The organism is Pseudarthrobacter sp. NIBRBAC000502771, from assembly GCF_006517215.1.
Lineage (GTDB): Bacteria > Actinomycetota > Actinomycetes > Actinomycetales > Micrococcaceae > Arthrobacter > Arthrobacter niigatensis.
The window spans coordinates 2992080-3452449 of record NZ_CP041187.1 but is presented as its reverse complement, the minus strand read 5'-3'; the positions used below and the strand labels follow the sequence as shown (position 1 = coordinate 3452449).

Here is a 460370-nt window from a genome sequence, read left to right as displayed (position 1 = left end):
ACGAACTCGGCATCACCCGTCAGACCCTTTACCGCCACGTCTCACCCACCGGAGAGTTGCGCCCGGATGGCCACAAGCTTCTCCACGCCAAGTGACATGCGGACTCCGGCCGGTGGCCAACGATTCGGTGACTAACGGCTCTGTTGCGCAGGGCGCCGACCGCGCAAGGCTGTAAGCAACTGCGGCAGCGATTGAAGGGGCGGGTCCGGGGATGATGTACGGATGGTACGGCGACTGGGGTGTGGGCGGTTGGATTTTCATGGCCCTGATGATGCTGCTGTTCTGGGGCGGTGTGGTGACGGTCGTGATTCTTCTGGTCCGCGGCGGACGCCAGGGGCACGGGGGATACTACAGGTCTGCTCACGATGAGGCTGAGCGGATCCTGAACGAACGTTTCGCGCGGGGGGAAATCGACGCGAACGAGCTGAATGAACGCCGGGCTGCCCTCCGACGCAAGCCGTGAAGACACTCTCCCGCAGCACGCAGACCCTGATCGGGGTTATCGCGACCGTACTGCTGGCCGCGTTGTCCATGACGGGGATCGCACTGCTCGGCGCTGGCCCGAATCCGGGCGGAGCAGGGAATCCCGGCACCACCCGCTGTGCGGCGCCGAGCTTCGCCGGAACGGTCGTGAACATCACCACCACCGATAGGGCCGGGCGCATGATGGGCGGCCCCGGGATGATGCGCGGCGGCATGCGCCTGACCGCGGACCGGGCCACCGTGGTCCACGGCAAAGTGTCCTTCCTGGTCACCAACGCCGGCACTATTCCCCATGAAATGCTGGTCGTCCCCCTGGCAGGCACCCAGACCCCAGGAACCCGCCCGGTGGGCCGGGACGGAAGAGTCGACGAGGACGGCAGCCTGGGCGAAGCGTCCACTACCTGCGCCGACGGCCAAGGCGAGGGGGTCCTGCCGTCCACGAGCGGATGGGTCACGCTTGACCTGCCACCCGGGCGGTATGAACTCTTCTGCAACCTCCCGGGGCATTACTGGGCGGGGATGCACACCGAGCTCACCGTCACCTGAACCGGTGACGACCCGCCGGGCCAGCAGGGGTCAGGCTGCGTCGGCCGGGCGGAAGGTCGCCCCTCCGTCGGTGGATGTGACCAGACCGTCGGTAGTGGCGGCCCAGATCCAAGGCTTTTTTTCTGCTCCTTTCACTGCGGTGATCGCCTGGACCCTGCCCTGGATGCGGCCCGCGCGGGTCCAGGTAGTTCCGGCGTCGGCTGACTGATGGACCGTGCCGTCTGGCTCGACACCGATGACGTCAGTGCCGCTGGCGAAGGCTGCGAACTGGAGGATCGGTGCGGTGGTGACCCGTTGCCAGGTTTTGCCGCCATCGGTCGAACGTTGGAGCCCTTCCCGGGCCGTGGCCAGAACGGTGTCCGTTTCCGGCGTGCCGGCCAGGACGGCGGGAACGAAGCCGGTTGCAACGTCGGACCAGGTCATGCCGTCGGGACTGATCCGCAGCGTCCCGTCATACGCGATGATCCCGGACCGGGAAGTGGTCAGGGCGTGGAAGTCTGATTCGCCCTGGCGGGAGAGCTGTTCCCAGGTTTTGCCGCCGTCCACGGACTTGATCAGGCCGAGCGGGTTGGGTAGATCGGAGCCGGGGCCAGGGTGTCCGGAGGCATAGAACACCCCGTGGTCCGCGGCCGCGGTGAATCCCATGAGGTCGTTGGTGCCGCCAATTTTGGTTGCGGGAGACTGGGTGACGTCGAACAGGCCTTCGTGGGTGGCGAGCAGCACCTGGTCGGTTTCACGGTCCACGCTCAGGCCGTGAACGTGGGAGCTGGGGACCTCGGCGGCGGCAGTGGACGGGCCGGTACCGGAAGTCCCGGAGGTTGTTCCCGGGGCGCAGGCGGACAGCGTGAGCATCAGCGCGGCTGTTGCGGCGGCGGCCGCTGAACGGGGGCGGTTTAAGCGGTGGCGGGTTAATGGGCGCAGGGGCATGGGGACTCCAAGAAACGAGAGGGGGCCAGGTGGCGTGGTGCGGCCGGTGGCGCCGGCCCCCGGGGAGGGGCCGGCGCCACCGGCCGTGTGCTGGTTTAGAGGGTGGCCAGCAAGTTCTTCATTTCCTGGATTTCGGCTTCCTGCGCGGTCACGATGTTCTTGCTGAGCTTGATCGCGTCGGCGTTTTGGCCCTGGGCGGTTTCGGTTTTGGCCATCATGATGGCGCCTTCGTGGTGGGCGATCATCTGGGTCAGGAAGAGCTTGGCCGCTTCGGTGCCCTGGGCGGCGTCGAGCTTCTTGAGGTCATCGTCGCCCATCATGCCGTCCATGCTATGGCCGGCGCCCATGGTGGCGGATTCGTTCCAGCTTTTCAGCCAGCCCGTCATGGTGTCGATTTCCGGGGCCTGGGCCGCCTTGATCCTGGTCGCGAGGTCGGTGACCGCTGCGGGAATGTCCTTTTTCTGCAGCATCATCTCGCTCATTTCGACGGCCTGTTCGTGGTGCGGGATCATTCCCTGGGCGAACATGGTGTCGGCCGCGTTGTGATCGGCCGAGGCGGCCGGTGAGCTGCTGGACATCATCCCCGAACTGCCGTGATCCATACCCGGCATCGAGTTGCCGGCTGCGGCGGAGCTGGAGGGGGCGGTGGATCCGGTGCCGGTGGAGCAGCCGGCCAGGGCGAGTGCTGCGGCGACGGCGGTGGTGGAAAGGGCAAGGAATTTCTTGTTCATCATGTTTTTCGGGTCCTTCAAGACATCAGCGGGCGCGTTGGCGCCATGGTGGGTGAATGTGCATCGGTGATGCGCCGGGCACGGCTCGAACGGGCCGGCACCCGGGCTGCTAAGCGCTGGTCAGGTCACAGCGCAGGGCCGGTGTTTTACGTCCGGCTGATGCAGAGCTCACCCGGCGAAGGACTCCCGGGACGATAGGACCAGGCCGCACCGGTATCGGTCAGGGCCCCCGTGATGGAGCTCCTGGCGATCACCCAGGTCCCAGGCAGCGGTGCGGCCAGGGAACCGGACTTCGCCGACGGGGTGCAGGCAGCAGTCATGGCGTGCATGCTGGTGCAGTTGCCCGAGTCCGAGCACTGCACAGCATCCAGAGCTGACCCGCCCTGAGCCTCCGGCATGTCCGGGGTGGAGACGGCCGGAAGGTGTTCGGTATGACCGGCGCCGGAGGATTCGTGCTGGGCGCTGCCCGCCGCTGCCGCCATAGCGGACGAATGCAGCGCGTGACTGGTCGTCAGGACGTGCATGCCGAAAATCCCGGCAATGAGCGCCAGAACGGCACCCAGGAGACCCGCGCGGCGAAGGAACGTCATTGCGGTGCGATGTTCAGGTGCAGTCATGAGGTTCCTCCTTCCTTCCGTGCGGGCTTTTGTCCAAGATTACCGGGCCTGTGGCAGGCACCTCCCGGTACAACGAACCTGCACCGGATTCGGTTTCAACCACGGGGCCGGACCCATAGACCGGGAACTAAGGCCCTTGCGGCGAAAAACAGGCGCGGAACACACTGAGGGACAACAGCAGTGAACGACCACGCGGAGGGCTGCATGTCATGGGCGGCGATGAAGAATTCAGGATTGTTGCCGGGGTGGACGGCTCCGCCCCGGCGCGCCTGGCACTGGAATGGGCTGTTGCGGAAGCGCGGCTGCGCCACGGCCGGGTCCGCGCCGTGACCGCCTGGCAGTTCCCGCCGGTCACCGTCGGGATGGAGTGGCTGATCCGGAACCCGGATGTCTTCCCGGAGGCCGCCCGCCGCCTCCAGAACGAGACGCTGCAGCGCGTGGACAGCGAAGGGGTCACGGTGACCGGTGACGTCGTCCAGGGCCACCCCGCCGACGTGCTGCTCCGGGCGGCCGAGGACGCCGACCTCCTGGTCGTGGGCTCCCGCGGCCTGGGCGGATTCACCGGAATGCTGCTGGGTTCGGTGTCCACGCAGATCCTTCATCACGCTCCCTGCCCGGTCCTGGTGGTCCGGACCCGGACCCGCGCCGACGGTGGGGAATGATCGACCGCCCGGGCCCCACGGGCCACCGGAACGGCGAAAGTACCTGGCCGTGACCGGTGAGCACGCCCACCTGCATCCACCCGCCGGTCCCCGCAGCGGGACGGTTCCGGGACGTTCGTTCCGGAACAAGCTTCAGAGCCTGTGGCACACGGTCGTCGGCGCGGTCGGCCTGGTCATGGGGCTCCTCCCGCACGTCCTGCACCACATCGGGCTGCTGGCAGGAACCGCGGTCGTGGCAGGATCCGGCGGCACGGCACTGTTCGGAGCGCTCGGGCTGCTGGCGTCCGCACCCATGCTGATCCGCCTTTACCGGCGGTTCGGCAGCTGGGTCGCCCCGGCCGTGGGTTTGCTGGTCTTCGCAGCCATGTTCTCCCTGTCCGCGTTCGTCATCGGCCCGGCCATCAGCGGCGCCGGAGGGGACGCGACACCTTCCCCGGCGCCCACTGCTGACCACACCGATCATCCGGGCCACTAATCAGGGCCCGGGGGATCCGGTGCGGGGCTAGTTCGCGCCGACCAGGACGTAGCCGGAGGAGCTGACCGCCGCAGCCAGCGCTTTCCGGTCCGCGGTGCCGGTGACGGTCAGCCGCGACGTGCCGCCGGGCACCAGGTCCACCGTTGCAGACTCGACTCCGGCTACCCCGGAGACGGCCTGTTCAACGGTCCGGACACAATGCCCGCAGGTCAGCCCCTCCACGGCGTACTGGGCATTGGAACCCTGGGCTGCCGGCCGCTGATCGGCGGCAGCGGCCGGGTGCGTGTCCGCGGCCGGGGAGCAACAGCTGCAGCCCTGCTGGGCCGTGGAGGCCAGGGGCAGTTGGGTCCGTGATTCAGATGTTCCGCACATGTCAGTTTTCCTTCAAGCAGGGATAGGAAAGGGGATGTTGCGGTTGAACGGATGTGACGGCCTGGGCCTGGACAAACCACGTCACTGGCAACACCACAAATATACCCCCTAGGGGTATGTTTGGCAAGGGTTTGCGGCTCATTCGCAGGTACCGGGCTGCGGGCCGGGACGGGGACGTTAGGCACTACCGGGCCGGGTCAACGGGCACAACACTTGGGGGCATGAGCATGCGACATCTTCCCGCTCCGGGGCGTATCCGGCCCGGGCCCTGGACGCAGGGACTGCTTACGGTCCTGATCGCGGTGGCCGCCGTGTACCTGGTTACGAACCATTGGCTCCATATCCTGGACGCGTTGCCGTACCTGTGGGTGGTGCTGATGTTGTCCATGCATTTGTTCATGCATGGCGGGCACGGCGGACATGGCGGGCACGGCAGCTCCACGCATCAGGGGCACGGCGGGCAGGAAGCCCCCGGCGGGGGTGGCGGCCATGTCCACTGACTACGGGTATGACCTGTGGGGGCTGGTGATCATCAATTCGGCGGTGTTCATCATCTTCGCGTTCAGTTTCGTCCGGCCCCGGACCAGGCTGGACTGGCGCGCCCTGGGCGGTTTCTCCGCGTTCATCGTGGCGCTGTTCACGGAGATGTACGGTTTTCCGCTGACCATCTATCTGCTGTCGGGCTGGCTGGGGAACCGGATCCCGGGCGGTGACCTGCTGAACCACAACACCGGCCATTTGTGGCAAGACCTGACCGGCTGGCAGGGCGATCCGCACCTAAGTCCGCTGCATCTGCTCAGCAACGTGCTGATCGCAGCCGGATTCTTCCTGCTCTACCGGTCCTGGCAGGTCCTCTTCGCGGCCCAACGGGACCACCGCCTCGCGGTCACGGGCCCTTACGGCCGGGTGCGGCATCCGCAGTACGTAGGGTTTTTGACGATCATGGCCGGATTCCTGCTGCAGTGGCCCACCCTGCTGACCCTGGTGATGTTCCCGGTCCTGGTCATCGTGTACCTGCGCCTGGCCCGGAAGGAAGAACGGATGATGGAGGCCGAGTTCGGTGAAGAGTACGCCGCATACCGGCGCCAGGTCCCCGGCTTCGTCCCCCGGATAGGACGGCGGACCGCCGGCACTGGAGGGCGGACACCGCAGGAGGGGCTGTAATGCCCGGGCGGGCCCAGGCACCCCGGGAAGTGGCGCGATGCTCTTCCTGGCAATAAAAAACCTGGTCCAGGAAAAGACCCGGCTGCTGATCAGCGTCGGCGGGGTCGCCTTCAGCGTGCTGCTGATCCTGAGCATCCAGGGCCTGTACCAGGGCTGGAGCAACAAGATCGGCGAATACATCCGCACCGTCCCGGCCGATTACTGGATCACCCAGACCGGTGCGACGGACATGTTCCACACCCCGTCCGTGCTGCCCCTGACCGTCCGGGACTTCCTCACCGGGGTTGACGGGGTCGGCAGCGCCAAACCGTTCAGCGGCCGGCGGGTCGCGTTCGCGCACAACGGCAAGGACATCAACCTCTACGTCATCGCCGACGACACGGAGAACAACGTCGGCGCCCCGGCCCGGGTGGTGGAGGGCAAGTCCGTCCCCGGCAAGGGCGAAATCATCATCGACCGGGTCGTCGGGCGCAGCCAGGACATCCGGATCGGGGACACCATCCCGGTCGCCGGCAGGGAACTGAAGGTCGCCGGCTATTCCGAGGGCGGCTACATCCTCAGCTTCTCCTTCGCGTTCGCGACCAAAGAGGACGCCGAAAGCATCCTCCAGCTGCCTGGCGCCACCAATTTCTTCCTCGTCACCGTGAAGAACGGGGCGGACCCGGCCGCGGTGGTGTCCCGGATCGAAGCGGACCCGGCGGTCGATGCGATCAGCAAGGACCGGTTCGTGGAGAACAACACGAACATCGTCCGTGACACGTTCCTGCCGATCATCCTGGTCCTGTTGCTGATCGGGATCGCCGTGGGCATGACGGTGATCGGACTGACCATTTTCACCTCAACCATTGAAAAGGCACGCGAGTACGGGGTCCTGAAGGCCATCGGGGTGAGCAACCGCCAGCTCTACACCGTCGTAATCGAACAGGCCGTCACCGCCGCCGTGCTCGGGTATGTCGTCGGCGCGGCCCTGGCCCTGGCCGTCAGCGCGGCCGCGGGAAGCTATGTCCCGGAGTTCATCACGGAAATCCGGTGGCTGGGCGCCGCCTGGATCCTCGGCGTCACCCTGGTCATGGCCGTGGCGGCCTCGCTGCTGCCGGTCCGCCGGCTGTCCCGCATCGACCCGGCGGAGGTGTTCCGGGCATGAACGTGGTCACCGTCCAGGACGTATCGAAGACCTTCGGCTCCGGCCACACCGCCGTGACCGCCGTGGACCACGTATCCCTGAGCGTCGAGGCCGGGGACATCGTGCTCGTCATGGGTCCCTCCGGGTCCGGGAAGACAACCCTGCTGTCCATGATCGGCACCCTCATGTCTCCCACGGGCGGCCGGATCCTCATCTCCGGCCAGGACATCTCCACCCTCTCCCCGGCACAACTGTCCCGGCTGCGGCTGCAGGAGTTCGGGTTCGTCTTCCAGACCTTCAACCTGCTCTCGGCCCTCACCGCCGAGGAAAACGTCATGATGCCACTGCTCACCGCGGGGGTGCCCCGGAAAGAGGCGCGGACCAAGGCCCGGGCCGCGCTGGAACAGCTCCAGCTCGGGCACCGGCTGCGGAACCTGCCCCGGGACCTCTCCGGCGGTGAGAAGCAACGGGTGGCCATCGCCCGGTCCCTGGCGAATGATCCCCGGCTGATCCTCGCCGACGAACCCACCGCCAACCTGGACGCGAAAACAGGCCAGGACGTCACCCTGCTCCTGTGCGGGACGGCCTGCCGGGAAAACCGGGCCGTCATCATCGTCAGCCACGACCAGCGGCTGCGGACCGCCGCCAAACGCGTCATCACCATCGACGACGGCCGTCTGAGCACCGAAGAAGCCGGGGAACACAACCTGCATTGCAGCATGCACCCGGAAGCGGCGCCGGCATGAAGATGACCGACCAGGAACTGCTCGCAGCCCTCGCGGACCCGGCCGAGGACCCGGCCCGGCTGGAACGGATCAGCACCGAAATCAAGACCGGATTCGGTCTGCTCTCACCCGGGCTCGGCAAAACGGTCGCCGTCTTCGGCTCCGCCCGGCCCGGACCCTCGGATCCCCGCTACGCCGTGGCCCGTGCCCTGGGCGCAGGGTGCGCGAAGGCCGGGTTCGCGGTCATCACCGGCGGCGGACCGGGCCTGATGGAAGCGGCCAACCGCGGCGCCATGGAAGCCGGCGGCACTTCCGTCGGGCTCGGCATTGAACTTCCCCGCGAACAATCGCTGAACCCCTACCTTGACGTGTCCATGACCTTCCGGTACTTCTTTGCCCGCAAGCTCATGTTCATCCGCTACGCCTCGGCTTTCGTGGTCCTTCCCGGCGGATTCGGCACACTGGATGAACTCTTTGAGGCCCTGACCCTCGTCCAGACCGGAAAAATCCACGAATTCCCCGTCGTCCTGATCGGAACCGCGCACTGGGCCGGGCTCACGGACTGGATCCGGGACCGGCTCCAGGACCAGGGGTTCATCACGCCCGAAGACATCCGCCTGCTGCGGTGCACCGACGACATCGACGAGGCCGTCGAACTGATCCGGCAGTGCCACCTGCGCCAGCTCGTCCGGTGAACCCGGAGGCGCGATGAACCCGGAGGGCACGGACCAGGCCAGAGGCGCGCCCCGCCCGGCCATCATGCTCGGCATCACCGCAGCCTGGGGCCTGTGCTTCCTGGCGATCCGGCTCGGGCTCCAGGACGCCCCGGTCCTGTGGTTCGCCGCCCTCCGGGCGCTGATCGCCGCGGCAGCCCTGCTCCTGCTGTGTCTGGTTCAGGGCCGGGCACTGCCCCGGGGACTCCGGACCGGGGCACTGATCACCCTGATGGGGCTGACGAATGTTACGGTCGCATTCGCCGCGATGTTTGCCGGGACCGCAGGGATGGCCATCGGCGCCGCGGCAGTGCTGGCCAACGCCCAGCCCCTGCTGATCATCGTGCCCGCATGGTGGCTCTACGGCGAATCAATATCGGCACGCACGGTGGCCGGGATCGGCCTCGGCTTCGCCGGGCTGCTCGTCGTGGGCCTGGCCAGCGGCGGCGGCTCGGGAGTATGGCTGTCGCTGCTCGCCGCCGCAGCCGTGACGGCCGGAACCCTCACCGCCCGCAGCCTCGCCGGCACAGACCTGGTTGCCGCCAGCGCCTGGCACTTCCTGATCGGCGGTGCCCTGCTCGCCGGAACAGCCGCCGCCCGGGAACCGGTCCAGGCAATCCACTGGACCCCGCAGTTCCTCACCGTTCTGCTCTTCCTCTCCCTGGCCGGGACGGCGGCCGCGTTCCTGGCCTGGTTCACCGAAGCGGCCCGCTCCCGCCTGGACCTCCTGACCGCCTGGACCCTGCTCGTGCCCGTCATCGGCACGGCCGCATCCCTGCTCCTGCCCGGGGAAAGACCCCCACCGCTGGCAGTGGCCGGCATCGTCCTGGTCCTCGGGTCACTCTGGCTCGTGCTCCGCCGGCCCACCGCCACCGGCCCACCGCCGCCGCGCGGGACCAAAGCCTCTGACCCCTCGCGCCGGTAACGGGCGATAGTGAACGTCAAGGGCAGCCGGCACGCGCCCGCGCACAGCAGGAACGAACCTTGACCAATACCCCTAGGGGGTATATGTTCGGCCTAACCGGAAAACGACGTCCCGGGCGAAAGCCCCACGCAGTGAAGGTCCGACAGCGGGTGAACCCACCCCGGCTGTCCTCCACGGATCCCTGATGAGCTAAGGACGACGACACCATGTCTGCTGACTCGAAGCCCGGCACCAACGCCCCGGCCACGCCTTTGCAACGCACTGTTGTGGAAGTCCGCGGCCTGCACTGGGCCACATCCAAAGCCGTCATCGAACGGGTCCTCTCGCAGCGGCCCGGAGTCGCAGGGGTTGAGGCGAACCCCGTTGCCCAAACCGCGACCGTGAGCTTTGACCCGTCCGTGACCTCGCTGGAGCAGATTTCCGGGTGGGTCCGGGACTGCGGCTATCATTGCCGCGGCGAGTCCGTCCCCGACCACGTCTGCTACCCGATGGAAGAACACCACACCGCCGGGATGAAGCACGCCACGCCCACGACGAAGAGCGCTGCCCACCCGCACACCGGTCACGCCCATCCCGGTCCAGGACCGGCCGGTCCACCACAGGCGATGGAGCACGATCACCACACCGGCCATGCCCCTGCACCGGCGGAACCGGGCACGGAGCACGCCCACCCGGCGGCGGACGCCCACGCAGGGCACGGCGCGGGGATGCAGGGTGGGATGGCCCGGACCCCGCAGGACATGATGGGGCACGGAGGCCACCACGGCGGGATGTCGATGGATGACATGGTCAAGGACATGCGCAACCGTTTCCTGGTCGCAGCGGTCCTGTCGATCGGTGTTGTCCTCTGGTCCCCGATGGGCCGGGACATGCTCGGCTTCACCGCCCCGACACCGTTCGGGCTCCGCGATGACGTCATGGCTCTGATCCTGTCCCTGCCGGTCATCTTCTACTCGGCCTGGATCTTCTTCGACGGCGCCTACCGGGCACTTAAGGCCCGCACACTGGACATGATGGTCCTGGTCGCGATCGCCGTGGGCACCGGCTGGCTCTACAGCGTGTGGGTTACCCTCACCGGGGGCGGCGAGGTGTTTTATGAAGCCGCGACCGTCCTGGCCTCCTTCGTGCTGCTGGGCCACTGGTTCGAGATGCGGGCCCGCGGCGGGGCGAACGAGGCCATCCGCACCCTGCTCGAGCTCGCCCCGCCGGTCGCGGTTGTGATCCGCGACGGCGAGACGGTCGAGATTCCCACCTCTGACGTCCAGGTGGGGGACCTGCTGCTGGTCCGGCCGGGATCGAAAATCCCCGTCGACGGGAAAGTCGAGGAGGGCCAGTCAGAGGTCGACGAATCCATGGTCACGGGCGAGAGCCTGCCGGTGACCAAGACCATCGGATCGGACGTGATCGGCGCATCCATCAACACCACCGGTACGATGCGGGTCCGGGCCACCAAGGTCGGGGCCGACACCGCCCTGGCCCAGATCGTCGCCCTCGTCCAGGAAGCCCAGAACTCCAAAGCCCCCGGCCAGCGGCTGGCCGACCGGGCCGCGTTCTGGCTCGTCCTGGTCGCCTTGATCGGCGGGACCGTGACCTTCGCGGCCTGGCTCGCCCTCGGCGCCGGGCTCCAAGCGGCCATGCTGTTCGCCATCACCGTGGTCGTCATCACCTGCCCCGACGCGCTCGGCCTGGCCACACCAACGGCCATCATGGTCGGCACCGGTCTCGGCGCCAAACGCGGCGTCCTGTTCAAGAACGCCACTGCCCTGGAAGTCTCCGCCCGGATCGACACCGTCGTGATGGACAAAACCGGCACCCTGACCAAGGGCGAACCTGAAGTCACCGACGTCGTCGTCGAAGGCATTGACCAAAGCACCCTGCTGGCACTGGTCGCCGCCGTGGAAAAGGAATCCGAACACCCCCTGGCCGCCGCAGTGGTCCGCCATGCCCAGGCGCAGGGCGTACCCGAGCTTGCGGCGACGGAGTTCCTTAATGTTCCCGGCCACGGCGCCGGAGCGACCGTGGACGGACACCGGGTCCTGGTCGGGAACCGCAAACTCATGGTCGATGAAGGCATCGACCTCGGACCCCTGGCGCAGGTGCGCGAGGAACTCGCCGGCACCGGACGGACCGCCGTGCTCGTCGCCGTGGACGGCCGGCCTGCTGCGGTGATCGCGATGGCAGATGCCGCGAGGGAGACTGCCGCCGCGGCGGTCGCTGCCCTGCACGAGGCCGGAATTGAAGTCGTGATGCTCACGGGCGACAACGAAGCCACCGGCCGCAGGATCGCCGGCCAGCTCGGCATCGACACCGTTATCGCCGAAGTGCTTCCCGGCGATAAATCAGCGAAAATCGCCGAACTTCAACAGGCCGGGAAGAAAGTCGCCATGGTCGGTGACGGCGTGAACGACGCGCCGGCCCTGGCTCAGGCCGACCTCGGTATCGCGATCGGCGCCGGCACCGACGTGGCCATCGAAACCGCCGACGTCGTCCTCATGCGCTCGGACCCGCTCGATGTGCCCATCGCGCTGCGGATCGGCAAAGGCACCCTGCGCAAAATGCGCCAGAACCTGGGCTGGGCCGTCGGATACAACGCGATAGCGCTGCCCATCGCGGCAGGAGTTTTCGCCTTCGCCGGGATCGCCCTCAGCCCCGAAATCGCGGCCCTGTCGATGTCCGGATCCAGCTTCCTCGTCGCCGTTAACGCCCTCCTGCTCAAACGGCTCCGGCTGCCCCGCCCGGAAACACCCGAAGCCACCACCACCCGTCAAACCCGGCCGCTGGCCCCGGCGGGCACCCGATAGGCAACCCGCCCATGGACCCAAGCCTCATCGCCCAGGTACTGTTCCTGCGCGCCGCGTGGCGACAAAGGGACCACTGGGACGACGCCCACATCACAGCCCACCAGGAACACGCCCTCCAGGAGCTCCGCCGGGCGGCCTACGCCGGCTCCGAGTTCTACCGGCACCACCACGCAGGCCTCCACAACGCCCCGTTGGACCAGCTGCCGCCCGTCACGAAAGCTGACCTGATGGAGCACTTCGACGATGCCCTCACCACACCGGACCTCAGGCTCGCTGACCTCGAAAACCATCTACGGGCCCTCACCCAGGCCGGAGGGGATCCGGGGCTGCCCTGGCAGGGCAAATGGTGGGCCGCGGCAACAGCCGGCACCACAGGCCGGCGCGGAACCTTTGTCTGGAACCGCACCGAATGGGCGACCGTCCTGGCCTCCTACGCCCGGGCCAACGACTGGGCCGGGATCTCCGCCGGCATTACCAGGCCCCTGAAGATGGCGCTTGTCAGCTCCCGCATCCCCACCCACCAGTCCGCCGTCGTTGGAGCATCCCTGCGCTCCAGAATCGTCCCCGCCCTCCGTCTGGACGTCACCGCCCCCATGGAAGAGACGGTCGCTGCGCTGAACGGGTTCCAACCCAGGATCCTGGTCGGCTACGCCTCAGCACTCAAACCCCTCGCCGCCGAGCAGCGTGCCGGCCGCCTGCGCATCGCTCCGGAAGGCGTCATGTCCGCATCCGAGGTCCTCAGCCCCCGTGCAGCTGCCGAACTGGAAGCCGCCTGGGGGAGCAAACCCTTCGATGTCTACGCCGCCACCGAAACGGCAGGGATCGCGTCCCCCTGCACCTACCGGAACCGTCACGTCTACGAAGACCTGCTCATCATCGAGCCCATAGACACGGCAGGAAACCCCGTCCCAAACGGAACAACCGGCGCGAAACTCCTCGTCACAGTCCTGTTTTCCCGGACCGTCCCACTCATTCGCTACGAAATGTCCGACACCATCAAACTCGGCGGGCGCGAGTGCCCATGCGGCCGATCCTTCACTGTGCTCCAAGACATCGAAGGCCGCCTCGAAGACGTCCTCCACCTCCCAGGGGAACAAGGCGTCATCCACATCCACCCAATCGTCTTCCACCACATCCTCGACGAGGCCGGATACAACGGATGGCAGGTCATCCAGGAACCCACCAAACTCCGTGTGCTCCTTGCCGGCCTCGCCCCGGGAGCCTCCACAGAAAACGTCCGCACCGCAGTAACAGCAGCGCTCAAGAAAGCCGGCGCAGCAGCCACGGACGTAGAAGTGCACATCACCGAACACCTCGAACGAACTACCCTCGGCAAGGCACCCTTCGTACGAGCCCTACCCGAACCGCAATAACGAGAGCGCGACCGCCCGGGGATTCCATCGAAGTCTCAGGACGGCACGAGTGCACGGCACTTCTGACATTCGGTGCAGACGACTTCTGAAAATGACACAGGGACCCCCGACGATAACCAGTAGTGCTGCTTCGGCCCCCGCCGGACAGCTCAAAGGTGAGGGGAGGGGGTGCATTGACCCCCTCCCCTCACCTACAAGGGCTCGATAGTAATTTCGAGACCAGCTACTGTAAGACGCACAGTTATACGGAAGCCGTGACTCACTCGGTTACCTCCTTTCTCTAAAAGATGGTCCCCTCGCCGGCCAGGGCGGGGGGGACCAATCTGCTTCCCCTCCATCATTGGGTCTGGGTGAGCCTCCGACTAGCCACAGACCCCCGCCTTTCGAGCGGTGCAGGATAGCGCTTGCAGCGATGTGAGAGGTCGTTCGTAGCCGGTTATTCAAGCATTTGCAGCATGGACCATCTACGCTTGTTGCGGAATCTATTTAAAAGAAGAAGTACAAGGACACCGAGGACTCCGCGAATCACGTGAACTGCAGGTCGTTCCGCCAAGAGTGCAAAGTTTGTTGAGAGGATCGCTTTGGACGAGCCGGTTGATGCCTTAGTGAGGCTGAAGAACGCTGTAGATCGAGCCAAGCGAAGCTCCTCAGTTCAATTCCCCATCGTCTTCGTCCGCAGGGAAGAGGAGGAGCCGCTGCTTTCACAGTTGATGCGCGGCGGCCGCGGAGGCGAGGTCAGGCTGCGGCTCTACCTCACACTGAGGATGCAGGCGACAAGACATCCTTACGTGCTTCGACAGAAGACGGCTAGAGGGCTCGCAGCCATGCTTAACCTGCCGGCTGACACCGGTCCCCGGCAAATAAACGCTGCTCTGAAATGGCTGGAATCAAAGCGCTTGATTCGGCGCGAGTTTGAGCCAGGGAAGATTCCTCACATCACTTTGCTGAGGCCTGACGGTACCGGGGAAGAATGGGGCGCGAAATTCGAGCGGCGCTATGTTACGCTCCCCATCGAACTGTGGGCGAACGGATGGATCCTCAAGCTGAATGGCCGTTCCTTAGCCGTATACCTTGCACTCCGCGAGCTCACGGGCGGAACGGGCCAGGATGGAGAAGTCATGGCAGGGCACCGAAAGACCCAATATGGCATGTCTAATGACACCTGGACGCGGGCCACGAAGGAGCTCGAAGACCTCGGACTCCTCACAATGTCGTCCGAAGTGTATGGAGACGACGACCTAAGAATGCGCGTTCGTAAGCGCTATCGCCTCAAAGCCTTGGCAGACATCGGCTCTCCGTCCTGGTAAATGGCACCAACCGGTGCCCTTGCTGCCGCATGCAGTGAAGCGAACCGCTCGAGGCTCTGTTCGCCCTGGACCTTTGTGTCCACCGACCGACCATCCCAGTCCTAGGGAAGTGGGACGCGCCAAATCGTGCCTTTAGTAGGTTTCGCCATATTCTCGTGATCATGGCGAATCATAGGCGTGAGCTGGTCAGTCGACGTGCACGCGACGCTGTTCGGGATTTCATGAGCGGCACGACGTTGGGTCAGATCGATGAGCTCTGGCAGGACGAACTTTTTGCTCCTGTATTTGACGATCCGGAGCCAGTTGGCGGTCAGCGAGTTACTCACTTCCAGGGCTATCTAGATCATGTTGATTGGACTGACCCGTCGCAAGTTGCACGTGCGCTCAGAGTCTTTGAAGCGGCGCTTTCCTGGTTGTTCGATCCGACCAATGAATATCGACCAGGCGCCGAGCGTGTCGAGCGCATGCGGCGTCTTTTCAGACGGGACGGCTACGAGTGGACTGATGAGGGAAAAATTGTTGGCGGGCCTGAAGCTGTTGTGGTCGAGGATCCACTTCTGGCTGGCATTACCGATCCGGCAGTCATTTTGGAACACCTTGATCGGATAAGCCGGGCAGTTAGGCATGGTGACCCTGCCCAAGCCATAGGTTCTGCAAAAGAACTTATCGAGAGCACAGCCAAACTCGTCCTGCGGGAAAGAGGGGAAGTGCTGTCGGGGCGTGAAGAAGTGCCGGACCTTGTGCGGCGTGCACAGGAGGCTCTAAGTGTGCATCCGACACAGGCTGGGGGGCCAGATGCAGCCCCGTCAGTGCGCCGCATTCTCGGGGCAGCGAGCACAGTTGCGACCGGAGTCGCCGAATTAAGAAACGCTGGTTACGGTACAGGCCACGGGCATGACGCAGTACGGAGTGGTCTCGGTGCACGTCACGCACGATTGGCGGTCAACGCTGCGAAGCTTTGGTGTGAATTCATCCTCGACACCCTGTCTGACGAAAGGGCGCCTTGGCATGCCAAAGAGACCGGTCATGATCAAGCGAGGTAAGCCAGTCGGCGAGGCGGGGCCTAACATGCCAACAGTGGTTGTTACACCGCCAAACCGAGGGGAGTCCTCGGCAGGGTAAATTTTGGGGATGCCGCACCCTGGAATACCTGACCTCGCTGCTCGACTCGGAATCGATCTCGGTCCGGGTGTTGAGCCGACCAAAGAAAATCTCCTGAGCGCTATCAACGTCGAACTCAGAGACCTGCAAGTGCCCCGACCTACAGCGGCCCAACACTCACGCCAGGTTGCTCTCATTGAGGCCCGCGGTGAACTTCTTGGAACTGGTCAGGCAGGGGCGTCCGCATCTACGGATCTAGTGCCCATCTCACTCGTGAGTCAGATGGTGGAGGCCCTTCAAAAAAACCTGGCCAAAGAGCCAACAGTCGCTCCCGACCGTCCGGATGCAACCCTAACCATGAGGACAAACGTTAAAGCCACAGCGACCCAAGCATCGGCCGATTTCACGAAAGCACGTTCAGTACCGTTCGCGGGGGCCGGGGCCCTCATACTCTCGGCCTACGGGCTCAGAACCTTCTTCAACGTTGGCGACGTGGAACTCCCATCGGAATGGTTCTACCCCCTCTTTTGGACAGCAGTCGTCGTCATCGTTGTCGGCTACCTCGCATCCATGGTGGCCCAGAGGCAAGCTAGCCGGATCCTGAGGGCGCTCTACAATCCCGACGTCCAGGAAGAAGCTCTGAGCCGTCTTGGCGATGAATCCTTGGACTATTTCGGCAGCCACAGCCAGAGAACGATTGAGATGGATGGCGAACCCGGAAGACCACATCGGGCCATTGATAGCGGTGATGGGATCATCGTCAACCGAAGCCTGTATCGATATGGTCTACGCGATCTTGCTTACGGGAGGGCCGGGAGCCTTGGGTACATTGTCGACCTTCTATCCACAGTGGACCTCGCGGCTGCGACTGACGATGCTACAGGGTTGGCATTGGACCGTCTCTGCGATCTGAAAATAATCGAGCCCGTCGTCTACCACCGCCGCCAAGCGTTCAGACTCATCTGGGACCGCCCAGAGGTCGAGATAAGCATAAGCAGCGGCCGCGATACCTGAAAGCGTGGCGGAACGTGTTCCCTGTCCACGCCCACGTCGGCGGAAATTTCGACCACCAATGGCTCTACCAGCGTGAGGTTCACCGGGCTTTTGTCCTTGCTGAATCTGTTCAACGTGGTTTCCGTGATTACTTCTGGCCAGGGATGCAGCCCTTGCGGCGGCCGCAGATGGGCGCCGAGCTCCCGTTAAGCCTTAGACGGCAGCACCGTAGACCGTCCCACGATCCTTAGTCGGCCTTCCACGGGCAGACCGGCTACGACGTGCTGCGGCCGATCCATGGGGCCGATTACCGCAGCCCACACCACATCCACGGATTGGCGCCGCTTCACCTTCCACCACTGCCTGACGCCGCCCTGGTAGCTCTGCCCGGCACCCTTGACCACGAGCCCTTCCAGTCCGGCGTGGTGCAGTTCTTCAAACCATCGGAGCGCCTGGGCGCGGTCCGTGGTCATCGGTGAAAGGTTCAGCGGCGGCTGCCAGTCAGCGGCCAGTTGCTCCAGCAGCTCCCTGCGCTGCTCCAGCAGCGCGTCCCTGATGTCGTGCCCGGCGACGGCCAGCAGGTCGAACGCCACGAATGACGCCGGTCGTTCCCGCACAAGGGCAGGCAAGGCGGCTTTTGAAGTGACCAGGCGCCGCTGCAGGGCATCGAAATCGAGCCTGTCAGCGGTCCAAATCAGGGCCTCGCCATCTAGGACACAACCGGGAGGAACCTGCCCCCGCCAGGGCCTCCACAAGATCCGGGAAATAGCTGGATAAATCCTTGCCCTGGCGCGAGTACAAGGACACTCCAGAGGCCGACACCAGGACGCATGCCCTGTACCCGTCCCACTTCGGCTCATAGCGGCTACCGCCAGGCAGCGCCGCCTCTGTCGGGACCGACTCAACGGCCTTAGCCAGGGCTAGGGACACGGACGGATGAAAGGACGGCGGCACATCCTCTGTCATAGCGCAACGCTACAGCCGCCAGCCCTAACAGGCTTAGGCGGCGGCGGCTCCTGCGTCCGTGATGCCAGCCAGTAACCACTGTTCCGATAGTGGGTCGCGGCGCAGCTCGAACGTGCGCAGAGCCGAGGTTGAGGTCAGGCGGACCTGGACCTGCCAGTGTTCGACGCTGACCAGGTCACCGCAGCCAACCGGTGCCCGCTTGGCGGTCTTCCACCAGTCCGAGCGCGTAAACCAGCGCACTGGTTCGGCGGCCACGGCCCAGATCCGGTCGTCATATCTGACGGCCAGGGGTATGCCCTTCGCGGTAAATCTGACCTGTACGGGGACGTCCAGGGGTTTATCACTTGCTGTTCTTGCCACGGGTCCGCTCTCCCAAATTCCTGTTCATCATTTCCTCCCGGCGGGTGACCGCCGAACTCCATACCCAGGTCCGGTACGTGACCGGCCCGTCCTTCCACGTCACTTCGGCTGCTTTCGCTGTCCAGGCAAAGACCTCGCCGTCCACCAGCTCGGCGCAGTTCGGGAACCGGATCCATGCCTTCACCGGGATGCCTGGATACCCGTTCTTGACAGGGAAGTGCTCGAAATCGAGTTCTTCCGCGGTCAACCCGATTGGGCCGGCCCGCCGTGCGTACTGCGCCTGCAGCGCGGCCGCAAAACTCTCGGAGGACATACCACAACCTTAGAACATATATTCGAATAGACACGCCAAAGAACGGCGGCCATGGTGCTGGCCGCCGGCTCTCATCATGGGGGAGAGGTACGACAACGAGACCCCCGGCTTAGACCCAGTGGGGACAGCTTTGAACTGTGCGGAGGGCTCCACCTGCCCGCCAATGGGCATAACCCGGGCTAAGAGCCCTGGTCTCCGCTGCGCTGCGCCCAGGAGACGGTCCTTCGCTGCGCTCCGGCCTGTAAATGCTTGTTTTTCCCTTACATCTGGCTGGGTTGTTCTCCGTACAAGGCCGCTCATCGTAGCCGGCCGGGGGCCCGACCCATCAACCCACGTACACGGACAATCCCACGCGGTCGCCAGGGCTCCCTTATTTCGCGGGCTTCCCCGCGCACTCTTCGGGGTTGACGGCCCACCCTCGACCGGCTGCGACAGCGGGGGCCTCGCACGGCGGGGCAGGAAGGAGGTGGCTACATGAGCACCGACGAAGCGATCAAGCTCGCGACAGCGGTCGTGAGCCTGATGACAGCTGTCATCGCTCTGCTCTCCACGCGGAACGCGCTCTTAACGAGCAAACGCTCCCGAGCGGCAACTCGGAAGCGTAAGCGTAAAGCAAGGAAGTAGGTGTAGCTACGAACCCGGTGGTCGTGACCGCAAGGCTGCGGCCACCGGCTCCTTCCCAGACTAAGTCCTGTTCAACGATAAGGAAACCATCATGGAGCCACTGACCATCATCAACTTCGTGCTCTCCCTGGCAGCACTTGGTGCTTCCATCACCGCCTACCGCGCCACCGCCAAGACCCGGAAGGACCAGGAAACATAAAACAGGCGAGAGGCGGGCCCACAGTCCGTGAGTCCGCCTCTCGGCACTGCCAGGCTGAAGCCAGACGCGGGGGGAGCAAAGCGCCCTATTGACGACGCCCTGGTTTCCGCTGCGCTTCAACCAGTTTGTCTTGGGCGTCCGCTGGCGCGGCCGGCTGTTGGGTCCAGGGCGCGCCGTCGCAGAGCTCCGGACCCCCTGAACCTGTGTGTCTACGACGTTTTTGGCTGCTGTCCTTCGGATTGTACGTGCCCGTTCCGGCCCCTCTAGCCCCTTCGTTCCTCCGGGGCCTGCGGCCCGGGAAAGTCTTCTCCGGCGCTCCTTCGTCGCTTATTTCCTTTCGAAGATTTCCCGGGTCTTGCCCTGCGGGTAGACGGGCCTGCACGTGCACAGCTCCGCAAGCTTCGCCAGCAGCCAAAAACAACGGGGGGGGAGAGGGGAGCTGGCCGGTCACCTGAGCCGCCCCACCCACCCAACTTCTCGGCAAGAAGGAGCAACACCACATGAGCGCAGTAAGCAAAAAGACCGTGACCCTCGCGGACACGGAGGAAACCATCGACGGTGTGACCGTGCTGGGTGATTACCACATGAACGGCGGCTACGACTGGATGGAACTGATCGAAGAGCACGGCTGGGCCGTGCTCTCCAGCTGGGGCTGTGACGGCTGGGACCTTGGCCAGTGGCCCTATGTGATGGTCGCTGTGACCCGCTCTGCTGACAGCATCGGCAACCTGTTCGGCATCGCCACCTATTGCGAGGGTGACGTGACCTGCACCTACTACAGGACCAAGGCCCGCCTGTGGGACGCGATCACTGAACAGGCGTTCTACCACTGGAAGAACGGGCAGGCCCAAGGCCCGGCAGACCTGCCGGAAGCCGCCGCAGAACTGCCCAGCCGCTACCGGATGCCATTCGCCGTGCGGGACGCCGCCTAACCAGCGCTGGCAACGGCTGTACTGCCCGGCCGCGAGCCGGGCAGTACAGCCCCCACGACTTCAAAGGAGCCAGCACATGAGCAACGACACCACCGCCCCCAAGGGCATCACCGCCCTGGTCTACCGCGACGCCCTGGGCACGGACTTCTCGAACCGGGGCATCTCCGCCCGCGTCATGGAAGTAACCGTCATTGGCGAGGGCATCGACCCGGTTTTCGAGGCCACCGAGGAACGGCCCGCCGTCCGGCTCGTCAAAAACGAGCACTTCCACCGCGAAAGCGTGATCCACGCCGAGCCGGTCGCCCCGGAAGGTGAGTCCGCACCGTGGTACATGTTCGGCGGCACGTTCATATTCAGCAGTGACTCACGGTTCCGCCGCGCAGCCGGACACTACGGAGCCGTCCCGCTGCACGACCGCCGCGAATAGGCCCGAGGGTGGCCGGTCTTTCGGGGCCGGTCACCGCGGGCGGTCCGCCGTCCTGGCCGGTCTTTGTTGGTGGTCGCCAGCGGCGGACCGCCAATTCCGCAGTAACCAGGTGCACGGTTGGCGGCCGCCGGCGGCAGGCCATGGGCTGTGGTGCCGTTGGGTTGTCCCTGGGCAGGGGAGTGGAAGGGCAGGCTCGCTGGGCTCGCCCTGGTTTCCGCTGCGCTTCAACCAGTTTGTCTTGGGCGTCCGCTGGCGCGGCCGGCTGTTGGGTCCAGGGCGCGCCGTCGCAGAGCTCCGGACCCCCTGAACCTGTGTGTCTACGACGTTTTTGGCTGCTGTCCTTCGGATTGTACGTGCCCGTTCCGGCCCCTCTAGCCCCTTCGTTCCTCCGGGGCCTGCGGCCCGGGAAAGTCTTCTCCGGCGCTCCTTCGTCGCTTATTTCCTTTCGAAGATTTCCCGGGTCTTGCCCTGCGGGTAGACGGGCCTGCACGTGCACAGCTCCGCAAGCTTCGCCAGCAGCCAAAAACAACGGGGGGGGGGAGAGGGGAGCTGGCCGGTCACCTGAGCCGCCCCACCCACCCAACTTCTCGGCAAGAAGGAGCAACACCAATGAACGCAGCACCCACGCTGGAAATTCTTGACCCGGCAACGCTGACCGTCGATGTCAACGTCCGCAAGGACGCCGCCCTGACCTCAGATTTCATCGCCAGCATCAAGGAACACGGCGTCATGGAACCCGTGATCGCTCACCGCAGGGACGACGGAACCGTGCACGTCCTGATGGGCCAGCGCCGCACCCGCGCCGCCGTCGAAGCGGCTCGGCCCCTGATTCCGGTAATGATCATCGAAAGCCCCGAGGAAGCCGAACGCATCGTCACGCAGGTAGTGGAGAACATCCAGCGCGCCGAACTCACCGAAGCCGACGAGGCCGACGCCTACCACCAGCTGTCCCTGATCGGTGTCTCCGCCGCCGCGATCGCCAAAAAGACCGGACGGACCAAGACCACCGTCGAGTCCGCACTCAAAGCCAAGTCCACCGAGACCGGAGCCACCGCCCTGGGCAAGGGCTACACCATCGAAGAAGCCCTGATTCTGGCCGAATTTGAGTCCGACGAAGACGCGACGGCCGAAATCGAATCGGTCATCATGGACGAACCCGACATGCTCCTGCACGTCACCCAGCAGCTGCGCGACAAGCGCGACCGCGCCGCAGCGCTGGCCGCACTCACCGCCGAACTGGAAGCGGCAGGAACCATCGTTGTTCCCGAATGCGGGTACGGGGAGGACAGCGAAACCCTCCGCGTTACCTCGCTGAAAAGGGCAGATGGGGAACCGGCCACCGACGAGGACGGAAACGCCGTCTACATCGAGACGGACTATCGCGGCGAGCACTCCGCCGTCCCCGTCGTGACCGGCTGGAAAGACCTTGGCTTCACGCTCCGCTACTACAGCGGCTACGGCACCTCTTCGGCCCCCAAAGGCCCCATGACCGAGGAACAGAAAGCCGAACGGAAGACCCTGATCGAGAACAACAAGCTGATGCAGTCAGCTACGACCGTCCGGCGGGAGTGGGTCAAGAACCTGCTGGCGAAGAAGCAGGCCCCCAAGGGCTGGCAGTACTTCACCCTCCACGCGATCACCCACCACTCCGAAACCGCCAGCGGTTACGAAGGGAAGGTGGCCGCAGAGATGGTCGGGGCGAAGTTCGAAGAATCCAACCAGTGGGCGTGGAACCCGCTCAGGGACCACGTCGCCAAGACGACCGCCCGGCCGGAGTTTGGACTGATTGCGCTGATCTGCGCCGGGTATGAAAAGACCATCCAGAAAGACTCGTGGCGCTCACCGGGCCAAACCCACCGGGACTACCTGAACCAGCTGGTCGCATGGGGATATGTTGACCGGACTAAGGCAGGCGTCTCCTCCCTGGCGTAGGCAAACGGATCACGGGGACTAAGACACTGCAGCCCGGAGGTAATGAAATGTCAGTGCTCCGCGGCAGCATGATCCTTGTGAAGTAAGGATCTGTCAGACCCTGAGGTTGCTGGCCTCGGACGACTGAGCCAACGGAGGCTGCAGTATGGGTATTCAGAATCAGGGCATCGTGGGTGACCTCCCATCCGTTGGCAGGGTTAGAGCCTTGCCAGTATCTCCGTATTGGGAAATGTTGGACCGTGATGATGCGCGCGTGCCCAGTGTGGAGCGGTATTTGCAGGACTTCTGGGCGCGGGGGATGAGCTCGTCGAGTGTTGAGTCTTATGCGCGGGACCTTTTAAGGTGGTTCCGCTTTTTATGGGGTTCCGGCAAGGAATGGAACCGCGTGACCCGCGATGACATACGGGAATTCGTGACAATGCTTCGGGCATCGACGAAGAAGCCGGCGCGGCCACGGCGGCCGGTGCCGGCTATTAACGAAGTGTCGGGCAAGCCCTATTTGAGCGCCCAATACTCGCCACGAACTATCAATCACAACCTGTCAGTGCTCTTCGCGTTCTATGACTTCCACCGAAGAGCATTGACCGGGCCATTGCGGAATCCAGTGCCGGAGCGGGCGGGACATTACGGTCGTTTTGGGGCGCACCACAACCCAGAAGAGGAATACCGACAAGGACCTCGAGCTGACTACCGCCAAAAAGTTCCCGTCCAGGCGCCCCGCTCCATTCCTGATCAGGCCTTCGAGGACCTGTTCACCAGGCTCGGCACGGACAGGGACAGAGCCTTGGTCGCCTTCTACGTCTCTAGCGCCGCCAGACCCTCGGAGCTTGTCGGACTAACCAACGGCATGGTCGATGTGGGGCAACAATGCATCTCCGTCGTGCGCAAGGGTTCCGGGGCGGTCCAGCGGATCCCCGCGTCTAACGAGGCCTTCACGTGGTTTCGGCTTTACCAGGACTCGTTGCCCGAAGATCTCATCCAGGCAGGGTCCGCCGCCTGGTGGACTTTACGAAAGCCCTACCGGCCGCTGAACTACGAAGCCGCCAGAGGCATTCTTCGGCGTGTGAATACTGTTCTGGGTGCTAACTGGACCCTCCACGACTTCCGCCACACAGCCGCCATCCGCATGGCACGAGATCCGAACGTCTCCCTCACGGATATCCAGGCGGTTCTCGGACACGTCCACATCACCACAACCGAGAACTACTTGCGGCTCCGCGAGGACGAAGTCATCGAACGGGTGAATCAGCATTTCATCTCGCGAGCGGCAGCGAAGAGGAGTCCCGGGGCCCCTCCTGATCGTCCATCGCCGTACTCGGCTGCAGACATGACCGAACTTTTTGGAGGCAGCCAGTGGCAATAGTTCGCGATTACGTCCCCTCCTCGCCTGTTCCCATCGCACCTCCAACGCCGGAAGTCGACCCGCAAGACTGTATGCCACGCCTCTCCTCGATAGCCCAGGACGAGCTGATTGAACGCGCCAAAAGCCTCACCGGCGCCGATGCGGTTACTGTCCGGGGCGTCAGGGTCATTCTGAAAGCGTTGACTGAATTCGAGGGGCAAACATGGCAGCAACGGTGGCAAAACGCTGGCTGCCAAGACCCTGGCCGTGACTGGAAAGACCGGCTCGGCAGCCCCTGGAAAGGGATCTATCTTAACCGGGCAGCCTTCGAATCCGCGAACGGAATCGCAGACCTCATAGCGCTGGACGCGATCCGCCCCAGTTACACCTGGCTTCGAGAAGGATCACCAAGGCTTCACCGAATTCGCTTGAACAGGCACCCGGACTTCTTCACTCAGATGACCGAACATGGGCTAGGGCTGCAGGTGAGACCTTCAAACATCGAAAACGGCCTCACGGTCATGACGAAAGTACTGGCCCACACCGGCGCGCACTTGCAGGAGCTACGACCAGAACATCTGCTGGGATTCCGGGATTACCAGATCGGGCGGGGCAAGACACCGGACGGGCTCACCTATGCCTGGGCCGCGCTGAAAGATCTCGGGATCTTTGGCTCCACCACACCAGGACTATTGCAGGCAGTCGCCGGCCGACGGCCCTCCGTGTCCGAAATGGTCGACTCCTACGGCATCCGAAACCAACCGGTAAGGGACATGCTGGTGCGCTACCTCCAAATTCGAGAACCCTCGGTGGACTACTCCACCCTTCGCTGGATGGTCTACGAACTCGTCAAGAACTTCTGGCTCGATATTGAAGCTCACAACCCCCAAGCTAACAGCCTGCGTATCAGCTTCGAAGAAGGCCGAGCGTGGCTCAGCCGATTCACGCACGGATCCATCTCGACCAAGCACCGCACGCTGTTTATCGTCAGGGGCCTTTACCTGGACATCGCATCCTGGGCCACCGATGACGCCTACTGGGCCCAATGGGCCGCCCCTTCATTCCTGACGCGGGAAGATACCTCCGGGGCCACTAAACATAAGCGTCGGACCCAAGCCCGAATCCATCAAAGAATCCGGGACTTGAGCCCGATTCTGCCGAAGTTGCTGACCAGCGCCGCCCAGGAACTCAAGGATGCTCAAGCACTATTAGCCGCAGGAACAGCCGTTGATCAAGGAGAGGAGTTTGAACATCAAGGAATCACCTACCGCCGCATCGAGCTGAGGCGGCGAACGATTAATGCACCGCGAGGTTCAGGCCGCGTCTGGGTCATTGGCGGCCGCTATGAACGCCGCTTTGACCTGACTCAACTCGAGGACAACTGCTTCTGGAGTTGGGCTCTGATTAATACACTGAACGAGACAGGAGTAAGGATCGAGGAATTGGTCGAGATCACCACTCATGCGTTCTCCATTTACCGACTTCCCGAAACCGGGGAGGCGCTTCCACTTCTTCAGATCGTCCCCTCCAAGACCGACAGGGAACGGATACTCCTCATCTCTCCCGAACTCGCCCATGTCTTCGCACTCGTGAAGAGGCGGATTGCCACCGCTGACGGACGCGTTCCCCTGGCAGTCCGCTACGACGACGCAGAGCGTGTCTACAGCCCGCCCCTACCGCACCTGTTCCAGTTACACACCGGAAGCGAACGCCGAACGATGTCACCCGCCTGGGTCAGGATCGCCATCAAGGACGCGATTAGCAGGGCCGGCCTCAAAGACGAGAACGGGAACGACTACAAATTCACGCCACACGATTTTCGAAGGCTCTTCGCCACGTCGGCTTTATCTGCAGGGCTGCCCATCCACATCCTCGCCAAGCTCATGGGCCATCAAAACATCTCCACAACCCAGGGGTACGCAGCCATCCACGACGAGGAAACCCTCCGTAACTTCCGCAGTTTCCTCAACAGGCGCAGGTCCCTGCGGCCAGCCGACGATTATCTCGAACCGACGGAAGCAGAGATAAGCGAGTTCCACGAACACTTCAAAAAGAGAAAGGTCGAGCTGGGTAGCTGCGCACGAGCCTACGGGACCCCCTGCATCCATGAACACGCTTGCATCCGTTGCCCGGTGCTGCGCCCCGACCCATCACAACGCTCTCGCCTGGAAGACATAATCGAAGCCCTCGAGAGCAGGAAGATCGAAGCCGAGCAGCGCGGATGGCTCGGCGAACTCGAAGGGATAGAGATCAGTGTGAATGCGGCCCGTGAGAAGCTGGGCCAGATGGTGAGGCAGGTGTCGCTTGGAATGCCTCGCGTTTCACGCGCGTAGAGGCAAGTAATTGCAATTTCAGCTCGGATGTATCTCTAAAATCAGTTGACACTTCTGGGGTGCGGGTTTAGTTTAGGAGCACCATTTCGCGCTGCGCTGGGGGGCTACGCGAGAACAGTATGAAAGCATGTTTGCGGATCCAGTAAGCCCAGCCGTTATCTAACGAAAGGGCGGGCCGCTGCCTTCGGCGCGGTCCTGACTGTTTGGGAATCTGCTTTAGGGGAAATCATGCTAAATCGCACCAGATTAATAACCAAATCTTTGCTAAGTGTCGGCCTCGCTTTAGTTCTTTCACTCCAAATAACCGTACCTTCCATTGCTGCGGGCGAGTCAGACAGTCCAGGCAACGGGAAGTCTTCCGCTGGGGAACGCGTGCGGCCAGGTCTTCAGCCCTGCGTCGACATGGCCCTTCAGATGAAGCTTCAGCAGTGGGTCTGCAATGCCGAGGGCCTCACCATCAACAAGGATGCCGCGGGGCAGCACTCGGAGAAGTTTATAGCGATGAAGTCAACCGACTACTATGCAAACCGGCCCGCGTCCGGCAGCGTCTCCCTTCTGGCGGCAGACGATTACGATAGTTGGTGCGAGTTTGGCACTATCTGCCATCGAAATATCAGCAGTTATATATCCGAGACTAAAGGTAATGCGGCCTATGGCAATGAGTATGGAGTTATAGGCAACTACGACGCAATCCTCAGGACGAATTTGAACGGTCGTTCGGCCCAATGGAGGGCGGTCGGCATTTGGGACAACGGGCCGCAGCTATATTTCTCATCCACCCAAGTGCAATGCATCGAAAACACGGCATTTCCTATCGTATGTGGAAATCATGGATTGCCTAACGTAACGCTAACGACGTATTCACCGACTTGGCGCTATGACTACAGCACCGTATACGGAAATTACTTGAGCAACAGCAACTACTACCACGGAGCCTTCCAAACTTTGTTCACGCCAACCGGTTACCCTACGTACAGGGCCGCCAATCTTGCGACGCTTTCCTTTAACTGCCCAGGGACGCAGAACTGCTACTTCTAATAGATGCGAGTCTGGGGTTATACGTCAAAGGAAGTTGATGTATAACCCCAGAGATCTAACAACAGGAGGAGTCCATGTGGGAGAGCGGATCTAACAACAGGAGGAGTCCATGTGGGAGAGCGTCGCGATAGCTGAGCCATCTGACCGTTGGGCCGAGTTGGACGAGACGGGTTGGGACGCCCTGATCGCTTGGGCCGCCGGACCACAAAATCTGCGTCGGTATCCGAACTCGGACGCGAGTCGCACTGTTTCAACGACGCGGGCCCGAGGTGACGCCACTGATCACTTCGATGAGCCGTTTACCGAAACCGACCGCCAAATCGTGGATGACTCCGTAGATGCATATTTGGCTGATGCTGGGATCCCCGCGAGGCCTAGAGGCTATCGTTGGTTTCTCCGCGTGCCGGATGCCTACGAGTCTGCCCACACCTTTCACCGCGAGGTCCACGCCGCTATCAACTCGGTTGAACCACCCAGTCATCCGCATCCTAGAAATTGGCGCCCCCTAATCGAGGAAGTCATAGCTGCGCTGTACTCCCTTCCAGAGGGGACGGACGCAGACCAACGACGAAAGGGCGATGACCGTTGACTGCGCTAGTCCGGAGAAGATACACAGCAAGCGAGGTTGAGCAGATCATCATCGACAGCGGCGACAAGACAGAGACAGCCGGATAAACCACGGCTTCTGTGCCGGGCGGCGGATCCCAAACCCCGCCCGGCACAGGCCCGGCCCAATCGCCGCAGGAAGGCCAGGAACCTTCCAGAAGTCGGGCGGTCCGCCGCCCAGGGCGAACCCACAGCAGCGACTCACCAGCGACGGACCGCCGATTAACGCACCCCACGTCCGCGCCCACCAGGTGCCGCGCCCCCAGGGAACAACGACGCTCCCAGCGGCTGCAGCACCCGAAGAAGAACATTCAGCTAAGCTGAACCCATAAGTTTCCTTTGCCGAGGAGAACGCAGAATGGCCGGCCTAACCGCCGGCCATTCTTGTATCTCCAGACAAGTCGCAACGCAAAAGCGGCACTCGGTAATCAGCCCGGGACGTTCCGCGGATCGTGGCCGTAGCTGTTCTTCTCAGCGATCTGGCCGTCCTGGTTCTTGATGACGTGCTCCACCTTGTCAGCCTGGGCCGCTTCCCGGCCCGCAGCCACCGCTTCTTCCTTGGTGCCGTAGCCGGCGCCAAACGCGCGGTCAGTACCCTCACGCTTGTTCTTCCACTGGCCGTCTTCGTAGTACGTCTCGATATCGCCCTGAGCCACTGCATACTCCCTCTGCCGATTCGGATCCTGACACCCGCTGTGAACGCGAGTAGCGAAAAGCCCCGCAGCACTTGGGACCGCGAGGCTTTCCTAACGCCGTCCGCCTGATGGGGGCCAGGCGGCGAAGCTGACACCAACCTAATAGCAAGCATGCTTACTTTTCAAGTCCGGGACGGCTCCCTCTCCCATGGTCCACACCATGCGCTGCCGGGCTCGCTGTTCGCCGTGGTTCATGTTCCTGCAGCAGGGACGACGCCCGTTCAGCATTGCCACCCCGCCGGATACCTATCAGCACTTCCGAGGGCTTGGGGCTTCTCAGGCACAGGGGGCCGAGGCCCTTGGCGAACCGGCGGGGATCACCACAGTCGCCGGCGGCGCGACCAGCCATCCGTCCCCGTGGCTCAGTGCAGAATGTCCGCTCAGGTATAGCGCAAAAAAGGCCTAGAATATGCGGTAAAACCTCTATTCATTCAGTTGAATGATTGCTAAAATTGAGGTAGCAAGTCAGCCAGACGAACGAAACTCATTTGATACGAAACCAGGTGCTGAAAATGACTGCTTCACCCACCGCTTACACGGTCTACACCAAGCCCGAGTGCCCGAACTGTGAGAAGACGAAGGACTACTTCGACTCCAGGGGCATCAGCTACACGGCCGTGGACATCACCGAAGTGCCGGCAGCGCTGGAGTACATCACCGCCGAACTCGGCTACTCCCAGGCGCCGGTCGTCGTGAACAACGCTGATGACGAGGACCACTGGTCCGGCCTGCGCCGCGACAAGCTTGTCCAAACGGCCATGAGTCACAAGGCAGCGTGAGGGGCCGTGGCCACCCCGCGCCCGGTCGTCGGGTACAAACTCAGCCCGCGGATCCCGTTGGAGGTGGACCTGTTCCGGCAGGTCAACCCGAGCGGCCGGATTCCCACCGACGTGGTGGACCCTTACGTTGTGGAAACCGCCATTGTGGAACCCCTTACCGAGGATCTGTACGACGACTACGCCAACCCAGGTGTCGGTGGGGATGACCGGTACTTTGAGGCGATCAGCCGCGCCCCGCTGGGGGAGGGGAGTCTCTGGGACTCACACACTGCGAACCAGTACCAGCCCAACGACCTCACCCACGACGAACCAGGTGGGACCGGACCTCAGAACGAACCCACAACATCCACCGAGAACATCACCAGCACACGAGGAAAAGGAACCATCATGGCCGGCGAAACCACCATTACTGTCATTGGAAACCTGACATCGGATCCGGAGCTGCGCTTCACTCCGGTTTCCCGTGAGTTCGGTAAAACTGAAGGCACTCCGGTCGCGAACTTCACCATAGCTTCCACTCCCAGGACGTTTGATGCCCGGAGTAAGGAGTGGAAGGACGGCGAGACACTATTCCTTCGGTCTACGGTCTGGCGCGAGGCGGCGGAGCACGTCGCTGCATCGTTGGCCAAGGGCAGCCGTGTCGTTGCCAGTGGCCGGCTCAAGCCCCGGACCTTCGAGACGAAGGCGGGGGAGAAGCGCACGGTTATTGAATTCGAGATTGACGACATAGGGCTGTCTCTCCGCTACACGGCTGCGACCGCCTTTCGCACCACAGGCAATCGTCCCGTGCAGGACGAATCCCCGGCGCCAGACGAAGTGCCCGTGCAGGAGACAGCCCCGCGCATTGGCCGGAGGGACAGGCTCAAAGCCCCGCAGGAAGCCGATGGAGTCCAGGCCGGCGCCGACGGATACTCGGACGATGACCCTTGGTTCGGCAAGACTGCAACCGCTGAAGGGTACGCACAGCCGGCCCGCGCCGAGGAACCTACCTTTTGACATCACGGGCCCTTAGCTTGAAAGCAATAGATGCCGATTCCTAAGAAGTCGAAGACTGTCTCGGCCTACTTCACCGAAGACGACACGGACCAGATCCGTGCTGCAATTCAGGCCGTGGGCAGGATCGAGGGCTACCCCTCGATCACGGCCTTCGTCGAAGCAGCCACGCTGCGGGAACTGCGCCGTTTGCAACGCAAGTACAACGGGGGAAGAAAATGGCGTGGAGTTCCCGCGGGTCAGATGCGACCGGGACAACGAACTCGCGAGGAAACTCAGCAAAGCCAAACGAGGTTGGATAAGCAACCGCGCGCCTCCCAGGGGCCAGCCAGCGACCATCGCTGAGGCTCCCACAGGCGATCCTCTGAATGGTGGCAAGATGCCCGCGCGAATTGCCACCGCACATAACACCTGACGGGGTCCGGCCTCCGGGTCTGACGTTTAGACTCAAGGAATCAGGAGCGCTACGAATGGGGGAATCATCATGAATGTCGGCTCAAAACAGCTGGTGCAGCTTGGCCCATGGGAAGTGGATGCAAAGACACTCGATGCTGCGGGCGCAGCCTGGAACAGCGTAGTCTCCGGGCGCGTTCCTACAGGCACAAACAGCGGTCTTCCACCGAACGCAGGAAGCGACTTTCCTTCCGCAGGTTGGAGAGTCGTGGGTTCAGTGCGGGAGTCGTGGGCTGAGGAGGTTCTGATCCTAGGTGCACCTTCAGTTGTTGAACCCGGGCGCTGGGTACTGGTTCAACTGGCTCATCTTGAAGATGGCTGGTCGCTGGCCGCGCCGTTGGACTGCCTCCCGGTCCCAGGCCGGGAAAGTCGCCGTCAAGGGCTCCGGTTGTACTGGGATCGAGAGAGCTTTGAGTACGGACGCGGTTCAATGCCCAATCTGGAGGTGGTGCTCCAGAATGATTCGGACATTCCCTGGACCCCGACTGAGCTGGACACAGAGTACGTCCACGGCCGGATCTTTAATAATGAGGGCCGACAGTTGGGTTCGGGCTGGCACTCATACGGAAAGAGCGGGCTGTTACCCACCCTCGCTCCCGGTGAAGGCACAAGACTTTCCGTGACGTGTGACGAGCAGGTGGCCAAAAAGCTTCCGCTAGGAAGTTTTCAGGTCGTGGCCCACCTTTCCGCTATGGGTCTATCTACCAAGACCCGAGCCGGTCTGATCGTTAAGCCGGTCTGATCGTTGACTAGACGCAACGACCAAACCGGCTCAGGCACTTGGGATTCTTACCTGTGTTGCTCCGAGATATCCGGCTTTTTGTGGAGTATGAGTCAGGTTGGCTACGTGAAACGCGGAAGTGTCATTCCGGGCAGTTGGCGCGCATGTGACCTAGGTGTAATTCCCACGGAGGTTGTGAACGCGGCTGATGGGGGTCTGGTCTCCGATGCCGGTGTGGGTTCTGTGGTGATTGTAGTGGTGTAGCCAGTCTTGGTAGGTGGCGGCTCGCTCGGCTTCTGAGGTGTAGGCCTTGGAGTAGGCCCATTCGCTGGTGAGGGTGCGGTTGAAGCGTTCTACCTTGCCGTTGGTTTGGGGCCGGTAGGGGCGGGTCCGCCGGTGCTTAATGTGGGGGCCCAGGGCTGCTGCGAAGACCCTTGAGCGGTAGCAGGACCCGTTGTCAGTGAGTACGGCCTTGATACTGATGCCATGGGCGGCGAAGAACGCAGCCGCACGGATCCAGAAAGCGGCTGCCGTTTCCTTCTTTTCGTCAGCGAGAACCTCCGAGTACGCCAGCCTGGTGTGATCGTCCACTGCGTGGTGCAGATAGGCGTAACCGGTTCCGTCTTTGCGGTTCTTCCTGCCCCTGGCCCGTCCCAGCGCGCGGTGTCCGCCGCCGTCCGGGATGCGGCCAAGCTTCTTAATATCCACGTGGACAAGATCCCCGGGGTTCTCGTGTTCATAGCGCTGTGGTGCAGGCTTTCGGACGGGCAAGCCGGTGCCTTGATCGAGGCAGGCCAGCCGGGGCATCCGGTACCTGGTCAGGACTTTCCCCACGGTGGAGCGGGCTAAGTGCAAGTGGGCCGCTATCCGGTGCGGTCCCCACCGCCGGCTGAAGCGCAACGCCACAATCCGCCGTTCGGTACGCACGGGTGTGCGGTGAGGACTCCGTCGGGGTCGCGAGGATGCATCAGCCATTCCGGACTCGCCTGAACTCCGGTACCGATCCACCCATTTCTTGACCGTTGCCGGCGAGCACTGAAACCGTTCGGCAGCCCGGCGAAGCGTCCAGCCCTGCTCAATGACCAGACGGGCGAGCTTTGCCCGGGCCTTAGGTGTCAGGTCGGCGTTGGCATGGGTAACGTAGGACACGAGGGCCTCCTGGCGTCGGATTGAGTGTGGTAACCCAAATCGATACCGGAGGCCCTCGCCTTTTACATCACGCCACGCTGTTCACAACCTCCGTGGGAATTACACCTAGGGCGTGTCTCCTAAACCTGGGTTGGTTTAGGCGGGATGCTTGATGGGTGTCGCGTACTTCTGTTTTGACTGATGGGCAGTGGGCCCGCATCCAGCCGTTGTTGCCGTCCTCTGATGGTCGTCGGGGTCGTCCTTTTCGGGACGACCGGCGCGTGGTCGAGGGCATCATTTACCGGTATCGGTGCGGGATCGCGTGGCGGGATGTGCCTGCCGAGTTCGGTCCGTGGCAGACCATTTGGAAGCGTCACCGCCGCTATAGCGGTGACGGAACGTGGGACAGCATCCTGGCTGCACTGCTGACGGTCGCGGACTCTCAGGGTGAAGTGGATTGGTCGGTCTCGGTCGATTCGACGGTGAACCGTGCCCACCAGCACGGCACCAACCTGCCGCGCACCACAGGGGGCCGGCTCGAATTACATGAATCTGTTTGCTGAGCCGGACGATCATGCGGTTGGGCGGTCCCGGGGCGGACTGAGCACCAAGATTCACGCCTTGGTTGATGGCCAAGGCAGGCCCTTGGTTCTGCTGGTCGCCCCGGGCCAGGGCGGGGACGCGCCGATGTTCGCCCACCTCATGAACCAGCTGAAGATCAACCGGGCCGGTCAGGGCAGACCCAGAACCCGCCCGGACCGTGTCCGCGGTGACAAGGCCTACTCCTCTCGAGCGATCCGAACCCACCTCCGCGACCGCGGCATTATTGCTGTCATCCCGCAGCCTTCCGACCAGATCGGCCACCGGAAGCGACGCGGCTCCTCCGGTGGCCGGCCCCCGGCCTTCGACAAAGAGGATTACAAAGGCCGGAACGTCGTCGAACGGAACTTCAACGTCTTCAAGCAATGGCGTGCCTTGGCAACACGCTACGACAAACTCGCCCTCACCTACCGCGGAGGAGCGGTTCTTCGGGCAATCAGCATCTGGCTAACAGCTTTAGGAGACACGCCCTAGACCCCACAGGCAAAGGCAGGGCACGATGGGCCACACGATGGAAGCCGGCGCTCAACGCCTTCGCCATCACTTTCGACGGAAGAATCAACTAAATGCCAACCGTGGATCCACCGAAAATCGGACAGTCCCCCGATAATTGACCTTCCGTCAACCCAATCTGCTCGTTGGCTGGATGGTGGAGACATGGCGGGCCGTCGACATAGCGGTGGGGAGAATCCCCTGGCCGTGTAACTAGTCGAGGGAAGTGCATTGCCCCTGCTGAGCGGGGACAAGAACTACGGCAGGTCGAACGGTAGGGCTGTGTAGGCCGTGTTTTTGTTCATGTTCCAGCCGGCGACGATGCCGGAGCCGATCATTTGGTCGCTGAGGCGGGCGAGGCGGTAGGCGGGGTCGGTGTCGAGGGCGAGTTGGAGGAATTGGTGGGCTTTGCTGCCTTTGCCTTCCCACCAGTTGATGTAGCCGATGGCTGTTAGGACTGGTGCTGCGTGTTCGGGGGAGGTGCGGGTGTAGGCGTGCAGGAGGAGTTGTTGTGCCCATTCGATGCGTGACCATTTCGGGGCCTGTTCGGTTTGGGCGAAGAGGACCTGCTGCATGGGTTCGTCCATTCCTGGTATGTCTGCGATGAGCCGATCGCGAATTGCGGGGAACTGCAGGTTGGCGACGAGGGCGTGGCAGTCGTCATCGGCGGGGAAGTCTTGTGAATCGAGCATGTCGGCCCAGAGTTTCCGGCCCTGAAGGAGCGCGGCCTCGGTCGGCTGGGCCTGGATGTTCTCCATGTGGTGTTCGACGGCGGCCGCTTTGGTCTCTGCCTGGTTGCTGCTGGGGAGGGTGATCTGGTCGGTGGGTTCGACGAAGCTGCCGCGGTAGATGAATTCGGCGTTGATGGCACTGGTCTGAGTGGAGCTGACGGGCAGGGGGATGCTGGTGCCGGGTTCGCCGTCGTAGGGGGAGAAGGTGTCATCGCCGACGAAGAGCCCGTCCCGGATGGTGATGCCCTGCTCGGCGAGGACGCCGGTGAGCGCGGCAATGGTGCTGGCCTGCGGCCGCAGCGAACCGGCTTGGGTGGTTTCGCTGGTGTAGACGGCGAAGAGAACGGATGTGGCCGTGGTATCGCTGGTGAGGTAGTGGGCGACGGTGCGGGCGTAGGCGAGTTCCTGCCCCGGTTGGTGTGGGAGGTCGATGCGGAGGGTCGCGCCGATACTGTTCTCGTGCATGGTGATGCAGACCAGGCTTTCCTGTGGCCAGAAGCCGAGGGTGTGTCCGATGAAGCTGAGGACGTCTGATGGTGTCTTGATGGTGAGCTTTTCCATGATCCCTGCTTCTTTCACCCTCGAATTGACTGTTCTTCTGCGGTTATTGATCCTGCGCGTCGTTCTGATAGGGGACCATCCGCTGGGTTGAGGGGCCGGAGTGCAACCTGGGGGACCGGCGCCGGGGACGAAAACTTCGTCCCGGAGCGAACCGGCTCTGGCCTGGGAAGATTTCGGCTCCGGGGTCGGCGCGGTAGCGCCCTGGTTGCGCGGAGGGGCCGCCCAGCGATCATGGGGCACATCAGAATGACAAGCAGTTCGTACTTCTGCTTGTCCATCGGCGGCCAAGACCCGAGCGGCATGACTGGGCGCGATAAGGCCGGTTCGGGATGGCGTGAGCATCGCGGCTCTGCGCCCTTGTCCACGTTGGTCTGCTGCACACAGATAGATTCAGGTCCCGTGTCCCCGGGTGTCGCGGGCAAGAAAATGAGGGCCGGAGTGAGTGTCGAAGCTGTGAGGACAAAGAAGAATCGCACTCCTTCTTCAGGGTGCGGTCGTTGGATTTGAGTTTCTGAAGGGGCCCGAACTGGGTGTGTACATTGTCCACACACATCGCTTCGAATTCAGTCTTATTGCTGTCGGACTGCCTCCGTTTCCGCATGTTTTCGCGCGTTCCCATTATTTGTAAGGGCGAGAATGTAGTTCGAGTCCCACCTCGGGCACAGCAGATCCCCTCGTCAGAGGGGCTTTTTGCTTTAACGTGTCAGATAGTTTGAGTATCGTCGCTCTGGTCCACCTGCCGTGAGCGGGGGTCTGGACCTTCCTCGTTCAGGTTATGTTTGGTGGGCCGGCGGTGGCCCACATCTATGCATTCGCCGGGGAGCGGGACGACATGAAGGGCCCTCATTTTGATACCGCGCCGGACGAGATAGGCGCGGGAACTTCTAGCCGTGCCGTCCCCAGATGATGCACCACACAGCGTGGACGTGTTTCTTTCCTGCAGCAGCGTTATTTGCTGGCGCCGGCGGTGAGGCCTTCTCGCCGGGTTCGTTGGAGGCGTCCTTTACTTTTGTTGCCCGCAGGGTCGTTTTTTTATGCCTGGTCGCATGCGAAAGCGGGTGATGCGGAGGCGTGTGCTTCGACAGCAGCTGTCAGTTCGTCCAGAGTGGGCGGGTTCGCACCGGCGCGCTGCACGGTGATGGCCGCTGCTGCGGCTGCTGTGCGTCCCAGCTGCTCCATGACGGCGGGGGCAAAGCCCTCGGTGCCGCGGGTGAGCAGGCCCAGGATCAGTGCGGCCATGTAGGAGTCGCCGGCGCCGATCGTGTCCGCCACCGTCGCTTTGACGGCGGGAATGGTGATGCTCGCGGACGGCGAGGTGAATTGGGAGCCGGCAGCACCTTTGGTTATCACCGCCAGCCCGGCGCCGAGGCGGAGGATGTGCTGAGCGGTTTCTTCCAGTCTTTTCGCGGGGTAGAGCCACTGGGCGTCCTCGTCGCTGAGTTTAACGACGTCGGTCAGTGCGCCGATTGCTTCGAAGGTTGCCTTCGCTTCGGCGTGGCTGCCAAGCAGCGATGGCCTGATGTTCGGGTCGTAGGTGATGGTGCAATGCTTGTGGGCTTGTTCGAGCAGGGTTTTGACGGCACCGGCGCCGGGGTTGAGGAAGGTGGCGATGGAACCGGTGTGCAGGATTTGGGGGAAACAGGCAGGCGTTGCTCTTGGGAGCTGCCAGCGGATGTCGAAGTCGTATGCGGCGGATCCGTCGGGTCCGAGGGTTGCGGTCGCTGTTGGGGTGCGGGTGAGGGACTTTGATCCGGGCAGAAGTGTCACCCCTGCCCGGTGGAGGTGGTTCTCTATGGTTCTTCCCCGGTCATCGGGTGCAATGGCCGTGAGCAATCCGGTGGTGACCCCCAGGAGACCGAGGCCATAGGCGACATTGGCGGGCGATCCGCCAGGATGCTCAACCTGGCTGTCTTGGGTGGTGACCACATCGATCAACGCTTCGCCGACAACGAGGGCGTCAAAAGGCTGCTGGGCGTCTGGGCATGCTGCTTTGAGGTAATCCATGTTTTTCTCTCGGGCAGTGTTGAGTGGGGAGCGGCTAAGTCGTCGCGTTGATCTCGTTGATCGTGAGGTCACTGAAGGTGGCCGTTCCATCGTTGGCGTAGAGCCGGATGTTGTTGTCACCTTCCAGGGGAAACACGCGGTGTGAGTGCACCACCCGTCCGTCTCCGACGAACATTTCGACGCTGGTCCGGTCCACCAGGAGGCGGAGTGTGAGGCGCCCTGCCGAGGGATCGATGGGTGTTTGGCTTTCCCCGCCAGTGGGGTTGATGGTGGGTCGCCGGTTGACGTAGGCGAAGGGGCCGCGGAGGAATGCACCGGCGGCGACGTGCCGGCCGCCACCGGATGCACGGCAGATCTCAAGGCCGATGTTGGACGGAGGGGCCGCCGGGTCCCATACAAGTTCACAGGTCAGGTCATAGGCCGGTGAACTGATATCGAGGTCATGGGTTCCCGTGACCTTGACGTCCCCCAAGTGGTGGGTGCGTTTGATGTGGTTGGCCAGGCCGGTGGTGGGGGTTGAGACGAGATGGTAGCTTCCGTCTGCCTTCTTGAGCCGGATGTCGCGCACGATCATGTCATCACCGTTGTACGCGTCGGTCGCCAGGGTGGGGGTGTTGTGGGGGTAGTCCCAGAAGTTCGCCCAGCCAAGCGCCCTGCGCAGGGTGGCATCCTCCGCGCCGGACGCGTCGTGGTGGGGATAGGTCACTGCTCCGTAGAAGTCATAGCCGTAGTCCAGCCATTCCGGCTCGGCATGGTCGGGAGCGAACGTGATTCCGTTGAAGGCTCCTGTCCAGTAGGCGTAAGTGGCCGGCAGTCCACGGCCTTTGCCGTTGGCGCTGGTGCCCAGGATCCAGTGCGAAGTACCGTCGTCGGCGGTCATGCGGAAAAGGTCCGGGCACTCCAGCAGCCCCAGGTCCGTGCGGACGAATTCGCCGACCCGCCGCCAGGAACGCAGGTTGGGAGACGTGTAGAAGCCGAGCTTCTGCCCTTCGGCGTTGACCATGAACCACTGCCCGCGGTCGGCGTCCCAGATGACTTTCGGGTCGCGGAAGTCCTGTACACCTGGGTTTGGAAGTACCGGCGCCGTGCCACCAGGTTGGAACGAACGCCCACGGTCAGTTGAATACCAGAGGTATTGGGCCTGGCGGCCCTGGGGTGCCTGGGTCACGAGGGCTACGACGGCGTTTTCACCGTAGCCGGCAGTGTTTCGTTCGTCGATGACAAGGCAGCCTGACCAGCAGTCACCGTTGCCGTTGCTGAACTTGGGGATGGCCACGCCACGGTCGCGGAAGGAGACGTGGTCGGTGGTGGTGGCACGGCGCCACGATGTGCCGCCGCCGCCCTGGAGGTAATCGGCGTTGTAGAGGTAGTAGTAGTGGTATTCGCCGTCAATGTAGATGGGCCGCTGGGGGTCGTTCTTCCAGTTGTCGGGGACGCTGAAGTGATAGGTCGGGCGCATGCGGGTTGGTCCTTTGTAGGGCGGCTTGGCCGGTGCGGTATCGGGAGCATTCGGGGGTGCCGCTGTCGCTGACTGGGCGAAGGGCATTGAGAGTGCGAGCGATCCGGTGAGGACAACGGCCCCGCTTCCGTTCAGGAGGGCACGCCGGGATACGGCGGGTGAATTTTCCATCAGTTACCTTTCGGCGGGCAGCGTCGGTGCTGCCTGGGCGTGAATCTTGATGTTTTGGGACGTGGAAACGGGAACGTCAGTCTCCAGGCTCCGGTTCTGTCGCCAATGCATGGCCGCCGGCGCCGGCGCGCGGGCGGTAGAGGTGGCAGCGGACCCAGTGGCGGTTCAGGGAGTCGCCCACCTGGTGGCGGACGGGTTCCTCGGATGAGCAGCGCTGCTTCGGGTCGTTCTCAAAGGCGCAGCTGGCGGAAGCCATGACGGCTTGCCGGAGCTGGGCGCGGTGGATCGGGTCGTAGGATCCGGCCCGCGCCGGGTCGGGGACGGCTGAGACGAGCAATTGGGTGTAGGGGTGGGCCGGGTTGGCCAGCAGGTCCAGTGATTCACCCTCTTCCACGATTTCGCCGGCGAACATGACGGCCGTCCGGTCCGCCAGGTACCGGGCGGAGGCGAGGTCGTGGGTGATGTAGAGCATGGAAATGCCCTGCTCATCGCGCAGTTTCCGCATCAGGTTCAGCACGCCGATGCGGACCGAAACGTCCAGCATGGAAGTCGGTTCGTCGGCGAGGATGACGTTTGGCTCAACGGCCAGGGCCCGTGCGATCGCGACCCGTTGACGTTGCCCGCCGGAGAGCTCATGGGGGTAGGAGTCGAGCATGTCGGCCTGAAGCCCGACGGTGGTCATGAGCTCTTCGAGACGGCGCCTGGTCTGCTCTTCGGAACCGCGCTGGCGGGTGCCGCCTTTGCCGTGGATGGTGAGGGACCGGCGGAGGAAGTGCTCGATTCGGTGGGCGGGGTTCAATGAGCCAAAGGGGTCCTGGAAGACCATCTGCAGCTGGGACCGGAACTCCCGTGAGGCCTGGAAGCGGTCACGTTTGAGGACCTCGACGCCGTCGACCAGGATGGCCCCTTCGCTGGGTTTCTCGAGCCGGGCGACACAGCGGGCCAGGGTGCTCTTGCCTGAACCGGATTCGCCGACCAGTGCCACGATCTCTCCGCGGCCGATGGTCAGGTCGACACGGTGGAGCGCCCGGACCGCCTGGCTGGAGAACAGGCCGCCGATGTGGAAGGACTTACCAAGTCCGCGCACCTCCAGGGCCGGAGTCAGGGACGAAACATCCGGCCGTGCCGGGGAGTGGACGGCGTGGCTCATTGTGCTGCTCCTTCAAGGACGGCGGCTTCGGCGTCGGCATCAAACGGTGCCACGAAATGGCCGGGCGCAATTCCGGCGAGGTCCGGGATGTTCCGGAACTTCACGCCGTCGGGCAGGCCCTTAAGCGGGATCCGCGGACCGGTGAGCGGCGGGAACGCGCCCATGAGGGCTTGGGTGTAGGGGTGCCCTGGGGCGGTGTAGATGTCGTGCGCTTTGGCGGTCTCTACGATTCGGCCGCCGTACATGACCGCCATCCGGTGGGAGAGTTCGACCATCAAGGACATGTCGTGCGTGATGAAGAGGACGGAGAAGCCCAGTTCGCGCTGCAGATCCTTGATCTGGGCCATAATCTCCTGTTGCACCACCACGTCCAGTGCGGTGGTGGGCTCGTCAAGGATCAGCAGTGACGGCTTCAGGGCGACAGCCATGGCGATGACGGCGCGTTGCCGCATGCCGCCGGAGAGTTGATGCGGGTACGACTTGAGGCGGGCGGGGTCCATGCGGACCAGTTCCAGCAGCTGTGCTGCGCGTCGAAGGGCTTCTTTGCGCGGGTAGCCGGCGTGGGTAGTGAAGATGTCTGCCATCTGTTCCCCTATGGTGAGCACCGGGTTCAGCGAGTTCATGGCGGACTGGAACACCATGGCGACGTCCTGCCAGCGGAAACGGCGCAGCTCGTCCTGGTTCATGGCGAGGACGTCCTTGCCGCCGAAGGAGATGCTGCCGGCGGCGATCTTCGCCGGGTCCTTGAGCAGCCGCATGATGGAGTTGGCGATGGTTGATTTTCCGCAACCGGATTCGCCGGCCAGCCCGAAGACCTCGCCGGCGCCGATGCTGAAGGAGACGTCGTTCACGGCCGTGGTCGAGCGGGAGTCACCGATGTACTTGACGGTGAGGTTCTTGACGTCGAGGACCGGTTCATGGGAGCCGAAGGAGGTTTGGGAGACGGTCACTGTGCGGCGCCCCTTTCGGTGGTGGCGGGTTTGCGGATCTTCCGCAACCGGGGGTTGGTTACTTCGTCAACGGCGTAGTTGATGAGGGCCAGGGCGAATGCGACCAGGGCGATGCAGAGGCCGGAGGGGATAAAGACCCACCAGCTTCCGGTGAGCAGGGCGCCTTCGTTTCCGGCCCAGAAGAGGTTGTTGCCCCAGGAGACAGTGCTGACGTCACCCAGTCCAAGGAATTCGAGGCCCGCCTGGGCCCCGATGCCATAGATGACGCAGGCGAGCAGTGTTCCCATCACGATCGATGCCATATTCGGCAGGATTTCGCGGAACATGATGCGGCCGGCGCGCTCACCGGAGACGACGGCGGCAGCGACGAAGTCCTTGGATCGGATGGACAGGGCCTGTGCCCGGAGTACGCGCGCTGATCCGGCCCATCCCGTGACGGTGAGGACCAGAATGACCGTGCCCAGCCCCGGGGGCAGGAAGGCGGCCAGGATGACGAGCAGCGGCAGGCCGGGAAGGAGGAGGAAGACGTTGGTCAACAGTGAGAGTGCTTCATCGATGAATTTGCCGAAATAGGCTGATGCCAGGCCAACGAGGATTCCGATGAAGGTGGATGCGAACCCAACGGTAAGCCCTACGAGCAGGGAGCTTCGGGCGCCGTGGATGGTCAGGGCGAGCACGTCCTGGCCCTTGGCGGTGGTTCCGAGCCAGTGTTCGCTGTCTGGTTCCAGTGAGGCCATCCCGGTGATCCGGGAGGGGTCGTCCGGGAACAGTACCGGTGCGGCCAAGGCCAGGACGATGAAGACGAGCATGATGGCCATGCCGGTCATGGCCTTCTTGTTGGTGATGAGTCCGTGGATGAAACCGCGGTTGGTTTTGCGGGCAGCTTTTGCTTCAGTTGGCTGCTGGAGGATAACGCTGGTCATGGTCGGTCCCTTGGTTACGGGTACGCGCTGCTCAGTTGCTGCGCACGCGGGGGTCGAGGCGGACGTAGAGAATGTCCACCAGGAAGTTCGCCAGCAGCACGGCGGCGGTGATGGTCAGGAACAGGCCCTGCATAAGCGGGTAGTCGAGGCCTTGCACGGCGTTGAGGAGCTGGTAGCCGACGCCGGGGTAGGCGAAGACGACCTCGGTCAGGAGGGCGCCGCCGACGACGAAGCCCAAGCCCATGCCGAAGCTGGTCACCGAGGGCAGCATCGCGTTCCGGGCTGCGTAGCGGAGCATGATCCGTCCGGGGCGCAGGCCTTTGGCTTCGGCCATGGTGATGTAGTCCTCGGAGTTCGTGGCAATCATGGTGTTCCGCATGCCCAACATCCAGCCACCGATGGAGACCAGCACGATGGTCAGCGCCGGGAGCACGAGGTGGGCGGCGACGTCACCGATGAACTCCGCAGTGAACGCCGGCTCCAGGCCGTCGGTGAACGCGTGGCGGATGGGGAACCAGCCGAGCACGACGCCGAACAGGTACAGGGCGCCCATTGCCAGCCAGAAGTAGGGGAACGATCCAATGAAGACCAGCACGGGAGGCAGGGCCGAGTCGAGGGCGCTGCCGCGGCGCCAGGCTGCCAGGATGCCCAGCAGGTTGCCCACGACGGCGGCAATCACCAGCGCGGTCCCGCCAAGCAGGAGGGTCCAGCCGATTTGGGACGAGATGACTTCGGTAACGGGTGTGGGGAAGCGTGTAATCGATACCCCCATCTGTCCGGTGAGGATGTTCTGGAGGTAGCCGGCGTACTGCTCCCAGATGGGCCGGTTGTCCACGCCAAGCAGCTTGCGCAGGGCCTCGAGCTGTTCGGGCTGCATTCTGTCCTGGGAGCGGGCGAACATGCGTGATACGGGGTCCCCGGGCATGAAGCGGGGGAGCAGGAAATTCAGGGTGATGGATGCCCAGAAGGCGATCAGGTAGAAACCCAGTCGGCGCAGGATGAAGCGCACGGTTTCCCTCCAATTCGGGAGTGGTCAAGATTGTGGGTACGCCCGACGGCCGGCTGATGGCATGAGCCAGGCCGTCGGGCGTGTGGTGCCTTGAGGGCCAGATGGGCCTCAGGGGCGGGGACTACTTGCGCGGTTCCAGGCTGGTCAGCACCAGAACGGTGGTGGGTGCGCGAACCGAGAGGGTGGCGTACGGGTTGTCCTGCGTGGGCCAGCCGGTGAAGCGGGTGTCGTTGTATGCACCCCATTCCGGGCCGGAGAACAGCGGCACTACTGGTGCGACGTCGTTGTATTCTTCCTGTAGCTTGTTGGCAATATCCTTTTGCCTGGACTGGTCAGTCGCTGCAGCGAAGTCGCTCAGCAGGGCATCGGCTTTGGGGTCGCCGAAACGGTGGTAGTTGTCGGAGGCCTTGGTGCCCACCGGCTTCACCGATGCGGAGCCCATGGTGGTGTTGAAGTACTTGTACGGGCTGGGATCGTTGGCACTCCAGACGATGCCGGAGTCGAAATCACCCTTTTCGTAGCCTGCCACCACGGCAGCCCAGTCCGGGGAGTCCACCTTCGCGGTTACGCCGACCTCCGCCAGGTTCTGGGAGATCACGTTGGCCACGGAGAGCCAGTCGGACGAGGTAGCACCCACGGAAATCTTGAACTCGAACGGTTTGCCGTCCTTGAGCGTGCGCTTGCCGTCGGGGCCCTTGGGGTAGCCCGCCTTGTCCAGCAGGTCGTTTGCCTGCTGGACCTCGTGCTTGGTCCACGTGCAGTTGTCCTTGACCTGGGTGTTCTTCCAGGTCTCGTAGTTGCCGGAGAGGCCGGTGCAGTCGGCCGGCTGGGCGTAGCCGCTCATGCCGATCTTGGTGACCTGGTCCCGGTCCACGGCCATGCTCAGCGCCTTGCGGACATCAACATCGTTGAAGGGCGCCTTGGTGGTGTTGAGCTGCCAGTTGATCATGGCACCGGTCGGAGGGAACCAGTAGTGCCGGTGGTCCTTGTCCTTTGAGACGAAGGTCTTTTCGATGTTCGGGATGTACTGGGGCGCCCAGTCCACGTCGCCGTTGGCGGCGGCAAGGTTGGCGCCGTCGTTCCCGGCGAACGCGAGCATCTTGATGCCGGCAATCTTCTGCTTGTCCGGCTGCCAGTAGTTGGGGTTCTTCTTCAGCACGAAGGACTGGGCCTGGAAGTTGTCCACCTCGGTGTACGGTCCGGTGCCCACAGGTTTGGCGTTGGCGTCCTTTTCCGGATCGGCCAGCGCGGACCAGATGTGCTTGGGCAGGATGCTGAGCTGGCCTACGTCGTACAGGGCGGGGGACCAGGGCTTGTTGAAGTTGAAGGTGACCTTGTTGCCTTGTGCCGTCACGCCGTCGAGATACTCGTAGCCGCCCTTCAGCTTCTTCTGGAGCTCGAACGTGTACGCGACGTCGTCGGCAACGAAAGGCTGCCCGTCGGACCACTTCACACCATCACGTAGGGTGAACGTGATGGACTTACCATCGTCCGCGGCCTTCCAGTCGGTGGCCAGCCACGGCACCGAATTCCCCTTGGCCGGGTTGAAGACCAGGAGGGACTCGTAAATGGACTGCTGGACCATGGGGTTGACGGTCGGCGCGAACGGGTTGAAGTTCTGCACGAACGTGCCCATGTCTTCACGGGGAATGGTGAGGAATGCGCTGGCGTTGGCTGCGGCGTCGGTGCCGCCGGGCTTGTTGCCGGTGGCGGCGCAGCCGGTCAGCAGCATCGCGCCTACCGCCAGTCCGGCCGCGGCAATGCGGGCGGACTTGAGGAACCTGGTTTGTGTCATGATGGGGTTATCTCTTCCTGTCTTCATCAGCAAGGTGAAGGGTGGGTGGGGGTTTTGCTCTTCGACGTTGATTTCGCGGTCAGACCGAAGAGCGTTCTAACAGCGGACAGTCGACCAACTGCTGATTGGCAGTGATCGGCTGTCCGGCTGTAAGGGCGGCGAGCGTCTGGACTCCCAGAGCGCCCATCTTTTCGAACGGCAACGCAACAGTGGTCAGCTTGGGCCTGAGGTAGGCCGCGATGAGTTCCTGGTTGTCGAAGCCGATCACGGCGATGTCACCGGGGATGGCCAGGCCACGTTCCTTGATGGCGTCGTAAGCCCCCATGGCCATACGGTCATTGAGGCAAAACAGGGCGGTGGGCCGGTCCCTGGCCGGGTACCGGTCAAGGATCTGACAGGCAGCGTCGTAGCCTCCGTCTGCCGTCGCATACCCGGCCGCCACGAGCTCCGGATCAAGCTCCAGGCCGGCGTCGGCCAAGGCCTCCCGGACTCCCTGCAAACGCCCAACAGCTGCGGGGATGCGGGGGTCCAGGTTGATCACACCGATCTTGGTGTGGCCGGCCGTGAGGAGGCGTTCGACGGCGACCCGTCCGCCCGCGCGTTCGTCAGGGACGATTGAGGGCAGCTTCCCGTCCAGGTCGAAACAGTTGACGAGCACCGTGGGCACTTCGTGCGCGCTGCGGGGCACATGGACGCCACGGTGGTGGGTTGCGGCGTACAGCAGGCCTTCCACCCGCTGCTCCAGCAGCTTCTCCACAGCAGCATCCTCCATCCCCTGGTTGGGGCCGGCCGCATCACCCTGGTCCGATGGGGCGATCAGGAGGAACCGGCCGTCACTCCAGGCCTGGTCCTGGGCACCCTTGATGATGTCCACGGCGAAGGGGGCGGTGACGATCTCGGTGACGATCCCGTACCAATCGCTGCGCTGGGATGCCAGCGCCCTCGCCCCGGCATTTGGGCGGTAGCCCAAAGCCTGAACCGCCTCAGCGATGCGGACGCGGGTCTCCTCCGAGATGCTGGCGTCTTCACGGTTGTTCAGCACGAATGAAACAGCTGTCCGGGATACTCCGGCATGCTTGGCTACATCATTCATGGTGACGCCACGCTGCCGGGCGGTGCCGGGTTTGTCGGGGGAGGTGGTCTTCGCCATTGAATGCTCCAGAGGTCTTCATTGAACTGGGGTTGCCCGTGCTAATACGGAAGCAATTGGGTGAATCTATGGTTAGTAACTCGCGTTACTTTCGGGCTGTGATCTAAGTTACCCGCGTTACTAAACGGTGTCAAGACGTTTCTTCAGCCGCTGCTGTTAGGGGCGGTCCTTGAAGGACTCGACCTTCCCGGGGTCTCTTTCGATGACGGGGCCGAGGATGTCATCGATCCTCAGGAGCATTTCCTGGTCGAGTTTCACTCCTGCGGCACGGACGTTGTCCACGAGCTGCTCGGGCCGGGACGCTCCCACGATGGCCGCCGAGACGTTGGGGTTTTGCAGTACCCATGCAACCGCGAAAGCCGCCATGGACAGTCCAGTCTCTTCGGCCAGGGGCTTCAATTTCTGGACGCGGATGAGGATGTCCTCGCTTAGAAAGCGGTGGTCATTCTTCAGCTTGCCGTTATCGCCTCGGAAGCGGGAGCGTTCCGGGGCCGCCGCGCCGGGGGTGTATTTGCCGGTGAGGACGCCCTGGGCGAGCGGAGACCAGCAGATCTGGCCAATGCCCAGTTCCTCGCTCAGGGGAACGATCTCCGGTTCGATGACGCGCCACAGCATGGAATACTGCGGCTGGTTGGAGATGAGCTGGACCCCAAGGTCCCTGGCAAGGGCAACGCCGGAGCGGATCTCGTCCGCCGTCCACTCCGACACCCCGATATAGTGTGCCTTCCCCGCCCGGACAATATCGGCAAAAGCCTGCATGGTCTCTTCCAGTGGGGTCTCGTAGTCATACCTGTGCGCCTGGTAGAGATCCACGTAGTCAGTCCGGAGCCGGCGGAGCGACGAGTTAATGGACTCCCTGACGTGTTTGCGGGACAGGCCGCGGTCGTTCCGGCCATCCCCGGTAGGGAAGTAGGCCTTGGTAAATATCTCCACGCTTTCACGGCGTGTTCCCTTGAGCGCGACACCCAAAGCTTCCTCAGCCCGGGTTCCGGCATAGGCATCGGCAGTGTCGAAGGTGGTCGATGCCCAACTCCAGTGCCTGTTTGACGCATTCCGTCGCAGCGGCCTGGACGATCTGCTCGCCGTGGGTGACCCAGTTTCCGTAGGCGATTTCACTGATGTACAGGCCGGAGGTTCCCAGTTTGCGGTATTCCATTAGGCATCATCCTTTTCGAAGTTGGTGAGTTGGAGCACAGCGTCGGCTGTGCCGCCGGTGGAGTAGAGAGTGAGGGATGTTTGGGCTGGATCCGGGAAGATCAGTTCGGTCACCGAGACGAGCCCATCGTTCGCGAAGACCTCCACTGAGCAATGGTCGACGAAGATCTGCAGGGTGTAGTTGCCGTCCTTGGCCGCGGCAATGGGGGCGCGGCTGGTGGAGGCGAAGGCTTCGTGGAAGTCGGTGTCGCCGGAGTGGGTGCGGTCCACGATCAGGTCCCCGCCGCCGGGATGGATCCCGATCCGTGTCCCGACCGTCCCGTCAGTTGACCCTCTGACCACAAGCCCGAACTCCTCGGCGTCACCAGGGGAGAAGGTGACGTCAATAAGCTGTACCGCGGTGCCGCCCTCAACAGTTGCGGGGCCGTTCAGGGCCAGCCGCTGCTCGGGACCGGGTGTCGAAGTTGCCCTCGCTTCCGGTGCGGGGTGCTGCAGGAGCCGGGGATGCCCGTTCACGGAAACGAGGGACATGTCCCGGACCAGGCTCATGGGGCTGCGCCAGGGCGAGGTGGGGATTTGGTTGGCATATTGCCAGTTGTTCATCCAGCCGATCATCAGCTGCCGGCCGTCCGGGACGTTGCTGAACGAGACCGCGGCGTAGTAGTCCCGGCCCCAGTCCAGCCACTGGTAGTCGGGTACGCGCTCAGGGTCCTGCATCCCCTCGGTGAGGGTTGTCTCGGAACTGAACGTGACGCCGTCGAACTCTCCCACGAAGTACTGCCCTGCGGACCCGCCGTTGGGGCCCCCGGGGTTCATGTTCACCGTCAGGACCCATTTCATGGCTGAGGAGTCACCGTCCAGGGGCAGCACAAAAAGGTCCGGGCATTCCCAGATGCCTCCCGTGCCATTGGCGGGGCCGAAGGTGCTGAGATATTCCCAGCTCTTGAGGTCCTGTGAGCGGTAGAGCAGGACGGTGAAATCATGGGCCTCCACCGCCACCATGACCCAATAGCTGCCCGAAGGGCCGTCGTAGCGGAAGACCTTGGGGTCCCGGAATTCCGGCGAGTTCCGGGTCAGGACCGGGTTGCCGGCGTACTTCGTCCAGGAGCATCCGCCGTCCGTGCTCCACGCGAGGGACTGCGCCTGCGTGCCCTCGTGGAGGGAGCCCGGCTTGTACGCGCTGGTGTAGATGGCCACCAGGGGAGCCTTCCCGTCCGCGCCGAATCCACTGGTGTTTTCGGCGTCCACCACGATGCTGCCGGAGTAGATTTCCTCGTCGTCATCACAGGGAATCGCTACCGGTTGTTCCGTCCAGCTGACCAGGTCGGTAGAAGTCGCATGGCCCCAGGACATATTGGCGTGGACGTTTCCGAAGGGGTTGTTCTGGTAGTACAGGTGGTAGGTGCCCTCGTGGAAGACAAGCCCGTTCGGATCGTTGAGCCACGTGTCTTTGGCGGCGAAGTGCATTGCCGGCCTGTAGGTCTCAACGGTGGTGGTGACGCTGTTCATTGTTCTCTTTTCATGGCCGTGGCTGAGGTCCTCGGACCTGTGGAGCGGGCGTGTGTTGGCGTAAAGGGAGCGCCGCGAAATCAACTGGCTGCAATTGCGGGAGTCGGGGTGCTCTCAGGTTCATCGCGTGGGGTGAGCGCCTGGCGAAGCAATGCCTGAGTGGTTCCGTGCCCGGCTTTGGGAGGCGGTGTCCGCCATTGGATGCTCCAGAAGTCTGTGGTTTGCACTTACCTGTAGTAACTCGCGTTACCTTGGTGCGTGATCTAAGTTACCCGCGTTAGTTTGTTGGTGTCAAAGGTTTTCTAAACGTGTCCGCCGTCGCCCACTACGTGCAGGGGCTGCATCTGGATTGTGTTGGGCTGTCGGTCCAAGCAAAAGGTACAAACGAGTCCTCGAGAAGATGGACTCTGACACGATGTCAGCGCGGAGAATCAGAGGCATGACCGATATCTCGAAGCTCATGCCCATCGGCCACTTCTCCTCGCTCAGCAGGATCAGCGTCAGGATGTTGCGGCATTACGATGCGAACGGAGTCCTCGCTCCGGCTTTTGTCGATCAAGCCAATGGCTACCGCTGGTATTCCCACGACCAGCTCCGCGAGGCAAGCGAAATCCGTCGGCTAAGGGACGTGGGCTTCAGTGTGTCTGCCATAGGGGCGCTTCTTGCTGGCCGCGGGACCCCCGCATATACACAAGCCCTGTCCGCTCAGCGAGCTGCCCTTGCCGAGGAATCGTCAGCCGCCCTGCGACGGATAGCTCTCATTGAACGAATGCTGGATCAACAATTTCAGGAGGACGCCATGTCTGCCGTGTCTGCCCAACTCACTTATCTGCCCGAGCAAACCCTCATCTCGCTTCGCGGCCGGGTGCCCGATTACACTGCCGAGGGCGAACTGTGGGCCCGGTTCATGCCGGAGATCTCGGCCCAAGGGATCCGCATCACGGGCGCCGGCGGGTGCATTGAGCATGACGGTGAATACCGCGGGCATGACGTCGACGAGTCGGTCTTCCTTGAAGTAGCGCCCGATACGGAGGCCGCGGAGCCACTGAGCGTGCTGCACTTTCCAGCACGTCGCGTGGTGACCGCTACAGTCACCGGGCCGTACACGGATGCGATTCCCCGGGCCCATGCCGTGATAGCAGCGCATATCGCAGATAACGGATTGCGGCCCGCAAGGGAAGATCACGACCTTGCGACGCACCACTTCAACATTTATCGCAACGATCCGAGCCAAACGCCCGAAGCCGAGCTCGTGACCTCAGTGTTCATGCCTGTGGTGGACGCATTGTCAGATGTGAGACTCTGAGGGCCGCTAAGCGATCTGCGTGAGAGCGGGAAACGGGTTTTATCCAGTCTGATTTAACCCACCCGAGGGTGGTGCCGGGCTGGTATCTGCCGGATAAAAGCCCCGGAGTGCATTTTGATTACGCGCCATAACCCAGGCCGCTTCCCCGCCACCCCAGTGTGCTGGCGCGACGATTGCCTCGCGCAAAGCCGTAGCGATGTGGCCCGTCGAGCAGCCACTCCAGGATGAGCAGGGCCCGCTGCGCTCCGACGATGCCGAGGGCAGCGGCGAGGTCGCTCACTCGGTCGGATCGGCGTCCGGTTTCATCCAAAACGGCGAGTAGTGGTAACCGTCGGGGTCGTCGAACTGGCGCTGGTACATGAATGGGTAGTCGTCGGTGTCACCAATCCGCCCGCCGGCTGCGCCGGCGCGTTCCGTGAGCTCATCGACTGCCTCACGGCTGCCGAGGTCGAACGAGACCGTGACCTTCGAAGGAGTGTCGGTTCCGCCGACCAGCTCTTCGGCGCCCCCGACGCTCGCGTACATCTCTCGGCTGCCGAGCATGACGTACTGCTCGGGCGCGATCGCGAAGCATGAAACGTTGTGACCGGACATTTCTTGGTTGAAGGTCCAGCCCAGGGCGGTGTAGAAGGCGGTCGCGCGCTCGATATTTTCAACCGGGCAGGTGATGAAGAGGCTCATGTGGCTCATACTTGCGAAATGCAAGTCCGAGGTCAAGGTATCGGCCCACACGGACCACGATTTGCAGGAGGGTTGCAGAACGTTCAGAGGTACGGGCGGGATCTAGGGACCGAACCGTGAGTTGCCTTTCTGCGGCCGGTGGAGGCGCTGTTTGTCGATGCCCCATGGGCCGGCTAATCGAACGGGTCATTTGGGCACTCCTAAACCGCCTCCCGTGGCCTGACCGATTCGATGCAGGTGCTGGCCGCCCGCGCGCCGCAGGTCATCGACTATCGGCCCGGACGGCATCGGGAACGCCTTACGCCCCGTACCAAGCGTGGACACAGGCCACTCTCACAGCAGCAGCGTCTCGAGCTCTCCAAGTCGCCAGAACAGGTCGGGGAGGCCGTCCAATCCGTTGCGTACGGACTCGTGCGACAGCGCGAGGCCAGGGCCGGTGCTCGCCTCGGCGCCGGCAAGGCACCGGAGGATGTTCCACCTCGTGTGCCCCAACCAGCCACCGATCATGAACACGAACCAGCTTGGCCCCGGTGGCGGCAGCACTCCACCTCCCGCGACATAGCCGTCGAGAACGGAGCGGAAAATGGCGGGCTTGATGTCCTCCAAGCCGGGTCCCTTTGCGAGGCTCAGCGCGGTCGAGCCAAGTTCACTGGACAGGTCGAGCATCCCCGAGAGCTCCCAATCGAGTAACACCGGCCGGCCCTCCCGAGCGAGCAGATTCCACGGTTGAATGTCCCGATGGGTCAGCACGACCGGGCCTGGCCGTTCGCAGGTGTCGACGAAGTGGGCAATCGCGAGGAATGTCTCGACGCGAGAGGCGAACTCGTCGGCCCAAGGCTGTCCGGTTTCCTTCGCCCGCGCGGCGAGCTCGGACCAGTCATGTGACGTCGGGTCCTCGATCGATGCATTCGTCCATGGGACGCCGAGCGCATGGATGCGAGCGAGGATCTCGCCGATCTCAAACGCGTACGCCGCCGACACGGGCGCTTCGGGCACCTTTTCGCCTTCGACCCAGCGGTGCACGAGCGTGTTGTAGCTGGCCGAGATTGGCTCTGGCATCGGAATGCCGGCAGCGAAGGCCGCCCATTCAAACCTGAACACGTCCTCGACGCGATAGGGCCAGCGGCGGTCGACGAGGTTCAGTTCCTTTATTGCGAACGACCCTTGATCGGTGTCGAGCCGGTACATCCGGTTGGCGAATCCGCCGTGCACGCGAATCATCGGCCCTGTCGGGGCGCCGGGATGCGAAAGGTTCACCCACCCATTCTAGGAACTGGCGCTTCATAGAGGCACCGGGCGTTCCCGGCAATGCCTGCTGATGGGATCCCCTTGCGGGCGCCTTCCGGGGATTGGGCCGACCGCTGTTTGCGCGGCATGCCTCGTGCCAATGGCTAGGCTGGCTGACTGACATCGGTCGCCTGGGGTTAGACGTCGTAGTGATTCTCCCGGGCGGCCCACAAAACGTGGGTTTCCGGCGGGTGCAGTTATTGCATCCGCCGGAAACTTCGAGCCCGGGCGGGCAGTTCGCCTAATCGGCGGTGGGCACCAGAACGATGTCGAAGCGGGTCCGGGCCCAGGTGCGATCCCCAAGGTGGCGACCGTCAGGAGTTGGGGTTCCGGCCTCCTGCTGAACGAAGTCCTTGATGAGGGACTCCTTCACTCCGAACACGGTGTCGTATTTCAGCAGCTCGTCCCCGCGGACGAAAATGTGGGTGACCAGCGTCCTCAGGCCGGGTTTGGTGACCATGAAGTGCAGGTGGGAAGCGCGCATGGGAGAGCGGCCCACAGCTGCAAGCATCCCTCCTACCGGGCCGTCGTGAGGAATGGGGTAGGGCGTGGGGGTCAGTCCCCAAAAGCGGTAGTTCCCGTCTTCGTCGCTGTAGAGATGTGCCCGGCCGGATACGCGCTGGTCGTCGTACTGCACATCGTAGAAGCCGTCTTCGTCTGCTTCCCATACTTCGATGCGGGCGTTGGGCACGGGCTTTCCCTCCGTGTCCCTTACGCTTCCCTCGATCCAGCAAGGCTCGCCGGGTGCGGCACCGGCGATATCTCCGCCGTTCTCGATGCGAGGCGCGTCGTCAACGAAAAAGGGGCCGAAAACGGTGGCTTCGGTCGCGTCCCCGTGGGCTTCGTTGTTGACGTTGATGGTCTGCATCGATGCTCCGAAGACGTCTGAGAGCAGGATGAATTCCTGCCGGCGGTCATCGGTAATGTGGCCGACGGCAGTGAGGAACTCGATGGCTTTGTTCCATTCAGCTTCTGTGAGCCGGACTTCGCGGATGAAGTTGTGCAGATGAATTACGAGTGACTGCATTAGTTGCTTCAACCGCGGGTCCTGGCAGTCGTCGAAGGAGCGCAGCACGTTGCGGACAAGCTGTGCCTCAACGTCTTGTTGTGCCTGCGACACGTACTGGCTACCCCGGATGCTCTCGGTTTCAGGGACGCGGGTTTGCTGGGACATTGTCATTTCCTCGCTGTTGTTCGTGATGTCGAGTATGCGCGCAGGGACTCAGAGTTGCGATGCCTCGTCGAGCAGCTGGAGATCCTTGGTGCTCAACTGGATCTGCATTGATTCAACGAGGGGTGGGAGTTGGTCGGTGGTGCGGGCGCTGGCGATGGGTGCCGCGACCCCGTTCTGCGCGGCGAGCCACGCCAGCGAGATAGAAGCGGGCTGGGTGGAGTGCCTTTCCGCGACGCTCTTTACCGCGTCGATGACTTTGCGGCCATGGGCGTTGAGGTACTTTGCCGCGTCCGGGGCGCGGGGGCTTGCGATCTCCTCGCCGTCGTCGTATTTTCCTGTCAGGAATCCGTGGGCGAGGGAGTAGTAGGGGACGACGGCGAGGCCGTGCGTGCGTGCCAGGGGAAGGATATCGGCTTCAATTCCTCGTTCGACGAGGTTGTATTGGGGTTCGACGACGACCGGCTGGTGAAAGCCTTCACGGATGGTGATGTCCAGCCATTCTTTGATTCGTTCGGCTGTGTAGTTCGAGATTCCGATCGAGCGGATCTTTCCTAGGTCGACGAGTTCCGACATGGCCGCGATGCTCTCGACGAGGGGCGTTGTGGGGTCGTCGAAGTGTGCGTAGTAGATGTCAACGGCATCGATGTCGAGTCGGGTCAGCGAGGCGTCGATGGCTGCCCGGATCGTCTCGGGAGCCATGCCGGCGAATTGCGGGTGGTGGCTTACCTTGGTGGCGATGACGAGGTCGTCCCGGTCGGATCTGCCGGCCAGCCATTTGCCAATGATCGTTTCCGACTCTCCGCCGGTGTTGCCCTCGGCCCAGAACGAGTATGAGTCGGCGGTGTCCAGGAAGTTGCCGCCACCTTGTACGTAGGCGTCCAGGACTTGGTGCGACGTCTCGGTGTCAGCCGTCCAGCCAAAGACGTTCGTGCCGAGTGCCAGGGGTGATACGGCGATTCCTGGGGCGATGGTCCGGTTGACGACCAAGGTCTGCCTCCTAGTTTGTTTGGCAATGTGTGGGACGGGCCGGAGCAGGACCCTCCTGTGGTGAACCCATGAGCAAGGGTCCTGCTCCACGTGGCTCCGCGAGTGACTGCCCTCCAATGCTGGGAGGGCGTAGTCCTTCAGGGTTAGACGGTTGGGTTGGCGCTCGGCGGCTTGCCGGCCCATGCTGCATGCAGGATGCCCCGCACGTCGTCGTAGGTGATGGGGCGGGGGTTCCCGTAGGAGCGGCTTGTCACTTCTTCGGCGATACGGTCGATGTCTTCTTCCTTCATGCCCAGCTCGGCCAGGGACCGGGGGGCATTCAGTTCCCCAGCGATCTGCCACAGCCTCTCGGCAGGATCGGCCGCGCCGCCGAGCGCCCGTGACAAGGCAGCAGTCGCTTCAGGAGCGGCGGGCTGGTTGAAGGCAAGGGCGTGGGGGAGGACGACGGTGTGCGTTTGAGCGTGCGGCAGGTTCAGGGTTCCGCCGAGTGCATGGCAGAGCTTGTGGTGCAGCGACATCGTGGTGGCTCCCAGGCAGGCACCGCACAGCCAGGATCCATAGAGAGCGTTGCTGCGGGCGTCTGGGTCCGAGGGGTTTGCGACGATGGCGGGCAGCGCCGTGGCGAGGGCCCTGACGCCTTCTTCGGCCATCAGCGAGATGATTGGCGTTGCGTCCGGGGCGTAGAGGGCTTCCACGGCGTGGGCGATGGCGTTGATGCCGCTGGTCACCGACATGGAGGCTGGCAGTGTCGCTGTGAGCTCGGGATCGTAAACGACGCTGCGGGGCAGTACTCGTGGGTCTTTTCCGGTTTCCTTGCGCCCGTTAGTCGTCAGTCCCCACACAGGGGTCATTTCTGAGCCGGCGTACGTGGTGGGCACGGCAACGATGGGGAGTCCGTGCTTAAGGGCGATTGCTTTGCCGAGTCCGATCGCAGAACCGCCGCCGACGGCGACGCAGCCGTCGGCCCCGACCCGGGATGCTTCGTCGCTGGCCCGCTGGGCGACCTCATTGGGGACGTGCATGACAGCTTCCGGGAGAACGCCAACGCAGCGGTCGCCTAGTGCCTGGGCCACTCGGTGGCCGGTGTCTTCCTGTTCGGGAGAGCAGAGGACCAGTACGCGCTTTAGTCCGATCTGGTCGAGTTCCTCCGGCAGTGTCGAGAGGGAGTTGACACCGAAGCGCACGCGCATCGGGAGGGCTTCGTATACGAATTGGTGGGTCATCAGTTGGGACTCCTTTGGAGGTTGTTTCCCGCGTAACGGTTCATTTCACGCGGGGCTTCTCTAGTGCGGGGAACGGTCAGCGGGAACCGGCGCGGCGCTTGTTATAGATATCGAACGCGACGGCAAGCATCAGGACCAGGCCCTTGACGACGGACTGAACCGACTGGTCGATTCCCATGAGCTGCATTCCGTTGCTCATCACGGCCATGATGAGACCACCAGCCATGGCTCCGACGACTTTCCCGACGCCACCGGTAACGGCCGCACCGCCGATGAACGCTGCAGCGATGGCGTCGAGTTCGAACATGTTGCCGGCGCCAGGCTGTGCACCGTTGGAGCGGGAGGAGTAGACGATACCGGCCACGGCGGAGAGGAAGCCCATGTTCACGAAGATCCAGAAATTGACGCTGCGGACCTTGACGCCGGACAGGGCTGCGGCGACGCGGTTGCCGCCGATGGCGTAGACCTGACGGCCGAAGACGCTTCGCTGCATGATGACGCTGTAAACCATGATGAGGATGGCCAGCATGATCAACACGACCGGCATGCCGCGGGCGATGGCCAGCTGCCAGGCGAAGACCATGACTGCGATGGCGATCACAAGGATTTTGGCGATAAACAACGGAAATGACGGGACGACCTGGTTGTAACCGATCAGGGTCTTGCGGGTCCGGTACTGGTTGGAGGCGTAGCCGATCACGGCGATGGCGAAGATGAGGAGTGTGAAGACGTCATATCCGGCGCCCCCCAGGAGGCCGTTGAGGAAGCCCGAAGCGATCTGGCCGTAGTCAGCGGGGAAGGGGGAGAGGGAGACGTTGTTGAGAACGACCAGTGTCAGGCCGCGGAAGAGGAGCATGCCTGCGAGGGTGACGATGAACGCTGGGATGCCGACGTAGGCGACCCAGTAACCGTGCCAGGCTCCTATCGCCAGACCTGTGGCGAGGGCGGCCGCGACGCCGACCCACCACGGTTGGCCGTGCTGGATCACGACGGTCGCCGAAACCGCGCCGGTCAGGGCGACGACGGAACCCACAGACAGATCGATGTGCCCTGCAATGATCACGATGACCATGCCGATCGCCAGGATCAGGATGTAGGAGTATTGCAGGACGATGTTGGTAATGTTTCCGGGTCCCAGCGAGGCGCCGCCGGTGAGTGCGGCGAACAGGGCCACGATCGCCACGAGCGCGACATAGATGCCGCTGGTACGCAGATTACGGGTGAACAGCTCTCGGATTTCGCTGGTTCCGGTATTGACCACAGCTGCTGCGGCAGGCGCATCTTTCCTTTGAGATCCCCGGGGGGCTGTCACTGTCATGCTGTGAGTTCCTTCTCTTTGGTCATGAGTGTCATGAGGCGTTCCTCGGAGGCTTCGGCCTTTGGCAGTTGTCCGGTGATCCGGCCTGCGGAAAGCGCGTAAATGCGGTCGCAGGTGCCGAGCAGTTCGAGCAGGTCCGAGGAGATGACCACGACTGCCTTCCCGGCGTCCACGAAGCTGTTGATGAGGGTGTAGATTTCGTATTTTGCTCCGACATCGATGCCGCGGGTGGGTTCGTCCAGGATCAGTACCTCGGGGTCCGTGAGCAACCACTTTGAGAGCACGACTTTCTGCTGGTTCCCGCCGGAGAGTTTGCCGACGATCGATTTCACGTTAGGGGCTTTGATGTTCATCGACTTCATCGCGAACTCGGCGGCGCGGGCTTCCTCGTGGTGGTTGACGAATCCCCAACTCGCCAGTTTGCCCAATGCTGCGGCTGAAATGTTGCGGGCGATGTCATCGATGAGGTTAAGGCCGAAGGCTTTGCGGTCTTCGGTGGCGTAGGCGATCCGTGCTTCGATGGCCGCCGCGACGGATCGGGTTTGGATCTCCTTGCCGTGCATGAAGATTTTGCCTGAGGTGTACCGTCCGTAGGAGCGGCCGAACAGGCTCATCATCAATTCGGTGCGGCCGGCGCCCATGAGCCCGGCAATGCCGATGACCTCTCCGGCGCGGACTTCAAAGCTCGCCCCATCGACGACCAGGCGGTCCTGCGTGGAGTGCTTGACCGTCCAGTCCTCCACACGGAGAACGACCTCTCCCGGGTTCGAATCACGGTCGGGGTAGAACGCTTCGAGATCCCGGCCGACCATACCGCGGATAATGCGGTCGACGTTGACGTCGGGATCCGCCATGTCCAGGGTTTCCACGGTCTTCCCGTCCCGGATGACGGTGGTGTGGTCGGCAATCGCTTCAATCTCATTGAGTTTGTGCGAAATGATGATCGAGGTGATGCCGCGGCCGCGAAGCGCCCGGACCAGATCAAGCAGGTGGGCGGAGTCATTGTCATTGAGCGCAGCGGTCGGCTCGTCGAGGATGAGCAGCTGCACTTCCTTGGACAGAGCCTTTGCGATTTCGACCAGCTGCTGCTTGCCAACGCCCAGCTGACCCACAGGGGTGGTCGGCTCTTCCCGCAGACCGACGGAGGCGAGGAGTTGGGCCGCCTCGGCGTTCGTCTTGTGCCAGTCGATCAGTCCTGAAGCTCCACGGCGCTCATTGCCCAGAAAAATGTTCTCGGCGATCGACAGGTCAGGCACAAGGGCCAGTTCCTGATGGATGATTACGATGCCGGCATGCTCCGAATCCCGGATGCCGGAGAAGGAACACGTTTGGCCCTTGAACAGGATGTCGCCGCCATAGCTTCCGGCGGGGTAGACGCCGGAGAGAATCTTCATGAGGGTGGACTTCCCTGCACCGTTCTCGCCGCAGATGGCGTGGACCTCTCCGCGTTCCACGGCCAGTGAAACGCCGGACAGTGCTTTAACGCCGGGGAAGGTCTTGGTGATTGATTGCATTTCCAGGATGTGGTCGGCCATTGGCACGCCGTCCTATCGGTCTTGTAGGGGAGAAGGGGACCGGGAGGGGCACTGTGCGCCCCTCCCGGAGGCACTTACTTGAGGCGGCCGGCTGTGACCTGTTCAGGGGTGTAGTAGCCGGAATCGATCAGGGCGGTCTTAATGTTGTCCTTGTAGATCGGCTGGATCGGTACGAGGAACGACGGGACGATCTTGGACCCGTTGTCGTACGACTTGGTGTCGTTGATCTCAGGGTCTTTTCCGGCCAGTAGGTCCTGAGCTGCTTTTACAGCCTGGGCGGCCAAGGCGCGGGTGTCCTTGAACACAGTTGAGAACTGGACATTGTCATCGATGAACTTCACCGAGGCCACCTCGGCGTCCTGACCGGTGGTGACAGGCATCGGTTTGGGCTGTGACGACAGCGTCGGTCCGTAGCCGGCGTTCCGAAGTGCCGTGATGACGCCGCGGGCGATGTTGTCGTTGGGGGTGAGGACACCATCCAGCTTGGCGCCGCCGCCGTTGTAGCCGGCGGTCAGGAGGTTGTCCATGCGCTCCTGCGCCTTTTGCTGTGACCAGTTTTCGGTGGCCACCTGTGAGAGCTTGTTCTGCCCCGACTTCACCACGAGTGTGCCGTTGTCGATGTACTTTTGCAGAACAGACATGCCGCCGTTGAAGACGAAGGTTGCGTTGTTGTCATCCAGCGATCCGCCGAAGAGCTCGATATTGAAAGGCCCCTTTGCCGACCCTTCGGAACCGTCCTTATTGAGCACACCCAGCCCAATCAGCAGCGACGTGGCCTGTTGAGCCCCGACCTTGAAGTTGTCGAACGTGACGTAGACATTCACGTTGGGGCTGTTTCGAACAAACCGGTCGTAAGAAACGATCGGAATTTTCGAGCCGGCCGCCTGCTGCAGCTGAGGGGCCAACGCTGTTCCATCGAGCGGAGCCAGGATCAACAGGTTCGCACCCTTGGTCATCATCTGGTCCACCTGACGCTGCTGGGTGGGGATGTCATTGTTCGCGTACTGAAGGTCAACCTGGTAGCCGGCCTTTTCAAGACCGTCCTTGATGGCCTTTCCGTCCGTGATCCACCGCTCTTCGTCTTGGCTGGGCAGTGATACGCCGATTCGGGTGTCAGCGGGGGCCTTGGGAGCGCTGGCCGCGCCAGCGCCACCACCGGCCCCGGCCCCCGCGCAACCAGCAAGTACCAGTGACGTCACTGCCGTTGCAGCGAACAAGAAGATCTTTTTAAACACCGTTCTCCTCCTTTGGAGAGCCGCGTGACGCTAGGGCGCCAGTTCTGCGTCGGCATGACCGCCGCGCCTGAAAATTAGATGTGATTGCGAGCACTTGGTGCCGTACAATGGACACCATGTTCGCACAGTACCAGCTAAGAAGGCTAGTGGTGTTCCAAATTACATTCGTAGGCACCACGCTTTGGACTATGCGGCGCACCTGTTCCGGGTGGCCGTCACTGGCCCAGGTGGTCATATGCAGCACATCTGCGCGAAGGTAGTTATGCGGATGCTAGAGGCCCCAATGGGTCAGGAAAGAGGCGGTTGGTGAACACCATTCAGCTTTTAAAGAAGGCCAGCCAGGTAATCGATGAATTGGCCAGGATTGGCCATTCAACGCCGGCGGAACTGGCCAAGGTCGTGTCCGAACCCCGGCCCACCGTGTACAGGATCGTCGCTGCGCTGGAGCAGGAAAAACTCGTGCGGCCCACCGGTGACGGCAAGCTTGAGCTGGGCACCGGAATACTCAAGCTGGGGGACGCAGCGGCCGACGCACTTGTGGATCGTGCAGAGCTGCGCGAACAGCTCCGCTGGATCCGAGGGCAGTTGGGCATGAGCGCCTATTTTTGTGTCCCGCGTGAGAACGGAGCGGTCTGCCTGGACCAGATCCAGGGCGCCGACGTCGACCTGCACGATTTGGCGCCCGGGCGCACCTTTCCGCTCCACGCCGGGGCCGCATCGCAGGCGCTGCTGGCCTTTGGGGCCCAGGAGTTCCGGGAGGGCGTGTTCGCTTCGGCGCCTTATCCCGGTATCGCTTCCCGTACGCCGCTGACAGGTGAGCAGTTGAGGGGAAGGGTTGAACAGACCATCGAGCGTGGATGGAGCGTCGAGGACAGTGAGGTCATCGAAGGGGTCGCTTCAATCGCTGTTCCGGTATTCCGGCAGGATGGCAGCCTGCTGGGTGCTCTATCGGTCGCAGGACTCCGCGGCAATGTCCTGGGCCACGAGGATGCGGCACGAGGGATTCTGAACAAAGCAGCCCATGCGATCGCTTCCTCCATGTCCCAGGAAGACCCGAACGACGGGAAGGAATTACCCCGCATCGAGCCCCCCGAGGGATCGGAGCGGGACTCTCCCCGCGCTCCGGCCGTCATCGCAAAGGCAAGCGCGCTGATGTCAGCCCTGGCCGAAGAACGCATTGCAACTTCAACCCGGCTGACCGAGCTGCTCGAAGAACCCCCCAGCTCCATTTACCGAATGTTGGCCACCTTGGCGGAAGCCGGCTGGGTGGAGCAGATTGGCCATCGCGGCGCTTACCGGGTGGGAAGCAAGCTGCTGGCGCTGTCGGGCGAGCTCACCCGACGTCTGGATATCCGCCGGGCTGCCGCTCCCATCATGCACGAAATCCACGCCAAAACAGGGGAGACGACCTTCTTGTGCATTCGACGCGGCACCAGGGCGGTCTGCATTGAGCGCATCGACGGCATCAGGGTCAATAGCCGGGTCCTCAAACTGGGGGAGTCGCTTCCCCTGCATGTCGGCGCCGCGCCGCGGGCACTGCTGGCGTTCGAAGACCGCGCCGCGTGGGACGAATATGCCGCAATCGTCGCCAGCAGCGGCGAACCCTGGCGAGACGTCCGGTCCCGTTCAGAGTTCTACTCCGGGCTGGAGCACATCCGGGACCAGGGCTTCGTGATCAGTGACAACAACGTCACTCCGGGCATCGCCGCCATCGGAGCCCCCATCTTCGACCACCGCGGCGAGGTTGCGGCTTCCCTGTCCATCAGCGGACTCCGGGAGGGCATGCTTAACCGGCCTGAGGGCGAAGAGCCCATCGTCGACCTCCTCCTGCGGGGAACCAGGGCTTTGTCGGACTATCTCGGGGCACCGCCCACAGCATCAAAGAAAGACGCGGATGTGTCACACGTCATAGCTTGACCCGCGGCCCCCTACGTGAAATGCTGTGGACATGTTGTCCACTAGGTGACACTGAATACTCAATCTTATTGATCCGCGGAGCACCGCTGCCCGCCCCATCAAAGCCACCAAACGCACCGATCAGGTGCTCAGTCGAAGGAGCCAATGCGTTGAAACCGATTGTCGTAGGACTTCTGGGAATCACACACCCACACGCATCTGCCCGGGTCCGTGCCCTGCGCGAAATTGAAGGGGTGGAAGTGGTTGCGGCCGCGGACGACGACCCGCGGCTGCAGTACTTCACCGATAAGTACGGCATGGAGCCCCGCAACATTGAGGCTCTGCTTCAGGACGAGCGCATCAACGCGATCATGGTTCACTCCAAGAGCAAGGACATGGTCCCCCACGCGGTGCGCGCACTGGCCGCGGGCAAGTCCGTTGTCGTCGAAAAGCCGGGCGGGGGCACAGTGGAGGATCTCATTCAGCTGGCCGAGGCCGAATCCGAGGCCGCTCCCGGGCTGGTGGTTCAGGTCGGCTACAACGTCCGACTCGCCCAATCCATCGCAGAAGCCAAGGAACTCATCGACGCCGGGGTCATCGGCGAGGTGGTTTCCGTCTCCGCCCGCGGCGCTGCCCTCGTCGGCGAGCACCTGACCGCCCACCTGAACCAGCCCGCGGACATGGGAGGCGCACTGTGGATCATCGGGTGCCACATGCTTGACTCCCTGGTGCACATGTTCGGCGCACCCGATTCGGTCAATGCCCGCGTCCACAAATCCGGCCGGCTGTCCGACGAGTCGAGCCGGGAAGATTCCGCAGCCGTCCTGCTCAACTACCCGGACAAGTCCGTGACCTTCAGCTTCGACGGACACGACCACCTTGAGTGGTTCGAGAGCTCCCGCATCTCCGTGTACGGGACCGGCGGGATGCTGGAGATCGGCATTCTGCCTCAAAAGCTGCGCGTCTACGTGGACCAGGACCGGGCCGGCTGGCGCGCCGGCTGGACCGAGTGGACCCAGAGCTACTTCACTCCACCTTTCGCCCGCACCGAACTGAACAAGTTCTCCGAACTGCCTGAACTGGAAAACATCAGCAACTTCCACCCGGAAATGCGCGGCTGGGTCGACAGCATCCGCACCGGCGCCCCGGTAGTCGCTCCGGTCGCCGACGCGCTGGCTGTCGCACGGATTGTCGACGCCTGCTATCGCTCAGAGAAGGAACAGGGAGCATCCATGGAGGTCGAGACTGCATGACCAACGAAACGAACAACCCCCCGCAGCTGATAGCCACCTGCTGGGTGAGCGCCGGGGATACCGCCCCCGGACGCCCGGACGAAACCAGCCCTATCCCGATTCAGGAGCGCATCAACCTCATAGCGCAGACCGGGTGGTCAGGCATCGGTCTGGTACATCATGATCTGCTGCAGGCACGCCGGACCATCGGCTACGCCGAGCTGGGGCGTATGATCCGTGAGGCAGGGATCGGCATCATCGAAGTCGAATTCCTGAACGGCTGGTGGGCCACGGGAGCCGAGCGGGCCGAATCCGATATCCAGCGCGCGGAGCTGTTCGAGGCCGCCAAGGCCCTCGGTGCCCGGCACATCAAGGTCGGCGCCGGCATGACGGACAGCCCCCTGCCGCTGTCGACAATGGCCAGCGCGTTCTCCGACCTGGCGGACGAAGCCGCTGAATCCGGTGTCCGGCTCGCCCTCGAAGCGACACCCTTCTCACACCTGCGCACGGCGCAGGAAGCGGTCAAAGTCGTGACCAGCTCCGACAGCCCGGCTGCGGGACTCATGATTGATATCTGGCACACCCACAGGTCCGGCCTCTCCCACGACGACCTCTGGGACGTCGTGCCCATGGACCGCGTCTTCGCCGTTGAGATCGACGATGGTTACAAGGACGTCGTTGGCACAATCTTCGAAGACACCATCAACAACCGCGCCTACTGCGGTGAGGGCGACTTCGAAACCCGTACATTCATCCAACGAACACTCCAAGCCGGGTACAAGGGCCCCTGGGGTGTGGAGATCATCTCCGCCGAACACCGCAGCCTCCCCGTTGCCGAGGGCCTCAAGCGGGCTTACGAGACCGCCATGAACTGCTTTACGAGCACTGTAAACGCACGTTGACCAGCATCGTGCATGGGTCGCCGTGCACGGACCAGCTCTAACCGCGTCGGTGTAAAACCGATTCCCACCTCTGAAAGACCACACCATGTCTAATGACCAGCGCCTGCGTCTGGCCCTTTTCGGCTCCGGCCGCATTGGGCAGGTACACGCACGCAACATCGCAGCCCACCCGAACATCGATCTCGTCCTGATCGCAGACCCCTTCATTGAAGGGGCACGCCGTTTGGCGGAAAGCACCGGCGCGCGCGCTGTGCAGGACCCCGAAGAAGTCTTTGCCGACACCAGCCTGGACGGGGTCATCATTGGTTCGCCCACCAGCACCCACGTGGACCTCATTTCCCGCTCGGTTGACCGTGGCCTCGCCGTGCTCTGCGAAAAGCCCATCGACCTGGACATTGACACCGTCCTTGCATGCCGCGAACAGATAAAAGACTCCACCGTCCCCATCATGCTCGGATTCAACCGGCGCTTCGATCCCTCGTTCGCTGCTGTGCGGGCCAGGGTGGAAGCAGGAGAAATTGGCAAGCTGGAACAGCTGACCATCACCAGCCGCGACCCCGAGCCGGCCCCGCGCGACTACATCGCCGGATCTGGCGGCATCTTCAGGGACATGACAATCCACGATCTGGATATGGCCCGTTCCTTTGTCCCGAACATCGTCGAAGTGTCCGCAGTGGCCTCCAACGTCTTCAGCAAAGACATCGAAGAGCTTAACGACTTCGATTCCGCCGTAGTGACTCTTCGCGGCAGCGAAGGAGAGCTCATCACCATCACGAATTCCCGCCACTGCGCCTTCGGCTACGACCAGCGGCTGGAAGCGTTCGGGCCGGACGGCATGCTTTCCGCGGCCAACGTCGCCCCCACGACTGTCCGCAGATCCGGCGCAAAAGGCACAGAAGAAGCAGATGCCTATTTGCCCTTCTTCCTCGAACGCTACCCGCAGGCCTACTACGCAGAACTGGATGCGTTCGCGAACTCCATCCGGACCGGAGCACCCGCCTCGCCGAGTTTCGCTGACGGAGTATCAGCCCTGATCCTGGCGAACGCAGCAGCGGAATCCGCCATCACAGGCAAGACCGTGAGCGTCGTCGAGCTCTAACACCCCAAGATTGGGGGTTCGCGCCGCGGATGCGAACCCCCAAATGAACGCCACATTATTTAGTTGCACCGCCTGTGGCTGCCCGCCCTCACCGGCGAATATTGCCGCAACAGGCAGCCCCCGGATCAAGGAAAACATGGCAACCGGTAAATGGGCCTGGACTGTCAGCGAAGGCGACGTCGTCACATGGGCCGACCAACAGCAGCGCCTCCACGGAACTGTCGTGGAAGCTGCACCCGAGCTAGGTGTCGTATGGATCATCGACACCGTCTACGGGGAACGGCACATGATCATGATGCAGGATCTTCTTCCTGAATCCCCGGCTGCCCGCGGATTCGCGGTGCCGCTGTCTCAGTTCCAGGCGCGTAAAGGGCTAACAGGCAGCTGAGCATCCGGGGTCGCTCGGCACCTTCCCGCAATGAGAAGCACCACGAGAAAGAAACGAACCCCAGTGAAAGTCTTTAGCTCCCCGGCCGTCAAAAAGGCCCTCGACGAAGTCATCGATCTGTTCCAGCAGGAAACGGCAGTCGAGGTTAGGGCTGTCTTCGAGCCAACCAGCCAGCTGCTTGGACGCATAGAAGCTCGTGAACCGTTCGACGTGATGATCGCAGTCAGCGGTTCGTTCGCATCCTTGGGCCCGATAATCGACGGCAGCACACTGACATCTGTAGCTCGTGCAGGCATCGGTGTCGCCGTCAAAGACGACGCTCCAGCCCCTGACATTTCGACGGCGGAGTCCTTCATCAAGACCATCCGCGGAGCGAAGTCTGTAGCCTACTCCGGCACCGGGGCCAGCGGGGCGTACTTCGAGACTCTCTTGGAAGACCTGGGCCTGAACGAAGAAGTGGGCTCCCGTGCCACCGTCGTCAAAAAGGGTTACGTTGCCGAAGCCGTAGTTGACGGCACCGCGGATATAGCCATCCAGCAGCTCAGCGAACTGCTGTTCGTACCCCAGGCCCACATCGTCGGTCCCCTGCCATCCGAGTTGCAGCACTACACAGAATTCTCCGCGGCAGTCAGCGCCAGTTCCACAAGGCCAGCGGAGGCGGAGTCATTTGTGTCCTTCCTCTCCTCCCACGCAGCACAAGCCAAATACCTGCAAACGATGCTCGAACTGCCAACGGTCCCCGCCAAATAAGGCGCGCGTTCGGACGCCGCTGCCGACCCGTCCTCTTCTCCACCAGGGCAACAAACGGGACAAAAGCCATTAATCAAACATTGTGTACGACGCCGTGCGCACCCCTATTGGCAAGTTCGGCTCGGGCCTCGCGGCCGTCCGGCCGGATGACCTTGCGGCGCACGTGATCAGGGAATCGTTGCAGCGTGCACCGGGACTCGATGTGGACCGGATCGATGAGTTCCGCAACGCGAACGCGGGCGAGGAGAACCGGAACGTCGCGCGGATGGGCACGCTGTTGGCCGGGCTGCCGGTCTCGATCCTGTGCACGGTGAACCGGGTCTGCGGCCCTTCGCTGGATGCCGCGATCATCCCTTCCCGCCAGGCCCGGGGACATGACCCTGCCTCGCATAACCTTTCCGCTGCCGCCTGGGATGAGGGGTTCTACGATAACCTGGTCGCCCCTGTCCCCGGGACCGACCTGGTCCCGGGCGAGGGCATCGGCCAGCCCACCCTGGTGTCCAACTACCTCACCGAGGAACAGAACATCACCCTCCACACGGAGAACGGGATGCTCGGCATGGGCCTGGAAGCCAAGGGCGGGGAGATCGACGAGGACCTGATCAACGCCGGCAAGATCCCCGTCACTGAACTGCCCGGCGCGTCCTACTTCCACCACGCGGACTCGTTCGTGATCATGCGCGGCGGCCACCGGGACATCTGCGTCCTGGGTGCTTTCCAGGTCTCCGCCACCGGGGACCTGGCGAACTGGCACACCGGGGCACCCGGGGCGATTCCCGCCGTCGGCGGTGCCATGGACTTGGCTACCGGCGCCAAGGACGTCTTCGTGATGATGACCCTCCTGACCCGCGAAGGTGCTTCCAAGATCGTGGACGCCTGCACCTACCCGGTCACCGGCGTCGGCTGCGTCACCCGGGTCTACACGGACAAGGGAGTGTTCCTCACCGGCCCGGACGGCGTCAGCGTCCGGGAGACCTTCGGCTGCACCCTCGAGGAACTCCAAGGGCTGGTGCCCGTCCCCCTCAAGGCCGCCGTGTAGCCGAAGAAGCTGCTTGGAGAGGACCAGTTTTCTTCTTTGAGCATGACTTAGCCGTCGGGCCTTTGACAGCGGCGATTGCCCGTCAACGGGGTGTGGTCTAGAAATTGAATTCTTCGTGGTGGAGTTGCCTGCGTGGCAGGCCTGCCTGGATTAATCCCGCTGTCGCGGCGGTGGAGAATCTTTGGGACGCGCAGATGTAGACGTCACGGGAGGTGAGGTCCGGGACCATCTGCCGGAGGCTGTGGGCCGTTACCGCGTTCCGTGGGTCTGAGGATCGTCCGGTCAGAAAGATCAGTTGGGCGCCCCGCTGGTGGGCAATGTGTTCGAGTTCGTCGCGGAACAGTATCTCCTCTGGTGAGGTCGCACGGTAGAGCAGGGTCAGCGCGCTTCCGGGGACGGGCAGCGTTTCAAAGAGCGCCCGCATGGGCGTGATGCCTACACCGCCGCCGATCAGGAGGACTCCGCGTCCTCGGCGCCGGTCGTTCGTCATGGCACCATACGGGCCGGCGGCGAGGACCATCGTGCCGGGCCTCACGGCATGGATCAGGCTGGTGCCGTCGCCTACCGCTTTGACGGTTATCCGCAGGAATTGGGGGTGGGGTGGCGCTGACAATGAGAACGGGTGGGACGATAACAACAAGTTTCCGGTCAGGAACCGCCAACGGAAGAATTGTCCGGATTCGGCCTGGAGTTCCTCGAGGTGGCGGCCGCGAAGGATGACGCTGGCAACGCCTGCTCCCTCGTGGACAACGTGATCTACCCGAAGCCGGTGCCGCCACATTTGCGTCAGCGGGGCGATAACCCGGTACCGGAGCACCAAGCCGAAGCTGAAGGTGTACAGCAGGCTCCACCCGACCTGCACAAAGGGCAACCCGGCCAGGTCTGGGCCGGCCAGTTCGTGGGAAAAGGACAGCGCGATCGCCAGGTAGGTCAGCAGATGTAGGAAGTGCCAAGTCTCGTACCTCAGCTTGCGGCGCACGCTCCGTGCAGAAATATAGCCAACGGACAGGAACAGCAGTGTTCCGGCTGCGGCAGCAACCAGGCCCGGCATATGGAGAACGTTCACGGTGGCGGTCCACAACGGAATGCGTTGAACTGTTGACCACGCTACTGTTGCGGCGATGCCGTGAATGAGTATGAGCGCGATGATTGCCCTGCCGCCCAAACCATGCCAACGGGAGAGCCGGTCAGCACCAACGCCTCGTTCCAGCGCAGGTGCGCGTGACATTAGCGCCACCATGACGGTTACACCGTAGCCGGCAAGCAAACCGGACGTGTGGGCAAGGAGGGGAAGGTTGAACTGCACCGGGTGGGGAGCCTTGATGACCGCCAGGGCCACGACGGCGCACGCACCTGCCATGATCAGCCACAGCGCCAGGGCCGGAGATATGCTCAGCTTGACTTCCCCTGCAGGAGCGCCGGGCCGGGCAGATCCGGAATGGTCGGCTGCTGCAGTCATTGTCTTCCTTCTTCTTATTGCGGCCCACGGGCGTTGTTGAGTCTTGGATAGCTCTGAGTAGTCCTATTACCTATCGCCTTCCCCGGTTGTCGCCACGTGGTGTCGTTCCCCGGACAGGTCCGGGCTCTACCTGTTGGTTAGGGCCAGCCACAGCAGCGGCGCCGCGGGTAACGGCGCCTGCCATTACTGCGGGCTGGACGGGAGAAACGGCGGGCCCGTTCATGCCCAGTTGCACACCAACGATGATGGCAGCGGCCACGACTGCGGCGGACAATACCTTCTGAAACCAAGCCCACGTGAGAGCGTGATCCCCGGTCGGACGCCCCGCGGCGATGCGTTGGGGGCCAGCTGGCGCGGTCGTAGTCATCGTGCGGGCGTTTCCCGCATGGAGGCTAAAGCAGCGTTGAAGTGCTGACGGCTCGCAGGCGGTGGGACAGGGGCGCGGCAGACAGTGATCATCGTCGTCCTTAGGTAGGGGAGGGCCAGCCGGAGACCTCGAGCGGCTGGGCCCAACCCGTAACTTGGTCGCTGTTTACATGCGACTTGAGGTGGTCAACAGGTGTGGGCGGACGCCGCTGGGCAGCGTCCGCCCGAGGAGTCAAGGCCCTATCAGTGGCCGCCGGTTTCGGTGGCGGTGATGGTGAAGTTGGTGTCGAGTTTGACGGTGGCGTGGGTGTTATCGGATTTGGTGATGTGGGCTTCGTAGGCGGCGGATCCGTCATCCTCGGTGGTCATTGAGTCGATCGTGGCGCCGGCGTTGGCTGCCAGGACGGCGGCTTTGACCTTGTCAGCGGTGTCACCGGTGAGGGCAGTTTCGTTGCCGTCGTGGCCGTGACCGCGTCCACCGCCGGGGCCGCCGGTTTCGGTGGCGGTGATGGTGAAGTTGGTGTCGAGTTTGACGGTGGCGTGGGTGTTATCGGATTTGGTGATGTGGGCTTCGTAGGCGGCGGATCCGTCATCCTCGGTGGTCATTGAGTCGATCGTGGCGCCGGCGTTGGCTGCCAGGACGGCGGCTTTGACCTTGTCAGCGGTGTCACCGGTGAGGGCAGTTTCGTTGCCATGGCCGGTGCTGGCCCGGCCAGTGGTGGATGGGCTTGGCGCTGTGGTGGCAGCGTTTGCGGGCAGGGCGGCCGCCGTGAGGGCTCCGCCTCCGATCAAGGCACCGACGAGGCTGGCGCCTGCCGCGATTTTCCGGACGTTGTTCACAGTTTTCTCCTTGAATGTTCCACTCCGGATTTCGAAGTTGTTCCTATCCTGTGGGGGTGCGCTGTCGGTGCCCTTTCGCGCTGCTGTGGAGATACTGTGAGTGTTGAGGGATCCGGCCTGGAATTCCAGAAATCATGTCTTCGGCTCGCTGGATCACCCTCGCCAAGTGGCACATCAGGATGGCCTTCATGTGTGTGGAGTCCGGTCCGGCATCCTCGTTGAGCGCCAGGACCTGCGGTGGGCCGGACTCAGCACTCAGCAACGTGCCCCTTGACGACCCCGGACCGTCGGCAGAGAGTGGCACATGTGAGGCGTGAGGCTCTTCGGGAGTATCTGGCGAGTGCGCTGTGGGCGCTGCCTTCATGCGCCGTCGTGCTCGCGCTCATCGCGGGGGCGAGCCTTTCCTCTGTGCAAATCGACAAGACGTCGCCTCTTGCCGTCCTCCTCTTTCAGGGGACATCCGATGACGCCCGGAACCTGCTCGTGAGCATCGCCAGCACGATGGTCACGGTCATCGCCCTCGTCCTGGGACTTACCGTGGTGGCCCTGCAATTGGCATCGACGCAGTTCAGCCCCCGGCTCCTGCGGAATTTCCTCCGCGACATCCCCAACCAGTTGACCCTGAGCGCCTTCGTCGCGACCTTCGCGTACAGCACGGCGGGGCTTTATACGGTCGGCATCGCTGGCGGCCAACGCATCGAGGAATACCCCCGTCTCGCCGTGAGCGGCGCGCTGATGCTGCTGTTCGTGAGTATGGTCATGCTCGTGTTCTTCGTCCACCACCTATCGCATTCGATCCAGGTGGGCCAAGTCATGAAGGGCGTCGAGGCGGCGACGCTGAAGGTGATCGAGCAGTCATTCGTCCACGGCGACCCTGGCCTCCCCATGCCGGACGTGCCGCCCGGCGCCACCGCCCTAACGGCACCGGAATCGGGATACGTCCAGGCCTTCCATGTCGGGCCCTTCGTCAGTGCACTCGCGGAGCGGGGCCTTGAGGCGCGGATGGTGCCCATGGTGGGACGGCATGTGGTTGCCGGAGCACCCATCGCCTGGGTCTGGGACGCCACGGACCGCAGCCGGAGACCATTTACGCCCGACGCCCCCGCCCAGCTTCGGCGTGCACTCGTGCAGAGTGTACGGATCGGTTACGAACGGACCCTTGAGCAGGACGTCGCGTTCGGGATCCGACAGCTCGCGGACGTCGCGTCCAAGGCGCTCTCGCCTGCTATTAATGACCCGTACACAGCGAACCAGGCAGTCGACCATCTGGGCACGATCCTCGCGGCGCTTACGCTCAGGGAGCATGGCCCGCGAGCAGTGACAGACGCCCAAGGCACGATAAGGCGCCATATCCCCGCCCGCGATTTCGCCTATCTCCTCGATTTGGCCCTCGGACAGGTGCGGCGTTACGGATCGAACGAACCACGTGTCGTCCGGGCCTTGCTTCGGGTATGCCGTGATCTCGCCTGGTTTGGAGACGCCGCTCACCGCGCAGTCTTGCGGCAGTCCGTGCAAACCCTCATGAGCGACGTAGCCCGGCTCGTGGCGCAGCCAGCCGATCGCGACCCCCTGCTTGAGGAGGGCGCAGCGGTCCTTGACTTACTAAACAAGACGGAGGGCACTCCGGGCACATCCTAACTCTGTCATCCTCCCCGCCGCAGAGAGGGCCGGAAAGCGGAGGCAGCGAGTGGTGAACTGGACATGCAAAAACAATTCGGCGGCAGCCCTTCATAGCATCAGCGCCTTGAGTTTGGGGGCCCCTGAGACTGAGATTGCGATCGCTGCCGACGGCTTAGGGCCTGGAGTGGTTCCCGCTGTTCCTAGATTGGTTCGGATCACATTGTCGCGGAGACTACCTCCCGGAGCGGGACTCCCAAGGGGTAGGGTGTGCCGTAGCCGACGAAGGAGCCATGATGAGCTACAAATATCGAACTGTGCGGGTTCGCGGTACCGAGATGGTTGGAACCATTGCAAGGAAGCACGGGGGTGCGGCTGAAATCTACGAAACGTCCAAAGACTTGAGCACATCAGTAGTTCCGGTGTTTTTCGAGGCAACGGGCGAGATCCGTTTCTTTGACAGGTCAGTACTGGAGGACGTGGTGGCACCGTCCACATAGCCCTCCGGCAGGGTCCGTAGCGAAGCTGCCCCGCGTTGGCCGCCTGGTGTCAAAGACCTATTTACTACCCTCCTGGAGGTCCCATTCCCTCAGCAAGCTTTCCCGGGCAAGGGCGTAGCGGCCGGTCTTGAAGTAGTTTCCGTGCGTGGCCACCAGTGCCTGATACGAGTCGGGCTCTATCTCGAGGGCAACGCCGTCCAGCGCGTTCGCTTCCGGGGTGTCGTGCGGATAGGCGTAGACGGGGAAGCCGAGGTAGTCCGTCCGTCGCCATACATTCAGCCACACTCCAGGACCGGTTGCGCCGCCGCCCAGGAGGCCCGCGAGTTGGCCATCGGACGGGACGGGCGGCGTTGGGAGAAAACGGCCCTTCCACGGATCGCTCCGGAAATATCGTGGTCCCTGTACACCCGGAGTCCCAAGGACGGCCGGTCCCCACAGGTCGGGGAAGAATCTGCCGAAATATGGGCGCAGCTGGACACCGAAAGTGAGCAATCTGATCCTGGACAAAAGGTCGCTGACCCTGTCCTTGGCCGCGTCGGCATCCGTGCCCCTTGGCCCGGCCTCGAGCTCCCTGTGCTGGGCCATGGCGGCCAGGTGATATATCGCGGCTATGCCCAGGACGGCTCCCAGGCTGTGCGTAGCCAAAAGAATGCGGCGCGAGGGCTGCACTTGATCGAGCACTGCCGGGTCGTCCACCTTCTTCTGGTCGGTGAGCCATTGGAGCATCCGGTTGGCAAGTTCGGGCACCACTCGTTCGGAGTAGCAAGCGGGGCCAAAAGGGTGGCCGGCCCTTGGCAGCCAAGCCACCAGATCCCAAAGCAGCCCGAGCGGCCTGCCTGTTCCCACGACGGCGCTCGAAATTGCGACCCCTACTATCAACACCCCCGCGGCTGTCAGGGCGCTCGTGGCCACCCAAGTGCCGGCCGGGGAGACTGCGTTCCAGAACCACAGGCGCCGGAGCCACTCATGGCCTGTGCCGTTCTCATGGAGGATGGTCAACGCAAGGACCAGGAGGACGCCCGCGAGGGTGGCCCCTGCTGCCAGCTCTACCACCCGCTCACCGCGTTGCAGCAGGGCGCTTCTGCGGCGGACGGCCATTATTTCTGACGTGTAGGGCAGTTCGCTGTCAGCGATCGGAGGAGTGGTGATTCCTTCACCGATCCAGAGGTTGCCCAGCATGAGCGTGCCCAGGATGACCACGGCTGCAAGGACCAGGAGCACCATGACTCCACCCGCTGCCCAATAAAGGAAGGGGATTGAAAGGGCAGACGCATCGTCGTTGAGCAGGGTGCGGAAGAGAGGATGGGTGCTGTCCCGTTGCCAAAGGAGGGCGCCGGCCTGCAGCCAGTTGCCGACACCCACGACGATGGCGCTCGAGTAGAAGGCTGCGAGCAGAAGGCTGAGGTACATTATTACGCCGGGAGCCAGGCCATGCCATGCTTCTGCCTGCCGACCCAGCGGCCGCACCGGCGCCCTGTCACGCTGGTTCATGAGGGATACCGCCACAGCCAGCAGGCAGGCCGCGCATATTCCGAAGGCAGCGCTTACGGACATTGGTGCAAAATTCCACTGGCCAATAATGATGAGCATGCCGATGAGGGCAATACACCACAACAGGGTTCCCCAGACGACGGCGGCATTCGGGGCCAGGCGCATAAGGAATCCCGAGGTCGCGAGTATCGCCAGGAGGGCAACGAGCACTGTCGGCACCAGCTGGGCCACCGTGAAGGGGGCTGCCTGCCCGGCAGTGGTAGCGCGGCAGACCACTACCACCGTGCAAAGGTAGACGGCGAAGCTGGAAAGAAGAAGGATCATGGCCCAGCCCATGCGGGAAAACCCGGCTCCAAGGGGTGCACGGACGCTCTCTGACCCCCAGTACATGACGGAGCCGGCAACGACTACAAGGAGCAGGCACGTTACCGCCACTAAAGTCGTGGCAATGCCGGCGTCGTCCTTCGACGCCTCCCTGAGATCGGCGGCGAGAAGGAAGGTTACGAGCAGGACGCTGGCGGCAATGTGTGCCACTCCTGTCGGCGAGTTGACGCGCCGGATCCACAACCGCGGTGCAGCGAGGACCGGCGTGCGCCGCAGCCCGTTTTCCATCGTGCGGCGTTCCCGCTTCTTTGGAACAGGAGAATGGCCCTGGACTCGCTTTTGATCCGTAAACCGGGTCCGATAACGAACATCACTGGACAGGCTGATGGCGGCCAGGAGTGCAATGGCGACGATCGGAAAAGTTGACACGGCTGCAAGACGTTGGCCCCGCGTCAAGCTCCTAAGACCATCGAACCAGTGCGGCATGGCATCGCACATCTGCAGGTGCCCGTCCGCGGTGACGCGAAAGCACTGAACGGCGATGAAGTCCATGGCAGTAGTGGCGATGGCAGTTGCCAGCAAGAGCGTCAGCAGCAGACTGAACAGACGTACGAGTGCCGCACCTGTTCCGGGGTCGACTCCGTCACCGCGTCTATCATCGGCTTTGAGAACACGTGCCCAGTAGGCGGCGTTTGCGAAACCGAAGGGGGCAATCAAAAACCATCCAACGTTATAAAGTGCCCGGACGCTCTTACCAAGAAACCCGTTCGGCGCGAAGCGGTCCAGCTTGCCCCAACTGTATGCCTCAAGCTGTGTTCTCGAATCCGGCGACGAGGACGCATCTGCGGGGGACTGCCTCACCTTGTAAAAACCGGCCAACTTGTCAACGAGCCTGATTCCGTCGTGGTCCGCCGGCCCTACGTCTGCAGGCTCGACTCCCAGCATCTCGTAAGGTGGGGTATTCCGGACTCCATGGACGCGAAGCTCGAGAATTTCCAATGCTGAGGACATGGCCCCTCCCCGGTGACTCTCCCTGGCACTCAGCTGACGCTGGTCGATGTGTGGGTGAGGGTGTCGTCAACAAATGCGACTTTGGCTATGTATTGCTGATAGAGCCGGACGGCATCTTCGAGATGAAGACGGCCAAAAGCCAACGCTCCCGCGAGACCTTCCAATTCCGCATTGCACGCCTCCGCGGCACTGACACGGGAGGCGAGCTCATGGGAGTTGGACAGACCCGTCGACACAGCCGCGGTCAGGGAACAAAGTACGGCGAGCAGGCAAAGGATGCGCCATACTGTCGAGTCGTCGTCCAGCGACAGCAGAGCCTGGACGCCCTCTGTGAACTTAGTACCCCCTGCAGCGGGCCCAACGGTCAGTGCTGCGGCCAGGGCGCTCCCTATGACACTCATGTTGATAAGCCTGTTCCTCCGGGGCCGGGCCTGGCGCAGAAAGGTTCTGATATTCGCGCGGCGCTGTTCAATGAGCTCGGAAAGCTGCTGACGGGTTGCTGGGTCTTCCTTCATGGCATCCTCCGCACCGACCTTGGAATGAGCGAACCTATTTCGGCAATACCGCAGAATCTTGTGCACGTTGGGAAAGCGGCCGGGTTGCTGCTGCGATCAGGACACCAGGATTTGTACACTTTGGCTCCTCAGTGAGCCCGGACTTTGACTGCGTCCCATGCAGATGAAACGGCGTTTGCTTCTTTACTTGCTGTTCCGTAGCGGGATCGCGCGGACCTGAGGGTGAGGCCTGCGAACGAGCTGAAGGTTGCATTGGGCCGTAGCCTGGGATCAGCGAGGGTGTCGTACCAGATCTGTCCGGGCGCTTCCCATGCGTTGCCTCCAATGCCGGTGGCCACGAGATAGAACGCGCGGTTCGGGATTCCGGAGTTGGTGTGGACGCCACCATTGTCGGTGGTCGTCCGGACGTAGCCGTCCATCGTGGCAGGCTGGTGGTCGTACTGGTTGGCGGTACCGGGAGCCTTCATGGAACGGAGGGCGGGGGACAGCAGCGGACCGACGATATCAGCGCCGATAAGCCAGTCCGCTTGTTGGGCGGACTGGCCGAGGTGATACTGCTTGACCAGGACGCCGAAAACATCCGAGCACGATTCGTTCAGTGCACCGGACTGGCCGGAGTAGGTCAGGTTTGCTTCGTGTTGGGTCACGCCGTGGGTGAGCTCATGCCCGACCACGTCGGTGCCTCTGGTGGTGTCTGTGAGCGTCTTGCCGTCGCCGTCGCCGAAAAACATGTGGCCGGCTCCGTCGTAAAAGGCGTTGTCGTAGTTCGTGCCGAAGTGAACCAATCCCTCCAGCGGCATGCCTTGGTCATCGATCGAGTCCCTGTGGAAGATGTCCCAGTAGAGGGCGTACGTGTAACCGAAATTGTCATAGGCCTGGTTCACGGAATGGTCGGCGTCCGGTGGATCTCCTTCGGAGCGCACGAGCCTCCCCGGAACCTGGTCATTGGAATGTGCCTGGTCGTAGATTCTGCGGGTGGGGGCACCCCCCGCCGTCGTGCGCCCAACCGCCGTGGGGTGCTGGAGGGTGCGGGCTGCGATCTCGGCCCTGGCGACCCGAAGTCCTTGATCGATGGCCAGCGTAGACAATAGCGAGTCCCTGTGGGCAGCGTCCGCGCCGCGGGCCAGTTCGATCAGTAGGTCCGGGGGAAGGATGCAGGCAAGGGAGTGGCGGCTCGCGGCACGTGGCGATCCCTGCGCTGTGCGTGCGGACATGATGATCTCCTTACTGACGGTTTCTTGGCACCTGAGGTTCCCGGAGCCGGCGCCTGGATGGGAGGACCAGCTGGGCTAGGGCGTGACGGATGAGAACACGACGTCGGTCCGGTTGGATGTATTCGCGTCATTGGCCCGTATGGACAGCGACGCAAATGATGAGCCCGCGGTTGCCAGCCCGGCGTAGTCGCCAATGAAGAACCCGCGGGCGGAGGGTGCCGTCATCATGTCGGACGGGCCGTGCACATGGGTATCGCCACCGAGCGCAAGAGTGCCCACTGTGGAGGACCTGAACCAGTAGTCCGTGGGAAGGCTGGATGTGTTTCCCGCGGCTAGGTTGCGGAAGTCATAGTAGGCAATTCCAACTTTGCCGCCGGCAACGCGGACGCTCGGGGTGAAGGCGGGGACTCCCCGTGGAGAGTTGGCTTGTGTGGGCGCGCTCCAGGTCCGGCCGCCGTCGGTCGACGTGGAGATCGCGACTTCGTCGTAGTGGCCGCCGTTGAACCGGGAGTCCTGCCACACGACATAGAGCTGGCCGGTGGCCGGGTCGACAGCGGGCTCTGGGATTATGTCTCCGGTCCGAACGGCCGCGCCGGTGTTGGGGTCGGTAACACCCGCTGTGTTGAGCTTTGCGATGACTTGCGGTGCCGTCCAGCTCGCGCCACCGTCTACGGACGTGGTGAAGGCCACGTTGAGCCCGTGCAGCTGGTCCACACCGTTAGCGCCTGTGCCCAGGATGAGGTCAAAGAAGTTGTAAAGCGTTCCACTCGGTCCAACAACTATTTGGTTACCGATGGTCTGCTGCTTGTTGGTCGTGGGCACGATAACCTTCGGGGTACTCCACGTGACGCCTGAGTCCGTCGTTTTAGAGAAGAACGTCGGTCCTGTGAAGGCGGACGCATGGGCCGTGCTTCGCGGGTTATCGTTCGGTGAAACGAGCCGGTCCCACACCGCGTAGGCGGTGCCCGCAACCAAGGGGTCAGCAGTGACGGACTCCTTGTCATTGAAGAACTGGGGCGATCCCAGGTCTTCAATCAGGGTCTTCGGCGCAGTCCACGTTGCTCCGCCGTTGCGTGACGTCGAAGCGAGGACCGCGTTGTCGTAACCGACACCTTGGAACGAGATTGATACCGAGTACGCCGTACCATCCGGGCCTATAGAGACCCAAGGATCCGACGCCCGGTTGTAGCGGGAAGGGCCGCCCGGGGCGCACGCGGAGAACGGCTGGGCGGTCTCTTTCCAGGTGGTTCCGCCGTTCGTCGAGTAGCCGGCCACGAGCCCGCGGGCGCCGCCGTCAGACCATCTGTCCTGCTGCCACACGCCGATGACCTTATTAGGGTGGGCCGGATCGACAGATACCCACGGCTCCACCTCGGCGTTCAGGTAGTTCACGGCGCCGGGAGCGGAGCCGAACCCGCAGGCCGAGAACGGACTGGCCCCACTTGCCACGGACAGCGGGCTGATTGTCGTGGCAGAGGCGCCGGACATGTTGAGCATGAGGGCGGCCGGAAATATAGCGGTCAGCGCGGCCCGACGTAAGCGTTTGGCAGTCATTGGTTTCTCCTCAATGTGGGTGGGCCAGGGAGAACGATCCCCCATGCACCGGTAAATTAGGGGATCTCCGGTTCACATGCACGAACGTTGACAGCAGCGGCAGGGTCGCTCGCGTGCGGTTGGCGCCTCGTGTTGCTGCTGTGCGCTTGGGGCTCCATGCGGGCCTGCCAGCGGCTGAACTCCGGGGTACGTTCCGGGAATCCCTGGAGGACGCGGAGCACAAGTCCGCTGACAGACGGGTGTCCTGGTGATTCCTTGCCGGCGGAAGGGCGGAGTACCTGTTCTCTTGTGCATCCATCGTTTTCCCCGCTCCGGGGCTCGTTGTTAGGCTGCAGCTGCGGGGGACGGTCTTTACCTATGGTGAGGACCATCGGCGGGCATGATTTCTACTGACGGAACCTTAGGTTCGGGAGAGCCTTTCAAGCTAGTGCCCTTTGGCCCTGTTCAAGAACGGGGTCAACCACATAGCCGGATATCCAATCCAGTGACCGCTGCCCGGACGATCAGCTGTAGGGGGCTACGGCCGATCCGAAGCCCATCGAGAGGCATCGGCCCGGGACCGCGCCGGCGAGTGCCAAGGCGGGCTCATCATGGGACTGCTTCCCTCCAGTCCGGTGTCGAACAGGACCCACCCGACGCGGATCAGCGCCAGCCGAGTTGTGGAGCCACGTCCTTCAGGATCGACTCAATGACGTGGGCGTTGTAGTCCACACCAAGCTGGTTGGGGACAGTGAGGAGCAGGGTGTCCGCCGCGGCGATGGCCTCGTCTTTGGCCAACATGGCGGCCAGCTCGTCAGGGGCGCCAGCGTAGGAGCGGCCAAAGATTGCCCGGGTCTTCTCGTCAATGTTCCCGATCTGGTCGGAGCTTTGACGGTCACGGCCAAAGTATCGCCAGTCGAGGTCGTTCGTCAGGGCGAAGATGCTGCGGCTGACCGAGACGCGCGCTTCCCGTTCGTGCCCGGCCTCCTTCCAGGCCTGCCGGTACAGTTCGATCTGCTCGGCCTGCTGGACATGGAAGGGCTTGCCGCTCTCGTCGTCTTTGAGCGTGGAACTCTGCAGGTTCATGCCCAGCTTCGCGGCCCACACCGCCGTTGCGTTCGAGCCGGAACCCCACCAAATACGGTCCCGCAGTCCCTCCGAGTAGGGCTCAATGCGCAGCAACCCAGGAGGATTGGGGAACATCGGGCGGGGGCTCGGCGCCGCGAAGCCCTTCCCGGTGAGAACCTCGAGCAGGCGCTCAGTATGCCGGCGGCCCATGTCCGCATCCGATTCCCCTTCCTTCGGGGCGAAACCGAAGTAGCGCCACCCATCGATGACCTGCTCGGGTGAACCTCGGCTGATGCCAAGCTGCAACCGGCCGCCGGAAATCAGGTCGGCCGCGCCCGCGTCCTCCGCCATGTAGAGCGGATTCTCGTAACGCATGTCGATCACGCCGGTACCAATGTCAATGCGGTTTGTGCGTGCCCCGATCGCGGCCAGCAGCGGGAACGGGGAAGCATATTGCTGGGCGAAGTGGTGGACACGGAAGTACGCGCCGTCCGCTCCCAGTTCCTCTGCCGCGACGGCCAAGTCGATGGCCTGCAATAACGCGTCCGACGCGCTGCGTGTGCCGGACTCCGGGTGGTCGGTCCAATGGCCAAAGGACAAGAATCCGATACTCTTCACACCGAAAGCCAACATAGTGGTGCACGATCCTATTCCGCCGGGCACCGGCGGCCACGCAGATCCTGGCTCAACCCGTCACCCGTACTCCGCCCACCGCGCCCGTCCACGGTGTATCTGCGGGCCCCGGCAAGGACAGGTGCGCGGAGACATAGCCTTCCTGGAGCGTGATCACCTGTGACGTTGCCCCCGGGCAGTCCACAGTGAGCTCGACGGGCCAGAGGGTGACCTTGGGATTCTCCTGCCGGATGAAGATCTTGGCGTTGGACCCGCCAACGCAGGCTGCCGTCACCGTGTATCGGCCAGCCGCAGGCACCTCCTCGGTTGTGCCAAAACCCCGGGCCGGGCCGTCAAGTGGCCCTTCCTGAAAGAGCAGGACCGGCCCGGGCACCGACTTAAGGAGTCCGTCCAGTTCCTGGTAGTTCCGCACCTCCCGTTCAAGGACCAGCGGGTTCGGCGTTGGGGTGGCGGCCTGCGTTCCCCCAAGGAGTCCGGGTACGGGGGTACCGGGTTCGGCGGGCGTCCTGTTGGCCTGGTCCGGGTAGTCATAGGCACACCCCGCCGCTGCTGCCAGTGGGACCAGCAGGCACAGGGACAGAACCAGTCGATGCCGGACGGCGTTCATGGCCACAATTCCATGGTGGTCGTGGCCGCCGCCTGGGGCAACCATGCCGGATGGAACGGGCAGTCCAAAAAATGCTACTCAACTACTAATTTTGTACAGCGGTTCTCCAGGTATTCGCATGCATGTCGCTTGCCGTTCAGTCCGCATGGTGAGACTCGGGCGGTGACTTCACCATGTAAGGCCCACGAGGCTGAAAGTGTTTTCCTGTCCCCTTCCCGCCGCGGATTCCTTGCCGCTGCGCTGGCCGGTGCCGCCGTGACCCTGGCACCCCTATCCTTTGCCGCGGCCGATACCGGCACCAGCAGGACCAAGACGATCACCGGGCACCTCGATCCGGGTGCCGCTGATTTCGTGTACCTGCCGGTTGAGGTACCCGCCGGCGTGAACAAGATCAGCGTTTCGTACAGCTACAGCAAACCCTCGGTTACTCCGGGACTCCTGTCCAACGCCTGCGACATCGGAATCTTCGACGAAAAGGGCACCGACCTTGCCGGAAAGGGATTCCGCGGCTGGTCCGGCGGCTTCCGTACCGAGTTCTTCATCAGCGCTGCCGAAGCCACGCCAGGGTATCTGCCTGGACCCGTGGGCAAAGGCACCTGGAATATCGCGCTTGGCCCCTACCAGGTGGCCGAACAGGGCATGGACTACACCGTCAACGTCACCCTCGGCTACGGCCCTGACGGCACCCCTTTCCGTCCCCAGTACCCGGCCACGCAGGTAAACGGACGCGGCCCGGGTTGGTACCGCGGAGACGCCCATCTGCACACCATCTACTCCGATGGCAAGCGCACCCCGGCGGAAGTTGCTGCTGGAGCGAGGGCAGCGAAACTCGACTTCATGATCAGCACCGACCACAACACGCCTGCTTCCCACGGAGCCTGGGGACCCCTGGCCGGCGACGACCTGCTCATCCTCACCGGCGAGGAAGTCACCACGCGCAACGGCCACTACCTCGCGCTGGGCATCGAACCAGGGGACTGGATCGACTGGCGCTACCGCGCCCGTGACAAGGGCTTCGAGCAGGAGGCCCAGCGCATCCACGCCTCCGGCGGCCTGGTAGTCCCCGCGCACCCGTATTGCCCCTATGTCGCCTGCCGCTGGAAGTTCGGCTACGACGATGCGGACGCCGTCGAAGTCTGGACCGGACCGTGGACTGTGGACGACGAATATGCCATCAACACGTGGGACTCCATGCTCGCCCATTCGGTGCGCACCGGCGGACGCTGGGTCCCGGCCATGGGCAACAGCGACGCGCACAGCGAGCCGCAGGTCATCGGCGTGCCACACAACGTGGTCAACGCCCAGGCCCTTTCCCACGATGCCATCCTTGACGGCATCCGCAACGGGCACAGTTGGATTGCAGAGTCCGCCAACATCTCCCTGGACTTTGGCGTTTCCGCGGGAGGCCGTAAGGCAGGCATAGGGGAGAGGCTCGACGTTAAGGCCGATGCGCCCGTGACGGTCCGTGTGGATGTCAGCGGAGTCCCTAATGGCGTCATCCGGATCATCACCGACGAGGGACAGACGCAGCAAGTGGCGCTCCCGGCCTCCGGCCAGGGCACGCACACCTGGGTCACTACAGCGCAGCTTTCCGCTTATGTCAGGGCAGAAGTGCGCCATCCGATGGCTGACGGAACCGCCAGCAACGGCACCAACATGGGCGCGGCACTCTTGCTGGGCCCCATGGCTGCGTTGACCAACCCGATCTTCCTCGGGCCCAAATAACCTTGCCGGAGCAGGTGCACTTGCAAAGGGTCGCTACGTCCTGACTGGCGCCATGCCAGCGGGTCTGGCCTGGGCAGTTTCAGCACTGCGTCCGGCGTGGGCTGATCTCCGCCGTCGGGCTTTTGCAAGGGACACCAACAACGTCAGTATGGTGCCCGTCCAAGCAAACCAGGTGAGGAACACCAGACCGATTGCCACTAAGGGGTGCATGGCCACAGCTTAGGACGGCACGACGGGGAGACGTGGGTGAAACTCCGCACCGGTGGGGCGGGAATTCTTGCGGCGCACGGTCACGGCGACTTCCCGTACCTTTGGTGTTCATGCCGCCCAGCTGGGGCTGAAGGTGCCGATCAACGGGCCCTGAGCGCCACAGTCCGGGCATGATGGAAGGCGGCCAGTGCCACGGCGCTGGCCGCCAACCGAAGGCTATGGATTCGGTACCACCGCGCCAGCAAGGGACCACGCTGGTCCTCTGGGAGCGGATGGGGGCTGAAAAACAGCCGGGGATTGAGATACCGAAGGATGTAGGCGGTTGCGGCCGCGCCTGCCGCGGAACTCGCGGCGCCCACGATCAGTGACACTCTGGCGGACGGGCGGTCCCACCCCACAATGAGTGCGCCGATGGCCGCAGGTGCATTGAGCGGCGCAACCGGTGCATAGTACCGGCCCGGGCTGCCTGCCCCGAAAGGGGAGCGGGAGAGTTCGCTGCTGGCCTCGGCACCGGCCACGCGATGGGGAACCTTGACGAGAAGCTCATAGAGGTTGCCGAAGAACCAGTGCGCATGGGTGAATTCAGCAACATCCATGAGCCGCCCGGCGAGTACGCCGCGGCGAAAATTGAGGGTCTCTCCCATGTGCACAATGTACGCTCCGAGGGGCGCCGGCGGAATGGAAGTTGGGCCCTTTGGGAAAACGGACGACGCCGGGCGGCGGCAGTGCGCGAAGCTCGCCTCGGGGGATCGCCTACTGCGTCTCAAGGCCCGGCTGCAGGGCGTGCGCCATCAGTGCAGGTGGCGCTCCCAGTCCGGGGGCACCCGTCCTGCCGGTCCCGGGACGGGTTGGCTGAGCGGACGGTGCTGGGGCGGCGCGAGCACCGTCCCTTCGTAGTATTCCTCCGTGGCGTAGTTCCAAAACCAGTCCTCGCCGGGTTCGAAGGAACGGACAAAAGGATGGCCGGTGCCGGCCGCGTGTGCGCTCGCATGCTGGGCTGGCGAGGAGTCACAGCATCCGATGTGGCCGCATTGGGCGCACCGGCGCAGATGGAACCACCACCCGCCTTGGTTGTCGCACTCTGCACAGCCCGTACCGCTGGGCCGCGCGGAAGGATTGATTCCTGGGGGAAGGCTCATCTGATGGGTTCCTTTGCGTGGAGCATGCCTGAAACGGATGCATCCCCTGCAGGATAAATCACTGCGGGCCCCGCCTGAAGGGACACTGTCAGACGTGAAAATCCGTGGCCGGCACCCGTGCGTGGTCCTGTGATCTTCATGCTCCTTCCGACTACTGGCCCTTCCGGGTACAGGCGGGAACCGTCACCGGCCCGGCGGCATCGTGCCGGACTGCGTCCGTAACGCGGCCCACGCCTGGAAGCCACCGACCAGGTCGGTAGCCCGGGTCAGCCCCAGCCGTTGCAGGGTATGCGCAGCGAGGCTGGAACTGTACCCCTCATTGCACACCACCACGATCCTCCGCGTGAAGTCGTCAGCGCCGGGGATCCGGTGGGGGCTGGAAGGGTCGAGCCGCCACTCGAGCACGTTCCGGTCAATGACGATTGCTCCGGGAAGCGCCCCATCACGGTCCCGCTGATCGGCCGGCCTGGTGTCGACAACAAGGGCACCCGCCGCCATTTCCAGTTCAAGATCGGCAGGATGAACACGATCAAGTCCCATCCGGCTCTCAATGAGTAACTGGTCGATCGTAATACCCCCGGTGGGACCGATCGGAGTTTCGTTGGAGACAGGACACTGTTCCACCATCATGTACCTCACCTTTTATGCGTCGGGCGCCGTTTCCGTCGGCGTCTTCAGATTATGGAGGGAGCAGCGGCACAGCCGCCCCGCCACGCCATGGGACCACGCTCAGGGCAGGCAGGCAGCGCTGCGTCCAGTGCCGTGACCAAGGCCTCTACGACGGCGTTCCCCTGTGTGCCACGCTGCGCTTTATGCCGTACTTCCTGGAGTACGTGACCAGCCATACTGTCGGTCGTGCTGCCATCAATGGCAGCACGCTGCACGAAGCCCTGGCACACGCCCAGAAGGCCTTGATGGGCCTGCCCTGCCTCAGTGCGGTCCTGCGCCATGCGTCTGCTGACAGCCGCGTGTTTGGGGAGGGGGCGGCGTTGGCCGGCTTCACGGCTGCCCAGGGCTGGAGGATCCAGGTGCGGAGCAGGCCGCAGCTGATGCCGGATCAGGAAGGTCCGGGGGATTAGTTGTTTCCGTGGACCCAGCTGGCTGTGGGGGTGGCGGAGCGCGGTACCGGAAATTAGGCTCGGCTCACGTGGGGAAATCCAGTTCTGCGAAAGGAAACGATCATGACAGTGCCGCATATCCCGCTCCGCCTGGTGACGGGGGCCTTCGCCGCAGCCTTGGTCTTGGACCGGAAGCCAGGGGACGCACGTTGCAGCTGAAATTCACCACAACCCTCCGGGGGACCGGCGGCAAAGTGGGCATCGAGGTTCCGGAGGAAATCGTCGAAGCACTTAACGCGGGCAGGCGGCCGCCAGTGGTTGTGACCATCAACGGAAAAAGCTACCGCAGCACCATCGCGGTTATGGGCGGCCAGAACATGATCGGGCTCAGCGCTGCCAACCGGGAGCTGACAGGGACCTCTGCCGGGGACACAGTGGAGGTGGCCTTAGGGCTGGACACGCAGCCACGGAGCGTTGATGTTCCCCCCGACCTTGCCGAAGCACTTGAGGCCGAACCTGCGGCATATGCCTTCTACCAAACGCTCAGTTACAGCACCCAACGCCGCTACGTCGAGCCTGTTGTCGGGTCGAAGACTCCGGAAACCCGGTCACGCCGGATTGCCAAAGTGGTGAGTGACCTCAAGGCCGGCAAGAAGTAGCCAAGGGCATCATCATGGACAAAGGCAGCGGCCCTTGGCTGCCCGGAGGGGCCGGGAAGCCAAGGCCGCTTCCGTGGACTAGCTAGTTTTTTCCAGCATGGCTCCGCCGGGATTCCTGCGCATCCCCCTCTCCGCCTGCCACTGGCCTGTCACCGCCTCGGCGCAGGCTCAGCATTACAAGTCCGGCGGCGAGCAGGCAACATGCCAGGAAAATGGACGTGGCCAGGAAGCTGCCGTGCGTCACGTCCTGCAGATACCCGCCCACGTAGGGCCCCACGAATCCGCCGAGGTTGCCTACTGCGTTGATCAGTCCCATGGCGGTGCCGGCCACCGCCACCGGCATGGCGCGGGATGCGGAAGCCCAGAACGGCCCGTCATAGGCCAAGGCTCCGGCGACGGCGATGCTGATGAGGGTGACCGCGAGGAACGGAAGGTTGTCCCCGGTTGCCACCGAGATGACCAGGGCAACAGCGCCGATGGCCATGGACAACAGCACGTGGGTGGAGTAGCGGCCCGATCGGTCGGCGGCCTTGGCGTTGTACCAGAGGCCGAACATGGCCAGCACGTACGGTATGGCCGTGACCAGGCCTACCTCCAGGGAAGAACCGGAGGTGATCGTCTTGATGACATGCGGGAGCCAGATGTTGATGCCGTAGAACCCGATCTGGATGAGGAAATAGACCAGGGTCAGCCGCCACACCACTGCGTTGGAAAGGACGTGCCGCAGGCCGAGTTTTTCCTGCTGGGGATGGGCCGCGGCATCAGCAGCAAGGCCCTGTTCGATGTACTCACGCTCCTGCTCGGAGCACCATTTGGCGTCGCGCGGGTGGTCGGCGATCAGGGCCCACCACAACGGCGCGGCGATGACGAACGGGAAGATTCCCTCGATGATGAACAGCCACCGCCAGTCCGAGAAGGACAGTATCCACCCGGACAGCGGGGCCGTGATGATTGACGCAATGGCGATGTTCATCATCCAGAACGCATAGGCCCGGGCCCGTTCGGCAGCGGGGAACCAGTGGCTGATCAGGACTAGGATCGCCGGCCAGATCCCCGCCTCGGCCACGCCGAGGAAGAAGCGCACCACGAGCAGCTGGGTGAAATCCTGGATGAATCCGGAGAGGACCGCCAGCACGCCCCAGACAAGCACCATGATGCCAACGAATTTCTTGGCGCTCCAGTGCTCGGCAAGGTGTCCGCCTGGTATCTGCAGGACGAGGTAGCCGATGAAGAAGATACCCGCAGCCAGCCCTTGTTGCGCGGCGTCGATGCCAAGGTCCTGATGCAGGCCGTTGAGGGCGAAGCCGATGTTGGTTCGGTCCATGAACGAGATGATGTACACGATGATTGCGACGGGAATCAGCCTCTTCCACCGGGCGTTTCCCACCGCAGTCGCTGACATGGCGTTGCGTGCCATCGGAATTGCTCCTTCGCAATATGGCTTATCAGATAGCACCCCAGCATGCTGACGCTCTCCCGCGGACCCGGACGGGCCTGCTTTCCGTGCAGGACGGAAGGAGCGGGACTTGTGCGGGGGGCGCCGCGGCGGTGGAATCCATCAGGTGTCCCGTCGCTCCTGGCCCCACGCGGAATATTCTCTTATTCAATAGCAACTTTTGCGTATACGCAAGAGATTTAGGCTGGTGAGGCATTTTTTTCCGGACCTTCGGGGCCGGAGGCGTAGCCAAGTTGCAAGGCACAGTGGACGAGGGGGAAATGACTGAAAGCCTGTGGAGTGTTTCCAAGTTGGCGGTGGTTCTTGGGGTCCCATTCTTCACTGAGCAGGCCCACATCGTTCCGGAGTGTCAACAGACGTTCGAACAGGTCGGTGGCCTGCTCGCGGCGTCCTATTCCCAGGAGCGCGTCGACCAGCCAGAAGGAGCAGGCGAGGAACACGCCCTCGGTGCCGGGCAGCCCGTCATTGGCCGCTTCCGGGTGGTAGCGCAGAACGAAGCCGTCCCGGGTGAGGTTCTTTTGGATAGCTTCGACAGTGCCGGTGACGCGTGGATGGTTGCGTGGCAGGAACCCGACGCGGGGGATAAGCAGCAGGCTGGCGTCGAGTTCGGTGCTGCCGTAGGACTGGACGAAAGTGTTGTGCTTTTCGTCAAAGCCCTGGGCCATGACGTCGTCGTGGATCTGCTTCCGCAGCGCAGCCCAACGATCCCGGGGACCCGGCAGCCCGTACTGCTGGACGCCTTTGACCATCCGGTCAGCGGCGACCCAGGCCATGACCTTTGAATGGGTGAAGTTGCGCCGGGGGCCCCGCATCTCCCACAGCCCGTTGTCCGGCTGGTCCCAAGCTCCCTCTAGGTATTCCATGAGCGCCACCTGGATGTCCCAGGAATCATCCGCAGCACCGTTAGGGGCAGCGGCCCGTGTGAGCGCGAGGCCGTCGAGTACCTCGCCCCACACGTCCAGCTGAAGCTGCGGTGCCGCCGCGTTTCCCGTTCGGACCGGCTTCGAGCCCTCAAACCCCTTGAGCCATGGAAGTTCGGCCTCGGGCAGTCGGCGGGTGCCGTCGATCCCGTACATGATCTGCAGATCGGCGGGGTCGCCTGCGACGGCCCGCAGCAGCCATTCCCGCCACGCAGCTGCTTCCTCGGTGTAACCGCATGCGAGCAGGGACTGCAGCGTCAGGGTGGCGTCCCGGAGCCAGCAGTACCGGTAGTCCCAGTTGCGGCTGCCGCCGGGGTCTTCGGGCAGGGACGTGGTGGGGGCCGCCACGATGCCGCCGGTAGGGGCATAGGTCAGTGCCTTGAGGGTAATGAGGGACCGTTGGACGGCGTCGTGATAGCGGCCGGCAGTGGTGTTGCGGCCGGTCCACTGATCCCAGAAAGCCTGCGTGGAAGCCAGGGCCCGGTTGGGGTCGGTCCGGTCCGGAACTGGCTTCCAGCTCGGTGCCCAATGCAGGACGAAAGGGACCCGCTCACCGGCCTTGACGGTGAATTCGCTGATGGTCCGCATGTCCTGGCCCCTCGCGGGCGCCGGGGTGCTGAGGTAGGCGGCGTCCGGACCGGCAATGGCGCTGATGCCGTAACCCATGCGCCGGACCCAGGGAACGATGCGCCCGTAGTCGAAGCGGAGCAGCAGCTCGCCTTTCATGCGTACGCTCCCGTTGAGACCCTCCACTATGCGGACCATGTCGACAGAGTCATCGCGGGCAGGCATGAAGTCCGTGACCCGCACGCTGCCGTCTGCAGTGTCCCATTCCGTCTCCAGGATCAGGGTTCCGGGCCGGTAGCGCCGCCGGGTGCAGTCGCCGGCCCCGGCCGGTGCCAGAAGCCAGCGTCCCGCCTCCGGGGAGTCCAGGAGTGCCGCAAAGCAGGCCGGCGAATCGAAATTTGGCAGGCACATCCAGTCGATGGATCCGTTGCGGCCAACCAGGGCTGCTGTGTGCAGATCACCCACCATTGCATAGTCGCTGATCTCCGCCATCAGGCACCCCCGGAGGTGGGTCGACCGTCCGGTTCATTGTGCGGTGTCTCCATTGAAGGGGTCCTTCCTGGCGCTGTGAGCTTTGTTGGCGGGCCGCGGCGGCTGGTCAGCCGACCCTGTATCCGTCGGCGTCCGCGGTACGGAGCGAGAGGCCGTTGCCGCTGCCCGCTCCGGGGCTGAGCCACCCGCCGTCGGGGTCCAGCGTTCCATCGAAGAAGAGGCTCTCGATGCGGACGTGGTCGTGGAACCATTCCAGGTGCCGGAAGTTGGGGGTGGCGGCGGCTACGGCGGCGCTCAGGTTGGGAGCGCAATGGCCGGAGACTTCCAGGCCGTGGGCAGCGGCGAGCGCGGCGACGCGGAGCCATTCGCTGATGCCCCCGCACCTGCTCACATCCGCCTGCAGGCAGTCGACGGCACCGGCCGCGCACATCCGCAGGAAGTAGGGAAGCCCGGTTCCGTACTCGCCGGCGGCCACGTCGGCGTCGACGGCGTTCCTGACTTCCCGCAGCCCGGGCAGGTTGTCGCTGGAGACCGGCTCCTCGAACCAGGAAACGTCTTCGCCGGAAACCGCGCGCATTACGCGGACCGCCTGCTTGGCTGTGTACGCACCGTTGGCGTCGACGAAAAGTTCCACGCCAGGGCCGACGGCGGCGCGCGCCTGGTGGATCCGCTCCAGGTCCCGCCGGACGTCCGTCCCGTTGTCCTGTCCAATCTTGATCTTTACACGGGGGATGTGCTGTCCGAGGGCCCAGCCTTCGAGCTGGTCGCGCAGCTGGGTTTCCGTGTAGGTGGTGAAGCCGCCGCTGCCATAGACCGCCACCTTGTCCCGGACGGCGCCGAGCAGCTTGTGCAGCGGAAGGTCCAGAAGGCGGGCCTTCAGGTCCCAGAGGGCGCAGTCGACGGCGGATACGGCGTAGGACGCGAGGCCTGTTCTTCCCGGGTTGCGGACGCAACGCGCCATGGCCGCCGCGGCGGCGGGAACGTCGAGGGCGTCGATGCCGCACACGGCAGGACCGAGAAGGTCCTCCACCAGGGCTGCTGCCGCCGGGGGACCGTAGGTCCAGCCCAGTCCGGTCTTTCCGCCCGCTGCTGCCTGGACCAGGACCATGGTGGTGGAGTCCCAGCTGAACGTGCCGTCCGCTTCCGGCCCCTCCGTCGGAACCGTGTAGGTCGCCGTCTGGACATCGGCGATGGGAACCTCTGCACTGTCCGGCGCGGTCCTGGCCACCGGTCAGCCCCCCTTGTGCGGCAGGAATTCCTGGATCTTGGTCTTGACCCCTTCCTTGACCACGCCCCAGGCGCTGTCGTCGCCCTTGATCATGGCCTCCGCGCTGTTCCGGGCCTGTTCGAAGGTGGCGTGTGGGGGGATGGGTGGAATGTCGGGATCGGTGCGGACGTCCAGCAGGGTGGGCCGGTCTGTGGCGAGGGCCTTCTCCCAGGCCGGCCCCACGTCGTCGGGATCCTGCACGTGGATGCCCAGCAGCCCCAGGCTTTCTGCGAAGCCGGCGTAGTCGACGTCGGGCAGCGCCTGGGACTCGCGGAAGGCAGGCACACCGCCCATGGCACGCATTTCCCAGGTGACCTGGTTCAGGTCGTTGTTATGCAGTACAGCCACCACCAGCCGGGGGTCGCTCCATTCGCGCCAGTAGTGCTTGATGGTGATCAGCTCGGCGAGCCCGTTCATCTGCATGGCTCCGTCCCCGGCGAAGGCGATGGCGGGCCGGTCCGGATGGGCGAACTTGGCGCCGATGGCGTAGGGGACGCCGGGGCCCATGGTGGCCAGGTTGCCGGACAGCGAACCCCGGACCCCGTCCCGGAACTTGAGCTGCCGGGCGTACCAGTTCGCCGACGAACCGGAATCGGCGCTGAGCATTGCGTTCTCCGGGAGCCGGGTGGACAGTTCTGCGAACAGCCTCATGGGGTTGATGGGGTTTGCACTGACCATGGCTTCTTTGTGCATGGTTCCCCACCAGCGGCTGACGGACTTCTCCAGGTTCTCCTGCCAGGACCGGTCCTGCTTGCGGTCCAGGTGCGGGATCAAGGCGCGCAGGGCGGTGGCGGCATCGGCCACGATGTTGAATTCGTTGGTATAGCGCAACCCGATCATTTTCGGATCGATATCGATCTGCACACCGCGGGCCTGGCCCGGTTCGGGCAGGAACTGGGTGTACGGGAAGCTGGAGCCTATGGTGAGCAGCGTGTCGCAGTCCCGCATCATTTCGTAGCTGGGCCGGGTGCCCAGCAGCCCGATGGATCCTGTGACGTAGGGCAGGTCATCAGGCAGGGAGTCCTTGCCCAGCAGGGCCTTGGCCACCCCGGCTCCGAGCAGGTCGGCCACTTCCTTGACTTCTGCGGCCGCGCCGCGTGCGCCCTGCCCGATCAGGATGGCCACCTTGGAGCCCTCGTTCAGGAGCTCGGCGGCAGCACCGATTGAGCCGCTGTCCGGCTGGATCCCCGGCCAGCGGATGCCGAGGCTGGAAGGCACCATCTTGAATTCGTGGGTGGGTGCGGAATATTCGAGTTCCTGCACGTCGGCCGGGATGATCACAGCAGTGGGCGCCCGCTGGGCCTCGGCGATGCGGATGGCCCGGTCGATGACGTTGGGCAGTTGCTGGGGAACAGTGACCATCTGGACGTAGTCGGAGGCCACGTCCTTGAACAGGGTCAGCAGGTCCACCTCCTGTTGGTAGGAGCCGCCCATGGCGCTCCGTGCCGTTTGGCCGACGATGGCCACCACGGGAACATGGTCCAGCTTCGCGTCGTAGAGCCCGTTGAGCAGGTGGATGGCGCCCGGGCCGGAGGTGGCCATGCACACGGCAGGGTGCCCGTCGAACTTGGCGTAGCCAACAGCTTCGAATGCGGCCATCTCCTCGTGGCGCGCCTGGATGAATTTCGGCCAGTTGCCCGCCTTGCCGAAGGCGGCAAGGATGCCGTTGATGCCGTCTCCGGGGAAACCGAAGACCTTGTCCACGCCCCACTCACCCAGCCGGGAGAGCAGGTAGTCAGCCACTGTTGTTGCCATGATCAGTCTTCCTTTTCACTCGCCGGGGCGCCCTTGCGGGCGCCCCGGATCAGGACGCGTGCGGCGCGGGCCGCCAGGGCCATGATGGTCAAGGCCGGGTTGGCGCTGCCCTGGGTGGGCAGCACGCTGCCATCGGTAACCAGCAGGTTGGGTACGGCGAAACTGCGCAGGTTGCGGTCCACCACTCCGTCCCGCTCACCGGCGGCCATGCGGGCCCCGCCCACCAGGTGCGCATAGCGGTTGATGGTGATGACCTCCTCCGCTCCGGCAGCGGTGAGGATCTGTTCCATGACTTTCTGTGCGGCGGACATCAGCCGCCGGTCGTTGTCACACTGGCTGTAGGTGAAACAGGCCACGGGGATGCCATTGCGGTCCGTTTCCTCCGCAAGCGTCACCCTGTTTCCTGCAAGGGGCAGGAACTCGCAGAGGGCACCCAGGCAGGCCCAGTGCGGGTAGTCGCTCATGTGACGGCGCAGCGCCGGACCCCAGTGGCCCTGCGCCGCAACATGCTCCGCCCACGTAATCGGAAGGGGCGAAACAGTCTGGATGGAGAAGCCACGCTTGTACGGCTTCCCGGGGTCTGTTTCGTAGAACTCCTCCGTGCTCACTTCCGGGGGCGGGGCCTTCCACATCCGGACCTCTGCCTGGAACCGGCCCGCGGTCTGCGGCGCGCCCTGCACCATCAGGTACCGGCCCACCTGGTCGAAGTCGTTGCACATGCCGTCCGGGAACCGTGGTGAGGTGGAGTTCAGCAGAAGCCGCGGAGTTTCGATCGAGTAGCCGGCCACTGCCACCATCCGGGCCCGCTGGAACCGGCGGAGGCCGCCATGGACATATTCGACGCCGGTCGCCAGGCCTGTGTGCTCGTCAAACCCCACGCGCGTGGCCATGGAGTCGGCCCGGATTTCGGCGCCGTGGGCCAGGGCGTCCGGGACATGGGTGATCAGGGGAGAGGCCTTGGCGTTGACTTTGCAGCCCTGGAGGCAGAAGCCGCGGTAGATGCAGTGCGGGCGGTTGCCGAATCGGCCGTTGGCGATGGCCACCGGCCCCACCCTTGCGGTAATGCCGCAGGCGTTCGCACCTCTGAGGAACAGCTCACCGTTCCCGGATACCGGGTGCGGCCGGTGGGGGTAGCTGTGCGGATCGCCCCACGGCCAGTGCTCCCCGGCCACGGGCAGTTCGCCTTCGATGTCCTCATAAAACTCCCGGAGTTCGGCGTACTCCAACGGCCAGTCCGCGCCCACTCCGTCCTCGCTCCACGTGCGGAAATCGCTTGGATGGAACCGGGGCGTGTACCCGGCGAAATGAACCATGGACCCTCCCACCCCGCGGCCCGAATTGTTCGAGCCCAGCGGCACCGGATCCTTGCCCGTGATCACCCGGGGCTCGGTCCAGTACAGATGGTGGGAGCCGGCTTCGTCGCTGACCCAGTCCTGCTCGGGTTCCCAGAACGGACCCGCCTCCAACGCCACCGCCCGCCACCCGGCCCGTGACAGGCGCTGCAGCAGTGTGGCGCCCCCGGCACCGCAACCCACAATGACAATGTCCACCTCCTCCTCGTGGCGGAAACGGCGCATGTCCTCGCGCAGCAGCAGGTTGCTGCCAGGTCCGGCGGGCAAGAGCCAGGCTGACTCGTTCCGGCTGCGCAGGGTGCTCACGGGCCGGTCCTTCGGGTGGGGTCTGCACCGGGGCGGATGTCGCGCACTTCGAACGGCTCCAGCCGGTCCACACCCAGGTTCTTGTAGCCGCGCGGGTACGCCGGGCCGGCAAAGCCGATCTCATCCCAGGCCAAGGGATGGGAGTAGAACGCTGTGCAGGCGTACCGGGTCCACAGACTCCAGACCCGGTCCGCCGGAAGCCCGTGCCACAATTCCTGCTGCAGATCGCAGACGTCCTGCAGCAGGGCCGCCTGGTGCTCCGGATCCAGCAGGGCGAAGCTGCAGCCGCCCCGCGATCCCGCTTCGGAGTCCAGCGCAGCGAGGGTGGCGCGCCAGGCTTCACCGTCGCGGGGCATATTGCCGTAGTGCCAGCCGTCGGTTTGCTCCTCCGCCAGCCGGGCGTCCACCATGTTCACCACCGGGACCCGCGGCTCGTCGTGCTGGTCCAGCAGCAGGTCGAAGAGGGTTCGTGCCGCAGCTTCCTCAGCCGGCGTGAAGAAGCGGACGTCCGGAGGCAGCGTCATCCGGGACTGCACGACGGAGGCCGTCACGGGGTCCCAGTGCCGCGCCTGGGCGAGGGTGCTGAAGCCCGGGTACCGGCCGCCGTCGTCTTCGCCCAAGGGGAGCGCGCTCACGGTTCCCTCCGCAAGACCGCGGCCAGGACACCCATGCCCCCTACCATTGTCACCAACAGCGGGGCGAACAAAGGCGGACCCATCTCCAGGTTGTAGCGCAGGTTGGACAGGCCGCCGGGCTTCTGCCTGATTCCCCGCAGGTGCAGCCAGGTACCCTGCAGCCCGTTCGCCACAATGGCAGCGCTGGCCAGCGGGAGTGCCGTTTTGGCCATGCGGCGGCTGAAGACACCGGCAACGCCCGCGGCCGCGCCAACGGGGCCAAGAGCCACGGGTGCCCACATCCACTTGTTTCCGAAACTCGCTTTGTCGTGCTCAAGGAATACTTCCGCGGCGGTCACCAAGGCGCCTGCCGCCGTCAGCGCGGCAAGCGACCGCTCAAACCGTCCGGTCCGTACATTCCGGATGAGCCTGTCGATGCCGTGTAGTGTTCCGGCCGCGGCCCTTTCTGCCTGGTGTGTTCTCACGATTCTCCTTACCTGCGGAAGGTCCCGTACTGGGTGACGTGGAACCTTCAAACTTTGCGGGAGAGCAACCAGCGGAGGAAACTGGTCCCCATGGATGCTGCTGGTGGACCTGAGCCCACGCCGGAACCTTCGAGCCGGGAAGTTGAGGCGGTGATGCTGGCCGCCGACACCCTTTTGCGGGTCGTGGCCCGCTCAGTGGCCGAGGTCGAGGATGTGGTGAACACTCCGCAGCTGCGCGTCCTGGTCCTCATCCACACCCGTGGACCGCAGAACCTTGGCGGGGTGGCAGCCGAACTGGGCGTGCACGCCTCCAATGCCACCCGCATCTGCGACCGCCTGGTCGCTGCCGGCCTGCTGGAGCGGAGGGAGGATCCTGCGGACCGGCGATACGTTCGCCTGGAACTCAGCGTGAAGGGAAAGTCCTTGGTGGACTCGGTGCTGGACCACCGGCGGCAGGCGATTGCGGAGGTCATTTCGCGTATGCCGTCGGGCCGCCGCCCAGCACTGGCTGCGGCCTTGGAAGCCTTCGCGGCCGCCGCCGGTGGCCAAGGCACTTCGGACGGCCGCTTTACCTTGGGAGCCGGCACCTGAAGTCGCCGGTTTCTGCTGCGGCAAGACATACTTCATTCAACTCCCATAGTTGCGTATACGCAATAGTTAGTGTTTTGCCTTCGATTGGAAAAGGCGCGGCGGCTCCTGGCCGCGCAGCACCTAGACCGGCCGTATGCCCCATTCGGCAGAGTGGGATTGCCCGGGTTCGAGTGTGGTCAGGCCTTCGCCGGAATTGAAGGCGTCAGGGGCGCATGTCATGGGTTCCACTCCCAGCCCGCTGCGGTGCCGCTCCTGCTCGGGAAGAGTGTCCCCGGTGAAAATCTCCAGGTACGGGTAAGCCTCGTCCACCCATAGTTCGACTCCTCCGGAGTGGTCCGGACGCAGGAGCTTTACCCGGGCGCGACCGTCACCGTCCCGCACCAGGCCGGTGTAGGCGACATCGACGTGCCGTCCGCCGAGCTGTTGGAGTTCCCGAAGATCATAGGCAGTGCCGTCCACTTGTTCATGCCCGGTGGGGATGCCCCGCTCATCCACCGGGAGGAAGGTGTGGCCGGGCACCTGGACCAATGCGGAGTCGATGGAACCCCGGCGCCCCACGCCCGTACTGAGATAGGGATGCGCCCCGGTGCCGTAGGGGCACGGTTCCAGGCTGCGGTTCACTGACGTAGTGCGAACTCTCAACCCGCCCTCGCCAATCCGGTAGTCCAGGCGGCAGTCGAGCACCCAGGGCCATCCCTGGCAGGCGTGCAGGGTGTATGCGAACGAGATTGCATCCTCCGTATGGTGCAGCACGGCCCAGTTCCGCCAACGTGTCAGCCCATGGATCGCTCCGCCCTTGTCCGGCTCGCTCAGGTCAAGCTGGAGGCGCCTGCCTTCCCAGTTGTAACTGCCGCTGCTGATTCGGTTGGGCCACGGAATGAGGGACTGCCCGCGCGCGCCCGTGCACATGGCCTCCGGGCCGTACCCATCCAGCAGGCTCCGGCCGTCGTGTTGGTATGTCCGCAGGGCGCCTCCAACCTCGGTCAAAATGACCTCGTGCCCGCCGGAGGCTATTGCATATTGCCGCCCCGAAGGGAGCCGGCGGTCGGTTCCGGGGTCCCTATAGGATGGTTCCTTGGTCATGGCGGCGGCCTCCTTTAGTGGGTCAGGTCCAGGACGACCTTGACGTCGTCGGACCGGTGCTGGAAAGCATCAGCGAAGTCCGCCAAAGGAATCCGCCGGGTGATGAGGCGTCGCAGCCAGTCGTGATCTGCCTTGGCAAGTGCCTGGGCGGCAGCGTCATAGTGGCGCCGATTGGCGTTGACGCTCCCAAAAACCACTCCGTTCATGAGCACCTCCTCCCGGTTGAGGGCGCCGACATCCACCTTTGTCTGTTTTCCGGTCCCCGAGACGCCGGTGAGGCAGGTGATGGCGTCCTGGTCCCGGCACTTAAGGGCATCAAGGACCACCTGGGTGACTCCGGTGCATTCGACCAGGACGTCGGGCTTCAGGCCTGATTCCGGGAGGGGTTCGCTGTGGTAGGACGCCCCCAGGTCGCGGACAAGCTGTGGTTTCAGTCCGTCCGTGACGACGTCGAAGACATGGACCTCAAGGCCCTGTTGGACTCCTAAGAGTGCCGCGAGCAGTCCAACGGGTCCCGCGCCGGTAACCACCGCCGTGTGGGGGTCGAAAAAGGCGCGCTGCCCGATTCTGTTGATCTGTTCCCAGGCTTTGGCAACAATCGTGGTGGGTTCGAGCAGGACCCCCACGTCCTCCAGGCCGGAGCCGAGCTTGACCATGGCATCGGCGTCCGCCCGCCAGTGCTGCCGCGCGAAACCGTCCAGGCCCTTGATGCCGTGCTCGGTGTAGTTGCCGTTCAGGCACATGTCCCATTCACCCGCGGCGCAGGCCTTGCAGGGTTCCGGGTCAGGGCGGCGGACAATTCCCACCACCAAGTCACCCTTTTCCAAGCCGGACGCCGGGGGAGCGGCCACCACCCGGCCAAGATTTTCGTGCCCGAGCACCAGGAAGTCCTGGCCCGGCGGCGCTTCCCCGTATTCAGCCTTGATGATCTCGATGTCGGTCCCGCAGAGCCCTACCGCCAGTGCCTCCACCAGCACCTGGCCCTCATTTTCGGGCGGCTCCGGGAGGTCTCGAAGGCGTAAAGAGTCTGTTGACCCCGGTGTCACTGTCAGTGCACGCATCGTCTCTCCTCAAGTGGACAGTCCGTACAGCCAGTCTCGTTCGTTATTTGCGGTTACGCAATGATCAGTGGGCTGCGAATATTTGCTGCTGCTCGGTGGTCCAGTACGCAGCCGTGCAGGTGATGTCGGCCTCCAGTCGTCCCGGAAGGGAATATTGCGGCCCGCTTCCGCCTTGTCAATGGTGAGGCGCCGACCGGTGGCTGCCTCACCCGAAAGGACTCCCTTGCCCGTAGCTTTCATTCCATTCACCATGCACGCGTCCGCGCGGCATGACCACCGACGCACCTTCCGCACCGACATCGAACGCCTGACCGACGGACACCTCCGGTCGACGCCCCTGGACGTTATCAGGTCAACAAACACCCAGGCTGTGTTCCGCGGCGCAGTGCCGAAAGGCGCGCATACAGCCACGGATGCCAGCCTGGCCCGGTACCTTCAGGACCGGCTCGCAAGCGAGAACATCCACCTCGACCTCAGCGTCAGTATCGAACGGTAAACCAAACGTGCAGCGCGGGCCACCGGGCTGTCACACTGGCCGCTGCAGCCCCGGGATATCCGGGCCGGCAGCGGCTTTTTTGGTTTTAAGCCGGACGCTTGCATGACAACAGGACACGCCTGGCCCCGTCCTGTTGCTCTGGCCGCTCTCTGGGATATGCTCCAGAAATGGCACCGCGAAGTTTTCTTCAATGGCCGGTCGTCCGTCAACTGACCACGGGCGACCTCTTGGGCCGTGGACCGTCGGTAACCTCGGCCAGGACGAAGGCCATTGCCCCCCGGACCGCAACTGCCGACCGCGTCGTGCAAAGTGTGTGCCCCTACTGCGCAGTGGGATGCGGGCAGCGCGTCTACGTCAAGGACGAGAAAGTCATCCAGATCGAAGGCGATCCGGATTCACCGATTTCCCGCGGCCGGCTCTGCCCCAAGGGTTCCGCCAGCGAGCAACTGGTAAATTCGCCGGGCAGGCAGACCAAGGTCCTTTACCGTGCGCCGCGATCTACCGAATGGCAGCGCCTGGACCTGGCCACCGCCGTCGAGATGATCGCGGAGAGGTTCATCGAAACCCGCCGCCGGACGTGGCAGCAGGAAGATGAACACGGCCGGCTGCTGCGCAGGACCATGGGCATCGCCTCACTGGGCGGCGCAACCTTGGACAACGAAGAGAACTACTTAATCAAGAAGCTCTTTACGGCTGCCGGGGCGGTGCAGACCGAGAACCAGGCGCGTATTTGACACTCCGCAACGGTTCCCAGTTTGGGAGCCTCGTTTGGACGCGGTGGCGCTACGCAGTCACTGCAGGACATGGCCAACGCCGACTGCATCATCATCCAGGGTTCCAACATGGCCGAGTGCCATCCCGTGGGATTCCAGTGGGTTGCCGAGGCCAAGGCCCGCGGAGCCAAGGTCATCCACATCGACCCCCGGTTCACGCGGACGTCCGCGGTTTCGGACAAGCACATCCCCATTCGGGCTGGATCTGACGTTGTGCTGCTTGGCGCGCTCATCAACTACGTGATCGCCAACGACCTCTGGTTCAAGGAGTACGTCAGCGCGTACACCAACGCTGCCACCCTGGTCCACGACGATTACCGGGACGCCGAGGACCTGGGCGGCCTGTTCTCCGGATTCGACCCGGAGCGGCGGGCCTACGACACATCCTCCTGGGGTTACGCCGAAAAAGACGACGGTGTAATCGACGACCCTGGTTCCGGATCTGAACATGGCGCCGATGCCGGGGCGCGTGCCCACGGCGACACGTTCGGCAGCGGTGGTCCGCCCATGGAACATGCCGAAGTACTGCGTGACGACACCCTGCAGAACCCCCGGACGGTCTTCCAGATCGTGAAGCGGCACTACGCCCGCTACACGCCTGAGATGGTCCAGGACATGTGCGGCATCAGTGTCGCGGACTTCGAATACCTGGCGCGCACCATCACTGAGAACTCGGGACGCGACCGGACCACCTGCTTCGCATACGCCGTGGGATGGACCCAGCATTCCCTGGGCACACAGTTCATTCGCGCCGCAGCGATCCTGCAGCTCCTGCTCGGAAACGTGGGAAGGCCGGGCAGTGGAATCATGGCCCTGCGCGGCCACGCCAGCATCCAGGGCTCCACCGACATCCCAACCCTGTTCAACCTGCTGCCCGGATACCTGCCGATGCCGAGCGCGGGCCGCCACGACACCCTCGAAGAGTATCTGGCGGTTGTGGGATCCAAGCAGCAAAAAGGCTTCTGGGCCGACGCGGACGCCTACACCATCAGCCTGCTCAAGGCCTGGTGGGGGGAGGCAGCAACGGCAGAGAACGACTGGGCTTTTGACTACCTTCCGAGGCTCACCGGCGCCCACGGGACGTATGAGACTGTGATGGGCATGCTCGAGGACCAGGTGGAGGGCTACTTCCTGCTCGGCCAGAACCCGGCGGTCGGCTCGGCGCACGGCCGGATGCAGCGCCTGGGAATGTCGCACCTGAAGTGGCTGGTGGTCCGGGACCTGAACATGATCGAGTCGGCGACCTGGTGGAAGGACGGCCCGGAAATCGAATCAGGGGAACTCCGCACCGAGGACATCGAGACCGAGGTCTTCTTCCTGCCGGCAGCAACGCACGTGGAGAAGGCCGGGTCCTTCACCCAGACCCAGCGGCTGCTTCAGTGGCGGCACCAGGCGGTGGCCCCGCCGGGGGAGTGCCAGAGCGAACTGCAGTTCTTCTTCGAACTGGGCAACCGGATCCGGGAGAAGCTGGCCGGCTCGCAGGACGAGCGTGACCGTCCGCTGCTGGACCTGACGTGGGACTACCCCACGGACGAACACGGCGACCCCGACGCCGAGGCAGTGCTGGCCGAAATCAACGGCCGCCACATGGCCGGTGCCGACGCCGGCAAGCCCCTTTCCGCCTACACCGAACTGCGCGCCGACGGTTCCACGGCTGCCGGCTGCTGGATCTACACGGGCGTCTATGCCGACGGTTTCAACCACGCTGCCAACCGCAAGCCCGGCCGGGAGCAGGGGCCCGCGGCTTCCGAATGGGGTTGGGCGTGGCCCGCGAACCGGCGCATCCTGTACAACCGGGCCTCGGCCGACCCTGCAGGTAAACCCTGGAGCGAGCGGAAGAAGTACATCTGGTGGGACCAGGAGCAGGGTAAATGGGTGGGCGACGACGTGCCCGACTTCCCGGTCGACCTGGCGCCGGACAGCAAACCCGATCCGTCCGTCGGCGGTCCGGCCGCACTCAGCGGTGACGACCCCTTCATCATGCAGGCCGACGGCAAGGGCTGGTTGTTTGCGCCGAAGGGCCTGATGGACGGGCCCCTTCCCACGCACTACGAGGCGCAGGAATCGCCGGTTGCCAACGCGCTGTACCCGCAGCAGCAAAACCCGGCAAGGCTGGTGTTCCCCCGCGCGGACAACCTCAGCGCGCCGAGCGCCGGTACCAGCGGGGCAGACGTCTACCCGTTCGTCTTCACCACATACCGCCTCACCGAGCACCATACGGCGGGCGGAATGAGCCGCTGGCTCCCGTACCTGTCGGAGCTGCAGCCGGAGATGTTCTGCGAGGTCTCGCCCGAACTGGCCGCCGAACGTGGCCTGGAGCCATACGGGTGGGCCACCATAATTTCGCCCCGCTCCGCCATCGAGGCGAAGGTGCTTGTCACTGACCGGATGGCGCCCCTCAAGGTCGGCGGCCACACCGTGCACCAGATCGGGCTGCCCTACCACTGGGGCGTCGGCAGTAACGCAGTCGTCAGCGGGGACGCCGCCAACGACCTGCTGGGTGTGACGCTGGACCCCAACGTACAAATCCAGGAATCCAAGGTGGCCTCCTGCGACATCCGTCCGGGGCGCCGGCCGCGGGGCAAGGATTTGCTGGCCTTGGTGGCCGAGTACCAGGCGAGAGCCGGGGTAACCACCGCGACCAGCAACCAGGCGGTCACTGACCCTGCTGCGGAGGGCATCGAACCCGCTGGCGGCAATGGCCACGCCGATGGTGGGCCGCGATGATGAGAGTCATCGTTGGCCCTGCCGACACAAACCTTGCCCGGCCCGGAACGCAGCCCCAGTGCAGCGTTCCGGGCATCGACCCGACGTTGGAGAACTAGATGGGCCAGCTGTCCGGACCGACCGACCCCACCGCCGATGCCCATTGGGAGCACAACCATCCGCGGAAGGGATTCTTCACCGACACCTCGATCTGCATTGGCTGCAAGGCCTGCGAAGTGGCCTGCAAGGAGTGGAACCACAACCCTCAGGACGGCAACCTCGAACTTCTGGGGTCCTCCTACGACAACACCGGTTCGCTGGGCGCCAGCACGTGGCGGCATGTCGCCTTCATCGAACAGGGCCAGGAACGCATCGTCGAAGCCCGCGAATCGGGACGGGCCCTGGTCAGCCTGGGCATGCCCCGGATCGGTCCTCCCACGCCGGCTGCAATAGACCAGGCTGATACCACCCCGCCGGACACCGCCGATTTCCGCTGGCTGATGTCCTCCGACGTGTGCAAGCACTGTACCCACGCCGGGTGCCTGGACGTCTGCCCCACCGGCGCGCTGTTCCGCACCGAGTTCGGCACCGTGGTGGTGCAGGACGACGTCTGCAACGGCTGCGGAACCTGCGTGGCCGGGTGCCCGTTCGGCGTCATTGAACGCCGCAGCAACGGCACCGTCAAGGTCGCCACCAGCAGGGAGGACCAGCACGCCAAGCATCCCGCCGTCCCCAACGAGGGCATCGCCCAAAAGTGCACGCTGTGTTACGACCGCCTGGTGGCCGACGAGACACCGGCGTGTGCAAAGGCGTGCCCGACGACGTCCATCAAGTTTGGCGACCACGATGCCATGGTGGAGACGGCCCGGGAACGCGTTGACACCCTGCATGCACAGGGAATGACCGAGGCCAGGCTGTACGGCGCGAATGAAAACGACGGCGTCGGCGGCACCGGATCGGTGTTCCTCCTCCTGGACGAACCGGAGGTCTACGGACTTCCACCGGACCCACGGGTACCCACCGCTGACCTGCCGACGATGTACCGGCGGGCTGGCCTGGCAGTGGCGGGAATGGCCGCGGCGGCTGCGCTGGCTTTCCTGGGAGGACGCGCGTGACACTTTCCGAGTTCGACAGTTTCCGGCCATCCGAACCTGCCCGCCGTCGCCGTGAGGGTGGCAAACGTGGCTCCGGCCGCCGTCGGGACAGCGGTGACGGTTCCCGGGAAATGCCGATGGTTCCGGAGCCGGAATTCACTTCCTACTACGGCCGTCCGGTGGTTAAGCCTGCCCCCTGGGGCGATGACGTCGCGATCTACCTTTTCCTGGGTGGCGTGGCCGCCGGATCGGCTTTCCTTGGCCTCGGCGGGCAACTGACCGGACGCCCGGTGCTGCGCAGAAATGCGCGGCTGGGCGCCCTGGCTGCAGTGGGCGCCGGCGCAGTTTTCCTGGTGAAGGACCTGGGCCGGCCGGAGCGGTTCCTGCACATGCTGCGGACTTTCAAGGTCACCTCGCCGATGAGCGTCGGCTCGTGGATCCTCAGCGCCTTCAGCGCCGGCGCGGGAGTATCAGCTGTGGCGGAAATCGACCGGATGAGCGGAAACCGGCTGCCCTTGGGTCCCTTGCGCAAAGTGCTGAAGGCGGTCGAAGGACCAGCCGGCATCGAAGCCGCAGTTTTCGCCGGACCCCTGGCTGCCTACACAGCCGTCCTCCTGGGCGATACTGCCACACCGACGTGGAACGCCGCCCATGAGGAACTGCCGTTCGTTTTCGTGAGTTCCGCCTGCCTGGCCTCTGCCGGCCTGGCCATGGTCACGACGCCGGTAAGCGAAACAGGTCCGGCGCGGAATCTCGCCGTGCTGGGCGTGCTGGGCGACGTTGCGGCCATGAAGGTGATGGAGCACCGGATGGACCCGGTTGCCGCCGAGCCGCTGCACCAGGGCAAGGCCGGGACAATGCTCAAATGGAGTGAGCGGCTGGCCGTCGCCGGCGGCCTTGGCGCGCTGCTCGGCGGACGGAACCGTATGGTGGCCGCGGCCTCGGGACTGGCGCTGCTTACCGCTTCGGCACTGACCCGGTTCGGTGTGTTCGAGGCGGGCCTCGCCTCGGCCAGGGATCCAAGGTACACCATTGAACCGCAAAAGAACCGGCTGGCGGCCCGCCGCGCGGCCGGGGTCACCGGCGATTCAATTACCACCGGCAGCTGACCGGCTGCCCCTAAGAGGGCCTCAACGGACTTCGATGCCCTGCCCGGCGGTGGTGTGGCCAATGACGGGGTGCCCCGGCAGCTCGCCTACAACGAGCAGGCCGCCTGAGGTTTGGGCATCAGCCAGGAGCAGCAGGTCGTCGTCACTGACGCCGGCGGCGGCGCTGAGATGCGGCCGGACCCAGTCCAGGTTGCGCCGGGTACCCCCGGACACGAAACCGTCCCGGAGCGCCTCGCGGGCTCCCTGGATCACCGGTACCGAGGCCAGGTCAACCACCGCCCCGACGTCCGAGGCCCGGACCATCTTGTAAAGGTGTCCAAGAAGCCCGAATCCGGTCACGTCGGTTGCCGCCCTGACACCGGCAGCCACCGCGGCGTCGGCCGCGTCGCGGTTCAGGGCAGCCATGGTTTCCACGGCTTCAGGGAACACCTCGCCGGTCTGCTTGTGCCGGTTGTTGAGAAGTCCGACGCCGATTGGCTTGGTGAGCGTAATGGGCAGTCCGGGCCGGGCGGCATCGTTGCGCAGCAAACGGTCCGGATGCGCCACGCCCGTCACTGCCATGCCGTACTTTGGCTCAGGGTCATCAATTGAGTGGCCCCCAAGAACCGGACAACCCGCCTGCGAGGCTACGCTCAGCCCGCCGCGCAGGACTTCGGTCATCAGCTCCATGGGGAGGACGCCCCGGGGCCAGCCGATGAGGTTGATCGCCGTGATTGGCCGGCCGCCCATGGCGTAAATGTCCGAGAGCGCATTGGCTGCGGCGATCCGGCCCCAGTCGAAGGCGTCGTTGACCACGGGAGTGAAAAAGTCCGCCGTGGTCAGGACGGCAAGGTCCTCACGCACCAGGACCACCGCCGCGTCGTCGCCAGTGTCGAGGCCCACCAGTACCTCGGCTCCGGGCTGGCCGATCAGGCCACGGACCGCGTCTTCGAGCTCGCCCGGAGGAATTTTGCAGGCGCAGCCACCCCCGTGGGCATAGTCGGTGAGCCGGACTGCGCCGGCGGCACCTGCATCGAGTTGCTGGATTGACGTCTGGGCCTCATTCACCTGCCCAGCGTACCTTCAAGGCAACCCTGCTATATTGAGGCGCGGTGGCGTCCGGGTCCTGGTGGGCCCCCCGGTCTTCAAAACCGGTGCGGCTGAGCATCTCGGCCTGGCGGGTTCGATTCCCGTCCGCCACCGCCAACTTTCGGCAACGAATGCCGCGATACGAGGAGGGCTGTGGACCAGGTCGATCCCCGGCGCCTGATTCCCCGCACGAATGACCTGCTGGCACTGCCGGCGGTCCGCGAGGCCCGCACCCGGCTGAACGGGCGCATCATCCGCGAACTCGTCCGGGATGTCCAGGAGCAGGCCCGGAGCGGCGGGCTCCCGGCCGGCCAGGTGGAACCTGTCCTGCTGGCTGCCGTCGCTGCCCGGACGGCAACAACCCTGCGCCCGGTCTTGAACGCCACCGGTGTCATCGTGCACACCAACCTGGGGCGTGCGCCGCTTTCCGAAGGCGCTGTTGCCGCCCTCGTCGCGGCCAGCGGCTACGTGGACGTGGAGCTGGACCTGTCGGACGGCAGCCGTTCACGCCGCGGCGCCGGAGCCCGCGCCGCCCTCCTCGCTGCATGTCCTGCGGCCGAGGACGCGCTGGTGGTGAACAACGGAGCGGCAGCACTGGTGCTCGCCACGACGGCCCTGGCGGCCGGCCGCGAGGTGGTGCTGAGCCGGGGCGAACTGGTGGAAATCGGTGCCGGGTTCAGGCTCACCGACCTGATGGAATCCACGGGTGCAAGGCTTCGCGAAGTAGGCACCACCAACCGGACCCACCTCCATGACTACGCCGGGGCGCTCGGACCGGATACCGGGTGCATCCTCAAGGTCCACCCCAGCAATTTCCGTGTTGACGGCTTTACCTCGGCTGTTCCCATGGCTGAGCTGAGCCGGCTGGCTGCCGGCAACGGGGTACCCCTCGTGGCTGACCTCGGCAGCGGACTGCTGGCACCGGACCCGTTCCTGCCGGATGAACCGGATGCCGCCACCGCTTTGGCGAGTGGGGCCGACGTCGTGATTGCCAGCGGCGACAAACTGCTGGGCGGCCCCCAGGCCGGCCTGCTGCTGGGCCGCAGGGAAGTCATCGCGCGGCTGGCGCGCCACCCGCTGGCCCGCGCGGTCAGGGCCGATAAACTTGCCCTTGCCGCCCTGGAGGCGACCGTTGCCGGCGGCCCGCCGCCGGTCGTCCAGGCGCTGCACGCCGACGCCGGGCAACTGCGCCGCCGAACTGACCGGCTGGCCCGGGAACTTGGTGCAGCCGTGGTCCCGCATGACGGCAGGGTAGGCGGCGGAGGTGCCCCGGGGGTTCCCCTGGCCGGGTGGGCACTCCGGCTCCCGGAAGGCGTCGCCCGGCTCCTGCGGACCGGGGATCCGGCCGTGCTGCCGCGCGTCCACGACGGCTTCTGTTTGGTTGACCTGCGGTGCGTCCCCGAACGGGACGACGCCCGGATCGCCGCGGCCGTACGGGAGGCGTTGGCAAGCCTCGAAGCCGCGGATGCCGGCAGGGCGGGCTGAGCGGTGCACGTCGTTGCCACAGCCGGACATGTCGATTCCGGTAAAAGCACCCTGGTCCGTGCCCTCACCGGCATGGAACCGGACCGCTGGGAGGAAGAACGCCGCCGCGGCTTGACCATCGACCTTGGCTACGCCTGGACCACGTTGCCCTCCGGGCAGGATGTTGCGTTCGTCGACGTACCCGGCCACGAACGGTTCCTCGGAAACATGCTGGCCGGCATTGGGCCGGCGCCGGTGGTCTGCTTCGTGGTGGCCGCGGACGAGGGCTGGCAGGCCCAGTCCAGCGACCACCGGGACGCCGTTGCTGCGTTGGGCATCGACCACGGCGTCGTGGTGCTGAGCCGGGCAGACCGGGCCACGGGGCAGCAGGTTGCAGACGTGCTCTCGCGGACCCGCGCAGAGCTGGCCGGGACAGGGCTGCGGGATGCTCCCGCGGTGGTGGTGTCCGCCATCGACGGGACCGGGCTTCCGGAGTTACGGGCAACGCTCGACGACGTCCTGGCCCGGGTGCCTGCCCCGGTCACCACCGGGCGGGTCAGGTTGTGGGTGGACCGCTCGTTTACCATCACCGGTTCCGGAACCGTGGTGACCGGAACCCTGGCGGCAGGAACGCTGGCCCAGGGCGACCGGCTGGAACTGCTCGGGCACACCGGTACCCGGACTGTGGTGGTCCGGGGCCTGCAAAGCCGTGACACCTCCTACCCTTCCGTGGAGCCGGTAAGCCGAGTGGCATTGAACCTGCGCGACGTTGCAGCGACGGACGTCCGGCGCGGAGACGCCCTGGTCTCCCCGGGCGCCTGGCCCACCACGGCCGTGGTGGGCATCCACCGCACCACCGGGGCGGCATACACGGACGTAACGGAACAACTCATGGTCCATGTCGGCACCGCATCCGTGCCGGCCCGGCTGCGTCCCTTCGGGGCGGACCACGCCCGGCTGGTCCTCGACCGGCACCTGCCCCTGGTCCTGGGGGACCGGCTGGTGCTGCGCGACCCCGGAAGCCGCACCGTGCTGGGCGGCGCACGCATCCTCGATGCCGACCCCCCGGTCCTGCGGCGGCGCGGTGACGGTGCCCACTGGGCCCAGCGCCTTGCGGGGATGGATCCCTCAGGTGATGTGCTGGGGGAAGTGGCGGCCCGCAGGGCCGTGCAGCCAGACCGCCTGCGCCGGCTCGGACTGCTGTCCGGGCATGACGCCGAGGCACCCGCCGGCGTGCAGGTCATCGAGGACTGGTGGGTGCACGCTCCCGTCTTTCAGTCCTGGCAGCACCAGCTGCGCGCCGCGGTCCAGGCGCTGCAGGAGCGGGACGCCCTGGCACCGGGCCTTTCCATGGGCGCCGCACGGGACCTCCTCAAGTTGCCCGACGAGAAGCTGCTTTCCCACGTCATCCTCGGGGCCGGCCTGGAACAGGACGGCGGCCACGTCCGGATTCCCGGGAGCCAGGGCAACCTTGGACACATCGAGCCGGCCATCGCCAGGCTGGAGGGCAGGCTCGGCGTGGACGCCTTCCGCGCCCCCGAAGCCGATGAGCTGGCGGCACTCGGCCTGGGTGCCCGCGAGCTCGCCGCGGCCGAGCGCACCGGACGCATACTGAGGCTGCGCGACGGGGTGGTGCTGCTGCCCACCGCACCGGCTCTGGCCATGCGCACCCTCGCCGGTTTGGAGCAGCCCTTCACCACGAGCCAGGCGCGCCAGGCCCTCGGCACGACACGCCGGATAGCCGTGCCGCTGCTGGAACACCTCGATGCCCGCGGCTGGACCAGGAGGCTCGACGCCGGGCACCGCACCGTAGTGCGCTGACCCGCCGTCGGCCGGGAAAGCCGCCGGCCCCGGCTAGCCGGGGCCGCCGTCCCGGACATGGCGCAGGATGTCGTCCACTACGCGCGCGAGCGGCGCGGAGGCGTCGATTGGGATGCCGCCCGGCGGGATTTCTTCCCGGGTTACGTGCAGGTGTTCGATCAGCTGCCGTTCCGCCGCCTGGCCGCCCCATTCGTCCGGCGGCCGCTGGTCAAGGCGCCGACGCAGGGTTTCAACATCCGGCTCCAGGACGAAGACGGCATCGAACAGGTCGATGAAGGAGGCCAGGTTCCTGGACCCGCCGCAGAAGAATGTCGCTGGTTCCCGCTGGTCTGCGGCCAGCTCCCGGACGTCGGCCACCCGCCAGAGGTGATGGCTGTGCACTGCGGTTCCGGTGATCCCCGCAACCGGTTCGCCGGTTTCCGGATCACCTTGGTAGGCGAGGTCACGGTCTCCGTTGATGGCCTGGTAGCCGCGCCGCCGCAGTTCATGGCATACAGCGGTCTTACCTGTACCGGAACCGCCCTCGACAAGGTAATTCTTCCTGCCCATGCCTGATGGTACCGACGAACGGCAGGGGTGTGATGGTTTGATTGGTCGGTGCTTCGTGTAAAACGCTTTGTGGTCTTCAGCCTTTTCGTGCTCTGTGCCAGTGCAGCGTTCTCTTTCTGGGTGATGGGCCAGGCAGGCGCCGGGGACATCGCCGCCACGCCGGCGCCGCCCCTCGCCGCGGCCAGGCTCCAGGCCGCGCCTGACGGGATCGCCACCGCCGTCAACGTCACACCGGTCCCCGAATCCACGTGGCTTGGCCACGCCGCCGCAGCAACCGGAATTCCCGTGCGCGCGCTGCGCGCCTACGTCAGTGCCGTTGTCACCGCCAACCAAGCTGCTCCCGCGTGTGGAATCGGCTGGAACACTTTGGCCGCCGTCGGCTTCGTCGAATCAGCCCACGGAACCTACGGCGGCGGCAGCCTGAGTTCCGCCGGCCAGGCCAGCGGCCCGATCGTGGGCCCGAGCCTCAACGGTGCGGGGTTCGCCGCCATTCCGGACACCGACGGCGGAGCCTTGGACGGTGACGCGCATTGGGACCACGCGGTGGGCCCGATGCAGTTCATCCCCTCCACGTGGCGGATCGCCGGGATGGACGGGAACGGGGATGGGGCAGCGGACCCGTTCAACATTGACGATGCAGCCTTAAGTGCGGCCACATATCTGTGCGGCCACGGCGGTGACCTCACCACTGCCCGGGGCTGGACGGATGCAGTGCACGCCTACAACCAGTCCGACGCCTACCTCCGCCAGGTGCGCTCCCAGGCCACCGCCTACGCAGCGGCAACGGACACGGTCCAATGACGGGAAGGCGAAGCAGCGGGCCCCGGCGTCCTGCCCGTCAGGCGCGCTGCCAGGTGACCGGAAGCTCCTTCAACCCGTAAACGATGCTGCTTTCCATGCGTTCCAGTTCCGCTCCGGGAGCCAGGGAGAGGCCCGGCAGGCGGGTCAGCAGCGCCTCCAGGGCGATCCTGGCCTCAAGCCGTGCCAGCGGGGCACCCAGGCAAAAGTGGATGCCATGGCCGAAGGCCAGGTGCCGGTTGGGGCTGCGGTCGATGTCGAACTCAGCGGCCGCCGGGAACTGCTGCCCGTCGCGGTTGGCCGAGCCGATCCACGCCACTATCGGAGCGCCGGCGGGAACCCTTTGGCCGCTGAGGACAGTTTCCGCGACCGCCACCCGGTACATGGACTGGACCGGTGACCGAAAGCGGAGGACTTCTTCGAGCGCCTGGGGGAGCAGGCCCGGTTCCTCAAGGAGCCGGCCAAGCGTGCCGGGTGACTCGGCCAGGCACAAAACGGCGTTGCCAATCAGGTTGGCGGTGGTCTCATTGCCTGCAACCAGCAGGAGGCTGCAGAAACCGAGCAGTTCCGGCACCGTCAGCCGTTGCCCGCCGATCTCCGCGGACAGCAGGCTGCTGATAAGGTCCGTGCCGGGCCTGCTCCGGCGCCGGTCGATCAGGGCGAGGAAGTATTCCACCATTTCTGACGTGGTGGTGTCCTGGGTTTCGCCCGCGGGAGCGGTCCGCGTTTGGCTGACGATGACATCAGACCAGTGCTTGAAGCGCTCCCGGTCCTCCGCGGGAATGCCCAACAGCTCCGAAATCACGATGACCGGCAACGGATAGGCCAGGTCCCTGATCAGGTCCGCGCTTCCGCCGGCAGCGATCCCGTCGAGGAGCTCGTTGGTGAGTCCGGCGATGCGGGGAGCCAGACCGGAGATTTTTGATCCTAGCCCTGGCGGGCCCCGGCGTCATCAGGTGCGGGCCGCCAGGTGCGCGTCCGGCACGTATGGCCGGGGGATGGGGTAAGTTCGGCCCTATGGAATGCGTAGTGATCTACAGCGTGCGCGAGGGTGTGGACAGGGCGACGGTCATGTCCGTCTATCCCCGGCACAAGGCCTTCTACGAAGCTTTCCGGGCCGACGGCGGAGGGCTGACTGCCCTGGGCCCTTTCCAGTCTCCCGAAGCCGGCCTGAGCTCAATGGGCATCTTCACTTCGCGCAGTGAAGCTGAACGGTTCATCGCCGGAGACCCCTTCGTAACCGAGGGGCTCGCAGACCCCAAGCTGCTCGAATGGAATGCCGTGCACCTCGCCTGAGGGACGCAGCCGCACGCAACTTTCCCACCAACCGACCACTGAACGCGAGGACTCACCATGCAGCACCGGACCCTGGGCCACAGCGGCGCCGTCGTCACCAGCTTCGCGCTGGGCACCATGACGTTCGGCGCGGAGGCGACCGAAGAAACCTCCCACGACATCCTGGACAGCTACTTCGACGCGGGCGGCAACTTCATTGATACCGCCGACGTCTACAGCTCGGGAGTGTCCGAAGAGATCATTGGGCGCTGGCTGGCCAGGCGGGCGGGCCTGAGGGACCAGGCGGTGATCGCCACCAAAGGGCGTTTCCCCATGGGAACGGCACCGAACGACGTCGGAACATCGCGCCGGCACTTGACCCGCGCACTCGATGATTCCCTCCGCCGCCTGGGAGTGGAACAGATCGACCTCTACCAGATGCACGCGTGGGACCCCATCACCCCCCTGGAGGAGACCGTTCGGTTCCTGGACGACGCCGTAGGCCGCGGGAAAATCGCGTACTACGGGTTTTCGAATTTCCTGGGCTGGCAGCTCACCAAGGCTGTCCATGTTGCACGCAGCCAGGGCTGGAACCCGCCCGTCAGCCTGCAGCCCCAATACAGCCTCCTGGTCCGGGACATCGAACATGAGATCGTACCGGCCGCGCTTGACGCAGGAATCGGCCTGTTGCCGTGGTCGCCGCTGGGCGGAGGATGGTTGTCCGGCAAGTACCGCCGCGACCAGCGGCCTTCCGGGGCAACCCGCCTGGGGGAGAACCCCGAACGCGGCATGGAAGCCTGGAAGGCACGCAATGACAACCCGCGTACGTGGGCAGTCATCGACGCCGTCGAAGATATCGCTGCCCACCACAATGTGAGCCCGGCCCAGGTGGCACTGGCCTGGCTGGCACACCGGCCCGCCGTGACGTCCGTAATCCTGGGTGCCCGCTCCACGGAGCAGCTTGCCGACAACCTGGCGGCCGCCCAGCTGCAGCTCAGCGCCGAAGAGGTCGCCCGTCTCACCCTGGCCAGCCAGCCCGACGTGGGGGTCTATCCCTACGGGCCCATGGCCCAGGAACAGCGCAGCCGCAAAATGGAGGGCGGACGGTAGCGCCCCACCGGCGGGTAATCGGGGGCCAGCCCTTACCGGGTGTGCTTGAGCACGTCCGGCAGCTCCTCCACGTATACCGTTTGCGGCGGGTCGAAGTAGATCACCAGCACTTCAGCGCCCACCGGGAAGTCACTGGTCTTGTCGAACGGATGGGCGTGGAATGCCATGGTGCCGCCAAGGTAGGGCAGCATGACTTCGCCGATGGTGCCCGGGCCGATGCGGCCGGTGACCCGCCCGATCTTGCCGGTCAGGCTCCTGTCGACCTCCTTGCGCATGGTATCCCTATGCCCCGGAAGCGGTGGGTGGCTGTTTGGCATCCTTGCCGTTCTTCAGCGCGGACCGGAGGGCGGGCAGGTAGTCGCCTGCCTGCGCCAGGATCCCGCCAAGCATCTTGTTGACGCCCTCGCCGCCGTTCAGGACGGTCATCTGCCCGACGTGCGAGAAGGGCTCAGCGGCGGCGGCAATGATGGCGGGCATGTTTTCGGCGAGCTGCTGTGAGATGACCGCGTCCTGGTTGGTGGCGAGGGCCTCGGCCCGCGCCTTGATGCCGTCTGCCTCGGCCAGGGCCCTCGCTTTGATCGCCGAGGCGGCTGCGTCGCCCTTGGCCTTGGTGGCGGCCGCTTCGGCCTCACCCGTAACCTTGGTGGCTCCGGCTGCCGCTGCCGCGGCCGTGGCGTTTGCCTGTGCGGTCACTTCGGTCCGGCGCGCGTTGGCCTGGGCCTCAAGCTCGGTGCGGCGCGCCAGTGCCTCGGCGGCACTGATGTCCGCAGCTTTCTGTCCCTCTGCGTCCGTGCGCTTGGCGTAGGCCTTCGCGTCGGCAGGTTTCCTGATGGTTGTCTGCAGTTTCTGCTCTTCCCGGTCTGCTTCCAGCTTGGCCACCTCTGTTTCCTGCACCACCACCTGCTGCCGTGCTGTGGCCTCGGCCAGCGGCCCGGCCTGGGCGGCATTGGCCCGGGCCCGTTCGGCGTTTGCCTGTGCCACCGACTGCCGGATCGCCGAGACACTCTGCGCATCGGCAATCAGGGCGGCCGCCTCCGCTTCCTTTTCCGCAGCTTCCCGGTTGCGCGTTGCCTCGGCGATCCGGGCCTCCATCTTCACCTGGGCGATATGCGGCTTCGCAATGTTCTGGATGTAGCCGGTGGGATCCTGCAGGTCCTTGATCTGCAGCGAGTCCACCACCAGTCCCAGCTTCTCCATCTCCACACCGCTGGCGCTGCGGACCTGTGAGGCGAGTTTGTCCCGTTCGCGGATGATCTCCTCCACGGTCATGCTGCCAATGATGGAGCGCAAGTGGCCCTCGAAGACGTTGTAGACCTGGCTTTCCATTTTTGGCTGCTGGCCCAGGAAACGTCGGGCGGCATTGGCGATAAAGGGCGGCGCGTCCCCGATCTTGTATATAACCACGCCTTCGACAATGACCTGGATTCCCTGCGAGGTGACACAGGAGACTTTTAGCTCGGTTTCATTCAATGTCAGCGAGAGCGGCCGTACCGTCTGCAGTCCGGGAAGGACCAGGGCACCTTTGCCCGTGACAATCTTGAAATCCATTCCCTCCCTGGTTTCCAGGGTTCCGCGGGTCAGCCCGGAAATGATCAGGGCCTCATTTGGTTCAGCCACTTTCCACATCAGTTTGGTGGCGACCCAGACAAACCCAACGGCAAAGAGCACTCCCAGAATAATGGCGAGCAGCGGAAAGAACGCTGTAAAGTCCGGCATAACCAGATCCTTTCAATGCCGCGCAACGGCATCACGGTAAAACCCCAATAAACACAGCCGCCCATTTATCCGGCTACATAAAACTGCCGTCAATTCCGGTGCTTCCGGCCAGCTGTTGTAGACAGTCTGGTTCGGCCCCGGGCAAGAGTCCATAGCCGTGACGATATTTGCCTGCAGCAACAATAAAAGACGGGCGACGGCGGCACGCACAGTTCCCGGACGGGGTCGTGCGGCGTGGGAAACCGTTGACATGGGCAACCAGTGCTCGCACGATGGAAATGGAACCGCAATGCGGGTCCAGCGCCAGGCATTGACAATTTCTCCTTTTGTTCTTGCCATGAGGCCGGGCGCTCTACTGCATCTGACCAACGGAGTGATGATGAGTATTCAAGGAGTGACCCGGGAGCAGGCCGTACGCCGCGCCACGGTGGCGAGCGTGGTGGGTACCACCATCGAGTGGTACGACTTCTTCCTGTATGGGACGGCCGCCGCCCTGGTGTTTCCCCAGTTGTTCTTCCCGGGCCAGGTTGCCTTCGCCGGCGTGCTGGCGGCTTTCGGTACCCAGTTTGTCGGCTTTGTTGCCAGGCCAATCGGCGCGGCGATCTTCGGCCATTTCGGCGACCGGATTGGACGCAAGACGACACTTATGGCCACGCTCTTCCTGATGGCCTTCGGCACGGTCCTGATCGGCTGCCTGCCCACGTACCAAAGCATCGGCGTTGCCGCGCCGGTCCTCCTGGTCCTGCTCCGGATCATCCAGGGAATCGGCGTGGGAGGCGAGTGGGGCGGTTCTGTCCTGCTGAGCATGGAATGGGGCGACCAGAACCGCCGTGGCCTGTCCGCCTCCTGGCCCCAGATCGGGGTGCCGCTGGGGCTTGTCCTGTCCACCGGCGTCGTCAGGATCACCACGGCCGCAACGGGAACTGAAGGGTTTGCTGCCTACGGCTGGCGGATCCCGTTCATCCTGAGCATCATCCTGATCGGTGTGGGCCTGTTCGTCCGGCTGCGCGTCATCGAAAGCCCGGAGTTCGACGAAGTCCGCAAGTCCAACAAGGTGGTGCGGGCCCCGATCATCGAGGTGATCCGCCGGCAGCCCAAGGAGATCCTCCTTTCCGCCCTGGTGCGCACCTCGGAGCAGGCGCCCTTCTACCTCTTCATCACCTTCGTGATCACCTACGCCACCAAGCAGTTGAAGCTGGACAGCAACTCGATCCTTGATGACACGCTGATCGCGGCGGCGCTGGGGCTGGTCAGTGTTCCGCTGTTCGGGCGCCTGTCCGACCGCTTCGGGCGGCGGCGGGTGTACGGAACCGGGATTGTGCTTACCGCGCTGTTCGCATTCCCCTACTTTGGGCTGCTGAACACGCGGGACTCCCTGTGGGTTGGCGTTGCCGTGGTGGTCAGCCTGATCCTGCACGACATCCAGTACGGACCGCAGGCCGCCCTGATCGCCGAAAGTTTCGACACCGACATCCGCTACACGGGCGCCGGCCTGGGCTACCAGCTGGCCAGCGTAATTGCCGGAGGTCCCGCACCCCTCATCGCTGCCGCCCTGCTGGCGAGCTATGGCAATTCGACGTCGATTTCGCTGTACATCATCCTTTGCTGCGTGATTGCCATGCTTGCCCTGATCTTCCTGCCCAGGGCCAAGGGGGCGCTGGCCAAGGACGCCGCTGCCGCCGCAATGCCCAGAAACCTGTAGGGCCGGATGCGGACGGACTTTCAACCTGGACACCTGGGGCCGCGGGCCTTCTATAAATTACTGACGTCAGTGGTGGTTCCGCGGCCCATCGCCTGGGTGTCCAGCACATCCCCGGACGGGGTGGACAATCTTGCGCCGCACTCTTTCTTCACCGTGGCCTCGGTGGACCCGCCGATCATCCAGTTCACCTCCGTCGGCGAGAAGGATTCGCTGCGGAACATCGAGGCGACGGGGGAGTTCGTGGTGAACCTGGCGCCGGCGGCGCTGATCCAGGAGGTCAATGCCACTGGTACCAATTTCAGCCCCGATGTCAGCGAGTTCGATGCCGCCGGCCTGGCCCGTGAGCCCAGTGCCATGGTCCGGCCGCCCCGGGTTAAGGACTCTCCGGCGGTGCTGGAATGCTCGCTTCACCAGACCCTGCGCATGGGTGACTGTGTCCTGGTGTTCGGCCTGGTAGTGCACGCCGCCGTCTCCTCCCAGGTGCTCAGCGGTGACCACCCGGACGTGGCCGGGCTTGATCCGCTGTCAAGGCTGGGCGGGGACGAATGGGGCATGCTTGGCCCCATCCTCCACCTGCCGCGGATCCGTGCCTCGCAGTGGCCTGGTCCTTTCAGGCCGCGGGAGGGCACATGACGGAGCCTGGCGCGGGAGCCATGCCAGCCCCGGGGGAGGCAGGCTTCTGATGGCGGCGGTCGGTGTTGACGTGGCGGAGTCCATTGCCACGATTTCCTTCGGCAGCGGCGGGCGGCTCAATGCCCTGGGCCAGAGGGACTGGGAGGATCTGCGGTGCGCAGTACACGGGCTGGCCTCCGGCCCGACCCTGCGCGCCGTCGTGGTGCGCGGCCGCGGTGGAGTGTTTTGCGCCGGCTCTGACATAAGCGAATGGGACGGGACGTCGGGCGCGGACGTTGGCCGGACCTTTGACGTGCTGGAATCTGCATTGCAGGCACTCGAGGACTTGCCCGTCCCAACCCTGGCCGTGGTCGAAGGGGTTGCGGCCGGTGGGGGCTGCCAGCTTGCCCTTGCCTGCGACCTGCAACTGCTCACCCCAACAGCGCGGATGGGCATGCCCGTGGCACGCCTGGGCTTGCTGGTTCCGGCCACCTTCGCCGCCCGCCTGGCACTGCGGGTAGGTCCGTCCCGGGCCAAGGACCTTCTTTACACGGGCCGTATGCTCACTGCCCGCGAGGCCTGGGACATGGGGCTGGTCACCACCCTCGCCCCCGACGACGATGCGGACGCGGCCCTGGCTGCAGTCCTCGACCCGTGGAAAGGCGTCTCGTCGGCGTCTCTAAAGGCATCGAAGGCAGCGGTGGACGAGGGCCTGCGCCTCCTGACGGAAGCCGGCCGCCGCGCGCCAAAGGGCCCTGCGGTGGATCCGGTGGAATTCCGCGACCGGGTCACGGGCTTTCTCCACCGCCGGACCGGGGCGGGGCCGCCGGCTCCACCACCGTGACGTCCAAAGGCATCCGGTTGACGCGGCGCAGGCGTCCGGCCAGCACGCTGCGGAGTCCGTGAGCCACCATCCGCCGCTTGGTCAGGAACCTGAATTCCGGATGGTCCGAGGTGACAAGGTCCACGATGGGCAGCGCCGCCTCGCCCGCATTTTGTCCCCACAGCCCCACCACCACCTGCAGGCCGCCGAGGCGCTGTTGGTAGCCCGGCTGGGACCGCACCCGCGCCAGGAGCGCAGTTTCCACGAGTCCGGGGTTCATGCCGTGGACCCGTACGCCGGTGCCCTTGGTTTCCAGGCGGAGCGTCTCGGTGAACTGGCGGACCCACCGCTTGCTTGAGGCGTAGGCGTTCTGCAGCGCCACCGGACCCCGGTCGCCCTGGCCGTAGAGGTTGACCAGGTCGCCGTGCCCCTGGCCCAGGAATACCGGCAAGGCAACCCTGGAGCCGTGGAACGTACCCAGGATGTTGGTGCGCACCACGCGCGTGAAGTCGTCGGCGGGCGTCGACGCTGTGGGTCCGTACACCCCCGACGTTCCCGCATTGTTAACCCAGATATCCAGCGTTCCCCGGGCAACGGCCTCGTCGCGAAGCGCCTCAACGTCAGCCAGTTCGGCGGTGTCGCAGCGGCGTCCGGATGCCGCGATCCCCTCATCGAGCAGGCGGCGGACGGCCGCAGCAACGTCGTCCCCGGACCTGGCTGCAAGCACCACCGTTGCGCCGTGCAGGCCCAGCACGCGGGCCATGGCAAACCCCAGCCCCCGCGACGAGCCGGTCACCACCGCTACCCGGCCGCGAAGGATGTCCTGGCCAGGCGCCGCCCGTTGGATCCGCATCCCCTTGTCCTACGCCGTTACGGCTGTGGCGGCAAGGCTACCGGCTTAGTGGTCCGTGCCGGGGGAAGCCGCCCGGAGCGCTGCCGCGAGGTAGGGGGCAGTGCGGCTGCTGCGGGAACGCGCGACGGCGGCCGGGCCGCCGGCGGCGACGATCCTGCCGCCGGCGTCGCCACCGGCGGGCCCCAGGTCCATCACCCAGTCTGCGGCCGCCACCACATCCATGGCGTGTTCCACGACGATCACCGTGTTCCCGGCGTCCACCAGGCGGTTCAACTGTGCCATGAGGAGCTGGACGTCGGCCGGGTGCAGGCCGGTGGTGGGCTCATCCAGGAGGTACAGGGTGTGCCCCCGGCGTGCCCGCTGCAGTTCCGTAGCCAACTTGATCCGCTGGGCCTCCCCGCCGGAAAGTTCGGTGGCAGGCTGGCCAAGACGAAGGTAGCCCAGGCCCACCTCCTGGAGCGTCTTGAGGGACCGGGCGGCCGAGGGCACGCCGGCGAGGAAACCAGAGGCAGCGTTGACCGTCATGCCCAGCACTTCGGCGATGTTCCTGCCCTGGTAGGTGACCGCCAGGGTTTCCGGGTTGTACCGCGTTCCGTCGCATTCCGGACACGGACCGTAGCTGCCGGGAAGGAACAGGAGCTCCACGGCCACGAAACCTTCGCCCTGGCACGTCTCGCACCTGCCCCCTGCCACGTTGAAGGAAAAGCGGCCGGCCCCGAATCCCCGGCTCCGGGCAGCCCCGGTGGCGGCGAATTCCTTGCGGACCGCATCGAACAGGCCCGTGTAGGTTGCCAGATTGGAGCGCGGGGTCCGGCCGATCGGCCTCTGGTCCACTTTCACCAGGCGGTCGATCAGCTCCAGGCCGGACACGTACCCAACGGTCCCGGTTCCGCCCTGTTCCCCCGCGTCCTCGTCCGGCTCCTCGTCTGGTGTTCCGGTCCCGGCCTGCAGCACGGCGCCGGCGACATCGGCCAGGACCCGGCTGACCAGGGTGGACTTTCCGGAACCGGAGACCCCGGTGACCGCTGTCAGGACGCCAAGCGGAAAAGCCGCGTCCAGGTTCCGCAGGTTGTGCCGGTTGACGTCCCGCAGTTCCAGCCACCCGGACGCTTCGCGCCGGGCACCTTGCCGGGCGCCGCCGTCGTCCGCTCCCTCCTGTGGGGCGCCTGGGAACAGGAACGGCCGTGTCACGGACTCCGGCACCTCATCGAGGCCCTGCACGGGGCCGCTGTAGAGCACTTTTCCGCCGTCTTCGCCCGCCCGCGGCCCCACGTCCACCAGCCAGTCCGCCCGGCGGACCATGTCCATGTTGTGTTCCACCACGAAGACGGAATTTCCTGACGACTTGAGCTGGTCCAGGACGGCCAGGAGGGGTTCGGCGTCGGCGGGGTGCAGGCCCGCCGACGGTTCATCCAGCACGTAGATGACGCCGAACAGCCCCGAGCGGAGCTGGGTGGCGATCCGCAGCCGCTGCATTTCCCCGGGCGAAAGCGTTGGCATGGCCCGTCCCAGCGCAAGGTACCCCAGGCCCAGTTCCAGCAGCACGGTAATGCGCTGGAGCAGGTCGCGGGTGATGGCCACGGCCACTTCGTTGGACTCCGATGACTGCTTGCGGGATGCTGTCGCTGCCGCGGCCAGTGTGGTGGTGGGGCGGATGATCGCGGCGAGTTCGGTCATGGGTACCGCGTTCAGCGCGGCGATGGTGTGGCCGGCAAAGGTCACCGCGAGGGCTTCGGGCCTGAGCCCGGTTCCGCCGCACCGCGGGCACGGCCCGGTCTCCATGAAGCGCAGGACCTTTTCCCGCATGGCGGGGCTCTTGGAATCGAGCAATGTGTGCATGACGTAGCTTTTGGCACTCCAGAACCTGCCCTTGTAGGGCTTGGCCACGCGGTCCCGCTGGGGTGTCACCTCCACCACTGGCTGCTCTTCGGTGAACAGGATCCAGTCCCGCTGTTTCCTGGGCAACCGCCGCCACGGGACGTCCACGTCGTAGCCCAGGTGGGTCAGGATGTCGCGTAGGTTCTTGCCCTGCCAGGCACCGGGCCACGCGGCGATTGCCCCCTCACGGATGCTCAGCGAGGGGTCCGGGACCAGGGACGCCTCCGTCACGGTGTGCGCCGTGCCCAGCCCGTGGCATTCCGGGCAGGCGCCGGCAGCGGTGTTGGGGGAGAAAGCGTCCGAATCGAGGGGTGCCGCGCCCTCCGGGTAGCTGCCGGCGCGGGAAAACAGCATCCGGAGCGAATTGGACAAGGTGGTGACCGTTCCCACGGTGGAGCGGGACGTTGCGGTTCCGCGGCGCTGCTGGAGGGCGACGGCGGGCGGCAGCCCGGTGATGAGGTCCACCTTGGGATTGTGGCCCTGCTGGATAAGCCGGCGGGCGTAGGGCGCCACGGATTCGAAGAACCGGCGCTGCGCCTCCGCGTAGATGGTGCCGAATGCCAAGGACGACTTGCCGGAACCCGAGACGCCGGTGAACGCCACGATCGCGTCCCGCGGCACATCCACGCTGATGTTCCGCAGGTTGTTTTCACGGGCGCCGCGCACGCGGACGAATCCGTCTTCGGCGTGGGCCGCCGCGGGAGCGGAGGTGTTCAGCGCGGTCAATGTCCCGGTGTTCTGTTTGGCATGCACCGCTTCGACTCTAGTAGGCGTCCGTGCGTGGCCTGAACTTTCCGGGATCTGTCGGGACGGCGCAGACGGATTTACACTGAAGCATTCCGCGGCGCAGGCGGGGGAAGCGGACCGAAAACACAAGATCAACTACATAGGTGGAAGGGCCGGCCATGGGCAACGCGTCGCAGGGAGCTAACAGGGCAGTATCCGAGGCCGCGTCCGCGAGCCGCAGCCCGGCAGTGCGGATCCTGGCACGCGCCGGATTCGTTTTCATCGGCCTGGTGCACATCCTGATCGGGGCCATCGCGTTGCAGCTGACCCGGGGCCAGGGGGGAGAAGCCGACCAGTCCGGGGCGATCGGTGCCCTGGCTTCCAAGCCCGGCGGCGGCATCCTGCTGTGGGCCGGTGCTGTTGCGTGTGCCGCGCTGGCCCTGTGGATGGTCAGCGAGGCAGTTTTCGGGGCACACACGGAGACCGACTCCAAAACGAAGCTGAAGAACGCAGCCAGCGCAGCGGGGAAGGCAGTGGTCTTCGGTTTCCTTGCCTTCACCTTTGCCGTCTTCGCCTCCGGCGGCAGCAAGAACTCCAGCCAGTCCGCCAGTGATTTCACCGCAAAGCTGATGGGAGCGCCGGCCGGGGTGGTTGTCCTGGTGGTGGTCGGCCTGGCGATCATTGGCGCCGGCGTCTTTTACGCGTTCCGGGGTGTCACCCGGAAATTCATGGAGGACCTGCAGGACCCGGGAAACGCTCGGACGGCCGTGGAGTGGATCGGCACGATCGGCTACGCAGCCAAGGGCGTGGTGCTCGCCGTCGTCGGAGTCCTGATCATTGTGGCCGCCGCAACCGCTGACCCCTCCAAATCCTCAGGCCTCGACGGGGGGCTGAAGACACTCGGTTCGCAGCCGTACGGCGTGTTCCTCCTTGCTGCCATCGCCGCAGGGCTTATCTGCTACGGCGTGTACTCCATGGCGCGTGCACGCTATGGAAAGTTCTAGGGTCCCGGAGCCCGGCCAGGGGTACCTAATGCCCTAAACGTTCCTGTGGAGTCGCTGTGCATCCTGTTGATCCGGTCACCTTTGGCCCTAAAGTAATCCCACAATTGCCTACGATGGGACACGGACAACAAGACGAACCGCTGCCGGGCACCTGCCCGGCCACCCGGTAAATCCAGGACGGAGGAGGGCGCCATGCAGGACAGCATGCTGCTGCACGGGCACCCCGCCCGGCTGTTGACGGCCGGGGTGGCCGCCATCCTCCTGGCCGTGACGTCGGGAAGCGCCGCCCAGACCCGGCCAACGGCCACCGCTTCACCCCTGGTCCGCGTTGTGGTGGTGGGGGACTCGCTGAGCACCGGCCATGGGACGTCCCCGCAGGAGGCGTGGCCGGCGCTGATGCGGACGGACCCTGGCGTGGCAGGGCTGGAAGTAGTCAACGCGGCCGAGGACGGCAGCGGCTACGTCAGCCTGGGCGACTACAACGGAACCTTCGGGACCCAGGTTGACGACTTCGTCACCCCGGACACCGGAATCGTGGTCTTCTTCGGTTCGGAGAACGACCTTGGCTATGCCTCCTCGGAGGTCGGCGACGCTGCGCTGGCGGCGATGGACAGGGCCGAGGCCCTTGCCCCGGAGGCGAGGATCATCGTGGTGGGGCCGCCGTCGTATACGTCGAATCCCGACCCCGGACTGGTGGATATCAGCGACCAGCTCAGGACCGCCACTGCGAGGGCCGGCGCAGAATTCGTCGACCCAATCTCGGAAGGCTGGATCAGCGACGACTTTGACGACCTGATCGGCCCCGACGGCGACCACCCGACCGTCCTGGGCCAGCATTACCTGCTGGAGCATATCGGGGCGTACCTTGAGCAGGCTGCGCCGGCGGCCCAGGCCGCGCTGGAAGGCCGCCAGGACCTGCACAAGCCGGCTGCCTAGGATCCCGCGGGAGCTTAGACCAGCGGCCAGGGGTAGCGCATCCCCGTGTGGTCAACCGGAAGCACCATGTCCCGCAACAGGTGCTGCACCCTTCGCTGAAGGGCAGCCACTTCGGCAGGGTGGAGCAGCCCGGCCACCTCGGCCGGAACAGCGCCGGCCAGTGGACGGATGTCCTCCAGCAGGTGGTCCGGAATGGGGTCGCCGGCGAAGTCCCAGATTACGGTGCGCAGCTTGAAGGCGGCGGAGAAGCACAGGCCGTGGTCGATGCCCCAGATCCGCCCGTCGGTTCCGCGCAGCACATGACCGCTTTTCCGGTCCGTATTGTTCGCCACGTAATCGAACAAGGCCATCCGGGCCAGGTCGTCGTGGGTCTCCGGGGCGTCGGCATACAGGGTGAAATAGTGTTCCTGGTGGTCCCCTTCGATGAACCACTGGAGCGACCCCACCCCAAGCGGGGCGTCCGCGCGCACCACCGTAGGGGGCACCATGCCCCAGCCCAGCGCTTCGCTCAGCTGGAACGCTGCGCACTCCCGGCGGTACAGGCCGGCGTCGAAATCCACCAGGGGCCGTTCTCCCGCCTCCGGCTTGTAGACGGCCCACGCGGAATCACCCTCGCAGGAAACCTCCGCGAGGAACGTGGCATTGCTTCCGCTCATGATGCGGCCCAGCAGCTCCACGCGGCCGTCGGTGAGGAGGGTCAGCTCCCGCGCGGACACCGCATGCCCCATACGCATCCCGGCCTGGTCACGGCGACCTCAGACCGCTGAGGGGTTCCGACGTCGAATTCACCGTGAGCACGGCCGGAGCCTGCCCGTCAGTGTAGGAGATCACAGAGACCGACGCCGGGCTGATCATGATCCGTTGGAAGAGGTCCAGGTGCGTGCCCAGCGCGTGGGCCACGGCCGCCTTGATGGGGTCGGCATGGGAGAAACAAATCACGACGCCACCGCGGTGGGCGGCCCGAAGATCGTCCAGCGTCGCAACCATCCGGGCCTGCATCCCGGAGAAGCCTTCCCCGTTGGGAAACCGGAACGCGGACGGGTTGTGCTGGACGGTCTGCCACTCCGGCAGCGCAGCCAGTCCGGCGAGGGCCGCGCCGGTCCAGTCACCGAAATCGCATTCAAGGAGCCCGGCTTCTTCCGTGACCGGCCGTCCGGTGCGCGCGGCTGTGGGCTCCGCAGTTTCCCGTGCCCGTTCCAGGGGCGATGAGTAGACCGCCTCCACTGGCAGGCCGGCGAGCCGGCCGGCAGCGGCGTCAGCCTGCGCCCGGCCGCGTTCGGAAAGATGCAGGCCGGGGGCCCGGCCCGGCAGGACGGTGCCGGTGGTGGGCGTCTCGCCGTGGCGGACCAAAAGAATCAGTGTGCTTTCTGTCACGGCTCAAGCCTAAGGCCAGCCGCACAGGAATCTGGCGGAATCCCTCGATAAGCCGTGGGGCGGGGCTTACCGTAGAGGGGTGACTGATCGCCCCGAAATTTACACCGTTGGTGAACTGCGTGCGGCCGGGTATGTCCTGAAGGACCTGAGGCATGAAATCCGGGACAACCTCCTCGCCGCCCTGGCTGCGGGGCGTGACCCGTGGCCCGGCCTGTACGGCTTCGGCCGGACAGTGGTTCCGCAGCTGGAGCGGGCACTGCTCGCCGGCCACGACATCGTCCTCCTGGGGGAGCGCGGGCAGGGAAAGACCCGCATCCTCCGCACCTTGGCGGGGCTGCTGGACGAGTGGTCGCCGGTCATCGAGGATTCAGAGCTGAACGAGCATCCCTTTGAACCCATCACCGAACAGTCACGCGCCCGGGCGCTGACCGAGGGGGACCGGCTGCGGGTGGCGTGGCGGCACCGTTCAGAGCGTTACGTGGAGAAGCTCGCAACACCGGATACGTCGGTGGCTGACCTCATTGGCGACGTGGACCCGATGAGGGTGGCTGAGGGCCGCCGCCTGGGGGATCCCGAAACCATCCATTACGGGCTGATCCCACGCTCCAACCGCGGCATAATTGCCATCAACGAGCTCCCCGACCTCGCTGAACGCATCCAGGTGGCCATGCTGAACGTCATGGAGGAACGCGATATCCAGATCCGCGGCTACGTCCTGCGGCTTCCGCTGGACGTGCTGGTGGTGGCCTCTGCCAACCCGGAGGATTACACCAACCGTGGCCGGATCATCACGCCGCTGAAGGACCGCTTCGGTGCGGAAATCCGCACCCACTACCCGATTGAGCTGGAAGACGAAGTAGCGGTCATCCGGCAGGAAGGGCGGCTGGTGGCCGACGTCCCGCCGTTCATCCTTGAAATCCTGGCCCGCTACACCCGGGCGCTGCGGCAGTCCCCTGCCATCAACCAGGCCTCCGGCGTGTCGGCACGGTTCGCCATTGCCGGGGCAGAAACGGTGGCGGCAGCGGCCCTGCGCCGGGCCAGCCTGCGGGGCGAGGACCAGGCAGTAGCCCGGATCATCGACCTTGAGCCCGCCGTGGAGGTGCTGACGGGCAAAATCGAGTTCGAATCCGGCGAGGAAGGACGGGAGGAGGGGATCCTGGACCACCTCCTCCGGACCGCCACCGCTGAAGCTGTCCGGGCCCACTTCCAGGGCCTGGACATGGGCCCCCTCGTGGCGGCCCTGGATGGGCACCGCACCGTCACCACCGGCGAACAGGTCACGGCACGGGAGTTCCTGGGCAACCTCCCGTCGCTGAACGGATCCGGCCTGTATGACGAAATTGGGCGCCGCCTGGGTGCGGCCAACGACGGACAGCGGGCCGCCGCCGTCGAACTGGCCCTTGAAGGGCTGTACCTCGGCCGGCGGATCTCCAAGGAGTCCGACGACGAGGAAACCATCTACGGCTAGGCACAGGAGGCACCATGGCCATCCACAAGAGGTCCGCCAGGTACGGCCGGTATGCCGGCGGTCCGGATCCGCTGGCCCCGCCCGTCGACCTGGCCGAGGCCCTGGACGCCGTCGCCGAAGACGTCATGGCAGGGTACTCGCCGCGGCACGCCCTGCAGGAGTTCCTGCGGCGCGGCGGACGCGATCGGGACGGCCTGGACGACCTTGCCCGGCGGGTGCAGCAGCGGCGGCGCGAGCTGCTGGGGCGCCACCGGCTGGACGGCACCCTGGACGAGGTGAAGAAACTCCTGGACACGGCCGTGCTGGAGGAACGCAAGCAGCTGGCGCGGGACGCCATGATGGACGACACGGACCGCGCCTTCCGCGAGATGCAGCTGGAGAACCTGCCGTCCTCCACGGCGGCGGCTGTCAATGACCTGGCATCCTACGACTGGCAGTCGAGCACAGCCAGGGAAGCTTACGACCGGATCAAGGACCTGCTGGGCCGCGAAATCCTGGACCAACGCTTCGCCGGCATGAAGCAAGCGCTGGAGAGCGCCACCGATGATGACCGGGCGGCCGTGAATGACATGCTCCGGGACCTCAACGAACTGCTGGCAAAACACCGTCGCGGGGAAGATACCCATGCCGACTTCCAGGAGTTCATGGCCAAACACGGCCAGTTCTTTCCTGAGGACCCGCAGTCCGTGGAGGAACTGGTGGACGCCCTGGCCCAGCGCGCAGCCGCGGCCCAGCGCCTCCTGCAGTCGATGTCCCCGGAACAGCGCGATGAGTTGATGCGGCTGTCCGCCCAGGCCTTTGGGTCGCCCGGGCTGATGGCCCAGCTCAGCGAACTCGATGCCAGCCTCCAGGCCCTGCGTCCGGGGGAGGACTGGTCGGGATCGGAACGGTTCGAAGGGCAGGAGGGCCTGGGACTGGGCGACGGCACCGGTGTGCTGCAGGACATCGCCGAACTCGACGAACTGTCGGAGCAGCTGTCCCAGTCGTACAACGGTTCCACGCTCGATGACCTGGACCTCGACGCCCTGGCCCGGCAGCTGGGCGAGAACGCCGCGGTGAGCGCCCGTACCCTGGCGGAGATCGAACGGGCAATGCAGGAGGGCGGCTACCTTCGCCGTGGCGCCGACGGTGACCTCAGGCTGTCGCCACAAGCCATGCGGCGGTTGGGGAAGTCGCTGCTGCGCGACGCCGCCAAGCAACTCTCCGGCAGGCAGGGAAGCCGTGACACCAGGATGGCAGGTGCCGCCGGAGAACAGACAGGATCCAGCCGGCAGTGGGAGTTCGGGGACGCCGAACCGTGGGACGTCACCCGCACCATGACCAACGCCATCCGGCGCACCATGGCCGACGGCGGGGACCCGGCCCGTGGCCTGCGCCTCGCGGTGGGCGATATCGAAGTCTCGGAGACGGAGGCCAGGACCCAGGCCGCGGTTGCCCTGCTGGTGGACGTCTCCTTCTCCATGGCTGCAGAAGGGCGGTGGGTTCCCATGAAGCGGACCGCGCTGGCACTGCACCACCTGGTCTCCACCCGCTTCCGCGGTGACCGCCTCGAACTCATCACTTTCGGCCGCTACGCCCAGTCCATGGACATCGGGGAACTCACGGCCCTGCCGGCCTTCCGCGAACAGGGAACCAACCTGCACCACGGCCTGCTCCTCGCCGGACGTTTTTTCCGCCGTCACCCATCCATGCAGCCGGTCCTGCTGATCGTCACGGACGGCGAGCCAACGGCGCACCTCCTGCCGGACGGGGACTCCTGGTTCAACTGGCCTCCGGACGCAGAGACCATCCGCGCGACGGTTGCCGAGCTGGACCGCCTTGGCCGCGCCGGCGTCCAGGCCACCTTCTTCCGCCTGGGAAGCGACCCCGGCCTGGAGCGGTTTATCCAGCGGATGGCCCGGCGCGTGGAGGGCCGTGTTGTCGCCCCGGAGGTGGGCGACCTTGGTGCGGCGGTGGTGGGGGAGTACCTGCGCGCCCACGTCCGCAGCTTCTATGGCGACGCCGGATGGGAGCTTTGATTTCTCCCATCGAGCCCGGCCTGCGAGATGAGTTCGGTCAGCCAGGGACGGTGTTCGCGGTGGAACGTCAGGCCCGCGGGCAAGCCCTGCACCGCGGCTTCGCTGCCAGTGATGTCGATAGTGATGCGGCCGCCGGCCAGGGGTGCGTTGGTGATGTGCAGGTTCCCGTAGGACTGGGGCAGGGCCGGATCCATCCAGAAACCGCCTCGGGAGACGTGGGCGTCATACCGCATCAGGCAGGTAATCAGCATGATCGGCGTGGTGGCCGCCCAGGCCTGCGGGGAGCATGCCGTGGGGTAGGGCACCGGCTGGGCAACCTGCTCCCGGCTGAAGCCGCAGAACAGCTCCGGAAGCCGGCCGCCGGAAAAGTCAGCGGCTTCAAGCAGTGCGGTGGCGATGCGCTGGGCCTCATCGACGAATCCGTACCGCATGAGTCCCGCCGCGATGATGGCGTTGTCGTGCGGCCATACGGAACCGTTGTGGTAGCTGGCCGGGTTGTAGGCGCCCATATTGGAGGCAAGGGTCCGGACACCCCAGCCGCTGAACATTTCCGGAGACATCAGCCGTTCAGCTACAAGCGGCACCTTGTCGTCGTCAACGATGCCACGCCACAGGCACTGCCCCATATTTGATGCGCAGGCATCAACCGGCCGTTTGCTTCCGTCCAGGGCAACTGCAAAGTAGCCGCGGTCCGGCAGCCAGAATTCCTCGTTGAACCGTTCCTTCAACCCTGCCGCCTCGGCGGTGAGCCGGGCTGCCAGGGGTGCATCCCCGGCATCAAATGCCATCCATGCCCGGGACAGGAGCGCTGAGTAGACGAGCGCCTGCACCTCGCACAGCGCGATGGGCGGTTCGGCGATGGTTCCGTCCGCAAAATTGATCCCGTCCCAGGAGTCCTTCCATCCCTGGTTGATGAGGGGCTGGTCGTTGAGGCGCTGGTACTCAACGAACCCATCGCCGTCTTTGTCGCCGTAGTTCCTGACCCAGTCCAGGGCGCGGTCGGCGTTGGGAAGGAGAGCGGCAATGGTGTCCTTGCCGGTCCGCCAGCGTCTGCAGGGTGCCCAAGGCCAGGGACGGGTCCACGGGAAGGGCCATTTCCGAAGCCCACAGCGAGTCACGACCGAATAGGGTCATGAACCAGGGGGCGCCGCCTGCCACCACGATCCGTTCCGGATGCTCGGGGTCTTCGATCCGGAGAGCGCCGAGATCGTCATAACTGCGCCGCAGCGTCCGTTCAATGGAACAGTTCGTCATCTGCAGTCTGGGGATTTTGGCAACCCATTCCTGGTGCCGCCGGTCACTCGGGGAGAGCCCGTGCCCGGCCGGGCGCCAAACGTTGTCCTGTCCTGCGGGTGCCACGCTCAGCCTCGTGGACCACTGGCCGTAGCCGGGAATCACGGCATGGTATGCCAACGCGCCGGCGGAGGCGACGGCGCCACGGCCCCTGACCAGGACGGCCTTCCGCAGGTCCTGCCAGGCCGCACTGATGATCAGCGAATCGCCGTCGGCTCCGCGGGTGACGTCCCAGCGCCGCTGGACCCTTGCTTCCTTCACCTCGAACAGGTCGGCAAAGTCCGAATCGACGCCGACGGAAACGTTGCAGGCGACGGGAAGGCCCGAGTAGTTGCGGATGGTGATTTCCTCGACCACTCCGGCTGCCACTTCACGCAGGCGCTCCACGATCAAGGGGCTGTCCGCGTACCCGTCGGCCCGGGGAACGCGGCCGATGAACAGTGCCCGGTAGGGTTCCTTCGTTTCCGCCGTCAGTGGTTCGAGCGGCGAGCCGTTCACCGTCATACTCCATCCGGACAGGATGCGGGTGTCCTCATGGAATACGCCGTGGGGCAGGTCCGGGTGGATGTCCCCGTTGGCGGCGGAGATGCAAAAACATGAGCCTTCCACCAAGGTGACGGTTCCCGCGCCCACCGGCCCCGCCGCTGTGTCTGAATTCCACCCGGCCATGTCCGCTCCTTTGACGGCTGCGATGCCTCCGGCGGGATAGACGCTACGCCTGTGGAAGGGCTGATGAAAGGGGAGGCGGCACCCTTGTACGTCCCGTCCGGTCGGGCATAACATGGCCGGCACATCGATGCCGATCAGTCCTGAGGAGGCAGCCATGGGCGCCGCACCAGCTGAAATGTCACCAGCGACACTGATGGTGGACCTGATCATCTCCCTGGACGGGTATGCCTCCGCCGAGGGGTGGCCCGGGTGGTGGGGACTGGAAGGGCCGGAATACCTGGCGTGGCTCGGCCAGGAGTCGGCAAAGGAGTACACCTTCCTCCTGGGGGCGAACACTTACCGGCTGATGTACGGAATGTCTGCGCAGGCCGCGGCAGACCGGTCCGGTTTCTCCGAGGAGGAGGGCGCCAGTCTCACCGGGCTGTCCGCCGTGCCGAAATTCGTTTTCTCCTCCTCGTTGCACGCGCCGCTGGACTGGCCGAACTCGACCTTGGTCACCGGGGACGCGGTTGAGGCGGTCCGCGAACTGAAGCGCACGCAAAAAGGGCCGCTGAGTACCCTGGGAAGCATCAGCCTGGCCCGGTCGTTGCTGGCGGCCGGTCTCGTGGACAGGTTCCGGCTGGTGATCTTCCCTGTGATCACCGGGGCCACCGGCCGGGAGCGGATCTACGATGGCTACCCTGATGTCCGGCTGGAGATGGTGCAGAGCAGGACGTTCGACGGCAGGCTCCAGCTTCTCGAGTACGTACCCACTGTGCTCACCGGGCCGCCGGGCACCCGGAAACAGTGATGCGCAGAAAATGCTTGAAGATTGAAGTAAATTGGGCTACCTTTAAGTTCAAGTTTCAAGTATCCACTGCCCGCGATCCCGGAGGCTCTTTTGACCGTCGCCACCCATGCAACCCCGCCGCCGGGTTCCCTCCCCTTGGCTACAGTCCGCACCAGCGTCACCGTGCCGCTGCGATTTCCTGACGGCTATGGCACGACGGCGGAGGTCCTCACCTTTCACGGCCTGGCGGACGGCAGGGAACACCTGCTGCTCGCCCTTGGACCCTGGGAACAGTCGCTGCTGGGACAGGGCTCCGGGGCCGGCGGCGCCGGCAGCGGGGCCCCGCTGGTCCGGCTGCACAGCGAGTGCATGACGGGTGACGTCTTCGGCAGCGAACGTTGCGACTGCGGACCACAGCTCCGGGAAGCCGTCGAAAGCATTGCCGCCACCGGGGGTTTCCTTCTCTACCTCCGGCAGGAAGGCAGGGGCATCGGCCTGTATTCCAAACTTGATGCCTATGCGCTGCAGGACCGGGGCCTTGATACCTATGACGCGAACCTCGCCCTGGGGCATGGTGAGGACGAGCGCGATTACACGGCGGCAGCCCAAATGCTCAACACCCTTGGCGCCACCACGGTTCGGCTGCTCAGCAACAACCCGGACAAGGCCAACCAGCTGGTTGCACTGGGAATTAATGTCCAGCAGCAGGTTCCCACCGGCGTCCACCTTTCGGAGGCCAACTCCCGCTACCTTGCCGCCAAGCGCGACCGCACCGGCCATACGCTGGAACTTGGCCGCGCCGTCGTCGACCATTCCGTGCAGCCTGCTGCCGGGACCGTGGCGGGCCTGCCGGACATGCCGGCCCGGGTCGCTGCGCTGGTTCCGGGGCTGCGCGCCAGGGCGGAAGAGGCCGAGAGGCTACGCCGGCTGCCGGAGTTGACGGTACAGGAGCTGCAGGAGGCCGGCGTCTTCCGCATCCTGGCGCCCGCCGCTGTGGGCGGGTATGGGCTGGGTGCGCGCACCTACGCTGAAGTTGTCCGGGTCCTTGCCAGGGGATGCGCCTCCACCGCCTGGACTGCCGGCCACCTTGCCGAACACGCCTGGATGCTGGCCCGTTGGCCCCGCGCGGTGCAGGAGGAGGTCTTTGCGGGCGGCCAGGTACCCCTTGCCGCCGCGACGAGTGCCCCCGTGGGAATGGCGCGGAAGGTGCCGGGCGGCTACGCCATTTCGGGCCACTGGAGTTTCGCCTCGGGTGTGATGCACTCGCGGTGGGCCCTGCTGGCCGTGCAGCTCAACGGTGCGCGGCTGCAGGCGCTGGTTCCTGTAGCCGACCTTGAACTGCTCGACGCCTGGCACACCGACGGGCTGCGGGGAACCGGCAGCAATGACCTCCGTGCCGACGGACTTTTTGTTCCGGACCATCGCGTGGCGGAATGGGCACTGCTCAGCAGCCCGGAGAACCCCGGCAGCCTGATCCACCAGGACGCGCTCATCCACGCACCCATGGCCATGCTCCTGAATCTCGTGGCGCCCGCCGCGGCCCTGGGATCCGCCGAGTACGCCATGGAACTTTTCCGGGAGCAGCTCCTGGTGCCAAGGCAAAAGAACGGCATCGAAACGCGGCAGGCGGATTCAACCCTTGCCCAGGCGCGCTACGCCCGGGCGGCCGGGGCCTTGGCTGCGGCACAACTGCAGTGGCAGGCGGCCCTGTCCGTACTGCCCCCGGAGGGGCAGGCCGCTCCCGCATTGGCTGAGGATCAGCACGCCTCGTTCCGGCTCTCCCTCGCCCTCAGCGCCGAGGCCTCGCAGGAGGCGGTCCGGCTGGCGGTGGGCGGCTCAGGCGGCAGCGTGCACCGGCTCACACACCCGCTCCAGCGCATCCAGCGGGACATCGGCGTGCTCCTGAACCACCCAACCCTGGGCATCGACGCCATCCTGGAGCAGTCGGGACGGGGCCTGCTGGGGCTGGGATTCAGCACGCAGTCCTTCTAGGCGCCACGGCCGGAGTCACGGCTCCTGCGCAGCGGACCAATTCCGTGTGAGGATCGAGGTATGCCCCAGCGCCTCATGCTGCTCGACACTGCCTCCCTGTACTTCCGCGCCTTCTACGGGCTGCCGGACACCATCCGCCGCCCTGACGGGACGCCGGTCAATGCGGTCCGCGGGTTGCTGGACATGATCGCCCGCCTCAGCATGGACTACCAGGCCTCCCACCTTGTGGCCTGTTGGGATGACGACTGGCGGCCGCAATGGCGGGTGGACCTGGTCCCCACCTACAAAGCGCACCGGGTGGCCCGGGCCGTACCCGGCGGCACGGACGTCGAAGTGGTGCCTGAGGGCCTGGAAGCGCAGCTGCCCATGATCCGCCGGGCGCTGGAGCTGGCGGGCATCGCCATTGTGGGCGCGGCCGGGCACGAGGCCGACGACGTCGTGGGCACCTACGCCAGCCACGCCAGCCTGCCGGTGGACGTGGTCACGGGAGACCGTGACCTCTTCCAGGTGTGCGACGACGCCCGCGGGGTGCGGGTGATATACACCGCCCGCGGCATGAAGAACCTCGAGGTCATCGTGGAAGAGACCGTAGTGGCCAAGTACAAAGTCCTGCCGCAGCAGTACGCGGACTATGCCACGCTGCGCGGCGATGCCTCCGACGGCTTGCCCGGCGTGGCCGGGATCGGGGAGAAGACGGCCGCGTCGCTGCTGCTCAAGTACGGCACCCTGGAACGGCTGCTGGAGGCGGCGGAAGCGGACGACGGCGGGGTGTCGGGTCCCGTCCGGGCCAAGCTTTCCGCCGCCGCGGCGTACCTCCAAGCAGCCCCCGCCGTCGTCCGCCTGGTGCGGGACCTCAAGCTGCCCACCCTTGAACAGGCAGGCGCGCTGCTGCAGCCGGTGACCGGTGGCCGGCGCTCCGAACTCGAGCAACTGGCCATCGACTGGAATCTGGGCGGCTCGGTCCGCCGGCTCCTCGCCGCGCTGGACCAGCGGGCGTAGCCCGCGGCCGGCGGGATGCCGATGACGCCGGATGTCCGGGCGTGACCTTTCGTTGCGGTCCGGGTCGGCGTGTTTCGGAAGGCTTGGGTGGCCCGGTTTGGTGATGGTTTGGTGGGGTAACGATCCATACGAGAGGGCCCTCCATGACAGTCACATCAGATCTTGCTCCCCGCCGGCTTCGGGATATTTTCGGAACATTCGCCAGCGGCCTGACCGTAGTCACCGGTTCCACCCCTGACGGGCCGGCAGGCTTCACCTGCCAGTCCTTTGCGGCACTGTCGCTGGACCCTCCGCTCGTAACGTTCAGCCCGTCCCGCACGTCAACCACCTGGCCCGTGCTGCGGAAGGCCGGTTCATTCACCATCAACATCCTCCCCGCGGAACACCGGCACCTCGCCGGACAGTTCGCCCGCTCCGGGGCGGACAAATTTGCCGGCGTGGAACACGCATCCTCTCCGCTGGGCAATCCGGTGCTGGACAATGCGCTCGCCTGGATCGACTGCGACCTGCACGCAGAGTATGACGGCGGCGACCACACCATCGTGGTGGCGGCCGTGCGGCACCTCCATGCCCGCCAGGACGCCGAACCATTGCTCTTTTTCAGGGGCGCCTATGCAGGTCTTGAGCCGTTGGGCCACCTGCTCGAAGCCGCCCGCTGAAGCGGGTTCCGCAAAACCGCACCCTTGCGCCGCGCCCACGTGGTAGTAAGCTTACTGAGCAATACTAGTAAGCTTGCTGATTAAAGTGGATGGGAGCAGGAGCCATGGGCGCAATTTTCGGTACGGCCCTGTCACTGATGCTGACCGTGGGCGGGGCGGCAGTGGCCGCACTGGACGGCCCGGGCGCGGCCCGGCACTACCTCGCCGGCCACGTTCTGCTCGGAGTAGGAATTGGACTGATGATCGCCACCGCCATGCGGACGGCCGCCCGATTCCTCATGGCACGGCCCACCCAGCCGGCACACGGAACCATGGTGCCGGTGCCCGTGCCTTCCGTTGACGCGGCCCCGGTCACAGTCCTGCCCGTACGGTCCGCACCTGCCGTCCCGCTTCGGGGCAGGCATGCCGCCTGACCTGAAGCCGGCGGGGCCCGCGGTGGCCGCAGCGTCCACTCCAGCACCCCGCCGCCCGGTCCGCGCCCTGCTGGTTCTCTGCGGCGCCGTGGTCGCGTGCGCCCTCGTCGCAGGAGCGGCAGGAGCCCAGCCGGGCGGTACGGACGGCAATGTCCTGCGCGGTTTCCAGATCCGTGTGCTGAGCATCAGCCAGGCGGCGTCGGAAAACAGGATGGACGGCGCACTCGCCGCCCTGCAGGCGCTCGAGAAGGATCTCGGTGAAGCCGCCTCCGCAGGCAGGATTTCGGCCACCCGCTACCGCGGCATCGAGGATGCCCTCTCTGCTGTGCGGGCAGATATCGCCACGCAGGTTGCAGCAGCGTCCGCGTCCGCACCCGCCGTGGAGCAGGACACCCCCGTGGCTCCGGCGCTGGCTGACACCTCCCAGGAAGGGCCCGCCGCCGCGGAACCGGTAGTTCCGGCGGCTGCACCCGCACCCGCCGCCGCCAAGGACGCGCCCGGTTCAAAGCGATCGGACACCGCCAAGGAAGCCAGCGGCAAGGCCAAGGGCCAGGGCAAACCCTGACCCGGTCGGAGAATTCGGCCCAGGCCAAGGCAGAATGGACGGATGATTCCTCCTGACGGCAGCCCTGCCGCCGGCACCTTCAATCTTTCTGCCATCAGTGCCGGGCTCGCTTTCGAAGCCTCCCTGCCGGCACTCCAGCAGGCCTTGGCCAGGGGCGCCGTTGTTGTCCAGGCGCCCCCGGGCACAGGCAAGACCACGCTCGTCCCGCCGCTGCTCGCAAATCTGCATGCCGGTGACGGCCGCGTCATCGTCACGCAGCCCCGGCGTGTCGCTGCCCGGTCCGCCGCCCGCCGCCTCGCCGCCCTCGACGGAACAGGTTTGGGCGGCCGCGTTGGTTACACGGTCCGCGGGGAACGCCAGGCCGGCCCCGGCACACTGGTTGAATTCGTCACCCCGGGCATCCTGCTCCGCCGCCTGCTGGCGGACCCTGGCCTTGACGGGACGGCCGCCGTCGTCTTGGACGAAGTGCACGAACGCGGCCTTGAAACTGACCTGCTGGCCGGCATGCTGGCGGAGGTCCGTGCGCTCCGCGGCGACCTCACGCTGGTGGCCATGTCCGCAACGCTGGATGCAACCCGGTTTGCAGCGCTGCTCCGCGATCCCGACGACGGGTCCCCGGCCCCTGTCGTCGGCTGCCCGGCGGTAAATTATCCGCTGGAAGTCCAGTGGCTCCCGGCTCCTGCCGCGCGGCTTGACGCGAGGGGAGTGACGCCCGCCTTCCTTGACCATGTTGCCGTGGCTGCCGCGGACGCCCACGTCCGTGCCTTGGGAACAGACAGCGCCGTGGATGCGCTTGTGTTCCTGCCGGGCGCCCGGGAGGTCTCCCGGGTTGCGGCGTCCCTTCGCGGCCTGCTGGGCAGTGCCGTGGATGTGCTGGAACTGCACGGCCAGGTGGCAGCGGCGGAGCAGGACCGGGCCGTCGCGGGCCGGCGCCCCGGCGACGCCCCGCGGATCATCGTCTCCACCGATCTTGCCGAATCATCCTTGACGGTGCCCGGCGTCCGGCTGGTGGTGGACTCCGGGCTGGCCCGGGAACCGCGGCGGGACTCAGGCCGCGGCATGAGCGGGCTGGTGACGATTTCGTGTTCCCGGGCGTCCGCGGACCAAAGGGCCGGCCGGGCCGCCCGCCAGGGCCCGGGCCTGGTGGTCCGCTGCTACTCGCAACAGGCCTATGGGGCAGCCCCCGCCCACGCCACGCCGGAAATCAACGTGGCGGACCTGGCCGGCGCTGCCCTCACCCTGGCATGCTGGGGTGCGCCCGGCGGAAAGGGCCTTGAGCTGCCGGACGCACCGCCCCGCGGGTCCATGGACGACGCCGTCGAGGTACTCCGGGAGCTGGGTGCGGTGACCGGGGAAGGACAGGTGACGGCCGCCGGCCGCGCCTTGGCCGCCATCCCTGCCGATCCCCGGCTGGCCCGGGCATTGCTCGACGGCGGAACCTCCACCGGACGCCCGCTGGCCGCCGAGGTGGTGGCCGCGCTCACCGGGGACCACCGCGCTCCGGGCGGAGACCTGCCCCGGCTGCTTGCCCAGCTCCGCGCGGACAAGGGCCCCGCAGGGCGGCGCTGGGCGGAGGAATCCAGCCGGCTTGCTGCCGTGGCGCGGCGGCAGGGAGCGGGGGCCTCGACCATTTCGGCCACCACCAGCGGCCCTGAAGCTGTGGGCGCTGTCGTTGCCCTTGCCTTCCCCGACCGCGTGGCCCGCCGCGTGGCCGGCAGTGCGGACGCGGGGCAATACCTGCTGACCTCCGGTACCCGGGCCGGCCTGCCCGCAGGCAGCACACTGTCAGACCACGAATGGCTCGCAGTGGCTGAAGTGGCGAGGGCTTCGGGCCGGGATGCTGCGGGCACGGGCGCTGTGATCCGTGCTGCCGCACCCGTGACGGCCGCCACGGCCGCCGAGGCGGCCTCGCACCTGCTCGCCGACACCGTGGACGCCGTGTTCGTGGGGGGCCGGCTGAGCGCGCGCAGGACCAGGCGGCTGGGCTCCATCATCCTGTCGACAGCACCGGCACGCCCCACCGCCGCACAGGGAAGGATGGCCGTGGCGGCCGCGCTCCAGTCCGAGGGGTTGGCGGCGCTGAGCTGGTCGGCGGCGGCGACCTCCTTGCGGCGCAGGCTTGCCTTCCTGCACAGGGAGGCGGGAGAGCCCTGGCCGGACGTGTCGGACCCGGCCCTGCTGGACAGGCTGGACGAATGGCTTGGCCCGGAGCTTGAGGAGCTTGCAGCCGGGAAACCGGTGGGCTCAATCGACCTGGCCAACCCCTTGGGCCGCCTCATGCCGTGGCCGGAAGCCGCCAGGCTGGATGTGCTCGCGCCCGAAATCCTTGAGGTCCCCAGCGGCTCCCGGATCCGGATCGAGTACCCGGAACCGGGCGACGCCGGCGCCGCCCCTGTCGTTGCGGTGAAGCTCCAGGAGTGCTTCGGGCTGGCCGAGTCCCCGCGGCTGGTGGACGGCCGTGTCCCGGTCCTGTTCCACCTGCTGTCACCGGCCCGCCGGCCCCTCGCCGTAACGGCTGACCTGACCTCGTTCTGGGCCGGTCCCTACGGCCAGGTGCGTGGGGAAATGCGGGGCCGTTACCCCAAGCACCCGTGGCCCGAAGACCCGTGGTCGGCGCCCGCCACCGCGCGCACCAAACACCGCAAATAGCCGTGCTGTGGCGCCTGCCGCCGCGCTACGGCTGCTCGGGGATCCAGGACGGTGCCTCAACACCGGCGCCGCTCAGGTTGTCGCAGCGCACCAGTTGTGATCCGATCCGCTCCAGCGGGCACGGCACAAAGCTCGGCCCCGTGGCCCCGTCCGGGAATCCGAACGCTGGCCCGGCAGTGGCCAGCGCGGCCACGAAGAGTAGGGCGGCAACGCCCTGGGTGCGTCGCGGTGAACGGAGTATGGCAGTCATGATCCGGCCTCCTTGGCTCATTGTTGGACTGACACCCACACTCTCCGCTGTCCTCCTTCCCCCCACATCCGGTATGCACCCTCAGAAGGGGGATCCCTACTCCTCATCTTTGTGGCAGGCCACCCCTGTACTGCCGGCCGACTGTGGTGGGACGCTGTGATGGTGGCCGGCAAGAACACTGGTGGCCCCTCCCTGGTGGGGCGCGACCTGGAGCTTGCGGCGCTCACCGACATGATGGACGCCGTTCGGAGTGGCACCGCGCAGACCGCGGTTGTTTCCGGGGATGCCGGCGTCGGCAAGACGGCGCTGGTCCAGGCTGCGTGCGCTGCCGCGGGGCCCGGCGACGTAATCCTTCGCGGTGCCGCCCTGCCCTTGGGCGATGTGACCGTTCCCTACCTTGGCCTGCGGTCAGCCTTGCGTTCCGCCCCGTCCTATACGCCCGCCGTTCCGTTATCCGCGGCAATGGACGGCGGGTACGCCGGGAACGTGCCCCTGCTGGTGGACGACTGGCTGACCTCGGCCAGCGCCACTACTCCGGTCTTCCTGGTCATCGACGACCTGCATTGGGTGGACCAGGACACACTGGACGTCCTCATGTACCTGGCGGGCGGCCCGTCCGAGCGGCGCCTGGGAATCATCTGCACCCTGCGGGCGGGCGAACTCGGCGAAAGCCACCCCCTGCAGACGTGGCTGGCGGACGTCCGGCGGCTGTCACAGGTCCGAATGCTGGATCTCGGCCCGCTGGACAGGCCGGCGACGGAGTCCCAGATAGCAGGCATCCTGGGGGCACCGCCGCCGCAGTCCCTTGTGACGGACGTGTTTGGCCGGACCGCCGGCAATCCCTACTTCACGGCCCTGCTGGTGGGCGGCCTTCCGGCCGGTGCGGCCGAACTTCCCCAGGGGCTCCACGGCGACCTCAGGCAGGCGGTGCTTCGGTCCTGGCGTGGCTTGCCGCAGGGTGCCCGTAACCTGACCCGCCTTCTGGCGGTGGCCGGCCGGGCAGTGACGGAGCACGAATTGGCTGCCGTGGCAACGTGCGATAAGTTGCAGGACAGCACCCGGGTGCCGCTGTTTCTGCAGGCAGCATCCGCCCGCGGCATCCTCGATCTGGGCCCGAACGGCACCTACTGGTTCCACCACCCCTTGATTGCCGAGGTGCTGGAGCTGGATGTGTCCGCGGACGAACGGAAGATCCGGCACGCCGCGTTCGCCTCTATGTATGAGTTGCAGGCAAGCACGGATCCGGACCCCCAACTTCCGGCCGTCATCGCGGACCACTACTATTTCGCCGGGAACAGCCCCGCCGCCTATCGATGGGCCCTGGCAGCCGGCGATCCGCTGACCGCTTCGGGTTCCGCAGCCGAGAGGCTCCGCATGCTCCAGCGGGCGGCGTCGCTTCACCATCAGGTGTCCGGGGAAGAAAGGGCGCAGCGGGAGCTATGGGACCGGATCCGGGCGACTGCCCAGACAACGGGGGCTTTTGCAGCTGAACTTGAGGCAGTGGATGCACTGCTGGCAGGGATGGACCTGTCGGCGGAACCCCTGGCCGCTGCGGAGCTGCTGATCCGCCGCACCCACCTGCGATATTCCACGGGGCAGGAGTTCTATGCCATGGACGGTGTCACCGAAGCGGTGAGGCTGTCCGGGGCTGCGCCGGAAAGCTGGCAACATGCCTTCGCGCTGGCAGAGTTTTCCTATGCATGCCAATGGAACGGCCTTCAGGGAGGGCCGGCGGCAGCGGCCAGTTCCCTGGAATCGGCGCGGCGGGCCGGGCACCCCCGGGCATTGTCCTACGCGCTCACCGCATCCGCCATGGTGGCCGTCCGCGCCGATCTGCCGGACAGGGCGGCCCAGCTTGCCCGCCAGGGCGCCGCGGAAGCGCTCAAGGCGCACGATTTCTGGGGTTACGTTCACGCCATCAGCTGGCTGGGGAATGCCCAGGAGGCATGGACCAGCGCCCTCTACGCGGACCTCATGCACGCGGGCAGGCTGGAGCTGGCTGCCTGCGGCGGCCCGCACACGTATGTGGCCAAGCTCGCGGCGGACGAAGCCGCCAGCCACCTGGTGGTGGGAAACTGGCGGGCGACCCAGGAGGCGTTGAGGATCGCAATAAGCCTCGATCCCGGCCCTATGGGAGACGTCAGCGGGCGGCTCACGGCAGCCCGGCTTGCCCTCCTGCAGGGCCGGGGCGCCGAGGCCGCAGCCCACCTGGCGAGGGCGGAGGAAATCAATACGGACAGCGGCGCATTCGTGAACCTAAGCTTCGCCGCCGTCCGGGCGCAGGTGGAATCCGCCGTCGGGCATTTCCGGATGTCCTACGAATCCGCGCTGGCGGGTGCCATGCGGCCCGGCCCACCACCGACCATGTGCGAATGGCTGCTCCCGCTGGCCGCCCGTGCCTTGGCCGACCTGGCCCAACAGGCCAGGGACACCGGCTTCCCGCCGGACGGATTCGTTGCCGAGGCCCGACAGCTGAAGGAGCGGTTTCCTTCCGGGCTTTTCGAATCCGGTTCCCATACCGACCTGTACCGGCGCCAGACCACGGCCTTTTCGCTGTTGTATGAGGCCGAACTGGGCAGGGTCCGGGGGATACCTGGGATTGGTGGGTCCTGGGTCCTTGCAGCCGATGCCTTCAACGCCGGAAACCTGCCCTGGGAGGAAGCCTACTGCTGCAGGCGGGCCGCCGAAGCGATGCTGCTCCAGGGCCAGTCGGGGCGGCACCGGGCCCCAGCGCTCCTGCGGCGCGGCCTGGCATTGGCCCGTGAACTCCGGTCCGCTCCCGAACAGGAAGCCCTGGAGCGGCTCGCAGTACACGCCCACATCGCCGCTGACCCCCTGCCGGCCGTTGGCGTTAAGCGGGCACACCTGCCCGGACTCACTCCGCGGGAACAGGTCATCCTCGAATTCGTGGTTGCCGGCAAGACATACAGCGAAATCGCGAGCGCCCTGGTCATCAGCGAAAAGACCGTCAGCTCGCACATCTCCAACATGCTGAGGAAGACCGGCGCAGGCAACCGCGTGGACCTGGCCAGGCTGGCAGGACTGGACGCGGTCACTCCAGGGAACTGATGAATCCAGCCACCGGCACGGCCAGTGACGCTCCGACTTCGCCTGCCGGCCGTTTGTGACCAGCAACCGCAAACGAGTGGTCCCCGCCCTCGACCCACTGCAGGACGGCGTTGCGTCCGATGCGGGAGACGACATCCTCGAGGATGTGCGGCGTGGCAAACGTGTCCCGGGTTCCCTGCAGGAACAGCATCGGAGTGGCCAACCCATACAAGTGTTCGTCACGCAGCTTGTCCGGTTTGCCGGGCGGATGGAGTGGATATCCCAGATAGACCAGGCCAGCCGCCGGCATTCCCGCCGCGACGGCCATTGACGCCATCCGGCCGCCGAATGACTTGCCGCAGGCCACCAAAGGGCCGGTGTCGCCGCGCAAGGCAGCCTGATTCGCCGCGGCATCCATCACAGCCCGCCAGGTGGCGATGGCCACCGGAGGCCGGTCCGGGAACTTGCGGCCCGCTTCCCGGTACGGAAAGTTGAACCGGAGCGTGGCGAGGCCCAGGACGTTGAGCGCAGCGGTGAAACCGAGAAGAAACGGGTGCTCCATACCGGCGCCGGCACCATGAGCCACCACGACGGTGGGTGCGTGGGGTGAAGGTTTGCCGGGACGGCCGTAGGCGGCCGACACTGTGGCATCGCCCACGGGAATGGTCAGCTGCTGATCGGTTGCGGGCATGGGACCATCATGCCGGACCAGCGGGACAAATGGTCCAGCGTCCGCGCGGCGGGGTGTACGTTGTCCCCATGGCGAGCGAACAAACCACCATCACCGTCCCGGGTCCCAACGGCGGGCGCGAGATGCGCATCTCCAGCCCCAACCGGGTCCTCTGGCCCGACCTGGGCCTGACCAAGCTCGACCTCGCACGGTACATCTGCGACGTCGGGGAGGCGTTCATCGCCGCCAACGGGGACCGCCCCGTGTCACTCCAGCGCTACTCGGACAACATCGAGGGCGAGATGTTCTTCTCCAAGAACCCCCCGAGGGGAACGCCGGGCTTCATCCGGTCCGTGAAGGTGGTGTACCCCAGTGCCCGGTCCCATCCCCAGCTGGTCCTCGACGAGCCGGCGGCCGCCGTCTGGGCCGTGCAAATGAACACCGTGGTCTTCCACCCCTGGCCGTCCCGCGCCGGGAACACCGACAATCCGGACCAGTTGCGCATCGATCTTGACCCACAGCCCGGAACCGACTTTGGCGACGCCGTGCCGGCCGCCCTGGTGCTCAAGGACGTCCTGTCGGAGGCAGGGCTGGAATCGTTCATCAAGACCTCCGGAAACCGGGGACTGCATGTCTACGCGCCAATCGAACCCGTGCACGAATTCCTGGACGTCCGGCACGCAGTCATCGCCGCCGCCCGGGAGGTCGAACGGCGCATGCCGGACAAGGTAACCACGGCGTGGTGGAAGGAGGAACGCGGTCAACGGGTCTTCCTGGACTTCAACCAGGCCAACCGGGACCGCACCATCGCCGGCGCCTATAGCCCGCGGGCCCTTCCGCACGCCCCGGTATCCTGCCCCATCACCTGGGATGAACTCGAAACCGTTGATCCCAAGGACTTCACTGTCCTCACCGTCCCGGACAGGTTGAAAACCGTTGGTGACCCCTGGTCCCGGTTTGGCGGGAACCCCGGCTCCATCGGCACGCTGCTCGACTGGTGGGACCGCGACACCAAAGCGGGCCTGGGCGAGATGCCGTTTCCGCCGGACTATCCCAAGATGCCCGGCGAACCGCCCCGGGTGCAGCCGAGCCGCGCGAAAAAGCAGCCTGACGCCAACAACGACTGACCCGCGCCCTCCAAAACGGGGCACTTTGGCACGGACACGCCGGGCGCCGTCGGAAATTACGACGGCGGCCCCGCCAAAGTGCCCCGGGAGCGCAGGTGCGGCCCGGGATTATCAGAGGCAGGTTTATTCGAAGCGGGAGGGGTCGCCCATGCCACGGCGGACAACCTCGGCCACACCGCTGGAGAAGTCGACCACCGTGGTGGGCTCGGCGCCGCAGTCCCCGGCATCAATCACGGCATCGACCTGGTGGTCAAGGCGCTCCTTGATCTCCCAGCCCACCGTCAGCGGCTCCTCCTCGTCCGGCAGCAGCAGCGTGCTGGAGAGCAGCGGCTCACCCAGTTCGGCCAGCAGCGCCTGGACCACGCGGTTGTCAGGGATGCGCACGCCCACGGTCTTCTTCTTGGGGTGCAGCAGCCGCTTGGGAACCTCCTTGGTGGCGGGCAGGATGAAGGTGTAGCTGCCGGGTGTCACCGCCTTGATGCTGCGGAAGACGTCGTTGCCGATGTTCACGAACTGGCCCAACTGCGCGAAATCCCGGCAGACCAGCGTGAAGTGGTGCTTGTCGTCGAGATGCCGGATGCTCCTGATCCGGTCCAGGGCTTCCCGGTTTCCCATCTGCGCACCCAAGGCGTAGCAGGAGTCCGTGGGGTAGGCGATCAGGCCGCCGTCGCGGATGATCTTCACCGCCTGGGCAATGGCGCGGGGCTGCGGGTCGTGGGGATGAACATCGAAAAATCTGGCCATGCCCCGAGCCTACGTTCCCCGGGCCCCCACCGCACCATGCAGCAGGCCGGACAGGGGACCGTTCCCCCTACCGGTCCTCACCCTGATCGGGCAGGATGTTGTCTGCCCCGGGTTTCGGGCCCAGCAACTTCCGGCACTGTGAAGGAGATCCCAACATGCCCACGATCCTCAATCCCTGCCTGAGCTTCCGCGACAATGCACGCGATGCCATGAACTTCTACCAATCCGTGTTTGGCGGCGAACTGACGCTAAGCACTTTCGGCGACTTCCAAGCCAGCGAGGATCCCGCGGAGGCGGAGAAGATCATGCACGGCATGTTGACCACCACCCAGGGCCTGGTGCTCATGGGCGCTGACACCCCGAACAGCATGGAGTACCACGCAGGATCTGCCATTTCGGTATCCCTGAGCGGCGACAACGAGGCGGAACTTCGCGGCTACTACGAAAAGCTCAGCGGCGACGGGGGAGCGGTGACAGTCCCCATGGAGAAGGCGCCGTGGGGTGACGTCTTTGGCATGTGCACGGACCGGTTCGGCGTCTCATGGCTGGTTAACGTCAACTCGGGGCAGGCAACCGCGGCGCCGTGACTTCCCGGCGGTAGCGGCTGGAGGGGTGCCGGGCCGGTTGCCCGCGGATCTTACCGGCGCTTCTTGAGGCCACGCCCCCGGACTGCGAGGATTAACGCGTGAGGTCCTTGATGGAGTTCCTGTCCGATAAATGGTGGATGGTGTTTCCACTGATGGCTTTTGCCGGCCGGTGGGCAGGTGGCTGGCGGCGTTCGGCGGAGCGCCGCCACCGGCGCCGGGTTGAACTCCATGCCCTCAAGAACCAGGCGGTGGAAGCCGAGAAGGCGTCGACGGCGGAGGTGCGCGCGCTGATGGCCACGCACGATGCCACCAACCGCCGTTGGCTGGAGTATGAGCTCGACGTGGGCAAACTCATCGACTTCCCCCTCATGACCGACGTCCGCGAACCCCTCACCGTGGCCTTCCTACGCGCCAAACGGGAAGCCGACGGGCAGCGTCCAGCGAACGCCGGAGACCTGCGGTCCGTGTCCGGTCTGGACGCGTACCGGCAGGCGGTCAACAACTTCGCCGTGGCCCTCGACGTGGCCGAGCGTGAAGCGCGCCGCATCAGGGACAGCAAATTCAGTGGACCCGAACGTGAACGCCTTGCCACAGCCCGCAAACTGCTGATGATCGCGGAGAACTCGGCAGCCACTCCCGCCGAACGGCAGGCAGCCTACAAACGGGTACGGCGCGAGCTGGACGGCCTCATAGCGCTGCCGGACGTTACCCTCGCAGCACTCGAGGAGAAACTCGCTCCGGAACTGGACGCCGGTCCCCGGGCCGCGCAGCTCCACGGCGGCTGAGGCTGCCCGGGGCTGCGGGATGGAGTGCACCCTCTATCTGGACGTCGACGGAGTCATCTGTCCGTTCAGCCCCGAAGGGACTACCGGCTGGGGTTCCTCCTGGCAGCACGCCGACGCCGGGTTGCTGCCAGTAGCCTTCGCGGCCGAGCTCGTGGCAGGGCTGAACTCCCTGGCCCTGATGCCGGGACTGCGGTGCGTCTGGCTCACCAGCTGGGAGGAACTCGCGCCCCAATACCTGTGCCCCGCCATCGGACTCAAGGGCGGCGGCTGGCCGTACCTGGCCGCAGACGGCGCAGCCGGCGGGACTGGCTGGTGGAAACTCCGTGCCATCCAGGACGACGTCGAAGAAACCGGGCCGAGGGCGGTCGCCTGGGTGGACGACCAGCTCGCATTCGAGGCCGAAGCGCAACGATGGGCAGGTTTCCTGGGCCGGCGCATCCTCACGGTCTCACCCCATCCACGGCACGGAATCACGCCCGCTGAACTCGACCGGATCCACGCATTTCTGGCCCGACCCGTGTTTTGACCTCATGCCGTGGACGCGTACGATCGATAAGGTTTCCCACCGGTTGTGCCAACAACACAAGTCATTCCACGCAAACAGCTGGTGAACTATGCTGTCCACGGCAGCCTGGTACGAGAAACTGCTGAACGTCGACTCTGCAGATTGGGCAACAGGTGGATATCACCTTCATGGTGGCGCTGGTCATTGGACTGGCACTATTTTTCGACTTCACGAACGGCTTCCACGACACCGCGAACGCCATGGCTACGCCCATCGCAACGGGTGCAATCAAGCCCCGGACAGCAGTGGCCCTGGCCGCCGTCCTGAACCTGGTGGGTGCTTTCCTGTCCACGGAGGTGGCCAAGACCGTTTCCGGCGGCATCATCCGCGAGGGGTCCGGAGGCGTGCAGATCACTCCCGAAATCATCTTTGCCGGGTTAATGGGGGCCGTTCTGTGGAACATGGTCACGTGGTTGAAGGGCCTGCCCTCCAGTTCCTCGCATGCCCTCTTCGGCGGACTGATCGGCGCCGCTGTCGTGGGAGCGGGCTTCAACTCGGTCAACTTTGAGAGCCTGCTGCAGAAGGTCATCCTGCCCGCGGTCTTCGCCCCCGTTATTGCAGGGCTTGCCGCCTACGTATGCACCCGCCTGGCCTATGCCCTCACCGCACGCCAGGATCCCGAGACGGGGTCCAAGCTCACCCAGAAACGCGGTGGCTTCCGTACCGGCCAGGTCTTCACCTCCAGCCTGGTGGCGCTGGCCCACGGCACCAATGACGCACAGAAGACCATGGGCATCATCACGCTGGTGCTGATCGCTGCCGGCAGCCAGACGCCCGGCTCCGGCCCCCAACTCTGGGTGATCACCGCCTGCGCCCTTGCCATCGCCATCGGAACCTATGCCGGCGGCTGGCGGATCATCCGCACCATGGGCTCGGGCCTGACCGAGGTCAAACCCGCGCAGGGCTTCGCCGCCGAAACCAGCACCGCCTCTGCCATCCTTGCCTCCTCGCACCTCGGCTTTGCCCTCTCCACCACGCAGGTGGCTTCGGGTTCCGTGATCGGCTCCGGCATGGGACGCCGCGGCACCACAGTCCGCTGGAACATGGTGGGCAAGATCGCGCTGGGGTGGCTCTTCACATTGCCGGCCGCCGGCGTCGTCGGCGCCCTGACCGCGCTGCTGGTGAAGACCGGCGTCGTTGGTGTCCTCATCGCCGCGATCGCCGGCACCGCGGCGGTCCTGTTCATGTTCTTCTACTCCCGCAAGTCTTCCGTGAGCCACCAGAACGCCGTCGAGGTCGAGGAAGCCGGCCAGGCCGTCCGGTTCGCCAAGAAGAAGGCCCTGGCGCGCGCCCGGGCGGAAGCAAAAGCCAAGGCGCAGGCTGACGCCAAAGCCAACAACTCCAAGGAGAATCAGCGATGAAGTGGTTGGAACTCCTGACCGTTGCAGGCACCACGCTCGTGTCAGCGGCAATTGTGGTGACCCTCTACTCGCTTGGGGTCCGGTTCACCGCCATCGCCGGCGATGCCCAGCAGGCGTCCCCCGGGGTCAAGCGCTCCATCGCGTACCTGTGCTTCGGGCTGTGCGGGGTGGCTGTGCTTCTCGGGCTGTACCTGATCATCCCGTACTTCACCAAGTAGCAGCCCCGGGGCTGGCGGCGCACACCATTGGCCGGCCTGTTGGCCCAGCAGGGCCTGCTGGCTAGGCTGGGGCCATGCCGCGCATCCAATACTTTGTGGCCGCGTCCCTCGACGGCTTCATTGCCACACCCACGGACGATCTCGACTGGCTGCTGCAGTTCGACGGTTTCGACGGCGGGACCGACAGTTACAACGACTTCATGGCCGGTGTGGGCTGCATTGTCATGGGCGGGGAAACCTACGCCTGGCTGATGGAGCATGAACCCGGTACCTGGCCGTACGACGGTACGCCCTGCTATGTCTTCACCCACCATGAACACCGTGCACCGGACGGGGCAGACATCACCTTCGTGCGCGGGGATGTGCGGGAATTCACGGCAGACTTCCGCCAGGCGGCCCGTGGCCGGAACATCTGGGTGGTGGGCGGCGGCAAGCTGGCGGCCCAGTTCGCCGACGCCGGCCTGCTGGACGAGATCATCCTCTCCGTCATACCGGTGGTGCTGGGGGAGGGAAAGCGGCTGCTGCCCATGAAGGGCCCGACGCCGCCACTGGAGTTGGCTGCCTCACGCACCCTGGGCCGGGGGATCGTGGAGTTGCGGTACCTTCTTCACCCGGCGGCCGGCCGGCAGTCCTGAGGCCGCGCGCGTCAGCCGGCGTTGTCCCGCAGCAGGTTGGTGATCCGCGCCGTTGACAGGCGCCGTCCCTGGGCGTCGGTCATGACGATTTCGTGGGTGGCCAGGGTCCGGCCCAAATGGACCGCCGTGCAGGTCCCCGTCACCAGGCCCGTAGCGATGGACCGGTGATGCGTGGCGTTGACTTCGATTCCGACGGCGTGGCGTCCCGGCCCCGCGTGCATGCCGGAGGCGAAGGAGCCCAGGGTTTCGGCGAGGACCACGTGCGCGCCGCCGTGCAGGATTCCGGCGACCTGCGTGTTGCCCTCAACCGGCATGGTGGCGACCGTCCGTTCAGGGCTCATCTCCAGGAAATGGATCCCCATCTTGACCACCAGGGCACCGACCCCGAAGGCGCCCAGCCAGTCGTGCATATGGTCGGGGATCCCGGCGGCCGCCAGCTCTTTGGCGAAAGGGCCCGGCGTGAAATTGTCTGTCATGGCAACTAGGCTGGCACCTGTGAGTGAAACAACCAAACCGGCTCCCTTCCCGTCCCAGGCCATCGATGAGGGGGCTGCCGGGCAGCGCCCCGCCGACGCCCCAAAGCCTGCAGTGACGAGCGCCGCCCCCGCCGCCGGCGGGTCTGTTTCAGCCACCGAAGCGCCGGTGGTTCCCATCACCAGCCAGCCGCGGCTGCTGGTCCTTGATGGCCACTCGATGGCCTTCCGTGCCTTCTTCGCGCTGCCGGCGGACAAGTTCTCCACCTCCAACGGCCAGCACACCAACGCCATCCACGGCTTCACCTCGATGCTGATCAACCTCATCAAGGAGCAGCAGCCCACCCACATCGCGGTCGCGTTCGACGTCTCTGACGAATCCACCCACCGCAAGACCGAGTACAGCGAGTACAAGGGCGGCCGGAACGAAACCCCCCGTGAAATGAGCGGCCAAATCGACCTCATCGGCCAAGTCATGGAGGCCTGGGGCATTAAGACCATCAAGATGCCCGGCTACGAGGCCGACGACATCCTGGCCACCCTGGCTGCCATGGGCGAGAAAGCAGGGTTCGAGGTTTTGCTCGTTTCCGGAGACCGGGACGCATTCCAGCTCATCACGGACAACGTCTTCGTGCTGTACCCGCGCAAGGGAGTCAGCGACATCCCGCGGATGGATGCTGCCGCCATCGAGGCGAAGTATTTTGTCAGTCCGGGGCGCTACTCCGACCTCGCCGCCCTGGTGGGGGAGACGGCGGACAACCTTCCCGGTGTTCCCGGGGTCGGACCCAAGACCGCAGCCAAGTGGATCAACCTCTACGGCGGCCTCGAAGGCGTCCTGGAACACCTCGATTCGATCGGCGGCAAAGTGGGCGATGCCCTGCGGGAGAATGTTGACGCCGTCAAGCGCAACCGCCGGCTGAACCAGCTCCACACCGACCTCGAGCTCCCCGTCACCCTCGACGACCTCTACCAGCCACGCCCTGACCAGGCCGCCATCGAGGACCTCTTCGACCAGCTCGAGTTCAAGGCCATCCGCGGCCGGTTATTTGCCCTGTACGGCGACGCAGACACCCCCGCCGCGGAGCGCGAAAGCATCGAAACCCCGAGTTACAGCACCCCTGCCGGTGCCGCGGAGCTGGCCGCGTTCCTGGCCGGCGGCACCGGGCAGCGGTCAGCGCTGGCCGTCGACCTCGTGCCCGGCCGGATCGGGGAGGACGCTGCAGCGGTGGCAATTGTCCGCGGGGACGCGGCAGTCTATGTCGACCTTGCCGGCCAGGACGCTGAAACCGAAAACGTGCTGGCCACATGGCTGCGCGATCCCGGGGCGCCCAAGGTGATCCACGGTTTCAAAGCCGCACTCAAGGCACTTTCGGCCCGAGGACTGGAGCTGGAGGGCGTGGTGGACGACACCTCCATCTCCGGCTATCTGATCCAGCCGGACCGCCGCACGTACGAACTGGCTGAACTCGCCCAGCACCACCTCAACGTGGGCATACCGGCCGCCACGGCCAAGGCGGGTCAACTGGAGCTGTCCTTCGACGGCGACGACACGGCGGCAGCCGACGCCCTGGTCCAGGCCGGCGCCGTGGTGCTGGCCCTGAGCCGCTACTTCGAGGACGAACTCAAGGACCGCCGCGCCGAGGAACTCCTGTCCACCCTGGAGCTGCCGGTCAGCCGCGTCCTGGCGGACATGGAACTCGCCGGTATTGCCATCGACATGGACAAGATGGACGACCAGCTTTCCGACCTTGCCAGGGTGATCGACCAGGCCCAGGAACAGGCATTCGCCGCAATCGGCCACGAGGTCAACCTGGGCTCGCCCAAGCAGTTGCAGACCGTCCTGTTCGACGAACTCCAGCTCCCCAAGACCAAGAAGATCAAGTCCGGCTACACCACCGATGCTGCGTCCCTGAAGAACCTGCTGGAGAAGACCGGGCATGAGTTCCTGGTCCAGCTCATGGCGCACCGGGAGGCCGCCAAGCTGCGGCAGATGATCGAGTCGCTGAAGAAGTCCGTGGCCGAAGACGGGCGGATCCACACCACCTATGCCCAGAACGTGGCAGCTACCGGCCGCATCTCGTCCAACAACCCCAACCTGCAGAACATCCCCATCCGCAGTGAGGAAGGCCGCCGCGTGCGCGGCATCTTCGTGGTCAGCGACGGGTACGAGTGCCTGCTGTCAGCTGACTACTCGCAGATCGAGATGCGCATCATGGCACACCTTTCCGGCGACGCAGGCCTGATCCAGGCCTACAAGGACGGCGAGGACCTGCACCGGTTCGTCGGCTCCAATATCTTCCACGTCCCCACGGACCAGGTCACCAGTGCCATGCGCTCAAAGGTCAAGGCCATGTCCTACGGCCTGGCCTACGGACTGACGTCCTTTGGCCTGTCCAAACAGCTCGAGATCTCCGTCGATGAGGCCCGCACCCTCATGAAGGACTACTTCGACCGCTTCGGCGCCGTCCGGGACTACCTCCGTGGAGTAGTGGACCAGGCCAGGGTGGACGGCTACACCGCCACCATTGAAGGCCGCCGCCGCTACCTGCCGGACCTCACCAGCACCGACCGCCAGCTGCGCGAGAACGCCGAGCGGATCGCGCTCAACAGCCCCATCCAGGGGTCCGCCGCCGACATCATCAAACGCGCCATGCTGGGCGTCCACGCCGAACTGCAGTCCCAGGGGCTGAAATCGCGGATGCTGCTCCAGGTCCACGATGAACTGGTCCTTGAAGTGGCCGCCGGTGAACGCGCAGCCGTCGAGAAACTCGTCACCGAGCAGATGGCTGCCGCAGCCGACCTCAGCGTGCCGCTGGAAGTGCAGATCGGCGTCGGCCCCAGCTGGTACGACGCCGGCCACTAGGCTTCACGCCGGCCCAGCAGGCGGCCGGCATGTTTGTGCTGGTCAAGCGCCGGATCCATTGGCTAGGCTCGGGTAAATGGGTGATCTGAGCGGAAACTATGAAATCCGGCGCTTTCCCGCCGTGTCCAAAGGCAACGAAGGGTACGCGGAGGCCGAAACCTGGGCCAAGGCCGTTGGGTTCGGTTTCCACGACTCCACCCGAACGCCCGAACACCGGGAGCGGTCCCTTGCCACCTACGAGGTCGATGGCCGGATCTTCACCGGGGCTTACCAGACCGGTCCCGTGGCCCCGTCCTCGCTGCCTGCCGAGGTGCCCGTTGCCACGTTCGGGACCTTCCGCAAGACCCTGAACATTGGTTTCGGCCGCATGCTGGAGACGCAGATGGTCACGGCCGTGACCGTCCGCACTTCGCACCGCCGGCGCGGCCTCCTGCGCCGCATGATGACCGAAGACCTCCAGGCCGCCAAGGACGACGGCGTCGCCATGGCAGCACTGACAGCCTCGGAGGGCAGCATTTACGGCAGGTTCGGCTACGGCGTGGCAAGCCTCGAGCGCACCGTGAAGGTGGACACCACGGGCCGGTTCACCCTGCGGCACACGGCCACGGGCGCCGTGGAAGTGGCGGACCCCAAAACACTGCTGGACGTGGCTCCCGCCGTGTTCGAACGCGTCCACCGGCACACGCCCGGGTCCCTCGGCCGGCAGGAATGGTACCGGCACCTGGCCTCCGGGTCGCTGGGACGCGACGGCAAGGAAGATCCCGCCATCAAGGTGGCGCTGCACTACGGCCCGGACGCAACCATCGACGGCTACGTCTCCTACAAGTTCCTTGGCTGGGACACCACCCCCTACACGGTGGAAGTTGTGGACCTTGTGGCCGCCACCGACCACGCCTACCTCGAACTCTGGCAGTACCTGGCGGCCATCGACCTCGTTGAACGGGTCACCTGGAACGAGGCCCCGGTGGATGATCCCCTTGCCTGGGCCCTGGCTGACCCCCGCTGCATCGACGCCTCGGACAGCCGCGACATGCTCTGGCTCAGGATCCTCGACGTTCCGCGTGCCCTCGCTGCGCGGCACTACCCGGCCGATGGCCGGCTGGTCGTCAACGTCGATGATCCGCTCGGCCTCACGCCGGGGATTTTTGCGCTGACCGTGGAGGGCGGCCAGGCCGGCGTCGAACGCCTCCCCGAGGGCACCGCCGCCGATCTCGAACTGGGGGTCGCCGCGCTGTCCTCGATCTTCCTCGGTGGTGTGTGCCCGGTGACCCTGAAGGCTGCCGGCGCCATCAGCGAGCTGCGGCCGGGGGCGGCCCTTCGGGCGCGGCAGATGTTTGCGGTGGAACGGGCGACGCACTGCCTGACCCACTTCTGAGTCCCGTCCCGGCTCCCCGCCCGCTTTGACCCCCATTGCCGGCAGAGACTAGAATGAACGGGCGTGTACCACGTGCACGCGCTTGCGGTCCCAAAAAGACGGCATTGAAAGCAATCCACAAATCAGGATGACCCGGGGAATCCATCGGATTCACCGAGAATCGCGCCTGCGTTCCATAACGCGGGCGCGCCGGTTTGCCTGACCGACTATCTATCCACAACGGAGCCCCTACTACATGACCATCACCTCCACCGAGAAGCCCGGTACCCCCGTAGTCGCGATTAACGACATCGGTACCGCTGAGGACTTCCTCGCAGCTGTCGACGCCACCATCAAGTACTTCAACGACGGAGACCTCGTCGAAGGTACCGTCGTCAAGGTCGACCGCGATGAAGTCCTGCTCGACATCGGTTACAAGACCGAAGGTGTCATCCCCTCCCGCGAGCTGTCCATCAAGCACGACGTTGATCCCGGGGACGTTGTCTCCGTTGGCGATCAGGTCGAAGCCCTGGTGCTCACCAAGGAAGACAAAGAAGGCCGCCTGATCCTCTCCAAGAAGCGTGCTCAGTACGAGCGCGCCTGGGGCGACATCGAGAAGGTCAAGGAAGAAGACGGTGTCGTCACCGGTACCGTCATCGAGGTCGTCAAGGGTGGTCTTATCCTCGACATCGGCCTGCGTGGCTTCCTGCCCGCATCCCTCGTCGAGATGCGCCGTGTGCGCGACCTTGCTCCGTACATCGGCCAGCAGATCGAAGCCAAGATCATCGAGCTGGACAAGAACCGCAACAACGTTGTGCTGTCGCGCCGTGCATGGCTTGAGCAGACCCAGTCCGAGGTCCGCTCCACGTTCCTCAACAAGCTGGAAAAGGGCCAGGTCCGTCCCGGCGTCGTTTCCTCCATCGTCAACTTCGGTGCATTCGTGGACCTGGGCGGCGTAGACGGCCTCGTCCACGTTTCCGAGCTCTCCTGGAAGCACATCGACCACCCGTCCGAGGTTGTCGAAGTTGGCCAGGAAGTCACCGTCGAGGTTCTCGAGGTCGACCTGGACCGCGAGCGCGTCTCCCTGTCGCTCAAGGCTACGCAGGAAGATCCGTGGCAGACCTTCGCCCGCACCCACGCCCTCGGCCAGGTTGTTCCGGGTAAGGTCACCAAGCTCGTTCCGTTCGGTGCGTTCGTCCGCGTCGAAGACGGCATCGAAGGCCTGGTCCACATCTCCGAGCTCGCCGTGCGCCACGTTGAGCTGGCCGAGCAGGTTGTCTCCGTTGGCGACGAACTGTTCGTCAAGGTCATCGACATCGACCTTGAGCGCCGCCGTATCTCGCTGTCCCTCAAGCAGGCCAACGAGGGCGTCGACGCCGACAGCACCGAATTCGATCCCGCTCTGTACGGCATGGCCGCAGAGTACGACGAAGAGGGCAACTACAAGTACCCCGAGGGCTTCGACCCCGAGTCCAACGAATGGCTCGAGGGCTACGAGAACCAGCGCGCCGCCTGGGAGCAGCAGTACGCTGACGCCCAGACCCGTTGGGAAGCACACAAGAAGCAGGTTGCCCAGCACGCTGCCGACGACGCTGCAGCTGCAACGTCCGGTGACAGCGATTCCGGCGCCACCAGCTACTCCTCCGAGCCTGCTGCCACCGACACCGGTGCCGGCACCCTGGCTTCGGACGAGGCACTTGCTGCTCTCCGCGAGAAGCTGACCGGCAACTAATTGCCACCGCCCGGACTTCCCGGGCTGACACAGTGGGCCCCCGCGAAAGCGGGGGCCCACTGTGCTTTAAAGCGCCCGCCGTGCATTCCGGTCAATAGGAGCCTGGTGCCCTGGCCGCCGTCCGGACGGCTCCCGCTACCGCGCTAAAGGTCGACGACGGCGAGGACCGTCCCGTCGCCGTCGTGCGTCAGTGCCGCGCCTGCTGCTGTGAGCAGCCGCTGGGCGCTGAGGTTCCCGGACAGGGTACGCGCCGTGACGCGCTTCAGGCCTGCCCGGCGGGCCTCCGCCAGAACGAGGTCCAGGGCGGCACCGCCGATCCCCTGGGAACGGAAGCTCCGGCCAAGCCAGATGCCGGTCTCCGCAGAGGGGATCCCGGCCGTGGGGTCGCGCCTGAGCCGGACGGAGCCGGCAATGCAAGGACCGTTGAAGACGGCCCAGGACTTTTCCGCCGCAGGACCGTCCAACCCGGCGGCTGCAGCGCGGTGGTAGCCGTAGAACCAGGCCGTGCGCTCGAGGTTCCAGCCAGGGCCGCCCAGCGGGGGCGCCACTTCATCAGGGGAGGCGTCGCACTTGGCCAGTTGGAGCAGCCGGTCAGCCACTGCCTCATCCACGTCCGCCAGGGTCACATCAGTCGAGGGGCTCATCGATCCATTCCGTCCCGTCGGGAGTAAGCTCGGCGGCGCCTGCCGTCAGTTGGAGCAGCCGGTCCGCCGCGGCAGCAATGGCGGCAGCGTTGTCAGCCACCGCAATCCGCAGCACCGCGTGCCGGTCCTGGTAGCTGGTGTCAGCCATGACCATACCCGCGGCGCGCAGATCGTTCTCCAGCCGCCCCGCTGCCGCGTGCGGAACGGCGGTGGAACAGATCCGGCGCCTGCTGCGCCGCACAAGGGGCGCCACGTCCAAGGCTGTCGAGATTGATTCCGAATACGCCCGGACCAGGCCGCCGGCGCCGAGCAGGACGCCGCCGAAATAGCGGACGACGACGGCACTGACGTCGCTGAGGTCGGCCACCCCCGTGGCGGTTTCCCTTTTCAGCAGGGCCTCGAGCATGGGGATGCCGGCAGTCCCGGCGGGTTCGCCGTCGTCGCTCGAACGCTGGACGGTCCGGTCCGGCCCGATGACGAATGCAGAGCAGTGGTGGCGGGCATCGTGGAACTCGCGGCGAAGGCCGGCCACCAGATCACGGGCTGTGTCTTCCGTGCCCGCCCTCCGGAGGACCGTGATGAACCTGGAGCGCTTGACCTGAAGTTCATTCCGGACGTCCCGGCCCGCTGCCAGCGTGGTGTAGGAGGTGGCCCGGCTCTCTTGCTCCTGCATCCGGCCCAGTCTAATGGGGTGCCGGCGGGTGTTGTTCCTCGCCCGAACGGCGATGGAAGGTACTCATGATGGAGAGTTTCCCCGTGTATTGGATGGAGCCGTAGCGGAACAAATGAATGGCCAGGCGCATGACCAGGATTCCCACGATGAACAGCTCGGCAATGGTAATCACCGATTCAACCGGGCTGAGCGTGCCGAAGCCGTTACGGAGCATCGCGGTGACCGGGGCCGACAAGGGGAAATACGTGAACACCTGGACAATGGGGGAGTGCGGGTCGCTGAGGATGAGGCTGATGGCATAGAACGGCACAAAAATGAGGGCCATCAGCGGACCGAAGATGACCCCGGCTTCCTTGGCGTTCGGCATCACTGCGCCAATCGCGCCCAGTACGGCGGTGAAGAGAGTGAACCCGCCCAGCAGGAGCAGGGCCCCCACCAGCAGCGGCCCCGGTTCGAAGACGATGTCCCGCAGGTCGATGTCCGGAAGCGAGAGCCTCTCGCGGAAGAAGGCATACCCAACCACGATTGGGGCCAGGAACACGGAAATCTGCACCAGGCCAACCAGCAGCAGGGAAATGATCTTGCCCACGATCAGGGTGGTGGGATTCAGCGTAGTGAGGATCATCTCCGTGACCCGGTTTTCCTTCTCCTCCAGAGTGCTGTTCAGCATCTGGTTCGAGAGCAGGATGATCGTGATGTAAAACAGCACAAGGAACATCAGGGGCGGCACAGCGGCTCCGAAACCTCCGGACGCCTGGCCGTCCCGATAGGTTTCCGTCTCCACCTTGATGTTGCCGCCGGAGGCCGCGGTGATGGCTGCGGAACCGATCTTGGCCTGCGCTGACAGGGCCAGGAGCTGTTTGGCGACCGCCTCGTATTTGCCGTTGTCGAATACGCCCTTGTCAGCACCGTAAACCTTCACTGCCTCCGTGGCAGGATTGGCCGGGAAGGCGAAAAAGGCTTCGATGCGTCCCTCCTTCACCTCACGGGCCCCGTCGGTGGAGCTGTCCGCCCTGGTGCCGCCCATTGCGGCGGCAACCTGGTCCGGGATGATTCCCGACCTGTCCGTATAGCTGAATGCCAGGGCAGCGTTTTTCTGCGCATCGGCGGAGGCGCTCCTTGAGCTGTTGCTGATGAAGAGCAGCCCGAAGATGATGGCCATAACCACCGGAATAGCCAGGGTCGCGATCCAGAACCGCGGCTTTTTGATGGTGCGGACAAACTCGAAGCCCACCACGGTGCCGAGGTTGTGGCGGCTGGGGGAGGATTTCCTGGCCGGTGTCGTCGTCATGGTCAAACCCTTCCGGCCGCGTGCTGTTCGCCGTATACCTGGATAAAGATCTCCTCAAGGGAGACCCTGGAGGTGGTAAAACCGCTGACCGGCAGTCCAGCGGCAACCAGCTCCCGAAGGACTGCCGCTTCATTGCCGCCGGGCCGCGGGACGAGTTCAGCGCGGCCGCCTCCCTGCCGGACCACGTCGTACAGCGTTGAGGAGGGCAGGACCTGGTCTCCCGCATAGGAAAGACGGTAGACCGTGCCGCCGAATTGATCCTGGACGTCAGCTACCGTCCCATAGGCGCGGGAGGTGCCGTCCTTGAGCAGCACCACCCGGTCGCAGAGGCGCTCCACTTCCTCCATCTGGTGGGTGACCATGATCACCGTTGCCCCGCCGCGCTTGTGTTCCTCGATGATGTCCATCAGCAGGCGGCGGTTTACCGGGTCGAATCCCTTTGTAGGCTCGTCCAGGATCAGGAGTTCGGGGTCGTTCATGATGGTGACGCCGAGCTGCACCTTCTGCTGCTGGCCGCTGGAGAGTTTGTCCAGGGTCATGGTTGCCTTGTCCGCCAGCTGGACGCGTTCCAGGTATGCCAGGGACCAGCTGCGGGCCTGCGATTTGCCCAGGCCCTTGAGCCGGCCGAAATACACCATGACATCCAGGACAGGTTCCTTCTTGTAGAGGCCCCGTTCTTCCGGAAGGTACCCCAGCCGGGTCCCATCACCGGGTTCGAAGGGCTTTCCGTCGATGTGCAGAACTCCGGACGTCGGCTGGTAGATGCCCAGGAGGGCGCGGAGGGTCGTTGTCTTTCCCGAACCGTTGCTGCCAAGGAACCCGAATGTCTCACCTGCCTGGACATCGAAGGACAGGTTCCGAATCACGGTGGTGTCACCGAAATCCATCCGGAAATCCTCGATATGGACCAGCGGCTCCGCTGCCGCACCCCCTGCAGTCATGCCTTCAGCCTATCCGCATTGGCACCGGATGCAGCTGCGGCTAAGTAGGGTGGGGGTGTGCTGAGAATCGGGTTGACGGGCGGGATCGCCTCAGGGAAGTCGGTGGTGGCCGCGCATTTGTTGGAACGCGGCGCCGTGCTGGTTGACGCGGATGCGCTGGCCCGGGAAGTTGTGGAGCCCGGGACTGAAGGGTTGCAGCGCATCGCGGAGGAGTTCGGGGCAGGGATGCTCGACGACGGCGGGCGGCTGGACCGCGCCCGTCTGGGCGCGGCGGTCTTCGGCAATCCAGAGCGCCTCGCCGCCTTGAACGCCATCGTCCACCCACTGGTGCGCGCCCGCGCCGCCGCCATCACGGCCGCGGCGCCCGGTGACGCCGTGGTGGTCCAGGACATTCCCCTCCTGGTGGAGACGGGCCAGGGCAGCAGCTTCCATCTGGTGGTGGTCGTCGATGCACCGGACGACTTGCGGCTGCAGCGCATGCTCGAGCACCGGGGAATGACCAGGGAAGCAGCGCGTGCCCGGATGGACGCCCAGGCCACGCGCGGTGACCGGCTGGCCGCTGCCGATGCCGTCCTGGACAACTCCGGTACGGTGCAGCACCTGCTGGTCCAGGTGGACCGGCTCTGGGACGGGCGGCTGGTCCCCTTCGCCCGCAACCTGGCTGCGGGCCAACGGGCCGCCCGGAATGGCGGCCCGGTCCTGGAACCGCACCGGGCTGACTGGGCGCAGCAGGCGGCCCGGATTGGGGCCCGGATTGCGGCGGCCGCCCCGGAGCAGATTTTGGCAGTGGACCACATCGGATCCACGGCTGTTCCCGGCCTCTCCGCCAAGGACGTCATCGACCTCCAGGTGGCTGTGCCGGACCTTGCGGTCGCCGCTGCGATCGCACCACTGCTGTCCGCTGCAGGCTTTCCGGCGGTACGGGACGTCGAAGCCGACACTCCCAAGCCCAACGCCCCGGACCAGGGCGAATGGTTGAAGCGGTTCCACGCCAACGCAGACCCCTGCCGCGCCGTCAATGTGCACGTGCGCGCGCACGGTTCGGCTGGATGGCGGTACGCGCTCATGTTCCGCGACTGGCTGCGGAGCGATCCCTCGGCCCGGAGCCGCTATGAAGCGCACAAGGCGGAGCTTGCGGCGGAGCACGCGGGCCCGGACAGCACCAGGTCCTACGCGGAGGCCAAGGAACCGTGGTTCACTGACGTCGCCTGGCCCCTGATGGCGGCGTGGGCCAGAGCCACCGGGTGGGAACCGCCGTCGTACGGTTCCTGACCCCGCTCCACGCCTGGCGGATGTTCGCCCGTAACGGATTGGACCCATCACTGTCGGTGCCCGGCGGTAAATTAGATTCATGAGCCTTGCGCAGGAGATCAACCGTGTTGTAGCGCCCTTCGAAGTGATCAGCGAGTTTAAGCCCGCGGGCGACCAGCCGGCCGCCATCGCGGAGCTGACCGAACGCATCAACAACGGGGAGAAGGACGTTGTGCTGCTCGGTGCCACCGGCACCGGCAAGAGCGCCACCACCGCCTGGCTTATCGAGCAGGTGCAGCGGCCAACCCTGGTCATGGTGCAGAACAAGACCCTTGCCGCCCAGCTCGCCAACGAATTCCGCGAACTGCTGCCCAACAACGCGGTGGAGTACTTCGTCTCCTACTACGACTACTACCAGCCAGAAGCCTACGTGGCGCAGACGGACACCTTCATCGAGAAGGATTCCTCCATTAACGAGGAGGTTGAACGGCTCCGGCACTCCGCCACCAACGCGCTGCTGACCCGCCGGGACGTGATCGTGGTGGCCACCGTGTCCTGCATCTACGGCCTGGGAACCCCGGAGGAATACATCTCCGGGATGGTCACCCTGCGCAAGGGCGCAGAAATGAACCGGGACGACCTCCTCCGCAAGTTTGTTTCCATGCAGTACGCGCGCAACGATGTCGACTTCCACCGCGGCACCTTCCGCGTGCGCGGCGATACCGTGGAAATCATTCCCATGTACGAGGAACTGGCCATCCGGATCGAATTCTTCGGCGACGAAATCGAGAACATCCACACCCTCCACCCGCTCACCGGTGAGGTCGTCCGCGACGAGGAAGAGATGTACGTCTTCCCGGCTTCCCACTATGTGGCCGGCCCGGAACGGATGGCGCGGGCCATCAAGCGGATCGAGGATGAGCTGGCCGACCGGCTCAAGGTGCTGGAAAGCCAGAACAAGCTCGTCGAAGCCCAGCGGCTGCGGATGCGCACCACGTACGACCTCGAAATGATGCAGCAGATGGGCTTCTGCAACGGCATCGAGAACTACTCAGCGCACATTGACGGCCGCGGACCCGGCACCGCGCCGCACTGCCTGCTCGACTACTTCCCGGACGACTTCCTGCTGGTGGTGGACGAGTCCCATGTGACGATCCCCCAGATCGGCGCCATGTACGAAGGAGACATGTCACGCAAACGGAACCTGGTGGACTTCGGGTTCCGGTTGCCTTCTGCCATGGACAACCGGCCGCTGAAGTGGGACGAGTTCCTGGAACGCGTCGGCCAAACCGTTTACCTGTCAGCCACCCCCGGCAAGTACGAGCTGGGCAAAGCGGACGGTTTCGTCCAGCAGATCATCCGGCCCACCGGCCTGGTGGACCCCGAGGTGGTGGTCAAGCCCACCAAGGGGCAGATCGATGACCTCCTCGGCGAGATCAAGACCCGGGTGGAGAAGGATGAGCGCGTCCTGGTCACCACGCTGACCAAACGCATGGCGGAGGACCTCACCGACTACCTGCTGGGCCACGGCGTGAAAGTGGAATACCTGCACTCTGACGTCGACACCCTGCGCCGCGTGGAGCTCCTGCGCGAGCTGCGGCTGGGTTCCTTCGATGTCCTGGTGGGCATCAACCTCCTCCGTGAGGGCCTGGACCTTCCTGAGGTGTCCCTGGTCAGCATCCTGGATGCGGACAAGGAAGGCTTCCTGCGCTCCTCCACCTCGCTGATCCAGACCATCGGACGTGCCGCCCGCAACGTCTCCGGCCAGGTGCACATGTATGCGGACCGGATCACCGACTCCATGGCCAACGCCATCGACGAAACCAACCGCCGCCGCGCCATCCAGGTGGCGTACAACAAGGAACACGGTGTCGATCCGCAACCGCTCCGGAAGAAGATCGCCGACATCACGGACCAGTTGGCCAAGGAAGACGCCGATACCGATGCGCTGCTGGGCAGCTTCGACTACGGCAAGGGCAAGCGTGGCATCACGGGGGCGAACAAGGCCGCTGCCAGGAAGGGCGCGGCGCAGGTCCGTTCCGACGGGCTGGCCGCCGCACCGGCCGAGGACCTGGTGGGCCTGATCGGGCAGCTCACCGAACAGATGCATGGAGCCGCGGCGGAGCTGCAGTTCGAGGTGGCGGCAAGGATCCGCGATGAGGTCAGCGAACTGAAGAAGGAGCTGCGCCAGATGCAGGCGGCAGGGCACGCCTGACGTCCGCGGGCGGGTGTCCGGCTTGGGGTACAGTTAAAGGACGTAGGGGAGTATCCCAAGCGCTACGATCGTCAACACGCAGGGCATAGTTGCCCTGCCGGGCGTAGCGGGCCGCCACATCAGCACAAAGTGCACAGGCTGGCCGGAGAGACTTACACCATTTTGTGTACCCTGCGAAAGGCTTTCCCGTGCTCGATTTGCCCCTGTGGTTTGAGGTTGGCTCATTTGCCGTCCTCGGCCTGATTCTCCTGGTTGACCTTCTCCTGGTGGTGCGGCGGCCGCACGAACCGTCCATGAAGGAAGCCGGCCTGTGGGTGACCTTCTATGTCACCCTTGCCCTGGCATTCGCCGGAGCCATGTTTGCATTTACGGGGCCCGAATTTGGCAGCCAGTTCGTCGCAGGCTGGGTAACCGAGTACAGCCTCAGCATCGACAACCTGTTCGTCTTCATCATCATCATGGCCAGGTTCTCCGTGCCCCGGAAGTACCAGCAGGAAGTGTTGATGGTGGGCATCATCATTGCGCTCATCCTGCGCGGCATCTTCATCATGCTCGGCGCCATCGTGATCGAGCAGTTCAGCTGGGTGTTCTACATCTTCGGCGCGTTCCTGCTGTGGACAGCCTGGAAGCAGGCCCAGGACGAGGGTGAAGAGGAAGAGGACCGGGAGAACCCGCTGATCGCGAAGATCCGCAAGGTCATCCCGATGTCGGAGAAGTTCGACGGCGGCAAGCTGCGTACCGTGGTCAACGGCAGGAAGGTCTTCACTCCGATGGTGATCGTCTTCATCACCATCGGCCTCACTGACCTCTTGTTCGCAGTGGACTCCATCCCTGCGATCTTCGGCCTCACCCAGAGCCCCTTCATTGTCTTCACCGCCAACCTCTTCGCGCTGATGGGCCTGAGGCAGCTCTACTTCCTGCTCGGTGGCCTGATGAACCGGCTCATTTACCTCAAGCACGCCCTGTCCTTCATCCTGGCGTTCATCGGTGTCAAGCTTGTCCTGCACGCCATGCACGTCAACGAGCTTCCCTTCATCAACGGCGGACACCACATCGAGTGGGCACCTGAAATCCCCACGTTCGTCTCGCTCGCAGTGATTGTGGGCACCATCATCGTGGCGGTTATCGCCAGCCTGCTCAGCTCCAAGGCCCAGGCTGCCAAGATCGATCCGCGCCTCGAAGAGGACGCCCGGAAGAGCCACAGCGACGCCGAGTAGGCACACACCCGCCTCTTTACATCAAGGTAATCCCGGCCCCCACGGCCGGGATTACCTGTTTAAGCCTCCGCAGGACGCATCGATCCGCACCTCGGTCCGCACCCCCTGTGGCATGGGCAGAGGCAGGACTATGCTCGAACCATGGTCCGCACGATTCCGATGGATCCGGGCGCGCGACGGGTGCAGCGGCGAACCGTCCTGCTGTTGAGCGTGGCCCAGGTGTTTGGTGGGCTTGGGACCGGATCAACCGTGTCCATCGGCTCCATCCTGGCCGTGGAACTCTCGGGTTCCAGCGCCTGGGCGGGTTCGGTGGCCACCGTGATGACCCTGGGTGCCGCGGCGTCGGCCCTGCCGTTGGCCTCGCTGGCTGAACGCCGTGGACGGCGGGCTGGGCAGGTGGCCGGCCTCTCGGCTGCCTTGGCCGGCGCAGTCCTCATGGTCCTGGCCGTTGTATCCGGGCTTTTCGTCCTGCTGGTCCTGGGGTCGGCAGGCATTGGCATCGGCACGGCAGCGAGCCTGCAGGCGAGGTTTGCCGCCGTGGACCTGGCCACCGCCGAACACCGCGGCCGGGCATTGTCCACCGTGGTCTGGGCGGTGACGGTTGGTGCCGTCGCCGGACCCAACCTCATCCAGCCCGGAACGGTCGTGGGAACACTCCTGGGCCTTCCTCCCATCGCGGGCCCGTTCGTGATTTCCGGGGCCGGCCTCCTCATCGCCGCGGTGCTCCTGTTCGCCGGCCTGCGGCCTGACCCGCTCCTGCTGGCACGGCAGCTTGCCGCGGCGTCCATCGTGCCAACCGTGCCCGGGGATGGGGAACGCCTGGCCGCAGCCGCGCCACGCAGCCGGGGGTCGCTTCGCCGCGGCCTGCATGCCATTCGCGGTTCCCGGACTGCGCTGCTCGCGGTTTCGGCCGTCGTCGCAGCCCACGCCGTGATGGTTGGGGTCATGTCCATGACGCCACTCCACCTGCAGCACCTGGTGGAAGGGCCGGGCCAGCACGCGGGCCACATTGCCGCGGGGGACGTACTGGTCATCATCGGTTTCACCATCTCCCTGCACATCGCCGGGATGTTCGCGCTGTCTCCGTTGATGGGGTGGCTGACCGACAGGGCGGGGAGGCTGGAGACCATCATTATTGGCTTCATGCTGCTGATCGCTGCCGTCGCGGTCGCCGGCCTGGGGGAGTCCTCAACCGGCGCGGTGGCGGTGGGGCTGGTCCTGCTGGGCATGGGTTGGTCTGCCGCGACGATCTCCGGCTCCACGCTGCTGGCCGAAAGCGTCGGCAGGGAAGTCCGGGTGGCCGTGCAGGGCGTGTCCGACATGCTGATGGGCGCTGCAGGTGCCGTAGGCGGGGCGGCGTCCGGGCTGGTCCTGGGCTACGCCGGCTACCTCGGCCTGAACCTGCTCGGCGGACTGGCCGGAGCAACCGTCCTGGGCGCCGCCGTCGTCACCCGGACATCACGCCGGCGGTCGGCGGCCGCCTGAGCGTGCCATGCCCAGCAGGCGGGCAAAAATCCGCTCACCGTCGTCGGCGATCCCGTCATGATGGAAGTCGGCAGTCTCCCAGACCTGCAGCCCGTTCACGGCGGCTGCAGTCCGCAGGGACAGATCCCGGTCCACGTAGATGTCATCCGTGTATACCGCCGCCGCGGCCGGAACGGTGTTGGCCGCCAGCACCCGGGGGTCGTAGAGCGGCTTCCAATCCTGCTTGGCTGCCAGCAGGTCAGCCACCTCGCGCAGCGGCTCCAGTGCGGGGTCCTGTTCGAAGTACCACGGGTACACCATTTCGCCGGTCAGGAGCAGTGGTTCGGCGTCAGGCCTGAACCAGGGGTTCTCGCCGAGGATCCGCCAGGCTGACCAGTTGGTGGCCTGGTCCTGGCCGTAGATGGACTCGTGCATCAGCGCATACAGCGGGTTGGACCGTCGTGAGACCACCCCCTGCAGCTGCTCCAGGAAAGTGTCCGACAGCCGGGGAACGCCGGACGTCTCCACGAACGCGTCCTCGAGCAGGTAATGGAGGCTGTCCACGCGGGTGTTGCCGCCCAGGAATGCGCCCGCCATCTGGAACCGCCCCACCGTGAGCGGGCTCCCGTCAGGCATGAATTCGGAGGTGCTTCGGAGGTGGCGGGCGATTCTCTCAACCGTAGCCCTGTCCTCCGGGTACCAGCCGAAGTACTCATCGTTACGGGCCGCGACGCGCTGGTAGGTGGCCCGGTACACGTCATCCGCGCTGCCTGAGAGCGGCGCCAGCCCGCCGGTGATCAGCACCTCCTGCAGTCCCTCCGGCGCGAACGACAGGTAGGTCAGGGCGCAGAAGCCGCCGTAGCTCTGGCCGTAAACGGTCCAGGCGGGCGAGCCCAGCGCGTGGCGGATCAACTCGGCGTCCGCCACGATCGAGTCAGCGCGGAAGTGCTCCAGGAACGCTGCTTGTTCAGCGGCGGTCCCACGGCCGGGCAGGGTGTTGCGGTCAAGGGGGGTGGAGAGCCCGGTGCCGCGCTGGTCCAGCATCAGGATACGGAAGTCCTGCGCTGCGGCCTTGCTCCAGCCGCCCAGGGAGCCCCACCGGTTGCCGCGCCCGCCCGGGCCGCCCTGCAGGAAGAGGAGCCAGGGAAGTTGCGCGGCGGCCTCCGGGGTGTGGGCGGCGGACACGTACTCACGGGCGAAAACCGTGATGGCCTCGCCGGCGGGCTCGGCATGGTCCAGGGGGACAGTGAAATAGTGCTCCACCGTGCGCATCCCGCGGAATTCGTGCCTGGCCCTGACCTCATGTCCCGCAGCGGGGCCTGATGCCCGGCGCACGTCAGCCATGGGCGGCAGCGGGAGCGGAGGTTGCCTGGCCGAAACGGTCCAGTGCCACGCCCGTCAGGCGGAACGTGGACCAACCGTCCATGGGCCGCGCGCCGAGGCTGCGGTAGAAGTTGATGGAGGGCTCATTCCAGTCCAGCACGCTCCATTCCACCCGCGCGTAGCCCTTCTCCACGGCAATCGCCGCCAGGTGCTGGAGGAGTGCCTTGCCGTGCCCTTCGCCGCGGGCAGCGGGGCTGACGTACAGGTCTTCCAGGTAGATCCCGTGCACGCCCTCCCACGTGGAATAGTTCAGGAACCACAACGCAAAGCCCTGCACCGCGCCGGCACTGTCCTCGGCCATGGTGGCAAAGACGCGCGGGTTCACGCCGAACAGGGCCTGCTCCAGCATTTCCGGGGTGTTCCGGACGGCGTCGGGTTCCTTTTCGTAACGCGCCAGCTCGTGGATCATCCGGAGGATGGCGGGTACGTCTTGCCGGGTTGCGGGGCGGATTGAACTCATTGTCCGAGCTTACCGCCGGGTCCGCCGCGCCCGCCGCAGCGCATGCACCGGGCCAGTCCGGGGGCTAGAGCCGGTTCACGTCCGTCACCCTCACCACGGCCGTTCCGGTCGCGTCGGAGTCCGCCAGGTCCACCTCTGCCGAGATGCCCCAGTCGTGGTTGCCGGCAGGGTCGTCGAAGATCTGGCGCACCTTCCAGGTCCCGCGTTCTTCGGTGATGATCAGCAGACCGGGGCCACGCGCGTCCGGCCCCGTCCCGATGTCGTCGTGTTCGTCGAAGTAGTCATCCAGCGCATCCTCCCAGCGCTCGGCGCCCCAGCCCGAGGCGCCGTCGAGCTCTCCCAACGCAGTGGCGTCCTCATCGGCGAACAGCTCCACGCGCCGGAACATCTCGTTCCGCACCATGACCCGGAAGGCGCGGATGTTGGAGGTGAGCGACGGCGGCGGGGGTGGTGGAGCGTCGTGCGGCGTGGGCATCACACCGGACGCCAGCTCTTCCCACTCGTCGAGGAGGCTGGAGTCCACCTGCCGGACCAATTCCCCGAGCCAGGCGGTCAGGTCCGCCAGGTCCTCACGAAGCATGTCCTGCGGCACCGTCTGCCGGAGTGCCTTGAAGGCGTCCGCGAGGTACCGCAGCACGATGCCCTCCGACCTGGCCAGTCCGTAGAACTGGACGAATTCGCCGAAGTTCATCGCCCGCTCGTACATATCCCGGACCACCGACTTGGGGGCAAGCTCAAAGTCGCCCACCCACGGCGCGGCCTTCCGGTATACCTCGAACGCCTCGCCAAGGATTTCCGCGAGCGGCTGGGGGTAGGTGACCTCGTCCAGCATGGCCATCCGCTGGTCATAGTCGATGCCGTCGGCCTTCATGGCCGCCACAGCTTCGCCGCGGGCCTTCTTCTGCTGCGCCGAGAGGATCTGCCGGGGTTTCTCCAGGGTCGCCTCGATGACGGACACCACGTCCAGGGCGTACGACGGCGACTCCGGGTCAAGGAGGTCCAGTGCGGCAAGGGCGAAGGGGGAGAGCGGCTGGTTCAGGGCGAAGTTGGGCTGCAGGTGTACCGTCAGGCGGACTGTGCGGCCATCCGGGCCCTGTTCCTCCGGCGGGATCCGCTCGATGACTTCGGCGGCGAGGAGTTCGCGGTAGATTCCCAGCGCCTTCTTCATGAGCCGCAGCTGGGAGGAGCGCGGCTCATGGTTTTCGGTGAGCAGCCGCCGGGCGGCGGCGAAGGGGTCGCCGGGCCGTTCCATCAGGTTCATCAGCATGGCGTGCGTCACCGTGAAGCTGGACGTCAGTGGGTCGGGGACGGATTCCACCAGCCGTTTGAATGTCGGCTCCCCCCAGGACACAAAACCTTCGGGCGGCTTTTTCCTGACCACCTGGCGGAGCTTTTTCTGGTCGTCACCGAACTTTGCCGTGGCCTTCGCCATGGCCTTGACGTTTTCAATCACGTGCTCGGGCGCCTGGACCACCACCGTCCCGGCGGTGTCGTAACCCGCCCTGCCGGCCCGGCCCGCAATCTGGTGGAACTCGCGTGAGTTGAGCAGCCGGGTGCGGACGCCGTCGTACTTGCTCAGGGCGGTGAGCAGCACGGTGCGGATGGGGACGTTGATGCCCACGCCCAGCGTGTCCGTTCCGCAAATAACCTTCAGGAGTCCCGCCTGGGCCAGCTGTTCCACCAGCCGGCGGTACTTGGGCAGCATGCCGGCGTGGTGTACACCGATTCCGTGCCGCACCAGCCGGTTCAGCGTCTTGCCAAATCCGGCGGCGAACCGGAAATTGGCAATGAGGTCCGCGATCTTGTCCTTTTCCTCCCGGGTGCAAACGTTGATGCTCATCAGGTTCTGGGCGCGGTCGATCGCCTCAAGCTGGCTGAAGTGCACCACATAGACGGGCACCTGCCTGGTGGACAGCAGTTCCTCCAGCGTCTCGTGGACCGGTGTCTGGTGGTAGTAGTAGTGCAGCGGAATGGGCCGCTCCGCAGAACTCACCGTGGTGGTGGCGCGGCCCGTGAGCGCCGTGAGCCCCTCCTCGAACCGGCTGACGTCACCCAAGGTCGCGGACATCAGGAGGAACTGTGCCTGCGGAAGCTCCAGGAGCGGGACCTGCCAGGCCCAGCCGCGCTGCGGGTCGGAGTAGAAATGGAACTCATCCATGACCACCGCGCCCAGCTCCGCCGCGGAGCCCTCCCGCAGCGCGATGTTGGCCAGGATCTCGGCCGTGCAGCAGATGATGGGCGCATCCTGGTTGACCCCGGAATCACCGGTGATCATGCCGACGTTCTCCGCGCCGAAGATGTCGCAGAGCGCAAAGAACTTTTCGGACACCAACGCCTTGATGGGCGCGGTGTAGTAGCTGCGCCGGCCCTGGGCCATGGCCTGGAAGTGCGCGGCGATAGCCACCAGCGACTTACCGGATCCCGTCGGAGTGGCCAGGATGACGTTCGCCCCGGTTGCCAGCTCCATGATCGCCTCGTCCTGTGCCGGGTACAGGGACAGCCCCCGGGATTCGGTCCAGTCCACAAAGCGGCTGTACAGGGCGTCGGGGTCGACGGCGGCGTTGGGGACGGACAGATCGCTCAGCTGGTCAACGAGTTTCATTGACTTCAACCTTAGTGCCACGTTGCGGCCGCATAGGGCGCTCCGGGAGGGTTAGGCTTCGCCTTGCCCGTGTGCATGCTAGAACCTGGAGAATTCATGAAATGGGACCCCGCAAAGTACGTCCAGTTCGATGACCACCGGAACAGGCCGTTCTTCGACCTCACCGGCCGGATCCATGCCGACCGTCCCGCACGGGTCGTTGACCTCGGGTGCGGTCCGGGGAACCTGACCGCGTCCCTGGCTGAACGGTGGTCCGAAGCCCAGGTGGTTGGACTGGACTCGTCTGCCGAGATGCTGGCACGCGCGGCCAGGCTGGCAGAGGTCGTTCCGGGCCTGTCCTTTGAACAGGCGGACATCGCAACCTGGATGCCCACCGGGGAGACGGACGTCGTGGTCAGCAACGCAGCCCTGCAGTGGGTGCCCGGCCACCGGGATCTGATGCGCCGGTGGCTGGACGCCCTCCGGCCGGGAGCCTGGTTTGCCCTGCAGGTGCCCGGAAACTTCAATGCCCCGTCACATTCCCTGATGCGGGAGCTCGCAGCGTCTGACCGCTGGTCAGGCAAGCTGGGCGGCGTGCTGCGGGGCGGGGAAACCGTGGGGGAGCCGGGGGACTACCTGAACATCCTGCTCGACGCCGGCTACGCCGCGGATGCCTGGGAAACCAGTTACCAGCAGGTCCTGCAGGGGCCCGACCCCGTACTCGAGTGGGTCCGCGGCACCGCACTGCGCCCGGTCATGGGCATCCTCGGAAGCGAGGATGCCAAGCGCTTTGAATCCGAGTACGCGGCGGCCCTGCGGGAAGCTTATCCGAGCGGACCCCACGGCACGGTCTTCCCCTTCAGGCGGATCTTCGCCGTGGGCCGGAAGAGGGGCTAGCACGGGCACTCCCAACGTGTTTTCGGACCAGTCACAGCGTGTGACAGCAGCTGAAAGTGATCTGGCTTACAATGGCGACTGTAGTTCAGGGGTCAAGCCGCTGGCCCCTGGTCGGCCGTAGGCATGTACAGGGGGTATTTTGCTGGTCGGACTCATGAGGCGGCAGCTTGCCGGCCAACGCAGGCACGTATGGGCGATCATCGTCCTCCAACTGGTCCAGGCAGCGGCCAACCTGCTGCTGCCCACCGTGAACGCGGCCATCATCGATGACGGAATCGTGGCCGGCCAACCCCAGGTGATCTCCCGGCTGGGTGCGCTCATGGCTGCCATCGCGGTGGTGCAGGCGGCAGCCGCCATTGCTGCCTGCTACGTCGGCGCGCTTGTTGCGATGAAGATCGGGCACCGATTGCGGGCGGACATCTTCAACCGGATCCAGTCCTTCTCCTCACAGGATGTGGCCCTGTTCGGAACCCACAGCCTGACCACCCGCGCCACGAACGACGTCCAACAGATCCAGGCGTTCGCCCTGCTGGTCTTCACCATGCTCTTCGCCGGGCCGGCCATGGGCATCGGCGGGATCGTCCTGGCCGTCCAGCAGGATGCGGCCCTGTCCGCGGTGGTAATCGTCATTGTTCCGCTGCTCCTGCTGATCATGTACTCGATAGTCCGGCGCCTCATCCCGCTCTACCGGGAGGGGCAGGACCTGCTGGACCGGTCAGGCGGCATCCTGCGCGAACAGATCATCGGGACGGATGTGATCCGGTCCTTTGTCCGCCAGGGCCATGAAATGCGGCGGTTTGCGGACACCAACGCCCGGCTGACCGCCAACAATCTGCGGTCGGCGCTTCTGGTAGCCGGAATGCTGCCCATGATCATGCTGGTGGTCAACATCAGCTCGGTGGCCGTGGTGTGGTTCGGCGGCCACCGCATCCAGGCGGGGTTGATGAACCTCGGCGCCCTCACGGCTTTCATCGCCTACATCATGCAGATCCTGCTGGCCATCATGATGTCAATGTATGTGCTGATGACGGCGCCGCGGGCCTCCGCTTGCGCCGAACGCATCCAGGCAGTGCTGGATACGGAGCCGTCCGTCAGCAGCTCGGCCGCGGCCGGCGCGCAGCCCCGGGTGGACACAATTCAGCCGGCTGCTGTGTCTTTCCAGGGCGTCGGCTTCGCCTATCCGGGAGCTGAGGCCCCCGTGCTTGCGGAGATCAGTTTTACCGCCGCTGCCGGCACCACCACCGCAATTGTCGGCTCCACCGGAAGTGGCAAGACAACGCTGCTGAACCTGATCCCCCGTTTCCTCGACCCCACCGAGGGCAGCGTCACCCTGGCCGGCCACGACGTCCGGAACCTGTCCCTGGACCAGCTCCGCGCAGCCATGGCCATGGTGCCCCAGCATTCCCACCTGTTTACCGGGACGATCGCCGACAACCTGAGGATGGCAGCCCCCGCAGCCCCCGACCACGAGCTCTGGGCGGCACTGGAGTTGGCGCAGGCCATGCGGTTCATGGGAGACCTTCCACTGGGGCTTGCCACCCCTGTCGGACAGGGTGGAGCCAGCCTTTCCGGCGGCCAGCGGCAACGGCTGTGCATCGCCCGGGCCTTGGTGCGGAAGGCGCCCGTCTACCTTTTCGACGACAGCTTCTCGGCCCTGGACTACGACACGGATACCAGGTTGCGGCGCGCCCTGGATGGGGCGCTTGCCGATGCAACCGTCATCATCGTGTCCGAACGCATCTCGGCCGTGGCAGGCGCAGACCTCATCCTGGTGCTGGACGACGGCCGCCTCGTTGCCCAGGGCACCCACCGCGAGCTGCTGGAAACGTCGGCCACCTACCGGGAAATTGCCGAATCACAGCTCGCGCTGGACGGCACCCTGTGACGGCAGGGGAGCCGGAAGCCAAGGAAAAGGAGTACAGGTTCTGGCCGACTGCGCGCAGGCTCTTTGGCCTCCTGGTGCCCTTCCGGCTGCAGATGCTCGGGGCCGTTGGAGCCACTTGCGCCTTCGCTGTCCTCAACGTGGCAGCACCAAAGTACCTGGGTGACGCCACCGACGAAGTGGTGGCCGGCGTCCTGCAGGGCAGCCTCGACCAGCGACTCGGAGTCCTGCTGGCAGCGGTGGCCCTGATGTACGTGTTCGCATCCCTGTTCAACTGGATGCAGGGGGCGTTGACCGCGCGGGCCGTGCAGGGGCTCATGTACGGGCTGCGCGCGTCCGTGGAGGAAAAGCTGCACCGACTCCCGTCCACTTACTTCCGGGGAAGGTCCCGCGGGGACGTGCTGAGCCGTGCCACCAACGACATCGACAACATCGCCCAAGCACTGAACCAGGTCCTGACACAGCTCATCGTGTCCGTCCTGATGCTGTGCGGCTCGCTGGCCATGATGCTGTGGATCTCGCCGCTGCTCGCGGCCATCGCCATTGCCACTGTCCCCGTCTCCACGCTGATCACCGTCCTGGTGGCCCGGCGGTCCCAGGAGCACTTCGCGCGGCAGTGGACCGAGACCGGCGAACTGAACAGCCACGTCGAGGAATTCATCAGCGGCCATGAAGTCATCAAAGCCTTCGGCCGCCAGGAACACGCGGCGGACGTCTTCAGCCGCAGCAGCCGACGCCTGGCGCTGGTTGCTACCAAGGCGCAGTATGCGGCCGGGGTGGTCCAGCCGCTGATGGTGCTCATGTCCAACCTCAACTACATCCTGGTCGCGGTGGTGGGGGCCCTGCAGGTCATCGCTGGAGCCATGACCATCGGCGGAGTCCAGGCGTTCATCCAGTTCAGCCGGTTGTTCAGCCAGCCCGTCGGACAGATCGGCGGCCTGCTGAACGTGATGCAGTCCTGTGCTGCATCGGCGGCAAGGGTTTTCGTGCTCCTGGACGCGGGCGAGGACGCCCCGGAGCACGCCGGCCAGGGCACCGGCGCCCCGGCCGGCGGCCGCATAGTCTTCGACGACGTCACGTTCGGCTACCCAGGGGCTGTGCCCGCCGTGCGCAACCTCACCTTCGCCGTGGAGCCCGGCCAGGCGGTGGCGATCGTGGGACACACCGGTGCAGGCAAGAGCACCGTGGTGAACCTCCTGATGCGCTTCCTGGAACCCGCATCCGGCACCATCACCATGGGGGGCCGGGACATCGCGGCAATACCGCGCGACCAGTTGCGGGCCCACTTCGGTGTGGTCCTCCAGGATTCCTGGCTCTTCGACGGCAGTATCCGGGAAAACATCGCCTACGGACTGCCCGGAGCGCCGGACGCGGCGATTGTCGCAGCCGCGGAAGCCACCCACGCCGACCGCTTCATCAGGTCCCTGCCGCACGGCTATGCCACGGTGCTGGAAAACGGAGGGGAGCCACTCAGCCAGGGCCAGCGGCAACTCCTTACCATCGCCAGGGCACAGCTGGCCGGGCGCGCCGTCCTGGTGCTGGACGAGGCAACCAGTTCCGTTGACTCCAGGACGGAACTGCTCATCCGCCAGGCGATGCAGCGTCTGCGTGACGGGCGGACCAGCTTCATGATCGCCCACCGTTTGTCCACCATCCGGAACGCTGATCTAATTCTCGTCATGGACCACGGACGCATCGTCGAACAGGGCACGCACGAAAGCCTGCTCGGCGCCGACAGTTACTACGCGAAGCTTTACGACGCCCAGTTCGCCGAACGGGACGGCCGCAACGAGGTCCTGGAGGGCGGCCTGTGACCCCGGACGGGTTTCCAGGATCCTGGCGTCCCAACCCTGCCAGCAGCGTGGCGCTGTTCGAACAACTACGTCTCCAGGTGATCCACCTGGCGGACAACGGTGCGCTGGCGCCCGGCACCAGGCTCCCCGCCGTCCGCGCCCTCGCAGAGAAACTCGACGTCGCCCCGCACACCGTCGCCAGGGCATACAAGGAACTGGAGGCTGCCGGCGTCGTGGCCACCCGGGGCCGGCACGGGACAGTGGTTTCGGCCCGGGACGAGCGGCTCGGGGACCTCTCGCAAGCGGCCGCCGCGTACGCCGCCGTCGCCAAATCCCGGGGTGCCAGCTTCGCCGAAGCCGTGAAGCTGCTGGCCGCCGCTTACGATGTTCCCTGAGGGCGGAACCGTCAGTGTTCGAAAAAGTTTTCGATTAGCATTATGGGGTGCCTAAAGCCTTAGCTGAAGAAACCCCTGCCCCCTCCACTTCCCTTGCCGTCCCTTCTGCTGCCCCGCAGCGGCCGGACCTCTCCCGCCTCGTGGTGAAGGGCGCGCGGGAGCACAACCTGCGCAACGTGGACCTCGACCTGCCGCGCGACGCCATGATCGTCTTCACCGGCCTCTCCGGTTCCGGCAAGTCCTCGCTGGCGTTCGACACCATCTTCGCGGAGGGCCAGCGGCGCTACGTCGAATCGTTGTCCGCCTACGCGCGCCAGTTCCTTGGCCAGGTGGACAAGCCCGACGTCGATTTCATCGAGGGCCTGTCCCCGGCGGTTTCGATCGACCAGAAATCCACCAGCAAGAACCCGCGGTCCACGGTGGGCACCATCACCGAGATCTACGACTACATGCGCCTGCTGTGGGCCCGCGTCGGCAGGCCGCATTGCCCCGTTTGCGGTGAGCCGGTCTCCAAGCAGACCCCGCAGCAGATCGTGGACCAGCTCCTGGAACTCGACCAGGGCACCCGTTTCCAGGTCCTGGCGCCGGTGGTCCGCGGACGCAAGGGCGAGTTCGTGGACCTCTTCAAGGAACTCAGCGCCAAGGGCTACTCCCGGGCGCGCGTCGACGGCAACCTCGTCCAGTTGAGCGATCCGCCCAAGCTGGGCAAGCAGTTCAAGCACACCATCGAGGTGGTGGTGGACCGACTCGTGGTCAAGGACGGGATCAGCCAGCGGCTCACCGATTCCATCGAGACCGCCCTGGGCCTGGCCGAAGGCCGCGTCCTCGCCGAATTCGTGGACGTTGAAGCAGACGCGCCGGAACGCATCCGGGCATTCTCGGAAAATCTTGCCTGCCCCAATGAGCACCCCCTCGCCATCGACGAGATCGAGCCCCGCTCCTTCTCGTTCAACAACCCCTTCGGCGCCTGTGCTGCCTGCAGCGGAATCGGCACCCGGCTGGAAGTGGATGAGGAACTCATCGTTCCCAACCCTGAACTGTCCCTCTCGGAGGGTGCCATCGCCCCGTGGTCGCTGGGCACTGCCACCACCGAATACTGGAACCGGCTCCTGGAAGGCCTGGCCAAGGAAGTCGGCTTCTCCATGACCACGCCGTGGGAGAAGCTGGGCAAGGACGTGCGGCAGACCGTCCTGCACGGCAAGGACCACAAGGTGGTTGTGCAGTACCGCAACCGCTTTGGCCGCGAACGCAAGTACAGCACCGGCTTCGAAGGTGCCATCCAATACGTCCACCGCAAGCACGGCGAGACTGATTCCGACTGGGCCCGCGACCGGTACGAGGAATACATGCGGCAGGTTCCCTGCCCTGCCTGCAACGGCGCACGCCTCAACCCGGCATCCCTGTCGGTATTGATCAACGGCAAGTCCATCGCCGAGGTCGCCGCCCTTCCCATGCGGGACTGTGCGGAGTTCCTGAACAACCTGGTGCTGACCGGACGCGAAGCCCAGATCGCCCACCAGGTCCTCAAGGAGATCCAGGCCCGCCTGACTTTCCTCCTGGACGTCGGCCTGGAGTACCTCAACCTCGAGCGTCCGTCCGCGACCCTCTCCGGCGGCGAGGCACAGCGCATCCGGCTCGCCACCCAGATCGGCTCGGGACTGGTGGGCGTCCTCTACGTTCTCGATGAGCCCTCCATCGGCCTGCACCAGCGGGACAACCGCCGCCTCATCGAAACCCTGACACGGCTCCGCGACATGGGAAACACCCTCATCGTCGTCGAGCACGACGAAGACACCATCCACGTGGCCGACTGGATCGTGGACATTGGGCCCGGCGCCGGGGAACACGGCGGCCAGGTAGTCCATTCCGGCACCTACAAGGAACTGCTGGACAACCGGGACTCGCTGACTGGCGACTACCTTTCCGGCCGCAAGGCCATCGAGGTACCGAAGAAACGCCGGAAGTACGACAAGAAGCGCGAGATCAAGGTGGTAGGCGCGCGGGAGAACAACCTTGTCAACGTTGACGCCGCCTTCCCGCTGGGACTGTTCACTGCGGTGACCGGCGTCAGCGGTTCGGGCAAGTCAACCCTGGTCAACGAGATCCTCTACAAGGTGCTGGCTAACAAGCTGAACGGTGCCAAGCAGGTGGCCGGGCGGCACAAGACAATCCATGGCCTGGAGCACCTGGACAAGGTGGTCCACGTGGACCAGAGCCCCATCGGCCGCACCCCGCGCTCCAACCCGGCCACGTACACGGGCGTTTTTGACAACATCCGCAAGCTTTTCGCCGAGACCACCGAGGCAAAGGTACGCGGCTACCTTCCTGGCCGGTTCTCTTTCAACGTCAAGGGCGGCCGCTGCGAGGCATGCTCGGGTGACGGCACCCTGAAGATCGAGATGAACTTCCTGCCGGACGTGTATGTCCCGTGCGAAGTGTGCCACGGAGCCCGCTACAACCGGGAAACCCTGGAAGTTCACTACAAGGGCAAGACCATCGCCGATGTCCTCAACATGCCCATCGAGGAAGGTGCCGAATTCTTCGCCGCCTTCTCACCCATCGCACGCCACCTGAACACCCTGGTGGATGTGGGACTGGGCTACGTGCGGCTGGGCCAGCCGGCCACCACCCTCTCCGGCGGTGAGGCGCAGCGCGTCAAGCTCGCAGCAGAACTTCAGAAGCGGTCCAACGGCCGCAGCATCTATGTCCTGGACGAGCCCACCACGGGCCTGCACTTCGAGGACATCCGGAAGCTGCTCATGGTTCTGCAGGGACTGGTCGACAAGGGCAACACGGTGATTACCATCGAACACAACCTCGATGTCATCAAGAGCGCCGACTGGCTGGTTGACCTCGGACCGGATGGCGGTTCCGGCGGCGGCCAGATCGTTGCGGCAGGAACGCCGGAGCAGGTGGCCAAGTCCACCACCAGCCACACCGGCAAATTCCTGGCAGAAATACTCGGCTGACCGGACGAAACCACAGCGAAGTATTCCGCAACGGGAATGCGAGTTTCAGGCACTCCTGCTGTCATGAGAAACTAACCCGGTGACTTCAACAACAGTGCCCGTGATCTTTGACCTGGACGGCACTCTTGTCGATCCCGCCGGTGGAATAACCGAGGGGATTGCCTCAGCCCTCCGCGGGCTGGGGCTCCCGGTTCCCGGCCAGGACCTGCTCGATGCGATGATCGGCCCCAAGTTGAGCGACTCCCTGCTTAACGTGGCCAACGTCCCGGCGGAACACCTTGACGAGGTGGTCCGGCTCTACCGCGAGTACTACGTCGCCAAAGGTATTGCCCAGAGCCGGCTGTACCCGGGCATCCGCGGTATCCTCGAGTCCTTTGCTGAGGCAGGCCGGCCCGTCGCGGTGGCAACCCAGAAGCCCCAGCCGCTGGCACGCAAAGTGCTGGCGCACCACGGCATCGACGGCTTTTTCCACGGCATCCATGGCTCGGCTGATGACGAGACAGCCGTGGAAGGCGTTCCGCTGGGAAAGACCCAGATCATCGCCGCTGCCCTGCGAAACCTCGATACCCAGCACGCCATCATGGTGGGCGACCGCGCCCAGGACGTGTCCGGAGCCATCGCCAACGGGCTAGACTGCATCGGCGTTGTCTGGGGATTCGCCCCGGACGGCGAACTGGAGGAAGCCGGATCCGTGGCCGTCGTCAGCACGGGGGATGAGCTGGTGGCGGTCATTGAGAAGCTGCAGGCTGTCCACACATCGGCCATGAGCGGGGTGGGCAACGATGGAAATGTTTGATGCCGTCCGCTGGACCACGCGCAACCTGATCGGCGGCACTTGCCGGCCCACCGTCGTCGGACTTGAAAACGTTCCGTCCGACGGCCCCTTTATCGTGGCGCCCAACCACCTCTCCTTCTTCGACAGCGTGATCGTCCAGGCGCTGATGCCCCGTCCGGTGGCTTTCTTCGCCAAGGCCGAGTACTTCACCACGGGCGGTGTCAAGGGCAGGGTCATGAAAGCCTTTTTCGAGTCCGTGGGCTCCATTCCCGTCGAGCGCGGCGAACAAGCCGCCAGCGTCCAGGCGCTGAAGACCCTGCTCGACATCCTCGAGGCCGGACGCGGAATCGGCATCTACCCCGAAGGGACCCGCTCCCGGGACGGCATCCTGTACCGTGGCCGCACCGGCGTCGGCTGGCTCGCCCTCACCACCGGGGCCCCCGTGATTCCCGTTGGCCTGATTGGGACCGAGAAGCTCCAGCGCGCCGGGGAAAAGGGCGTCCGGCCCCAGCACTTCACCATGAAGGTGGGGGAGCCGCTGTACTTCGACAAGACGGGACCGGACCACTCGCTGCCGGCCCGCCGTGAGGTCACGGACCGGATCATGGACGCGATCGCCGCCCTCAGCGGACAGGAGCGGTCCGCCAGCTACAACCAGAGCAAGTCAGCAGAGTAGTCCGGCGCTCCGGGCCGGCAAGGACACCCGGCTGGACTCAGTAGACTTGATAGGTGGCAAATCCAGCAAGTTACCGGCCCAAGACTGGTGAAATCCCCACCAACCCGGGCGTGTACCGGTTCCGTGATCCGCACGGCCGGGTTATCTACGTGGGCAAGGCCAAGAGCCTCCGGTCCCGCCTGAACTCCTACTTCGCCAATCCGGCAGGGCTGCTGCCGAAAACCTATGCGATGGTCCATGCGGCCAGCAGCGTGGAGTGGACCGTGGTGGGCAGCGAGCTTGAGTCGCTGCAGCTCGAATACACCTGGATCAAGGAATTCAAGCCGCGCTTCAACGTGGTGTTCCGGGACGACAAGACCTATCCCTACCTTGCCGTGACCATGAGTGAGAAGTACCCCCGGGTGCAGGTCATGCGGGGGGACAAACGGAAGGGAACCCGCTACTTCGGCCCCTACACCGCCGGCGCCATCCGGGAAACCATGGACACCCTGCTCCGGGTCTTCCCCGTCAGGAGCTGCAGCGCCGGCGTCTTCAAACGCGCCCAGGCCAGCGGGCGGCCATGCCTGCTGGGCTACATCGACAAGTGTTCCGCGCCCTGCGTTGGACGGATTTCGCCAGAGGACCACCGGGCCCTGGCCGATGATTTCTGTGCCTTCATGGGCGGCGAGGCCAAGAGATTCATCAACAAGCTGGAAAAGCAGATGTCCGACGCCGTGGCGAAGCTCGACTACGAGCACGCCGCCCGGCTGCGCGACGACATCACCGCGCTGCGGAAGGTATTCGAACGCAATGCCGTGGTGCTGTCCGAGGACACCGACGCCGACGTCTTCGCCCTGCACGAGGATGAGCTGGAGGCTGCTGTCCAGGTGTTCCACGTCCGCGGCGGCAGGATCCGCGGCCAGCGGGGCTGGGTGGTGGAAAAGGTGGAAGACTTCACCACTCCGGACCTGGTGGAGCACCTGCTGCAGCAGGTCTACGGGGAGGACGGCGACACGCACGGCCGGCTGCCCCGGGAGGTCCTGGTTCCGGTAGCGCCGAGCAACCTGGAAGACCTGGCCACCTGGCTGGCCGGGATCCGCGGGGCCAAAGTGGACATCCGGGTGCCCCAGCGCGGGGACAAGGCGGCGCTGATGTCCACGGTCCGCGAAAACGCCGAACATGCACTCAAGCTCCACAAGACACGCCGCGCCGGGGACATCACCGTCAGGTCGCAGGCCTTGCAGGAGCTGCAGGAAGCCCTGGACCTCCCCGTCCCCCTGCTCCGGATCGAATGTTTCGACGTCTCCCACGTCCAGGGCACCAATGTGGTGGCCTCCATGGTGGTGGTCGAGGACGGACTGCCGAAGAAGTCCGACTACCGCAAGTTCTCCATCACCGGAGCCGCGGCCTCCGACGACACTGCCGCCATGCATGACGTCCTGACCCGCAGGTTCCGCCACTACCTCCAGGACAAGTCGGCGCAGGTGGACGAAGCGGTACTGGAAGCTGACGGCCAGGACCCGGCACCGGGCACTGCTGCCCTGGACACCACCACTCCGGCGCCCAAGGCCAAGTTCGCCTACCCGCCCAACCTGGTGGTGGTGGATGGCGGCCAGCCGCAGGTTAACGCAGCGGCCCGCGCCCTGAAGGACCTGGGCATCGATGATGTGTACGTGGTGGGCCTGGCCAAGCGGCTCGAGGAAGTATGGCTTCCGGACAGCGACTTCCCGGTGATCCTGCCCCGTACATCCCAGGGCCTGTACCTGCTCCAGCGGATCCGTGACGAGGCGCACCGGTTCGCCATCACGTTCCACCGGCAGAAGCGCGGCAAGGCCATGACGGTGTCCGCGCTGGACGCCGTCCCAGGCCTTGGCGCCTCCAAGCGCAAGGCCCTGCTGGCACACTTCGGATCGGTCAAGGGCGTGAAGGCAGCCACTGCGGAGGAGCTCGCCGAGGCGAAGGGCATTGGCCCTGCCCTGGCCGGGGCCATCGTCAGCCATTTTGCCGCAGAGGGTCCCGAAGCTGTGACGGTGCCCGCGATCAACATGGCGACCGGCGAAATCATTGAAACTTAGCTAGGGTAAAGGGCGGGCCCTGCCATCGCGGGGACCGGCAGGACAACGAGGAAACGGGGCAGGCTTCATGGCAGACACGACGGCGGAATCCGGAGGCCACGACGGGCTGGAGCCCGTCAAGCCGCTCGAAGCGGAACTGCTGGTGGTCACCGGGATGTCCGGCGCCGGACGAAGCACCGCCGCGGACGCGCTGGAGGACCACGGCTGGTACGTCGTGGAGAACCTGCCCCCGCAGATGCTTGGCACGCTCGCCGAGCTCGTCTCCCACGCCCCGCAGTCGATTCCCCGGCTGGCAGTGGTCATCGATGTCCGCAGCAAAGGCCTGTTTGCGGACATCCGGGCGGCGCTGGGCGCCCTCGCAGCCAGCGGCGTCACTTTCCGCGTCCTGTTCCTCGACGCCAGCGACAACGTCCTGGTCCGGCGGTTCGAACAGGGCCGCCGGCCGCACCCCCTCCAGGGCGGCGGCCGGATCCTGGACGGCATCGCAGCCGAACGCGAGCTGCTGCAGGAACTGCGCGACAGCTCCGACGTCGTCCTCGATACCTCCAACTACAACGTCCACGGGCTGGCCACCGCCATCACGGAACTGTTCAGTGAAACCGGCCCGGTGGCGCTGCGGCTCAACGTCATGAGCTTTGGCTTCAAGTACGGGCTCCCGGTGGATGCGAACTATGTTGCCGACGTCAGGTTCATCCCCAACCCGCACTGGGTGCCGCAGCTCCGTCCGCAGACGGGCCTGGACAAGGATGTCAGCGACTACGTCCTGGAGGCCGAGGGAGTCAAGAACTTCGTGGACCGCTACGTCCTCGCCCTGGAACCCGTCCTGGAGGGGTACCGTCGGGAGAACAAGCACTACGCCACCATCGCCGTCGGCTGCACCGGCGGCAAGCACCGCTCCGTTGCTGTCGCAGTGGAACTTTCAAAGAAGCTCGCACAGTACCCGCGGGTCACGGTGACTACCGCGCACCGGGATCTGGGCCGAGAGTAATGGCACTGTTCACCGGAGCCCTGCCCCTGGTGCCGCCGGCCGCTGGTAAGGGCTCGGGCCAGCAGGACAAGGGTCCCAACGTCGTGGCCCTGGGTGGCGGGCACGGCCTGGCGGCCTCACTGTCGGCACTGCGCCTGCTCACCTCCGAGCTCACGGCTATCGTCACGGTAGCGGACGACGGCGGCTCGTCCGGGCGCCTGCGCGAAGAGTACGGCGTCCTCCCGCCGGGAGACCTGCGCATGGCTTTGTCCGCGCTCTGCGACGACACCGACTGGGGACGCACCTGGCGCGACGTCATGCAGCACCGGTTCCGCGCCGGGAAGGGCCCCGGCGGCTCCCTGGATGAGCACGCCATGGGCAACCTGCTGATCGTTACGCTGTGGGAGCTGCTCGGTGACGCCGTCGCTGGGCTCAAATGGGCCGGTGCGCTGCTGGGCGCCCGTGGCCAGGTCCTGCCCATGTCCACCGTCCCGCTGACCATCGAAGGCGACGTCAGGGTTACCGCCCCGGACGGCGGGACAGCCCTGCAGACCCTCCGCGGCCAGGCCCGCTGCGCAGTGGCCGGATCGCTGGAGGAGGTCCGGCTCCTGCCCCCCGCCGCGCCGGCCTGCCCTGAAGCCTTGACGGCAATCGAACTGGCGGACTGGGTGGTCCTGGGCCCGGGTTCCTGGTACACCTCCGTCCTGCCGCACCTGCTCCTGCCGGAGATGCGGCAGGCACTGTGCAGCACCCCTGCCAAACGCTGCCTCACCATGAACCTCGCCACGGACACCAAGGAAACCACCGGCATGACCGCGGCCGACCACCTCCACGTCCTCCGGCGCTACGCCCCTGAGTTCAGCGTGGACGTGGTCCTGGCCGATCCGGCGTCCGTGCCCGACCGGCAGGAGTTCGAGAAGGCCGCCGGCATGATAGGCGCGGAGGTTGTCTTGGGTAAAGTAGGGGCGTCGGGACGCCGCCCCGTCCACGAGCCGCTCAGGCTGGCCACGGCGTACCAGGACATTTTTGGGAACAGTTAGGAAGGTGCCATGGCACTGACAGCATCGGTCAAAGAAGAACTGTCCCGTTTGGACATCAAGAAGTCATCAGTGCGCAAGGCTGAGGTTTCCGCAATGCTCCGGTTCGCCGGGGGGCTGCACATCATCTCCGGCAGGATCGTGATCGAGGCGGAGGTGGACCTGGCGTCCACCGCACGCCGGCTCCGCGCCGCCATCGCGGAAGTCTACGGGCACCAGAGCGAGATCATCGTAGTGTCCGCCGGCGGACTCCGGCGCGCCAGCCGCTACGTAGTCCGGGTGGTCCGCGACGGCGAGGCGCTGGCCCGGCAGACCGGCCTTTTGGACGGACGGGGCCGCCCCGTGCGCGGGCTGCCATCCGCCGTCGTCAACGGTTCCGCCGCGGACGCCGAGGCCGTGTGGCGCGGGGCGTTCCTGGCGCATGGGTCACTTACCGAACCGGGCCGGTCGTCGTCGCTGGAGGTCACCTGCCCGGGACCGGAATCGGCACTGGCCCTGGTGGGGGCCGCCCGCCGGCTCGATATCCAGGCCAAGGCCCGTGAAGTCAGGGGAGTGGACCGCGTTGTGATCCGCGACGGCGACACCATCGCCGCCCTCCTGACCCGGATGGGCGCCCACGACGCCCTGATGGTGTGGGAGGAGCGCCGCATGCGCAAGGAGGTCCGGGCCACCGCCAACCGGCTCGCCAACTTTGACGACGCCAACCTCCGCCGCTCCGCGCAGGCAGCAGTCGCCGCCGGCGCAAGGGTCGAACGCGCCCTGGAAATCCTCGGCGACGACGTCCCCGACCACCTCAAGTACGCCGGTGAGCTGCGGGTGGCGCACAAGCAGGCAAGCCTTGACGAGCTGGGCCGGCTGGCCGACCCCGTGATGACCAAGGATGCGATCGCTGGCCGGATCCGCCGCCTGCTGGCCATGGCGGACAAGCGTGCACTTGACCTGGGCATTCCCGGAACGGACGCCAATGTGACGCCTGAAATGCTGGACGAGTAGGCGCCCCATAGAATCAGAAATAATTCCGGGCACCAGCTGCCCGGATGCACAATCCGAGAGTTACCAACCGGGCCTTCCTGGTCCACGATATTGGAGGATTTTGTGACCGAGTACGTATTGCCGGAACTCAACTACGATTACGCCGCCCTCGAACCGCACATCTCTGCGCGGATCATGGAGCTGCACCACAGCAAGCACCACGCCACCTACGTGGCAGGCGCCAACAACGCACTGGCCCAGCTGGCCGAGGCACGTGAAAAGGGCGACTTCGCCAACATCAACCGGCTCTCCAAGGACCTGGCGTTCCACACCGGCGGCCACATCAACCACTCGGTGTTCTGGAAGAACCTCTCCCCGGACGGCGGCGACAAGCCTGAGGGCGAACTGGCCGCCGCAATCGACGACGCCTTCGGCTCCTTCGATGCCTTCCGCGCGCAGTTCTCCGCGGCCGCCCTCGGCCTGCAGGGCTCGGGCTGGGGCTTCCTGGCCTACGAACCCATCGGCGGGAACCTGGTCATCGAGCAGCTCTACGACCAGCAGGGCAACGTGGCGCTCGGCACCACCCCGCTGCTGATGCTCGACATGTGGGAGCACGCTTTCTACCTGGACTACGTCAACGTCAAGGCCGACTACGTCAAGGCGTTCTGGAACATCGTCAACTGGGCGGACGTCGCCCAGCGCTTCGACGCAGCGCGCGCCAACGCCACGGGCCTGATCACCCTCCCATAGTGACCGGCGTTATACACGGCTGTAACAAACTTCACATTCTGACTTAAACCGGCCGGGATGTGGACCGTCCGCCCCCGCACTTGCGGGGGCGGACCCAGTTAAACGTAAGATAGGTCACGGAAGGCGGTTAGCCTTCAGCAATGAGGCTGGTCGCCCTCCGTGTAAATCATCTCTGCCCAATGGCGTGCGGGATCTGTTAGTTGGCTTGAACGCCCGCTCAACTAGTAGTGCTTTTCAGAGCACCAAGGAGACTGTAAAAGTGACGACCCGTATTGGTATCAACGGCTTCGGCCGCATTGGCCGCAACTACTTCCGCGCAGCACTGGCCCAGGGTGCGGACCTGGAGATCGTTGCCGTCAACGACCTCACCAGCCCCGAAGCGCTGGCCCACCTTTTCAAGTACGACTCCGTCGGCGGCCGGCTGAAGGAAACCATCGAGGTCAAGGACGGCAACATCGTCGTCAACGGCAATGTGGTCAAGGTCCTGGCGGAACGCGATCCGGCCAACCTCCCCTGGGGTGAACTGGGCGTTGACATCGTCATCGAATCCACCGGTTTCTTCACCAAGGCAGCCGACGCCAGGAAGCACATCGATGCCGGCGCCAAGAAGGTCCTGATCTCCGCCCCCGCCTCGGACGAGGACATCACCATCGTGATGGGCGTCAACCACGACCTCTACGACAACGCCAAGCACAACATCATTTCCAACGCGTCCTGCACCACCAACTGCCTCGGCCCGCTGGCCAAGGTGGTCAACGACGAGTTCGGCATCGAGCGTGGCCTCATGACCACCGTGCACGCCTACACTGCGGACCAGAACCTCCAGGACGGCCCCCACAAGGACCTGCGCCGTGCCCGTGCCGCCGCCATCAACATGGTTCCCACCTCCACGGGTGCCGCCAAGGCCATTGGCCTGGTGCTCCCCGAACTGAAGGGCAAGCTGGACGGCTACGCCATCCGCGTCCCCGTCCCCACGGGCTCTGCCACCGACCTCACCGTTACCGTCTCCCGCGAAACCACCGTGGAGGAAGTCAACGCAGCGCTCAAGCGTGCCTCCGAGTCCGACGCGCTGCAGGGTTTCCTGACCTACACGGAGGAGCCCATCGTGTCCTCCGACATCGTCGGTGACCCTGCTTCCTCGATCTTCGACGCCGGCCTCACCAAGGTTATTGGCAACCAGGTCAAGGTTGTTTCCTGGTATGACAACGAATGGGGCTACTCCAACCGCCTCGTCGACCTCACGGAGCTTGTGGCAGCCAAGCTGGGCTAGGGTTAGACACATGACATCACACACCCTCAACGAACTGATCGCTGAAGGTGTCCGCGGGCGGTACATTCTGGTTCGAAGTGACCTGAATGTGCCGCTCGACGGCTCTACAGTCACTGACGATGGCCGCATCAAGGCCTCGCTCCCAGTGCTGGCAAAGCTCACGGACGCCGGTGCCCGCGTGCTGGTAACAGCCCACCTCGGACGCCCCAAGGGCGCCCCGGAGGACAAATACTCCCTGCGCCCTGCAGTGGACCGCCTCGCCGAACTTGCCGGCTTCAAGGCCACCCTGGCCGCCGACACCGTCGGTGACGCCGCCAAGGCAGCTGCGGCGTCCTTGCAGGACGGTGAAGCCCTTGTCCTCGAGAACGTCCGTTTCGACGCCCGCGAGACCAGCAAGGATGACGCTGAACGCGGTGCCTTCGCTGACGAGCTGGTAGCCCTCACCGGCAGCAACGGCGCTTACGTGGACGACGCCTTCGGCGCCGTTCACCGCAAGCACGCGAGCGTCTACGACGTCGCCACGCGGCTCCCGTCGTACCAGGGCGACCTGGTGCACACCGAGGTGGAGGTCCTGCGGAAGCTGACCGCCGACACCCAGCGTCCCTACGTGGTGGTTCTGGGCGGTTCCAAGGTCTCGGACAAGCTTGCAGTGATCGACAACCTGATTGGCAAGGCTGACACCATCCTGGTGGGCGGCGGCATGCTCTTCACGTTCCTGGCGGCAGCCGGTCACAAGGTTGGCTCAAGCCTCCTTGAAGAAGACCAGATCCCTGTGGTCAAGGACTACCTGAAGCGCGCGGCTGACGCCGGAACCGAATTCGTGGTTCCCACTGACGTGGTGGTAGCGGAGAAGTTCGCTGCCGACGCCGCGCATGAGACAGTGCCTGCCGACGCCATCGAGGGCAGCACCTTTGGTGCCCAGGGCATCGGCCTGGACATTGGACCGGATACCGCTGCGGCCTTCGCCGAGCGGATCAAGGGAGCCCGTACGGTCTTCTGGAACGGCCCAATGGGTGTCTTCGAATTCGAGGCGTTCTCTGCAGGCACCCGTGCCATCGCGCAGGCCCTGACGGAAACCGACGGATTCACAGTGGTGGGCGGCGGCGATTCGGCTGCCGCAGTCCGCACCCTGGGATTCAGCGATGACCAGTTCGGACACATTTCCACCGGTGGCGGCGCCAGCCTGGAATACCTCGAAGGCAAGGAACTCCCCGGCCTCAGCGTCCTGGACCGGTAGAACCACCGCTGCCGTCCCGCAGTACCGGACTTCGCAGTCCTCCGGCCGGCAGGTTGCCCGCGGCAGCCTGCCGGCCGAACACATATCAAGAACTTTTGGAGATCACGTGACTACGTCAACGAACGGCGCCTTCGACCGCAAGCCCTTCATTGCGGGCAACTGGAAAATGAACATGGACCACGTGCAGGGCATTACCCTGCTGCAGAAGCTGGCCTGGACGCTGTCCGACGCCAAGCACGACTACGGCCGCGTTGAGGTTGCGGTCTTCCCGCCGTTCACCGACCTCCGCGGCGTCCAGACCCTGGTCCAGGGCGACGACCTGGAGATCGCCTACGGTGGGCAGGACCTGTCGCAATTCGATTCGGGGGCGTACACCGGCGACATTTCCGGGCAGTTCCTGAACAAGCTGGGCTGCAAGTACGTCCTGGTGGGCCACAGCGAACGCCGCACCATCCACAACGAGTCAGACGACGTCCTCAACGCCAAGGTCAAGGCGGCCTTCAAGCACGGCGTCACCCCTGTCCTCTGCGTCGGCGAGGGACTGGAAATCCGCCAGGCCGGGACCCACGTTGAGCACACGCTGCAGCAACTCCGCGCCGGCGTGGCCGGGCTCACCAACGAGCAGGCCGCTGAACTGGTGGTAGCCTACGAACCCGTTTGGGCCATCGGCACCGGCGAAGTGGCAGGACCGGAGGACGCCCAGGAAATGTGCGCCGCCATCCGCGCCGAGCTGGAAAAGCTGTTTGGCGCTGATGTGGCGGCCAAGACGCGCCTGCTCTACGGCGGTTCGGTCAAGGCCAACAATGCTGCGGCCATCCTGCAGGAGCGTGACGTGGACGGCGTCCTGGTGGGCGGTGCCAGCCTTGACCCCGCCGAGTTTGCTAATATTGTAAGGTTCGAGAGCCACTTGGTGGCGGACTAGTCTGCCACCGGTACACCCTCCCGCAATTCCAACTTCCGAAAGGCCGTCGTGGACGTTCTTCATGTCATTCTGCAGATCCTCCTGGGGATCACCAGCCTCCTGCTGACGCTGCTGATCCTCCTGCACAAGGGACGCGGCGGCGGGCTGTCCGACATGTTCGGTGGCGGCATGAGTTCAGGGCTCAGCTCTTCGGGCGTGGCAGAACGCAACCTGAACCGCTTCACCATCGTCCTGGGCGTCACCTGGGGCATAGTAATCATCGCACTCGGCCTGATCATGCGGTTCAGCGGTACTGCTGACTCGTAACGAATTCGCTGAATAGGGTCCAGTGGCACTCCCGCCACGCGGGCCCCTGCCCCTAAACTGTGGCTGTCGGTTCACCCGGCAGCCACAGTTTTTTGGGTTTAAGCTGCAGGGCTCCGGTCACGGGTTCGAGGGAGGCGTTTCCATGGTCCATCCGTCATCAGGCTTTCGGGGCACCCGGGCCGGGGTGGTTGCAGGCTCCGGTTCGAGCCTGCAGTCCAACGACTTATCCCCGGGGTCCCTCCCGCGGATCCGGGTGTCCTACTGGTGTGCCAAGGGCCATGAGACCCAGCCGGTGTTCCTGAAGATGCCGGAGGAGCAGATTCCCCGCATCTGGGACTGCCGGCGCTGCGGCGCGCCCGCGTCCAGGGACGGCCAGGCGGTAGCGGACGACCCGTTTGAGGACGGCTATAAGAGCCATCTTGAGTACGTTAAAGAACGGCGCTCCGGCCAGGACGCCGAGGACGTCCTGGCCGGAGCGCTGGAGAAGCTACGCGCCCGCGGCGTCCTTCCGGACCAGTTGCTCGGGGACACGTGACGCCGCGTTTTCGTCGATAAGCCACAATGTGCGGGACGTTCCACGCGGCCCGGACGCGGGCACCTGCACCGGATTTGCCCCGGCCAGGGCGAGTCCCACGGCTCCTGCCTTGTCCTCGCCGGCCACAACCATCCAGACCTCCGCTGCCGTGTTGATGGCAGGCAGGGTCAGGGAGATGCGCAGCGGGGGCGGCTTGGGCGAATTCCGCACACCCACCACCGTGCGCTCCTTCTCGCGGACTCCGGCCTGCTCCGGGAACAGCGAAGCAATGTGGGCGTCAGGGCCCACACCCAGCAGGACGACGTCCAGGCGGGGGAGTGCGGATGGCTCCTCGGGCCTGTCGTCGGACATGTCGGCTGCGTGCTCGGCTGCTGCGGCATCGCGAAGCTGGCGCGCATAGTCCTCAGCCGCTTCCTCCGGCGTGCCGAACTCATCGGACGAACCCGGCGAGTGGACCCGTTCCGGGTCCACCGGAATGTGCGAGAGCAATGCGTCGAAGGCCTGCTTGGTATTCCGCTCCGGATCCGCGGAACCGACGAAGCGTTCGTCACCCCACCAGAAGTTGACCTTGGACCAGTCGACGGCGGGCGCTGCCGGGGAGTCCGCGACAGCTTTCAACGTGCCGATTCCCACGGTTCCCCCGGTGAGCACCACCGTGGCTTCGCCGTACTTGTCCTGGACATCAACGAGCTTGGTGATCAGGCGTGCCGCTATGGCGGCCATGAGGACGGACGAATCAGGATGGATACTTACTCGTGGGTCAACGCTCACTGGGTCGGACGCTCCTTAGATTGGTACGTGGCAGTCCAATAGTAATCACTTCGCCAAATACTTCGTCGGGGTCCAGGCGGCGGAGTTCTTCGGCGAGGCAGTCGCGGAGGCTGCGGCGCGGGAGCGAGATCCGTTGGGCGGGTTGGCCCGGCTGGGTGAGTTCGGCGATGGAAAGTCCCGGGCGGAACAGCTGGACGTCACCGCCGGGACGGCTGAGGCGGACACGGCGGATGCCCGTCCCGGCCGGGTCCGCGACGATGGTCACCGGGGCGTCCAGGGTCAGGGTGAGCCAGGCCGCCAGCAGGATGGTGGAGGGTGAGTCCGAAGCGCCTTCGACAGCTACCGCGGTCACCGGCGAAGAGTCCACTTCGTCGAGGGCAGCTGCGAGCTGGATGCGCCAGTTGGTCAGGCGCGTCCAGGCGAGGTCGGTGTCCCCGGCCTTGTAGGTTTGGTGGATCCGCTCCAGGGCAGCCTGCGGGTCGGGTTCGTTCGCCGAGTCGGTGATGCGGCGGTGCGCGATCGCGCCGATGGATGTTTCGCAGGCGTTCTCGGGGGCGCCGTGCGGCCACCAGGCCACAATCGGAGCGTCCGGGAGCAGCAGCGCCGCCACCAGCGACTCGGATTCGTGCGCGAGTTGGCCGTAGCCGCGCAGCACGATGACCTCGGACGCGCCGGCGTCCCCGCCGACCCGGATCTGTGCGTCCAGCCGGTCCTGGGCGTCCTTCCCGGCGTCGGCGAGCACGATGATCCGGCAGGGGTGTTCCCGGGACGCGTCATTGGCGGCCTCGATCGCTTCTTCCTCCAGCCCGGACTTGGTCACCACAACGAGGGTCAGGACCCTGCCCAAGGCGATCACCCCGCCCTGCTCGCGCAGGGACATGAGCTTCTTGGACACCTTCGAGGTGGTGGTATCCGGCAGGTTTACGATCATGGCCTTCTCCAGGTTCGTCCGTCACGGGCCAGCAACTCATCCGCGCTGGCCGGGCCCCAGGAGCCGGGGGCGTAGGGTTCGGGCTGTTCGGACAGTGATGCCCAGTATTCCTCGAACGGGTCGAGGATCTTCCAGGACAGCTCCACTTCCTCGTGCCGGGGAAACAGCGGCGGCTCACCCAGCAGCACGTCCAGGATCAACCGCTCGTACGCCTCAGGGGAGGATTCGGTGAACGAGTGCCCGTACCCGAAGTCCATGGTCACATCGCGGACTTCCATCTGCGTGCCGGGGACCTTGGACCCAAACCGGATCGTCACGCCCTCATCGGGCTGGACCCGGATGACTACGGCGTTCTGCCCGAAATCGTCCTCACCGTGATCGGTGAACAGCAGGTTAGGTGCGCGCTTGAACACCACCGCGATCTCGGTGACCCGCCGGCCCAGGCGCTTGCCCGCACGCAGGTAGAACGGCACCCCGGACCAGCGGCGGGTGTGGATGTCCACCCGCACCGCGGCATAGGTCTCCGTGGTCGAATCGGCGGGAATGCCTTCTTCTTCCAGGTAGCCCAGGACCTGCTCGCCGCCCTGCCAGCCGCCCGTGAACTGCCCCCGCGCCGAATGTGTCGACAAATCCTCCGGAAGCTTTACCGCTGCAAGGACTTTTTCCTTCTCCGCCCGCAGGTCATCGGCGTTGAACGAGATCGGTTCCTCCATCGCGGTCAGCGCAAGCAGCTGCAGCAGGTGGTTCTGGATCACGTCGCGTGCCGCACCGACACCGTCGTAGTAACCCGCCCGGCCACCGGTGCCGATGTCCTCGGCCATGGTGATCTGGACATGGTCCACGTAGTTCGCGTTCCACAACGGCTCGAACAACTGGTTTGCGAACCGCAACGCCAGGATGTTCTGCACCGTTTCCTTGCCCAGGTAATGGTCAATCCGGAACACCGCATCCGGCGGGAACACCGATTCAACAATGTCATTGAGCTGCCGGGCCGATTCCAGGTCGTGGCCGAACGGCTTCTCAATCACCACCCGGCGCCATTTGTCCCCGTCGGCCTGCGCGAGGCCGTGCTTGGACAGCTGACGGCAGACCTGCTCGAACGCCTTCGGCGGGATCGACAGGTAAAACGCGTGGTTCCCCCGGGTGCCCCGGACATCGTCGAGTTCCTTGATCGTTTCGCCGAGCCGCTCAAAGGCCGCGTCGTCGTCGAACTCGCCCTGGACAAACCTGATGCCCTCGGAGAGCTGATTCCACACTGCCTCATCAAACGGGGTCCGGGCGTGTGCCTGCACCGAGGCCTTCACCTCCGCGGCAAAATCCTCCTTGTCCCACTCCCGGCGGGCGAAACCCACCAAGGCGAAACTGGGCGGCAACAGGCCACGGTTGGCGAGGTCGTAGACCGCCGGCATGAGCTTCTTGCGGGCAAGATCGCCCGTGACCCCGAAAAGAACCAACGAGGACGGACCGGCGATCCGGTTCAAACGGCGGTCGCGCGGATCGCGCAGCGGATTACGCCCGCGGCCCGTGCCTTTCCGGCCGTATTCAGTTTCTGGCATGGTTGCTTTTGTGCCTTAGCTTTCGGTTGCGGATGCGCGGGTGGACAGTGCAGCGACGATGTCCTGCAGCTGTGCCACGCCGGCCGCACGGTCGGTGAGGTGGAGGCGCAGCACGGGACGGCCGTGCCCACCCAGGACCTGGGCGTCGCCTGCAGCCTGGGCAGCGATGAGCTCACCAAAGGTGAACGGCCGGTCCGGGATGCCCAGGTCCTCCGCCGGGGTGGCAGTGACCTGGAGGAACACTCCGATGGCGGGGCCACCCTTGTGGAACTGACCGGTGGAGTGCAGGAACCGCGGGCCCCAGCCGAAGGTCACCGGGCGGCCGGTGGCAGCTGCCAGGTCGTCGCGGATGCCTTCGAGTCCTGCGAAAGCCAACCGGTCGAAGTACGCCTGCACACTCAGGTAGCTGTCGGACGCCAAGGTGCCGAGGAGTGCCTTGACGGCACCTTCCGCCGTTGCTGCGTCGCCGAGCCAGTCACCGCCGCGCACCTCGATGGCGCCGTCGACGAACGCTGCCGGAGTGGGTTCCGGCTGGGCGTCCAGCAACCCGCGTGCCGCTACCTTGGCGGCTTCGACGTCGGGCTGGTCGAAGGGGTTGATCCCCAGCAGGCGGCCCGCCACGGCGGTGGCGAATTCCCACACCATCATCTGGGTGGCGAGGCCGCCGGCAATGGCTGCCTGGTTCTCGCCGAGTTCGATGTCGGCATCGGCTGCCACGAGCCGCACCACCAGCACGTCGGGAGCGCCGGACGTTACCTCCGGGGCCTGAGGACCTGCGACCACCGGAAGGATGCCCGTGCCGAGCTTGCCGGTGGATTCAGCGATGAGCTGTTCAGCCCAGTCGGCGAATCCAACGATGCCGGAGCCGTCCTCTGCGATGACGATCTTGTTCCGCAGCGGGCTGGTTCCGCCCAGGGTGGCACCCAAAGCCAGCCCGATGTTGTCCGCGGCATCGTCGTTGAGGATTTCTGCGGCTTCCTCCGCCTCGTCCAGGAAAGCCTGGATGTCTACGCCGGCCAGGCCGGAGGGGACCAGGCCAAACGCCGTCAGGGCCGAGTAGCGGCCACCGACATTGGGATCGGCGTTGAAGACCGCCCGGTAGCCGGCCTCCCGGGAAGCCTTGTCCAACGGTGAGCCGGGATCGGTCACGATGATGATCCGGCTCTTGGCGTCCACGCCGGCCTCGGTGAAGGCCTGCTCGAAGATCCGGCGCTGGGAGTCCGTTTCCAGGGTGGAGCCGGACTTGGACGACACCACAATGGCCGTGTGGGCCAGCCGGTCGGCGAGGGCGGCACGGACCTGGTCCGGGTCCGTGCTGTCCAGCACAGTCAGCTCGACGCCTGCCGTGCCTGCGATGACCTCGGGGGCCAGCGAGGACCCGCCCATGCCGCAAAGCACGATCCGTGTCACGCCCTCGGAGCGCAGCGCGTCCCGGAGTTCCAGGATGTCCTTGACCAGGGGCTGTGAAACGGTGGCGGCCTCCACCCAGCCCAGGCGGACCGCTGACTCGGATTCGGCGTCCGGACCCCACAACGTGTGGTCCTTCGCGAAGATCCGGGTGGCGACCCGGTCCTGGACCAGGCCGGGAAGGTGCTGTTCAAGCGCGTGCTGTGCAGCGCCGGTGGCGTCGTAGCTGAGAGTGCTCATAGGTGTTAGGAAGCCTTTCGTGCAGAAGCGAGGGCGCCTTCGACGTCGGCCAGGAGTTCCTTCCAGCTGGCCACGAACTTGTCCAGGCCTTCGGTTTCAAGGAGTGCGACGACGTCATTGTAGGAGACTCCGAGCTTCTCCAGGGCGTCCAGGGTTGCGTTTGCCTCCTCGTAGGTGCCGGAGACGGTGTCGCCGGTGACCACGCCGTGGTCGAAGGTGGCATCGAGCGTCTTTTCCGGCATGGTGTTCACGACGCCGGGGGCCACGAGTTCGGTGACGTACAGGGTGTCCGGGTAGGCCGGGTCCTTAACACCGGTGGAGGCCCACAGGGGGCGCTGGGGGAGTGCGCCGGCGTCGGCCAGCAGGCCCCAGCGTTCGGTGGCAAAGAGCTCCTCGTAGACCTGGTAGGCCAGGCGCGCGTTGGCGAGGCCGGCCTTGCCTTTGAGGGCCTTGGCTTCTTCGGTGCCGATCTTGTCGAGGCGCTTGTCGATCTCGGTGTCAACGCGCGAAACGAAGAAGGATGCAACCGAGTGGATCTTTGAAAGATCGTGCCCGTTTTCCTTGGCCTGCTCCAGACCGGCCTGGAAGGCGTTGATGACTGCCCGGTAGCGCTCCAGGGAGAAGATCAGCGTGACGTTGACGCTGATGCCCTCTGCCAGCGTGGCCGTGATGGCTTCGAGGCCCTCGACGGTTGCAGGGATCTTAATGTGGACGTTGGCCTTGTTGACGCGCTGGTAGAGGTGCTTGGCCTCGGCGATGGTCCCGGCGGTGTCCCAGGCAAGCCGAGGGTCGACCTCGATGGAGACCCGGCCATCGATTCCCCGGGTGGCGGCGGCGACGGGCGCGAACAGGTCGCAGGCATCGGCGACGTCGGTGGTGGTGATCTCGAAGATCGTGTCCTCCACGCTGGCGCCCTCTGCCGCCTTGGCGGCGATGATGTGGTCGTAGTCGGTGCCCGACGTGATGGCCGCGTGGAAGATGGAGGGGTTGGTGGTCACGCCAACCACGTTCTTTTCTTCGATGAGCTTGCGGAGGGTGCCGGTTTCCAGGCGTCCGCGGGAGAGGTCGTCGAGCCAGATGGAAACACCGGCGTCGGAGAGCTGCTGGGTGGGAGTTGTCATTGTTCTATCTCCTAAAAGTTTAGGTTTCAGGCCTGCAGGCCGGCGAGGGAGTCCTTGGCGGCGGCGGCCACTGCTTCCGCCGTGATGCCGAACTCCTGGAAGAGGCGCTTGTAGTCCGCGGAAGCGCCATAGTGCTCAAGGCTGATGGAGCGGCCTGCGTCGCCAACGAATTCGCGCCAGCTAAGGGCCAGCCCGGCTTCGACGGACACGCGTGCCTTGACTGCCGCGGGCAGGACCGATTCGCGGTAGGCGGCGTCCTGCTTCTTGAACCATTCAACGCAGGGCATGGATACCACGCGGGCCGCGATGCCGTCGGCCTGCAGCGCTTCGCGGGCCTGGACGGCCAGCTGGACTTCCGAGCCGGTGGCGATCAGGATCACGTCGGCCGGCACCGTGGCGCCGTCCTTCGATGCTTCGGCCAGCACGTAGCCGCCCTTCGCCACGCCTGCGGTCGACGCGAAAGTGTCGCCGTCGGCGTCGCCCTCGCCGCGTTCCCACGTGGGGATGTTCTGGCGGGTCAGGACGATGCCTGCGGGGTTGGTGTGGTTTTCCAGCATGGTCTTCCAGGCGGCTGCCACTTCGTTGGCATCGCCGGGGCGGACGACGTCCAGGCCCACGATGGCGCGCAGTGAAGCGAGCTGTTCCACTGGCTGGTGGGTGGGGCCGTCCTCGCCCAGGCCGATGGAGTCGTGCGTCCATACGTACAGGGACGGGACACCCATCAGGGCGCCCAGGCGGATGGCGGGGCGCTGGTAGTCGCTGAAGATCAGGAACGTACCGGAGAACGCGCGGGTGTTGCCGGCCAGGCTGATGCCGTTCACGATTGATGCCGCGGCGTGCTCACGGATACCAAAGTGCAGCACCCGGCCGTACGGGTTCCCGGACCAGGCACCGGTCTGCTTGGAGGCCGGCACGAAGGACGGGGAACCTTCGATGGTGGTGTTGTTGGACTCTGCGAGGTCGGCTGAGCCGCCCCACAGCTCGGGCAGGACCGGGCCGAGGGCGTTCAGGACCTTGCCGGAGGCTGCGCGGGTGGAGACATCCTTGCCGGCCGGGAAGACCGGCAGCGCGGCGTCGACGTCGGCAGGAAGTTCCTGCGCTTCGATGCGCTGCAGGAGGGCGGCGCCCTCGGGGTTGGCTGCCTGCCAGGCGTTGAAGGATTCTTCCCATTCCTTGTGTTCGGCCGCGCCACGTTCCACCACTGCGCGTGCATGGTCCAGGACTTCCTGGTCCACCTCGAAGGACTTCGCGGGGTCGAAGCCCAGCACCTCCTTCAGCGCGGCAACCTCGTCGGCGCCGAGGGCGGAGCCGTGGATCTTGCCGGTGTTCTGCTTCTTGGGGGCCGGGTAGCCGATGATGGTGCGCAGCGAAATGATGGACGGCCTGGAGGTCTCGGCCTTGGCGGCGAGCAGGGCACTGTAGAGCTCCTGGACGTCTTCCTTGTATTCGCCGGTCCGGGTCCAGTCCACGCGCTGGGTGTGCCAGCCGTAGGCCTCGTAGCGCTTCAGGACATCCTCGGTGAATGCGATGTCGGTATCGTCCTCGATGGAGATGTGGTTCTCGTCATAGATCACCACGAGGTTGCCCAGTTCCTGGTGGCCGGCCAGCGACGAAGCCTCCGCCGTGACGCCTTCCTGGAGATCGCCGTCGGACGCGATGACCCAAATGGTGTGGTCGAACGGCGACTCGCCGGCCGGCGCATCGGCGTCGAACAGGCCACGCTGGCGGCGCTGGGAGTAGGCGAATCCGACCGAGGACGCGAGTCCCTGGCCGAGCGGGCCGGTGGTGATCTCCACGCCGGCGGTGTGCTTGTACTCCGGGTGTCCCGGGGTGAGTGAACCCCAGGTGCGCAGCGCCTCGAGGTCCTTCAGTTCCAGCCCGTAGCCTGAGAGGAAGAGCTGGATGTAAAGCGTCAGGGAGGTGTGGCCGGGGGACAGGATGAACCGGTCACGGCCAAGCCATTGCGGATCCCGCGGGTCGTGGCGCATCAGCTTCTGGAAGAGAAGGTAAGCGGCGGGTGCCAGGCTCATGGCAGTTCCGGGGTGGCCGTTGCCCACCTTCTCGACGGCGTCCGCGGCCAGGACACGGATGGTGTCCACGGCTCGCTGGTCCAAGCTGGTCCATGACAGTTCTTGCTCTTCCAAATGTGGCACGAAAACCGGGCCCCTCTCTGTGCTGGCGTGGGTGGTACACCGGATCCGGTCAAGGGTGCTCTGCTTGGCGCCCGCTGCGGTGTGTACCAGCCGTTCACCATCGAAACGTTGATCCTTGCATTCAGTCACGGACAGCAACGGGAATGCGTTTTCCACCGCTTTCTTGCTGCGTGCTGATCTGGTGACAGCTTAGCTCTTATCCATCCTTCGGGCGCCGCAAATCTCACGTTTTGGACGCAATTTCCCCTTTTGTGAATCACTATTCCGGCGCGGTGACTTAATCTGCTCGAATGGGCCTGCGAGCAATCAATTGCGCATATTGCGGGGCAGGGGAAGTGCTTGCGGCGCGGTATGATATTTGGAGGCCAACGCCGGGTGCGCATCACTATCGCCACCCGGAGTGTCCCGGCTGTTGCACGCACCTGGCGCTTTTCCATCCCTGAGTGCCGTGCCCGGGTCCGGGCCGCACGACCGGAGCTGCCCTGCAGCCTCAACTGCCACACAGAACGGGTGACTGCCACCGTGAGCACAACAGATACGCCGCTGAACGCATCCCGGGCCTCCGGCATCGGGTTTGCCCGTAAGGCCAAGGCGTATCTCGCCCTCACCAAGCCGCGCGTGATCGAACTTCTCCTGGTCAGCACGCTTCCCACGATGATTTACGCGGAGCGGGGCTTCCCTTCCATCGGGCTGATCCTTGCCACCCTGGTGGGCGGGGCTTTCGCCGCCGGCAGCGCGGGAGCGTTCAACTGCTACATCGACCGGGATATCGACAAGCTGATGCACCGGACGGAAAACCGGCCGCTCGTCACGGGTGAAGTCACCCCGCGGGAAGCATTGGTCTTCTCCTGGCTGCTGGGTGCGGCGGCGATCGTGATCCTCTGGTTCGGCGCCAATCCGCTCTCGGCATGGCTGGGACTGGGCGCTATCTTCTTCTACGTCGTCATCTACACCATGATCCTCAAGCGCCGCACGGCGCAGAACATCGTGTGGGGCGGCGCCGCAGGCTGCTTCCCGGTACTGATTGCCTGGGCCGCCGTAACGAACTCCGTCGAATGGCCCGCCGTCATCCTGTTCCTGGTGATCTTCCTCTGGACGCCCCCGCACTACTGGCCCCTGTCGATGCGGTACGGCGAGGACTACCGGAACGCCAACGTCCCCATGCTCGGGGCCATTGCCGGGGCAAAAGTGGTGTCCGTCCAGGTGGTCCTTTACGCCTGGGCCATGGTGGCCTCATCCCTGCTGATGATCCCGGCCGGCGGAGCGGGCTGGGTGTACACGGCAACTGCTGTCATCGCGGGCGCCTGGTTCCTTTACGAGTCCCATGCGCTGTACTCCCGCGCCCACCGGGAGGATATTCCCGACAAGCGCGCCATGAAGGTGTTCCACGGTTCCATCAGCTACCTGACGCTGCTCTTCATCGCCCTCGCTGTGGACCCGTTCGTCGGAAGTGCAGTGGCGGGCGGCTAGCCAAACCGCCCCATTAAGCCGCAGGCGGCCGCCACCTCAAGGTGGGGGCCGCCTTCTTTGTTGGCATGCTGCGCGTGGGCCGCAAACCACCGGTTTCGTTGCCTCGGTGAACCATATGACATTCTTGTCATATCGGTCACGTTAACTGTCATTAAACATGACAACCTGCTTACGGTGGAACGGACCCTTCCCGCAAGCAAAGGAAACAGCCCATGGAAGCCCGTCCCTCAGCCGTCCCCACGCCCAGCCACAGTCCACCGGGCGGAAACGGGAACCCGGTCCGGAAAAAACCCGGTCTCCCCGGATTTGCCTCCCACCTCGGCGCCGACGTCCCCGCTTCCCTGGTGGTGTTCCTCGTGGCGCTCCCGCTCTCGCTTGGCATCGCGGCTGCCTCCGGCGCCCCGATCATGGCAGGATTGATCGCCGCCGCCATCGGCGGCATTGTGGCCGGCAGCCTTGGCGGCTCACCGCTCCAGGTGAGTGGACCCGCCGCCGGGCTGACCGTCGTCGTGGCAGGCCTGGTGCAGGAGTTCGGCTGGCAGGTGACGTGCGCCATCACCGTGGCCGCCGGCGTCGTGCAGCTGCTGCTGGGTATAAGCCGCGTCGGCCGGGCAGCCCTGGCCGTTTCCCCCGTGGTGGTCAAGGCCATGCTCGCCGGCATCGGCGTCACCATCATCCTGCAGCAGCTCCACGTACTACTGGGATCGGAGCCTGCGGGCTCTGCGCTTGAGAACCTCGCAGGACTGCCTGCCGCCATCACCAACCTGGAACTGCATGCGGCCCTGCTGGGCCTGGCGGTCATCGTGATCCTGCTGTGCTGGCGGTTCCTTCCCCCCATTGTCCGCCGGGTGCCGGGCCCGCTGGCGGCAGTTGCCGCCGGTACCGCGTTGGCGGTCGCCTTTGCCCCGGGGGTGGAACGGATCTCCCTCGACGGCTCGATCTTCGATGCGATCGCGCTGCCGCAGCTTCCCGACGGAAACTGGCGGGCCTTCGCCTTCGCAGTCCTGACCATGGCCCTGATCGCGAGCATCGAATCCCTCCTTTCCGCGGTTGCAGTGGACAAAATGCACACCGGCCCGCGCACCAACCTCAACAAGGAACTCGTCGGCCAGGGCGCCGCAAACATCGTCTCCGGATCACTGGGCGGCCTTCCCGTCACGGGGGTCATCGTCCGCAGCGCCACCAACGTGGAAGCCGGCGCAGCCACCCGGACCTCCGCCGTGCTGCACGGCGTGTGGGTCCTTGCCTTCTCGGCGCTCTTCGCCGGGCTGATCCAGCTCATCCCGCTGGCCGTCCTCGCCGGCCTGCTGGTGGTCATCGGCGCGCGCCTGATCAAGGTGGCGGATATCCGCACCAGCCTTCGGACAGGTGACCTCCTGATCTACGCCGTGACCCTTGCATGCGTTGTCGTCCTGAACCTGCTGGAGGGCGTCATGATCGGGCTCGCCCTGGCCGCCGCGTGCGTGCTGTGGCGGGTCCTGCGCGCCCCGATCCAAGCGCATTCTCCCGCCACTATGTCGTCGCCCTGGCGGGTGACCGTTGCAGGATCCTGCAGCTTCTTCGCGCTGCCGCGGCTGAACGGGACGCTGCAGTCCATCCCCGCCGCCGTGGACGTCGTGGTGGAGCTGAATGCGGACTACGTGGACCATTCGTTCCGCGAAGCCCTGCTGGCCTGGCAGGTCCAGCACCAGGCCACGGGCGGCACCGTGAACCTCGAAGAGCACGGGAACACCCTGTTCCGGGACGCGGCGCACCAACCGCCCCGGCGCGGAGAAACCAGCGAGCTGCCGCTTCCGCCCCGGAAGGAATCCCTGCTGCAGGGGATCAACAAGTATCACCGCCGCTTCGCGGACCAGGTGCGCCCGCTGGTGCACGACCTGGCCGAGGCACAGAATCCGGACAGCCTGTTTGTGGCCTGCGTCGACTCCCGCGTTAACCCCAACCTGATCACAAGCAGCGGTCCGGGCGATCTGCTCACCCTGCGGAACATCGGCAACGTGGTGTGCAACCGGGGCCAGGATGCCTCGATCGACTCGGCCCTGTCCTTCGCCGTCAGTGGCTTGGGCGTGAAGTCGCTGGTGATCTGCGGGCATTCAAACTGTGGCGCCATGAAGGCGCTGATCGCCGAGGCGGACGGCGCGGACCACGCCTCCCTGGGCCCGGCGTTCGGGCGCTGGCTGGGGCACTCCCGGCAAAGCCATGCCGAACTGCTGGCTGGCCACCCGGTGGGGAAGCAGGCCGCCGCCGCGGGCTACAGCACGGTGGACCAGTTGGCGATGGTCAATGTGGCCGTGCAGCTGGGCAAGCTCCACAACCATCCGCACGCGGGGCCGGCCCTGGCCGGCGGGCAGGTCCAGGCAACCGGCCTGTTCTATGACATTGCCACCGCGCGGGTCCTCGAAGTGACGCCGGACGGCATAGCGGACCTGGACCCGGGGCTCGGGTCCAGGTTGCAGGAGGGCGCCTTGGCGTCCGGCTAGTCCGGGCAGCTGCGCCAAGGCCTGCCTATAAAGGAAAGGCGCCCCGGTCCACAGACGGACCGGGGCGCCTCCTGCGTGGCGGTGCCTGAACTTACTTGGCCGTGCTTGAACGGGCGATGTCCCAGGCGTTCGTCGATGCTGCCATCAGCAGCGCGGCGCCGAGCATGTGGGCCGCCACCAGCAACGCGGGAATGCCGTTGTAATACTGCGTAAACCCGATGATGGCCTGGAGGACGGTGACTCCCAGGAGCATCAGGACCGCCGTCCGGAAGGGGCCGGTAATGCGCCGCCGGATGACCAGCACCAGCGCCACCACCGTTCCCGCGGTAACCAGGTAGGCAGGCACTGCGTGGATGTGGGAGAACAAGTCCCAGTCGAGGTCGTTCCGGGGAGCATCTGCGTCACCCGCGTGCGGACCTGCACCAGTCACCACCACGCCGAGCATAACGGCCACGGCAGAGAAGAGGGCGACGGCGGCAGTCACCGGGCGCAGGGCCGCGGGCAGGACGGCCGCCCGGGCCGCCGGGAAACGGCCGGTCCGGCCGAAGGCGCGGTTCACCAGCAGGGTTGAGAACACCACCAGGGCCATCGACACCAGGAAGTGGAGGCCCACCACCCACGGATTGAGGTTGGTGAGCACGGTGACGCCGCCGATGACGGCCTGCGCCGGGATGCTGGCGAGCAGCCCGAGGGCCAGCAGGAAGAGGTCCTTGCGTTCCTTGCGCAGGTTCCACAAGTAGACCAGCATCAGCGCGGCCACGGCGGCCAGCGCGAAGGTCAGGAGCCGGTTGCCGAACTCGATGAAGCCATGGATGCCCATCTCGGGGGTGTTCACGATCGAGTCCGAGGTGCAGCGGGGCCAGGTGGGGCAGCCAAGGCCTGACGCCGTCAGGCGGACAGCCCCGCCCGTGACCACCAAAAGCGTCTGGCCGATCAGGGAGGCAACGGCGAGGCGGCGGATGCGGACGTCCACCGTACGGGGAAGCCGCGACGCCAGGCGGCCGGCAATCTGGGGAAGGCGTGAAGCCGTGGTCACGATTATCTCAATTCCACTTGAACCAACGTATGGCTGCGGCTCCGGCAATGACGGTCCAGAGCAGCAGGATCAGGGCGGCGCCGCCGTTCACGGCCCCACCCAGGAAAGCGGCGCGCATCGATTCCCCGAGGGCGCCGGAAGGCAGGAAATGGACCACGGCCTGCGCCGCGGCGGGCAACCTTTCGGCCGGGATGACGATGCCGCCCATGGCTCCCAGGAGGATCCACAGCAGGTTGGTAATCGCCAGCGTCGCTTCCGGCCGGACGGTACCTGCCACCAGCAGCCCCAGTGCGGTGAATGCCGCTGCACCCAGCGCAAGCAGGGCAAGCCCGGGGAGCCAGCCCGCCGCCGTCGGCTGCCAGCCCAGCACCAGGGCGACCAGGCCCACCACTACCACCTGGAGGCACAGGACGGCCAGGACCGAGAGAACCTTCCCGGCAATCAGGCCGCCGCGGCCCAAGGGCGTCGTGGACAGGAAACGCAGCACCCCATAGCGGCGGTCGAAGCCGGTGGCGATGCCCTGCCCCGTGAAAGCCGTTGACATGGCACACAGAGCGAGGATCCCCGGAACAGCCACATTGATGCGGCTGGAGCCCATACCGTCGAGGAAGGGCGTCACCGTCAGGCCGACCAGTGCCAGCAGCGGCAACACCACGGCCAGGATCAGCTGCTCGCCGTTCCGCAGCATTGTCAGTGCCTCGTATTTGCCCTGCAGGAGGACGCGGCGCGGCAGGGACGCGGGCTTCTGCGTCTCCCGGATCGCTGCGGTACTCATCGGATGTCCTTTCCTGAGATGTCCAGAAAGACGTCTTCAAGGCTACGCGCCTGGAGGCTCATCGATGCCGGCATGATGCCCTTTGCTTCCCACCACTGGGCCAGGGTGGACAAATGGCGGGGTGTGAGGGCGCCGGTGACGGCGTAGCTGCCGGCACGGGCCTCGGAGACGTCGACGTCGTCCGGCAGCACCGCAGCCAGGTCCAGCCCGGCGGGTGCCTCGAACACCAGGGTCCGGACGTGCTCGCCGGCCTGGTCCGCCACGGGGTTGCGCTGCAGCAGCTCATGGACAGTGCCCTCGGCGACGTTGCGGCCGCCGTCAATGATGTACACGTAGTCCGCAAGGCGCTGGGCGTCGTCCATCAGATGGGTGGTCAGGATGATTCCCATGCCGCCGTCGCGCAGCTCGGCAATCAGGTCGAACACCAGCTGCCGGGACTGCGGGTCCAGTCCGGCGCTGGGTTCATCCAGGAAGAGGACTTCCGGCCTGCCGATCAAGGCTGCGGCGAGTGCCAGGCGCTGCTTCTGGCCGCCGGAAAGCCGGCGGACGCTGGTCCGGCTGAAGGTATCGATGCCCAGCCTGCCCACCAGGTCTTCCAACGGCCAGGGGCGGGCGTACAGGCCGGCGATATGCCGCAACAACGGGATGGGCCGTGCCGACGGCGGGAGCCCGCCGTCCTGCAGCATCACCCCGACGCGGGAGCGCAGGTCAGCACCGGCCGTGGCGGGGTCCTGGCCCAGCAGGGAAATGCTGCCGCCGGTACGTTTCTGCAGGCCCTGCGCGCATTCCAGGGTGGTTGTCTTGCCGGCTCCGTTTGCGCCCAGCAGCGCGGTCACCTGCCCGCGCTCCGCGGTGAGGGAGACGCCGCTGACAACCCTGAGCATCTTTCCGTCCAGGCTGGACAGGGGGCCTACGTCCTTGATGAGCCCATGGATGGACAGGACGGGGGACTGGGGGGATCGCACCACAGTATTCTACGGGATGTAGTATTCCGTCCCGTCCGGCGGGGTCGGGCGGAGCGCCGGGAAACTGCAGGAAGTCATATTCCGTGCAGAGCCAAGGTCAGCCTGCCCTTACTGGAGTGCAGGACTAAATTACGACATGATTGTGTTGTGTATTCCATGACCAACGCTACCGCTGTGCCTGTTGCCGGGCCGGGACCCGCTGCGTCCGGTCCTGTGGCAGACGCTGACGAGCGCACCCGGGACCGGGTCCTCGCTGCCGTCCTGGAGCACGGTCCCGTCAGCGCGGCCGAGCTGGGGGACATGCTGGGGTTTACCCCGGCCGCTGTCCGGCGCCATTTGGACCACCTTTCCCGGGCCGGAGTCATCGAGGTCAAGCGCCTCGCCAAGCCGGGAACGGGTGCCGGCCGCCCCGCACGCCGTTACGTCCTCAGCTCCCAGGGCCAGTCCAGCCTGGGCAACGACTACCTGGACATCGCCGCCCTTGCGCTCCAGCAGCTGCAAAAGGTAGCCGGCCCCGACGCGGTGCGCGCCTTCGCCGAAGAACGGTTCGCGGATATGGAGCGGCGCTACGCACCCGAAATCGAGCAGGCCGGCCCGGACATCCGGGACCGCGCCACCGCACTCGCAGCGGCGCTGACCCGCGACAACTTCGTGGCTTCCGCTGCGTCCATCGAGGCAAAGGCACCCCTGCCCGCGGCGCTTTCCAGCGTGCAGCTCTGCCAGGGCCACTGCCCCATCCAGCAGCTCGCCGCCCGCTTCCCGGTGTTCTGCGACGTCGAGACCGAAGTCTTTTCAAGGCTGGTGGGCGTTGACGTCCGCCGCCTCTCCACGCTGGCCCGCGGCGGCCACGTCTGCACCACACATATTCCTACAGGCAGGCTGCCTGCCAAACCGGCCACGGTGCCGGCGGCAGCCCCCGCCAGCCTGGACGAAGTAATCAACCATCAGCAAGAAAGGCCGTGATGACGGACCAACTATCAGAGAAAGCAGTCGCCGAAAACACTGTGATCTCGGAGATTCTGGAAAAGAATCCCGAGCTCCACGGCATCGGCAACTACGAGTACGGCTGGGCCGACAAGAACGATGTCGGCGCCAACGCCCGCCGTGGGCTCAACGAAGAGGTAGTCCGGGACATTTCGGCGAAGAAGAGCGAGCCGGAATGGATGCTCGACCTGCGCCTGAAGGGCCTGAAGTATTTCGACCGCAAGCCCATGCCCACCTGGGGCGCGGACCTCTCCGGCATCGACTTCGACAACATCAAGTACTTCGTGCGCTCCACCGAGAAGCAGGCTGCCACCTGGGAGGACCTGCCCGAGGACATCAAGAACACGTATGACAAGCTGGGCATCCCCGAGGCCGAAAAGCAGCGCCTTGTTTCGGGTGTTGCCGCCCAGTACGAGTCTGAGGTTGTTTACCACCAGCTGCGGGAGGACCTTGAGCGGCAGGGTGTCATCTTCCTGGACACCGACACCGCGCTGAAGGAACACCCGGAGATCTTCCAGGAGTACTTCGGCACCGTCATCCCGGTGGGCGACAACAAGTTCGCCTCGCTGAACACCTCCGTCTGGTCCGGCGGCTCGTTCGTGTACGTCCCCAAGGGCGTCCACGTGGAGATCCCCCTGCAGGCCTACTTCCGCATCAACACGGAAAACATGGGTCAGTTCGAACGCACGCTGATCATCGCCGACGAGGACTCCTACGTCCACTACATCGAAGGCTGCACAGCGCCGATCTACACCTCGGACTCGCTGCACTCCGCCGTGGTGGAGATCATCGTAAAGAAGGGCGCCCGCGTCCGGTACACCACCATCCAGAACTGGTCGAACAACGTCTACAACCTGGTGACCAAACGTGCCGTCTGTGAAGCAGGCGCCACCATGGAGTGGATCGATGGAAACATCGGCTCCAAGGTCACCATGAAGTACCCGGCCGTGTACCTTGTAGGCGAAGGGGCCAAGGGCGAGACCCTGTCCATTGCCTTCGCCGGCGAGGGCCAGCACCAGGACACCGGTTCCAAGATGGTGCACATTGCGCCGAACACCAAGAGCTCGATCATCTCCAAGTCCGTTGCCCGTGGTGGCGGCCGCGCCGCCTACCGCGGCCTGGTCCAGATCCGGGAAGGAGCCAAGCACTCGGCCAACACCGTGCGCTGCGACGCCCTCCTGGTGGACACCATTTCCCGGTCTGACACCTACCCGTACATCGACATCCGCGAGGACGATGTCCAGCTGGGACACGAGGCCACCGTTTCCCGCGTCAGCGAGGAACAGCTGTTCTACCTCATGTCCCGCGGCATGCCCGAGGACGAGGCCATGGCCATGATCGTGCGCGGCTTCATTGAGCCGATCGCCCGCGAACTGCCCATGGAATACGCCCTCGAGCTGAACCGCCTCATCGAACTCCAGATGGAAGGATCCGTCGGTTAATGACTGCCGAAGCAACTACCGAAAAGGCGCGCGTCGGCGCACCGTCGATCGCCGGTTTCACCGAGGAGGGCGAGCACCTCGTCGCCTCCAAGGTGGACCGCCACCATAGCCACGGCACACAGGTCATGGCCTCCCGCGCCGAGAGGCTCACCAGCCATGACGTGGCCGATTTCGCCCTGCCCAACGGCCGGGAAGAGGAATGGCGCTTCACCCCGGTGCGTGAACTGGCCAACCTGCTGTCCGATACCCCGTCGGAGGCCGGCGCCCTTGGCGTTACGGTCGAGGCACCTGCAGCCGTGGTCCAGCGGACCCTCCGCGCAGGTGAGGCCCCCCGTGGCGCCACCCTCGTCCCCGCCGACCGTGCCGCCGTCGTGGCTTCCGCGAACGCCGGCGACGCCCAGCTCATCTCCATCCCGGCGAACGCCGAGTTGGACGAGCCGGTGCGCTTGGTCCTGACCGGCAACGGCGCAGGCCGCCGGACCAACTCCCACGTGGTGATCGAAGCCGGAGTCAACAGCCGCTCCGTCGTGATCATCGAGCACGACGGCACCTCAGACCACAACGGCAACGTTGAGGTCCTGGTCCGCGAAGGCGCCCACCTCACGGTGGTTTCCCTGCAGCTTTGGGGGGACGACGCCAAGCACCTGGCACAGCATGACGCCGAGGTTGCCAAGGACGCCGTGTACAAGCACATTGCCGTAACTCTTGGCGGCAAGATCGTGCGCCTGAACTCCAACGTCCGCTTCGCCGGGGAAGGCGCCGAGACGCAGCTCCTGGGGCTTTACTACGCCGATGCCGGCCAGCACCTGGAGCACCGTTCCTTCGTGGACCACAACGTGGCGAACTGCAAGTCCAACGTCCTGTACAAGGGCGCTCTGCAGGGCAAGGGCGCGCACACCGTGTGGGTTGGCGACGTGCTGATCCAGAAGCAGGCCGAAGGCACCGATTCGTACGAGAAGAACCAGAACCTGGTGCTCACCGACGGCTGCCGCGCGGACTCCGTGCCCAACCTCGAAATCGAGACCGGCCTGATCGAGGGTGCCGGCCACGCCAGCGCCACCGGCCGGTTCGACGACGAGCACCTGTTCTACCTGATGGCCCGCGGTATCCCCGAGGATGTTGCCCGCCGCCTGGTGGTCCGAGGCTTCCTCAACGAGATCATCCAGCAGATCAAGGTTCCGGCCCTCGAAGAGCGCCTGACCGAGGCTGTTGAGCGCGAACTCGCGGCAATCGACTACTAGAGACAGGCGGGCAGGAACGTATGAGCGGCAAACCCAAGGGTGAGCTGGTGTGCAGCGCCAATGACATCAAGGTCAAGCAGGCGCTGCGCATCCTGGTCGACGGCTACCCGGTGGCCGTTGTCCGGGATTCGATGGGGGACATCCACGCCATCGGCGACACGTGCTCGCATGCGGACATTTCACTGTCCGAAGGCGACGTGGAAGGCTGCGCCATCGAGTGCTGGGGGCATGGCTCCCAGTTCGACCTGCGCAGCGGCCAGCCGCTCCAGCTTCCGGCTTACGATCCTGTTCCGGTATTCGCCGTCGAACTCGACGGAGACGACGTCTATGTGGATGTCACCAACGTTTTGAACGGCGCAGCAGTAAACAACTACTGAGCGCCCGCAGCACCAGACTTACGAGCGAAAAGAAAGAAGAGCATGTCAACTCTTGAGATCAAGGACCTGCACGTCAGCATTGAGACGGAGCAGGGCACCAAGGAGATCCTGAAGGGCGTCAGCCTGACCATCAGGACCGGCGAGACGCACGCCATCATGGGACCCAACGGCTCCGGCAAGTCCACCCTCGCCTCCACCATCGCCGGCCACCCGCGCTACACCGTCACCAGCGGCACCATCACGCTGGACGGCGAAGACGTGCTGGCCATGAGCGTTGACGAGCGCGCACGGGCCGGCGTCTTCCTGGCCATGCAGTACCCGGTAGAGGTTCCGGGCGTCACCATGACCAACTTCCTGCGCACCGCGAAGACCGCCATCGACGGCGAAGCGCCCAAGCTGCGTACCTGGACCAAGGACGTCAAGGACGCCATGGAGAAGCTGCGCATCGACGCCGACTTCGCGCAGCGCAACGTCAACGAAGGCTTCTCCGGCGGCGAAAAGAAGCGCGTGGAGATCCTGCAGCTGGAACTCTTCAAGCCCAAGTTCGCCGTCCTGGACGAGACCGACTCCGGCCTGGACGTTGACGCTCTGAAGATCGTGTCCGAGGGCGTCAACCGTGCGCACTCCGAGGGAAACATGGGCACCCTGCTCATTACCCACTACACCCGCATCCTGCGCTACATCAAGCCTGACTTCGTGCACGTGTTCGTGGACGGCCAGGTTGTGGAGGAGGGCGGCCCGGAGCTGGCCGACCGCCTCGAAGAAGAAGGCTACGACCGTTACGCCAAGGGCGCCGGCGCAGCCGCCGTCGCGGCTCCGGCCGCAGTCCAGGCCTAGTAAGGACTTGCCATGACCGAAATCAAGCCGGGCCGCACGGCCCTGGAGGATGTCGAAGAGGCGCTCAAGGACGTCATCGACCCCGAGCTTGGCGTCAACGTTGTCGACCTGGGGCTGCTGTACGGCCTGAAGTACTCCGACGACGACGGTGCGCTCCTGATCGACATGACCCTCACCACAGCGGCGTGCCCGCTCACCGATGTGCTCGAGGAGCAGGTGGGACAGGCCCTGGACGGTGTTGTGGACGATTGGCGCCTGAACTGGGTATGGATGCCGCCATGGGGTCCCGAGCGGATCACCGACGACGGCAAGGACCAGATGCGGGCCCTCGGCTTCAACATCTAAGTCCCCACTGCCTTATAGTCCCCACTGCCTTATATACGACGACGGCGGGTCGCCTTTCGCAGGAAAGGCGACCCGCCGTCGTCGTCGGTCCATCCGGGGTGAACCGGGGTTAGAGGGTGGCGGCGCTGAACGTATCGCACTGGTTGATGTCGCCGGACTGGTAGCCCCGGGAGAACCAGCGCTGCCGTTCCTCGCTGGAGCCGTGCGTCCAACCTTCGGGGGAGACGCGGCCCGTGGCGGCCTTCTGGATCCGGTCGTCACCAACCGAAGCGGCGGCGGACAATGCGTCGTTCACATCCTGCTGGGTGAGGGGTTCCAGGTACGGCTGGCCCGTAGCCGGGTCCGGGGTGGTGGAGGCGTACTTGGCCCAAAGACCGGCATAGCAATCCGCCTGCAGTTCGGTGCGTACGGACCCTGACTCCGGTCCCTGCGGATCCTGCTGCGCCCGCTGCAGGTCACCGAGCAGATTCTGGACATGGTGGCCGAACTCGTGCGCCACCACATATTCTTGGGCCAGCGGGCCGCCGGAGGAACCAAAACGGTCCACCAGCTCCTGGAAGAACCCGGGATCGAAATACGCCGTGGTGTCCGTGGGGCAGTAGAACGGGCCCACCTCGGAGGTCGCAGCCCCGCACGCGGTGTTGGTGCCGCCGCTGAAGATCACCGCTTCCGGCCGCGGGTACTGCACCTTGTATTGCTTCAGGTAGCCGGGCCAGAACGCATTGAGGCTGTTGACGGTGCCCGTGATCCGGCAGTCCAGGCGGGCGTCCGCGTCCGCGCCGGTGCTGCAGGCAGGTGCCGTGCCCTGGGACTGTCCAGACGAGCCCCCGTCCACCAGTCCGCCGAGCATGTTGGGGTTGATGCCCAGGAGGAGGGCAACGAGCAGGACCAGGCCGCCGCCGATGCCGCCGCCGACTTTCACCCCGGTGCCCATGCCCCGGCGGTCCTGGACCTGGGAGGGATCAAGCTGAACGTTGTCGTTGAAACTCATAACGTCACATTACCCGCGGGCCGGGCGCTCAATCTGCCCTGCCGGTAAAGTTGGTCCGTGCCCTTCCTCGACAAGCTCCAGCGCTGGGCCGGGCAGCGGCCGCACGACACCGCCGTCGTGATAGCCGGGCGCCGCCTCGACTGGGAGCAACTGCGGGACGCCGCGAAAGACGAGGTGGCCGGCACGAAATCCGTCACGGCACTCTGCGAAGCCAATTCCGTGGACTTTGCCGTGAAATTCGCAGCCGCCGTGGCGGGCCGCCGGCAATGCGCCGTCCTGGATCCGGCCTGGCCCAAGTCCCTGCAGGAGGACATCGTCCGGCGGGTCGAGGCATGCGCCGATTCCGCATCGGTGTCTCCGGATGACGGGTTGGCCGACGGGCCGGCGGTATCCACCTTCCTGATTGGCCTCACCTCCGGAACCACGGCTGTACCCAAGGCCTTCACCCGCTCCCGGCGGTCCTGGCAGCAATCCTTCGATGCCTCGATCGAGTTTTTCGGTCTCCGGCAGGATGACGTGACCCTTGCGCCTGGTCCGCTGGCCGCCAGCCTGAACCTTTATGCCCTGGCTGAGTGCCTGTATGCCGGTTCCGAGTTCCATACGCTGCAGACGTTCGACGTCGGCGACGTCCATGCGGCGATCACCCACGACCGTGTCACCCGGCTGGTCCTGGTACCCACCATGCTGCGGATGCTCAGCGAGCGCGGCATGACCGGATGCGTCGATGCGTCCGGTATCCGGACTATCATCTGCGCCGGTTCCAAGCTTGATGCGCGCACCCTCGAAGCGGCCAGACGCTGGGCTCCCAACGCCACCATCTACGAGTACTACGGCGCCTCCGAACTGAGTTTCGTGTCCGGTCTTGGCCTGTCCCCCGGCCAGGAGGCCACCGCCGGCGGGACCGGAATCGGCCGGCCGTTTCCGGGGGTCGACGTCCGGATCCTGGATGACGAGGGCGCACCGGTCCCCGACGGCAGCTACGGCAACATCTGCGTCCGCAGCGGCATGGTGGGCAACGGCTACCTGTGGGGCGACGACGGCGAAGCGATGCGGTGCTTCGGCGACTGGTACACGGTGGGGGACCAGGGCTACCTGGCGGACGGCGAACTGCACATCCTCGGCCGCCGCGCCGACATGATCCTGACGGCGGGACGGAACGTCTACCCGCATGAGGTGGAACTGGCATTGGCGGCCGTCCCCGGGGTCTCAGCAGCTGTTGCTGCCGGGATGACTGATGAATTGCGTGGCCAGCGCGTTGTCGCCGGCGTGGTGCCGTCCCACGGCGGAATCAGCGCCACCCAGCTGCGGGCCGGCCTGGAGGACATCCTGTCCCGGCACAAGCGGCCGTCGCAGTACTACCTGCTCGCGGAATTGCCCACCACGGACCGCGGCAAGGTCAGCCGCAACCTCCTGCTGGAGTGGATCAATGCCCGCGACCCCAGGGTGCGTGCCCTTGGCGCCTGACGTCCAGCCGCCCGTCCTCCTGCCGCCCGAACGGCAGCCGGTCATCATCGCCGCGCGCCGGACCCCGGTGTGCCCCGTCAACGGAGCCCTGCGGAGCCTGCGCGCCCACGAACTCCTCGCTCCGGTCCTCCGGGAACTGGCCGCAGTGGCACTGGACCCCGCGTCCGTCACCGACGTTGTTATCGGCAACGCCGTCGGAGGGGGCGGGAACGTTGCACGGCTTGCCCTGCTGGAGGCGGGACTGCCGGCCACCGTGCCGGGAATCACCGTTGACAGGCAGTGCGGTTCGGGCCTGGATGCAATCGTCCTTGCCGCACGACTCGTTGCGGCCGGCGGCGGACCGCTCTACCTGGCAGGGGGAGTGGAAAGCACCAGCACCGCGCCCCTGCGGGCCCACAGGAAGGACGACGGCGGCCCGGAGTTCTACCGGCGCGCCCAGTTTGTGCCGGACAGCTTCGGGGACCCGGACATGGGCGTGGCCGCGGAAACGGTGGCCGGCGCGTACGGCGTTGCCCGCGAACGCCAGGATGCTTTCGCGCTGGCCAGCCACCGGAAAGCCCTCGCCGCCATCCGGGACGGACGCTTCACGGACGAACTCGTGCCGCTGGAGACTCCCGCGGGGACCGTCTCCGTGGACGGCGGGCCGCGGGCGGGCCTGACGCCGACTGTCATGGCACGGTTCCCGGCCGCCTTTGTGCCAGGAGGAACTGTCACTGCCGGAAATTCCTGCTCTGACGCGGACGCCGCCTCCGCCGTCGTCGTGACGTCCCTTGCGCGGGCCCGCCTGCTCGGGGTGCGTGATGGCCTGCTGGTGCGCGGCACCGGTACCGCCGGGGTGGCTCCGCAGCTGCTGGGGATGGGCGCTGTTCCGGCTGCCAGGGGCGTCCTGGCTGCGGCCGGTGTGAAGGCCAGCGAGCTGGACCTGGTGGAATTCAACGAGGCGTTCGCCTCACAGACCCTCGCGTGCCTCGGTGAGCTGGGGATCGATCCCGGCCGGGCAAACCTCGACGGCGGGGCGCTGGCGCTGGGGCACGCCTACGGTGCGTCGGGTGCTGTGCTGGTGACCCGGCTGCTCGCCCAGGCGCGGCGGGCGGGCACCGAGGGCGCCCTGGGGCTGGCCATGATCAGCATGGCCGGTGGAATGGGCACGGCGGCACTGCTGGAGTACCGGCGGCTGTAACGCCGCCTGGCGTCCCGCCCGGTCAGTCTTCCGGTTCGCCCAAGCCGCGGGCCGCCAGCGCCTCACCTGTTTGGCGGGCGTACGCCACGGATGTGATGAAGACCGGCAGGACCAGTGCGCGGGGGTTGCGCTCCAGTCCCCGGGCCCGGGCGGAGTCGCGCACGTCAGCGAAGGTGCCCGCGATGAAGGGAATGCTGCGGAGCATGATGCCGATGGTCAGCGCGAAGCGTTCAGGATCGGCGCCGAACCTTTTGAAGGGCCGCGCCAGGTGGACCACGCCGTCCAGGAGCCGCTGGATCGGCGTGGTGGCGGTCAGCAGGGATGCTGCCACGACGCAGACCAGGATGTTCAGCACGATCCGGCCCGCTGTGGGTCCGCCCAGCTGCCACCACTGGAAGAGGCCAATGACCAGGAGCACGGGGGCCAGTGGGCGGACGGCGTGCCACAGCCGGCGCGCCCCGGCGCCCGTGGCGGGGAACAGGCCGCAGAGCAGGGCCAGGACACCTGCGGAGATGCGCCAGTCGACGATGAGGAAGGAAAGCAGGCCACAGCCGATGACCAGGAGGAACTTCAGCGCCAGCGGTGCGCGGTGGACCAGTGAGGTACCGGGCACGTAGTTGGCCAGGAGGAAGCCGTGGCCCCTCACGTGGAATCCCGCCCTGTGGCGTCCAATCCCTGAAGGCACCATGAGCGGTAGGCCGCCACGGCCTCCGCCGGGGCGCCGTCGAAAGCCACGCGGCCCTGCTCGATGACCAGGACCCGGTCCATGTCCAGGGCCAGCTCAAGGTCGTGGGTGGACATGATGATTTGCTGGTCCAGGTGCGCCAAAGTCCTGCGGAGCAGCTCGCGGTTGCGCAGGTCCAGGAGGGTGGAGGGCTCGTCCAGCACCAGCACCCGGGGGTTTGCCGTCAGCACGGCGGCGAGCGCCATCAGTTGCCGCTCGCCGCCGGACAGCTCGTAGATGCTTTGGTCCGCCAGGTTCAGCAGGCCCAGGCGTTCGAGGGCTTGTTCCGCCAGGTGCCGCCGTTCCGTACCGTTCTTGGTTGAACGGCGGAGGGACAGTTCGACGTCTTCCCGGCCGGTGGGCATCACCAGCTGGGACAGGGGATCGGTGAAGACGAAGCCCACGTTGCGCCTGACCTTCCGGACGGCACCCACGGTGTCGTCGCCGTCGACCGTGACGGTGCCGCTGGAGGGCTGGATGAGTCCGTTGACGAGGCGCAGCAGCGTGGATTTGCCCGATCCGTTGGCGCCAATGACGCCCACCCGGGCTTCGTCCAGCCTGAGGCTTACTGCGTCCAGGAGGACCTTGGGCTGCTGGGAGTCCTCGCTTTCGACGGCGACACGCACCTGGTCGAACGTTACTGCCGGCATGCGTAGTCCCTAGGCGCTTCGGGTGGGTTGGGTGCGGCGGCGGACGCGGCGGACCAGGACATCGGGGAACGCCCGGTGGAGGGCGACGGCGACGGCGGCGGCCAGGAGGTTCTTGATGATGTCTCCCGGGTAGAAGACCAGGTCGCTAAGGAAGGCCTGCTCCAGCGTGGCCTTGGAGTTGAGGGCAATTCCCAGGACGCCCAGCGTGTGCACGAAGACGATGCTGGTGGCCGTGGCGGCCAGGAAGAACCACAGGGCGCGGGCTTTCGTGGTCCGGCGGATGACCACAGTCGCCAGCCAACCCACTGCCGCAGCGGCGATGGGGAAGGCGATGATGTAGCCGGCCGAAGGCCCCGCAAGGATGGCCAGGCCGCTGCGGCCCTGGCTGAAGATGGGCAGGCCGGCCAGCCCCAGGAGGGTGTAAAGTCCGACGGCGGCGAATCCGCGGGCGGGCCCCAGCACCAGGCCGGTGAGCATCACGGCCAGGGTCTGGAAGGTGATGGGGACGCCGAAGCCGTTCAGGGCCAGTCCCGGCACCAGTGCGGCGCCGGCCACGAGGGCGGCGAAGACGGCGATCAGGCCAAGGTCGGTGCCGTTCCAGCGCCGGCGCTCCGTCCGCTTGCTGGTTTCTGTGGTGGTCTCGGTGTTGCTCATGGCGGTCCTGTCGGGGTTGTACAAGCGGAATCTAATGTACAGCCGACGCTACCGGCGCGGAACGGGGACGATTTTGTAGGGGTCCTACTAAGGGAGGGCGTGGGTGCTTTTGGGTGGGCACAAAGGGGGCCGGACATGAACTCCGCGGGTCTATGCAACGGCCGGAGAGTCGGGGGAGACTGGGCGCCATGCGCAAGCTGACCTTCGCCATGAACCTGAGCGTCGACGGCTACATAGCCGCACCCGGCGGCGACCTTGGCTGGAGCGTACCGGGCGACGAGTTGTTCCAGTGGTGGTCCGACCGGGTGGGGGCCACGGGCCTGGCGCTGTACGGGCGCAGGCTGTGGGAGACCATGAGTCCGCACTGGCCCACCGCCGACCAACAGCCTGGGGCCACACCGGCTGAGATCGAATTTGCCCGGCGCTGGCGGGACATGCCGAAGGTGGTGTTCTCCTCGACCCTCAGCGCCGTCGACTGGAATGCCCGCCTGGTCACCGGTGACGCGGTCACCGAGATCACCCGGCTCAAGGGCGAAGACGGCGGCCCGATGGACATTGGCGGAGCCACGCTCGCCGCAGCGGCCATGCGGGCCGGGTTGATCGACGAGTACGTGACCGTCACCCATCCGGTCCTGGTGGGCGGCGGCAAACCCTTCTTTACAGCCCTGGACACCTGGGTGAACCTGACGTTGGTGGACACGAGGGCATTTCCCAACGGCGTAGTCATGACGAAGTACCGGACCAGGCGCTGACCCTCCGTTGCTGTCCTGCACGATCCCCGCGTTGGTACCCTGTGGCACATGCCCATCAAACTCGAAAACGTAGGCATCGCCGTCCGCGACCTGGAAGCGGCCATCGCTTTCTTCACCGACCTCGGGCTCACTGTGGTGGGCCGGCAGACCGTGAGCGGGGAATGGGCCGACACCGCCGTCGGACTCGACGGCAACCACGCCAGGATCGCCATGCTCCAGACCCCGGACGGCGGCGGCCGCCTCGAACTGTTCGAATACATCCACCCCGACGCGATCGAAACTGAGCCCACCCGGCCCAACGAAATCGGAATGCACCGCGTCGCCTTCTCCGTCGACGACATCGGGCAGGCCCTCGAGATTGCCGCAAGGCACGGCTGCCACCCCCTGCGAGGCGTGGCCACCTATGAAGACGCCTACAAGCTCAGTTACGTCCGGGGTCCCAGCGGCATCATTGTGATGCTTGCCGAGGACCTGACAAAGGGCTGAGCCCGCCGGCCGGCTGCAATATACTCCGAACATGCCCATCACGCACCCAACCCTCAATGCTCAACGCCCTGACCACAAGACCCTCGGGGGCCGGCCTTGAGCGGCGGCCTCGTAGCCCTTCTGGATGACGTGGCAGCCTTGGCCCGCATAGCGGCAGCATCGGTGGATGACGTGGCAGCCGGCGCCGCGAAGGCTGGTGCCAAGGCGGCCGGCGTCGTCATCGACGACGCCGCGGTCACCCCGCAGTACGTCTCAGGGGCGGACCCGTCCCGTGAACTGCCGATGATCAAGAAGATCTTCTGGGGTTCCATCCGCAACAAGCTCCTGATCATCCTGCCCGCCCTGCTGCTCATCAGCGCCTTCATCCCCTGGATCATTCCGTTCATTCTCATGCTCGGCGGCACCTACCTCTGCTACGAGGGCGCCGAGAAGGTCTGGCATAAGCTCCGCGGCGGCCACCACGAGGAAGACGAAGCCCCCGCGGTGGAACGCGGGCACGATGCCGAGGCCAAGGTGGTCAAGGGCGCGATCACCACCGACTTCATCCTGTCCTGCGAGATCATGGTCATCTCCATGAACGAGGTGGCCACCGAATCCATCTGGGTCCGCGCGTTCATCCTGGTCCTGGTGGCGTTCGCCATCACGGTGCTCGTGTACGGCGCCGTCGCGCTCATCGTCAAAATGGACGACATCGGCGTGCACCTGGTGGGCAAGGATTCTCCCCGCTCCAAGCGCCTCGGAAGGTTGCTGGTCACCGGAATGCCCGCCGTGCTGGCCACCATCACGTTCGTGGGAACCATCGCCATGCTCTGGGTCGGCGGCCACATCATGCTGCAGGGCGCGCACGACCTCGGCTGGCACGCACCCTATGACCTGGTCCATGGGATTGAGCACCCGGTGGCGGGCGTTGCCGTCGTCGGCGGTCTTTTAGCTTGGCTCGTCAACACCCTTTGCTCAACCGTCGTCGGCCTCGCCTGGGGCCTCATAGTGCTGGCAGTGGTCGGCCCGATCCTGAAGGTGCTGCCGTTCGGCAAGGCAAAAGGCGGGCACAGCGAGTCTGCCGCGCCCGCCCCGAACGGTGCGCCCGACGAACACCATGCCTGACAGCTGCCGCAGCCGGTGCGCGTTTCAGAACGCGTAACGGATGCGGCAGTACGGCGTGATTTCCTCAATGAGCGCGGTCAACTGCGCCACATAGCCAGCCTTTGCCCGTGACCGGTAGCGAACGTTGTTGAATCCGTTGGAGGACGTCTTTGACTCCTGGAGGCCGGGACGCCACAGAACCTTTTCAGCCTGCGGATGCCAGCCCAGGTTGACCTCATGCAACTGCTCGTTGTGGGTCAGGAAAATGACCTCCGCCGCGAGTTGGGCCTTGGCTGCCCCGGTCAAGGTCGCGTCGAGCTGGCGGAGAAGTTCTTCCCAGTCGGCCAGCCAGGTGTCGGTGATGATGACGGGGGAGAAGTTCACGTGCACTTCGTAGCCCGCGTCGACGAAGTCGTTAATCGCTGCGATCCGTTCCGCCACCGGCGACGTCCGGACGTCAATGGACCTGGCCAGGTCCGCCGGCATCAGGGAGAAGCGGATCCGGGTGTGGCCGCCATGGTCCCATGCCAGCATCTCCGGGTTGACGAACTTGGTGGCGAAGGACAGCCTGGCGTTGGGCAGTTCGCGGAAGAGCCCCACAAGCTCCTCGACGTTGGGGCTGATCAGTGCATCCACTGAGCAATCGCTGTTCTCGCCGATGTCGTATACCCACAGTTCCGGGTCGCACTGGTTGGGCTCGAGCTTGAGCCCCTGGCGGGTGGCGTGCCGCTCAAGGGTCGCCGCGATCTGGTCGATATTGGCGAACACCGTAATTGGATTGCTGTAACCCTTGTGCCGCGGAACGTAGCAGTAGGCGCACGCCATCGCGCAGCCGTTCGCTGTGGAAGGCGCAATGAAATCCGCCGAGCGGCCATTCGGTTTGACGGTCAGCGACTTTTTGATCCCCAGGACCAGCGCTTCCGTTTTGATCCGTGACCAGCGCGGCACGTTGGTTTCGTCACCATGCAGGTCCGGGATGTTCCAATGGCTGTCCACCAGTACGACGTCGGCTCCGGGCCAGCGAGCGAGAATCTGCTGGCCACGTGGCAGCTCCAGGGCGGCCGGCTGTGCGTAGATACGCCGGATCTGCAGCAGCCGATCGAATTCCATGACCCCATTCTGCTTGAACCCTGGCGGCGGCGTCCCCGGTTAAGCCCTCGGCACCATCACCGTGCAGCCGGGAGTTTCTGCTGCTGAAACTGGACCGGTCCGCCGGACGGTAGACTGAAGTGTGCCGTTTTCCGGCCACTCTGCCCCAGCGTCCCTTCGCACACACTGCGCGGACCGTGGCGTTCCCTGTTGTGAAAGGCCTTACCTGCTGTGATTACTGTCCAGGATCTTGAACTGCGCGCCGGTGCCCGGCTCCTCATGGACCAGGTGAGCTTCCGCATCGATAAAGGGGACAAGATCGGACTGGTGGGCCGGAACGGCGCGGGCAAGACCACCCTGACCCGTGTCCTCGCGGGTGAAGGCCTGCCAGCCGCCGGCAAGGTGACCCGCAGCGGCGAAATCGGCTACCTGCCCCAGGATCCGCGCACCCCGGACATGGAACAGCTGGCGCGGGACCGCATCCTTTCCGCCCGCGGCCTGGACGTCGTCGTCGGCAAACTGCGCAAGGCGCATGACGAAATGGCGAGCGATGACGCCGACGTCCAGCGTAAGGCCATGAACCGGTATGACCGGCTGGAGTCCGAGTTCCTCGCCGCGGGCGGTTACGCGGCGGAGGCCGAGGCGGCGTCGATCTGTTCCAACCTTGCCCTGCCGGACCGGTTGCTGAACCAGCCGCTCAAGACGCTCTCCGGTGGACAGCGGCGCCGCGTGGAGCTGGCCCGCATCCTGTACTCGGATGCCGAAACCATGCTCCTGGACGAACCGACCAACCACCTCGACGCCGATTCCATCGCCTGGCTGCGTGACTTCCTGAAGAACCACCAGGGCGGCCTGATCGTGATCAGCCACGACACCGACCTCCTGGAAGCCACCGTGAACAAGGTGTTCCTGCTGGACGCCAACCGCGCCCAGATTGATTTCTACAACATGGACTGGAAGCGCTACCTGCAGCAGCGCGAAACGGATGAGCGCGCCCGCAAGCGTGAACGCGCCAACGCCGAAAAGAAGGCCCAGGTCCTCATGGACCAGGCCAACAAGATGCGGGCCAAGGCCACCAAGGCCGTCGCCGCGCAGAACATGGCAAAGCGTGCCGAACGGCTGCTCAGCGGCTTGGAAGCGGTTCGCGAGCAGGACCGCGTGGCAGCTTTGCGTTTCCCCGATCCGTCGCCCTGCGGCAAGACCCCCCTCACCGCGGACGGGCTCAGCAAATCCTACGGTTCGCTGGAAATCTTCACCGACGTTGACCTGGCGATCGACCGCGGCTCCAAGGTGGTCATCCTGGGGCTTAACGGCGCCGGCAAGACCACCCTGCTGCGCATGCTCGCCGGCGTGGACGCGCCGGACACCGGCGAGGTCATCCCGGGCCACGGGCTCAAGGTGGGCTACTACGCCCAGGAACACGAAACCCTGGACCACGACCGAACCGTGCTGGAGAACATGCGCTCGTCCGCGCCGGACATGAAGGACGCCGAGGTCCGCGGCATCCTGGGCTCATTCCTGTTCTCCGGCGACGACGTGGACAAGCCCGCAGGCGTGCTCTCCGGCGGCGAGAAGACGCGCCTGGCCCTGGCCACCATCGTGGCCTCGAGCGCCAACGTCCTCCTCCTCGACGAGCCCACCAACAACCTGGACCCCGCCAGCCGCGCGGAAATCCTCGGCGCGCTCCGGAACTACACCGGAGCCGTCGTCCTGGTCAGCCACGACGAAGGCGCTGTCGAAGCCCTGAACCCCGAACGGGTTGTCATGCTTCCGGACGGCGTGGAAGACCTCTGGAACGAGGACTACCTGGACCTGATCACGCTCGCCTAGCGCACCGGCAGTTCCAAGGCCCCGGTCACGCGGAGCAGGTCCTGGTAGGTGATGCTGAACATCGAGTGGTGGTCACCTGCTCCAGCCCACAGCAGCCGGTGGGCCTGCAGGGTTTCGTCCAGGAGTGTCCTGATCCTCTTCGGGTGGCCTAGCGGGGCGACCCCGCCCACCTCCTGCCCGGTATGTTCCAGGACGAAGGTGGGGGAGGCCCGGCGGATCCTGCCCGTGCCGAGCCGCGAGGCAACCAGCGCCGTATCAACGCGGGCCGCACCGCTGGCCAGTATCAGCAGGGGCTCGCCGTCGAGGTCGAAGATGAGGCTGTTGGTGATGGCGGCAAGATCGCATTCCAGTGCCTGCGCCGCGGCGGCTGCCGTGGGCACACCGGCAGGAAAGGTTCGCACGGTGTCGCCGACTCCGGCCTCCACCAGCGCCGAACGCACCACGGCGACCGGCCCGTCGTCGAACGTTGCCATCGCTTAGTACCCCTGTGCGTCCAGGAGGGCGTCTTCTTCTTCCTCTGCCGTCGCCTTCTTACGCTTGCGCGGCGGTGCGGGCCGGCGCCGGGCGGCCGGGACGGCTGAGTGGACCGTTCCGTCCAGTTCCGACTCGTCCTGGTCCTCGGCATCGATCGCGGCGTTGCGTGCCTGCTGCCGCGCCGCGTAGCCGAAGCCTACGAACATCAGGACTCCGAACGCGAACCACTGCAGCGAGTAGGACAAGTGCGTCCCCTCGTCAGTGGACGGTTTGGGGAAGGATACCGGCGCATCCGCCGGCGCCGGCGTTTCCGAGGCGAGCTGGCCGTAAGCGCCCGTGAGCACGGGATAACCCAGCTGCGCGGAGTACGTGGGAAGGTCGATGGATGCCAGCTGCCCCTCAGGTGCCCCGCGCTGCAGTTCCGGCTCGCCGTGCTTCAAACGGACGACGGCGGTGACGTCACCCGTGGGCGGGGCGGGAACGGATTCAGGACTGCCTGGATTCCTGTTGCCGATGGGGAGCCAGCCGCGGTCGATGACCACCGTTTCGCCAATGGCGAGACGGAACGGGACCACCACCTCGTACCCGGGCTGCCCGTTGAGCGGCCGGTTGCGGACAATCCGCTGGCCGGCGGCGTCGTAGGAGCCCTTCAGCTCCACCTGGGTCCACTCTTTGGCCGGGTCAAGCTGGATGAACTGGTCCCGCGCCTGTTCAAAGGGAATGGGAGTGGCCGAATAGTTGCTGACGACGCGGTTGATCTCGGCCAGGGTCTCGGCGCGTCGGTCCATCTGCCAGCGGCCAAGGAACACGCACGCGGTGGCAAAGACAGCCGCCAGCAGGAGGTAGCCCAGCCACTTGCTGGAAAAGAGGAAACGGTACATTCAGATGTCCTGCTCCAGGGAGGCTTCCCCGGGGGCTTCGAGCGGGAGCGTTTCTTTCCAGAGGCCACGCGTCTGCAGGTAGTCCTCCAGCCAGTCCCGGTGGTCGGTGCAGGCCAGCCAGGTCTTGCGGCGCTCGGGGGCATGGATTTTTGGGTTGTTCCAGAGAATCTGCCAGGATGCCTGGGCCCTGCACGCCTTCCGTGAGCAGACGGCGCCGGCCTCTGATGCCATGTCCGATCCAGCTGCGAAATCGAAAATGCTCATAATGCCTGCCGCTCCTCCCCGGGCTCCGGGTCCTCGTCCTTCACCAGCTCGCCCTGCAGTACGGCGCTTCCCGGCTCGTCGTCCTCCACCGGCGCTGGAGGGCTTTCCAGCTCGGCCAGCGGTGCGGAGTCCAGCAGCAGGTCACTGGGCGTCTCGGCTTTGTCGCTGCCGTTGGCGATGATCACGGCGATCCAGGGCAGGAACACAGCTCCGGCAACGGCAATGATCTTCAACCATCCGTCCACCACGAATATCAGGATCAGGCACACCATGCGGATGCCCATGGCCAGGGCATACTTGATCATCCGCTGGCGCATATCCTCCGAATGCGCGCCGGCGGCGTCAGTAATGCTGTGGACTTCGCTGTCGCCGGAGAACCGGCCCGGTTCTTCGGGCGCGGAGTGTCCCGCATGGTTTTCAAGGGTCACGGTGAATGATCACGCTCCAAAGGCTTCCCTTAATTCTCGCACCATCGGCAGTGCTGCCCAAACCCGCCGGGAGCCTGCCGCTAAGATCGGAGGCAGCCCAAACCACACCCGCTACCGCGGCGCAGCCTGCCGCAGAATCCCGGAGCCCTTTATGACTGAAACAGCTTCCGCACCCCGCAGCGTCCTGGTGACCGGCGGCAACCGCGGTATTGGCCTGGCCATTGCCCAGGCGTTCCTCGCCAACGGTGACAAGGTGGCGGTGACCTACCGCAGCGAAACCCAGCTGCCGGAAGGCATTCTTGGCGTCAAGGCGGACGTTACCGATGAGGCTTCGGTGGACGCTGCCTTCAAGGAAGTGGAAGCTGCCCACGGTCCGGTGGAAGTCCTGGTGGCCAACGCCGGCATTACCAAGGACACGCTGTTGCTGCGCATGAGTGAGGACGACTTCACCTCCGTGATTGACACCAACCTGACCGGCGCCTTCCGTGTCATCAAGCGTGCGTCCAAGGGCATGATCCGGCTGCGCAAGGGCCGCGTGGTCCTCATCTCTTCGGTTTCAGGCCTGTACGGGGCCCCGGGGCAGATCAACTACTCCGCCTCCAAGGCCGGTCTGGTGGGCATCGCCCGTTCCCTCACCCGGGAACTCGGGTCGCGCGGCATCACCGCGAACGTGGTGGCACCCGGGTTCATCAACACGGACATGACGGCCGAGTTGCCCGAGGCCACCCAGAAGGATTACCTGGCCAGCATCCCTGCCGGCCGTTTCGCCGAAGCGGCTGAGGTGGCCAACGTGGTCCGCTGGATCGCCAGCGACGAAGCCGCGTACATCTCCGGTGCGGTCATCCCGGTGGACGGCGGCCTGGGCATGGGCCACTGACCCTTTGGCCCACGCCGCTGCAGGAAACTAGCCCCGACGTCCTTATTTGTCGAAGTCAGACAAAGGATGTTGGCAAGGACCGCTGGCATGATGGACTGCAGACCACAACTATTTAGATGTTTCGAACAAAGGAAGCTCGTATGGGACTGCTCGACAACAAGACGGCGATCGTCACCGGATCATCGCGGGGCATTGGCGCCGACGTAGCGAGGATCCTCGCTTCGGAGGGCGCCGCCGTCGTGGTCAACTACCGCCAAAAGGCCCCGCGTGCCAACAAAGTGGTGCAGGGCATCGAAGCCGCCGGTGGCCGCGCCGTCGCCGTCGGGGCGGACCTCACCACCCAGGAAGGGGTGCAGGCCCTGGCCAGCGCCGCCATGGAGAACTTCGGCTCCCTGGACCTCCTGGTCCTGAACGCGTCCGGCGGCATGGAAACCGGGATGGGGGAGGACTACGCGCTCAAGCTTAACCGCGACGCGCAGGTGAACATGCTCAACGCCGCCGTGCCCCTGATGAAGGAAGGCTCGCGCGTGGTCTTCGTGACCAGCCACCAGGCCCACTTCATCAACACCGTCCCCACTATGCCGGCCTACGAGCCGGTGGCCCGCAGCAAGCGCGCCGGCGAGGACGCCCTGCGGGACCTGATCCCCAACCTGGCCGACAAAGGCATCTCCCTCGTGGTGGTTTCCGGCGACATGATCGAAGGCACCGTCACCGCCACGCTCCTGGACCGTTCCACCCCGGGTGCCATCGAAGCCCGCCGCGCGGAGGCCGGCAAGCTGTACTCGGTGGAGGAGTTCGCGCAGGTTGTGGCCGGGATGGCTACGGCCGACGTGGAATCCGGACACACCGAGTACGCCGGCGGAGCGGACTACTTCGGCAAGAGCGCAGAAGCTTCCAGCTAGGCTCTGCCCCCACGCGAGATGGCAGTTCGCGGCAATGTTCACGTCGAACACCGCCCGAACTGCCATCTCGCGGTTATAGGAGCGTCAGACCCCGGCGATGTGGCGGACGGCGTCCAGGTATGGCATGTTCAGGGCTGCGTCCGCCACGGCGCGGACAGCGGGCTTGGCGTTGAAGGCCACGCCTATTCCGGCTGCGCCGAGCATATCCAGGTCGTTCGCGCCGTCGCCCACGGCGATGGTGTGTTCAAGCGCAATGCCCCCGGCCGCAGCCCATTCCCGCAGGTATTTTTCCTTGGCTGCCCTGTCCACCACCGCGCCCAGCACCTTGCCGGTCAGCGCGCCGTCGACGATCTCCAACTCATTGGCCTGCCAGTAGTCAAGGCCCAGGTCCCCGGCGATCGGCTCAAGGATCTGGTTGAAGCCGCCTGACACCACAGCCACTGTATGGCCGGCGGCTTTGAAGGCGGCCACAAGCCGATCGGCACCTTCGCTGAGCTTCACTTCCCTGCGGACGGATTGGACGACGTCGGCGGGCAGTCCCGCGAGCACGGCAACCCGGGCGTGGAGGCTTTGGGCAAAGTCGAGTTCGCCGCGCATGGCGGCTTCCGTGACGGCCGCCACCTCCTCGCGCTTGCCGGCGTACGCGGCAAGGAGTTCGATGACCTCCTGCTGGATCAGGGTGGAGTCCACATCCATGATCAGCAGCTTTCGGGCCGCGGAGCGGAGCCCGGCCGGGACAAGCGCAGTGTCGAATTCATTGGTTGCGGCATCCGCCACGGCCTGCCGGAGGGCGGCCAGGCCGGCGGCGGTGGCATCCGGAAGGGCCAGGTCAAGGACCTGGACCCCGTAACGGCTGTCACCGGCGGAGGATTCGGACAGGACGTCCGCGCCGTGTGCGGCAAGGACGGAACGCAGCTGCTCCAGCCCGGCGGGGGTCACATTGAGGCCATAGCTGACCGCAGTCACGTTCGAAGTCATGCCTGCAATCTTAGCCAGCGCCGACTGGGCGACTGGAATTCGTTGCGGGGCTGCCCGCGCCGGGCCCTCAGGGGACCTTGACACCGGTTATCAGTCATCTTCTTTTTTGTCCTAGTGTCTACTCCTATGAGTGATGTTCTGGAACTGGACTCCGTCAGCGTTGTCCGAGGTAAAAAGACCCTGCTGGACAAGGTCGACTGGCAGGTCAACGAAGGCGAACGCTGGGTCATCCTGGGACCCAACGGCGCCGGAAAGACCACCCTCCTCCAGATCGCGGCGGCCCGCCTGCACCCCAGCAGCGGCAAAGCCGGAATCCTCGACGAAACGCTGGGCCGTACCGACGTCTTCGAACTTCGCCCCCGCATCGGGCTTTCCTCGGCTGCACTTGCCACCCAGATCCCGGAACACGAGAACGTCCTCAACGTCGTGGTCACGGCCGCCTACGGCGTCACCGGCCGCTGGCGGGAAGGCTACGAGCGCGACGACGAACGGCGCGCCTTCCGGCTCCTGAACGACTGGGGCATGGGCCCGCTGCTCAACAGGACGTTCGCCACCCTGTCCGAAGGCGAGCGCAAGCGCGTCCAGATCGCCCGGGCCCTCATGACCGACCCCGAACTGCTGCTGCTGGATGAGCCCGGCGCCGGGCTGGACCTGGGCGGCCGCGAGGAACTGGTCCACAAGCTGGGCGAGCTGGCCCGGGACGACTCGGCTCCGGCCATGGTCCTGGTCACGCACCACCTTGAAGAGGTCCCGCCCGGCTTCACCCATGCCATGCTGCTGCGCGACGGCGGCGTGGTGGCTGCCGGACCCATCACCGAGGTCCTGACGGAAGAGCACCTGAGCACCACCTTCGGGCTTCCCTTGGATGTCTCCGAGAACGCGGGACGCTACACGGCCACAGCACGCCGCTAGACGAGGCCTGCGCTACTATCTTGGAACTCTTCAGCAGCATCATTGTGTTCATCGCCGGCCTGTGGGCCGGCACCATCAACGCGGTGGTGGGATCCGGCACCCTGGTCACCTTCCCGGTACTCATCGCCCTGGGCGTGGCTCCGGTGACCGCCTCCATGAGCAATGCCATGGGCCTGGTCTTCGGAACGGGCGCCGGGGCCTTCGGCTACCGCCGCGAGCTGGCTGGCCGGGGACGGCAGGTGCTGCGGCTCCTGCCCGCCTCGGTCCTGGGCGGCGTCACCGGCGCCTGGCTCCTGCTGCACCTGCCGGAGAAGGTTTTCCACTACGTCGCCCCGGTCCTCCTGGTCCTGGCCCTGCTGATGGTGGTGTTCCAGCCGCGGCTCCAGGACTGGGTGCGCAACCGCGAGGCCAACCCCGAACACGCAGTCCGGGACAAACGCCACGGGTTCCTCCTGGTGGTCCTGGTCTACCTGGCCGGTGTCTACGGAGGCTACTTCGTCGCGGCGCAGGGAATCCTCCTGGTCGGGATCCTGGGCGTGTTCCTCACCGGCACCATCCAGAACGCCAACGCCATGAAGAACATCCTGGTCCTCGGCGTGAACATGGTGGCCGCCATCTCCTACCTGTTGTTCGCCTTCGACCGCGTCAACTGGCTCGTGGTGCTGCTGATCGCCATCAGTTCCACCATCGGCGGCCTGGCTGGTTCAAAGGTAGGCCGGAAGCTTTCGCCGCGGGTCCTGCGCGCCGTGATCTTCAGCCTGGGCATCGTGGCCCTCGCCGTCATGATCGCCAACCTGCTGAAATAATCTCCCGGTGACCTTCCACTACCTCGAATCCGCCGCGGACCCCCGGGTCAGCGATTACACCACCCTGACGGACGTGCACCTGCGCAAGCTCCGGGAACCGGCCGAGGGCATGTACATTGCCGAATCCTCGCGGGTCCTTCGCCGGGCCCTGGCGGCCGGCCACCAGCCCCGGTCCTTCTTCCTCGCGGAGAAGTGGATGGCGGACCTTGAGGATGTCTTCCAGGCGTACCCGGACGTCCCGGCGTTCATCGGCCCGGCCGCCCTCCTGGAGGAAATCACCGGGTTCCACCTGCACCGCGGCGCCATGGCGGCCATGCATCGCCCGGCCCCGGTGCCGCTGCCGGACCTTCTCGCCGGGGCGCGCCGCGTGGCTGTGCTGGAGGACATCGTGGACCACACCAATGTGGGTGCCATTTTCCGCTCTGCGGCGGCGCTGGACATCGATGCTGTGCTGGTTTCGCCGCGCTGTGGCGACCCGCTGTACCGCCGCAGCGTCCGGGTCAGCATGGGGACCGTGTTCCAGGTTCGCTGGGCCCGCCTGCAGGACTGGCCCGGTGACCTCCAGGTGCTCAAGGACCACGGCTTCACCGTCGCGGCGCTGGAACTGACGCCGGACGCAGAAGATGTCGACGCCGTCGCCTCCCGCAACGTGGACAAGCTCGCCCTGGTGCTTGGCACCGAAGGTGCCGGCATGAGCCCGGAGACTCTCGCCGCCGTCGACCTCGCTGTCAAAATCCCGATGCGGAACGGTGTGGATTCACTGAACGTTGCGGCTGCCTCGGCCGTCGCCTTCTGGGAGTTGCGCGCCCGGGGCTGACCTGCGGGGCGGCGGATGCCGCGGATGGGACTGGTTCGTCAGCCCCACCGGCATCGGCTATGATTGATAGCTGGTTGTCCTGCTTTTTCGGCTTCGGCTGATGCGACAGATCGCAGCCATCCCATTCATACCTGGCAGCTGGCAAAATCCAGTTGCGCGAACAAAGGTCCCATTATGAAGTCTGATACCCACCCGAAGTACGAAGCTGTTGTCTTCAACGACCTGGCCTCCGGCACCAAGTTCCTGACCCGCTCCACCGTGTCTTCCAACAAGACCATCGAGTGGGAAGACGGCAACACCTACCCGGTCATCGACGTCGAAATCTCTTCCGAGTCCCACCCGTTCTACACGGGCAAGCAGCGCATCATGGACTCTGCAGGCCGCGTCGAGCGCTTCAACGCTCGCTTCAAGGGCTTCGGCGGCAAGAAGTAATTCCCTTCGCCCAAGCTTGTTGGCAGGAGGCCCGCACCGGAAACGGTGCGGGCCTCCTGCGTTAACCGCGCACCCGCTTTCTGGGGCAGGATGGGAAGCATGAGCGAGCCCGGATTTCCTGCCGATAATGCCCACAACAACCAGCGCCTGCACGGGGAGTACAAGGTTCCCGGCGGCAAACTGGTGGTGGTGGACCTGGCAGTGGTGGACGGGGCCCTGGCGGACGTCTCCGTCAGCGGGGACTTCTTCCTGGAACCTGACGAGGCCCTGGCGGACATCAACCGGGCGCTGACCGGGCTCCCGGACACCACCCCAGCCAAAGACCTCGCTGCGGCCGTCACAGCGGCCCTGCCGGCCGCAGCCGTGCTTTTCGGCTTCTCCGCGGACGCCGTGGCCGTGACCGTCCGCCGTGCACTGGCCAAGGCCACCTCCTGGCAAGACCACGAGTGGAACGTCATCGCGCCCACCGTGCTTCCCACTGAAATTAACGTTGCCCTGGACGAGGTGCTCACCGAGGCCGTCGGAGCGGGGGAGCGCACACCCACCCTGCGGTTCTGGGACTGGCAGGAACCGTCGGTAGTCATCGGAAGCTTCCAGTCTGTGCAGAACGAGGTGGATCCCCAGGGTGTGGCCAGGCACGGTATCAACGTGGTGCGGCGGATCAGCGGCGGTGGAGCGATGTTCATGGAGGCCGGCAACTGCATTACCTACTCGCTCTACCTGCCCCAGACGCTCGTGGATGGACTGAGCTTCGCTGATTCCTACCCGTTCCTTGACGCCTGGGTCATGGCGGCGCTGGAACGGCTGGGCATCAACGCGTTCTACATCCCGCTGAATGACATCGCCACGGACCAGGGAAAGATCGGCGGCGCCGCGCAGAAGCGGCTGGCCAACGGCGGCATGCTGCACCACGTCACCATGAGCTACGACATCGACGCCGACAAGATGGTGGAGGTCCTCCGGATCGGCAAGGAGAAGCTCTCGGATAAGGGCACCCGAAGCGCCAAGAAGCGGGTGGATCCGCTCCGCCGCCAGACCGGCCTGGCCCGCACAGCCATCATTGAGGCCATGATTGAGGTCTTCAGCGAGCGTTACGGGGCCACGCCGTCAACGCTGGCGGGACACGAGCTGGCAGCGGCCGAGGACCGTGTGGCCGCCAAATTCGGCACGGAGGAGTGGCTCCACCGCGTTCCCTAAACCACGGCGTTCCTTGACCCAGTGGTGGAGTGACAGCCGGGCTCACTGCGCAGGGACAGCCCCGGCGCAGTGAGCCGCAGCGTCAGTGCGCCGGCGCGGCCTGGGGCCGGTGGGGACCGACGGCGGCCTGGGCCGTGAGTGCCCGCAGCAGGTGGCTGCGCTGCTCGACGACGATCCGGCGCAGCGCCCGTGGGGCGTCCGGGTTAGCGTCCAGCCAGGCGTCTGTCCGCCGGACCACCAAATGTTCTGCGGGCTGCATGGTGACCCCAAGGTCCTGGGCTGCAGGGTAAAGGCCCCGGACAATCCGGCTGGCGATCTCGATGCTCCGCGAGTCCCACACAGTCCGCAGGCACTCAAAGTACGGCTCCACATAGCGCGCCAGCAATTCGGGCGGCGCGGTGGTGAAGCCGCTGATGGTGGCCGTGAGGAGCTGGTTGGACAGCTCATTTCCATGCACCGCCGCGTTCCACGCCGCATCCTTGACGGCAGCCTCCGGACGGGCCGCCATCGCCGTTGCATGGCCTGCCCGGCCCGATGCCGTGGTGTCCCGCGCCAGCTCGGCGTCGAGCTCGGCAGCAGTGGCCTCCCCGTGGGCGGCCAGCGCGTGCCACAGCTGCCAGCGCAGGTCGGCGTCCACGGCCAGGCCCGCCACCGGCGCCGAGCCGTCGAGCAGGCCGCGGAGCCGGGGGAGCACGGCGCTGTCATGCCTGCCCAGGGCGGCAAGGGTGCGGGCCCAGGCCAGCTGTGCGTCCGATCCCGGGGCGGCCCGGTCCAGTTCCGCGGCGGCCGCGGACACGAAGGTTGACCGCACCGAGGACCTGGCGGCGGCGGCGGTGTAACGCTCAATGGCGGTGGCGGCGTTGTCCAGGATGTTCAGCAGGACGCCGATGCCGGTCTCGGCCGGTGCGAAGGCGGCCACGGCGTCGACATACTGGGCCGCAGGGCTTTCGCCGTCGCGGGCGGAGTTCCACAGGGCCGTCCAGCACAGGGCGCGCGCCATCGGGTCGGAAATCCGGTCCAGCGACCCCCGGACGGTGGCCTCGGATACCGGGTCGAGCCTCACCTTGGCGTACGCCAGGTCATCGTCATTGACCAGCAGGAGCGCCGGCCGTGGCTGCCCTGCAAGCTGGGGGAGTCCGGTCCGCCCGCCAATAACATCGGTCTCCAGGCTCGCGGTCTTCACCAGCGCGCCGGAACCGTCAAAGTCGTAGGAACCGACGCGGAGGCGGTGCGGGCGCAGCTCATCCCGTCCCGTAACAGGGTCCACCGCCTCCTGGACGATCGCCACTTGTCCCAGGACGCCGTCGTCGTCCGCTGCCGCGCCCTGCGGAGCAATGTCAACCGACAGCGTGGAAATCCCCGAGGTCTGCAGCCACTGCCGGGCCCAACCGGACAGGTCGCGGCCTGAGGCCGCGCCCAGGGCCGCCAGCAAGTCCTGGAGCGTCGTGTTTCCGTAGGCGTGCTTGCGGAAGTACTCCCGGGAGCCTGCGATGAACGCGTCGAACCCCACATAGGCCACCAGCTGCTTCAGCACGGATGCGCCTTTGGCGTAGGTGATGCCGTCGAAGTTCTGCTTCGCCGCTTCAAGATCGGGAATGTCCGCAACGATGGGGTGGGTGGTGGGCAGCTGGTCCTGGACGTAGGCCCACGCCTTGCGCTTGTTGGCGAAGTTGACCCAGGCCGTGTCCCAGTCGGTTGCCCGGTCCACGGCCAGGGTTCCCATGTAGTCAGCGAAGGATTCCTTCAGCCAGAGATCATCCCACCATTGCATGGTCACCAGGTCGCCGAACCACATATGCGCCATCTCGTGCATCAGGGTATTCGCGCGTGCCTGGTACTGGGCATCGGTGGCCCGGGAGGTGAACACGTAGCTCTCGGTGAACGTCACCAACCCGGGATTCTCCATGGCACCCAGGTTGTATTCGGGGACGAACGCCTGGTCATACTTGCCCCACGGGTACGGGAGATCGAAAAGGCGGTTGAAGAAGTCCAGGCCCTTCTTCGTGAGGGCAAAAAGCTCTTCCGTGTCGAAGGATTCCGCCATGGAGGCCCGGCAGTAGAGCGCCAGCGGGACGTCCAGGTGCGTGCCGTCGTCGAGCGTTGCCTGCCAGCGGTCCTCCGCCCTGAAGTAGGGCCCGGCCAGGATGCTGGTGATGTAGGTGGACATCGGCAGGGTGGTGGCGAAGTCCCAGCAGGCAGTCGCTGGATCGCTGGTCAGCGGGGTCCGGGCCACCTCGGCGCCGTTGGAGGCCACTTTCCACTCCGCCGGAGCCATCACGTGGAAGGTGTAGGTTGCCTTCAGGTCCGGCTGTTCGAAGTTGGCGAAGACCCGTCGCGCGTCAGCCGGCTCGTACTGGGTGTACAGGTAGGTTTGGCCGTCGGCGGGGTCAACGAACCGGTGCATGCCTTCACCGGAGCGGCTGTAGAGGGCGGTGCCGGTAACGGTCACCTGGTTCTGGGCCCCGAGGTTGTCCAGCCTGATCCGTGCGCCCTCCACCACGTCCCCGACCTGCAGGCTCTTGCCGTTGAGGAGGACGCTGTGGACGCTGCTGCCGATGAAGTCCAGGAAGGTGCTGCTGCCGGGTTCGGCGGTAAAGGTGATGACACTGCGGCTGGGGTAGCCGGGAACGGCCGGATCTGCTGCCTGCCGCACATCGAGCGAGACGTCGTAGCTGGTGGTGCTGATCCGGGCTGAACGTTCGGCGGCTTCGCTGCGCTTCAGATTCTCATGTGACACCCGGCTATCTAATCACGCTGCCGGTGCGTCCACTCAGCCCGCGATCAGGAAGGCGGCCGCCAGGCCAAGTACGGCAATCAGGAGCCAGGACGCCAGCGCAGCCAGGAGCGCCTGGCCTCCCGTATGCAGCAGCGTGCGGATCCGCACCGCCGATCCCAGTCCGAACAGGGCCGCCCCCAGGAGGACGTCCTGCAGCATGGCCCCGATCTCCAGCCAGGCAGGAGCCAGCCAGCCGGAGGAGCGCAGGGCCACCATCGCCACAAAACCCAGCACGAACAGCGGCACCACCGGCGGCATTTTGGAGGTGGTGCCGTTGGCTGCACCCAGGGCCCGTTCACCACTCCTGTGGTGCACGCCGGCGATTGCGGCGACAGGTGCCAGCAGCAGCACGCGGGTGAGCTTGACGACGACGGCGATCGCCAGTGCGCCAGCCCCTGCAGTTTGTGCTGTGGCCACCACCTGGCCCACGTCGTGGACCGACGCCCCGGTCCAGGCCCCGAAGACCGTGGCCGTCAGCCCCAGGGGGTGGGCGATGAGGGGCAGGACACCGATGGCAAGTGTGCCGCAAAGCGTCACCAGGGCCACTGGCAGGACTGTTTCCGCATGCCGGATCCGGCGGACGGCGGCCACGGCACCGATAGCTGATGCGCCGCAGATGGAGAACCCGGTGGCCACCAGCAGCGACGTCACGGGCGGGAGGCGGAACAGGCGGGAGATGGCATACGTGCCCCCGAAACTCGCCGCCACGACGGCCACGATCAGGATAAGGGCCAGCCACCCCAGGTCAAGGACGTCCATGATGCTGACTTTCAGCCCCAGCAGCACGATCCCGCCGCGCATCAGGTGCTTGCCGGCGAAGTCGAGTCCTGCGCGGGCGCGGCCCCCGGTCCAGCCCGCCGTGCCGGGCAGGTTGGCGGCAAGGACGCCAAGGACCACAGCCAGGGTCATCGCAGGCAATGCCGGCACGAGCCCGTGCACCAGGAACGCCACCGTAACGGCAGCCGCCGCCGTCAGCAGGCCCGGAGCCAGCCGCGCCGCCGCGGGCCGGAAACGGCCGTGGCCCGGCTCGGGGAGGCTTCTGCTGACTGGCACTCACCTACTGTGCCCGACGAGGCCAGTAAAGTACCAACCGGACTGCCGGCGACAACACGCCAGAATGGATGGCAGTAATGAACTCGAAACAAAAAGATGGTTGGCTATTGGACATGTCAGACCTATTCCAGGATTACTCCGAGGCCGCGGGCCGCACCGGAGCGTACGACGAGATGTTCGCCCCGGGGCAACAGGCCAGGGACTCGTACGGGCAGGTGGCCGAGGCCCTCCGGAAGCTCTCCCTGGCGGACGTCAGCGCACGCGCGGACTCCATGGCCCGCACCTTCCTGGACCGCGGTGTCACGTTCGACTACGCGGGCGAGGAGCGGCCTTTCCCGCTCGACATCGTGCCCAGGGTCATCCCCGCGGCGGAGTGGGATGTCCTGGAACGCGGGGTGGCCCAGCGCGTCCGTGCCCTGGAAGCATTCCTGAACGACGTCTACGACAAGATGACCGTGGTGTCCGACGGCGTGATTCCCCGCCAGCTCGTGACCACCAGCGCCCACTTCCACCGGCAGGTCCACGGGTTCGAACCGGCCGGCGGGGTTCGGGTGCATATCTCCGGCATCGACGTGGTCCGCGACGCAGCCGGCACCTTCCGGGTCCTGGAAGACAACGTCCGCGTTCCGTCCGGCGTCAGCTACGTGCTGGAGAACCGGCGCGCCATGGCCAAGGGCCTGCCCGAAGCGTTCGGCCAGCAGCTCATCCGGCCCGTGGAGGAATACCCCCGCCGACTGCTCTCGGCCCTGCGCAAAACCGCGCCCGCCGGCGTGGACGATCCCACCGTCGTCGTCCTGACCCCCGGCGTCTTCAACAGCGCCTATTTCGAGCACACCCTCCTGGCCGGCCTCATGGGTGTTGAGCTGGTGGAGGGCCGGGACCTGATCTGCCGTGGAAACCGCGTGTACATGCGGACGACGGCCGGCGAGCAGCGGGTGGATGTGATCTACAAGCGCATCGACGATGACTTCCTGGACCCGCTGCAGTTCCGTTCCGACTCGATGCTCGGCTGCCCCGGCCTGGTCAACGCTGCCCGTGCCGGCGGCGTCACGATCGCCAACGCAGTAGGCAATGGCGTGGCCGACGACAAACTGGTTTACAGTTACGTGCCTGACCTGATCCGCTACTACCTCAGCGAGGAGCCCATCATCGCCAACGTGGACACCTACCGCCTCGAGGAGAAGGAAGCCCGGGAGTACACCCTGGACAACCTCGCGGAACTGGTGGTCAAGCCGGTGGACGGCTCCGGCGGCAAGGGCCTGGTCATCGGTCCGGATGCCTCCCGGGACGAACTGGACGCCCTCCGCCAGCGGATCATCTCCGATCCCCGCGGCTGGATCGCCCAGCCGGTGCTGCAGCTCTCCACCGTTCCCACCCTTGGCGGTGACAAGTTCGGCCCCCGCCACGTGGACCTGCGGCCCTTTGCGGTGAACGACGGCGACGACGTCTGGGTGCTCCCGGGCGGCCTGACCCGCGTTGCGCTGAAGGAAGGGTCGCTGATCGTGAACTCCAGCCAGGGCGGCGGATCCAAGGACACGTGGGTCCTTGCCGACTCGCCGCAGATGCCGGTGGAAACCGTGCCCCGCCAGTCCGTCACGGTCCGCGAACGGGTCTCGGTATGGCCGGTGGAAAGCAACTGGCGCGACCGCCAGTCGGAGCAGCAGCAGTGAGGCCGGCACGTGAAGGCGTGGCCGGCGTCGCACATTTCTTAGATATCGTTCCGGGCGCGCAGGAGGTAGCCGCGAATGCTTAGCCGTATTGCCGAGTCCCTGTTTTGGATTGGCCGGTATGTGGAGCGGGCCGACGGTACCGCCCGCATCCTGGATGTCCACCTGGAACGCCTCAACCACCTCCCCATGGAGGAACGCAAGAGCGTGGCGCAGGAACTCCTGGCCGTCATGGGAGCCAAGCCGCAGAGCGAGGATTTCGGCCTCCCGGAACTCCTTCACGCCCTGGCGTACGACAAGACCAGCGCCACCTCGATCGCCGGTTCACTGGGGGCTGCCCGCGAGAACGCCCGCCGTGCACGCGAGACCGTGTCCTCCGGGCTGTGGGAAAGCCTGAACACCACGTACTACGGGCTGAGCCAGCACCGGAAGGACGTGGTGGGCACCTACCGGTTCTGCAACTGGACCCTGGAGCGTACCGCGATGGTCAGCGGGCTTGCCGACACCACCGTGAGCCACGACGAGAGCTGGCTCTTCCTGGTGCTGGGGCGTTCGCTGGAGCGCGCGGACATGACGGCACGGATGCTTTCCACCCGGGATGTGCTCTCTGCCGGCATGTCGTGGGTGAACATGCTCCGCTGCGCCGGCGCCTATGAATCGTTTTTGCGGACCCGGCGGGCAGCTTTTGGCGACCAGCACGCCGCCGAGTTCCTGCTCCTGGACCGGCTGTTCCCCCGGTCCATCGTTTACGCGCTGCGGGATGCGGACGAGTGCCTCGCCAAGCTGGACCCCTCCGCCCAGCGCGTGGGCTTCATCAACGATGCGCGCCGCATCGTGGGGCAGGCCCGCACCTTCCTCGAGTTCCACCGCACTGACGACCTCATGTCCGAACTGCCCGAACACATGGAACGCGTGCAGAAGGCCGTGTCCCAGGCCTCGGACGCCATTTCCCGTAAGTACTTCAATCAGGCGGACGAACTTGCCTGGGTGGGAGAAGTGTCATGACCCGGTTGAGCATCGTCCACAGGACGGCCTACAAGTACAACAAGCGGGTGACGCTGTCCTACAACGAGGCCAGGATGACACCGCTGACGGATTCGCAGCAGGTGGTGCTGGAGTCCGTGGTGAAGGTCTCTCCGTCGCAGGCGGCAGTAAGCACCTACCGCGACTACTGGGGCACCCGGGTCACGGCCTTCGACATGCAGATGCCGCACGAAAACCTCGAGGTGGTTTCCAACATCACCGTTGAAGTGCACAGGGCGGAGAAGATTCCTGCCGAGGCGGACATTGTGGGCTGGGACCAGCTGGCGTCCCCGGAAACACTCGATGCATTCAGCGACTGGCTGCCCCAGTCCCGGCTGAGCGGGCCCGGTGAAGAAGTCCTGGGCATCATCCCGGGCGTCGTGGCAGGAAAGAACCCGCATGAGGCCGCCATGGCCGTGTTTGCCTGGATGCGCGGGGAGATGACCTACATGTCCGGCTCCACCGCCGTCACCACCAACGCGGAGGAAGCCTGGGGCCAGCGCCAGGGGGTGTGCCAGGACTTGGCACACCTGGCCATCGGCGCGCTGCGCAGCTGCGGCATTCCGGCCCGCTATGTCTCCGGCTACCTGCATCCCCGCTCCAGCGCCGGGATCGGTGAGACCGTTGCCGGGCAATCGCATGCCTGGCTGGAATGGTGGGACGGGGACTGGCGCAGCTGGGACCCCACCAACCACAAACCTGCCGGCGACTTCCATGTCACCGTGGCCAGGGGCCGCGACTACCGCGACGTCCCCCCGCTGAAGGGCATCCTGTCCGGGGGCGGCGGCTCGGCCTTGAAGGTCAGCGTGGAGATCACCCAGCTCGCCTGACGCCTGGGGTTCCCCGGCCTCCTGGCCGGGGAACCCGCCGTCGGCCTATTCCTGGGATGCTTTGGCGGAACCGCTGATCTGGGTCCACCACGTCATCGGGTCCGTTACCTTGAAGCGGCGGCCCGTGACGCTGTCCGGGGTGATGCGGACGAACGCGTCCTTGCGCCCGGCCTGCCAGGGGAAGAGGTACAGGCGGGAGGTCTCCAGCACTTCCTCGGTGGCCTTGACCAGGGCAGCGGTGCCCTTGATCACCACGCTCCACGCCAGGCCCGTGTCAGGGTCCACGCCGTCCGCCTCTACCGCCACGGGGGCATCGCCGGAGGCAGCCGACAGTTTGGTTCCCTGGGCCGTCCTGAAGACCAGGGTGCCGCCGTCCACCGTGAAGTTGACCGGGAAGATGTCCGGCCTGCCCTCGACGAGGACCGCCAGCCTTCCTACGGACACAGTCCGCAGCAGCGCCCAGCATTCGTGGTGTTCAAGTTTCTGCACTTGGGAGGAGGATGACTCGTTGCTCATGCCGTGAGCATACCCCGCATCACCAGGGACTGGGCTTGTAATCCTTCATGAAGACCCCGTACTGGTCCTCACCGTTTTCACCCATGACGATCGGATCATAGACGCGGGCCGCGCCGTCCACCAGGTCCAGGGGTGCGTGGAAGCCTTCCTCCATGAGTCGGACCTTGGTGAAGTGCGGGCGCTCGTCAGTGATCCAGCCGGTGTCCACGGCAGTCATCAGGATGCCGTCGGTATCCAGCATCTCCTGGGCGCTGGTGCGGGTCATCATGTTCAGCGCCGCCTTGGCCATATTGGTGTGCGGGTGCCCGGGGCCCTTGTACGCGCGGGAGAACTGCCCCTCCATGGCCGAGACGTTCACAATGTATTTGCGCCGCGCCGTGGACCGCTGCATGGCGCCGCGGAGCCTGCTGACCAGCAGGAACGGTGCGGTGACGTTGCAAAGCTGGACCTCAAGCATTTCCAGGGGATCCACCTCGTCCACCACCTGCGTCCAGCTGTTGATGGTGGCAAGGTCCGGGACCAGGCCGCCGGCGTCGATGGCGGTCCCCGAAGCGATCCGCTCCAGCGAGGCAGATCCGGTGGACAGCGCCAGGGACGTGACGGCATCGCCGGCAAGGACGGGGTGGTCGGTGACGCTGCCCGCCAGTGCCAGCGGGTGCTTGTCATGGGCATGGCCGAAGGTCAACAGTTCAGGGCCGCCATTGACCTGGTCCAGTGCCGCCGGAAGCGGTTCCTCCTCGGCGTCCACCAGTGGCTTGTAGGCGTTGCCGGATCGGCGCACGGTCTGGGCCGCATTATTGATGATGATGTCCAGCGGACCGGCCTGGTCGAGGGAATCGGTCAGGGCCATGACCTGGGCAGGATCGCGCAGGTCGATGCCCACGATCCGGAGCCGGTGCAGCCACTCGCCGCTGTCTTCCATGGCGGCGAAGCGACGTGCCGCATCCTTCGGGAACCGGGTGGTGATGGTGGTGTGCGCACCGTCGCGCAGCAGCCGGAGGGCGATGTACATGCCGATCTTGGCCCGTCCTCCGGTGAGCAGGGCCCGCCGACCGGTGAGGTCGGTCCGGGCATCGCGCTTGCTGTGGCTGAACGCAGCGCATTCCGGGCAAAGCTGGTGGTAGAAGGCGTCCACCTGGGTGTAATGCTGCTTGCAGATGTAGCAGGGGCGCGACCGGATAAGGTGTCCCGCGATGTTCCCGGTGGCTGAGGTAGCCAGCTTGTTGCCGCGGGTTTCGTCATCGATCCGGTCCGGGGCCGCGGTGGCGGTCTGGGCAATCACGGCGCGGTCAGCCTCGGCGATGGAATCGCGCTTGGTTACCCTGCGGTGGCGCTTGACGGCCTTGAACATCTTCCCCGTGGCGCGGCGCACCGAGATGTAGTCCGGGTGCTCCTCGTCATACGCGTGGATGGTGTTCAGGACCTTGAGGCAGGCCTGGATGTCCTCAGGGGTCAGATCGGGGGAGCTCATTGGGAAAATTTTACAGCGTACGCCGCAGGCCGGGGCACCATCTCTGGTGCCCCGGCCTGCGGGATGCCGTGGGAGGTCGTGCGTGGCGGGTCAGCGAAGCCGCGCGGCTGGAGCGGCCTCCGCCGCTGCGGCGGCGTGGGTGCCGGCCACCTTGTCGGCTGCCTCACGGACGTCCGGGTACTGCTCTGCCGCCGCTTTGATGGCGTTGGGCAGGACGCTGAGGTGGCTCGCGGCGAGCTGCCGTTCCTGCTCACCGGGCTCCGGAACTTCCTGGCCCTTGGCGAGGACCGTGATGCCGGACTCTGTCACCTTGAATCCGCGCGACCGGTCCAGCTCGGGGTCCAGGCCGATGGCGGCTCCGGCGGGGACCTTGACGTTCTTGTCCAGGATGGCGCGGTTGATCACTGCCCCTTCACCCACCTGCACCTTGTCCATCAGCACGGAATCGATCACCCGGCCGCTGGTTGCTACATAGACGTCGTTGGACAGCACGGAGCCCTCCACGACGCCGCCGGAAATCACCACCCCGTTGGCCACGATGGAGTCCAGCGCCGTGCCCACGGTGTTGTTCTTGCCCCGGACGAACTTGGCGGGCGGGGAAATGCTCTGCCGGGTGTAGATGGGCCACTCGGAGTTGTAGAGGTTGAACACCGGCAACGGTGAAATCAGGTCCATGTGGGCGTCGTAGAAGGAGTCGATGGTGCCCACATCACGCCAGTAGGTGCGGTCGCGCTCCGTGGAACCGGGGATGTCGTTGAGGGTGAAGTCGTAGACTCCGGCCTCGCCCCTGTTGACGAAGTAGGGGATGATGTCCCCGCCCATGTCGTGCTTGGTGTCAAGGCGCTCGGCGTCCACGTGCAGCGCGGCCACCAGGGCGTCGGCGTCGAACACGTAGTTGCCCATGGAAGCCAGGAACTGTGAAGGGTCGGCGGCAAGCCCGGGGGTGCTCGAGGGCTTCTCCACGAAGGCGGCGATCTTTTGGGCGTCGTTTTGATCCACTTCGATCACGCCGAACTGGTCAGCCATGTGAAGCGGCTGCCGGACGGCCGCGACCGTGGCTTTGGCGCCGCTGCGGACGTGCTGGTCCACCATTTGGGCGAAGTCCATGCGGTACACGTGGTCCGCGCCCACCACGACGACGATGTCGGGGTTGGCATCATGGATCAGGTTCAGGGATTGGTAGATGGCGTTGGCGCTGCCCAGGAACCAGCTCTTGCCGACGCGCTGCTGTGCGGGGACGGAGGCGACGTAGTTGCCGAGCTGCGTGGACATCCGCCATGCTTCGGAAATATGCCGGTCGAGGCTGTGGGATTTGTATTGGGTAAGGACCACAATCTGCAGGTAACGCGAATTCACCAGGTTGGAAATCGCAAAATCGATAAGGCGGTAGCTGCCCGCGAAAGGCACCGCGGGCTTTGCGCGGTCTGCCGTCAGTGGCATCAGTCTGTTTCCCTCGCCACCTGCGAGGACAATGGCCAGGACTTTTTTGGTCAACGGCATAATGGTCGCTCCTGTACGCCTTCGTAACTCCCCAAGACAGTCCGGTAGGCCCGGACTCCTTCACACTAGAACAGTTATGCGTGAACGACTACCTTGGGTCTTGTGCGAATAGACATTGTGACTAAAGAGTTTCCGCCGGAGATCTACGGTGGCGCCGGGGTGCACGTAGCCGAGTTGAGCAGGGTGCTTAGTAAGCACGTTGACCTGCAGGTTCGTGCATTCGGGGCCCCCCGGGACGCCGACTACCACGGCGCCACCGTGACGTCCTACCAGGTCCCGGAGGACCTCGGCGCGGCCAACGCGGCGGTGCAGACCCTTGGCGTGGACCTGCGCATTGTGCCGGACGTGCAGGGCGCGGACCTGGTCCATTCGCATACCTGGTACGCCAACATGGCCGGGCACCTGGCCTCGCTGCTGCACGGAATTCCGCACGTTCTCAGCGCCCACAGCCTTGAGCCGCTCCGGCCCTGGAAAGCCGAGCAGCTCGGCGGCGGCTACGCCCTCTCCTCCTGGGTGGAGAAGACGGCGTACGAAGCGGCGGCGGCGATCATCGCCGTGTCCGAGGGCATGCGCCAGGACATCCTGCGCAGCTACCCTGACGTTGACCCGGACAAGGTCCGCGTGGTCCACAACGGGATCGACGTGGCCCTCTGGCAGCGTGATGAAAACGACGACGCCGTCCGTGCCCTGGGCATCGACCCGGCCAAGCCAAGCGTCGTCTTTGTGGGAAGAAACACACGGCAGAAGGGCGTTCCCTACCTCCTGCGGGCGGCAGCGAAACTGCCCGCCGATGTCCAGCTGGTGCTGTGCCTCGGCGCGGCGGACACTCCGGAACTGGCTGCGGAAACAGCGGCACTCATCGAGGAGCTGCAGAAGCAGCGCACCGGCGTGGTGCTGATTGAACGGATGCTGCCGCGCCACGAACTGATCCAGGTCCTCAGCCATGCAACGGCCTTTGCCTGCCCCTCCATCTACGAGCCGCTCGGCATCGTGAACCTTGAAGCGATGGCTTGCGGCGCCGCAGTGGTGGCCAGCGCCACCGGCGGCATCCCCGAGGTGGTCCAGCACGGTGAGACCGGGCTGCTGGTGGACCTGGAACAGGTCACCGATGGCACCGGGACGCCCCTGGACCCGGAGAAGTTCGTTGCGGAGTTCGCGGCCGCCCTGACCGAAGTGGTATCCGATCCCGCACGCGCCCGGGCCATGGGGCAGGCAGGCCGCGAGCGCGCCGAGAAGCACTTCTCGTGGGAATCGATCACGGAAACCACCCTTGAGGTGTACCGCTCGGTGCTGCCTGCCGGAGCCTGAGCGTCCCGGCAGTAGGCACAACGACGGCGCCGCTCCCCTTTGCCAGGGGAGCGGCGCCGTCGTTGTTTGCCTTGTTCGTGGTGTCCGCCGGGGTCAGGCCTTCCGGCCGGTGGTCCTGGCGATCAGGACTTTCTCGTCCACCGGAGCCTGCCCGCTGGCCCGCTCGCTGCGGAAGTGCGCACGCGCCTCGTCCTGGCGGCTCATTTCGGCGCCCGTGGCGATGGCCGCCCGGACGTGCTCCCCGCCGTACCCGAAGGCCTCCACCAGATCGAGGGCATGTGGGCGGATCTTTTCCACCAGCCTGTTGATGTAACCGCCCACCGTGCGGGCACGCTGCATGGATAGCCTGCCGTTCATGAGGTACCAGGACAGGTTCTTCTCAATCAGGGACAGGCCAAAGAGGTCACGCAGCCAGGTGAGCACCGTCCTGGTTCCCGGATCTTCCACCTCCCGGAGAGCCTCCGTGAACGCCTCCCACTGCAGCAGTTCAGCGTGCGCCTGGGCGGCGTCGATGAGTTCATTCTGGTGCCGGTTGAACAATGCAGCGCCTTGGTCCTGCGGCAGGCGCTTGCTGCCCTTCAAGGCAGCGCCGGCCTCAGCCACCATGGTCTGTACCCGATCCGTGAGCAGGGCGCGCTGGCCTTCCTCGTCGCGGAGCGCGATCGCGGCCTTCTGGACCGACCCCGTGTCCGCCATGAACTGGGCCACCTGGCGCAGGCCAGTGCGGTGCACAGCGGCGCCGGCGGCCTGGTTCACTACGTACCGGGCCAGCACGCCGAAGTCCACATTCCTGAACTCCTTGGCGTAGTCGGCCAGCAGGCGCTTGGCCACCAACTGGAGCAGTACGGTGTTGTCTCCCTCGAAGGTGACATACACGTCCAGGTCGGCGCGCAGCGAGGCGAACCTGTTTTCGATCAGGAAGCCGGCACCGCCGCAGGCTTCGCGGCATTCCTGGAGGGTGTCCAGGGCGTGCCAGGTGCTGAGGGGCTTCAGCGCTGCGGCCAGGGTTTCCAGGTCCTGGCGGTCTGCGTCGGTGTCGTGGGCGCCGGAGAAGACGTCGTCGAACTTCTGCAGCAGCTGCTCGTGCGCAAAGCCGGCCGCGTAAGTGGTGGCCAGGCGGGTGAACAGGCGCCGCTGGTGCCGCTGGTAGTCGAGCAGCACTTCTTCCTCCGTGTGCGAGGAAGCGTTGAACTGGCGGCGTTCGGTGGCGTACTGGATGGCGGCTTTCAGCGCGACCTTGGAGGCGGCCACGGCGGCGCCGTCCAGGGATACGCGGCCCTGGACCAGGGTGCCCAGCATGGTGAAGAAGCGCCGGCCGGGGCTGGCGATGGGGGAGGTGTAGGTTCCTTCCGCGTCGACGTTGCCGTACCGGTTCAGGAGGTTGGTCCGGGGGACGCGGACGTTGTCGAAGTGCAGCCGGCCGTTGTCGATGCCGTTCAGGCCGCCCTTGACGCCGTCGTCCTCCCCGCCGATTCCGGGCAGGAATTCCTTGGTGTCCGGATCCCGGAGGTCCACATAGAAGGCGTGGACGCCATGGTTCACGCCGCGGGTGACCAGCTGGGCGAACACGACGGCGCCGAGGCCGTCGTTGGCCGCGTTGCCGATGTAGTCCTTCCAGGCGGCGCGGAACGGGGTGTTGATGATGAACTCTTCGGTGCCGGGATCGTAGGTTGCGGTGGTGGCGATGCTGGCCACATCCGAGCCGTGGCCGGTCTCCGTCATGGCGAAGCAACCGGGAATTTCCAGGCTCATGATTCCGGGCAGCCACTTGGTGTGGTGTTCTGCGGTCCCCAGGTGCATCACGGCGGATCCGAAGAGTCCCCACTGGACACCGGCCTTGATCTGCAGGGACGGGTCCGCCACCACCAGTTCCTCGAAGCCGGCGATGTTGCCGCCATGGTCGTCGGATCCCCCCAGCTCCGAGGGGAAGGCGCGGTGCACGGCTTCATTGTCCACGAGGTACTTGAGTTGTCCGAAGACGCGGGCGCGGTGTTCGGTGTGCGTCAGGCCCTCGATCTTGTGCAGTTCGGGCCGGCCGGCCAGGTCCCGTGCCTGGAGCCTGACATCGGCCCATTTGCCCAGGAGTTGCCTGCCCAGCGCCTCGATGTCGACGGCGGGCGCAGGGCTTTCGTCCGAGGGCTTGGCGGCGGGGGTTGCGGCGGGGCGGAGGCCCTTGCGCGCGGGGCGGTCCACTACGTCAGTCATGTCACAGTCCTTCTTTGGCGGATAACTTGGTGGTCGGTAAAGCGGGGGTGAGTTCGGGGACGATGCCCACGCACAGCCATGCCGTGATCTGGCGGGCCATGGTCTCCTGGTCTGGTTTGGTGGGGGAGCCCGGGGTGCTGAGCCATTGTTCGCCGGCGTTCCGGACCAGGCCGATCGCCGCCTTGGGCCAGTAACCGATGACGGTTTCCTTGACGTCCGCCAGGTGTGACCGCATGGGAGTGGCGATCATGTCCGCGATGGCGTCGAAGAAGGGCCCCAGCGGTCCACCTGCTGCGGCGGGGTGCGGAGGGTTGGCGGCATCAGCCGGGGCATAGCTGGTGACGAAGGTATAGACGTTGGGGCTGGTAGCGGCCATCTGGAGATAAGCCGAGACCATCGCGAGCAGGCCCTCCCGGGGCGTGAGTGCACTTTGCGCGGCCTCCTGGATGCGGTGCTGCATCTGGCTGAGGACTACCTCGCCCACGGCCTGCTGCAGCCCGGCCTTGTCCCCGAAGTACCTGTAGAAGACGGACTTCGATGTCCCGGCTGCCGTGGCGATGTCCTCCATTGAGGCATCACTGCCGAGGGCATGCACCGCGCGCCGGGCCTGCTTGATAAGTTCCCTGCGCCGCTCCTCCCGGTGGCTCTGCCAGCGCGACGAACGCCCGTCGGGGCTGGCCAGCGACGGCAGTTCGATGGTCAAGGGGGAGTGCGTGTCCTGGAGGTTCACGATACCCAGCGTATCAGGTACGCTGGGTATCGGTAACCACTTGTGACCAGAGGAGCCCTCCATGTCCACAGAAGGACAGTCCATCCCCGCACGCGGATCCGCGCTGCCTGCCGTTCCGGCAACGCGCAGGGCGGTGATCGTTGGCGGCAACAGGATCCCGTTTGCCCGCGCAGGCGGAGCCTACGCGAAGTCATCCAACCAGGACATGCTGACGGCGGCCCTCGACGGCCTGATCGCGCGGTTCGGGCTCCAGGACGAACGGATCGGGCAGGTGGCGGCGGGCGCGGTCCTGAAGCACTCCCGTGACTTCAACCTCACCCGGGAGGCAGTGCTGGGATCGGCACTCTCGGCGGAAACGCCCGTGTACGACCTCCAGCAGGCGTGTGCCACGGGCCTGGAGACCGTGGTGGGCCTGGCGAACAAGATCAAGCTCGGGCAAATCGATTCGGCCATCGCCGGCGGCGTGGATTCTGCCTCCGACGCACCCGTGGTGGTCAGTGAAGGGCTCCGCGAGGTTGTACTGGACCTTCACCGGGCCAAAACCCTTCCCCAGCGGCTCCAGATCCTCAGCCGGCTCCGTCCCAAGGACCTGGCGCCTTTGGCCCCGGGCACAGCGGAGCCGCGTACCGGCCTGTCCATGGGCGAGCACCAGGCCCTGACCACCGCGCAGTGGAAGATCTCCCGGGAAGCGCAGGACGAGCTGGCACTGAACAGCCACCACAACCTGGCCGCCGCGTACGACTCCGGGTTCTTTGACGACCTGATGACCCCGTACCGGGGACTGACGCGTGACGGGAACCTGCGGGCGGACACGTCGCTGGAGAAACTGGCATCCCTCAAGCCGGTCTTCGGCCGCAGCCTTGGCGCCGATGCCACCATGACGGCGGGCAATTCCACCCCGCTGACAGACGGTGCGTCCACGGTGCTGCTGGCGTCGGATGAATGGGCAGATGCCCGCGACCTGCCCAAGCTGGCAGCCGTGGTCGACGCCGAGGCTGCCGCCGTCGATTTCGTCCACGGCAAGGACGGGCTGCTGATGGCGCCCGTATTCGCAGTGCCCAGGCTCCTGGCCCGGCAGGGGCTGACGCTGGCCGACTTCGATTTCTTCGAGATCCATGAGGCGTTTGCCGCAACAGTGCTCAGCACGCTGGCAGCATGGGAGGACGACGAGTTCGGACGCACGCGCCTGGGCCTCGACGGTGCGTTCGGCAGCGTCGACCGTTCCCGCCTCAACGTCAACGGGTCCTCGCTCGCAGCAGGCCACCCATTTGCCGCCACCGGTGGCCGCATCGTCGGCACGCTGGCCAAGATGCTCCATGCCAAGTCTGCTGCCACCGGGAAGCCGGCCCGGGGCCTGGTCTCCGTGTGCGCGGCCGGCGGCCAGGGCGTCGTCGCCATCCTGGAATCTCTGTAGGGGGCGGCCATGGCAGATACATACACCCAACTGGTCAACAGCAGCATGGGCCGCAGCCTGGCAAAGAAACTCGGCCTTCCGCAACCTGCGGTGCTGCGCCGGTACCAGCCCGGCCAGCCATTGGTCACCGGACCGGTCGTGGTCCTGGGAAACACTCCGGGGGCGGACAAGCTCGCCGCGGAGCTGCTGTCCTGGGACCTCGACATCCGGAGGCATGCTGTACCCGCCGAAAAGCTGGGCGCCATCATCCTGGTCCTGGACGAGCTGGAGCACCCGGCGGACCTTGAAAAGCCTGTGCTGGCGGCGGCAGGCTCCCTCCGTGACCTGCGCGCCGGCGGGCGGGTCATCACGCTTTCGCGCCCGGCGTCGGAAGCGTCCGCACCCGAAGCTGCGGCAGCCCGGCAGGGGGTGGATGGCTTCCTGCGGTCCCTGGCCAAGGAACTGCGGGCCGGCGCAACCGGCAACGGCGTGGTTCTGGCCGATGGCACCACCGCCACCAGTTCCAGTGCCCTGGGCGCCCTGCGGTTCTTCCTCTCCGGCCGGTCGGCATTCGTGGACGGACAGTTCCTGACCGTCTCCTCGGAGGACGGCAGCCTGCCCGCTGATCCGGAACGGCCTTTGGCAGGCAAGGTCGCCGTCGTCACCGGAGCCGCCCGGGGCATCGGAGCCCAGATTGCCAGGACGCTGCACCGCGATGGCGCCACCCTGGTCCTGGTTGATATTCCTGCCGCAGGGGACCAACTGGCCGCGGTGGCCAACGAGGTGCGGGCCACGGCGCTCCAGCTGGACATCACCGGTGCCGACGCCGGCCAGCGGATCATCGACCACGCCGTTCAACGGCACGGGCGGCTGGACATCGTGGTGCACAACGCAGGCGTTACGCGGGACAAGCTGTTGGTCAACATGGACCAGGCCCGGTGGAACCCGGTAATCAACATCAACATCGCCGCGCAGCTCCGTATCAACGAAGCCCTGCTGGCCTCCGAACACTTCCGGCAGTCACCGCGCATTGTTTCAGTGGCCTCCACCAGCGGCATCGCCGGAAACCGGGGACAAACCAACTACGCCGCGTCCAAGGGAGGGGTCATGGGGATGGTGCGGGCCACAGCCCCGCTGCTCGCGTCCCGCGGCGGCACCATCAATGCCGTGGCTCCCGGCTTCATCGAAACGGAAATGACGGCCCGCATTCCCTTCGCCGTCCGGGAGGTGGCGCGCCGGCTGAACTCGCTGCAGCAGGGCGGACTGCCGTCCGACGTCGCCGAGACCATCGCATTCCTGGCCAGCGATGCCGCGGGCGGGATCAACGGGGAGGTGCTGCGGGTATGCGGGCAAAACCTGGTGGGGGCATGACGGTCCAGCAACCGGTGGTCCTGGCCGAAATGCCCTCGCTGTCCAAGCTTTATGTCAACGCCGCCGCGCAGGCCGCAAGGCGCAGGCTCCTGGGAACGCATGACTCCGTAGTCCTCCCGGCGGAGAGCCACGAAGTCAAGGGCGTCACGGTCGGGGTGGAAAACCTTACGGCCTACCAGCACCTGATCGGCGAGACGGCCAGTGACGTCCTGCCCGCCGGCTTCATCCACGCCATCGCCTTCCCTTTGGCCATGAGCGTCATGAACCGGGACGACTTCCCGTTGCCCCTGCTGGGGATGATCCACCTGCGCAACAGCGTTGAGCAAAGATCACCGCTGTTGTTCACCGACATCCTTGACATGGCCGCCCGGGTGGAAAACCTCCGCGGCCACCGTGCAGGGACACAGGTGGACGTCGTGGCGGAAGTGCGGCGCGCCGGCTCCGGCGAGGTCCATTGGCGCGGAGTTTCGACATACCTGGCCAAGGGCGTCTTCCTGCCGGGGATCGACAAACCCACAGCCATCCCTCCCAGGCCTGACTTCACGGCACCGGACCCCACGGCGCTGTGGCTGCTGGGCGTGGATACGGGCCGTGCCTATGCGGCTGTTTCGGGGGACTTCAACCCCATCCACCTCAGCGTGCTCTCGGCCAAGGCCCTCGGTATGCGGCGATCGATAGCGCACGGCATGTACCTCGCGTCCCGCGCGCTCGCAGATGTGGGGCCCGCCCGGGGTGACTCGTTCACGTGGGACGTGGAATTCGAAGCCCCGGTCTTCCTGCCATCCCGGGTGGCCCTGGAGATCGGCACCGAACAGACAGGTTCCGGGGCATGGAAACAGTCCAGCTTCGTCGCCTGGAGTCCACGCTCCGGGCGGCGCCATTTCAGCGGGACGGTTTCGGCACTGTAGGGACTAGGTGTACTCAGTCAGTAGGTTGGTTGCACCTGCTGATGGGTGGTTTGCCTCCGAGGCTGCCGTGGGGCCGGTGGTTGTTGTAGAAGTCTAGCCATGGCTGCAGGGCGTCTGTGCGGGCTTGGTTGGAGGTGAAGGGTTGTCGGTAGGCCCAGCCTTCTTGGAGGGTGCGGTTGAAGCGTTCTGCTTTGCCGTTCTGCCAGGGATGGCGGGGTTTGATCAGGATGTGTTTGGCGCCCAGTGCAGCCAGTGCGTCCTGGAAATCTTTCGATATCCGGTAGGCGAACGCGTTGTCGGTCATGACCCGCTTCACGGGTGCGCCGTTGGCTGCCATGGCGGTTGCGGCCCGGGTGAGGAACCCGGCGCAGGTGGGGCCTTTTTCGTCGGGCAGGACTTCGGCGTAGGCCAGACGGGTGTGGTCATCGACGGCGACGTGGATGTAGTCAAAACCGACCCGATTATGGCCTGTGGAGTGGTTGCGGGCGGATTGATTGGGGTCGGCCCGCCAACCTCCGCCGTCGGGAATCCGCCCTAGTTTCTTGACGTCGATATGGATCATGTCGCCTGGAGCGTCGCGTTCGTAGCGGCGGTCGGTGGCACGGGATGCCCGGATCCGTTCCCCGGTCACCGGGTCCAGGTCCCACAGCTTCGGCATACCCGCGCGGGCCAGGATCCGGGAGACCGTCCGGGCGCTGGTACCGCAGCGCAAGGCCAGGCCCGCTGGCCCTTCGCGGTGTTCAACGCGCTGGATCAGAACATCGGCAACAACTTCCGCGGAGGTCGCGTGCGGGCACGACCTTGGGCGGGAGCTGCGGTCCTCGAGGCCGGCCCAGCCGTGCGTCCTGTACCTGCTGATCCAGCGGTGGGCGCAGGTCCGCGAGACACCCATCTCTTTGGCCACATGGGCCACGGGACGGCCGGCGAGGACGCGCTCGATAAGGATCCGCCTACCGTTCGGTGTCAGGCGGGCATTACGGTGGGACATGAAGACCTCTTAGTCGTTGGCTGTGTGTGGTAACCACCAACCTAAGAGGTCTTCACCTATTCACGATGTAACCAACGTCCTGACTCAGTACAACTAGGCCCGCTATTTCCGGCCAGGTCCTGCCTGGTCCTCCCGCCGGATGGCCCGCAGGATCCGGTGGAGGCTGAGGAGGACCGATTCTGAGGCAGGGACCGCTCCCTGTTCTGCCGGCCTGTGGGCGGTGGCAGCCATGCAGGCTTCCACCGCCGCGCTGGCAGCGTCGTAGCGGTCCTTCCACTCCTGGACGTCACCATCGGAGTCTGTGGACACCAGTTCCCCGGTGGCGGTGATGGCGTCTGCCAGCGGTTCATTGTCATGCAGCGGAATCTCGTAGGGCACATCGTCCTCCCAGATCACATCGGACAGCACATCCGTCATGTCCTGGATGTGGAAGGTGACCCGTTCGAGGTTCCGCAGGTCCCGGTAGTCGCGGTCCATGTCCCGCGGGTGCAGCTTCCGCCGGGGATTGGCGCGCCGGCTGGCGTCCGCTTCCTTGACCAAATGACGCACTGAACGTGCCGCTTCCGCCAGTTCGTCCGACCTGCGCGACCAGTCCTCGTGCTCAGGGGGCCATTTTTCCTTCAGGGCCGCGCCCATGTCCGTCAGCTGCCGGCCAAGGGCGAGCCGCAGGTCGGCAAGGCTGGATGCGGCGGCGTTGAGGTGCAGCGGAGGAAAGATCAGGAAATTCACCGCGATCCCGACCACCACGCCCGCCGCCATTTGCACAAGGTAGCCGTAGGAGAAATCTTCGGCATTGCTGCCGCCCACCAGCAGGACCAGGAGCGCCGCCGTGGGAATCCAGTCACTGCCTGAGCCGATGCCCGGCAAGCCGCCCAGCAGGACGCCGACCCCCATGAACACGGCGACCGTCAGCGGCGAGGGTTCGCCGATGCTTACCAGGACGAAGGCAAGACCGATTCCCATCGCCAGGCCCGCCAGGGCCTGCGCCCCCTGCTTCATGGACCCGGCGACATTGCGGTACATGGCCACCAGGGCGCCCAGCGGTGCGTAGTACGCGTAGTGCGAGGCGGCGCCAGGCATGAGGGGCGCGATGGCGAATGCCAGCCCCGCGGCTATGGCAGCCTTCCCTGCCAGTTGCAGCCGCTGTGCGGCGAAGGCAGCAGAGAGCCCCGCCACTGATTGTCTAAGAAGTTGGGTCCCCCGAGCCCACCGTGTGTCCGGCCGTGCCTGAGTATTGCCCATCCGGACAACAGTAGGGCCGGGGGTGCCTCAGGACAAACCTGCTGCTGAGCGCCTTACCTCAGCGGCCAGCCTGTGGGCGCGGCCCGGTGTGCGGCCCTCTTCCGCGCGCCGGGGGATGTAGCCGAAGCCCAGCCCGTACGGGGGATCGGCGAAGCCCAAGGCAGCGTTCGCTCCCTCGTGGCCGAAGGCCCGGTGGCTCCCGAAGTTCCGCGAGGGGTGGGGTTTCATGAACACGACGGCGAAGGCATTGTCCAGGCCGGAGGACCGGTCCAGGCCCCAGACCTGTTCCCTCGTCATGGCCGTGATGATCCCGCCGGAGAGGAACGGCCCTGCGCCTCCGACACCGGTGGTGGCCGCTGCGTACAGGCGCGCCAGCCCCTCGGCGGAGCCCACTCCAGCCGCGGCGGACATGCCCGCGGAACGCACGGAGCGGATATTGGGCAGTTCCATGATGGTACTCACCGGGGCGTTGCTGTTCAGGCCGTCGAGGCTAAGCGGATCCAGCCACGCTTCGGCCGGGTCTGCTTCATACAGCACGTCCCGGTACCTGTCCTCCTGGCAGTCCGGCAGGCCCAGAAAGAAATCCACCGCCTGCGGCTTCCGGATTCTCCGTTCGTAGATGTCCTGCAGGGCCTCGCCCGTGGTCCGCCGGCACAGCTCTTCCATCAGGATGCCAATGGTGAGGGCATGGTAGCCGAACTGGCGGCCGGGCTCCCAGGCGGGAGCCGCAGCGGCCAGCCGGGCGGCGCCCCCGGAGGCGGTGAACTCGTCCAGGGCAAAACCGCCCTCGACCCCCAACAGCCCCGCCTGGTGCGACAACGCCTCCCGGACGAGCAACCGGTCCTTGCCGTGGACCGCAAACTCCGGCCAGTAATGGGCCATGGTCCGGTCAAGGTCCAGGACACCGTCCTGGACCAGCAGGGCGATGACCAGTGCGGCGACGCCTTTGGAGCAGGAGTAGGCGCCGGTCAACGTATCAGGGGCCATATCCGGGCCGCCGGTCAGGCGGACCACCTGCACCCCGTTCCGGTAGGCGGCCAACTGCGCGCTGTAGCGGGAGTCCTCCGCGAGGAAGGACTCAAACAGCGCCAGGACACCCTCGTACCCCGGCGCCACGAAACCCAGAGAAGTCTGCATGCCTTCCAGTGTAAGAGGAAAGCGATTTCCGTCCGCGGATAGGTCAGCGGGAGGCGCCGTGTCCGGTGGCGACTTCCTCCCCGGGGCGCACAGGCCCCGGTGGGGTGCCGTCGCCAAACGGGCGTCCACCCAGCGCCTCCCGGCCGTGTTCCGTCAACCAACCGGCAAGATCCGGGCCGGCAGGAACAATCCCAGTGGGATTGATGTCCTCATGGACGATGTAGTAATGCCGCTTGATCTGCACGAAGTCGATGGTGTCCCCGAACCCCGGCGTCTGGAACAGGTCCCGCGCATACCCCCACAGGTTGGGCATTTCGCTCAGCTTTTGCCGGTTGCATTTGAAATGCCCGTGGTAGACGGGATCGAACCTGGCCAAAGTGGTGAACAGCCTTACATCTGCCTCGGTAATGGTTTCACCCACCAGGTAGCGCTGCCGCGAGAGGCGGTCCTCGAGCCAGTCCAGCGCTGTCCACAAACGCTGGTACGCCGAGTCGTAGGCCTCCTGTGATCCGGCGAAGCCGCAGCGGTAGACGCCGTTGTTGACCTCGGTGAAGACGCGCCTGTTTACTTGGTCGATCTCTTCGCGGAGATGCGCGGGGTAGAGCTGTGGGGCGCCCGGGCGGTGGAACTCTGTCCACTCGGTCGAGAAATCAAGGGTGATCTGCGGGAAATTGTTGGTCACCACTTCACCGCTGCGCACGTCGACGATGGCGGGAACGGTGATTCCGCGGGGATAGCCGGGGAACCGCTTGAAGTAGGCGTCCTGCAGGCGCTCGATTCCCAGGACCGGATCCACTCCACCCGGGTCCAGGTCGAAGGTCCAGGAACGTGCATCGTGGGTGGGTCCAGGCTGGCCAAGGGAAATGGCCTCCTCCAGCCCCAACAGCCTGCGGACGATGACGGTGCGGTTGGCCCATGGACAGGCCCTTGCGGCAATGAGGCGGTAGCGCCCGGCTTCCACCGGCCAGCCCGGTTCACCGTTGCTGCCGGGCGTGGCATTCCTGGTGATGCGGTCCTCAATGTAGTTGGTGTCCCGGGTGAATTCCGCCCCGCCTGTCACGTAGGCTCCGCGGGTGCTGTGCGCGTCGGCGGTGTCTGCTGGTGTGCTTTCCGTTTCCTGGCTCATGACACCAGCCTATGCGCCGGCTTCACGCCCTACGCGCCCTGCCGGAGGATTTCCACTATGGGCTGCCACGCCACCAGCCAGGAACCGGCCACGAGGAGCGTGAACAGGGCAATCCAGATGCCGGACGGAACGGAGGTGGCCCGGTACAGGAGGTACGCGTCCGAGGTGTTGAGACGGTCGCGATGGCGGAGGTGCACCTGGGTGAGCTTGACCAGGTCCCGGACGGCGGCCACGAGGAGTGCCAGGCCGAAGATGACGGCGGCATGGCCGACGGCGGTGGGCGGCGCGAGGAAGGTGAGGGCACCGGTCGTGACGATCGCGGCCCCCGTGATCGCGAAACCTGCAAGGTTGCGAAGGAAGAGGAGCGAGGCAGTCAACACCAATGCGCTGGCTGCCACGGCGGCCGGTCCCCATCCGTTGAGCCCGGACCAAACAAATGCGGCTCCCGCCAGCGCTGGTACCGGATATCCCCAAAAGCAGGACCAGGCAGCGGCCAGCCTGCTCCTGCTGTACGCAGTGGTGGTTCCGGAGTGGTCAAGGCGAAGACGGATGCCGGAGAGCCGCTGGCCTGACGTAAGGGCAGCGAATGCGTGGCCCAGTTCGTGGGTGGCGGTGGCCAGGAGGCCGAAATATCGCCAGCTGCGCCTGGGGATGGACAGCACGACGGCGGCTGCCAGCGACAGCAGCAGCTCAGCCCATGTGATGTTGGGTACGTTCGTGTGGGTGAATGCCGCGCTGAAGGTGTTCCAGAAACTGGCAGGGCTGTCCAATAGTGCCTCCTGGCTGCCGTGTCGCCGTCGTAAGTCCTGCGCCCCACGCTACGCACCCAAGCTGGACGCGGGCAGGAACCTGCCATTGCTTAAAGCCGAAAGGCACGCCTGGTGCGGCGTGCCCTTCTTGCGGGGCCGGGCGTTGCTGCCCCGGTAAAACCTTCTGACTAACCTTCGCACTCCGTGCAGTAGCTGTGTCCGTCTTTTTGCCGGGCGATCTGGGACCGGTGGCGGACCAGGAAGCAGGAGTAGCAGGTGAATTCGTCCTCAGCCTGGGGGATGACCTGGACTACGAGTTCCTCAGCGACGAATTCGCCGCCAGGAACTCCGGCGCCGTCCAGCCCGTCAGCCTCGTCCAACTCCTGCACAACGCTGCGGGCGTCCGGAGCATTCGCTGACTGGAGCTGCTCGAGTGAGTTGTCCTGCGATTCCTTGACGTCGGAACGCAGTTCATCGTAATCGGTTGCCACTTTGGGTGCTTCTCTTTTCTTAGTTGGGCTGTCGGGTATGAAACGTACAGCATGAACCCGGTATTCCCCAACAGGAAGCGTAGATCCGTTGCCGGTTGGGTACAGGTTCATAGGAGCGGCCGCGGGTACTCAAACCGGCATCCGGCTGCGTGGGCAGGGGAGGGACGGCCATGCGTTTCCCTCCCCGGGACGGAAGGGGCAGTTCTTGGAGCAACTCACTGCAGAGCTTGGCGGTGCCGGACAAATCGGTGTGGGGGTAGGCCCGGTGCTGGAGAAGTTCGACGCCGTGTCCCGGATTGCGGTCCTGCGCGGAGGCGGCCTGGGGGATCTGATGTTCGCGATTCCCGCGATGGCTGCGTTAAAGGCGGCCTACCCTGCAGCACACCTGACACTGCTGGGCACCCCAATCCATGAGGCGGTTCTCGGGGCGGTGGAAAGCCCCGTCGATGAGGTGGTTGTCCTGCCCTTTGCCGAAGGAGTCCGGCCCGGGGAGGAAGATGCCGGCGAGCTGGACCGGTTCTTTGCCGGCATGCGCGGGCGCGCCTTCGATCTGGCTGTCCAGCTCCATGGGGGCGGACGGTTCTCGAATCCCTTCCTGCTGCGGCTGGGAGCCAGCCATACTGTAGGAACGCGGACGGCCGACGCCGCCCTGCTTGAGCGCAGCGTCCCCTACCTCTACTACCAGCACGAACCCGTCCGGGCCCTGGAAGTGGCCGGTTTCGCGGGCGCGTTCCCCGTCGACCTTGAAGCCCGCCTGGCCCCCGCCGGGCAGGCATCCTTCCCGCTGCGCCCCGGCGACGGCGCCCAGCCACTCGTGGTGATCCATCCGGGCGCCACCGATCCCCGCCGTCGTTGGCCTGCCGCAAAGTTTGCTGAGCTTGCTGCCGCCTGTGCAGCCGATGGTTCGCGGGTCGTCCTTATCGGGGACGGCAGCGAACAGGGCCTGGCGGCGGAGATTGCGGACAGTGCCGTTTCAACAGCGGTCAGTTCCCTGGCCGGCGCCCTGGATATGGCAGGGCTTGTGGCGTTGCTGGCGGCCGCCGACGTCGTGGTGGCAAACGACAGCGGGCCCAGGCACCTTGCACAGGCGCTGGGCGTGCCCACAGTCGGCATTTTCTGGGTGGGCAACGTGATCAATGCCGGAGCTCTGGGGCGGAGCCTCCACCGTGTCCACGCCTCATGGGTGACGGCTTGTCCAACGTGTGGTGTCGATGTCACCCAGGTCGGCTGGACCGCAGCGCGGTGTGTCCACGACGACTCACTGGTGGCCGGAGTTGCCGTCAGCGACGTCTATGGGGACGTCTGGAGCCTCACGGCCGGCAAGTTCGCAAAGCAGGATGCATGACGGGCATGGATGCACCACACGAAGCCGTTGTTCAAGAGCCGGCAGACGGAAGGCCGGAGCTCCTGGTCCTGCGCGCTTTGAAGCTCGGAGACCTGCTGGTGGCCGTGCCGGCGTTGAAAGGCCTCCGGCAGGCCTTTCCCGGGCACCGCCTCCGGTACGCTGCGCAGGGGTGGTTGTCCGAGGCCCTGGGCCTGGTGGGCGGCTATGTACTGCTGCCCACGCACGGGCTGGACGAGCCGCTGCCGCTGCCACCGGGCGTGGTGGACGTAGCCGTCAACCTTCACGGCAGCGGCCCGGAGAGCCAGGGGCGGATAGAGGCGCTGAAGGCCCGGCGGACCCTGGGACATCGAAGTGCGCACCGGAACGGGCCGCCCTGGCGGCCGGAACTGCACGAACGCGAACGCTGGGTGCGCCTCCTTGAATGGCATGGGATAGACGCCGATCCATTGGACGTGCAGTTGGACACGCCCCAGGTCCCCAGTCCGGTCCCCGGTGCCACTGTCCTGCACGTTGGGGCAGCGTACGGCAGCAGGCTTTGGCCTGCGGAGCGGTTTGCGGCGGTGGCGACCGCACTGACGGAAGCCGGACACCGGGTAGTCTTCACCGGCGGCAGTTCCGAGAGAGACCGGGCCGAGGAAGTGTGCCGCCTCGCAGGAATCCCTGGTACCGCTGTCCTGGCCGGGGTGTTGGGCCTGGGGGAGTTCGCTGCGACCATTGCTGCTGCCCGCCTGGTGGTTTCTGCCGACACCGGTGCCGCGCATCTGGCATCAGCGTACGGCACACCGTCCGTGGTGCTCTTTGGGCCGGCCCCACCGGAGATTTGGGGGCCGCCACCGGGACCCCATATCGTCCTCACCCGGGCCGAACTGCGGCGCGGGGACACTTTCGCGGCGCGGCCGGATCCAGCCCTCCTGGCTGTCCAGGCCTCCGATGTCATGGCGGCTGTCAAAGCACTGGGCTTGGTCTGAAACACTGTGGGTTTAAGCGTCCGCCATGTGGGTCCGCAAGGGGGTGGAACGAGCCCAACGAGCCTAAAATTCTGTGTATGAGCACTGAGCTGGAAATCGCTTTGGTGTTGGGAGCGGCGCTCCTCTGGATTGCCCTAACGCTGACCATCCTGTCCGCCATCGACCGGCCGGAAAGAAAGGCGCGGCGGCAGGAACGCCGCAACGTCAGGGCCGATAAGCACCGGATTGAGTACCGTCCGGCGGCAGCGGCGGCCCATAGCCCCGGACGTAACCGGCACCCACGGACCCGGCGGCTTCATCCACACTGACATCGGCGGCGCTCCGGAGGTGGAAAGGCGGGGAGCACCCGGGCCGAACGCGGCTCCCGGCGCTCGCCGTCGTGCGCTCATGGCAGTGACGGGCAGGGCAGTGAACCACGCTGCACGCCCCGGCGCTCTCTTCGCGAGGTCTTGACGGGCCTGGCCGGATCCCCGACACTTTCCCGATGGGAGTAAGCGAAGAGTTGCGGGCGCTTGGCGACGTGGTGGACAGGCTTGCCGCGAAGTTTCCAGCCCTGTCCAGGGAATACATCGAAGATGTGGTGCAGCAGGAGCACAGCCTCCTGGATACGGGCAGGGTCCGCGCCTTCGTGCCGGTCCTGGTTGAGCATGCAGCCAGGGACAGGCTGGCACGGTAGGGCGTCAGGGGGCCGGTGCGACGTCGATCAGCACTTTTCCGACTGTCTCCTGTTCCACGGCGTCATGGGCTGCCGGGGTCTGGTCGAGCGGGAACCGTGTCAGGGGCAGTCCGTACTCTTCCCCCACCCGCAGCGCGCCTGCCGCCAGGGCCTCGCCGACGGCGGCAACGGCTTGACGTTTCTGCTCGTCGGTGACGGTGTAGGTGAGGATGAACTGGTAGCGGACGTTCCTTGCCATGCTTTCGCGGATTGGAACAGTGAGTGATTCTCCGGGGTTCGCCGCGTAAATGGAGATCGTTCCGCCCGGTTTGATGACGTCCAGGTCCGTTGTGATGTTCGCGGGTGCATTGACGTCCACGATCATGTCGACGCCGTTTGCGGCCACCTGGTGGACGGCGCCAACGACGTCCCCGGTCCGGTAGTTGATGATGGTGCCGGCACCGGCACGGCGGGCAAGTTCAGCCTTTTGCTCCCCGCTGACGGTAGTGATCACGGTGGCCCCGGCCCAGCGCGCGAGTTGGATGGCCGCGTGGCCTACGGCTCCGGCCCCTCCCGTGACCAGGACGGTTCGTCCTGCGAGGGCACCGGCTGAGAGCCTCGCCGGGCCGTCCTCGTTCGATGTCAGGGCCCGGTGCGCCGTCAACGCCGGGATTCCCAACGAAGCGCCGGTATCGAAGGATTCGGTATCGGGAAGGGGCACTGCTTTATTGCCGGGCACCACAACGTATTCCTGGGCTGTGCCTTCATTGCTGCCCCAGGCGACGTCCCACAGCCAGACTCGGCCGCCCACGGAAAGGCCGGTCACCCCGGGACCCAGCGCATCGATGACTCCGGCTCCGTCCTGGTTTGGAACTTTGGGGCATCCAGCTTCTTGCTTGCGTTCCCGGACCGCGACTTCCAGTCGGTGGGGTTGACGCCGGACACCACCACCCGGACGCGGACTTTTCCGGGCCCCGGGACCGGCAGTGGCCTGTCCCGTAGCTTCAGCACGGATGAGGGCCCTGTTTCTTCGTAACTGATTGCCTTCACATCTACTCCCAACCCGGTTGCCGCTGCCCTTAATGCCCCAACCTACCGAACGTGCCGGGCGCGCATGAAAAAAGCGCACCCCGTTCGCTGAGTGCGCTTTTTCCATGACTGCCTGTCAGTGCTTGAAGGCGTCCTTGACCTTTTCGCCGGCCTGCTTCAGATCACCTTTTGCCTGATCTGCCTGGCCTTCGGCCCGCAGGCTTTCATCGCCCGTGGCAGCTCCGGCTGCTTCCTTGCCCTTACCGCCGGCCTTTTCAGCGGCGTTCTCAATCTTGTCGCCCAGTCCCATGGTGTTTCCTCCTCTGGTTGGCAGCCGTTCGCATTCGGCTGTGAATATCATAAGCATGCTTAGGAACCATTTTTCAAGTCCCCGGCCTACTCACTGTCCGCCTAGAACCTGGAGGTGCCACGAAGCGGCCGGGGCCGGCCGTCCGGATCGACGACCAGCCGGTAGATCGGATCAGCCCAGATACGGTGGATGGCCCGGACCGGTTCGGGGGAGTGGTGCCGCACCTGGCCTGGCGGCCGCGGCCCTGATCGGCCGGTCCCGTGCCACTTTTCCAGGGCGCCGGCCATCCTGTTCCAAAGATCAATTTCCCCGCCGCCGGTGGTCAGGAGGGGGTCGTCCTGGTCCATGCCCAGATGTTCCGCCCAGAGCTGGAGCCGCAACTTCCGCGGGAGTGGCTGGGGCGTTCGGCCACCGGCGCTGCCACCGGCGTCAGCCGCAGCGGCGGTGTCGATCACTGCGCAGGTGAGCTCGCTGTCGGTGGTCCAGGACCGGCGGTTGAAGTTGTCAGATCCGCAGGTGAACCACGTGTCGTCGATGATGCAGATCTTCGCGTGGACGTAGATCGGTGTCCCGTCATTATTCTCCAGGTCGAATACCCCCACCCGGTCGGGTGCCGCCCGGCGAAGCATGCTGATGGCACGCTGTTGCCCCAAACGCCGGGGCGGGCCGCCAAGGAAACCGTCAGAGTCGGGATAGCGCGGCACCACGATGATGACCTGCAGCGCTTGGTTGCGCTCCAGCGCCTCTGCGATGCCCGCGGCGACCTCTGTTGACCACAGGTACTGGTCTTCGATGTAGATGAGCGAACGCGCCTGGGCGAAAGCCTTTGCATAGGCCCGCGCGATGCTCCGCTCTCCGTGAGGCGCGAACGGGAAAGGTGGGTGCTTCACGCCGTAGGTGCGGAGCAGCTGCACGGCGTGCGCTCCGGCATCCGGCGGGGGCGGAGCGGCTTCCGGCAATGGTCTGGGGTGCCTTGGCATGCGGGCCAGGCGCTGCAGCAGCATCCGGTAAGGGGTGCGGCGGTCCAACGGGTGGGGATCGTTCCAGCGTTCCGCAAAAATAGCCAGCACATCGGCAACCACCGGCCCCCGAAGCTCGAGAGCGGCGTCGTGCCACGGGGGCCTCGGCCCGTAGCGGGAGTCCATCTTCACCGCCTGTGGGTCGCCCAGGTGGGCGGCGTTGTCCCGGCGGCTGTGTGACAGGTCAATCCCGCCCACGAAGGCGACGTCGCGGGAAGGATCGTCACGACGACGGATGACCACCAGTTTCTGGTGGTGCGACCCGAAGACGCGGACCCGCTGGTCCAGCAGCGCCTCGCCGCCGGCGTTATTGATCTGACGGCTGAGGAGTTCGTTGGACCGGCCGCTGATGGGGGCCGATATCCGCTCGCCGTGGGATCTCCAGACGAGGCCCCTGACTTCCACGCCGGACCGGGCCAGTCCCGCGAGCAGCCCGCCGATCGTGGTGCCGCCCGGCTCCAACTGCTCATCGCCGTCGCCGCGCCAGTCGGTGAACCAAACCCGGTCTCCAGCCTTCAAGTCCGAGAGCTCCGCATACAGCCTGGCAAAGTAGGCTTCCCCATGCACCAGGGGCTCCACCAGGTTGCCTTCCGACCAGGACGCCGAGCCTGAGCCGCCCGCGTGGATCCCCGAGGCAGGGTTTCCCCGCTCGGCGCCGCTCAGGAACCACTTGCCAACGGTGCTGTCCACTCGGTGCTCCTTTCGGGGCCCGGAGACCCAGGCCGCTGCGGCTTCCAAACTAGCCTACGGCCGCTCCGGGGTGTCTTTCCCGCGGGGCGGAACCAGCCGGGGACACCGGATTACTCGGGCCGCACGCGGGAATAGGCTTGTCCCGGAACGCTTTCCACCAGAGAAGAACGAGGACACCATGTCGTTGAAGGAACAGTTGAAAGGCGACGTCGTCGTCCACATGAAGGCGGGCAACCGGGTTGCCCTTACGACCGTGCGCAATGTCCTCGGAGAGATCGAAACGCGGGAGAAGTCGGGCAGGACCCCGGTGGAACTCGACGATCTCCAGGTCACCGCGCTGCTGCAGAAGGAGGCCGCCAAGCGCCGGGACACGGCCGCCACCTACTCGGCGGCGGGTCATGACGACCGCGCCCAGGCGGAGATCGCCGAAGCAGAGGTCATTGAGACGTACCTTCCGAAAGCCTTGACCCGGGCGGAAGCCGAAGCGATCGTGGATGAGGTCATTGCGGAACTGGGGGCGGACAGTACTGTGCTGACCATGCGCTCCATGGGTGCCGTCATGAAATCCGTGACGCCCAAAATCGGCGGCCGGTTCGACGGCAAGGCCGTCAGCGAGATAGTAAAGGCACGCCTGGCCTGATTACGCCCGGGAAAGCCGTATCAGCTGCCATTAGGCAGCTGAGCAACGATTTGGCGACAAAAGTCCATAACCTGCGGTCCTGACCTGCGACGCTGAACATACTTGGATGCTTCTATATTCGTCAAGCAGCGGCTGGATTCCATCCGAGGAGTCCCAACGCGCAGGGGAAGGACCGGAACGTGCGCCCAGCACCCCGTGCATCCTGTGGAGCTAGGCTTGGGCTTCGAGCAGTCAAAGGAACTGCGGCCAAACAATAGGGGGACGGGCTTGGGAAGCGGGCAGCATGAAGGCATTGGTTTCCGTGAGGTGAGCAATGGGGACGGTACGGTACCGGCGACCATGACCGCGGCAGCGGCCGAAGAGATCGGGCCTTCGCCCCGGACAAAAAATCCTTTCATCATCATCCTGTGGGCGTTGTCAGGAGTATTGATCCTGGGCGGATTGTTGGCACTTCTGAATGGCTCTTTGGAGGTGAGCATGACCCAGCGGGTCAGTATGGCCGACATCCTCTTCACCTTCGCACCGCAAAGTGTCTTCATCGGCGTCACTACCGTTATCGCACTCATGTTCTGGCACGCTTGGCGGTGGCAACGAGGACAAGGTTAGTGGGGCCTGGCCTCTAGATATCGGCAGGTGATCAAGCAGCCCTGCGCGGGGGAAACCAGGCTCGCATTCCAAAGTATTCAGATCGAACACGGCGAGGGCAGACCGACCACGAGGCGAAGTTCCTTGCTCAATAACAATCCCGAAATGCCAAGAAAAGGGACGAAATCCCTCTTGACTTAAGGTGTTCTACCGATAGGCTTTTATCACTTCGCAGGACAAACCCTTCAAAGGGCTCCGATATAGGTCTCATTTTTTGACGGAGAAGTCTTACGGACAAAAACTCATTGCCATATCGGTGAACAACCCTGGGGGGAATCATGAGAAATGCAATCACGCGCGCCGCTGCCATAGTCACGATTATAGGAGGGTCCGCGTTCTCCGGTATGGCAGTCGCCAGCGCCGCTTCGCCTTCCCCTGATGTGGTAGGGGTTCTCCAAACCGAAAGATTCAGGGCCGAGCGCAATTGTCAGGATCGGTACCAGCAGTTGCTCAACAATTACGCGGTGATCGTCACGCCCTGTACCCATGTGGGCGGTGCCTTCGGAGAGTATTACCTGCAGTTCCGGATGACGTAGCCCGAGGAGGATCCATGGTTGGGGGCCGCCTGCCGCGTGGCTCCCAACTTGGCTTCTGTCAGCCCTTTCCGCGGCTAGGGGAGTGGAGAACTTGGGCCAGTCCGATGTGCGACAAACCCGCGGACAGTCCCAGGTAAACCTAGATTTCTCGTCCATTGGGGGCTAAGATCTATTTACTAAATAGGGGGAGAAATGCTAAGTCGAATTAACCTTTTGCCTGTTTGGGCGAAGATTCTATGTCTTTCCTGCCTTGCATGTGGCGTCATCTTTATTATAGTCACATTGGTGGCGCTTGGTCGCGGTTCGGAGGTTACTGAATTACTTTTTAATCTACTGCTGATCGCCGCTTTCGTTGGGCTTGCAGCTGCGGTCGCTTCGAAGGCTAAGCCGCCGGCTTCAAGTCGAGACGGACACAACTCAGGAAAGCGGCGAGGACCCCTTTTCTTTTAGACCTTTAGCAGATCTAAGAGACTCCCTGCCGCGGGCATCCCGCTGCAGGTAAGGATTCCTGTGCGGCATTTAGGGTTCGATAGATTTGCCGCGTTATGTAGCGCTTGAGGCTTCGGATGATTTCCTTCTTAGTTCTGCCTTGGCTTGTTCGCTTCGTCACGTAACCTCTGGTGGCAGGGTCCCGGTTCATTCTGATGAGGGCGATAGTGTAGATCGCTTTGTTGAGTTGGCGGTCGCCGCTGCGGTTTAGTCGGAATCGTGTGGTGCCGCCTGATGAGGCCGGGACCGGGCAGGTGCCGGCAAGAGCTGCGAATGCGGCTTCGGAGCGCACTCTTCCGGTGTGTGACCAGGCTGTGAGGATGATTGCGGCCAGGACCGGACCAACGCCGTAGACATCGAGGAGACACGGCTGGACTTGCTTCACAAGGATCTCAAGTTCTGCGTGATTCCTGGTCATTTGCTCCTGCAGTGTGAGGATCTGCTTTGCGAGGCGTATTGCTTCGCGGCGGCAGGTTTGGACTCCGAATTCTTCGTCTCTTTCCCGCCATCCTGCGATGGTACGGGTCTGGGTGACGGTCAATGGTTTCCGGGCGTCCATGCCGAGGTCTACGACGCGTAGGAGAGCCGTGAGTGCGTTGATGGCTGCGGTGCGTTCTCGTGCCATGGTGCGGCGTGCGTTGGAGAGGATCCGTAGTGCCATGTGGTTCTGCCCGGACCGGGGTTCTCGGAGGCGGTCCATAGGTATGCTCAGCGTCCCTCGTGCTGCCCGCGCTGCGTCGATGGAATCGGATTTTCCCTGATATCTCCCGAGCCGTTGGTTCGGGACGGGCGCTTCGGTGACTTGAAATCCGGCGTCTGTGGCCTGCTGCCGGAGTTTGGCACCGTACGAACCCGTTCCCTCCATAGAGAGTAGAACCTGTCCAGGAGAAGCTTCGGTGCGGCGCAGGACCCAGGACAGTGCGCGACTGCCTGCGGCTGCGGTGGCCGGGAATGTTTCGTTCGCGACTTCTCCACCGCTGCCGGTTTCGATGATGGCGAATGTATGCGTTTTGGCGTGGGTATCGATGCCGACGACGAAACCGAAGTGCTCTGCCACAATCATCTTTTCCTCCTGAGTTCCGAGAATGGAAACGCGTCGGTGGGTTACGGCGTGGCAGGTCTGTAATGGGCCACACCCGGTGCACGGGTGGGCATGCTTCTAATCAGGCCAGCGCTGTAGACACAACCGATGCTGGGCCCGGCCAGGGCGGACATATCCAAGAAAGCGCACTCCGAAATACTGAGCTCGGAGGCAAACCCATGGGTGAGTCACACCCCAGCCCGGCCACAGCACCAGCCTGCCAGCCGCTCACTGAGCAACCGGGTAAAGACTTACAGCCCATGGGGTTCCAGGCTTTTTGGGCAAGGCCGCCGGGGAAGAGAGTTGTCACGGCGGCCACAGGCTGCGTCTTGTTCGCAAGCTGTTTGTCCGCCTGTGCCGGGACATGGCAAGGAGAGCCGCCCTGTTTTCCTCCCGCCTATGAGGTGAGCCCCGGCGTTGCGGGCCCCGGAGACCCAGTCACCGTCCGCGCAGCCGACGCCGGCTGCAATCCCCGGTACGGAAACAACGCCCGGATTCACATCACCGTCACGGACGCCGCCGGGCAAAACGTCCTGAGTACGACGTCGCCGATGAATGACGCCGGCGGATTCGTTTTCCAGTTTGAAGTCCCTCCGCACGCGGCGCCGGGCGTTGCCACTGTGGAGGCCTACCCGTTCGGCGTGGATTGGTGTGATGACACCGGAACGAATAACCGGGTGCCGCATGCTCAAGGTTTTAGCAGGACCTCGTGCGCGGCTCCCGCGAAACCATTGACAATCGCATCCTGAGCCCTAACCGAATGCCAGGCTCCATAACGGAGGCATTGATCGGATACGCGAAAAAACCCCGGAACATCGATGATGTTCCGGGGTTTTCCCTTTTTGTGCGCGGAGGGGGACTTGAACCCCCACCCCCTTTCGAGGACTAGCACCTCAAGCTAGCGCGTCTGCCATTCCGCCACCCGCGCAGGTGGTATTTCGGAAAGCGGTTCCGCCTTTCAGCGTTTCGCGCCTCTCCGAAGCAGCGAGAAAAACTCTAACACGAACTTTCCGGGAACAACGAATCGGGCCAAGTAGGTAGGCTGAAGGCAGCGATTCAGCTCGTGCCACCCAGTCATTCCCTACCAAGGAGCCACCAATGCCTGACGTCCTGCCCGAGGATGAAGTTGTCCGGATCTGCCAGGAACTCATCCGGATCGACACCTCCAACTACGGCGACGGGTCGGGGCCTGGGGAGCGGGCGGCGGCCGAGTACGCGGCGGGGCTTATCGAGGAAGTGGGCCTGGATGCGGAGATCTTCGAGTCTGCCCCTGGCCGGGCGAACGTTGTCACCAGGATGGCAGGGGAGGACCCCTCGGCCAGTGCGCTGGTGGTACACGGACACCTGGACGTCGTTCCCGCACTCCGGGACCAGTGGTCCGTTGACCCGTTCGGTGCGGAACTGAAGGACGGCCTCATCTGGGGACGCGGCGCCGTCGACATGAAGGACATGGACGCCATGATCCTGTCAGTCCTGCGGGGATTTGCCAGGGAGGGCAGGAAGCCCAAGCGTGACATCATCTTCGCGTTCTTCGCGGATGAGGAAGCCGGCGGGGTTTACGGCGCCCGCTACGCTGTGGACAACCGGCCCGAATTGTTCGAGGGCGCCACGGAGGCCATCTCGGAGGTGGGCGGCTTCTCAGCCACCATCGGCGGGCAGCGCACCTACCTGTTGCAGACCGCGGAGAAAGGCATCTCCTGGCTCCGCCTCGTGGCGCACGGAAGGGCCGGCCACGGTTCCCAGATCAACACGGACAACGCGGTTACCCGGCTTGCCGCCGCTGTGACCAGGATCGGCGAGTACAAGTGGCCCATCGAGCTCACCCCCACCACCAGGCAGTTCCTTGACGGCGTGACGGAACTCACCGGCGTGGAATTCGACGCCGACAATCCGGACCTCCTGCTCGACCAGCTCGGCACGGTGGCAAGATTCGTCGGGGCCACCCTGCAGAACACGACGAACCCCACCCTCCTCAAGGGTGGCTACAAGCACAACGTCATCCCCGAGTCCGCCGAAGCCCTGGTGGACTGCCGCACCCTCCCGGGCCAGGAACAGCAGGTCCTGGAGATCGTGCGCGAACTCGCCGGCAACGGCGTGGACGTCAGCTACGTCCACAACGACGTTTCGCTTGAGGTCCCCTTCGCCGGCAACCTGGTGGACTCCATGATCGACGCGCTCCACAAGGAGGATCCCGGCGCCAAGGTGCTGCCCTACACGCTTTCCGGTGGCACCGACAACAAATCACTCAGCCGCCTGGGCATCACCGGTTACGGTTTCGCGCCCCTCATGCTGCCTGACGAGCTGGACTTCACCGGCATGTTCCACGGGGTGGACGAGCGGGTTCCCGCGGATTCCCTCAAGTTCGGTGCCCGGGTGCTGGACACGCTGCTCACCAACTACTGAGAGGAACCGGCCATGACTCCAGAGGACCTGCTGCCGGATGACCTCCTGGAGCGCATCCGCAGCCGTGCCGCCGGCTATGACCGCGACAACGCCTTCTTCCATGAGGACCTGCAGGAGTTGGCAAAGGCCGGGTACTTGAAGCTGTTCGTACCAGCGTCCGACGGCGGCATGGGGCTGGGGCTCGAAGCGGCGGCGCAGTGCCAGCGCAGGCTGGCAACGGCTGCACCGGCCACCGCGCTGGCCGTCAACATGCACCTGGTCTGGACCGGCGTCGCCCACGTCCTGGCGGCCCGGGGCGACCACTCACTTGCCTTCGTCCTCGAGGAAGCCGCGCAGGGAGAGGTATTCGCCTTCGGCAACTCAGAGGCCGGCAACGACTCGGTCCTGTTCGACTCCCGGACCACGGCGGTGCCGGACGAAGACGGGGGCTACACCTTCACGGGAACCAAGATCTTCACCAGCCTCTCGCCGGCCTGGACCCGCCTGGGCATCTTCGGCAAGGACCCGGACGCGCGGGACGGTGCCGGTGAACTGGTCCATGGGTTCATCACCCGGGAAACTCCCGGCTACCGGATCCTGGACGACTGGGACACCCTGGGCATGCGGGCCAGCCAGTCCGCCACCACGGTCCTGGAAGGCGTGAAAGCTCCAGCCGGCCGCATCTTCCGCAAGCTGCCCGTCGGCCCCAACGCCGACCCGCTGATCTTTGCCATCTTCGCCTGCTTCGAAAGCCTCCTTGCCGCCGTCTATACAGGCCTGGGTGAACGCGCCCTGGCAGTCGGCGTGGAGACCGTGAAGCGGCGCGCCTCCTTGAAGAACGGCGGCCGCAGCTACGCGCAGGACCCTGACATCCGCTGGAAGGTGGCAGAGGCTGCCATGGCCCTGGACAGCCTGTACCCCCAGCTCAAGACCGTCACCGCCGACGTCGACGCCCTGGCTGACCATGGCGCCCAGTGGTTCCCCAAGCTGGTGGGGCTGAAGGTGAACGCCACCGAGACGGCGCGGCGCGTAGTTGACCTCGCCATCCGCGTCAGCGGGGGATCGAGCTACTTCAGGGGCTCCGAACTGGAGCGGCTTTACCGGGACGTGCTGGCCGGGATGTTCCACCCCTCGGACGACGAGTCTGCCCATAACACCGTGGCCAACGCGTGGCTGGGGCCGGTCGAAGACTGAACGGTCCCCTGGACCGTGAGTCGCTAAACGGTCCTTTGGACCTGCATCACCCGGCGCCGCAGCCAGAACCGCCGGCCGCCGCCCACGTAGAGCTTGCTGCGTTCCAGTTCCCACTTGCCGTATTCGGAGTGTTCAACGAGCCGGCGCCGCGCCTCCGGCAAGGAATCATCAGGGCTCACGGTCAGCACGAGGTACTCGTACTGCCGCAAATAATCCCGCTCCCGCTGGACCGAGCTGGTGAGAAATTGTTCCTTCATTTGCTCTCCATTTTCGTCCTTTTCCGGCTAACGTGAAGTCATGAGCATCGATCCGCGTGTCGCGCTTTCGTCCCTGACCACCGCTTTGGAAGAACACCTTATAGCAGCATCGAACCGCCGCGGGGACGGTGATCCCTCCGTTGAGGCAGCGTTTTTCGCAGTTGCCGATGCTTTCGAAGTTTACGAGGACGCCCTTTACGAGGCCTACAACGAAGTAACGCCCCTGCAGGTCTTCGACGACGAGGATGACGAGGACGAAGAAGCCGACGTGGACGAGGATGAGGACCTGGAAATCGTCGAGGAATAGCAGCGCCCCCGGATCAGGGAAATCCGGGAACAAACCCTAGGACACCGCGGAAACATCCTCCAGCGCGCGCGCAATCTGCGGCGGCAGGGGCGCCAGCTGGGCATCGAGGATTTCCTTCAGCTGCACCGGAGTGCGCGCGCCAACGATCGCCGTGGCAACTCCCTGCTGCGCGAGCAGCCAGGACAGCGAGACATCCTGCGGAGTCCGGCCCAGCCCGTTGGCAGCCATGCACACGGCATCCACGATCCGCGACGGCTTGTCCTCCAGATACGGCTCCACGTATGCGGCTTCGCTGACGGAGGCGCCGCGTGAACCGGCGGGAATGCTGCCACGGTACTTTCCGGTGAGTACCCCACGGCCCAGGGGGGCCCAGGCCATCAGGCCGAGCCCGGCATCGTCGGCGGCCGGCATCAGTTCCGCTTCCGCCGTCCGGTCAAGGAACGAGTACTCCGCCTGGACAGCCACCAGCGGCACAACGCTGGTTGCCGCGGCCTTCGCGGCCTGCCAGCCCCTGTAGTTCGAGATTCCCGCGTACCTGGCCCGCCCGGTGCGGACTGCGAATTCCAGCGCCGCGAGGGTTTCGTCGAGGGGAACGTTGCCGTCCCAGGCTTCGGCGAACCAGAGGTCCACATAGTCCGTACCCAGCCTTGCCAGGCTGGCGTCCAGGCCGGTGAGCATCGCATTGCGTGACGTGTCCACCGCGCGCCGGCCATCCGGCGTCGTCATCCCCGCTTTCGTGGAGATGGAAACTTCGGTGCGGGACACCACATCGCCCAGCAGCGATCCAAGGATCGCCTCCGATCCGCCGCCCGCGTATGACGCCGCCGTATCCACGTGCCGGCCGCCTGCCTCGAGGAAGGTGCGCAGCAACTCCGAGGCGTCCTGCTCATCCGTGTCGCCACCCCAGGACCGGGTGCCAAGGGAGAGGGCTGAGACTCGCAATCCACTGTTGCCGACGTAACGCTGCTGCATAGCAGCAAGCTTACGGGCAGGAGCACCGCCGCCATGCCGTAGGGTCTTAGCGTGAACTGGTTTGAAGCGGCCCTGCTGGGCCTAGTGCAGGGACTGACCGAATTTCTACCGATTTCATCAAGCGCGCACCTGCGGATCGTGGGGGAGTTCCTCCCCAACGCGCAGGACCCGGGGGCAGCCTTTACGGCCATCACCCAGCTCGGCACGGAGACCGCCGTCCTGATCTTCTTCTGGCGGGATATTGTCCGCATCGTCAAAGCCTGGGCCGGCTCCCTTTCCGGCAAGGTGCCACGGCAGGACCCTGACGCACGCATGGGCTGGCTGGTGATTCTGGGCAGCCTGCCCATCATCGTGCTGGGGCTGCTCTTCCAGGACCAGATCGAATCCGTGCTCCGCAGCATGTGGATCGTGGCCACCATGCTGATCGTCTTCGGCCTCATCCTCGCCGTGGCGGACGCAACCGGCGCCCAGAAGCGGGACCTGGCCCACCTGACCTACAAGCACGGCATGTTGTACGGATTGGCGCAGGCCCTGGCCCTTATTCCGGGCGTCTCCCGCTCCGGCGGAACCATCACCGCGGGCCTGCTGATGGGCTACACCCGTGAGGCCGCGGCACGGTACTCGTTCCTGCTGGCAATCCCCGCCGTTTTCGGCAGCGGGCTGTACCAGCTGTACAAGGTGGTCACCAAGGAAGGGATCTCCGGACCCTTCGGCCTTCCCGAAACTGCGCTTGCCACCGTCATCGCCCTGGTGGTGGGCTACGTCATCATCGGTTGGTTCCTGAAGTTCGTCTCCACCCGCAGCTACCGGCTCTTTGTCTGGTACCGGATCTTCCTGGGGCTCGCCCTCTACCTCCTCCTCGGTTTCGGCGTCATCAGCGCCTAGGACTAGGCTTGGCATGTGAAATCCTGGACTTCCCGCCCTGTGCCTGCCCTGCCCGGAAACATGCCCGCCATCCGCCTGTTCGACACCGCGGCGGGCCGCGACGTGGCACTGGAACCGGAGGCCCGGCCGTCCATGTACGTCTGCGGCATCACTCCCTACGACGCAACGCACATGGGGCATGCGGCCAGCTACGTGGCTTTTGACCTGCTGAACCGCGCCTGGCGCGATGCAGGCAGCGAAGTCTCCTACGTTCAGAACGTCACGGACGTGGACGATCCCCTGCTGGAACGCGCCACCGCCACCGGCGTCGACTGGCGCGACCTCGCCGCGGAACAGGTGGAACTCTTCCAGACCGACATGGAGGCGCTGAACGTCCTCGCGCCGGACAACTACGTCGGCGCCGTCGAATCGATCGGCCTGATCGTCCCCGAAGTGGAACGGCTGGTCAGCATGGGGCTGGCGTACCGGGTGGCAGGCACCAACGGCGAACCTGACGGGGACGTCTATTACGACGTCGAAGCCGCCGGCAAGCAGGCAACGGCACCTGATGCGTGGGCCCTGGGGTCCATTTCCCACCTGGGTGAAAGCGCCATGCTGGAGCTCTTCGCCGAGCGCGGCGGGGATCCGGGCCGCGCCGGTAAGCGGCAGGCCCTGGACCCGCTGCTCTGGCGGGTGGAACGGGAAGGGGAGCCGAGCTGGCCTGGTGGCAGCCTTGGACCGGGACGGCCGGGCTGGCACATTGAGTGCACCGTGATCGCACAGAAGTACCTCCCCGCGCCCTTCACCGTGCAGGGCGGCGGATCGGACCTGATTTTCCCGCACCACGAAATGGGCGCGGGCCACGCCTACTCACTGGCCGGCGTCCCGCTGGCGAAGCACTACGCCCACGCCGGCATGGTTGGGTTGGACGGCGAGAAGATGAGCAAGTCCAAAGGCAACCTGGTGTTGGTTTCGAAGCTCCGCGCGGCAGGGGAGGATCCGGCAGCCATCCGCCTGGCCATCCTTGCCCACCACTACCGCTCGGATTGGTCCTGGACTGACGAAGGCTTCGCTGCCGCGAAGGCAGACCTGGCGGCCTGGCGGACGGCGCTCGACCACGCCCCGGAGGGCTCGGGCCCGGCACTGCTGGCCGGGATGCGCGAAGCGCTGGCAGCCGACCTGGATGCGCCTGCAGCGGTCGCCGCGGTGTCGCGCTGGGCCCGGGCAGCCAACGACGGCGGTGCTGCCGCCAGCGACGCCGACGCAGCGCTGGTCAAGGACGCGGTTGACGCGCTCCTGGGGGTCCGGCTCTAGGAGTCGATTCACAGCAGCAGACGGGAAGGGCCTGGCGGGATCGCTCCCGGCCGGGCCCTTCCCGTTGAGGCAGTCAGTACGGCCGCATCAAGGCCGGTCCTGGCCCCGGCGCTTAAGGTATCGCTCGAATTCACGGGCGATGGACTCGCCGCTGGCTTCGGGCAGGTCTGCGGTGTCCTTGGCTTCCTCCAATTGCCGGACGTACGCGGCAATTTCAGGATCCTCCGTGGCGAGTTCGTCCACGCCGCGCTCCCACGCGTCAGCTTCCTCCGCCAGCTCGTGCGTGTCCAGCGGCACCTGGAGGAGCTCCTCGATCCGGTGCAGGAGGGCCAGCTGGGCTTTGGGGGAGGGCGCCTGGGCCACATAGTGCGGCACTGCGGCCCACAATGACACGGTGGGGATGCCGGCCAGGAGGGCCACCTCTGACAGGACGCCCACGATCCCAACGGGGCCCTCATACTGTGAGGCTTCCAGGTTCATGCGCTCACGGAGCGGAGCGTCGTCCGAGGATGTGCTCACCGGGATTGGGCGGCTGTGCGGAACGTCGGCCAGGAGCGCCCCCACCAGCACCACGTAATCCACGTTCAGGGCCTCGGCATGGACCAGCAGCTCGGCCGTGTAGGCGCGCCACTTATAGGACGGCTCCGTGCCCTGGACAAAGATGACGTCCACATTGGAGTTGGGGGCACTGGCCTTGTAGATCCGGGTGGAAGGCCACTTGATCTTCCGTTCACCGGCCGCGTTCCGGCGCACCGTGGGGCGGGTGAACTGGAAGTCGTAGTACTCGTCGGCATCGATGGAAGCGACTTTCTTGCCGCCCCACAATTTGTTCAGGTAGCGCAGCGAATCGCTGGCGGCTTCTCCGGCGTCGTTCCACCCCTCAAAGGCGGCAAGCATCACAGTTATGCGCTGTCCGTCAGCGACTGGCTGCAGGAACCGTTCCCGCTCGGGTCCGGCACCCTGTTCGGCGGTGTCTCCCTCGAAGCTATTCATTTCTTCACCCTACGTCCAAGCGGCTGGCCCGTGCAGGGAATGAAGCGCCACAAATCCCGCGAAACCCTCCTGCTGGGCCGTCCGGCCGCGGCATATTCGCCGAGGGCGTAGCCCACAGCCGCCGCCCAGCCACGCCCCGTAGACTGGCGGTATGCCAATTCCTGCCGCCAGTTCCCCGCTTAAAGCCGTCCTCTGGGACATGGACGGGACCATTGTGGACACCGAGCCATACTGGATCGCCGCTGAGCATGCGCTGGTGGAGGCCCACGGGGGAACGTGGAGCCATGACCAGGCAATGCAGCTGGTTGGCCAGTCGCTGACGTTTTCCGCCGGCCTGCTCCAGCAGGCCGGCGTCGAACTCGAAATCCGGGAAATTATCGACACCCTGACCGCCCAGGTGGTCAGCAGCGTCCAGCAGCAGGTGCCGTGGCGGCCCGGCGCCCGTGAACTCCTTGAGGAACTGCACCTTGCCGGCGTGCGCTGCGCTTTGGTGACCATGTCAGAGGGCCCGTTGGCCCGCGAAGTGGTGGCCAGCCTTCCCCGGCCGTACTTTGACGTACTGGTTACCGGGGACACGGTGAGCCAGGGCAAGCCGCACCCCGAGGCGTACCTGACCGCCGTCGAACTCCTGCAGGAGGACGATCCCCACCTTGGAATCCACCACTGCGTAGCCCTTGAGGATTCCGTTCCGGGCGTGGCCGCGGCCGTGGCCTCCGGTGTGGCCACTGTGGCTGTCCCGCACATTGTTCCCCTCCCGGACAACGGCAGCTATGCGCTGTGGGATTCCCTGTCCGGCCGGGGCCTGGAGGAGCTGGAAGCCCTGCTCCTGCCGGCCGGTTCCACTGGGGCGGCCGCCTCGCGCGGTGGTCACCGTGGCTGAACCGGATACCGGACAGGGTCCCGCAGCGGGCGCGCCAGCGCGCCGCTCGGGCATTCCCTTGGGGCGCATCGCCGGCGTTCCGGTGGTGCTGGCATACTCGTGGTTTGTGATCGCGGCCTTCACGGTGATCGTCTATGGGCCGGTACTTGCGCGGAACAACCCCATGCTGGGCGCCAGCGCCTATGTGGTGGCGTTCGCCTATGCCGTGTTGCTGCTCATTTCTGTCCTTGTCCACGAACTCGCCCACGCCCTGACGGCAAAAATCTACGGCTGGCCCACCCAAAAGATCGTCCTCAACCTCTGGGGCGGCCACACCCAGTTTGAAAGCTTCACCTCTTCTCCGGGGCGGTCGTTGCTTGTTGCTTTGGCCGGGCCGGCCGCAAACTTCGTCCTGGCCGGCGGAGCGTGGCTGGTGCTCAGCACCGACAGCCTGGGCAGCGTGGCCGAAATCCTGACGAACATCTTCATGTGGGCCAACTTCCTCATCGGTGTCTTCAACGTCCTGCCGGGCCTTCCACTCGACGGCGGCCGGCTGGTCGAATCCATCGTCTGGAAAGCCACCGGCAGCCAGGCGAAAGGCACCGTGGCGGCCGGGTGGGGCGGCCGGATCATCGTCCTCGCCATCGGCTACTGGTTCCTCCTTCGTCCGTTCCTCGCCGGCGACCAGCCCGAATTCAGCCTCCTGATGATCACCATCCTGGTGGGCGGGTTCCTGTGGATGGGCGCATCCGCATCCATCCAGCAGGGCACCCTGCGCGGGCGGCTCCCACTGGTCAGCGCCGCAGCATTGTCGACGCCGGCTGCCGGCGTTCCCTCCAGCGGTACGGTCCGGGACGCCCTCCGCCTGGGCGCAGCAGGAACAAAATCCGTGGTGGTTTGCGGCCCCGACGGACGGCCGGAAGGCGTGGTGGACACGGGCGCCCTTGCAGCCGTGCCCGGTTCAGCGGCAGATACGACCCCCGTCACCGCCGTCTCGTTTCCCCTGGCCGCCGGCGCCTATATTCCGGAATGGTCCAAGGGTCAGGAACTGATCCAGTTCCTCTCCCAGCTTGAGGGACGCCACTACGCCGTGGTTGACCACAACGGAACCGTTACGGGTTTGCTGACGCAGGAAGCCGTCCTCGCCGCCATCACCGGGAAGCGCCTGCGCAACGATAGGCACCCCCAGGGCCAGAACCGGTAGAGTTACCTGCCGGTCGTGCATTGCCACCGCACGTAGCCGCGTCCCCTGGGAGCATCAGGCAGCGGCACAACAGGTTTACAGGAGCGAGGAAGAAACATGAGCAGCGAAACTGCCGTCAACGACGCCAAGGGAGCAGCGCAAGCCGGTGCTGCCGCCAGCGGCTCGCAGCCGGTGGGCGCTGCCCGTCGCCGGGGCCCATTCCGGGAGGGCGAACGCGTCCAACTGACCGACGAGCGTGGCCGGATGAACACCATCACCCTGGAACGCGGCGGCGCTTTCCACACCCACCGCGGATTCCTGAACCACGACGAAATCATTGGCCAGGTGGACGGCTCGGTGGTGGTGAACAACGTGGGCCAGCAGTACCAGACCCTCCGGCCCCTGCTCTCGGACTTTGTGCTGTCCATGCCGCGCGGCGCCGCCGTCGTATATCCCAAGGACGCCGGCCAGATCGTCACCATGGCGGACATCTTCCCCGGCGCACGCGTCGTGGAAGCCGGCGTGGGCTCGGGGGCCCTCTCCATTTCCCTGCTCCGCGCGGTGGGGGACAACGGCTACCTGCACTCCTTCGAAAGGCGTGAGGAGTTCGCGGACATCGCCCGCGGCAACGTGGAAACCATCTTCGGTGGCCCCCACCCCGCGTGGCAGATCTCCCTCGGTGACTTCCAGGAGGAAGTGGTGAAGGCCGAGGCGCCCGGCTCCGTGGACCGCGTGGTCCTGGACATGCTGGCGCCATGGGAATGCCTCGACGCCGTCGCCACCGTGCTCGCGCCCGGCGGCGTCTGGATCAACTACGTCGCCACGGTCACCCAACTCTCCCGCACGGCCGAAGCCATCCGCGCGGACGGACGCTTCACCGAACCCGATGCCTGGGAGTCGATGGTCCGCGGGTGGCACCTTGAAGGACTGGCCGTGCGCCCCGACCACCGGATGGTGGCCCACACAGGGTTCCTGCTGGTCACCCGGCGGTTGGCAGACGGCGTCACCGGGATTTCGGTCAAGCGCCGCCCGTCCAAGACCGAGTTCAACGAAGAGGACGTCAACGCCTGGACGCCAGGAGCGGTGGGGGAGCGGGCGGTGTCCGACAAGAAGCTCCGGCGGGCCGCCCGTGACGCCATCGCGGGGACCAACGTCGTGGACAACCGCGAGATTACGAACTAGTCCATATTTCGGGAGCCTCCATCCCTACCCGGCCTCTTGGGACTAATGTCTTAAGAGAAGCGCAGGAAGGGGCTGATACATCATGGAGACACCAAACCAGGACTCCGGACGTACACCGGCAGAGCAGTCTGCCGCCAACGACCTCTCGGTTGCTGACCGCCAGGTCAACATACTTCGGGACAAGCTCAGGCACATCGACCGCCAGTTGGCAGCGGCAACGCAGAACAACTCGAAGCTGGTCAGCATGCTTGAGACGGCGAAGGCAGAGATTCTCCGCCTGAAGAACGCCCTGGACCAGGAAGGGCAACCGCCCTACAGCTTCGGCACCATCCTCCAAATCAACCCGAAACGGCAGCCCGCCCCCGGCAACAGCGGCCAGGCTGCCACCGAGGAATCGGTGGACATCTTCAACGCGGGCCGGAAGATGCGCGTGGGCATCAGCCCGCTGGTCAACATCAACCAGCTTGCGGTCGGCCAGGAGGTGCTGCTGAACGAGGCACTCCTGATCGTCGCGGGGTTGGGCTACGAGCGGGCAGGTGAGCTGGCCACCCTGAAGGAAATGCTTGGACGGGACCGCGCCCTTGTGGTTGGCCGCGCGGACGAAGAACGCGTTGTCCGGCTCTCCGGTGCGCTCCTTTCCGAAAAACTGCGGGTCGGCGATGCCCTCTCCGTCGATTCCCGGACCGGATACGCGCTGGAGAAGGTTCCCCGCTCAGAGGTGGAAAACCTTGTCCTCGAGGAAGTTCCGGACATCACGTACGAGGACATCGGCGGCCTTGGCCCCCAGATCGAGCAGATCAGGGACGCCGTGGAACTGCCGTTCCTGCACCCGGACCTCTACCGTGAGCACGGCCTCAAGGCTCCCAAGGGCATCCTGCTGTATGGCCCTCCCGGCTGCGGCAAGACCCTGATTGCCAAGGCCGTTGCCAACTCGCTCGCGGCCCGCGCCGCGGAGCGGTCCGGGAATGTCGACCTGAAGAGCTACTTCCTGAATATCAAGGGCCCGGAACTCCTTGACAAGTACGTTGGCGAGACCGAGCGGCACATCCGCCTGATCTTCGCCCGCGCCCGGGAGAAGGCCTCGGACGGCAGCCCCGTCGTGGTGTTCTTCGACGAAATGGACTCGCTGTTCCGCACCCGCGGCACCGGCATTTCGTCCGACGTCGAAACCACCATTGTGCCCCAGCTCCTCAGCGAGATCGACGGCGTCGAGCGCCTGGACAACGTGATCGTGATCGGCGCATCCAACCGCGAGGACATGATCGATCCCGCCATCCTCCGGCCCGGCCGGCTTGACGTGAAGGTCAAGATCCAGCGGCCCGATGCGGAGGCAGCGGCCGACATCTTCAACAAATACATCACGCCGGACCTGCCATTCCACGAATCAGACCTGGCCGAACACAACGGTGATGTCCAGGCAACCGTCGACGCCATGGTCCAGCGCACCGTGGAGGCGATGTACTCCACCGACAAATCCAACGAATTCCTGGAGGTCACCTACGCCAACGGTGACACGGAAATGCTGTACTTCAAGGACTTCAACTCCGGTGCCGTGGTGCAGAACGTGGTGGACAGGGCCAAGAAGTATGCCATCAAGGACCTGCTGACATCACACCAGAAAGGTCTCCGGATCGAGCACCTGCTGCGCGCCGTGGTGGACGAATTCCGTGAGCACGAAGACATGCCCAACACCACGAACCCAGATGACTGGGCACGCATCTCCGGAAAGAAGGGTGAACGGATTACCTATATCCGCACCATCGTGCAGGGCAAAGCCGGCCAGGAGCCCGGCAAGTCCATCGAGACAATGCCCACTACTGGACAGTATCTGTGACGGGTTCACAGGGATCCGCCGGCGGGGAGGCCCTCCCCGCCGGCGGGGCCATGCGGGTTATGGGGGCAGAAACGGAATACGGAATCCACGCTCCGTCAGCCCCTTCCGCCAACGCCACCATGATGAGCGCCCGCGTGGTCCAGGCCTACGCGCAGGTCACCCGGCAGCGGGCGGCCGGCGGGGCAGAGACGCGTTGGGACTACACGGATGAGGAGCCTTTGCACGATGCCCGCGGCTGGACAGTTGACCGCGGTGCCGCCCATCCCTCCCAGCTGACGGACCAGCCGCCGGTGCTCGATGCGGAGGCGGTGGCTTTGGCCTACGGCCGCGAGGAACTGGAGCTCGACGGCCAGGACGAGTCGGGGACGCTCCTGATGAACATGGTCCTCGGCAACGGCGCGCGGCTCTATGTCGACCACGCCCACCCCGAGTACTCCAGCCCCGAGGTAACGAACCCCCGGGACGCTGTGGCCTGGGACGCCGCCGGTGACCTTGTGGGCCTGGCGGCCGTGCGCCGACTGGCAGCCGACCCGACCCTGCCGCCGGTCAATCTCTACAAAAACAACACGGACAACAAATCGGTTTCCTACGGCTCGCACGAAAACTACCTCATGCCCCGGTCCGTACCGTTCGGGGACATTGTGCGCGGGCTGACACCGTTTTTCGTCAGCCGGCAGGTGGTGTGCGGGGCAGGCCGGCTGGGTATCGGTCAGGACAGCTCCATCCCTGGCTTCCAGATCAGCCAGCGCGCCGACTTCTTCGAAGCAGAGGTGGGCCTGGAAACGACCATCCGCCGGCCCATTATCAACACCCGGGATGAGCCCCATTCCACCGCTGACAAGTACCGGCGCCTGCACGTCATCATCGGGGACGCCAACCTCAGCCAGGTGTCCAACTACCTCAAGTTCGGCACCACCGCCCTGGTCCTCAGCCTGGTCGAAGCCGGGCTGGCTCCGAAAATCGAGGTATATGAGCCCGTCACCGCCCTCAAAACGGTGAGCCACGATACGTCCCTGACTGCCAAAATCCGGTTGCTGGACGGCAGGCGCGTCACAGCACTGGATCTCCAGTGGATGTACCACGAGGCCGCCGCCAAACTTGCGCAGGACACCGGTGTGGGCGATGCCGTGGACGGCGACGGACACACCCATGAGGTCCTGGAACGGTGGGCGTCTGTCCTCACCCAGCTCGACAGCGACAGGGCCGCGGCGGCCACCGCGGTGGAATGGCTGGCCAAGCTCTCCCTTTTGGACGGTTACCGCCAGCGCGACGGCCTGGACTGGAGCGACGCCCGGCTGGGCCTTGTCGACCTGCAGTGGGCCGACATCAGGCCCGAGAAGGGCCTCTACTACCGCCTGCTGTCCAGGAACCGGATGCAACGGGTGGTGGATGATTCCGCCATCGCAGCTGCCGTGGCGGAGCCACCGGCGGATACCCGGGCGTTCTTCCGGGGCAAGTGCATCAGCAGCTTTGGCAAGGATGTGGTGGGGGCAAGCTGGGATTCGGTCATCTTCGACGTGCCCGGCTACGGGAGGCTTCAGCGGGTGCCCACCCGTGAGCCACTGAGGGGAACCAAAGCCCTGACTGGAGCGTTGTTTGAGCGCTACCGGGAAGCGGGACCGTTCCTGGGTGAACTGCTGGGACACAACAGCACTCCGCCTGCGGCGTAAACAGCGCCGGAACGCCCGTCCCGTGGCAGGATGGGCATATCGGAGGATCCGCCGGATCCACCGACGGAAGAAAGAGGAAAACCAATGGCAGGCCAGGAGCAGCAGCAGCCGCAGTCACGTGACACCCAGGTCGACGAAGACATCCCCGAAGCACCCCCGGCAGCACCGGAGGCGCAGGCCTCGGCATCCACCGAAGGCGTGGATGACCTGCTCGACGAGATCGACGGCGTCCTCGAATCCAACGCCGAAGAGTTCGTCCGGGCATTCGTCCAAAAGGGCGGCCAGTAACCCGGACCGCTGGGTGGCTGAAGCCGCGGAAGGCCGGGATCTGTACCGACGTTGTGAGTACCACATTCAAGGAGTGATGAGTGCAGGAATCAACCGCCAACCAGGTAGCCGCCAACGCCACCTCGTCTTTTACCGAACACCTGCAGCGGGACCGGCCTGAGCTGTTGCCCTTCAGCCGGCCCCTCCCGGGAGGTGCGTCAACCGCTGCGCCGGTCCAGGTTCCCCATGCCACCACCATCGTTGCCATGAGCTATGGCGGCGGCGTCCTGATGGCGGGCGACAGGCGGGCCACCATGGGAAACGTCATTGCCAGCAGGCACATCGAGAAAGTCTTCCCGGCTGATCATTTCTCCGTCCTGGGCATCGCCGGAACTGCCGGCATAGCCATTGACCTGACGCGGCTGTTCCAAGTTGAACTTGAGCATTACGAAAAGATTGAAGGCACCCAGCTCAGCCTTGAAGGCAAGGCGAACCGTCTGGGTGCCATGATCAGAGGCAACCTCCCCCTGGCCCTGCAGGGACTTGCGGTGGTGCCCCTGTTCGCCGGATTCGACATCAGCGCCGGCGTTGGCCGCCTGTTTTCCTACGACGTCACCGGCGGCAGGTACGAGGAACACGAACACCACACCGTCGGCTCCGGCTCCGTGTTCGCACGCGGTGCCCTGAAGAAGCTTTGGCGGCCCAACCTGACCCCGGAGCAGGCCCTCTCCGTTGCCGTGGAGTCTCTGTATGACGCCGCCGACGACGATTCGGCAACGGGCGGTCCGGATACAGTCCGCCAGTTGTGGCCGGTGGTGTACACGGTTGACAGGACCGGAGCCCGGCGCGTCCCTGAAGCCGAACTCGCGGCGGCCTCGCGCAGCGTAATCGAAGCGCGCACCATCGCCGGACGGGAGGCCTGAGATGACCCAGCAGTTCTATGTCTCACCTGAACAGCTAATGAAGGACCGCGCGGACTTCGCGCGGAAAGGCATCGCGCGGGGCCGCTCCGTAGTGGTCATCAGCTGCGCCGACGGCATCGCCCTCGTAGCCGAGAACCCGTCGCCGTCCCTGCACAAAATCGGGGAAATCTACGACAAAATCGCGTTCGCCGCCGTCGGCAAGTACAACGAATTCGAAAGCCTCCGCCAGGCCGGAGTGCGCTACGCCGATGTGAGGGGCTACTCCTACGACCGTGAGGATGTGACCGCGCGGGGCTTGGCCAGCGTGTACGCCCAAAGCCTGGGGGCCGTCTTCACCGCCGAGCAAAAGCCCTTCGAGGTGGAACTCGCAGTCGCCGAAGTTGGACCCACGCAGGCCGAGGACCATCTCTACCGGCTTACCTTCGACGGTTCGATCGCCGACGAACACAGCTTTGTCGTCATGGGCGGACAGGCTGAGAAAGTGTCATCCGCCATCGGGGAAGGGTGGCAGTCCTCCCTGGGCTTCGCCGATGCCGTGAGGCTGGCACTGAAGGGACTTACCCCCGCCCAGGAGGGGGACCAGCCGGCGGCACCGTTGCCGCCGGGTGCACTGGAAGTCGCCGTCCTGGACCGGGTCTCCGAAAACTCCCGCGGCAGCCGGCGTGCCTTCCGCCGGCTGAACGACGCGGACATCACCGCACTGCTGGCCTAGGAGGACCACATGGACAAGAGAATCTTCGGTATCGAAACCGAGTTTGGGATCTCCTACTCGAGCCCCGACTCGAGACCTCTCGCGCCGGAGGAGGTGGCCCGGTACCTGTTCCGGAAGGTGGTCAGCTGGGGGCGCTCGTCCAATGTGTTCCTCACCAATGGTTCACGGCTGTACCTCGATGTCGGGTCGCATCCGGAATACGCCACGGCCGAGTGCGACGACCTCGCCCAGCTGATCGCGCACGACCGGGCCGGCGAACTCATTCTCGACGACCTCGTGGATGAGGCCCAGGCACGCCTCGCTGCTGAAGGCTTTAACGGGACCGTGTACCTGTTCAAGAACAACACCGACTCGGCCGGGAACTCCTACGGCAGCCACGAGAATTACCTGATTCCCCGGCGCGGCGAGTTCTCCCGCCTGGCCGAAATCCTGATTCCGTTCCTGGTCACCCGCCAGCTCATAGCCGGCGCGGGAAAGATCCTGAAGACGCCCCACGGTGCCACGTATGCGTTCTCCCAGCGTGCCGACCACATCTGGGAGGGCGTCTCGTCCGCCACCACCCGGTCCCGGCCCATCATCAACACCAGGGACGAACCGCATGCCGATGCCGAGTTCTACCGGCGGCTGCACGTGATCGTGGGCGACTCCAACATGTCCGAGGCCACCGCGCTGATGAAAGTCGGCACCGTGGACCTGGTCCTTCGAATGATCGAGGCCGGGGTAATCATGCGCGACATGCGGATGGAGAACCCCATCCGAAGCATCCGGGAAATCTCCCACGACCTCAGTGGCCGCGCGCTGGTCCGCCTGGCCAACGGACGGCAGCTCACCGCACTTGAAATCCAGCAGGAGTACCTGACCAAGGTCACAGCCTTCGTCCAGGAGCACGGCGCCCACAACCCGCATGTTCCCCTGATCCTGGACCTGTGGGAGCGAACGCTCCGTGCGATCGAGTCCGGAGACGCCAGTGGGATCGATACCGAAATCGACTGGGCCATCAAGAAAAAGCTGATGGACAACTACCGCGAACGGCACAACCTGGGACTGGAGGCCCCCCGGATTGCCCAGCTCGACCTGACGTACCACGACATCTCCCGCAGCCGCGGGCTGTACTACCTGCTGCAGTCCAGGGGTGCGGTGCGTCGTATTGTCGACGACACCGTGATCAAGGGAGCCGTGGACGCACCGCCGCAAACAACGCGCGCCAAGCTGCGCGGCGACTTCGTCCGCCGTGCGCAGGAACTGGGACGCGACTACACCGTGGACTGGGTGCACCTGAAGCTCAACGACCGCGCGCACCAGACAATCCTTTGCAAGGATCCCTTCCGCAGCGTTGATGAGCGCGTGGATGCCCTGTTGGACTCTATGGGCTGACGTCCAGCTTCAGGGTCTATTCTGGATAAGGTCCTTTTTAAAGGGACCTTCTACGGCGTTGTCCGCAGCCATGCGGAAAGCCGTGTCCACCCTGCCCCGACGAAAGTTTTACTACGTGCGCCGACTACTAGCAATCCTCCTTCCCGGCCTGCTGCTCCTGACCGCCTGCGGAGGCACAGCCCCGCAGCCTGAGCCAAGCAGCCAGTCCGCCGGGGAGACTGCAAAGTTCGACTCCCTCAAGCTGACTGACAACGGGGACAAGAAGGCCCCGGGTGTGGACTTCGACAAGCCCCTGGCCGTCACCCAGCCCACCATCAAGGTGGTTTCCGAAGGCAGCGGCGACACCGTCAAGGCAAACCAGGTAGCCAAGATCTCCATCCTGGCCGTCAACGGTTCGGATGGCTCCCAACTGGAGGACACGTTCCCCAATGAGCCGGAAAGCCTGGAGCTGAACGACGAGCTGAAGACCAGCAGTGCCGTGATCTACAACGCGTTCGTGGGTGCAAAGGTTGGCTCCAGCCTTGCCCTCGCCGTCCCTGCCCAGCAGAGTGCACCCTCGGCCAGCCCGAGCCCGTCAGATGGCGCAAGCCCCAGCCCCAGCGCAGCAGCCGGGCCATCCCAGCTGCTGATCATCAAGGTCCTTTCCGCCTCGGACCCCACCCCCGTCCTCGACAAGCCTCAGGGTGACGCGGTGACGCCGCCGGCCGGGCTGCCGACTGTGACGGAAAAAGACGGCGTCCCGGAGATCAACGTCGCAGGGGCACCCGCTCCCACTGCCCTGGTCTCGCAGGACCTGATCAAGGGCACGGGCGCCGCCGTCAAGGAAACCGACACGCTCACCGTGAACTACGTTGGCGTCAATCTCTCCGACGGCACCAAATTCGACTCCAGCTTCGACCGCGGCCAGCCGGCCACTTTCCCGCTCTCGGGCGTCATCAAAGGCTGGACCCAGGGCCTCGCGGGTAAGACTGTGGGCTCCCGCGTCCTGCTTGTCATCCCCAAGGACCTGGCTTACGGAGATGCCGGCCAGGGCCAGGCAAAGGGCGACCTTGTCTTCGTAGTGGACATCCTCGGGGTCAAGTAGCAAGACTTACAGGGACGCCGCGTCCTTCGCGGCACCCATCACCACGCACTCATTAGGAGCAAGCATGTCGTTTGGACAGCGGGAATTCGACCGCCAGAAGCCCGAGATCGACTTCCCGGAAGGCGACGTCCCCACGGAACTCGTCATCACGGACCTCATCGAGGGTGACGGTAAGGAAGCCAAAGCAGGGGACACCGTCTCCACCCACTACGTCGGCGTCGCCTGGTCCACGGGCGAAGAATTCGACGCCTCCTGGGGCCGCGGCGCACCGCTGGACTTCCGGGTCGGTGTCGGCCAGGTCATCCAGGGCTGGGACCAGGGCCTGCTGGGCATGAAGGTCGGCGGCCGCCGCCGCCTGGAGATCCCCTCAGAACTGGCATACGGCTCCCGTGGAGCCGGTGGAGCGATCAAGCCCAACGAGGCACTGATTTTCGTCGTGGACCTCGTCGCCGTCCGCTGAGGCGACAGCACAAGCAGAAACTGATCGCACCGCAAAGCGCGGCAGCAGGGGGGACACCCTCCCGTGCTGCCGCGCTTTCTGCTTTCACCCGGGGAGTTTAGTAACGTAACCAAGGTGTCCGTATCCCGTACTGAACGACTCCTCAACCTGCTGATTGCGCTGCTCAATACCCGCTACGGACTGCGCCGCAGTGAATTGCGGGAAAAGGTCTACCACGACACCTCCGGCAACGACGTCGCGTTCGGGCGCATGTTCGAGCGGGACAAGAACGACCTTAGGGCCATGGGGTTCGAGGTTGAGACCCTGACGGACCTCGGCTGGAGCGAGGATGACCCCGCCACCACGAGGTACCGGATCGGCAAGGAATCCAGCCGGCTCCCGGACGTCCAGCTGGGACCGGAGGAATGGACAGTCCTCCTGCTGGCCTCCCAACTCTGGGAGCGCGCGGCGCTGGGGACAGCCGCCCAAAGCGCCCTCCGCAAGCTCCAGGCTTCGGGAAGGCTGGCCGAGGTGGAACTGCCGGCCGGCGTCCAGCCGCGCATCAAACCCGCCGGCCAGGCCTTCGATGACATCGTTGCCGCCATGCACGCCCGCCATCCAGTCAGCTTCACGTACCTCGCCGGAAGCACCGGCAAAGAGGAGGAACGGACCGTTGAGCCGTGGGGCCTGGGCAGCCGTTTCGGCCAGTGGTACCTCATGGGCTACGACCGGGCCCGCAACGCTCCCCGCCATTTCCGGCTGTCGCGCTTCACCAGCGCCGTGGCCGTCCTCAACAAGGAGCACTACCGGCCGCCAGCAGGCTTCAACATCCGCGCCGAACTGGCCCGGCTGCCGGAACTGCCGCTGCGCACCGCCGTCGTTGACGTCAGGCAGGGCCGCCTGCTGGCGCTGCGCCGACGGGCCATGGACGGCCGCGCAGACGCGGGTGCCGGAACGCCCGACGACGGCTGGGACCGGCTGGTCCTCGAGTACCGCGACCCGGAAGTCCTCGCCGAAGAGTTGGCCAGCTATGGCCCCGATGCCCTGGCAGTGGAACCCGTGGAGCTGGCAGCGGCAGTGCGGCGCCGGCTGCAGGCTGCTGCCGACTTCACCGCCGCGCCCGTCCCCGCCTACGCGTTCTCCGATACCCGGCCCCGGGCAGCCCGGAAGGGGACCTCGGAGGACCAGCTCAAACGCATGCTGCAGTTGGTCCCGTTCCTGGTCCATAACCAGGGCCTGCACATCCGGGACGTCGCAGAGCACTTTGGCATCACCAGGGAAGAGCTCGAGGCCGACCTGCGGATCCTCATTTGCTCAGGTTTGCCCGAGGGCTATCCTGACGATCTCCTCGACATCCAGTGGGACGACGACCACGTGTACATCACCCAGGACCTCGACCTGAACAAGCCCGTCCGCTTCACCGTGTCGGAGGCATGTGCCCTGCTGACCGGGCTTGAAACCCTGAACACCCTGCCCGGCCTGCCCGGCGGAGGCGCCCTGGAATCGGTCACGCTGAAGCTGCTGGCCGCCGCCGGCGAGGAAGGACTCGGCGCCGCCTCCATCGCAGGGCCGCAGGTGGCTCCCGCGGACGCTGCCACCCATGCCACGGTCCGCCAGGCAATCGAGTCCGGTTCCCAGCTCCACCTGTCCTACCTCGCGCCGCAGCGGGACGCGGTGACTGAGCGTGACGTAGACCCCCTGCGGCTCTACTCCCTGGACAACACCTGGTATTTCGAAGCGTGGTGCCATTTGGTGGACGGGCTGCGGAACTTCCGGCTGGACCGGGTCCAGGAGGTGCGCCCCAACGGCCGGCCCGCCGCCACGCACGGGCCGCCGGCGGGAGGGGCCCCCGCCAAGCTCTTCACGGCGAACGACGACGACACGACAGTCACCGTCCAGCTCACCCGGCAGGGCAGGGGGTTGGCGGAGGACTACTACGCGGAACGCACGGCGGAGTTGCCCGACGGCGGATTAGTGGCCGAAATCAGGTTCGGCAACACGGCGTGGCTGCCGATGTTCGTGGCCCAGCACGGAGGTATGGTCCGCATCCTGGCACCTGTTGGGCTGGCTGACGCCGCGCGGGAGTGGCTGTCTGCCTCGTTGGACAGGTACGCCGGATAGACTTCACAGCATGCCTTGGTGGTCCTGGATTCTTATATGGGTGGCGCTCGTCGCAGTGTCCGTACTGTTTTACGTCCTTTTAGGCATCCGTCTCTTCCGCCAGTTCATGGCGACGGTCAAGGATCTCAGCGCTGCGGGTGAAAAGCTGGGACATCTGGCCCCCGTTAACCTCGAGGAATCCACCGAGACGCGGCCGGCCGCGCCCGGTTCTGCCGTTTTTGCCTCACCCGCCGCGATGCGACATGATTACGAGGCATCCAAATCGGCCCGGCGCGAAGAACGCCGCCGCCGGCGAGTGCAGCGCAAGAAGGACCGGGGCCAGCCGCAGGCGCTCGGAGATCTCGACTTCACATAGAAGTAGGATGTAGTTAGAGGAAAGGATTTCCCGTGGGAAGACTCTTTGATGGCCCTTGGCCGATCGTCATTATCATCGTTGTTGCTTTGCTTCTCTTCGCCGCCCCCAAGCTTCCGGCCATGGCCCGCAGCCTGGGCCAGTCCATGCGGATTATCAAGTCCGAGGTCAAGGAAATGAAGAACGACGGCAAAGCCGACACCACCACTGAGGCTTCCGGCCCGGTGGAAGGCACCATCGTGAACCACCCCAAGGCGAAGCCCGGTGAGCCGACTGACGGCACTGACGTTCCGCCGTCCACCCGCGCCTGACCTCCCGTGGCACTGTCGCGGGCCCGTAAAGCCAATCCCGAGGGGCGCATGTCCCTGTGGGAACACCTCAAAGAGCTGAAGAACCGGCTGATCAAGTCGGCTATCGGCGTCGTTATCGGCGGCATTGGGGGCTGGATACTTTACGATCCGCTGTTGAAGGCCCTCGCCGAACCGGTAAACCGGATTTCGAATGAAACCGGGGGCCTGGCGGCCATCAACTTCGGCACCATAGCGTCGCCCTTCGACTTCAAGCTGCAGATGTCGCTCCTCATTGGGGCCGTCATCTCCAGCCCCATCTGGATCTACCAGCTCTGGGCCTTCATTACTCCGGGGCTTACCTCCAAGGAACGGCGCTACACGCTGGGCTATATGGCAGCTGCAATTCCGCTCTTCCTCGCCGGAATCTGGGTGGGCTGGCTCGTGGTTCCGCAGGTGGTCCACGCGCTGACCCAATTCACGCCGGCAGGTTCCTCCAGCGTCATAGATGCCAGGACCTACATCGAATTCGTCACCCGCATGGTGCTGATGCTGGGCCTGGCCTTCCTCGTACCCGTGGTGCTGGTCGGCGTCAACATGGCCGGCATCGTGTCCGGCCGCACCATCCTGAAGGCCTGGCGCATCACCGTTTTCCTGGTGTTCGTCCTGGCAGCCATCGCAGCACCGGGTGCGGATGCCATCTCCATGTTCATGCTGGCCGGCCCATTGCTGGTGCTCTTCTTTGCAGCGATCGGCATTTGCATCATGAACGACAAGCGCCGGGAACGCCGTGAGGCCAGGCACGTCGAGGAGACCGAAGCCACTGCCGACATCGCCACCCCCAGCAGTGAACTTAAGAAGCTCTAGCCTGCCGCTAGGCTTGGGGTATGTCCTCCACCACCGGACCCTTCTCCGCCGGCCCCGTCGATCCCGATGAACTTTCGCCAGCCGAGAGGTACCGTGCCAGCGCCGAGCGCCGGGCAGAGGCGGCCACCTACCTCGGACAGTTTTCCCGGACGCTTGAGTTCGAGCTTGATGACTTCCAGCGCGAAGCCTGCCGTTCTTTGCAGGAGGGCAGGGGAGTCCTGGTGGCTGCCCCTACCGGAGCCGGCAAGACCATCGTGGGGGAGTTTGCCATCTACCTCGCTCTCCAGCGGGGCCTGAAGGCCTTCTACACCACCCCCATCAAGGCGCTCAGCAACCAGAAGTTCAGTGAACTGAGCCAGAAATACGGCGCGGACAACGTGGGCCTCCTGACTGGGGACACCAGCATCAACGGGGACGCGCAGGTGGTGGTCATGACCACCGAGGTCCTCCGGAACATGCTGTACGCGGACTCAGCCACGTTGGGCGACCTGGGCTACGTGGTCATGGACGAGGTCCACTACCTTGCCGACCGGTTCCGCGGAGCAGTCTGGGAAGAAGTCATCATCCACCTGCCCAGTGAGGTCCAGGTCGCTTCGCTGAGCGCCACCGTTTCGAACGCCGAGGAATTTGGTGCCTGGCTGGACACTGTCCGGGGGGACACCGACATCATCGTCTCCGAACACCGGCCGGTGCCACTGTGGCAGCACGTCATGGTGGGGCGGCAGATTATGGACCTGTTCGCGGGGGAAACCACGTTTGACGAGATCGCCCCGCCAGTGGATGAAGAGGGACAGCCACCTGCTACGTCCGTGAACCCGGCCGGGACCGCCAAGGGGCGCGGCTTCGACGTCAATCCTGACCTGCTCTCCGTTGCGCGCAGCGAAAGCCAGCAAAGCTTCCGGAGCCGCCCCGGCGGCCGGGGGCAGCGTGGCCGCCGGGGGTACGAGCGGCCGGGCCGGGGAGAGTCGACCGGAGTGCGCCCTGCCAGCCGGCCCCAGGTCATTGCAAGCCTGGACCGGATGGACCTGCTGCCGGCTATCACCTTTATCTTCTCCCGCGCGGGGTGCGAAGCCGCGGTCGCTCAATGCGTAGGGTCCGGCCTGTGGCTCACCACCGAGAAGGAACAGCGGATTATCGCCCAGCGTGTGGACGAGGCCGGGCAGGACATCCCGCCGGACGATCTCGACGTCCTGGGATTCTGGACTTGGCGTGATGGCCTCCTCCGGGGCTTTGCTGCCCACCACGCCGGCATGCTGCCCACCTTCAAGGAAGTTGTCGAAAAGCTGTTCGCCGATGGCCTGGTGAAAGCCGTTTTCGCCACTGAGACCCTGGCCTTGGGCGTCAACATGCCTGCCCGCTCGGTAGTGCTGGAAAAACTGGACAAGTTCAACGGCGAAGCCCACGTGGATATAACGGCGGGCGAATACACCCAACTGACCGGAAGGGCCGGCCGGCGGGGGATCGACGTCGAAGGCCATGCCGTGGTGCTGTGGCAGCCCGGGACGGACCCGACGGCGGTGGCCGGCCTGGCGTCCCGGCGAACCTATCCGCTGAACTCGAGTTTCCGGCCCACCTACAACATGAGCATCAACCTTTTGGCACAGTTCGGGCGTGCCCGGGCCCGCGAGATACTTGAGTCCTCGTTTGCCCAGTTCCAAGCTGACCGTTCGGTGGTTGGGCTGGCCCGGCAGGTGCGCAGCCGGGAGGAGTCGCTTGCCGGCTACGCCAAATCGATGACCTGCCATTTGGGTGACTTCACTGAGTATGCCCGGCTGCGCCGGGAACTTTCCGATGCCGAGAGCGCCACCTCCCGGACCAAGTCCCGCGTCCAGAAATCGCTCAGCGGCGACTCCCTGGCCCGCCTCCTGCCCGGGGACGTGGTGAACGTTCCCGGCGGACGTGCCCCCGGGCCCGCCGTCGTCCTTAGTTCCGACCACGGAAGCCGTGAACCCCGGCCGGCCGTGCTCACCCTGGACAACCAGCTGCGCCGGATTGGAACCGATGACCTGGAGGGACCTATCGCGCCGGTTACCCGGGTCCGGATTCCCAAGTCCTTTAATGCAAAGGTGCCAAAATCGCGCCGGGACCTGGCATCCTCCGTCCGCAACGCCCTGCGCGAAAACCGTCCTCCGGCTCCCGGCCAGAACCGCAACCATGACTTCGGCCGTGGCGCCGCCCTCCCCAACCAGGAGCGGCGGATCGCCGATCTGCGCCGGGCCCTCAAAGCCCATCCCTGCCACGGGTGCAGCGAACGCGAAGACCATGCCCGGTGGTCGGAGCGCTGGTGGAAGCTGCGGCGCGAAACGGATGGCCTGGTCCGCCAGATCCAGGGGCGCACCAACACCATCGCCAAGACCTTCGACCGGGTCTGCGACGTCCTTTCCGCGTACGGCTACCTGGAAGACGCCGGAGAGGGCCGGCTGAACATCAGCCCTGACGGCCAGCGGCTGCGCCGGATCTACGGTGAAAAGGACCTGCTGATCTCCCAGTCCTTGCGGCTGGGCGCGTTCGATGACCTGGACGCGGCGGAAGTGGCTGCCCTGGCCAGCGTCCTGGTCTACCAGGCTAAACGCGAAGACAGGGGCCTGCGGCCGCGCATGCCCAGTGTCTCCCTGGAGACCTCGGTGGACATCGTGGTTAAGGAATGGTCCGTTCTCGAAGACGTGGAAGAGGAGAACAAGCTTCCGCTGACAGGCGAACCTGAACTCGGCCTCGTGTGGCCGCTGTACAAATGGGCCCGCGGGCGCCACCTGCAGGATGTCCTGAGCGGCACCGACCTTGCCGCCGGGGACTTTGTCCGCTGGGTCAAGCAGGTGTTGGACCTGCTGGACCAGCTCGCCAAGATCCCGGGCCTTGATCCGCGCCTGGCGCGGCTCTGCGCCGAGGCGATCAACCTCATCCGCCGCGGCGTCGTGGCTTACTCGTCCGTTCTGTAAACCCGATAACCCCCGGCCGGGCCGACACGGCCTGCCCACCTTCCAGGAGTCCTGACTTTATGCCCCGCCCTGATTCGACCCCCGCCGACGCCTCCCGACCAGCCCCGGTGCTTTACCGCAATGGATCCGTGTATACGGCGGCCGATCCGTTCGCCACCGCCATGCTGGTGGATGGGGACACAGTTGCCTGGGTGGGATCGGAACAGGCGGCGACGTCCATTGCCGACAGCACCATGGACATCATCGACCTCCGCGGCGCCCTGGTTGCACCGGGCTTCGTTGACTCCCACATGCACCTGACCGAAACCGGAATCGCGCTCGAGTCGCTCCAGCTGGGGCCGGTAACGTCGGCCCGGGCACTGCTGGATGCTGTCGCCGGGGACCGCGGGGACGGACCGGTGCTGGGCCACGGCTGGGACGAGAGCACCTGGGCGGATCCCACCCTGCCCACGGCGGAAGAACTTGACCGGGCAGCCGGGGGCCGGCCGGTTTACCTTTCCCGTGTGGACGTGCACTCCGCGCTGGTGTCCACGTCCCTGGCCAGGTCTGCGGATCTTCAGGACAAGGACGGCTACGACGGCGGCGCCCGGGTGGCACGGGCGGCCCACGAGGCAGCGCGGCTGGTGACCCGACGGCTGCCCCAGGGCGTGCTGAAGCGGCACCAGGCCCGTGCCCTGGCGGAGGCTGCGGCGAACGGGTATGTCGCCCTGGCCGAAATGGGCGCACCCCACATCGGCGGGGCTGAGGACCTGAGGCTGGCTGCAGGATGGAACGCCCCTGAAGCCGGGCAGCCCCGCTATCCCGACGTGATGCCGTACTGGGGCGAGCTGGTCTCGTCCGAGGAGCAGGCACGCGCACTGGTGGCCGAACTGGGGGCGGGAGTCCGCGGCCTGGCAGGGGACCTGAACATCGACGGTTCCCTGGGCTCGCGCACCGCCGCCCTGCGCGCCGGTTACAGTGATGCGGGCCAGGAACGGGGCACCCTTTACCTGGGCGTAGACCAGGCGGCCGCCCACCTTGCCGCCTGCTCCCTTGCCGGGATCCAGGGCGGGTTCCACGTGATCGGCGACGCCGGACTGGACGCTGCGCTCGAGGCACTGGACCTGGCGGCCAAGGAAGTGGGCGAGCAGCGGGTGCGCGCGGCGGGCCACCGGTTTGAGCACGTGGAGATGGCCGACGCCGCGGCCGTGGCAAGGCTGGCGCACTACTCGGTGACCGTCAGCGCGCAGCCCTCCTTCGACGCAGCTTGGGGTGGCCCCGGAGGCCTGTACGAGCAGCGGCTGGGGGAGCGGAGCGGGTCGATGAACCCTTTCGCTGCCTTCTACTCCGCCGGGGTTCCCGTCTGCTTCGGCAGCGACAGCCCCGTCACGCCTCTGCGTCCCTGGTCCAGCGTGCGCGCCTGCGTGGAACACCACAACGAGGACCAGCGCATTTCCGCGCGCGCAGCGTTCCTGGGGCACACCCGTGCGGGCTGGAGGGCGGCACGGCACGCCAACCCCATGGCCGGCCAACTGGTCCCGGGCGCCCCTGCCAGCTTCGCCGTCTGGGAGGTTGAGGAGCTGATGGTCCAGGTCGCTGACGGCAGGGTGCAGTCATGGAGCACCGATCCGCGCGCCAGGACCCCCCTTCTTCCGGCGCTCGACACCGGCTCGGACCCGGTGTGCCTGCAAACCGTGAAAGACGGTGCCGAACTGTTCGTGAGCCCGGCCCTGCGTTCCTGACCCGGGAACGCTCCACCCTATAATGGGGAGTTGCGCCCGCCGCCGGCCCACCCGGTATCAGGTGCACCGACCACTTCCACCAGGAAAGGCCCTCTGTGCGCGTCCTTACGATCATTCCCACCTACAACGAACTGGAATCGCTGCCCAAGACGCTCCAGCGCCTGCGGACGGCCGTTCCGGCGTCGGACGTGCTGGTGGTCGATGACAACAGCCCTGACGGCACCGGCCAGCTCGCCGACGGCTTTGCAGCAGAAGACTCCCAGGTTCACGTCCTGCACCGCAAGGGCAAGGAAGGTCTGGGCGCCGCCTACATTGCCGGCTTCAAGTGGGGGCTGGATGCCGGCTACGACGTCCTGGTGGAAATGGATGCAGACGGCTCCCACCAGCCGGAACAGCTTCCCCAACTGCTGGAGGCCGTTGAGCAGGGCGCAGACCTGGCCATGGGGTCCCGCTGGGTTCCCGGCGGCAGCGTGGTCAACTGGCCGCTGTACCGCCAGGCAATCTCCCGCGTCGGCAGCACCTACGCGCGGTTGATGCTGGCCCTGCCCATCAGGGACGTGACCGGCGGATACCGCGCCTTCCGCAGGACCACCCTGGAAAAGCTCAACCTGGACCAGGTGGACTCCGTGGGCTACGGCTTCCAAGTGGACCTGGCATGGCGCGTCGCCAAATTGGGCCTGCGCATCGAGGAACGCCCCATCACCTTCGTTGAACGCGAGCTCGGCGCATCCAAGATGAGCGGCAACATCGTGGTCGAAGCCATGGTCAACGTCACCAAATGGGGTCTGGCAGCACGCTGGAACACCCTGGCCGGCAAGCTGAAGAACAAGCGGGCCTAGGCCGCTGCCCGCAGGGGCACCGCCGGCGGTCACGCCGGCACAAAAATAGGGGGCGGCCCCGCACCATTGTGCGGGGCCGCCCCCTATTTGCGGACTGGCTCTATGCCGAGCGCCGCTCTCCGCGGCGTTCGCGCAGGATGGTAAGGCGGTCCTCGAGGATCTGTTCGAGTTCAGGCAGGGAGCGGCGTTCGAGCAGCATGTCCCAGTGGGTGCGGACTGCTTTGTCGTTGCTGGTGTCAGGCTTTTCGCCGTCGACCAGGAGCGCTTCCTTACCGGTTTTGGAGACCCACACCGGAGGAATTTCCGCCTCGGAGGAGAACGTGACGAAGACCTGCTCGCCATCCGCGCAACGGTACTCGACCCGCTGGCGCGGAGCCGGCTCAACTCCGGACTCGGTCTCCATGCTCTGCGCACCAAGGCGCATGCCCCGCAGGCTGCGATCGCTCATGATTTCTCCCTCTGGTCGGTTCGCGGATGAAATCTCCGCGCTAGCCGGTGGTGCCGTGGCACCGCCGGACTACTTTGTGCAGTGTGTTGCATCATAAGATTCAACGCATTGCGAAGCTTGGTTGTTCCAGCTGGTATTCTCCTGCCGGACAAATACCCAATTATACGACTCTTATCCCACCGCAGACAAAACAGGAGGGTTCGGCGTCCGCCGCCAAACCCTCCTGGTGTTCGGGATGCTTATGGTTGCGTGCGCTCTGCGGGAGCGTCCTGGAACAGTGTCCCGGCCTCCCCGTTGGTGCCGCCCAGGGCGTTCCCAATTCCCTTCAGGGCTTCCCCGACTTCGCTGGGGATGATCCACAGCTTGTTGGCCGAGCCTTCGGCGAGCTTGGGCAGCGTCTGCAGGTACTGGTAGGCCAGCAGTTTCTGGTCCGGGTTTCCTTTGTGGATGGCGTCGAAGACCTTCTGGATGGCCTGCGATTCGCCGTCCGCCCGCAAAATGGCGGCCTTGGCTTCACCCTCCGCAGCCAGGATGGACGCCTGGCGCTGCCCCTCCGCGGTGAGGATGGCCGACTGCTTGGTTCCTTCGGCGGTCAGGATCGCGGCCCGGCGGTCACGTTCGGCGCGCATTTGCTTCTCCATGGAGTCCTGGATGGAGTGGGGCGGATCAATGGCCTTCAGTTCAACCCGCGAAACGCGGATGCCCCAGCGGCCGGTGGCCTCGTCCAGGACGCCGCGGAGCTGCCCGTTGATTTGGTCCCGGGATGTGAGGGCTTCCTCCAGGTTCAGGCCGCCCACCACGTTGCGCAGGGTGGTGGTGGTGAGCTGTTCGACCGCCTGGATGTAATTGGCGATCTCATACGTCGCGGCGCGGGGGTCTGTTACCTGGAAGTAGACCACCGTATCGATGGAGACCACCAGGTTGTCCTCGGTGATGACGGGCTGCGGCGGAAAGGACACGACTTGTTCACGCAGGTCCAGGAGCGGCAGGAGCCGGTCCACAAAGGGAATCAGGATGGTCAGGCCCGGATTCAGGGTTCGCTGGTACTTACCCAGCCGTTCAACGACGCCGGCGCGCGCCTGCGGAATAATCCGGACGGACCGGACCAGAACTATGATGACAAAGACGATCAGAACCACCAGCACAATGGCCAGTGCGGTTCCGCCTGCGTTTTCCATACAACTCCTTGTTCCCCAATTGTCAGGCTGTATCAGGCCCGGTGGCCGCCGTGGGCGGCACCGAAACCACTGCTGTTGCGCCGTCGATGGCCGCTACAACCACCGTTTGGCCTGCGGGAAGCACTCCCGCAGCGGAGCGCGCACTCCATATATCTCCACCGATTTTCACCAGGCCGCCGTCGGACGTCACGGCCTCCATGACCACGGCCGGCTCACCGATCAGCCGGTCCACGTTGGTCCGCTGTTCCGAGGGTCCCTTCTTCAGGTGGGACAGGGCCACGGGCCGGACGAAGGCGACCATGAGCAGCGACACGATGCAGAAGATGACTACCTGGAGCCAGGGCTCGGCGCCGGCGAAATCGGCTACGAGTGCGGCGAGCGATCCGCCGCCCAGCATGATGAAAAACAGGTCAAGGGTGATCATCTCGATCACTGCAAACGCCAGGAAAGCCGTAAGCCACAACGCCCACCAGTTTTCCCCAAGCCATTCGAACATTCCTGCTTCCCCCTTTGTCACGGGGGAGCCGCGTCCGCGGACCCGCCAGTAACTGTCATTTCATCGTAGTCCGCGGACCTGGCTTGTGGGCGGGTTCACAGCGGGCGCCGGGGGATAGTGGCCAAGTCGTTACGGGGCGCCCTGGGCCCGGGGCCGGAACACGGAAATCCGGAACCTTGCGTCGTCCCGAACCGGTTCCGCGGAGCTTTCCAGCCGGGCCGTGATCTGGTCCCGGTCGAGGTGGTGGCCGGCCGGTCCCATGAACGCCAGGTCCGCCGCGGCCGCGCGGCCCAGCGTGAGCGGTATGTCCACGTCAAGGGATGTTTTGGGCTCGAAGTGCCCGGCCATTGCGTCCGCCAGGCGCTCGTCCTTGCCCTCTTCAATGCCGAGCATTCCGGTTACGGCCGCGATGCCTGCCAAATGTCCGGGCCGCGGCGTCACCACTGCCAGCACACCCCCTGGGCGCAGGACCCGGGCGAACTCTTCGGGGTTCCGCGGAGCGAAGACCACGGTGACCGCATCCACCGAATTCTCCGCCACCGGAAGCGGCCGCCAGATGTCCCAGACCAGGTGGACGGCCTCCGGGTTGAGGCGGGCAGCCCGGCGGAGGGCGAACTTCGAGATGTCCAGTCCGATTGCAGAGGCCGGGCGGCCCGCGGTGGCTGCAGCGTCGAGGATCTCCCGCAGGTAATGGCCGGTCCCGGTTCCGGAGTCCAGAACCACAGCGCCTTCCTCCCGCAGTAAAGGTACGACGGCGGAGGCCAGGGCGTGTGCCAGCGGCGCGTAGTGGCCGTTCCCCAGGAAGGCGAACCGTGACGCCACCATCGCGGCGCTGTCAGGTTCAAAGGGTGTGCCCTTACCCACCAGCAGGTTGAAGTAGCCCTGCCGGGCGACATCGAAGTTGTGCCCCTCCGGGCACGACAGGCGTGGCTGGTGCGTGGCCTCCGCAGGCAGGTACTCCAGTGGACGTGAGCAGACGGGGCACAGGAGGGGAAGGTCCGCGGAAGGCATGGGAACCAGTTTAGGGCTGGCTGGGCGTTCAGCCCCGCCAGCCCTGCATGCGGAGGAAGCGGTAACTGTCAGCCGAGGGAGATCCCGGCGGGTCCGTCGTCGAAACCCAGCCCTTCCCGTGCCTTGGTGATGCCCGCTTCCGCCCAGTGGGCCGCGTACTCGGCGTTGCTGCTCAACGAACGAAGCTGGGCACGGTCTATGTACAGGATGCCGTCGAGGTGGTCTGTCTCGTGCTGCACGATGCGCGCCTGCCAGCCGGAAAACTCACGCCGCTCCGCCGCGCCGTCGGGCGTTGCATACTCCAGCAGGACGGTCTCGGGACGCGCCACCACCGCCTGCAGCCCGTTGAGGGAAAGGCATCCTTCAAAGAATGACGCATGTCCCGGGCCAACCGGTGTATAGCGGGGGTTGAGGATGGCAAGGAAGTCCAGGGGGCTCCGGTTCCTGAGGGCGGCAGCAGCCGGGTCGATGTCGTACTGGTCCTCCAGGACGGCCAGCCGCAGGGGGATGCCCAGCTGCGGCGCGGCAAGGCCTACTCCGGGTGCTTCATGCATGACCTGGCGCATGACTTCGACCAGGCGGCCCAGCTGGTCGTCTGACAGCTGGCCATCGAAGTCAGCGGCACGCTGCCGGAGTGCCGGGTGCCCGGCCTGGACAATGGGCGGGAGGGATCCGGCAGAGAGGACCTGCTCAACAAGCTCGCGGATCTGACCGGCGCTGGCGGTGGTCGGGGGAACAGTCTGGGTCATGGGGACAGCCTACTGGCGGACGGCACGCAGGAACGGTCGGCTAGGGTCTACTGCATGGCTGAAGATTCCCTTCCTGCACAGTCCCCGCTGGAACACGTCCTGGCATTCATCCGGGTCCTTGAAGCGGGTGGCGGTGCCGCGGACATCCGGCCGTTCCTCGCGGAGCAGTTCGTGCTGATCGAGGCCCCGCACCTGTTGGCACCGGAAGGTTCCACGCGGACACTGGCGGCGGTACTGGCCGGCGCCGACCAAAGCCGCGAGGTGGTCAAGGACCAGCGGTTCACTGTCCGGCGCACCACGTGCGAGGGCGGCCGGGTGGTGGTGGAGGCTGACTGGTCCGCCACGGTGCTCATGGACCTGAGGTACTGGGACCGGGGCGAGACGATCCGTGCCAGGACATCGTCCGTCTTCCAGGTCAGCGACGGTGTGATCGTGAGCCAGGACAGCTACGACTGCTACTTCCGGTAGCCGCCCTCCGCGCCGGAAACCTGCTACTGCATGGTGAAGCGCTTCGCGGCCCAGCGGTTCACCGCGGGTATTGCCGCGGCCGCACCAATGCCGGCAACACGGAACTGCAGGAGCGGCTGCGTCAGCGGCCTGCCCAGCATCATGTTGATTTCCGCCTGCCGACGGGCCCCATGGGCTGCCCGGCGGCGGTTCCGCTCGAATTTCCGAAGTTGAAGGCCCATGGGTTTGCCCGACAGGGCGGCGCAGACCAACGGCGCAAGGTCCCGGGCTCCCAACCACCCAAGGTTCATGCCTTGCCCGCCGATGGGGCTGATTTCATGGGCGGCGTCACCCAGCAGCACTGCGCGTCCGGCGACTGTCCTCTGCGCAATTCCGGAACGCACGCTGAAGGCGCTCAGCATGGAGTTGGACGCTGGATCCGGCTGGTTCCCGGTCCGGCGGCGCACCAGTTCCGCAAGATCGTGGGGCCCTGCAGCCGCTCCGGCGGGGGAGTCCAGCCGCACCACCCAGCGCCGGACGCCTCCCGGCAGCGGAAACGACTCAACGATTCCGTCGGGCTCGAGGAACAGGACGGCCTTGTCCCCGTACTCCGTGCCGTCCTCAAAATCGCCCATGAGGTAATGGTCCGGATAGGTCCTGCGGGCAACGGGGACGCCGAGCCGCTCCCGCAGCACTGACCGGGCGCCGTCGGCCGCAACGAGCAACGCTCCAGTCGCACCGCCGCACGGACGCGTGGCACCCGGGCCGGCCTCCACCGCAGCGGTGACCCTGCCGCCGTCGTCCGTAACCCCCGTGACGCGGGCGCCCCTGACAATCGCGCCCGGATCGAGGGCGAGGACACGCTCTTCCAAGAGCTGCTCGGTCCTGAACTGCGGGAGTGCCAGCACGAATGGAAAGTCCCTGGACACATGGTCGAACACCATGGTTCCCATCGTCCTGCCGCCGCTGACCGCCATTCCGGCACGGATGCGGACGCCTTCGTGAACCATGCTGGATGCCACCTGCACCCCGGCAAGCGCCTCCAGGGCCGGCGGGTGGATGCCGATCGCCCGGGTATGCCGGTTCGCGGCTTGCCGCTGCTCAAAAACCCTCACCGTCACGCCTTCCTGCAGCAGCGCGGCTGCCAGGTACAGGCCCACGGGACCGCCGCCCGCGATCAGGACATCGGCGTCCATGTCAGTCCTTCCGGCAAGCCAGGACCTGGTGGAAGGCCGTAGGGCGCTCCACGGACCAGCCCGGGGGAGCGGAAGCGGCCAGCTCCGCGGGCGTATAGCTGCGCCGGATGGAGGTGAGGCCGTCCCCGCGGATGTAGGACTTCCTGAAAGGCAGCGCGGCCACACTGAACAGGGCAAAGGCGGCGGGGCTGCGGATGAGGTCGTTGTGCAGCGCCTTCCTGGTGGCCAGGATTTCCGAGTCCGCCAGCAGCTGCCGGAGTTCCGCGGGATCAAGGTGGTGCAGTACGTGGTTGGAAATCACGACGTCGAACCGGGCGCCTTCCCGGACCAGGTCGCCGCTGTGCGCCTGCCGGAAGTCGACGCCAGGGATTGCCGGACGCCGGCGGGCGAATGCGGCGGCGCGCGGGTCCGGATCGATGCCGGCGACGTGGATTGGCCGGCCGTCCCGCTCTGCCCAGCGCGCGAGCATGACGGCAAGGTCGCCGCCACCGGAGCCGATGTCCAGCACGGTCAATGGGCGCTGCTGCGATGCAGCGGCGGTGCGCAGCTCCGTCCGGTACAGCCGCCGCCAACCGGACAGCACCCTATTGATGACCCAGAACTGCCGGTACGTATTGTCCAGGAGCCGGGCATCGCAGTCGGCGCGGTCCATCTGCTCCACCGCTCCGGCGGCGCGCGTTCGCAGCAGGATCCCCACGCGAATCCCGTCAGGCCATCTCTGCAGTCATCCGGTCCTGGCCCGGCATGAGGGAGGCCACCGCAGCGGAGTCCCCCAGTCCGGGGTCCCAGGTGCCTGCCGCGGCCTGCCGGAGCTTGGTGAACAGGCCGGTCTCCACCGTGAGCCCCGGGCCAAAGGCCATGGAACAGATGGCCTCGCCGTCGTGGCGACCATCCGGGTGCTCCGGTTGTTCCAGGATGTTCTTGAGGACGAACAGGACTGTGGCGCTGCTCATGTTGCCGTAGTTGCGGAGAATGTCCCTGGCGGGAACCAGCTGCGCATCGCTGAGGCCAAGCCGGGACTGGACCTTGTCGAGGATGCTGCGCCCGCCGGGGTGGATCGCCCAGTGGGGGATTGCGGTGTAGGGGAGTGCCGCCAAGTCCGGGTCTTTTGCCAGCAGCGGCTGCAGGGCACCGACGATGTGGTCATCGATGATGTGGGGCACGTAGTTGCCCAGGACCATCTCGAACCCGTGATCGCCGATGTTCCACGCCATGGAGTCCTCACCAACAGGGGTCAGGACTGTTTCGAAATGGTCCAGCTTCAACAGTGCGGCTTCCTCCGCGCCGGGGCGTGCAGTCACGACGGCGGCAGCGGCGCCATCTGCGAACAGGGCCGAACCCATGATTGTGTCCGGATCATTGGACGTGCGTACGTGCAGTGAGCAGAGTTCGGCGCAGACCACCAGGACAACCGCATTCGGGTCGGATTCACAGAACAGCTTGGCCGCGCGGAGGGCGGGAAAGGCCGCGTAGCAGCCCATGAAGCCCAGGTGGTACCGCTGCACGGAAGGACTAAGTCCGAGCTCGCGGACCACCTTGTAGTCCGGGCCAGGATTGAAAAAGCCCGTACACGACACCGTCACGAGATGAGTTATGTCAAGTAAATCCAACTCCGGCGCAGCCTGCAGGGCAGCCCGGGCCGCTTCTACGAACAGTTTGGTTGCTTCCCGGGCAAAGATATCGTTGCGGACTTTAGTGCTGGGGTTCAGCAGGAGCCCGGTGTCCGGGTCGTAAAACTGGGGGTTCTCCGAGCGTGACGCGTTGGTGAGTTCCTGGACGGCGGTGAATCTCGTCTCGATGGCTGCGCCGTCGAAACAGGTGTTGACCAGGCGGGACCCAAGCCGGGAAAGTCCAGGTTGGGCGGCAAAGACATCACGGGCTTCGGACTGGATCAGTTTTGTCGCCGGAACTGCAGTTTCAAGTGAACGCACGTAAACCGTCATCACGTCATTCTTGACGCGCGGTTGGAGAAAGACAATGGGCCCGTCGGCTGGAACGGCGGTACTGGGTCTTTGATGGCGCGTCCAGGCGAGGACGGCTGAAGTCGATGCTCCGCTTCCAAGCCTGCCCAAAGCGCCGATAATCTACATTATGTCAAGTAGTACTCTGCGTATTGCATCAGATGAATCAATCGCCCCGATCCCCCGGATCCGCACCAAGTCCTTTCACTTCCCTAAGATTCCGCGGAATTTGCGGTCTGAACAGCGTTAACGCGCCGCTGGCCAGGCGCTGCCCGACGGGCGCAATATCGATCCTTGAAGCGGTTGCGACAAGCGTCTGACCTGCGGTTTTGTGCTGATGATGCATTTAATGAATCATTGATTCAAGATTTGAGCACAAACTTCGAGGGAACTGTGGGGCGAGAATGGCGGTGGACGCGTTCGGGCGTGTGCTGCAGCTGAGTGCTGTTCAGCTGCTGCATCCCGAGGAACAGACTCTTGAGGACATGCTGACCGGGTGGCGCAACCAGCAGCTTTCCAGGAACCTCCAGTTCGACACGATCGACAAGGGCATCGCGAGTGTCCGCCGGTTCGTGAACCATGTGAACGAGTTTCCGTGGAACTGGGCACCGGAACACGTCGAGGAGTATTTCGGTGACCTCCGCTCAATCCACCAGCTGAAGCACTCCACGGTCCGCGGCTACCAGTCCACGCTCCGCCGGTTCACGTCCTACGTGTCAAACCCCGACTACGGCTGGGACCAGGTCTGCGAACAGCGCTTCGGCACGCACCCGTCCCAGGTCTTCTTTGACTGGAACACCGCCTCCCACACACAGGAGTACGAAGGACGTCCCTCCAAGCGGCCCTTCACCAAGACGGAACTCCAGATGCTGTTCGATCACGCCGACGACCAGGTCGAACTCATCGCCGCCTCAGGCAAGAAAGGCTGGCAGGCCGCCTACCGGGACGCCGTCATGCTGAAAATCGCCTACTCGTACGGGCTCAGATTCAACGAGCTCCGGCACCTGCAATCCATCGACTTTGCGGCCAACCCGAAGGCGCGAAGGTTCGGCAAGGCAGGCGTCTGCAAGGTCCGGTTCGGCAAATCCCGCAAGGGCTCCCCGCACAAACCCCGCAGCGTCCTGACGGTCTTCGACTGGACCGCCGGCGTTCTCGAGGACTGGCTCGCCAACGGACGGGGCATGCTCGACACCCTGGACCTGTTCCCCAGCGAACGCGGCGGCCTGATCTGCGAATCCACCCTGCTGCGCCGGCTCCGGCGCTACCTCAACGAGCTGGGCCTGCCAATGGATGGGCTGGACCTGCATTCGCTCCGGCGCTCCTATGCAACGCACCTGTTGGAGGACGGATGGGATCCTAGATTCGTGCAACATCAGATGGGCCACGAACACGCCTCCACCACCGGGATTTACCAGTTCGTCAGCGACGACTTCCGCAACACGACCCTTCGGGCGGCGCTGGACCGCACCATGGATGAAGTCCTGGGCGTGCAGATGCGAGGTGAATGGTGAGACGCGACGTCGAATACAAGTGGCGGCTCTCGGAGCTCATGGCAGCACGGGGCCTGCACAACACCACCGACCTCATCCCCCTTCTGGCCGAGCGCGGCATCACCTTGTCCCGCCCACAGGTCTACCGTCTCGTCAACCAGAAACCCGAACGCGTCGCACTGCAGGTCATCGCCGCGATCTGCGACATCTTCTCCTGCGGACCCGAGGACCTCATCACCGTCACAGCCGCCGACGTCCGCGCCCGCAAAACCGGAACCAGCGCCCCCAACGTCGTCGACCTGAACCGCACCGTCAGACCACGGCGCGCACGCATCATCGACAATGATCACTGACAAACCCGCAGGCCTCAGCCCCCGCAGCACCAGCCGCGGCCGGCCCCGCACCACGGGGACTGCTACCTGCGCACGCTGCGGCCGGGCCGCCGGTAAAACCCGCGCCACCTGGCCCGAAGGCCGAATCTGCGGCCCATGCTTCACCACCGCCACCCGCACCCACGGGACCTGCCCGGAGTGCGGCCAGCACAGACTTCTACCCGGGCCACCGGACATCAGCGGAGGGCCACGCTGCGCGCCCTGCGCCGGCATCCTCCACGACTTCCACTGCACCCGTTGCAATACGGAGGGCGAGTTCTACCGGCGCGGCATATGCGCCCGCTGCGCCCTCCGGGAGGACCTCAACGAACTACTGCTCATGCACCCCGCCGACCCGGACACCGCCGGCAAAATCGTCCATGCGCTTTGCAAAGCGGACCGGCCCGAAAGCATCATCACGTGGAAACGCTCCCCCAAAGTCCAAGCACTCCTGGCCTCTCTGTCATGCGGGGAAACTCCCTTGACGCACGAAGGACTCGATGCCGCGGCCAAGTCAGCGAACCGCGAAGCCAATCACCTGCGCGCCCTGTTCATTCATCATGGACTCCTCCCCTACCAAGACCCGTATCTGGCCCGGTTCGAAACCTGGATTGACGACAAGCTCCGCCACTTGCCCGAGGAGGTCGCCAAACCCGTCGCACAGTTTGCCACCTGGCATCACCTCCGGCGCATCCGGTCCATCACAACACCGGAGAAGAGCGCCCAAGCCCCGGTCCACTCGGCCAAGCAAGAGATCACCGAAACCGTCAAGTTTCTGGACTGGCTCTGGGAAACCCACCAGCGGACAGCGGCGAACTGCACCCAACAAGACATCGAAACCTGGCTCGCAACCGGTTCCACGACCAGAAAAGCCATCCGCACCTTCATCGTCTTCATCAAGAACACCGGCACAAACCACAGGGTGGACATGGGCCACTACACAGCCAAAACCCGCCCCGCGATCACCCAGGACCAGCGCGTGGCCTGGCTCCGGGAACTGCTTACCGGCACCAGCGAGTCCCTGCCCTACCGAGTCGCCGGCATCCTGCTGCTTCTCTACGCCCAGCCGCTCGTTCGGGTCGCCAAACTCCGGACCGACGCTATCGAAACCAATGAAAGCACCGGCAACATGCGGATCACCTTCGGCCCGCACCCAGTGCCCGTTCCCGAACCCTTCGCCGACTTGCTTCGAGAGCACCTTAAAGGCCGTCCGAATCTCAGAACAGGATCAGACGCACAAAGCCCCTGGCTCTTCCCGGGGACCCGGGCCGGACAACCACTTCACCCAAACGGCATCATGGATAGGCTCCGAAGCCTGGGCATCGACCTGCGCGGCGCACGAAACACGGCCCTCGACGAACACCTCTTAGTCTCACCACCGCCACTGGTCGCCGACGCACTCGGATACAGCCACCAAGTAGCCTTCCTCCACGCCGACGCGGCAGGCGACGCCTGGTCCCGCTACGTCAACCTAAGAACCGGGCCTTGAAGCGTCCTTGCGAACACTTCGACAGTGACATCTAACTCTCACTCATCAAGGTCTTCTCGCCTGTCTGAGCGCAGATCCTCAATCGGTCTCTTTCCAATGAGCTCCTGACGATAACCCTCAACTTCAGCAGACTTCTTTCGAGACCATCGCCAACCAAAGTAGGACCCAAGAAGCCCAGCTAACGCGAAACCCACCGCCGTCACAGCCGGGGAGCCCGTTGCAACCTGGATCCAGACGGCAATGCCAACAACCAACATCGCTGTGACTACCAAAACGAAGGCTTTCTGCTTTCGACCCGTCATCGCACTCCTCCCCGAGCAGTTGTGCAAATGCTGGCACGAACTAGACCAACAGGGAAAGCCTTGGCAGCAAAGGTAGACATTCCGTGTTCTAGCGGAGGACTTGCACGACGCAGGCTTTCGTGGCGAATACGCTCACATTTGATCCGCAGGGATGCCAGTAACGGCAAGATGGCACTCCCTCATTCGGCCACCCAGCCTCTAGTGGCTCCGTCGAATTGAGGCCCCCACCACGGCACCCAGGCCGAGCCCCACTGCGAAACCCCAAAACGGCGTGTGGAAGATCGCCAGGCCCAGGCTGATCCCCAAAGCAGCACCCACGAGGCTGCAGATCCATAGGGCTTTATTCACGGTGTCTCGTCTCCGTCGTGGCTAGGGGGCCTCACCTACTGCAGCGAGATTACTGCATCCCCAACAAGGGGTGCCACGGCGACAGCCCGCTTCAGTAACCGGCACTAGAGTCCACTCCCCTTCTTTACAGAGTCCGTCAGCGCGCCTCCTGGCGGCAGCTAAGCTCGAAACATGAGTTCCCTGAAAACCAAGCCTGCACCGACCGCACCCGCACGGGCAGCACTGGCTGCAGCAGTGGCCGACGTCGTGCTGATCCTTGTTTTCGCCGCTATAGGCCGGGATGCGCACCACCGCGAGGAGCCCATCCTCGGCGTGCTGCTGACCGCCTGGCCGTTCCTTGCCGGCGCAGCGGCAGGGTGGGCCACTGCCAGGGTGTGGCGCAGTCCATTGGCCATCGCCCGGGCCGGCGTTCCAGTCTGGCTCGCTACCCTGGTTGGCGGAATGCTCCTCCGGGCCCTGACCGGGCAGACGGTGGTCCTTCCCTTTATTATCGTTGCAACGCTGGCCCTCGCCGTGTTGCTGGTGGGGTACCGACTCCTGGTGGCAGGCGTGGTGCGCTTCCGCCGACGGCAGGGCAGGTAGAGGCGGCGGATTCAGGTGTCAGCCGGGTCCGGCGCCCGTGTAATAGGCTGGCCGGAGAGAAAAGCCTGCCGCGGGTCATCGCGGCGGCAATGATTGAAGGGGTTCAAGCGTGGTTACCGCATTTGTTCTGATCAAGACTGACGCCGCCCGCATCCCGGAGACGGCTGAAGAGATTTCAGCCATCGAAGGCATCAGTGAGGTGTATTCAGTCACCGGTGAATGGGACCTCATTGCAGTAGCGCGGGTCCGCAGGCACGAAGACCTCGCCGACGTCATCGCGGACCGGCTTTCAAAAGTTCCCGCAGTGGTCCACACCACCACGCACATCGCGTTCAGGGCCTACTCGCAGCACGACCTTGACGCCGCTTTTTCCCTGGGCTTCGAACAATAACCGCGGTTTAGGCGCGCGAGAGGGACACCCAACGGTCCAGCACGGCGGCGGCGGCACCGGAATCGATCGAGTCCGCCGCCCGCGCGAATGCCTCCTTCATGCGGTCAAGGAACGGGCCCTCGGCGTCCCGGTCGAACGCAACCAGGCCTGCCGCGGCGTTCACCAGCACGGCGTCCCTTGCCGGGCCCTCACTGCCGGCCAGCACATCCCGGACAACCCCCGCGTTCGCCGCCGCATTACCGCCACGGAGTTGTTCAACAGTAGCCAGCCTGATGCCGAGGTCCTCCGGGGAGAAACGCAGTTCACTGACGGCCCCGTCGCGGATCTCCCAGACTGTGGAGGGGCCCGTTGTGGTCAGCTCGTCCAGCCCGTCATTGCCGCGGAAGACCAGTCCCCTGCTCCCCCGGCGGGCCAGGACCCCGGCCACGAGTGGTGCCATCCGCGCATTGGCGACGCCCACGGCTGACGCCTGCACATTGGCAGGGTTGGTGAGCGGTCCCAGGAAGTTGAAGGCTGTGGGTACCGCCAGTTCCCGCCGCGGGACGGCCGTGTGCCGGAACGACGGGTGGAACACCTGGGCAAAGCAGAACGTGATTCCTGCCTCCTCCGCGTTCCGGGCCACCTGGGCAATGGGCAGGTCCAGGCGGACGCCGAGCGCCTCAAGTACGTCAGCGGAACCGGACGACGACGACGACGCGCGGTTCCCGTGCTTGACCACCTTGGCGCCGGCCCCGGCAGAGACCAGGGCGGCCATGGTGGAGATGTTGATGGTGTTAAGTTGGTCACCGCCGGTGCCGACAATGTCGAGTTTTTCCCCGCTGATGGTCACGGGGTTGGCGTGGGCAAGCATTGCCTCCACGAGGCCGGAGAGCTCATCCACCGTCTCGCCTTTGGCGCTGAGGGCCACAAGGAATCCGGCGATCTGGGCCGGTGTTGCTTCCCCGGACATGATGGTGTCCATGGCCCAGGAGGTGTTCTCCGCAGTGAGGTCAGTGCCCTTGATGAGCGTTGAGATCAACCGGGGCCAGGTGTTGGCGGACGCTTTAGTTGCCTGAGAAGTCACGTGCTGATGCTATCGACCGATGGCGGCCAGTGACCAATGTGAACCGTCGCGGGAACTTTTCCGGGCAATTTCGCGTCTTTGTAGAAAAAGTCCTCCGAAAAGGCGGTTTGCGTTGGGCAGCACGGACTTTTACAGACATAATGTCTATGTGACATCTGCGACCCATGCCCCCAGTACCCCGGCGCACCCCACGCTGAACCGCCCCAATATGGTTTCTGTCGGAACCGTTGTGTGGCTGTCCAGCGAGTTGATGTTCTTCGCCGGTCTCTTTGCCATGTACTTCACTCTGCGCTCCACGAGCGGACAGATGTGGGCGGAAGAGACGGCCAAGCTCAACTTCCCCTTTGCGCTCGTCAACACGATCGTCCTCGTGGCCAGTTCCTTCACTTGCCAGATGGGCGTCTTCGCCGCAGAGCGGCTGCAGCCACGGCGCACCGGCGGTGCCCTGCAGTTTGCCCGCTGGGGAATGAACGAATGGTTCACCCTGACGTTCCTCATGGGTGCGTTCTTCGTTGCCGGCCAGACCACCGAATACGCCATGCTGGTTTCAGAGCACGTGTCGCTCTCCTCCAATGCATACGGCTCGGCCTTCTACATGACCACGGGCTTCCACGGCCTCCACGTGATCGGCGGCCTTATCGCCTTCCTGCTCATCATGGGCCGGTCGTTCGCCGCGAAGAAGTTCGGACATTTCGAAGCAACGTCCGCGATCGTCACCTCTTACTACTGGCACTTCGTTGACGTCGTGTGGATCGGCCTCTTCCTGGTCATCTACGTACTCAAGTAGCCAGCTTTGATTCTTTTTCTACAAGAGGCAGAATTTCAGGTAGCGGCTCCCGGAGCCGGCGCAGGATCGAATAAAGGAAGCACCACGTGAAGGCACTCTCACAAAAGCGGCGACACCCTCTTGCAGCAATAGCGCTGCTTCTGATGGGGCTCCTCATAACGGGTGGGCTGTACGCCGTGGCAACCTCCATGAATGAGGCCAAGGCGAGCACCACCGCAAGCGCAAGCGACGTTGAAGAGGGCGGCAAGCTGTTCGCCGCGAACTGCGCCACCTGCCACGGCATGGGTGCCAGTGGCTCCAACGCCGGCCCCTCTCTGGTGGGCGTCGGTGCTGCTGCTGTTGACTTCCAAGTGGGCACTGGCCGAATGCCGCTGCAGATGAACGGTCCCCAGGCTATGAAGAAGCCGGCCCAGTTCAACGATGAACAGACCCAACAGCTTGCAGCCTACGTGGCTTCCCTGGGAGCCGGCCCGGCGATCCCTGAGACGGACCTGACAAGCGGTGGCGGCAACGCCGCGGCCGGTGGCGAGCTCTTCCGTACCAACTGCGCTATGTGTCACAACGCCGCCGCTGCCGGTGGCGCACTGACCCGTGGTAAGTTCGCTCCCGCCCTGGCCGGCGTCTCCGGCAAGCACATCTACGAGGCCATGGTCACGGGCCCACAGAACATGCCCGTCTTCAACGATGCCAACATCACCCCTGAGGGCAAGAAGGACATCATCACCTTCCTGAAGCAGATCGAGTCCACCGGTTCACCGGGCGGCGCCAATCTGGGATCGCTTGGTCCCGTCGCTGAAGGGCTGTTCGTCTGGGTGGCCGGTCTGGGCGTCATCATCGCCTTCACTATCTGGCTGACCTCCAGAACATCCTGACATCGCAGGCGAAGCACAAGAACTTCTGCTGCGCAGCCAGCAGCATAATATTGGAAACTAATCCGGCGAAAGCCGGGACGAGAGAAGGATGAGGCGAATCATGGGCAACCATAGTGACGGCAGTCCGAACCACTCGGGCACCGTAGCTACGGCTGGTCAGAATGAGGTGGAGAAATTCCAGGACCCTGGAATTCCCCCGCATCGTTTGCGCCTGGCTGACACGGACCCGAAGGCCGCAAAGCGGGCAGAACGGCAGGTCGCCTTACTATTTGGCATTTCTGTTGTTGGAACCCTGATCTTCCTGGTGGCGTACTTCGCCATTGATCTGGGAGATGACTCCAGCATCGCCACCATCCGGCTCCAGAACGCCCTGCTCGGCCTGGGCACTGCCTTCGCCATGCTCGGTATCGGTACCGGCATCGTGCACTGGGCCAAGGCCCTGATGCCCGACCACGAAGTCTCCGAAGAACGCCACGCGATCCGCTACGAAGAGGACCGTCAAGCGGCGGTCCGCATCGTCGACGACATCGTGGAAGAGACCGGCATCAAGCGCCGTCCGCTGATCCGCAACACCCTGCTCGGTGCTGTGGCGCTTGCCCCGCTTCCCGCCGTCGCCATCTTTGCTGACCTTGGACCCCGTCCGGACGACAAGCTGGCACACACCATGTGGGCTCCCCAGGACGGAAAGCGCAAGCGCCTGACCCGTGACCCTGACGGAACTCCCATCAAGGCCTCGGACGTCACCATTGGTTCGGCCTTCCACGTCATCCCGGAAGGCCTGAACGAACTCGAGGAAGGCAAGCTCAACGAGAAGGCAAAGTCCGTTGTGCTGCTCATGCGCCTGGACCCCGCGTCATTGAACCCGTCCAAGGGCCGCGAAGAGTGGGGTTACAACGGCATAGTTGCCTACTCGAAGATCTGCACCCACGTTGGCTGCCCCGTTGCTCTGTATGAGCAGCAGACGCACCACCTGCTGTGCCCGTGCCACCAGTCCACCTTTGACCTCACCCAAGAGTGCAAGGTGATCTTCGGCCCCGCCAGCCGTCCTCTCCCCCAGCTGCCCATCGCAGTTGATGACGAGGGCTACCTCGTCGCTACCAGCGACTTCCATGAACCCGTAGGACCAAGTTACTGGGAGCGTGATTCGCATGAGCGCAGCATCAACAGCTGAGCCGGCTTTCGTCGCCAAAACCAAGACAGGCCGGATCACCGACTTCGTCGACTCACGTGTCGGCGGGTCAGGGATCCTCCGCGAGTTCGGCCGCAAGGTCTTCCCGGACCACTGGTCGTTCATGTTCGGTGAAGTGGCGCTGTACTCGTTCGTCATCCTGCTGCTGTCAGGCACCTTCCTGACGTTCTTCTTCGATCCTTCCATGGCGGAGACCCGTTACGACGGCGGTTACGTCCCCCTGAAGGGCGTGGAGATGTCCGTGGCGTACAGCTCCTCGCTGAACATCTCCTTTGACATCCGCGGCGGACTTTTCATGCGCCAGGTGCACCACTGGGCAGCTCTGCTGTTCGTGGCATCAATCGCAGTCCACATGCTGAGGGTCTTCTTCACCGGCGCGTTCCGGCGTCCCCGTGAAATGAACTGGGTCGTCGGCAGTGTCCTGCTGATCCTGGCGATGGCCGCAGGCTTCACCGGCTACTCACTCCCCGACGATCTCCTGTCCGGCAACGGCCTGCGCATCATCGACGGCGTCATCAAGTCGATCCCGGTCATCGGAACGTACATCTCGTTCTTCCTGTTCGGTGGGGAATTCCCCGGCACCGCCATCATCAGCCGCCTGTACATGCTGCACATCCTGCTGGTGCCGGCACTGATCCTGCTCATGATCGTCCTGCACCTGTTCATGGTCGTCGTCCACAAGCACACGCAGTACCCCGGCCCGGGACGCAACGACAACAACGTCGTCGGTTACCCCCTGGGTCCTGTCTACGCAGCAAAGGCCGGCGGATTCTTCTTCATCGTCTTCGGCGTGATCGCATTGATGGCAGCGTTCTTTACCATCAACCCGATCTGGAACTACGGTCCGTACGACCCCTCCCCTGTGTCCGCCGGAACCCAGCCTGACTGGTACATCGGCTTTGTGGACGGCGCGTTGCGACTGATGCCGGGTACCCTGGGCAATTGGCGCGTCGAGCAGGTCTTCTTCGGATACGTCTTTACGTTCAACGTCCTGCTGCCGGCCCTGGTACCGGCCGGAATCCTGTTCACCGTGATGTTCATGTACCCGTGGATTGAACGCTGGGTGACCAAGGACGACCGGGAACACCACGTCCTGGACCGTCCAAGGAACGCCCCGACGCGTACCGCCATCGGCATGGCAGGTTTCGTCTGGTACTGCGTTATGTGGGCCGCTGCCGGTTCCGACCTCATCGCGACACACTTCGGTGTTTCGCTGAACGACGTCACTTACTGGCTGCGCGCACTGTTCTTCATCGGACCGGTTATCGCGTTCGTGGTCACCAAGCGGGTCGCCCTTGCGCTGCAGCGCAAGGACCGTGAGATTGCCCTCCACGGCCGGGAGACGGGCCGTATTGTCCGGCTCCCCCACGGTGAATTCATTGAGGTCCACGCACCGCTGGATGAGTACAAGCGCTACAAGCTGGTTGGCTTTGAGTCACCTCAGGTCCTTCCGGCCTTACCCAACGAGCACGGCGTCGTCACCCGCAAGGAAAAGCGCCGCGCACTCCTCTCCCGCTGGTTCTTCGAGGACCGCGTCGCCCCGGCCACGCCTGCTGAACTTGAGGCCGCTCACGGCCACGGCCACGAAGCTGTTGAATCGGCAGAAGGAAGCAAGAGCCTGACGCACTAGGTTTCCCGCCCAAACGGGAAAGGCCCGATCCATACGGATCGGGCCTTACCCGTTTCCTGGGCTGTTGCCTGCCCCAGCCCACGAAAGGGGCCTTCGGGCTGCCGGCTGGTGGAGGGGTTGGCCAAGGGCGGTTTGGTTAGTGGTTGCGGGCCCGCCGGGCTCCGGGCCGCTGCAGTGGCACCCACAGCTTGTACCGGTCAGCGCGGTAGTAGGACACCGAGTAGTCAACCATCGCCCTGGCGACAAAGGCATGCCGCTGGATCTTCAGTAATGGGGCCCCGACTTCCACGTTGAGCAGGCGCGCCGTGGAGGGTGATGCGGCAGTCGCCTCGATCATGTCCTCGCCCCACTCCATAACCAGCCCGTACTGCTCGCTGAGGACGTTGTAGAGCGACGTGGGCGGCTCGCCGTCGAGCAGGCCCGGGACCCGATGCGCCGGGATGAAGTTCTCGTCCACGCTCATGGGCTCCCCGTCCGCAAGGAGCAGCCGGCGGAAGCGGACCAGCGGGGTGCCCTCATCAAGCTGCAACTCGCGGGCAAGGAAGGCGCTGGCGCCAATCTGTTCGAAGCTGAGGACCTTGGCGGCAGGCACCATGCCACGCCGCTGCATTTCTTCGCTGTAGGACGTGAGCTTGACCTGCAGGTCGAGTTTCGGCCGGCGGACGAATGTCCCCAGGCCAACCACCCGCTCGATGACCTCCTCCCCCACCAAGGCATCGATGGCCTGCCGCACTGTCATCCGGGCCAACCCAAACCGCTCTGCCAGGTCCCGTTCCGACGGCAGGGCCGAACCTGGCGGGCACGACTGCGAGATGTACGTACGAAGGATCTCGCGAAGCTGCACGTAGAGTGCCGTTCCGCTGGTGCGGTCGATTTCCCCCGTGATTGCGGCGGCGCCGGCTGCCATGATCGTTCTCCTGCCGTTGGGTGTCCCCTCAATTTTAGGACGGTCTAGACCAGCCCCGGACCGCGGCAGTCTTTCGCGCAGCAGCCGGACTGGAAGCTATATTTGGTCTGGAAACTTGCCAATTGACGGAGGGGGCCGTCGTTCGAAAAAGGAGTCCCTTTGCCAACAATGAAGGCCGTGGTGGCAGCGCCCGTGGGCCTGCATGCACGTTCTGCGGCGGTATTCGTCCGGGCCGCCACGGACACCGGGCTTCCCGTCACCATCAGCAAGGCCGGCGCCGCGGAGGTGGACGCGCGGTCGCTGCTCCAGGTGATGGGAGCTGACTTCGCGCAAGGCTGTGAGGTGGAGCTCTCGGTGAGTGAAGTTCCGCTGGCGGACGCTCAGTGGCTTGGAAGGGCGAAGGCGGCCCTGCGGGAGCTTCGCGATCTTTTGGAGTCGCAGGGGGCTGGATAAGGGCCGTTGGAAGGCAATAAACGACGGCGGGCCCCACCAATCTGGTGGGGCCCGACGTCGTTATTCTCTTTGTTGCTTAGTGTGCGTGGTCTCCGCGGCTGTACTCGTACACCCAGCCCACGAGGGCTACGACGGCGATGCCGCCGGCGATGAAGATGATCCAGGGACCAACGGCCAGGCCCAGGAAGCCGGTAGCGCAGGCGATACCGAGGACCAGGGGCCACCAGCTCCAGGGGCTGAAGTGCCCCTGTTCGCCGGCACCTTCGTGGATTTCAGCGTCGCTGCGGTCCTCGGGACGAAGGCCCACACGCTTTCCAGTGAAACCAAGGTATGCCCCGATCATGCCGGCAAGTCCACCGACAAGCAGGATGCCCAAGGTTCCTACCCACTCACCCCAGTTGGTCAGGAAGCCGTAGACCAGAGCGACGGGGACGAAGAAGAAGACTCCAGAGCCAAAGATCCAAGATTCGATTTTCACTGTGCGGTGTCCTTCTGGTCAGCGTTTCCGAGGGTCGCTGCTGCGGGTGCCGGCGAATCGACGGTATGAACCTGGCGGAGTTCCGGGTGGTGCAGGTCCAGCGCGGGGCGCTCGGAGCGAATCCGGGGGAGCGAGGTGAAGTTGTGGCGCGGCGGCGGGCATGACGTGGCCCATTCCAACGAAGCACCGAAGCCCCACGGGTCATCAACCTGGACCTTTTCAGCATTCCGCCAGGTGATGTAGACGTTCCAGAAGAACGGAATCAAGGATGCGCCAAGGACGAAGGACGAGATGGTGGAGAACTGGTTCATCCAGGTGAAGTTGTCCTCCACCAGGTAGTCGGCGTAGCGCCGCGGCATCCCGGATACTCCCAACCAGTGCTGGATCAGGAAGGTGCCGTGGAAACCCAGGAAGAGCATCCAGAAATGGATCTTGCCCAGGCGCTCATTGAGCATCTTGCCGGTCCACTTGGGCCACCAGAAGTAGAACCCTGCGAACATGGCGAACACCACGGTGCCGAACACCACGTAGTGGAAGTGCGCCACCACAAAGTAGGTGTCCGAGACCTGGAAGTCCAGTGGCGGGGAAGCCAGGATGATCCCGGTGAGACCGCCGAAGAGGAACGTGATCATGAAGCCGATGCTCCACAGCATGGGAGTCTCGAAGGTCAGCGACCCGCCCCACATAGTGCCGATCCAGTTGAAGAACTTCACGCCCGTGGGCACCGCGATGAGCATGGTCATGAATGAGAAGAACGGCAGCAGGACGGCGCCCGTGACGTACATGTGGTGGGCCCACACCGTCACAGAGAGTGCTGCAATGGCAATCGTGGCGTAGACCAGGCCCTTGTAGCCGAAGATCGGCTTGCGGCTGAACACGGGGAAGATCTCCGACACGATGCCGAAGAACGGCAGCGCGATGATGTACACCTCAGGGTGGCCGAAGAACCAGAACAGGTGCTGCCAGAGGATGGCGCCGCCGTTTTCCGGATCGAAGATGTGGGCACCGAACTTCCGGTCCGCGCCCAAGGCAAACAGGGCGGCGGCCAGCGGCGGGAACGCCATGAGGACCAGGATCGCCGTGATCAGGGTGTTCCAGGTGAAGATGGGCATCCGCCACATGGTCATGCCGGGCGCACGCATGCAGATGATGGTGGTGATGAAGTTGACAGCACCCAGGATGGTTCCGAAACCGGACAGCGCCAGGCCAAAGACCCACAGGTCACCGCCAATGCCGGGGCTGAAGGTGGTGTTGGACAGTGGCGCATAAGCGAACCAGCCAAACGAGGCAGCGCCCTGCGGGGTGATGAACCCGGACACCGCGATGGTGGAGCCAAACAGGAAGAACCAGAAGGCCAGCGCGTTCAGGCGCGGGAACGCCACGTCCGGGGCGCCGATCTGCAACGGCATGATCACGTTGGCGAACCCCGCGAACAGCGGGGTGGCGAACATCAACAGCATGATGGTGCCGTGCATGGTGAACAGCTGGTTGTACTGTTCCTTGGTCTGCAGGATCTGCATGCCGGGCTCGAACAGCTCGGCGCGGATCAGCAGCGCCATGACACCGCCCAGGCAGAAGAACACGAAGCTCGCGATCAGGTACATGTACCCGATGGTCTTGTGGTCGGTGGACGTGATCCAGTTGACGACGATGCGTCCTTTGGATTTCGGAACCACGGGAGCTGTCAGGACCCCCGCTGGTGCGGATTGAGTGTACGTAGCCACGTCGCTCCCCTTACTTCATCTCGTTCACGTTTGGGTTGCGGTCATACTCGTTGCCGAGTAGACCAGTGTTGCCGGCCGCCTTAAGTTCGTCCATGTGGGCCTGGAACTCAGGTTCAGACACCACCTTGACGCGGAACAGCATTTCGGAGTGGTACTCCCCGCAGAGCTCGGCACACTTGCCGTCGTAGGTGCCCTCTTTAGTGGGCGTGAAGCGGATGTAGTTGGTCTTGCCGGGAATCATGTCACGCTTCTGCAGGAAGGCTGGAACCCAGAAGGAGTGGATGACATCGCGCGAGTTGAGTTCCAGGTCGACAGACTTGTTCACCGGCAGGTACAGGGTGGGGAGTTGTTCCTTGTCAATGGTGTTGCCGGTGAGGTGGGCCTGGACGCCGGCCTCGTACACGTCTTCCTGGATGACCTCGCCGGACTTGTAGTTGAAGTCCCAGGCCCACTGCTTGCCGCGGACGTCCACGACGACGTCGGCCGGCTGCGAACGGTCATCGATCGCCTGCTGGTCGCGGTCGGTGAAGTAGAAGAACACCAGGACCATGAAGATCGGGATGGTGAGGTAGAAGACTTCCAGCGGGAGATTGAAGCTGGTCTGGCGGGGGAAGCCAACCGTTCCCTTGCGGCGCCGGTAAGCGACCAGGCACCAGATGATCAGGCCCCACGTAATGGTGCCCACCACGAGCGCAGCAATCCAGGAGTTGACCCAGAGGTCCATGATGCGGTCGGTGTTGCTGGTGGTGCCACGTTCAGTGGGCATCCACCCTTTCTCTACCTCTGGCGAACATCCGGTCAAAACCAACGCGCCGGCAATAGCCAAGCTTGAGATCGTGGTGATCGTTTTGCGTCGGCTGCCGGTTCGGTTCTGCGAACTCACAGACGGCCCTTCCTACTTGTTGCTGTTGTCCGGGCAGCTATCGGCGCTCCGGGCACAAAAAAGTTTTACTACTCGGTGTAGAGCTTACCGCTCCGCCGGGCGTTTCGCCCACATGTCGGCGCCGAGCCCCCGTGCCGTTTTGGACGGCAGGGAGCCCGGCGCGGACATCAGGCGAAATAACCGGCTTAGTGGAATGAATCGCCGCAGGCGCAGGAGCCGCCGGCGTTCGGATTGTCGATGGTAAAGCCCTGCTTCGCGATGGTGTCCTCGAAGTCGATGCTGGCACCGCTGAGGTACGGCACGCTCATCTTGTCGACGACAACCTCGACGCCGTCGTAGTCGCGGACGGCATCTCCGTCAAGGAGGCGCTCGTCGAAGTAGAGCTGGTAAATCAGCCCTGAGCAGCCGCCGGGCTGCACGGCGACGCGGAGACGGAGGTCCGTGCGGCCTTCCTGTTCCAGGAGGCTGCGGACCTTGCCTGCCGCGACGTCGGTCAGGTTGACCTCGTGGACGGGCAGCTCATCAGTGGCAGCGCTGGTGGTCTCGGTGCTGTTCTCATTGGTTGCGGTGCTCATTGGCCTACCTTCTTAGGACGGTCTGGCGGCGTCGCCGTAACGGCGCCTGCCCCTACAAATACGGTATGGGCTATAGCTACATGCTACGCGCGGCAGTCCTGTAGCTCTAACTCCTGGCGTAACCGCCAAAGCACGCCGGTTGTTCCCTGGCAGCAGGGCAGGTGCCGGTGTTCCGAACGGCCATCAATTCCCTGTGGTGAGGCCTTCATTGTTCAACCGGCTGAGCATGAGGGCTTCAGCCAGGATGGCATTGCGGAAGTCGCCGATGTGCAGTGACTCGTTGGCACTGTGCGCACGCGAATCGGGGTCTTCCACCCCGGTCACCAGGATCTGGGACCCGGGATACAACTCAGTGAGGTCGGCGATGAAGGGGATGGACCCGCCGATGCCCGTTTCGACCGCCTGAACGCCCCAGGCCTCCCCCAGTGCCCACATGGCCACAGTTGCGGCGGGGGACGATGTGTCGGTCTGGAAGGGGTTGCCTGCCTCTCCCGGGGTGAAGACAACCTTCGCCCCGAAGGGCGCGTTGGCTTCCACGTGCCTGCGCACTGCATCCATGGCCTCGGCCGGTACCTGGCCGGGCGCCAGCCGCAGGCTGAATTTTGCCCTGGCCCGCGGAAGGAGCGTGTTGGACGCCACCTCGACGGCGGGAGCGTCGAAACCGATGATGGACAGGGCCGGCTTGGTCCACAGCCTCGAGGCGATGCTTCCCGTCCCGGCCAGGCGGACGCCGTCGAGCACGGACGCGTCGGCGCGGTAGTCCGCCTCGGGCATCTCCACGGCAGCCGTATCGGTGGCCACCAGCCCTTCGATGGCGACGTTTCCGTCGGCGTCGTGAAGCGTGGCAATGAGCCGGGACAGCAGGGTGGGAGCGTCCAGGACCGGCCCACCGAACATGCCGGAGTGCACCGCGTGGTCAAGTACCTGCACCTCGACAGTGCCGTCGACCAGGCCGCGGAGGCTGGTGGTGAGGGCAGGCGTGCCGACCTTCCAGTTGCTTGAGTCGGCAACCACAATGACATCGGCCCGGAGCAGTTCCCGGTTCGCTTCCAGGAAGGTCCGGAACGTGGGCGACCCCGCTTCTTCCTCGCCCTCGATGAAGAATGTCACGCCGAGGCCCAGGGAACCGCCAAGGACCTCGGCTGCAGCTGCATAAGCGGCAATGTGCACCATGATGCCGGCCTTATCGTCGGCGGCGCCGCGTCCGTACAGCCGTCCGTCCTTCTCGACGGCGGTAAAGGGCTCGGTTTCCCACAGCGACTCATCGCCCACGGGCTGGACGTCGTGGTGGGCATAGAGGAGGACAGTCGGCTTTCCTGCGGCAGCAGGGCGGCGGGCGACGACGGCCGGGCCGCCGGGCGTGCCGTCGTCCCTATTGACGGAAAGCACCTGGACGTCGTCGATCCCAGCGGCGCGGAGGAGCTCCGCCACGGCGTCGGCGCTTCGCTCCAGGGGGGCGCGCTCGAAGCTGGGCCACGCAATCCCCGGGATGGCAACCAACTCCTTGAGCCGTGCCAGGGTCTGGTCGAAGGACCGGTCTACAGCGGACCGAAGGTCTTCCGTCCCGCCGCTGGCCTCCCGGCCCGGTCCTGTCGTAGTGGTCGTGCTGCGCGGGGTTGCCGCAGGTGATGAAGTCATGGCCAAAACATTACCCCCGCCACTTTTGGCCGCCGGCCAGCGGACCTGCCACCGCAGGCAGGAGGCGGTCCGCTGCAAGGTATTCTGGTCAGGTGTTCGGACGTAGAAAAGAAGCGCCCTCGGCGCAGGAGACCATAGACCAGCAGGCAGCGGAGGCGGCACGGCAAGGAAGCGTGGCGGGCAAGGGCGCACCCACCCCAACGCGGAAGGCCCAGGAAGCCGCCCGCAAACGGCCGCTGGTACCCGAGGACCGCAAGGCATCCAAGGCCGCCGAACGCCAGGCCGTCCAGGACCAGCGCCTCAAGATGCGGCGGGCCTTGGACACGGGCGATGAGAAGTTCCTGCCGCTTCGCGACAAGGGCCCGCAGAAACGGTTTGCCCGCGACTTTGTGGATGCCCGGTTCAACCTCGGCGAGTACCTGATGTTTGGTGCCCTGGTTTTCGTGCTGGTGTCGCTGGTGGTTCCGGCCTCCAGCGACATGATGATCTACGTCCTGGGAGCTTTTTGGGTGATGTTCCTGGCGGTTTTCGTGGACGTGTTCATCCTGTCCCGCAAGCTCCGCAAGCGGCTGGCGGAAAAGTTCGGCGAGGTGGAGCGCGGCACGGTCTGGTACGGCTCCATGCGGTCCCTCCAGTTCCGGAAACTGCGGCTCCCCAAGCCCCAGGTGCAGCGCGGCCAGTACCCCGCCTGACCATCCATCAACCTCTTAACCACAGGCACCCCGGCGGAAATCCGCCGGGGTGCCTGCTTTTGATATGGGCCGCGCCCGTCGGGGGCGCCCTGGGGCTCGAGCGTCAGCAGCGGCGGTTCCTTGCCAGCTGCTTGTTGATCCGGGCAGCCCAGAACGGCCCCTCGTAGAGGAAAGCCGTGTAGCCCTGCACCAGGGTGGCGCCGGCGTCGAGCCTCTCCTGGACGTCCTGCGCCGACTCAACGCCGCCTACCGAGACGAGGCTCAGGGCGTTGCCGGTGGCGTGCTTGAGCCGTTTCAGCACCTCAAGGGAACGCTGCTTCAGGGGAGCTCCGGACAATCCGCCGGCACCGCATTTCTCCACCGTTTCCGCCGGCGATGCCAGCCCTTCGCGGGCGATGGTGGTGTTGGTGGCAATGATGCCGTCCAGCTTCAGGTCCAAGGCAAGGCGCGCAACGTCGTCGATGTCCTCGTCGCTGAGGTCCGGTGCGATCTTCACCAGCAGGGGTACGTGCCGTCCGGCGGCGCGATCGGCTTCCTGTCCTACGGCGGTAAGCAGGGGACGAAGTGTTTCCACGTCCTGGAGCAGCCGCAGTCCGGGGGTGTTGGGGGAACTGACATTCACCACGAGGTAGTCGGCAGCAGGCGCCAGGCTGCGCGCGCTGACCAGGTAGTCATCAACTGCGTCGGCAAGTTCCACCACTTTGGTCTTGCCGATGTTGACCCCGATGACCGGACGCACGGCCGGGTAGCGGCGCTGGAGTGCGGCACGCGCTGCCTTCAGCCGGGGCGCAACGGCAGACGCGCCGTCGTTGTTGAATCCCATCCGGTTGATGACGGCCCGGTCCTGGACCAGGCGGAAAAGCCTCGGCTTGTCATTGCCGGGCTGCGCCTGTCCAGTGATGGTGCCTACTTCGATGTGCCCGAATCCAAGGTCCGCCAGGGCCTCGATCCCGTGGCCTTCCTTGTCAAAACCGGCGGCGAGTCCGAACGGCGAAGGAAAAGTCACGCCGAAGGCGGTGGTTTGCAGCGATGGCGCCGGAGCAGTCAGCTTCTGCAGGACCCTCCCGGCACCCGACGCATGCGCGAGCCGGATGCCCATAAATCCGATCTTGTGGGCGCGCTCGGCGTCCATCCATGAAAAGGCCAGCCTGAAGAAAGTGGGGTAAACGCGCATGCCTTTAGTTTCGCGTCTCCGGGGCCCCGCACCAAAACGGAGACGCGGCCGAACGGACCGGCGCAGCGCGGCGTCCCGGTCTAGCATGAGGGACATGCAGTGGCAGCAGGACATCCTGGGGGAGGATTTCGAGTCCCAGACCTTTACGGCCGCCGGACCTGACGGGGTGGGCCGGACAGCAACCCTGGTGCGGCTCAGGCCAGGCCAGGGCAACGCGTCCGACGGCGGCCCGCGCCGGGCCGTGCTCTTCCTGCACGGCTGGAGCGACTATTTCTTCAATGTTGACCTGGCCCGGTTCTGGGCTACCGCCGGCTATGACTTCTACGCCCTGGACATGCATAATCACGGACGGAGCCTGCGCCCGGAGTCACCTGGGGGTTACGTGGCGGACCTGGCCGCTTACGACGCCGAGATCGAAGAAGCCGCCCGCTTGATCCGCCAGGAAGGAATCCCCGGGCCGCTGGTTTTGATGGGCCATTCGACCGGCGGGCTGGTGGCGGCCCTGTGGACCAGCCAGCATCCGGAGGCCGTCTCCCTGCTGATCCTGAACAGTCCTTGGCTGGAGATGCACGGAAGTTCGCTGGTCCGGCGGGCAGCCTCCAGCATGGTGCGTCCGGTGGCCCGCTTGCGCCCGCAGGCGGTCCTCCGCCTTCCGGAGCGTGGCCACTACTGGCGTACCATCAGCGACGCCGCCGACGGCGAATGGCCGGTTGATGAGCGCTACCGCCCCCGCCTGGCTTTTCCCGTTCGGGCAGGGTGGCTGCGGGCAGTCCTCGCCGGGCATGCCCGCGTGGCGCGCGGCCTGGACATCGAGGCGCCGATCCTGGTCTTGCTGTCCAAAGGAAGTGCCAACGGCCTGCTCTGGTCCGAAGAAATGCGGCGCACAGACGCCGTCCTGGATGTGAACATCATCAGCACCCGGGCACTTGCCCTGGGCCGTACCGTGACCATCGAGCGGATTGACGGTGCGCTGCATGACGTCTTCCTCTCCCCCGGGCCGGTCCGGTCCGACGCCTATTTCCGGCTGGCCCGCTGGCTGCGGGCGTACGGCGAACGCTAGTCCGCCTGGGGATCCGCCGGTGCAGCGGCAGCATCTATGGCACCGCCGTAGCGGCGGTCCCGCCTGGCATATTCCTCGACGGCGGTCCAAAGGGTCCGCCTGTCGACATCGGGCCACAGCGTGTCCATGAAGACGAACTCCGCATACGCGGACTGCCAGAGCAGGAAGTTGGAGAGCCGCTGCTCCCCCGAGCTGCGCAGGAAGAGGTCCACGTCGGGGAGGTCGGGCTCATCCAGGTACTTCTGGATGGTCCGCTCGGTGATGGCGCCCGGCTTGAGCCTGCCAGCTGCGACGTCCGCAGCGATCGCGGAGACGGCGTCGGTTATCTCGGCCCGGCCGCCGTAATTAACACACATGGTCAAATTGCAGGTGGTGTTGGCGGCGGTGAACTCCTCAGCCTCCTCCAGTTCCCGAATCACGGAACCCCAAAGGCGCGGCCGGCGGCCTGCCCAGCGCACGCGCACCCCCCAGTCGTCCAACTGGTTCCGTTGCCTTCGAAGCACGTCCTTGTTAAATCCCATCAGGAAGCGGACTTCCTCCGGCGAACGGCGCCAATTCTCGGTGGAAAACGCGTAGACGCTGACATACTCAATCCCGAGCTCGATGGCACCGGCCATCACATCAAGCAGGGCCGGCTCCCCCGCCTTGTGGCCCTCGATCCGGGGCAGGCCGCGCTGGTTGGCCCACCGGCCGTTGCCGTCCATGACGATGGCCACGTGCCGGGGAATGAATTCAGCGGGGATGAAGGGTGCCACCGCGCCCGAAGGGTGCGGGTACGGGGCCACCACGGGATGGGTGCGCTTCCGGGGTGCATTGTTCTTTTTTCCCAAGCCCACTGTCAGCTGCGCTCCACATGTTTGAGGGATTTCAGTACTCGTTCAAGATGCCATTGCAGGTATGCCGCCACCAGGCCGGCGGCCTCCTTGCGGTGCTGCGGCAACGACGCATCCGCAGTGGCCCAGTCACCGGTCAGCAGGGCTGCCAGCAGGACAACGGTTTCGGAAGCGGGTGCAGGTGACCCGGGCGGCCTGCACTGTGCGCAGACCATGCCGCCAAGGGGTGCGGAAAACGCTGTATGCGGGCCGGGCATTCCGCAGCGCGAGCAATCGGTAAAGCTGGGGGCCCAACCGCCGGTGGCCAGGGCACGAAGCAGGTAGGAGTCCAGGATGAGGCCTGCGGCGTGGTCGTCGCGGCTCAGTGCGGCGAGGGCGCCCACCAACAGGTTGTATTGGGCGGTTCCGGCTTCACCGTCCACATCGGTCAGTTTCTCCGCGGTCTCCGTCATGGCGGCGGCAACCGTGTACCTGCCGTAATCCGCGGCAATACTGCCGCCGTATGCACCTTTGGCAACTGCCTGCGTGACGATGTCCAGCGTGCGGCCGGACACCAGTTGCAGGTCTGCCACCATGAAGGGTTCAAGCCGGGCACCGAACCGGCTGCTGGTGCGGCGCACGCCTTTGGCGACGGCGCGGACCTGGCCATGGTGCTTGGTCAGGAGCGTGATGATGCGGTCCGCCTCACCCAGCTTGTGGGTACGGAGTACCACGGCGTCGTCCCGGTACGCCCGGGAGGCAAAAGACTGTTGAACCACGCTCTATCTTCCCATCCTGCCCGGCAGCCTGCCGACAGGTACGGTGGTGCGGCCGGTTGGAACCGGCGGCACCACCGCCAGGTGTCAGGCCCGGGCGTCCCGGATGGCCCGGTTGACCGCCGAAATGACGGCCTTGAGGGAGGACATGCTGGTGTTCGCATCGATGCCGACACCCCACAGGACCCGCTCCCCCACGGCGCATTCGACATACGCGGCCGCGGCGGCGTTGCCGCCCTCGGACAGGGCGTGCTCGCTGTAGTCCAGCACCCGGACGTCCACGCCGTCCTCGTGGAGGATGTTCAGCAGGGCCGCGATAGGGCCGTTTCCCGTCCCGGTGCGGCTGACCTGGGCACCATCGATGGTGAGCGAGGCGTGAAGCGTCATGCCGCCGTCGGCATCCGTTTCCGTCTTGACCCCGCCCAGGGAGTAGCGGCCCCACTGCCCCTCGGCGTTGCCGGACGGCAGGTACTCGTCCTGGAAGATCTGCCACAGCTGTGCTCCGCTGACCTCGCCGCCCACGGTGTCAGTGCGGCGCTGGATGACGCCGGAGAACTCAATTTGCGCGCGGCGCGGCAGGTCCAGGCTGTGCTCATTCTTCAGCAGGTAGGCCACGCCGCCCTTGCCGGACTGGGAGTTCACGCGGATGACGGCTTCGTAGCTGCGGCCCAGGTCCTTGGGGTCCACCGGCAGGTAAGGAACCTGCCAGGTGAAGTCATCCACGGCCTTGCCGGCCGCTGCGGCGTCGCGCTCCAGTGCTTCAAAGCCCTTCTTGATCGCGTCCTGGTGGGATCCGGAGAAAGCGGTGAACACCAGGTCGCCACCGTACGGCGAACGCTCGGGAACCGGCAGCTGGTTGCAGTACTCCACGGTCCGGCGGACGTCGTCGATGTTGGAGAAGTCGATCATGGGGTCGATGCCCTGGACGAACATGTTCAGGCCCAGGGTCACCAGGTCCACGTTGCCGGTCCGTTCACCGTTTCCGAACAGGCAGCCTTCGATGCGGTCGGCGCCGGCCATGTAGCCCAGTTCGGCGGCAGCCACCCCGGTTCCGCGGTCGTTGTGCGGGTGCAACGAGAGGATGATGCCTTCGCGGGGGTGCAGGTGGCGGCTCATCCACTCGATGGAATCGGCATAGATGTTGGGGGTGGCCATTTCCACAGTGGCGGGCAGGTTGATGATCACCTGGCGGTCGGCGGAGGCTTCGAAAACATCGGCGACGGCGTTGCACACCCGCACGGCGTACTCGAGTTCCGTGCCGGTGAAGGACTCCGGTGAGTACTCGTACGTCACGTGCGTGTCAGCGAGGGTTTCCTCGTACTTCCTGCACAGGCGGGCCCCCTGCAGCGCTATGTCCAGGATGCCGTCCTCGTCCTGGTTGAAGACCACGCGCCGCTGCAGCACGGACGTGGAGTTGTAGAGGTGGACGATGGCCTGCTTCGCCCCCACCAGGGACTCGTAGGTCCGTTCGATCAGGTGTTCCCGGGCCTGCGTCAGGACCTGGATGGTGACGTCATCCGGGATGTGGTTACCTTCGATGAGCTGGCGGACAAAGTCGAAGTCCGTCTGGGACGCGGACGGGAAACCAACCTCGATTTCCTTGTAGCCCATGCGCACCAGCAGGTCGAACATCTTCATCTTGCGGGCGGGGCTCATGGGATCGATCAGCGCCTGGTTGCCGTCGCGCAGGTCAACTGCGCACCAGCGCGGGGCCTTGGTGATGACCTTGTCCGGCCAGGTGCGGTCCGGGAGTTCAACTTTGATCTGGTCCTGGAACGGCGTGTACCGGTGGGCGGGCATTCCGGAGGGCTTTTGTGCGTTACGCATGATGTTCGTGGCCTTTTCTATCGATCTTCAGTGAAAGGGTGGCCGGGCAACACAAACTCCGCAGCGAGGGTGGGCCGTGCGCTAGATAGCGTCTGTGGCCTCGCCGCGGCAGCTAAGGAGAAGGAGCTCTGCACGCACACTTTGAGGGTAACACGGGTGCGTAAGATGAAAGGGCACTACCGTCCGTAAAGTCCAGCATGCAGACGCTCTGCGGTGTTCCGCCCGGCAGCGGCGTCCCAGCAAAGGAGTTGCAGTGCCCATTTCGGGGATCGATCTGTCCACCATTGATCACACAGTCCGGCCGCAGGACGACCTCTACCAGCACATCAACGGCGCCTGGCTGAAGGCCACCGAAATTCCGGATGACCGTCCCCTGGAGGGGACCTTCACCGCCCTGCGGGACGGGTCCGAAATTGCCGTCCGGGACATCATCGAGGAGGCCGCGGCCAAGGGCGGCGACGCCACCGGGATCGAGCGGAAGATCGGCGGGCTTTACAGCAGCTTCATGGACGAAGCCACCGTCGAGGGCAAGGGCATGGAGCCCATCCGCGGGCGACTCGCGGAAGTTTTCGCCACCGCCTCGGCGCGGGACCTCATTGCCCTGGCGGGACGGCTGTTCCGCAAGGACGTGGGCGGCTTATTTTACATCTACCCCGCGCCGGATGCGGGCAACCCCGACCGGGTCCTTCTCTACACCGGCCAGGGCGGCCTGGGCCTTCCCGATGAGTCCTACTACCGTGACGGGAAGTTCGCCCCGATCGTTGCCGCGTACACGGCACACGTGGAGAAGATGTTCGAACTGGCCGGTGTTGCGGATCCGAAGGGTGCAGCAGCGCGCGTGGTCGGGCTGGAGACAAAGCTCGCGTCCCACCATTGGGACAACGTCACCCTCCGGGACCCGCAGAAGACCTACAACCTCAAGACGGCGGAGGAGGCCGCCGGGCTCTTCCCCCTGCTTGCCACCTGGTTTGACGCCGCCGGAATCGATGCGGACAAGCGCACTGAAATCGTGGTCAGCACTCCTGACTTCTTCACCGGCGCTGCCGGGCTCCTGGACGAAGTCCCGGTCAGCACGTGGCAGGAGTGGCTGGCCATGCGCGTCGTCAGTGCGGCCGCACCCTATCTGTCCTCCGAGTTCGTGGACGCCAACTTTGCCTTCTACGGCACCACCATCAGCGGCACGCCCAGGAATAAGGACCGGTGGAAGCGCGGCGTCGCGGTCGTCGAAGCAGGCCTCGGTGAAGCTGTCGGCCAGATCTACGTGGCACGCCATTTCCCCGAGTCCCACAAGGCGCGGATGCAGACTTTGGTGGCGAACCTGATCGAGGCCTACCGCCGCAGCATCAATGACGTCGGCTGGATGGGCGAGGACACTAAAGCCGAAGCCCTGCGCAAGCTGGAGGCGTTCCGGGCGAAGATTGGCTACCCGGACGAGTGGATCGACTATTCGGCCGTGGAGATCGACCCCGAGGACCTGCTGGGCAACGTGGAACGCGCCCACAACGCCGATGTCGACAGGCACCTCGATGAGGTGGGCAAGCCCGTGGACCGGAACAAGTGGCTGATGACGCCACAAACGGTCAATGCGTACTACCACCCGATGATGAACGAGATCGTCTTCCCCGCGGCTATCCTGCAGCCGCCGTTCTTCACCGCCGATGCCGACGACGCCGTCAACTACGGCGGCATCGGCGCTGTGATCGGCCATGAGATAGGCCACGGCTTTGATGACCAGGGCTCACAGTTCGACGGCGGCGGGGCCCTTCGGAACTGGTGGACCGACCAGGACCGGCAGGCTTTCGAGGCGCTGACGGCCCGGCTCGTGGCGCAGTACGACGCGCTCTCCCCCACCGCCGCGCCCGGGCACCACGTCAACGGCCGGCTTACGCTGGGCGAGAACATCGGCGACCTGGCAGGGCTCACCATCGCTTACAAGGCGTACCTGATCAGCCTCGACGGCAGGGAACCGGAGGTCCTTGACGGCCTGACCGGTCAGCAGCGGTTCTTCGCTTCCTGGGCCGCGGGCTGGCGCCAGGTCATCCGGCAGGAGGAGGCCATCCGCCGGCTTGCGACCGATCCCCACTCACCGAACGAGTTCCGGACCAACGCCATAGCGAAGAACCTCGATCCGTTCCATGAGGCCTTCGATGTCACCGAGGACGATGGAATGTGGATGCCGGCCGCCGAGCGGGTCAGCATCTGGTAACCGGAGCGCACCAACATGGGCCCCGCCGTTTTCGGCGGGGCCCATGTTCTTGCTGGTGGCACTTGAGCGCCGCAGGAACCGCTGCTGCTACCGGACGATCAGCTCGGGATTGGCCTGCTGGCAGACCTTGTCACCTGCGGTCTGGTTGACAATGTCCTGGGGCAAGGCAGCGGCAGTTCCGCCACCTGCCGCTCCGTAGGCCGTGCCGGTGGTGAAGTCGCTGCCGACATACACCTGAACGCCGGACACGCCCGGGGCGGGAATCATGAGCGTGGCAGGGATTCCCAGCAGCGCGGCCACATCGGCAGCCACATCCGCGAAGCCATTCCCGTAGTAGACCGCTGACTTGGCGACCGGCTGGGCGAGGAATTGCCCGGTCTGGGTGAAGCCGCCGGCTACCAGCGCCTGGACCAGCTCCTGGGCACGGCCGTTGACGCCGCTTCCGTTAGCGACCGTGACCGGCTGGATGGCCTTGTTGTACGGCGGAACCGGCGGAGCGGTCTCCGTGGGGGCCGCCGAAGGCGGTGCCGACTCCGTGGGCGACGGCGTGGTGGGCGCAGTGGGATCGGTCAGGTCCACGTTCTTCCGCAGCGCCGAAAACAGCTGGGCCCCTGCGGGTTCTGCGATGACGAGCCTGTTGGGGTCGACGGGTGCGGGCGTCGTGGGCACCGCAACGAACGCCACCTTGCTGATGTCGATGTTCTTGAGCCGGTTGCCGATGGTCAGCAGCGTGGGAACGGAAGCGAGGCCGTCATCCACCGTCAGGTTCTGGGTTACGACGTCGGCGATCTTCAGCATTTTCGCGGGGTCCGACAGGGTGCCTTCGTCCTTGATCTTCCGCGTCAGCGACGAGAGGAAGCCCTGCTGGGCCTTGATGCGGCCCAGGTCGCTGCCGTCGGCGAAGGCGTGGCGGGTGCGGAGGAAGGAAAGCGCCATCTCGCCCTGTACGGACGACGTGCCGGCCGGAAGCCGCAGCCTTGAATCAGGGTCGTAGACTGCGTCGCTGATGCAGACGTCCACGCCGCCGACGGCGTTGGAAAGTTCCTTCACGGCATTGAAGTCCGCCATCATGAAGTGGTCCACCTGCATGCCGGTGAGTTTGTTGACCGTGTCCACGGCGCAGCCGATGCCGGCCTCGCTCATGGCCTCATTGATCATGACTCCGGTGCGTGCCGGGTAATCCTTTTTGGTCTTGGTGTCCTTGCAGTCGGGGATGTCCACCAGCAGGTCGCGGGGAAAGCTGATGACGTTGACGCGCTTGTTGTCCTCGGAGATGTCCATCAGCATCATCACATCGGACTTGCCGTACCCGGTGGAATCATCGGCAGTCCCATACTCCGAGTTCTTCCCGTCGCGCGTGTCCGAGCCGAGGATCAGGATCTGCAGCCGGCCCGTGGCATCGTTCCCCGGCGACTCGGTGCTCTCCCCGCCCGCGTTCAACGGCGCCTTGGAGATGTTGTTCTGGAGCCGGAAGAACCAAAATCCGGCGAACGCAGCAGCCGCGACGAGGACCAGCGCCACCACCCCGGTGACGGCCTTCAACCACAAGGGCATGCTCCGCAGGGGCCCGAGGTGCCGTGCGGCACCCACGGTATGGCTGTCCGCGTGACGGGATACCGGTCCCGGTCCGGCTGACAGGTCAGCCCCGTTGTCGCGATTGTCGCGGCCTCGACCCACGTGGTGAACCTTCCTTTAAAAACGAAATCCGGTCCATTTTAGTGGTCCAGTCTGGTCAACTTACCTTGCACGCGCCCGCGAACAGTCCCAATGCTGGTCAGAAACCGAGTTTGACCAGTTGTTTCGGGTCCCGCTGCCAGTCTTTGGCCACCTTGACATGGAGATCAAGGTAGATGCGCGTGCCAAGGAGGGCTTCGATGCCTTTGCGCGCGTTGGTACCGACTTCACGCAGGCGGGCACCGCCCTTGCCGATGATGATGGCCTTCTGTGAGGGGCGCTCGACGTAGAGGTTGACACGCACGTCCAACAGGGGGCTGTCTTCCGGCCGGTCATCACGGGGAACAATTTCCTCCACCACGACGGCGAGGGAGTGCGGAAGCTCATCCCGGACACCCTCCAGGGCTGCTTCGCGGATCAGTTCTGCCACCATGACAGCCTCGGGTTCGTCCGTCAATTCCCCGTCCGGGTACAGCGGGGGCGACGGCGGCATGTGGCTGATGAGCACATCGGCCACCGTTTCCACCTGGAAACCGTCGGCGGCGGAAACGGGGACGATGTCCTTCCAGCCGTCCTCGCCCATCACCTCGCGGCCCAGGGCGGCAACGGCCAGGAGCTGTTCCGTCAGTGCCTGCTTGTCCACGAGGTCGGCTTTGGTGACGATGGCGATCACAGGCTTGCGGCCCACGGCTGCAAGTTGGGCGGCGATGAACTTGTCGCCGGGCCCGATCTTTTCGTTGGCAGGCAGGCAGAAGCCGATGGCGTCCACTTCGGCGAGGGTGTCGGCCACCAGGTCATTGAGGCGCTTGCCGAGGAGGGTGCGGGGACGGTGCAGCCCCGGCGTGTCCACCAGGATCAGCTGGGCGTCGTCGCGGTGCACGATGCCCCGGATGGTGTGCCGGGTAGTCTGCGGCTTGGCGGAGGTAATGGCCACCTTCTTCCCTACCAATGCATTGGTCAGGGTGGACTTGCCCGCGTTGGGCCTGCCAACCAGGACAGAAAACCCCGCGCGGAAACCGCCGAAGTCGTCCGGTTCGGCAGCCTTACTTTTCTTGCTCACGTGGAACTCCCTGCTGGGTTGTTTCGGCCTCCTCGAGGAGGCCTTCAAGGTCAGTCTCTACTCTTGGTACGGGCGCCGCAATGATGTGGCTGACGCGGTTCCGCCGGCCCTCGAGCCGTTCGGCCCGCAGCGAGACGCCCTGCACGTCAACGCTGCTTCCCACGATGGGGACACGGCCGAGCGCCTTCGCGAGGAGGCCGCCCACTGTGTCAACCTCGTCGTCGTCAATTTCGAGGTCGAAAAGCTCGCCGAGGTCGTCGATGCCCATGCGGGCGCTGACCCGGTAGGAGCCGTCCCCCAGCGCCACGGCTTCGGCGCTCTCGGTATCGTATTCGTCCACGATCTCGCCCACGATCTCCTCGATCAGGTCCTCGAGGGTTACCAGCCCGGCGGTGCCGCCGTACTCGTCGATGACGATGGCCACGTGCGTGGACTCCTTCTGCAGCTCGCGCAGGAGGTCGCTGACGGGCTTCGACTCGGGCACATAGCGCACCTCGCGGGCCAGTGATTCGACCAGCGGCGGCACCTGCCCGGGTCCCATCTGGTGGATGACGGCGGCCACGTCCTTGAGGTAAACGATGCCGAGGATGTGGTCCGTGTTCTCGTTGATGACCGGGATCCGCGAATATCCCGAGCGCAGGAACAGCGACATCGCCTGGTGGAGGCTGGAGCCGGCGTCGATGCTGACGATGTCCGTCCTGGGGACCATGACGGCCCGCACCAGGGTATCGCCGAAGTCGAAGACCGACTGGATCATTTCGGCTTCGGTGTCCTCGATCATGTCGGACTCGCTGGCGCGGTCAACGAGTTCCCGGAACTCCTGCTCGCTGAAGAACGCGTCGTCGCCGCCGGGTGCGCCTGGAGCTGCCGAACTTCCCAAAGCCACCAGCCAGCCCGGGATGGGACCCAGCACGCTGGTGAGGAACCGGACCATCGGGGCGGTGAAGCGGACGACCGCGGAGGAGTGCAGCCTGCCGAGCTGGCGGGGTGAGACCCCAACGATCACGAACCCCAGGACGGCCATGATGCCGGTGGCGACAAGTCCTGCGAGCCAAACGTTGTCGAGCAGGCTTGCGATCAGGACGGCGACGGCCACCGCGGAGGCCATTTCGAACCAGACGCGCCAGAAGCGAAGCGCCCGGGTGTGGGCCACGGGTTCAGCCAGGATGCGGCGCATCGCAGTGTCGCGGCTCCTGTGGAGTGCCTCTTCAGCGTCGTGCCGCGGAAGGAAGCTGAAGGCAGCCTCGGCCGCCGTCAGCAGGGCTGCGACGGCAAGGAAGACCAGAGCCACCGCAACCAGCAGCAGTTGTGTCACTGGGTGGTCTCGGCAGGTGCTTCTTTGCCGGTGAAGCCGGACAGGAGTTCCCGCTGGAGCCCGAACATCTCCGCCTTCTCTTCCGGTTCGGCGTGGTCGTAGCCCAGCAGGTGAAGGATGCCGTGCGTGGTAAGCAGCAGCATTTCGTCCTGCAGCGAATGCCCGGCGTTCCTGGCCTGGACCTTGGCGACCTGCGGGCAGATGGCGATGTCGCCCAGCATGCCCTGGGGCGTGGGCCGGCCGGGTGTCCCGGGGGTCAATTCGTCCATGGGCACCGAGAGCACATCCGTGGCGCCCGGTTCGTCCATCAGTTCAATGTGCAGCTTCTCCATGGCCGGCTCGTCCACGAGGAGGATGGACAGTTCGGCCTGCGGATGGATGTAAAGATGTTCGAAGATGTACCGTGACAGGGCCACAAGCGCGGACTCATCCACCTGGATGCCGGACTCGTTGTTGACCTCGATACTCACGCGTGTTCCCCCCGTTTTTCGCGGCTTGCTGAATGCTTGACGCGGCTCCGCTGGGCTTCGTCCCAGATGCTGTAGGCGTTGACGATGTCGCCGACGAGCCTGTGCCTGACGACGTCGGCGGCGTCCAGGACGGAGAAGTTCACGCCCTCGATTCCCTGCAGGATTTCTTCGACGATCCGCAGCCCGGATCGCGTCCCAAGGGGAAGGTCCACTTGGGTGACGTCTCCGGTGACCACCATCTTGGACCCGAACCCGAGCCGGGTGAGGAACATCTTCATCTGTTCCGGCGTGGTGTTCTGGGCTTCGTCGAGGATGATGAAGGCGTCGTTGAGGGTGCGTCCGCGCATGTAGGCGAGGGGTGCCACTTCGATGGTGCCGGCGGCCATGAGCCGGGGAATGGATTCGGGGTCCATCATGTCGTGCAGGGCGTCGTAGAGCGGCCGCAGGTAGGGATCGATCTTGTCGCTGAGGGTGCCGGGCAGGAACCCGAGACGCTCCCCCGCCTCTACCGCCGGGCGCGTGAGGATAATCCGGCTGACTTCCTTTTGCTGCAGTGCCTGCACGGCTTTCGCCATGGCCAGGTAGGTCTTGCCGGTACCGGCCGGGCCGATGCCGAAGATCACCGTGTTGGCGTCGATGGCGTCAACGTAGGTCTTCTGGTTGAGCGTCTTGGGCCGGATGGTCCTGCCGCGGCTGGAGAGGATGTCGTGCGTGAGCACGTCCACGGGATTCTGCAGCGACTGCGTGCGGAGGAGGGCCACCAGCTGTTGCAGCACCGCTGGGGTGATGACGGTGCCCCGGGCCACAAGGCCACGGACCTCCTGGAGGAGCCGCATGATGCGGGGAACGTCGCTGACCGGTCCGCTGATGGACAGTTCGTTGCCGCGGGCATGGAAGTTGACGTCCGGGAACTGCTCCTCGATGAACCGCAGTGCCTCGTCATGACTGCCGAGCGACTGAACCATCTGGTCGGAGTTCTCGAAGAGGACTACTTCGGTCCGGATGCCGGGAAGGGAGTGCGGGAATTCCCCCGGACTGCCATCGCCCGTGTTGAGCCGGCGCTTACCATTTGCTGATTCAGTCATGGTGCTGGCCCGCAGGCCCGTGGTCCCCTCAAAGATCGACATCAGTTGTTCGCTGCAGCCGATACCCGATGAACGGGGCACCTGCCGGCGGTCCCTTTATCTTACGCCAGCACACGCCCCGGCCGGATACCTGCCGGGCCAGTGACCTGCACCTCCGCCACCCTGAAGAGCCGTTTGCGGGCAGCGAAAAGCAGCGTTTGGTATCAACTTCATATCGGCCTCATATCGTTCCCGTTGCAGTTGGGGCCGGGGAGGCGAATGCGCGGTTGGGGCGGCCCTCCCCTGTGTAATGCTGGAAATCCAGCATCTGCTGGAACGCCAGGCCGCCAGGGGGATCGGCCCGCCACGCCATGAAAGGACAAGGGCAGGACAGTGCCGGAAACCTCTGTGCCCGAAAGGGCAGGACGACCCATGGGCCGCCTGCGCCCGGCCGTCCTGGCAGGAATCCTGGTGCTCGTTCCGGTCCTCACTGCCTGCACTGCCGAAGGCGGACCAGCCCCCACGGGGACCGTCGCCTCGGTCCCCGCCACAGGCGGCACCATGCCGGACGCTCCCTCCACCAGCGCCCCCCTGGAAACCACCCAGTCCTCCAACAAGGCGCCCGTGTACTGGATCGGCCGCACGGGCGGGAACGTCTTCCTCTACCGCGAGTTCCGGGACGTCCCGGAACAGGAAAACCCGGTGACCCGCGCCCTGCGCGCCATGATGTCAGAGAAACCGCTTGACCCTGACTTCTTCACGCCGTGGCAGAACCCGGACAAACTTGCCACGTCCATTTCAGGCAAGGACATCATCACCGTTGACGTCTCCGCAGATGCCTTCAACAGCAACCTCGACGCTGATATGGCAGCCCGTGCCATCCAGCAGCTGATCTATACGGCCACCGCCGCCGCTGCCAGCTCGGGCCTGATCGACACCGGGCAGCAGGTCCGGGTCCGGATCCTGGTGGACGGCCACACGGACTACGTGGCGTTCGGAAAAGTCCAGCTGGGCGCGCTGATGACCCGGGCCGCCGGCCTGGTGGCACCGGTCTGGATCATCGATCCCCAGGAAAACACCGAGGTGCCCAGCGGCAGCGTGAAAATCACCGGCCGCAGCACGTCGCCGGGGGCAAAGCTGCACTGGCAAATCCTGCAGTCCGGGGACGGTGGCAGCAAATCGCCCTTCCTGACCGGAGAAACCACGGCGGCCGCCGGGCAGGGCCAGGCGGGAGTTTTCACGCTGGCGCTCAACCTTCCGCCGGGCGACTATGAGCTCCGGGTGGCCCAGGCAGGTTCCGGCGGGGAGCCGGACCGCAATGAGGACACGAGGTCCTTCAAAGTCAGGTAGCGGTCCACCGGCCAAGGATGTCGCTTGCAAGCACGACGGCGGCGGGACCGGCTGTGGAGGACCGCAGGACGTGGTGCCCCAACAGGGCAGTCACGGCACCTTTGTCGCAGAGTTTCGTTACTTCCCGCGGGCTGATTCCACCCTCCGGACCGACAATCAGAAGGACTTCCAGGATTCCCGTCCGGGCATTCCCCTGCCACTGTTCAAGGACAGCACGCAGCGGGCGCACTGCGTCTTCGTGCAGGATGACTGCCAGGTCAGCGGCCTCCACTGCAGCGGACAGCCCTGCTGTTTCAACCGCTGCCCGGACTTCGGGAATCCAGGCCCGCCGGGCCTGTTTGGCGGCTGCCGCCACGGCGGATTCCCACTTGGCGTGGGCGCGGGCGGCCCTGTCGCCCTTCCAGCGGACGATCGACCGTTCCGACTGCCACGGTATGACGGCGTCGATCCCCAGTTCGGTGGCCGTCTCGATCGCCAGCTCGTCACGATCTCCCTTGGCCAGCGCCTGGACCAGCACCAGCCGTACGTCCGGCATTTCATCCGTGGCCACGGCACCGCACTCCACTTCAAGGCCGGAGGGTGCAGCGGAGACGACCTTTCCGGTCATGCGGGTGCCGGCCCCGTCGACGATGTCCACCGGCTCTCCCGGCGACAGCCGTTTAACCGTGACTGCGTGGCGTGCCTCGGAACCGTCCAGGACAAAGTGGCCGCCGGGGGCCATTCCGGCCAGCGACCCGGCGGGTGTGAAGAAGACGGGATTGCTCACCGCTACAGGTTACCGAACCGGTCCCGGAGCTTGGCGAACATGCCGCCGCTGGCAGCGAGCTTTCCCTCTGTGATCTGTTCCCCGCGAAGCTTGGCGAGCTGCCGGAGGAGGTCTTCCTGCGCCGGGTCGAGCTTGGCCGGGGTGTCCACCTGGAGGTGGACCTTCAGGTCCCCGCGGCCGTAGCCGCGCAGGTGGGTGACACCAAGGCCGCGCAGGGTGATGACCTCGCCGGACTGTGTTCCCGGCTTGACGTCGATGTCCTGGGTGCCGTCGAAGGTTTCCAGGTTGACGTCGGTGCCCAGGGCAGCGGCAGTCATGGGGATGTGCAGGGTGGCGTGCAGGTCGTCGCCTTCCCGCACATAGGTGGCGTCATTGTTGACGCGGATTTCCACGTACAGGTCGCCGGCGGGGCCGCCCGCCGGGCCGGCCTCACCCTGCCCGGAGAGCTGGATCCTGGTTCCGGTGGCTACGCCGGCGGGGACTTTGATGGTCAGTGAACGCCGGCTGCGGATCCGGCCCTGGCCGCTGCATTCGTTGCAGGGGTCCTTGATGACGGTGCCGAAGCCTTCGCAGGTGCCGCAGGGGGCCGCAGTCATGACCTGGCCCAGGATGGAGCGGACGGCCCGCTGGACCTGGCCGCTGCCGCCGCAGATGTCGCAGCGCTCGGGGTGGGTGCCGGGCCGGCAGCAGGATCCCTCACAGGTGGGGCAGACCACGGCGGTGTCCACTTCGAGCTTCTTGTTCACGCCGAACACGGCGTCGCGAAGGTCGATCCGGACGCTGATGAGGGCGTCCTGGCCGCGGCGGACACGGGAAGCCGGGCCGGAGCTGCCCCCGGCGCCGAAGAAGGTGTCGAAGATGTCCTGGAATGCGAAGCCCTGGCCCGCGTAGCCGGCTCCGCCGAAGCCGTTGTCCGTGCCGTTCTCGTTGCCCGTGGTGTCGTAGATCCGCCGCTTCTGGGGGTCGGAGAGGACCTCGTAGGCGTGAGTTACTGCCTTGAAGCGTTCCGAGGCATCCTCACCGGGGTTTACGTCCGGGTGGAGGGTGCGGGCCAGTTTGCGGTAGGCCTTTTTGATCTCTTCGCCCGTAGCTTCGGGTGAGACTCCAAGGACGTCATAGTGGCTGCTCAAAGTTCGTATCTCTTCCTTGTTGTACTGCGTTCAGTCGGGCGGCCCGGCCCGTTGTTCCCGGCCGGAACATGCTCCGGCCGCGCGGGTCAGGGCCCCAAAATCCTGGAAAGGTACCGGGCCACTGCCCGGACGGCGGCCATGGTGGTGGGGTAGTCCATCCTGGTGGGCCCGAGGATTCCTACCTTGGCGACGCTGTCGGGGCCGTAGCCGGTGGCCACTACCGACGCTTCGGCCAGGCCGTCGTAGGGGTTTTCCCTTCCGATGCTGACGGCAACGCCGCGGTGGTCCTGGGCCATCTCGCTCAGCAACCGCAGCATCACCACCTGCTCCTCGAGGGCCTCGAGCACGGGACCGATGCTGAGGGGGAAGTCAACGTTTGACCGGGCCAGGTTGGCTGTCCCGGCCATGACCATCCGGTCCTCCCTGGTGTTTTGCGCCAGCCCCTCGAGGCCAAGTGCCAGGGCGTGCGCAGCCTGCCGCTGTGCCTGTGCCGTGCCGGCCACGACGGAGGGAAGCGCCGTGGCAAGCCGGCTCAGCGGCGTCCCGGACAGTGCGGCGAGGAAACGCGTGCGGAGTGCTGCCACTGCGTCGTCGCTCAGGTCCTGGCCGACGTCGATGACCCGCTGCTCCACCTTGCCGCTGTTGGCAATGAGGACCACCAGCACCTTGCGGGGGGCAAGCAGCACGAATTCGATGTGGCGCACCAAGGCCTTGCTGAGGTGCGGGTACTGGACCACAGCCACCTGGTTGGTCAGCTGCGACAGCAGCCGGACGGTGCGGTCCAGGACGTCGTCGAGATCGTCTGCGCCTTCAAGGAGGGACTGGATGGCCCGGCGTTCGGCCGCCGACAGCGGTTTGACCGCCGAGATCTGGTCAACGAAAAGCCGGTAGCCCTTGTCCGTGGGAATCCGCCCTGCACTGGTGTGGGGGGCCGTGATTAATCCCTCGTCCTCAAGGGCCGCCATGTCATTCCGGATGGTTGCGCTGGAAACCCCAAGGTGGTGCCGCTCAACCAGGGCTTTCGACCCAACCGGCTCGCGGGAGTGGACGTAGTCCTCCACGATGGCCCGCAGCACTTCCAGTTTGCGTGGCTCGCTCACTCTCCACCTCCATCCATGGTGCAGGGCCCATGCCCCGCCAGATGCCACCTTGTTAGCACTCGACATGCCTAAGTGCTAACAGTCTATTATGCCTTGGCCCGTTGTTAGCATTGGTACCGCTCCGGGCGAAATTCCGGTGCGGAGGACCTAGCGCTAGGCGGATCGAATCCATGGATTACCAAAACTGGGGGCCCCGCGGCATTTCCGCCCCGGCCAAGTCGGAATTGCCCGAGGTGCCGGTGGAGCGGGGCATGGTGCTGGAGGATGTGCAGTCAGGCTGGGTAGGCGCCGTGACGCGGGTGGAAAAGTCCGGAGGGATGCACGTGGTTGCCCTGGAGGACCGCCGCGGGAAGTCCCGGTCCTTCAAGCTGGGCTTCGGTTTCCTCCTGGAGGGCCGCCCCATCAGGCTCATACCCCCGGCGCCGCGGCCGGCTGCCGGCGCTCCGGTTGCCGGCAGGACGGCCTCCGGTTCTGTCCGGGTCGCCGGCCAGCGGGCCCAGGTGGCCAAGGCAAGCCGCATCTGGGTGGAGGGCAAGCACGACGCCGAACTCGTGGAAAAGGTCTGGGGCGACGACCTTCGGGTGGAAGGCATCGTCGTCGAACCCCTGCATGGCATCGATGATCTGGCGGCGGCGGTTGCCGGCTTCAACCCCGGTCCCGGCCGGCGGCTCGGCGTCCTTGTGGACCACCTCGTTCCGGATTCCAAGGAGTCCCGCATTGCCGACGCGGTCATGGCATCCCCCGGCGCGGCCGGGAATGTCCTGATCGTGGGACACCCCTATGTTGACGTCTGGCAGGCCATCCGGCCGGCGGTCCTGGGCATCGACAAGTGGCCGGCCGTGCCCCGCGGACAGGATTGGAAGACCGGGATCCTCAAAGCCTTCGGCTGGCCGCATGCGACCAAGGAAGACATCGGCCTCGGATGGCAGAAGCTGCTGGGCGCCGTACGCACCTACGCCGACCTGGAAGCATCGCTGCTGGGGCGGGTTGAGGAAGTCATCGACTTCCTCACCGTGCCCTGAGGGGCGGACACCGCGCCGGAAGCCAGTATTCTTGGTAGTGCAATGCCGCCTTTTTCAGGGGCATTGCACTACGCGCCCGTATTTGACGTCAGCACCACTTGCATCTCCGAAGGAACAGACTGTGGCAGAAAACGCACGTGATCACAGGGATGGCCAGGGCCGCTCCGAGTACCATGGCGTCCCCGCCAATGCCCTGCCGCTCACGGCCAGCGAAGACCGCCAATGGGCCACGCTGGCACATTTCGGCGGGATCCTTGGCTGTGTCCCCTCGCTGCTGATCTACCTGATCTTCCGCGACCGCGGGCCGTTCACCGCGCAGGAATCCAAAGAGGCGCTGAACTTCAGCCTGCCGCCCACCATCGCCGCCGTGCTGGCCAACATCCTGGTGTTCATCCCCTATGTTGGCAACATCTTCGCCGTGATCGCGACCCTGATCTGGGTGGCGCTGACCTGCTTCTCGGTGGCCGCAGGAATCCACGTCAACAAGGGCCAGCCGCACCGCTACCAGTACAACCTGCGCTGGCTCAAGTAGCGGCGCAGGCCCTCCCCCTGGACGCGCCGGCGGCCGTCAGTCCGGAAGGACGCGGCGGACCACAGCGTCCGCCAGGAGCCTGCCCTTCAGCGTAAGGACAAGGCGGCCCTTGAAAGCGGCGGCCGGCTCCACCAGGCCGTCAGCGATGAGCCCGGCAACCTGGTGCCTGCCCCCGGCGCTGAGGGCCGAAACCTCAAGCCCTGACTGCAGGCGCGCCTCCAGCATCACCCGCTCCATGTTCCTGGTTCCGGCGTCAAGGGTTTCCCGGCCCGCCGCGGGCGAATGCCCCTGGGACAGTCGGTTGGCATAAGCGGACGGGTGCTTCACGTTCCACCAGCGCACCCCGCCCACGTGCGAATGCGCGCCGGGGCCGATGCCCCACCAGTCGTCGCCACGCCAGTAGGCCAGGTTGTGGCGGCACGCGTGCTCCGGGCTCCGCGCCCAGTTGCTGACCTCATACCAGCCGAGCCCGGCGTCGGTGATGAGCTGGTCGGCGAGTTCGTACTTGTCGGCGTGGTCGTCGTCGTCAATTCCCGGCACCTCGCCGCGGCGCATCTGCGCCGCCAGCTTGGTCCCGTCCTCGACAATCAGGGCGTAGGCGCTGATGTGGTCCGGCTGGTAGGACAGGGCAGTTTCCAGGGAGTGTCGCCAGTCGGCCAGCGACTCCCCCGGCGTCCCGTAAATCAGGTCCAGGCTGACATCCAGCCCTGCCTCCCGCGCCCACTGCACCACCTGCGGAACCCTGCTGGGGGTGTGGGTGCGGTCCAGGACCTTGAGCACGTGCGGGACGGCGGACTGCATCCCAAAGGAGACCCTGGTGAAGCCCGCCTCCTTGAGGACGGCAAGGGACTCCGGCGTGACCGAATCCGGGTTGGCTTCCGTGGTGACCTCGGCGCCGTCCTCGATGCCCCACCGGTCAATGGCGGCGCGAAGGATCAGGGCGAGGTCATCGGCCGGAAGCAGGGTGGGCGTGCCGCCCCCGAAAAAGACAGTGCTGAGCTTGCGCTCCGGCAGCCCGGAACGGGTCATCACCCTGGCGGCCAATGACACTTCCGATACTGCCGTTTGGGCGTAGGCGTCCTGTGACGCGCCGCCACCCAGTTCCGTGGCGGTGTAGGTGTTGAAGTCGCAGTACCCACAGCGCACCGCGCAGAACGGGATGTGGACATACAGGCCAAAGGCCCGGGCCGCCGCACCGTCTGCTGCCTGGGCAGGCAGCAGACCGTCCGACGGCGCCGGGTCGCCGAGGGGAAGCGTGCTGGGCATCAGCGGGTCCCCTGCTGCGCGGTGGTCACTTCTTCTTGGCCTTGTCCTTCGATTCGTCGGTGGTCAGGGCGGCGATGAACGCTTCCTGCGGCACCTCCACCGTGCCCACCATCTTCATGCGCTTCTTGCCTTCTTTTTGCTTCTCCAGCAGCTTGCGCTTCCGGGAGATGTCACCGCCGTAGCATTTGGCCAGCACGTCCTTGCGGATGGCCCGGATGCTTTCGCGGGCGATGATCCTGGAGCCGATTGCCGCCTGGATGGGCACCTCGAACTGCTGCCGCGGGATGAGTTCGCGGAGCTTGCCGGTCATCATCACACCGTAGGCGTAGGCCTTGTCCCGGTGGGTGATGGCGCTGAAGGCGTCCACCTGTTCACCCTGGAGCATGATGTCCACCTTCACGAGGTCGGCGACCTGCTCGCCGTCGGCCTTCCAGTCAAGGGAACCGTAGCCACGGGTCTTGGACTTCAGGATGTCGAAGAAGTCGAACACGATTTCCGCCAGCGGCAGGCGGTACCGGATTTCCACCCGGTCCTCGGAGAGGTAGTCCATGCCGCCCATGACGCCGCGGCGGGACTGGCACAGTTCCATGATGGCGCCGACGAATTCGTTGGGGGCCAGGATGGTGGCCGACACCATGGGTTCGCGGACCTCAGCGATTTTGCCCGTGGGGTACTCACTGGGGTTGGTCACGCGGACCACCTTCTTGTCCTCCAAAGTCACCTCGTATTCCACGTTCGGTGCGGTGGAGATCAGGTCGAGGTTGTACTCGCGCTCCAGCCGTTCGCGGGTGATCTCAAGGTGCAGCAGGCCCAGGAAGCCCACGCGGAACCCAAAGCCCAGCGCGGCCGAGGTCTCCGGCTCATAGACCAGTGCGGCGTCATTGAGCATGAGCTTTTCGAGGGCGTCGCGGAGTACCGGGTAGTCCGCGCCATCCAGCGGATACAGGCCCGAGAACACCATGGGTTTGGCGTCGGCGTAGCCGGGCAGGGACTCGGCCGCCGGCTTGGCAAGGTTGGTGACCGTGTCGCCCACCTTGGACTGGCGGACGTCCTTGACGCCGGTGATCAGGTAGCCCACTTCACCTACGCCGAGGCCCTTGGAGGGTGTGGGTTCCGGGGAGCTGACGCCTATTTCCAGGAGTTCGTGAGAGGCCCTGGTGGACATCATCTGGATGCGTTCGCGGGGGTGGAGCATGCCGTCCACCACGCGCACGTAGGTCACGACGCCCCGGTAGGTGTCGTAGACCGAGTCGAAAATCATGGCGCGGGCCGGCGCGTCCGGGTCGCCTTTCGGCGCCGGCAGGTCCTGGACGATCTTGTCCAGGAGGGCCTCCACGCCGACGCCGGTTTTACCGGACACCCGCAGGACATCCTCGGGGTCGCCGCCGATCAGGCTGGCCAGTTCGGCTGCGTACTTTTCAGGCTGGGCCGCCGGGAGGTCGATCTTGTTAAGGACCGGGATGATGGCGAGATTGTTCTCCATGGCCAGGTACAGGTTCGCGAGCGTCTGGGCCTCGATGCCCTGGGCCGCGTCGACCAACAGGATCGCGCCTTCGCACGCGGCCAGCGACCTGGACACCTCATAGGTGAAGTCCACGTGGCCAGGTGTGTCGATCATGTTCAGCGCGTAGCTGACACCGTCCACCTCCCAGGGCATGCGGACTGCCTGGGACTTGATGGTGATGCCGCGTTCGCGCTCAATGTCCATCCGGTCCAGGTATTGGGCCTTCATGTCGCGCGCCTGGACCACCCCGGTGGACTGCAGCATGCGGTCAGCAAGGGTGGACTTGCCGTGGTCGATATGCGCGATGATGCAAAAGTTCCGAATAATTGCCGGATCTGTCGCGGCGGGCACCGGTGCGGTGCGGGCCATGGGAGACACGCAGGGTCCTTACTGTTGGCTTTTCTGCAGCCCTCCGCCAGGCACACCGAAAGGCGCCCGCGGTCCAGCCGCACATCTTGAACTTCCAGTGTCCCACGTCCCGGACCCCGCCTCCGCATCCTGGCGGCTCGTCCACAGCACCCGGTGCCGCCACTCCGCCGATAGGCTGTCCGGATGGCAATGAATCTGCGTTCTCTGGGCAACGCCGTCCGCCGCGGCCTGCGCATGCTGCAAAACCGGCCCACGACCCAGCCGACCGCCCCGGAACAGCATCCAGGCGGCCGCGGCCCCGCGTCCGGCAGCCTCGGCGTGCCCGCCGAGGCTGCCGCCTATCCCGGTGATTACCGCGGCCGCGTCTCCGTCCGCTACGCTCCCCAACCGGACGGAGACCCGGATCCGGGCGAGGTGGTCTGGGCCTGGGTCCCGTACGAAGAGGATCACGGTAAGGGGAAGGACCGGCCGGTGCTGCTGGTGGGCCACAATGGCCCGTTTCTTTTGGGGCTGATGCTGACCAGCAAGGATAGGGTTCCCGCCGGTTCGTCGTCCATGGAGTATGTGGATTTGGGCGCCGGCGGCTGGGACAAGCAAGGCAGGCCCAGCGAAGTACGGCTGGACCGTATCCTGCAGATCCGCGCGGAATCCATCCGGCGCGAGGGTGCGGTGCTGGACAGGGCCCGCTTTGAAAAGGTTGCGTCCGGCCTCCGGCGGCGACACGGCTGGGAGTGACCGTCCGGAAATGGCCAGAGCGGCCGCTGACCTGCTAGTCTTTATTGCTGTGTGTCCGTGCAGGTCGACGGTCACTGATGGTTGGCCGCCATAGGTATCCCCACGCCGCTCAGTCAAGGCCAGCCTGAAAGCCCTCTAGACCATTTCCGCATTACAAAGAGAGTTCACACGTGGCGAATATCAAGTCCCAGAAGAAGCGCATCCTGACCAACGAGAAGGCCCGCCTGCGCAACAACGCAGTCAAGTCTGAGCTGAAGACGGCCATCCGCGCCGTCAACACTGCTGTTGAGTCCGCTGACAAGGAAGCTGCTACTACTGCGCTCGTTTCTGCCAGCCGTAAGCTGGACAAGGCTGTCAGCAAGGGTGTTCTGCACAAGAACAACGCAGCGAACCGCAAGTCGGCGATCTCCAAGAAGGTCAACGCACTCTAAGGTTTCCAGTTCCCACGAACTGATGGTGTGGCCGGTACCCGAGGGTACCGGCCACACGCTTTTAAGCTGTCCCGCCTGACCGCGGCAGCACGCCGTCGGACGTCGCCGGGACATCGCGGGGCGGGACGCCTAAGAAGGGTTAGGCGCTATCTTCCCTGGACGGACATGGCAATTACCGTGACGGCATGCTCGACGGCGTAGACGGGGTCCCGGGACAAACCCTTGACCTGCGCGTCCGCCTCAGCCGTGGCCTGGATGGACCGCACCAGGCCCTCGGGGGTCCAGCGCCGGACGTCCCGCTGCGCCTGCTCCACCAGCCAGGGCTGCATGCCCAACTCCGCCGCTATCTGCGCAGACGAGCCGGAGGCGCCAGCCACCCGCGCGACCGTCCGCAACTTCGAGGCAAGTGCGGCCACCAGCGGAACCGGGTCGGCGCCGGTGGCCAGGGCGTGCCGCAGTGTGGAGAGGGCAACGGGGGCGTTTCCTGCCATGGCTGCGTCCGCCACCTTGAAGGCAGTAGCTTCGACCCGGCCGCCGTAATACTTGTCCACGGTGTCGGTGGTGACCGTGCTGCCGGCATCGGCGATCAACTGGGCGCACGCGGCAGCAAGTTCTGAGAGGTCTGCCCCCACGGCATTCACCAGCGCCTGCACGGCGTCCTGGTTGATGCGGCGTCCGGCTGCCTTGAACTCCGCGGCAACGAACTGGACCTTGTCCGTGTCCTTCTTCAGCGGTTGGCAGTCAACCACCGGCCAGCCGGCCTTCCTGACGGCGTCAAGGAGCTTTTTCCCGCGGATACCGCCGGCATGGCGAAGAACGACGACAGCGTCCTCCTCCGGATGCTGAAGATACTGGAGCGCGTCGGCGAGGAAGGCGTCATTCATGCCCTCCACGGCTTCCACCTCGATCAGCTTGCTTTCGCCGAACAGCGACGGGCTCACCTGCATGCTGAGGGTCCCGGGCTCATACCCGGCCGCATTGATGCGGCTGACTTCCACGTCCGGTGCTGCCGCCCTGACCTGGGCGCGGATCGTGTCCATGGCCCTGATGCCCAGGTACTCTTCGGGCCCGCTCACCAGGACGATCCGGGCCGGGGCTACGTCCCGCCAGGAAGTTGTGTTCGATGCCGGGGAGCGGGATGCTCGCTTTTGCGCAGCGGCCATCGAATGTTCCTTCCGGAGGTTTTATTGCAATAACCAAGCCTGCCACGTCTGTGCCCGCGGTCCAAGCTGCCCGGGTCCCGGAGACCGGTCAGCCGCCGCCCGGCACCGTCCAGCAACACTACGGTTGCGGCGTGAGCCTTCCGGATCAGCCGCACAACCCTGCGGGGCCGGGCCACCGCCCAGAGCGCAGCCAGCGACAGGACTGACAGCAGCACCATGGACAGCATGCCGGGCACCCCTTCCGGCCATGGCAGCGCCGAGCCCGGCAACTGGGCAGCGAGCCTGGCCGTGGCGGCAACGCCGGCACTGAAGGTTCCGGCCACGGCTATCAACGCCGTGGCGGCCCAGGGCAGCACCACCACCAGGGGCACCGCGGCAGTTCCCAACAGGGTGACCGGAGCCACCAAGGGCGACGCGACGACATTTGCCGCCAGCGAATAGGTTGAAAACTGGGGCTGCAGGAGCACGATGACGGGTCCGCACAGCAGCTGGGCGGATAAGGGGACCGCTAGTGCCGCGGCTGCCCACCGTGGGACTGCCGCGGGAATCCAGCCGATGATCCGCCGGCCCAGGATGATGATGCCGAGCGTGGCCAGTACGGAGAGGAGGAACCCGAAACTCGAGCCCAGCGCCGGGTCGGCCAGCAGGAGCCCCATAACGGCGAGGCAAAGAAAACTCAGCCCGCGTCCTGACCGTCCACCGGCCAGGGAGGCCACCCCGATGGCCCCCATCAGGGCTGCCCGCAGGACACTGGCATCGGGCCCAACCAGGACGACGAAAAGGGCCAGGCCCCCAAGGGCAGCGGCCGCAGCCAGTACTCGCGGCAGCCGGAGCCGGCGGCAGAGGAGCAGCAGTGCCCCAAGCACCAGGCTGCAGTTTGCCCCGCTGACAGCGGTAAGGTGGGTCATGCCCACGGCCTTCATGGCGTTGTTCAATCCCTCGTCCAGTGCACTGGTGTCCCCGGTAACCATTCCCGGAAGGAGTCCGCTGGCATCGGGCGGCAGGAAGGCCGCGGCGGCGACGAAACGCTCCCGAAGTTTCCTGGCGGACCCTTCCAGCAGTGATCCGCCCACCGCGGGGCCGGGCGGGGTGGACGCTGCCAGGTTTCCGGCTTCCGGACCTCCGGGGTCCGCCGCCCGCAGCTTGCCCGCTGCACGCAGCGTCTGCCCCGGCACAACGCCGCCCCATCCCTGCCCGCCCATCACCACCAACCGGGCGCGGGTCCGCACATGGATTCCTCCCGTCGTCACTTCCTGTGTCCACACCGGCACGGACCAACGTCCGTCCGACCCGCCAGGACCGGCGACAGCCCGGGGAGTTCCTGCTACCTCGACGACGGCGACAGCGGACTTTCCGGCTGCGACCGCCTCGGCAAGCGGTCCGGTGAACCGCTGGCTGGAGGCTGTGGCAGAGTGGGCCGCGGCCGCGCCCGCCAGCAGCAGGGCCACGCCCGCAGCGGCCGGGAAGCTTCGAACCCGCGGGCGGGACACGGGATTACGGCCCCCACCGACGGCGTTGGAGATCCGCCGCGCCCCGCCGCCCCTGGCCGCCCGGGCGAGCACGAGGCCGCCGACTGCAGCCAGGGTGCAGCACAATGCGGCAAGCTCGGTGGGCGGGAGCCACAGCCCTGCCAGCGATGCCGCCCACACCAGGGCCGCCGGGAGGGCGAGCCGGAGGTCCATGCGGCGGCGAGGTTGCCCGGAACCTGCTTCCTTTTCCGCCTCGGCCCCGCTGCGATCGGCCATCTGCTTGCGGACGTGGGCCGCGCCCTGCGCCAGGAGCCCTTGCAGTACCTTGCGGTGCCGTCCGGGCAGGCCACGTGACTTCAGGCGTCCCCGGATTGGTGGCGGCCGCACTCCCCCGGAACGGGACTGTGGTGTGGCAGCCTGCACTGTGCCTGCGGGGGTCCCGCCCTGCTGTCCGGGTCCGGCGCCCTGAACGGCAGATTCAACGAACCGGCGCCAAGGACTCCCAGGCCCTTCTCCGCCGGTGGACGCGCCCCGCCCCGTCTGCCCGGCCCCTTCCGTCCTGCCCGTGGTCGCAGACATGGGGCGCCCTAGACCGTTACCAGGGGCAACAGGGCTTCAAGCATCTTCGGCCCGACGCCATCCACCGCATCCAGTTCTTCGATGCTCTTGAAAGGTCCGTGGTCCTTCCGCCAGTCCACAATCCGCTGGGCGAGCACCGGCCCGACTTTTGGCAGCGTGTCCAGCTCCGCAGCATCCGCTGTGTTGAGGTTGACCTTCCCGCCGTGTGCCCCGGATTGCCCGCCGGCGGGACCAGCGCTGCCTGGAACAGGATCCTCCGCACCCGCACCCTCCGGTCCTGCCGGCAGTGGCTCCCCACGCTGCGGCACGTAGATCTTCTGCCCGTCCTCCACTACGAGGGCAAGGTTGAGCCGGTTCACGTCGGCGTCCTGGGCGGCGCCGCCGGCGGCAGCAATGGCGTCATCAACCCGGCTGCCCTGCTGGAGCCTAATGACGCCGGGCGCCGCCACAGACCCTGCAACATGCACCACCACAAGCCCGCCGGCAGGATCCGCAGGTGGCGTACGGTCGGGATCAGCTCCAGCCTCTCCTGCACGTCTGCCGTCAGAACTGGCGCCGCTGAGCGGCAGGACTTCCGGGGATGCCAAACCTGCCTGCCACCAGAACCAGGCTCCAGCCGCCACCGCCAAGGCACCCAGCAGCAGGGCAACCCGCAGTCCTATCCGCCACCGGAGAGACGGCGCTTCGGCTGAACCGGCCTGGGTATTGCTGCCGGTTTCGGTTCGGGCGGCCCCGCCGGCGCCGCGGTACTCGAAGCCACCGGGGCCGCCTCCATCCTCCAGGAGCCCGGCGGGGGCCTCTCCCAGTGCCGCCTGCAACCGGTCCCTCGCATGCCTTGCCTGCTGACGTGCTGCTCCAGCATCCCGGCGTGACATGGTCCCACCCTAGGAACCTCCGGTGGCGCGCCGCACCGGGCCAATGATGCTATGTGGAAAGGTGCGCACCTTGTGCTCCGGGAGCACGCATGATCTCCTCCAGGCTCCGGCTGCCGTCCCGAACTGGAACGTCGCTGATGGGGGCGACGCTACGGATTCCGGCGAATGGCCGCCAGAAGAGGCCAGGGGCCCTGCAGTTGGTGTGGCAGCGTGCCACCCACTGTCACCCGCTTAGCTGGGCCCTCCACCGCCATGAACCTGGGCCGACCTGCCGACAATCACCGCAAGGACCCCGAGGCCGGCGTGCGCTGCCAGGACCGCGGGAAGGGAGCTGATCTGCGCGGGCAGACAACCGGGAAGCGCCGCTTCAAGCCTGGCAGCCAGGCCTGCAGCCTCCTCCTGGTTGCCGAAATGGTGCACGGCGAGGACGACGGAATCATCCGGCTGCGGTGCAGCCGCGGCCACGACGATTTCCTCGAGGCGTGCCACGGCCCTGGCCGCTGAGCGCACCTTTTCCAGCGGGACGATCCTCCCGCCGTCGACTGCCAGGATCGGCTTGATGGCGAGCATGGTGCCCAGCAGCGACGCCGCTGCCCCGATGCGTCCGCCGCGTCGCAACTGCTCAAGGCTGGGCACGTAGAAGAAGACCTGGGTGTTTTCCGCCTGGGCCGCTGCAGCCGCGGCCACCTCAGACCGGCCTGCACCGGCTGAGGCGGCTTCAACGGCAGCCTGCACCGCCAGTCCCTGCGCCATGCCCACGGTGCGGGTGTCCACCACGTCCACGGGAATACCCACCCTGCCGGCGGCCAGCCGCGCCGCGTCAGCCGTGCCGGAAAGTTCGCCCGAGATATGCACCGAGACAATTCCATCGAAGCCCCGAAGTTCCGCGGCCCGGTAGGCCTGCTCGAACTGTCCCGGCGAAGGCCGTGACGTTTTGACCGGAGTCCCGGCAGCCAGCGCAACGGCAATGGTCTCGAGGATGTCGTCTTCGCCCTCGCCGTAGATTTCGGCGCCCACCATGACGGGCATCGGAGTCACGGTGAGGATCCCATACGGGGGAAGTCCGCTGACGTAGGCCGCCGGCAGGGCAGCGGCTGAGTCGGTGACGACGGCGGTCCGCACCACAGCGCCTGGGCCCGGACGCCTGGACCCCGGCCGGACGGCCGGACGCAGGCCCGACAGCCGAGCACGGACCCACGGCCAGGCTGCGGCATTACTGTCGGGCAAGGTGCCTCCTGGAATCGGCGTCCGGCTCAACCGGCACCGGCCGCCGGAAAGCTTCCGACGGCCGGTAAATCACTGCGGGTACAGCAACTAGGCCGGAACGATGTTCACCAGCTTAGGGGCACGGACGATCACTGTCCGGATGCCCCGGCCGTCCATGGCCCGCTGGACGTTCTCCGACGCCAGGGCCAGCTCGCGCAGCTGGTCCTCCGAGACGTCCGGGGACACTTCCAGCCGGTCACGGACCTTGCCCTGCACCTGGACGACGGCGGTCACCGTGTCCTGGACCAGGAGGGCGGGATCGTGGGCCGGCCAGCCGGCGTTGGCAACCGATGCAGGGTGCCCCAGCAGGTTCCACATGTCCTCGGCAGTGTACGGCGCGAACAGGCTGAGGATCACGGCCACTGCTTCCGCGGCTTCGCGGACCGCGGGGTCCCCGGCACCCGCCCCTGAGTCGATTGCCTTGCGGGTGGCGTTGACCAGCTCCATGAGCTTGGCAACCACCACATTGAACTTGTTGGCGTCCAGCAGTTCGGCGGCATCGGCGATGGTGCGGTGGGTGACGGACCGCAGCCCACGGTCGCCGGCGGCGGCGTCCGCACCCGGGGCACTCGCCACATCCTGTGCCAGGCGCCAGGCCCGGGCCAGGAACTTGGCTGAGCCGGACGGCGACACGTCGGCCCAGTCCACGTCGTCCTCGGGCGGGGAGGCGAACACCATGGTCAGGCGGACGGCGTCCACGCCGAACTTGTCCAGCTGTTCGCCGAGGTCAACGCCGTTGCCCAGGGATTTGCTCATGGCCTTGCCGCCGTTGAGGACCTGGCCCTGGTTCAGCAATGCACTGAAAGGTTCGTCGGCATCGATCATGCCCAGGTCGTGGATGACCTTGGTGAAGAAGCGGGCGTACAGCAGGTGGAGGATGGCGTGCTCCACGCCGCCCACGTACTGGCCCACCGGCATCCAGTCATTGATCTTCTGCGGATCGAAGGGGCCGTCGGTGTAGTGCGGCGAAACGAAGCGCAGGAAGTACCAGGACGAGTCAACGAACGTGTCCATGGTGTCGGTGTCCCGTTTGGCCGGCCCGTTGCAGGTGGGGCATTCCACGTTGACCCAGGACTCGGCTGCCGCAAGCGGCGAGGTGCCCTTGGGTGCCAGGTCCTCACCGCGGAGGTCCGCGGGCAGCGTGACCGGCAGCTGCTCGTCCGGGACGGGAACTTCGCCGCAGGACGGGCAGTGGATGATGGGGATGGGCGTGCCCCAGAAGCGCTGGCGGCTCAGCAGCCAGTCCCGGAGCCGGAAGTTCACGAACTTCTCGCCGGTCCCCTGCTTCTCCAGCATGGCGATGGCGGCGGGGATGGCCTCACCCTTGGGCATGCCGTCCAGCTCGCCGGAGTTGATCAGGGTCCCCTCCCCCGCCGTTGCGGTGCCGGACACGGCCGGGTCCTCCTCGCCGGTGTCCAGGACCGCGCGGACCGGCAGGCCGAAGGCCCTGGCAAAGTCGAGGTCGCGCTGGTCGTGGGCCGGCACGGCCATGATGGCGCCGGTTCCGTAATCCGCCAGGACATAGTCGGCAGCCCACACGGGCAGCTTCTCCCCGTTCAGCGGGTTGATGGCGTAGCGGCCGGTGAAGACGCCGGTCTTCTCGCGCTCGGTGGACTGGCGTTCGATCTCCGAGAGTGCCTTGACCCGTTCGCGGTATTCGTCCAGGGCTGCGGCGTGTTCGTCAGTGACAAGTTCGACGGCGAGCGGCGCGTCCGCAGCGACCACGAAGAAAGTTGCCCCGTACAGGGTGTCCGGGCGTGTGGTGAAGACCGTGACGTCCCTGGCGGGCTTGCCGCCGTCGGCCTCGATCACGAAGTTCACGTGCGCACCCTCGGACCGGCCGATCCAGTTCTTCTGCATGGCCAGGACACGCTCGGGCCAGTGGCCGCGGAGCTCGTCCATGTCATCCAGCAGGCGGTCGGCGTAGTCGGTGATCTTGAAGTACCACTGGTTCAGGGACTTCTTGGTGACGGTGGTGCCGCAGCGCTCGCAGGCGCCGTTGACTACCTGCTCGTTGGCCAGGACGGTCTGGTCCTTGGGGCACCAGTTGACCGGGGAATCTTTCCGGTAGGCCAGCCCGCGCTCGTAGAAGCGCTTGAACAGCCACTGGGTCCAGCGGTAGTACTCGGGGTCTGAGGTGTGCAGGCGGCGCGACCAGTCGGCGGAGATGGCGTACCGCTTGAAGGACGCTGCCTGGGTATCGATGTTGGCGTAGGTCCACTCGCTGGGGTGGGCGTTGCGCTTGATCGCGGCGTTCTCCGCGGGCAGGCCAAAGGAGTCCCAGCCGATGGGGTGCAGGACGTCGTAGCCCTTCTGCCGCAGGTAGCGGGCCACGACGTCACCCATGGCGAACGCCTCGGCGTGGCCCATGTGCAGGTCGCCGGACGGGTACGGGAACATGTCAAGCACGTAGCGGCGCTCCCGCGACCCGTCGTCCACCGGGGTGAAAACCTTGAGGTCTTCCCACACCTGGGGCCACTTGGCCTCCATGGCGGCGAAACTGTAGGTGCCCTCTTCAGGCTCCGCCGATACTGTTGTTGCTGTTCCGGTCTCTGTCTCCGGCTGAACGCCCACTGCTGCCCTCTTCTGTTCTGTTACGGCATCTGTGCTGCCATAACGGCCTGATCCTCCTGCTGCCGGCCCGGTGCCATGCCCCGGACACACAAAAGCCCCTCTCCATGGAGGGGCTGCCGCTCAGCTGTCCGATAATCGGAGCCGGCGGCTAACTAAGCAGAAGGATCGCACGCATGGATATACTTTAGCGCACCGGCCCGGCCCCCGCCTCAGCCGGGCCTAACGGCCCGTTGCATTGGCCGGGGCAAGCGCGCATGATCATCCCACAACGTTGGGAGGCGGCACACCATGTCAGAGGCAACCACCGCCGGTCCTGCTGAAGGACAGCCACTCTCCCTCTGGCTGGCAACAACCGGAGCCACCGACTTTCCGGTCCTGCACGGCACCGTGGAAGTGGACGTGGCAGTCATCGGTGGAGGCATCGCCGGGCTGACCGCAGCGCTGGCCCTGAAACGCTCGGGGCGCTCGGTGGCCGTCCTCGAAGCCGGCCGGATCGGCACGGGCGTCACTGGCCACACCACCGGCAAGGTGACCTCCCTGCACCGCCTCGCCTACACGGATCTGCAGCGCAGCCACGGCTCGTCGGCTGCCCGCGTTTACGGAGCAGCGAACCAGGCCGCCCTGGAACATATCGGCCGCACAGTGGCGGCCGAAGACCTTTCCTGCGGATTCCGCCGCGTTGCCAACTACACCTTTGCGGCAGGTCCCGAGGCGCTGCCGGAGGTACGGGCGGAAGCCGGACTTGCGGCCACCCTCGGCCTTCCGTCGACCTTCACTACCGACGTCCCCCTGCCGTTTCCGGTGGCCGGCGCCGTCCGGTTTGACGGCCAGGCCCAGATCCACGCGGTCCAGTACCTTCAGGGGCTGGCCGGAAAGGTGGACGGCGGCGGCAGCTTTGTCTTCGAACGGACACGCGCGGTGGATCTTCGCGAGGGCACGCCCGTCACCGTTGCGGCCGCGACAGGAACAGTGCTGGCCGGGGACGCAATCGTGGCCACGAACGTCCCCTTCGGAGACCATGGCCGATTTGAGTCACTTTGCCGGCCGCACCGCTCATACATCGTCGCCGCGCCGGTTGATACGCCTCCCCTGGACGCCACCTTCATCAGCGCCGATGAACCCATGCACTCGCTGCTGACCGTGCGGCTGGACGGGACTACATACCTGCTGGTTGGCGGCGGAGGCCATCCCGCCGACGAGCAGGTTGATCCGGCACCGCGCCACGCCGCGCTCGCCCGCTACGCGCGCAGCCACTTCGGGGCCGGCAGCGTGTCCTACCGCTGGTCCACCCAGGATGCCCTGCCCCAGGACGGGCTGCCCTACGCCGGGCCGCTGAACCCTGACAGCCGGCACGCGTTCGTGATCACCGGCCTGCGCAAGTGGGGCCTGACCAACGGTACGGCCGCAGCATTGGCACTGGCTGACCTCCTCAATGGCACTCCCAACGCGTGGGCCGCCCTGTTTGACAGCAACCGAGCGCCGCGGCGGCCCACAGCGCAGGCACCCCCACGGGCCGGGGACAGCGTTTCCCACACTGACTCCGCAGCGCGGGCAGCTGACCTCGCGCCGGGCGATGGAACGGTGCTTGACGCGGACGGAACCAGCACGGCCTGCTACCGGGACGAGGCCGGACACGTCCACGCAGTGTCGGCTGTCTGCACCCACCTGGGCTGCACGGTGGGCTTCAACCGGGCAGACCGGACGTGGGACTGCCCCTGCCATGGCTCCCGGTTCGATGTGGACGGCAAAGTCATCCAGGGTCCGGCCACTGAAGATCTGCCACCGCGGCCCGTTCCCTGACATCCCCACGCTTAGGCGAATTTAATCCCGGACACGGCAAGGGGCCGCCCCGCCGGAAAGGCAGGACGGCCCCTGGGTTGAAGAACCTACTTGACGTCCTCGTCCACCCAATCCATGGACTTGGTGACCGCCTTCTTCCAGAGCCGCATCTGGCGTTCCTGCTCGGCCTTGTCCATCTGCGGTTCCCAGCGCTTGTCCTCGGACCAGTTGGCCGAGCACTCGCCCAGGTCCTTCCAGAAACCGACGGCCAGGCCTGCCGCGTAGGCAGCACCCAGTGCGGTGGTCTCAATGACCTTCGGACGGATGACCGGCACGCCCAGGATGTCCGCCTGGAACTGCATCAGGGCGTCATTGGCCACCATGCCGCCGTCGACCTTCAGCTCGCTCAGCGGCACGCCGGAGTCCGCGTTGACCGCATCCAGCACCTCGCGGGTCTGGAATGCGGTGGCTTCCAGCGCTGCCCGGGCGATGTGGTTCTTGTTGACGAACCGGGTCAGGCCCACAATCGCGCCGCGGGCATCCGAACGCCAGTACGGGGCGAACAGGCCGGAGAACGCCGGAACGATGTAAACACCGCCGTTGTCCTTGACTGATGCAGCGAGGGTTTCCACCTCAGGGGCGCTGCCGATCATGCCCAGGTTGTCCCGCAGCCACTGGACCAGCGAACCGGTCACCGCGATGGATCCTTCCAGCGCGTAGTGGGGTTTGGCATCGCCCAGCTTGTAGCCCACCGTGGTCAGCAAGCCGTTCTTCGAGTGGACGATTTCCTCGCCGGTGTTGAAGATCAGGAAGCATCCTGTGCCGTAGGTGTTCTTAGCCTCGCCCGCATCAAAGGCTGCCTGGCCGAAGGTCGCTGCCTGCTGGTCGCCCAGGATCCCGGCAACCGGTGTTTCGCGGAGCAGCTGCGAACTGTGGACGCTGCCGTAAACCTCGGACGAGGACTTGATCTCCGGCATCATGCTGCGCGGCACGCCAAAAATGCCCAGGATCCCGTCGTCCCACTGCAGCGTCTCCAGATCCATGAACAGGGTGCGGGAGGCGTTGGTGACATCGGTGACGTGGACACCGCCGTCGACGCCGCCCGTCAGGTTCCACAGCACCCAGGCGTCCGTGTTGCCGAACACCAGGTCGCCGGCCTCTGCCTTTTCCCGGGCGCCGTCAACGTTGTCCAGGATCCACTTGATCTTCGTGCCGGAGAAGTAGGTGGCCAGCGGAAGGCCCACCTTCTGTTTGAAGCGGTCCGCTCCGCCATCCTTGGCCAGTTCATCGACGATGTCCTGGGTCCGGGTGTCCTGCCACACGATGGCGTTGTAGACCGGCTTTCCCGTGGTCTTGTCCCACACCACCGCGGTTTCGCGCTGGTTGGTGATGCCGACGGCGGCAATATCGTGCCGCGTCAGGTTTGCCTTCGAGAGGGCCGAACCGATCACCTCGCGGGTGTTGTTCCAAATCTCCGAGGCGTCATGCTCCACCCAGCCTGCCTGCGGGAAGATCTGCTCGTGCTCCATCTGGCCGGAGGAGACAATGGCGCCGCTGTGGTCAAAGATGATGGCGCGGGTGCTGGTGGTGCCCTGGTCGATGGCGATTACGTACTGGTTCATAATGACGTCCTTGTCTTGTTGATCGAGCTGTTTGCCGGGGGCTTAGGAGGCGGCGGTGATGATGATCGGAACGATCCTTGCCACAATGCCGGCGAGGGCGCCGCCGACGAGCGGGCCAACCACCGGAATCCAGGCATAGCTCCAGTCACTGGAGCCCTTGCCTTTGATGGGAAGCAGTGCGTGGGCAATGCGGGGTCCGAGGTCACGGGCCGGGTTGATGGCGTAGCCGGTGGGGCCGCCGAGGGAAACACCGATGCCGACAACGAGCAGCGCCACAGCCAGGGGGCCAAGCCCCGAGGGGGTACCGCCGAGAGTCAGGATCACGAAGACCAGGACGAACGTGCCGATGATCTCGGTGATCAGGTTCCATGGGGTGGAACGGATGGCAGGGCCGGTGGAAAACGTACCCAGCTTGCCTGCGGGCTCTGGCTCGTCATCAAAATGCTGCTTGTAAGCCAGCCAGCAAACCACTGCACCGAGGAAGGCCCCCACCATCTCGCCACCAAAGTAGGTCAGCGTGGTGCCGAAATCAACAGCGACTCCCGGGGCGTACTCGGCCTTGCCGTTGAGCAGCAGGCCCAAGGTCACGGCCGGATTCAGGTGGGCACCGGACTTGGCGGCGACGAAGACACCACAGAAGACAGCGATACCCCACCCCCATGTGACCATCAGGAATCCGCCGTTGTTGCCTTTTGTCCCCCGCAAAGCCACGTTGGCAACGACGCCGCAACCCAACAGGGTCAGCATGCCCGTGCCAAAGACTTCGGAGAGGAAGACTATTCCTAGAGACATCTTTGACTCCTTCTTTGTTTAGTTGTCGGTCTTTCGCTGGTGAAGGACCGTTGGGCCGGGACGCTGGCGCGCCCCGGCCGGCCGCCCGGCCTCAGGAGACCAGGCTGTGCGTTTCCACGCGGTGGAATCTCTGCAGCACGTCCTGTGCGTGCTTGATCTCAGCGGCGCGGGCTGCAGCGTCCCACTTCAGCGGCACTGACAACACCTCCGCCACTTCGTTGAGGAGTTCCCCGGTGACCAGCCCCCGGAAGGCCAGGGACGTACGGCGGATGAGGACATCCACCAGGTGCCCCACCTGTTCGTTGGCCGCCATGAACTCCAGCTCCCGTACGCTGAGCTCGCGGGTGGACCGCAGCGGCTGGTCAGGGGCAGCGTCGAGGTATGCGATCACGTCGTCCGCCCGGGTACCGTACCGGGTCAGCAGCCCTGCTGTGCGGTCCGCGTCGCGGCCGGCACCCATGTGCGCCTTGATCCATTTCTGCACGCCTGCCTCGTCGGCCGGGAAGCCTGCGCCGCCGCCGATGGGGAGCTGCGCCGTCGACACCTTGCGCTGAACCCCGAGCTCGGAGAGGACGTCATTGGTCAGGTGCTCGGCGAGGGCCCGGAACGTGGTCCACTTGCCGCCCACCAGGCTCAGTACGACGGCGCCGGTTCCGTCTGTGCCCGTGGCGCGCCGTTCAATGCGGTAGTCGCGGGAGACGAAGCCGGGCTGGGTTGCGTCGTGGCTCGGCAGGGGGCGCACTCCCGAGAATGTGTAGACGATGTCTTCGGGGGTCACGTCGATGGACGGGAAGACGTGGCCGATCAGGTCGAAGAAGTACTGGATCTCCTCATCGGTGCAGACGGCGTCTTCCGCCATGTCCGCGTCGACGTCCGTGGTGCCCACCAGCACCCGGTCGCCCATGGGGTAGATGAGGACAATCCGGCCGTCGGTGTGTTCGAAGAAGATTTCCCGGCCGCGGCAGGCGGCGAGCAGGCCCGGGTGGTCCAGCACGATGTGCGAACCCTTGGTGCCGCCCATGAAGGCAGAGGCTGCACCCATGGCCTCATTGGTCAGGTCCACCCACGCGCCTGTGGTGTTCACGATGATGTCCGCGGTGAAGTCGAATTCCTCTCCGCTGAGTTCGTCGCGCAGGCGGACGGTGCTGCCCCGGCCGGTCCCTGGGTTGGGCTCCGGGGACATGGCTGTCAACGAGAGGTAGTTGCTGGCCCGGGCGGTGTCACCCTGCGCGGCGGCGCCCTGGGAATGGCCGGCCTTTTCGCCGTCCTGCAGGACGTCAAGGGTCAGCCGCTCCGGGTTGTGCACCGAGGCGTCGAAGTAGGTGGCAGTGTACTTGACGTCGGACCGGAGCGCGGGGAGTTCCTGCAGGGCTGCCTTGTGGGTGCGGAACTGGTGCCGGGGCACGGTGCCGCCATCGCGGGAGAATGAGTCGTAAAGGCTAAGGCCTACTTTGATGAGGAATGCGCCGCGCTCCTTGGGCTTGCCCTGCTGCTTGTGGGTAAGGAAGCGCAGGGGCGCGGAGAGGATCCCGGAGAAGGTGCTGAAGATGGGGATGGTGGTCTGCAGCGGCTTGACATAATGCGGGGCGATTTTCAGCAGGCGGTTCCGCTCCACCACTGATTCGCGGACCAGGCGGAACTCGCCGTTTTCCAGGTACCGGATGCCGCCGTGGATCATGTGCGACGATGCACCGCTTGCGCCCTGGCAGTAGTCACCGCGTTCCACCAGCGCCACATCGACGCCCTGCAGGGCCAGGTCACGGAACGTTCCCACTCCGTTGATGCCGCCGCCAACCACCAGCACCTTTGCGTGCGGACGGCGCCGCAGGCTATGGACCGACGCGCGTTCGCCTCCCGGACGGGGCGCGTAAACAGTTGGTTGGACAGTTGAATCCTTGGGTCCCAAAACAACTCCCTTGGGGCTTTGTGTGTTGCGGTCACCACTGTGCGGCACCGCCGTTCTGCTCTATTGTTTGGAGAAATGGAAAATGGAGTCAAGCACTATGCACAAACGTGCAGAACGGAAGTGAGATGGCACTTTCCCGCGACCAGGATGCCCTCCGAGCTGCACAAATGTATTACCTGCAGGACCTCACCATGGACGCGATCGCACGCGAACTGCGCACGTCCCGGTCCACGGTTTCCCGGCTGTTGTCATCGGCGCGGGAGTCCGGCCTGGTGCAGATCCAGATCCGCAACCCCCTGGATACCGGACCGGAACTGGAGGGCATGATCCGGCGCCGGTACAACCTGGACGTCCATGTGGTCCCCATCCTCGGGACTCTCAATGAAGCCGAAACCCTGGACCGGGTGGCCATGCAGGCCGCCCGCACCATCGGACCCCTGGTGGACTCGAACGCGATCATCGGCGTGGCCTGGGGATCCACGCTCAGCGCGGTGAGCAGGCACCTCACCAGGAAGATCACCCACGACAGCGTGATCGTCCAGCTCAACGGCGCCGGAAACATGCACACCACCGGCATCACCTACGCAAGCGACATCATGCGCCGGTTTGGCAGCGCCTACGGAGCACGGGTGGAACAGTTCCCCGTCCCGGCCTTCTTCGACCACGCTGCCACCAAGACGGCCATGTGGAACGAGCGCAGCGTGCAGCGCGTCCTGGAACTGCAGGCGAAGATGAGCATCGCCATCTTCGGCGTCGGTTCCGTCCACGCCGACTACCCAAGCCACGTCTACGCCGGCGGCTATCTCGACGAAGAAGACCTCAACGCCCTTGCCAACTCCGACGTCGTCGGAGACGTTGCCACCGTGTTCTTCCGGGATGACGGGTCTTCTGACGGGATCGTCCTCAACGAACGCTCCACCGGCCCGTCGCTGGCCCAGCTCCGACAGGTACGCCGCAGGATCTGCGTGGTATCCGGGGTCTCCAAGATCAACGGCCTGCGCGGGGCACTGGCGGCCAGGCTTGCGACCGACCTGATCCTGGACGAAGCCACCGCACGCCGCCTCGTCGATTACGAGGGCCTGACCAGCTGAAGTAGGTAGAGTCGTTGCCATGAGAACCTCACCCCGGCTCAGCCTGAACAACGGCGTGCTGATCGACCAGCTCGGCTTTGGGCTGTACAAGGTGGCGGCAGCCGAAGCCGAAGGCCTGGTCGCCACTGCGCTCGCCGCCGGCTACCGCCACTTCGACACCGCCGCCATGTACGGGAACGAGACCGGCGTGGCGCGCGGTATCAGTTCCCAGCTGGACGCGGGGTCCGGCAGTGGCGGCTCAGGCGAACTGTTCCCGCCCCTGTCGCGTGAAGACGTGTTCGTCACCACGAAGGTGTGGAACGACCACCATGGCTTCGACGCCACCCTGCGCGCCTTTGACGATTCCATGGTCAACCTGGGCCTGGACTATGTGGACATGTACCTCATCCACTGGCCATGCCCCCGCCGCGGGCTCTTCACCGAGACCTACCGCGCCCTGGAAACCTTGTACCGGGAGGGAAGGGTCCGTGCCATCGGCGTCAGCAACTTCCAACCGGCCCATCTTGACCGCCTGCTCGCAGGCGCCGAGGTGGTTCCCGCTGTCAACCAGATCGAACTCCATCCCTGGCTGCAACAGGAGGAACTGCGCAGCAAGCACGCGGACCTGGGCATCCGCACCGAAGCCTGGAGCCCGCTGGGCCGCGGCCAGGTGCTGGCAGACCCGGTCATCCAGGCTTGTGCCGCCGAGCACGGCCGGACGCCCGCGCAAGTGATCCTCCGCTGGCACATGCAACTGGGCAACATCGCCATTCCCAAGGCGAGTTCGGAGGCGCGCATCCGGGAGAACCTCGATGTCTTCAACTTCGAACTCTCAGCGCGCGACATGGCGGCGATCAACGCTCTGGACCGCGGGCAGCGGACGGGCTCCCATCCGGACAACGTCAACTAGGGCAGGCCATGGATACCGTGAACCCGGGGCCCTCCCCTGCGCCCGCCTACGTCAGCGCCGGCCTTTCAGGCCGTACCCTGGCCTCCGCCGTCACCCTCGACGGCGGCACCGTGGCTTTCTGGACCTATGAGCCGTTGGAGGTCACCCCGGATACCCGCACCATCCTGGTGGTCCATGGATTCCGCGGCGACCACCACGGGCTCCTGCGCGTGGCGGACCAGCTTCCGGACATGCGCATCATCATGCCGGATTTGCCCGGCTTCGGCAGCTCGGACGCTTTTACCCACGGCCCGCACTCCGTGGAACGCTACGGGCGGTTCATCTCCGACTTCATGGCGGCGCTGGGCCTGGGGAGGGACACGGTACTGCTGGGGCACTCGTTCGGATCCATCGTGGCGGCCCACTTCGTGGCCAGCAACCCGGACGCAGTTCGTCCCCTCATCCTCATCAACCCCATTGCAGCGCCGGCGCTGGAGGGGCCCAAGGGGGTAATGACCCGGCTTGCGGTGCTGTACTACAAGCTTGCTGCGCACCTTCCGCGCAGGCCCGGACTGGCATTGCTGCGCAATCCCGTGATTGTCAGGGTTATGAGTGAGACCATGGCCAAGACCCGCGATCCCAATCTGAGGGCCTATATCCACGGCCAGCACCATGCCTACTTCAGTTCCTTCGCCGACAGGGACAGCCTCCTGGAATCCTTTACCGCCTCCGTCAGCCACCACGTGGCCGAGGTAGCCGGCCTGCTGCAGCTGCCCGTGCTGCTGGTCGCCGGCGAGAAGGATGAAATCGCCACCCTCCCCAGCCAGCACCGGCTCCTGGGCATGCTCCCGGACGGTGAGCTGAAGGTGATTCCCGGCGTCGGGCACCTGATCCACTACGAAACACCTGAACCGGCCGCCCGCTACATCCGCAGCTTCCTTAAGGACCATCCCGCGTGAAGATCGTCATCGATGCACGTTTCACCCGTACCGACCACCACGATGGCATCAGCCGCTACGGGGCAAGCCTGATCGCCGCAACGGCAAAGATCGCGGACGTCTCCATGCTGGTGTCCGACGAGCGGCAGCTGGCGCTGCTCCCTGACGTGCCCTACACGCTCATCAGCAGCCCGCTTTCGCCCCTGGAACTGTTCGTTGCCCGGAAGGTCAACGCCCTTGGCGCGGATGTGGTTGTCTGCCCCATGCAGACCATGGGCACCTGGGGACGGAAGTACGGACTGATCCTGACCCTGCATGACTTGATCTACTACGAACACCCCGCTCCCCCTGGTTTCCTGCCGGCCCCCGTCCGCCTCCTGTGGCGGCTGTACCACAAGGCGTTCTGGCCACAGCGCCTGCTCCTGGACCGGGCCGATATTGTTGCCACCATCAGCCGGACCACCGAGGCGCTGATGGCCAAGTACCGGCTGACACGCCGGCCCGTGCGCATCATTGCCAATGCCCCGCAGCCGGCCCAGGAACCGCGCGAGCCCGCCGCCGGGGCGGACAAGACAATCATCTACATGGGTTCGTTCATGCCGTACAAGAACGTGGAAACCATGGTGGCCGGTATGGCCGGACTCCCGGGCTACACGCTGCACCTGCTCAGCCGGATCGCCCCGCAGCGGCGGGCAGAGCTGGAGCGTATTGTCCCCCAAGGCGCCTCCGTGGTGTTCCACGACGGCGTGACGGATGCTGAGTATGACCGGCTCCTGCGCCGGGCCACGGCACTGGTGAGCCTGTCCCGGGCCGAGGGGTATGGTCTTCCGCTCGTGGAGGCGATGGCGGTTGGTACGCCCGTGATCGCCAGCGACATTCCCATCTTTAGGGAGGTGGGGTCGGATGCCGCGATTTACGTGGATCCAGAGTCACCCGCACAGTTCGCTGACGCGGTGGGCCAGCTGCGGGACGACGGGCACTGGCAGGACCTGTCCCGCCGCTCCCTGGCCCGCGCGGCCGGGTTCAGTTGGGACGAATCGGCGCGCCAGCTGGTGGACGCGGCCCACGAGGTAGTTGCAAAGAGGCGACGGGCCTGACGTACGTCCTCCCGCAGGACGGACCTAGATGTAATTCCCACGGAGGTTGTGAACAGCGTGGCGTGATGTAAAAGGCGAGGGCCTCCGGTATCGATTTGGGTTACCACACTCAATCCGACGCCAGGAGGCCCTCGTGTCCTACGTTACCCATGCCAACGCCGACCTGACACCTAAGGCCCGGGCAAAGCTCGCCCGTCTGGTCATTGAGCAGGGCTGGACGCTTCGCCGGGCTGCCGAACGGTTTCAGTGCTCGCCGGCAACGGTCAAGAAATGGGTGGATCGGTACCGGAGTTCAGGCGAGTCCGGAATGGCTGATGCATCCTCGCGACCCCGACGGAGTCCTCACCGCACACCCGTGCGTACCGAACGGCGGATTGTGGCGTTGCGCTTCAGCCGGCGGTGGGGACCGCACCGGATAGCGGCCCACTTGCACTTAGCCCGCTCCACCGTGGGGAAAGTCCTGACCAGGTACCGGATGCCCCGGCTGGCCTGCCTCGATCAAGGCACCGGCTTGCCCGTCCGAAAGCCTGCACCACAGCGCTATGAACACGAGAACCCCGGGGATCTTGTCCACGTGGATATTAAGAAGCTTGGCCGCATCCCGGACGGCGGCGGACACCGCGCGCTGGGACGGGCCAGGGGCAGGAAGAACCGCAAAGACGGAACCGGTTACGCCTATCTGCACCACGCAGTGGACGATCACACCAGGCTGGCGTACTCGGAGGTTCTCGCTGACGAAAAGAAGGAAACGGCAGCCGCTTTCTGGATCCGTGCGGCTGCGTTCTTCGCCGCCCATGGCATCAGTATCAAGGCCGTACTCACTGACAACGGGTCCTGCTACCGCTCAAGGGTCTTCGCAGCAGCCCTGGGCCCCCACATTAAGCACCGGCGGACCCGCCCCTACCGGCCCCAAACCAACGGCAAGGTAGAACGCTTCAACCGCACCCTCACCAGCGAATGGGCCTACTCCAAGGCCTACACCTCAGAAGCCGAGCGAGCCGCCACCTACCAAGACTGGCTACACCACTACAATCACCACAGAACCCACACCGGCATCGGAGACCAGACCCCCATCAGCCGCGTTCACAACCTCCGTGGGAATTACACCTAGAGCACGTCGACGCCGTCCAGCCGCAGCTGCACGGGGTCCATGGTCCGTTTAGCGGCCACGGCGGCGCGGGTGACCCGGAGGACGCGGACGACGGCGGCGGCGTGGCCGTACGGGAAGAACAGCAGGGTCCGGACGTCCTCGGCCGAGCGCCTGCCGGCGGGCGGCGCGGTGAGCAGCAGCGGCGCCGGGCCCGCCGTTCGCACGGCGATGCCCGCGCCGGCCAGGTCCGCTTCCACGGCACCCGTGTAGTGTTCGACGGCGGCGCGCGGCCCCGTCACGGAGGCGATGCGTACCGCCGGTGGAAGCTGGAGTTCCATTCGCAGCGACAGCTCGCGCCGGGCATAGCCGGCCGGGTCCCACCGCAGCAGCGCCCCGGTGGCGGCGGTGTCCGTGGCAGTGACCACCACCAGGCCTTCCGCTGCCCCGGGCCGGACCAGGGCGGCTGCGTTGAACCAGCGGCGCAGGGTGTCTTCGCCTGCGCGGAGGCTTTCCCGGCGCAGCAGCGAATCTCCATCCAGCAGCAGGGCGGCCGCATAACCGCCGTCTGCGACGGGTTCGGCCCCCACTGTTGCCACCACCAGCGCCTTGCCCCCGCCCACTGTGGCCTTCACTTGGTCGCCCGATGACGTGACGACCGTGGTGCCCGGAAATGCGCGGCCCAGCTCTTCAGCGGTGCGCAGGACTCCCGTGGCCCCTTTACGGAGCCGCCGCCCGCCGCAGTAGGAGCACTTCCATTCCGGAGCCGGTGAGGAACACCAGCGGCACTGGGGCAAGGCGGCTGTTCCGGCCAGGGCCAGGGGTCCCTGGCAGTGCCCACACCGGGCGGGTTCACGGCAGGTTTCGCACACGAGGGAGGGCGCGTAGCCGGCCCTGGCCACCTGGACCAGGACGGGGCCACGATCCAGCCCCTTCTTTGCCGCCTGCCAGGCGGCATGGGGCAGCCGCGCGATAGTGGCCAGGGGATCACGTTCCTGCTCGAAGCTGTCAGCCGTGTTGACCACGCGCGGAACGGTCCTGCGGACCGTGGAACGCTCGGCTTCAACGGGGACGGCCCACCCGGCCTCCACCAGCCGCTGGACTTCGGTGCTGCGGGCGTGCCCCGCCAGGAGGCAGGCTGTGCCCTCCTGTTCTGCCCGCAGGAGGAGGACCTCCCGGGCGTGCGCGTAGGGTGCGCGCTGCTCGATGTGGAGGTCGTCGCCGTCGTCCCAGCAGGCAACCAGGCCCAAGTCCTGCACCGGCGCAAAAGCGGCGGACCTGGTGCCAATGGCGATCCTTGCCCGGCCCGCAAGGAGTCGCAGGAAGTTCCGGTACCGCGGCGTGGGGCCGTCGTCCGCCGTGAGCCTGGCCACGGCCTCCTCCGGCAGCAGTTCCATCAGCGCCTGCTCCAGCCGGTCCAGGTCGCGGTAGTCGGGCACTACCAGCAGCGCGCCCCTGCCTGAGGCGTAAGCAGCGGCGGCAGCCTGGGCCAGGAGGGCCGGCCACCCGGCGGCCCCATAGCCCTGGAGCGGATTGATGACCGCACGCGGGGATCCCCCGGCAGCCAGGTGCCTCAGGAAAGCAGCTCCGGTGCGGTACGCGGTCCACGCTGGAACGCCGGGGACAGCCGGGATGCCCAGGGCGCCTTCGGCTTCTGGAGCCTGCGGTCCTGCCGTGCCATCCAGGCCTGCAGTCCCACCCGGATCTGCAGGGTCCAGTGATGCGGGGTAGTCCTTTTCGAGCCGGGCGACGCGGGGCGGTACGGCCAGGCGGAGGACGTCGCTGACCGTGCCGGCGTACCGCGCCGCCACGGCCCCGGCAAGGTCCCGGGCTGCGGGCGTGAGGACCGGAACCGGGGACACGACCTTCGACAAGGGCACCAGGGTGTGTCCGGCATCGGATTCCGCCAGACGCTCCAAAAGGAAACCGTTCAGATCCTGGCCATTGAACTTGACCTTGACCCTGACTCCCGGCTGGGCGTCCTGGTCCAGCGCAACCGGGACCGCGTAGTCGAAGGGGCGGTCCAGGTGCGGCAGCGACGACTCCACGAGGATCCGCGCCACGGGAAACTGCTTGGCCAGGTCGACGCCGACAGGCAGTGCGCGGGCCGGAAACCCCTGCAACAGGGATGGCTGGACGGAACTGTCAGCAACCACCGTGGCTCCCTCCGTTCAGCTGCCGGGTTGGACATGAACAGCCAAGCATAGGCCACTGACAGTGCACTTCCTGTCCGGGCCCGCTGCTTCCGGGTCCCGGCAGGAATTCACCTACGCGTTGAAGAACGCCTTCAAATCATCTACCCGGTCAAGTCGTTCCCACGTGAACTCGGGCTCATCGCGGCCGAAGTGCCCGTGGGCGGCAGTCTTGGCGTAGATCGGGCGCTTCAGGTCGAGGGCGTCGATGATGGCGCGGGGACGGAGGTCGAAGATTTCCGCAATGGCGTCGCTGATCCGGGCGGGATCCACAGTCTCGGTACCAAAGGTCTCAACGTAGGTTCCTACGGGGCGGGCCTGGCCGATGGCATATGCGATCTGGATCTCTGCGCGCTTGGCCAGCCCCGCGGCCACCACGTTCTTGGCAACCCACCGCATGGCGTAGGCGGCAGAGCGGTCCACCTTGGATGGATCCTTGCCGGAGAAGGCACCGCCGCCATGGCGCGCCATGCCGCCGTAGGTATCGACGATGATCTTGCGGCCGGTGAGGCCTGCGTCGCCCACCGGGCCGCCGATGACGAATTCGCCGGCCGGATTGAGGATGTTCGCGGCACGGGAAATGTCCAGGTTGGCCGCGGCCAGGACAGGTTCAATGACGATGGCGGCAAGGTCCGCGCGCAACTGCTGCAGGCTTGCACCCTCGGCGTGCTGGCTCGAAATCACCACGGTTTCAATCGAAACGGGAACATCCTTGTCGTACCCCACCGTGACCTGGGTCTTGCCGTCCGGCCGAAGGTAGGCCAGCTGGCCTGTCTTGCGGACATCGGTGAGGCGCTCGGAGAGCCGGTGGGCCAGCCAGATGGGCGTGGGCATATAGGAAGGGGTCTCGTCGCTGGCGTAGCCGAACATCAGGCCTTGGTCGCCTGCGCCCTGGAGGTCGTAATCGTCCTCCTGGCGGCCCTCGCGGGCTTCCAGCGAGTTGAACACACCGCCGGCGATGTCGTTGGACTGCTGGCCAATGGAAACAGACACGCCGCAGCGGGCACCGTCAAAACCGTTCGCTGAGGAGTCGTAGCCGATGCCAAGAATGGTTTCGCGGACGATCTGCGGGATCTCGACGTACGCGTCGGTGGTGACTTCGCCCGCAACGTGCACCAGCCCAGTGGTCGCCATTGTCTCCACGGCCACGCGTGACTCGGGGTCCGCGGCCAGCAGGGCGTCCAGGATGGCGTCGCTGATCTGGTCGCAGATCTTGTCCGGATGGCCTTCGGTCACCGACTCGGACGTGAAGAGCCGGAGCGCGGAGGGCGTGGCCCCATGGGTCTGGGGAAGGTGCAGCGGTAAAGTCACTCAACTACCTTACTGGTTGGAAGGCGCCGGCCCCGCGGGAGATGTCCTCCCGAGAAGCAAACGTGGTGCGGAACACTCAGGTACGGGGTGAAACCCTGGTCAGTTCAAAGCCGATGCGGGCAATGATGGCTTCCGAAACCTCAGTCTTGGTTCCGGCCGCTTCCTGTGGTTCGTCGCCGGCGCGCGAAAGGATGACCACCGAGTTGGAGTCCTGCCCGAAGACTTTGTCCGCGCCCACATGGTTGACCACCAGCAGGTCGCAGCTTTTTCGCTGCAGTTTCGCTTCGGCGTATGCGAGGACGTCGCCCTGGCTGTCACCGGTTTCCGCCGCGAAGCCGACGATGAGCTGGCCGGTACCGGAAGGTCCGGCGTTGCGTTGCTCCACGAGTTCCTGCAGGATGTCCGGGTTGCGGACCAGGGTAATGACGGGGTCTGCGGTGTCGTCGCGTTTCTTGATCTTGGTGTCGGAGACATCGGCGGGGCGGAAGTCTGCCACGGCGGCGGACATGATGATGACGTCGGACCCGGCAGCGGCATCCAGCGCAGCCGCCCGGAGCTGCAGTGCAGTCTCCACGCGGACCACCTCCACCCCGGCGGGCGGCTGGACCTCCATGTGTGCCGCCAGCAGCCGGACGGTGGCACCGGCGTTCCGGGCGGCGACGGCCAGCGCGACGCCCTGCTTGCCGGAGGACCGGTTGCCGAGGAAACGGACGGGGTCCAGCGGCTCGCGGGTGCCCCCTGCACTGATGGTTACGGTGCGGCCGGCAAGGGGCAACTGGAAATCGGACTGTCCCTGGACCAGTGCCATGGCGGCGTCAAAGATCGCCTGCGGTTCCGGAAGCCTTCCCGGTCCGGAGTCAGCGCCGGTCAGCCTGCCGGAGGCGGGTTCGAGGACTGCGGCGCCCCTGCCGCGGAGCGTTTCAACGTTGGCGCGGGTGGCGGCGTGCTGCCACATTTCCGTGTGCATCGCGGGCGCGAACAGCACTGGGCCGTGCGCCATCAGCAGCGTGTTGGTCAGCAGGTCACCGGCCTGGCCGGTGGCGGCTTTGGCCAGGAGGTCAGCGGTTGCGGGTGCAACAACCACCAGGTCAGCCTCGTGGCCAAGCCGGACGTGGTTCACCAGGTGGACGTCGTCAAAGACGCTGTTGCTGACGGGGTTTCCGGACAGCGCCTCCCAGGTCGCGGTGCCGATGAAGCGGGTGGACGCCTCCGTGGGGATCACCGTGACGTCATGTCCGGCTTCAGTAAAAAGCCGGAGGAGCGATGCCACCTTGTAGGCGGCAATCCCTCCCCCGACTCCGAGGACTATGCGCACGTGATCTCCGTCAGCAAGTCAGTTGGCGGCAGGTTACTCAGCGGCTTCGATCGGCGTGGAGACCAGCTTGCCTTCGTTGATCTCGCGCAGGGCGATTGAAAGCGACTTCTCGTTCAGCTTGGTGTCAACCAGGGGCCCGACGTACTCGAAGAGGCCCTCGTGCAGCTGGGCGTAGTAGGCGTTGATCTGACGAGCACGCTTGGCACCGAAGATCACCAGGCCGTACTTGGAATCTGCTACCTTCAGCAGATCGTCGATCGGCGGGTTGATGATGCCTTCAAGGTTCGTAGACACGAATTTCTCCAAATTCCTAGCGGGCTGACGGTTCCGGCAGGTGTGGATGCGGTGTCAGCCCCATGAGTGAAACAAGCTCGTCCGCTGCCCGGCGGACGTCATCGTTGATGACGGTGTGGTCAAACTCCGGTTCAGCAGCAAGTTCCAGTTTAGCGGTTTCCAGCCGGCGCTGCTGTTCCTCCGGGGTTTCGGTCCCCCGGCCCACCAGCCGGCGGACCATCTCGTCCCACGTGGGCGGGGCCAGGAAGACGAACTGCGCGTCCGGGACTGCCGCCTTGACCTGGCGGGCGCCCTGGAGGTCAATCTCCAGCAGCACCGAACGGCCTTCTGCGATGGCCCCGTTCACGGTGCTCTTCAGGGTGCCGTAGGTGTTCTGTCCGTGGACCACTGCCCACTCCAGGAGTTCACCATCGGCGATGAGCTGCTCGAACTCCTCCTTGGTCTTGAAGAAGTAGTGGACGCCGTCCACTTCGCCGGGCCGGGGCGCCCGGGTGGTGGCTGAAACGGAAAGCCAGACCTCGGGGTAGTTGTCCCGGATGTAGGTGGACACGGTGCCTTTGCCAACAGCCGTCGGACCTGCGAGGACTGTCAGTCCCGGTTTCTTGCTCACGTATTCCTTTTGCCACGGTTGGGGGAAGGACAGGCGCGGCCTGTGCCTCAGTGCTCGTCTATAAAATCTACCAGCGCCCGGCGCTGGTGGACGCCCAGCCCACGGACCCTGCGGGACGCCGCAATGCCCAGCTGCTGCATGATGGCGGCGGCCCGGACCTTTCCGATGCCGGGGAGGGCCTCGAGCAGCTCCGAAACCCGCATGCGGGCCAGCGCATCATCCTCCAGTGCGGAACTGATGATATCCGCGGCCGACCTGTCACCGTTCCGGAGGCTCTCCTTGGCAGCAGCCCGGGTAGCCCTGGCCGCGGCCGCCTTGCCCAGGGCCTCGGCCCGTTCAGAAGCGGATAAAGGTCGCAGGACCATCACGGACACCCCCGGAGTCGGCGGATTTCATCCAAGGGCGGCCGCCCTTGGACCTGTCCTGAAACTACCCTTTGGTGCAGCCCGAATCAATGCATCCGGACAATTGGCGGCCTATTCGCTCCGCAGTCCCGCCAGCGTCCGCAGGGCGGCCTCACGCAGTCCGCGGATTTCCGGTCCCGCCGCGAGGATGTCGCGGCTCGATGTTCCCAGGACGAGCGGGTAGGCGTCGCCGAACGTGGTCCTCAGCCCGGCCGGGGTAGCCCCCTGGGCACCGAGCCCGGGTGCCAGGATGGGTCCACGGACGGCGGCGAGGTCCAGTTCCAGGTCTGCCAGGGCGCTCCCCACGGTGGCGCCGACCACCAGGCCGACGGAGCCGAGGCTTCCGGCGTACCGTGAGTTCTCCGCGGCCGCGGCCTCCGTGATCCGGCGGGCCACGGAATCCTTTCCACCGACGTGCTGGACCGAGGCGCCTTCGGGGTTGGACGTCAGTGCCAGCACGAATACGCCGCGCCCGGTTTCCGCCGCGAGGTCCAGCGCGGGGCGCAGCGACTCGAAGCCGAGGTAGGGGCTCAGCGTGACGGAGTCCGCCGCCAGCGGGGAGCCGTCCCGGAGCCAGGCATCGGCATAGGCGGCCATGGTGGAGCCGATGTCGCCGCGCTTGGCGTCGGCGACCGTGAGTACCGACTGGTTGCGGGCTTCAGCCAGGACCTCTTCCAGGACGGCCAGGCCGGCCGATCCGTGGCGCTCGTAAAGTGCCACCTGCGGCTTCACCGCGGCAGCGAGGGAAGCCACTGCCTCCAAAGCCGTCAGCGAAAACCGGCGCAGTCCGGCGGCGTCGTCGTCCAGCCCCCATGCCTTCAGCAGGGCCGGGTGGGGGTCGATGCCGACGCAGAGCGGGCCGCGGGCGGCCATGGCTGCGCCGAGCCGGGAGCCGAAGGACTCCCGGCCGGCGCCTGGCCCCGGGGTGGTGCCGGATACCTGCTCAGGCATGCTGCAGGGCCGCCTTCTGCGATTCCGCGAGGGCTGCCGCGTGTTCCTGCAAGCTGGTAACGGACCACTGGTAGGTGCGCATGGCTTCGATGGCCTGGACCGCGGCGTTGAATTCGGCCACGGTGGTGATGCACGGGATGCCGATGGAGGTTGCCGCGGCGCGGATCTCGTAGCCGTCGCTGCGCGCCTCCCCACCGGAGGGCGTGTTGAAGACCATATCGATTTCCCCCGCCACGATCAGGTCGGCGATGGTGCCCTCACCTTCGGCGCTGCTGCCCTCGGCCACCTTGCGGACCGGGGTGGCCTGGATGCCGTTGCGGCGCAGAACGTCCGCCGTGCCGCCGGTGGAGACGATCTCGAAGCCAAGGTCCGAGAGGCGCTTGACCGCCATGATCACCGAGCGCTTGTCCCGGTTGGCCACGGAGACAAAGACCTTGCCCTCGGTGGGCAGGGCGTTGTTGGCACCGGCCTGGCTCTTGGCGAAGGCGGTGTCGAAGTGCTTGTCGATGCCCATGACTTCGCCGGTGGAGCGCATCTCGGGTCCGAGCAGGGAGTCCACCACCTTGCCCTCGAGGGTGCGGAACCGGCTGAACGGGAGCACCGCTTCCTTGACGGCCACGGGGGCGTCAAGGGGCAGGGTTGAACCGTCGCCGGACTCCGGCAGCATCTTGTAGGCGCTGCGGAGCTGGTTGATGGTCACGCCGGTGCCGATCAGGGCCGCGGCCTTGGCCATCTGGACGCCCGTGGCCTTGGACACGAACGGCACGGTCCGCGAGGCGCGGGGGTTGGCTTCCAGGACGTACAGCACGTCCGAGGCCAGCGCGAACTGGATGTTGATCAGGCCCCGGACGCCCACGCCCTCGGCGATGGCGCGGGTGGCCACGCGGACACGCTCGATGACGTTGCCGCCCAGGGTGATCGGAGGCAGGACACAGGCGGAGTCGCCGGAGTGGATGCCGGCTTCCTCGATGTGTTCCATGATGCCGCCCAGGTACATGTCGGTGCCGTCGTAGAGGGCGTCGACGTCGATCTCGACGGCGTCCTCCAGGAACCGGTCGATCAGCACGGGGTGGTCCGGGGTGATTTCCGTGGCGTTGGCGATGTAGCGGGAGAGGTTGGGCTCGTCGTAGACGATTTCCATGCCGCGGCCGCCCAGCACGTAGGACGGGCGGACCAGGACGGGGTAACCGATCTCGTCCGCGATCTTCTTGGCGTCCTCGAAGGAGACGGCGGTGCCGTTCTTGGGCGACACCAGGCCGGCCTTGTCCAGCACGCGGGAGAAGGCGCCGCGGTGCTCCGCGAGGTCGATGGCCTCCGGGGAGGTGCCCAGGATCGGCACGCCGGCGTCAGCCAGCTGCTGCGCCAACTTCAGCGGGGTCTGGCCGCCGAGCTGGACGAAGACGCCCATGACGCCGCCGGTACGTTCCTCTGCCGCGATGACCTCCAGCACGTCCTCGAGCGTGAGCGGCTCGAAGTACAGGCGGGTGGAGACGTCGTAATCGGTGGAGACGGTTTCCGGGTTGCAGTTGACCATGACGGTCTCGTAGCCGGCCTTGCGCAGCGCCATGGAGGCGTGGACGCAGGAGTAGTCGAATTCGATGCCCTGGCCGATGCGGTTGGGGCCGGAACCGAGGATCAGGATGGACGGCTTGGAGTGCAGCGCAACTTCGTCCTCCTCGTCGTAGGCCGAGTAGTGGTACGGGGTGTACGCGGCGAACTCGGCGGCGCAGGTGTCAACGGTCTTGTAGACGGGGCGGATGCCCAGGGCCTGCCGGACACCGCGGACGACGGCCTCGGAGTTGTGGGTCAGGGCGCCGATCTGCTCGTCGGAGAAGCCGTGGCGCTTGGCACGCTGCAGCATCTCCTTGGTGAGGGCTCCGGCCTGCCGGATTTCGTGGGAGATCTCGTTGAGCAGCTGGAGCTGGTCCAGGAACCAGGGGTCGATCTTGGTCGCCTCGAAGAGCTGCTCCACGGTGGCGCCGCCCAGGAGGGCGCGCTGGACCTGATGCAGGCGTTCGGTGGTGGGACGCTTGGCCTTCTCGATAAGCTCTGCCACTTCGTATTCCGGGACGCTGCTGAAGTCCAGCTGCGAACCCTTCTGTTCGAGGGAGCGGAGCGCCTTCTGCAGGGCTTCGGTGAAGTTGCGGCCCATGGCCATGGCTTCGCCCACGGACTTCATGGTGGTGGTCAGGGTGTCGTCCGCGGCCGGGAACTTCTCGAAGGCGAACCGCGGGACCTTGACCACCACGTAGTCCAGGGTGGGTTCGAAGGACGCCGGGGTCTTCTGGGTGATGTCGTTGGGGATCTCATCCAGGGTGTAGCCGAGCGAGAGCTTGGTGGCGATCTTGGCGATGGCGAAGCCGGTTGCCTTGGATGCCAGCGCCGAGGAGCGGGAGACGCGGGGGTTCATTTCGATGACCACCACGCGGCCGGTGGCGGGGTCGATGGCGAACTGGATGTTGCAGCCGCCGGTGTCAACGCCCACTTCACGGATCACGGCGATGGCCACGTCGCGGAGTTTCTGGTACTCCCGGTCGGTGAGGGTCAGGGCCGGCGCCACGGTGATGGAGTCGCCGGTGTGAACGCCTACAGGGTCGAAGTTTTCGATGGAGCAGACGACAACCACGTTGTCGTTCTTGTCCCGCATCATCTCGAGCTCGTATTCCTTCCAGCCCAGGATGCTCTCTTCGAGCAGCACCTCGCTGGTGGGGCTGTACTGCAGGCCCTGGCCGACGATGCGGCGCAGGTCATCCTCGTTGTAGGCCAGGCCGGAGCCCAGGCCGCCCATCGTGAAGGAGGGGCGGACGACCATCGGGTAGCCGAGGTCACCGGCGGCGTTGAGGGCCTCGTCCATGGTGTGGATGATGTGGCTGCGGGCGGATTCGGCGCCGCAGCGCTCCACGACGCCCTTGAACTTTTCGCGGTCCTCGCCGAGTTCGATCGCGGCGATGTTCGCGCCGATCAGCTCCACGTTGTACTTCTCCAGCACACCGTTCTTGTCCAGTGCGATGGCGGTGTTCAGCGCGGTCTGGCCACCCAGGGTGGGAAGCACAGCGTCGGGGCGCTCCTTGGCGATGATCTTCTCCACCACCTCGGGAGTGATGGGTTCAACGTAGGTGGCGTCGGCGAACTCGGGGTCGGTCATGATGGTGGCCGGGTTGGAGTTCACGAGGATGACGCGCAGGCCCTCCTCCTTGAGGACCCGCAGGGCCTGCGTGCCGGAGTAGTCGAATTCGGCGGCCTGGCCGATGACGATCGGGCCGGAACCAATGACGAGGACGCTTTTGAGATCTGTACGTTTCGGCATTACTTCTTGTCCTCAGTCTTGTTGTGGTTGGCGGTCTTGGTGTCCGCCATCAGGTCGATGAACCGGTCGAACAGGTAGGCGGCGTCGTGCGGGCCGGCAGCAGCCTCGGGGTGGTACTGGACGGAGAAGGCCGGGATGTCCAGGCAGGCGAGGCCTTCCACGACGTCGTCGTTCAGGCTGATGTGGCTGACTTCCACCCGGCCGTAGCGTGCCTCCGGAGCCTGGGTGGCGCCGTCGAGCGGTGCGTCCACGGCGAAACCGTGGTTCTGGGAGGTGATTTCCACCTTGCCGGTGCGGCGGTCCATCACGGGCTGATTGATGCCTCGGTGGCCGTAGCGGAGCTTGTAGGTGCCAAAGCCCAGTGCGCGGCCCAGGATCTGGTTGCCGAAGCAGATGCCAAAGTAGGGCAGCTTCTCGTCCAGGACGGAGCGCAGGAGCTTGACCTGGGCGTCGGCTGTGGCGGGGTCGCCCGGGCCGTTGGACATGAAGAAGCCGTCCGGGTTGACGGCCTTGACGTCCTCGAGGGTGGCGGTGGCCGGAAGTACGTGGACCCGGACGCCGCGCTCGGCGAACCGGACCGGCGTCATGGCCTTAATGCCGAGGTCGATCGCCGCGATGCTGAAGCGTGGTTCACCCTCCCAGCCGTGGTCCTTGGGTTCCACCACATAGGCTTCGTCGACGCTGACTTCCTCGGCCAGGCGCGAACCCTCCATGGGGGCACTGGCCAGGACGGCGTCGAGCAGTTCCTTGTCGGTGCCCTGTGCCGCCTCGCCGGAGAAGATGCCGGCGCGCATGGTCTTATGCTCACGCAGGTGCCGGGTGATGGCGCGGGTGTCCACACCCTGGATGCCGACGATGCCCTGGGCCACCAGCTCCTCATCCAGCGACCGCTCGGAACGCCAGTTGGAGGGACGGCGGGCGGCGTCGCGGACGATGTAGCCGGCCACCCAGATGCGCCGGGACTCGGCGTCGTCATCATTCACGCCGGTGTTGCCGATGTGCGGCGCCGTCTGCACCACCAGCTGGCGGGCGTAAGAGGGATCGGTAATGGTTTCCTGGTAGCCGGTCATGCCGGTGGCAAAGACGGCCTCGCCCAGGGCGGTGCCGGTGGCACCATAGCTGGTGCCGCGGAAAATGCGTCCGTCTTCGAGGACCAGGGCTGCCGGAGCGGAGGTGGTTGCTGTCAATGTATTCGCTTTCACTGTCTTACTTTCCACTGGTGGCACCAGCCGCTGGGGCTGACGAAATCAATTCCTGAAGGGCCTGGTACAGCACGTCCTTGTCCGCGGCGCGGCGGGTTCGGAAGCCGGTATCCAGTTCATGCGTGCCGTGCGTCCATCCGAGCACCAGGAGGCCGTCCTTTTCCACGAACTTCCCTGCCATGCCGCTGTCCTGGCGGACTTCGGTGAGGGAGGCTGCGGGGATGTACAGCGCAGGTGCGCCGGACCGCCCGTAGAGGACGCCGTGCGGGTACACCTCGAGGGTGGAGTTGGTGCGGATGCCCAGCCCGTGCACGGCGATCCGGTCAAGCCAGTCACCGGCCGTCGTGGTGGCCACGTACTGCCCGTCGGCGGCGGCGGTGGGCTCGCCCGGGGCGGAGGGCGCCGGGGGCAGTTGTTCGACGTCGGACTGGCGCTTCAGGCGGTTGCGCCAGCCCACTGCGAGGAGGACAAACACGACGGCGACCACCGCCAGCATGGCAAGGCCGGGAAGGATCTTATCCATCAGGCAGCGCCTGCAGGGGTTGCGGCGGAGTCCGGGTGGGGCGTGTTGAGGGCACCGTCGAGGACGGTGGGGTGGCCCCTGAAGAAGGTTGCCACCACCTTGCCCGGGAGTTCCCTGCCCTTGAAGGGCGAGTTGCGGCCCATGGTGGCCATCTTGGAGGGGTCCACCGTCCACCGCGCGGCCGGATCCACCAGGATGAGGTTGGCTGGTTCCCCCGCTTCGATGGGCCTGCCCTGGTCGGCCAGCCGCCCGATCTTCGCTGCCGCGCTGGAGGTGACCCGGGCGAAGTCGGCCCACGTCATCAGTCCGGTCTCAATCATGGCGTGCTGGACCACGGACAGGGCGGTTTCCAGTCCGGTCATGCCCATGGCAGCCTGCGCCCACTCGCATTCCTTGTGCTCGCTGGGGTGCGGTGCGTGGTCGGTACCCACAACGTCGATCGTGCCGTCTGCCAGGCCGGCGCGCAACGCCTCGACGTCCGCGTCGGTGCGCAGCGGCGGGTTGACCTTGAAGACGGGGTCGTAGCTGCGGACCAGGTCGTCGGTCAGCAGCAGGTGGTGCGGGGTGACCTCCGCCGTGACGTCGATGCCGCGTTCCTTGGCCCAGCGGATGATCTCCACAGATCCTGCCGTGGAGACGTGGCAGACGTGGAGGCGCGAGCCGACGTGCTGGGCCAGGAGGACGTCGCGGGCAATGATGCTTTCCTCGGCCACGGCGGGCCAGCCGGTGAGGCCCAGGACGGCCGAGACGTCGCCTTCGTTCATCTGGGCACCGGCGGTCAGGCGCGGTTCCTGGGCGTGCTGGGCCACCACGCCGTCGAACGCCTTGACGTACTCCAACGCGCGGCGCATCAGAACGGGGTCGTGGACGCACATGCCGTCGTCGGAGAACATCCGCACCCGGGCACGGGAATCGGCCATCGCGCCCAGCTCGGCAAGCTGCTCCCCCGCCAGGCCGACGGTGACCGCGCCTACCGGGCGGACGTCCACCCACCCTGCTGCCTGGCCGAGGGTGTAGACCTGCTCCACCACACCCGCGGTGTCGGCCACAGGAGTGCTGTTGGCCATCGCGTGCACGGCGGTGTAGCCGCCCAGCGCCGCTGCGCGCGTGCCGGTCTCGACCGTCTCGGCGTCCTCGCGGCCGGGTTCGCGGAGGTGGGTGTGGACGTCCACCATGCCCGGCAGGGCCACCAGCCCGGCGGCGACGATGACGGTGGCACCATCAGCGGACAGCCCCTGGCCGATCTCGGCAATGATGCCGTCGCGGACCAGCAGGTCGGTGGGGTCGCCGCCCAGGATGGCGGCGCCCTGGATGAGGTACGTTCCGGTGTTGCCTGCCATCAGTTGCTCTCCTTGGTGGACGGGGCGGCGGCGTACGCCGGTGCCCGGGTTGCGGCTGGTTCCCGGGTGTCCCCGGAGAGCAGCAGGTACAGTGCGGCCATCCGCACGGACACGCCGTTCCGGACCTGGGCCAGGACGGTGGAGCGCGGCGAGTCCGCCGCGGCGGCGCTGATCTCCAGGCCGCGGTTCATGGGGCCCGGGTGCATGATGATGGTGTCCGTCATGCCCAGGTCGTCCAGGGCCCGGAGCCGGTTGTCGTCGAAGCCCCAGCGGCGGGAGTATTCGCGGGTGCTTGGGAAGAACGACGCGTTCATGCGTTCGCCCTGGACGCGGAGCATCATGACGGCGTCCACGCCGTTTGCGAGGGTTTGGTCCAGGTCGTAGCTGACGCTGCAGGGCCACTTGTCGACGCCGACCGGCAGCAGGGTGGGCGGCGCCACGAGCGTGACTTCCGCTCCCAGGGTCCGGAGCAGCCAGACGTTGGAGCGGGCCACGCGGGAGTGCAGGACGTCACCGGCGATGGCCACCCGCATGCCCTTGAGGTCCGTTCCTTCGGAGCCCGTTCCGGCCAGGCGGGCCCAGTGCCGCCGCATGGTGAAGGCGTCCAGGAGGGCCTGGGTGGGGTGCTCGTGGGTGCCGTCACCGGCGTTGATCACGGCTGCATCGATCCAGTCCGTGGCGGCCAGGCGGTGGGGTGCGCCCGACGCCCAGTGACGGATCACGACGGCGTCAGCCCCCATGGCGGACAGGGTCTGGGCCGTGTCCTTGAGGGACTCGCCCTTGGAGACGGAGGATCCCTTGGCGGCGAAGTTGATGACGTCGGCAGAGAGCCGCTTGGCCGCGGCTTCGAAGGAAATGCGGGTGCGGGTGGAGTCCTCGAAGAACAGGTTGACCACGGTGCGGCCGCGCAGCGCCGGAAGCTTCTTCACTTCCCGCTCCCCCACGGCCGACATTTCCTCGGCAGTGTCAAGGATGCGGATGGCGTTCGAATGGCTCAGGTCCCCGGTGGACAGGAGGTGTTTCATGCGCCGCCCTCAATGACGACTTCGTTGACCGGCGCTCCGGCGTCGGAGGTGTCCGTTTCTTCCAGCCGGACCCTGACCTTTTCCGCGGAGGAGGTAGGCAGGTTCTTGCCTACATGGTCGGCGCGGATGGGGAGTTCGCGGTGGCCCCGGTCGATCAGGACCGCGAGCCGGACGATCCGGGGGCGGCCGAGGTCAACGAGGGCGTCCAGCGCGGCGCGGATGGTGCGGCCCGAATAAAGGACGTCGTCGATCAGCACCACGACTTTGTTGTCGATGCCGGTCCGGGGCAGCCTGGTGGGGTACGGCGGCCGCGTGCCCTGGTGGGAGAGGTCGTCCCGGAACATGGTGACGTCGAGCTGGCCCACGATGGCGGCGGCATCAACGGTGTTGTCTGCGGCAGCGATTTTTTCGGCGAGCCGCACGGCCAGCGGGTATCCGCGGCGGGGAATGCCCAACAGGACCAGGTCCCGGGACCCCTTGTTGGCTTCGAGGATCTCATGGGCGATACGAGTGAGGGCCCGGTCAATGTCCGCCTGGCTGAGGACAACCCTGGCTGGAACCGGTGCGCTGGTGACAGATGTCAACGCTCGTCTCCCCTTTCCCCGCCTCACAGGACGGAATTAAAAAAGGAATGTTTGCTATTCAAAATTACCACACGGACTTTCCCGGTCCGGTGCCGCGGGAACGCGGCGCTGATCACATTCCAGCGGTCCGATGCGGGGGTTCTTTGTGGTGCGGAGGTACGCGCCTAGGCTTTCGGATATGGCGATGTACCCGCAGCAACCCCCTTCCGGGCTTCCCGACGACCCCTACCGCGGCACGCCCGGCCCCCTGCCGCAGCAGGCCAATCCCAGCTGGATGGGCCACGTACACCCGGAGCACTACCGGACCGCCCCGGGCCACCAGGGCCAGCCGCTGGCCGTGATGGCCCCTGCCCGGGCAACGGCGCCGCGGACCCGCGGCGGCCTGGCAGGCCTGTCGGTCGCCGGCGGCATACTGGCGTTCCTCAGCCTGTTCCTGGTGGTGCCGTTCCTGCTGTCCAACACCGGGGCCGCAGGCTTCCTGATCGGCTTCCTGGCGTCCCTGGTCCCCCTGGCCGTGGTCCTGGCCGCCGTCCACATCATCGACAGGTGGGAGCCGGAGCCCAAGCGCCTGCTGTTCTTCGCTTTCACGTGGGGTGCGGCGGTGTCCGTTGCCGTGACGCTGTTGATCCAGCCGTTCTTCGTCTTCGCGTTCCAGTTCACCGGAGAACCGGACCTTCGGACCTACATGGCAACAGTGCAGGCGCCCATCGTTGAGGAATTCGCCAAATCGCTTGGATTGTTGATCCTCCTCCTCGCGGCGCGCCGGCAATTCGACGGCCCCGTGGACGGCGTGGTGTTCGCCTTCACCATCGCCGGCGGATTCGCGTTCACCGAGAACATCCTCTACTTTGGCCGTGCCATTGCAGAGTCCGCATCCCCTGCCGGCGGCCTCGCCCAGGTCTTCTTCCTCCGCGGCGTCATGTCCCCGTTCGCCCATGCGATCTTCACCGGCACCACGGGCCTGGTGATGGGTTTCGCCGCCCGGCGCTGGCATACGGGCGCATCAATCGGTGCATTCTTCGTGGGACTGCTGCCGGCCATGTTCCTGCATAACAGGTGGAACAGCATGGGCCAGGGGTTCCTGCTGGATTACATCGTGGTCCAGGTACCGATCTTCCTGCTCGCCGTGGCCGGCATCATCTTCCTGCGGGTGGCCGAGAAACGCCTGACCCGCCAGCGCCTGCTGGAGTACTCGGCCGCGGGCTGGTTCACCCCGGCCGAAGTCCAGTTGCTGGCTACGGTGGGTGGCCGGCGCACGGCCCTGGCGTGGGCTGCAAGGTCGGGACGGAAACGACAGATGAAGCAATTCCTGAAGGCAGCCACCCAGCTGGCCAACACCCGGCAGCGCATCCTCAGTGGACGCGACGTGCCGCTGCACCAGGCCGAAGAAAGGCAGCAACTCCAGCACATCCTCTCCCTGCGCGCGGCGGTGGCCGGCTGACGACCGGCCGTCAACGCAGAAGGCCCCGCCGGTGGCGGGGCCTTCTGCTGTTACGGTGCATTGTCCTTGGGTCAGGCGAGCAGTGAGGGCTTCAGCTGCTGCAGCCGGCCCAGCAGGCCGTTGATGAACTGCGGAGACTCGTCGGTGGACAAGGTCTTGGCCAGCGCAACTGCCTCGCTGACCGCCACCCCGTCAGGGACGTCGTCGTTGTACAGGAGTTCCCAGGTGCCAATGCGCAGGATGATTCGGTCCACGGAGGGCATGCGCTCCAGGGTCCAGCCCTGCGAGTAAGTCTCCAGGAACTCGTCGATGGCCGCCTGCTGGGAGACTACGCCTTCAACGATTTCAAGGGTGTAGGGGTTGACCACCTGGTCGGTCTTTTCGCGGCGTGCGCGAAGCACGTCGAACGCCGAAACAGAGCGCTGCTCCGCTTCGAAAAGAACATCCAGTGCCCTGCTGCGGGCTTTACCGCGGGCGCTCACTACTCAGAAACCCGGCCCAGGTAGCTGCCGTCGCGGGTGTCCACCTTGACCTTGGTGTTGTTCTCGATGAACAGCGGGACCTGGATTTCGTAGCCGGTCTCCAGGGTGGCCGGCTTGGTGCCTGCGGAGGAGCGGTCGCCCTGCAGGCCCGGCTCCGTGTAGGTGATTTCGAGGACGACGCTTGGCGGCAGTTCGATGTAGAGGGGGTTGCCGTCATGGATGGCAATGTTGACCATCTGGTTTTCGAGCATGAAGTTGGTGGCGTCGCCAACCGTGGCGCCGGAGACGGTGATCTGGTCGTAGTCGGAGGTGTCCATGAAGACGAAATCCGCACCGTCCTGGTACAGGTACTGGTAGTCACGGCGGTCCACGGTGGCCGTCTCGATCTTGAGCCCGGCGTTGAACGTCTTGTCAACAACCTTGCCGGACATCACGTTGCGCATCTTGGTCCGCACAAAGGCGCCGCCCTTGCCGGGCTTGACGTGCTGGAATTCGATGACGTTCCAGAGCTGGCCCTCGAGCTTCAGGACCGTTCCGTTCTTAATGTCGTTAGTGGTTGCCACTGGTTTCCTCTGGTTTCTTTGTCTGGCCGCGTGGTCAGATGCTGTATGCCGGGCGGGCACGCCGCAACGGCCCGCCTGCACGTGTTTGTCAAAAATCGCGTGGATGCAAAAATTCCACAACCATTCTACCGGTAAATACCGGGAAGCCTTTCCGGTGCTGCGGGACGGGGCTCAGCAGGCCAGGTCCAGGACGTCCCGGGCGCGCTGCAAGGCCACGGTGGAGGAGTAGATCTGGGCCGCATCCGCTGACTGTGCCACCCGGAGGTCCAGGGCCTTGGAGAAGGACTCAACGGCGGCCGAGGTCTGGCCGGCCGCGTATTGGGTGCGTCCCAGGTATTGCAATGCGGGCGCTTCGCGGGGTGTCCCGTGCACCTCGGCGACGAGCTGGCGGAACAACTCGATGGCGCGGTCCATCCGGTGCGAGACGCTCAGCACCTCGGCCTCGAAAAGGCGCAGCCGGAATGATTCCGGGTCCTTGAACCGGGCTTCGGCAAGCAGTTCGGCGGCGTCGGAGGCATGGCCCTCCACGAGCAGCACGAAGATCGGGTCGGCAGGGTCGGTGGAGGCAGCCAGGGCCTCCCTGACCGCGTCCTCGTTGATGATCTGCGCGCGCAGGGTATCCGGGTTGATCCTGATCCCCGGGAAGCCGGCCTCTGGCCAGTCAGCGGTCCCACTCATGTCGCCCTGCATCAGGAAGCAATCTCCTGGTAGGCGGCAAACAGCAGCGACGTGTCCGGGACGTCGAGGATTCCGGGCTTGGCGATGCCGTCCAGGACGACGAAGCGCAGCAGGTCCCCCCGGGATTTCTTGTCACGGCGCATACCGTCGAGCAGGCCCTGCCACCGGTCCCGCCGGTAGGTGACAGGAAGCCCAAGCCCGTCAAGGATGCTCCGGTGCCGGTCGGCGTCGGCATCGCTGAGCCGCCCGACGCTGCGGGCGAGTTCCGCGGCGAACATCATCCCGACGGACACGGCGGCCCCGTGCCGCCAGGAGTAGCGTTCCACCAGTTCGATGGCGTGGCCCAGGGTGTGGCCGTAGTTCAGGATCTCCCGGAGGCCGGATTCCTTGAGGTCCTCGGAGACCACCTTCGCCTTGACCGCAATGGCCCGTTCAACGAGTTCGCGGAGCGCTTCGGAGCGGGGGTCCACCACCGCGGCGGGGTCCGTTTCGACCAGGTCAAGGATGGCGGGATCGGCGATGAAGCCGCACTTGATGACCTCGGCGAGGCCGGAAATCATCTCGTTTTTCGGCAGCGTGTCCAGCGTGTCCAGGTCCGCCAGGACGGCAGCGGGCGGGTGGAAGGCACCCACCAGGTTCTTTCCCTCAGCGGTGTTGATGCCGGTCTTGCCGCCCACGGACGCATCCACCATGCCCAGCAGGCTGGTGGGCATGTGGATGACCTTGACCCCGCGCAGCCAGGTGGCGGCGACGAAGCCGGCGAGGTCGGTCACCGCGCCCCCGCCCACGGCAACAATGGCATCGGAGCGGGTGAAATCATTCTGGCCGAGGACCTGCCAGCAGAAAGCGGCCACCTGGATGTGCTTGCCTTCTTCCGCGTCCGGGATTTCGGCGGTGAGGGAGGTGAAGCCGGCAGCGGCGAGTTCGTCCCGGACAGTGTCTCCGGTGAGGCGCAGGGCACGGGGGTGGATCACCAGGACCCGCCGGACGCGCTCCCCGAGCAGCCCGGGAAGGTCACCAAGCAGGCCGCGCCCGACGACGACGCCGTAGTTGTTGCCGGCACCTTCGCCGGTGACGTTGATGACTGTTGATTGCGTGTTCACTTTTCAACTTCCTGTTTGGCAGCTGCGTGGTTCCGCAGTGCTGCTTCCAGCCGGCCGCCGAGCTCAGGTATTGAGCCGTGGCGGACGTCCAGGGTGATGTCGGCCAGCCTCTCGTAGACCGGCCTGCGGGTGGCGAACATTGCCGTCCAGCGGCCCATGGCATCGCCGGCGAGGAGGGGACGGCCGGAGTTCCGGGCTATCCGGTCCGCCACGGTATCGGCGTCGCACTCCAGGTACACAACGGTGCAGCGGCTGATCAGTTGCTGCGTTCCCGAGTCGAGTACAGCCCCGCCGCCCAGCGAAATTATCGTGGGTGTGCCTTCGGCTTCCTCGACGGCGTCGGCGACGGTCCGGGCCTCGATCTCCCGGAACGCGTGCTCGCCGCGTCCTGCGAAGATGTCCGCGATGGACCCGTGGCCGGCCACGATCACCGCGTCCGTGTCGATGAACCTGGCGCCCACCTGCTGGGCGAGCTGCTGTCCGATGGCCGATTTTCCCACGGCCATCGGGCCGATGAGCACTATCGGCCGGTCGCCGAGAGGTCCGGGACTGCTGCGGTGGAGCACTACTGGCCGATCGAGTCCAGGGATGCCGGGATGCTGTCCAGGTAACCCTTGATGTTGCGCGCGGTTTCCGCCACGGAGTCACCGCCGAACTTTTCAATGACGGCTTCAGCGAGGACCAGGGCCACCATGGCCTCGGCCACCACGCCGGCAGCCGGAACTGCGCAGACATCCGAGCGCTGGTGGTGTGCCTTGGCCGGCTCGCCGGTGCTGACGTCGATGGTCCGCAGGGCGCGCGGAACGGTTGCGATGGGCTTCATGGCTGCGCGGACCCGGAGGACATCGCCGATGCTCATGCCGCCTTCGATGCCGCCGGCGCGGTTGCTGGCGCGGACAATGCGGCCGTCGCCGTCCCGGACGATTTCGTCGTGGGCAGCGGAGCCACGGCGTGCAGCGGTCAGGAAGCCGTCGCCGACCTCAACCCCCTTGATGGCCTGGATGCCCATGAGGGCGGCCGCCAGCCTGGCGTCGAGGCGGCGGTCCCAGTGCACGTAGCTGCCCAGTCCGGGCGGTAGCCCGTACGCCAGGACTTCCACCACGCCGCCCAGGGTTTCGCCTTCCTTGTGCGCAGCATCCACTTCGGCCACCATGGCGTCCGAAGTTTCGCGGTCGAAGCAGCGCAGGGGGTCCGTGTCCAGGGCGATGACGTCACCGGGCACGGGCAGCGGGCGGCCTTCGGGTACCGTCACGCTGGCGATGGACACGGTATGGCTGACAAGTTCAATGCCGAGGTGCTTGAGGAACTGGGCCGCGACGGTCCCCAGTGCCACGCGGGTGGCGGTCTCCCGTGCGCTGGCGCGCTCCAGCACCGGGCGGGCTTCGTCGAAGCCGTACTTCTGCATGCCCGTGAAGTCGGCGTGCCCCGGGCGCGGCCGCGTCAGGGGCGCGTTGCGCGCCTGGTCGGCGAGGAGTCCGGGTTCCACCGGGTCGGCGGACATGATCTGCTCCCACTTGGGCCATTCGGTGTTCGCCACCTGGATGGCGACGGGACCGCCCTGGGTCAGGCCGTGCCGGACACCGCCGAGGATAGTGACCACGTCCTGCTCGAACTTCATCCGGGCCCCCCGCCCGTAGCCAAGCCGGCGGCGGGCCAGGGAGTCTGCGATGTGGCCGCCGGTGATTTCCACACCGGCGGGGACGCCTTCAATAATTCCCATCAGAGCCGGGCCATGGGATTCACCGGCAGTCAACCAACGCATAATTTCCATCCTGCCACGTAGGGCGGTCAGAACGCCCGCCGGGCAAGGCCGACTGCGTCACACATCACATCTATGACAGCTGCATTAACGTCTTCCCCGCGCCGGGTGAAGAGCCGCACCTGTTCCACGGCCTGGTACAGCAGCATTTCCAGGCCGGGCACTACGGCACCCCCGCCGGCCTGCCACACGGAAGCAATCAGGCTGGGCCACGGATCGTAGGCAACGTCCAGCAGGACGCCGGGGGTCCTGGTCTTCAGCGCCGCAATTTCCGCGGCGAGTCCATCTGCCGCGCGGGGCGGCAGGGTGGAAATGACGACGTCGGCCTCCGCAGTGGGACGGGCGGCCGCAGCCAGCGGACGGATTTCGAGGGCCACGTCCAGGCTGTCAGCGGCGGAGCGGACCTCCGACGTCCGGGACGCATCACGGACAAAGACCTGCACGGTGCCGGTGCCCAGCTCCTGCAGGGCAGCGATGGCCGATGCCGCTGTTCCGCCGCCGCCGAGGATGACGGCCGACGGGGCCGCCTTGGTGCCGGCGTGCCGCAGGGCGTTGACGATGCCTGTGACGTCCGTATTCGAGCCCACAGTCTTCACGCTGCCCGCCGATTCCTCGAACGTTACGGTGTTGACCACGCCGAGGGTCCCCGCCACCCCACGTACCTCGTCCACCTCGTCCAGCATGGCCGTCTTCAGGGGCATGGTCACCGAGAGGCCCCGCCAGCCCGGCTGGTCCCGGATCTGTCGCATGAACGCTGGCAGCAGCGCCTCCGTGACGTCGATGGCCGTGTAACTGATGCCCGCCCCGAGCTGCCCGTAGGCGGAGAGGTGCAGCGCCGGGGACTTCGAGTGGCTGATCGGGTGGCCAAGGACGGCAGCCCGCAGGCTCATGTGCAGCGGCCCGCGTTGGCCTGGCACCACGCGTTGTACTGCTCAACGTAGGTGTTGTGTTCGGCCAGCGTCTTGGCGAACTTGGTCTCCTTGGTGTCCAGGTTCACGGTCACCCAGTACAGGTAGTCGTTGGCCTTGGGCCGGGCGGCAGCGTCGATGGCGGTCTTGCCCGGTGAGCCGATGGGCCCGGGCGGCAGTCCCGGATTGGCGTAGGTGTTGTACGGGTTGGACTTGTCCTTCCGCTGCTCATCAGTGAAGTTGAAGCTCCGGGTGCCCAGGCCGTACGTGACGGCCGAGTCAACCTGCAGGAACCCGCCGGTCTGGTCGTTGGGCTTGAGCCGGTTGTAGATGGCACCGGCCACATCGCCGTAGTCGGCCTGCCCGCCTTCGGCCTGGACGATGCTTGCCACAATGACGGCCTCGTACTGTTTGGCCGGATCGGTGATGCCCTGGGATACCAGTTCGTCGGTGGTGGACTTCACCAAGGCCTGCAGGATGTCCTTGACAGGGGTGCCCAGCGGAAAGCGGTACTCGCCGGGAGCGAGGTAGCCTTCGAGGTTCTTGGCGTTGGCCGGTAGGCCGAACTGGGCCGGTTGGTTGCTGAGCGCCTGAAGTTGCTGCATGGACGCTCCGGAGCCCTCGGAGATCGCCTGCAGGGACTCGCTGATCCGCAGGCCCGCACTCAGCGCAAAGTAGATGACTTTGGTCTTGTCCTTGCCGGCCAGGACATTGACGGCATCGGCGTTCTTCATTTCGTTCTTGAAGACGTAGTCGCCGGGCGACAAGGTTGCCCCGGAGGCACGGAACGCCTGCATGAAAGTGTCCGCGTTGGCTACGACACGCTGGTTTTCCAGCTCGGTGGCGACGGAGCGCGTCCCCTCGCCGCTGGCAACGGTCACGTGCACCTCGCCGGTTCCGGGACCGGGAAAGTCCGATGGCTTCCCGTCGCCCAGCAAAGGTTTGAGGAACTGGGCGCCTACGGCGACCGCCGTCACAAAGACAGCAAGGGTCAGGAACAGGGCCAGCAGCCTGCGGCGGCGCCGGACCTTCTTGGACGGCCGCTTCACCACTTCAGCGGACGCTGCCGGGAGGATTCCGGCCACCGGGTCCACGTGCGCCGACTCCGGGTGGGTGTCGCCGTGGTGGTAATCCGTCGACCCGTAGTGGCCGTGCACGTCCTCCTCATGGTGGAGGTGGCTGTCCTGGTGCGGGACGTCGTGGTGGTGTGCGTCGGCGTAGTGGACCTCGTCCCCGTGGTGCGGGACGTCGTCGTGGTGCGCCGCTTCCCCATGGTGCGCGTCGGCGTAGTGCACCTCGTCCTGGTGGGCGGCGTCGTCATGGTGCGCCGCTTCCCCATGGTGCGGTACGTCGTCGGGGTGGCTCGGGGGCGGCGGCGCGCCGGCGGCACCTTCTTCGGAGGTGCCGTGCACGGCGTGGTCGTCCTGGATGGACGGTGGCGTTTGCGGTGCTGCCGGGACCTCTCCAGTAACGGGATGCGGGGCAAAGGTGGGCGCGGCCGCCGCGGCGGCAGGAGGTGCCGCCGGTGGCGGCGGGACGTCACCGGTTTCGTAGGCCTGCTCGGGCACGGCGTCGTGGCCTCCGGTGTTGAGGCTTTTCTCCCGGGCCCGCAGTTCCTTGCGGGTCAGTGGCCTCCCGGCCCCGGGGTCCAGCGGACCGGAGGTGTCGTCAATGTTGGCAGGGCTCACTGTTGCCTTCCATTATCTGAAGATTGGTTCGTGTCCGCGGGGATGGCGCGGACGGGCTGGTCCGCCCCACCGGCCCCCAGGTCCACGGACGGGGATGGCGCTGTCACGCGTGAGCCGACATCCGCTCCCCTGGCTTTCTGCATGTCGATGGCGTGCTGAAGAATACCCGCCGCCGCGACCTGATCAACTACTTTACGGTGGTCCCTGCTGCTCATGCCAGCTTCGTGCAGGTTCCGGTGGGCCGAGACACTGCTGAGGCGTTCGTCCACGAGGTTAACCGGAACTGCCAGGCCGCGGCCGGCAAGCTCGGTTGCCAAAAGCAGTGCATAGTCGGCCGCCATCCGGGCAGACGCGTGTTCCTCGCCCTTCATGGTTTTGGGGAGGCCGACGATGACCTGAACGGCTCCAAGCTCTTCCGCGAGCTTGGCGATCACGCGCACGTCCGAATTCTTTTTAGCGTTCCGGTCGAGGGTCTTATAGGGCGTGGCAAGGATCGAATCGCGGTCGCAGATGGCCACCCCTACGCGGACGGTGCCGACGTCCACCCCCAGCTTCACGCCCTGGGGGTAGCCGCCGTCAGCAACAGCACTGGTCATGGCCCGGTTATCGCCTTGAGATGGCGTCGACGACGGCTGCCAGGGCAGCGCCGACCTTTCCGGCGTCGGTTCCGCCGCCCTGGGCGACGTCGTCCTTGCCGCCGCCGCCACCACCGAGGACACCGGCGGCGACCCGGACCAGGGCACCGGCCTTAACGCCTGCCTCCCTGGCGGCCTCGTTGGTGGCCACCAGGATCAGGGGACGGTCATTGGCGACGCCGGCGACGGCAACGGCCGCCGCACCGGAACCCAGGCGGTTGCGGAGGTCGAGGGCCAGCCCGCGGAGGTCGTCCGCGCCACTGACGGTGCCGGCGTCATGGGCCAGCACCTGCACTCCACCGGCGTCGCGGGCGGTGCTGACCAGCTGGGCGGCCGACGCAGCAAGCTGTTCCTTGCGGAGCCGGTCCAATTCCTTCTCCGTGGCCTTGAGCTTGGCCAGGGTTGCGGAAATCCTGTCGGCAAGCTGGCCGGACGGAACCTTGAGCAGATCAGTCAGCTCAGTCACCAGCGCGCGTTCGGCCGCAAGGTGGCGGAAGGCCTCCATGCCGACAAACGCCTCCACGCGGCGGTTCCCTGAACCTACGGACTGTTCGCCCAGCAGGGACAGGCTGCCGATCAGCGAGGTGTTGGCGACGTGGGTGCCGCCGCAGAGCTCGCGGGACCAGGCGCCGTCGATTTCCACCACCCGCACTTCGCTGCCATAGTTCTCGCCGAAGAGCGCCATGGCACCGAGGGCCTTAGCCTCGGCCAGCCCCATGATCTTCGTTTCCACCGCGTAGTTGTTGCGGATGGCAAGGTTGGAGACCTCTTCGATCTCGGACCGCGTAGCAGTGCTCAGCCCCTCGCCCCAGGCAAAATCGAAGCGCAGGTAGCCGGCCTTGTTGAAGGATCCGCGCTGGGTGGCTTCCGGGCCCAGGATCTGGTGCAGGGCGGCGTGCACGATGTGCGTGCCGGTGTGCGCCTGCTCGGCGGCATGGCGGCGTTCACGGTCGACGGCGGCGCGCACCAGGGAGTCTGCGCCGATTTCACCTTCGCGGACAACCGCCTTGTGTACGCTCAGTCCCTTCACAGGGCGCTGGACGTCCAGGACCTCGACGACGAACCCGTCACCGGTGATCAGGCCCGTGTCTGCGGCCTGGCCGCCGGCTTCGGCGTAGAACGGCGTCTCGGCAAGCACGAGTTCGATCTCGTCACCGGTGGACGCCTGCTGGACCTGCCGGCCCGCGCTGAGCAGTCCGCGGACGCGGGATTCGCCTTCGAGTTCGGAGTACCCGGTGAAGACTGTCTCGCCCTGGCCCAGGATTTCCTGGAAGACGCTGACGTCGGCGTGGCCGCCCTTCTTGCCCTTGGCGTCGGCCTGGGCGCGCTGGCGCTGTTCCTGCATGAGGCTGCGGAACGCCGCCTCATCAACCTTCAGGCCGGCCTCTTCGGCCATCTCAAGGGTGAGGTCGATCGGGAAGCCGTAGGTGTCGTGCAGGGTGAAGGCATCCTCGCCTGACAGGGGCTTGTTGGCCGCCTTCGACTCCTTGACCGCGTCCTCGAGCCGGGCGGTGCCGGAGGCGATGGTGCGCAGGAATGCCTTCTCCTCGGCGTAGGCGATGCGGCTGATCCGGTCGAAATCGGTCGCCACCACCGGGTAGACGCCCTTCATGGCGTCGCGTGAAGCCGGCAGCAGGTGTGGCAGGCAGGCCTGCTCGACGCCGAGGAGGCGCATGGAGCGCACGGCGCGGCGGATGAGGCGGCGCAAAACGTAGCCACGTCCTTCGTTGGACGGCGTGACCCCGTCGGAGATCAGCATGAGGGCCGACCGGACGTGGTCTGCCACCACGCGCATGCGGACGTCGTCGGTGTGGTGCGGATCGTCCTCGGTTTCCGCGGAGGTGTACTCCTTGCCGGAGAGTTCGGCGGCCTTGTCGATTACGGGGCGGACCTGGTCGGTCTCGTACATGTTCTCGACGCCCTGCAGGATCATCGCGAGGCGTTCCATGCCCAGGCCGGTATCGATGTTCTTCTTCGGCAGCTCTCCAACGATGTCAAAGTCGACCTTGGAGCGGACGTTCTCGATCTGGTACTGCATGAACACGAGGTTCCAGATCTCGATGTAGCGGGTCTCGTCAGCCAGCGGTCCGCCTTCGATGCCGTAGGCCGGTCCGCGGTCGTAGTAGATCTCGGAGCAGGGTCCTGCCGGGCCGGGCTGGCCAGTTGACCAGTAGTTGTCCGACTTGCCCATGCGCTGGATGCGTTCGGCGGGGACGCCGGTGTTCTTCAGCCACAGCTCCTCGGCCTCGTCGTCCTCCTCATAGACGGTCACCCACAGCTTCTCGGGCGGAAGGCCGTAGCCGCCGTCGTCAACGCCCGTGGTGAGCAGCTCCCAGGCGAACTTGATGGCGTCTTCCTTGAAGTAGTCGCCAAAGGAGAAGTTGCCGCACATCTGGAAGAAGGTGCCGTGCCGGGCGGTCTTGCCCACTTCCTCGATGTCGCCGGTGCGGATGCACTTCTGGACACTGGTGGCGCGGGAGTATGGTGCTTCCTCGCGCGCGGTGAGGTAGGGAATGAACGGGACCATGCCGGCCACCGTGAACAGCAGCGAGGGGTCGCTGGAGACCAGCGATGCGGAGGGAACCGCGGTGTGGCCCTTGCTGACAAAAAAGTCCACCCAGCGCTTTGTGATCTCCTGCGACTTCATGAGCTGTTTTCTTACCCTTCTTGGTCCGCGCCGATGGGGCACGGGTCTTTCGTTCAGGTGGCCTGGCCCCGGATAGGGGGTCCTGCCGGTTGTTGGCTGGCTGCCGGTGTTGAGCCCTGCCGGGCCTAGCGGCGGACCACTTCAGCGGACTCGATGCCCAGGGCGGACCTCAGGTCTGTTTCCCGTTCCCGCATCCCGGCGCGGACGGCGTCGGCGAAGTCGTAGACCCCGTCGGCCAGCCGGCCCACAGAGCGGTTCAGCCCTTCCGGCCCCAGGCTGGCCTGGGCTTGGCTCACTTTTCGGAAGGCAATGACGCCGATGGCCACGCCGATTCCCATCCAGACAATTCTCTTCATGTTTATTCTTTTCGGATCTAGCGGCTGCGGCGCCCGGCGGCGGGCTTCCGTCGGTTGGCGAAGGCGCTGCGGACGCCGTAGCTGAAGGCGGCAACCTTGATCAGCGGGGAGCCGACCGTTGCGGCGACCAGCGAGGACAGCGCGGAAATGTTGGCCGAGGCATCCGAGACGTTGGACGAGATGCCGTCCACCTTCTTCAGCTGCTGGTTGGTCGTGGAGACGGTGGCCGTGACCTCGTCCATGAGGGGCGTGGCGCCGTCGCTCAGGGACCTGATGGTGGTCCGCACCTCATCGAAGACTTTTCCCAGCTTCAGGATGGGGACCGCAAGCAGCAGGACCAGGAGCGCGAACACCCCGGCAGCGATCAGGCCGGCAATATCGCCACCAGACATAGACGTTCATCTCCTCGAAATTCCGTGGTTGGGTTCCAGCCTGCCCGCGACCGCAAAGGGGCGCCGCGCAGATGTCCCCCAAGTACCTTACATACAAAGAAGCCCGCGGCGCTTGCCACGGGCTTCTTTGGGTACGCTGCTGGGATTTAGCGTGCGTAGAATTCGACGACGAGCTGCTCTTCGCAGGTCACCGGGATCTCGGAACGCTTGGGGCGGCGGACCAGGCGGGCCTGCAGGGCTTCCAGCTTGACGTCCAGGTAGGCCGGAACGGCAGGCAGGACGTCGCGGTGGGCGCCGGCTGCGGCAACCTGGAGCGGAACCATGGTTTCGCTGCGGCTGTGGACGTGGACCAGCTGGCCCTCGCCGACGCGGAACGACGGACGGTCAACGCGGACGCCGTCAACCATGATGTGGCGGTGCACAACCAGCTGGCGGGCCTGGGCGATGGTGCGGGCAAAACCGGCACGCAGCACCAGGGCGTCAAGGCGCATTTCGAGCAGTTCGATGAGGTTCTCACCGGTCAGGCCCTTGGTGCGGCGGGCTTCTTCGAAGGCACGGGTCATCTGTGCTTCGCGGATGCCGTACTGTGCACGCAGGCGCTGCTTTTCGCGCAGACGTACGGCGTAGTCGGAGTCCTGCTTCTTGCGGGCGCGGCCATGCTCACCGGGGCCGTACGGACGGCGCTCCATGTACTTGGCGGCCTTGGGGGTCAGGGCAATGCCGAGGGACCGCGAGAGGCGGGCCTGACGGCGAGCACGAGTGTTGTTAGCCACTTGTGTCCTTCCAATATCTGCGGTGTGTCAGTGTTACTGGCCTCCACGATGGAGAGCATCGGCCAACCGCTGCCTTTTGCTACTGGGCACAGGGCATAACCTTGCCAAACTGAATTGGGGAGATTGTGCGTCCGCGCCTTGCCAGACAAAGATTCAGCTTACCACGCCATCACGTGCCCCGGACAATCCTCCGCAGGCGCTCCAGCCGTTGGGCGATGTCCCGTTCAGCACCGTTGCCGGTGGGCTGGTAGTAGTCGCGGCCCACCAGGTCATCGGGCGGATACTGCTGGGTGGCCACTGCGTGCGGCGCGTCGTGGGCGTACTTATAGCCAACACCGTGGCCCAGCTGCTTGGAGCCCGGGTAATGGGCATCGCGCAGGTGGGCGGGAATTCCGACGCCGAGGCCGGCCCGGACATCTGCGATGGCTTTGTTGATGCCCATGTAGGCGGCGTTCGACTTGGGGGCGGTGGCGAGGTGGACCACAGCCTCCGCCAGGATGATCCGGCCCTCGGGCATGCCAATGAGCTGCACGGCCTGTGCTGCTGCTACGGCGGTCTGCAGCGCGGTGGGATCTGCCATGCCCACGTCCTCGGCCGCGGAGATGACGATCCGCCGGGCCACGAACCGGGGGTCCTCCCCCGCCTCGAGCATCCGGGCAAGGTAGTGCAGGGCCGCGTCCACGTCGGATCCCCTGATGGACTTAATGAACGCGCTGGCCACGTCGTAGTGCTGGTCCCCGGCACGGTCGTAGCGGACGGCGGCCGCATCCAGGGCGCGCTCGGTGTGGCGCAGCTCCACGGTGACCGGCTCTTCGGCGACAGGTTCGGAAGGTGCGCCGTCCTCCCCCGCTGGACGTTCGACGTCGTCCGCGTCACCGAAAGCGACGCCCGCAGCGGCTTCCAGGGCGGTAAGCGCCCTGCGGGCGTCGCCGCCGGACAGCCGGACCAGGTGCTCCAGGGCTTCCTCGCTGAGCCGGACCTTGCCGCCCAGCCCGCGCGGATCCTCCACGGCCCTCACCAGGAGGCCCTCGATGTCCGCATCCGTCAAGGGCTTGAGCGTGAGGAGCAGGGAGCGGGAGAGCAGCGGCGAGACCACCGAAAAGGAGGGGTTTTCCGTGGTGGCAGCAACCAGGACCACCCACCGGTTTTCGACGCCGGGCAGCAGGGCGTCCTGCTGGGCCTTGTTGAAGCGGTGGATCTCGTCCAGGAACAGCACCGTGGTGGTCTTGTAGAGGTCGCGGGCGGTCAGGGCGTCGTCCATGACCCGCCGGACATCCTTGACGCCGGCAGTGATGGCGGACAGCTCGACGAACTTCCGGCCCGGTCCCCGCGCAATGACGTGCGCCAGCGTGGTCTTGCCGGTGCCCGGAGGGCCCCACAGGATCAGGGAGCTGGGTCCGGCCGGACCGGCGGCGTCCGCGCCCGCCCCGGCCGCCAGCTGGCGCAGCGGCGAGCCTTGGCCGAGCAGGTGCTGCTGGCCCACCACCTCGTCCAGGGTGCGGGGCCGCATGCGAACGGCAAGCGGGCTGCGCGGCGAACCGTTGCCCCGGGAACCGGCGCTCTCCCTGGCGGCGGGACGGTCGTCGTCGTCGTTTTCTGGCCCGTTCCCGAAGAGATCATCCACATAGATAGGCTACTTGCAGTCCGGCACCTGCTTTTCCCCTCCCCCTGACCGCAAGGAACCGCCATGCACGCCCCCGGCCACTCCGGCGCCCAGTCTTCCGTGAGGACAGCATTCGTGTCCGGCCCGCGGCTGCCGGGCTGGGCGGAACGCTTCGGCACCTCCCACGGCGGTTACCGGTTGCAGGACGGCGACGACGGCCTGCTCCTTGTGGCGGCCGACGGCGCGGAGGCGCTCCTGCAGGCTCCGTGGCCGGCCGATGGTCGTCCGGGCCGCGGCACCGGACCGCTGGAGCGGCTCGCTGCACTTGCTTCCCAGCCGCGCCGGCTGGGACTGCTGCTGGTGAGGCGGGGCGGATACGGCATCGGGGTGGCAAGTGAGGGCGTCCTGCTCGCATCCAAGGCGGGCACCCGGTACGTCCAGTCCCGCACCGCGGCGGGCGGCCAGTCCCAGCAGCGCTTTGCCCGCCGCCGTTCCAACCAGGCCGATGCCTTGGTGGGTGCCGTGGCGCAGCAGGCCGTGGAGGTGTTCCGCGGGGCGGCCTTTGAGTATGTGGTGCCCGGCGGCGACAGGACCCTGGCGGACCTGGTCCTTGCCGAGCCGCTGCTGCGCGGGTACGCACGCTTGCCGCGCCTTGCCTACCTGGACGTTGCCGAGCCCCGGACCGCCGTGTTGAAGAAGGCCGCGGCGGATGCCTGCTCGGTCCGGGTCACGGTGACGGATCCGGGGTAGCGGCCGGCTGCCGGTTCCCACGGTTTCCACCCCGGCTGGGGTCAGCAGCCGGTGGGGGCGCGCCGGGGGCGCTCCTGACGGTACAGGTAGCGGCCGGCTTCGCGGAAGCCTGCCTTCGCGTACAGCTCCTGCGCCCCGTGGTTCGCTGCCGTGACCAGCAGCCAGAAACCGTGCACGCCCCGCGCTTTGCCGGCATGAAGCAGGGCCTGCAGGATGGCGACTGCGAAACCCTTGCGGCGCGCTTCCGGAAGGGTGGCCATGCAGTACAGGCCGCCCTGCCCACTGCCGTCAGGGAGGGCAAGGCGCCCGACGGCGGCTGGCCGCCCGTCGCCGTCACGCGCCAGCGCATACAAGGAGGGACAGCCCTTGAGGATTTCCCTTGCAGTCACCAGCGCATCGTTGCCGCCGCGGCCGTCCACGTCCCACCAGACCCGCAGCCACTCCCCCGACGGTTCCGTTGAAAGTTCCACCGCCGGCGCTTCGTCTCCGGGGATCCGGACGTGCATGGCACTGCGGGTCATGACCAGGGTCCCGGACTGGCGGGTGAAGCCCTCCGCGTCCAGCAGCCGGTGAAGCGCGGACGCCGGCGGGGTGTCGAAGAGCTGGAAGATGACCGGGAGGCGGCGGCTGCGGTACCAGGCCCTGGCCTCCCTGAGCAGGCCCGGGAGGTCGTCGCTGCCCTCGTCGCCATCGCCCGGTGCCCTGTGCGGCCAGATGGAGTTGGCCCGCTGGGTGACGCCCGCGGCCGCCCGAAGGGTCCATCCTCCGGCTACGTGGCGTTCAAGGGCGGGCCATGCCGCGTCCATGGCGGCTTCGAGGCCCAGGGGCACTGGCTGGACCGGGCTTGCTGTGGTCACCGCTGTTCCTTCCTTAACGGCAGGAGGTCCCCCGGGTGGACCGGGGAACCTCCAAAGCTTGCGACCGTTTACTACTGCTGGCCTTCAGGCTTCTTCACTTCCGGTTTCTTGGCCTCCGGCTTGAAGTCCACGCCCGCTTCCTTGCGCTGCTGCGGCGTGATCGGGGCCGGGGCCTCGGTGAGGGGGTCATGGCCGCCGCCGGACTTCGGGAAGGCGATGACGTCGCGGATGGACTCGACGCCCGCCAGCAGCGACACCACGCGGTCCCACCCGAAGGCAATGCCACCGTGCGGGGGCGCGCCGTACTTGAAGCCTTCCAGCAGGAACCCGAACTTGGTCTGGGCGTCTTCCTTGTCCAGGCCCATCAGTTCGAAGACGCGTTCCTGCACTTCGCGCTGGTGGATACGAATGGAGCCGCCACCGATTTCGTTGCCATTGCAGACGATGTCGTAGGCGTAGGAGAGCGCCGATTCGGGATCCTTGTCGAACGTGTCAAGGAATTCAGGCTTGGGCGAGGTGAAAGCGTGGTGCACTGCAGTCCACTGGCCTCCACCGACGGCAACATCACCCGACGCGACGGCAGCGGCGGCGGGTTCGAACATGGGTGCATCCACCACCCAGCAGAAGGCCCAGTCAGTGGGATCGATCAGGCCGGTGCGGTGGCCGATTTCCACGCGGGCGGCACCCAGCAGGGCACGCGACGGAGTCTTTTCCCCGGCGGCGAAGAAGATGCAGTCGCCCGGTTTGGCGCCCACGGCGTCGGCGAGTCCCGCGCGTTCGAACTCGGTGAGGTTCTTCGCCACAGGGCCGGCGAGCTCGCCGTCTTCCTTGTACAGGACGTACGCGAGGCCCCTGGCGCCGCGCTGCTTGGCCCATTCCTGCCACGCGTCCAGGGCGCGGCGCGCCTGCGAAGCACCGCCGGGCATGACGACGGCGCCCACGTAGGGAGCCTTGAACACGCCGAAGTTGGTGTCCTTGAAGAATTCGGTGAGCTCGGTCAGCTCCAGCCCGAAGCGAAGGTCCGGCTTGTCGGAGCCGTACCGGGCCATCGCGTCCGCGTACGTGATGCGCTGGATGGGCGTGGGAATCTCCACCCCGATGAGCTGCCACACTGCCTTGACGATGTTCTCGCCCAGCCGGATGATGTCGTCCTGGTCAACGAAGCTCGCCTCGATGTCCAGCTGGGTGAATTCCGGCTGCCGGTCCGCGCGGAAGTCCTCGTCGCGGTAGCAGCGGGCGATTTGGTAGTACTTTTCGAACCCGCCCACCTGCAGCAGCTGCTTGAACAGCTGCGGGGACTGCGGAAGCGCGTACCAGGAACCCGGAGCCAGGCGTGCCGGAACCAGGAAGTCACGGGCGCCCTCCGGCGTCGAACGCGTGAGGGTGGGCGTCTCGATCTCCACGAAGCCCTCCTGGTGGAGCAGGTCGCGCGCCACCCGGTTGGCCTCGGAACGGAGCCGCAGGTTGCGGCTGGGGCCGGGGCGGCGCAGGTCCAGGTAGCGGTGCTTGAGGCGGGCTTCCTCGCCGACTTCCACGTGTTCGTCAATCTGGAACGGCAGGGGGTCGGAGGTGTTGAGGATGGTGACGTCCTCGGCGATGACCTCGATCCCGCCGGTGGCCAGCGCCGGGTTCTCATTGCCTTCGGGGCGCTTGGACACGGTGCCCGTGACCTGCAGGACGTACTCGTTGCGCAGTCCGTGGAACACTTCCTCCTCGCGGACCACCACCTGGGCCACGCCGGAAGCGTCACGCAGGTCGACGAATGCCACACCACCGTGGTCACGACGGCGGCCCACCCAGCCGGCCAGGGTTACGGTTTGTCCAATGTGCTCGGAACGAAGGGATCCGAGGTCATGTGTGCGCAGCACAGCACGCCTTTCTGCGGGAAAACAGTGGGAAGTTCAATATGATCGTTGCGGGAACGATCCCGTCCGAGTTTACCCGCTGGAAGGGCAATGCCACCGCATGAGCGAACCGCAGCAGCTGCAGCGCAGGCTCGGGACCTTTGACGCCACCGCGATCGGACTCGGGTCCATGCTGGGCGCCGGGGTATTCGTGGTCTTCGCTCCGGCTGCCGCGCTGGCCGGAAACCTGCTGGTCCTCTCCGTGCTCGTCGCGGGTGTGGTGGCGTACTGCAATGCCGTCGCGTCTGCCGCCCTTGCGGCCATTTACCCCACCAGCGGCGGGACCTACGTGTACGGCAGGAACCAGCTCGGCGAATGGCCGGGCTTCCTGGCCGGCTGGGGTTTCGTCACTGGCAAGACAGCCTCCTGCGCGGCCATGGCTCTGACGTTCGGCAACTACGTGGCACGGGATTACGCGGTCCCGGTGGCGGTGGCCGCTGTCGTGGCGCTCACCGGAGTCAACCTGCTCGGCATAACCCGGACCGCCCTGCTGACGCGCATCCTGCTGTGCATGGTCCTCGCGGCGCTGGTGTTCGTCGGGGTTGCTGCGTGGCTGGGCCCGCACGCCGGGGCCGGACCCGCCGGGGCGCCGTCGGACAATCCGGCGGGGGTGCTGCCGGCGGCAGGCCTGGTGTTTTTCGCTTTTGCCGGCTACGCCCGGATCGCCACGCTGGGCGAAGAAGTCAAGGACCCTGCCCGGGCCATCCCCAGGGCCATCCTGGCAGCCCTGGCAGCCGCCTTCGCCATCTACCTGCTGCTGGCATGGCTCCTGCTTGCCCACCTCGGAGAGCGGCTCGGGACATCCGCGACACCGCTGCTGGACGCCGTACTCGATTCCCGTCTTGCCCCTGCCGCGCCGCTGGTGCAGGCCGGCGCTGCCGCCGCGTGCCTGGGCGCCCTCCTCGCACTGATTACCGGCGTGGGCCGGACCACCCTGGCCATGGCACGGGAACGCGATCTTCCGGGCCCGCTGGCAAAAGTGGGCGGCAGCCATACCGTTCCGTATGTGGCCGAACTCGCCGTGGCCGCCGTCGTGATCCTGCTCCTGGTGACCACCAACGTGATCACCGTGGTGGGCTTTTCAAGCTTCGGCGTGCTGGTCTATTACGCCGTTGCCAACGCCTCCGCCTTCACGCTGGCAACGCACCCCGGGTACGCCCCCCGCTGGCTGAACGTCCTCGGCTTCCTCGGCTGCGCCGTCCTGGCCTTCACCCTGCCCCGGGCTTCGGTCCTGGCTATGGCAGCGGTCCTGGCCGCTGGTGTCGCCGGGCGCGCGCTGGTGCTGCGTTTCCGGCAGCCCCAGCGCCAGCGTCCCGGGCCCTGAGGTCCTGGCTAAACGGAGGCAGCTGCCGGCGAGGTGGTTTCAACCTGCACCGTGAGGTCCCCGACGGGCGGCATCCAGGTTTCGGGAGCGGCCAGCACCTGTTCACCGGTGCGGATGTCCTTGACCTGGTGGGTGCCGTCCTCGTCGGTGAACCAGACGAAGGGGATCCCCCGGCGGTCCGCGAACTTGATCTGCTTGCCGAACTTCTCGGCCCTGGCCGCCACCTCGGTGGGAATTCCGCGGCTGCGCAGCAGGGCGGCGACATCCTGGGCCGCGCCCCAGCTGTCGTCGTGGTTCAGGGCCACCAGCACGGCGGTGGGAACCGACCGGGAGGCTTTGGCCAGGTCCTGGCTGAGGATGCGCGACACCAGGCGGGTCACGCCGATGGACAACCCCACGCCCGGGAACTTGCGGTTGCCCTTGGACGCCAGGGCGTCGTACCGGCCGCCGGAGCAGATGGAACCCAGCTGTTCGTGGCCCACCAGCACGGTTTCCACTACGGTGCCGGTGTAGTAGTCCAGGCCGCGGGCGATGCTGAGGTCTGCCAGTACCTTGCCCGGAGCCCGCTGCACGGCGGCATCGATGACCTGTTCCAGTTCGTCGAGGCCTTCATCCAGGAGCTCGTTGCTGACGCCGAGGGCCCGGACCTGCGCCACGAAGGACGTGTCTTCCGTGCGGATGGCGGCGAGCTGGAGTGCCTTGGCGGCCTGGTCTTCGGTTGCGCCCAGTTCGGCCTTCAGCAGTTCCGCCACCTTGGCGGGACCGATCTTTTCAAGCTTGTCGATGCTGCGCAGCACCCCAGCGGTGTCATCAAGGCCGATGCCGCGGTAGAAGCCTTCGGCCAGCTTGCGGTTGTTGATGCGGAGGCGGAAGTCCGGGATGGGCAGCGCGCTCAGTGCCTCGGCGATGACCAGCGCAATTTCGACGTCGTAACGGAACGGAAGCTCGCCGTCGCCCACCACGTCGATGTCCGCCTGCGTGAATTCACGGGCCCGGCCCTCCTGGGGCCGCTCGCCGCGCCACACCTTCTGGATCTGGTAGCGGCGGAACGGGAAGGCAAGGTAACCGGCGTTTTCGACGACGTAGCGGGCAAACGGCACCGTCAGGTCAAAGTGCAGGGCAAGCGCGTTGGGGTCGGCCTTGCCGCCCTTGACCGGATTGTCGCCCTCGTCCTCCTGGAGCCGGCTCAGTCCATAGACTTCCTTGTCGATCTCCCCCTTGCGCAGGAGCTGGCCCACCGTCTCCACGGCGCGGGTTTCAATTGAGGCAAAACCATGGAGCTCAAAGACCCTGCGCAGGGTATCGAGCACATGCAGCTCCACCAGCCGCTCCTCTGGAAGCCACTCGGGGAATCCGGACAGGGAGGCGGTGCGTGCCATGGGGAAGGTTCTCCTTAGGGATGGAAGGCGCGGCGGCACCGGCGGCCACACCGCCCAGGCGGCGTACGGCGGCAGCACAGCCAGCCATGCATAAACTATGTGCGGCAGCCAGTTTATGCGTCATCCGTGTGCATCTCTAATGCAGCGGGCGCGTACAGCCTGGCCCCTTTACTTCCTGCGCCCCGCGGCTGCCCGCGGAACGCAGGAGCCCGACGATGAGGAGGACCCTTGGCGGCCAGTTCACGCAGTGCCCGCGAAACGAAACGGCGCATCCAGCAAATGGAAGCCAAGCGTGAGCTCCGGCGCGACCAGGAGAAGCGGCGGAAACGGGACAACCTCGTGGCCGCCGGTGCCGGAACCGCCGCTGTGGTGCTCGCCGTCGTCCTTCAACTCACCGCGTTCGCCGGGAACCCCACCGAGGACGAATATGCGGCAGCCAAGGCGGGGCTGACAGAGCCGTCCGCTTCCGCCAGCGCGTCCGCCACTCCGTCGGCTCCGGCAACCAACGGTCCGAACATTCCGGCGGCAGACACGGCGGCCGGAAAGACGTTCACCGGGCAATTGATGCTGAACGGCAGTCCCCTGGGCGTGGAGGTTGACGGAACCAAAGCTCCGCAGGCCGCCGCCGTCTTCAAGTCCCTCAGCGACGAAGGCTACTTCAACGGCAAGACGTGCCACCGGCTCACCACCGCAGACCAGTTCGGCGTGCTGCAGTGCGGTTCGCCCAACGGCGACGGCCAGGGCGATCCCAACTACACGTGGGGCCCACTGGAAAACACCCCCGCGGACAACATGTATCCCGCCGGGACCATTGCCGTTGCCCGTACCGGCAACAACGCCTACGGCAACGGGACGCAGTTCTTCATCGTCTACAAGGACACCGCCATTCCGGCAGATGCCGCGGGCGGCTACACCGTGGTGGGCAAGGTGACGTCGGGCCTGGATGTGGTGTCCGGCATCGCTGCCGCCGGCATCACGCCGGGTGCCAGCGACACGGACGGAGCGCCAAAACAACCAGTCACGATAGACTCGTTTTCTCTGAAGTAGGCCGGGCCCGCAGGGCTACGGTGCAGTACGTGAGTATTTCCCTCCAAGCGAAAGACTTTTAGCGGTGACAGACAGTCAGAAATCCGACGAAACAGCAACAGGCGCAAGCGACACCACGGCACCGGCCGCCGACGACGCTACCCTTCCTGCTGCAGATGCCGAGCAGGCACCCGTGACACCTGAAGCCACAGCTTCGGAGGAAGGCACCGCTGAAGTTGAGGCCGCCGCGGACGGTCCTTCAAAGCCCGAAGACCAGGCCGGCACGGGCACCGTCGCTGGCGCGGCCGCGCCGGCTCCCGGGCCCCGGCCGTCCGCACCGTCACCCGCTGCCTTTGCTTCGCGCCCCAAGCCGGCCGCCGCTGCCCCCGCTGCCGCACCGGCCCCCGCCGCACCCAGCACGTCCGTCGCCGAGGCCTCCAAGTGGGGCCGCGTGGAAGGCGACGGCCACGTTTACCTGACCATCGACGGCGGCGAACACCCCGTGGGCCAGTACCCCGGCGTGAGCGGCGATGAGGCGCTGATCTACTTCGCCCGGAAATACGACGACGTCGTGGCGCAGATTGTGCTCCTGGAACAGCGGGTCAGTTCCAAGGCTCCCAGCACCGACATGCAGAAGACGGTGACGCACCTGCGTGAACAGCTCGCCGAACGCAACATGGTGGGCGACCTGCGGGCCGCCGAGGCCCGCCTGGACCAGCTGGCCGGGCAGATCACCGAGCTGGAGAAAGCGGAGAAGGCCGAACACGATGCCGTCCGCGCCTCCGAGCTCGCAGCCCGCGAAGCCATTGTTGCCGAAGCAGAACAGATTTCCGGCCAGGACCCCGCGCAGACCCAGTGGAAGACCTCCAGCGCCCGGATGAACGAGTTGTTTGAGAACTGGAAAACTGCCCAGAAGAGCGGTGTGCGGCTGGGCCGGAGCAACGAGGATGCGCTGTGGAAGCGGTTCAGGGCTGCACGTACCGTCTTTGACAGGCACCGCCGGGCCTACTTCTCCCAGCTGGACAGCAACAACTCGGCGGCCAAGGCCGCCAAGGAGAAGCTGATCGCCGAGGCTGAGGCGCTGTCCACCTCAACGGACTGGGGCTTCGCCGCCGGCGAATACCGCCGGCTGATGGACCAGTGGAAGGCATCGCCACGCGCCAGCCGGAAGGACGATGACGCGCTCTGGGCCCGGTTCCGCGCCGCACAGGACGTGTTCTTCACCTCCCGGCAGGCTGCCAACGACGAGATCGACCAGGAGTACGCGGCGAACCTTACGGTAAAGGAGGAGCTGCTGGCGGAGGCCAACAGCATCCTGCCGGTGAAGGACCTGGCGGCAGCCAAGAAGGCACTCCAGTCCGTCCGCGACCGCTGGGAAGACGCCGGCAAGGTGCCCCGTGCTGACATGGGCCGGATCGAGGCCGGACTCCGCAAGGTGGAGGATGCCGTCCGCCACGCCGAGGAAGAACAGTGGCAGCGGTCCAACCCGGAGCGGAAGGCACGCACCAACAGCGCGCTCTCGCAGCTGGAATCGGCCATTGCCGGGCTCCAGGAAGACCTCGCCAATGCCGAAAAGACCGGCGACCAGCGCAAGATCAAGGCCGCCCAGGAGGCTCTCGAAGCCCGCCAGGCCTGGCTTGACCAGATCCAGCGTTCAGCAAGCGAGCTGTCCTGACCTTCCAGCCCTGAGCTGAGGCCACAGGCCCGGTACCGGTTATCCACATAACCCGGACCGGGCCTGTTCCCGTTAATCGTGGTCCGGGCAGGATGGAGCCATGGCCACACCTCCAGGTTCATCCTCCGCCGGCCCGGGCCGGGAAGTGTCCGCGGCGCCCCCGCGGCAGGGATGCCCGACCGGCGGGACGGAAGGGGCTGCCCCGCCACGGTTTCCCGAACTCTATGCACCAGGGAAGCCCTTCGCCGGCCCCGAACTCCAATCATTGGCGGCCGACGGACTGCTGGCGCGCTTCCACCACAACGGCTACACCCTGCCCGGGCTTCCCCCGTCCCCGCAGCTGAGGGCACGGGCTGCGGCAGGGGCTGTTCCGGCGGCAATACGCCAGCGTGTGGTGGCGGGCCGGATGACGGCCGCCTGGATCTACGGCTGCGCGGCGGAGCCGGACAGGCTGGCGCTGCTGGTGGATGCCAAGCGGCGCGTCTCCAGCCTGCGGAATACCCGCGGCTGCACGCTGCACGAAGTGAAGCTCGGACCGTTCGATGTGGTCAGCCTGGGCGGACTGATGGTTTCCAGCCCCCTGCGGACTGCCCTCGACATCGCCCTCCACGTGGAAACGGAGCGTGCCGTGCCCGCCCTCACCGGTTTGCTGGCCAGGCCGCAACAGGACGTGCGGCTGCGGCTCCTGGTGCTCGCGATCGAGGCAACACCGCGGGTTCCGCACAAGCGGGCTGCCTTGGAGAAGCTGGCTTTGCTAGCTCCGGCGCTTGTTTCCGGTAGTACGGTAGACGTCGAACACCCCGTCGATCCTGCGGACGGCGCTGAGGACGTGGCTGAGGTACTTGGGGTCGCCCATCTCGAAAGCGAACTTTGAGATGGCCACCCGGTCCGTCGAGGTGTGGACGCTGGCAGCAAGGATATTGACGTGGTTGTCCGAGAGGACGCGTGTGACATCCGAGAGCAATGACTTGCGGTCCAGCGCCTCCACCTGGATTTCCACCAGGAAGACGCTGGACTGGGTGGGCGCCCAGTCCACATCCACGATCCGGTCCGGCTGGTCCTTCAGGTCCGAGATGTTGGTGCAGTCGGTGCGGTGCACGGAGACACCTGAACCCCTGGTCACGAAGCCAAGAATCGGGTCGGGGGGAACGGGCGTGCAGCAGCGTGCCAGCTTCACCCACACGTCACCAACGCCGCGGACCACCACACCGGAGTCGGAGAAGCGGGCCTTGGTGACCTGGGTGGGAATGCTGACCTCTTCGACGTCATCATCGGCACTCTCGTTGCCGCCCAGGCTTTCGATGAGCTTTTCCATGACGGACTGGGCAGATGTGTGCCCGTCGCCGACTCCGGCGTACAGGCCGGAGATGTCCGCATATTTGAATTCCTCGGCCACCACGGCCAGGGCCTCGTGGGTCATCAACCGCTGCAGCGGCAGGTTCTGTTTCCGCATGGCACGGGTCAACAGTTCCTTGCCGCGGTCAATCGCTTCTTCGCGGCGTTCCTTGCTGAACCACTGGCGGATCTTGTTGCGGGCACGGGCGCTCTTGACGAAGTGCTGCCAGTCCTGGCTGGGTCCTGCCCCTTCTGCCTTGGAGGTGAAAATTTCCACCCAGTCGCCGTGGTTCAGTTCGCTGTTGAGCGGGACCAGTTTGCCGTTGACCCGTGCACCAATGGTGCGGTGGCCCACCTCGGTATGCACGGCGTAGGCGAAGTCCACCGGGGTAGAACCGGCGGGCAGCGCCATGACCTCGCCCTTGGGGGTGAAGACGAACACTTCGCGGGCGTTGATCTCAAACCGCAGCGAATCCAGGAACTCCCCTGGATCGGACGTTTCCTGCTGCCAGTCCACCAGGGAGCGCAGCCATCCCATGTCGCCGTCGCGGGGGCTTCCGGGGCCCACCGCGGTGCGGTTGGGCTGGTCCTTGTACTTCCAGTGGGCCGCCACGCCGTACTCGGCCCGGCGGTGCATCTCATGGGTGCGGATCTGGATCTCCACCGGTTTGCCGCCAGGGCCGATCACGGTGGTGTGCAGGGACTGGTACATGTTGAATTTGGGCATCGCGATGTAGTCCTTGAACCTGCCGGGCAGGGGGTTCCAGCGCGAATGCATGATGCCCAGGGCGGCGTAACAGTCCCGGACGGAATCGACCAGCACACGGACGCCCATGAGGTCGTTGATGTCGTCGAAGTCCTTGTCCCGGACAATCATCTTTTGGTAGATCGAGTAGTAGTGCTTGGGCCGGCCGGTAATGGTGGCTTTGATTTTGGCGCCGCGCAGATCCTCGGTGATCTGGTCACGGATGACGCCCAGGCTCTTTTCCCGCTCGGGGGTCCGGTCCCCCACCATCCTGACGATTTCCTCGTACACCTTGGGATAGAGCGCAGCGAAGGACAGGTCCTCCAGCTCCCACTTGATGGTGTTCATGCCGAGGCGGTGCGCCAGCGGAGCGAAGATTTCCAGGGTTTCACGGGCTTTGCGGGCGGACGATTCCGCGGACACGAAGCGCCAGGTGCGGGCGTTGTGCAACCGGTCCGCGAGCTTGATCATCAGGACGCGGATGTCCTTGGCCATGGCCACGACCATTTTGCGGACAGTCTCCGACTGGGCAGCCTCGCCGAAGCTGACCTTGTCCAGTTTGGTCACGCCGTCCACCAGCATTGCCACTTCCGGGCCAAAGTCCCGCTTCAGGTCAGCAAGGGTATAGGGGGTGTCCTCGACAGTGTCGTGCAGCAGTGCCGCAGCCAGGGTGGTGCCGCTGAGGCCGAGCTCGGCCAGGATGGTGGCCACCGCCACCGGGTGCGTGATGTACGGGTCGCCGCTCTTGCGCTTTTGCCCGCGGTGGCTGCGCTCGGCAACGTCGAAGGCGCGCTGGATGAGGTCGAAGTCCTCTTTGGGATTGTTGGCCCGGACCGTCCGCAGCAATGGCTCAAGGATGGGCGAATACGTGGCCGTTCCGCGGCCTGTCAGGCGGGCAAGCCGGGACCGGGTGCGCTCCCTGCGGCCGGGAAAGGTGGCGCGTGAACCAGAGTTGTCCACGGGAACCAACGATCCAGGGCGCGCCGGGGATGCCATACCGGCCTGTACACCGGCAGGATTCTTTTCATCCTCCGCCGTAGGCACCGACGCCGATCGTTCTTCCAATGAAGCACCCCTCACCACCATTTAATTACCCCAGTCTATTCCCCAAGGCAGCGACTTTTATAACCGGTCCCGCATACGCGGGGACCGGGCAACGCAGAGTCTGCGTTGCCCGGTCCTGGAGGGAGCAGCCGGCGCCGTCGGGGGCGGGTCAGGCCTTGGCAGGCGAGGCGCGAACTGCGCGTTCCGCCGCGCCCGCGCGCCGTTGTTCGACGCGCCGTGCCTGCTTGACCAGGTCCGGTTCGCCCTGGCGGAGCCAGGCGTACAGCGGGGCTGCGACGAAGATTGTCGCAGCGGTGCCGATCAGGATCCCGACGAACAGGGCCAGGGACAGGTCGCGGAGGGTTCCGGCGCCGAGGAGCCCGGCGCCGATGAACAGGATGGCACCCACGGGGAGGATTGCCACCATCATGGTGTTGATGGAGCGCACCAGGGTCTGGTTGACGGCGAGGTTGACCTCCTCACCGAATGTCCGGCGGGTGGAGGCATCAATGCCGGAGGTGTTTTCCCGGATCTTGTCGAAGACCACCACTGTGTCGTACAGCGAGTAGCTGAGAACCGTGAGGAACCCGATGATGGCTGACGGCGTGACCTCAAAATCGCTGAGGGCATAAACGCCCGCCGTGATGAACATGGTCACGGCCATGCCGGCAAGCGCCGAGAGGGACATCTTCCAGGTGCGGAAGTAGAGGGCCATGAGCAGCGCCGCGAGGAGGACAAAAACCACCAGGCCAATGAGCGCCTGCTTGGTCACGTCGGCGCCCCAGGTGGGGCCAACGAACGTTGAGGTTACCTCGTTGTCAGTCACCCCGTAGGCGCCGGTGAGGCCCTGCTTGATCCGGAGGGTTTCGTCGTCGGTCAGCTTGTCCGTCTGGATGCGCATGGTGTTTCCGGCGACGTTGGCCACGCGGGGAACACTGCCGGCCACAACATCGGTCACGGCTTTCTCGCCGATTGTGGCGTCCGTGGTCTTGACGTTCGATACCGTGAATTCCGAGCCTCCGCGGAACTCGATACCGAGGTTGAAGCCACCCTTGGCCACCGGGACAATGATGGACAACGCCACTCCAACCAGGGCGATGATGAACCAGATCTTCTTGGCCCCTACGAAGTCGTAGGAACGCTTTCCGGTGTAGAGCTCGTTGCCGAATGTGGCGAAGCCTGACATTACTTGTCCTCCTTCGCGGACGTCTTGGAGGAGCCGGCAAGCTGTTCCTGCTTCTCAGCCAGGCGCCGTTCGGCGATGGTCATGCGGCGCTCGGCTTCGGCCGCCGCACCGGTGTTCTTGGTCCGGACCACCACAGGCCTGTCTTCGGGAGTACGGACACGCCCTGCGCCGCGGTACAGCGGTACGGCGCCCAGCCGTTCGGGGTCCAGGCCGGAGAACTTGTGGCCTTCACCGAAGAAGCGGGTTCGGGCCAGCAGCTGCAGCGTGGGGTGGGTGAACATGAACACCACGATGAGGTCGGCGATGGCCGTCAGGCCCAGCGTGAACGCAAAGCCGCGGACGTTGCCCACGGCCACGAAGTACAGGACCAGGGCGGCCAGGAGGTTGACGGCCTTGGAGGCAAGAACCGTCCGTTTGGCGCGCTTCCAGCCGTTTTCGACGGCGGACACCAGGCCGCGCCCTTCGCGCAGTTCATCGCGGATGCGCTCAAAGTAGACGATGAAGGAGTCGGCCGTCTGGCCGATGGCCACGATGATGCCGGCAACGCCTGCCAGGGACAGCCGGTAGTTCTCCGTCCAGCCCAGGATCGCGATGGCCAGGTACGTCAGGGCGCCGGCCACCACCAGCGAGGCAATGGTGACGAAACCCAGGGCGCGGTACTGGAACAGCGAGTAGACCACCACGAGCAGGAGCCCGATGAGGCCGGCCAGCAGGCCCATGCGCAACTGTTCACCACCCAGTGTCGCGGAGATCTGCTGTTCGCTCTGGATGTCGAAACTGATGGGAAGGGCACCGAACTTCAGCTGGTCGGACAGCGCCTTGGCCGTCTGCTCGGTGAAGCCGCCGGTGATTTGCGGACGCCCGTCGGTGATCACAGCCAGCGATCGCGGGGCGGAAATGACCTGGTCGTCCAGCACAATGGCGAACTGGGACTTGGGGTCGGTGCCGGACTCGCCGCCGGCGGCCACGTAGAACTGGTTCAGGCGCTGGGTGACGTCCTTGAACTTGGCCGTGCCGTCAGCGTCGAACTGGATGTTGACGGCCCAATCATTTGTGACGGCGCCCTGCGCACCCTGCTGCAGTTGGAAGGACGAGGTAACAATGTTCGTCCCCTTGACCTCTACCGGGCCAAGGATGTATTTGATCGCCGGGGACTTGTCAGTAGCAGGCTCGCAGGTCACGAGCGGCTTGGTGGGATCGGAGCGCTGGGACTTCTCGGGGGCGCTGTTGCAGTCAAGTGCTTCGAACTGCTTGTAGATCTCGGGAGTGATCCAGTTGGTATCGCTGCTGTTGGCCGGAGCGGCCGTCGGCTTGGGCAGCTGGTCCTCAGGTGTCTGTTGCTCCGGCGGCACCGCGGCGCCATCTCCGTTGAGGAGGACGGGACGGAAATTCATGTCCGCGGACGCCTGGATCAGGTTCCGGGTTTCCGCAGAGGGCGTGCCGGGAAGGCTGACCACCACGTTGCGCCCGGACTGGGTGCTGATCTCAGCTTCGGACACGCCGGAGCCGTCAACGCGCTGCCGGATGATCGCTACGGCCTGGTTGAGCTGCTGTTCGTTGATGTCCGAACCGCCCTCCACCTTGGGCGCCAGGATCATCTGGGTACCGCCCTCGAGGTCCAGCGCCAGTTTGGGGGCCCAGCTGGCCTGCCCCGCGACGGTGCCGCCTGCCAGGACGGCGGTCAGCGCAGCCAGGAGTACGCCAAGCCAGACCAGGACGCGGAGCCCTGGTTTCTTGCGGCCAGTTCGTGCCATTGTCGATCTTTCTCTTATTCGCGGAAGAACCGCCGGCGCGGGTTGTTACCTGCGCCGGCGGCGATCCGCAGCGGTAGAGGGAGGAAGCGGCCAGCGGGCCTAGCTGTCCTTCTTGCCCTCGTCGTTGAGGCGCTTCAGGGTTTCGTCCGGGGTCTCGGTACCTGTGGAGGTGCTCCCGGCTTCCGGGGCGGTCAGGGATGATGCGTCGTCCGGCACTACCGGCGAAGCAGCGGCGGGCTCGGCAGCGGCCTCCGCGGCAGGCTCGACGACCTTGGTGACCGCCTGGCGGTGGACGGTGGCCAGGTTGCCGGGGGAAAGTTCAAGGGTGACCTTGTTGTCGGCGTCGTCGATGTCCACGATCCGGCCGAAAAGGCCAAAGCTGGTCATGACCTCCACGCCCGGGCCAAACTTCGACTGGAGCTCTGCCTGCTGCTGCTGCGTCTTCTTGTTGCGGCGGAACATCATGAAGATGAACACGCCGAGCATGACGAACAGGAGAATTGACATTGGATCCAAGGGGAATTCCGTTCTTTTGCGTGGTGCTGCTGGTTTTCCAGCGACGTCGGCCTCGCTTCGGCCGGGGTGGTTGGCTCCGCAGGCAGAACGCCTGACATGTCCTTCCCCAAGCGACGGGGGCGTCAGGGCCACCCGCGAAACAAAGACCCGAGCGTGCCGGGCGTCATACCAGTCTAAAGGGAAAAGCTGAACAGAGCCTGCTATTGGCTCTCCGGGGCCCAGTCCCCGGCTGCTTCGGGGTCCCCGCCCGGCTCGAACAGGTCCAGCTGCTCCTGAGCGAAGACGCCGGACGGGATGGCATACCCCAGGTGGGTCCACGCCGGCGCCATGGCAATCCTGCCCCGCGGCGTACGTCCCAGCAGGCCTTCGCGGACCAGGAAAGGCTCCGCCACCGTCTCCACCGTTTCGGTTTCCTCACCCACCGCGATGGCAAGGGTGGACAGTCCCACGGGACCGCCGCCGAACTTGGTGATCAGGGCGTCGAGGACGGCGCGGTCCAGCCGGTCCAGCCCTTTCTTGTCCACTTCATACATGTCGAGGGCGGCGGATGCGGTCCTGGCGTCGATTTGCTCGACTCCGTGCACCAGCGCCCAGTCGCGGACCCGGCGCAGCAGGCGGTTGGCGATGCGGGGGGTGCCCCGGGAACGGCCGGCGATCTCGGCGAATCCTGCGGAGTTGACCTTGAGGTCCAGCAGCCCGGCAGACCGTCGGAGGACCAGTTCGAGCTCCGCTACGGAGTAGAACTCGAGGTGCCCGGTGAAGCCGAACCGGTCGCGCAGCGGGCCCGGGAGCAGCCCGGCACGGGTGGTGGCACCCACCAGGGTGAACGGCGGCAGCTCCAATGGGATGGCGGTGGCACCGGCGCCCTTGCCCACCACGATGTCGACGCGGAAGTCCTCCATGGCCATGTACAGCATTTCCTCGGCGGGCCGCGACATGCGGTGGATCTCGTCGAGGAACAGGACCTCGCCCTCTGACAGCGAGGACAGGATGGCGGCGAGGTCTCCGGCATGCTGGATGGCCGGACCGCTGCTGAGGCGCAAGGGAGCGTTCATTTCCGCGGCCACAATCATGGCGAGTGTGGTCTTGCCCAGGCCCGGCGGACCGGAAAACAGGACGTGGTCCGCGGTACGTCCACGCATCCGGGAAGCCTGCAGCACCAGCGAGAGTTGCTTCCGCACCCGGTGCTGGCCTACGAAGTCATCAAGGTTCTTGGGCCGCAGGGCCGCCTCGATGGCCCGCTCCTCCGGCTCCTCCCCCGCCGCAACCAGTGACGGTTCAGCCACGGGTGCCTACGCGGTTGCCGGCCCGGGCCCCGTCCTGTCCCAGCCACCGAAGCGTGGTCCGCAGGATTTCCGGCACGTTGCCGCGGAACGATACTTCAGGATCATCGGCGAGGGCCTTGTCGATGCTTGCAGAGGCGTCTTTTTCGGACCAGCCCAGGCTGGTCATGGCGGCCACCACCTGGGGCTTCCAGGAGGCTTCGGCCGGGGTGGCCGCACCCGCGGCTGCAGGGGTTCCGTGCGGGAAGAGCTTTCCGGCCAGCTCCAGCACGATCCGCCCCGCCACCTTGGGTCCGATTCCGGGAACCTTGGTGAAGGTCTTGCTGTCCCCGGTATGCGCCGCCACCCGGACTGCCTCGGGATCGTGGACGGCCAGCACTGCGAGGGCCAGCCGGGGGCCCACCCCGCTGACACTGAGCAGGACGTCGAAAACTTCGCGTTCGTCGTCGGAAGAGAAGCCGAAGAGCGTCAGCGAGTCCTCCCGGACAATCAAGGACGTGAACAGCTGGCCCTCGTCGCCCACGCGCAGCCGGCTGAGCGTCTGCGGTGTGGCGTTGACGCTCATCCCGGCACCGTTGAGGTCTATCACGGCCGTGGACAGGCCTACGTGCGCTACGGTTCCGCGGAGGAAACTGATCAAAGCCGGGCTCCCGTTGTACCGCCGGCCTCGTAACTGAGAACCCGGCTATCCGAACATATCTACGAATACCCTAGCAAGCGGCAGGGACAATCACCGTGCACGGCGCGCTTTTGCCTCTGCTTCCGCCCAAGCCCGCTGGGCCGGCGTCAGGGCCGAACTGCCGGGACCGGTAGTGGCCACCGCGGCCCCGCTCCCGGCCCGCCACGCGTGGGTGATGGCCAGTGCCAGCGCATCGGCAGCGTCAGCCGGCCGTGGCGGGGCGTCAAGGCGGAGGATCTTGGTCACCAGCTTGGTCACGGCATCCTTGTTCGAGGTTCCGCTCCCGGTCACCGCCGCTTTGACTTCGGACGGCGTATGCAGAGCCACCGGTATGCCCCGGCGCGCCGCCGCCGCGATCACCACCCCGGACGCCTGGGCCACACCCATCACCGTGCTGACGTTGAGCTGCGAGAAGACACGTTCGACGGCGAGGACCTCCGGTTCGTAACGGTCCAGCCACTCGTCGATGGCCGTGGCAATCACCAACAGGCGCCGGTCAAGGGTTTCGTCCGGGGAGGTGCCCACCACGCCTACCGCCACCATGCTGGCCCGGCGGTTGCGTTCAACATCCACCACGCCGATCCCGCACCGGGTGAGTCCGGGGTCAACGCCAAGGACGCGGAGCGTCACTTCCGGCCCGCCGCGGCCGGCAGACCGGGGCGGGCCTCGCGTGGTGGTCTAGCTGACAAGGCCGGACGTCACTCTGATTCCAGGGCGGCCTGGACTTCGTCGCTGAGGTCGGCGTTGCTGTAGACATTCTGCACGTCGTCGAGTTCCTCCAGCGCGTCTGCCAGCTTCAGGAACTTCCGGGCGCCGTCGACATCCAGTTCCACCTGCATGGAGGGAACGAACTCAACTTCATCCGTGTCGTATTCAATGCCGGCCTCCGCCAGCGCTTCACGGATGGCCTGGAGGTCACCCGGTTCCGAGTGGATCTCGAAGGTCTCGCCGTTGTCCTTGACTTCCTCCGCGCCCGCATCCAGGACGGCCATCAGGACGTCGTCCTCGCTCAGGCCGTTCTTGGGGAGGTTCACCACGCCCTTGCGGGTGAAGAGGTAGCTGACCGAGCCGGGGTCGGCGATGGTTCCGCCATTGCGGGAAATGGCCAGGCGGACTTCGGAGGCCGCCCGGTTCTTGTTGTCGGTGAGGCACTCAATCAGCAGGGCAGAGCCCTGGGGGCCCCGGGCCTCGTACATGATTTCGGTGTAGTCCACCACTTCGCCGGTCAGGCCGGCGCCGCGCTTGATGGCGCGGTCAATGTTGTCGTTGGGCACCGAGGTCTTCTTGGCCTTGGTCACGGCAAGTTCCAGGCCGGGGTTGCCGGCGAGGTCCGGTCCGCCCATGCGGGCGGCAACTTCGATGTTCTTGATCAGCTTGGCGAACGACTTGGCGCGGCGGCTGTCAATGATCGCCTTTTTGTGCTTGGTCGTTGCCCATTTGGAGTGGCCTGACATGGCTTTACGCTTCTCCTCTGATCATTCGGATAAAAAGTTCATGTACGCGTTTTTCGCCGGTCACTTCCGGATGGAAGGAGGTGGCCAGCAGCTGGCCGGAACGCACTGCGACAATTCTAGCCGCCCCGGGCAGCGATACGGCGTGCGACGCCTGTCCGGGGTCCGCCGGTTCCACCTGGGCCAGGACCTCCACGCCCGGCCCGGCCCGCTCCACCCAGGGGCCGCGGATGAAGACGGCGTGCACGGGTTCCACACCCGATGCGGTGGCGCTGAAATCCAGTCCCTTAAAGTCCAGATCCGTTTCGAAGGACTCCCGCTGCCGGCCAAAAGCGTTGCGGCGGACGGTGATGTCCAGGCCCCCAAAGGTCTGCTGCGGGGCCCCGGAAAGGTCCGTGGCGGGATCGGCGATGTCCGCCGCGAGCAGGATCATTCCCGCGCAGGAGCCATAGACGGGAAGGCCCTCGGCAATGTATTTGCGCAGGGGGTCGGCGAGGTCGAAGGCGCGCGCCAGTTTGTCGATGGTGGTGGATTCGCCGCCGGGAATGATGAGGCCGTCCAGGCCATCCAGCTCAGCCGGCCGGCGGACAGCGATGCCCTGTGCGCCGGCGGCTTCCGCGGCGCGCAGGTGCTCGCGGAAGTCTCCCTGGAGGGCCAGGACGCCAATCCGCAGGCCCGAGCCCACGCGCGCAGGATCAGCAGAAGGGGGGTTTGTCATCCTTCCAGCATACGGTCCCGGCACTCCGGCTGCTGCCGGCAGGAGGCCGCCGTAAAGGGTTGCATGCCGCTGCTGGGATATATTCGGAACATGGTCTTCTTCACTGTTCCGCTCGGCAAGCTGGTCCGCAGGGTATCCCGGCTGCGCGGCGGCGGCTCCGCACTTCCAGGCCTGGTGGTGGAGAAAATCGACCCCGGCTTCATGCGCCGGACACTCACCACCCTGCCCCACGGCGTGGCAGTGGTCAGCGGTACCAACGGCAAGACCACCACCACCAAAATGGTGGTTGAACTGCTGGAAAGCCAGGGCCTGAAGGTGTTCACCAACCGGACGGGCAGCAACTTCACCAGGGGTGTGGCCGCAGCCCTCCTCGGCGAGGTCGATTGGCGCGGCAGGCTGGACGCAGACATTGCGGTCCTGGAACTTGACGAGGCCCACGCCGTGCATTTCGTCAACAGTGTCCCGCCCCGCTATTGCCTCCTGCTCAATGTGCTTCGCGACCAGCTGGACCGTTTTGGCGAGATCGACAAGACCGCACAACTCCTGCAGCACATCGCCGCCAAGACCACCGGAACGGTGGTCCTGAACCGCGAGGACCCGCGGGTTGCCAGGATCGCGGATACGCTGACCGGCCAGGACGTCAAGTACTTCGGCCTTGACGATTCCCTGCTGGGCACCTTCCCCAACGACGATGACATGCGCGCCGCTCCGGGCAGCCCCGCCCCGGCGGCCCTGCCCGCAAAGCCGCAGGCCGACGTCGTGCTCCGCAGGGTGGGCGCGGACAGCGCCGAATTTGAGTACGACGGCGGTACGGTCACCACGGCGATGAAGCTGCGCGGCGTGTACAACATCTTCAATGCGGCCGCGGCCCTCACCCTTGCCCGCAGCATTTGCGGCGGCGGCGCCGCCACGGCGAACCACGAAACCCTGCTGCAGGCGCTGTCCCAGGTGGCGCCCGCCTTCGGCCGCGGGGAAAGCCTCACCGTCGGCGGCCAGCCCCTGGACCTGGTACTGGTCAAGAACCCCAGCGGCTTCCGGCTGGGGCTGAAGTCCTTCCCCGCAAGCGGCTACGCCACCATGATCGCGATCAACGACAACTACGCCGACGGCCGGGACATGTCCTGGCTGTGGGATGTGGAATTCGATTCGCTTCGCGAAGGCGGGGTGGACCTGCTGACGGGGTCGCGCGCCTACGACATGGCACTGCGCCTGCAGTACGACGAAGTCCCGGTGGGCGCCGTGGACACCGACATTCCAGCCGCCCTTGCCGCCTTCATCCGGGAAGGCCAGGGCAAACCCAAGCGGATCTTCTGCACCTACACCGCCATGCTCGCCATCCGCCGCGAGCTGTCCAAAGTCACCACCGTGGAGGTTGTCTCATGAGTACGGCAGAAGCAGCGGAAACCGGCAACCTGTCCAAGGGCACCCTCCGCGTGGTCCAGTTGTACCCGCGGGACATGAACATCTATGGGGACTGGGGCAATGCCCTGGTCCTCCAGCGCCGCATCGCCTGGCACGGATACACGCCCGAACTGCTCGAGTACAACGTGGGCGACCCCTTCCCCGAGGACGTGGACATCATCGTCGGCGGCGGCGGGCAGGACAGCGGGCAGCTGGTCATCCAGGACGACCTGCAGGCCAGGGCCGGCCGGCTGAAGGAATTGGCCGAGGACGGCACACCCATGCTGGTCATCTGCGGCCTGTACCAGCTTTTTGGCAGGTTCTTCAAGACACGCACCGGCGCCGTCATTCCGGGCATCAGCGTCCTGGACGTGGAAACGCACGGCACGGATGAGCGCCTGATCGGGAACGTCAAGGTCTCAACCACCGAATTCGGCGAGGTGCTCGGCTACGAAAACCACAGCGGGCAGACCACGCTGGGCAGCGGCGTGCGCCCGCTGGGAACCGTGGCCAAGGGGACCGGGAACAACAGCAACGACGGCCAGGAAGGGGCGCGGTACCGCAACATCGTGGCCAGCTACCTGCACGGTTCGCTGCTTCCCAAGAACCCGGCCATCGCCGACTTCCTCATCCGCACCGCCGCGGAGCGCAAATTCGGCAGCTTCTCCCCCGGCAGCCCTGACGACACCTATGCGGCCCTGGCGAGGGAGCACGCCGGCCGCCGGCCCCGCTAGGCTGCGACCACCTGGATCACCGCCACTGGAAGTACTCCCGGTGGATATTGGCCCGGCGGACACCCGCTGCCCGGAATGCCCTGCGGAACTGCCGCAGCATGGCATCGGGTCCTCCCATGAAGACGGACAGCATCCGTGGTTCCGTGTCCACCGCCGCAATGACCGCTTGCGGAGTCAGCCGCCCGTCCGTTTCGGTGTCAACCACATGGATGTGGAGCCTCGGGTGGTTCCTGGCGATGGCGAGGATCTCTTCGGCAAACGGCGAAGGGCCGGCCGACGTGACGAAGAAGTGCACCTCCTCAGGCAGGTCCCCGCCCGCTGCTTCCAGCGACCGGACCCAGCTGAGGAAGGGCGTGATCCCCACGCCGCCGGCGATCCAGACCTGGTGGGCAGTGCCCTTGTGCCGGTCAAAGCGGCCGTAGGGGCCGCCCACCACAGCAGGCATTCCCGCCTGGACAACGTCGGAAAGCCGCGAGGTGTGGTCGCCCAGCGCTTTCACCGTGATGCTTATACCACCTTCCGGTGCGGGACCCGAGATTGAAAAAGGGTGCCGCTGCCAGCCGTCCGCCGTTTCAAGGTAGACCATGGCGAACTGCCCGGGTTTGAACTCCAGCGGACGGCCCAATGGCCGGAGCGCCACTTCCACCAGGTCCGCGGCAACCGGGCGGACACCGGCAACCTGGTAGTCATGATGGGGCAGGAACCGCCTCGCCAGCAGCTCCCGGTATACGTAGAACGCCAACCCGGTTCCGCCGATTGCCACGTAACTCCACCGCAGGCCCGGCGCCGCCTCAAACGCGCTGGCATCGAACAATCCGTGCAGGAAGCCGGCAGCAACGAACAGCCCTGTGAGGCGGTGGAAGCCGCGCCAGCGTTCATAGCCCCCCAGCAGCCGTACCACCAGGCGGACACCTTGTGCCTGCAGCGCCGCTACAACCAGACGCCTTGCCGGGGCGGGCAGCATGGTCCGCCAACGCGGCAGCACCGCCCACACCACCAGGGCGGCCAGGCCGGAAATGGCCACCACCGCCAGCGTCTTTCCCACGCTTGTTGCCTCCGGGTTGGACGCGAGCTCTATGTGCGGCAGCAACAGGACAGTGGCCGTCATGGCCGCCCGGCGGTGCCAGATGGCAGCGTGGTCAATCCCGCCGAACACCGGCTCAACGTGCGGGAGGGTACTGACCAGGACCAGGGCGACGGAATACAGCAGTACGGATTCACCGCCGAAGAGCTGGCCCACATGCCTGGGCAGCGGCTCGGCCACCGGCCGCGCCAGGTACCAGAAAATGGCGTAAGCGGCCACGACGGCTGTTATTGCGCCCGGACCGATCCATCGGAGTGGGATACCCAGGAAGGCAGCTGCCGGCGTCGTTCCATGGTTGCCCATTGAGCAAAGGTCCCTTCATCACTGCCAATCCCGTGCGCCTGCCTGCAGGACGCACAGAATGCGGTCCGGACCGGACCCCTAGCGGCCATTGTAGGTATGCCCGCTGGGAGCACACGCCCACGTGGATGTGATTGAGAAGCGCGTCCCGCTGTGAAAGGTTTAGCCCATGACCAACCCGCTCCTGGCCGCCAGTCCCCTGCCCTACGGCCTCCCCCCTTTCGAGGCCCTTAGCGCAGACATGTACGGCGCCGCCATTGAAGAAGGATTGGCAGCCCACCTGGCCGAGATCCTGGCCATCACCGGCAACTCCCAGCCGGCAACCTTCGACAATACGGCCCTGGCCATGGAACGCTCCGGGCAGCTCCTCAACAGGGCAGCCGCAGCGTTTTTTACCCTGGTGTCAGCGGACGCCTCTGCGGAGATCCGGGAACTTGAGACCGGGCTTTCGCCGCGCTTCTCGGCCCACCAGGACGAGGTGTACCTCAATAAGGCGCTGTACGAGCGCTTCGCCGCCATCGATACTGTCAACCTGGAGGCTGAGTCGGCCCGGCTGGTGGAGGAGTACCTCAAGGAGTTCCGCCAATCCGGGATCCAGCTCGATGCACCGGGCCAGGAGCGGCTGCGGGCCATCAACGCGGACCTGGCCCGGCTGGGCACGGAGTTCGGCCAGCGGGTCAAGAAGGGGATGAAATCCGCGGCGCTGCTGGTGGAGGATGCCGCCGAACTCGCGGGCCTGCCGGCTGACGACGTCGCCAGTGCCGCTGAGGCAGCCCGCGCCGCCGGGCACGGGGGCAAGTACTTGGTCACGCTGATCCAGCCCGGCAATCAGCCTGCCTTGGCCTCGCTCGAGAACCGGGACGTCCGCCGTCGCCTGTTCGAGGCATCCGTGGGAAGGGGCAGTGGAGGCGGACACCTGGATGTCCTGGATCTCGCCAGGGACATGGCCGGGTTGCGGGCCGAAAAGGCCCAACTGCTGGGTTTCGCGAACTACGCCGAACTTGTGGCCGACCGACAGACGGCGCCGGATTTCGAGGCAGTGCAAACGATGCTGGGCCGGGTGGCGCCGGCGGCTGTCCGCAACGCCGACGCCGAGGCCGCGGCCCTTGCGGACGTCGCAGGGCATCCACTGGAAGCCTGGGATTGGGCCTACTATTCGGCAAAGGTGCGGCGCGAAAAATACGACGTTAATGAACAGGCACTGCGTCCGTACTTCGAGCTGGACCGGGTCATCACGGATGGAGTGTTCTTTGCCGCCACCGCGCTGTACGGGATCACTTTCCACGAGCGGCCCGACCTCAAGGCCTACCACCCGGATGTCCGGATCTGGGAAGTCCGGGATGGTGACGGAACCGGGCTGGGGCTCTTCCTCGGCGACTACTACTCGCGTGAATCCAAGCGCGGCGGAGCGTGGATGAACTCGCTCGTGGACCAGTCGGGGCTGCTGGGCACCCTGCCCGTGGTGACCAATACGCTCAACATTTCCAAGCCGCCGGCAGGCGAACCGACACTCCTCACCCTGGATGAGCTGCGGACCCTGTTCCACGAGTTCGGCCACGCGCTGCACGGCCTGTTTTCCAACGTCACCTACCCCCGGTTCTCCGGCACCTCCGTGCCGCGGGACTTCGTGGAGTACCCCTCGCAGGTCAACGAAATGTGGATCATGTGGCCGGAGGTGTTGTCCAACTATGCCCGGCACCACGTCACCGGCGAACCGCTGCCGCAGGACGTGGTGGACCGGCTGGAGGAATCCCGGCTCTGGGGCGAAGGGTTTGCCACCACCGAGTACCTGGGCGCGGCCCTCCTGGACCTGGCGTGGCACACGCTGGAACCGGGCAACGTTCCGGATGATGCGCTGGAGTTTGAGGCGAAGGCCCTGGCTGCGGCGGGGATCTCGCACCCACTGATCCCGCCCCGCTACCGGACGGGCTACTTCCAGCACATCTTCTCCGGCGCCGGATACGCGGCGGGCTACTACTCCTACATCTGGAGCGAGGTGCTGGATGCCGAAACGGTCGACTGGTTCACGGAAAACGGCGGCCTGGCCAGAACCAACGGCGAACGCTTCCGGCAGGAGCTGCTCAGCCGTGGCAACAGCCGGGACCCGCTGGAATCCTTTCGGATCCTGAGGGGCCGCGAAGCGCGCCTGGACCCGCTGCTGAAGCGCCGCGGCCTGGAATAGCCACTACTGCTTAAAAGAACGACGCCGGTCCCCACCAAAAGAGGTGAGGAACCGGCGTCGTCATTACCTAGGCGAGGAGGGAATTACCAGCCGCGTTCTGCGAGGCGGTGGGGCTGGGGGATTTCGTCGACGTTGATGCCCACCATGGCTTCGCCGAGCCCGCGGGAGGCCTTGGCGATGACGTCGGGGTCGTCGAAGAAGGTAGTGGCCTTCACAACGGCGGCGGCGCGCTGGGCGGGGTTGCCGGACTTGAAGATGCCGGAGCCGACGAACACGCCGTCGGCGCCGAGCTGCATCATCATGGCAGCGTCAGCGGGGGTGGCGATGCCGCCGGCGGTGAACAGGACAACGGGCAGCTTGCCGGCCGCGGCGACTTCCTTGACCAGTTCGTACGGGGCCTGCAGTTCCTTGGCGGCGACGTACAGCTCGTCCTCGGGCAGGGAGGACAGCCGGGCGATCTCCGAGCGGATCTTGCGCATGTGGCCGGTGGCGTTGGAGACGTCGCCGGTGCCGGCTTCGCCCTTGGAGCGGATCATGGCCGCGCCCTCGTTGATGCGGCGCAGGGCCTCACCGAGGTTGGTTGCACCGCAGACGAAGGGAACCTTGAAGTTCCACTTGTCGATGTGGTTGACGTAGTCGGCCGGGGTCAGGACCTCGGACTCGTCGATGTAGTCGACACCCAGGGACTGCAGGACCTGGGCCTCGACGAAGTGGCCGATGCGGGCCTTGGCCATCACCGGGATGGACACGGCGTCAATGATCTGGTCGATCATGTCGGGATCGGACATGCGGGACACGCCGCCCTGCGCGCGGATATCGGCCGGAACACGCTCCAGCGCCATGACTGCCACGGCACCGGCGTCTTCGGCGATGCGGGCCTGCTCGACGTTGACGACGTCCATGATGACGCCGCCCTTGAGCATCTCGGCCATGCCACGCTTCACGCGGCTGCTGCCCGTGACGCTGTTCGCGGACGAACCGGCCTCGTTGCTTACATCAGGTGTAGACACAAAAACCCCTATGGGTAGACAGATGATCTTCGCCGGGCATGCGGCGGCAGCTGCCGGAAGTGCACGCACGGGTTGCCGGGTCGCTTGACCGGGCACTTATATACTAGTCCCCCGCCGCACGGCAGGCTTAATCATGCTTAATCAGCGGGCGTCGGCTCCGCCAGGGCCTGCCGGCGCACGGACAGTACGCGCTGTACCACGGTGACGAGGCTCGCTGCCGCCAGGAGGACCAGGGTAGCCAGGAGCACCACAGCCGGTAGCCCGAGTCCGGTCAGGCCGGTAACCACCAGCACCGAAACCAGGCGTTCGGCCCGTTCTGCGATGCCGACGTTGGCGGTGAACCCCAGCGACTCTGCCTTGGCACGGGCGTATGAGACAACCATGCCCAGCACCAGGCACAGCAGGGCGCAGACGGCGATGGCCCCATTGTTGCCACCGGTGAAGAACCAGACGGACACCCCGGCAAAGAGGGCGCCGTCGGCGATGCGGTCAAGGGTGGAGTCGAGGAAGTTTCCCCAGCGGCTCTTGACGTCCTGCATCCTGGCCATGATGCCGTCCAGGACATCGGAAAAGATGAAGGCGGTGATGAAGACTGTCCCCCAGAAAAGCTGGCCCAGCGGGTAGAAAACCAGGGCTCCGGCGGCAACTCCTGCGGTTCCGAGAATGGTTACCGTGTCCGGGGACACGCCGATTTTCAGGAGCCAGCGGGCCAGCGGGGTGAACAGCGCGGTGAAGAAACCGCGGGCATGCCTATTCAGCATCCGACTCCCCGGGCCAGGCATCAGCCACTTGCTGCCGGACCTCGTCAAGGGTCTGGGTAATGGCTTTGGTCTGGGCGATGATGGGGAAGAAGTTCCCGTCCCCGCCCCAGCGCGGCACAATGTGCTGGTGCAGGTGCGCGGAGATTCCCGCACCCCCAACCACGCCCTGGTTCATGCCAAGGTTGAAGCCGCCGGGATTGGAGACTTTTCGGAGGACCCGCATGGCAGTCTGGGTGAGTTCGCTGAACTCCGCTGTTTCCTCGACAGTGAGGTCCGTGTAATCCGGGATGTGCCGGTAGGGGCAAACCAGCAGGTGGCCCGGGTTATAGGGGAACAGGTTCAGCACCACGTAGCAGGTCCGGCCGCGGTAGACAATCAGCGCCTCCTCGTCGGTGCGGGAGGGGCCGACACAGAACGGGCAGTCGTCCTCATTCTTGAACTGGTGCTGGCCGCCCTTAATGTAGGCCATGCGGTGCGGAGTCCACAGGCGCTGGAAGGCGTCCGGGACACCGGCGAGGGCAAAGTCGTCGGTAACGCCGGCATCGCCCGGATATCCTGCGCCTGTGTTCTCCTGCACTGTGCTGCTTCCGTTCGGCTAGCTGGTCCGGTTGCGGACGGCTTCGGTGATCCGCTTGACCGCTTCCGCGACGGGCACACCGTTGTCCTGGCTTCCGTCGCGGAAGCGGAACGACACAGCGCCCGCCTCGGCGTCGTCCCCGCCGGCGATGAGAACGAACGGGATCTTGTCCTTGCTGGCGGTGCGGATCTTCTTGGGGAAGCGGTCCGAGGTGGTGTCCACCTCGGCACGGATACCCGCCGCCTTGAGCTGGCCTACGACGTCGAACATGTAGTCGTTGAACGCCTCCGCCACGGGGATGCCCACGACCTGGACCGGGGCCAACCACGCGGGGAAGGCCCCGGCGTAGTGCTCGGTGAGGACGCCCATGAAGCGTTCCACCGATCCGAAAAGTGCACGGTGGATCATCACCGGGCGCTGGCGGCTGCCATCGGCGGCCTGGTACTCGAGTTCGAAGCGCTCGGGCAGGTTGAAGTCCAGCTGGATGGTGGACATCTGCCAGGTGCGGCCCAGGGCATCCTTGGCCTGCACGGAAATCTTGGGACCGTAGAAGGCGGCTCCGCCCGGATCGGGCACCAGCTCCAGCCCGGACTCCTGGGCCACCTCGGCGAGGGTGGCGGTGGCTTCCTCCCAGGTGGCGTCGTCGCCGACGTACTTCTCGGGGTCCTTGGTGGACAGCTCCAGGTAGAAGTCGTTAAGCCCGTAGTCCTTGAGCAGGTCCAGGACGAAGGTAAGGGTCTTGGTGAGCTCGTCCTTCATCTGCCCGCGGGTGCAGTAGATGTGGGCGTCGTCCTGTGTCATGCCCCGGACACGGGTGAGGCCGTGCACCACACCGGACTTCTCGTACCGGTACACCGAACCGAATTCGAACAGCCGCAGCGGCAGTTCGCGGTAGGACCGGCCACGGGAGCGGAAGATGAGGTTGTGCATGGGGCAGTTCATCGGCTTCAGGTAGTAGTCCTGGCCGGGCTTGCGGACGGTGCCGTCCTCGTTGAGTTCAGGGTCCACGTGCATCGGGGGGAACATGCCGTCCCTGTACCAGTCCAGGTGGCCCGAGACCTCGTACAGGTGTCCCTTGGTGATGTGCGGGGTGTAGACAAACTCGTAGCCGGCTTCGACGTGGCGCTGGCGCGAGTAATCCTCCATCTCCTTGCGGATGATCCCGCCCTTGGGGTGGAAGACGGGAAGGCCGGATCCCAGTTCGTCAGGGAAGGAGAACAGGTCCAGTTCGGAGCCGAGCTTGCGGTGGTCGCGGCGCTCGGCCTCGGCGATGCGCTCCTGGTACGCCTTCAGGGCGTCCTTGGTGGGCCACGCGGTGCCGTAGATGCGCTGGAGCTGCTGGTTCTTCTGGTTGCCCAGCCAGTAGGCCGATGACGAACGGGTCAGGGCAAAGGCGTTTGAGATGAGCTTGGTGTTGGGCAGGTGCGGGCCACGGCAGAGGTCGCACCACACCGTGGTGCCTTCCTTGCGCTCGACGTTGTCGTAGATGGTGATGTCGCCGGCGCCGACCTCGACGTTCACGCCCTCCCCGGCTTCGGCGGCCTCGTTCTTCTTGCCCAGGAGTTCGAGCTTGTAGCGCTCGTTCTTCATGGCTTCGCGGGCCTCTTCCTCGCTGACCACGCGGCGGACGAACTTCTGGTTCTGGTTGACGATTTTCAGCATCATCTTTTCGAGGGTCTTGAGATCCTCGGGGGTGAAAGGCTCGGCGACGTCGAAGTCGAAGTAGAAGCCGTCGGTGATGTAAGGGCCGATGCCGAGCTTGGCGTCGGGACGCAGCTGCTGCACTGCCTGCGCCATTACGTGGGCTGTGGAGTGGCGCAGGACGTTCAGGCCGTCGGGCGAATCAATGGTGACGCCCTCCACCTCGGCGCCTTCGGGCAGTTCCTGGTCAAGGTCCTTCAGCTCGCCGTTGACGCGGGCCACAACAACATCACGGCGCTCAAAGAAGAGTTCCGCACCGGTTGTCCCGGTAGTCACCTTGGTCTCTTCGCCATCGACGAGAAGGGTGATCTGCTGGGCATCTGACACGGGTGTCTCCTATTCAAAGTTAAGGCTTCATAGCTTGTGGCATACGGGGACCACAGCCAGCCACCGTCAATGCTATCGGTTCCGGTATGGGGCGACCAACGCGGCACACTGGGGCTGGGACAGAGCCCTCACCCGTTGAACCCGGTGATTGCCAGCGTCCTGGTGATGCCATCCAGCGGATGCGGCCCATCTTCGACGGCCTCATGGCCGGTCACAGGAGTGGGCTCTGTGGCGGATTCCGGGAAGGGCAGGCTCTCCGTACGGCTCAGGTCCCACGCCATGCTCGCGCTGATGCTGATGCCCCTGGGACCGGTCCTTCGGGTGGTTCCACGGATCAGCAGCAGGCGGGTACCAAACAAAAGCGGTCCGGCGCTTTCCTGTGCCTCGTGGAAGAACACCGAATCCACGCAGCCGGTGCCGTCGTCGATGCTGATGAACACCACCCGCCTTCCGCCGCGCATCGGCGGCGTTTGGGTGGCAACCCGAACCCCCGCCACCAGCACTTCGGTGCCGTTGCGCAGGCTGAGGAGCTTATCTGCCGTGGTGACCCCCAGCTTCTCCAGCAGGGGCCGGTGGCTGTCCATCAGGTGGGTACTGACATCCACCGCCATGAGATCAAGTTCCGCCCTGACATTTTCGACCAGGGTGGGGGCTGGAAGCCCAGGTTTGATATTCCGCAGTTCGATGTCGCCCAGGGGAAGGGACAGCTGCCCATCCAGGACCTCAATGCCTTTCTTTCCTGTCTTTGCTGTTTGGAGCTGCTGCAGATGGTGCACCAGGTCCGCGCGGTTGGCAGGGCCTCCGGCTTCCCGGTGCAGGGAATCAAAAGCCCCCAGTTGCGCAAGGCGCCTGATGCTGGGCTTGCTCAGCCGCGAGCGCGCCCGAAGGTCCGCCAGTGAGTCGTAAGGCTGGCCGGCGACGATCCTTTTCAGTTCTGCAGCAGACAGACCGTAGATTCCGTTCAGGCTGAGCCGGATTCCGAGCCGGCCGGCATCCGTGCCTGACGCGATCCGCTCCACGCGGTATTCTGCTTTGCTTCGGTTGATGTCCAGGGGAAGGATGGGAATACCCAGCCGGCGGGCTTCGGCCACCAGCAGCCGTTTGGGATACATGCCGGGGTCGTGCTCCCACAAGCCTGCGAGGAAAGCTTCGGGGTGGTGTGTCTTCAGCCAGGCGGACTGGTAGGTGGGGACGGCGAAGGCAGCACCGTGGGCCTTGCAAAAACCGAAACTGGCAAAAGACTTCAATGTCCCCCACACCTTGTCCACCACTTCAGGGGCGTACCCCTTGGCTTTGGCATGGCGCCGGAAGTACTCTTCCACCCTGGCTTCACCGGCCTCGTTGCTCAACGCCCTGCGGAATTCATCGGCTTTGGCCAGCCCGCACCCGGTCATGACATCCAGGGTCTTCAGGATCTGCTCGTGGAAAACCGTGACCCCATGGGTTTCCTGCAGCACTGGTTTGAGATCCGGGTGCGGGTAAACCTCGGGGGCGAACCCGTGCCGGTGTTCCAGGAAGGGCCGCACCATGTCCGATTTCATGGGCCCCGGGCGGAACAGTGAAATGTCGATGATGAGGTCGTTGAACTCCCGTGGCGCCATCTTGCCGATCAATTCACGCTGTCCGGGGGATTCGATCTGGAAGCAGCCGAGGGTGTGCGTGCTCCTGATCAGCTCATAGGTGGCTTCGTCGTCGAGGGGGACGGCGTTCAGGTCGATCCGGCCGTTGCCGGCAATGTAATCCGGCCCCGTACCAAAAGGTCCAATGGGGTGGTTCCCAGCCTCCACCACTTCTTCCTTTGAGGGGTGGATCCTGATGATTTCCCGGACGGCAAATGCCATGGCGCTTTGCATACGGACACCCAGGACATCGAGTTTGAGCATGCCCATGGGGTCCATGTCATGTTTGTCGAACTGGCTCATGGGCAGGCCAAGCCCGCTTGGCTGGACCGGTGTGCGGTCCAGCAGCGTGGCATCGCCCAGGATCACCCCACATGGGTGCATGGATATGTGGCGGGGCAGCCGGTCAAGGCGTTCGGTCAGGTCTACCAGCAGGTCAAGTTGCTGGTTTCCCTGCGCATCGGACTGCTCCACTCTTCCGGCAAATTCCCGCAGTTCGGGTTTTTCCTGCAGGGCTTCACGGAATTTCCGCGCTGAGAACCGCCACAGCTGCTTGGCAATCTCCCCCACCTCGCCATCGTCCATGCCCAGTGCCAGCCCGGCGTCGCGGACTGCACCACGGGCCCGGTATCCGTTCTGCATGCTCATGAGGGTTACGCGCTCGGAGCCGAAGCGCTCGAAGATCCTGTGGTAGACGTTGTGGCGTTCTGCACTTTCGACGTCGATGTCAATGTCCGGGAGGGTGGCGCGGTCGTTGGAGAGGAAGCGTTCAAAGATCAGGTCATGCTGGAGGGGGTTCACATGGCTGACGTCGATCAGGTAGTTGACCAGGCTTGATGCCCCCGATCCCCTGGCAGCCGCCCGGACTCCCATGTCCTGGATCATCCTGGAGACCTCCGCAACAGTGAGGAAATAGGCGGAGAAGCCCAGGTTCTGGATGATCCCCAGTTCATGGTCCAAACGGGCCATCATGTCCCGCTCCGCCGTACCGCCGATGCCCGGGAACCGCCTGCCGATTCCGGCATGGCAGCGCTGGAGGAGCTCCGTGTGGGGATCCTGGTTGATGCCGATGACGGCAGCTTCCGGCACCACTGGCTGTTTCCATCCCATATCAGTGGCGGGGTCGATCCGGCAGAGGTCGGCGAGCGCCTCGGTCTGCGCCATCAACTGCTTGAGGTCTGCGGCACCATAACCGGCGGCGGAGATGATTTCCTTACCAAGGCCCAGCATTTGATCCGCTGATTTCAGCCATCCCTGGCCCGTGGGTTGCAGGAGTGGCTCCCCTGCCAGTTCCGGGAGGGACTTCAAAGTCCGCGCGGAGTCAAGGACATCCGCGGTCGGTGCACCGTCGGCTGCGCAATACCGGACGGCGTTGGTGAGGACTGCCGGAACATGGTGTTCCTCCGCGAGCCGTAGCATGCGCACAGCGTGCGCCGTGCTGAAAGGACTGCCCGGCGCACTGAGTTGGGAGACGATCTCCGCCACCACAGTTCCGGCGGGCATTGCGTCGAGCCATTGCTTGAACAGGGTCCTGGGACGCAGGTAGCGCCTGCCTCCCATGGCCCGGCCGACGTCCGAGTCCGGGCCGATCAGCACCGTCAGCACCGGTTTGAGGGTGTGGGGGTCGAGGGTGCGGGAGGCCAGCTCGGCACGGGTCACCGCGGTGGGTACCGCTCCCCCGGCTTTCCCGGAGGTCCTCGCGTGCGCATCGGAAACCAGCCGGCACAAGGCGCGGTACCCGGCACCGTTGTTCTGCCCCCTGGCCAGCACCACCACCCTGCCTGCTACCTGGGTGCGGTGATCGCCGTCGTCGTCAAATACCGCCAGGTCCACGCCTACGATGGGGTCGATGCCCGCCGCCATACAGGCTTTGAGGTGCTTGATGGTGCCGTACAGGCCGTCCCGGTCGGTGCAGGCGAGGGCCGTGGCGCCATCGGCAGCGGCAGCCATGGCCAGTTCCTTCGGCCAGGAAACTCCGTAATGGGCGCTGAATGCCGTGGAAACGCGCAGGTGGGTAAAGCTCATGGTGTTCCGGGTCAGGCAGTCTTGGGGTGAAGGGCGTCATGGATCCGCACCAGCCGCCACCGGTTGCTGCGGAGATGGCGGGAAAGGTCAAGGGTCAGGACTTCTGCCCCGGGCGGTTCCTGTGCCGCGGCGGAACGGGCGGCACCCCGGGCGGGCAGCACCTGGACCCGCCAGATTTCGTGGTCCACCACTCCGGGCCCGCTGCCCAGGGGAGCCCTGCTGTCCTCAGCCCACCACTGCCGGCGTTCGTACCAGCGGACGGGTTCTGCGCAGACGGTATAGGACACACCTGCCCATACCAAGGATTCCGGCTCACCTGTGGGGGCACACGCCACGTCAACAGATTCGCTGAACATGCCCATGCGCACCTCCCGGACCTAACCCATCACAACGTGATTCGAACATGTATTCGAATAAATTCAGTCTACGCCGGGTTCTCACCAAAACATAGGCGGGGGTGGACGGGGCGTGCGGCAGGGAGCAGGATGTTGGCATGAGTACCGATGACGCACTCCTGAAGCAGGCCAGCATCAAGACACAGGACTCCACCCTGGTTGCCACGTTCGATATCGACGGCACCATTCCGGGCTCGGGCGCCTACGTGGTGGGTTTGATGGGAGCCTCGCCCGATTTTTCAGCGCAGCGCCGGCTGTGCATTGAGTTCATGAACGGGGAGGCCATAGCCTGCTACTCGTTCAACCGGGACCAGGGAATCGAGGAGGATTTCGATCTTTCCGGAGTGTCCCATTCGGAGAACAGCATCACCGGAAGCTTTCCCATGACGGCCTTGAATGGCCTCGGGAAGGGGCATGTCCTGTCAGCCTTCAGCGAGGCGGACGGGCGGGAGTTCCAGCACGGGGTGCCGGTGGAGGAAGCGCTTTAGCCTTCCTCAGCTGTTTTCTTTGTGGATCCGCAGTTCAAGTTCAATGAATGCGGAGATCATGGCCCGGTAGGTTGCTTCAACGATGTCCGGGTCGATGTCCTTTTTCTCCGCAGCGGACCGCACATGTTCAATAATCCGCTCTACGCGGCCGGGGGCACGCACTTCCGCGTCATCGCCCTTCAGCGTGCCGGCGATCCTGATCAGCCGCTCGCGGCGGGCGATCAGGGTAACGATCTGGTCATCGACTTCGTCAACGGCAACCCGGACCGCAGCGAGCTGTTCCCTGTCGGCGCGGGCATCCCGGTCGTTTCCTTGAATTGTCGCCATCATCTGACACTATCGAAGCATGGAGCCCAGAGTCGACTTTATTTCCCTCGGTGTTCGCAGCGTCGAGGAGTCCCGTGCTTTCTACGTTGACGGCCTCGGCTGGCCGGTCCACCGCGAAGTCGCCGGGGAAGTGGTGTTCATCCAGGTGAACCACGGGCTGGTGCTTTCGCTCTGGGATGCCCGCCAGATGCAGGCCGAAGCCGTGACCGGCCGCCCGGACGGGATCCCCTGCATTACCCTGAGCCACAACCTGGGAAGCCCCGAAGAGGTGGACAGCGTCATGGAACAGGCCGCGGCCGCTGGTGCCGCCATTATTGCCGAGCCCGTCACCAAGGCCTGGGGCGGCTATACCGGGTACTTTGCCGATCCCGACGGTTTTCGCTGGGAAGTGGCATACAACCCCACCTGGACGGTGGACGACGCCGGTACGGTCACCGTTTGAGGGCAGTACACCCTGCGCCGGGCTGCTAGAAGAGAGCTTCCACCGGGCGGATGAGTTCCGGGCCGTTGTTCCGGACGTTGCCCACGTCCTTGCCTACGGATTCCACGCGCCAGTCCGCAGCGGCGTCCTTGACCCCTGACCGCACCAGGTCAACCAGCGCGGCGGCATCATCCGCCTGCGGGTCCAGCCAGGCTTCCATGGTGGACTTATCCATGGGCAGCGGCACCCTGTCGTGGAGTTCGGTCAGCTTCCCGAAAATGGTGGATTCCGCCCCGGGCGGAGGGGTGTCCGCCGTCAGGATCGAGGTGGACAGCAGCCAGCGGCCCGGCTCCCCCTCCGGTACGGACGGGTCCTTCCACCACTCATACAGGCCGGCGAAGGCCAGGCCACGGTCCCCACCGGGATGCACGTAGTACGGCTGCTTCGACTTCCCCGGGCCTTGCTTCCATTCGTAGTAGCCATCTGCCGGGACGGCACAGCGGCGGGACTGCACAGCCTTGCGGAAGGCAGGCTTCTCCAGCACCGATTCACTCCTGGCGTTGATCATGCGTGAGCCGATGCCTGGATCCTTGGCCCAGGACGGAACCAGGCCCCAGCGCGCCACATGCAGCTGGCGCACCTGGCGCGGCGCGGCACTGTCATCCACCAGCCGCTCCAGCACGATCGGGACGGCATCGGTGGGTGCAACATTCCACGACGGCGGGATGCTCACCTCGTCCTCGAGTTCGGCGTCGAACTCGGCCAGGAGGTCCCCCACGGCGCGTGCCATTACGTAGCGTCCACACATGGCACCAGCTTGCCACCGCGCGCCACAAACTGTCATCCGGGAACGGCAGCAGCCGCTCGACACCCGGGAATACCGGCCGCCGCGCTACGGTTGACAGTAAGGAAACCTTTTCAAGCGACACTTAGGAGATCCCTGTGGACTTCACTCCCGAATCCGGCACCATCACCATGTTTTCCACCACGTGGTGCGGCTACTGCAACCGGCTCAAGAAGCAGCTGGACGCCCAGGGGATCGGCTACACCGAAATCAACATCGAAGAGGTGGACGGCACTGCCGAACTCGTGGAGCAGCTGAACGGCGGCAACCGCACCGTCCCCACGGTCCTCTTCCCGGACGGCAGCGCGGCCACCAACCCGTCCGCCGCCGAGGTCAAGAGCCGCCTGGCCGCCTGACCGGCCGCCGCGCACCAATTGATGCGGGTCATGCCCCCAGGCTGCTGAAGGAAGCAGTTTCCAGGGTGGCATGGCCCGCATACGTTTCCAGGAGGGCCTGCTCAACGGCGGCCACGTCCAAACCCGGCACCAGGTCATTGGCGGCGCCGGCGGTGGCAGGATCCCAGTCCAGGCCCAGCGCCGCGTAGCTGTCGGTAAGGACCTTGCGGATCGGGGCGGAGTCCTCCACCACGATCACCGAGCTGAAGAGCCATGCACCCGAGACCACCCGTTGGGCGGTGCCCACCAGTTTTATCCTGCGGGAACTGTCCATGGCATCGGTTCCGTGGACGCTGAACTCGCCGGGACAGTACTCGCCGGGGATCTCCCCCACCGCCGCCTGCACGCCTACGTTCTGCAGCGCCTCCGCAAACAGCCCTCCGAAGTACCCGAACCGGGCCTTGGATCCGGCGACGGCGTCCGCGTCCGGCTCAATGTGGTCCACCACCAGGGTGCCCTGGTGGTAGGCGGCCGCGCGTCCGCCGGCCCTCCGGACCAGGGGTTCGAACCCATCATCGCGGCAGGCCTGGGCGGCGGCCTCGAATCCCGGCAGCCGGGTGTCCCGCTGCCCGAACGCCACCGTGGGCGCGGGCCGGTACAGCCGCAGGGTGGGGCCCAAACCGCCGCTTCGTGCCCTCGCCAGCAGCTCCAGCCCGAATTCGAGGTCACGGCCAGCGCCGAGCGACACATCCTGCCGCACCACGGTAAGCGCGCTGGATCCGGTACCGGTGTGGTGCATAGTGCGGGGCTCCCAGGCATTCAGCGTCGACAGCTACGGTGGCGACGGGTTCAACGCCTGCCAATGGGCAGGCCACCCCTAGGTTACGCCCGACGGCGGCGGCGGCCTTAACGCCCCCGGCGCCCCACCCACAGGGCGTGAAGCAGCGGAACGGCCGATGCGGTCATCAGCACATTCCCCAGGGCAAGGTCGTCGGGCCGGACCACTGCCCCGGCGAGCAGCAGGGCTCCGAAGACCAGGGCGGACGCCGCGCGGCGCACAGCCCTGTCCAGCCGGGCAGCCTGGCGTTCCAGGCGTGGTACGGCTACCTGCAGCGATCCCTCCTCCAGCCGTCCTGCCAGGGCGTCCAGCCGGCCGGGGAGGCGGAAGGCAACAGCGGCGGCGTCGATGGCCTGCCGGGCCGCGTCCTGCACCAGGTTGCCCCGCTCGTTCCGCAGCAGCCGGGCGGCGTACGGCTCCACCGAGTCCCAGAGGTTGAAACGCTCGTCCAACGCACTGCACACTCCGGAGGTGAGGGACATGGCCCGGATGATGAGGAGGAAGTTCTCCGGCAGCTGGAACGGCAACGAGCGGACCACGTCACCGAACTCCACCGCAAAGTCACGGAACTCGCGCGGGTCCACTTCCCGGAGTTCGGCGAAGCCCATGCCGCCAAAACGGGCAAAGAGCTGCGTCATGGCGCGCTCCAGTCCAACGCTGTCCGCGGACGGCATCAGGACGCCCACATCATTGATGGCCCCCACCAGGCCCTTCCCGTCCCGGGCTGCGGCCGCGATCAGCAGCTTCCGGAGCCCGCTGCGCGTGGAAGGGGTCACCTCGCCCATCATGCCGAAGTCGATGAACGTCAGCTTCCAGGGCAGTTCCCCGTCCCCTGGCGGGACCGGGGTGACAAAGATGTTCCCTGGATGCGGGTCGGCGTGGAAGAAGCCGTTGGTGAACAGCTGGTCGAACATGATGGACGCGAACACCGGCGCCACGGTTGCGGGATCGATCCCTGCGGCACGGAGGGACTGGACGTCCGTGATCTTGATGGCCGTGACGTCTTCCAGGGTAAGCACCCGGCGGGTGGTCCGCTCCCAGACCACGCCCGGAACCTCCACCCGGCCATCACCGGCGAAGTCCGCGGCAAAGCGCTCGGCATTGACGGCTTCGTGCAGGTAGTCGATTTCCAGCAGGCTGGTCTGGGCGAACTCCTCCACCAGCGCCGGCATGTCCGCCCGTCGGGAAACGAGCCGGATGTGGCTGAGCCAACCGGCGACCCTGCGCAGGGCGGCGAGGTCGACGTCGACGATCGCGCCGATGCCCGGCCGCTGCACCTTCAGGACCACGGCATCGAGGCCGGTGTCCCCGGCATCGAGGGTATCCAGGCGTGCCCGGTGCGCCTGGCCCAGGGAGGCCGCCGCGATGGGGGCGGGATCGACGGACGCGAAGACCCTCTCCAGCGGCGTCCCCAGTTCCTGGGCTGCGAGGGCGGAGATGGCCGGGAAGGCCACCGGGGGAACCTCGTCCTGCAGCCCCTCCAGCTCTTTAGTGATTTCCGGCGGCAGGACATCAAGCCGGGAGGACAGGAACTGGCCCACCTTGATCATGAGTCCCCCAAGTTCCACGGCCAGGTCGTGGAACCGCTGGGCGAAGCGCCGCATCCGCCGTGAACGGCTCCGCGCGGCCATCCAGCCGAGCCCCACCCGCGGCAGGAACAGCTCGAACCACCAGGTGGAGGCAAGGTTCCACGCTGCGAAGCGCAGGATCCTCCGGTAGCGCCCGCGGTGCTCCCGCAGGGGTGGCGGAGGGTTGGCCCCCGCCTGGACCGTGGACGCCACCCGGTTCAGTCCTGGGCGAGGATGGCGTACAGGCGGCGGCGGGCCTCATCCAGCACCGCAACGGCCTGGTGCACCTGGTCCTGGGTCCCCGTACGGCCCACCTGCGCCGCGGCCTGGGCCAGTTCGATCCCGGCCTTGGGGAGGGAAGCGACGCCGCCGGACACGGGGCCGGCCGGATCCCAGGGCGCCGAGCCATGGTGGGCCGCCGCTTCCTCCCGGCCCGCTTCGGTCAGCGAATAGATTTTGCGGCCGTTCGATTCCTCGGCACTGATCGAACCTTCGTCCGCCAGCAGCTGCAGCGTCGGGTAGACCGAACCTGCGCTCGGCTTCCAGCTGCCGCCGCTGCGCTCCTCGATCTCCCGGATGATCTGGTAACCGTGCATGGGCTGCTCGGCGAGCAGTGCCAGGACCGCCGCCCGCACTTCGCCTTTTCCGGCCCGGGTACCGGCCCGCTTCTCAAACCGGGAACGCAGCTCCTCGACGGCCTGCCACATGCCGTCGAGGTTGTTCCCGCCAAATCCGCCTGCAGGGTGTGAAGCACGCATGTTGAACTCCTTTGCCAATCGCGAACGATATACAACGATACTCAGCGATATATGGCCGCGCCATAGCCGGGAAGGGTCAGGATTTGCGCAGCGTCAGGATCTGTTCGGCCCGGCCGAACGGGCCCTGCAGGTCGTGGAGCACGGTGGATGTCAGCCCGATCCCGTCGCTGCCGAAGGAAACGGCGTTGTCCAGTCCCAGCCATTCCCCCTGGGGGCGGCGGTACATGTGGATCTGCAGGTCCAGGTTGGGGAACGCGTAACTGCCCTTTCCCGGCGGAACCCGGGCGGCAATGCCGTTGGCTGTATCGACCAGGCCCGTGAGCCGGGCAAGGTCGCCGCTGTCGGCGGCGCTGGTCAGCGGGTGGTCGGTGCGGAGCCACACTTTGCCGGCTCCGGGGCGGTGGCCCTCGGCCACCCTCATTTCGAGGGAGCGGATGTAGCCGCCGGGCCAGACGGCCGCGCCGTCGTACGGCTTGCATTCGTCCGGGCCGGGGATGGCGGCGTCCTCGACGGCCGCAACGCCGGCGGTATCACTGGTCAGCATGCGCCACCCCGTGGCGCGGATGGCGGTGCGCCCGCCGGCCACCAGTTCCGCCTGCACCAGTTCGATGGTTTTGCCGGGACGCAGCGTGGTGGTGTCAATCCGGAACTCCCCGCCGGGAATCAGCCCGAGGATCTCATAGCTGATGCGGGCCATCCGCATGTCGTCCCGCGGTTGGTGCCGTTCAAGCACGTCCGCCATGAGGCCCGATGCCGGCGCCATGTGCTGTTCGTGGGCGTTCCAGGCGCCCTGGGCATGGATGGTGGACCGGAACCGGGCGCCGCCCAGGTCCTGGTAGTAGAAATTGCCTTCGGCGAGTTCAGGCAGGTCTGCGGTCAAGGCTGGCCCCTTACGGAAATTCAGTGAATTGCCACTAACTCTATCTCCCGGGGACATGGCGCGGCACGGCCGCGCAGGCGGCGAAATGTTGGAGGGTGCAGGGAGCAATCGGACTAGAGTAAGGAACTGGTCCTGTCAGCAACCCTCAAAAGAGGTGTTTCATGCGCGTCATCAGCTACAACCTCCGCAAGCACAAGGCCAGCGGCGAGCTCCTCGCCCTGGCCCGGAACCATGACATCGATGCGCTGTGCCTCCAGGAAGTGGATGCCAGCGACCTCCCGGAAACCCTTGGGCCCCTGCACCTGGCGGATGCCACGAAGGGCAACCGGCTGGGGCTGGCCATCTACTACCGCACCAGCCGCTTCACCGCCCTGGACACGCAGTCCTTCGCGTTGAAGAAATCGATGCATGACAGGGTGCTGGCGCCGGCACACGAGCGGCTGATCGGCACCCGGGTGATGGACACCGAAACACAGCATGAACTGGTGATCGGCTCCTTCCATGCTGCCCCGTTGACGGCGTCGAACTCATTGCGGCGGAAGCAGATCCACGCCGCCCATGCGGAACTGCTGAGCATGGGAAGGGGCCTGATGACCCTGATGGTGGGTGACTTCAACTACCCGTTCTTCACCAAGAACCTGGACATGCACATGAAGAACTCCGGCTACGCCCTCTCCCTGAGCAACCGGCGGACCTACACCCGGTACAAGGTGTTCAAGGGCCATTTTGACTTCGCTACGTCGCTGGGCCTGGACATCGCCAGCGTGGAAACGCTGCCGCGCGGAAATTCCGACCACCTGCCCATCCTGGTCACCGCGGAGTACGGCGAGGGGTACTAGCCCCGGCTCCAGGCACGGGCCGCGCCGGCCTACCAGCGTCCGCCTGCCCAGGGTTCGTCGGCGTCCAGCCGCGCCAGCAGCTCCGGCCACGCCGCGGCGAAACCGGGGTGCAGGTCCAGTGCCCCCACCTCCGCCACCGGGATCCAGAGCAGCGCGATGCTTTCGGGGTCGCTGATCACCGGTTCAAAGGATTCCCGCACCCGCACCACCACCGTGGTGTAGGACCAGTAACCATGGTCCAGCACGGAAGTGAACAGCACCTCCACGCTCTCCGACGGGACGGCAGCTTCCTCGTAGGCCTCCCGGAGGGCACCGTCAACCGGCTCTTCGCCCTGGTGCAGGGCCCCGCCGGGCAGGCCCCAGGTTCCGCCGTTGTGGCTCCAAACCGCGCGGTGCTGCAGCAGGACTCCCCTGCCGGGATCCCAGGCCAGGACCCCGGCCGCTCCGAACCTGCCCCAGAACCGGCCGCGGTCCCCTTCCACCCAGGCATCGCCCGGGTCACGGGGGCCGGTCCGCGGCGGCGGAGTGGCGGACAGGCTGGAGGGCGGGAAATGATCCATTGCCCCAGTTTGACAGGTGAAGCGGCGGGACGTCAGGTGCCCTGCCCGTGGTCGACGGCGAAATCACCGCCGGGATACATGACTGTTTCGTGGCCGTCGTCGAAGCGGACGAGGTACGGCGGGTGCCCGCCCTCGCCACGCACCTCGAGGATCACACCGTGCCGGTCCGCGGATCCCACATTCCTGCCACGCACGACGATCCGGTCGCCTTGGGCTGCCTCCATGGCAATCACCTCCACGGCCCAAGGGTACGACCCGCAGGCGCACCGGAACAGGGCCGCATGGCAGGATTTCCGGTATGCCACTGAACCTCGTCCTGCTCGCTGACACCCATGTGCCAAAACGCGCCAAAGACCTGCCGGAACAGGTATGGGCCGCCGTCGAAAATGCCGACGTGGTGTTCCACGCGGGCGACTGGGTGGAGGCGGAGTTGCTCGACGAGTTCGAGCAACGGAGCAGGCGCCTGCTGGGCGTTTACGGCAACAATGACGGCCCCGACCTTCGCCGCCGGTTGCCCGGGCGCACCACCGCAGTCCTGGACGGGGTGCGTTTTGCGATGGTCCACGAGACCGGCCAGGCAAAGGGCCGCGAACTGCGGTGCGAGGCACTGTATCCGGACACGGACGTCCTGGTGTTCGGGCACAGCCACATTCCGTGGGATACGGTCTCGCCCGGCGGGCTCCGGCTGCTGAATCCCGGCTCGCCCACGGATCGGCGCCGCCAGCCGGCCTGCACCTACATGGAGGCCGTGGTGGACGGCGGCCGCCTGGCGGAGGTCAGGCTGGTGGAGGTCCAGCGCGGCTGACCGCGGCGCCGCTTGGCAGGGAGGGAGCTTTTGCCTAGGCTGGGAACCGTAAGCATGCTTAGCTTCTCGCTGCTGCCTGCGCAGCATTGCTGCTTCACGATCCCGGGCGACGAACCAGCCCGTGTCCCGCACGAACAGGAGTACCACCATGACCGACCAGTACACCTTCCGTAATCCCGTGACTGCCTACGAAAAGATCTCCCCGCCCAAGCAGCACCAGCCGGAGCCGGGACTTGATGCGGAACTGGCGCCCAAGGCCGACCTCGGCGAAGAAACCTACCGGGGCACCGGCCGCCTCGACGGCCGCCGGGCCATTGTGACCGGCGCGGACTCAGGCATCGGGGCAGCAACGGCGATCGCCTTTGCCAGGGAGGGTGCCGACGTCGTCCTTTCCTACCTGCCGCAGGAAGAGGAGGACGCCGCGCGCATTGCCGGAATCATTGAGGCTGCCGGCCGCAAGGCCGTCAAGGTACCGGGGGACCTCAAGGACTCGGCCGCCTGCCGGGAACTGGTGGACACGGCGGTGGCCGTGCTGGGCGGGGTTGACATCCTGGTCAACAACGCCGGAAAGCAGGTTGCGCAGGAGGACCTGGAAGACATCAGCGATGAGCAATTCGACCACACCCTGAAAACCAACGTCTATGCCATGTTCTGGGTGACCAAGGCCGCGGTACCGCATATGCCGGCGGGCTCAACGATCATCAACACTACGTCCATCCAGGCCTACAACCCCTCGCCGACCCTTGTGGACTACGCCACCACGAAGGCCAGCATCAACAACTTCACCAAGGGCCTGGCCCAGCAGCTGGCCCCCAAGGGCATCCGGGTGAACGCCGTGGCGCCGGGCCCGATCTGGACCCCATTGCAGGTCAGCAGCGGCCAGCCCAAGGAGGAACTCCCGGAATTCGGCCAGTCCACTCCCCTGGGCCGGGCGGGCCAGCCTGCTGAACTTGCCCCCGCCTACGTGTTCCTTGCCTCGCCCGAATCCAGCTATGTGGTGGGCGAAACGCTCAACGTCAACGGCGGCAGCCCGACGCCGTAGCGACCCGGCCGCCTGGGCGGTGCGGCGCGTCCAGGCTGCCGCACCGCCTCCTCCGTGATCAGTCCGCCGCGTCCAGGCCGGCCAGGAGTTCGTCGGTAGCCGGGTCCGGTTCGCCATTGAAGAACTGGGCCAGGACGCTCTTGAACACTGTTTCTCCGGGCGCCGCCCGGAGGAACAGCGTCATGCAGGAGCGGAGCTTTTTGGCATCGACGCCACCGAAAATGTCTTCGGCGGACTGGTCGGCGTGGTTTGCCAGGACCAGTGAACACTCCAGGAGCCGTGGGCCCAGCAGCTCGTGGTCCAGGTACGCGCGAGCCTCAGCAAGGGACGAAATGGCGTACCTGCGGGATGTGGCGCTCTGTCCCAGCCCGGCAAGCTGGGGGAAGACAAACCACATCCAGTGGCCCGACTTCCGGCCCACCTGCAGCTCGCCCAGTGCCTGCTCATAGGTTCCGCCGGTGTTTTGGGCGGCAACAAAACGCTCAAGGTCAAACGGTTCATTCATATGGATCTCCTTGGTACGTTTCACATGGACAAGTATTTTTCAAGGGCGGCGGCTGCCGCCCGGAGCCCGGGGTCCGGATCTTCCCGCCACCGCGCCAGGACAACGCCGGCCCGCTGCCGTTCACGCCCGCCCAGCCCCGCAAGCAGCGGGACCAGGACATCGGAGAGCAGGGGCGCCGCCAGGTCCCCTGCCCGGGCGGAACGGAGGAACCCTTCCAGCCGGGTCAGGTCGGAATGCCGGAGCAGCCGCACCCGCGACTGCAGCAGCACCACGGCGGCCAGGCGGCGCTCGAACACCGGCCGCGAACCGGGCCGCGGCTGTCCCCACAATACGGAGGCCAGCATGACCGTGCCGTCATGGTCCAGGTCCTTGAATTTCCGCAGCGCGTCACGGACCGTCCCCCGGACGGCCCCCACCGACGATCCATACGAGGCCAGCTGCCCGCCCAGCCGGCTCCCGACGTCGTCGGCCCGGTACCAGGAGCCCTCATTCTGCAGCGTCCGGTCGACGAACTCCGCAGCCGCCGACACCACCTCCGGGGCCTCCGTCATCGCCCGCGGCCGGACGAGGCGTGCAGGATGCAGAACGGCGTCCATGGCCGGGCTTCCAGGCGGCCCTCGGCAATAGGCTCCCCGCACACCGCGCAGGTTCCGTAGGTTCCCGCGGACAGTCGGTCAAGGGCCGCTTCAATCTGCCCAAGGCCGGCCGAGCTTTGTTTCAGGAGCGCTGAAGCCTGCGAAAGTTCGAAGGCAATGGTGGCACCTTCGGGATCGTGCTCGTCATCCACATTGGAGTCCTGGCGCGCCGAATTTGCGGCCTCGATATCCGCCCGCAGCGCCGGCAGCAGTGCCACGCGCCGGGCCCGCTCCTCTTCGAGCAGCGCGCGGAACCGTTCGAAATCAGGCATGGGGACAGCCTAACGCGTCAATCAGTACCAGTTCAGGGCGGCGGAGTGGTTCCAGGCCGCGCACGGGGAACCATACCGGTCCTTGATGTAGCCAAGGCCCCAGTCGACCTGCGTGCGGTAGCTGGTGAGCCAGTCGCTGCCGGCACTGGCGTACTTGCCCGGCGGCAGCGCCTGGGCTATTCCATAGGCACCGGAGTAGGCGTTGGTGGCCGTGGTCAGCCAGCTGGACTCCTTGGTCCACAGCTGGGCAAGGCACAGGAACTGGTCCTGGCCCCACCCGAAGGCGGCCAGGCGCCCCGATGCATAGCTTTTCGCTCCGGCCGGATCGTTCACCGCACCGCCGGGAACGGAAGGAACGACGACGACGGGCGGAGCCGGCGGGGCCGGCGCCTCCGGGGCGGCCGGCCCGGGATCGACAGCGGGAGGAGGGGCCGGAACGGGTTGGACACCGCCTGGCTGGACGGGACCTGCCGGGGCCGGGTTTGCCGCGGGCGCGGGTGCCTTCGGCTGCTGCGCCGCCGCGGCGGAGGCCCTGGCCGCGGCCTCCGCCTGCTGCCGGGCCTGCTCCTGCGCGGCGGCGCGCTTGGCCGCCTGGGCCGCCTCGTAGGCAGCCTGCGCCGCCTGGCCCTGGCGGTACTCACCCTCAAGGGCCGCCGTCGTGCCTTTCAGGGCTGCGAGCTGGGCTGTCAGCTCGCCGCCATGCCGCTGTTCCTCCGCCACCTGCCGGGCCAGCGAATCCTGGGCCGCGCGGGCGGACTCCAGCGTTGCCTTCGCCTCCGCGGCAAGCCGCTCCCGCTCGCTCCTGGCAACCTTCTCCTGGTCGGCAAGGGCGGCGGCTGCCTGTTCAGCGGCCGCCGCCTTGGTGACCAGGGCCGCAGTCTTGTCCCCCACGAGCTTGACCAGGTTGAGCCCCTGGACGCTGTTGGTTCCCAGGGCATCCAGCGCCACGAAGAACCCCGTGTTGGTTCCGCCGGTTTTGTAGGACTCGACAGCCAGGGCGCCGAGGTCTTTCCGGTAACGTGCCAACTCCTGGTTGGCGTGGGCGGACCGGGCGGAAAGGGTCTCGAGGCGGGAAGAAGCTGCCTGGAGCCCGGCGTCGGCGGCAGCGTACCCTGCCGCCGAGCGCACGGCGGCTTCCCCTGCCGCCTCAGACTCGGCTTCGAGGCGGGACAGCAGTCCGTTGATGATGGTGATCTCCCCCGCCTTCGAAGCTTCCGAGGACTGGGCCGCCTGCACGTCTGCCCACGAAGGATACCCGCCGGTTGGGGGCGGGTCGTCGGCAGTGGCCGGAAGGACAACGGTGGCGGCCAGGGCAACAGCCGCCAGGCCCCCCAGCACGGGGAACCTGGCGGTGGTCACGAACAGGGGCATAGTCCCGAAGCTTACCGGCGGATTGGAGGGGCACGCAGGAAGCCGTCTCCACATTGTTACTTGGACGGCAGCCACCGCCATCAGTCGAGGTCAGGCGGGAAGCAGGCTTATCGTCCACACGTTTGCGCAATTCGAGAGGGCAGCCTCGTATGTTACCTAAATGTGACAATCGCCGTGCCCATGGGTTAGGGTCGTCAGGTGTCCCTCTCAGACGGGACATTCCCGTCAGTATGCCGAGCCCTGCCGCTGACCATGGGATCCAACCGCTCCAGTTGGCAGGGACGGGGGAACCAAGTTTCCACGGCCACATGTGGCCTAGGGGTTAAGTCGGCAGCGCCTCCCTCCATCGCGGGGCCGCTCCCGGCCGGGTATCTCCAGCCCGAACCCGACAGCTCACCCCGCAGGCATGGGAGAGGCGATCAACCGTGTCAAAAAATTCCATTTCAGCCCGCCACCGCGCGACTCCGGCCCGCTCCATTGTGCTCGAGGGCCTCGCCGTAACAGCCAAGTCGCAGGCCCGCTCCCTGGGCCGCCCGGCGCTCGCTGTGGCAGCAGCGTCCGGCATTGCGTTCGGCGTGGGCGCCCCGGCCCACGCTGGCGTAACCGCACCGGACACCACTGAGCAGACCAGTGTGCAGGCCACCGCCGCAGCACCGGCCGCAGCCCCTGCCGCAGCAGCAGGGAACGTCCACACCGTGGTTTCCGGCGACACCCTCGGCGCCATCGCCGCGGCGTACGGCGTCAACCTCAATGACGTCCTGTCCGCCAACGGCCTGGGCCTGTCCTCGGTCATTTACCCGGGCGACCAGATCCAGATTCCCGGCGCCGGTTACACCGCAGCGCCGGCACCGGCCCCGGCTGCAGCACCCGTGCAGGCGGCAGCCGCCACCGCACCGGCCAACACCGGCATGAACATGTCCTACGCCTCGGCAACGCCTGTGGCTTCCACCACGGGCACGGGCACCGGCGCGGCGATCCTCGCCTCGGCCTACAGCCAGCTGGGCGTCCAGCAGGACTGCACCGCGATGGTTGAGAAGGCACTGCGCTCCGTCGGCAAGTCCGTAGGCGACCTGGCCCCCACCCAGTTCTTCCAGTATGGCACGGTGGTGGGCTCTCCCGCCCCCGGTGACCTGATCATCACCTCCGGCCACGTGGGCGTTTACGCAGGCAACGGCCAGGTTGTCAGCGGCGGCGTCAACGGCTTCGACACGCAGGTGCACTCCATCAGCTGGCTCGGCGGGTACTCCGCAGTGCGCGTAGCCTAGTCCCTGCCGGTCGGGCCCGCATGGCGGTGCCGACTGTGAAGGAGGGTGGCAGCCGGGAAACCGGCTGCCACCCTCCTGTCTTTAACGCACCCGCCGCGCCGCCGCGGTCAGGTCCCGCAGAACGTCATGTAGCTGCCGAAGTCCTCCGGCGGTCCCTGCATATAGCGTTCCAGGCCGGGCCGTTCAGTGAAGGGGTGGCTGACAGCTGCCAGCAGCTGCTGCAGCGGAGCCCGGTCCCCTCCGGTGGCTGCGGACAGCGCCTCCTCCACAAGGTGGTTCCGGGGAATGTACGCAGGATTCACGCTGTCCATCAGCTGAGCGTCCGGCTGGAGATCCTGCCACCGCACCAGCCAGGAATCAAGGGCGGCAAGGTCAAGGACCATGCCGCGCACGGGGCGGCGGTCCCCTCGGGCGGCTTTACCCAGGTTGCGGAAGAACAGGGTGTAGTCCACGGGTCCGTCCTTCAGCATGTCGAGGACATCATCCACCAAGGCCCCGGCGGCGCCGCTTTCATCGACGCCGTCCAGACCCAGCTTGGCCGCCATCCCCCGGGTCCATGCCTTGCTGTACTGGCCCCGGAAACCGCCCAGGACCTCCACCGCCGGGGCCACGGCTTTCTCCTGGTCCTGGTCAATCAGCGGGAGCACGGCCTCGGCGAGCCGGGCCAGGTTCCATTCGGCCAGGACCGGCTGGTTGGCGTAGGCGTAGCGTCCACCGACGTCGATGGAGCTGTAGACGGCGGCTGGGTTGAAGGCGTCCATAAATGCGCAGGGCCCGTAGTCGATGGTCTCCCCCGAGATGGTCATGTTGTCCGTGTTCATGACCCCGTGCACGAAGCCAATGAGCATCCACCGGGCGACGAGCTCTGCCTGGGCGGAGACAACTGCCGCGAACAGCGCAAGGTAGGGGTTTGCGGCATGGGCCGCCTGCGGGTAGTGCCTGCCGATGGCGTGGTCCGCCAGCCGCTTCAGGAGGTCCATATTTTCGGTTGCGCGCGCGTACTGGAAGCTGCCAACGCGCAGGTGGCTGCCCGCAACCCGTGCCAGGACGGCGCCGGGCAGCATGTCATCGCGCCGAACCTGCCGCCCGGTGGCCACAACGGCGAGCGAACGGGTGGTGGGAACGTGCAGTGCGTGCATGGCCTCACTGACAATGTATTCACGCAGCATTGGCCCGACGACGGCGCGGCCATCCCCGGCGCGCGCGAATGGCGTCCGCCCCGAGCCTTTGAGGTGGACGTCCACGAGGCGGCCGCTCCGGTCAATGACCTCGCCCAGCAGCAGCGCCCGTCCGTCACCGAGCAGGGGCGAGTACCCGCCGAACTGGTGCCCGGCATACGCCTGTGCCACAGGTGTGGCACCTGCTGGAACGTGGTTTCCCACCAAGAGCCGCACCCCCTCGGGGCTGCGCAGGTACTCCGGGTCAAGGCCCAGGTCCGCTGCCAGTTGGTCGTTCAGGACGAGGAGCTCCGGGCTGGGCGCTTCCTCGGCCCGCCAGGGCACGGCGAGTTCCGCCAGTTCCCGGGCGAATCGGCCATCGAACGTGACCGTGGATTCAGCTGCTGCCGTCATGGTTTAACCCTATCCCCGCAGTTGGACCGGCACCCTCCCGCGCCGGCTGCCGCCGCCGCGGAACGGGGATGCGGTCAAGGTCCTTGGCCGCGATCACGGTAACCCCCGGGGCCCGCGCCTGCGCTTGTCCTGCAAGCAGGGAGACGTCGTCACCGTACCGTGCGGAGAAGTGGGTGAGCACCAGGGTGCGCGCCCGGGCGGACGCTGCCAGCTCCCCCGCTTGCCCCGCAGTGAGGTGAAGGTACCGCTGAGCCAGGGTACCGTCGTCGTCACTGAACGTTGACTCGGTGACCAGCATGTCTGCCCCGTCCGCCAGCTCTTCTGCGCCGGGACACGGCGCCGTATCCATGATGAAGGCGAAGCGCTGGCCCGGCCTCGGACTGCTCATCTCTTCCAGCCTGACTGCCCCCAGTGCGCCATCGCGCTGGAGCCGGCCCACGTCCGGGCCGGAGATGTCTGCCCCCTGGAGCCGCTCCGGCAACAGGGTTCGTCCGTCAGCTTCCCGGAGCAGGTAGCCGTAGGTCTCGATGCGGTGCTTCAGGGGCCGGACCTCCAGGCCTTCCGCCACGGGCCCGGGGCCCGAATGCGGATGGAGCCGAAGGTCGATGCCGGGTGAACTGACTGACACCAGCGCCCGAACCACCGGGTCGCCGGAGGCCGGGTAGTGCAAATGGACAGGGTGCGGCACGCGGTTCAGTGCCATTCGGGACAGCACCCCGGGGAGGCCGTAGCAGTGGTCTCCGTGCACGTGGGTGAGGCAGATCCTGGTGATGTGGCTGGCCGCCACACCCGCATGGATCATCTGGCGCTGGGTGCCCTCGCCGGGGTCGAAGAGCAGGCCCGCGCCGTCCCAGCGAAGAAAGCAACCGTTGTGGTTCCGGGTCCGGGTTGGGACCTGGGAAGCGGTGCCCAATACCACCAGTTCACGCACCGCGGGCGTCTGCCGTCCCTGGGTGCAGGCCCCGCGCGTATGCCGCCTGGCCGACGTGCTGGAGGCAGTCCCCCAGGATACTGACCAGCCGCACCCCGAGGGTCACCGGCGGGTCCCAGTGCCGGTCAACCACCCGGTCCAGGTCGGAATCGACGAGGCCGTCGAGGACTCTGGCGGTCTGCCGGTGCACGGCTTCGTAGTACTCCTGGAGCAGTTCCCGGGGCGCCGTGACGGCATCCACCTGCTGACTGGAGTGCCCATAACCTGTGTCTCGCTCCCCGAGCGGAAGGCCAAAGCGGTCTACGAATCCTTCCGCCACCCAGACCTGTTCCAGGCCCGCGGCGGAGGCCACCTGCGCATCTTCAACCCGGCCCGTGTGCCAGATCAGCCAGGCAATTGAATTGCCCTGGCCGCCTGGGCGGTCCTGCAACTGCGCTGCCTCGAGGCCGTCGAGTGCCTGCCGGACCAGGCCAGGGAGCCGGCCGAAGGCTTCCTGCAGCAGTTCCTTGGATTGCATGGTTCTCCTCCCCACTTCGGGCCGGGCCTGTTACCAGGCCGGGTTGCTAGCGTTCCAGGTCGTCAGGCTCGAACTCGCTCAGGGGCGAGCCGCCAAAGTTTTCCTCGTCGTCGCTGGCGTCGGCCTCAAGGCCGGTGGGGACTTCCCCAAAGTCGACATCCGCGGCGGCTTCGCCGAGGGTGGGAGCGTCCGGCGGCACCTGCTCATCACCGGAGCGGTACCGCGCCTGGGCACTTTCATCCCGCAGTGCCTGGTCGCTCAGGAAGTCTTCCTCCCCGCCCGTGCGGGCCTCGTCCTGCAGCAACGGGTCTTCCTGCCAGCGGTCCGGGTTGTTTTCGGCAGCGCCGGGGTAGTTGTCCGGCTCCCCCGCCACGGGGTCCAGTTCAAGGGACGACGCCGCGCCCGGTCTTCCATCCAGAAGGACGTCGTCTTCCTCCACAAGTTCCAGTTCATCGTCGGGGACGTTTTGTTCAGCCATGGTGATGCCTTTCTGGTTGACTGTTGGGCAGACAATAGTAAGCATACTGACCACCAAATGCTGATGGAACATCGGGTGCACACGGCAGGCAAGGAGAAGGCCATGGAACGGATTGTTCCCCCCAACGGCGACGCGGCAGGCCCGTCCCGTCCGCAGTCCTTCACCGGCAGGATGTCGGTGCTGTGGACCGATGCCCTGGGCCGGGCAAGCATACGGGCCGTCCAGACGCTCGCCGTGCTGGCGCTCGCCTGGACGGTGGTGACGGCGGCTGTCCGGGTTCCGCTGGTCACCATCCCGGTCCTGGTGGCGCTGATCCTGGCCTCGGCGATGGCTCCCGCGGTCCGTTGGCTCGCGGCGCGCGGTTGGCCCCGCGCCCTGGCCGTCCTGTCGTCCTTCCTGCTGATCCTGGCCATTGCCGCAGGCGTGGTGGGCGGAATCATCGCCCTGGTCCGCCAGGAAGCCTCCGTGCTGGCGGCCCGGGCAGAAGCAGGAATCGGCCAGTTGCAGCAGTTCATCACCACCGGCCCCGTCGCCCTGACAAACGACCAGATCGGGGCCGCCCGCGCCGAGTTCCAGAAGTTCCTGGCCGGCGGCACCCTGGGCGCCGACGCGCTGACCGGGTTGAGGACTGCGGGTGAGATTGCAGCAGGTACGGTCCTGACGGCCGTCATCCTGTTCTTCTTCCTCAAAGACGGGGAGAAGATCCGGGCCTTCCTGATCGGGTTCCTTCCCGGAAGGCGCCAAGGGAAGGCCCATCTCGCTGCCGACCGCAGCATCGTGGTGCTCGGCGGATATGTGCGGGGAACCCTTGTCATTGCTGCCATTGACGCCGTCATCGTCCTGATCGGGCTCCTGGTGCTGAGGGTTCCGTTGGCAGTCCCCCTGGCGGCGGTGGTTTTCCTGGGTGGCTTCATTCCCATTATTGGCGCAACCACCGCAGGCAGCCTGGCCGTGCTGGTCGCCCTGGTCGAAAATGGGCCTGTTCCCGCGCTCATCGTCCTGGTGCTCCTGGTCGCGGCCAACCAGTTTGAGCACCACATCCTGCAGCCCCTCTTCATGGGCCGGGTACTGCGGATCCACGGTTTGGTGATCATCCTGGCCCTGGCGGCAGGAGCCACCCTGGCAGGTGTCATCGGTGCCCTGCTGGCGGTCCCGCTCACCGCCGTCGGCTGGACCGTGTACAAGACCCTGGCGGAAGGCGATGCGCCCGGCCCGGAGCCCGTTGCCCCTGACGGATCCGGGCCTGCGGGGTCCTGACCCGCGCTTCGTGACCTTTGGCCCTACAGCCCCGGGCGCACCGGGGACAGTCTTGACAGGCAGACCCGGATTACGAGGAGCAGGAAGTGCGGCCATGACATCCCAGAAACCCATCGCTGTGGGCACCAACGACTCAGCCCAGAGCCAGGCCGCCGTCCTGTGGGCAGCCCGCCGCGCCCACCGTGCGGGGCTGCCGCTGGTGGTCCTCCACGTGGTGGACGACCGCTGGGTTGCCGAGCCCTATCCATGGTTCGGGACGCTCCAGCAGGCGGGAGAGGAACTCCTCAAGACCGCCGTGGGACGCCTCGAAGGAGCCGTTCCCATCACCCCCGCAACTGAACTGCTCACCGGAAGCGTGGGCGGGTCACTGGCCAAGTACTCCAAGAAGACCTCGATGATGGTGATCGGTTCCGGCAGCGGGCACTTCGACGGATCCCTGGCCGACCGCGCACTCCAGGTCGCCACCGCCGCCAAGGTCCCTGTCGCCGTCGTCGGAACCCAGGACCTCGAGGGCAGGTCAGGGGTGGTGGTGGGCGTTGACGGATCGCCGGAGTCCACCCAGGCCGTGGCCTTCGCTGCCGCCGAGGCGGACCGGGAGGGAGACGAACTCACGGTGGTTTATGCGGTGAGCGTCCCCGACCCCATTGTCGACGCGGGCCTGACCCCGGCCACGCTCGCGGACCTCATTGTGGATGAGGACAGGGTGGTCCTCTCGGAAACCGTCGCCGGGCTGAAGGAAGACTACCCCGACCTGACCGTGCACCAGCGGCTGGAAACCGACAGGGGCCCGGTGGACGCGCTTGTCGGCACGGCGGCCGGAGCCCGGCTCCTGGTCGTCGGCAGCCGGGGCCGCGGCGCCTTCAAGCGTCTGCTGCTCGGTTCCACGGCCCACGGTGTCCTCAAGCACCTGCCCTGCCCCACCATCATCACCCGGACGCAGGCCGCCAAGAACGCCATCTAGGCCGCAGCGCCGGCCGCCCCGCAACGCGGAAGGTCCAATGCCATGAAGAAGACCGCGGCCATCATCATGCTCATCCTCGGGATCCTGCTGACCCTCCCGGGCCTGGGCGCGCTGGCAGGCGGGGCCGTGGCGTCAGCCGTGGGAACCATCCAGGGAGATGGCTACCTCACGTCCGGCACGTCCCGTTTCTCCGTCAGTTCCTACGCCCTGACCTCCCCGCGCGCCGACTCCATCGGAGACGATGTTCCGGGCAGGCTGCCCTTCGACGTCGGCACCCTGCGGCTGCGCGTTGAACCGGTGGCCGCGGACAAACCGGTCTTCATCGGCATTGCCCCGCAGGCCGACGCCGAACAGTACCTCTCCGGGGTTCACCACTCGGAACTGCTCAACATCCGCCAGCGGCCGTTCCGCGCCGAATACCGCGACGTACCGGGCGGCAACCCGGCTTCACCGCCCGCGGACCAGCGCATCTGGACCGCCTCCGCGTCAGGAACGGGAGCGCAGGAGCTCACCTGGAACATCACGCCCGGCACCTGGGAAGTGGTCGTAATGAACGCCGACGCCTCCGCCGGGATCGATGTGCAGGCGCAGGCCGGCTTCCGTTCCGACCTGATCCGGCCGGCCGCGACGGGGCTGCTGGTGGGCGGCATCATCGCCCTGCTGATCGGTGTTCCCCTCCTTATTATTGGGGCCGCCGGACTGGGCCGGCATACAGTTCCCCCAGCGCCATCCCCCGCGGGAACAGCCGCGGCCGAAGGGCTCCCCGGCTACCCGGCCCGGCTCTACGGCGAGATTGATCCGGCCCTTACCCGGTGGATGTGGCTGGTCAAGTGGTTCCTGGCGATACCGCACTTCATCCTGCTCTTCTTCCTCTGGTTCGCATTCGCCATCACCACCATCGTGGCCGGGTTCGCCATCCTGTTCACCGGCCGCTACCCGCGGGCACTCTTCGACTTCAACGTAGGCGTCCTGCGGTGGAACTGGCGTGTGGCCTTCTACGCTTACGCCGCCGTGGGGACTGACCTTTACCCGCCGTTCACGCTAAAACGGGCCAACTACCCCGCCGACTTCGAGGTGGACTACCCACAACGGCTCTCGCGCGGACTGGTCCTGGTCAAGTGGTGGCTCCTGGCCGTCCCCCACCTGCTCCTGGTGGGCGCCTTCGCGGGGACCACGGGAGCTGTCTGGCGGTGGCAGGCCGACGACAACGTCTTCGGCAGCACCTACGAACGGGGTTCCGGCCTGTCCCTGCTCGGCCTGCTGGTGCTGGTCGCGGCAGTGATCCTGCTGTTCACCGGCCGGTACCAGCGCCCGCTCTTCGATTTCATCCTCGGCATCGACCGCTGGATCTACCGTGTCCTGGTGTACACCGCTCTGATGCGGGACGAATATCCGCCCTTCCGGCTGGACCAGGGCGCCACCGAACCCGGCTGGCCCGCGGCGCCCCTTCCCCCGGCCCTTCCCCCGGCCGTGCCGCCGCCCGTTGCGCCATGACCTTCGGCCCTAGCCCCAGCACGCATCCGCAGGCATGATGGGCGGGACAACGCGGGTCCGATGAGGGAGCAGACATGAGCATTGCCGGGGCACCAATAGCCAGTATCGTTGTGGGCGTCGACGGGTCGGAAGCGTCCGTGGAGGCACTTCGACAGGCCCAGAGGATGGCCATGCCCCTCGGCGCCAAGGTCCAGGCCCTCGCCTGCTGGGAATACCCGCAAATGTACAGCGGCTACGTGATGATGGGCGTCGAGGGCTTCGAGGAGGGTGCCAGGAAAGTCCTCGACGACGCAGTGGAACAAGCCTTCGGAGGCGAGACCCCGGCCAACGTCACGTCGACCCTGGTCCGCAGCCATCCCCGCGAAGCGCTGATCGACGCCAGCCGCGAGGCCGACATGGTCGTGGTGGGCCGGCGGGGGCACGGCGGGTTCGGCGGCCTGCTCCTGGGCTCGGTCAGCTCCGCCATCGTGGCGCACGCGCATTGCCCGGTGCTGGTAGTCCACACTCCGGAGACCGGACCCGGCGGCCCCAAAGGTTCCTGAACGGAACATCGGCGGCAAGGACGGCTGACATCCAAGGCAGGTGATGGTGGTGCCGGCCGGTGAGGTACGACGACGGGCGGCCGCGATGGCGCTGGCCGCCGCCCTGGCGGTCCTCGCCATCATCCTGGCCCTGTTGCTTCCGGCACCCACGGCCGGACCGCCGTCGGCCGCTCCGTCCCCATCAGTGGCGCTTCCGCCGGCGCCGCCGGGATCACCCAATCCGCCGGCTCCGGGCGGTTCCGCGCCGGCGCAGGAGCTGCAGGAAACCGACACCCCCGAGGCAGGCCAGGCTCCGGTCCAGCCACCCGTGACCGAGCCGCCGGTTCCCGAACCAGGGCCACCCGAAGCTCCGGACCAGCCTCCGGAACCGCCCCGGCCGGTGCCGCTTCCGGAGTCCCTCCGGGGCCAGGACCTGACGGTAATCCCCGGCGCCGGCCGCGTAGTGGCCCTCACCTTCGACGCGGGAGCCAACGCGGCAGGGCTGGCAAAAATCCTGTCCGCCCTTGCCGCCCGCGGCGTGCCCGGGACCTTCTTCCTGACCGGGAACTGGGCGGCGAACAACCCGCAGGCCGTGGCGCAGATCGCGGCCGCCGGGCACCGGGTGGCCAACCATTCAATGACCCATCCGGTGTTCACCGGACTGGGCGATGACCAGATCGTCCAGCAGGTGCGCGGTGCAGAGCAGGCCATCCTGGCGGCCGGTGCCGACCCCAGGCCGCTGTTCCGCTTCCCCTACGGCGAACGCGACGCCCGCACCATCGCGGCGGTCAACGCACTGGGCTATGCGGCCGTGAGGTGGACCGTGGACACCCTGGGCTGGAAGGGGACCAGCGGCGGCGTGGACGTCCAAACGGTGGCAGACCGCGTCCAGGCGGGACTGCGGCCCGGCGAAATCGTCCTGATGCACATCGGGTCCAACCCCGACGACGGGACCACGCTCGATGCCGACGCCCTCCCCGGTGTCATCGACCGCGTCACGGCCGCGGGGTATGGTTTCGCCACGCTCGACGCCCTGCTGGGCCACTGACCCCGGGCCGGAACAGGACCAATGGCTCTCCCCCGCACCCCTGTGGGGCCAGATACTGGAACGGAAAGCGGGCGGCTGGCGTCCGCCTTCATGGGACCGGAGGTCGCGGAAGTGTACGGCTGGAACGATGGCATGGGCCTGTGGGGCTATGTCCTGATGAGCATCAGCATGGTGGTGGTCTGGGGTGCGATCATTACCGGCATCGTGCTGCTGGCCCGTTCCCTGCGGGCACCCTCCCCCTACGGCGCCCATCCACAGCCCCCTCGGACGGCCGAGGACGTACTGGCCGAGCGCTTCGCCCGCGGGGAGATCGACGCCGCGGAATACCAAAACAGGTTGGCCGTCCTGCGCGGCCACCCGGGTCCCTGAGACCGTCGTTCCCGCAGGCAAAAGGACAGTGGGCTGCAGCCATGCCACTCTCTGAATTCGAGAAACGCGAACTCGACCTGATCAGCAATGCCTTGGAGTCGGAAGACCCCAGGCTGGCTGCCCTGCTCAACAAGGATGCCTTTGCCGTTTCGCTGCGTACCCGCTTCCGGCGCGGACTGGCCCTGGTTGCCGCGGGCGCGGCCGTCCTGATCCTGGGGCTGGTGGTCCGGGTCCCGCTGCTGGGTATCGCGGGGTTCGCGGTCATGAACGGGGCAGCCTACTGGGCCATCAAGGACCTCCGCTGGTCCCTGCGCACCACCAACCGCCATGCCACCCAACTGGAAGGCAACAGCGAATAAGCGTCAGGGCGCGGCAGTGGAATGGGCCGCGCCGGCGTCAGCCTTGGCTCCGGCTTCCGGGGCGTGCACCACCAGCACCGGGCAGTAGGCATGGCTCACGCAGGCTGAACTGACCGAGCCGGGCACGAAGTTTCCGTGCCCCCGCCTCCCGACAATCAGCAGTGAGGCGTTTCGGCTCGCATCGATCAGTGCGGGGCCGGGCCTGCCGCGCACCAGGCGGGGGTGCACGAAGGACGGCACCTCACCGAAAGCGTCCGCCAGCGTCTGTTGGAGTACCTGGTCGGCGGCATACTTGAAGCCCTCGATCCCCACGGCGAGGTACACCCCGTAGCCCGCTGGAACGTCCCAGCATGCCCAGGCTTCCACCGGTGCTGAGAGGGGCTCCGCCATGGCCCGGGCCACCCGCAGCGCTGCGACGGATGCCTCGGATCCGTCCACTCCCACAATGATCCTGGGACGCTGGCCGGAGCCGGGCACCGCCGCCCCGTTCCCATGTTCTGCCACGTTGCCTCCTGTTTTCTCCCACCCCAGCGTGGACCGGAAGGGGTGCGGAGAACAGGGCCAAAGGTCATCACGGCGGAACGCTGCTGTGGTCCCGGCCGCAGCCGCGGCGGCGACCTGCGGGGCCGGCCGGACTTTGGTCCCTTCCCGCGCACCGCTGCGCAGGGAACAATGGGACCAGGCCCTTCCCGGGGGCCGCCCCGCGCAGGCGGGTTGAATCGTGGAGATTGTGGGAGCGTTCGGTGCAGATGCATGAGACTGGGGCTGATGAAGCGGCGGGATCTCCCGGGCAGGTCCGTGTGTTCATCCTTGATGACCACGAACTCGTCCGGCAGGGGCTGAAGGACCTGTTGGAGGGCGAAGGGTTCCTCGTGGTGGGCGAGAGCGGGTCCGCAGCAGAAGCCACGCGGCGCATCCCCGCGCTGCACCCGGACATCGCCATCCTCGACGGCCGGCTTCCGGACGGCACCGGGATCGAGGTCTGCCGGGATGTGCGCTCGCTTGATCCCCGCCTGCGCTGCCTGATCCTCACCAGCTACGACGACGAACAGGCCCTCCGGGGAGCGGTCCTGGCCGGCGCATCCGGGTACATCCTGAAGCAGATCAGGAGTGATGACCTCCTGGCCGGAATCCGGAGGGCTGCTGCCGGTGAGTCACTCTTTGATCCGGGAGTTGAGCAGCAGATCATTGCGGGCCTGTCCACGGCGCCTACCGACCCCCGGCTGGACGGCTTGAGCGCGCAGGAGAAGAAGGTCCTGGCCCTGATCGGCCAGGGGCTGACCAACCGCCAAATCGGCGATGACCTGTTCCTGGCCGAAAAAACCGTCAAGAACTACGTTTCGTCCATCCTGGCCAAACTGGGCTTCGAGCGCCGGACGCAGGCAGCAGTCTTCGTCACCAGGAGTTCCACGGACCCTGCCTGACGCCGCCGCCTGGGGCTACGCCAGCGGGACCGACCATTTCAGGCATGTGCCCATGCCGGGTGCACTGTCAATGGTGCAACTGCCCTTCAGTTGGCCTGCGCGTTGGCGCATGTTCGCCAGGCCGCTTTCGTGGCCCGGTTCGGTGAAGCCCCGGCCGTTGTCGCTGATGAGGAGCTGCACCTGGTCCCGGCCCACGGCCACCGACACCTGGATGTCTTCCGCCCCCGAGTGCCGCAGGGCATTGCTGAGTCCCTCCGACGCCACGGACAGCAGGTGGACGGCCACGTCTTCCCCCACCGAATCCACCGGCCCGTCCAGGGATACCTTGGGCGTCACCGCGTAGCTGCGGGAGCTTTCCCTGACCACGCGCAGGATCCGGCCGGTCAACGGTTCGCGTTCCTCGTCAGCGGTCCTGAGCGAGTAGATGGTGTCCCGCAGCTTGCGGATGGTGTCATCGAGTTCGGTGGTCACGGCGGCAATCCGTTCGTGCGCTACCGGGTCAAGGGTGTAGCGGCGCAGGCTCTGGATACTGAGTCCGGCTGCGAACAGGCGCTGGATCACCAGGTCATGCAGGTCCCGGGCAATCCGTTCACGGTCGGTGAAAAGGAGGTTCTGTTCACGCAGTGCGTTCACGCGGGCCAGGTCCAGCGCCAGGCCTATGCGGCTTCCAAAAACGGCACTGGACTCCGCTTCCGCCTGCGTGAACACGGGGGCCCCGTGGGCGCGGGCCAGGAGGAGCACCCCGTTGTTAGCGGAACTGTGCCCCAGCGGGCACACCAGGACGGAGCCGAGCTTCTCCGCCACCTCGCCGTCGAAAACCAGCCGCGGGTCCCGCGCCACGAATGAGCCGCCGTTCTGGATAACGTTGGACACGGCACTGGAGGCCATCAGTTCCTGGCCCGACTGGAGGCCTTGGACACCAAGGCATGACCGACACCTCAGGGCTCCGTCACCGGCAGGAACGGCGATCACCGCAAGCACCGAGTCGGAGACCTTCAATGCGGTGCCCGCAACGAGGTCGAGGTTATCCGGGTCCCCCGGTTGGGAGGCCATGATCAGGCGGCTGCTCAGTTCCATGCCTGCTTCCAGCCATCGCTGCCGCCGGCTGCTGTTTTCAAAGAGGCGGGCATTCTGGATTGCCACTCCGGCCGCGGCCGCCAAGGCAACGGCGAGATCCTCATCCTCCGCGGTGAAATCCTGGCCCCCTGCTTCTCGGTCAGGTAGAGGTTTCCGAACACTTCGTCGCGTACGCGGACAGGGACGCCAAGGAAGGTCTTCATGGGCGGGTGGTTCGGCGGAAACCCGGAGGTGATGGGGTGCCGGCCCAGGTCGTGGAGGCGCAGGGGCTTCGGTTCGCGGATGAGCAGGCCCAGGACGCCATGGCCGGTGGGCAGCTCGCCAATGGCACGGATACCTTGCTCATCGATGCCCACGGTTATGAAGTGGCTCAGCCTGCGGTCCTCGCCGATGACACCCAGCGCGCCGTACCCCGCCCCAACCAAGGCACAGGCCGAACGGACAAGGCGGTCCAAAACGGCCTCCAGGCTAAGGTCCTGGGCGAGCGCAACCACGGCCGCCAACAGTCCGTTGATCCGCTCCTGGTTGTCCGGCGGTTCGTCTCCCCGGACAGCGAAGTCCCGGAGCAGGTCCTCCACCGTGTCCCGCGTCGGGGAGCGCCACGGTTGCTCAGTGCCCACGTCCCACCTCCTGCGGAAGGAACCTGCGGCGCTGCGGATCCCTGGCGCGGTCTAAGTGTCCGAAACGGAAGTGCCGGCCTCCGCCCCCAATTCCGCCTTCACATGAGCATGAAGACGCTTCTCCTCCAATGGTAGGAGAGCAGGGCGAAAAATACCCTCAGTAGTCTTGGTATCGGCCCCCGGCCCGTTGGGCGGGACCTTCTTCCCTAGCCGCGGCGGCCCCACCGCCCTAGGCTACGGCCATGAACAGCGCAGCGACAGAACCGGAAATCAAGGAACTCGGCGTCCACGACTGCTGGCGGTACCTCCGATCCACGTCCCTTTGCAGGATCGCCTTCACCGACGGGGGCGGGGTGGAAAACTACCCCGTGAACTTTGTCCCCACTAACGGCACGCTGCTCATCCGTACCGGCGAAGGAACAAAGCTGGCCTCCCTTCCGGACCGGAAGGCGGTGGCCGTCGAAGCGGACGGAATGAACCAGTACGGCACCATCGCCTGGAGCGTCATCCTGAAGGGCCATGCCATGGTGGTGTCCGACGACGAGGAAATCAGGGACGCCATGGAGGCGGGCCTGTCCCCGTGGCAGCCGGGCCGGAAAAACGTCCTGGTCCGGATCACGCCGGAGGACATCAACGGCCGCCGGTTCGTCATCTCCGCCCCAACCCATTGGTGGCCGCCCCGGGAGCCCGCCGCAGACTAGGCCATGCAGCCCCACCCCTCACCACTCACGAAGAACCAGCAAAGGATGGTCCCCATGGCACCTGCCAAGCCAATCGCCGTCGGCATCTCAGAAACTTCCGCGGCCAATGCTGCCCTGATGTGGGCAGCTGCCCGGGCCAACCGGCTCCACTGCCCGCTCGCCGTCGTGAACGTTGTTGACGACCGTTGGATGGCAGCAGAAGTCCTGCCGTACCTGGAAGTCCTGCGTGAATCCGGCCTTGGGCTGCTGAAGGAGGCCGGCGAAAAGGCCACCGCCGCCCAACCGGGCCTGGAGGTCTCGCTGCAGCTCCTCGAAGGCGGCGTGGGGGCTGCACTGGGTGATTATTCCAAGAATGCCTCCATGCTTGTCATCGGGACCAGCGGGCACAACCGCGGCGCCCTGACGGACCGGGCGCTCCAGGCGGCTGCAACGGCCGAGTGCCCCGTGGCCGTCATCGGCGACGGCCAGTCGGAGGGCCGCGGCATCCTGGTCGGCGTGGACGGGTCACGGGAGGCAACCCAGGCAGTAGCGTTTGCGGCCGCCGAAGCTGACGCGCTGGGCGAGGAGCTGACCATTCTCTACGCTTTCACCGGCCCCAACCGGTGGATCGCTGCAGGACTCCCGCAGAGCAGCTTCGCCACCCATGTGGTCGAGGAGGAACGGATCGTGCTGTCCGAAACAGAAGCCGGCCTCCGGCAGGACTATCCGGACCTCGCGGTACACACCGTCATGGAAACCGTGCTGGAACCGGCGGACGCCCTGCTGCGCGCTGCCGCCGGCGCCCGGCTGCTGGTCCTGGGAAGCCGCGGAAAAGGTGCCTTCGGGAGGTTCGTCCTGGGGTCCACGGCGCATGCCGTGCTCACCCAACCACCGTGCCCCACCGTGATCACCCGGATGCACAAGCAACACGACGGCTGACCGGGCCTGCCGCCTGGCCGCACGATGCCGATACCTGCGGACCCCAGCCCACCGCGCCCGGGAGTGGACATGCGCCGTTCCCGGGACGGGCTCTCCACCGCCGAAGTAGGTGAGCGGACCGCTGCCGGGCGCGTCAACAGTGTGCCGACGGCAACCAGCAGGAGTGCCGGCGAGATCATCCAGGCGAATGTGTTCACCCTCTTCAATGCGGTGGTGGGAGGGTGTTTCATCCTGCTGCTGGTTTTGGGCCAGTGGCGGGACGCGCTCTTCGGCCTGTCAGCAGTCAGCAACTCACTGATCGGCATTATCCAGGAGTACCGGGCCAAGCGGTCCCTCGACCAGCTGGCCATATTGCAGGCAGCCAGGAACATGGTGGTCCGGAACGGTGCCCGGGAAGTCATCTCCTCGGAAGATCTGGTTCCTGATGACCTCGTTTTGCTCAATGCCGGAGACCAGGTCACGGCAGACCTGTTGCTCATCGGCAACAGCCCGCTCGAAGTTGACGAGTCCCTGCTGACCGGCGAATCCGAGCCCGTCCCCAAACAGGACGGGGCCGTCCTGCTGTCCGGTTCACTGATCCTCGCGGGAAACGGGCAAGCCACCGTGCTCCGGGTTGGACCTGAAACGTCCGCTTACCGGCTGGCCGCCGAGGCACGGCGGTTCTCCCTGGTCACGTCGGAGATCCGCAGGAGCCTGGAGAAGGTCTTCACCGTCATCACCTGGCTGCTCCTGCCCGTTGCCTTGCTGCTCACTAATGCGCAGATGCAGGACCAGGGCGGTTGGGGCGGAGCGATGGGATCGGGACGGTGGGTACCGGCGGTCGTGGGAGCCGTCGCCGGCATCATGGCCATGATTCCCCTGGGGCTCCTCCTGATGACCAGCGTGGCGTTTGCCGTGGGCGGGCTTCGGCTTGCCCGCCAGAAAGTCCTGATCCAGGAACTCGCCGCCGTGGAAGTACTGGCACGGGTGGACGTCCTCTGCCTGGATAAAACGGGCACACTGTCCTCCGGCTCCATGGTCTTCGATGCCGTCCACCACACCGGGGACGTCTGCCCACCCGGGTGGCGGCGGGCGGTGGAATGGTTTGGCGCCAGCCCGGACGCGAGCAGTACCGCTGCGGCGATCGGGGCAGCCTTTCCTGCCGAGATTCCGCTCACGGAGCAGGATTCAGTCCCGTTCTCCTCCGCCCGGAAGTGGAGTTCGGTGACGTTCGCGCCGGAATCCGCCGCTCCCGGAACGTGGGTCCTCGGAGCCCCCGACTCGGTGCTCGGCTCCCCTGGCTGCGGCAAGGTGCACGGCATGGCGGTGGCCCTCGCATCCACCGGGCTGAGGACGCTGGCACTGGCACATCTCCCGGGACCGCTGCCGCCGGATGCCGCAGGGACTGACCTGCCGCCGGAGCTGGTGCCGGTCCTGCTGCTCACCTTCCGTGAGAGCATTCGTGCCGACGCCGCGGCAACGCTGGATTACTTCCGCCGGCAGGGGGTTACCGTCAAGATCATCTCCGGTGACGATCCCCGGACGGTGGCAGCGCTGGCCCGCGGGGTGGGCTTTGGAACCGGGACTGCCTACGACGCACGGACGCTTCCCGGCGATCCGCTCCTGCTGGAGGAAGTCGTCGAGTCCCAAGACCTCTTCGGAAGTGTGACGCCATCCCAGAAGCGGGACCTGGTCCAGGCCCTGAAGCGACGGGGACATACCGTGGCAATGACCGGGGACGGAGTGAACGACGTCCTGGCCCTCAAGGAGGCGGACCTGGGAATCGCCATGGACTCGGCGTCGCCTGCGACCAAGGCCGTGGCACGTATGGTCCTCCTCGACGGGCGTTTCGAAAGGCTGCCCGCTGTAGTGGACGAGGGACGCCGCGCCATCAGCAACATCGAACGCGTCTCCCTGGTCTTCCTGAGCAAGACCGTCTACGCAACGGTCATCTCCGTGGTCACCGGCATCCTGTTACTGGCCTTTCCGTTCCTGCCGCGCCAGCTTTCCGCCCTGGACGGCCTGACCATCGGCCTGCCGGCGTTCTTCCTGGCCCTGCAGCCAGGCGGCCAGCGCTACGCCGCCGGGTTCCTGCGGCGTTCCCTGACCTTCGCGGTCCCGGCAGGAACCTGCACGGCCCTGTGCGTCCTGGCGGTCAGCGCATATGGGCAGTTATGGGGCGGACACAGCCTTGCGTCCGCGCAGTCTGCGGCCACCATAACCCTGGGACTGGTGGCGGCGTGGATCCTGGTGATGGCATCGCGCCCCCTCAACTGGACCAAGGTGCTGATCCTCGCCGGGATGTACGCGGGACTGGTCCTGTTGTTCAGCCTCCCATTGACGCAGGACTTCTTCCGGGTGGAGTGGCCGCCCTCCGGACTCCTTGCCGTGTCCGTTGCGGTTGCGGTTGCCGGGTGCCTGGCCATCGAAATTGTTGGCCGTTTCACCCGCCGGCCGTCCACGCCTGCCCGCGGAACAGGGCTGGGACCTTTGGCTCTGGAACCGGATTCCCGGGAAGGGGATGGTGGAACTGCCGGGCAACGCGATGGACCGGCATCCACCTGAGCAGGAGACAACAATGAATGACCTGATGAAATGGTTCGACAACCGCCGCTCCCCCATGGACGTCATCGAACGCCTTTTTGAAGGCGATGTGGGGACGTCCGCCATCCGGGTTGAAGAGATGGTGGACGGCAATACGCTGGTGGTGCGCGCCGAACTGCCCGGCGTCGATCCGGAGAAGGACGTGGACGTGACGGTCACCGACGGCGTCCTGACGATCAAAGGCGAACGGCAGGAAAAGAAGGAACACAAGGACAAGGACAGCTACCGTTCCGAGTTCCGCTACGGTTCGTTTGTCCGGCGGATTCCCCTCCCAAGTGGAGTTCAGCAGGGCGACATAACGGCATCGTACAAGGATGGAGTCCTTGAAGTCCGGGCGCCAATGCCGGACCAGGGACAGGCAGCCGCGGCGTCGAAGATCCCCATTAGCCGGGGTTAGGAACAGCCAGGTTACGACGCCGGTGCCTGGCCCTGTGAGGGCCAGGCAGTTTATTGCCCCTTGGCCAGGGCTGCCTCCGCTGCCGCAATGACGGGCAGCGTCCTGACGTAGGTATCAGGATTCAGGGACACCGAGTCGATTCCCTCCCTGACCAGGAACTCCGCCAGGTCCGGATGGTTGCTGGGCCCCTGTCCGCAGATTCCGATTTTGATGCCGGCGGCGTGGGCCTTGCTGATCGCCTGGGCAATCATGGACATCACTGCCGGGTCCCGCTCATCGAACAATCCAGCAAGCTCCTCGGAGTCGCGGTCCACACCCAGCACCAGCTGGGTGAGATCGTTGGACCCGATGGAGAAGCCGTCAAAACGCTTGGCGAATTCCCCGGCCAGGACCACGTTGGACGGGATTTCGCACATCATGTAGAGCTGGAGCCCTTCCTGGCCGCGGACCAGCCCTTGCTCCTCCATCGCCTCGATGACCTGGTCCGCCTCGCGCACGGTGCGGCAGAACGGAACCATGACAATGACGTTGCCGAATCCAGCCCGTTCCCGCACGCGTTTGAGGGCCCTGCACTCGAGTGCGAACCCTTCACGGTAGTGGCTGCTGTAGTAGCGTGAGGCGCCGCGGAACCCCAGCATGGGATTTTCCTCTGCACGCTCGAAAGCACTGCCGCCAATGAGGTGGCTGTATTCGTTGCTCTTGAAGTCGCTGAGCCGGACGATCACCGGCTTGGGGTGGAAGGGCGCCGCGATCTTGGCTATTCCGGTTGCCAGCACGTCGATAAAGTACTCCTGCGGATCCGGGTAGCCGCTGGTGAGCTGCCGTATCAGGGCGGCCTCTTCCGGATCCGCAACTTTTTCGGGATGGACCAGTGCCATCGGGTGGATGCGGACCAGGTTGTTGATGATGAACTCCATGCGGGCCAGGCCCACGCCGGCGGCGGGTAAACGCCACCACTTGAAGGCTGCCGCCGGGCTCGCAATGTTGATCATCACGGCCGTGCGGGTGGCTGGCAGTGCATGCATGTCCACGTCTTCCACGGAGAACTCCAACAGCCCCTCGTAGACGCGGCCCTCCTCGCCTTCCGCGCAGGACAAGGTGACCTCGACGCCGTCGGAAAGCACCTCGGTGGCGTTGCGGGACCCCACGACGGCGGGCACCCCCAATTCGCGGCTGACGATCGCTGCGTGGCTGGTTGGACCGCCGTGGTCGGTGATGATGCCCGCGGCCCGCTTCATGATGGGCACCCAGTCCGGGTCAGTCATCCGGGTGACCAGCACGGAGCCATCAACAAAGGACTCGATGTCCTTTGCATCCTGGACCACGCATGCCCGGCCTTTGGCGATGGAGTCGCCGATTGCTGCTCCTGTGACGAGGACCCGGCCGGGCTTTGCCAGGTGGTACGTGCGGAAGCTGGACGTGCTCCGGCGCGCCTGCACCGTTTCCGGCCGGGCCTGCACCATGAAGAGTTCGCCGGTCACGCCGTCCTTGGCCCACTCCATATCCATCGCACGGCCGTAGTGGTCTTCTACGGCCACTGCCCACCGGGCCAGCAGGACCACTTCCGTGTCATTCAGCACCAGCGAGCGCTGCTCCCGCTCCGTAGTATCGACCATCCGGGTCCGGGCATCCCCGCCCTGGCTGTAGACCATCTTGCGTTCTTTGGCCCCGATCTCCCTCTCGATGACCGGGCTGAAGCGCTGGTCTGCGAGGAGCCCCTTGAAGACCTGGTACTTGTCCGGGTTGATGGTCCCCTGCACCACTGTCTCCCCCAGTCCCCAGGCCGCACTGATAACCACCACGCCGGGGAATCCGGATTCGGTATCGAGCGAGAACATCACGCCGGATGCGCCAACGTCCGAACGGACCATGTGTTGCACGCCGACGGACAGGGCAACGTCCATGTGGCCGTAGCCCTTCATTTCGCGGTAGCTGATGGCCCGGTCCGTAAACAGCGAGGCGTAGCAGCGCCGGCACGCGTCGAGCACCCCGCGCTCGCCGGCCACGTTAAGGAAGGTTTCCTGCTGCCCGGCAAAGCTGGCATCCGGCAGGTCTTCCGCTGTGGCGCTGCTGCGGACCGCAACGGAAACCGCGGGCTGCCCGACCCGTTGGCAGAGGTTCCGGTAGTGCTCCTGGATGTCTGCGGCGATGCTTTCCGGGAAGGTTGCCTGCAGGAAGAGTTCACGGATCGCGGCCCCCGCCTGGCGCAGCGTGAGGGTCCCGGCGCGCTGTTCCTCCATGTGCATCTTGATCCGGGGCTCCAGGTTATTGGCAGCAAGGAATGCCCGGTAGGCGGCCGCCGTGGTGGCGAACCCTTCGGGAACCCTGACTCCTGCGGATTGGAGGGCCCGGCTGAGCTCCCCGAGGGAGGCGTTCTTTCCTCCCACGGAGGGGATGTCCGCGATTCCGGTGTCCTCGATCCATACGACGTTCGCGACTGTAACGGAGGATTCTGCGGCGGCACTCATGGCTCGATTCTTGCCGGGGGCAGCAGGGGGCAGTCAGAGGCTTTGGTCCTTGGTGCGGCGCAGGCGCCCCCGGACGGATTTGTGCATCCAGTCCGCCAGCAGGACAGCGGGGGCTGCCAGGAGGGCGAGGAGGAGCCCTTCGGGGGGCGGCGGGGACTGGCCCAGCAGCGCAGCGAGCGACGGCAGGTACAGGCACGCCCCCAGGATGGCAGCTTCTGCGAGCACGGCCCAGACCAGGAGCCGGTTCGTTCCCCAGCCCAGTTTCCATGGGGGCACCGTGGCGCTCCGGCAGGCAAAGGCGTTGGCGAGTTGTCCCAGGACGACGGCGGTGAAGGCGGCCCCGGAAGCGGCCATCAGCAAGGGCACCTGTGGGTCCCGTCCCCGGGTCCAGCCGCCGCCTGCCAGGACAGCGGAGAACACGGCCATTTCGACTGCTGCTTCAACCGGGCCCAGGATGCAGAACACGCGGATGATCAGGCGCCGGTCCATGAGGTGCCGGCGTTCGGGCGGTCGGGTCAGCACGCGCCTCCCCGGCGGCTCGGCACCCAGGGCGAGCGCCGGCAGCAGGTCGGTGCCGATGTCCAGGGCGAGGATCTGGAGGACACCCAGGGCCAGCGGAAAGTGGCCGCCGGAGAGCGCCCAGATGACGAAGGGGGTCAGTTCGGCCACGTTGTCGGTGAGGTGGTAGGTGAGGAAACGGTGGATGTTGGCGTACGTTGCCCGGCCTTGTTCGATGGCGGCCACAATGGTGCCGAAGTGGTCATCGAGGAGGACCAGGTCCGCGGCTTCGCGCGCCACGTCGGTTCCGCTCAGGCCCATGGCCACCCCGATGTCGGCTTCACGCAGGGCCGGGCCGTCGTTGACGCCGTCGCCGGTCATGGCTACCACGTGCCCGCGGGACTGCAGGGCCCTGGCGACCCGAAGTTTTTGCTCGGGTGAGACCCTGCTGACCACCACTCCGTCACGGTCCAGGAGTGCTCCGAGCACCTGGTCGTCTTCCGGCAGTGCTGCGCCTTCCAGTACGTATTCCGGCGTTCCCGTCAAACCAATCTGCCGGGCGATCGCGGCGGCAGTGGCCGGATGGTCCCCGGTAATCATGGTCACCCTTAGACCTGCCTGCCGGGCTGTGCGGATCACGTCCCCAACGTCCGGCCGCGGCGGGTCCTGCAGCCCGATCAGGCCCAGCAGTTCCATGCCCGTTTCGAGCTCCGCTGCGGCCGCGGACTGCCATGTTCCAGGGGCACCTCCAAGCCGCCGGCGGGCCACCGCAATGACACGCAGGCCCCGGTTCGCCATCACGTCCACCTGGTCCCTGACCGCGCCAGGAACGGACTCACACACGGGAAGGACGGTTTCCGGGGCACCTTTGCAGAAAAGGTCCTGCCCCACGATCGCTGACTCCCTGCGCCGGGCAGGATCGAACGGGAACCGCCGCGACGGCACGGGCGCGGACACTGTGCCCGTCAGCCTGCGTGCCAGGACGTCCATGGCCGCTTCCATCGGATCACCCTGGGCACGCCATTGTCCGTCGTGGAGCTCGGCACGGCCCTGGGAAGCGGTGCGGGCGGCGAGCGCGGCCTGGGCAGCTTTCTCGACGCCACGGCCTTCGATGTGCGCCTCGGGGGCATACCCATCCCCTGCCACCTGGATGGCGCCGTCGGCCGTGAAGACTTCGACGGCGTTCATCCGGTTCTGCGTCAGGGTCCCGGTTTTGTCCGTGCATATAAAGGTGGTTGAGCCCAGGGTTTCCACTGCTTCGAGGTTGCGGACCAGTCCCTTGCGCGATGCCATGCGCTGGGCGCCCATGGCCAGGGACAGCGTGACGGTGGGCAGGAGTCCTTCCGGCACCAGCGCTACGGCAACGCCAATGGAGAACAGGAACGAATCGCGCCACTGGAAACCCACCAGCAGCGATGCCAGGAAGAAGACCGCCGCGATGCCCAACGCCATGCCCGCCGTAACCCGGACAATCCGCCGCAATTCCAGGGACAGGGGCGTTGGTGGCGGAACGGCAGCGCTGGTGAGGGCGGCGATCCCCGCGAGCCTGGTCTTGGCGCCTGTTGCGGCGACGGCGGCCTCTCCGTAACCGTTGACCAGGAAGGTGCCGCCCCAGGCCTGGCCCCCTTCGGATTTGGGCACCGGGTCGCTTTCGCCCGTCAGCATCGATTCGTCCACCGCGCAGGCCTGGGCAGTCAGGAGGACCACATCTGCCGGTACGCGGTCGCCGGCAGACAGCAGCACCACATCTCCCACCACCAGTTCACTGGCGTGGACCTTTCGCACCTTTCCGTCCCGCCGGGCCAGTACGTCCGCCGGCAGCAGTCCCCGCAGTTTCGCGGCGGCGTGCTGGGCGCGTTCCTGCTGGATGTGGGCGAACACCCCGTTGACTATGACGACGACGATGATCGCCACTGCCAGTTGCGGCATGTCCGCGATGAAGGCCAGCGCGGCGGCGCACCACAGCATGAGGGCGAAGAAGTGCGTCATCTCGCCCCAGAGCTTCCGCCACTGGGATACGGGTTTCTCAGTGGGGAGCTGGTTGGGGCCTGCCTGTTTCAGGAGTTGCGCGGCCTCCGCTGAGCTCAGGCCCTCAGCGGTCCTCACACGGCGTCCGCCTCCTGCCCTACCAGGAGTACCGGGCAGTTGGAGTGGGCTGCGCAGGCCTTGCTGACCGAGCCCATGGCTGCCTTCAGCAGGCCGCCCTCGCCGTGCCGTCCCACCACCAGCATCTGCGCTCGCCGGCTCTCCTCCACCAGCACCTTTGCCGGTGGTCCGAACTTGATGGTGACGTCGATGTTTTCGGGCCGGTCGCCGGAAAAGGCCCGGCCCAGGGCGTCCTCGACCAGCCGGCCCGCCGCATCCTCAAGCCTGGCGGTGAATTGCCGGTCCGCCCCTTCGAGGCGTGACATCACCAGGTAGTCAGGCATCCCGACGCAGGAGATGACTTCGAGGCGGGTGCCCAGACGGGCTGCAAGCGTGCCCGCGTAGCGAAGCGCGGCGGAGGAGTATTCAGAACCGTCCACACCCACGATGACGGGCTTGGCCCCTGTTTCTGCGTTCATGGGAACCACGATCCCGGCCGGGCAATGCCGAGGGAAGGGCCAAAGGTCATGCCGGCGGCGCAGCCGGCTTCCGGTCAGCACCGTGGAGCGCGCGCAGCCCGTTCAGGATGGTGGCCAGGTCCACGAACTCCTGCAGGAGGGCACCGGCGACGGCGGGAATGTACCCCGTCATGGCTATTGCCATCAGGACCAGGCTGAGCCCTATCCCGGTCCAGATGCTCACCAAAGCCACCGAGACGGTCCGTTTGCCAATGGCCACGGCCTGCGCAACTTTCGAGACGTCGTCGAGCATGATCACAACGTCCGCCGATTCACTGGCCGCGGTGGCACCCTTGGCACCCATCGCGATCCCCACGTCCGCCGCTGCGAGGACAGGTGCATCATTGACGCCGTCCCCCACCATCAGCACCGGCCGTTCCATGATGGCGGCCACCGTGTTGACCTTGTCCTCGGGGAGGCAATCCGCCTGGACGCGGCCGATCCCCGCTTCCTCGGCAATATGGGCTGCCGTGGCCTGCGCGTCGCCTGTCAGCAGCATGGTGTTCCGCACGCCCAGGCTGCGCAGGCGGGCCAGGGTGTCCACGGCATTGCGGCGCAGCGGGTCCTTCATGACCAGGGCACCGGCGTATCCGCCGTCCACGGCCACATGGACCGCCAGCTGCCCGCTGTGGACGGTAGCCTCCTGGAATCCGGTTGAGGAATTCCGCACCAGGCCGGCTTTGCCTACCACCACCCGCTGGCCGTCGCAGACGGCTTCCACGCCGTGGGTTGCGTTCTCCGTGGCCTGCTGCACGGGAAGGAGTGTCAGGCCGGCGGCCGCGGCGGCTTCGATGACGGAGCCTGCCAGTACGTGCGAGGAGTACTGTTCGGCGGAGGCGGCCAGTTGCAGGATTCTCTGGCTGCCCAATGCCTCGCCTTGGCCCGGTGCCACCTGGATGCGGTCCAGGACCGGGCGCCCCGACGTGAGGGTTCCGGTCTTGTCGAAAACCGCTGTCTGGGCCTTCGCCAGCTGCTCGAGGGTGCGGGTGTTCTTAATGATGATGCCCTTGTGGGCGGCCTGGCTGGTACCGGCAAGGAAGGCCACCGGCGCCGCGATGAGGAGTGGGCAGGGTGTGGCTACCACCAGCACCTGGGCGAAGCGGAGGGGCTCGCCGGACAGGAGCCACGCTGTGCCGGCCATGGCCAGGGCCAGGATGGTGAAGGGAACGGCGTAGCGGTCAGCAAGCCGGACCACCGGCGCGCGGCTGTTGGACGCCTCTTCGACCAGCGCGATGATCCGGCTGTACTGGGAGTCCGCGGCGGTGGCTGACGCGCGCATGCGGATGGCGGCCACGCCGTTGACTGAGCCGCTGAGCAGGGTTTCCCCCATGGTGTGCTCCACCGGCAGGCTTTCCCCGGTCAGTGAGGATTCGTCGAGGCTGGCTGAGTCGGACAGGAGTTCGCCGTCCACGGGTACCAGTTCGGAGGGGCGGACCACCAGCACGTCCCCCTGGGCCACGTCGCCGATTGGGGTGTCCTCAAGGACCGCACCAGCTCCCTCGCGGTGGGCAAAACGCGGCGCCCGGTCCAGGAGGGACCGCAGTTCACGCGCGGCTCGTCCCTGGGCAAAGTCCTCCAGCGCCTCGCCGCCGGTAAGCATCAGGATGACCACCAGCGCAGCGAGGTATTCGCCCACCACCACCGTACTGACGATCGCCATCAGTGCCAGCAGGTCGATCCCCCAGCGTCCCTCCCGCAGGGACCGGACCATGCCGGCAGAACGTGCCACCACGATGACGGCAGCGTAGGCCGACGCGAGGACGCGGACCTGCAGTTCCAGGCCGAATTGGAGCAGCACCAGCACCGCTGCGAGCACCACACAGGTCAGCGCGACGACGGGATACCGCCTCATAAAGCCCCAGGCCCTTTCGACGGGCGACCCAGCGGATCCCCCTGCGTCCAAGTTGCCCGGGCTCCCGCCGGTGGCCGCAGGCGGGGCGGCGGGCTTCCTCATCCAGGACACTTCCGCAGGTGCTTCTTACGGTCCTCACACATGAAGCCGAACCTACCCTGCCGTCGACAGCCGGGCTAGGGCATTTGGCCCCGGCAAGCTGGCATGACCTTTGGCCCTGCCCCAACATCCGGTCCGGGGCGAATGTTAAGGGGCCACCATCAACCCCCACTCCGGAGCCCACCATGAACGCCGTCGTCCTCTACGACACCGCCTATGGGAACACCCGCGCAGTCGCCGAATCCATAGCGTCCGCGCTGGGACTGGGTGCCTCCGCCGTTCCGGTTGACGGTTTCGATCCAGCCACCCTCTGCCCGGGCGACCTGCTCGTCGTCGGGAGCCCCATCAATGGCTGGAAGCCTACTGCCCGCATTGCTGAATCCTTGGCCAACCTCGCCCGCCGCGGACTGAACGGTGTCCACGCGGCCGCATTCGACACGCGGGTGAAACTGTTCATCCACGGCGACGCCGCCAAGAAGATGACCAAATCCCTGGCGGAGGCCGGTGCCACCATCGTCTCCGGGCCCATGGCCTTCTATGTCAAGGGCAGCGAAGGGCCGCTCCTGGAAGGTGAGGTGGAGCGGGCCGCAGCATGGGCGGCAGACCTGGCGGCCTCGTTGCAGGGCCATGCGTAACCGGGGCCGAAGGCGTGAACCCGCTAACGGTGGAGCGGTTCTTCGACGGCGCACCGGACCACCCACGGCCTTTAGAGTCCTAAGGCCCTGTCGTGCCGGGGCATGGACCGCGAGGCTGGTGCAATGACTGAACCAGGCCCGCAGCCGCAAAAGATCCACATCACCGAACAGCCCGTGGCAGTGGTCCGCGAGCGGGTTCCCATGGACGCGCTCACCAGTTTCTTCGGCCGGGCCTTCGGTGCGGTGATGTCCGCGGTCCAGGTGCAGGGCGCCAGTCCGGCGGGTCCGCCGTTTGCGCGCTACCACGGAATGCCGGGCGAAACGGTGGACGTCGAAGCCGGGTTTCCTGTCGCCGGCAACTTCCACGGCACCGGCGAGGTGGCCAGCGCGGTACTCCCGGACGCAGATGCCTTCGAAGCCATCCACACCGGTCCCTACGACACGCTGGCTGCCACGTATGACGCCATCCGGCAGAGCATGGAAGCGGACGGAGCCACCCCGGCGGACTCCATGTGGGAGTACTACCTGACCGATCCTGAACAGCAGCCTGATCCAGCCACCTGGCAGACCAGGGTGGTCTGGCCACTCGCCTGAAGCTTCGGCAGGCCCGTCCCGAGGAGGGCAC

At 65.7% G+C, this 460370-nt stretch carries 417 protein-coding genes, 2 tRNA genes, 6 pseudogenes and 1 riboswitch (1 of these 426 only partly in view); of the genes and pseudogenes, 209 read left to right on the top strand and 216 right to left on the bottom strand.

Features of this window, described 5'->3' with window-relative positions; genetic code table 11:
• The 3 genes from NIBR502771_RS16115 to NIBR502771_RS16105 form a co-directional block, all read left to right on the top strand.
• Positions 1-95: the final stretch of a recombinase family protein gene (locus NIBR502771_RS16115; RefSeq protein WP_141160637.1), read on the top strand. Its footprint begins 520 nt before the window's first position; only the last 95 of its 615 coding nucleotides appear in the window; the start codon falls outside the window, past its left edge; its stop codon occupies positions 93-95.
• Positions 96-211: 116 nt separating this feature from the next.
• Positions 212-463: an SHOCT domain-containing protein gene (locus NIBR502771_RS16110; RefSeq protein ID WP_141160636.1), complete on the top strand. Its 252-nt coding sequence runs from the start codon at positions 212-214 to the stop codon at positions 461-463.
• On the top strand, positions 460-1029 hold the full coding sequence (locus NIBR502771_RS16105; RefSeq protein WP_141160635.1) for a sulfocyanin-like copper-binding protein: 570 nt from the start codon (positions 460-462) through the stop codon (positions 1027-1029). Before NIBR502771_RS16110 ends, NIBR502771_RS16105 begins: the two co-directional genes overlap by 4 nt.
• A gap of 30 nt (positions 1030-1059) precedes the next feature.
• On the opposite strand, the gene NIBR502771_RS16100 is transcribed toward NIBR502771_RS16105, so the two are convergent.
• The 3 genes from NIBR502771_RS16100 to NIBR502771_RS16090 all read right to left on the bottom strand — a co-directional run bounded on the left by NIBR502771_RS16100 (position 1060) and on the right by NIBR502771_RS16090 (position 3304).
• The gene (locus NIBR502771_RS16100) at positions 1060-1881 is read right to left on the bottom strand and encodes a F510_1955 family glycosylhydrolase (RefSeq protein WP_246256484.1); all 822 of its coding nucleotides are present in this window, start codon (positions 1879-1881) and stop codon (positions 1060-1062) included.
• A gap of 170 nt (positions 1882-2051) precedes the next feature.
• Positions 2052-2690 (bottom strand): DUF305 domain-containing protein, encoded by a 639-nt coding sequence (locus NIBR502771_RS16095; RefSeq protein WP_141160633.1) that lies wholly within the window; start codon positions 2688-2690, stop codon positions 2052-2054.
• A gap of 143 nt (positions 2691-2833) precedes the next feature.
• Positions 2834-3304: a DUF6153 family protein gene (locus NIBR502771_RS16090; RefSeq protein WP_246256481.1), complete on the bottom strand. Its 471-nt coding sequence runs from the start codon at positions 3302-3304 to the stop codon at positions 2834-2836.
• Positions 3305-3513: 209 nt separating this feature from the next.
• On the opposite strand from NIBR502771_RS16090, the gene NIBR502771_RS16085 reads away from it, so the two are divergent.
• Both NIBR502771_RS16085 and NIBR502771_RS16080 read left to right on the top strand, forming a co-directional pair.
• Complete coding sequence (locus NIBR502771_RS16085) at positions 3514-3966, top strand: universal stress protein (protein WP_141160632.1); 453 nt, start codon at positions 3514-3516, stop codon at positions 3964-3966.
• Positions 3967-4015: 49 nt separating this feature from the next.
• On the top strand, positions 4016-4441 hold the full coding sequence (locus NIBR502771_RS16080) for a hypothetical protein (RefSeq protein ID WP_246839699.1): 426 nt from the start codon (positions 4016-4018) through the stop codon (positions 4439-4441).
• A gap of 27 nt (positions 4442-4468) precedes the next feature.
• Here NIBR502771_RS16080 and NIBR502771_RS16075 read toward each other — a convergent pair whose 3' ends face one another.
• On the bottom strand, positions 4469-4813 hold the full coding sequence (locus tag NIBR502771_RS16075) for a heavy-metal-associated domain-containing protein (RefSeq protein WP_141160631.1): 345 nt from the start codon (positions 4811-4813) through the stop codon (positions 4469-4471).
• A 221-nt stretch (positions 4814-5034) separates the two neighbouring features.
• On the opposite strand from NIBR502771_RS16075, the gene NIBR502771_RS16070 reads away from it, so the two are divergent.
• The 11 genes from NIBR502771_RS16070 (at position 5035) to NIBR502771_RS16020 (ending at position 17059) form a co-directional block, all read left to right on the top strand.
• Entirely contained in the window at positions 5035-5313 is a 279-nt protein-coding gene (locus NIBR502771_RS16070) for a DUF2933 domain-containing protein (RefSeq protein WP_206073934.1), read from the top strand.
• Complete coding sequence (locus tag NIBR502771_RS16065) at positions 5303-5977, top strand: isoprenylcysteine carboxylmethyltransferase family protein (RefSeq protein WP_141160630.1); 675 nt, start codon at positions 5303-5305, stop codon at positions 5975-5977. The genes NIBR502771_RS16070 and NIBR502771_RS16065 overlap by 11 nt, the downstream gene beginning before the upstream one ends.
• Positions 5978-6014: 37 nt before the next feature.
• Positions 6015-7121 (top strand): ABC transporter permease, encoded by a 1107-nt coding sequence (locus NIBR502771_RS16060; RefSeq protein WP_141160629.1) that lies wholly within the window; start codon positions 6015-6017, stop codon positions 7119-7121.
• A complete protein-coding gene (locus NIBR502771_RS16055; protein WP_210411242.1) occupies positions 7118-7846 on the top strand; it encodes an ABC transporter ATP-binding protein in 729 nt (242 codons plus the stop codon). The genes NIBR502771_RS16060 and NIBR502771_RS16055 overlap by 4 nt, the downstream gene beginning before the upstream one ends.
• A complete protein-coding gene (locus NIBR502771_RS16050; protein ID WP_141160628.1) occupies positions 7843-8520 on the top strand; it encodes a TIGR00730 family Rossman fold protein in 678 nt (225 codons plus the stop codon). The genes NIBR502771_RS16055 and NIBR502771_RS16050 overlap by 4 nt, the downstream gene beginning before the upstream one ends.
• Positions 8521-8533: 13 nt before the next feature.
• The gene (locus NIBR502771_RS16045; RefSeq protein WP_141160627.1) at positions 8534-9463 is read left to right on the top strand and encodes a DMT family transporter; all 930 of its coding nucleotides are present in this window, start codon (positions 8534-8536) and stop codon (positions 9461-9463) included.
• 206 nt (positions 9464-9669) lie between these two features.
• Positions 9670-12264: a cation-translocating P-type ATPase gene (locus NIBR502771_RS16040; protein WP_210411241.1), complete on the top strand. Its 2595-nt coding sequence runs from the start codon at positions 9670-9672 to the stop codon at positions 12262-12264.
• 11 nt (positions 12265-12275) lie between these two features.
• The gene (locus NIBR502771_RS16035; RefSeq protein WP_141160626.1) at positions 12276-13637 is read left to right on the top strand and encodes a phenylacetate--CoA ligase family protein; all 1362 of its coding nucleotides are present in this window, start codon (positions 12276-12278) and stop codon (positions 13635-13637) included.
• Between the two features lie 581 nt (positions 13638-14218).
• Positions 14219-14944, top strand: a complete 726-nt coding sequence (locus NIBR502771_RS16030) for a hypothetical protein (protein ID WP_141160625.1) — start codon at positions 14219-14221, stop codon at positions 14942-14944.
• Between the two features lie 161 nt (positions 14945-15105).
• A complete protein-coding gene (locus NIBR502771_RS16025; protein ID WP_141160624.1) occupies positions 15106-15987 on the top strand; it encodes an abortive infection family protein in 882 nt (293 codons plus the stop codon).
• A gap of 88 nt (positions 15988-16075) precedes the next feature.
• A complete protein-coding gene (locus tag NIBR502771_RS16020) occupies positions 16076-17059 on the top strand; it encodes a hypothetical protein (RefSeq protein ID WP_141160623.1) in 984 nt (327 codons plus the stop codon).
• 185 nt (positions 17060-17244) lie between these two features.
• Here NIBR502771_RS16020 and NIBR502771_RS16015 read toward each other — a convergent pair whose 3' ends face one another.
• From NIBR502771_RS16015 to NIBR502771_RS16005, 4 genes are read right to left on the bottom strand one after another with little or no spacing between them, the layout of a single operon-like run.
• Positions 17245-17793, bottom strand: a complete 549-nt coding sequence (locus NIBR502771_RS16015) for a hypothetical protein (protein ID WP_256371455.1) — start codon at positions 17791-17793, stop codon at positions 17245-17247.
• Positions 17720-18004 carry a hypothetical protein gene (locus NIBR502771_RS21130; protein ID WP_256371454.1) on the bottom strand — a complete coding sequence of 95 codons (285 nt, stop codon included), beginning with the start codon at positions 18002-18004 and terminating at the stop codon, positions 17720-17722. The genes NIBR502771_RS16015 and NIBR502771_RS21130 overlap by 74 nt, the downstream gene beginning before the upstream one ends.
• Before the next feature lie 33 nt (positions 18005-18037).
• Positions 18038-18364: a hypothetical protein gene (locus NIBR502771_RS16010; protein ID WP_141160622.1), complete on the bottom strand. Its 327-nt coding sequence runs from the start codon at positions 18362-18364 to the stop codon at positions 18038-18040.
• Complete coding sequence (locus NIBR502771_RS16005; RefSeq protein ID WP_141160621.1) at positions 18345-18677, bottom strand: hypothetical protein; 333 nt, start codon at positions 18675-18677, stop codon at positions 18345-18347. Before NIBR502771_RS16005 ends, NIBR502771_RS16010 begins: the two co-directional genes overlap by 20 nt.
• Positions 18678-20000: 1323 nt before the next feature.
• Here NIBR502771_RS16005 and NIBR502771_RS16000 point away from each other — a divergent pair.
• The 7 genes and pseudogenes from NIBR502771_RS16000 (at position 20001) to NIBR502771_RS21250 (ending at position 28093) form a co-directional block, all read left to right on the top strand.
• Complete coding sequence (locus NIBR502771_RS16000; RefSeq protein WP_141160620.1) at positions 20001-20432, top strand: hypothetical protein; 432 nt, start codon at positions 20001-20003, stop codon at positions 20430-20432.
• A gap of 76 nt (positions 20433-20508) precedes the next feature.
• On the top strand, positions 20509-20859 hold the full coding sequence (locus tag NIBR502771_RS15995; RefSeq protein ID WP_141160619.1) for a hypothetical protein: 351 nt from the start codon (positions 20509-20511) through the stop codon (positions 20857-20859).
• Between the two features lie 609 nt (positions 20860-21468).
• Positions 21469-22791, top strand: a complete 1323-nt coding sequence (locus tag NIBR502771_RS15990; protein WP_141160618.1) for a ParB/RepB/Spo0J family partition protein — start codon at positions 21469-21471, stop codon at positions 22789-22791.
• A gap of 145 nt (positions 22792-22936) precedes the next feature.
• Positions 22937-23167 (top strand): annotated as a pseudogene (locus tag NIBR502771_RS21255) (site-specific integrase); the annotation flags it as partial.
• Positions 23168-23176: 9 nt separating this feature from the next.
• Positions 23177-24154 carry a site-specific integrase gene (locus NIBR502771_RS15985; RefSeq protein WP_246839698.1) on the top strand — a complete coding sequence of 326 codons (978 nt, stop codon included), beginning with the start codon at positions 23177-23179 and terminating at the stop codon, positions 24152-24154.
• Between the two features lie 71 nt (positions 24155-24225).
• Positions 24226-26466 (top strand): site-specific integrase, encoded by a 2241-nt coding sequence (locus NIBR502771_RS15980; RefSeq protein ID WP_141160616.1) that lies wholly within the window; start codon positions 24226-24228, stop codon positions 26464-26466.
• Between the two features lie 1147 nt (positions 26467-27613).
• Positions 27614-28093 (top strand): DUF5956 family protein, encoded by a 480-nt coding sequence (locus tag NIBR502771_RS21250; RefSeq protein ID WP_223995547.1) that lies wholly within the window; start codon positions 27614-27616, stop codon positions 28091-28093.
• A 445-nt stretch (positions 28094-28538) separates the two neighbouring features.
• Here the strand turns inward: NIBR502771_RS21250 and NIBR502771_RS15975 are convergent, their stop codons facing one another.
• Entirely contained in the window at positions 28539-28766 is a 228-nt protein-coding gene (locus NIBR502771_RS15975) for a DUF2188 domain-containing protein (RefSeq protein ID WP_120693051.1), read from the bottom strand.
• 551 nt (positions 28767-29317) lie between these two features.
• Here NIBR502771_RS15975 and NIBR502771_RS15970 point away from each other — a divergent pair.
• The 3 genes from NIBR502771_RS15970 to NIBR502771_RS15960 are packed head-to-tail and all read left to right on the top strand — an operon-like array spanning position 29318 to position 30922.
• On the top strand, positions 29318-29584 hold the full coding sequence (locus NIBR502771_RS15970; protein ID WP_141160615.1) for a glutaredoxin family protein: 267 nt from the start codon (positions 29318-29320) through the stop codon (positions 29582-29584).
• A gap of 6 nt (positions 29585-29590) precedes the next feature.
• Positions 29591-30580 (top strand): single-stranded DNA-binding protein, encoded by a 990-nt coding sequence (gene ssb / locus NIBR502771_RS21245; RefSeq protein WP_371706604.1) that lies wholly within the window; start codon positions 29591-29593, stop codon positions 30578-30580.
• A gap of 30 nt (positions 30581-30610) precedes the next feature.
• Positions 30611-30922 (top strand): hypothetical protein, encoded by a 312-nt coding sequence (locus NIBR502771_RS15960; protein WP_141160614.1) that lies wholly within the window; start codon positions 30611-30613, stop codon positions 30920-30922.
• A gap of 1000 nt (positions 30923-31922) precedes the next feature.
• On the opposite strand, the gene NIBR502771_RS15955 is transcribed toward NIBR502771_RS15960, so the two are convergent.
• Positions 31923-32900, bottom strand: coding sequence for an IS481 family transposase (locus tag NIBR502771_RS15955; RefSeq protein WP_141160362.1), 978 nt, complete (start codon positions 32898-32900; stop codon positions 31923-31925).
• A 155-nt stretch (positions 32901-33055) separates the two neighbouring features.
• Between NIBR502771_RS15955 and NIBR502771_RS15950 the strand changes: the two genes are divergently transcribed.
• Positions 33056-33953, top strand: a protein-coding gene (locus NIBR502771_RS15950; protein ID WP_141160643.1) for an IS5 family transposase whose coding sequence is annotated in 2 segments (ribosomal slippage) — positions 33056-33406 and positions 33408-33953 — 897 coding nt in all. Because the reading frame shifts where the segments join, the coding sequence is not laid out codon by codon here.
• 275 nt (positions 33954-34228) lie between these two features.
• Here NIBR502771_RS15950 and NIBR502771_RS15945 read toward each other — a convergent pair.
• The 11 genes and pseudogenes from NIBR502771_RS15945 to NIBR502771_RS15895 all read right to left on the bottom strand — a co-directional run bounded on the left by NIBR502771_RS15945 (position 34229) and on the right by NIBR502771_RS15895 (position 48538).
• Complete coding sequence (locus NIBR502771_RS15945) at positions 34229-35263, bottom strand: DUF4192 domain-containing protein (RefSeq protein WP_141160613.1); 1035 nt, start codon at positions 35261-35263, stop codon at positions 34229-34231.
• 1032 nt (positions 35264-36295) lie between these two features.
• Positions 36296-37267 carry a carbohydrate kinase gene (locus tag NIBR502771_RS15940; RefSeq protein ID WP_141160612.1) on the bottom strand — a complete coding sequence of 324 codons (972 nt, stop codon included), beginning with the start codon at positions 37265-37267 and terminating at the stop codon, positions 36296-36298.
• Between the two features lie 34 nt (positions 37268-37301).
• Positions 37302-38897 carry a glycoside hydrolase family 32 protein gene (locus tag NIBR502771_RS15935; protein WP_246839697.1) on the bottom strand — a complete coding sequence of 532 codons (1596 nt, stop codon included), beginning with the start codon at positions 38895-38897 and terminating at the stop codon, positions 37302-37304.
• A 76-nt stretch (positions 38898-38973) separates the two neighbouring features.
• Positions 38974-40047, bottom strand: a complete 1074-nt coding sequence (locus NIBR502771_RS15930; protein WP_141160611.1) for an ABC transporter ATP-binding protein — start codon at positions 40045-40047, stop codon at positions 38974-38976.
• Positions 40044-40997 carry an ABC transporter ATP-binding protein gene (locus tag NIBR502771_RS15925; RefSeq protein ID WP_141160610.1) on the bottom strand — a complete coding sequence of 318 codons (954 nt, stop codon included), beginning with the start codon at positions 40995-40997 and terminating at the stop codon, positions 40044-40046. Before NIBR502771_RS15925 ends, NIBR502771_RS15930 begins: the two co-directional genes overlap by 4 nt.
• Positions 40994-41920, bottom strand: a complete 927-nt coding sequence (locus NIBR502771_RS15920) for an ABC transporter permease (protein WP_018763807.1) — start codon at positions 41918-41920, stop codon at positions 40994-40996. Before NIBR502771_RS15920 ends, NIBR502771_RS15925 begins: the two co-directional genes overlap by 4 nt.
• Positions 41921-41951: 31 nt before the next feature.
• Positions 41952-42929 carry an ABC transporter permease gene (locus NIBR502771_RS15915; RefSeq protein ID WP_141160609.1) on the bottom strand — a complete coding sequence of 326 codons (978 nt, stop codon included), beginning with the start codon at positions 42927-42929 and terminating at the stop codon, positions 41952-41954.
• Positions 42930-43050: 121 nt separating this feature from the next.
• Positions 43051-44724, bottom strand: a complete 1674-nt coding sequence (locus tag NIBR502771_RS15910; protein ID WP_141160608.1) for an ABC transporter substrate-binding protein — start codon at positions 44722-44724, stop codon at positions 43051-43053.
• A gap of 79 nt (positions 44725-44803) precedes the next feature.
• Positions 44804-45874 carry a LacI family DNA-binding transcriptional regulator gene (locus tag NIBR502771_RS15905; RefSeq protein WP_141160607.1) on the bottom strand — a complete coding sequence of 357 codons (1071 nt, stop codon included), beginning with the start codon at positions 45872-45874 and terminating at the stop codon, positions 44804-44806.
• Positions 45875-46030: 156 nt separating this feature from the next.
• Positions 46031-47030 (bottom strand): annotated as a pseudogene (locus NIBR502771_RS15900) (aldo/keto reductase family protein).
• Positions 47030-48538 (bottom strand): glycoside hydrolase family 32 protein, encoded by a 1509-nt coding sequence (locus NIBR502771_RS15895; RefSeq protein ID WP_141160606.1) that lies wholly within the window; start codon positions 48536-48538, stop codon positions 47030-47032. The pseudogene NIBR502771_RS15900 and the gene NIBR502771_RS15895 overlap by 1 nt, the downstream one beginning before the upstream one ends.
• A 439-nt stretch (positions 48539-48977) precedes the next feature.
• Here NIBR502771_RS15895 and NIBR502771_RS15890 point away from each other — a divergent pair, with 439 nt between their 5' ends.
• Positions 48978-49844 carry a GyrI-like domain-containing protein gene (locus NIBR502771_RS15890; protein ID WP_168225749.1) on the top strand — a complete coding sequence of 289 codons (867 nt, stop codon included), beginning with the start codon at positions 48978-48980 and terminating at the stop codon, positions 49842-49844.
• Positions 49845-50120: 276 nt separating this feature from the next.
• On the opposite strand, the gene NIBR502771_RS15885 is transcribed toward NIBR502771_RS15890, so the two are convergent.
• From NIBR502771_RS15885 to chvE, 8 genes are all read right to left on the bottom strand, one after another.
• Positions 50121-50525, bottom strand: a complete 405-nt coding sequence (locus NIBR502771_RS15885) for a VOC family protein (RefSeq protein ID WP_141160604.1) — start codon at positions 50523-50525, stop codon at positions 50121-50123.
• Positions 50526-50858: 333 nt separating this feature from the next.
• Complete coding sequence (locus NIBR502771_RS15880; RefSeq protein WP_141160603.1) at positions 50859-51782, bottom strand: phosphotransferase family protein; 924 nt, start codon at positions 51780-51782, stop codon at positions 50859-50861.
• A 271-nt stretch (positions 51783-52053) separates the two neighbouring features.
• Positions 52054-52986, bottom strand: coding sequence for an intradiol ring-cleavage dioxygenase (locus tag NIBR502771_RS15875; RefSeq protein WP_141160602.1), 933 nt, complete (start codon positions 52984-52986; stop codon positions 52054-52056).
• A gap of 48 nt (positions 52987-53034) precedes the next feature.
• Complete coding sequence (locus tag NIBR502771_RS15870; protein WP_246839696.1) at positions 53035-53973, bottom strand: aldo/keto reductase; 939 nt, start codon at positions 53971-53973, stop codon at positions 53035-53037.
• Positions 53974-54116: 143 nt separating this feature from the next.
• Positions 54117-55196 (bottom strand): maleylacetate reductase, encoded by a 1080-nt coding sequence (locus tag NIBR502771_RS15865; RefSeq protein ID WP_141160600.1) that lies wholly within the window; start codon positions 55194-55196, stop codon positions 54117-54119.
• Positions 55197-55272: 76 nt separating this feature from the next.
• Complete coding sequence (gene mmsB / locus NIBR502771_RS15860) at positions 55273-56514, bottom strand: multiple monosaccharide ABC transporter permease (RefSeq protein ID WP_141160599.1); 1242 nt, start codon at positions 56512-56514, stop codon at positions 55273-55275.
• Complete coding sequence (mmsA, locus tag NIBR502771_RS15855; protein WP_141160598.1) at positions 56511-58049, bottom strand: multiple monosaccharide ABC transporter ATP-binding protein; 1539 nt, start codon at positions 58047-58049, stop codon at positions 56511-56513. Before mmsA ends, mmsB begins: the two co-directional genes overlap by 4 nt.
• Positions 58050-58123: 74 nt before the next feature.
• Positions 58124-59284 (bottom strand): multiple monosaccharide ABC transporter substrate-binding protein, encoded by a 1161-nt coding sequence (gene chvE, locus NIBR502771_RS15850; protein ID WP_141160597.1) that lies wholly within the window; start codon positions 59282-59284, stop codon positions 58124-58126.
• Between the two features lie 306 nt (positions 59285-59590).
• Here chvE and NIBR502771_RS15845 point away from each other — a divergent pair, with 306 nt between their 5' ends.
• The 8 genes and pseudogenes from NIBR502771_RS15845 to NIBR502771_RS20995 all read left to right on the top strand — a co-directional run bounded on the left by NIBR502771_RS15845 (position 59591) and on the right by NIBR502771_RS20995 (position 66590).
• Entirely contained in the window at positions 59591-61201 is a 1611-nt protein-coding gene (locus NIBR502771_RS15845) for an IclR family transcriptional regulator (RefSeq protein ID WP_141160596.1), read from the top strand.
• Between the two features lie 149 nt (positions 61202-61350).
• Positions 61351-62433 carry a Gfo/Idh/MocA family protein gene (locus tag NIBR502771_RS15840; RefSeq protein WP_210411240.1) on the top strand — a complete coding sequence of 361 codons (1083 nt, stop codon included), beginning with the start codon at positions 61351-61353 and terminating at the stop codon, positions 62431-62433.
• Positions 62430-63314: a sugar phosphate isomerase/epimerase gene (locus tag NIBR502771_RS15835; RefSeq protein WP_141160595.1), complete on the top strand. Its 885-nt coding sequence runs from the start codon at positions 62430-62432 to the stop codon at positions 63312-63314. The genes NIBR502771_RS15840 and NIBR502771_RS15835 overlap by 4 nt, the downstream gene beginning before the upstream one ends.
• A gap of 85 nt (positions 63315-63399) precedes the next feature.
• The gene (gene iolG, locus NIBR502771_RS15830; RefSeq protein WP_141160594.1) at positions 63400-64413 is read left to right on the top strand and encodes an inositol 2-dehydrogenase; all 1014 of its coding nucleotides are present in this window, start codon (positions 63400-63402) and stop codon (positions 64411-64413) included.
• A gap of 136 nt (positions 64414-64549) precedes the next feature.
• Entirely contained in the window at positions 64550-64801 is a 252-nt protein-coding gene (locus NIBR502771_RS15825; RefSeq protein WP_141160593.1) for a hypothetical protein, read from the top strand.
• Positions 64802-64864: 63 nt separating this feature from the next.
• Positions 64865-65551 (top strand): substrate-binding domain-containing protein, encoded by a 687-nt coding sequence (locus tag NIBR502771_RS15820; protein WP_210411239.1) that lies wholly within the window; start codon positions 64865-64867, stop codon positions 65549-65551.
• Positions 65552-65633: 82 nt separating this feature from the next.
• Positions 65634-65837, top strand: a pseudogene (locus NIBR502771_RS21000) (3-oxoadipyl-CoA thiolase); the annotation flags it as partial.
• Positions 65817-66590, top strand: a complete 774-nt coding sequence (locus NIBR502771_RS20995; protein ID WP_371706655.1) for a CoA-transferase — start codon at positions 65817-65819, stop codon at positions 66588-66590. The pseudogene NIBR502771_RS21000 and the gene NIBR502771_RS20995, both read left to right, overlap by 21 nt.
• 97 nt (positions 66591-66687) lie before the next feature.
• Here NIBR502771_RS20995 and NIBR502771_RS15810 read toward each other — a convergent pair whose 3' ends face one another.
• Positions 66688-68049 (bottom strand): ferric reductase-like transmembrane domain-containing protein, encoded by a 1362-nt coding sequence (locus NIBR502771_RS15810; protein WP_210411238.1) that lies wholly within the window; start codon positions 68047-68049, stop codon positions 66688-66690.
• A gap of 609 nt (positions 68050-68658) precedes the next feature.
• Positions 68659-69255: a hypothetical protein gene (locus NIBR502771_RS20850; protein ID WP_210411237.1), complete on the bottom strand. Its 597-nt coding sequence runs from the start codon at positions 69253-69255 to the stop codon at positions 68659-68661.
• 237 nt (positions 69256-69492) lie between these two features.
• Here NIBR502771_RS20850 and NIBR502771_RS15800 point away from each other — a divergent pair, with 237 nt between their 5' ends.
• A complete protein-coding gene (locus tag NIBR502771_RS15800; RefSeq protein WP_141160590.1) occupies positions 69493-70893 on the top strand; it encodes a DUF2254 domain-containing protein in 1401 nt (466 codons plus the stop codon).
• 536 nt (positions 70894-71429) lie between these two features.
• Here NIBR502771_RS15800 and NIBR502771_RS15790 read toward each other — a convergent pair.
• The 6 genes from NIBR502771_RS15790 to NIBR502771_RS15765 all read right to left on the bottom strand — a co-directional run bounded on the left by NIBR502771_RS15790 (position 71430) and on the right by NIBR502771_RS15765 (position 79813).
• Entirely contained in the window at positions 71430-73475 is a 2046-nt protein-coding gene (locus NIBR502771_RS15790) for a hypothetical protein (RefSeq protein ID WP_141160588.1), read from the bottom strand.
• A 752-nt stretch (positions 73476-74227) separates the two neighbouring features.
• A complete protein-coding gene (locus tag NIBR502771_RS15785) occupies positions 74228-74713 on the bottom strand; it encodes a hypothetical protein (protein ID WP_141160587.1) in 486 nt (161 codons plus the stop codon).
• 128 nt (positions 74714-74841) lie between these two features.
• Positions 74842-75927 carry a M4 family metallopeptidase gene (locus tag NIBR502771_RS15780; protein WP_141160586.1) on the bottom strand — a complete coding sequence of 362 codons (1086 nt, stop codon included), beginning with the start codon at positions 75925-75927 and terminating at the stop codon, positions 74842-74844.
• A gap of 75 nt (positions 75928-76002) precedes the next feature.
• Complete coding sequence (locus NIBR502771_RS15775; protein WP_210411236.1) at positions 76003-77481, bottom strand: sialidase family protein; 1479 nt, start codon at positions 77479-77481, stop codon at positions 76003-76005.
• A gap of 642 nt (positions 77482-78123) precedes the next feature.
• A complete protein-coding gene (locus NIBR502771_RS15770; RefSeq protein WP_141160585.1) occupies positions 78124-79146 on the bottom strand; it encodes an LLM class flavin-dependent oxidoreductase in 1023 nt (340 codons plus the stop codon).
• 67 nt (positions 79147-79213) lie between these two features.
• Positions 79214-79813, bottom strand: a complete 600-nt coding sequence (locus tag NIBR502771_RS15765) for a hypothetical protein (protein WP_246839694.1) — start codon at positions 79811-79813, stop codon at positions 79214-79216.
• Between the two features lie 117 nt (positions 79814-79930).
• Here NIBR502771_RS15765 and NIBR502771_RS15760 point away from each other — a divergent pair, with 117 nt between their 5' ends.
• On the top strand, positions 79931-81493 hold the full coding sequence (locus NIBR502771_RS15760; RefSeq protein WP_210411235.1) for a CehA/McbA family metallohydrolase: 1563 nt from the start codon (positions 79931-79933) through the stop codon (positions 81491-81493).
• Positions 81494-81843: 350 nt separating this feature from the next.
• On the opposite strand, the gene NIBR502771_RS15755 is transcribed toward NIBR502771_RS15760, so the two are convergent.
• The 3 genes from NIBR502771_RS15755 to NIBR502771_RS15745 all read right to left on the bottom strand — a co-directional run bounded on the left by NIBR502771_RS15755 (position 81844) and on the right by NIBR502771_RS15745 (position 83382).
• Positions 81844-82347, bottom strand: a complete 504-nt coding sequence (locus NIBR502771_RS15755; RefSeq protein WP_141160584.1) for a DUF1772 domain-containing protein — start codon at positions 82345-82347, stop codon at positions 81844-81846.
• A 147-nt stretch (positions 82348-82494) separates the two neighbouring features.
• A complete protein-coding gene (locus tag NIBR502771_RS15750) occupies positions 82495-82842 on the bottom strand; it encodes a UBP-type zinc finger domain-containing protein (RefSeq protein WP_141160583.1) in 348 nt (115 codons plus the stop codon).
• 183 nt (positions 82843-83025) lie between these two features.
• Positions 83026-83382: a rhodanese-like domain-containing protein gene (locus tag NIBR502771_RS15745; RefSeq protein ID WP_246839693.1), complete on the bottom strand. Its 357-nt coding sequence runs from the start codon at positions 83380-83382 to the stop codon at positions 83026-83028.
• A gap of 272 nt (positions 83383-83654) precedes the next feature.
• Here NIBR502771_RS15745 and NIBR502771_RS15740 point away from each other — a divergent pair, with 272 nt between their 5' ends.
• Both NIBR502771_RS15740 and NIBR502771_RS15735 read left to right on the top strand, forming a co-directional pair.
• Positions 83655-83921 (top strand): hypothetical protein, encoded by a 267-nt coding sequence (locus NIBR502771_RS15740; RefSeq protein ID WP_141160581.1) that lies wholly within the window; start codon positions 83655-83657, stop codon positions 83919-83921.
• A 188-nt stretch (positions 83922-84109) separates the two neighbouring features.
• Entirely contained in the window at positions 84110-84559 is a 450-nt protein-coding gene (locus tag NIBR502771_RS15735; protein WP_246839692.1) for a YdeI/OmpD-associated family protein, read from the top strand.
• A gap of 82 nt (positions 84560-84641) precedes the next feature.
• Here the strand turns inward: NIBR502771_RS15735 and NIBR502771_RS15730 are convergent, their stop codons facing one another.
• The 7 genes from NIBR502771_RS15730 to NIBR502771_RS15700 all read right to left on the bottom strand — a co-directional run bounded on the left by NIBR502771_RS15730 (position 84642) and on the right by NIBR502771_RS15700 (position 93773).
• Complete coding sequence (locus tag NIBR502771_RS15730) at positions 84642-85976, bottom strand: MFS transporter (RefSeq protein ID WP_141160580.1); 1335 nt, start codon at positions 85974-85976, stop codon at positions 84642-84644.
• A gap of 218 nt (positions 85977-86194) precedes the next feature.
• Positions 86195-87994 (bottom strand): glycoside hydrolase family 15 protein, encoded by a 1800-nt coding sequence (locus NIBR502771_RS15725; RefSeq protein ID WP_141160579.1) that lies wholly within the window; start codon positions 87992-87994, stop codon positions 86195-86197.
• Between the two features lie 106 nt (positions 87995-88100).
• On the bottom strand, positions 88101-89222 hold the full coding sequence (locus NIBR502771_RS15720) for an enolase C-terminal domain-like protein (protein WP_141160578.1): 1122 nt from the start codon (positions 89220-89222) through the stop codon (positions 88101-88103).
• A gap of 3 nt (positions 89223-89225) precedes the next feature.
• Entirely contained in the window at positions 89226-91016 is a 1791-nt protein-coding gene (locus tag NIBR502771_RS15715; protein ID WP_141160577.1) for a thiamine pyrophosphate-requiring protein, read from the bottom strand.
• 2 nt (positions 91017-91018) lie between these two features.
• On the bottom strand, positions 91019-92674 hold the full coding sequence (locus tag NIBR502771_RS15710; protein WP_210411234.1) for a GMC family oxidoreductase: 1656 nt from the start codon (positions 92672-92674) through the stop codon (positions 91019-91021).
• Positions 92671-93309 carry a gluconate 2-dehydrogenase subunit 3 family protein gene (locus NIBR502771_RS15705; RefSeq protein WP_141160576.1) on the bottom strand — a complete coding sequence of 213 codons (639 nt, stop codon included), beginning with the start codon at positions 93307-93309 and terminating at the stop codon, positions 92671-92673. Before NIBR502771_RS15705 ends, NIBR502771_RS15710 begins: the two co-directional genes overlap by 4 nt.
• Positions 93306-93773, bottom strand: a complete 468-nt coding sequence (locus NIBR502771_RS15700) for a hypothetical protein (protein ID WP_210411233.1) — start codon at positions 93771-93773, stop codon at positions 93306-93308. Before NIBR502771_RS15700 ends, NIBR502771_RS15705 begins: the two co-directional genes overlap by 4 nt.
• A 90-nt stretch (positions 93774-93863) precedes the next feature.
• Here NIBR502771_RS15700 and NIBR502771_RS15695 point away from each other — a divergent pair, with 90 nt between their 5' ends.
• On the top strand, positions 93864-94364 hold the full coding sequence (locus tag NIBR502771_RS15695) for a MarR family winged helix-turn-helix transcriptional regulator (RefSeq protein WP_141160575.1): 501 nt from the start codon (positions 93864-93866) through the stop codon (positions 94362-94364).
• Positions 94365-94484: 120 nt separating this feature from the next.
• Here the strand turns inward: NIBR502771_RS15695 and NIBR502771_RS15690 are convergent, their stop codons facing one another.
• Positions 94485-95447, bottom strand: a complete 963-nt coding sequence (locus NIBR502771_RS15690; protein ID WP_141160574.1) for an aldose 1-epimerase family protein — start codon at positions 95445-95447, stop codon at positions 94485-94487.
• A gap of 14 nt (positions 95448-95461) precedes the next feature.
• The gene (locus NIBR502771_RS15685) at positions 95462-96508 is read right to left on the bottom strand and encodes a glucose 1-dehydrogenase (protein ID WP_141160573.1); all 1047 of its coding nucleotides are present in this window, start codon (positions 96506-96508) and stop codon (positions 95462-95464) included.
• A 223-nt stretch (positions 96509-96731) separates the two neighbouring features.
• Here NIBR502771_RS15685 and NIBR502771_RS15680 point away from each other — a divergent pair, with 223 nt between their 5' ends.
• The 4 genes from NIBR502771_RS15680 to nrfD all read left to right on the top strand — a co-directional run bounded on the left by NIBR502771_RS15680 (position 96732) and on the right by nrfD (position 102686).
• Positions 96732-97004 carry a hypothetical protein gene (locus tag NIBR502771_RS15680; RefSeq protein ID WP_246839691.1) on the top strand — a complete coding sequence of 91 codons (273 nt, stop codon included), beginning with the start codon at positions 96732-96734 and terminating at the stop codon, positions 97002-97004.
• Between the two features lie 167 nt (positions 97005-97171).
• Complete coding sequence (gene fdh / locus NIBR502771_RS15675) at positions 97172-100504, top strand: formate dehydrogenase (protein ID WP_141160572.1); 3333 nt, start codon at positions 97172-97174, stop codon at positions 100502-100504.
• 98 nt (positions 100505-100602) lie between these two features.
• Positions 100603-101598: a 4Fe-4S dicluster domain-containing protein gene (locus NIBR502771_RS15670; RefSeq protein ID WP_141160571.1), complete on the top strand. Its 996-nt coding sequence runs from the start codon at positions 100603-100605 to the stop codon at positions 101596-101598.
• A complete protein-coding gene (gene nrfD, locus NIBR502771_RS15665) occupies positions 101595-102686 on the top strand; it encodes an NrfD/PsrC family molybdoenzyme membrane anchor subunit (RefSeq protein ID WP_141160570.1) in 1092 nt (363 codons plus the stop codon). The genes NIBR502771_RS15670 and nrfD overlap by 4 nt, the downstream gene beginning before the upstream one ends.
• 21 nt (positions 102687-102707) lie before the next feature.
• Here the strand turns inward: nrfD and selD are convergent, their stop codons facing one another.
• Positions 102708-103712, bottom strand: coding sequence for a selenide, water dikinase SelD (selD, locus tag NIBR502771_RS15660; protein WP_370871415.1), 1005 nt, complete (start codon positions 103710-103712; stop codon positions 102708-102710).
• A gap of 64 nt (positions 103713-103776) precedes the next feature.
• Between selD and NIBR502771_RS15655 the strand changes: the two genes are divergently transcribed.
• The 3 genes from NIBR502771_RS15655 (at position 103777) to selB (ending at position 107039) form a co-directional block, all read left to right on the top strand.
• Positions 103777-103871 (top strand) — tRNA-Sec (locus tag NIBR502771_RS15655).
• Between the two features lie 36 nt (positions 103872-103907).
• Positions 103908-105239, top strand: coding sequence for an L-seryl-tRNA(Sec) selenium transferase (selA, locus tag NIBR502771_RS15650; protein WP_141160568.1), 1332 nt, complete (start codon positions 103908-103910; stop codon positions 105237-105239).
• Between the two features lie 3 nt (positions 105240-105242).
• Entirely contained in the window at positions 105243-107039 is a 1797-nt protein-coding gene (selB, locus tag NIBR502771_RS15645) for a selenocysteine-specific translation elongation factor (protein WP_141160567.1), read from the top strand.
• Between the two features lie 33 nt (positions 107040-107072).
• On the opposite strand, the gene NIBR502771_RS15640 is transcribed toward selB, so the two are convergent.
• Complete coding sequence (locus NIBR502771_RS15640) at positions 107073-107588, bottom strand: nucleoside kinase (protein WP_141160566.1); 516 nt, start codon at positions 107586-107588, stop codon at positions 107073-107075.
• A 69-nt stretch (positions 107589-107657) separates the two neighbouring features.
• Here NIBR502771_RS15640 and NIBR502771_RS15635 point away from each other — a divergent pair, with 69 nt between their 5' ends.
• Positions 107658-108389, top strand: a complete 732-nt coding sequence (locus tag NIBR502771_RS15635) for a lytic transglycosylase domain-containing protein (protein WP_371706603.1) — start codon at positions 107658-107660, stop codon at positions 108387-108389.
• Between the two features lie 37 nt (positions 108390-108426).
• On the opposite strand, the gene NIBR502771_RS15630 is transcribed toward NIBR502771_RS15635, so the two are convergent.
• A complete protein-coding gene (locus tag NIBR502771_RS15630; protein ID WP_246839690.1) occupies positions 108427-109191 on the bottom strand; it encodes a cytochrome P450 in 765 nt (254 codons plus the stop codon).
• Positions 109192-109415: 224 nt separating this feature from the next.
• On the opposite strand from NIBR502771_RS15630, the gene NIBR502771_RS15625 reads away from it, so the two are divergent.
• Positions 109416-109682, top strand: coding sequence for a YciI family protein (locus tag NIBR502771_RS15625; protein WP_246839689.1), 267 nt, complete (start codon positions 109416-109418; stop codon positions 109680-109682).
• Positions 109683-109739: 57 nt separating this feature from the next.
• A complete protein-coding gene (locus NIBR502771_RS15620) occupies positions 109740-110771 on the top strand; it encodes an aldo/keto reductase (protein WP_141160563.1) in 1032 nt (343 codons plus the stop codon).
• Between the two features lie 32 nt (positions 110772-110803).
• Here the strand turns inward: NIBR502771_RS15620 and NIBR502771_RS15615 are convergent, their stop codons facing one another.
• Both NIBR502771_RS15615 and NIBR502771_RS15610 read right to left on the bottom strand, forming a co-directional pair.
• On the bottom strand, positions 110804-111046 hold the full coding sequence (locus NIBR502771_RS15615; protein ID WP_141160562.1) for a hypothetical protein: 243 nt from the start codon (positions 111044-111046) through the stop codon (positions 110804-110806).
• A 7-nt stretch (positions 111047-111053) separates the two neighbouring features.
• Positions 111054-112487, bottom strand: coding sequence for a flotillin family protein (locus NIBR502771_RS15610; RefSeq protein WP_141160561.1), 1434 nt, complete (start codon positions 112485-112487; stop codon positions 111054-111056).
• Between the two features lie 394 nt (positions 112488-112881).
• Here NIBR502771_RS15610 and NIBR502771_RS15605 point away from each other — a divergent pair, with 394 nt between their 5' ends.
• The 3 genes from NIBR502771_RS15605 (at position 112882) to NIBR502771_RS15595 (ending at position 115645) form a co-directional block, all read left to right on the top strand.
• On the top strand, positions 112882-114189 hold the full coding sequence (locus NIBR502771_RS15605) for an MFS transporter (RefSeq protein ID WP_210411230.1): 1308 nt from the start codon (positions 112882-112884) through the stop codon (positions 114187-114189).
• 69 nt (positions 114190-114258) lie between these two features.
• Positions 114259-114822, top strand: a complete 564-nt coding sequence (locus NIBR502771_RS15600) for a flavin reductase family protein (RefSeq protein WP_246839688.1) — start codon at positions 114259-114261, stop codon at positions 114820-114822.
• Between the two features lie 49 nt (positions 114823-114871).
• Positions 114872-115645, top strand: a complete 774-nt coding sequence (locus tag NIBR502771_RS15595) for an enoyl-CoA hydratase/isomerase family protein (protein WP_141160558.1) — start codon at positions 114872-114874, stop codon at positions 115643-115645.
• Here NIBR502771_RS15595 and NIBR502771_RS15590 read toward each other — a convergent pair.
• Together NIBR502771_RS15590 and NIBR502771_RS15585 are read right to left on the bottom strand one after the other, a co-directional pair.
• Positions 115590-116477 (bottom strand): SDR family oxidoreductase, encoded by an 888-nt coding sequence (locus tag NIBR502771_RS15590; RefSeq protein WP_141160557.1) that lies wholly within the window; start codon positions 116475-116477, stop codon positions 115590-115592. The genes NIBR502771_RS15595 and NIBR502771_RS15590 overlap by 56 nt on opposite strands.
• 45 nt (positions 116478-116522) lie before the next feature.
• Positions 116523-119108, bottom strand: coding sequence for an excinuclease ABC subunit UvrA (locus NIBR502771_RS15585; protein WP_141160556.1), 2586 nt, complete (start codon positions 119106-119108; stop codon positions 116523-116525).
• 152 nt (positions 119109-119260) lie between these two features.
• Here NIBR502771_RS15585 and NIBR502771_RS15580 point away from each other — a divergent pair, with 152 nt between their 5' ends.
• Positions 119261-120085: a DUF1206 domain-containing protein gene (locus NIBR502771_RS15580; protein WP_141160555.1), complete on the top strand. Its 825-nt coding sequence runs from the start codon at positions 119261-119263 to the stop codon at positions 120083-120085.
• A 192-nt stretch (positions 120086-120277) separates the two neighbouring features.
• Positions 120278-121021 (top strand): SGNH/GDSL hydrolase family protein, encoded by a 744-nt coding sequence (locus NIBR502771_RS15575; protein WP_141160554.1) that lies wholly within the window; start codon positions 120278-120280, stop codon positions 121019-121021.
• 14 nt (positions 121022-121035) lie between these two features.
• On the opposite strand, the gene NIBR502771_RS15570 is transcribed toward NIBR502771_RS15575, so the two are convergent.
• Entirely contained in the window at positions 121036-121755 is a 720-nt protein-coding gene (locus tag NIBR502771_RS15570) for an SCO1664 family protein (RefSeq protein WP_246839687.1), read from the bottom strand.
• A 10-nt stretch (positions 121756-121765) separates the two neighbouring features.
• Positions 121766-122395 (bottom strand): MSMEG_4193 family putative phosphomutase, encoded by a 630-nt coding sequence (locus tag NIBR502771_RS15565; protein WP_141160553.1) that lies wholly within the window; start codon positions 122393-122395, stop codon positions 121766-121768.
• Positions 122396-122474: 79 nt separating this feature from the next.
• On the opposite strand from NIBR502771_RS15565, the gene NIBR502771_RS15560 reads away from it, so the two are divergent.
• Both NIBR502771_RS15560 and NIBR502771_RS15555 read left to right on the top strand, forming a co-directional pair.
• Positions 122475-123863 (top strand): sigma 54-interacting transcriptional regulator, encoded by a 1389-nt coding sequence (locus NIBR502771_RS15560; RefSeq protein WP_141160552.1) that lies wholly within the window; start codon positions 122475-122477, stop codon positions 123861-123863.
• A 14-nt stretch (positions 123864-123877) separates the two neighbouring features.
• Positions 123878-125881 (top strand): VWA domain-containing protein, encoded by a 2004-nt coding sequence (locus NIBR502771_RS15555; RefSeq protein WP_141160551.1) that lies wholly within the window; start codon positions 123878-123880, stop codon positions 125879-125881.
• Here NIBR502771_RS15555 and NIBR502771_RS15550 read toward each other — a convergent pair.
• Positions 125854-127843, bottom strand: a pseudogene (locus NIBR502771_RS15550) (glycogen debranching N-terminal domain-containing protein). The gene NIBR502771_RS15555 and the pseudogene NIBR502771_RS15550 overlap by 28 nt on opposite strands.
• A 154-nt stretch (positions 127844-127997) precedes the next feature.
• On the opposite strand from NIBR502771_RS15550, the gene NIBR502771_RS15545 reads away from it, so the two are divergent.
• From NIBR502771_RS15545 to hrpB, 7 genes are all read left to right on the top strand, one after another.
• Positions 127998-128633, top strand: a complete 636-nt coding sequence (locus tag NIBR502771_RS15545; RefSeq protein ID WP_141160550.1) for a dihydrofolate reductase family protein — start codon at positions 127998-128000, stop codon at positions 128631-128633.
• Between the two features lie 90 nt (positions 128634-128723).
• A complete protein-coding gene (gene ribA, locus NIBR502771_RS15540; RefSeq protein ID WP_141160549.1) occupies positions 128724-130604 on the top strand; it encodes a GTP cyclohydrolase II RibA in 1881 nt (626 codons plus the stop codon).
• Positions 130605-130664: 60 nt separating this feature from the next.
• On the top strand, positions 130665-131603 hold the full coding sequence (locus tag NIBR502771_RS15535; RefSeq protein WP_141160548.1) for a 5'-3' exonuclease: 939 nt from the start codon (positions 130665-130667) through the stop codon (positions 131601-131603).
• 143 nt (positions 131604-131746) lie between these two features.
• Entirely contained in the window at positions 131747-132262 is a 516-nt protein-coding gene (locus NIBR502771_RS15530) for a flavin reductase family protein (protein ID WP_141160547.1), read from the top strand.
• A gap of 104 nt (positions 132263-132366) precedes the next feature.
• Entirely contained in the window at positions 132367-132675 is a 309-nt protein-coding gene (locus NIBR502771_RS20990; protein ID WP_246839686.1) for a hypothetical protein, read from the top strand.
• On the top strand, positions 132665-133240 hold the full coding sequence (locus NIBR502771_RS20985) for a hypothetical protein (protein ID WP_246839685.1): 576 nt from the start codon (positions 132665-132667) through the stop codon (positions 133238-133240). The genes NIBR502771_RS20990 and NIBR502771_RS20985 overlap by 11 nt, the downstream gene beginning before the upstream one ends.
• Before the next feature lie 42 nt (positions 133241-133282).
• Positions 133283-135889: an ATP-dependent helicase HrpB gene (gene hrpB / locus NIBR502771_RS15515; RefSeq protein ID WP_141160544.1), complete on the top strand. Its 2607-nt coding sequence runs from the start codon at positions 133283-133285 to the stop codon at positions 135887-135889.
• Positions 135890-135914: 25 nt separating this feature from the next.
• Here hrpB and NIBR502771_RS15510 read toward each other — a convergent pair whose 3' ends face one another.
• Entirely contained in the window at positions 135915-136139 is a 225-nt protein-coding gene (locus NIBR502771_RS15510) for a hypothetical protein (protein ID WP_141160543.1), read from the bottom strand.
• Positions 136140-136298: 159 nt separating this feature from the next.
• On the opposite strand from NIBR502771_RS15510, the gene NIBR502771_RS21160 reads away from it, so the two are divergent.
• Positions 136299-139208, top strand: a complete 2910-nt coding sequence (locus NIBR502771_RS21160; RefSeq protein WP_141160542.1) for an AAA family ATPase — start codon at positions 136299-136301, stop codon at positions 139206-139208.
• Here the strand turns inward: NIBR502771_RS21160 and NIBR502771_RS15500 are convergent.
• On the bottom strand, positions 139192-139878 hold the full coding sequence (locus NIBR502771_RS15500; RefSeq protein ID WP_141160541.1) for an alpha/beta family hydrolase: 687 nt from the start codon (positions 139876-139878) through the stop codon (positions 139192-139194). The two genes, NIBR502771_RS21160 and NIBR502771_RS15500, sit on opposite strands and share 17 nt — an antisense overlap.
• A 68-nt stretch (positions 139879-139946) precedes the next feature.
• Here NIBR502771_RS15500 and ligD point away from each other — a divergent pair, with 68 nt between their 5' ends.
• Entirely contained in the window at positions 139947-140984 is a 1038-nt protein-coding gene (gene ligD, locus NIBR502771_RS15495; protein ID WP_141160540.1) for a non-homologous end-joining DNA ligase, read from the top strand.
• 123 nt (positions 140985-141107) lie between these two features.
• Here the strand turns inward: ligD and NIBR502771_RS15490 are convergent, their stop codons facing one another.
• A complete protein-coding gene (locus NIBR502771_RS15490) occupies positions 141108-141728 on the bottom strand; it encodes an L-threonylcarbamoyladenylate synthase (protein WP_141160539.1) in 621 nt (206 codons plus the stop codon).
• Positions 141729-141883: 155 nt separating this feature from the next.
• Here NIBR502771_RS15490 and NIBR502771_RS15485 point away from each other — a divergent pair, with 155 nt between their 5' ends.
• From NIBR502771_RS15485 to NIBR502771_RS15460, 6 genes are all read left to right on the top strand, one after another.
• Positions 141884-142315 carry a VOC family protein gene (locus NIBR502771_RS15485; RefSeq protein WP_141160538.1) on the top strand — a complete coding sequence of 144 codons (432 nt, stop codon included), beginning with the start codon at positions 141884-141886 and terminating at the stop codon, positions 142313-142315.
• Positions 142316-142425: 110 nt separating this feature from the next.
• Positions 142426-143100: a hypothetical protein gene (locus tag NIBR502771_RS15480; RefSeq protein WP_210411416.1), complete on the top strand. Its 675-nt coding sequence runs from the start codon at positions 142426-142428 to the stop codon at positions 143098-143100.
• 19 nt (positions 143101-143119) lie between these two features.
• Positions 143120-143626 carry an HAD domain-containing protein gene (locus tag NIBR502771_RS15475; protein WP_141160536.1) on the top strand — a complete coding sequence of 169 codons (507 nt, stop codon included), beginning with the start codon at positions 143120-143122 and terminating at the stop codon, positions 143624-143626.
• Positions 143627-143778: 152 nt separating this feature from the next.
• Complete coding sequence (locus tag NIBR502771_RS15470) at positions 143779-145026, top strand: inorganic phosphate transporter (RefSeq protein ID WP_141160535.1); 1248 nt, start codon at positions 143779-143781, stop codon at positions 145024-145026.
• A complete protein-coding gene (locus NIBR502771_RS15465; protein ID WP_141160534.1) occupies positions 145023-145244 on the top strand; it encodes a hypothetical protein in 222 nt (73 codons plus the stop codon). Before NIBR502771_RS15470 ends, NIBR502771_RS15465 begins: the two co-directional genes overlap by 4 nt.
• 74 nt (positions 145245-145318) lie before the next feature.
• Entirely contained in the window at positions 145319-145879 is a 561-nt protein-coding gene (locus tag NIBR502771_RS15460; protein ID WP_141160533.1) for a dihydrofolate reductase family protein, read from the top strand.
• A gap of 11 nt (positions 145880-145890) precedes the next feature.
• On the opposite strand, the gene NIBR502771_RS15455 is transcribed toward NIBR502771_RS15460, so the two are convergent.
• Entirely contained in the window at positions 145891-146355 is a 465-nt protein-coding gene (locus NIBR502771_RS15455) for a hotdog fold thioesterase (protein WP_141160532.1), read from the bottom strand.
• A gap of 217 nt (positions 146356-146572) precedes the next feature.
• Here NIBR502771_RS15455 and polA point away from each other — a divergent pair, with 217 nt between their 5' ends.
• The 3 genes from polA to rpsA all read left to right on the top strand — a co-directional run bounded on the left by polA (position 146573) and on the right by rpsA (position 152301).
• Positions 146573-149215: a DNA polymerase I gene (gene polA, locus NIBR502771_RS15450; protein ID WP_246839910.1), complete on the top strand. Its 2643-nt coding sequence runs from the start codon at positions 146573-146575 to the stop codon at positions 149213-149215.
• Positions 149216-149291: 76 nt separating this feature from the next.
• Positions 149292-150590, top strand: a complete 1299-nt coding sequence (locus NIBR502771_RS15445) for a GNAT family N-acetyltransferase (protein WP_141160530.1) — start codon at positions 149292-149294, stop codon at positions 150588-150590.
• 235 nt (positions 150591-150825) lie between these two features.
• Positions 150826-152301, top strand: coding sequence for a 30S ribosomal protein S1 (gene rpsA / locus NIBR502771_RS15440; protein ID WP_018761235.1), 1476 nt, complete (start codon positions 150826-150828; stop codon positions 152299-152301).
• A gap of 143 nt (positions 152302-152444) precedes the next feature.
• Here rpsA and NIBR502771_RS15435 read toward each other — a convergent pair whose 3' ends face one another.
• The 4 genes from NIBR502771_RS15435 to NIBR502771_RS15420 are packed head-to-tail and all read right to left on the bottom strand — an operon-like array spanning position 152445 to position 155850.
• Complete coding sequence (locus tag NIBR502771_RS15435) at positions 152445-152945, bottom strand: GNAT family N-acetyltransferase (RefSeq protein ID WP_141160529.1); 501 nt, start codon at positions 152943-152945, stop codon at positions 152445-152447.
• Positions 152929-153618, bottom strand: coding sequence for a YigZ family protein (locus tag NIBR502771_RS15430; RefSeq protein ID WP_141160528.1), 690 nt, complete (start codon positions 153616-153618; stop codon positions 152929-152931). Before NIBR502771_RS15430 ends, NIBR502771_RS15435 begins: the two co-directional genes overlap by 17 nt.
• 10 nt (positions 153619-153628) lie before the next feature.
• Positions 153629-154909, bottom strand: coding sequence for an ABC transporter permease (locus NIBR502771_RS15425; RefSeq protein ID WP_141160527.1), 1281 nt, complete (start codon positions 154907-154909; stop codon positions 153629-153631).
• A 2-nt stretch (positions 154910-154911) separates the two neighbouring features.
• A complete protein-coding gene (locus tag NIBR502771_RS15420) occupies positions 154912-155850 on the bottom strand; it encodes an ABC transporter ATP-binding protein (RefSeq protein WP_141160526.1) in 939 nt (312 codons plus the stop codon).
• A 57-nt stretch (positions 155851-155907) separates the two neighbouring features.
• Here NIBR502771_RS15420 and coaE point away from each other — a divergent pair, with 57 nt between their 5' ends.
• The 4 genes from coaE to NIBR502771_RS15400 all read left to right on the top strand — a co-directional run bounded on the left by coaE (position 155908) and on the right by NIBR502771_RS15400 (position 162018).
• Complete coding sequence (coaE, locus tag NIBR502771_RS15415) at positions 155908-157122, top strand: dephospho-CoA kinase (protein ID WP_141160525.1); 1215 nt, start codon at positions 155908-155910, stop codon at positions 157120-157122.
• A gap of 79 nt (positions 157123-157201) precedes the next feature.
• The gene (gene uvrB, locus NIBR502771_RS15410; protein ID WP_141160524.1) at positions 157202-159316 is read left to right on the top strand and encodes an excinuclease ABC subunit UvrB; all 2115 of its coding nucleotides are present in this window, start codon (positions 157202-157204) and stop codon (positions 159314-159316) included.
• Positions 159317-159504: 188 nt separating this feature from the next.
• Entirely contained in the window at positions 159505-160533 is a 1029-nt protein-coding gene (locus NIBR502771_RS15405; RefSeq protein WP_141160523.1) for a TerC family protein, read from the top strand.
• A 141-nt stretch (positions 160534-160674) separates the two neighbouring features.
• Positions 160675-162018 (top strand): MFS transporter, encoded by a 1344-nt coding sequence (locus NIBR502771_RS15400; protein ID WP_141160522.1) that lies wholly within the window; start codon positions 160675-160677, stop codon positions 162016-162018.
• Here NIBR502771_RS15400 and NIBR502771_RS15395 read toward each other — a convergent pair.
• The 3 genes from NIBR502771_RS15395 to NIBR502771_RS15385 all read right to left on the bottom strand — a co-directional run bounded on the left by NIBR502771_RS15395 (position 161992) and on the right by NIBR502771_RS15385 (position 166442).
• Positions 161992-163341, bottom strand: a complete 1350-nt coding sequence (locus tag NIBR502771_RS15395; RefSeq protein WP_141160521.1) for an alpha/beta fold hydrolase — start codon at positions 163339-163341, stop codon at positions 161992-161994. The genes NIBR502771_RS15400 and NIBR502771_RS15395 overlap by 27 nt on opposite strands.
• A complete protein-coding gene (locus NIBR502771_RS15390) occupies positions 163334-163840 on the bottom strand; it encodes a GNAT family N-acetyltransferase (RefSeq protein ID WP_141160520.1) in 507 nt (168 codons plus the stop codon). The genes NIBR502771_RS15395 and NIBR502771_RS15390 overlap by 8 nt, the downstream gene beginning before the upstream one ends.
• 64 nt (positions 163841-163904) lie before the next feature.
• The gene (locus NIBR502771_RS15385) at positions 163905-166442 is read right to left on the bottom strand and encodes an RNA helicase (RefSeq protein WP_141160519.1); all 2538 of its coding nucleotides are present in this window, start codon (positions 166440-166442) and stop codon (positions 163905-163907) included.
• A gap of 96 nt (positions 166443-166538) precedes the next feature.
• Between NIBR502771_RS15385 and NIBR502771_RS15380 the strand changes: the two genes are divergently transcribed.
• The 17 genes from NIBR502771_RS15380 to NIBR502771_RS15300 all read left to right on the top strand — a co-directional run bounded on the left by NIBR502771_RS15380 (position 166539) and on the right by NIBR502771_RS15300 (position 185858).
• Positions 166539-167318: a trans-aconitate 2-methyltransferase gene (locus NIBR502771_RS15380; protein ID WP_141160518.1), complete on the top strand. Its 780-nt coding sequence runs from the start codon at positions 166539-166541 to the stop codon at positions 167316-167318.
• Between the two features lie 154 nt (positions 167319-167472).
• Positions 167473-169203, top strand: coding sequence for an ABC transporter ATP-binding protein (locus NIBR502771_RS15375; protein ID WP_246839684.1), 1731 nt, complete (start codon positions 167473-167475; stop codon positions 169201-169203).
• A complete protein-coding gene (locus NIBR502771_RS15370; RefSeq protein WP_141160516.1) occupies positions 169200-171014 on the top strand; it encodes an ABC transporter ATP-binding protein in 1815 nt (604 codons plus the stop codon). The genes NIBR502771_RS15375 and NIBR502771_RS15370 overlap by 4 nt, the downstream gene beginning before the upstream one ends.
• Entirely contained in the window at positions 171011-171388 is a 378-nt protein-coding gene (locus NIBR502771_RS15365) for a GntR family transcriptional regulator (protein WP_141160515.1), read from the top strand. Before NIBR502771_RS15370 ends, NIBR502771_RS15365 begins: the two co-directional genes overlap by 4 nt.
• A gap of 47 nt (positions 171389-171435) precedes the next feature.
• Positions 171436-174357: an excinuclease ABC subunit UvrA gene (gene uvrA, locus NIBR502771_RS15360; protein ID WP_141160514.1), complete on the top strand. Its 2922-nt coding sequence runs from the start codon at positions 171436-171438 to the stop codon at positions 174355-174357.
• A 79-nt stretch (positions 174358-174436) separates the two neighbouring features.
• Positions 174437-175153: an HAD hydrolase-like protein gene (locus tag NIBR502771_RS15355; RefSeq protein WP_141160513.1), complete on the top strand. Its 717-nt coding sequence runs from the start codon at positions 174437-174439 to the stop codon at positions 175151-175153.
• Positions 175140-175808, top strand: a complete 669-nt coding sequence (locus tag NIBR502771_RS15350) for a 1-acyl-sn-glycerol-3-phosphate acyltransferase (protein WP_141160512.1) — start codon at positions 175140-175142, stop codon at positions 175806-175808. Before NIBR502771_RS15355 ends, NIBR502771_RS15350 begins: the two co-directional genes overlap by 14 nt.
• A gap of 53 nt (positions 175809-175861) precedes the next feature.
• Complete coding sequence (gene uvrC / locus NIBR502771_RS15345) at positions 175862-177862, top strand: excinuclease ABC subunit UvrC (protein ID WP_141160511.1); 2001 nt, start codon at positions 175862-175864, stop codon at positions 177860-177862.
• Positions 177863-177929: 67 nt separating this feature from the next.
• The gene (rapZ, locus tag NIBR502771_RS15340; protein WP_141160510.1) at positions 177930-178850 is read left to right on the top strand and encodes an RNase adapter RapZ; all 921 of its coding nucleotides are present in this window, start codon (positions 177930-177932) and stop codon (positions 178848-178850) included.
• Entirely contained in the window at positions 178850-179869 is a 1020-nt protein-coding gene (yvcK, locus tag NIBR502771_RS15335) for a uridine diphosphate-N-acetylglucosamine-binding protein YvcK (RefSeq protein ID WP_141160509.1), read from the top strand. Before rapZ ends, yvcK begins: the two co-directional genes overlap by 1 nt.
• Before the next feature lie 9 nt (positions 179870-179878).
• Positions 179879-180859, top strand: a complete 981-nt coding sequence (gene whiA, locus NIBR502771_RS15330) for a DNA-binding protein WhiA (RefSeq protein WP_043454785.1) — start codon at positions 179879-179881, stop codon at positions 180857-180859.
• Positions 180860-180961: 102 nt separating this feature from the next.
• On the top strand, positions 180962-181588 hold the full coding sequence (locus tag NIBR502771_RS15325) for a superoxide dismutase (RefSeq protein WP_141160508.1): 627 nt from the start codon (positions 180962-180964) through the stop codon (positions 181586-181588).
• A gap of 259 nt (positions 181589-181847) precedes the next feature.
• Positions 181848-182858, top strand: coding sequence for a type I glyceraldehyde-3-phosphate dehydrogenase (gene gap / locus NIBR502771_RS15320; protein ID WP_141160507.1), 1011 nt, complete (start codon positions 181848-181850; stop codon positions 182856-182858).
• Between the two features lie 10 nt (positions 182859-182868).
• Complete coding sequence (pgk, locus tag NIBR502771_RS15315) at positions 182869-184095, top strand: phosphoglycerate kinase (RefSeq protein WP_141160506.1); 1227 nt, start codon at positions 182869-182871, stop codon at positions 184093-184095.
• A 106-nt stretch (positions 184096-184201) separates the two neighbouring features.
• The gene (tpiA, locus tag NIBR502771_RS15310; protein ID WP_141160505.1) at positions 184202-185017 is read left to right on the top strand and encodes a triose-phosphate isomerase; all 816 of its coding nucleotides are present in this window, start codon (positions 184202-184204) and stop codon (positions 185015-185017) included.
• Positions 185018-185065: 48 nt separating this feature from the next.
• Positions 185066-185323, top strand: coding sequence for a preprotein translocase subunit SecG (gene secG, locus NIBR502771_RS15305; RefSeq protein ID WP_141160504.1), 258 nt, complete (start codon positions 185066-185068; stop codon positions 185321-185323).
• 142 nt (positions 185324-185465) lie between these two features.
• Positions 185466-185858: an RNA polymerase-binding protein RbpA gene (locus NIBR502771_RS15300; RefSeq protein WP_141160503.1), complete on the top strand. Its 393-nt coding sequence runs from the start codon at positions 185466-185468 to the stop codon at positions 185856-185858.
• On the opposite strand, the gene pgl is transcribed toward NIBR502771_RS15300, so the two are convergent.
• Genes pgl through tkt form a run of 6 tightly spaced genes read right to left on the bottom strand, consistent with a single transcriptional unit; the run spans position 185811 to position 194028 of the window.
• Positions 185811-186581: a 6-phosphogluconolactonase gene (gene pgl / locus NIBR502771_RS15295; RefSeq protein ID WP_246839909.1), complete on the bottom strand. Its 771-nt coding sequence runs from the start codon at positions 186579-186581 to the stop codon at positions 185811-185813. The genes NIBR502771_RS15300 and pgl overlap by 48 nt on opposite strands.
• Before the next feature lie 37 nt (positions 186582-186618).
• Positions 186619-187560, bottom strand: a complete 942-nt coding sequence (locus tag NIBR502771_RS15290; RefSeq protein WP_141160501.1) for a glucose-6-phosphate dehydrogenase assembly protein OpcA — start codon at positions 187558-187560, stop codon at positions 186619-186621.
• Positions 187557-189116: a glucose-6-phosphate dehydrogenase gene (gene zwf / locus NIBR502771_RS15285; protein WP_141160500.1), complete on the bottom strand. Its 1560-nt coding sequence runs from the start codon at positions 189114-189116 to the stop codon at positions 187557-187559. The genes NIBR502771_RS15290 and zwf overlap by 4 nt, the downstream gene beginning before the upstream one ends.
• Before the next feature lie 15 nt (positions 189117-189131).
• Positions 189132-190763: a glucose-6-phosphate isomerase gene (locus NIBR502771_RS15280; RefSeq protein ID WP_141160499.1), complete on the bottom strand. Its 1632-nt coding sequence runs from the start codon at positions 190761-190763 to the stop codon at positions 189132-189134.
• A 5-nt stretch (positions 190764-190768) separates the two neighbouring features.
• Positions 190769-191884, bottom strand: coding sequence for a transaldolase (gene tal, locus NIBR502771_RS15275; protein WP_141160498.1), 1116 nt, complete (start codon positions 191882-191884; stop codon positions 190769-190771).
• A 26-nt stretch (positions 191885-191910) separates the two neighbouring features.
• The gene (gene tkt / locus NIBR502771_RS15270; RefSeq protein WP_141160497.1) at positions 191911-194028 is read right to left on the bottom strand and encodes a transketolase; all 2118 of its coding nucleotides are present in this window, start codon (positions 194026-194028) and stop codon (positions 191911-191913) included.
• Positions 194029-194547: 519 nt separating this feature from the next.
• Here tkt and NIBR502771_RS15265 point away from each other — a divergent pair.
• Together NIBR502771_RS15265 and NIBR502771_RS15260 are read left to right on the top strand one after the other, a co-directional pair.
• Positions 194548-195507 carry a heme o synthase gene (locus NIBR502771_RS15265; protein WP_141160496.1) on the top strand — a complete coding sequence of 320 codons (960 nt, stop codon included), beginning with the start codon at positions 194548-194550 and terminating at the stop codon, positions 195505-195507.
• Positions 195508-195719: 212 nt separating this feature from the next.
• Positions 195720-197987, top strand: a complete 2268-nt coding sequence (locus NIBR502771_RS15260; protein WP_141160495.1) for a bifunctional SulP family inorganic anion transporter/carbonic anhydrase — start codon at positions 195720-195722, stop codon at positions 197985-197987.
• Positions 197988-198078: 91 nt separating this feature from the next.
• On the opposite strand, the gene NIBR502771_RS15255 is transcribed toward NIBR502771_RS15260, so the two are convergent.
• From NIBR502771_RS15255 to NIBR502771_RS15245, 3 genes are read right to left on the bottom strand one after another with little or no spacing between them, the layout of a single operon-like run.
• A complete protein-coding gene (locus NIBR502771_RS15255; RefSeq protein WP_141160494.1) occupies positions 198079-199023 on the bottom strand; it encodes a heme A synthase in 945 nt (314 codons plus the stop codon).
• Between the two features lie 7 nt (positions 199024-199030).
• Positions 199031-199798: an ABC transporter permease gene (locus NIBR502771_RS15250; protein ID WP_141160493.1), complete on the bottom strand. Its 768-nt coding sequence runs from the start codon at positions 199796-199798 to the stop codon at positions 199031-199033.
• Positions 199795-200763 carry an ABC transporter ATP-binding protein gene (locus NIBR502771_RS15245; RefSeq protein WP_141160492.1) on the bottom strand — a complete coding sequence of 323 codons (969 nt, stop codon included), beginning with the start codon at positions 200761-200763 and terminating at the stop codon, positions 199795-199797. The genes NIBR502771_RS15250 and NIBR502771_RS15245 overlap by 4 nt, the downstream gene beginning before the upstream one ends.
• A 156-nt stretch (positions 200764-200919) precedes the next feature.
• Here NIBR502771_RS15245 and NIBR502771_RS15240 point away from each other — a divergent pair, with 156 nt between their 5' ends.
• Genes NIBR502771_RS15240 through NIBR502771_RS15215 form a run of 6 tightly spaced genes read left to right on the top strand, consistent with a single transcriptional unit; the run spans position 200920 to position 205989 of the window.
• Entirely contained in the window at positions 200920-201726 is an 807-nt protein-coding gene (locus tag NIBR502771_RS15240) for a metalloregulator ArsR/SmtB family transcription factor (protein WP_246839683.1), read from the top strand.
• Positions 201726-203189, top strand: a complete 1464-nt coding sequence (gene sufB, locus NIBR502771_RS15235) for a Fe-S cluster assembly protein SufB (RefSeq protein WP_141160490.1) — start codon at positions 201726-201728, stop codon at positions 203187-203189. Before NIBR502771_RS15240 ends, sufB begins: the two co-directional genes overlap by 1 nt.
• Positions 203189-204430 (top strand): Fe-S cluster assembly protein SufD, encoded by a 1242-nt coding sequence (gene sufD / locus NIBR502771_RS15230; RefSeq protein ID WP_141160489.1) that lies wholly within the window; start codon positions 203189-203191, stop codon positions 204428-204430. Before sufB ends, sufD begins: the two co-directional genes overlap by 1 nt.
• Positions 204431-204450: 20 nt before the next feature.
• A complete protein-coding gene (locus tag NIBR502771_RS15225; RefSeq protein ID WP_141160488.1) occupies positions 204451-204807 on the top strand; it encodes a non-heme iron oxygenase ferredoxin subunit in 357 nt (118 codons plus the stop codon).
• A gap of 42 nt (positions 204808-204849) precedes the next feature.
• Complete coding sequence (sufC, locus tag NIBR502771_RS15220) at positions 204850-205644, top strand: Fe-S cluster assembly ATPase SufC (RefSeq protein WP_141160487.1); 795 nt, start codon at positions 204850-204852, stop codon at positions 205642-205644.
• 12 nt (positions 205645-205656) lie between these two features.
• Positions 205657-205989: a metal-sulfur cluster assembly factor gene (locus NIBR502771_RS15215; RefSeq protein ID WP_018761278.1), complete on the top strand. Its 333-nt coding sequence runs from the start codon at positions 205657-205659 to the stop codon at positions 205987-205989.
• A gap of 109 nt (positions 205990-206098) precedes the next feature.
• On the opposite strand, the gene NIBR502771_RS15210 is transcribed toward NIBR502771_RS15215, so the two are convergent.
• The gene (locus tag NIBR502771_RS15210; RefSeq protein WP_141160486.1) at positions 206099-206980 is read right to left on the bottom strand and encodes a neutral zinc metallopeptidase; all 882 of its coding nucleotides are present in this window, start codon (positions 206978-206980) and stop codon (positions 206099-206101) included.
• 57 nt (positions 206981-207037) lie between these two features.
• Between NIBR502771_RS15210 and NIBR502771_RS15205 the strand changes: the two genes are divergently transcribed.
• Together NIBR502771_RS15205 and NIBR502771_RS15200 are read left to right on the top strand one after the other, a co-directional pair.
• Positions 207038-208444, top strand: coding sequence for a class I adenylate-forming enzyme family protein (locus NIBR502771_RS15205; RefSeq protein ID WP_141160485.1), 1407 nt, complete (start codon positions 207038-207040; stop codon positions 208442-208444).
• Positions 208407-209624, top strand: coding sequence for a thiolase family protein (locus NIBR502771_RS15200; RefSeq protein ID WP_141160484.1), 1218 nt, complete (start codon positions 208407-208409; stop codon positions 209622-209624). Before NIBR502771_RS15205 ends, NIBR502771_RS15200 begins: the two co-directional genes overlap by 38 nt.
• 22 nt (positions 209625-209646) lie before the next feature.
• Here NIBR502771_RS15200 and NIBR502771_RS15195 read toward each other — a convergent pair whose 3' ends face one another.
• Genes NIBR502771_RS15195 through NIBR502771_RS15185 form a run of 3 tightly spaced genes read right to left on the bottom strand, consistent with a single transcriptional unit; the run spans position 209647 to position 211652 of the window.
• Complete coding sequence (locus NIBR502771_RS15195; protein ID WP_141160483.1) at positions 209647-210270, bottom strand: energy-coupling factor transporter transmembrane protein EcfT; 624 nt, start codon at positions 210268-210270, stop codon at positions 209647-209649.
• Complete coding sequence (locus NIBR502771_RS15190) at positions 210267-210998, bottom strand: energy-coupling factor ABC transporter ATP-binding protein (protein ID WP_141160482.1); 732 nt, start codon at positions 210996-210998, stop codon at positions 210267-210269. The genes NIBR502771_RS15195 and NIBR502771_RS15190 overlap by 4 nt, the downstream gene beginning before the upstream one ends.
• Positions 210999-211007: 9 nt before the next feature.
• Positions 211008-211652: a biotin transporter BioY gene (locus tag NIBR502771_RS15185; RefSeq protein ID WP_141160481.1), complete on the bottom strand. Its 645-nt coding sequence runs from the start codon at positions 211650-211652 to the stop codon at positions 211008-211010.
• 188 nt (positions 211653-211840) lie between these two features.
• Between NIBR502771_RS15185 and NIBR502771_RS15180 the strand changes: the two genes are divergently transcribed.
• The 3 genes from NIBR502771_RS15180 to NIBR502771_RS15170 all read left to right on the top strand — a co-directional run bounded on the left by NIBR502771_RS15180 (position 211841) and on the right by NIBR502771_RS15170 (position 213994).
• A complete protein-coding gene (locus NIBR502771_RS15180) occupies positions 211841-212404 on the top strand; it encodes a dihydrofolate reductase family protein (protein WP_141160480.1) in 564 nt (187 codons plus the stop codon).
• Positions 212405-212452: 48 nt separating this feature from the next.
• The gene (locus NIBR502771_RS15175) at positions 212453-212890 is read left to right on the top strand and encodes a VOC family protein (protein WP_141160479.1); all 438 of its coding nucleotides are present in this window, start codon (positions 212453-212455) and stop codon (positions 212888-212890) included.
• Positions 212891-212986: 96 nt separating this feature from the next.
• The gene (locus NIBR502771_RS15170; protein ID WP_141160478.1) at positions 212987-213994 is read left to right on the top strand and encodes a DUF808 domain-containing protein; all 1008 of its coding nucleotides are present in this window, start codon (positions 212987-212989) and stop codon (positions 213992-213994) included.
• 24 nt (positions 213995-214018) lie between these two features.
• Here NIBR502771_RS15170 and NIBR502771_RS15165 read toward each other — a convergent pair whose 3' ends face one another.
• Positions 214019-215083 carry a spore photoproduct lyase family protein gene (locus NIBR502771_RS15165; RefSeq protein WP_141160477.1) on the bottom strand — a complete coding sequence of 355 codons (1065 nt, stop codon included), beginning with the start codon at positions 215081-215083 and terminating at the stop codon, positions 214019-214021.
• 210 nt (positions 215084-215293) lie between these two features.
• Between NIBR502771_RS15165 and NIBR502771_RS15160 the strand changes: the two genes are divergently transcribed.
• On the top strand, positions 215294-216892 hold the full coding sequence (locus NIBR502771_RS15160) for an ABC-F family ATP-binding cassette domain-containing protein (protein ID WP_141160476.1): 1599 nt from the start codon (positions 215294-215296) through the stop codon (positions 216890-216892).
• Here NIBR502771_RS15160 and NIBR502771_RS15155 read toward each other — a convergent pair.
• From NIBR502771_RS15155 to NIBR502771_RS15140, 4 genes are read right to left on the bottom strand one after another with little or no spacing between them, the layout of a single operon-like run.
• Complete coding sequence (locus NIBR502771_RS15155) at positions 216889-217365, bottom strand: YbaK/EbsC family protein (RefSeq protein WP_141160475.1); 477 nt, start codon at positions 217363-217365, stop codon at positions 216889-216891. The two genes, NIBR502771_RS15160 and NIBR502771_RS15155, sit on opposite strands and share 4 nt — an antisense overlap.
• A 3-nt stretch (positions 217366-217368) precedes the next feature.
• Entirely contained in the window at positions 217369-218247 is an 879-nt protein-coding gene (locus NIBR502771_RS15150; RefSeq protein WP_141160474.1) for an SURF1 family protein, read from the bottom strand.
• Positions 218248-218511, bottom strand: coding sequence for a hypothetical protein (locus tag NIBR502771_RS15145; RefSeq protein WP_141160473.1), 264 nt, complete (start codon positions 218509-218511; stop codon positions 218248-218250).
• A complete protein-coding gene (locus tag NIBR502771_RS15140) occupies positions 218508-218939 on the bottom strand; it encodes a DUF3099 domain-containing protein (protein WP_141160472.1) in 432 nt (143 codons plus the stop codon). The genes NIBR502771_RS15145 and NIBR502771_RS15140 overlap by 4 nt, the downstream gene beginning before the upstream one ends.
• A 151-nt stretch (positions 218940-219090) precedes the next feature.
• On the opposite strand from NIBR502771_RS15140, the gene NIBR502771_RS15135 reads away from it, so the two are divergent.
• Positions 219091-219816, top strand: a complete 726-nt coding sequence (locus NIBR502771_RS15135) for a beta-ketoacyl-ACP reductase (RefSeq protein WP_141160471.1) — start codon at positions 219091-219093, stop codon at positions 219814-219816.
• Positions 219817-219956: 140 nt separating this feature from the next.
• Complete coding sequence (locus NIBR502771_RS15130; RefSeq protein WP_141160470.1) at positions 219957-220718, top strand: SDR family oxidoreductase; 762 nt, start codon at positions 219957-219959, stop codon at positions 220716-220718.
• An 84-nt stretch (positions 220719-220802) separates the two neighbouring features.
• Here NIBR502771_RS15130 and serB read toward each other — a convergent pair whose 3' ends face one another.
• Positions 220803-221696: a phosphoserine phosphatase SerB gene (gene serB / locus NIBR502771_RS15125; protein WP_141160469.1), complete on the bottom strand. Its 894-nt coding sequence runs from the start codon at positions 221694-221696 to the stop codon at positions 220803-220805.
• Positions 221697-221822: 126 nt separating this feature from the next.
• Here serB and NIBR502771_RS15120 point away from each other — a divergent pair, with 126 nt between their 5' ends.
• The 5 genes from NIBR502771_RS15120 (at position 221823) to NIBR502771_RS15100 (ending at position 225860) form a co-directional block, all read left to right on the top strand.
• Positions 221823-222608, top strand: a complete 786-nt coding sequence (locus tag NIBR502771_RS15120; protein WP_141160468.1) for an ABC transporter ATP-binding protein — start codon at positions 221823-221825, stop codon at positions 222606-222608.
• Between the two features lie 20 nt (positions 222609-222628).
• Positions 222629-223414, top strand: a complete 786-nt coding sequence (locus NIBR502771_RS15115; protein ID WP_141160467.1) for a sulfite exporter TauE/SafE family protein — start codon at positions 222629-222631, stop codon at positions 223412-223414.
• A 7-nt stretch (positions 223415-223421) separates the two neighbouring features.
• The gene (locus NIBR502771_RS15110) at positions 223422-224231 is read left to right on the top strand and encodes an RNA methyltransferase (RefSeq protein ID WP_141160466.1); all 810 of its coding nucleotides are present in this window, start codon (positions 223422-223424) and stop codon (positions 224229-224231) included.
• Between the two features lie 174 nt (positions 224232-224405).
• Positions 224406-224663: a type B 50S ribosomal protein L31 gene (locus NIBR502771_RS15105; RefSeq protein WP_018771158.1), complete on the top strand. Its 258-nt coding sequence runs from the start codon at positions 224406-224408 to the stop codon at positions 224661-224663.
• Between the two features lie 99 nt (positions 224664-224762).
• A complete protein-coding gene (locus NIBR502771_RS15100; protein WP_210411229.1) occupies positions 224763-225860 on the top strand; it encodes a biotin/lipoate A/B protein ligase family protein in 1098 nt (365 codons plus the stop codon).
• 82 nt (positions 225861-225942) lie between these two features.
• Here NIBR502771_RS15100 and pepN read toward each other — a convergent pair whose 3' ends face one another.
• Entirely contained in the window at positions 225943-228597 is a 2655-nt protein-coding gene (pepN, locus tag NIBR502771_RS15095; protein WP_141160464.1) for an aminopeptidase N, read from the bottom strand.
• A 33-nt stretch (positions 228598-228630) separates the two neighbouring features.
• Positions 228631-229689 (bottom strand): YeiH family protein, encoded by a 1059-nt coding sequence (locus tag NIBR502771_RS15090; RefSeq protein WP_141160463.1) that lies wholly within the window; start codon positions 229687-229689, stop codon positions 228631-228633.
• A gap of 113 nt (positions 229690-229802) precedes the next feature.
• On the opposite strand from NIBR502771_RS15090, the gene NIBR502771_RS15085 reads away from it, so the two are divergent.
• The 3 genes from NIBR502771_RS15085 (at position 229803) to NIBR502771_RS15075 (ending at position 233209) form a co-directional block, all read left to right on the top strand.
• Positions 229803-231359 (top strand): circularly permuted type 2 ATP-grasp protein, encoded by a 1557-nt coding sequence (locus tag NIBR502771_RS15085; RefSeq protein ID WP_141160462.1) that lies wholly within the window; start codon positions 229803-229805, stop codon positions 231357-231359.
• A gap of 75 nt (positions 231360-231434) precedes the next feature.
• The gene (locus NIBR502771_RS15080; RefSeq protein WP_141160461.1) at positions 231435-232361 is read left to right on the top strand and encodes an alpha-E domain-containing protein; all 927 of its coding nucleotides are present in this window, start codon (positions 231435-231437) and stop codon (positions 232359-232361) included.
• Complete coding sequence (locus tag NIBR502771_RS15075) at positions 232358-233209, top strand: transglutaminase family protein (protein ID WP_141160460.1); 852 nt, start codon at positions 232358-232360, stop codon at positions 233207-233209. The genes NIBR502771_RS15080 and NIBR502771_RS15075 overlap by 4 nt, the downstream gene beginning before the upstream one ends.
• A gap of 45 nt (positions 233210-233254) precedes the next feature.
• Here NIBR502771_RS15075 and NIBR502771_RS15070 read toward each other — a convergent pair whose 3' ends face one another.
• The 3 genes from NIBR502771_RS15070 to glgC form a co-directional block, all read right to left on the bottom strand.
• Complete coding sequence (locus NIBR502771_RS15070) at positions 233255-233725, bottom strand: pyridoxamine 5'-phosphate oxidase family protein (RefSeq protein ID WP_168223141.1); 471 nt, start codon at positions 233723-233725, stop codon at positions 233255-233257.
• Positions 233726-233744: 19 nt separating this feature from the next.
• Entirely contained in the window at positions 233745-235196 is a 1452-nt protein-coding gene (locus NIBR502771_RS15065) for an SDR family NAD(P)-dependent oxidoreductase (protein ID WP_141160459.1), read from the bottom strand.
• Between the two features lie 90 nt (positions 235197-235286).
• Positions 235287-236696: a glucose-1-phosphate adenylyltransferase gene (gene glgC, locus NIBR502771_RS15060; protein ID WP_141160458.1), complete on the bottom strand. Its 1410-nt coding sequence runs from the start codon at positions 236694-236696 to the stop codon at positions 235287-235289.
• A 102-nt stretch (positions 236697-236798) separates the two neighbouring features.
• On the opposite strand from glgC, the gene glgA reads away from it, so the two are divergent.
• On the top strand, positions 236799-238004 hold the full coding sequence (gene glgA, locus NIBR502771_RS15055; protein ID WP_141160457.1) for a glycogen synthase: 1206 nt from the start codon (positions 236799-236801) through the stop codon (positions 238002-238004).
• A gap of 93 nt (positions 238005-238097) precedes the next feature.
• Here glgA and NIBR502771_RS15050 read toward each other — a convergent pair whose 3' ends face one another.
• The gene (locus NIBR502771_RS15050; protein ID WP_141160456.1) at positions 238098-240209 is read right to left on the bottom strand and encodes an acyl-CoA dehydrogenase; all 2112 of its coding nucleotides are present in this window, start codon (positions 240207-240209) and stop codon (positions 238098-238100) included.
• A gap of 1 nt (position 240210) precedes the next feature.
• A complete protein-coding gene (locus tag NIBR502771_RS15045; protein ID WP_371706602.1) occupies positions 240211-240939 on the bottom strand; it encodes a TetR/AcrR family transcriptional regulator in 729 nt (242 codons plus the stop codon).
• A gap of 61 nt (positions 240940-241000) precedes the next feature.
• Between NIBR502771_RS15045 and NIBR502771_RS15040 the strand changes: the two genes are divergently transcribed.
• The 3 genes from NIBR502771_RS15040 to NIBR502771_RS15030 are packed head-to-tail and all read left to right on the top strand — an operon-like array spanning position 241001 to position 244611.
• Entirely contained in the window at positions 241001-242353 is a 1353-nt protein-coding gene (locus NIBR502771_RS15040) for an acetyl-CoA C-acetyltransferase (RefSeq protein WP_141160455.1), read from the top strand.
• Positions 242354-242362: 9 nt separating this feature from the next.
• On the top strand, positions 242363-243703 hold the full coding sequence (locus NIBR502771_RS15035) for a 3-oxoacyl-ACP reductase (protein WP_141160454.1): 1341 nt from the start codon (positions 242363-242365) through the stop codon (positions 243701-243703).
• On the top strand, positions 243700-244611 hold the full coding sequence (locus NIBR502771_RS15030) for a MaoC/PaaZ C-terminal domain-containing protein (protein WP_141160453.1): 912 nt from the start codon (positions 243700-243702) through the stop codon (positions 244609-244611). Before NIBR502771_RS15035 ends, NIBR502771_RS15030 begins: the two co-directional genes overlap by 4 nt.
• A gap of 13 nt (positions 244612-244624) precedes the next feature.
• On the opposite strand, the gene NIBR502771_RS15025 is transcribed toward NIBR502771_RS15030, so the two are convergent.
• From NIBR502771_RS15025 to NIBR502771_RS15000, 6 genes are all read right to left on the bottom strand, one after another.
• A complete protein-coding gene (locus NIBR502771_RS15025) occupies positions 244625-245599 on the bottom strand; it encodes an IS481 family transposase (RefSeq protein ID WP_141160452.1) in 975 nt (324 codons plus the stop codon).
• Between the two features lie 102 nt (positions 245600-245701).
• Complete coding sequence (locus NIBR502771_RS15020; protein ID WP_141160451.1) at positions 245702-246775, bottom strand: aromatic acid exporter family protein; 1074 nt, start codon at positions 246773-246775, stop codon at positions 245702-245704.
• A 93-nt stretch (positions 246776-246868) separates the two neighbouring features.
• Positions 246869-247978: a serine hydrolase domain-containing protein gene (locus NIBR502771_RS15015; RefSeq protein ID WP_141160450.1), complete on the bottom strand. Its 1110-nt coding sequence runs from the start codon at positions 247976-247978 to the stop codon at positions 246869-246871.
• A 43-nt stretch (positions 247979-248021) separates the two neighbouring features.
• Positions 248022-249104: a glutathione S-transferase family protein gene (locus tag NIBR502771_RS15010; RefSeq protein WP_141160449.1), complete on the bottom strand. Its 1083-nt coding sequence runs from the start codon at positions 249102-249104 to the stop codon at positions 248022-248024.
• Between the two features lie 29 nt (positions 249105-249133).
• Entirely contained in the window at positions 249134-249874 is a 741-nt protein-coding gene (locus NIBR502771_RS15005; protein ID WP_141160448.1) for a M50 family metallopeptidase, read from the bottom strand.
• Between the two features lie 167 nt (positions 249875-250041).
• Positions 250042-250344, bottom strand: coding sequence for a DUF4193 domain-containing protein (locus tag NIBR502771_RS15000; RefSeq protein ID WP_018761323.1), 303 nt, complete (start codon positions 250342-250344; stop codon positions 250042-250044).
• A 205-nt stretch (positions 250345-250549) separates the two neighbouring features.
• On the opposite strand from NIBR502771_RS15000, the gene NIBR502771_RS14995 reads away from it, so the two are divergent.
• From NIBR502771_RS14995 to NIBR502771_RS14980, 4 genes are all read left to right on the top strand, one after another.
• Complete coding sequence (locus tag NIBR502771_RS14995) at positions 250550-251689, top strand: glycosyltransferase family 9 protein (RefSeq protein ID WP_141160447.1); 1140 nt, start codon at positions 250550-250552, stop codon at positions 251687-251689.
• Positions 251686-252657, top strand: coding sequence for a glycosyltransferase family 9 protein (locus NIBR502771_RS14990; RefSeq protein WP_371706601.1), 972 nt, complete (start codon positions 251686-251688; stop codon positions 252655-252657). Before NIBR502771_RS14995 ends, NIBR502771_RS14990 begins: the two co-directional genes overlap by 4 nt.
• A gap of 77 nt (positions 252658-252734) precedes the next feature.
• The gene (locus NIBR502771_RS14985; protein ID WP_141160445.1) at positions 252735-252965 is read left to right on the top strand and encodes a hypothetical protein; all 231 of its coding nucleotides are present in this window, start codon (positions 252735-252737) and stop codon (positions 252963-252965) included.
• A 176-nt stretch (positions 252966-253141) separates the two neighbouring features.
• Positions 253142-253333, top strand: a complete 192-nt coding sequence (locus tag NIBR502771_RS14980) for a three-helix bundle dimerization domain-containing protein (protein ID WP_141160444.1) — start codon at positions 253142-253144, stop codon at positions 253331-253333.
• 4 nt (positions 253334-253337) lie between these two features.
• Here NIBR502771_RS14980 and NIBR502771_RS14975 read toward each other — a convergent pair.
• The 3 genes and pseudogenes from NIBR502771_RS14975 to NIBR502771_RS14965 all read right to left on the bottom strand — a co-directional run bounded on the left by NIBR502771_RS14975 (position 253338) and on the right by NIBR502771_RS14965 (position 256360).
• A pseudogene (locus NIBR502771_RS14975) lies at positions 253338-254362 on the bottom strand (NADPH:quinone reductase).
• A gap of 115 nt (positions 254363-254477) precedes the next feature.
• A complete protein-coding gene (locus tag NIBR502771_RS14970) occupies positions 254478-254651 on the bottom strand; it encodes a CsbD family protein (RefSeq protein WP_141160443.1) in 174 nt (57 codons plus the stop codon).
• A 101-nt stretch (positions 254652-254752) separates the two neighbouring features.
• Entirely contained in the window at positions 254753-256360 is a 1608-nt protein-coding gene (locus tag NIBR502771_RS14965) for a phospholipase D-like domain-containing protein (RefSeq protein WP_141160442.1), read from the bottom strand.
• 178 nt (positions 256361-256538) lie between these two features.
• Between NIBR502771_RS14965 and NIBR502771_RS14960 the strand changes: the two genes are divergently transcribed.
• Positions 256539-257000, top strand: a complete 462-nt coding sequence (locus tag NIBR502771_RS14960) for a GatB/YqeY domain-containing protein (protein WP_141160441.1) — start codon at positions 256539-256541, stop codon at positions 256998-257000.
• 216 nt (positions 257001-257216) lie between these two features.
• Positions 257217-257606 (top strand): hypothetical protein, encoded by a 390-nt coding sequence (locus NIBR502771_RS14955; RefSeq protein ID WP_141160440.1) that lies wholly within the window; start codon positions 257217-257219, stop codon positions 257604-257606.
• 1038 nt (positions 257607-258644) lie between these two features.
• On the opposite strand, the gene NIBR502771_RS14950 is transcribed toward NIBR502771_RS14955, so the two are convergent.
• The gene (locus NIBR502771_RS14950; RefSeq protein WP_141160439.1) at positions 258645-259733 is read right to left on the bottom strand and encodes an IS110 family transposase; all 1089 of its coding nucleotides are present in this window, start codon (positions 259731-259733) and stop codon (positions 258645-258647) included.
• An 863-nt stretch (positions 259734-260596) separates the two neighbouring features.
• Positions 260597-260679, bottom strand: a tRNA-Leu gene (locus tag NIBR502771_RS14940).
• A 170-nt stretch (positions 260680-260849) separates the two neighbouring features.
• Here NIBR502771_RS14940 and NIBR502771_RS14935 point away from each other — a divergent pair.
• On the top strand, positions 260850-262154 hold the full coding sequence (locus tag NIBR502771_RS14935) for a M20/M25/M40 family metallo-hydrolase (protein WP_141160437.1): 1305 nt from the start codon (positions 260850-260852) through the stop codon (positions 262152-262154).
• Between the two features lie 12 nt (positions 262155-262166).
• Positions 262167-263327, top strand: coding sequence for an acyl-CoA dehydrogenase family protein (locus tag NIBR502771_RS14930; RefSeq protein WP_141160436.1), 1161 nt, complete (start codon positions 262167-262169; stop codon positions 263325-263327).
• A 23-nt stretch (positions 263328-263350) separates the two neighbouring features.
• Here NIBR502771_RS14930 and NIBR502771_RS14925 read toward each other — a convergent pair whose 3' ends face one another.
• Positions 263351-263584 carry a DUF5703 family protein gene (locus tag NIBR502771_RS14925; protein WP_018771130.1) on the bottom strand — a complete coding sequence of 78 codons (234 nt, stop codon included), beginning with the start codon at positions 263582-263584 and terminating at the stop codon, positions 263351-263353.
• Between the two features lie 40 nt (positions 263585-263624).
• Between NIBR502771_RS14925 and NIBR502771_RS14920 the strand changes: the two genes are divergently transcribed.
• Positions 263625-263891, top strand: coding sequence for a hypothetical protein (locus NIBR502771_RS14920; RefSeq protein ID WP_141160435.1), 267 nt, complete (start codon positions 263625-263627; stop codon positions 263889-263891).
• Positions 263892-263927: 36 nt separating this feature from the next.
• Here the strand turns inward: NIBR502771_RS14920 and NIBR502771_RS14915 are convergent, their stop codons facing one another.
• Positions 263928-264863, bottom strand: coding sequence for an aldo/keto reductase (locus NIBR502771_RS14915; RefSeq protein ID WP_141160434.1), 936 nt, complete (start codon positions 264861-264863; stop codon positions 263928-263930).
• Between the two features lie 51 nt (positions 264864-264914).
• On the opposite strand from NIBR502771_RS14915, the gene NIBR502771_RS14910 reads away from it, so the two are divergent.
• Together NIBR502771_RS14910 and mshC are read left to right on the top strand one after the other, a co-directional pair.
• Positions 264915-265748, top strand: a complete 834-nt coding sequence (locus NIBR502771_RS14910) for an undecaprenyl-diphosphate phosphatase (protein WP_141160433.1) — start codon at positions 264915-264917, stop codon at positions 265746-265748.
• 15 nt (positions 265749-265763) lie between these two features.
• Complete coding sequence (gene mshC / locus NIBR502771_RS14905; protein WP_141160432.1) at positions 265764-267041, top strand: cysteine--1-D-myo-inosityl 2-amino-2-deoxy-alpha-D-glucopyranoside ligase; 1278 nt, start codon at positions 265764-265766, stop codon at positions 267039-267041.
• 87 nt (positions 267042-267128) lie between these two features.
• On the opposite strand, the gene NIBR502771_RS14900 is transcribed toward mshC, so the two are convergent.
• Positions 267129-268034 (bottom strand): PAC2 family protein, encoded by a 906-nt coding sequence (locus tag NIBR502771_RS14900; protein ID WP_141160431.1) that lies wholly within the window; start codon positions 268032-268034, stop codon positions 267129-267131.
• Positions 268035-268233: 199 nt separating this feature from the next.
• Between NIBR502771_RS14900 and NIBR502771_RS14895 the strand changes: the two genes are divergently transcribed.
• The 18 genes from NIBR502771_RS14895 to NIBR502771_RS14810 all read left to right on the top strand — a co-directional run bounded on the left by NIBR502771_RS14895 (position 268234) and on the right by NIBR502771_RS14810 (position 288684).
• Positions 268234-268914 (top strand): HAD family hydrolase, encoded by a 681-nt coding sequence (locus NIBR502771_RS14895; RefSeq protein ID WP_370871412.1) that lies wholly within the window; start codon positions 268234-268236, stop codon positions 268912-268914.
• Entirely contained in the window at positions 268907-270097 is a 1191-nt protein-coding gene (locus NIBR502771_RS14890; RefSeq protein ID WP_141160429.1) for a site-2 protease family protein, read from the top strand. Before NIBR502771_RS14895 ends, NIBR502771_RS14890 begins: the two co-directional genes overlap by 8 nt.
• A 96-nt stretch (positions 270098-270193) precedes the next feature.
• Positions 270194-271258, top strand: a complete 1065-nt coding sequence (locus NIBR502771_RS14885; RefSeq protein ID WP_141160428.1) for a tRNA (adenine-N1)-methyltransferase — start codon at positions 270194-270196, stop codon at positions 271256-271258.
• A gap of 82 nt (positions 271259-271340) precedes the next feature.
• Entirely contained in the window at positions 271341-273092 is a 1752-nt protein-coding gene (gene arc / locus NIBR502771_RS14880) for a proteasome ATPase (protein WP_141160427.1), read from the top strand.
• Positions 273093-273142: 50 nt separating this feature from the next.
• Positions 273143-274762: a depupylase/deamidase Dop gene (gene dop / locus NIBR502771_RS14875; protein WP_168225796.1), complete on the top strand. Its 1620-nt coding sequence runs from the start codon at positions 273143-273145 to the stop codon at positions 274760-274762.
• Between the two features lie 84 nt (positions 274763-274846).
• Positions 274847-275050, top strand: coding sequence for a ubiquitin-like protein Pup (locus tag NIBR502771_RS14870; RefSeq protein ID WP_141160425.1), 204 nt, complete (start codon positions 274847-274849; stop codon positions 275048-275050).
• 80 nt (positions 275051-275130) lie between these two features.
• A complete protein-coding gene (prcB, locus tag NIBR502771_RS14865; RefSeq protein WP_141160424.1) occupies positions 275131-275952 on the top strand; it encodes a proteasome subunit beta in 822 nt (273 codons plus the stop codon).
• Between the two features lies 1 nt (position 275953).
• A complete protein-coding gene (gene prcA, locus NIBR502771_RS14860) occupies positions 275954-276664 on the top strand; it encodes a proteasome subunit alpha (RefSeq protein WP_141160423.1) in 711 nt (236 codons plus the stop codon).
• A 9-nt stretch (positions 276665-276673) separates the two neighbouring features.
• Positions 276674-278038: a Pup--protein ligase gene (gene pafA / locus NIBR502771_RS14855; RefSeq protein WP_141160422.1), complete on the top strand. Its 1365-nt coding sequence runs from the start codon at positions 276674-276676 to the stop codon at positions 278036-278038.
• Between the two features lie 115 nt (positions 278039-278153).
• Entirely contained in the window at positions 278154-279122 is a 969-nt protein-coding gene (locus NIBR502771_RS14850; RefSeq protein WP_141160421.1) for an FKBP-type peptidyl-prolyl cis-trans isomerase, read from the top strand.
• A 64-nt stretch (positions 279123-279186) separates the two neighbouring features.
• The gene (locus NIBR502771_RS14845; RefSeq protein ID WP_141160420.1) at positions 279187-279582 is read left to right on the top strand and encodes an FKBP-type peptidyl-prolyl cis-trans isomerase; all 396 of its coding nucleotides are present in this window, start codon (positions 279187-279189) and stop codon (positions 279580-279582) included.
• A gap of 114 nt (positions 279583-279696) precedes the next feature.
• Positions 279697-281682: a YafY family protein gene (locus tag NIBR502771_RS14840; RefSeq protein WP_141160419.1), complete on the top strand. Its 1986-nt coding sequence runs from the start codon at positions 279697-279699 to the stop codon at positions 281680-281682.
• Positions 281683-281692: 10 nt separating this feature from the next.
• Positions 281693-282037: a hypothetical protein gene (locus tag NIBR502771_RS14835; RefSeq protein ID WP_141160418.1), complete on the top strand. Its 345-nt coding sequence runs from the start codon at positions 281693-281695 to the stop codon at positions 282035-282037.
• 32 nt (positions 282038-282069) lie between these two features.
• Complete coding sequence (gene tatA, locus NIBR502771_RS14830) at positions 282070-282345, top strand: Sec-independent protein translocase subunit TatA (protein ID WP_141160417.1); 276 nt, start codon at positions 282070-282072, stop codon at positions 282343-282345.
• Positions 282346-282393: 48 nt separating this feature from the next.
• The gene (gene tatC, locus NIBR502771_RS14825; protein WP_141160416.1) at positions 282394-283188 is read left to right on the top strand and encodes a twin-arginine translocase subunit TatC; all 795 of its coding nucleotides are present in this window, start codon (positions 282394-282396) and stop codon (positions 283186-283188) included.
• A gap of 20 nt (positions 283189-283208) precedes the next feature.
• Complete coding sequence (locus NIBR502771_RS14820; protein WP_141160415.1) at positions 283209-286124, top strand: RNA helicase; 2916 nt, start codon at positions 283209-283211, stop codon at positions 286122-286124.
• A 59-nt stretch (positions 286125-286183) separates the two neighbouring features.
• A complete protein-coding gene (locus NIBR502771_RS14815) occupies positions 286184-287845 on the top strand; it encodes an amidohydrolase (RefSeq protein WP_141160414.1) in 1662 nt (553 codons plus the stop codon).
• A gap of 95 nt (positions 287846-287940) precedes the next feature.
• Positions 287941-288684 (top strand): polyprenol monophosphomannose synthase, encoded by a 744-nt coding sequence (locus NIBR502771_RS14810; RefSeq protein ID WP_141160413.1) that lies wholly within the window; start codon positions 287941-287943, stop codon positions 288682-288684.
• Between the two features lie 100 nt (positions 288685-288784).
• Here the strand turns inward: NIBR502771_RS14810 and NIBR502771_RS14805 are convergent, their stop codons facing one another.
• The 5 genes from NIBR502771_RS14805 to NIBR502771_RS14785 form a co-directional block, all read right to left on the bottom strand.
• The gene (locus NIBR502771_RS14805) at positions 288785-289132 is read right to left on the bottom strand and encodes an RNA polymerase-binding protein RbpA (RefSeq protein WP_026266052.1); all 348 of its coding nucleotides are present in this window, start codon (positions 289130-289132) and stop codon (positions 288785-288787) included.
• A gap of 239 nt (positions 289133-289371) precedes the next feature.
• Positions 289372-290310 carry an SPFH domain-containing protein gene (locus tag NIBR502771_RS14800; protein WP_141160412.1) on the bottom strand — a complete coding sequence of 313 codons (939 nt, stop codon included), beginning with the start codon at positions 290308-290310 and terminating at the stop codon, positions 289372-289374.
• 22 nt (positions 290311-290332) lie between these two features.
• The gene (locus NIBR502771_RS14795; RefSeq protein WP_141160411.1) at positions 290333-290806 is read right to left on the bottom strand and encodes an NfeD family protein; all 474 of its coding nucleotides are present in this window, start codon (positions 290804-290806) and stop codon (positions 290333-290335) included.
• 129 nt (positions 290807-290935) lie between these two features.
• A complete protein-coding gene (locus NIBR502771_RS14790) occupies positions 290936-291817 on the bottom strand; it encodes a methyltransferase domain-containing protein (RefSeq protein WP_141160410.1) in 882 nt (293 codons plus the stop codon).
• A 68-nt stretch (positions 291818-291885) separates the two neighbouring features.
• A complete protein-coding gene (locus NIBR502771_RS14785; protein ID WP_141160409.1) occupies positions 291886-292566 on the bottom strand; it encodes a peptide deformylase in 681 nt (226 codons plus the stop codon).
• 54 nt (positions 292567-292620) lie between these two features.
• Between NIBR502771_RS14785 and NIBR502771_RS14780 the strand changes: the two genes are divergently transcribed.
• Positions 292621-293034, top strand: coding sequence for a nuclear transport factor 2 family protein (locus tag NIBR502771_RS14780; RefSeq protein WP_141160408.1), 414 nt, complete (start codon positions 292621-292623; stop codon positions 293032-293034).
• A gap of 23 nt (positions 293035-293057) precedes the next feature.
• Here NIBR502771_RS14780 and NIBR502771_RS14775 read toward each other — a convergent pair whose 3' ends face one another.
• The 3 genes from NIBR502771_RS14775 to NIBR502771_RS14765 are packed head-to-tail and all read right to left on the bottom strand — an operon-like array spanning position 293058 to position 296152.
• Positions 293058-294209, bottom strand: a complete 1152-nt coding sequence (locus NIBR502771_RS14775) for an NAD(P)/FAD-dependent oxidoreductase (protein WP_141160407.1) — start codon at positions 294207-294209, stop codon at positions 293058-293060.
• A 1-nt stretch (position 294210) separates the two neighbouring features.
• The gene (locus NIBR502771_RS14770) at positions 294211-294861 is read right to left on the bottom strand and encodes a methyltransferase domain-containing protein (RefSeq protein ID WP_246839908.1); all 651 of its coding nucleotides are present in this window, start codon (positions 294859-294861) and stop codon (positions 294211-294213) included.
• A 55-nt stretch (positions 294862-294916) separates the two neighbouring features.
• On the bottom strand, positions 294917-296152 hold the full coding sequence (locus tag NIBR502771_RS14765; protein WP_141160406.1) for a type III polyketide synthase: 1236 nt from the start codon (positions 296150-296152) through the stop codon (positions 294917-294919).
• Positions 296153-296574: 422 nt separating this feature from the next.
• On the opposite strand from NIBR502771_RS14765, the gene NIBR502771_RS14760 reads away from it, so the two are divergent.
• From NIBR502771_RS14760 to NIBR502771_RS14750, 3 genes are read left to right on the top strand one after another with little or no spacing between them, the layout of a single operon-like run.
• Positions 296575-297681 carry a site-specific integrase gene (locus NIBR502771_RS14760; RefSeq protein WP_141160405.1) on the top strand — a complete coding sequence of 369 codons (1107 nt, stop codon included), beginning with the start codon at positions 296575-296577 and terminating at the stop codon, positions 297679-297681.
• A complete protein-coding gene (locus NIBR502771_RS14755; protein WP_217509636.1) occupies positions 297675-298013 on the top strand; it encodes a helix-turn-helix transcriptional regulator in 339 nt (112 codons plus the stop codon). Before NIBR502771_RS14760 ends, NIBR502771_RS14755 begins: the two co-directional genes overlap by 7 nt.
• A complete protein-coding gene (locus NIBR502771_RS14750; RefSeq protein WP_141160404.1) occupies positions 298003-299520 on the top strand; it encodes a recombinase XerD in 1518 nt (505 codons plus the stop codon). The genes NIBR502771_RS14755 and NIBR502771_RS14750 overlap by 11 nt, the downstream gene beginning before the upstream one ends.
• A 500-nt stretch (positions 299521-300020) precedes the next feature.
• Here the strand turns inward: NIBR502771_RS14750 and NIBR502771_RS20740 are convergent, their stop codons facing one another.
• The gene (locus NIBR502771_RS20740) at positions 300021-300170 is read right to left on the bottom strand and encodes a hypothetical protein (RefSeq protein WP_168225746.1); all 150 of its coding nucleotides are present in this window, start codon (positions 300168-300170) and stop codon (positions 300021-300023) included.
• A gap of 171 nt (positions 300171-300341) precedes the next feature.
• Here NIBR502771_RS20740 and NIBR502771_RS14745 point away from each other — a divergent pair, with 171 nt between their 5' ends.
• The gene (locus tag NIBR502771_RS14745; protein WP_141160403.1) at positions 300342-300752 is read left to right on the top strand and encodes a DUF3054 domain-containing protein; all 411 of its coding nucleotides are present in this window, start codon (positions 300342-300344) and stop codon (positions 300750-300752) included.
• A 109-nt stretch (positions 300753-300861) separates the two neighbouring features.
• Positions 300862-301143, top strand: coding sequence for an Lrp/AsnC family transcriptional regulator (locus tag NIBR502771_RS14740; protein WP_141160402.1), 282 nt, complete (start codon positions 300862-300864; stop codon positions 301141-301143).
• A 7-nt stretch (positions 301144-301150) separates the two neighbouring features.
• On the opposite strand, the gene trpD is transcribed toward NIBR502771_RS14740, so the two are convergent.
• The gene (gene trpD, locus NIBR502771_RS14735) at positions 301151-302206 is read right to left on the bottom strand and encodes an anthranilate phosphoribosyltransferase (RefSeq protein ID WP_141160401.1); all 1056 of its coding nucleotides are present in this window, start codon (positions 302204-302206) and stop codon (positions 301151-301153) included.
• A 229-nt stretch (positions 302207-302435) separates the two neighbouring features.
• On the opposite strand from trpD, the gene NIBR502771_RS14730 reads away from it, so the two are divergent.
• The 4 genes from NIBR502771_RS14730 to NIBR502771_RS14715 all read left to right on the top strand — a co-directional run bounded on the left by NIBR502771_RS14730 (position 302436) and on the right by NIBR502771_RS14715 (position 306684).
• A complete protein-coding gene (locus NIBR502771_RS14730) occupies positions 302436-302993 on the top strand; it encodes a heme-copper oxidase subunit III (protein ID WP_043456279.1) in 558 nt (185 codons plus the stop codon).
• A gap of 86 nt (positions 302994-303079) precedes the next feature.
• The gene (locus NIBR502771_RS14725) at positions 303080-303865 is read left to right on the top strand and encodes a cytochrome c (protein ID WP_109044581.1); all 786 of its coding nucleotides are present in this window, start codon (positions 303080-303082) and stop codon (positions 303863-303865) included.
• A gap of 100 nt (positions 303866-303965) precedes the next feature.
• On the top strand, positions 303966-305036 hold the full coding sequence (locus tag NIBR502771_RS14720) for a ubiquinol-cytochrome c reductase iron-sulfur subunit (RefSeq protein ID WP_109044580.1): 1071 nt from the start codon (positions 303966-303968) through the stop codon (positions 305034-305036).
• Positions 305014-306684: a ubiquinol-cytochrome c reductase cytochrome b subunit gene (locus NIBR502771_RS14715; protein ID WP_109044579.1), complete on the top strand. Its 1671-nt coding sequence runs from the start codon at positions 305014-305016 to the stop codon at positions 306682-306684. Before NIBR502771_RS14720 ends, NIBR502771_RS14715 begins: the two co-directional genes overlap by 23 nt.
• Positions 306685-306820: 136 nt before the next feature.
• On the opposite strand, the gene NIBR502771_RS14710 is transcribed toward NIBR502771_RS14715, so the two are convergent.
• Positions 306821-307591, bottom strand: coding sequence for a GntR family transcriptional regulator (locus NIBR502771_RS14710; protein ID WP_141160400.1), 771 nt, complete (start codon positions 307589-307591; stop codon positions 306821-306823).
• Positions 307592-307750: 159 nt separating this feature from the next.
• Between NIBR502771_RS14710 and NIBR502771_RS14705 the strand changes: the two genes are divergently transcribed.
• Positions 307751-308044, top strand: coding sequence for an HPr family phosphocarrier protein (locus NIBR502771_RS14705; protein WP_210411228.1), 294 nt, complete (start codon positions 307751-307753; stop codon positions 308042-308044).
• Positions 308045-308120: 76 nt separating this feature from the next.
• Here NIBR502771_RS14705 and NIBR502771_RS14700 read toward each other — a convergent pair whose 3' ends face one another.
• From NIBR502771_RS14700 to NIBR502771_RS14680, 5 genes are all read right to left on the bottom strand, one after another.
• The gene (locus NIBR502771_RS14700; protein ID WP_141160399.1) at positions 308121-308522 is read right to left on the bottom strand and encodes a cytochrome c oxidase subunit 4; all 402 of its coding nucleotides are present in this window, start codon (positions 308520-308522) and stop codon (positions 308121-308123) included.
• Positions 308519-310246 carry a cytochrome c oxidase subunit I gene (ctaD, locus tag NIBR502771_RS14695; protein WP_109044575.1) on the bottom strand — a complete coding sequence of 576 codons (1728 nt, stop codon included), beginning with the start codon at positions 310244-310246 and terminating at the stop codon, positions 308519-308521. The genes NIBR502771_RS14700 and ctaD overlap by 4 nt, the downstream gene beginning before the upstream one ends.
• A gap of 10 nt (positions 310247-310256) precedes the next feature.
• Positions 310257-311129, bottom strand: a complete 873-nt coding sequence (gene coxB, locus NIBR502771_RS14690) for a cytochrome c oxidase subunit II (protein WP_109044574.1) — start codon at positions 311127-311129, stop codon at positions 310257-310259.
• A gap of 185 nt (positions 311130-311314) precedes the next feature.
• Entirely contained in the window at positions 311315-311704 is a 390-nt protein-coding gene (locus NIBR502771_RS14685) for an iron-sulfur cluster assembly accessory protein (protein WP_141160398.1), read from the bottom strand.
• Between the two features lie 183 nt (positions 311705-311887).
• Positions 311888-313342: a dipeptidase gene (locus NIBR502771_RS14680; protein WP_141160397.1), complete on the bottom strand. Its 1455-nt coding sequence runs from the start codon at positions 313340-313342 to the stop codon at positions 311888-311890.
• A 92-nt stretch (positions 313343-313434) separates the two neighbouring features.
• On the opposite strand from NIBR502771_RS14680, the gene NIBR502771_RS14675 reads away from it, so the two are divergent.
• Positions 313435-314034 carry a DUF3043 domain-containing protein gene (locus NIBR502771_RS14675; protein WP_141160396.1) on the top strand — a complete coding sequence of 200 codons (600 nt, stop codon included), beginning with the start codon at positions 313435-313437 and terminating at the stop codon, positions 314032-314034.
• Between the two features lie 103 nt (positions 314035-314137).
• On the opposite strand, the gene NIBR502771_RS14670 is transcribed toward NIBR502771_RS14675, so the two are convergent.
• Positions 314138-315208 (bottom strand): quinone-dependent dihydroorotate dehydrogenase, encoded by a 1071-nt coding sequence (locus NIBR502771_RS14670; RefSeq protein ID WP_141160395.1) that lies wholly within the window; start codon positions 315206-315208, stop codon positions 314138-314140.
• Between the two features lie 94 nt (positions 315209-315302).
• Here NIBR502771_RS14670 and NIBR502771_RS14665 point away from each other — a divergent pair, with 94 nt between their 5' ends.
• Complete coding sequence (locus NIBR502771_RS14665) at positions 315303-316268, top strand: alpha/beta hydrolase (RefSeq protein WP_141160394.1); 966 nt, start codon at positions 315303-315305, stop codon at positions 316266-316268.
• On the opposite strand, the gene NIBR502771_RS14660 is transcribed toward NIBR502771_RS14665, so the two are convergent.
• The 3 genes from NIBR502771_RS14660 to leuA form a co-directional block, all read right to left on the bottom strand.
• Positions 316265-317104: an isoprenyl transferase gene (locus tag NIBR502771_RS14660; RefSeq protein ID WP_141160393.1), complete on the bottom strand. Its 840-nt coding sequence runs from the start codon at positions 317102-317104 to the stop codon at positions 316265-316267. The genes NIBR502771_RS14665 and NIBR502771_RS14660 overlap by 4 nt on opposite strands.
• 2 nt (positions 317105-317106) lie before the next feature.
• Entirely contained in the window at positions 317107-317859 is a 753-nt protein-coding gene (gene recO / locus NIBR502771_RS14655) for a DNA repair protein RecO (protein ID WP_141160392.1), read from the bottom strand.
• 84 nt (positions 317860-317943) lie between these two features.
• Complete coding sequence (gene leuA / locus NIBR502771_RS14650) at positions 317944-319683, bottom strand: 2-isopropylmalate synthase (protein ID WP_141160391.1); 1740 nt, start codon at positions 319681-319683, stop codon at positions 317944-317946.
• A 253-nt stretch (positions 319684-319936) separates the two neighbouring features.
• Here leuA and NIBR502771_RS14645 point away from each other — a divergent pair, with 253 nt between their 5' ends.
• A complete protein-coding gene (locus NIBR502771_RS14645; protein WP_141160390.1) occupies positions 319937-321889 on the top strand; it encodes a M13 family metallopeptidase in 1953 nt (650 codons plus the stop codon).
• 87 nt (positions 321890-321976) lie between these two features.
• Here NIBR502771_RS14645 and NIBR502771_RS14640 read toward each other — a convergent pair whose 3' ends face one another.
• The 5 genes from NIBR502771_RS14640 to NIBR502771_RS14620 all read right to left on the bottom strand — a co-directional run bounded on the left by NIBR502771_RS14640 (position 321977) and on the right by NIBR502771_RS14620 (position 327493).
• Positions 321977-323566: an LCP family protein gene (locus NIBR502771_RS14640; RefSeq protein ID WP_141160389.1), complete on the bottom strand. Its 1590-nt coding sequence runs from the start codon at positions 323564-323566 to the stop codon at positions 321977-321979.
• A gap of 97 nt (positions 323567-323663) precedes the next feature.
• A complete protein-coding gene (gene era / locus NIBR502771_RS14635; RefSeq protein ID WP_141160388.1) occupies positions 323664-324623 on the bottom strand; it encodes a GTPase Era in 960 nt (319 codons plus the stop codon).
• Positions 324607-325938 (bottom strand): hemolysin family protein, encoded by a 1332-nt coding sequence (locus NIBR502771_RS14630; protein WP_141160387.1) that lies wholly within the window; start codon positions 325936-325938, stop codon positions 324607-324609. The genes era and NIBR502771_RS14630 overlap by 17 nt, the downstream gene beginning before the upstream one ends.
• Positions 325935-326408, bottom strand: a complete 474-nt coding sequence (ybeY, locus tag NIBR502771_RS14625; RefSeq protein WP_141160386.1) for an rRNA maturation RNase YbeY — start codon at positions 326406-326408, stop codon at positions 325935-325937. The genes NIBR502771_RS14630 and ybeY overlap by 4 nt, the downstream gene beginning before the upstream one ends.
• Positions 326405-327493 carry a PhoH family protein gene (locus NIBR502771_RS14620; protein ID WP_141160385.1) on the bottom strand — a complete coding sequence of 363 codons (1089 nt, stop codon included), beginning with the start codon at positions 327491-327493 and terminating at the stop codon, positions 326405-326407. Before NIBR502771_RS14620 ends, ybeY begins: the two co-directional genes overlap by 4 nt.
• A 411-nt stretch (positions 327494-327904) precedes the next feature.
• On the opposite strand from NIBR502771_RS14620, the gene NIBR502771_RS14615 reads away from it, so the two are divergent.
• Positions 327905-328822, top strand: coding sequence for a GerMN domain-containing protein (locus NIBR502771_RS14615; RefSeq protein WP_141160384.1), 918 nt, complete (start codon positions 327905-327907; stop codon positions 328820-328822).
• Here NIBR502771_RS14615 and NIBR502771_RS14610 read toward each other — a convergent pair.
• The 3 genes from NIBR502771_RS14610 to hrcA all read right to left on the bottom strand — a co-directional run bounded on the left by NIBR502771_RS14610 (position 328815) and on the right by hrcA (position 331818).
• Positions 328815-329588, bottom strand: coding sequence for a 16S rRNA (uracil(1498)-N(3))-methyltransferase (locus NIBR502771_RS14610; protein WP_141160383.1), 774 nt, complete (start codon positions 329586-329588; stop codon positions 328815-328817). The two genes, NIBR502771_RS14615 and NIBR502771_RS14610, sit on opposite strands and share 8 nt — an antisense overlap.
• A gap of 2 nt (positions 329589-329590) precedes the next feature.
• The gene (gene dnaJ, locus NIBR502771_RS14605; RefSeq protein ID WP_141160382.1) at positions 329591-330718 is read right to left on the bottom strand and encodes a molecular chaperone DnaJ; all 1128 of its coding nucleotides are present in this window, start codon (positions 330716-330718) and stop codon (positions 329591-329593) included.
• Between the two features lie 86 nt (positions 330719-330804).
• Entirely contained in the window at positions 330805-331818 is a 1014-nt protein-coding gene (gene hrcA, locus NIBR502771_RS14600; RefSeq protein ID WP_141160381.1) for a heat-inducible transcriptional repressor HrcA, read from the bottom strand.
• 170 nt (positions 331819-331988) lie between these two features.
• On the opposite strand from hrcA, the gene NIBR502771_RS14595 reads away from it, so the two are divergent.
• Positions 331989-332840: a DUF3097 domain-containing protein gene (locus tag NIBR502771_RS14595; RefSeq protein ID WP_141160380.1), complete on the top strand. Its 852-nt coding sequence runs from the start codon at positions 331989-331991 to the stop codon at positions 332838-332840.
• 121 nt (positions 332841-332961) lie between these two features.
• Positions 332962-333372, top strand: coding sequence for a DUF4870 domain-containing protein (locus NIBR502771_RS14590; protein ID WP_141160379.1), 411 nt, complete (start codon positions 332962-332964; stop codon positions 333370-333372).
• 36 nt (positions 333373-333408) lie between these two features.
• On the opposite strand, the gene hemW is transcribed toward NIBR502771_RS14590, so the two are convergent.
• Both hemW and lepA read right to left on the bottom strand, forming a co-directional pair.
• Positions 333409-334638: a radical SAM family heme chaperone HemW gene (gene hemW / locus NIBR502771_RS14585; RefSeq protein WP_141160378.1), complete on the bottom strand. Its 1230-nt coding sequence runs from the start codon at positions 334636-334638 to the stop codon at positions 333409-333411.
• Positions 334639-334663: 25 nt separating this feature from the next.
• Positions 334664-336520 carry a translation elongation factor 4 gene (gene lepA, locus NIBR502771_RS14580; protein ID WP_141160377.1) on the bottom strand — a complete coding sequence of 619 codons (1857 nt, stop codon included), beginning with the start codon at positions 336518-336520 and terminating at the stop codon, positions 334664-334666.
• Positions 336521-336694: 174 nt separating this feature from the next.
• On the opposite strand from lepA, the gene NIBR502771_RS14575 reads away from it, so the two are divergent.
• Together NIBR502771_RS14575 and rpsT are read left to right on the top strand one after the other, a co-directional pair.
• Positions 336695-337246: a type II toxin-antitoxin system PemK/MazF family toxin gene (locus tag NIBR502771_RS14575; RefSeq protein ID WP_141160376.1), complete on the top strand. Its 552-nt coding sequence runs from the start codon at positions 336695-336697 to the stop codon at positions 337244-337246.
• Positions 337247-337416: 170 nt separating this feature from the next.
• Positions 337417-337677, top strand: coding sequence for a 30S ribosomal protein S20 (gene rpsT, locus NIBR502771_RS14570; RefSeq protein ID WP_018761400.1), 261 nt, complete (start codon positions 337417-337419; stop codon positions 337675-337677).
• A 146-nt stretch (positions 337678-337823) separates the two neighbouring features.
• Here rpsT and holA read toward each other — a convergent pair whose 3' ends face one another.
• From holA to leuS, 5 genes are all read right to left on the bottom strand, one after another.
• Positions 337824-338840, bottom strand: a complete 1017-nt coding sequence (gene holA, locus NIBR502771_RS14565) for a DNA polymerase III subunit delta (protein WP_141160375.1) — start codon at positions 338838-338840, stop codon at positions 337824-337826.
• Positions 338774-340696 carry a ComEC/Rec2 family competence protein gene (locus NIBR502771_RS14560; RefSeq protein ID WP_246839681.1) on the bottom strand — a complete coding sequence of 641 codons (1923 nt, stop codon included), beginning with the start codon at positions 340694-340696 and terminating at the stop codon, positions 338774-338776. Before NIBR502771_RS14560 ends, holA begins: the two co-directional genes overlap by 67 nt.
• 200 nt (positions 340697-340896) lie before the next feature.
• Positions 340897-341763 (bottom strand): helix-hairpin-helix domain-containing protein, encoded by an 867-nt coding sequence (locus tag NIBR502771_RS14555; RefSeq protein WP_141160373.1) that lies wholly within the window; start codon positions 341761-341763, stop codon positions 340897-340899.
• A 231-nt stretch (positions 341764-341994) separates the two neighbouring features.
• Entirely contained in the window at positions 341995-342990 is a 996-nt protein-coding gene (locus NIBR502771_RS14550; protein ID WP_141160372.1) for a DegV family protein, read from the bottom strand.
• Between the two features lie 87 nt (positions 342991-343077).
• Complete coding sequence (leuS, locus tag NIBR502771_RS14545) at positions 343078-345603, bottom strand: leucine--tRNA ligase (protein ID WP_141160371.1); 2526 nt, start codon at positions 345601-345603, stop codon at positions 343078-343080.
• A gap of 288 nt (positions 345604-345891) precedes the next feature.
• Between leuS and NIBR502771_RS14540 the strand changes: the two genes are divergently transcribed.
• On the top strand, positions 345892-347403 hold the full coding sequence (locus NIBR502771_RS14540; RefSeq protein WP_141160370.1) for an FAD-dependent oxidoreductase: 1512 nt from the start codon (positions 345892-345894) through the stop codon (positions 347401-347403).
• Between the two features lie 86 nt (positions 347404-347489).
• On the opposite strand, the gene glpK is transcribed toward NIBR502771_RS14540, so the two are convergent.
• From glpK to NIBR502771_RS14525, 3 genes are all read right to left on the bottom strand, one after another.
• Positions 347490-349004 (bottom strand): glycerol kinase GlpK, encoded by a 1515-nt coding sequence (gene glpK / locus NIBR502771_RS14535; RefSeq protein WP_141160369.1) that lies wholly within the window; start codon positions 349002-349004, stop codon positions 347490-347492.
• A 42-nt stretch (positions 349005-349046) separates the two neighbouring features.
• Entirely contained in the window at positions 349047-349796 is a 750-nt protein-coding gene (locus NIBR502771_RS14530) for an MIP/aquaporin family protein (RefSeq protein WP_141160368.1), read from the bottom strand.
• 91 nt (positions 349797-349887) lie between these two features.
• Positions 349888-351702, bottom strand: a complete 1815-nt coding sequence (locus NIBR502771_RS14525) for a glycerol-3-phosphate dehydrogenase/oxidase (protein ID WP_141160367.1) — start codon at positions 351700-351702, stop codon at positions 349888-349890.
• Positions 351703-351827: 125 nt separating this feature from the next.
• Between NIBR502771_RS14525 and NIBR502771_RS14520 the strand changes: the two genes are divergently transcribed.
• The 5 genes from NIBR502771_RS14520 (at position 351828) to NIBR502771_RS14500 (ending at position 356807) form a co-directional block, all read left to right on the top strand.
• Positions 351828-352793, top strand: coding sequence for a sugar-binding transcriptional regulator (locus NIBR502771_RS14520; RefSeq protein WP_141160366.1), 966 nt, complete (start codon positions 351828-351830; stop codon positions 352791-352793).
• A gap of 19 nt (positions 352794-352812) precedes the next feature.
• Positions 352813-353682: an aldo/keto reductase gene (locus NIBR502771_RS14515; protein WP_141160365.1), complete on the top strand. Its 870-nt coding sequence runs from the start codon at positions 352813-352815 to the stop codon at positions 353680-353682.
• An 8-nt stretch (positions 353683-353690) separates the two neighbouring features.
• Entirely contained in the window at positions 353691-354620 is a 930-nt protein-coding gene (locus NIBR502771_RS14510) for an alpha/beta fold hydrolase (RefSeq protein WP_141160364.1), read from the top strand.
• The gene (locus NIBR502771_RS14505) at positions 354617-355696 is read left to right on the top strand and encodes a glycosyltransferase family 1 protein (protein ID WP_141160363.1); all 1080 of its coding nucleotides are present in this window, start codon (positions 354617-354619) and stop codon (positions 355694-355696) included. The genes NIBR502771_RS14510 and NIBR502771_RS14505 overlap by 4 nt, the downstream gene beginning before the upstream one ends.
• 133 nt (positions 355697-355829) lie before the next feature.
• Complete coding sequence (locus NIBR502771_RS14500; protein ID WP_141160362.1) at positions 355830-356807, top strand: IS481 family transposase; 978 nt, start codon at positions 355830-355832, stop codon at positions 356805-356807.
• Here the strand turns inward: NIBR502771_RS14500 and NIBR502771_RS14495 are convergent.
• The 13 genes from NIBR502771_RS14495 to pyrR form a co-directional block, all read right to left on the bottom strand.
• Positions 356804-358939, bottom strand: coding sequence for a primosomal protein N' (locus NIBR502771_RS14495; protein ID WP_141160361.1), 2136 nt, complete (start codon positions 358937-358939; stop codon positions 356804-356806). The genes NIBR502771_RS14500 and NIBR502771_RS14495 overlap by 4 nt on opposite strands.
• A 111-nt stretch (positions 358940-359050) precedes the next feature.
• On the bottom strand, positions 359051-360286 hold the full coding sequence (metK, locus tag NIBR502771_RS14490; protein ID WP_141160360.1) for a methionine adenosyltransferase: 1236 nt from the start codon (positions 360284-360286) through the stop codon (positions 359051-359053).
• A gap of 76 nt (positions 360287-360362) precedes the next feature.
• Positions 360363-361601: a bifunctional phosphopantothenoylcysteine decarboxylase/phosphopantothenate--cysteine ligase CoaBC gene (coaBC, locus tag NIBR502771_RS14485; RefSeq protein ID WP_141160359.1), complete on the bottom strand. Its 1239-nt coding sequence runs from the start codon at positions 361599-361601 to the stop codon at positions 360363-360365.
• A gap of 33 nt (positions 361602-361634) precedes the next feature.
• The gene (gene rpoZ, locus NIBR502771_RS14480) at positions 361635-361895 is read right to left on the bottom strand and encodes a DNA-directed RNA polymerase subunit omega (RefSeq protein WP_026264487.1); all 261 of its coding nucleotides are present in this window, start codon (positions 361893-361895) and stop codon (positions 361635-361637) included.
• Positions 361896-361911: 16 nt separating this feature from the next.
• A complete protein-coding gene (gmk, locus tag NIBR502771_RS14475; protein WP_141160358.1) occupies positions 361912-362505 on the bottom strand; it encodes a guanylate kinase in 594 nt (197 codons plus the stop codon).
• Between the two features lie 47 nt (positions 362506-362552).
• Entirely contained in the window at positions 362553-362870 is a 318-nt protein-coding gene (gene mihF / locus NIBR502771_RS14470; protein ID WP_210411227.1) for an integration host factor, actinobacterial type, read from the bottom strand.
• 111 nt (positions 362871-362981) lie between these two features.
• Positions 362982-363860, bottom strand: a complete 879-nt coding sequence (gene pyrF / locus NIBR502771_RS14465) for an orotidine-5'-phosphate decarboxylase (protein ID WP_141160356.1) — start codon at positions 363858-363860, stop codon at positions 362982-362984.
• Positions 363853-367167, bottom strand: a complete 3315-nt coding sequence (gene carB / locus NIBR502771_RS14460; RefSeq protein ID WP_141160355.1) for a carbamoyl-phosphate synthase large subunit — start codon at positions 367165-367167, stop codon at positions 363853-363855. The genes pyrF and carB overlap by 8 nt, the downstream gene beginning before the upstream one ends.
• Positions 367167-368393, bottom strand: a complete 1227-nt coding sequence (carA, locus tag NIBR502771_RS14455; RefSeq protein WP_371416502.1) for a glutamine-hydrolyzing carbamoyl-phosphate synthase small subunit — start codon at positions 368391-368393, stop codon at positions 367167-367169. The genes carB and carA overlap by 1 nt, the downstream gene beginning before the upstream one ends.
• On the bottom strand, positions 368374-368892 hold the full coding sequence (locus NIBR502771_RS14450; protein ID WP_141160353.1) for a hypothetical protein: 519 nt from the start codon (positions 368890-368892) through the stop codon (positions 368374-368376). The genes carA and NIBR502771_RS14450 overlap by 20 nt, the downstream gene beginning before the upstream one ends.
• Positions 368892-370232 carry a dihydroorotase gene (locus NIBR502771_RS14445; protein WP_141160352.1) on the bottom strand — a complete coding sequence of 447 codons (1341 nt, stop codon included), beginning with the start codon at positions 370230-370232 and terminating at the stop codon, positions 368892-368894. Before NIBR502771_RS14445 ends, NIBR502771_RS14450 begins: the two co-directional genes overlap by 1 nt.
• Complete coding sequence (locus NIBR502771_RS14440; protein WP_141160351.1) at positions 370232-371257, bottom strand: aspartate carbamoyltransferase catalytic subunit; 1026 nt, start codon at positions 371255-371257, stop codon at positions 370232-370234. Before NIBR502771_RS14440 ends, NIBR502771_RS14445 begins: the two co-directional genes overlap by 1 nt.
• Positions 371254-371841: a bifunctional pyr operon transcriptional regulator/uracil phosphoribosyltransferase PyrR gene (pyrR, locus tag NIBR502771_RS14435; protein ID WP_141160350.1), complete on the bottom strand. Its 588-nt coding sequence runs from the start codon at positions 371839-371841 to the stop codon at positions 371254-371256. The genes NIBR502771_RS14440 and pyrR overlap by 4 nt, the downstream gene beginning before the upstream one ends.
• A gap of 178 nt (positions 371842-372019) precedes the next feature.
• On the opposite strand from pyrR, the gene NIBR502771_RS14430 reads away from it, so the two are divergent.
• Positions 372020-373282: a PrsW family intramembrane metalloprotease gene (locus NIBR502771_RS14430; RefSeq protein WP_141160349.1), complete on the top strand. Its 1263-nt coding sequence runs from the start codon at positions 372020-372022 to the stop codon at positions 373280-373282.
• Positions 373283-373353: 71 nt separating this feature from the next.
• Here NIBR502771_RS14430 and nusB read toward each other — a convergent pair whose 3' ends face one another.
• The 14 genes from nusB to NIBR502771_RS14360 form a co-directional block, all read right to left on the bottom strand.
• On the bottom strand, positions 373354-373764 hold the full coding sequence (gene nusB, locus NIBR502771_RS14425; protein ID WP_141160348.1) for a transcription antitermination factor NusB: 411 nt from the start codon (positions 373762-373764) through the stop codon (positions 373354-373356).
• A complete protein-coding gene (gene efp / locus NIBR502771_RS14420) occupies positions 373764-374327 on the bottom strand; it encodes an elongation factor P (RefSeq protein ID WP_141160347.1) in 564 nt (187 codons plus the stop codon). The genes nusB and efp overlap by 1 nt, the downstream gene beginning before the upstream one ends.
• A gap of 171 nt (positions 374328-374498) precedes the next feature.
• A complete protein-coding gene (locus tag NIBR502771_RS14415) occupies positions 374499-375017 on the bottom strand; it encodes a tetratricopeptide repeat protein (protein ID WP_141160346.1) in 519 nt (172 codons plus the stop codon).
• Positions 375017-376108, bottom strand: coding sequence for a 3-dehydroquinate synthase (gene aroB / locus NIBR502771_RS14410; protein WP_141160345.1), 1092 nt, complete (start codon positions 376106-376108; stop codon positions 375017-375019). Before aroB ends, NIBR502771_RS14415 begins: the two co-directional genes overlap by 1 nt.
• Positions 376105-376614: a shikimate kinase gene (locus NIBR502771_RS14405; protein ID WP_246839679.1), complete on the bottom strand. Its 510-nt coding sequence runs from the start codon at positions 376612-376614 to the stop codon at positions 376105-376107. The genes aroB and NIBR502771_RS14405 overlap by 4 nt, the downstream gene beginning before the upstream one ends.
• 59 nt (positions 376615-376673) lie before the next feature.
• Positions 376674-377873, bottom strand: coding sequence for a chorismate synthase (gene aroC, locus NIBR502771_RS14400; protein WP_141161573.1), 1200 nt, complete (start codon positions 377871-377873; stop codon positions 376674-376676).
• A gap of 23 nt (positions 377874-377896) precedes the next feature.
• The gene (locus NIBR502771_RS14395) at positions 377897-378757 is read right to left on the bottom strand and encodes a shikimate dehydrogenase (RefSeq protein ID WP_141160343.1); all 861 of its coding nucleotides are present in this window, start codon (positions 378755-378757) and stop codon (positions 377897-377899) included.
• Positions 378754-380463 (bottom strand): endolytic transglycosylase MltG, encoded by a 1710-nt coding sequence (gene mltG / locus NIBR502771_RS14390; RefSeq protein WP_141160342.1) that lies wholly within the window; start codon positions 380461-380463, stop codon positions 378754-378756. The genes NIBR502771_RS14395 and mltG overlap by 4 nt, the downstream gene beginning before the upstream one ends.
• Positions 380460-381059: a Holliday junction resolvase RuvX gene (gene ruvX / locus NIBR502771_RS14385; protein ID WP_141160341.1), complete on the bottom strand. Its 600-nt coding sequence runs from the start codon at positions 381057-381059 to the stop codon at positions 380460-380462. The genes mltG and ruvX overlap by 4 nt, the downstream gene beginning before the upstream one ends.
• Before the next feature lie 7 nt (positions 381060-381066).
• The gene (gene alaS, locus NIBR502771_RS14380) at positions 381067-383745 is read right to left on the bottom strand and encodes an alanine--tRNA ligase (protein WP_141160340.1); all 2679 of its coding nucleotides are present in this window, start codon (positions 383743-383745) and stop codon (positions 381067-381069) included.
• A gap of 125 nt (positions 383746-383870) precedes the next feature.
• Positions 383871-384101, bottom strand: a complete 231-nt coding sequence (locus tag NIBR502771_RS14375; RefSeq protein WP_246839678.1) for a DUF6167 family protein — start codon at positions 384099-384101, stop codon at positions 383871-383873.
• Between the two features lie 17 nt (positions 384102-384118).
• Positions 384119-384493 carry a DUF948 domain-containing protein gene (locus tag NIBR502771_RS14370; protein ID WP_141160339.1) on the bottom strand — a complete coding sequence of 125 codons (375 nt, stop codon included), beginning with the start codon at positions 384491-384493 and terminating at the stop codon, positions 384119-384121.
• Between the two features lie 146 nt (positions 384494-384639).
• Positions 384640-385266, bottom strand: a complete 627-nt coding sequence (rpsD, locus tag NIBR502771_RS14365; protein WP_009357431.1) for a 30S ribosomal protein S4 — start codon at positions 385264-385266, stop codon at positions 384640-384642.
• A 169-nt stretch (positions 385267-385435) separates the two neighbouring features.
• Entirely contained in the window at positions 385436-386890 is a 1455-nt protein-coding gene (locus NIBR502771_RS14360; protein WP_141160338.1) for a replication-associated recombination protein A, read from the bottom strand.
• Between the two features lie 63 nt (positions 386891-386953).
• Between NIBR502771_RS14360 and NIBR502771_RS14355 the strand changes: the two genes are divergently transcribed.
• Entirely contained in the window at positions 386954-387619 is a 666-nt protein-coding gene (locus NIBR502771_RS14355; protein WP_141160337.1) for an acVLRF1 family peptidyl-tRNA hydrolase, read from the top strand.
• Positions 387620-387660: 41 nt separating this feature from the next.
• Here NIBR502771_RS14355 and NIBR502771_RS14350 read toward each other — a convergent pair whose 3' ends face one another.
• Complete coding sequence (locus NIBR502771_RS14350) at positions 387661-388425, bottom strand: N-acetyltransferase (protein ID WP_141161571.1); 765 nt, start codon at positions 388423-388425, stop codon at positions 387661-387663.
• A 122-nt stretch (positions 388426-388547) separates the two neighbouring features.
• Positions 388548-390344, bottom strand: coding sequence for an aspartate--tRNA ligase (gene aspS, locus NIBR502771_RS14345; RefSeq protein ID WP_141160336.1), 1797 nt, complete (start codon positions 390342-390344; stop codon positions 388548-388550).
• Positions 390345-390441: 97 nt separating this feature from the next.
• On the opposite strand from aspS, the gene NIBR502771_RS14340 reads away from it, so the two are divergent.
• Positions 390442-391704, top strand: a complete 1263-nt coding sequence (locus tag NIBR502771_RS14340; RefSeq protein ID WP_141160335.1) for an APC family permease — start codon at positions 390442-390444, stop codon at positions 391702-391704.
• 8 nt (positions 391705-391712) lie between these two features.
• Here the strand turns inward: NIBR502771_RS14340 and hisS are convergent, their stop codons facing one another.
• On the bottom strand, positions 391713-393083 hold the full coding sequence (hisS, locus tag NIBR502771_RS14335; protein WP_141160334.1) for a histidine--tRNA ligase: 1371 nt from the start codon (positions 393081-393083) through the stop codon (positions 391713-391715).
• Between the two features lie 228 nt (positions 393084-393311).
• On the opposite strand from hisS, the gene NIBR502771_RS14330 reads away from it, so the two are divergent.
• From NIBR502771_RS14330 to NIBR502771_RS14320, 3 genes are all read left to right on the top strand, one after another.
• Complete coding sequence (locus NIBR502771_RS14330) at positions 393312-394130, top strand: peptidylprolyl isomerase (RefSeq protein ID WP_141160333.1); 819 nt, start codon at positions 393312-393314, stop codon at positions 394128-394130.
• 64 nt (positions 394131-394194) lie between these two features.
• Positions 394195-395784 carry a DUF349 domain-containing protein gene (locus tag NIBR502771_RS14325; RefSeq protein ID WP_141160332.1) on the top strand — a complete coding sequence of 530 codons (1590 nt, stop codon included), beginning with the start codon at positions 394195-394197 and terminating at the stop codon, positions 395782-395784.
• A 100-nt stretch (positions 395785-395884) separates the two neighbouring features.
• Complete coding sequence (locus tag NIBR502771_RS14320; protein WP_141160331.1) at positions 395885-396658, top strand: type IV toxin-antitoxin system AbiEi family antitoxin; 774 nt, start codon at positions 395885-395887, stop codon at positions 396656-396658.
• Here NIBR502771_RS14320 and NIBR502771_RS14315 read toward each other — a convergent pair.
• The 9 genes from NIBR502771_RS14315 to pdxT all read right to left on the bottom strand — a co-directional run bounded on the left by NIBR502771_RS14315 (position 396539) and on the right by pdxT (position 406495).
• Entirely contained in the window at positions 396539-398929 is a 2391-nt protein-coding gene (locus tag NIBR502771_RS14315; protein ID WP_141160330.1) for a bifunctional (p)ppGpp synthetase/guanosine-3',5'-bis(diphosphate) 3'-pyrophosphohydrolase, read from the bottom strand. The genes NIBR502771_RS14320 and NIBR502771_RS14315 overlap by 120 nt on opposite strands.
• Positions 398930-399077: 148 nt before the next feature.
• A complete protein-coding gene (gene secF / locus NIBR502771_RS14310; protein WP_141160329.1) occupies positions 399078-400094 on the bottom strand; it encodes a protein translocase subunit SecF in 1017 nt (338 codons plus the stop codon).
• Positions 400094-401848 carry a protein translocase subunit SecD gene (gene secD, locus NIBR502771_RS14305; protein WP_141160328.1) on the bottom strand — a complete coding sequence of 585 codons (1755 nt, stop codon included), beginning with the start codon at positions 401846-401848 and terminating at the stop codon, positions 400094-400096. The genes secF and secD overlap by 1 nt, the downstream gene beginning before the upstream one ends.
• 99 nt (positions 401849-401947) lie before the next feature.
• Complete coding sequence (yajC, locus tag NIBR502771_RS14300) at positions 401948-402355, bottom strand: preprotein translocase subunit YajC (protein WP_141160327.1); 408 nt, start codon at positions 402353-402355, stop codon at positions 401948-401950.
• Between the two features lie 209 nt (positions 402356-402564).
• Positions 402565-403650: a Holliday junction branch migration DNA helicase RuvB gene (gene ruvB / locus NIBR502771_RS14295; RefSeq protein WP_141160326.1), complete on the bottom strand. Its 1086-nt coding sequence runs from the start codon at positions 403648-403650 to the stop codon at positions 402565-402567.
• Complete coding sequence (ruvA, locus tag NIBR502771_RS14290) at positions 403643-404287, bottom strand: Holliday junction branch migration protein RuvA (RefSeq protein ID WP_141160325.1); 645 nt, start codon at positions 404285-404287, stop codon at positions 403643-403645. Before ruvA ends, ruvB begins: the two co-directional genes overlap by 8 nt.
• Positions 404288-404377: 90 nt before the next feature.
• Positions 404378-404956 (bottom strand): crossover junction endodeoxyribonuclease RuvC, encoded by a 579-nt coding sequence (gene ruvC, locus NIBR502771_RS14285; RefSeq protein ID WP_141160324.1) that lies wholly within the window; start codon positions 404954-404956, stop codon positions 404378-404380.
• Between the two features lie 68 nt (positions 404957-405024).
• Complete coding sequence (locus tag NIBR502771_RS14280) at positions 405025-405780, bottom strand: YebC/PmpR family DNA-binding transcriptional regulator (RefSeq protein ID WP_141160323.1); 756 nt, start codon at positions 405778-405780, stop codon at positions 405025-405027.
• Between the two features lie 4 nt (positions 405781-405784).
• Positions 405785-406495, bottom strand: coding sequence for a pyridoxal 5'-phosphate synthase glutaminase subunit PdxT (gene pdxT, locus NIBR502771_RS14275; RefSeq protein ID WP_141160322.1), 711 nt, complete (start codon positions 406493-406495; stop codon positions 405785-405787).
• Positions 406496-406585: 90 nt separating this feature from the next.
• Between pdxT and NIBR502771_RS14270 the strand changes: the two genes are divergently transcribed.
• Together NIBR502771_RS14270 and NIBR502771_RS14265 are read left to right on the top strand one after the other, a co-directional pair.
• On the top strand, positions 406586-407878 hold the full coding sequence (locus tag NIBR502771_RS14270) for a Mur ligase family protein (RefSeq protein WP_210411226.1): 1293 nt from the start codon (positions 406586-406588) through the stop codon (positions 407876-407878).
• Positions 407875-408630 carry a type 1 glutamine amidotransferase gene (locus NIBR502771_RS14265; protein WP_141160320.1) on the top strand — a complete coding sequence of 252 codons (756 nt, stop codon included), beginning with the start codon at positions 407875-407877 and terminating at the stop codon, positions 408628-408630. Before NIBR502771_RS14270 ends, NIBR502771_RS14265 begins: the two co-directional genes overlap by 4 nt.
• 16 nt (positions 408631-408646) lie before the next feature.
• On the opposite strand, the gene NIBR502771_RS14260 is transcribed toward NIBR502771_RS14265, so the two are convergent.
• Complete coding sequence (locus NIBR502771_RS14260) at positions 408647-410017, bottom strand: hypothetical protein (protein ID WP_141160319.1); 1371 nt, start codon at positions 410015-410017, stop codon at positions 408647-408649.
• A gap of 166 nt (positions 410018-410183) precedes the next feature.
• Between NIBR502771_RS14260 and NIBR502771_RS14255 the strand changes: the two genes are divergently transcribed.
• The gene (locus tag NIBR502771_RS14255; RefSeq protein ID WP_141160318.1) at positions 410184-412196 is read left to right on the top strand and encodes a M3 family metallopeptidase; all 2013 of its coding nucleotides are present in this window, start codon (positions 410184-410186) and stop codon (positions 412194-412196) included.
• An 83-nt stretch (positions 412197-412279) separates the two neighbouring features.
• On the opposite strand, the gene pdxS is transcribed toward NIBR502771_RS14255, so the two are convergent.
• From pdxS to NIBR502771_RS14225, 6 genes are all read right to left on the bottom strand, one after another.
• Complete coding sequence (gene pdxS / locus NIBR502771_RS14250) at positions 412280-413206, bottom strand: pyridoxal 5'-phosphate synthase lyase subunit PdxS (protein WP_141160317.1); 927 nt, start codon at positions 413204-413206, stop codon at positions 412280-412282.
• Between the two features lie 137 nt (positions 413207-413343).
• Positions 413344-413967 (bottom strand): phosphatidylinositol phosphate synthase, encoded by a 624-nt coding sequence (gene pgsA, locus NIBR502771_RS14245; protein WP_141160316.1) that lies wholly within the window; start codon positions 413965-413967, stop codon positions 413344-413346.
• Positions 413957-414544 carry an HIT domain-containing protein gene (locus NIBR502771_RS14240; protein WP_141160315.1) on the bottom strand — a complete coding sequence of 196 codons (588 nt, stop codon included), beginning with the start codon at positions 414542-414544 and terminating at the stop codon, positions 413957-413959. Before NIBR502771_RS14240 ends, pgsA begins: the two co-directional genes overlap by 11 nt.
• 18 nt (positions 414545-414562) lie before the next feature.
• Positions 414563-416572, bottom strand: coding sequence for a threonine--tRNA ligase (gene thrS, locus NIBR502771_RS14235; RefSeq protein WP_141160314.1), 2010 nt, complete (start codon positions 416570-416572; stop codon positions 414563-414565).
• Positions 416573-416700: 128 nt separating this feature from the next.
• Entirely contained in the window at positions 416701-420216 is a 3516-nt protein-coding gene (locus tag NIBR502771_RS14230; RefSeq protein WP_141160313.1) for a DNA polymerase III subunit alpha, read from the bottom strand.
• Positions 420217-420227: 11 nt separating this feature from the next.
• Positions 420228-420578, bottom strand: a complete 351-nt coding sequence (locus tag NIBR502771_RS14225; RefSeq protein WP_141160312.1) for a DUF6504 family protein — start codon at positions 420576-420578, stop codon at positions 420228-420230.
• Positions 420579-420709: 131 nt separating this feature from the next.
• On the opposite strand from NIBR502771_RS14225, the gene NIBR502771_RS14220 reads away from it, so the two are divergent.
• The gene (locus NIBR502771_RS14220; protein ID WP_141160311.1) at positions 420710-421099 is read left to right on the top strand and encodes a hypothetical protein; all 390 of its coding nucleotides are present in this window, start codon (positions 420710-420712) and stop codon (positions 421097-421099) included.
• A 6-nt stretch (positions 421100-421105) separates the two neighbouring features.
• On the opposite strand, the gene NIBR502771_RS14215 is transcribed toward NIBR502771_RS14220, so the two are convergent.
• The gene (locus NIBR502771_RS14215) at positions 421106-421426 is read right to left on the bottom strand and encodes a chorismate mutase (RefSeq protein ID WP_168223142.1); all 321 of its coding nucleotides are present in this window, start codon (positions 421424-421426) and stop codon (positions 421106-421108) included.
• 19 nt (positions 421427-421445) lie between these two features.
• Here NIBR502771_RS14215 and NIBR502771_RS14210 point away from each other — a divergent pair, with 19 nt between their 5' ends.
• Entirely contained in the window at positions 421446-421868 is a 423-nt protein-coding gene (locus NIBR502771_RS14210; RefSeq protein ID WP_141160309.1) for a VOC family protein, read from the top strand.
• Between the two features lie 25 nt (positions 421869-421893).
• Here the strand turns inward: NIBR502771_RS14210 and NIBR502771_RS14205 are convergent, their stop codons facing one another.
• Positions 421894-422637 (bottom strand): SOS response-associated peptidase, encoded by a 744-nt coding sequence (locus NIBR502771_RS14205; RefSeq protein ID WP_246839676.1) that lies wholly within the window; start codon positions 422635-422637, stop codon positions 421894-421896.
• Positions 422638-422789: 152 nt separating this feature from the next.
• Here NIBR502771_RS14205 and NIBR502771_RS14200 point away from each other — a divergent pair, with 152 nt between their 5' ends.
• Complete coding sequence (locus NIBR502771_RS14200; RefSeq protein WP_043454512.1) at positions 422790-423047, top strand: mycoredoxin; 258 nt, start codon at positions 422790-422792, stop codon at positions 423045-423047.
• 28 nt (positions 423048-423075) lie between these two features.
• On the opposite strand, the gene NIBR502771_RS14195 is transcribed toward NIBR502771_RS14200, so the two are convergent.
• From NIBR502771_RS14195 to NIBR502771_RS14180, 4 genes are all read right to left on the bottom strand, one after another.
• Entirely contained in the window at positions 423076-423825 is a 750-nt protein-coding gene (locus NIBR502771_RS14195; protein ID WP_141160307.1) for a lipoate--protein ligase family protein, read from the bottom strand.
• Between the two features lie 107 nt (positions 423826-423932).
• Positions 423933-425645 (bottom strand): AarF/ABC1/UbiB kinase family protein, encoded by a 1713-nt coding sequence (locus NIBR502771_RS14190; RefSeq protein ID WP_141160306.1) that lies wholly within the window; start codon positions 425643-425645, stop codon positions 423933-423935.
• A 5-nt stretch (positions 425646-425650) separates the two neighbouring features.
• Positions 425651-426190: a PadR family transcriptional regulator gene (locus NIBR502771_RS14185; protein WP_141160305.1), complete on the bottom strand. Its 540-nt coding sequence runs from the start codon at positions 426188-426190 to the stop codon at positions 425651-425653.
• A gap of 76 nt (positions 426191-426266) precedes the next feature.
• The gene (locus NIBR502771_RS14180; protein ID WP_141160304.1) at positions 426267-427070 is read right to left on the bottom strand and encodes a thioesterase family protein; all 804 of its coding nucleotides are present in this window, start codon (positions 427068-427070) and stop codon (positions 426267-426269) included.
• Between the two features lie 161 nt (positions 427071-427231).
• Between NIBR502771_RS14180 and NIBR502771_RS14175 the strand changes: the two genes are divergently transcribed.
• Positions 427232-427909 carry an endonuclease/exonuclease/phosphatase family protein gene (locus NIBR502771_RS14175; protein ID WP_141160303.1) on the top strand — a complete coding sequence of 226 codons (678 nt, stop codon included), beginning with the start codon at positions 427232-427234 and terminating at the stop codon, positions 427907-427909.
• A gap of 29 nt (positions 427910-427938) precedes the next feature.
• On the opposite strand, the gene NIBR502771_RS14170 is transcribed toward NIBR502771_RS14175, so the two are convergent.
• Both NIBR502771_RS14170 and NIBR502771_RS14165 read right to left on the bottom strand, forming a co-directional pair.
• Positions 427939-428469, bottom strand: a complete 531-nt coding sequence (locus tag NIBR502771_RS14170; protein ID WP_141160302.1) for an NUDIX domain-containing protein — start codon at positions 428467-428469, stop codon at positions 427939-427941.
• A 32-nt stretch (positions 428470-428501) separates the two neighbouring features.
• Positions 428502-428693, bottom strand: a complete 192-nt coding sequence (locus tag NIBR502771_RS14165) for a DUF1918 domain-containing protein (protein WP_141161570.1) — start codon at positions 428691-428693, stop codon at positions 428502-428504.
• Positions 428694-428767: 74 nt separating this feature from the next.
• Here NIBR502771_RS14165 and NIBR502771_RS14160 point away from each other — a divergent pair, with 74 nt between their 5' ends.
• Both NIBR502771_RS14160 and NIBR502771_RS14155 read left to right on the top strand, forming a co-directional pair.
• Positions 428768-429274 carry a metallophosphoesterase gene (locus NIBR502771_RS14160; RefSeq protein WP_141160301.1) on the top strand — a complete coding sequence of 169 codons (507 nt, stop codon included), beginning with the start codon at positions 428768-428770 and terminating at the stop codon, positions 429272-429274.
• A 148-nt stretch (positions 429275-429422) separates the two neighbouring features.
• On the top strand, positions 429423-430316 hold the full coding sequence (locus NIBR502771_RS14155) for a glucose 1-dehydrogenase (RefSeq protein WP_141160300.1): 894 nt from the start codon (positions 429423-429425) through the stop codon (positions 430314-430316).
• Positions 430317-430374: 58 nt separating this feature from the next.
• On the opposite strand, the gene NIBR502771_RS14150 is transcribed toward NIBR502771_RS14155, so the two are convergent.
• From NIBR502771_RS14150 to NIBR502771_RS14135, 4 genes are read right to left on the bottom strand one after another with little or no spacing between them, the layout of a single operon-like run.
• Positions 430375-430821, bottom strand: a complete 447-nt coding sequence (locus tag NIBR502771_RS14150) for a DUF1810 domain-containing protein (RefSeq protein ID WP_141160299.1) — start codon at positions 430819-430821, stop codon at positions 430375-430377.
• 20 nt (positions 430822-430841) lie between these two features.
• The gene (locus NIBR502771_RS14145; protein ID WP_141161569.1) at positions 430842-431372 is read right to left on the bottom strand and encodes a DNA alkylation repair protein; all 531 of its coding nucleotides are present in this window, start codon (positions 431370-431372) and stop codon (positions 430842-430844) included.
• Positions 431369-431728: a TraR/DksA C4-type zinc finger protein gene (locus tag NIBR502771_RS14140; RefSeq protein WP_141160298.1), complete on the bottom strand. Its 360-nt coding sequence runs from the start codon at positions 431726-431728 to the stop codon at positions 431369-431371. The genes NIBR502771_RS14145 and NIBR502771_RS14140 overlap by 4 nt, the downstream gene beginning before the upstream one ends.
• 21 nt (positions 431729-431749) lie before the next feature.
• Positions 431750-433099, bottom strand: coding sequence for a lytic transglycosylase domain-containing protein (locus tag NIBR502771_RS14135; protein WP_141160297.1), 1350 nt, complete (start codon positions 433097-433099; stop codon positions 431750-431752).
• A gap of 221 nt (positions 433100-433320) precedes the next feature.
• A riboswitch (cyclic di-AMP (ydaO/yuaA leader) is annotated at positions 433321-433521 on the top strand.
• A gap of 3 nt (positions 433522-433524) precedes the next feature.
• Between NIBR502771_RS14135 and NIBR502771_RS14130 the strand changes: the two genes are divergently transcribed.
• The gene (locus NIBR502771_RS14130) at positions 433525-434364 is read left to right on the top strand and encodes a LysM peptidoglycan-binding domain-containing protein (RefSeq protein WP_141160296.1); all 840 of its coding nucleotides are present in this window, start codon (positions 433525-433527) and stop codon (positions 434362-434364) included.
• A gap of 107 nt (positions 434365-434471) precedes the next feature.
• Here the strand turns inward: NIBR502771_RS14130 and NIBR502771_RS14125 are convergent, their stop codons facing one another.
• The 4 genes from NIBR502771_RS14125 to NIBR502771_RS14110 are packed head-to-tail and all read right to left on the bottom strand — an operon-like array spanning position 434472 to position 437861.
• The gene (locus tag NIBR502771_RS14125) at positions 434472-435935 is read right to left on the bottom strand and encodes a YdiU family protein (RefSeq protein WP_141160295.1); all 1464 of its coding nucleotides are present in this window, start codon (positions 435933-435935) and stop codon (positions 434472-434474) included.
• Entirely contained in the window at positions 435919-436866 is a 948-nt protein-coding gene (locus tag NIBR502771_RS14120) for a ribonuclease Z (protein ID WP_141160294.1), read from the bottom strand. The genes NIBR502771_RS14125 and NIBR502771_RS14120 overlap by 17 nt, the downstream gene beginning before the upstream one ends.
• Complete coding sequence (locus tag NIBR502771_RS14115; protein WP_141160293.1) at positions 436859-437383, bottom strand: DUF664 domain-containing protein; 525 nt, start codon at positions 437381-437383, stop codon at positions 436859-436861. Before NIBR502771_RS14115 ends, NIBR502771_RS14120 begins: the two co-directional genes overlap by 8 nt.
• Positions 437384-437429: 46 nt before the next feature.
• Positions 437430-437861 carry a hypothetical protein gene (locus NIBR502771_RS14110; RefSeq protein ID WP_141160292.1) on the bottom strand — a complete coding sequence of 144 codons (432 nt, stop codon included), beginning with the start codon at positions 437859-437861 and terminating at the stop codon, positions 437430-437432.
• Between the two features lie 57 nt (positions 437862-437918).
• Here NIBR502771_RS14110 and NIBR502771_RS14105 point away from each other — a divergent pair, with 57 nt between their 5' ends.
• The 7 genes from NIBR502771_RS14105 to NIBR502771_RS14075 all read left to right on the top strand — a co-directional run bounded on the left by NIBR502771_RS14105 (position 437919) and on the right by NIBR502771_RS14075 (position 443870).
• Positions 437919-439118 carry an AI-2E family transporter gene (locus NIBR502771_RS14105; RefSeq protein ID WP_246839675.1) on the top strand — a complete coding sequence of 400 codons (1200 nt, stop codon included), beginning with the start codon at positions 437919-437921 and terminating at the stop codon, positions 439116-439118.
• 94 nt (positions 439119-439212) lie between these two features.
• Positions 439213-440079, top strand: coding sequence for a universal stress protein (locus NIBR502771_RS14100; protein ID WP_141160291.1), 867 nt, complete (start codon positions 439213-439215; stop codon positions 440077-440079).
• 42 nt (positions 440080-440121) lie between these two features.
• Complete coding sequence (locus NIBR502771_RS14095) at positions 440122-441573, top strand: DUF4389 domain-containing protein (RefSeq protein ID WP_141160290.1); 1452 nt, start codon at positions 440122-440124, stop codon at positions 441571-441573.
• Between the two features lie 74 nt (positions 441574-441647).
• Complete coding sequence (locus NIBR502771_RS14090; RefSeq protein WP_141160289.1) at positions 441648-442115, top strand: universal stress protein; 468 nt, start codon at positions 441648-441650, stop codon at positions 442113-442115.
• Between the two features lie 49 nt (positions 442116-442164).
• Positions 442165-443142, top strand: a complete 978-nt coding sequence (locus NIBR502771_RS14085) for a polysaccharide deacetylase family protein (RefSeq protein ID WP_371706600.1) — start codon at positions 442165-442167, stop codon at positions 443140-443142.
• Between the two features lie 21 nt (positions 443143-443163).
• Positions 443164-443511, top strand: coding sequence for an SHOCT domain-containing protein (locus tag NIBR502771_RS14080; RefSeq protein WP_246839674.1), 348 nt, complete (start codon positions 443164-443166; stop codon positions 443509-443511).
• A 41-nt stretch (positions 443512-443552) separates the two neighbouring features.
• Complete coding sequence (locus NIBR502771_RS14075) at positions 443553-443870, top strand: DUF3040 domain-containing protein (protein ID WP_141160287.1); 318 nt, start codon at positions 443553-443555, stop codon at positions 443868-443870.
• 3 nt (positions 443871-443873) lie between these two features.
• Here NIBR502771_RS14075 and NIBR502771_RS14070 read toward each other — a convergent pair whose 3' ends face one another.
• Positions 443874-444374 carry a universal stress protein gene (locus NIBR502771_RS14070; protein ID WP_246839673.1) on the bottom strand — a complete coding sequence of 167 codons (501 nt, stop codon included), beginning with the start codon at positions 444372-444374 and terminating at the stop codon, positions 443874-443876.
• Between the two features lie 245 nt (positions 444375-444619).
• Between NIBR502771_RS14070 and NIBR502771_RS14065 the strand changes: the two genes are divergently transcribed.
• Positions 444620-445294, top strand: a complete 675-nt coding sequence (locus NIBR502771_RS14065; protein WP_168223144.1) for a response regulator transcription factor — start codon at positions 444620-444622, stop codon at positions 445292-445294.
• 15 nt (positions 445295-445309) lie between these two features.
• Here NIBR502771_RS14065 and NIBR502771_RS14060 read toward each other — a convergent pair.
• Positions 445310-446991: pseudogene (locus tag NIBR502771_RS14060) on the bottom strand (GAF domain-containing protein).
• A 242-nt stretch (positions 446992-447233) separates the two neighbouring features.
• Between NIBR502771_RS14060 and NIBR502771_RS14055 the strand changes: the two are divergent.
• The 4 genes from NIBR502771_RS14055 to NIBR502771_RS14040 all read left to right on the top strand — a co-directional run bounded on the left by NIBR502771_RS14055 (position 447234) and on the right by NIBR502771_RS14040 (position 451590).
• Positions 447234-447692, top strand: a complete 459-nt coding sequence (locus tag NIBR502771_RS14055) for a pyridoxamine 5'-phosphate oxidase family protein (protein ID WP_141160286.1) — start codon at positions 447234-447236, stop codon at positions 447690-447692.
• A gap of 54 nt (positions 447693-447746) precedes the next feature.
• Entirely contained in the window at positions 447747-448610 is an 864-nt protein-coding gene (locus NIBR502771_RS14050) for a universal stress protein (protein WP_141160285.1), read from the top strand.
• 69 nt (positions 448611-448679) lie between these two features.
• Positions 448680-451154: an HAD-IC family P-type ATPase gene (locus NIBR502771_RS14045; protein ID WP_141160284.1), complete on the top strand. Its 2475-nt coding sequence runs from the start codon at positions 448680-448682 to the stop codon at positions 451152-451154.
• Positions 451155-451167: 13 nt separating this feature from the next.
• Entirely contained in the window at positions 451168-451590 is a 423-nt protein-coding gene (locus NIBR502771_RS14040; RefSeq protein ID WP_141160283.1) for an Hsp20/alpha crystallin family protein, read from the top strand.
• A gap of 50 nt (positions 451591-451640) precedes the next feature.
• Here NIBR502771_RS14040 and ppsA read toward each other — a convergent pair whose 3' ends face one another.
• Genes ppsA through NIBR502771_RS14020 form a run of 4 tightly spaced genes read right to left on the bottom strand, consistent with a single transcriptional unit; the run spans position 451641 to position 459011 of the window.
• On the bottom strand, positions 451641-454058 hold the full coding sequence (gene ppsA / locus NIBR502771_RS14035) for a phosphoenolpyruvate synthase (protein WP_141160282.1): 2418 nt from the start codon (positions 454056-454058) through the stop codon (positions 451641-451643).
• A 33-nt stretch (positions 454059-454091) separates the two neighbouring features.
• Positions 454092-456662, bottom strand: coding sequence for a cation-transporting P-type ATPase (locus NIBR502771_RS14030; protein ID WP_141160281.1), 2571 nt, complete (start codon positions 456660-456662; stop codon positions 454092-454094).
• Positions 456659-457120, bottom strand: coding sequence for a universal stress protein (locus tag NIBR502771_RS14025; protein ID WP_141160280.1), 462 nt, complete (start codon positions 457118-457120; stop codon positions 456659-456661). Before NIBR502771_RS14025 ends, NIBR502771_RS14030 begins: the two co-directional genes overlap by 4 nt.
• A 46-nt stretch (positions 457121-457166) precedes the next feature.
• A complete protein-coding gene (locus tag NIBR502771_RS14020; protein WP_371706599.1) occupies positions 457167-459011 on the bottom strand; it encodes a heavy metal translocating P-type ATPase in 1845 nt (614 codons plus the stop codon).
• Between the two features lie 284 nt (positions 459012-459295).
• On the opposite strand from NIBR502771_RS14020, the gene NIBR502771_RS14015 reads away from it, so the two are divergent.
• Positions 459296-459745 carry a flavodoxin family protein gene (locus NIBR502771_RS14015; protein ID WP_141160278.1) on the top strand — a complete coding sequence of 150 codons (450 nt, stop codon included), beginning with the start codon at positions 459296-459298 and terminating at the stop codon, positions 459743-459745.
• Between the two features lie 123 nt (positions 459746-459868).
• Positions 459869-460339, top strand: coding sequence for a GyrI-like domain-containing protein (locus NIBR502771_RS14010; RefSeq protein ID WP_141160277.1), 471 nt, complete (start codon positions 459869-459871; stop codon positions 460337-460339).
• The last annotated feature ends 31 nt before the right edge of the window (positions 460340-460370 follow it).

What these genes read in the sequence shown, in the direction of transcription:
- NIBR502771_RS16110 (WP_141160636.1), top strand. Translation starts at nt 212, where the DNA reads ATGATGTACGGATGGTACGGCGACTGGGGTGTGGGCGGTTGGATTTTC.
- NIBR502771_RS16100 (WP_246256484.1), bottom strand. Translation starts at nt 1,881, where the DNA reads ATGCTCACGCTGTCCGCCTGCGCCCCGGGAACAACCTCCGGGACTTCC.
- NIBR502771_RS16095 (WP_141160633.1), bottom strand. Translation starts at nt 2,690, where the DNA reads ATGATGAACAAGAAATTCCTTGCCCTTTCCACCACCGCCGTCGCCGCA.
- NIBR502771_RS16090 (WP_246256481.1), bottom strand. Translation starts at nt 3,304, where the DNA reads ATGACTGCACCTGAACATCGCACCGCAATGACGTTCCTTCGCCGCGCG.
- NIBR502771_RS16085 (WP_141160632.1), top strand. Translation starts at nt 3,514, where the DNA reads ATGGGCGGCGATGAAGAATTCAGGATTGTTGCCGGGGTGGACGGCTCC.
- NIBR502771_RS16075 (WP_141160631.1), bottom strand. Translation starts at nt 4,813, where the DNA reads ATGTGCGGAACATCTGAATCACGGACCCAACTGCCCCTGGCCTCCACG.
- NIBR502771_RS16070 (WP_206073934.1), top strand. Translation starts at nt 5,035, where the DNA reads ATGAGCATGCGACATCTTCCCGCTCCGGGGCGTATCCGGCCCGGGCCC.
- NIBR502771_RS16065 (WP_141160630.1), top strand. Translation starts at nt 5,303, where the DNA reads ATGTCCACTGACTACGGGTATGACCTGTGGGGGCTGGTGATCATCAAT.
- NIBR502771_RS16060 (WP_141160629.1), top strand. Translation starts at nt 6,015, where the DNA reads ATGCTCTTCCTGGCAATAAAAAACCTGGTCCAGGAAAAGACCCGGCTG.
- NIBR502771_RS16055 (WP_210411242.1), top strand. Translation starts at nt 7,118, where the DNA reads ATGAACGTGGTCACCGTCCAGGACGTATCGAAGACCTTCGGCTCCGGC.
- NIBR502771_RS16050 (WP_141160628.1), top strand. Translation starts at nt 7,843, where the DNA reads ATGAAGATGACCGACCAGGAACTGCTCGCAGCCCTCGCGGACCCGGCC.
- NIBR502771_RS16045 (WP_141160627.1), top strand. Translation starts at nt 8,534, where the DNA reads ATGAACCCGGAGGGCACGGACCAGGCCAGAGGCGCGCCCCGCCCGGCC.
- NIBR502771_RS16040 (WP_210411241.1), top strand. Translation starts at nt 9,670, where the DNA reads ATGTCTGCTGACTCGAAGCCCGGCACCAACGCCCCGGCCACGCCTTTG.
- NIBR502771_RS16035 (WP_141160626.1), top strand. Translation starts at nt 12,276, where the DNA reads ATGGACCCAAGCCTCATCGCCCAGGTACTGTTCCTGCGCGCCGCGTGG.
- NIBR502771_RS16025 (WP_141160624.1), top strand. Translation starts at nt 15,106, where the DNA reads ATGGCGAATCATAGGCGTGAGCTGGTCAGTCGACGTGCACGCGACGCT.
- NIBR502771_RS16020 (WP_141160623.1), top strand. Translation starts at nt 16,076, where the DNA reads ATGCCGCACCCTGGAATACCTGACCTCGCTGCTCGACTCGGAATCGAT.
- NIBR502771_RS21130 (WP_256371454.1), bottom strand. Translation starts at nt 18,004, where the DNA reads ATGACAGAGGATGTGCCGCCGTCCTTTCATCCGTCCGTGTCCCTAGCC.
- NIBR502771_RS16005 (WP_141160621.1), bottom strand. Translation starts at nt 18,677, where the DNA reads ATGTCCTCCGAGAGTTTTGCGGCCGCGCTGCAGGCGCAGTACGCACGG.
- NIBR502771_RS16000 (WP_141160620.1), top strand. Translation starts at nt 20,001, where the DNA reads ATGAGCGCAGTAAGCAAAAAGACCGTGACCCTCGCGGACACGGAGGAA.
- NIBR502771_RS15995 (WP_141160619.1), top strand. Translation starts at nt 20,509, where the DNA reads ATGAGCAACGACACCACCGCCCCCAAGGGCATCACCGCCCTGGTCTAC.
- NIBR502771_RS15990 (WP_141160618.1), top strand. Translation starts at nt 21,469, where the DNA reads ATGAACGCAGCACCCACGCTGGAAATTCTTGACCCGGCAACGCTGACC.
- NIBR502771_RS15980 (WP_141160616.1), top strand. Translation starts at nt 24,226, where the DNA reads ATGCCACGCCTCTCCTCGATAGCCCAGGACGAGCTGATTGAACGCGCC.
- NIBR502771_RS21250 (WP_223995547.1), top strand. Translation starts at nt 27,614, where the DNA reads ATGTGGGAGAGCGTCGCGATAGCTGAGCCATCTGACCGTTGGGCCGAG.
- NIBR502771_RS15970 (WP_141160615.1), top strand. Translation starts at nt 29,318, where the DNA reads ATGACTGCTTCACCCACCGCTTACACGGTCTACACCAAGCCCGAGTGC.
- NIBR502771_RS15960 (WP_141160614.1), top strand. Translation starts at nt 30,611, where the DNA reads ATGCCGATTCCTAAGAAGTCGAAGACTGTCTCGGCCTACTTCACCGAA.
- NIBR502771_RS15945 (WP_141160613.1), bottom strand. Translation starts at nt 35,263, where the DNA reads ATGGAAAAGCTCACCATCAAGACACCATCAGACGTCCTCAGCTTCATC.
- NIBR502771_RS15940 (WP_141160612.1), bottom strand. Translation starts at nt 37,267, where the DNA reads ATGGATTACCTCAAAGCAGCATGCCCAGACGCCCAGCAGCCTTTTGAC.
- NIBR502771_RS15935 (WP_246839697.1), bottom strand. Translation starts at nt 38,897, where the DNA reads ATGGAAAATTCACCCGCCGTATCCCGGCGTGCCCTCCTGAACGGAAGC.
- NIBR502771_RS15930 (WP_141160611.1), bottom strand. Translation starts at nt 40,047, where the DNA reads ATGAGCCACGCCGTCCACTCCCCGGCACGGCCGGATGTTTCGTCCCTG.
- NIBR502771_RS15920 (WP_018763807.1), bottom strand. Translation starts at nt 41,920, where the DNA reads ATGACCAGCGTTATCCTCCAGCAGCCAACTGAAGCAAAAGCTGCCCGC.
- NIBR502771_RS15910 (WP_141160608.1), bottom strand. Translation starts at nt 44,724, where the DNA reads ATGACACAAACCAGGTTCCTCAAGTCCGCCCGCATTGCCGCGGCCGGA.
- NIBR502771_RS15905 (WP_141160607.1), bottom strand. Translation starts at nt 45,874, where the DNA reads ATGGCGAAGACCACCTCCCCCGACAAACCCGGCACCGCCCGGCAGCGT.
- NIBR502771_RS15895 (WP_141160606.1), bottom strand. Translation starts at nt 48,538, where the DNA reads ATGAACAGCGTCACCACCACCGTTGAGACCTACAGGCCGGCAATGCAC.
- NIBR502771_RS15890 (WP_168225749.1), top strand. Translation starts at nt 48,978, where the DNA reads ATGACCGATATCTCGAAGCTCATGCCCATCGGCCACTTCTCCTCGCTC.
- NIBR502771_RS15885 (WP_141160604.1), bottom strand. Translation starts at nt 50,525, where the DNA reads ATGAGCCTCTTCATCACCTGCCCGGTTGAAAATATCGAGCGCGCGACC.
- NIBR502771_RS15875 (WP_141160602.1), bottom strand. Translation starts at nt 52,986, where the DNA reads ATGTCCCAGCAAACCCGCGTCCCTGAAACCGAGAGCATCCGGGGTAGC.
- NIBR502771_RS15865 (WP_141160600.1), bottom strand. Translation starts at nt 55,196, where the DNA reads ATGACCCACCAATTCGTATACGAAGCCCTCCCGATGCGCGTGCGCTTC.
- mmsB (WP_141160599.1), bottom strand. Translation starts at nt 56,514, where the DNA reads ATGACAGTGACAGCCCCCCGGGGATCTCAAAGGAAAGATGCGCCTGCC.
- mmsA (WP_141160598.1), bottom strand. Translation starts at nt 58,049, where the DNA reads ATGGCCGACCACATCCTGGAAATGCAATCAATCACCAAGACCTTCCCC.
- NIBR502771_RS15835 (WP_141160595.1), top strand. Translation starts at nt 62,430, where the DNA reads ATGACCAACGAAACGAACAACCCCCCGCAGCTGATAGCCACCTGCTGG.
- iolG (WP_141160594.1), top strand. Translation starts at nt 63,400, where the DNA reads ATGTCTAATGACCAGCGCCTGCGTCTGGCCCTTTTCGGCTCCGGCCGC.
- NIBR502771_RS15825 (WP_141160593.1), top strand. Translation starts at nt 64,550, where the DNA reads ATGGCAACCGGTAAATGGGCCTGGACTGTCAGCGAAGGCGACGTCGTC.
- NIBR502771_RS20995 (WP_371706655.1), top strand. Translation starts at nt 65,817, where the DNA reads ATGGGCACGCTGTTGGCCGGGCTGCCGGTCTCGATCCTGTGCACGGTG.
- NIBR502771_RS15810 (WP_210411238.1), bottom strand. Translation starts at nt 68,049, where the DNA reads ATGACTGCAGCAGCCGACCATTCCGGATCTGCCCGGCCCGGCGCTCCT.
- NIBR502771_RS15790 (WP_141160588.1), bottom strand. Translation starts at nt 73,475, where the DNA reads ATGGAAAACGGGCTGCGGCGCACGCCGGTCCTCGCTGCACCGCGGTTG.
- NIBR502771_RS15785 (WP_141160587.1), bottom strand. Translation starts at nt 74,713, where the DNA reads ATGAAGGAAGACCCAGCAACCCGTCAGCAGCTTTCCGAGCTCATTGAA.
- NIBR502771_RS15780 (WP_141160586.1), bottom strand. Translation starts at nt 75,927, where the DNA reads ATGTCCGCACGCACAGCGCAGGGATCGCCACGTGCCGCGAGCCGCCAC.
- NIBR502771_RS15775 (WP_210411236.1), bottom strand. Translation starts at nt 77,481, where the DNA reads ATGACTGCCAAACGCTTACGTCGGGCCGCGCTGACCGCTATATTTCCG.
- NIBR502771_RS15765 (WP_246839694.1), bottom strand. Translation starts at nt 79,813, where the DNA reads ATGGTTGCCCCAGGCGGCGGCCACGACCACCATGGAATTGTGGCCATG.
- NIBR502771_RS15755 (WP_141160584.1), bottom strand. Translation starts at nt 82,347, where the DNA reads ATGGGAGAGACCCTCAATTTTCGCCGCGGCGTACTCGCCGGGCGGCTC.
- NIBR502771_RS15750 (WP_141160583.1), bottom strand. Translation starts at nt 82,842, where the DNA reads ATGAGCCTTCCCCCAGGAATCAATCCTTCCGCGCGGCCCAGCGGTACG.
- NIBR502771_RS15745 (WP_246839693.1), bottom strand. Translation starts at nt 83,382, where the DNA reads ATGGGACTTGATCGTGTTCATCCTGCCGATCTTGAACTGGAAATGGCG.
- NIBR502771_RS15740 (WP_141160581.1), top strand. Translation starts at nt 83,655, where the DNA reads ATGCCGTACTTCCTGGAGTACGTGACCAGCCATACTGTCGGTCGTGCT.
- NIBR502771_RS15730 (WP_141160580.1), bottom strand. Translation starts at nt 85,976, where the DNA reads ATGGCACGCAACGCCATGTCAGCGACTGCGGTGGGAAACGCCCGGTGG.
- NIBR502771_RS15725 (WP_141160579.1), bottom strand. Translation starts at nt 87,994, where the DNA reads ATGGCGGAGATCAGCGACTATGCAATGGTGGGTGATCTGCACACAGCA.
- NIBR502771_RS15715 (WP_141160577.1), bottom strand. Translation starts at nt 91,016, where the DNA reads ATGGCAACAACAGTGGCTGACTACCTGCTCTCCCGGCTGGGTGAGTGG.
- NIBR502771_RS15695 (WP_141160575.1), top strand. Translation starts at nt 93,864, where the DNA reads ATGGATGCTGCTGGTGGACCTGAGCCCACGCCGGAACCTTCGAGCCGG.
- NIBR502771_RS15690 (WP_141160574.1), bottom strand. Translation starts at nt 95,447, where the DNA reads ATGACCAAGGAACCATCCTATAGGGACCCCGGAACCGACCGCCGGCTC.
- NIBR502771_RS15685 (WP_141160573.1), bottom strand. Translation starts at nt 96,508, where the DNA reads ATGCGTGCACTGACAGTGACACCGGGGTCAACAGACTCTTTACGCCTT.
- NIBR502771_RS15670 (WP_141160571.1), top strand. Translation starts at nt 100,603, where the DNA reads ATGGGCCAGCTGTCCGGACCGACCGACCCCACCGCCGATGCCCATTGG.
- NIBR502771_RS15640 (WP_141160566.1), bottom strand. Translation starts at nt 107,588, where the DNA reads ATGGGCAGGAAGAATTACCTTGTCGAGGGCGGTTCCGGTACAGGTAAG.
- NIBR502771_RS15620 (WP_141160563.1), top strand. Translation starts at nt 109,740, where the DNA reads ATGCAGCACCGGACCCTGGGCCACAGCGGCGCCGTCGTCACCAGCTTC.
- NIBR502771_RS15615 (WP_141160562.1), bottom strand. Translation starts at nt 111,046, where the DNA reads ATGCGCAAGGAGGTCGACAGGAGCCTGACCGGCAAGATCGGGCGGGTC.
- NIBR502771_RS15610 (WP_141160561.1), bottom strand. Translation starts at nt 112,487, where the DNA reads ATGCCGGACTTTACAGCGTTCTTTCCGCTGCTCGCCATTATTCTGGGA.
- NIBR502771_RS15595 (WP_141160558.1), top strand. Translation starts at nt 114,872, where the DNA reads ATGGCGGCGGTCGGTGTTGACGTGGCGGAGTCCATTGCCACGATTTCC.
- NIBR502771_RS15590 (WP_141160557.1), bottom strand. Translation starts at nt 116,477, where the DNA reads ATGCGGATCCAACGGGCGGCGCCTGGCCAGGACATCCTTCGCGGCCGG.
- NIBR502771_RS15580 (WP_141160555.1), top strand. Translation starts at nt 119,261, where the DNA reads ATGGGCAACGCGTCGCAGGGAGCTAACAGGGCAGTATCCGAGGCCGCG.
- NIBR502771_RS15575 (WP_141160554.1), top strand. Translation starts at nt 120,278, where the DNA reads ATGCAGGACAGCATGCTGCTGCACGGGCACCCCGCCCGGCTGTTGACG.
- NIBR502771_RS15570 (WP_246839687.1), bottom strand. Translation starts at nt 121,755, where the DNA reads ATGCGTATGGGGCATGCGGTGTCCGCGCGGGAGCTGACCCTCCTCACC.
- NIBR502771_RS15555 (WP_141160551.1), top strand. Translation starts at nt 123,878, where the DNA reads ATGGCCATCCACAAGAGGTCCGCCAGGTACGGCCGGTATGCCGGCGGT.
- NIBR502771_RS15545 (WP_141160550.1), top strand. Translation starts at nt 127,998, where the DNA reads ATGGGCGCCGCACCAGCTGAAATGTCACCAGCGACACTGATGGTGGAC.
- NIBR502771_RS15535 (WP_141160548.1), top strand. Translation starts at nt 130,665, where the DNA reads ATGCCCCAGCGCCTCATGCTGCTCGACACTGCCTCCCTGTACTTCCGC.
- NIBR502771_RS15530 (WP_141160547.1), top strand. Translation starts at nt 131,747, where the DNA reads ATGACAGTCACATCAGATCTTGCTCCCCGCCGGCTTCGGGATATTTTC.
- NIBR502771_RS20990 (WP_246839686.1), top strand. Translation starts at nt 132,367, where the DNA reads ATGGGCGCAATTTTCGGTACGGCCCTGTCACTGATGCTGACCGTGGGC.
- NIBR502771_RS20985 (WP_246839685.1), top strand. Translation starts at nt 132,665, where the DNA reads ATGCCGCCTGACCTGAAGCCGGCGGGGCCCGCGGTGGCCGCAGCGTCC.
- hrpB (WP_141160544.1), top strand. Translation starts at nt 133,283, where the DNA reads ATGATTCCTCCTGACGGCAGCCCTGCCGCCGGCACCTTCAATCTTTCT.
- NIBR502771_RS15510 (WP_141160543.1), bottom strand. Translation starts at nt 136,139, where the DNA reads ATGACTGCCATACTCCGTTCACCGCGACGCACCCAGGGCGTTGCCGCC.
- NIBR502771_RS21160 (WP_141160542.1), top strand. Translation starts at nt 136,299, where the DNA reads ATGGTGGCCGGCAAGAACACTGGTGGCCCCTCCCTGGTGGGGCGCGAC.
- NIBR502771_RS15500 (WP_141160541.1), bottom strand. Translation starts at nt 139,878, where the DNA reads ATGCCCGCAACCGATCAGCAGCTGACCATTCCCGTGGGCGATGCCACA.
- ligD (WP_141160540.1), top strand. Translation starts at nt 139,947, where the DNA reads ATGGCGAGCGAACAAACCACCATCACCGTCCCGGGTCCCAACGGCGGG.
- NIBR502771_RS15490 (WP_141160539.1), bottom strand. Translation starts at nt 141,728, where the DNA reads ATGGCCAGATTTTTCGATGTTCATCCCCACGACCCGCAGCCCCGCGCC.
- NIBR502771_RS15485 (WP_141160538.1), top strand. Translation starts at nt 141,884, where the DNA reads ATGCCCACGATCCTCAATCCCTGCCTGAGCTTCCGCGACAATGCACGC.
- NIBR502771_RS15480 (WP_210411416.1), top strand. Translation starts at nt 142,426, where the DNA reads ATGGAGTTCCTGTCCGATAAATGGTGGATGGTGTTTCCACTGATGGCT.
- NIBR502771_RS15475 (WP_141160536.1), top strand. Translation starts at nt 143,120, where the DNA reads ATGGAGTGCACCCTCTATCTGGACGTCGACGGAGTCATCTGTCCGTTC.
- NIBR502771_RS15465 (WP_141160534.1), top strand. Translation starts at nt 145,023, where the DNA reads ATGAAGTGGTTGGAACTCCTGACCGTTGCAGGCACCACGCTCGTGTCA.
- NIBR502771_RS15460 (WP_141160533.1), top strand. Translation starts at nt 145,319, where the DNA reads ATGCCGCGCATCCAATACTTTGTGGCCGCGTCCCTCGACGGCTTCATT.
- NIBR502771_RS15455 (WP_141160532.1), bottom strand. Translation starts at nt 146,355, where the DNA reads ATGACAGACAATTTCACGCCGGGCCCTTTCGCCAAAGAGCTGGCGGCC.
- polA (WP_246839910.1), top strand. Translation starts at nt 146,573, where the DNA reads ATGGCCTTCCGTGCCTTCTTCGCGCTGCCGGCGGACAAGTTCTCCACC.
- NIBR502771_RS15445 (WP_141160530.1), top strand. Translation starts at nt 149,292, where the DNA reads ATGGGTGATCTGAGCGGAAACTATGAAATCCGGCGCTTTCCCGCCGTG.
- rpsA (WP_018761235.1), top strand. Translation starts at nt 150,826, where the DNA reads ATGACCATCACCTCCACCGAGAAGCCCGGTACCCCCGTAGTCGCGATT.
- NIBR502771_RS15435 (WP_141160529.1), bottom strand. Translation starts at nt 152,945, where the DNA reads ATGAGCCCCTCGACTGATGTGACCCTGGCGGACGTGGATGAGGCAGTG.
- NIBR502771_RS15430 (WP_141160528.1), bottom strand. Translation starts at nt 153,618, where the DNA reads ATGCAGGAGCAAGAGAGCCGGGCCACCTCCTACACCACGCTGGCAGCG.
- NIBR502771_RS15425 (WP_141160527.1), bottom strand. Translation starts at nt 154,909, where the DNA reads ATGACGACGACACCGGCCAGGAAATCCTCCCCCAGCCGCCACAACCTC.
- NIBR502771_RS15420 (WP_141160526.1), bottom strand. Translation starts at nt 155,850, where the DNA reads ATGACTGCAGGGGGTGCGGCAGCGGAGCCGCTGGTCCATATCGAGGAT.
- uvrB (WP_141160524.1), top strand. Translation starts at nt 157,202, where the DNA reads ATGAGCCTTGCGCAGGAGATCAACCGTGTTGTAGCGCCCTTCGAAGTG.
- NIBR502771_RS15400 (WP_141160522.1), top strand. Translation starts at nt 160,675, where the DNA reads ATGGTCCGCACGATTCCGATGGATCCGGGCGCGCGACGGGTGCAGCGG.
- NIBR502771_RS15395 (WP_141160521.1), bottom strand. Translation starts at nt 163,341, where the DNA reads ATGGCTGACGTGCGCCGGGCATCAGGCCCCGCTGCGGGACATGAGGTC.
- NIBR502771_RS15390 (WP_141160520.1), bottom strand. Translation starts at nt 163,840, where the DNA reads ATGAGTTCAATCCGCCCCGCAACCCGGCAAGACGTACCCGCCATCCTC.
- NIBR502771_RS15385 (WP_141160519.1), bottom strand. Translation starts at nt 166,442, where the DNA reads ATGAAACTCGTTGACCAGCTGAGCGATCTGTCCGTCCCCAACGCCGCC.
- NIBR502771_RS15380 (WP_141160518.1), top strand. Translation starts at nt 166,539, where the DNA reads ATGAAATGGGACCCCGCAAAGTACGTCCAGTTCGATGACCACCGGAAC.
- NIBR502771_RS15375 (WP_246839684.1), top strand. Translation starts at nt 167,473, where the DNA reads ATGAGGCGGCAGCTTGCCGGCCAACGCAGGCACGTATGGGCGATCATC.
- NIBR502771_RS15350 (WP_141160512.1), top strand. Translation starts at nt 175,140, where the DNA reads ATGGAAATGTTTGATGCCGTCCGCTGGACCACGCGCAACCTGATCGGC.
- rapZ (WP_141160510.1), top strand. Translation starts at nt 177,930, where the DNA reads ATGGCAGACACGACGGCGGAATCCGGAGGCCACGACGGGCTGGAGCCC.
- yvcK (WP_141160509.1), top strand. Translation starts at nt 178,850, where the DNA reads ATGGCACTGTTCACCGGAGCCCTGCCCCTGGTGCCGCCGGCCGCTGGT.
- whiA (WP_043454785.1), top strand. Translation starts at nt 179,879, where the DNA reads ATGGCACTGACAGCATCGGTCAAAGAAGAACTGTCCCGTTTGGACATC.
- pgk (WP_141160506.1), top strand. Translation starts at nt 182,869, where the DNA reads ATGACATCACACACCCTCAACGAACTGATCGCTGAAGGTGTCCGCGGG.
- NIBR502771_RS15300 (WP_141160503.1), top strand. Translation starts at nt 185,466, where the DNA reads ATGGTCCATCCGTCATCAGGCTTTCGGGGCACCCGGGCCGGGGTGGTT.
- pgl (WP_246839909.1), bottom strand. Translation starts at nt 186,581, where the DNA reads ATGGCCGCCATAGCGGCACGCCTGATCACCAAGCTCGTTGATGTCCAG.
- NIBR502771_RS15290 (WP_141160501.1), bottom strand. Translation starts at nt 187,560, where the DNA reads ATGATCGTAAACCTGCCGGATACCACCACCTCGAAGGTGTCCAAGAAG.
- zwf (WP_141160500.1), bottom strand. Translation starts at nt 189,116, where the DNA reads ATGCCAGAAACTGAATACGGCCGGAAAGGCACGGGCCGCGGGCGTAAT.
- NIBR502771_RS15280 (WP_141160499.1), bottom strand. Translation starts at nt 190,763, where the DNA reads ATGAGCACTCTCAGCTACGACGCCACCGGCGCTGCACAGCACGCGCTT.
- tal (WP_141160498.1), bottom strand. Translation starts at nt 191,884, where the DNA reads ATGACAACTCCCACCCAGCAGCTCTCCGACGCCGGTGTTTCCATCTGG.
- NIBR502771_RS15260 (WP_141160495.1), top strand. Translation starts at nt 195,720, where the DNA reads ATGGAAGCCCGTCCCTCAGCCGTCCCCACGCCCAGCCACAGTCCACCG.
- NIBR502771_RS15250 (WP_141160493.1), bottom strand. Translation starts at nt 199,798, where the DNA reads ATGAGTACCGCAGCGATCCGGGAGACGCAGAAGCCCGCGTCCCTGCCG.
- NIBR502771_RS15240 (WP_246839683.1), top strand. Translation starts at nt 200,920, where the DNA reads ATGACCAACGCTACCGCTGTGCCTGTTGCCGGGCCGGGACCCGCTGCG.
- sufB (WP_141160490.1), top strand. Translation starts at nt 201,726, where the DNA reads ATGACGGACCAACTATCAGAGAAAGCAGTCGCCGAAAACACTGTGATC.
- sufD (WP_141160489.1), top strand. Translation starts at nt 203,189, where the DNA reads ATGACTGCCGAAGCAACTACCGAAAAGGCGCGCGTCGGCGCACCGTCG.
- NIBR502771_RS15225 (WP_141160488.1), top strand. Translation starts at nt 204,451, where the DNA reads ATGAGCGGCAAACCCAAGGGTGAGCTGGTGTGCAGCGCCAATGACATC.
- sufC (WP_141160487.1), top strand. Translation starts at nt 204,850, where the DNA reads ATGTCAACTCTTGAGATCAAGGACCTGCACGTCAGCATTGAGACGGAG.
- NIBR502771_RS15215 (WP_018761278.1), top strand. Translation starts at nt 205,657, where the DNA reads ATGACCGAAATCAAGCCGGGCCGCACGGCCCTGGAGGATGTCGAAGAG.
- NIBR502771_RS15210 (WP_141160486.1), bottom strand. Translation starts at nt 206,980, where the DNA reads ATGAGTTTCAACGACAACGTTCAGCTTGATCCCTCCCAGGTCCAGGAC.
- NIBR502771_RS15200 (WP_141160484.1), top strand. Translation starts at nt 208,407, where the DNA reads ATGCCCGCGACCCCAGGGTGCGTGCCCTTGGCGCCTGACGTCCAGCCG.
- NIBR502771_RS15190 (WP_141160482.1), bottom strand. Translation starts at nt 210,998, where the DNA reads ATGCCGGCAGTAACGTTCGACCAGGTGCGTGTCGCCGTCGAAAGCGAG.
- NIBR502771_RS15185 (WP_141160481.1), bottom strand. Translation starts at nt 211,652, where the DNA reads ATGAGCAACACCGAGACCACCACAGAAACCAGCAAGCGGACGGAGCGC.
- NIBR502771_RS15180 (WP_141160480.1), top strand. Translation starts at nt 211,841, where the DNA reads ATGCGCAAGCTGACCTTCGCCATGAACCTGAGCGTCGACGGCTACATA.
- NIBR502771_RS15175 (WP_141160479.1), top strand. Translation starts at nt 212,453, where the DNA reads ATGCCCATCAAACTCGAAAACGTAGGCATCGCCGTCCGCGACCTGGAA.
- NIBR502771_RS15165 (WP_141160477.1), bottom strand. Translation starts at nt 215,083, where the DNA reads ATGGAATTCGATCGGCTGCTGCAGATCCGGCGTATCTACGCACAGCCG.
- NIBR502771_RS15155 (WP_141160475.1), bottom strand. Translation starts at nt 217,365, where the DNA reads ATGGCAACGTTCGACGACGGGCCGGTCGCCGTGGTGCGTTCGGCGCTG.
- NIBR502771_RS15150 (WP_141160474.1), bottom strand. Translation starts at nt 218,247, where the DNA reads ATGTACCGTTTCCTCTTTTCCAGCAAGTGGCTGGGCTACCTCCTGCTG.
- NIBR502771_RS15145 (WP_141160473.1), bottom strand. Translation starts at nt 218,511, where the DNA reads ATGAGCATTTTCGATTTCGCAGCTGGATCGGACATGGCATCAGAGGCC.
- NIBR502771_RS15135 (WP_141160471.1), top strand. Translation starts at nt 219,091, where the DNA reads ATGACTGAAACAGCTTCCGCACCCCGCAGCGTCCTGGTGACCGGCGGC.
- NIBR502771_RS15130 (WP_141160470.1), top strand. Translation starts at nt 219,957, where the DNA reads ATGGGACTGCTCGACAACAAGACGGCGATCGTCACCGGATCATCGCGG.
- serB (WP_141160469.1), bottom strand. Translation starts at nt 221,696, where the DNA reads ATGACTTCGAACGTGACTGCGGTCAGCTATGGCCTCAATGTGACCCCC.
- NIBR502771_RS15120 (WP_141160468.1), top strand. Translation starts at nt 221,823, where the DNA reads ATGAGTGATGTTCTGGAACTGGACTCCGTCAGCGTTGTCCGAGGTAAA.
- NIBR502771_RS15105 (WP_018771158.1), top strand. Translation starts at nt 224,406, where the DNA reads ATGAAGTCTGATACCCACCCGAAGTACGAAGCTGTTGTCTTCAACGAC.
- NIBR502771_RS15100 (WP_210411229.1), top strand. Translation starts at nt 224,763, where the DNA reads ATGAGCGAGCCCGGATTTCCTGCCGATAATGCCCACAACAACCAGCGC.
- NIBR502771_RS15085 (WP_141160462.1), top strand. Translation starts at nt 229,803, where the DNA reads ATGTCAGACCTATTCCAGGATTACTCCGAGGCCGCGGGCCGCACCGGA.
- NIBR502771_RS15080 (WP_141160461.1), top strand. Translation starts at nt 231,435, where the DNA reads ATGCTTAGCCGTATTGCCGAGTCCCTGTTTTGGATTGGCCGGTATGTG.
- NIBR502771_RS15075 (WP_141160460.1), top strand. Translation starts at nt 232,358, where the DNA reads ATGACCCGGTTGAGCATCGTCCACAGGACGGCCTACAAGTACAACAAG.
- NIBR502771_RS15070 (WP_168223141.1), bottom strand. Translation starts at nt 233,725, where the DNA reads ATGAGCAACGAGTCATCCTCCTCCCAAGTGCAGAAACTTGAACACCAC.
- NIBR502771_RS15065 (WP_141160459.1), bottom strand. Translation starts at nt 235,196, where the DNA reads ATGAGCTCCCCCGATCTGACCCCTGAGGACATCCAGGCCTGCCTCAAG.
- glgC (WP_141160458.1), bottom strand. Translation starts at nt 236,696, where the DNA reads ATGCCGTTGACCAAAAAAGTCCTGGCCATTGTCCTCGCAGGTGGCGAG.
- NIBR502771_RS15050 (WP_141160456.1), bottom strand. Translation starts at nt 240,209, where the DNA reads ATGACTGACGTAGTGGACCGCCCCGCGCGCAAGGGCCTCCGCCCCGCC.
- NIBR502771_RS15040 (WP_141160455.1), top strand. Translation starts at nt 241,001, where the DNA reads ATGTCCACAGAAGGACAGTCCATCCCCGCACGCGGATCCGCGCTGCCT.
- NIBR502771_RS15035 (WP_141160454.1), top strand. Translation starts at nt 242,363, where the DNA reads ATGGCAGATACATACACCCAACTGGTCAACAGCAGCATGGGCCGCAGC.
- NIBR502771_RS15030 (WP_141160453.1), top strand. Translation starts at nt 243,700, where the DNA reads ATGACGGTCCAGCAACCGGTGGTCCTGGCCGAAATGCCCTCGCTGTCC.
- NIBR502771_RS15025 (WP_141160452.1), bottom strand. Translation starts at nt 245,599, where the DNA reads ATGTCCCACCGTAATGCCCGCCTGACACCGAACGGTAGGCGGATCCTT.
- NIBR502771_RS15015 (WP_141160450.1), bottom strand. Translation starts at nt 247,978, where the DNA reads ATGCAGACTTCTCTGGGTTTCGTGGCGCCGGGGTACGAGGGTGTCCTG.
- NIBR502771_RS15010 (WP_141160449.1), bottom strand. Translation starts at nt 249,104, where the DNA reads ATGAGCCAGGAAACGGAAAGCACACCAGCAGACACCGCCGACGCGCAC.
- NIBR502771_RS14990 (WP_371706601.1), top strand. Translation starts at nt 251,686, where the DNA reads ATGACGGGCATGGATGCACCACACGAAGCCGTTGTTCAAGAGCCGGCA.
- NIBR502771_RS14985 (WP_141160445.1), top strand. Translation starts at nt 252,735, where the DNA reads ATGAGCACTGAGCTGGAAATCGCTTTGGTGTTGGGAGCGGCGCTCCTC.
- NIBR502771_RS14980 (WP_141160444.1), top strand. Translation starts at nt 253,142, where the DNA reads ATGGGAGTAAGCGAAGAGTTGCGGGCGCTTGGCGACGTGGTGGACAGG.
- NIBR502771_RS14970 (WP_141160443.1), bottom strand. Translation starts at nt 254,651, where the DNA reads ATGGGACTGGGCGACAAGATTGAGAACGCCGCTGAAAAGGCCGGCGGT.
- NIBR502771_RS14960 (WP_141160441.1), top strand. Translation starts at nt 256,539, where the DNA reads ATGTCGTTGAAGGAACAGTTGAAAGGCGACGTCGTCGTCCACATGAAG.
- NIBR502771_RS14950 (WP_141160439.1), bottom strand. Translation starts at nt 259,733, where the DNA reads ATGATTGTGGCAGAGCACTTCGGTTTCGTCGTCGGCATCGATACCCAC.
- NIBR502771_RS14935 (WP_141160437.1), top strand. Translation starts at nt 260,850, where the DNA reads ATGCCTGACGTCCTGCCCGAGGATGAAGTTGTCCGGATCTGCCAGGAA.
- NIBR502771_RS14930 (WP_141160436.1), top strand. Translation starts at nt 262,167, where the DNA reads ATGACTCCAGAGGACCTGCTGCCGGATGACCTCCTGGAGCGCATCCGC.
- NIBR502771_RS14925 (WP_018771130.1), bottom strand. Translation starts at nt 263,584, where the DNA reads ATGAAGGAACAATTTCTCACCAGCTCGGTCCAGCGGGAGCGGGATTAT.
- NIBR502771_RS14920 (WP_141160435.1), top strand. Translation starts at nt 263,625, where the DNA reads ATGAGCATCGATCCGCGTGTCGCGCTTTCGTCCCTGACCACCGCTTTG.
- NIBR502771_RS14915 (WP_141160434.1), bottom strand. Translation starts at nt 264,863, where the DNA reads ATGCAGCAGCGTTACGTCGGCAACAGTGGATTGCGAGTCTCAGCCCTC.
- NIBR502771_RS14900 (WP_141160431.1), bottom strand. Translation starts at nt 268,034, where the DNA reads ATGAATAGCTTCGAGGGAGACACCGCCGAACAGGGTGCCGGACCCGAG.
- NIBR502771_RS14895 (WP_370871412.1), top strand. Translation starts at nt 268,234, where the DNA reads ATGGACGGGACCATTGTGGACACCGAGCCATACTGGATCGCCGCTGAG.
- NIBR502771_RS14885 (WP_141160428.1), top strand. Translation starts at nt 270,194, where the DNA reads ATGAGCAGCGAAACTGCCGTCAACGACGCCAAGGGAGCAGCGCAAGCC.
- arc (WP_141160427.1), top strand. Translation starts at nt 271,341, where the DNA reads ATGGAGACACCAAACCAGGACTCCGGACGTACACCGGCAGAGCAGTCT.
- dop (WP_168225796.1), top strand. Translation starts at nt 273,143, where the DNA reads ATGCGGGTTATGGGGGCAGAAACGGAATACGGAATCCACGCTCCGTCA.
- NIBR502771_RS14870 (WP_141160425.1), top strand. Translation starts at nt 274,847, where the DNA reads ATGGCAGGCCAGGAGCAGCAGCAGCCGCAGTCACGTGACACCCAGGTC.
- prcA (WP_141160423.1), top strand. Translation starts at nt 275,954, where the DNA reads ATGACCCAGCAGTTCTATGTCTCACCTGAACAGCTAATGAAGGACCGC.
- pafA (WP_141160422.1), top strand. Translation starts at nt 276,674, where the DNA reads ATGGACAAGAGAATCTTCGGTATCGAAACCGAGTTTGGGATCTCCTAC.
- NIBR502771_RS14845 (WP_141160420.1), top strand. Translation starts at nt 279,187, where the DNA reads ATGTCGTTTGGACAGCGGGAATTCGACCGCCAGAAGCCCGAGATCGAC.
- NIBR502771_RS14835 (WP_141160418.1), top strand. Translation starts at nt 281,693, where the DNA reads ATGCCTTGGTGGTCCTGGATTCTTATATGGGTGGCGCTCGTCGCAGTG.
- tatC (WP_141160416.1), top strand. Translation starts at nt 282,394, where the DNA reads ATGTCCCTGTGGGAACACCTCAAAGAGCTGAAGAACCGGCTGATCAAG.
- NIBR502771_RS14820 (WP_141160415.1), top strand. Translation starts at nt 283,209, where the DNA reads ATGTCCTCCACCACCGGACCCTTCTCCGCCGGCCCCGTCGATCCCGAT.
- NIBR502771_RS14815 (WP_141160414.1), top strand. Translation starts at nt 286,184, where the DNA reads ATGCCCCGCCCTGATTCGACCCCCGCCGACGCCTCCCGACCAGCCCCG.
- NIBR502771_RS14805 (WP_026266052.1), bottom strand. Translation starts at nt 289,132, where the DNA reads ATGAGCGATCGCAGCCTGCGGGGCATGCGCCTTGGTGCGCAGAGCATG.
- NIBR502771_RS14800 (WP_141160412.1), bottom strand. Translation starts at nt 290,310, where the DNA reads ATGGAAAACGCAGGCGGAACCGCACTGGCCATTGTGCTGGTGGTTCTG.
- NIBR502771_RS14795 (WP_141160411.1), bottom strand. Translation starts at nt 290,806, where the DNA reads ATGTTCGAATGGCTTGGGGAAAACTGGTGGGCGTTGTGGCTTACGGCT.
- NIBR502771_RS14790 (WP_141160410.1), bottom strand. Translation starts at nt 291,817, where the DNA reads ATGCCTTCCGCGGACCTTCCCCTCCTGTGCCCCGTCTGCTCACGTCCA.
- NIBR502771_RS14785 (WP_141160409.1), bottom strand. Translation starts at nt 292,566, where the DNA reads ATGACCCAGACTGTTCCCCCGACCACCGCCAGCGCCGGTCAGATCCGC.
- NIBR502771_RS14780 (WP_141160408.1), top strand. Translation starts at nt 292,621, where the DNA reads ATGGCTGAAGATTCCCTTCCTGCACAGTCCCCGCTGGAACACGTCCTG.
- NIBR502771_RS14775 (WP_141160407.1), bottom strand. Translation starts at nt 294,209, where the DNA reads ATGGACGCCGATGTCCTGATCGCGGGCGGCGGTCCCGTGGGCCTGTAC.
- NIBR502771_RS14770 (WP_246839908.1), bottom strand. Translation starts at nt 294,861, where the DNA reads ATGGACCGCGCCGACTGCGATGCCCGGCTCCTGGACAATACGTACCGG.
- NIBR502771_RS14765 (WP_141160406.1), bottom strand. Translation starts at nt 296,152, where the DNA reads ATGACGGTTTACGTGCGTTCACTTGAAACTGCAGTTCCGGCGACAAAA.
- NIBR502771_RS14760 (WP_141160405.1), top strand. Translation starts at nt 296,575, where the DNA reads ATGGCGGTGGACGCGTTCGGGCGTGTGCTGCAGCTGAGTGCTGTTCAG.
- NIBR502771_RS14755 (WP_217509636.1), top strand. Translation starts at nt 297,675, where the DNA reads ATGGTGAGACGCGACGTCGAATACAAGTGGCGGCTCTCGGAGCTCATG.
- NIBR502771_RS14750 (WP_141160404.1), top strand. Translation starts at nt 298,003, where the DNA reads ATGATCACTGACAAACCCGCAGGCCTCAGCCCCCGCAGCACCAGCCGC.
- NIBR502771_RS14745 (WP_141160403.1), top strand. Translation starts at nt 300,342, where the DNA reads ATGAGTTCCCTGAAAACCAAGCCTGCACCGACCGCACCCGCACGGGCA.
- NIBR502771_RS14720 (WP_109044580.1), top strand. Translation starts at nt 303,966, where the DNA reads ATGGGCAACCATAGTGACGGCAGTCCGAACCACTCGGGCACCGTAGCT.
- NIBR502771_RS14715 (WP_109044579.1), top strand. Translation starts at nt 305,014, where the DNA reads ATGAGCGCAGCATCAACAGCTGAGCCGGCTTTCGTCGCCAAAACCAAG.
- NIBR502771_RS14710 (WP_141160400.1), bottom strand. Translation starts at nt 307,591, where the DNA reads ATGGCAGCCGGCGCCGCCGCAATCACGGGGGAAATCGACCGCACCAGC.
- NIBR502771_RS14685 (WP_141160398.1), bottom strand. Translation starts at nt 311,704, where the DNA reads ATGAGCACCGCAACCAATGAGAACAGCACCGAGACCACCAGCGCTGCC.
- NIBR502771_RS14680 (WP_141160397.1), bottom strand. Translation starts at nt 313,342, where the DNA reads ATGACTTCATCACCTGCGGCAACCCCGCGCAGCACGACCACTACGACA.
- NIBR502771_RS14670 (WP_141160395.1), bottom strand. Translation starts at nt 315,208, where the DNA reads ATGCGCGTTTACCCCACTTTCTTCAGGCTGGCCTTTTCATGGATGGAC.
- NIBR502771_RS14665 (WP_141160394.1), top strand. Translation starts at nt 315,303, where the DNA reads ATGCAGTGGCAGCAGGACATCCTGGGGGAGGATTTCGAGTCCCAGACC.
- leuA (WP_141160391.1), bottom strand. Translation starts at nt 319,683, where the DNA reads ATGCGTAACGCACAAAAGCCCTCCGGAATGCCCGCCCACCGGTACACG.
- NIBR502771_RS14620 (WP_141160385.1), bottom strand. Translation starts at nt 327,493, where the DNA reads ATGACTGAATCAGCAAATGGTAAGCGCCGGCTCAACACGGGCGATGGC.
- NIBR502771_RS14615 (WP_141160384.1), top strand. Translation starts at nt 327,905, where the DNA reads ATGGGCCGCCTGCGCCCGGCCGTCCTGGCAGGAATCCTGGTGCTCGTT.
- NIBR502771_RS14595 (WP_141160380.1), top strand. Translation starts at nt 331,989, where the DNA reads ATGGATTACCAAAACTGGGGGCCCCGCGGCATTTCCGCCCCGGCCAAG.
- hemW (WP_141160378.1), bottom strand. Translation starts at nt 334,638, where the DNA reads ATGCCCAGCACGCTTCCCCTCGGCGACCCGGCGCCGTCGGACGGTCTG.
- NIBR502771_RS14575 (WP_141160376.1), top strand. Translation starts at nt 336,695, where the DNA reads ATGGCAATGAATCTGCGTTCTCTGGGCAACGCCGTCCGCCGCGGCCTG.
- holA (WP_141160375.1), bottom strand. Translation starts at nt 338,840, where the DNA reads ATGGCCGCTGCGCAAAAGCGAGCATCCCGCTCCCCGGCATCGAACACA.
- NIBR502771_RS14555 (WP_141160373.1), bottom strand. Translation starts at nt 341,763, where the DNA reads ATGTCACGCCGGGATGCTGGAGCAGCACGTCAGCAGGCAAGGCATGCG.
- NIBR502771_RS14540 (WP_141160370.1), top strand. Translation starts at nt 345,892, where the DNA reads ATGTCAGAGGCAACCACCGCCGGTCCTGCTGAAGGACAGCCACTCTCC.
- glpK (WP_141160369.1), bottom strand. Translation starts at nt 349,004, where the DNA reads ATGAACCAGTACGTAATCGCCATCGACCAGGGCACCACCAGCACCCGC.
- NIBR502771_RS14530 (WP_141160368.1), bottom strand. Translation starts at nt 349,796, where the DNA reads ATGTCTCTAGGAATAGTCTTCCTCTCCGAAGTCTTTGGCACGGGCATG.
- NIBR502771_RS14520 (WP_141160366.1), top strand. Translation starts at nt 351,828, where the DNA reads ATGGCACTTTCCCGCGACCAGGATGCCCTCCGAGCTGCACAAATGTAT.
- NIBR502771_RS14515 (WP_141160365.1), top strand. Translation starts at nt 352,813, where the DNA reads ATGAGAACCTCACCCCGGCTCAGCCTGAACAACGGCGTGCTGATCGAC.
- NIBR502771_RS14510 (WP_141160364.1), top strand. Translation starts at nt 353,691, where the DNA reads ATGGATACCGTGAACCCGGGGCCCTCCCCTGCGCCCGCCTACGTCAGC.
- mihF (WP_210411227.1), bottom strand. Translation starts at nt 362,870, where the DNA reads ATGGTCCTGCGACCTTTATCCGCTTCTGAACGGGCCGAGGCCCTGGGC.
- pyrF (WP_141160356.1), bottom strand. Translation starts at nt 363,860, where the DNA reads ATGCCTGAGCAGGTATCCGGCACCACCCCGGGGCCAGGCGCCGGCCGG.
- carB (WP_141160355.1), bottom strand. Translation starts at nt 367,167, where the DNA reads ATGCCGAAACGTACAGATCTCAAAAGCGTCCTCGTCATTGGTTCCGGC.
- NIBR502771_RS14450 (WP_141160353.1), bottom strand. Translation starts at nt 368,892, where the DNA reads ATGGATAAGATCCTTCCCGGCCTTGCCATGCTGGCGGTGGTCGCCGTC.
- NIBR502771_RS14445 (WP_141160352.1), bottom strand. Translation starts at nt 370,232, where the DNA reads ATGGCAGGCAACACCGGAACGTACCTCATCCAGGGCGCCGCCATCCTG.
- NIBR502771_RS14440 (WP_141160351.1), bottom strand. Translation starts at nt 371,257, where the DNA reads ATGAAACACCTCCTGTCCACCGGGGACCTGAGCCATTCGAACGCCATC.
- NIBR502771_RS14430 (WP_141160349.1), top strand. Translation starts at nt 372,020, where the DNA reads ATGGCGATGTACCCGCAGCAACCCCCTTCCGGGCTTCCCGACGACCCC.
- NIBR502771_RS14415 (WP_141160346.1), bottom strand. Translation starts at nt 375,017, where the DNA reads ATGCAGGGCGACATGAGTGGGACCGCTGACTGGCCAGAGGCCGGCTTC.
- NIBR502771_RS14405 (WP_246839679.1), bottom strand. Translation starts at nt 376,614, where the DNA reads ATGGCCGTGGGAAAATCGGCCATCGGACAGCAGCTCGCCCAGCAGGTG.
- NIBR502771_RS14395 (WP_141160343.1), bottom strand. Translation starts at nt 378,757, where the DNA reads ATGAGCCTGCGGGCTGCCGTCCTTGGCCACCCGATCAGCCACTCGAAG.
- ruvX (WP_141160341.1), bottom strand. Translation starts at nt 381,059, where the DNA reads ATGACCAGTGCTGTTGCTGACGGCGGCTACCCCCAGGGCGTGAAGCTG.
- alaS (WP_141160340.1), bottom strand. Translation starts at nt 383,745, where the DNA reads ATGAAGTCGCAGGAGATCACAAAGCGCTGGGTGGACTTTTTTGTCAGC.
- NIBR502771_RS14375 (WP_246839678.1), bottom strand. Translation starts at nt 384,101, where the DNA reads ATGAAGAGAATTGTCTGGATGGGAATCGGCGTGGCCATCGGCGTCATT.
- NIBR502771_RS14370 (WP_141160339.1), bottom strand. Translation starts at nt 384,493, where the DNA reads ATGTCTGGTGGCGATATTGCCGGCCTGATCGCTGCCGGGGTGTTCGCG.
- NIBR502771_RS14355 (WP_141160337.1), top strand. Translation starts at nt 386,954, where the DNA reads ATGCACGCCCCCGGCCACTCCGGCGCCCAGTCTTCCGTGAGGACAGCA.
- NIBR502771_RS14350 (WP_141161571.1), bottom strand. Translation starts at nt 388,425, where the DNA reads ATGGACGCGGCATGGCCCGCCCTTGAACGCCACGTAGCCGGAGGATGG.
- NIBR502771_RS14340 (WP_141160335.1), top strand. Translation starts at nt 390,442, where the DNA reads ATGAGCGAACCGCAGCAGCTGCAGCGCAGGCTCGGGACCTTTGACGCC.
- hisS (WP_141160334.1), bottom strand. Translation starts at nt 393,083, where the DNA reads ATGGCACGCACCGCCTCCCTGTCCGGATTCCCCGAGTGGCTTCCAGAG.
- NIBR502771_RS14320 (WP_141160331.1), top strand. Translation starts at nt 395,885, where the DNA reads ATGGCCACACCTCCAGGTTCATCCTCCGCCGGCCCGGGCCGGGAAGTG.
- secF (WP_141160329.1), bottom strand. Translation starts at nt 400,094, where the DNA reads ATGTCAGGCTTCGCCACATTCGGCAACGAGCTCTACACCGGAAAGCGT.
- secD (WP_141160328.1), bottom strand. Translation starts at nt 401,848, where the DNA reads ATGGCACGAACTGGCCGCAAGAAACCAGGGCTCCGCGTCCTGGTCTGG.
- yajC (WP_141160327.1), bottom strand. Translation starts at nt 402,355, where the DNA reads ATGTCAATTCTCCTGTTCGTCATGCTCGGCGTGTTCATCTTCATGATG.
- NIBR502771_RS14280 (WP_141160323.1), bottom strand. Translation starts at nt 405,780, where the DNA reads ATGTCAGGCCACTCCAAATGGGCAACGACCAAGCACAAAAAGGCGATC.
- pdxT (WP_141160322.1), bottom strand. Translation starts at nt 406,495, where the DNA reads ATGACAAACCCCCCTTCTGCTGATCCTGCGCGCGTGGGCTCGGGCCTG.
- NIBR502771_RS14270 (WP_210411226.1), top strand. Translation starts at nt 406,586, where the DNA reads ATGGTCTTCTTCACTGTTCCGCTCGGCAAGCTGGTCCGCAGGGTATCC.
- NIBR502771_RS14265 (WP_141160320.1), top strand. Translation starts at nt 407,875, where the DNA reads ATGAGTACGGCAGAAGCAGCGGAAACCGGCAACCTGTCCAAGGGCACC.
- NIBR502771_RS14260 (WP_141160319.1), bottom strand. Translation starts at nt 410,017, where the DNA reads ATGGGCAACCATGGAACGACGCCGGCAGCTGCCTTCCTGGGTATCCCA.
- NIBR502771_RS14255 (WP_141160318.1), top strand. Translation starts at nt 410,184, where the DNA reads ATGACCAACCCGCTCCTGGCCGCCAGTCCCCTGCCCTACGGCCTCCCC.
- pgsA (WP_141160316.1), bottom strand. Translation starts at nt 413,967, where the DNA reads ATGCTGAATAGGCATGCCCGCGGTTTCTTCACCGCGCTGTTCACCCCG.
- NIBR502771_RS14230 (WP_141160313.1), bottom strand. Translation starts at nt 420,216, where the DNA reads ATGAGCTTTACCCACCTGCGCGTTTCCACGGCATTCAGCGCCCATTAC.
- NIBR502771_RS14225 (WP_141160312.1), bottom strand. Translation starts at nt 420,578, where the DNA reads ATGGGCATGTTCAGCGAATCTGTTGACGTGGCGTGTGCCCCCACAGGT.
- NIBR502771_RS14220 (WP_141160311.1), top strand. Translation starts at nt 420,710, where the DNA reads ATGAGTACCGATGACGCACTCCTGAAGCAGGCCAGCATCAAGACACAG.
- NIBR502771_RS14215 (WP_168223142.1), bottom strand. Translation starts at nt 421,426, where the DNA reads ATGGCGACAATTCAAGGAAACGACCGGGATGCCCGCGCCGACAGGGAA.
- NIBR502771_RS14210 (WP_141160309.1), top strand. Translation starts at nt 421,446, where the DNA reads ATGGAGCCCAGAGTCGACTTTATTTCCCTCGGTGTTCGCAGCGTCGAG.
- NIBR502771_RS14205 (WP_246839676.1), bottom strand. Translation starts at nt 422,637, where the DNA reads ATGGCACGCGCCGTGGGGGACCTCCTGGCCGAGTTCGACGCCGAACTC.
- NIBR502771_RS14195 (WP_141160307.1), bottom strand. Translation starts at nt 423,825, where the DNA reads ATGCACCACACCGGTACCGGATCCAGCGCGCTTACCGTGGTGCGGCAG.
- NIBR502771_RS14185 (WP_141160305.1), bottom strand. Translation starts at nt 426,190, where the DNA reads ATGCGTGCTTCACACCCTGCAGGCGGATTTGGCGGGAACAACCTCGAC.
- NIBR502771_RS14175 (WP_141160303.1), top strand. Translation starts at nt 427,232, where the DNA reads ATGCGCGTCATCAGCTACAACCTCCGCAAGCACAAGGCCAGCGGCGAG.
- NIBR502771_RS14170 (WP_141160302.1), bottom strand. Translation starts at nt 428,469, where the DNA reads ATGGATCATTTCCCGCCCTCCAGCCTGTCCGCCACTCCGCCGCCGCGG.
- NIBR502771_RS14165 (WP_141161570.1), bottom strand. Translation starts at nt 428,693, where the DNA reads ATGGAGGCAGCCCAAGGCGACCGGATCGTCGTGCGTGGCAGGAATGTG.
- NIBR502771_RS14160 (WP_141160301.1), top strand. Translation starts at nt 428,768, where the DNA reads ATGCCACTGAACCTCGTCCTGCTCGCTGACACCCATGTGCCAAAACGC.
- NIBR502771_RS14155 (WP_141160300.1), top strand. Translation starts at nt 429,423, where the DNA reads ATGACCGACCAGTACACCTTCCGTAATCCCGTGACTGCCTACGAAAAG.
- NIBR502771_RS14150 (WP_141160299.1), bottom strand. Translation starts at nt 430,821, where the DNA reads ATGAATGAACCGTTTGACCTTGAGCGTTTTGTTGCCGCCCAAAACACC.
- NIBR502771_RS14145 (WP_141161569.1), bottom strand. Translation starts at nt 431,372, where the DNA reads ATGACGGAGGCCCCGGAGGTGGTGTCGGCGGCTGCGGAGTTCGTCGAC.
- NIBR502771_RS14140 (WP_141160298.1), bottom strand. Translation starts at nt 431,728, where the DNA reads ATGCCTGATTTCGAACGGTTCCGCGCGCTGCTCGAAGAGGAGCGGGCC.
- NIBR502771_RS14135 (WP_141160297.1), bottom strand. Translation starts at nt 433,099, where the DNA reads ATGCCCCTGTTCGTGACCACCGCCAGGTTCCCCGTGCTGGGGGGCCTG.
- NIBR502771_RS14125 (WP_141160295.1), bottom strand. Translation starts at nt 435,935, where the DNA reads ATGACGGCAGCAGCTGAATCCACGGTCACGTTCGATGGCCGATTCGCC.
- NIBR502771_RS14115 (WP_141160293.1), bottom strand. Translation starts at nt 437,383, where the DNA reads ATGCAATCCAAGGAACTGCTGCAGGAAGCCTTCGGCCGGCTCCCTGGC.
- NIBR502771_RS14110 (WP_141160292.1), bottom strand. Translation starts at nt 437,861, where the DNA reads ATGGCTGAACAAAACGTCCCCGACGATGAACTGGAACTTGTGGAGGAA.
- NIBR502771_RS14105 (WP_246839675.1), top strand. Translation starts at nt 437,919, where the DNA reads ATGCTGATGGAACATCGGGTGCACACGGCAGGCAAGGAGAAGGCCATG.
- NIBR502771_RS14100 (WP_141160291.1), top strand. Translation starts at nt 439,213, where the DNA reads ATGACATCCCAGAAACCCATCGCTGTGGGCACCAACGACTCAGCCCAG.
- NIBR502771_RS14095 (WP_141160290.1), top strand. Translation starts at nt 440,122, where the DNA reads ATGAAGAAGACCGCGGCCATCATCATGCTCATCCTCGGGATCCTGCTG.
- NIBR502771_RS14090 (WP_141160289.1), top strand. Translation starts at nt 441,648, where the DNA reads ATGAGCATTGCCGGGGCACCAATAGCCAGTATCGTTGTGGGCGTCGAC.
- NIBR502771_RS14080 (WP_246839674.1), top strand. Translation starts at nt 443,164, where the DNA reads ATGGCTCTCCCCCGCACCCCTGTGGGGCCAGATACTGGAACGGAAAGC.
- NIBR502771_RS14075 (WP_141160287.1), top strand. Translation starts at nt 443,553, where the DNA reads ATGCCACTCTCTGAATTCGAGAAACGCGAACTCGACCTGATCAGCAAT.
- NIBR502771_RS14065 (WP_168223144.1), top strand. Translation starts at nt 444,620, where the DNA reads ATGCATGAGACTGGGGCTGATGAAGCGGCGGGATCTCCCGGGCAGGTC.
- NIBR502771_RS14055 (WP_141160286.1), top strand. Translation starts at nt 447,234, where the DNA reads ATGAACAGCGCAGCGACAGAACCGGAAATCAAGGAACTCGGCGTCCAC.
- NIBR502771_RS14050 (WP_141160285.1), top strand. Translation starts at nt 447,747, where the DNA reads ATGGCACCTGCCAAGCCAATCGCCGTCGGCATCTCAGAAACTTCCGCG.
- NIBR502771_RS14045 (WP_141160284.1), top strand. Translation starts at nt 448,680, where the DNA reads ATGCGCCGTTCCCGGGACGGGCTCTCCACCGCCGAAGTAGGTGAGCGG.
- NIBR502771_RS14040 (WP_141160283.1), top strand. Translation starts at nt 451,168, where the DNA reads ATGAATGACCTGATGAAATGGTTCGACAACCGCCGCTCCCCCATGGAC.
- ppsA (WP_141160282.1), bottom strand. Translation starts at nt 454,058, where the DNA reads ATGAGTGCCGCCGCAGAATCCTCCGTTACAGTCGCGAACGTCGTATGG.
- NIBR502771_RS14025 (WP_141160280.1), bottom strand. Translation starts at nt 457,120, where the DNA reads ATGAACGCAGAAACAGGGGCCAAGCCCGTCATCGTGGGTGTGGACGGT.
- NIBR502771_RS14020 (WP_371706599.1), bottom strand. Translation starts at nt 459,011, where the DNA reads ATGAGGCGGTATCCCGTCGTCGCGCTGACCTGTGTGGTGCTCGCAGCG.
- NIBR502771_RS14015 (WP_141160278.1), top strand. Translation starts at nt 459,296, where the DNA reads ATGAACGCCGTCGTCCTCTACGACACCGCCTATGGGAACACCCGCGCA.
- NIBR502771_RS14010 (WP_141160277.1), top strand. Translation starts at nt 459,869, where the DNA reads ATGACTGAACCAGGCCCGCAGCCGCAAAAGATCCACATCACCGAACAG.